The organism is Pseudomonas kulmbachensis, from assembly GCF_963681935.1.
Taxonomy (GTDB): domain Bacteria; phylum Pseudomonadota; class Gammaproteobacteria; order Pseudomonadales; family Pseudomonadaceae; genus Aquipseudomonas; species Aquipseudomonas kulmbachensis.
On record NZ_OY817088.1, the window covers coordinates 563322 to 1016116 of the forward strand.

A 452795-nucleotide genomic window follows, 5' to 3' on the forward strand; every position below is an offset into this window, starting at 1 on the left:
AACGACCTGGCTACCGAATTTCTTGACGACCATAGAGCATTGGAACCACCTGATCCCATCCCGAACTCAGTAGTGAAACGATGCATCGCCGATGGTAGTGTGGGGTTTCCCCATGTGAGAGTAGGTCATCGTCAAGATTAAATTCCAAACCCCCTGTCTGCTCACGCAGACAGGGGGTTTGTTTTTGGGCCGAGAAAAGTTGCGGCTAGCGCTGCGCTCTGATTATCAAGGTTTCGCTTTAGTCGTGTTCTGGTTTGCAAGGAGCCACAGGGTTTCTATGCAATCGCACTGCTCATGGCTATTATGCGTGCCTCATTGTGAGGCGATACTTGCATGCTGACGTTGTTGAAACTCTTAAGAGACGGTCGATTCCATTCAGGGCAAGCACTTGGGGCTGCGCTTGGCGTTAGTCGCAGTGCTATATGGAAGCAGCTCCAGCACCTGGAGTCCGACTTGAATTTATCAATTCATAAGGTTCGTGGTCGTGGCTATCAGCTGGCTGCACCGCTTGAGCTCCTTGAGCAGGATCAATTGGCCGCCAGTCCTTGGCCTGTCTCAATTCATCACTCGTTAGATTCCACTAATGCTGAGGCTCTGCGCGCGGTTGACCGTGGTGTAACTGCGCCCTTTGTGGTTCTGGCTGAGCGGCAAACTGCGGGGAGAGGTCGTCGGGGCCGTAAGTGGGTGAGCCCTTTCGCAGAGAATATTTACTACAGCCTGGTTCTTCGAATGGACGGGGGGATGCGTCAGCTCGAGGGGCTCAGTCTAGTGGTTGGCCTGGCGGTGCTGAATGCGCTCAGGGATGTTGGTGTTTCAGGCGTAGGTCTCAAGTGGCCAAATGATGTCCTAGTGGGCAATAAGAAAATTGCCGGCATCTTGCTTGAGCTCGTCGGAGATCCGGCCGACGTATGTCATGTGGTTCTTGGTATAGGCATCAACGTCAACATGAGAGTGGCCAGTGAGGTTGATCAGGCGTGGACTTCTGTTTTTCTGGAGTCCGGGGCTGCGGTAAACCGGAATGTATTGGTTTCGCGGCTAAACGATAGTCTGCTCATGTATCTCAGGCGCCATGAAGTCTCGGGTTTTTCGGCTATACAGGCGGAGTGGGAGCAAAATCATTTGTGGCAAGGTCGTGAAGTATCCTTGATTGCTGGAGTGCACCGAGTGGACGGTACAGTCTTGGGTATTGATCAGCAGGGTGCGCTACGTATGAGAGTTGAGGGTGAGGAGAAAGTGTTCAGTGGCGGCGAGCTTAGTCTGAGGTTGCGCCATGATTCTTGAGATGGACTGCGGTAATAGCTTTATTAAGTGGCGTGCTCTCGATGGCGCAGTTGTCGTGAGTGGCGGGGTTGTTGATTCTGATGCGGGGCTGGTAGCCGCAATATTGGCTGCTCCTGCACTGTGTTTGACGCATTGCCGGCTGGTTAGTGTGCGTAGTGATGATGAAACATCGAGTCTAGTCGCATCGATTGCCGCAACGTTTGGTGTTGCGGTGGAGTGCGCAAAGCCAGCCAAGGCTGTTGCCGGGGTTCGCAACGGATATGAGGAGTTTGCCCTGCTGGGCCTGGATCGCTGGCTGGCTGTGGTTGGTGCTTTTGAGTTGGCGAAAAGTGCGTGTCTGGTTCTGGATTTCGGTACGGCGGTAACGGCAGATTTTGTTACATCCGACGGACAGCATCTAGGTGGTTTTATATGCCCAGGAATGCCATTGATGCGCGACCAGTTGCGCACGCATACCCGGCGAATCAGATATGACAACTTGTCGGCGGAACAGGCATTGCTCCAGCGCACCCCGGGCCGTACGACGGTTGAGGCTGTAGAGCGTGGTTGCTTGCTCATGATGAGGGGATTTGTTTTGACTCAACTGGAGTTGGCGCGTGAGTATTGGGGGCAGGATTTTGAGGTTTTTCTCACGGGTGGTGATGCAAGCCTGGTGAGGGATATGGTGCCTGATGCGCGTTTGGTTCAAGACCTTGTATTTGTCGGTTTGGCGGTAGTTTGTCCCCTTCCTTGAGGTTCCTATGCGTTGGCTGTTTCTGCTGCTGGTTGTTCTGAATATTTTTTATTACGTATGGCATCAGCAAGAGGCGCCGCTTAGGGCCAAGGAGGTTGTTTCCTTGTCTTTGTATAAGGGGAGTCAGCAAGGTATACGGCTGCTCAGTGAGGTTCGGCCTCAGGTGGCTGGCAGTGATGTGCAGGGAGCGCATGTGGACGGTGTGGAGTGCTTCTATCTGAGTGGTATATCCGGTGAGGATCTCTTGCGAAGAGTGCAGCGCAGGCTTTCTGATATGGGTATGCAGTCCCTGCCGGCTGAAGCTGAGCGTAATGATTTGGTGGGATATGTACTCAAAATCACGTCGCAAAGCAGCGCGGCGGTGACTGAAACGGCTCTGCGTAACCTTGCCAATGAATTCAATGGGTTAAATTACAAAAAAATGCGCTGTGAGGGCTTGCAGGTACCCGATAGTTTGCATAGAATGGCGCCCGCTCCACAGTGAACGCCAAACAGGCTACTAGGTGTGAAGCGAGTCAAGTTGCTAACTTCCTGATTTAATTGAAGAAAGTGGTTGACATAAGGCTAGAATGATGTAGAATTCTGCCTAGCTCTGGAGGGGTTCCCGAGCGGCCAAAGGGATCAGACTGTAAATCTGACGTCTACGACTTCGAAGGTTCGAATCCTTCTCCCTCCACCATATTTAAGCAAGAACAGCAAGATTTGCGGGTGTAGTTTAGTGGTAGAACCTTAGCCTTCCAAGCTAATGATGCGGGTTCGATTCCCGCCACCCGCTCCAGTCTCGCTGTTTGTGCGATGTGTTTTGCTCTTGTAGCTCAGTTGGTAGAGCACACCCTTGGTAAGGGTGAGGTCAGCGGTTCAAATCCGCTCAAGAGCTCCATATAACAAGGCAGATATGAAAATATCTGCCTTTGTTTTAACAGGTGCATAACCTGTCTGGGTGTTTGCTGGTGATGCCTGTTTTGGGTGTTGCTGCCCTGGTTGGTTGTTACGGTGCAGGTAGCTCGCATTCTGCTACTCGCTGCAATTTTCTGCTTTGATAGGGTTGATTGCAAAAGTAATTGCATAGGTTGTTGAAAAGTCTCTCTCGTGTCGGCATAATCGGCGGCTCGATAATGTTTTAGGTCAGTAGCTCAATTGGCAGAGCGACGGTCTCCAAAACCGTAGGTTGGGGGTTCGATTCCCTCCTGACCTGCCAGATTCGCTCATTGCGTCTGGCTTTCTTTTCACAGGATCCTCTTAGATGACTCCCAAGGCTGAAGTTCAAGGCTCTCGCTTCGATCTCCTCAAGTGGCTTGTAGTGGTTGCTCTTGTGGTGGTTGGCGTTGTTGGGAATCAGTATTATTCTGGTTCGCCGATCCTGTATCGTGTCATTGCACTTCTTGTGATTGCTGCTGTTGCTGCCTATGTAGGCTTGCAGACGGCAAAAGGCAAGTCGTTCGCTGTCCTGGTAAAGGAAGCTCGTACTGAGATTCGTAAAGTCGTATGGCCAACTCGCCAAGAAACTACGCAGACCACGTTGATCGTGGTGGCTGTTGTTCTTGTTATGGCGTTGCTGTTGTGGGGTTTAGATTCCCTGCTCGGTTGGCTCGTTTCCTTGATTGTTGGCTAAGGGTGTCCCGTGGCTAAGCGTTGGTACGTAGTGCATGCTTATTCGGGTTACGAAAAGCATGTTATGCGCTCTTTGATTGAGCGTATTAAGCTGGCAGGCATGGAAGAAGGCTTCGGCGAAATTCTGGTTCCCACTGAAGAAGTGGTTGAAATGCGTAATGGCCAGAAACGCAAAAGCGAGCGCAAGTTCTTCCCTGGTTATGTGCTGGTTCAGATGGATATGAGCGAAGGTACTTGGCACTTGGTCAAGGACACTCCGCGCGTAATGGGCTTCATTGGTGGGACTGCCGACAAACCGGCTCCGATCACTGATAAAGAGGCAGAAGCAATTCTGCGTCGCGTTGCTGATGGTAGCGACAAGCCCAAGCCAAAAACACTATTCGAACCGGGCGAAGTTGTCCGTGTTACCGACGGTCCGTTTGCTGATTTTAACGGTACAGTCGAAGAAGTTAACTACGAAAAGAGCCGCATTCAAGTGGCGGTGCTCATTTTCGGTCGCTCTACTCCGGTAGAGCTAGAGTTTAGCCAGGTCGAGAAGGTCTAGTTAAACACGCATCCCAACCCCATGGCCTAGGCTGTGGGGTTTTGTCGTCACTGGGATAAACGCGCAAGTAACCGGGGAGCCTCTTTAGGCGCTTGAACCCGTAATTGGAGTGCCTCATGGCTAAGAAGATTACCGCTTACATCAAGCTGCAAGTGAAGGCCGCTCAGGCCAACCCAAGTCCACCCGTAGGCCCGGCTCTGGGTCAGCACGGCGTGAACATCATGGAATTCTGCAAAGCTTTCAACGCCCGTACTCAGGGTATTGAGCCAGGCCTGCCGACTCCAGTGATCATCACTGTATACAGCGACCGTAGCTTCACGTTCGAAACCAAGTCGACCCCTGCTTCGGTTCTGCTGAAGAAGGCTGCTGGTCTGACTAGCGGTTCCGCTCGTCCAAACACCGTTAAGGTTGGCACAGTAACTCGTGCTCAGCTGGAAGAAATCGCGAAAACCAAAAACGCGGATCTGACTGCAGCTGATATGGAAGCAGCCGTGCGTACTATCGCCGGTTCTGCTCGTAGCATGGGCCTTAACGTGGAGGGTGTGTAATGGCTAAGCTGACTAAGCGTCAAAAGGCAATCGCCGGTAAAATTGAAGCTGGCAAGTCTTACAACTTTGTAGACGCTGCTGCTTTGCTGGCTGAGCTGTCGACTGTAAAATTCAGCGAGTCTTTTGACATCGCCGTTAACCTGGGCGTAGACCCACGTAAATCTGACCAGGTTGTTCGTAGCGCTACTGTGCTGCCACACGGCACTGGCAAGACTGTACGTGTTGCTGTGTTCACTCAGGGTCCAGCTGCTGAAGCTGCTTTGGCTGCCGGTGCTGATCGCGTTGGTATGGACGACCTGGCTGCCGAAATGAAAGGCGGCGACCTGAACTATGACGTAGTTATTGCCTCCCCGGACGCAATGCGTGTTGTAGGTCAGTTGGGTCAGATCCTCGGCCCACGTGGTCTGATGCCTAACCCTAAGGTTGGTACTGTAACTCCAGACGTAGCCACCGCTGTTAAGAACGCGAAGGCTGGTCAGGTTCGTTATCGCACTGACAAAAACGGTATCATCCACACTTCCGTTGGCAAGGTCGGTTTCGACGCCGTCAAGCTGAAGGAAAACGTTGAAGCCCTGATCGCTGATTTGAAGCGTATCAAGCCAGCTTCTTCGAAAGGTATTTATGTTAAGCGCGTTACCCTGAGCACCACTATGGGCCCAGGCTTGGTCATCGACCAAGGTTCTTTGGACGCGTAAGACAAATTGGCGCGTTTTAACGCGTCAATGAAAGATTGGGGTCCCTGCCTGGCGGGGGCTATCCAAGACCGTAGGCGGCGCAAGCCTTAAACCTTAAGCCTACGCAGATGGTGCTCCCGGTTCCTTACCGAATCAGACACCAAAACGACATCCGGCTTCGGCCAGATGAAACGGTAACAAGCAGGAGTTAAACCCGTGGCAATTAAACTCGAAGACAAGAAGGCCATCGTCGCTGAAGTCAACGAGGCTGCCAAAGTTGCCCTGTCCGCTGTTGTGGCTGATGCCCGCGGTGTGACAGTAGGCGCTATGACCGGACTCCGTAAAGAGGCTCGTGAAGCTGGCGTTTACGTACGTGTTGTACGTAACACCCTGCTCAAGCGCGCTGTTGCTGACACTGAATACAGTGTTCTCAACGACGTGTTCACAGGCCCGACCTTGATCGCATTCTCCAACGAACATCCAGGCGCTGCTGCCCGTTTGTTCAAAGAGTTCGCTAAAGGTCAGGATAAGTTCGAGATCAAGGCAGCTGCGTTCGAGGGCAAGTTCCTCGCAGCTAATCAGATCGACGTACTGGCAAGTCTGCCGACCCGTGACGAAGCAATTTCTCAGCTGATGAGCGTGATTCAAGGCGCAACCAGCAAATTGGCTCGTACTCTGGCGGCCCTTCGCGACCAGAAAGAAGCTGCTGCAGCCTAAGGCTGAGCGACTCCTTTCAGCGTTTATTGTTTATTTCGATAGCCGCCTAGGCTGTCACCCCAATACAGGAATTTATAGTCATGTCTCTGACTACTCAAGAAATCATCGACGCAATCGGTTCGAAATCCGTTCTGGAAATCGTTGAGCTGATCAAGGCAATGGAAGAAGCATTCGGCGTTTCCGCTGCTGCTGCTTCTGCTGGTCCTGCTGCTGCCGCTGCTGTTGTTGAAGAGCAAACTGAATTCAACGTCATGCTGCTGGAAGCTGGCGAGAAGAAAGTTAACGTGATCAAGGCAGTTCGTGAGCTGACTGGTCTGGGCTTGAAAGAAGCCAAGGCAGTTGTAGACAGCGCTCCTAGCGTTGTTCTGGAAGCTGTTGCGAAAGACGCAGCTGACAAAGCCAAGGCTACCTTGGAAGAAGCAGGCGCTAAAGTCGAGCTGAAGTAAGCATCGACCTTGCGTCTCCAGCCCGGGCGTTAAGCCGAGGCTGATGGCTGGTGGCTCTTGCCACCGGCCTTTTTCCGTTATTGGCAGCCGACTAGGTCGGCGCCTCTAACGTGCTGTAACCACCCTGTGCGGTGGAGCAAACCAAGGGGTTTGCACGATTTTCTGGCTGCTCCCGTCGGGAGGGGCCAAACAAGCAGGTGACCAAGCTGGGGAACGCTGATGGCTTACTCATATACTGAGAAAAAACGTATCCGCAAGGACTTTAGCAAGTTGCCGGACGTCATGGATGTGCCGTATCTCTTGGCAATCCAGCTGGATTCGTATCGTGAATTCTTGCAGGCGGGAGCGACTAAAGATCAGTTCCGCGACGTGGGCCTGCATGCGGCCTTCAAATCCGTTTTCCCGATCATCAGCTACTCCGGCAATGCTGCGCTGGAGTACGTCGGTTATCGCTTGGGCGAGCCGGCGTTTGATGTCAAAGAATGCGTGTTGCGTGGCGTAACGTACGCCGTACCTTTGCGGGTAAAAGTTCGTCTGATCATTTTCGACAAAGAATCGTCGAACAAAGCGATCAAGGACATCAAAGAGCAAGAAGTCTACATGGGTGAAATCCCCCTGATGACTGAAAACGGTACCTTCGTAATCAACGGTACCGAGCGTGTAATTGTTTCCCAGCTGCACCGTTCCCCGGGCGTGTTCTTTGACCACGACCGCGGCAAGACGCACAGCTCCGGTAAGCTGCTTTATTCTGCGCGTATCATTCCTTACCGCGGTTCGTGGTTGGACTTCGAGTTCGATCCGAAAGACTGCGTGTTCGTGCGTATTGACCGTCGTCGCAAGCTGCCTGCATCGGTACTGCTGCGTGCGCTGGGTTATACCACTGAGCAAGTGCTGGACGCGTTCTACACCACCAACGTGTTCCACGTTCAGGGTGAGAGCATCAGCCTGGAGCTGGTTCCGCATCGTCTGCGCGGTGAAATCGCGGCCATCGATATCGTCGATGACAAAGGCAAGGTGATTGTTGAGCAGGGTCGTCGTATTACTGCTCGCCACATCAATCAGCTGGAAAAAGCCGGTATCAAAGAGCTCGTTATGCCTCTGGACTATGTCCTGGGTCGCACAACGGCCAAGGCTATCGTGCATCCGGCTACCGGCGAAATCATTGCTGAGTGCAACACCGAGCTGACCACTGAAATCCTGGCAAAAATTGCCAAGGGTCAGGTTGTTCGCATCGAAACGTTGTACACCAACGATATCGACTGCGGTCCGTTCGTTTCCGACACTCTGAAGATCGACTCCACCAGCAACCAATTGGAAGCGCTGGTCGAAATCTATCGCATGATGCGTCCAGGCGAGCCGCCAACCAAAGACGCTGCCGAGACTCTGTTCAACAACCTGTTCTTCAGCCCTGAGCGCTATGACCTGTCTGCGGTCGGCCGGATGAAGTTCAACCGTCGTATCGGTCGTACCGAGATCGAAGGTTCGGGCGTGTTGTGCAAAGAAGACATCGTTGCCGTACTGAAGACTCTGGTCGACATCCGTAACGGTAAAGGCATCGTCGATGACATCGACCACTTGGGTAACCGTCGTGTTCGCTGTGTAGGCGAAATGGCCGAGAACCAGTTCCGCGTTGGCCTGGTACGTGTTGAGCGTGCGGTCAAAGAGCGTCTGTCGATGGCTGAAAGCGAAGGCCTGATGCCGCAAGACTTGATCAACGCCAAGCCAGTGGCTGCAGCGGTGAAAGAGTTCTTCGGTTCGAGCCAGCTGTCCCAGTTCATGGACCAGAACAACCCGTTGTCCGAGATCACCCACAAGCGCCGTGTTTCTGCACTGGGCCCGGGCGGTCTGACGCGTGAGCGTGCAGGCTTCGAAGTTCGTGACGTACACCCGACTCACTACGGCCGTGTTTGCCCGATTGAGACGCCGGAAGGTCCGAACATTGGTCTGATCAACTCCTTGGCAGCCTATGCGCGCACCAACCAGTACGGCTTCCTCGAGAGCCCGTACCGTGTAGTGAAAGACGCACTGGTTACCGACGAGATCGTTTTCCTGTCTGCCATCGAAGAAGCTGATCACGTGATCGCTCAGGCTTCGGCCACGATGAACGACAAGAAAGTGCTGATCGACGAATTGGTAGCTGTTCGTCACTTGAACGAATTCACCGTCAAGGCGCCGGAAGACGTCACCTTGATGGACGTTTCGCCGAAGCAGGTTGTTTCGGTTGCAGCGTCGCTGATCCCGTTCCTGGAACACGATGACGCCAACCGTGCGTTGATGGGTTCCAACATGCAGCGTCAAGCTGTACCTACTCTGCGTGCTGACAAGCCGCTGGTTGGTACTGGCATGGAGCGTAACGTAGCTCGTGACTCCGGCGTTTGCGTCGTAGCTCGTCGTGGCGGCGTGATCGACTCTGTTGATGCCAGCCGTATTGTGGTTCGTGTTGCTGATGACGAAGTTGAAACTGGCGAAGCCGGTGTCGACATCTACAACCTGACCAAGTACACCCGCTCCAACCAGAACACCTGCATTAACCAGCGTCCGCTGGTTCGCAAGGGTGATCGTGTTCAGCGCAGCGACATCATGGCTGATGGCCCGTCCACCGATATGGGTGAACTGGCTTTGGGTCAGAACATGCGCATCGCGTTCATGGCCTGGAACGGTTACAACTTCGAAGACTCCATCTGCTTGTCGGAACGAGTTGTTCAAGAAGATCGCTTTACCACGATCCACATTCAGGAACTGACCTGTGTGGCACGTGACACCAAGCTTGGGCCTGAAGAGATCACTGCAGACATCCCTAACGTGGGTGAAGCTGCACTGAACAAACTGGACGAAGCCGGTATCGTTTATGTAGGTGCTGAAGTTGGCGCTGGCGACATTCTGGTTGGTAAGGTCACTCCGAAAGGCGAGACTCAGCTGACGCCAGAAGAGAAGCTGTTGCGTGCAATCTTCGGTGAAAAAGCCAGCGACGTTAAAGACACTTCCCTGCGTGTACCTACCGGTACCAAAGGTACTGTTATCGACGTGCAGGTCTTCACTCGTGACGGCGTTGAGCGTGATGCTCGTGCCCTGTCGATCGAGAAGACCCAGCTGGACGAGATCCGCAAGGATCTGAACGAAGAGTTCCGTATCGTTGAAGGCGCCACTTTCGAACGTCTGCGCTCTGCACTGGTTGGCCGTATCGCCGAAGGTGGAGCTGGTCTGAAGAAAGGTCAGGAAATCACTAATGAAATCCTGGACGGTCTTGAGCATGGTCAGTGGTTCAAACTGCGCATGGCTGAAGATGCTCTGAACGAGCAGCTTGAAAAGGCTCAGGCTTACATCATCGATCGCCGTCGTCTGCTGGACGACAAGTTCGAAGACAAGAAGCGCAAACTGCAGCAGGGCGATGACCTGGCTCCAGGCGTGCTGAAAATCGTCAAGGTTTACCTGGCAATCCGTCGTCGCATCCAGCCGGGTGACAAGATGGCTGGTCGTCACGGTAACAAAGGTGTGGTCTCCGTGATCATGCCGGTTGAAGACATGCCGTACGATGCCAATGGCACCCCGGTTGATGTGGTCCTCAACCCGTTGGGCGTACCTTCGCGTATGAACGTTGGTCAGATTCTCGAAACTCACCTGGGCCTCGCAGCCAAAGGTTTGGGCGAGAAGATCAACCTCATGATTGAAGAGCAACGTAAGGTCGCTGACCTGCGTAAGTTCCTGCATGAGATCTACAACGAAATTGGCGGTCGTCAAGAAAGCCTGGACGACTTCTCCGATCAGGAAATTCTTGATCTGGCGAAGAACCTTCGCGGCGGTGTGCCGATGGCTACTCCGGTGTTCGACGGCGCCAAAGAAAGCGAAATCAAGGCAATGCTGCGCTTGGCAGATCTGCCGGACAGCGGCCAGATGGAACTGACTGACGGCCGTACCGGCAACAAGTTCGAGCGTCCGGTTACCGTTGGCTACATGTACATGCTGAAGCTGAACCACTTGGTAGACGACAAGATGCACGCTCGTTCTACCGGTTCTTACAGCCTGGTTACCCAGCAGCCGCTGGGTGGTAAGGCACAGTTCGGTGGTCAGCGTTTCGGGGAGATGGAGGTCTGGGCGCTGGAAGCCTACGGCGCGGCATACACTCTGCAAGAAATGCTCACAGTGAAGTCGGACGATGTGAACGGTCGTACCAAGATGTACAAAAACATCGTGGACGGCGATCACCGTATGGAGCCGGGCATGCCCGAGTCCTTCAACGTGTTGATCAAAGAAATTCGTTCCCTCGGCATCGATATCGATCTGGAAACCGAATAACACGTGACGCGAATCGAGAGCGGGGCTGTTTAGCCCGCTCTCTGCTCCGCCAGGAGGAAAGGCCTTGAAAGACCTACTGAATTTGCTGAAAAACCAGGGTCAAGTCGAAGAGTTCGACGCCATCCGTATTGGATTGGCATCGCCTGAGATGATCCGTTCGTGGTCGTTCGGTGAAGTTAAAAAGCCGGAAACCATCAACTACCGTACGTTCAAACCTGAGCGTGACGGCCTGTTCTGCGCCAAGATCTTTGGCCCGGTAAAGGATTACGAGTGCCTGTGCGGTAAGTACAAGCGCTTGAAGCACCGTGGTGTGATCTGTGAGAAGTGTGGCGTTGAAGTCGCACTGGCCAAGGTCCGTCGCGAGCGCATGGCTCACATCGAGCTGGCTTCGCCAGTTGCACACATCTGGTTCCTGAAATCGCTGCCGTCCCGTATCGGTTTGCTGATGGACATGACCCTGCGTGATATCGAACGCGTTCTCTACTTCGAGAGCTATGTCGTTATCGATCCAGGCATGACCACTCTGGAAAAAGGTCAGCTGCTGAACGATGAGCAGTACTTCGAAGCGTTGGAAGAGTTCGGCGACGATTTCGATGCCCGTATGGGTGCCGAAGCTGTCCGTGAACTGCTGCACGCTATCGACCTGGAACACGAGATTGGCCGTCTGCGCGAAGAGATTCCGCAAACCAACTCCGAAACCAAAATCAAGAAACTGTCCAAGCGCTTGAAGTTGATGGAAGCCTTCCTGGGTTCCGGCAACCTTCCTGAGTGGATGGTTCTGACCGTTCTGCCGGTTCTGCCGCCGGATCTGCGTCCTTTGGTTCCGTTGGATGGTGGTCGTTTCGCGACTTCCGACCTCAACGATCTGTATCGTCGAGTGATCAACCGTAACAACCGCTTGAAGCGCCTGCTTGATCTGTCCGCTCCGGACATCATCGTGCGCAACGAAAAGCGTATGTTGCAAGAAGCGGTCGACGCACTGCTCGACAACGGCCGTCGTGGTCGCGCTATTACCGGTTCGAACAAGCGCCCTCTGAAATCCTTGGCTGACATGATCAAGGGTAAGCAAGGTCGTTTCCGTCAGAACTTGCTCGGTAAGCGTGTTGACTACTCGGGTCGTTCGGTAATTACCGTAGGTCCGACCCTGCGTCTGCACCAGTGCGGTCTGCCGAAGAAAATGGCTCTCGAGCTGTTCAAACCGTTCATTTTTGGCAAGCTGGAAATGCGTGGTCTCGCTACCACCATCAAAGCGGCCAAGAAGATGGTTGAGCGCGAGCTGCCGGAAGTTTGGGACGTTCTCGCTGAAGTTATCCGCGAACACCCGGTCCTCCTCAACCGTGCACCGACCCTTCACCGTCTGGGTATCCAAGCGTTTGAACCGGTACTGATCGAAGGTAAGGCTATCCAGCTGCACCCTCTGGTCTGTGCTGCGTACAACGCCGACTTCGACGGCGACCAAATGGCCGTGCACGTACCGTTGACACTGGAAGCCCAGTTGGAAGCGCGTGCGTTGATGATGTCGACCAACAACATTCTGTCGCCAGCCAACGGTGAGCCAATCATCGTTCCGTCGCAGGACGTTGTATTGGGTCTGTACTACATGACCCGTGAAGCGATCAACGCCAAGGGCGAAGGTCGTGTATTCGCTGACTTGCAAGAAGTTGACCGTGTATTCCGTGCTGGCGAAGCCGCACTGCATGCCAAGGTTAAAGTTCGCATCAGCGAAACCGTCAATGACCGTGATGGCGGCAGCGTGAGCAACACCCGTATCGTCGACACCACTGTCGGTCGTGCGCTGTTGTTCCAGGTTGTGCCAAAAGGTCTGTCGTACGACGTCGTCAACCTGCCGATGAAGAAAAAAGCGATCTCCAAGCTGATCAACCAGTGCTACCGCGTGGTTGGTTTGAAAGAGACCGTGATCTTCGCTGACCAGTTGATGTACACCGGTTTTGCTTATTCGACCATTTCCGGCGTTTCCATCGGTGTTAACGACTTCGTTATCCCTGATGAAAAAGCCAGCATCATCGCGGCTGCTACCGATGAAGTGAAAGAGATCGAGAGCCAGTACGCCTCCGGCCTGGTAACCCAGGGCGAGAAGTACAACAAAGTAATCGACCTTTGGTCGAAAGCTAACGACGAAGTATCCAAGGCAATGATGTCGAACCTCTCGAAAGAGAAGGTTATTGACCGTCACGGCGTTGAGGTTGAGCAAGAGTCGTTCAACTCGATGTACATGATGGCCGACTCCGGCGCGCGGGGTTCTGCTGCGCAGATCCGTCAGCTGGCCGGTATGCGTGGTCTGATGGCCAAGCCAGATGGCTCCATCATCGAAACGCCGATTACTGCGAACTTCCGTGAAGGTTTGAGCGTACTTCAGTACTTCATCTCTACTCACGGTGCTCGTAAGGGTCTGGCGGATACCGCCTTGAAAACTGCTAACTCCGGTTACTTGACGCGTCGTCTGGTAGACGTTGCGCAGGATCTGGTTGTGACCGAAGTCGACTGCGGGACCGAACACGGTCTGCTGATGACTCCGCACATTGAAGGCGGCGACGTTGTTGAGCCGTTGGGTGAGCGCGTACTGGGTCGAGTAATCGCCCGTGATGTGTTCAAGCCGGGTACCGATGACATCATCGTTCCTGCTGGCACCCTGGTAGACGAGAAGTGGGTTGAATTCATCGAGCTGAACAGCATCGACGAAGTTATCGTGCGCTCGCCTATCAGCTGCGAAACACGCTTCGGTATCTGCGCCAAGTGCTACGGTCGTGACTTGGCTCGTGGTCACCAGGTGAACATCGGTGAAGCTGTCGGCGTAATCGCTGCTCAGTCGATCGGTGAGCCGGGTACACAGCTGACAATGCGTACGTTCCACATCGGTGGTGCGGCAAGCCGGACCTCTGCTGCTGACAGCGTTCAGGTGAAGAATGGCGGTACTGTCCGTCTGCACAACCTGAAGCACGTTGAACGAGTGGATGGTTGCCTGGTAGCTGTATCGCGTTCCGGTGAGCTGGCCATCGCTGATGACTTCGGTCGTGAGCGTGAGCGTTACAAGCTGCCGTACGGCGCCGTGATTTCGGTTAAAGAAGGTGACAAGGTTGACGCTGGCTCGATCGTAGCCAAGTGGGATCCGCACACTCACCCAATCGTTACCGAAATGAAAGGTACCGTGACCTACGTGGGCATGGAAGAAGGCATCACGATCAAGCGTCAGACTGACGAATTGACCGGTATGACCAACATTGAAGTGCTTGATGCCAAAGACCGTCCAGCTGCCGGCAAGGACATCCGTCCAGCCGTGAAGATGGTGGGTGTAGATGGCAAGGATCTGCTGCTGCCAGGTACCGACGTACCAGCTCAGTACTTCCTGCCTGCTAACGCCTTGGTTGGTGTAGCGGATGGTGCGGAAATCGCGATCGGTGATGTTATCGCTCGTATTCCACAAGAAACTTCGAAAACTCGAGACATCACCGGTGGTTTGCCACGGGTTGCTGACTTGTTCGAAGCACGTCGTCCGAAAGAAGCCTCGATTTTGGCTGAAGTCAGCGGCACCATCGCGTTCGGTAAAGAAACCAAAGGCAAGCGCCGTCTGGTTATTACCCCGAACGACGGTACTGATCCGTACGAAGAGCTGATTCCAAAGTGGCGTCACCTGAACGTCTTCGAAGGCGAGCAAGTGAACCGCGGCGAAGTTATCTCCGACGGTCCAAGCGATCCGCACGATATCCTGCGTCTGCTGGGTGTCAGCGCGCTGGCCAAGTACATCGTTAACGAGATCCAGGATGTTTACCGTCTGCAAGGCGTAAAAATCAACGATAAGCACATCGAGACCATTCTGCGTCAGATGCTGCGTAAAGTTGAGATTGCCGAGTCTGGCGATTCCACCTTCATCAAGGGCGACCAGATGGAGTTGACCCATGTGTTGACCGAGAACGAACGTTTGGGTGGCGAAGATAAATTCGTATCCAAGTTCACTCGCGTTCTGCTGGGTATCACCAAGGCGTCGTTGTCGACTGAATCGTTCATCTCCGCGGCCTCTTTCCAAGAGACCACCCGCGTACTGACCGAAGCAGCGGTAACCGGCAAGCGCGATTACCTGCGCGGCCTGAAAGAAAACGTTGTCGTGGGTCGTTTGATCCCGGCAGGTACCGGTTTGGCATACCACAGCGAGCGTAAGCGCCGCCGTGAGGCTGACAAGCCGTTGCGCGTAAGCGCCAGTGAAGTGGAAGCTGCACTGACCGAAGCGCTGAACTCGAGCGGTAACTGAGTTCTGCGGTAAATGAAGGGTGGGCCCCGGCAGTTCCATTCATCGAATTGAGACATTTTGTCTGGGTTTGATGAGTGGAAGTGTCGGGGCCTTGCCTTGACTGGGGGCAAGATCCTCTTTAGACTCTTGTACCCCTAAATTTGGCGGGAATTCGTTCCTGCCATTTTGCTTTTCTTGCAAGACAATAGCGTCGCAAGACAACAGTGGAGCTAGTAGATGGCAACTATCAACCAGCTGGTACGTCAGCCGCGTAAGCGTATCGTCGAGAAATCCGACGTACCTGCGCTGCAAAACTGCCCGCAACGTCGTGGCGTATGCACCCGTGTGTATACAACTACGCCGAAAAAACCTAACTCGGCACTGCGTAAAGTATGCCGTGTGCGCCTGACCAACGGTTTCGAGGTTTCCTCGTACATCGGTGGTGAAGGTCACAACCTGCAAGAACACAGCGTGGTACTGATTCGTGGCGGTCGTGTAAAAGACTTGCCAGGTGTTCGTTATCACACCGTTCGCGGCTCTTTGGATACTTCCGGCGTTAAAGGTCGTAACCAAGGTCGTTCGAAGTACGGTACCAAAAAGCCGAAGTAGTATTCGGTTGCTGGTAAACAATGCAGATTTCTTTTTTTCTGAGTCGATAAGAGTAAGGTCGGACGTGCATCCACTGGGTGTAATGGTTCCGAGCTAACCTGAAGACCGTTTGAGGGCTTATCCATGCCAAGAAGACGCGTAGCAGCCAAGCGCGATGTGCTTGACGATCCAAAATACGGAAGCCAAATCCTGGCCAAGTTCATGAACCACGTGATGGAAAGCGGCAAAAAAGCCGTTGCCGAGCGTATCGTTTATGGCGCGCTGGAAAAGGTTAAAGAACGCAAGAACAGCGATCCCCTGGAAATCTTCGAGAAAGCTCTCGACGCCATCGCTCCGCTGGTCGAAGTGAAGTCGCGCCGTGTAGGCGGTGCTACTTACCAGGTTCCGGTCGAAGTTCGCCCGTCCCGTCGTAACGCCCTGGCAATGCGCTGGTTGGTAGACTTCGCCCGCAAGCGCGGCGAGAAGTCTATGGCTCTGCGTTTGGCTGGCGAACTGTTGGACGCTGCCGAAGGTAAAGGTGCTGCTGTTAAGAAGCGTGAAGACGTGCACCGTATGGCCGAAGCTAACAAAGCTTTCTCGCACTACCGCTTCTAATTTCAGCTTCACTAATTTTGCGAGGGCTTTATGGCTCGTACTACTCCGATTAGTCGCTACCGTAACATCGGTATCGTCGCTCACGTGGATGCTGGTAAAACCACCACCACCGAGCGCGTCCTTTTTTACACTGGCAAAAGTCACAAGATGGGCGAGGTGCATGACGGCGCCGCGACCACAGACTGGATGGTGCAGGAGCAGGAGCGTGGTATTACCATTACTTCTGCTGCTATTACCGCCTTCTGGAAAGGTTCTGCCAAGCAGTACAAAGATGAGCATCGCTTCAACGTAATCGATACCCCGGGCCACGTTGACTTCACTATTGAAGTTGAACGTTCCCTGCGTGTACTCGACGGCGCTGTCGTTGTGTTCTGTGGTACCTCGGGTGTTGAGCCTCAGTCGGAAACCGTATGGCGTCAAGCCAACAAGTACGGCGTTCCACGTCTTGTTTACGTCAACAAGATGGACCGTGCTGGTGCGAACTTCCTGCGCGTTATTGAGCAGATCAAGAAGCGTCTGGGTCACACTCCGGTTCCAATCCAGCTGGCTATCGGTTCTGAAGACAACTTCCAGGGTCAGATTGATCTGATCAACATGGAAGCTGTGTACTGGAACGATGCTGACAAGGGTATGGTTCCTGTTCGCAAAGAAATTCCAGCTGAGCTGAAAGATCTTGCTGACGAGTGGCGCGACAACATGGTGCAGGCTGCGGCCGAAGCCAATGAAGAGCTGATGAACAAGTACCTCGAGGGTGAAGAATTCACCATCGCGGAAATCAAGGCCGCTCTGCGTCAGCGTACTATCGCCGGTGAGATCGTCTTGGCTGTTTGCGGTTCTTCCTTCAAGAACAAGGGTGTTCCCCTGGTTCTCGACGCCGTTATCGACTTCCTGCCTGCTCCGACTGATATTCCTGCCATCAAGGGTACTGACCCGGATGACGAGAGCATCGAACTGGAGCGTCATGCTGACGACAGCGAGCCGTTCTCGGCTCTGGCGTTCAAGATCGCTACCGACCCATTCGTGGGTACCTTGACCTTCGTTCGAGTTTACTCGGGCGTGTTGAACTCCGGCGACGGCGTAATCAACTCGGTTAAAGGCAAGAAAGAGCGCGTGGGTCGTATGGTGCAAATGCACGCAAACGCCCGTGAAGAAATCAAGGAAGTACGCGCTGGTGACATCGCGGCCTTGATCGGCATGAAGGACGTCACCACTGGTGAGACTTTGTGCAACGCTGACAAGCCAATCATTCTGGTTCGTATGGACTTCCCGGAGCCGGTTATTTCGGTTGCCGTTGAGCCTAAGACCAAGGATGACCAGGAAAAAATGGGTGTTGCACTGGGCAAACTTGCTCAGGAAGATCCATCTTTCCGCGTTAAAACTGATGAAGAGACTGGTCAAACGATCATCTCTGGCATGGGCGAGTTGCACCTGGACATCCTGGTTGACCGGATGCGCCGTGAGTTCAACGTCGAAGCCAACATCGGTAAGCCTCAGGTTTCGTATCGTGAGCGCATCACGAAGAAGTGTGAAATCGAAGGCAAGTTCGTTCGTCAGTCCGGCGGTCGTGGCCAGTTTGGTCACTGCTGGATCCGTTTTGCACCTGCTGACGAAGGTCAGGAAGGTCTGCAGTTCGTGAACGAAGTGGTAGGTGGTGTGGTTCCTAAGGAATACATCCCGGCTATCCAGAAGGGTATCGAAGAGCAGATGAAGAACGGTGTTGTTGCCGGCTATCCGCTGATCGGCCTGAAGGCTACCGTGTTTGATGGTTCTTACCACGACGTCGACTCCAACGAGATGGCGTTTAAGGTGGCTGCTTCCATGGCTACCAAGCAACTGGCCTCCAAAGGTGGTGGTGAGCTGCTTGAGCCAATCATGGCGGTAGAGGTTGTTACACCTGAAGACTATATGGGTGACGTGATGGGCGACTTGAATCGTCGTCGCGGCATGATCCAAGGTATGGAAGATACGGTCTCCGGCAAAGTAATTCGTGCTGAAGTTCCGTTGGGTGAAATGTTCGGTTATGCGACCGACGTTCGTTCCATGTCCCAGGGTCGCGCAAGCTACTCTATGGAATTCAAAAAATACGATACAGCTCCGGCGCACATCGTCGAAACTGTTACTAAAAAACAAGGCTGATTTAGTTCAGTCCTTTAGGCAAGGAGTTAATTGTCGTGGCTAAAGAAAAATTTGATCGTTCCCTACCGCACGTCAACGTTGGCACTATCGGTCACGTTGACCATGGTAAAACCACGCTGACTGCAGCTCTGACTCGTGTTTGCTCCGAGATTTTCGGTTCGGCCATCGTTGACTTCGATAAAATCGACAGCGCGCCAGAAGAAAAAGCTCGTGGTATCACCATCAACACTGCACACGTTGAATACAACTCGCTGATCCGTCACTACGCTCACGTTGACTGCCCAGGTCACGCTGACTATGTGAAGAACATGATCACCGGTGCTGCCCAGATGGATGGCGCGATCCTGGTTTGTTCGGCCGCTGATGGTCCGATGCCACAAACTCGTGAGCACATCCTGCTGTCCCGTCAGGTTGGCGTTCCGTACATCGTGGTTTTCCTGAACAAGGCTGACCTGGTAGACGACGCTGAGCTGCTGGAACTGGTTGAGATGGAAGTGCGCGATCTGCTGAGCACTTACGACTTCCCAGGCGACGACACTCCGATCATCATCGGTTCTGCTCGTATGGCTCTGGAAGGCAAAGACGACAACGAAATGGGCACCACTGCCGTTCGTAAACTGGTTGAAACTCTGGATACTTACATTCCGGATCCAGTTCGTGTTATCGACAAGCCGTTCCTGATGCCAATCGAAGACGTATTCTCGATCTCCGGTCGCGGTACTGTTGTGACTGGTCGTATCGAGCGCGGTATCGTTCGCGTTCAAGATCCGCTGGAAATCGTTGGTCTGCGTGACACTACTGTTACCACCTGCACCGGCGTTGAAATGTTCCGCAAACTGCTCGACGAAGGTCGTGCTGGCGAGAACTGCGGCGTGCTGCTGCGCGGCACCAAGCGTGACGACGTAGAGCGTGGCCAGGTTCTGGTTAAGCCGGGTTCGGTTAAGCCGCACACTACCTTCGAAGCTGAAGTGTACGTGTTGAGCAAAGAAGAAGGCGGTCGTCACACTCCGTTCTTCAAAGGCTACCGTCCACAGTTCTACTTCCGGACCACTGACGTGACCGGTAACTGCGAACTGCCGGAAGGCGTTGAAATGGTAATGCCAGGCGACAACATCAAAATGGTTGTCACCCTGATCAAAACCATCGCAATGGAAGACGGTCTGCGTTTCGCAATCCGTGAAGGCGGTCGTACCGTCGGCGCTGGCGTAGTAGCCAAGATCATTGCTTAAGCTTTGATTGCCTGAAAAAGCCCCCGCTCAGCGGGGGCTTTTTTTATTGAGTTGACACCCAGTTGGGCCATCTATAGAATTGCGCCTCCTTTAAACGGGCGTATTGCGCTCGGTGGGAATAGCAATCGGAGTCTGAAATCCAATGCAAAATCAGCAAATCCGTATCAGGTTGAAGGCTTTTGACCATCGCCTGATCGACCAATCAACCCAGGAAATCGTGGAAACCGCGAAACGTACTGGTGCTCAAGTGCGTGGTCCAATTCCACTGCCTACCCGTAAAGAGCGGTTCACCGTTCTGGTCTCCCCGCACGTCAACAAAGACGCGCGTGACCAGTACGAGATCCGTACTCATAAGCGCGTACTGGACATCGTCCAGCCAACGGATAAAACCGTTGATGCTCTTATGAAGCTTGATCTTGCGGCCGGTGTGGAAGTGCAGATCAGCCTCGGCTAAGACTTGGGTCTTAGTCGTGTAACGCTCTGAAATGGGCGGCCATAGCGGGTGAAAGCCCCGTACACTCATGAGGTTTACAACATGACTATTGGTGTAGTCGGTCGTAAATGCGGTATGACCCGTATTTTCACCGAAGAAGGTGTCTCCATTCCGGTTACGGTCATTGAGATCGAGCCGAATCGCGTCACCCAGTTCAAAACTGAAGAAACCGATGGCTATCGTGCAGTGCAAGTCACTGTCGGCGAGCGTCGCGCTTCGCGTGTAACTGCTGCTCAAGCGGGTCACTTCGCTAAAGCAAACGTTGCAGCTGGTCGTACCGTAATGGAATTCCGCCTTGAAGAAGGCGAGTACCAGGCAGGCGATCTGATCAACGCTGAAATCTTCACCGCAGGTCAGATGGTCGATGTGACCGGTCAGTCCAAAGGTAAAGGCTTCCAGGGTACGATCAAGCGTTGGAATTTCCGTGGCCAAGATAACACTCACGGTAACTCCGTTTCCCACCGCGTCCCGGGCTCTATTGGCCAGTGCCAGACTCCTGGTCGTGTATTCAAGGGCAAAAAAATGTCCGGTCATATGGGCGCTGAGCGCGTGACCGTGCAGTCCCTCGAAGTAGTGCGCGTCGACGCTGAACGCAATCTGTTGTTGGTCAAGGGTGCTGTTCCTGGCGCTACTGGCGGCAACCTGGTTGTACGTCCGGCGGCCAAGGCTCGCGGTTAAGGGGAAGCTGACATGCAATTAAATGTAAATGATGCTCAAGCGATCGAAGTTTCCGAACTGACGTTCGGCGGCGAGTTCAACGAGACGCTGGTTCACCAAGCAGTCGTGGCCTACATGGCCGGCGGCCGTCAAGGTAGCAAGCAGCAAAAGACCCGTTCCGACGTTCGTGGTGGCGGTAAGCGCCCTTGGCGTCAGAAAGGTACTGGCCGTGCTCGTGCTGGTACTATCCGTAGCCCAATCTGGCGTGGCGGTGGTACTACTTTCGCAGCTCGTCCACAAGATCACTCTCAGAAGCTCAACAAGAAGATGTATCGCGCAGCAATGCGTTCCATCCTTGCTGAACTGGTTCGTACTGATCGTCTGATCGTGGTTCAGGACTTCGCAGTTGAAGCGCCGAAAACCAAAGATCTGCTGAACAAACTGAATGGCATGGGTCTGACAGACGTCCTGATCGTGTCTGAAGTTGTTGATCAGAACCTGTACCTGGCTGCTCGCAACCTGCCACACGTTGATGTACGTGACGTGCAAGGTTCCGACCCAGTTAGTCTGATCGCATACGACAAGGTGTTGATCACCGTGTCGGCCGTGAAGAAATTCGAGGAGCTGCTGGGATGAACCAGGAACGCGTATTTAAAGTTCTGCTTGGCCCGCACGTTTCCGAGAAGGCTACGGTTCTGGCAGACAAGAAAGGCCAGTTCGTTTTCAAGGTTGCTACTGATGCAACCAAGCTGGAAATCAAGAAGGCCGTCGAAAGCCTGTTCAGCGTGAAAGTTGAGCGTGTTACTACCCTGAACGTTCTGGGTAAGAGCAAGCGCACCGCTCGCGGCGTGGGCAAGCGTAATGACTGGAAGAAGGCGGTAATCTCCCTTCAGCCAGGCCAAGATCTCGATTTCAGCAGCAGTGCTGAGTAAGGAAGGGGTGCATCATGGCAATCGTTAAATGCAAACCGACTTCCCCTGGCCGCCGTCATGTGGTCAAGGTGGTCAACCAGGAGCTGCATAAAGGCGCTCCTCACGCACCGCTGCTCGAGAAGAAATCGAAGACTGGTGGTCGTAACAACAATGGCCGTATTACCACTCGTCACATCGGTGGTGGTCATAAGCAGCATTATCGTTTGGTCGATTTCCGTCGCAACGACAAAGATGGCATTCCAGCCACTGTTGAGCGTATCGAATACGATCCAAACCGTACTGCTCACATTGCTCTTATGCTGTACGCAGACGGCGAACGCCGTTACATCATCGCCCCTAAAGGCGTGAGCGCTGGCGACCAGCTGATCTCGGGTGCTTTGGCCCCGATCAAGCCAGGCAACCAGTTGCAACTGCGCAGCATTCCAGTTGGTAGCACCGTACACGGCATCGAATTGAAGCCGGGTAAAGGCGCGCAAATCGCACGTTCCGCTGGTGCTTCGGCTCAGCTGGTCGCTCGTGATGGTGTCTACGTGACCCTGCGTCTGCGCTCTGGTGAAATGCGTAAAGTACTGGCTGAATGCCGTGCGACCTTGGGCGAAGTCTCGAACTCCGAGCACAGCCTGCGTTCGCTGGGTAAAGCTGGTGCCAAACGCTGGCGTGGCGTTCGCCCAACCGTTCGTGGTGTTGCCATGAACCCGGTTGACCACCCACATGGTGGTGGTGAAGGTCGTACCTCTGGTGGTCGTCATCCGGTATCGCCATGGGGCTTCCCGACTAAGGGCGCGAAGACTCGTGGTAATAAGCGTACCGACAAAATGATCGTCCGTCGTCGCAAGTAAATAGAGGGATACGACAGTGCCACGTTCTCTGAAAAAAGGTCCTTTTATTGATCTTCACCTACTGAAGAAGATCGAAGTGGCGGCGGAAAAGAACGATCGCAAACCGGTGAAAACCTGGTCGCGTCGTTCGATGATCCTGCCACAAATGGTCGGTTTGACCATCGCTGTGCATAACGGTCGTCTTCATGTCCCAGTTCTTGTGAACGAAGACATGGTTGGCCATAAACTAGGCGAGTTTGCCGGTACCCGCACTTATCGTGGGCACGTGGCAGACAAGAAAGCCAAGCGTTAAGGGGTAAGGAATGATGGAAGTAGCCGCTAAGTTGTCGGGCGCTCGAATCTCCGCCCAGAAAGCCCGCTTGGTCGCCGACCAGATCCGCGGGAAGAAGGTGGGCGAAGCGCTCAACCTGTTGGCTTTCAGCAACAAGAAAGCCGCCGAGATCATCAAGAAAGTGCTGGAGTCGGCCGTAGCCAACGCCGAGCATAACGAAGGCGCAGACGTTGATGACCTTAAAGTCATCACTGTTTTCGTCAACGAAGGGCGTTCGCTGAAGCGAATCATGCCGCGTGCCAAAGGCCGCGCTGATCGCATCGTCAAGCGGTCTTGCCATATCACTGTCAAGGTTGCTGACAAGTAACGGAGTCGAAGAGATGGGTCAGAAAGTACATCCCATTGGCATTCGCCTGGGAATCGTCAAGGAGCACACCTCCGTCTGGTACGCAGACGGCCGGACTTATGCGGACTATTTGTTCGCTGATCTGAAGGTGCGTGAATACCTCCAAGACAAACTAAAAAGCGCGTCCGTAAGCCGTATCGATATCCATCGTCCGGCCCAAACTGCACGTATCACCATCCACACCGCTCGTCCAGGTATCGTTATCGGGAAGAAAGGTGAAGATGTTGAGAAACTGCGTCAGGACCTGACCAAGCAAATGGGTGTGCCTGTGCACATCAATATCGAAGAGATCCGCAAGCCGGAACTCGACGGTATGCTGGTTGCGCAGAGCGTAGCTCAGCAGCTGGAGCGTCGTGTAATGTTCCGTCGCGCGATGAAACGCGCTGTACAGAACGCTATGCGCATTGGTGCCAAAGGCATCAAAATCCAAGTGAGCGGTCGTCTCGGCGGTGCTGAAATCGCACGTACTGAATGGTATCGCGAAGGTCGTGTGCCACTGCACACCCTGCGTGCCGACATCGACTATGCCAACTACGAAGCTCACACCACTTACGGTGTGATCGGTGTAAAGGTTTGGATCTTCAAAGGCGAAGTAATTGGTGGTCGCCAAGAAGAGCTGAAGCCACAAGCACCAGCGCCTCGTAAAAAAGCTGCTAAGTAAGGGGTACGCCAAATGTTGCAACCAAAGCGTACGAAGTTCCGCAAGCAGATGACAGGCCACAACCGTGGCTTGGCATTGCGCGGTAGCAAAGTCAGCTTCGGCGAATATGCGCTGAAGTCTGTAGCTCGTGGTCGTCTCACCGCTCGTCAGATCGAGTCAGCGCGTCGTGCACTGACCCGTCACGTTAAACGTGGCGGCAAGATCTGGATCCGTGTATTCCCGGACAAGCCTATTTCCAAAAAGCCCCTCGAAGTTCGTATGGGTAAAGGTAAGGGTAACGTGGAATACTGGGTTGCCCAGATTCAGCCAGGCAAAGTCCTGTATGAAATCGAGGGTGTAACTGAAGAGCTGGCGCGTGAGGCTTTTGCCCTGGCTGCTGCAAAGCTGCCGCTCGCCACCGCCTTTGTTAAACGGACGGTGATGTGATGAAAGCGAATGAACTTCGTGAAAAATCCGCACAGCAGCTGAACGAGCAACTGCTCGGCTTGCTGCGCGACCAGTTCAATCTGCGTATGCAGAAAGCAACTGGCCAGTTGGGGCAGTCGCATCTGCTCTCGCAAGTTAAGCGTGACATCGCTCGCGTGAAGACTGTGCTCAAACAGCAGGCAGGTAAGTAATCATGGCTGAAGCCGAAAAGACTGTCCGTACGCTGACTGGCCGTGTTGTCAGCGACAAGATGGACAAAACCATCACCGTTTTGATCGAGCGTCGCGTTAAGCACCCGATCTACGGTAAATACGTTAAGCGTTCGACTAAGCTGCACGCGCACGACGAAACCAATCAGTGCCACATCGGCGACAAAGTCACTATTCGTGAAACTCGTCCGATGGCCAAGACCAAGTCTTGGGCACTGGTTGATGTTCTCGAACGCGCTGTGGAAGTCTAAGGACTAGGGGTCGGAGAAATTATATGATTCAGACTCAATCCATGCTCGATGTGGCCGATAACAGCGGCGCACGCCGCGTTATGTGCATCAAGGTGCTGGGTGGCTCCCATCGTCGTTACGCTGGTATCGGTGACATCATCAAAGTTACCGTCAAGGAAGCAATTCCTCGCGGTAAAGTGAAAAAAGGCCAAGTGATGACTGCTGTTGTAGTCCGCACTCGTCACGGCGTACGTCGTGCTGATGGCTCCATTATCCGCTTTGATGGCAACGCTGCTGTTCTTCTGAACAACAAGCAAGAGCCGATCGGCACCCGTATCTTTGGGCCAGTGACCCGTGAACTTCGTACTGAGAAGTTCATGAAGATCGTCTCGCTCGCCCCAGAAGTGCTGTAAGGAGATCCGACATGCAAAAGATTCGTCGTGACGACGAGATCATCGTGATCGCCGGCAAAGACAAAGGTAAGCGCGGTAAGGTGCTTAAGGTTCTCGCTAACAACCGTCTGGTTATTGGCGGTCTGAACCTGGTTAAGCGTCATACCAAGCCTAACCCGATGTCGGGCGTACAAGGCGGTATCGTCGAAAAAGAAGCTCCACTGGACGCTTCTAACGTCGCCATCTTCAACGGCGAAACCAACAAGGCTGACCGCGTTGGTTTCAAAGTAGAAGAAGGCAAGAAAATTCGTGTCTTCAAGTCGACCCAAAAAGCGGTTGATGCTTGAACACTGCTAGGTAGATAAGACCATGGCACGACTAAAAGAGATTTACCGGAAGGAAATCGCTCCGAAACTTAAGGAAGAACTTAAGCTTTCGAACGTGATGGAAGTTCCGCGCGTTACCAAAATCACCCTGAACATGGGTTTGGGCGAAGCGATCGGTGATAAGAAAATCATCGAGCACGCTGTAGCTGATTTGGAAAAAATCACGGGTCAAAAATGTGTAGTGACCTACGCTCGCAAGTCCATCGCAGGCTTTAAAGTTCGCGAAGGCTGGCCGATCGGCGTTAAGGTTACTCTGCGCCGTGAGCGTATGTACGAATTCCTGGATCGTCTGCTGTCGATCTCCCTGCCTCGGGTTCGCGACTTCCGCGGCCTGAATGCCAAGTCCTTCGATGGTCGTGGTAACTACAGCATGGGCGTTAAAGAGCAGATCATTTTCCCGGAAATCGACTACGACAAAATCGATGCCCTCCGCGGTCTGGACATTACCCTGACCACCACTGCTCGAACGGATGATGAGGGTCGCGCCTTGCTGCGTGCTTTCAAATTCCCGTTCCGCAACTGATTGGAGTAGGACCATGGCTAAGATGAGCATGAAAAACCGCGAGCTGAAACGTCAGCTCACGGTTGCCAAGTTCGCCAAGAAGCGTGCTGAGCTGAAAGCTATCATCGTTGATCTGAACGCAAGTCCAGAAGCACGTTGGGAAGCTCAAGTTGCTCTGCAGAAGCAGCCACGTGACGCAAGCGCTGCGCGCATGCGTAACCGCTGCCGCCTCACTGGTCGTCCGCATGGTGTTTACCGCAAGTTCGGCCTTGGCCGTAACAAATTGCGTGAAGCAGCAATGCGCGGTGACGTACCAGGTCTGGTTAAAGCCAGCTGGTAAGGCGTACAGGCAAAGTTATCCCTGTCAGGGTTGCAAGATCCTGACAGCCGGTGACCTTGAATATGAATCAAGCCCCTATTGGGGCTTGATTCATTTCTGGCGTATGTCTAGAATGACCGGCTCGCCTGAGCCCGTGCTTTTTAAGCATCGAGTCACTCGGCGACAGTTGTAGCCGCAAGGCTAATTCTTTTTGTATCAGGAGCGTCTAGCCCATGAGTATGCAGGACCCGTTAGCGGACATGCTAACTCGAATCCGTAATGCCCAGATGGCTGAAAAGTCCGTCGTAAGCATGCCATCTTCCACGTTGAAGGTAGCTGTAGCCAAAGTTCTTAAAGACGAAGGTTACATCGCGGATTATCAGATCAGCAGCGAAATCAAGCCACTGCTGTCTATCGAGCTGAAATACTTCGAAGGCCGTTCGGTTATCGAAGAAGTTAAGCGCGTTAGCCGTCCAGGCCTGCGTCAGTACAAGTCCTCCGAAGATCTGCCGAAAGTTCGTGGCGGTCTAGGTGTGTCTATCGTCTCCACCAGCAAAGGTGTGATGACGGATCGTGCTGCGCGCGCTGCCGGTGTCGGCGGCGAAGTTCTTTGCACTGTGTTCTAAGGGGGGATAAGCATGTCACGCGTCGCTAAGAACCCCGTTAAGCTGCCAGCTGGTGTCGAAGTAAAATTCGCCGGCCAACAGCTTTCGGTGAAGGGTACCAAGGGTACTCTAGAACTGAACATCCATTCGTCCGTTGAGATTGTTGAAGAAGCTGGTGAGCTGCGTTTCGCTGCTCGCAATGGCGATCAACAAACTCGCGCAATGGCTGGTACCACTCGTGCGTTGGTAAACAACATGGTCCAAGGCGTAAGCCAAGGCTTCGAGCGCAAGCTCCAGCTGGTCGGTGTTGGTTACAAAGCGCAAGCAAAAGGCACAGTGCTGAACCTGGCTCTTGGCTTCTCGCACCCAGTGGATTACGAGTTGCCGGAAGGCATCACCGCTGAGACTCCTAGCCAAACCGATATCCTGATCAAGGGTATTGATAAGCAGCTGGTAGGTCAGGTGGCCGCTGAGATCCGCGGTTTCCGTCCACCAGAGCCTTATAAAGGTAAGGGTGTACGTTACGCGGACGAAGTCGTCCGTCGTAAAGAAGCCAAGAAGAAGTAGGGCATAGCAAATGACCGACAAAAAAGTTACTCGACTGCGTCGCGCTCGCAAAGCACGTCTGAAAATGCACGAACTAGAAGTCGTGCGTCTCTGCGTGTTCCGCTCGGCTCAGCATATATACGCCCAGGTCATCTCGGCCGACGGCAGCAAAGTCTTGGCAAGCGCCTCGACTTTGGACAAAGAACTGCGTGATGGTGCCACTGGCAACATCGACGCGGCCACAAAGGTTGGCCAGCTGGTCGCTACGCGTGCAAAAGCCGCTGGCGTCTCGCAGGTGGCTTTCGACCGCTCTGGCTTCAAGTACCACGGCCGCGTGAAAGCGCTGGCTGAGGCTGCTCGTGAAGCTGGGCTGGAGTTCTAAGTTATGTCAAATAACGACCAAAAGCGCGACGAAGGCTACATTGAGAAGCTGGTTCAAGTTAACCGCGTAGCCAAAACCGTTAAAGGCGGCCGTATCTTCACTTTCACCGCGTTGACCGTGGTTGGTGATGGTAAAGGGCGCGTTGGCTTCGGCCGTGGCAAGTCACGTGAAGTGCCTGCTGCGATCCAGAAGGCAATGGAAGCTGCTCGCCGCAACATGATTCAAGTGGACCTTAACGGCACCACTCTGCAGTACGCCATGAAATCCGCCCACGGCGCTTCCAAGGTTTACATGCAGCCTGCTTCTGAAGGTACCGGTATCATCGCTGGCGGCGCTATGCGTGCTGTCCTCGAAGTTGCTGGCGTTCAGAACGTACTGGCTAAGTGCTACGGCTCGACTAACCCGGTAAACGTGGTTCACGCCACTTTTAAAGGTTTGAAAGCTATGCAATCTCCTGAATCTATTGCCGCTAAGCGTGGCAAAAGCGTCAAGGAGATCTTCTGATCATGGCTACCGTTAAAGTAACGCTGATCAAAAGCATGACCGGCCGCATCCCTAATCACAAACTGTGCATTAAGGGTCTGGGTCTGCGTCGCATCGGTCACACTGTAGAAGTACTTGATACTCCCGAGAATCGCGGGATGATCAACAAGGCTTACTACATGCTGCGTGTAGAGGGTTAATCGATGAAACTCAATGATCTGAGTCCAGCGCCGGGTTCCCGTCGCGAAAAGCATCGTCCGGGCCGTGGTATCGGTAGTGGTTTGGGTAAGACTGGTGGCCGTGGTCACAAAGGTCAGTCCTCCCGCTCCGGTGGCACTATTGCTCCAGGCTTTGAAGGCGGTCAACAGCCGCTGCATCGCCGTCTGCCTAAGTTCGGTTTCGTTTCCCTGAAAGCCATGGATCGCGCAGAAGTGCGTTTGTCCGAGCTGGCTAAAGTGGAAGGCGACATCGTTACTGTGCAGACCCTGAAAGATGCCAACGTGATCAACGTCAACGTACTGCGTGTGAAAATCATGCTGTCCGGTGAAGTTACTCGCGCTGTCACAATCGGCAAGGGAATCGGCGCCACCAAAGGTGCGCGTTCGGCTATCGAAGCAGCTGGCGGCAAGTTCGAGGAATAAATGGCTAAGCAAGGTGCTCTCTCAGCGCTCAGCAAAGGCGGGTTATCCGAGCTCTGGGCTCGACTGCGTTTTCTATTCCTGGCGATTATCGTCTACCGAATAGGCGCACACATCCCAGTTCCTGGTATTAACCCGGACCGGTTGGCGGACCTGTTTCGACAGAATGAGGGGACCATACTTAGCTTGTTCAACATGTTTTCCGGCGGCGCGCTGGAGCGGATGAGTATTTTTGCGCTGGGGATCATGCCGTACATTTCGGCATCGATCATCATGCAGCTTATGTCCGCTGTCAGCCCGCAGCTGGAGCAGTTGAAGAAGGAAGGTGAAGCTGGACGTCGCAAGATAAGCCAGTACACCCGCTACCTCACTGTCGCTCTTGCTCTTGTTCAGGCTATTGGCATGTCCATTGGTCTGGCAGGGCAAGGCGTAGCGTTCACTGGTGACCTAGGCTTCCATTTCGTTGCAGTAACCACTTTTGTGGCGGGTGCAATGTTCATGATGTGGCTGGGTGAGCAGATTACTGAGCGTGGTGTTGGCAACGGTATCTCGATGTTGATTTTTTCGGGTATCGTCGCCGGTCTTCCGAGAGCAATTGGGCAGTCTTTCGAGTCTGCGCGTCAGGGCGATATCAATATCTTCGCTCTGGTTGCTATCGGTTTGCTGGCAGTAGCGATTATCGGTTTTGTGGTGTTCATTGAGCGTGGCCAGCGTCGTATTGCTGTTCACTACGCCAAGCGTCAGCAGGGCCGCAAGGTCTTTGCTGCGCAGACTAGCCACCTACCGCTGAAAGTGAATATGGCCGGCGTTATCCCGGCTATTTTTGCGAGCAGCATTTTGCTGTTCCCGGCTTCGCTGGGTGCCTGGTTCGGTCAGTCTGAAGGTATGGGCTGGTTGCAGGACATCTCGCAGTCGATCGCTCCTGGTCAGCCGTTGAATATTCTGCTGTTTAGTGCAGGGATTATTTTCTTCTGCTTCTTCTATACGGCGTTGATGTTCAATCCGAAAGACGTAGCGGAAAACCTGAAGAAGTCCGGTGCCTTTATTCCGGGTATCCGTCCAGGTGAGCAGTCGGCACGCTATATTGATGGCGTTTTGACTCGTTTGACTCTGTTCGGTGCTCTTTATATGACGGCCGTGTGCCTGTTGCCCCAGTTCCTGGTGGTTGCGGCAAACGTTCCGTTCTACCTTGGCGGGACCTCGTTGCTGATCGTGGTCGTGGTTGTTATGGACTTCATGTCCCAAGTACAATCGCACCTCGTTTCGCACCAGTACGAATCCCTGATGAAGAAAGCCAACCTGAAGGGCTACGGCAGCGGCATGCTCCGCTGAAGTACTACCCCGTAAGGTGAGAGGAGTTGGTGATGAAAGTTCGTGCATCGGTGAAAAAGCTGTGCCGCAACTGCAAGATTATTCGCCGCGAAGGTGTTGTTCGAGTAATTTGCAGCGCGGAACCACGTCACAAACAGCGCCAAGGCTGAGTGTGATCTGTTTGAAGCCCAGCAGCTAGTGCGCTGCTGGGTTGATTATTTGTTATTACAGCGATATTATCTCGCGCCCTATTTCTTGGCTTCCGGGGCGTAGGTAGCTGTCAATTGGAGTCCCACTGAATGGCCCGTATTGCAGGCGTTAACATTCCAGATAACAAGCACACTGTTATCTCGCTGACCTACATCTATGGTGTTGGTCGCACTACCTCACAGAAAATCTGTGCGGATGCTGGTGTAAACCCAGCCGCTAAGATCAAGGATCTGAGCGACGAGCAGATTGAGTTGCTGCGTGGCGAAGTGGCAAAGTTCACCACTGAAGGTGACCTGCGTCGTGAAGTCAACATGAAAATCAAACGCTTGATGGACTTGGGCTGCTACCGCGGTCTGCGCCATCGTCGTGGTCTTCCAGTGCGCGGTCAGCGTACCAAGACCAACGCGCGTACTCGCAAAGGTCCGCGTAAGCCGATCCGCAAGTAATCGCACCAGCGAATCGACAGGAATTTAGTCATGGCAAAACCTGCTGCTCGTCCTCGTAAAAAAGTAAAAAAGACAGTGGTTGATGGCATCGCCCACATCCACGCGTCTTTCAACAACACAATCGTGACCATCACCGACCGTCAGGGTAACGCGCTTTCTTGGGCTACCTCCGGTGGTTCGGGTTTCCGCGGTTCTCGCAAGTCCACCCCGTTCGCTGCTCAAGTAGCTGCTGAACGTGCTGGTCAAGCTGCGCTGGAATATGGCCTGAAAAACCTTGACGTTAACGTTAAGGGCCCAGGTCCAGGTCGTGAGTCCGCTGTCCGTGCTTTGAACGGCTGTGGCTATAAGATCGCCAGCATCACCGACGTGACGCCAATCCCGCACAACGGGTGCCGTCCGCCGAAGAAGCGCCGCGTGTAATCCAGGAGACTGTAAAGAATGGCTCGTTACATTGGTCCAAAATGCAAACTGGCACGTCGTGAAGGCACCGATCTCTTCCTGAAGAGTGGTGTGCGCGCTATCGAATCGAAGTGCAATATTGAAGCTGCTCCAGGCATCCACGGCCAACGCCGCGGTCGCCAATCCGACTACGGTACCCAACTGCGTGAAAAGCAGAAGGTCCGTCGTATCTACGGCGTTCTCGAGCGTCAGTTCAGCGGCTACTACAAACAAGCTGCTGGCAAGAAAGGTGCAACTGGCGAAAACCTGTTGCAACTGCTCGAATGCCGCCTGGATAACGTCGTATACCGTATGGGTTTCGGTTCTACTCGTGCCGAATCTCGTCAGTTGGTATCGCACAAGTCGATCAGCGTTAACGGTCAGACCGTAAACGTTCCGTCCTACCAGGTTCGTGCTGGTGACGTGGTCGCTATCCGCGAGAAAGCAAAGAACCAGCTTCGCATTGTCCAAGCTCTCGATCTGTGTGCCCAACGTGGCCGCGTAGAATGGGTAGAAGTAGACACTGAGAAGAAGTCGGGCGTTTTCAAGAACGTTCCTGCTCGCAGTGATCTGTCCGCCGACATCAACGAAAGCCTGATTGTCGAGCTCTACTCCAAGTAAGGGCTAGAAAATAGGTGCATCCATGCAGATTTCGGTAAATGAGTTCCTGACACCTCGCCATATTGATGTGCAAGTTGTCAGTCCAACCCGCGCTAAAATCACACTCGAGCCTCTCGAGCGTGGTTTTGGCCACACCCTGGGCAACGCGCTGCGCCGCATCCTGTTGTCCTCAATGCCAGGCTGTGCAGTAGTCGAGGCCGAGATTGACGGTGTGCTCCACGAGTACAGCGCCATCGAAGGTGTACAGGAAGACGTAATTGAAATCCTGTTGAACCTTAAAGGTCTGGCTATCAAGCTGCACGGCCGTGACGAAGTTACGCTGACCTTGTCGAAGAAGGGTTCGGGGGTGGTTACCGCTGCCGATATTCAGCTGGATCATGATGTCGAGATCGTTAATCCCGATCACGTAATCGCCAACCTGGCGTCTAACGGCGCCTTGAACATGAAGCTCACCGTAGCTCGTGGTCGTGGTTATGAACCAGCAGACTCGCGTCAGAGCGATGAAGACGAAAGCCGCAGCATTGGTCGCTTGCAGCTTGATTCTTCGTTCAGCCCGGTTCGCCGTATCGCATACGTGGTGGAAAACGCCCGTGTCGAGCAGCGTACCAACCTGGACAAGCTGGTTATTGATCTGGAAACCAACGGTACACTGGATCCTGAAGAGGCCATTCGTCGTGCTGCAACCATTCTGCAACAGCAGTTGGCTGCATTCGTCGACCTCAAAGGTGACAGCGAGCCAGTGGTAATCGAGCAGGAAGACGAGATCGATCCGATCCTGCTTCGTCCTGTTGACGATCTGGAACTGACCGTGCGTTCGGCCAACTGCCTTAAGGCGGAGAACATTTACTACATCGGTGACCTGATTCAGCGCACCGAAGTAGAACTGTTGAAGACTCCGAACCTGGGCAAGAAATCCTTGACTGAAATCAAGGACGTTCTGGCCTCCCGTGGTCTGTCCCTCGGCATGCGCCTCGACAACTGGCCGCCTGCAAGTCTTAAGAAGGACGACAAGGCGACTGCCTGATCGTCGTAATCACCGAACGTTGTGTTTGGTAAGGAATGAACCATGCGTCATCGTAAAAGTGGTCGTCACCTGAGCCGCACTAGCTCCCACCGCAAGGCTATGTTTCAAAACATGGCAGTGTCGTTGTTTGAGCACGAGCTGATCAAAACGACTCTGCCGAAAGCCAAAGAATTGCGTCGCGTTGCTGAGCCGCTGATTACTCTGGCCAAGAATGATTGTCTGGCTAACCGCCGTCTGGCCTTCGACCGTACGCGTTCGAAAGCCATCGTTGGTAAGCTGTTCAACGATCTGGGCAAGCGTTATGCAACTCGTGAGGGTGGCTACCTGCGCATCCTCAAGTGCGGTTTCCGCGCTGGCGACAACGCGCCTATGGCGTACGTCGAGTTGGTTGATCGTCCAGTTGGCGGTGAAGCTGTATCCGCTGAGTAAGACGTCAGTCTCTACAAAGAACCGGGCCTAGTGCCCGGTTTTTTGTGTCTGTCTGATTATGATTTTCTATTGATTCTGATCATTTAATGCATTTGCCCGTGCGTAGATCATGGTCAATACTCCTCCTCAGCCGATTAGCCGGCAGTACAAAGACTGACTGAGGAAGCAAACACATGAGCCAGACCAAAACGCTTACAACCGCCAGCGGCGCTCCAGTTGCTGATAACCAGAATTCTCGTTCTGCTGGCCCTCGTGGCCCTTTGCTGCTTGATGATTTTCATCTGATCGAAAAGCTCGCGCATTTCAACCGTGAGAACATTCCGGAACGTCGTGTACACGCCAAGGGTTCAGGTGCACATGGCACCTTCACAGTTACCCGCGACATGGCTCAGTACAGCAGCGCCAAGCTGTTCGACACCATCGGCAAGCAAACCCCTACGTTTCTGCGCTTTTCAACGGTAGGCGGTGAGCGCGGTTCGGCAGACACCGAGCGTGATCCGCGTGGTTTTGCCCTCAAGTTTTATACCGAAGAAGGTAACTGGGACATCGTGGGCAACAATACGCCCGTGTTCTTCATACGGGACCCTCTGAAGTTTCCCGACTTTATCCACACCCAAAAACGCCTGCCACAGAGCAACCTGAAAAGTGCGCAGATGATGTGGGACTTCTGGTCGCACTCGCCTGAGTCGCTGCACCAGGTCACCATCCTGTTTTCTGATCGTGGTATTCCAGATGGCTACCGTCACATGCATGGCTTTGGCAGCCACACCTACAGCCTGATCAATGCTGCGGGTGAGCGTCATTGGGTCAAATGGCACTACAAAACCAAGCAAGGCATCAAGAACCTGGCGCCTGCAGAGGCTGCACGACTAGCAGGCACTGACCCGGACTATGCTCAGCGCGACTTGTTTGGTGCCATTGAGCGCGGTGACTTCCCGAAATGGCGCGTCTGCATGCAGGTCATGACCGAAGCACAAGCTGCCACGCACTACGAAAACCCGTTCGACGTCACCAAAACCTGGTCGCAGAAAGAGTTTCCGCTGATTGAAATCGGTGAGCTGGAGTTGAACCGCAATCCGCTCAACTACTTTGCTGAAGTCGAGCAAGCCGCGTTTGGCCCCAGCAACATGATCCCGGGTGTGGGGCTGTCGCCCGATCGCATGCTGCAAGGCCGTGTGTTCGCGTATGCGGATGCCCATCGCTACCGTGTAGGCACCAACCACCAGCACTTGCCGATCAACGCGCCACGAGTGCCTGTGCACAACTATCAGCGCGATGGCTCGATGGCCTTTGGCAACAATGGTGGAGCTGCACCAAACTACGAGCCAAACAGCTATGGTGATGCGCCAAAACAAGCACCTCAGTACGCTGAACCGCCTTTGGCCCTGAGTGGCGCAGCTGATCGTTACGATCATCGTGTAGACAGCGATTACTACAGCCATGCCGGTGCGCTGTTCCGTCTGATGAATGAAGATCAGAAAGCCCTGTTGATCAACAACATTGCAGGTGCCATGGCCGGGGTATCGGACGATGTTGTGCAGCGTCAGCTACAGCATTTCTACAATGCTGATCAGGCTTATGGTGAGGGTGTTGCAAAAGCGTTGGGTGTACAGAGTAACTAACTCTAAGTGAGAAGCAGAACCGCCCTCAAATGGGCGGTTTTTGCGTTTTTTAACGCCATTTTCTCTGCCAAACAGGGTTTTTATTGCGATTTGGCCGTGACCTCTCGGTCTGCTTGGTTCAAACTACATTCTTTGAAGCAGGGAGATGTGGGCCGATGCTAGGGCACCCGCAAGTAATCGATTACCTCAATACGTTGCTGACCGGCGAGCTGGCTGCACGTGACCAATACTTTGTCCATTCCCGTATGTACGAGGACTGGGGCTTTACCAAGCTGTACGAGCGTATCAATCACGAAATGGAAGAAGAGGCACAACACGCTGATGCGTTGATGCGCCGGATTCTGATGCTCGAAGGCACGCCGCGCATGCGCCCGGACGACCTGGATGTAGGCACCACAGTGCCTGAGATGTTCGCTGCGGACTTGCGCCTTGAGTACAAGGTGCGTGCCGCACTGTGCAAGGGCATTGCGCTGTGCGAGCTGCACCAGGACTACGTGAGCCGCGACATGCTGCGTATTCAGTTGGCAGATACCGAAGAAGATCATACCTACTGGCTGGAAAAGCAGCTGGGCCTGATCAAATCGATTGGCCTGCAGAACTACCTGCAATCGCAGTTCTGATTTCAGGCAGGTGCGCTCAAGTGTTTTGTGGGCGCGCTTGCCCGCGATAGAGGCAACGCGTTCTGTCTGATTTACCGCGCCGCTGCCATCGCAGGCAAGCCAGCTCCCACAAGAGCTTGATTTGTGCTGAGCAAAAAGCCCCTGCCATCTCACGATGACAGGGGCTTTTTCATACCTCGATTTAATCCCTGTCGCGAATCAATAGCGGTTTCAGATAGAAGCCGGTATGTGATTGCTTCATTTCGGCTACATCCTCAGGTGTGCCGGTAGCAATAATCTGCCCACCCTTGGAGCCGCCTTCCGGACCGAGATCCACTAACCAGTCGGCAGTCTTGATAACGTCCAGGTTGTGTTCGATCACTACGACGGTATTGCCGTGATCACGCAGTCGATGCAGCACATCCAGCAATTGCTGAATATCGGCAAAGTGCAAACCTGTTGTCGGCTCGTCGAGGATATACAGTGTCTTGCCGGTATCGCGCTTGGACAGCTCGCGGGACAATTTCACCCGTTGCGCCTCACCGCCTGACAGCGTCGTGGCGGACTGACCCAGCTTGATGTACGACAGACCTACATCCATCAACGTTTGCAGCTTACGCGCCAGTGCAGGGACGGCATCGAAGAACACTCGCGCTTCTTCGATGGTCATTTCCAGCACTTCGTGGATGTTCTTGCCCTTGTATTTGATCTCAAGGGTTTCGCGGTTATAGCGCTTGCTCTTGCACACATCGCAAGGCACGTAGATGTCTGGCAGAAAGTGCATTTCTACCTTGATCAAGCCATCGCCCTGACAGGCCTCGCAGCGTCCGCCCTTCACGTTGAAGGAGAAACGGCCAGGGCCGTAGCCCCGCGAGCGTGATTCCGGTACGCCCGAGAATAACTCGCGGATCGGTGTAAACAGCCCGGTGTAAGTTGCAGGGTTGGAGCGCGGCGTACGGCCAATCGGGCTTTGGTCGATATCGACGACCTTGTCCAGATGCTCAAGCCCCTTGATGCTGTCGTGAGCAGCCGCTTCCAGTGTGGTTGCGCCATTGAGTGCCGTGGCGCTGAGCGGGTAGAGGGTGTTGTTGATCAGGGTCGACTTGCCCGAACCCGAAACCCCGGTCACGCAGGTCAACAGGCCAATCGGAATTTCCAGGTCCACATTGCGCAAGTTGTTGCCGCGGGCGCCCTTGAGCGACAGCGTCAGCTTTTTGTTGCGGGGCGTGCGCTTGGCGGGCACGGCGATCTTCACCCGGCCCGACAGGTATTTACCGGTCAATGAGTCGGGGTGAGCCATGACTTCAGCCGGGGTGCCTTGTGCAACGATATGACCGCCATGCACACCCGCGCCCGGGCCAATATCAACCACATAGTCGGCCAGCCGAATCGCGTCCTCGTCATGCTCCACCACAATCACCGTGTTACCGATATCGCGCAGATGCTTGAGGGTGCCCAGCAAACGATCGTTATCACGTTGATGCAAGCCGATAGAGGGCTCGTCGAGGATATATAGCACCCCGACCAGGCCCGCGCCGATCTGGCTGGCCAAACGAATACGCTGAGCTTCGCCGCCCGACAGCGTATCGGCACTCCGATCCAGCGACAGATAGTCCAGCCCCACATTCACCAGGAACTGCAGGCGCTCGCGAATTTCCTTGAGGATCTTGTCGGCGATTTCACCACGACGCCCGGTTAGGCTCAGCGTGCTGAAGTACTCAGTCGCATCGCCAATAGGCATATTGGTGACGGCCGGCAGGGTTTTTTCGCCAACCCAAACATGACGTGCCTCACGGCGCAGGCGTGTGCCACGGCAATCGGGGCAAGACTGAGTACTCAGGAACTTGGCCAGTTCTTCGCGCACGGTAGCCGATTCGGTTTCGCGATAGCGGCGCTCAAGGTTCGGCACGATGCCTTCAAACGGATGCGCGCGTTTAACAATGTCGCCGCGATCATTCAGATAACGGAAATCAACATTTTGCGTGCCGCTGCCATACAGAATGACTTTTTGCTTCTCGGCCGCCAGCTCGTTGAACGGGACTTCAAGGCTGAAGTCGTAATGCTTGGCCAGCGCTCCGAGCATCTGGAAGTAATAGACGTTGCGCCGGTCCCAGCCACGTATGGCGCCTTCGGCCAGCGTCAGTTCGCCATTGACCAGACGTTTGATATCGAAGAACTGCTTGACCCCAAGGCCGTCACAGGTCGGACATGCGCCTGCCGGGTTGTTGAAGGAAAACAGCTTGGGTTCCAGCTCACTGATCGCGTGGCCGCAGATCGGGCAGGCGAAGCGCGCGGAGAAGATCAGCTCTTCGCCCGGCTCGTCGTCCATTGGCGCGACCAGGGCAATGCCGTCAGCCAGCTTCAGTGCAGTCTCGAACGACTCAGCCAAACGCTGCTGCAAGTCCGCGCGCACTTTAAAGCGGTCGACCACCACATCAATGGTGTGCTTCTTTTGTTTGTCGAGTTTAGGTAACTCATCAAGTTCACAGAGCTTGCCGTTTACGCGGGCTCGAACAAAGCCCTGAGCGCGCAGCTCTTCAAATACGGAAAGGTGTTCACCCTTGCGCTCGCGAATTACCGGCGCCAGCAACATCAGCTTGCTGCCCTCAGGCTGCGCCAGCACCAGATCGACCATTTGGCTGACCGTCTGGGCTTCCAGAGGGATGTCGTGATCCGGGCAACGAGGGATACCCACGCGGGCATATAACAGGCGCAGGTAATCGTAAATTTCGGTGATGGTGCCGACAGTGGAGCGCGGGTTGTGCGAAGTCGATTTCTGTTCGATAGAAATCGCTGGCGACAGACCTTCGATGGTATCGACGTCAGGCTTTTCCATCATCGACAAAAACTGCCGGGCATAGGCTGACAGCGATTCGACATAGCGCCGCTGGCCTTCGGCATACAAAGTGTCAAACGCCAGGGATGATTTGCCGGAGCCAGACAGTCCGGTGATGACGATCAGTTTGTCCCTTGGCAGGGTCAGGTCGATGTTCTTCAGGTTGTGGGTTCGTGCCCCACGTATCAGGATCTTGTCCACTGCGGCCTCGCTTGGCGGGCATAACGTAAACGAATGAGTATACGGATCTGTGCGAAAGGTGTGCAGGCCTTGATGGCACGATGTCATTCAAGCAGCCTTTATAACTTTTGCGTGACAAAGCGTCGCGGCACTCTCGTGTATGTGCTGTTACTCGATGGGACTGATAGAATCGCCGCCGGTTCACATGAGGTTTTTCCATGCACGATCCCCACAGCGAACGCATGAGCAGCGGCGAGACCCGAGCAGCAAGCGGTCTGGCCCTTGTGTTCGCCTTCCGTATGCTGGGCATGTTTATGGTGTTGCCGGTCCTGGCAACCTATGGGATGGACCTCGCCGGTGCGACGCCTGCCCTGATCGGTTTGGCAATTGGCGCTTATGGCCTGACCCAAGCCATTTTTCAGATCCCGTTTGGTATGATTTCTGATCGTATTGGACGGCGCCCGGTCATTTATCTGGGGTTGATCGTCTTCGCCCTGGGCAGTGTGCTGGCAGCCAATTCCGATTCGATCTGGGGCGTAATTGCCGGACGCGTCCTGCAAGGCGCAGGTGCTATTTCTGCAGCCGTTATGGCATTGCTATCAGACCTGACCCGTGAACAACATCGCACCAAGGCAATGGCCATGATCGGCATGACCATCGGTTTGTCATTTGCCGTAGCCATGGTCGTGGGGCCGTTGCTGACCCGTGCCTTTGGGTTGTCCGGGCTGTTTCTGGCGACGGGGGCAATGGCGCTGTGCGGGATTGTGATCGTGATGTTCATGGTGCCGCGTTCTACCGGTACCTTGCAGCATCGTGAGTCCGGTGTGGCGAAGCAGGCCTTGCTACCAACCTTGCGTCACCCCGACCTGTTGCGTCTGGATCTTGGCATTTTTGTGTTACACGCCATGTTGATGTCGAGCTTTATCGCCTTGCCGCTGGCGCTGGTCGAAAAAGCCGGTCTGCCCAAGGAACAGCATTGGTGGGTATACCTGACAGCGTTGCTGATTTCATTTTTCGCGATGATCCCGTTCATTATCTACGGTGAAAAGAAACGCAAAATGAAACGAGTTTTACTCGGCGCCGTCGTTACGTTGATGCTCACTGAGCTATTCTTCTGGAAGTTCGGCGATAGCTTGCGGGCATTGGTGATTGGCACCGTAGTGTTTTTTACCGCGTTCAACCTGTTGGAAGCATCATTACCTTCGTTGATCAGCAAAGTCTCACCCGCAGGCGGCAAAGGTACGGCGATGGGGGTTTACTCCACCAGCCAATTCCTCGGTTCGGCACTGGGCGGCATACTGGGCGGCTGGTTGTTCCAGCATGGCGGTCTGTCGGTTGTGTTCCTTGGATGCGCAGGTCTGGCTGCACTCTGGCTAGCCTTTGCTGTTACCATGCGTGAACCACCATATGTAACAAGCCTGCGTCTGCCGTTATCGCCCGAGGCGCTGCGCGAAGCAGGTCTGGCTGAGCGTTTAAAGGCAGTTAATGGCGTTACAGATGCAGTGATCGTGGCTGAAGAGTCTGCGATTTATATCAAATTGGACACCGAACTATTGGATCGCGCGACACTCGAGCAGTTGGTTAACCCAGCGCCGACGTGCGAAGCCTAGGAGAACGTTATGGCCCGTGGGGTTAACAAAGTTATATTGGTCGGCACATGCGGCCAGGATCCCGAAGTTCGCTACTTGCCTAACGGTAATGCCGTGACCAACCTGAGTCTGGCAACCAGCGAACAATGGACTGACAAGCAAACCGGCCAAAAAGTCGAAAAGACTGAATGGCACCGTGTATCGATGTTCGGCAAAGTTGCCGAGATCGCTGGCGAATACCTGCGCAAGGGTTCCCAGGTTTACATCGAAGGCAAGCTGCAAACCCGTGAGTGGGAAAAAGACGGTATCAAGCGTTACACCACCGAAATCGTGGTCGACATGCAAGGCACCATGCAGCTGCTGGGCGGCCGTCCTCAGGGCGATCAGCAAAACCAGGGTGGTGGTAACAACTACCAGCAACAGCAGTCCGCTCCGCGTCAGCAGGCTCAACGCCCAGCGCCGCAGCAGCAGCAGTCGCGTCCAGCGCCACAACAGCAGGCACCACAACCTGCTCCGGATTTCGACAGCTTCGATGACGATATTCCGTTCTAAGCCGTAAAAAGCGGTTAGCACCCCAAGAACCCCTGACTTGTGTAAAGCAAGTCAGGGGTTTTTTTTTATTGTTTTTTTTGCACGCACGACAGGGTTGATCCGTGGATTGACTACGCTCTACCGGGAATATGCGCATTGAGTGGCCAATCGAATGGCTCGGTTCGTTTCGATCAGCTCGCATGACATGTCCAGAAGGATTCTTGGGTTTGTTCAAATTTAAAACACCGCTGTTGTTTCTCATCCTGTTGTTATCAGGAAATGGCATCCTCCAGGCCGCCCCCACGCTGGCCTCCATCATGAAGGCCGAAGAGCCCAACGGTAAGCCGCCGGTTTTGGTCGATGGCGGTTTGCTCGGCGCCTTGGGCACCGGTATGGATGAGGTACAGAGTCAGCTTGATTCGAGCGTGCAGCAGTTGGGTACCTGGGGCCTGCGCGCCAAGCGGGCTGTCGATGAGGTCGGGGAACTTGTCGTGCAGGCCTCGACTCATCCCTCCTGGACCGGAGTGAGTGATTTCCTCCTGTTGTCGCTGGTTTGGCTGGGAGCGTTCGTCGGTTTAATGCTGGCAGGCCGCTTGCTGGTGCGTTACCTGAGCCAAAGCCGTCAGATAAACACCCGGCCTCGGGTGCAGGCGCTCATCGGTTATGGGGTGCCTTATCTATTGCCGGCGTTAGTGACGTTATTATTGACGCTGTATGTCAGTCGTTATCTTCACGACACCCTGGGTCGCTCATTGGCGCTGAGCCTGTCGTATGCCAGCAGCGGCGGGGTGTTCTGCGCGGCGCTGGTGCTGTCGCTGAGTTCGATGTTTGATGTGGGCCACAAACGGCATGCCGTGCAGATTATTCGCGGTTACGCCAGGCGCCCACTGTTCCTGATCGGCTTTTTGGCAGCCTTGAGTGATGCCATGAATAGCCCGCAGATCACTCTGCAAATCGGTGGCAACATCGCCAGTTGTCTCTCGGTTTTTTCAGGCTTGGTGGCGTGTGCGATCTTTGCATTTTTGGCAGTCCGGCTACGCCGTCCGGTAGCTCACCTGATCCGCAATCGTGCCTTGGCACAACGGCTTGGGCAGCCTGCCTTGCAAGAGTCGTTGCGCATTTTTTCGGTGCTTTGGTATTGGCCCCTGCTGCTGATGTTGCTGGCTACGGCGCTCAACTTGTTGGGCGTGGGCGAGGGTAGTGAGCGCGCATTGCGTAATGCGTTGCTGACGTCCGGATTGCTGATAGGAACGGTCTTTCTGAGCACGGTTCTGCATCATTCATTTCTTACGAAATTTCAAAGCACCGGAGCCTATAAAGAGCGTTTTATAACCGTGGTTTACGCACTGCTGCGTATTGCCCTCGCCGTGACCTTTATCGAACTGTTGGCGAATATCTGGGGTTTTTCGTTGTTGGCCTTTGCCTCAGACAGCAGCACTGGCAAGGTCATCAGTGATTCGCTGGGGCATATCCTGCTGATTTTTCTGGTGACCTGGCTGGCTTGGGTAGTACTCGACACGGCCATTCAACAAGCGTTGGAACCCACGGCCAACCGACGTGGCACTCACGAACCCAGTACGCGGATCAAGACCATCCTGCCGCTGGCGCGCAATGCGATCAAGGTGATGCTGGTAGTGATTTGTACCATTACCACCATGGCCAATCTGGGGGTCAACGTCGCGCCTTTCCTGGCCGGTGCCGGGGTTATCGGTCTGGCCATCGGCTTTGGTTCTCAGCAGTTGGTACAAGACGTGATTACCGGGCTGTTTATCATTATTGAAGACACGATCTCGGTCGGCGACTGGGTGGTAATCGACTCGGCCCATGCGGGTACGGTAGAGGGGCTGACTATCCGCACTTTGCGTTTGCGGGACTCGCGCGGCTTTGTTCACTCGGTGCCTTTTGGTCAGATCAAGGCGGTGATCAACCATTCACGGCAGTTTGCCTACGCGTTTTTTTCAGTGCAGTTCACCTACGACACTGACATGGATAAGGCTACTGATCTGATCCGCGAGGCGGGGGCTCAGATCAGTGATGACCCTATGTTGAGCCTTAGCCTGCAGGGCACGCTGACAATTTTTGGTGTCGACAGCATGAACCTCGACGGGGTAACGATCACTGCGCAGTTCCGAACCCTGTCCGGGGCACAAAATAGCATTAGTCGAGCGTTCAACGACCGGCTTAAAAAGCTTGTGGATAAGTCACCGGAAGTCCATTTTGCGCAACATTATCCACAGGGGTTTCTGATGCCCGTGCGCGAGCCCGAACAGCCGTCGCAAGCGGACTCTTCGGCGCAACGGTCTACTGTGTTATTGACAGACATCCCGCCGACTTCGCAGTGAAAGCCTTTGAATATGGGCAGTTTGTCAGTGACGAGAGGGGCATAAACCCGCAAAATACGGGTATCTTGATCATGGCCAGCAGCTTTCACGGTTGGTTTTCTGGTATACATCACCGTTCTGAATAGACTGAGCCTGCATACTTTATGCGAATGCGCCTTATGTTATTGGGCGGCGGAAATGCCCTCGGGCAGGCGCTGATTCGTCTGGGTGCCGAGGAAGACATTAATTTCCTTGCCCCACGTCCACCGCAAGACGGTTGGGACGCCGCGAGCCTCACGCAACTGCTCGATGACACTCGCCCGGATGCTGTCATCAACCTTGCGTACTACTTCGACTGGTTTCAGGCGCAGTCGGTAAGCGAGGTCCGTCTTGCTGGCCAAGAGCGCGCTGTCGAGCGTTTGGCCGAGTTGTGCCAACATCACAACATCACGTTGCTGCAACCTTCCAGCTACCGAGTTTTCGATGGCTCGCGAGCAACTGCCTACAGCGAAAAGGACGAGCCTGTCCCACTTGGGTTGCGTGGCCAGGCGCTGTGGCGTATTGAGCAAAGTGTGCGGGCCATCTGCCCTCAGCACGTGCTGCTGCGTTTTGGCTGGTTGCTCGATGACAGCCCCGAAGGCACCCTCGGGCGATTTTTGGCCGAGGCCGAAAAGCCCGGCGAGTTGTTGATGGCCGATGACCGACGGGGTAACCCGACACCGGTAGACGACGCCGCACGGGTCATTATTTCGGTGCTCAAGCAGCTTGATTGTGCCGCGCCGCTCTGGGGCACTTACCACTACGCCGGGCATGAAGCGACAACGCCGCTGGCGCTGGGGCAGGCGATTCTGGCCGAAGCGCGCAACCTGCACACGCTGGCAATCGAAGCCCCTACGCCACAAGCGCACGCAGCGCGGCCGGATGCGGCAGAAGAGCCCCAGCATGCGGTACTGGCGTGCAAAAAAATTCTTCACACTTTCGGGATCAAGCCCCGCGCTTGGCGTGCGGCACTCCCGGCTTTACTGGACAGGTTTTATCGTCATGGTTAATGCGCCCGTTTTTATCACCGGTGGCGCCGGTTTCATTGGTTCCAATCTGGTAGAGGCGCTGCTGGCCAAAGGATATGCCGTACGAATCCTCGATGATTTGTCGGCTGGCAAGCGCAGTAATCTGCCATTGGACAACCCCAAGGTCGAGTTGATCGAAGGTGATGTAGCGGATGCTGCGCTGGTTTCCAGGCTAATGGCCGGTTGCAGCGCGGTGGTTCATCTGGCTGCGGTCGCTTCGGTACAAGCGTCGGTGGACGACCCGGTGCGAACTCATCAGAGCAACTTTGTCGGCACCCTGAACGTGTGCGAAGCCATGCGTGAAACGGGTATCAAGCGGGTTGTCTTCGCGTCCAGTGCTGCGGTCTACGGCAACAATGGTGAAGGTGAGTCGATTGTCGAAGACACGCCCAAAGCGCCGTTGACGCCTTATGCGGTCGACAAGTTGTCCAGCGAGTACTACCTGGATTTCTATCGACGTCAGCACGGTCTGGAACCGGTGATCTTCCGCTTTTTCAATATCTTCGGCCCACGCCAGGACCCGTCCTCGCCTTACTCGGGCGTAATCAGTATTTTCAGTGAGCGCGTAGAGCAAGGTCTGCCCATCACCATATTCGGCGATGGCGAACAAACCCGTGATTTCGTCTATGTGGGCGATGTGGTCAGGATTCTGGTGCAGGCCATTGAGGCCCAGCAGGTTGAAGAGGGCGCGGTCAACGTGGGCTTGAACAAGGCCACCACCCTCAAGCAAATGCTTGAAGCCCTGAGTGAAGTTGTCGGTGATCTGCCGCCGATCAGCTATGCCCCGGCGCGTTCGGGTGATATCCGTCACTCGCGTGCCGACAACAGCCGTCTGTTGCAACGTTTCACATTGGGTGAAACCACATCAATGAGCGTCGGGCTGGCGCGTTTGCTCGGCCGTTAGGCAGCACTCGCCCACAAAAAAGGCGCCTTTCAAAGGCGCCTTTTTACTTACCGCTACTTAAAACTTATAGCCCAAGCCAACCATGTAAACCCATGGGTCCACGTCAACGTTGACCTTGGCGCGAGTGCCAGGAGCTACGGCGTTGTTTTCCACTGTGGCGCGGGTATCGATGTCGATATAGCGCGCTTGGGCGTTGATCATGATGTTGTCGGTCAACATGTAGTCAGCACCCAGCTGCCACGCCATGCCCCACGAGTTTTTCGCCTTGAAGTTGTCGAAGCCTTCAGCGCTGGCGCTGCTGCCAACGTGCTCGTCATAGATCCAGGTGTAGTTGATACCGGCACCGACGTAAGGCTGGAACACTGACTTGGAATCCAGCGGGTAGTAAACAACGCTCAGGGTTGGCGGCAAGTGCTTGAGGCTACCCAGTTTGCCGTTGGCCGCAGCCAGCCCAGTGCCCTTGAGTTTGACGTCATGCTCAAACGGTGTGGCGGCCAACAGTTCAATACCCACATGGTCGGTGATCATGTAAGCAAAGTTGAGACCCAGTTGCGTGTCGCTGCTCATGGTCGCCTTGCCACCCAAATCAGTGCCCGCCAATGGGCCCTGATCAACCTTGACACTGGAGCTGTCGGCTTTCGGGTTTACCGTGATGGCACCGGCACGCAGGATGATGTCGCCTTCAGTGTGTGCCTGGGCAAGGGGGGCGACGACGGCGAGCGCAAGGGCGGCTGCGCTGAGCAAAGACTTGTGCATGGGAGCTCCATTGGGATATTTAAAATTTATATAACCAATGGTAATGAGCGCGTATGCCTGTTCAGTTGACCCAGCTCAATGAAAGCGTGAAGTTGTGAAAAATTCGTTAATTGCATGAGGCTTAAATGAATCCTGGAGCTATGTGTTGCGGGTCTAGCGGGGGGCAACCCTTGTAGCCGCTGCCGAGGCACGAGGCTGCGTTCGAGTGCGAAGCGCTCGCAAACCCGGCAATTGCGATCTGACTGAGCCACCGGGTTGAATGACTATTCGACTGCTGCGCAGCCTCGTGCCTCGACAGCGGCTACAGAAAATTGGCGTTTTACTCCGGCAATTCGTACACCACGATCTTTTGTGCATCCATCTGATAACCCGCATCCGCCAGCTCGCTGGTGCTGGCTTTGACCTGCAGCGCACCAACGATCCAGTACGGCTGGTACAGCTCGTCGAGTTTGACCCCTTCCTTGCTGGTCACATGCACGATCTGGTTTGAAGGGGGGGGTGGCACGTGGATGCACGCGCCGAAGTACGGCACCAGCAAAAAGTCCGTGGTGCGGCCGTCTTCGCTGACTTCAAGGGGCACGATATACCCAGGCAGGCGAATCAGTTGGCCGTCGAGTGCCGGGACCACCGGTGCATTGGGCAAGTCCTGTTTCGCCGCCGGGGCGGCCTCCATGCTGCCCATCTGTGACAGGTCGTGCAGCGGCGTCATGTCCGGGGCTTCGGGCGGTGCATCCGGCGGGATCATTTCCGACCAGGTCAGCTCTTTCGGCTCGGCCGCCCACAACGGTGTAGCAACCAGCAGTAACAGCGCCAGCAGCACGCGGGACATTGCAGACCTTTTCATAAACATAAGCTCATAAACGAATGGACAGACCATCGGCCAGCGATTGTCGGTAGGCGCGCCATGCGGGCACGCAGCCCATCAACAGGGCGGCTGCCAGAATACCGCCGAGCAGCGTCCATTCATATTCACTTGGCCATGCCAGCGGTAAATACAGCCCGTAGTTGGATTGCACATAACCTTGGGCCACGGCGATACACACATAGAGCAAGCCAACCCCCGCGATTACCCCGGCCAATGCCAGCGCCAGTGCTTCGAAAATCAACAGGGTCGCGATATGCCAGGGCCGGGCACCCACTGAACGCAGGATCGCCATCTCACGTCGACGTTCGTTCAAACTGGTCAAAATCGCAGTAAGCATGCCGATCAAACCGGTCAGCACAACAAATAGAGAAACGACAAACAGCGCTTTTTCAGCGGTGCTCATCAAGCTCCAAAGTTCTTGCAGGGCCACACCCGGCAAAATCGCCATCATCGGCTCACCGCGAAATTCATTGATCTCTCGTTGCATGGCAAAGGTCGAAATCTTGCTGTTCAGGCCCAGCATGAACGCAGTGATGGCTTGTGGCGTGAGGTCCATATTGCGCGCCTGATCAGCGCTGATACGCCCGGCGCCATGGGCGGGCACGCCGTTATGCCAGTCGATGTGAATGGCTTCCATGCCGCCCAGGCTGATATGCAGCGTGCGGTCCACCGGGGTGCCGGTACGCTTGAGAATGCCGACTACGGTAAACGGCTTGTCGTCATGTTTGACCAGGCTGATTGCTGCCACGCCGTGGGCCAGCACCAGCTTGTCGCCCAGTTTGTAATGCAGTGCTTGAGCCACTTCGGCCCCGAGCACAACTTCAAATGGGTCGGTTGCAAACGGACGGCCGCTGGCCAGTTGCAGGTTTTGCTTGTGGCCGTACTGATAGTGCTCAAAGTACGCCTCGCTGGTGCCCATCACCCGATAACCACGGTGCGAGTCGCCCAGGGACATGGGGATTGCCCACTTCACCTTTGGATTGTTGGCGAAGTGCTCAAAGCTGTCCCAGCGAATATTGTTGGTGGCATTGCCGATGCGAAACACCGAATACAGCAGCAGGTTGACCGAGCCCGAACGTGCGCCGACGATCAAGTCGGTGCCGCTGATGGTGCTGGCAAAGCTGGCGCGGGCCTCGGTGCGCACCCGTTCGACCGCCAGCAGCAGGCACACGGACAGGGCGATGGCGAAGGCGGTCAGCAGTGCGGTAAAGCGCCGGTTGGCCAGACTGGCCAGAGCTAGACGAAACAGATACATCTCAGACCTCTGCCGATGCGGCGGCGCGATTGAGTTCAGACAACGACAGGTTGCGGTCGAACAGGGGGGCCAGGCTTTGATCGTGGCTGACAAACAGCAAGCTGGCGCCTGCCTCACGGCACTCGGCGAACAGTAATTGAATAAAGGCTTCGCGGGCGTCGGCATCCAGGGCGGAGGTCGGCTCGTCGGCAATCACCAATTCCGGCTGGCCAATCAGAGCGCGAGCTGCGGCCACACGCTGCTGTTGGCCGATGGATAACGAGTCAGCGCGACGCTCCAGTAGTGCAGGGTCTTTGAGGCCCAAATGCGCCAGCAGGGTCTGGGCTGCGTTATCCACACTGCCGTGCCGTTGCACGGCGCGGCTGGCGCGCAGTTTGGAGAAGTGACAAGGCAGCTCCACGTTCTCGCGCACCGATAAAAATGGCAGCAAATTGAATTGCTGGAAGATATACCCCGTGTGATCCACCCGAAAGCGGTCGCGGGCACCGGAGCCGAGCTCGCCCAGTTCCTGGCCCAGCAGGCGGATGGTGCCCCGGTTGGCTTTTTGCACCCCGCCCAAAAGGCCCAGCAAGGTAGTTTTGCCACTGCCACTGGGGCCTTTCAGGAACAGGGTTTCACCGGGCTCCAGGCGAAACGCCGGAATATCCAGCAGTACGGGATGGCCCGGCCAGCTGAAGCTCAGGTCGCTCAGTTCAATAAGTGCTTGGGTCATGGGTCGCCTGAAATGAGGTTATTGCTTATGTAGCCGCTGCCGCAGGCTGCGATGGTCTGCATCGCAGCCCCTAAGTGAAGGGCTACGGCAGCGGCAACAAATGGATATTTTCGGTTAAAACTTCAGCGTGGGTGCTTTCGCTGTCACTTCCACGGCTTGCTGACCACTTGGGCCAATCAGTTGTACCTTGAATTTATGAGTGCCCGGGAAAGTTTTGAAGAACTGAGTCAGGTCCAACGTTTTCAACGCGTGTGGTGTGCTGCAGGTAAAAGCGTAATGGGCTTCGATATCACTATGGTGATGTTCGCCTTTGGCCGCGCTTTCTTCCGGTGCAGGTTCGAACAGTGGGCTCTTGAGCTCTTGTTCATCGGCGGTGCAACCAGCTGCCTTGGGAATGCTGAACAGCACCAGCGGGTCTTCCAGTTGCTTGCGCGCCGAATCGACCTTGGCCTTGTCGGCGTCAGTAGTGGCCAGGTGTTCGAAACCCACCAGGTTCATCGACGGACCGTCGAGGTCCAGCTCCAGCGTCTGGCCGTCCAGCGCGACATTCAAGCTGCCCACGCCATGCTCATGGGGTGGCAGGCTGTCGTGTTCATGGTCGTGATCGTCGGCGGCATGGGCCATCGCCAGCGGCAACAAGGCAAACGGCAAAGCAAGAAGCAAACGGCGCATGGCATGACTCCAGCAAAAGATATGAATATTTTGTTATGTGATCTTATAACAAGTGGTGGAAGAGTTTGCGCGTGTGCTTGGCGTTACGCAAGACGCGTGGGAGCATGCGGCGAAGAAAAAGTGAGGAGCAGGGTGATGGTGCGTATTCGCGGAATGATCGGCGACTGGCCGGTGGATTTGACGGTAGAGCTGGATGAGAGTGATTGGGCGAAGCTGGGCGCGCAGTTGCCTGTCGGCGCCGCGCCAATCAGCCAGCCGCCTGTTAAATCGGTGAGTCAGGACGATGCCGTGTGGGAAACGACCAAAGACATGCTGCGCAAGGCCGGGCAGATGACCGGGCCTGAACTGTTGGGGCAGCTTGAAGCGTTGACCGGCAGCACGGGCGCAGGCAAGCGCCTGTTGGTGCGCCTGCGTCATTGTGCTGAGGTCAAGGTGGTCAGCGGGGCCGACTCACCGGTTTACAGCTGGGTTGAAGGGTCGTAGCAACTTTCCTGTAGCAGTTGACGAGCAACGCGAGGCTACGTCCGGCTGCGCAGCAGTCGTAAAGCCATTCAGCCCAGGTGTTTCAGGTACATCGCGTTTGCCGGGTTTGCGACGGCTTCGCCGCCGGACGCAGCCTCGTTCCTTCGGCAGCTGCTACGGATATGTATCCGGGTTTAGTACAACGCAGCAAACAGCTTGCGGCGGTAGGTCGTGACCAGCGGGTGGTCGTTGCCCAACAGGTCGAACACTTGCAGCAATGTTTTGTGGGTGATGCCTTCGTTATAGCTGCGGTTGCGGGTAAACAGCTTCAGCAACCCATCCAGAGCCCCTTCATATTGCTGGCGCGCCAACTGCTGAATGGCCAGTTGATAGGCCGCTTCGTCGTCCTGCGGGTTTTGCGCCACGCGGGTTTTCAAATCGGCTACATCCGGCAAGTCCGCCGCCTGACGTAAAAATGTCAGTTGCGCCTTGGCGCCAGCCAGCTCGGCTTTGTGCTCGTCGCTTTTGACCGCATCCAGCACCGCTTGTGCTTCGGTCAACTCACCGCGCTCGGCCAAGCAGCGCCCATACAGAATCAGTGCCTTGGCGTTGCTGTTGTCTTCGGTCAGGATGCTTTTGAGCAGCGCTTCGGCATCGGCAAACCGGCTTTCGGCAAATAGTGCCTGCGCTTGCACCAGCGGGTCTTCAACCACGGCCTCGGGCATGACGACATGGGGCGCGAGCATGGCGCGAATCGCCGATTCAGGCTGTGCTTCCTGGAAGCCGTCAACAACCTTGCCGTCCTTGAACAGCACTACGGTGGGCAAGGTTTGAATCCCGATGCGGCCAACAATGTCCTGCTCGACATCGCAATTGACTTTGGCCAGCAGCAACTCGCCCTGATAGTCCTCGGCGAGTTGTTCCAGGATCGGCAGCATCACCTTGCACGGTGCGCACCACTCGGCCCAGAAATCCACCAGCACGGGCTGATCGAAAGAGGCCTGGACCACCAGTCTGTCGAAGTCAGCGGAGGTCACGTCGAAGCTGTAAGAAGGCGTAGGCTGATTCATTATGTGTCTCGAAGCAGGTAAATGAGGGCAACTATAAAGGCTGGGCCTGGCGGCTGAAAGCGCTTGGCTCGCGCTGTGCGTGATACAGGCTGACGTTGCGAAACTCGTGGGGTTCGGCCAGGTCGGGCAAAGTCAGGGCCTTGAGCATTGCCAGTTGCTGATACAGCGGATGTTTGAAGTCGCGCACACGGGAGTCTGCGACTAGCGCCTGTTGGCCACGGCTGAGAAATTGATCCAGCAGCGGCAAGTTTTCGCGGTCGTAAAGTACGTCTGCCACCAGGATCAGATCGAAGCGGTCTGCCTCGGCAAAGAAGTCGCTGGAATAGCCGAGCTGCACATCATTGAGTTGCGCATTCGCCCGGCACGCCGCCAACGCCAGCGGATCAAGATCGCAGGCCAGTACTTCCAGTGCCCCGGCCTTGGCAGCGGCAATCGCCGCCACACCGGAGCCGGCACCGAAGTCCAGCACGCGCTTGCCTTTGACCCACTGTGGCTGCTCGGCCAGAAACCGCGCCAACGCCAGACCGCTGGCCCAGCAAAAAGCCCAGTAGGGTGGCTCGTAGAGAATGCGGCGGGTTTCGTCGGGGGTGAAGGCGCGATCCATATTGTGCGCATCGATCAACCAAAGCTTGAGCGTTGTATCAGGCAGGTCGGTGACGACCAGTTGCGCATCGCCCAACAACTCGCTTAACGACTGCTGCAGGTCTAGCGGTGTATTCATGGCGCTTTGACGAAAGCCAGAGTACCCATCGCCTGCGTAGTGGGCTGGCTGATAATTCGCGAAGGCAGGTGCAGGATCAATTGCCCGGACTGACTGGCTCGGCCGCGCAGTTCGACCCGCATACCCTGTGGGAATGCCTCGGGATTGAAGCGCAGCTTGAACGGCAGCGCCTGATCATTACCGGCAATCTTGCTGCTGGCCATCAGCCCCTGAGGGCGTCCGCGCTCGTCGATGATCAACATCGCCAGCTCGACTTCGGCGCCTGCCGGAACGCCCGTCAGTACGCCGCTCAGCTCACGCTGATAAGCCGGTAGTGGGCCCAGGTCAGCGGGGGCGTCGGTTTTTGGCTGCGTCAGCACTTGAGTCTGTGCCGATTTTGGCGGCTCACTGCTACAAGCGACCAGCAAACTGGCGAGGCACAGCAAAACAAGCGTTCGTAGCGGCATACACGGCTCCAGCGGCAGGTCAGTCGGTGTATCAGATTGTGTAAAACATAGTAGCCCGTCTGTATACCGTAAAGCCTATGGCTTGTCTTGCCAGTGGGATGCGCTAACATGGCGCTCCCCATTTTTGTTGGCTGCCACCATGCACTGTCCCTTCTGCGGTGCCAACGACACTAAAGTCATCGACTCGCGTCTGGTTGCCGAGGGCGACCAGGTGCGTCGCCGGCGTGAATGCCTGGCCTGTGGTGAGCGTTTCACCACCTTTGAAACAGCCGAGTTGGTCTTACCCCGTCTAATCAAACAAGACGGTAGTCGTCAGCCCTTTGACGAAGAAAAATTGCGCGCCGGAATGCAGCGTGCGCTGGAAAAACGCCCGGTAAGTGTCGAGCGTCTTGAAGCTGCGCTGGCCCGAATCAAGCACAAATTGCGCGCCACCGGCGAACGTGAAGTCAAATCGCTGGTGGTGGGTGAACTGGTCATGGGCGAGCTGCAAAAGCTCGACGAAGTGGCCTATATCCGCTTTGCATCGGTTTATCGACGCTTCCAGGACTTGAACGAGTTCCGGGAAGAGATCGACCGACTTGCCCGTGAGCCCTCAAAAGAATGACTCAGTCCACAGAACAAGCTGTTTTAGACACCCATTACATGGCCCGAGCCATCGAGCTTGCGCGCAACGGTCTGTACACCACCCATCCCAACCCGCGTGTCGGTTGCGTGATCGTGCGTGACGGGCAGGTTGTCGGCGAAGGCTGGCACGTGCGCACCGGCGAACCGCATGCCGAAGTCCACGCCTTGCGGGCGGCGGGCGAGCTGGCCCGTGGGGCCACGGCCTATGTCACCCTGGAGCCGTGCAGCCATCATGGGCATACCCCGCCGTGTGCCGAAGGGCTGATCAACGCCAGGGTAGCGCGGGTGGTTGCGGCCATGCAGGACCCCAACCCGGAAGTTGCCGGGCGTGGCCTCAAACGTCTGGCCGATGCCGGAATAGAGGTCGTCAGCGGCGTACTTGAAGCTCAGGCCCGGGCATTGAACCCTGGCTTCCTCAAGCGCATGGAACACGGCCTGCCGTTTGTGCGGGTCAAGCTGGCGATGAGCCTTGATGGCCGCACCGCGATGGCCAACGGCGAAAGCCAGTGGATCACCGGCCCTGACGCACGTTCTGCAGTGCAGCGCCTGCGGGCGCAGGCCAGCGTGGTATTGACCGGCGCCGACACGGTGTTGGCTGATGGCGCACGGTTGACCGTTCGCGGTCCTGAGTTGGGGCTGAGCCCTGAGTTGACCGCGCTGGCGCTGAGCCGTCCGCCGCTGCGGGTGCTGGTCGACGGGCGTTTGCGGGTGCCGCTGGATGCGCCATTTTTCAAGGCGGGGCCAGCGCTGGTCGCGACCTGCGTGCCGCCAGCCGAGCAGTACCGCACAGGGCCTGAGTGCCTGGTGATCCACGGTGCCAACGGCCATGTGGACCTGCGCAAACTGTTGGTTGCGCTGGCTGCACGCGGCGTCAACGAGGTGCTGGTCGAAGCGGGGCCGAATCTGGCCGGAGCCTTTGCCGAGCAAGGTCTGGTCGATGAATACCAGATTTTCATCGCCGCCAAGTTTTTGGGGTCTACCGCCCGGCCATTGCTGGAACTGCCGTTGACCCACATGCGCGAAGCGCCTTTGCTCAAAATCATTGAAATGCGCGCGGTGGGCGATGACTGGCGAGTCACCGCCATACCCGTGCCGCCAGCGAGCGTATAATTCTCGGCCTTCGCTTTACGCAGGCTTTGTTCTCAAGGGGAACGCCATGTTTACAGGCATCATTGAATCCATCGGCAGCATCCGTGCACTGACCCCTAAAGGCGGTGATATACGAGTTTCAATCGACACCGGCAAGCTCGACCTGAGCGACGTCAAACTTGGCGACAGCATCGCGATCAATGGCGTGTGCCTGACCGCGGTTGAGCTGCCGGGCAACGGCTTTGCGGCTGACGTAAGTCGCGAGACCCTCGATTGCACCGCATTCAACGACTTGAAAAGCGGCAGCCGGGTCAACCTGGAAAAAGCCCTGACCCCGACCACGCGTCTGGGTGGGCACCTGGTGAGCGGTCACGTCGATGGTGTGGGCGAAGTGATCTCGCGTGACGAGAACGCTCGCGCTATCGAATTCGTGATCCGCGCCCCCAAAGAACTGGCCAAGTACATCGCGCACAAAGGCTCGATCACCGTCGATGGCACCAGCCTGACCGTGAACTCGGTCAATGGCGCCGAGTTTTCGCTGACGATCATTCCGCACACCCTGAGCGAAACCATCATGGGCGACTACCGTCCGGGTCGCCGGGTCAACCTCGAAGTCGACTTGCTGGCGCGTTACCTTGAGCGTCTGCTGCTGGGCGATAAAGCCGCCGAGCCGACCTCGGGTGGCATCAGCGAAAGTTTTCTGGCCGCCAACGGCTACCTCAAATCCTGACTTAAGGGGGTGCCGCGTGGCGCTCAACAGCATCGAAGAACTGGTTGAAGACATCCGCCAAGGCAAGATGGTCATTCTTATGGATGACGAAGACCGTGAGAACGAAGGTGACCTGATCATGGCCGCCGAGTGCTGCAAGGCCGAGCACATCAACTTCATGGCGCGTTTTGCCCGTGGCCTGATCTGCATGCCGATGAGCCGCGAGCGCTGCGAACTGCTCAAACTGCCATTGATGGCACCGCGCAACGGTTCCGGCTTTGGCACCAAGTTCACCGTGTCGATTGAAGCTGCGACCGGCGTGACCACCGGAATTTCCGCCGCTGACCGTGCACGCACTGTGCAAGCAGCGGCCGCCAGGGACGCCAAGGCCGAAGACATTGTCAGCCCTGGTCACATCTTCCCGCTGATGGCACAAGCGGGCGGCACCCTGGCCCGCGCCGGTCACACCGAAGCGGCCTGCGACCTGGCCCGCATGGCCGGTTTCGAGCCAAGCGGCGTGATCTGTGAAGTGATGAACGACGACGGCACCATGGCTCGCCGCCCTGAGCTGGAAACGTTTGCGGCCGAACACGGGATCAAGATCGGCACCATCGCCGACCTGATTCACTACCGCATGATCCACGAACGTACCGTTCAGCGGATTGCCGAGCAGCCACTGGACAGCGAACTGGGCCAATTCAATTTGGTGACCTATCGTGATTCAGTCGAAGGCGATGTGCACATGGCACTGACCCTGGGCAAGATCTGCGCCGAAGAGCCGACGCTGGTGCGAGTGCACAATGCCGACCCGTTGCGCGACCTGCTGATGGTTAAGCAACCGGGCCGCTGGAGCCTACGCGCCGCCATGACTGCGGTGGCAGAGGCGGGCAGCGGTGTTGTGCTGCTGCTGGGGCATCCGCTGGATGGTGATGTATTGCTGGCGCATATCCGCGAAACCGCAGACCAGATTCCGGTAAAAAAACCGACCACCTACAGCATCGTCGGTGCCGGTTCGCAGATCCTTCGTGACCTTGGCGTGCGTAAAATGCGCTTGATGAGTTCACCAATGAAGTTCAATGCCATATCCGGTTTCGATCTGGAAGTTGTAGAATACGTGCCCTCCGAATAAAGACCGGTCGTGTCCTGTCCGAATTCGTGGCCCAATATCCTTAAAGAACGCACGCGAGTGCGTTCTGGCTCTTTAATACGAGACATACCGAATGACCCTGAAGACCATCGAAGGTACCTTCATCGCCCCCAAGGGGCGCTACGCTCTGGTAGTTGGCCGTTTCAACAGCTTTGTTGTCGAAAGCCTGGTGAGTGGTGCCGTTGATGCCCTGGTTCGCCACGGTGTGAACGAAAGCGACATCACCATCATTCGAGCGCCGGGTGCGTTCGAAATCCCGCTGGTTGCGCAGAAGGTTGCCCAGCGCAACGAATTCGCCGCCATCATCGCCTTGGGCGCCGTGATTCGTGGCGGTACTCCGCACTTCGAATACGTTGCTGGCGAATGCACCAAGGGCTTGTCCCAAGTGTCCATGCAGTTTGGCGTACCGGTTGCATTCGGCGTGCTGACTGTTGATTCGATCGAGCAAGCCATCGAGCGTTCCGGCACCAAAGCCGGTAACAAAGGCGCTGAAGCTGCCTTGTCCGCCCTTGAAATGGTCAGCCTGTTGGCACAGTTGGAGGCCAAGTGATTTCCGACGAAAGCGATCGTTTCAACCCGCGCGATCCAAAACCTGCGGACGCTGGCAAACCTTCCAAGAGCGCCAAGCGCCGTGAAGCGCGTCAACTCGCGACTCAGGCCCTGTACCAGTGGCACATGGCCAAGCAATCGTTGAACGAAATTGAAGCGCAGTTCCGCGTTGATAACGACTTCACCGACGTTGATGCTGCGTACTTCCGTGAAATCCTGCACGGCGTACCTGCACACAAAGGCGAGATCGATGCTGCCTTGATCCCGTGCCTGGATATCACCATCGAAGAACTCGACCCGGTTGAGCTGTCTGTTCTGCGCCTGTCTACCTGGGAGCTGATCAAACGTGTCGACGTGCCTTACCGCGTTGTGATCAACGAAGGCATCGAACTGGCCAAAGTGTTCGGCTCCACCGACGGCCACAAGTTCGTCAACGGTGTGCTCGACAAACTGGCGCCACGCCTGCGTGAAGCTGAAGTAAAGGCTTACAAGCGCTAAACGGCGCTGTCGGCCATGGGCGAGTTTGAGCTGATCCGCAACTTCTTCGCTGCCGCGCCCTGTGCGCAAGGCGGCGAAGGTGTTGCTCTGGGCATTGGCGACGACTGCGCCCTGCTGGATGTTCCCTTCGGGGAACAGCTGGCAATTTCCACTGACACCCTGGTAGCCGGGGTGCACTTCGCAGATCCTTGCGACCCTTTCTTGCTCGGTCAGCGTTCGCTGGCGGTGGCGGCCAGTGATTTGGCGGCCATGGGCGCAACACCTCTCGCCTTTACCCTTGCCTTGACCTTGCCGACGGTGGAAGCCGATTGGTTGCAAGCGTTTGCCCGTGGTTTGAACCTGATGGCTCAAACCTGCGACCTGCGCCTGATCGGCGGTGACACCACTCGCGGACCATTGTGCCTGACGCTCACGGTGTTTGGTCGTATCCCCAAGGGCAAGGCCCTGACTCGTAGCGGCGCCCGCCCTGGTGACCTGTTATGTGTGGGCGGCGAACTGGGCAACGCGGCGGGAGCGTTGCCGCTGGTACTGGGGCAGCGCAGCGCGCCACCGGTTATCAGCGAGCCGTTGCTGGCGCATTACTGGTCACCGCAACCGCAGTTGGCGCTGGGCCAGGCCCTGCGCGGCAAAGCCACCTCGGCGCTGGATATCTCTGATGGCCTGCTTGCCGACTGTGGCCATATTGCGCTGGCGTCCAAGGTGGGGCTGGAGATTGAGCTGGACCGGGTGCCCATCTCGCTGGCGCTGGAAGAGTTTTTGGGCGCTGGCGATGCACAGCAGGCAGCATTGAGCGGCGGTGATGATTACGTGTTGGCGTTTACCTTGCCTGCGCTTGAACTGCCGACGCTGTTGGCTGATGGTTGGCCGATCCATGTGGTGGGTCGTGTGGTTGAAGGGCAGGGTGTTGGCTTGTTCGATGAGCACGGCCAGGACATCACCCCGGCAATCCGTGGCTATCAACATTTTCGCCTATAAAACTGTTCGTAGCAGCTGCCGTAGGAACGAGGCTGCGTCCGGCGGCGCAGCCGTCGCAAAATTATCACGCGCGGTTTTTTAGTTAAACCGCGTACTCTTATTTTACGATCGCTTCGCAATCGAACGTAGCCTTCGGCAACTGCTACGGGATTGGGACGGGTCGAGTTATCAAACTTTTAGATCTTTATCCACGGTAATTCAGCCTAAGCGTCTGTAGGAACCTCCTGTTACAATGTCGCCTTTGCGAATCTCCAGTCCTCAAACTGATCAGGAGCACACGGTGCCCGTCGTTTTCGTTGCCGCTTGCAAATTACCTACTCCTTTTGCCGAATTCACCATGCATGGCTTCCTTGAGAAAACCTCGGGCCGTGAACACGTTGTGCTCAGTCTGGGCGACGTGACTGATGGTGCTCCGGTTCTGGGTCGGGTGCATTCCGAATGCCTGACTGGCGATGCCTTGTTCAGCCAGCGTTGCGATTGTGGTTCGCAGCTCGAAGCCGCCTTGCAGGCCATCGCCCGCGAAGGCCGTGGCGTTCTGCTGTATCTGCGCCAGGAAGGTCGTGGCATCGGTTTGCTGAACAAAATCCGCGCTTACGAACTGCAAGATGGCGGCGCCGATACCGTTGAAGCCAACGAGCGTCTGGGCTTTGCTGCCGATCAGCGTGATTACGCCATCTGCCTGCCGATGCTGGAGCACGTGGGTGTGCAGTCGCTGCGCCTGATGACCAACAATCCGCGCAAGGTCAAAGCCTTGACCGAAATGGGCATCACCGTGGCCGAGCGTGTGCCTTTGCACACCGGGCACAACCCGCACAACAAATTGTACCTGGCGACCAAAGCCAACAAGCTCGGTCACATGATGGGCAACCAGCATCAAAACGAGGCCGACCCGGCGTGACCCGTGGCCAGCGTCGTCGGCGCCTGAGCTTCAGCTGGTGGCAACAGTTGGTACTGACTCTGCTGCCGCTGGTGTTGGTTAACTGGTTTTTCGGCAACGCCGAACCGCTGCTGCCTGAACTGGCGATGCCGTTTTTCATCGCGGGCGTGGCTTCGATGTTTGTCACCCTGCGCACGTTCGGGCCATACAAACATGGCCTGATCAACCTGCAAAAAGCCCTCGACACCCCGCAGGAACCTGCGGCCTGGGATGCGCTGGCGCATGTGCGGCACCGTGCCTTGCTGGCGGCGGGATTGCCTACCTGGGTTGCTACCCTGGCGGTGTTCGTCGGGCTCGAAGGCGTACCTTTATTGCTGCTGACCCTGTCGACGCTGGTGCTGTTTTACCTCTACCGCATTCCTCGCCAGGTCGGCTGATGCGCGCTTGGCTGGCGGCTCTGCTGCTGACCGCGAGCATTCCTTCGCTGGCCGCCACGCGTGTGGTCAGCCTGTCTCCATCCTTATCCGAAATGGTTGTCGAACTGGGCGCCGCCGATTTGCTGGTGGGGCGTCTGGATGCGGGTGAGCCGTTGCCGGAGCTTGTCAGCGTGCCCTCAGTGGGCCGCTACGGGCAGTTGGACATGGAGCGCTTGCTCAGCCTGCAACCCGATCTACTTTTGCTCTGGCCGGGCAGTGTGGGTGTTGCACAGCGCGAACAGCTGAATCGCCTGAAGATCCCGACCTACATTGGTGAACCGCGCAGCCTTGATCAGTTGGCTGATCAGGTCGAAGGGCTGGCTGTTGCTCTGGATCGCCCGCAGCGTGGGCATGAGCTGGCGGGTGAACTGCGTCAGCGTTTGGCCGGGCTGCGAGCCCAGTATTGGCGCGACACACCGTTGCGGGTGTTTTACCAAGTGTGGGACCAGCCGCTGTACACCATCGGTGGCGGGCAAATCATCAGTGATGCGTTGGCCGTGTGCGGGGCGAGCAATGTGTTTGACGACCTCAAGTTGCCTGCTCCGCAGGTCAGTATTGAGTCCGTGTTGCAGCGCAATCCCGAGGTGATCATTGCCAGTACCCAGGCGCAACTTGATGCTTGGAAAATTTGGCCGCAGATTGATGCCGTCAAACACGGGCGCTTGTTGTTACTGACCGACAAAGGCCTGGAGCGCCCGAGCGGGCAGATGCTTGAAGCCACGGCCAAGTTGTGTGAACAGCTAGCGGCACACTAACCCTCTTGAGCCTTCGCGAGCAGGCTCGCTCCCACAAGGGGGGCTGCGCCTTCTAGAGAGTAGGCGTCCAGGTCACGGCCAACTGCAAGCTGCGGCGCTCTTCGCGGTAGCCATAGTAGTTGCCCTCATAGCTGTAGAGCGCGCGGGTGAAGCTCTTGTCCAGCAGGTTATCGACTTTCAAGTCGAACCGGACTTGCGAGCTGGCCTGCCAGTTGCCACGCAATCCCAACAGTCCGTAGCCGCCAATGGGCTGCTTGTTGTCTTCATCATTGAAGCTGCTGCTCACCGCTTGCCAACTGGCGCCGACGCCTAGCCGGTCAAATTGCCGATCCAGATCCAGGCTCAACGTTCTGCGTGCCCGGCGGCCCAGGGTATGGCCGGTATCGCGATCACGCGGGTCGATAATTGCGATGCCCAGGCTGCTCTGCCAGCCGAACCATTCTTGTTGCAGGGCGCTTTCGAAACCGGTGATTTGCGCCGCGCCGATGTTCTGCTGGATAAAGTCAGCATCGGCCACAATCGCGTCACGAATATCGGTGCGGTACAGCGATGTTTCCAGCCTGCTGGTCTCGCTCAACTGGCTGCGCCATTGGACTTCGTAGCTTTTCGAATACTCGGGTTTGAGGTTCGGGTTGCCGAACTGCGGGTAGTACAAGTCATTGAAGGTGGGCGCGCGGAAGCCTTCGCTGTAAGACAAGAGCACATCGTTGTTGGCATTCAACGGCACGCTCAGGCTGGCGCTCCAGGTGTTGTGGCTGCCGAACTGCTGGTTCTGGTCATGACGCACGCCCAATTCGGTTGAAAAATAATCGCCATGAAACCGGTGCTGAACAAACGCTGCGCGGTTCCAACGGCTGTCTTGGTCAAAAGCCGTGCTGCTGCGCACGCGGTCTTGATAGGTGTCTGCGCCGAGGATCAGGCTGTTTTTGTCGTCCAGCGTCAGGTTGTTTTGCCAGCTCAGCGAGTCGCGGTAGGTATTGAAACTGTAGATATCAGCGCTGAGCTGGTCCCGGGTTTTTTCGCGGTTTTCACTGTGGCCCAGTTCCAGGCGCGAATTCCAGCGCTCACTCAATTGCGCATCGATAAAGCTGCCGACGCTGCTGATATCAAAATCGCTGTAAAGCTGCTGGCCACTGACTGTCATGGTGCTCGGGTCCCAGCGCCCGAACGGGTTATCGAGTTCGGTTTTGCCAACGTTTTTCATCGCTGTCAGCCCGACTTCAAGGTCTTCGTTCAGGTAGTGGCTCAGGTTCAGGCTCAGCGACTTGTTGCGATAGGCATCGTGATCGTTGTCGCTGGGGAAGGACTCGTGGGTGCGGTTGATGCCCGCCGTCTCCTCCAGGCTGCCACTCAAGTTGTAGCGGGTCTGCGCATCGCCACCGGAGACGCCGACGCTGTTTTCTGAGCTGCCATAACTGCCCACGGCACTGTAAACCCGAAGTTGTGGGGCATGGTCGGCACCACGGCGGGTGAAAATCTGAATCACCCCGCCAATCGCATCGCTGCCGTAGATCACCGAGCGCGAGCCACGCAAGACTTCAACGCGCTCGATCTGATCAATATTGAGGTACTGCAGGTTGCTGTCGGCCGAGGTGGCATTGGCCATGCGCTGGCCGTCGACCAGTACCAGGCTTTGCGCCGACTTGGTGCCGCGAATGTAAATCCCCGGCAAGCCACCGCGCCCGCCGCTGCGGGCCACTTGCACGCCCGGGACCCGGCCCAGGAGGTCGGTCAGGCTGGTGGGTTGCAGGCGGTCGATGTCTTCACGGGTGAACACGCTGTTGGCGCTGCTGCTGTCCGAGCGCGCCTCAACCTGTCGGTTGCCGGTGATCAGGGTTTGCGGGAGTTTGAGCGCGTCTTCACGCTCAGCAGCATTGGCCAGCAGGGGGCTGGCGAGGATTAAAGCCAAGCGAAGGCGTTTCATGGTTTCTCGGTATTAAACCTGTAGCCGCTGCCGCAGGCTGCGATAAGGTCCGCAGGACCTTGCTCATGCAAAGCGCTTCGGGCGCGATCGCAGCCAGCGGCAGCGTACGGGGTGGGTCAGAGCCCCAGCAACTGCATGCGCTGGCGCACCGAAGCTTCGATGCCTGCCGCATCCAGGCCGCACTCGGCCAGCATCTGGCTCGGTTTGGCGTGTTCGACGTACACATCCGGCAAGCCCAGGTGCAGCACCGACTTGAGCACGTTTTCACGGGCCAGGAACTCGCTGACGCCAGCTCCGGCACCGCCCATGATGGCGTTCTCTTCAAGGGTCACCAGCAGCTCATGGCTATCAGCCATTTCGCGAACCAGTGCTTCATCCATCGGTTTGACGAAACGCATGTCGACCACCGTGGCGTCGATTTTTTCTGCTACGAGCAGGGCTTCGGTCAATTGCACACCAAACACCAGCATGGCGACTTTTGAACCCTGGCGACGAATCACGCCTTTGCCGATTTCCAGCGGCTCAAGGGTTTTTTCGATCGGCGCGTTCGGACCGGTGCCACGTGGGTAGCGCACTGCCGCTGGGCCGTTGTACAGGTGGCCAGTGGTAAGCATTTTGCGCAGTTCGTTCTCATCGCTCGGGGTCATGATGACCATGCCCGGAATGCAGCGCAGGAACGACAGGTCGAAACTACCGGCGTGGGTCGGGCCGTCTTCGCCTACCAGACCGGCACGGTCGATGGCGAACAGCACGTCCAGGTTTTGTACCGCAACGTCATGCACCAGCTGGTCGTAACCGCGCTGCAGGAACGTAGAGTAAATAGCCACCACCGGCTTGGCGCCTTCGCAGGCCATACCGGCCGCAAAGGTCACCGCGTGCTGCTCGGCAATCGCCACGTCGAAATAACGCTTGGGGAAGCGCTCGCTGAAGGCGATCAGGTCCGAGCCTTCTTTCATGGCCGGGGTGATGCCCATCAGGCGCTCATCGGCAGCCGCCATGTCGCACAGCCACTCGCCAAACACTGCCGAGTACTTTGGCCCGCTCGCCACTTTGGGAGCGGCTTTCGGTGCGTCCAGCGGTTCAAGCTTGGTGATGGCGTGATAGCCGATCGGGTCGGCTTCGGCCGGGGCAAAGCCCTTGCCCTTTTTAGTGACGATATGCAGGAACTGCGGGCCTTTGAGATCGCGCATGTTGCGCAGCGTCGCAATCAGGGTCGGCAGGTCGTGACCATCGATAGGACCGATGTAGTTCCAGCCAAGCTCTTCAAACAGTGTGCCGGGGACCAGCATGCCCTTGGCATACTCTTCGGTACGGCGGGCAATTTCCCAGGCGCCTGGCAAACGTGACAGCACTTTTTTGCTGCCTTCGCGCATGCTGGCGTAGGTACGGCTGGAGAGGATTTTGGCCAGGTAGTTGGACAAACCGCCGACATTGCGCGAGATCGACATGTCGTTGTCGTTGAGGATCACCAACATGTTGGCATTCACTTCAGGCGCGTGGTTCAGCGCTTCGAAGGCCATGCCCGCGGTCAGCGCGCCGTCACCGATCACGGCGATGGCCTTGCGGTCGCTGTTTTGCAGGCGGGCGGCAATGGCCATGCCCAGCGCTGCACTGATCGAGGTGCTGGAGTGGCCGACGCCAAAGGTGTCGTACTCGCTCTCGGAGCGACGCGGGAAAGCGGCAACGCCGTCCTTCTGGCGCAAGGTCGCCATTTGCTCGCGACGGCCCGTGAGGATTTTGTGCGGATACGCCTGATGGCCGACATCCCACACCAGCCGGTCGTCCGGGGTGTCGAATACGTAGTGCAGCGCAATGGTCAGCTCAATGACACCCAAGCCGGCGCCAAAATGCCCACCCGTCTGGCCGACGGTATAGAGCAATTCCAGGCGCAACTCATCAGCCAGGGTTTCCAGCTCGGCTTCGGCCAGGCGGCGAAGGCCCGCAGGCTTGCCTGCCCGGTCAAGCAGGGGCGTAGTCGGACGGTTGCGGGGAATCTCTTGAAACGTCGTTGGCATCAGGCGAATCGTTATAGGTATAAGAAGAGGCGGCAGTTTACCTTATGGAACGTAAGCTGCCCACGCAGTCTGGTACTCGTTAGTAAGACCTTGGCATTAGAGCTGTCAGAAATCGTTACTGAAAAGCGTTTTCAGTGGCGGCGTTCCACGATATATCGCGCCAGTTCACGCAGCGGCTCAGCGCCTGCATCAAAATGCCGCAGGGCATTGAGTGCCTGATCGCGCAGTTCCAGTGCATAGCCTTTGGCCTGTTCCAGGCCCATTAGCGCCGGATAGGTTGGTTTGTCCCGTGCGATATCGGCGCCCTGGCGTTTGCCCAGCGTGGCGGTATCGCTTTCAACATCCAGAATGTCGTCCTGAACTTGAAATGCCAGGCCAATGGCACGTGAGTAGGTGTTCAAGGCGTGCAGGCTTTCGGCAGTCGCGTTGCCGCTGGCCAGGGCACCTAGTTCTACGCTGGCCTCGATCAGGGCTCCGGTCTTGTGGCGGTGCATGTTTTCCAGCGCCGCCTGATTGAGCTTGATGCCGACCGAACCGAGGTCAATGGCTTGGCCGCCGACCATGCCCGCCGGGCCTGCGGCCTGGGCGAGGGCGGTGACCATGCGCAAGCGCGTGTCAGCGTCCAGGGTGTTCAGTTGCGGGTCGAGCAGGGCGCTGAACGCCAGGCTTTGCAGGCCGTCACCGGCCAGAATGGCGCAGGCTTCGTCAAAAGCTTTATGGGTGGTCGGCTGGCCGCGGCGCAGATCGTCATCATCCATTGCGGGCAAATCATCATGCACCAGCGAATAGGCGTGGATCAGCTCAACTGCACAGGCCGCGCCATTGGCTTGCTCGGGCGCGCCGCCCAGCGCTTGGCAAGCGGCATAGGCCAGCAGCGGACGAACCCGTTTGCCACCATTCATGACGCTGTAGCGCATGGCCTCAAACAGGCGTTCCAGCTCCGGGGCCGGAGCGACAAACAAGCGTTCAAGCGCCGCATTGACCCGGGCCTGGCTGCTGATCTGGTACGCATCAATCATTCGGACTGTTCCGCATCAAAGGGTTCTTGTGCCAGCTCACCATCGCGCTCCAGCAGGATTTGAACTTTCTGTTCTGCCTGGGCCAGTGCGCCCTGGCAGTCACGGGTCAGACGGATGCCTTGTTCGAAGGCAGTCAGGGAGTCTTCCAGCGACAGCTCGCCATTTTCCAGGCGTTCGACCAGTGTTTGCAGGTCTGCGAGTGACTGTTCGAAATCCAGGGAAGCTTTTTTGCGGGCCATGGCGGCATTCTCGGTAGGCGTTAAAACCGGCTGACACTAGCAGACAGCGGGTTTTGGGGCAAATCGGGGGTGGCATGCCCCGTGTTCACTCTGGCCGGTTTGATGGGCCAGGCACGCGTTGCTGCAAGCATGCCTCATCCCAGTAGATTGAATTTTTGCGCCCGGGTGATTGCCTGGGTGCGGCTGGTGACGTGCAGTTTGCAGAACAGATTCTTGAGGTGCCACTTCACGGTTTCGGCCGAAATATCCAGGCTGCGGGCGATTTCCTTGTTGGCTTGCCCTTGGGCAATCAGCAGCAGGATCTGCTGTTCGCGCTCACTCAGGTTCGGTTCGTCTGCACTCGGGTCCTCGTTGGCCGTGCGCGGGTCCAGGCTGTCGAGCAGGCTGCGCAGGTAGTCGGCGATCTGCGGCCGGGCATTTTTCAGTGTGGCCTGAAGCAGGGCCGGCATGGCTGCGCCCGCATCCAGCAAGGTACGCCGCAAGTTCTGTCGGCAAGCCAGATTAAGCAGCGGCTGCAGGGTTTTCAGCGCTCCGGCCTGGTCGTCCGGCCACAAGGCACAGGCCAGTGCGGCGCGGCTACCCGCAGCACGGAGCAACTGGCCTTGGCGTTCGTCCTCTTGCAGCAAACCGTGCAACAGCGTTGCAGCCTGGCGCCATTGTTTTTGCGCCGCCGCGATATGGCAGTGCGCCTGGATCTGAGCGCGCCTGATTTCCGGGTGCTCGTGGGCGGGGTCAAGCGCCTGCAACTGTCGTTGTAACCCGAGCGCCTGCGGCAGTTGTTCACTGGCCAGGTGAATACGTATTTCCTCGACCAGCAACCACGCTTGCAAGCGTGGCCAGCGTCGCACTGTCGCCAGTTGCTGGGCATGTTCCAGCAGATAGCGCGCCTGGCTCGGCTCGCCCATCAGCAGTGCCCTGCGCGACAGGCTGGCGTAGGCGCACAACAGGGCATCCGGCGGCGCGACGGTGTCGATCTGGCTCAGACGTGGCGTCAACAGCGCCTGCAGCTGTTGCCATTCGCCACGCTCATAAAGCAACTCGCCCAACAGTGCAGCCAGCGTCGCACTGCCGCTTGATTGGGGGCCTGTGAGGTGTTCGGCCGGGCCCAAGGCTTGTAGGTAATACTGCTCGGCGCTGTACAAATCAGCCTGGCGCAAATGACTCAACCCCAGCACAAAAGCTCGGTAAACACTCACAAACAAGTTGTGCGACGGGGTTGTGGGGCAGGGCATATGGCGTTGAACTGCCTGCGCCTGCTGGTAATGCCCTTGAGTCATGTAGCCATAGCTGAGAATGTTGCAGATCAGCCCGTCGACCCATGTGTCGCCGCACGGAACCCGCGCCAGCAAGGGCTCGACACGCTCGATGCTGTGGCTGATATTTTCTGCGAACGCCTCCGTGATAGCGCAGATCACCTGATATTTGATGCTCAGCCGGGCGCTGGGATGCTGCGTCTGGAACACCGGATACAGGCTCTCCAGCAACCCCCTCGAGGCGCTGAAATGGAAGTGATGGCCCAAAGCCCAGGCCAGGTTGAGCTGCAAATCGATGCGCTGCTCATCCAGTGATTCTGCGCTGGCTTCGGGCATTTTTTGCAGCCAGCGCACCAGCGTGTCGACATCGCCTTCTTCGGCCAGCGACTGTGCGCCCTGATTGGCGCAGTCGTGGCGCCCTCCGTGTTGGCCCGCCGCCAGGGCATGACGAATCGCTTCGGCCCAGTACTGATGGTTGGCCAGCCAGTTGCTGGCGCGCTCATGCAGATCCGCGACATCAATGTCGGTGCGCAACAGACGCTCATTGAGAGTTTCGACAAACAGCGTGTGATAGCGAAACCACTGACCTTGCGCATCCAGCGAGAAGATAAACAGATTGTGCCGTTCGATCTCGGCCAGCATCTGCTGCGCGTCGTCGCGCCCGGTGACGGCATTGCACAGTGAAGGCGTCAGGCGCCCCAGAATCGAGGTCTTCAGTAAAAACGTCTGTAACGGCAACGACAGGGGGGCCAATACCACGTCGTAGAGATAGCGGCCTGCCTGACGGTTGCCCAGTTGCAAGCGATCCAGGGTGCGCAGTGGATCACTGGGTGCCAGTGCCGCCATCTGGATGCCAGTGATCCAGCCTTCGGTCAGGTTCAGCACTTGTTGCAGCTCGGCGGGCACAAAACGCTGGGCGGTTGCGTGGCTCAGATAGTCTTGGGTTTCTTCGAGATTGAAACGCAGATCGTTGGTGTCGACTTCCAGCAGCTGCTTGCGCGCCTGCAACCGGCTCAAGGGCAAACCCGGAACGCTGCGGCTGCCCACCAGCAGGTGAAAACAGTCCGGTGCATGTTGCAGCAACTGCTCGATGTCACCCGCGATGCTCGGGTGCTGGATCAGGTGCAGGTCATCGAGCACCAGGTACAGGGAATGTTTGCGCCCTTGCATCAGGTTGATCAATTCGCGAGTAAAGCGACAACCGGTCAACGCGATGCACTCAAACAGAGGCTGGGTGTTTTCCAGAGGTTGCCCGCTGGCCTGGTTCAGCGCGCTCAGCAGATAACGGCGAAAGGTCAGGGGCGTATCGTCCTGCTCGTCGAGGCTGAGCCAGGCCACGCTATGGCCTTGCTCAAGCAAGCGCTGGCGCCACTGCCCCAGCAACGTGGTTTTGCCAAACCCGGCGGGGCCGCACACCAGCGCCAGGCGCCGTTCCTCAAGCAGGCGCAGTTTGTCCAACAGCCGCGCGCGTACCAACACCGTGCCAGTGGAGCGGGGAGGTACCAGTTTGGTGGCTATGAGCGGCAAACCGTGGTTGAGGTCAATGCGGTCCTGGTGATCGATCAGTTGGGGAAACTTGGCCTGGGTCATTGTTGTTATGTATCCCTCTAGCGTTTGTCTGGCGCCGTTCCTGAGGATTGAAGGGTAGCCCCCCCATCGCATTTAAGCGCCCACCCATCCGGGTAGTTATGGCTGTGACTTTAGGCTCTTACCGTAAGCGAACGCCATCGTCGTTCGCCTTCGGGTGTTCGATACAACCAATAAAAAAACCAGGACAAGAGGGCGAAACCATGTCGCTTGGCAAGTCAGAACTGCTCAGGGCCTATCGCAAAATGCGCGAAATCCGCGTGTTCGAAGAACGCCTGCACCAGGAAAACACCACCGGGGACATTCCCGGGTTCATTCACCTTTACTGCGGTGAAGAGGCCATCGCCGTGGGGGTCTGCGAAAACCTTGAAGACACCGACTATATCGGCTCGACTCATCGAGGGCATGGGCACTGCATCGCCAAGGGCTGCGATATCCACGGGATGATGGCGGAAATTTTTGGCAAGGATTCCGGGCTGTGCCGCGGCAAGGGCGGCTCGATGCATATCGCTGACTTGAGCAAGGGCATGCTCGGCGCCAACGCCATTGTCGGGGGGGCGCCACCGCTGGCGATTGGTGCGGCACTGACCGCCAAAACCCTGGGCAATCGTGGTGTGGCGGTGTCGTTTACCGGTGACGGCGGCTCGAACCAAGGGCTGGTATTCGAGGCTATGAACATGGCCGTGGTGCTGCAATTACCGGTCATTTTCATGTTTGAGAACAATGGTTTTGGCGAGGCTACCGGGCATGACTATGCCGTCGGCGGGCGCAATATCGCGCAGCGTGCCGCGGGCTTCGGGATGCCAGCGGTCAAGGTCGACGGTACGGATTTTTTCTCCGTATATGAGGCCGTCGCGGTTGCCGTAGAACGGGCCCGAGCCGGTGAAGGCCCGACCGCTATTGAGGCGGTTGCCCATCGTTGGTACGGCCACTTTGAAGGCGACCCGATGCTCTATCGCGCTGATGGCGAAGTCGAGCGCCTGCGCAAGGACAGCGATCCGCTGCAAATTTTCAGTCAACACGTTGCCGGTCAAATCTCCCCCGAGGAACTGCAAGCCATCGACGCCGAGGTCAATGCCTTGGTCGGTGACGCCGTGGCCAAGGCCCGAGCGGCAGACTTCCCCGCGCTAGAGAGCTTGCTGACCGACGTCTACGTGTCTTACTGAGGATTTGAACCATGGCAATTCGTACTTATCGTGAAGCGGTCAAAGAAGCCCTGGCTCAGGAAATGGCCCTCGACGACCGAGTGGTACTGATAGGTGAAGACGTATGCGGCGGCCAGGCAGGCACTGCCGAAGTTGGCAGCAAGGGCGAAGCGTTCGGTGGCGTACTGGGCGTGACCAAGGGCCTGTGGACCGAGTTCGGTTCGGCGCGGGTGATCGATACGCCCATCACCGAGTCGGCGATTATCGGCATGGCGGCAGGCGCGGCCATGACCGGCCTGCGCCCGGTTGCCGAACTGATGTTTATGGATTTTTTCGGTGTCTGCCACGACATGCTCTACAACCAGGCGGCCAAGTTTCGCTACATGTTCGGAGGCAAGGCCAAGGCCCCGATGGTGGTGCGAGGCATGATCGGCGCCGGCTTTTCGGCAGCGGCGCAACACTCGCAGTCGCCCTACCATATTTTTGCGACGACACCCGGCCTCAAAGTCGTGGTGCCATCGTGCCCATACGACGTCAAGGGCCTGTTGATTCAGGCAATTCGTGACGACGACCCGGTGGTGTTCTGTGAACACAAGGCGCTTTACGACATCAAGGGCGAAGTGCCCGAAGAGCCTTACACCATCCCGTTCGGCGTGGCCAATTACACCCGCGAAGGCACCGATGTGACCATCATCGCGCTGGCGGCGATGGTGCACAAAGCCAATCAGGTGGCAGACAAACTGGCTGGCGAGGGTATCTCTGTCGAAGTGGTCGACCCGCGCACCGTATCGCCATTGGATGAAGACGGCATTCTGGAATCGGTGACCTCCACCGGCCGCGTAGTGATTGTTGACGAGTCCGCCGCGCGCCTTGGCTTTGCGCATGATCTGGCGGCGCTGATTGCCACCAAAGCGTTCTACCAACTCAAAGCGCCGATCATCATGGTCACGCCGCCGCATACCCCGGTGCCGTTCTCGCCGGTGCTGGAGCAGGCCTGGATACCCAGCGTTGACCGCATTGAAGCGGCCGTGCGCAAAGTGATGGAGGCCTGAGCATGAGCGCGATCAAGATTATCGAAGTGCCCAAGTGGGGCCTGTCGATGGAAGAAGGCACGCTCAACAGCTGGTTGATTGAAGAGGGCGACAGCTTCAAGCAGCACCAGGAAGTGTGCGAAATCGAGACCAGCAAAATTGCCAACGTGCTCGAGGCCCCATTCGATGGTGTGCTGCGGCGCAAGGTTGCTACCGCCGGGCAAACCCTGCCGGTGGGCGGTGTGCTGGGCGTGGTTGCGGATGCGTCGGTCAGTGATGCCGATATTGATGCGTTTTTGGCGCAACGCGCCGCGCCCGCCGGTGCCGCAAGCCCTGAGCCAGCAGTTGCTGTGACCGTGAAGGCAACTGAGCCCGCACCGGTGCCGAGCATGAAATCAGCGGGTGGTTGGCAGGTGCCTCAAGCGTTGCTGGGCGCAAGTGTTGCCCCGGTATTTGCTACGCCGCATGCCACGCGTCTGGCCAAGGAACTTGGTATCGACCTGAGCCGTATCAGCGGATCGGGCCCCGAAGGTCGGATCAGTGTGGCGGACATTGAACAGGCGGTACGCGATAGCGGCGGTAAGGTCGCAGTGCTCGAGCCCGCGCTCAAAGCGTCCGGGCCTGCACGCTCCTGTGGCGATGACAGCCAAGTGCTGGCGACACCGCTGGCGCGTCGTTTGGCCGCCGAGCTGGGCATCAATCTGAATGATTGCCGCGTAACCGGCAGTCGTGGGCGAGTCAGCAAGGCGGACGTGTTGCAAGTCAGCGCGGTGCAGAACCCGGTGCTGGCTGCGCCGACTCAAGTGGCCCCCGAGCAGGCACAAGCCGAAGTGCTGCCGATGACAGGCATGCGCAAGGCAATTGCCGCGCGCTTGCAGGAGTCCAAGCGCACCGCGCCGCATTTCCGCCTGCACGCGGACCTGGATCTGGAAGCGCTGCTGACCCTGCGCAGCGAACTCAATGCTGCGGCCCCGGCGATCAAACTGTCGGTCAATGACTTGCTGATCAAGGCGTGCGCGCTGGCGCTGATCAAAGTACCCGACGTGAATGTGCAATTTGATGAAGCGCGCCAGGCGGTGCTGCGTTTTAGCGATGCCGACATCTCTGTGGCCGTGGCCCTGCCCGGTGGCTTGATCACCCCTATCGTGCGTCAGGCCAACCGTAAAAGCCTGGCGCAAATCTCTGGTGAAATGCTCAGCCTGGTGACCAGGGCCAAAGCGAGCACCCTCAAGCCGGAAGAGTTTCAGGGCGGCAGCTTCAGTATTTCCAATCTGGGCATGTTGGGTGTCAGCCAGTTCGACGCAATCATCAACCCGCCCCAGGGGGCGATTCTGGCCATTGGTGCGGGCGAGCAGCGAGTCGTGGCCCACAACGGGCAAGTCGCGGTGCGCACGCAAATGACCGTGACCCTGTCCTGCGATCACCGGGTGATTGATGGCGCGCTGGGTGCTGCGTTCCTCAAGGAACTCAAGCGTCTGGTGCAAACCCCAAGCCTGATGATGCTCTAGGAGCGACCATGACCGATAAATTTGATGTGGTCGTCATCGGCGGCGGCCCCGGAGGCTATGTCGCGGCTATTCGCGCCGCACAGCTGGGGCTCAGCACCGCGCTGGTCGAGCAGCAGCACCTGGGCGGCATCTGCCTGAACTGGGGCTGCATTCCCACCAAGGCAATGCTCAAAGGGGCCGAAGTCGGGCATACCTTGAAGCACCTGGGCACCTTTGGTTTCAGCGCAGAAAACGTCCAGTTCGATATCGCCCAACTGGTGGCCCACAGCCGTGGGGTGTCGCAACGCCTCACGACGGGGATTGCTTACCTGTTGAAAAAAAACGCCGTCACTGTGATCGATGGTCGTGGTCGCGTCACCGCCAAAGGCGTGGTGACGGTGAGCGCCGAGCAGGGCGATCAGGTGCTGCAGGCGCGACATATCATCCTGGCCACTGGTGCCCGCCCCAGACCGTTACCCGGTCTGGCCGCCGATGGGCAAAAAATCTGGAGCTACTTTGAGGCGCTGGTGCCCAAAAGCGTACCGCCGTCACTGCTGGTGATCGGCTCCGGGGCCATTGGCGTGGAGTTCGCCAGCCTGTACAGCGATCTGGGCAGCCAGGTCACGCTGGTCGAAGTGGCCAAACAAATCATGCCGGTCGAGGATCAGGACGTGGCCAGCCTGGTACAGCGTGAGTTCGAACAACGGGGGATTCGTGTGCTGACTCAAGCACGAGTCAACAGCGTGCATGGGGACGTCGGTGCACTGCAATGTCAGGTCGTGCTCAGTGATGGCCGTGAGCAGACCTTGCACGTAGCGCAGGTATTACTCGCGGCCGGGATCGAGCCCAATACCCAGGACATGGGCCTAGAAGCACTGGGCGTGGAGTTTGAAAAAGGCTTTATCAAAACCGACCCGTGGTGCCGCACCAGTGTTGCCGGGCTGTATGCCATCGGCGACGTGGCCGGGGCACCGTGCCTGGCGCACAAGGCCAGCCATGAAGGCGTGCTATGCGTAGAAAAACTGGCGGGAGTAGAAGGCGTACATCCACTGGATAAAAGCCGTATCCCCGGCTGCACCTATGCCCGGCCAGAGGTTGCCAGCCTCGGGCTGACCGAAGCGGCAGCCAGGGCCAACGGCCATAACATCGCAGTCGGGCGCTTCGACTATCAGGCCAACGGCAAGGCGCTGGCCATGGGCGAAGGCATAGGTTTTGTGAAAACCATCTTTGACGCGCACAGCGGCGAATTGCTCGGCGCCCATATGGTCGGCCCGCACGTGACCGAACAGATCCAGGGCTTCGGCATTGCGCAAACCCTCGAAGCCACCGACGTGGAATTGAGCCAGGTCATCTTTGCCCACCCCACGCTCAGCGAAGCCATGCACGAAGCGGTGCTGGCGGCACGGGACCGTGCCCTGCATCAATAAGCCGCGTATTGGTTGGCTTATGGTGAAGGCTGGCTGGATGTGGACCCACTGTTGAAAGGAAACCAACGAATGAGACTCACAGGCAAAATCGCATTGGTAACGGGGGCGGCGCAGGGTATTGGTCGCGGTATTGCACTGCGGCTGGCCAAGGATGGCGCTGATATCGCACTGATTGACCTGAACCTGGAAAAGCTGGAACACGTGGCCAGGGAAGTTCAGGCCCTGGGGCGCAAGGCCGTCACTTTTGTGGCTGACGTGGGCGACCGCGAGCAAGTGTTCTCGGCGGTTGACTACGCCCATAACCAGCTTGGCGGGCTGGACATCATGGTCAACAACGCGGGCATTTCTCAGGTTAAACCACTGGCTGATGTCACCCAGGAAGAAGTCGAGCGCATTTACCGCATCAACGTTCAAGGCACCCTGTGGGGCATTCAGGCCGCTGCCGAGAAATTCCAGGCGCTCAAGCGCAAGGGAAAAATCATCAACGCCAGCTCCATTGCCGGACATGAAGGCTATGCGTTACTGGGGGTTTACTCCTCCACCAAATTTGCCGTTCGCGCCCTGACCCAAGCGGCGGCCAAGGAACTGGCCGTACACGGCATCACCGTCAACGCTTACTGCCCAGGCGTAGTGGGCACTGATATGTGGGTCGACATCGACAAACGCATGGCAGAACTCACCGGCGCGCCGATAGGTGCAACCTATGAAAAGTTTGTCAGCGGTATTGCCTTGGGCCGGGCTGAAACACCGGATGACGTCGCGGCATTTGTGGCCTATTTGGCCAGCCCGGATGCGGACTACATGACCGGTCAGGCGCCGCTGATTGATGGGGGGTTGGTGTTCCGTTAAGCCAGACCGTTAACAGAAAAGACGCGCCTGCTGTCCCCAGGCGCGTGCTGCTTAGTGCATCGCCAGACCATCCAGCGACTTGTCGACATACGCTTTGGCCAGCTCCACCAAATGCGCTACCGACAACACCAGATCACGCTGCACCCCGCTCAAACCATTCCCCGCCTCACTCGCCGAGGCGCCCGCGCAGCGCAACAAGTCTGACGCCTGGGCCAAAGCTGCTTCTGAATTGACACTGCTGGGGATGGCAAACATGGCCATGCTCATGGGGCGAGCTGGCTTATGGTCTTGCAGGTAGAAATCGAGCGCACGATCAGCGGCGGCACGGTCCAGCGACTGTGAATCGCACTGAGCAGCATCTTGCAGGGTAAAAGAGGGGGGATCGGGAGTGATCTTTTTCATGGCAACTCCAAACTCGTTTATGGAGCTGCCTCCCATGTCGCGACTAAACGAACGGGTGGCAGCCGTACGCAGGTTAGTCGACCGGTGAGCTCGGAAACCGGCGCGCCACAAGGGCGCCCTGCGCACGGCCACCATTAAAGTGCGGCCGAAAAAAAGCGCCTCACTAAGGTGGCGCCTTGCGCCTTGCTCATAAACCGGGCGACTAAACCCGACCGCTGATTTGCAGCGATGGGCCGAGACTATTCCCCGATTTTGGCAGGCGCAAGCGAACGAGATTTTCTCGGAAGTTTCACTGGAATGAAAGCGAATCGTCGTACGAAACGGCTGAATTTAAAGGCTTATGTTGTGTGGCCTGCCCGCTGTCGAGCAGGTAAATCCCCCCTCCGGAATTGGCCACGCGAGAACAATACATGAGTGAAACTCCCGCCCGTTTGAGCACACCGCCCGAGGGCTACGGTGACTGGTTGACTGACCTTAAAGGCCGTATTCACGGTGCCCAGCAGCGAGCCACGCTGGCAGTCAATCGTGAGCTGGTGCTGCTGTATTGGCAGATCGGCCACGATATTTTGACCCGTCAATCTCAGCAGGGCTGGGGCACGAAAGTGATTGAGCGTCTGGCGCAGGATTTGCGTGCAGCCTTCCCCAGCATGAGAGGCTTTTCTCCACGCAACCTCAAATACATGCGTGCCTTTGCCGAGGCATGGCCGGACACGGCAATTGTGCAGCAGGCTGTTGCACAATTGCCTTGGGGGCACAACCTAGTGCTGCTGGACAAACTCCCCGGCCCCGAAACCCGCCGCTGGTATGCCGCCAAGGCAATCGAGCACAACTGGTCGCGGAATGTTCTGGCTCTGCAGATCAAGGGTCGTTTGCTGGAGCGCAGTGGCAAGGCGGTGAGCAATTTTGAAAGCTTCTTGCCCAAGCCGCAGTCTGATCTGGCGCGTGAATCGTTGAAAGATCCCTACCGTTTCGACTTCCTTGGCCTGAGCGCTGATGCGCATGAGCGCGAGATCGAAAGAGCCTTGGTCAAGCATGTCACCGAGTTTCTGCTGGAACTGGGCGCAGGCTTTGCCTTCGTCGGCAAACAAGTGCTGCTGAATGTGGGGGGGGATGAGTTTTTCATTGATCTGCTGTTCTATCACCTCAAGCTGCGCTGCTATGTAGTGGTCGAACTCAAGGGCGGTAAATTTAAACCGGAGCACCTAGGGCAACTGGGTTTTTACCTGGCCGCCGTGGATGGGCAGGTCAAGCATCCACAAGACAGCCCCACCATCGGCCTGCTGCTGTGCACCAGCAAGAACAAGGTAGTGGCCGAGTACGCCTTGCGTGATAACACCCGCCCCATCGGGGTGGCCGAATACCAGCTGGTAGAGTCCCTGCCGGAAGAGTTGCAAACCAGCCTGCCCAGTATTGAACAGATTGAACGTGAGTTGGCAGGCGAAGAAGTGTCTGCGCAAGACGATTTGTTAGAGGGCGCAGCAGACGCTTCTTAAGACTAACAAGATGATTCGTAGTTAAGCTTCGGAAAAGTCCTAGATGATTATTTTCATAAATAACTAATAATTACGCCCTTTGACACCCTGTCAGAGGGCGCGAAAAAATAATCAACAAACCCTGTAATAACCCGCTTCGTTCGTGCCTGTGAGCGTGTCTTGATTTAAAAATAAGTGCTGCTTATTCGATTTGTTTGTTACAAATAAGTTTTTTATTTTTATTTACTCTATTGACGGGCCTGTAGTTTAAGACTGTCCGTTATATCAAAAGGGCTATTACGTGAAAAAACTGTTTAAAGTTTTGCTGTCTGGCACCGCTGCTGCAGTGTTACTGGCACTTGTGGGTTGCGCCACAGAGAACTCGCGAGCCCTGCCAGTGGAAAAAGTCGCCAGTGTTGCAGTTATCTATAACGGCGTACGCGTACCCATTGCCGTGGGCAAGTTCGATAACCGCTCCAGCTATATGCGCGGAATATTCTCAAGTGGTGTAGATCGCCTGGGCGGACAAGCCAAGACCATTTTGATCACCCACTTGCAGCAGACCAACCGTTTCACTGTTCTGGATCGAGACAATATGGGTGAAATCGCCCAGGAAGCAGCGATCAAGGGGCAAGCGCAAAAATTGAAAGGTGCAGATTTTGTGGTAACCGGCGATGTGACCGAGTTTGGGCGCAAAGAAACCGGTGATCGTCAGTTATTCGGCATTTTGGGTCGCGGCAAAACTCAGGTGGCCTACGCCAAAGTCAATTTAAACATCGTCAATATCAACACCTCGGAAGTTGTGTATTCAACCCAGGGGGCGGGGGAGTACGCACTTTCCAATCGAGAAATCATTGGTTTTGGTGGCACCGCCAGCTACGACTCGACACTGAATGGAAAAGTGCTGGATTTGGCCATGCGTGAAGCAATCAATCGACTGGTTGATGGCATCAATGCTGGCGCATGGAAACCGGGTAACTGATCAACTGCAACTCAAGGAGTAGAGCACTAATGAATCATTCGGTGAAGTTGGCGCTAATGCTAACCGCGATAATGAGTGTTGTCGGGTGCCAAAGTGCACCTAAAACGCTCTATCAGTGGGAAAGTTACCAGCCGCAAGTGTATGAATATTTAAAAGGTGAGCCCAAGGAAGCTCAAATCGAGGCGTTGGAGCGGGATCTGCAAAAGATCAGCGCCAGTGGTCGTATGGTGCCACCGGGTTATCACGCGCATTTGGGCATGTTGTATCTCGCTTCAGGCAAGGATGATCAGATGGTGCAGCAGTTCAGTACCGAGAAGGCGCTGTTTCCCGAGTCGGCTCCCTACATGGACTTTTTACTCAAGAACGCCAAGACCGGAGGCGCTAAATGATGCCGCGTTTTCTAAAGTATTCGGCTGTGTTGGTGGTCGCGGTATTGCTCGCAGGCTGTGCCGGGCCCAAGACCATTGCTTATGATTACTCGGCGTTTAAACAAAGCCGTCCTAAAAGTATTCTGGTGCTAGCGCCGATCAACGAGTCACCCGAAGTTCAGGCCCCCTATAGCCTGTTATCGCAAGTTACTTTTCCGCTGGCTGAAGCGGGCTACTACGTTCTGCCCATTGCACTGGTAGACGAGACCTTCCGACAGAACGGTTTGACGACTGCGCACGACATCCAGGCCGTTGATACGGACAAACTGCATGAGATTTTTGGCGCGGACGCGGCGCTATATATCACCGTTACCGAGTACGGTACTCGTTACAGGGTGCTTTCCAGTGACACGTCAGTGACAGCGACGGCCAAACTGGTAGACCTGAAAACGGGCACTACCTTGTGGGCAGGCGCGGCGCGGGCCTCCAGCGAAGAAGGCAAAAGCAATAGCGGTGGGGGGCTTATCGGCATGTTGATCAGCGCAGCGGTCAAGCAAGTGTTCAACTCCTCGACCGATGCAGCACACCCAATGGCCGGTATCGCGAGTGCGCGCATGCTGTCACCAGCTCGGCCCGTGGGGATCCTCTACGGCCCACGTTCACCCAAGTATGGGTCGGACTAGTATGTGACGCAGAGTCTGCATTAAGCCCAGCTTAAGGACGGCAGGTCAGCTTTATTTCAGGCATTAAAAAGCCGGCTTGTGGCCGGCATTCTAGTCGTCCGGAGGTTTTCGAGTGTGTCGTCGAAGTCTAGATTTTACAGGGGTTAAAGCCTAGTATCAGTCCGAATATGTCCGACCCTGAACGCTGCAAGCCGAGATTAAGGTGTGGGTCGTGGTGTGGGTCATAACGACGGGGGCTTTATGGGCAAGCTGACAATCAAGGCAATCGAATCACTTGTTAAATCCGGAGATGCAGGAAAAACCAACGACGGCGATGGTTTGTATTTCCAGATAAGCAAAGCCGGTGTGTCCAGTTGGATTTTTCGTTACAAGCTGGGTGGCAAAGGCCGGGAAATGGGGCTGGGCCCTTATCCAACCGTTACCCTCGCGAAGGCTCGCGAACTGGCCGCAGATCAACGGAAAGTTTTGGTTGCTGGAGGTGATCCTCTTGCCACCCGTGATGCTGAGCGAGAAGCCAAGCGAGAAGCTGAGCGACAGGCGCAGGCGCGAGGTGTAACTTTTGATACTTTGGCGACCGAATACCGAAACGCCCACGGCGCTGACTGGTCGGAGAAATGGCGTAAAGGCTGGCTGCGGAAGTTGGAGCTTTACGCCTTCCCTGTTATCGGCAAGCTGTCGACCAGCGACATTCAAGTCGAGCACGTCTTGAAGGTATTGCAGCCGATCTGGGCGACCAAGACCCGTACCGCCGATGAAGTGCGTGGCCAGATTGAACAGATATTGGACGCGGCCAAGGCCCGCCGCCTGCGCGATGGTGACAATCCAGCACGCTGGCGCGGTCACTTGGATAATCTGCTAAGTAAGGCTGAGAAGAAGAAGGCTCGCAAGCGTCAGCACTTTCCAGCTATGCACTGGGGCGACGTTCCGGGGCTTATGGTCAAGCTGGCGCAGAGCGAGACGCGCGCCGGCATGGCAGCTCGCCTGCTTATCCTGACCGGCGCACGTGCGCAAATGGTCCGGCTTGCCACTTGGGCGGAGCTTGATTTGCAGGGTGGTGTCTGGTCTCTGCCCGCCGAGCGCATGAAGATGCGTCAAGCCTTCGATATTCCCCTAGCTCCTCAGGTTGTTGAGCTTCTCCAGGCGCTACAGTCGATGCCATGCATCACTGAGGACAGTCCATATCTATTCCCAGGCCAAGGAAAGACCGGCGTCATGCACGCTAACGCCATTCGCAACCTGCTACACAGTCTCGGCCATGCCGATATTACTCGACATGGCTTCCGTGCGAGCTTTCGCGACTGGGCAAACGAGTGCACCACCTTTCCTCGAGAAATCTGCGAGCTGGCTTTGGCTCACGATGAGCGCGATCAGACCGAGGCTGCTTACTCCCGATCCGACTTCATCAAGAAGCGGCGCGCCCTTATGGCCGATTGGGCAAACTACGCGACCAAACAACCAGCACATAACGTCGTTCCGATTCGGAAAATAATCCATGACTGAGCATGCCGAGCTCGATTTGAATCAAGTGCAACAAGGACCTAAGTGGGCAGACGCAACACTTGATGACCTTGAAGTGGGGCTCCTGTGCGCACTGGGTGGCGAGAGTTACGCAGAGCGATGCCTTATCGAGTACTTCCTTGAGCGAATGACCGCTGGTCAGCCATATGACATGAGCGTATTCACACGCTATATGACAGAGGTTTTCAAACAAACCTTGGAGCGAACAGCCGACAAGGAGGATGCAACTCTGCTACTGCGTCGAAGACGTGGACGCCCAGAGGACGCCAGCAAAATTGACCGGGACTTCGGACTATCAGCGGCTGCCGTACTCCGTCTACGAGACGGGCTTGGCTGGGAGGCAGCCTGCAACGATGTCGCTGACCGGTATCGGGTTTCGGAGCGCCAAGTACATCGCGCACTGGAAAAGCATCGAGACGACGCTGAGAAACTTATAGATACCGAACTTCATGGCCTGCTGGATGGCTTCGAAGGTTAAAAACCATTAAATGTTCCGATTTAGTGGTTTAGTGCCCTCTGTTTCGCTCACATAGTTTAGGCATCGTCCGCTTCATTACGAGGGGGCCCCAGAGATAACGACGATGACCGTAACAGAACAATCTCCCCGCTGTATTTGGCGCATGACAACGCTGAAGGCTAAAACCGGCCTGGGTCGCACTACGATTTACGATTTGATGAAGGATGGCCGTTTCCCGAAATCCCGCCGCATTGCTGGCGCCCATGCAGTTGGCTGGGATTCTCTCGAGGTCGAAGCGTGGATTGCTGAGCAGTTGGGGGAGCGCCAGTAATGAAAAGCGACCACTCCCTTTGCCAGAAAAGCAGCCGCACCCATGGACAGGTTGTTAGTTTGATCAACCGCCTGCTTCTTTGTGAATCCGTTTCCATCCTTCTGATTACAACGATGCAGTTCGCCCCGTATTGGCTGGTCTTGGGGGCGATGATGACCAATACCGACCGCCGTCTCGAGAATCATGAGAGCTTCATCCTGGACGAGATCCTCTCGCTGCTTGATGGTTATGTCTGCAGCAGCAAAATTCCGTCCGAACTCGTGGTTTTCGGTGACTTCCTGACCCCGCAGGAGGCGTAGCCCATGCCTACCCAACAACCCACGAATCAACGCGGGCCGGCAGTGTTCGGCCTGAAGAAAGTCTTCGCTGGCGGGCTTGCACTGATGCCGATCCATATTGAGATTCAGCGCATCGCTAATGCTGCCCTGGTCGACCCCGACAATCTGCTGGTTGACTGGCTGCCGGATGGCAAGCGCATCGGCAAAGAGTACTGGCCGACCAACCCGGTACGCGGTGACCGTAAGCCCGGCTCGTTCAGCATTAACTTGCACACCGGCACCTGGCACGACTTCGCCAGCGGCGATAAAGGCGGCGACCTTGTGTCGCTACTGGCCTACCTGCGCGGCTGCCGTCAAACGGAGGCCGCCCGCATCATTGCCGGGCAGCTGGGGTTGCCGTTCGGCGGCGACGATAAGCGCGACCTTCTCGCCGAGGAGGTCGAGCGTCAGCGTATCGCCCGCGGGCGCGAGCAGCGCCAACAACAGACCGATGCAGAGCAGCAAGCCGGGTGGGATCGCGCCGCCGCTCGTGCGCGTCGCGATTGGGCGTTCTCCGGGCCGGCTGATCCCGATCATCCGTATTTGGCCCGTAAACACATCAAGCCCCACCACCTGCGTCAGCTCGGCGACATGCTGCTGGCTCCGATCTGCTGCCGTGGCAAAGTGGTGAGCCTTCAACGCATCGCGGCCGACGGCAACAAGCGTTTCATTTCGGGTGGCCGGATCACCGGCTGCTACTGCCCGTTCGGGCGTATCGAGCCCGGCGTCGAGCTGTTCATCGTCGAGGGTATCGCCACTGCCGCGACGCTTCACGAGCAGACTGGCAGGCCGGTCGCCGCAGCAATGAGCGCCGGCAATGTGCTGCGGGCCGGCTTGGAGTTGAAGCGCCATTATCCCAATGCCGTGCTGATCGTCGGCGGCGACGATGACCGCGCCAAGGAAGCCGAGGGCAAGCCCAACGCGGGCAAGCTGGCGACCCTCCATGCGGCTGCGATGCTTGACTGCGGGTACGTCCTGCCGGCCTGGCCGGAGGATGCGCCTCTGCATCTGTCCGACTTCAACGATTTGGCCGTATGGCGGGAGGAGCGGGCATGAATGCGTTGATGACCGAGATTAAGAGTCCGGCAGGTTTGGCGCCTAAACCGCTGCTTCCGGACACCATGCCGCCCATGCTCTACCCTCTGGACGCCCTGACCTACGAAATGCGCGACGCAGTCGAGGCGATTATTGAGCATGCAATGGTACCTGCCGCCATCGCCGGGCAGTGCGTTGTCGGCGCAGTCACCCACCTGGCGCAGACGCGTGTCAACGCTTGGCACTTCAAGGGCAAGCCGGAAGGAGCGCCTTGCTCGCTGTTCATGCTGTCGCTTTTCGATTCGGGGGAGGGTAAGTCGAGCGCGCGTGAGCTGGCTTTCAAGACGATTGACGAAGCGGAGAAGGAGGCGCGCGCCGAACACCGCCAAGCCTGCGCCGAGATTGAGGCAATGGCTGCTGGCCTAAAAGGTAAGGCGCGTGATGAGTTTCTGGCTTTACACCCGCTGCCGCCCGATCCGAAGACCCAATACAGCGATGCGACATTCGAGCCGCTGGTTGGCGACTTCATCCGGGGCAAGTCGGCTGCAAGCTGGGACACGGACGAAGGAGGGCAAATGCTCGGTGGTCACTCGCTTAAGGCTGACACCGTGGCCGCGACCCTCGGCGGCCTGACGACAGTCTATTCCTCAGGGAAATTCGAGCGCACCCGCTCGCGCGGCAACCTTGAAGGCTCCGGCGTGGCCTATAACCGCCGTCTGAGCATTCACCTGATGGCACAAGCAGTGACTGTGGCGGGGGCGCTGAGCGATCCGCTGTTGGTCGGGCAGGGCTTTCTAGCACGCTTCCTGCTCGCTGCGCCGGTTAGCCTGGCCGGCACTTGCTTCATCACCATCGAGTCACTGCAGCACAGCGCCTACGTAGACCCGCGCCTGCAAGCGTACTGGTCGCGCTGTAAAGAGATCGCCGACAGCCCGGAATGTATCGATCCGGAAACCGGCGAGGTCACCCCGCCTGTTCTGGAGCCTAATGCAGAGGCTAAACAGGTATGGGTAGACTTCCGCAACGAGATTGAGAGCGAGCGTGGACCGCTCGGAAAGTTCGCTGGCCTGAAGCCGTTCGCCGCCCGCGGCGCCGAGCAGGCGTTGCGCTTGGCTGCTGTGTTTGGCCTCTTTAGGGGCGTTGAGCAGATTGATGGTGACTGCATGCGTAACGCGTGCAAGTTGGTGCGTTACTCCCTCTCTGAGTGGCAGCGCTACACCGATGCGGCCCCGGTTAATCCTGAACAGAAGGTTGCCATCGAGCTGATGAGTTGGTTGCGCGATCCCAAACGCACGGCCACGTGGCAAGAGTTCCACATCAATGATCTGGGCAAGTCGGGGCCGGCTGCGGTTCGTTCGGCCAAGGTGCGCGACAAAGTGCTGGCCGTTTTGATGAAGCATCAGCACCTGCTGAGCAGCGACGGTAAGCAATTCAGGATCAACCCCCTTGCGGAAGTTGCGGATTCTGCGGAAGCCCAGCAATTGCGCGGCTTTGCGATTGCGGAAGATCTGCGAGAAATTGCGGAAATTGCACGGATTACCTGCGCTATTCGTCCCGCATCCGCAGCGCTCCCGCAAGTTTCCGCAGTGCTTCCGAGCGCAGAACCCCAGCAATTGCACAGCCTTCCGCAGAAACCGCAGAATCCGCAACCCCCTGCATCAGCGCGCGCCCGCAGCGAGCAGAAGTGGGAGTTAATGCTTTGAGCGCCGCGGAGCTGATGCACCGTGCAGGTGAGGTCGGCGTCGAGATGGCGATCGGGCAGGATGGCTGCCTGCAATTGCGCGCTGATCGCCAGCCGTCAGACGACCTACTGGCCGAACTGGTTGCTCACAAGGTCGAGATCATCACCGCACTGAACGCCGCCAACGATCCGATGCCGTCACGCGCATGGTTGGCCCGTGTCGCGCGCCTGCTCGACACCCGTCCTGCCGTATTGCTGGAAGGCAGTCACCTGGAGCCGCACGACCTTACCGAGCTGGCTGGTACGGATGCGACTCTGGTAGCTGACACGATCCGCGCCAGTCCAGCATGGATCAACCGGTCGCAGCGAGTCGAGCAACCGGCCGAGATCCACGCCGCGGATGAACCTGCGCCACAGCACACCGTCCACACCGCCGCTACGGCGTCACAGGTATGGCGAGAGGCCGATGCGACATACACCAACCACCTGATGAGCTGTCTCGCCTGCCATGCGGCAACGAGTCGTTACTGTGTGGCTGGTTTTGATCTGCGCCAGCGGTATAACAACACCCCTATGGAGGTGAGCGAATGAGCAGTGCCTTGAAAGAGAAGTTAACCATGGAGGAAACGGAGGAACAGGCTTTCGCCCGCAATTGCCTGACCCCGGAGACCTTGAGCGCGGCATTGCTTGTTAGTAGCAACCTGGTCGGCGATTCGCCGGTTACCGATGTTGTCCTCGAACTGAAGCGGCAGACGGCTGCAATCAACAACGGCGACATGACTCGAGCAGAAAATATGCTGGTGGCGCAGGCGCACACTCTGGACGTTCTTTTCGCGCAGCTTGCAAGTCGGGCACTGAGGGCCAAGCACATGGATGGACTGCAATCCTACATGCGCCTGGCGCTAAAGGCCCAGAACCAGGCCAGGGCTACCTTGCAGACCCTGACTGAACTCAAAATTCCCAAGCAGGTCGCTTTTGTGAAACAGGCGAACATCGGCAATCAGGTCCAGGTTAACAACGGTATCCAAGACAAGCCCGCGCGCACGCGGAAAACCAAAAAAGTGCAGAACGAACTATTGGAGGTTGAGTATGGCGAACGGCTGGACACCCGAGCGACGGGCACGGCAGGCGGAGCTGATCCGGCAATGGCGACCTTGGGAACAAAGCACCGGACCGCGAAGCGCCGAGGGTAAGGCCGCTGCATCGCGCAATGCCTGGACAGGCGGGATGAGGCCGCTGCTGCGAGAACTGGCCGAAGAGTTGCGAGAGCAGGACAAGATTCGTCGCGAGCTCTTGGACTGAACGAAACGCCACGGATGGCGATTACCAGGTGTTTATTGATTCCAGGGGGACGATCTAGTCCCTCCTCTTAGCTAATTGAGCCGTTCTCATAAACATGGCCTCAGCCTTAAATTTAATAGTTGTCCGTCCCGTTTTGTCCGATGATGTATTGCACCTGAGGCATGCCTTAGCTGCTACGCGCACATTCAAATTTATTTGCCCTTTCCGCTTGATAAGTGACACTCATAGTGCAACAGTATTAGTAGAGCACCCTAACTGATACGGAAGGCACATCATGTTCATCCGCGCATATCTCCGAGCATCCACCGAAGAACAAGACGCCAGCCGCGCCCAAGCCTCGCTTGACCAGTTCGCCAGCGAACATAACAAGGTCATCGCGAGCGTGTATTTGGAGAATGCCAGCGGCGCTTCCGCAGACCGGCCCGAGTTGCTGCGTCTGCTCAAAGATGCGCGCAAGGGTGACGTGCTGCTGGTGGAGTCGATAGACCGCCTTTCCCGCTTGCCGGTGGAGGACTGGCAGAAGCTCAAGGTCACGATTGATTCCAAGGGCCTGCGCATCGTCGCGCTCGATCTGCCGACCAGTCACCAGGGAATGCAGGACACGAAGGGCGACGAGTTCACCGGGCGGATGCTTGGCGCTATCAACTCGATGCTGGTGGAAATGATGGCAGCCATTGCGCGCAAGGATTACGAGCAACGCCGCGAGCGTCAGGCCCAGGGCATCGAGAAGGCCAAAGCTGCCGGTAAGTATCAGGGCCGGCCGATTGATGAAGATCTGCACAAGCGCGTTACAGAACTGCTCGGTGCAGGCCTTGGCATCCGAGCAACAGCCAGGCACGCCAACTGTTCAACCACCACCGTCCTCAGGATCAGGGACTTGGCCAGCGCCTGAAAGCGAATCCACAGTCGATTTCTGCCTGTTGCCACTGTCAGCTTATCGCCCCTCGTAACAGGCAGAAATCGGCCAGAAGCGGACGTTTCTGGGGGGAGAAGTCTGCCCCAAAAAGAATTATGCCAATGCTGGCCTAAACGGATAGCGAACGGAGGGGAAAAGTGGACTTTAAAGAAGCATTCACCCTGGTAAATGATCTTGCCCAGGCCATGCCTGCGATATTCGACAGGGTCACTTTAGAACTCGCCTTTGGTGACGCCAGTCCCGCCATCGGTGACTGGTCGGACCCAACCAACTTGGGAATGCTGGTCACCGGCGATGGTGTCGGGTGCAAGAGTGGCGTGTATTTTTTTGGTACCCCTGAAGGGCAAATCCTCTATATCGGCAAGGCAACCCGGAACAACCTGCACCATCGGGTCTGGGACCATGTTAAGACGCCCAGCATCCGAGAAGACGGTTGGCGAACCTTTCCCAACCATTGGTTCACAGGGTTTGTGAACGACAAAAATCCAGTGCCTCACATTCAAGACGGTGAAGCACGGATTGCAGTCATTACGGTCTCTGACCCGGTGATGGTATCCCTCATAGAGGTCTATCTACAGACGGCCCACATGAAACGGCACGGTACATTGCCAGCTTTCAACCGACAAATTGGCTAGTTAACTGACTGGCATTGCTTGTGGTTGCGTCGTACTGACACTTGCACACTGCAACTCAGGCTGGCCAGTCAGCTCAGATTTGATCAGCTCGACAGTGCGCAGCACCTCCGTGACCAATGCCCCGGGATCAGACAAACAGTCCATTTTGCTGGCAACGTTGTCCTGGTAAAGGCATGAGTACCATTTGAACGCATTCCAATTCCGCCACATCAGGTACAAAGGCAATTGAGGCGTTTGCGCCAACAATCCTCCATCGCTCGCCAGTTTCCCGCTACTGACCGGCACTACGCCATAATGCAGCGCATCAGTAGCAACCTCGATTCGTAGCAGCATTCCTTCGACACCAATGTCGAAAAACTGCCCCACGTGCTTCAACCTCAATGCCTTGGGCAAAAACCACTTGCGGCAATTCGCCTCGCTACTTTCATGCCCGGTAAAGTCAATCGGCGATGACACGGGCGGACAACGTTCTGACAATGCGTGTCGCACAGCATCAAAGAAGCCGAACAATACTGTTCCCTTCGCATGGGGCAGTGCCTGGGCGATGGCCTCGGCAGCCTGCAAATTGTCGTCGGCAATGAGAAGTTCGATCAGTGCATTTCGTGTGGTATGGGTCATGGCTCGCCCGGTGATTTTCTGGACCAGATTCTTGTACTGGATCAATGCATGCTGAAGTGCCGGCGTCGCGCTTGAGGTGCTGACGCACTGCTCAAGCCAGTCGAGAATGTGCTCCTGGTACGACAGTCGACGGTAGCTCACGCCGCAATGACTGCTTGCGTGCGCCTCCGCGCCTTTCTTTGTCAGGTAACACAACTGCCACTGCTTGCCTGAGGCCTTGCCAATATCGTCATAACGCTTGAGTTGTTGGTTGCCGTCGATGGCGTCGATCTTGTTTTCGATCAGGATGAGGTGATCCCTCAGGTGAATCACCACATCCACACGACCGTATCCCGCGAAAATCTGCTCCTTTTGCACCCTGGCGTCGCTGAGGCTGCATTCGTGTTCGAAACCAATTGTCGACAGGAACAGTTCAAGGAAGTACACACCTTGACCGTGACGGCCCTTGGGGCTCAAGAGTTCTGCGATCATCGCCGAGTGAGTGTTGACCTCGGCCCGCTCGATTTGGGTGATGGAGAAGAGGTTGAACAGCTCACCGCTTGCTGCGAGTTTGGCGTTCGTCTCCCTCACCAGGCTGCCGGCCTGACTCAACAACAGTTGTACTTTTTCCATGCTCACTGTTTCCCCAGAATCGGATTCAGTATTTTTCGTAGTTCAGACTCGATTAACCCAACCCCGAAGTAAGATGTCGGCGGCACCTCGAAACTTTGATAACTATATGTAATTTCCACATCACGAATTAAGTGCGGTCTTGCCCGAAGCTTAAGTGCATACGTTCCGGATTCCAGGAGCGACTCGACGTGATTTTTGATTCGATCAGCTATCGACTCTCGCTTCCCTAAATAAAATGGGATCGGTTCGCCTGCTGCCAATGCCGCTAAGTGATGCTCCACCCTACTCGGGTAATAACGAGGGATTTTTCCGTCATGCGCTTCGGCCCGTATTTTTCCCCATCGCTCACCAAATTCGCCAAGTTCCGCTGCTGTGAAAAACTTAAATTTCGCTTCGAAGTAATAAATCCCAGGCTTTTGAGGCAGGACAGGAAGCTCACCGAGATCAAGCGTTTTTTGGGTTTCTCGCAAGTGTTGGGCAAGTGCAGTAATTGGCGCATGTTCAGTCAGTTTTGAATGAGCACTTACCAGTTGCTTCAACGCCGCTTCAAGTCTTTCCAAAGGTCACTCCAAAGTTCTGCACAAAGAGGCACCCAAGAGTGCGTATTCATCGTGTTGTCCTCCATGTTGCTGAAGGGTAAGGGTGGATCAGTATCAGTGCGCCGTTGCCGCTATTTTCCCCGTAGCTACCGGTCACAGATCCTGCCTATTCCATTGCGAATCAAAGCTTACGTCAGCGCATGACAAGTGCATGCAAGGTATGGAACAGGTGCTCGAGTATTTTTCCAGCGGATACATCTGTGTCAGGCTTCGAGGTGGCGGTCGTGAACGGCCTGTACCCCGGGTAAAACGTATCCTGCAAGCTCAGCGCTTGCACTTGCTGTAATCGCGTGGGCATGCAGGGTGCGGTGCTGGAAAGTACCAGGCAAAGGATCGCCGCCTCTCGCAATGCCCCCCTCGGCCTACCGTCATTCGATCTGGCCAATGCCTCAAACAACTTATGCAGGAAGCAAGACAGGTGAAACAGTTCGTCTTCGTCCAACTCAAGCATGTGGCGCCAGGAGACGTTGACGTGACAATTGAAGCGGTGCTGTTTGTCGATTTCGGGTAGAGCCCGTCCCAGAAAAAGACACTCGCTGGCTGCCACGAGCACATCCGGCTGTACGTCCTCGACGACAAAGGCAAAGCCCTCCAGTAGATGTGCTTCATCAGGATCTGCCGGGTTGTGATGCAACATCACCGATGGCAAAACAGGCTCTTTGGATGACGCGTCACACAACTCGGCCTCGATAAAAAAGCCTAGTGCGACCAAACCGTTCAGTGCCCGCAGAATGATCTCGACCAGTTGCTGACGATAATCCCGGTTGAGTTGGCCTTGATGGTCGAAGATGTGACCGTCAACTTCCTTGATCTCCCACAGGATGTTATGCAGATAACCGGTTGTTTCGTGATACCAGTATTTCAACCTCCGCGCGTCCTCGCCAACCGGCTCCATCAATGCCATAAGAGCTTTGGTTTGCCTCAGTTCCTGCAATTCGCCTTGCAACCGTATGACTTCCTGCTCGGACGCCTTGAGACTAGCTTGCAACTGCCGGTCGCGAGACTTGAGGCTGGCGGCGAGGTCCTGCCCCACAGCGAGTTTGCCCAGTCGGATTTGCCCAGGAACTGGATTATCAAAACGCGCAACTGGAAGCCGCTCGCCCGGCCCCAGTAACTGGTCACACCAGTTAGCGAAGGTCAGGTCCTTCGACGCGCTCGCAGACAAGCGGCCTTTCAGGGCGCGGTCAAGCACCACCTCTTCCACGTCGGTAAAGTCTGCCAATACACCGTATTTGCTCAGAACACTCAGTTGAGCTGCCTTTGCCTTGCTCTCTAAACCCACAGTCGCTCTCCCTAGCTCAACACTGTCTACCGACAAATCGTCGAGAGCATGCCAGTAGGCTTGGCACACTGCCAGCATCGCGTGAGCTGGGTGTATTGGTCGATTAACTCTGCCATCCGTACTGGGAGATCTGAATAGGGTTGAGTTTGCTGCTGAACGACAAACCTCTTATCACTCGCCACTGGATAAGTCGGACGCGACGTACTGACTTGCTCATCGCGACCAACCCCCGGATTCCAGATTTCAATTGCCTTGTGAGTCTTCTGGCGGTTAACGCTCGGACCCACGACTAAATACTCGCCTTCAGGAGCAGTCATTCGAGATATGTCCTCTAAGCAGACGCCCCTACTTGCCCCGAGTTTTTTTGGTGCGTATCACTTTGGGTTATCCCGACAAAGTGCAACAAAAAACACATTTCCTAAGCCCTGAAATCAAGACTCGTCCGTCCCATTTTGTCTTGTTATGTGTAGCACCTGAGGTGCACCTGAAAACGAACACTAAGCTGGTGTCGGTACCGACCTGCGTCGACACCCAATGGCGTCGCCCCGCCGTGCGGATCACCTTAAAAAAACTAGGGTATTACGTGGTTTATCGACGAAAAATGGGGAAGACCAGTCATGGTCCTCCCCCTTTTTACTATTGCCCCCCAGATTCTTCCTCATCGCTTGCGTAGGCAGCAGATGAACATAGAACCGACTGAGCTTCGCGGCCCGCTCGTGTTCGGTCTGCATCACGCGTAGAGGCTTGTTTGAGGAAAGGGACAAGGCGTGAACCTGTATCGGCCACGGTCTGGATTCTCTGCACTCTAGAGAGGCCCGAGCGCACGCGGAAAGCCAAAAAAGCGCAAAACGAACTGTTGGAGATGGAGCTGGCGAACGGTTGGACACCCGAGCGGCGGGCACGGCAGGCGGCCATAATTCGGAGATGGCGCCTGTGGGAAAAAGCATCGGACCGCGAAGTCTAGAGGGTACGACCGCAGTTGCGCGCAACGCATTGCAGGGCGTCGTTCGACCTAAATGCGCGACTTGGCGCAGCAATTTCGCGAACAGGACAAGGCTCAACTTCAGATAAGGGATAATCGCCACAACCCATGATATGATCATTTTGATTATGTCAGCAGCGCAAATAATGAGTAGGAAGTGCAATTTTTGCGATCTTGCGGCGTCGCTATTTGGATGATAAGCCTTTGACCATGCCCCCTCAGCGTGTCAATCATTTAAGTCATGCTCAACGAGAACGTTTGGCCTATATCGACTTTCGCCTCTACTTCGTAGGCGAGATTGGGCGGCCTGACCTGTCGAACCGCTTCGGAGTAGCTCCGGCGGGTGCCACAAGAGACTTGGCCCTGTATCGAGAAATTGCGCCACAGAACATCGAGTTCGATGGGAGTAACAAGGTCTACCGGACGAGTAAAACATTCGTACCATTGTTTGAGCATGCTCAACTGCGAGTTTTGTCAGCACTTTCACTCGGATTTGGTGATGGTGTGAACGGCGAACCAAAGCCGCTACTTCCCTGCGAAACTCCGGCAATTTTAAGTTGCCCTCGCATGGAGATCCTTGCACCAATCTGTCGAGCTATCCACCGAAAGTGCCCGGTATCCATCCGCTACCACTCTATGAGCAGTGGAGAATCCGAGCGTGTAATTGTGCCCTTTGCGCTCGTCGACTCAGGACTGCGCTGGCACATTCGTGCCTTTGACCGGAAGAGCAACGAGTTCCGTGACTTTGTCGTAACGCGGATTCGAGCCCCAAGGCTATTAGATGAAGAAGCGAAAGCGAGCGAACACCAAGACCACGACATTCAGTGGACTCGGATTGTGGAGCTAGAACTGGTACCGCACCCACGCTTGGAACGCCCCGAGATCATTCGAATGGACTACGCGATGGCAGACGAATCGATTCGAGTTCGTGTCCGCGCGGCGATTGCTGGCTACATGCTTTTGCGATGGAGCGTCGACGCTTCGCCAGACCATAGCTTGCAAGGACATCAATATCGGCTTTGGCTGAAGGACCATCTAGCGCTTTATGGCGTCAAGAATGCTGTATTAGCTCCTGGCTACACGCTTCCAAGGGAAGGAAAGAATAAATGAACAACGTATTTGGCTTTCGCGATCAGCTTATCGACGAATACAGCTCGTTTTCACGAAGCTTTTCCCGAATTGCAGCATCCGATATCAGGGATGAAGTTGAACGACAATATGCCGATGGTCGCTATTGGCCAGAGCCTCTCGTCCAAATCAACCCAAACTACCAACGTAAAGGCACGGTGCAGCAGTTGGTCGCAGCGGGTGTGTTGCACGACGCCTGTGCCGAGCTTTTTCAGGTTGGCAAAGCGGAGGGACATCCGCAGCCATTGCACCTCTATGCGCATCAGTTGCAAGCGCTGGCCAAGGGGCAAGGAAAGCAGAGCTATGTCGTTACAACAGGCACTGGCTCCGGTAAATCACTATCCTTCTTCATTCCGGTAATTGACCGGATTTTGAAAGCAAAAGACCAAGAAAAAACCGCACGAACTCGCGCCATCGTTATCTACCCAATGAATGCCCTGGCGAATAGTCAGCTCGAAGAGCTAGACAAATTCCTTCATGGCTATCCGAAGGGACAACAACCCTTCACAGTTTCGCGTTATACCGGGCAAGAGTCAAAAGCAGAACGAGATGTAATTGCAGGCAACCCACCTGACATCCTGTTAACTAACTTCATGATGCTGGAGCTGATCCTGACTCGCTTTGACGAGGTGGACCGCCGCGTGGTGGATCACTGTCAAGGGCTGGAGTTCCTGATTCTCGACGAGCTTCACACGTACCGTGGGCGTCAAGGCGCAGACGTGGCATTGCTTGTGCGTCGGTTGCGGGAGCGTTTACAGGCAGACGAACTCGTCTGCATCGGCACGTCCGCTACCATGTCCAGCACCGGAACCCTGGCAGATCGCAACAAGACAGTGGCAGCAGTGGCCAGCAAGTTATTTGGTACTCCTATCAGTGAGCAAGAGATCATTGGTGAAACGCTGGAGCGTGTGACTGATCCACTGAAAGATGTCGCGGCAGTGCAGCCTGATTTGGCTGGTGCAGTAGCTAGCCCTGATTTTTCGTGGGCCAACTTTGACGCATTTCAGGCTGATCCATTATCCATTTGGGTCGAGCTAAACCTTGGCATTGAGCTGCCTGACAACGAGCCACCGCGTCGGGCAAAACCGATGACCATACAAGCAGCCAGTGAAAAGTTGGCGGGCGATTCAGGTTGTGCGATAGATGTGTCGCGCGACGGCCTACAGCGCTTTCTCGTTGCCGCACATGAGGTCAAAACACCGCAAGGGCGGCCGCCATTCGCGTTCAAGCTTCACCAATTTATCAGCGGTCCTGGTAAGGTCCTGACTACCCTTGAGGCTCCTGGTATTCGTCATATCACCTTGGATGCTCAGCGTTTCGCGCCAGGCCGTCAAGGAGAGGGAGCCCAGCTCTATCCCGTGCACTTTTGCCGAGACTGCGGCCAAGAGTACCTGCCTGTCTGGCAATCAAAGCAACCTCCCGCGAGTTTTACGCCCCGTGAAATAGATGACATCACAACAGACGATAACGAAGACGTCCTCTATGGCTTCCTTTGCCCTGCGGGCTCCAATCTGTCCTTCCGTGGAGATCTTGAAGATCTTCCTGAGACATGGCTGGATTTAAGTCGCGACCAAATCAAGATCAAGCAAAACTACAAAAAAGCCGTGCCCTATAGCGTGACCGTTAATCCGCAGGGAAATGAGGGGCATGGCGAGTCGTTTTGGTACGTCCCAGGCAAATTCCGTTTCTGCTTGAATTGCGGCCAATTGCATGAAGCGCATGGTAAAGACATCAATCGGCTGGCTAGTCTTTCTGGTGAGGGGCGCTCGTCTGCTACGACGATTCTGACGCTGACGGCACTGCGCCAGCTCTTTAACGAAAAAGAGCCGGAAAGCGGGCAACCTGATCCACGAAAGCTGCTCGGCTTTACCGACAACCGTCAGGACGCAGCATTACAAGCCGGTCATTTCAACGATTTCGTTTTTTTGCTGACCTTGCGTTCAGGTCTTATTGGTGCGCTGCAAAACAGCGGCGGCGAGCTTAGCGAAGAACAGTTGGCAGACGCCGTGTTCAAGGCGCTCGGATTTGATCGGCTGGATGAATCCACTCTGACTGAGTATCTGCGCACACCCAAGTTGATGGGACTGGCTCGGCAAGAAGCGCAGCGCACTCTGCGCTACATCATCGGCTACCGCTTGCTGCGGGATCTGCGTCGCGGCTGGCGATTCAACAATCCGAACCTAGATCAACTGGGTTTGCTGGCTATTAGTTATCGCAGCCTGGATGATTTTTGTGCCGACTCTGCTGCCTTTAGCAAAAGTAGCCTGTTGGGGAAATTGACTGCCGCGCATCGGGTAGTCTTGTGTCAGCTTATTTTCGACACAATGCGTCGCGGGCTATGTCTTGAGACTCGCTATCTTGATCCGGTAGAGCAAGACAAGGCGCGAACCAGTGCCTTCGCCTACCTGAACGAGCGCTGGGCATTTGCTCCCGATGAGCAGTTGGAAACATCCAAATACCTGATTCTTAGCAAGCGACCGGAATTTAAGGGCAAGCCGAGAACGGATCTAGTGACCGGTGGGCCTCGCTCGCGCATGCTGCGTGACATCAAAACCGCTGCCTTATGGAAAGAGACCGCGTTTGCCGGATTGGTCGCTATCTGGAAAGACCCTGAGTGGGTCGAACTGGTAGAGGAACTGCTGCAAGCAGCGGCACTTTACGGCTATGTCCAGAAGCATTCGATTGATCAACATCTAATTGGTTGGCGGCTGAATGCCGCCGCGCTGGATTGGTGTTTGCCGGAGGGCTTCCTGCAGACGGGAGACTCCCGCTCCAATCAGTTCTTTCGCACACTTTATCTGAGCATCTCGGAATTACTGCGACAGAAAAGCCATCCGCTGTTTGATTTTGAGGCGCAGGAGCACACGGCCCAAGTGGATGCCGGGCGGCGCCAGTTGCTGGAGCAGCGTTTCCGCTACACCGACAAGGACCGTAAGGACTGGGCACAAAACCCGGCGCACGAGGCCCCTCTGGAACGACTCCCGATCATGTTCTGTTCGCCGACCATGGAGCTTGGCGTCGACATTTCCTCACTGAATACCGTGTACCTACGCAATGTTCCACCTACCCCGGCCAATTACGCGCAGCGCAGCGGGCGGGCCGGGCGATCTGGACAGCAAGCGCTGGTCATTACCTACTGCGCTTCGTTGAGCCCCCATGACCAATGGTTTTTCCATCATGCCAACGAAATGGTGCATGGCATCGTCCGTGCGCCCACGCTGGATCTGGCAAATCGCGATCTGGTCGAGAGCCATTTGCAGGCGGTATGGTTGGCAAACGCCCACATTGCCCTCGATGTCAGCATCGCCCCTATGCTCGACCTTGATCAAGCCGGCAAGCCGCTGATCAAGTCCTACCACGATGCCCTTAATGATCCTGCTGTGACACAGCGCGCCAAAGCCAGTGCAGCCCGCGTCATTGCCCAGTTGCAGAGCGAACTGGCCGATAGCGACTGGTTTTCAGCCGATTATGTAGAGAAGGTTATTGAGCGTGCGCCCAAGGCATTTTCCGATGCAATGGAGCGCTGGCGCGTCTTGTTTGATGCAACACGCACACAAATGAACATGGCTGATCAGATCGTTAAAAGCCATACGGCATCAAATAGTGAGCGTCAGAACGCCCAGCGCCGCTACGGCGATGCGGCCCGGCAGTACGCTGTGTTGCTGAAGAATGGGAACACGCAGAACTCGGATTTCTACACGTATCGTTATCTGGCCAGTCAGGGTTTTCTGCCCGGCTATAACTTTCCTCGGTTGCCCTTGATGGCCTGGATTCCTGCACGCGGGGGGGCCTCCGCGAATGGCAAGGACGACGAGGGCAGCATGGTGAGCCGTCCACGCTTCCTGGCCTTATCAGAGTTCGGCCCGCGCAGTCTGATTTATCACCAGGGTCGTATGTACCGCGTAGTGCGCGCCAAACTTAACGTGGGTTCGGCCGATCACATTTCCGGCAACAGCCAGCTCGCTACCATCACCTCGCTGATCTGCAGTCAATGCGGTTACGGTCATTTGGGCGATATCAACGGCACGCAGCCTTTGGTCAATCGCTGTGAAAACTGTGATGCCCTGCTGACCGAACACGACTGGGTGCGAGAGCTGTATCGCATTGAAACCGTGGAAACGGTCGCTGTCGAACGCATCTCTATCAATGATGAGGATCGTCAACGTCAGGGGTTTGAGCTACAAACCACCTACCGGTTCCTGCCGGGGCCGGATGGCGTCATCCAGCAGCGCAAGGCCGATGTCAGGCTCGGCGACGAAGCTTTAGCTGAATTGACCTATGCTCCTGCCGCACGCTTGTGGCGCATTAACCGTGGCTGGCGTAGGCGCAAAAACAAGGAGCAGTTGGGCTTTTACATCAACCCCATCACCGGCACTTGGAGCAAACAGGACGAGCCGGGGGCCAATGATGAGGAAGGCAAGGACGAGGCCCTGCTCGACAAGGTGCCCAATCAGCGCATCGTTCCCTTCGTCGAGGACCACCGCAACCTGCTGATTCTGGCACCTGTGCATGCCTTATCGACGGAGGCTATGGCGACCTTGCAGGCGGCGCTCAAGCGCGGTATCGAAATGACCTTCCAGATCGAAGAGTCCGAACTCGTGGCCGAACCGTTGCCCAAGGCGGACGAGCGCCGGGCATTGATGTTCTACGAGGCGGCTGAAGGGGGGGCTGGCGTGCTGACTCGCATTGCCAGCGACCCAGCCAGCCTGGCGCAGGTCGCTAGTAATGCCCTCAGGTTACTGCATCACGCTGTACCACTAGGCCCATGGAAACTGGAAGACTTGCCCTCGCTGGAGCAAACCAATGCGCTGGGTAACCACATCTGTGAAGCCGGCTGCTACCAATGCCTACTGTCCTACTTCAACCAGCCCGACCACGAGAACATTAATCGCCGCAATGGCGATGCGCTCAAAGTGTTGGTTGCGCTGGCAAATGCCGAAGTCCAGCCCAAGCAAAATATACCGCCAACTCAAGAAAGCGCACCGGCCAACGCTCTCCTCACGCAATGGCTGAGCGCCCTGAATGCCTCAGGCTTACGCCAACCGGATGCCATACAGTTGCCCGTCAATAAAGGCGCAGCCATAGCCGCCGGCCAATACAAGTCAGTCCGTGCGTTGGTGTTTCTTGAAGACATTGACACCGACACTGCTGCCTTAATGGCTGACAAAGGCTGGCAAGTGCTGAACTTCTCCGACCCATCGCTATGGCAAGTGCAGTTTGCGGCTCATCCCGATGTGTTCGGCAACCATGAGAAAACAAAATGACCCAGCTTGAACACGACTTCATGCCCGGTAACCTAGTTCGTGCCCGTGGCCGCGAATGGGTAGTGCAAAGCGAATCACGCCGTGACTGGCTGCGTCTGCGCCCTCTCGGTGGCGCAGACGACGACACTATTGCCCTGATTCCGGAACTTGAACTGCAGCCGGTTGAGCCTGCCACCTTTCCGTGGCCACAGCCTGAGCAGGCAGGTAACCATGCGGCGGCACTGCTGCTACGTGATGCCTTACGCCTCAAGCTAAGGGCTGGCGGCGGTCCGTTCCGTTCTTTTGGCAATATCGCGGTTGAGCCACGTGGCTACCAGCTAGTTCCCCTATTGATGGCGCTTCGCCTTACCACCGTGCGTCTGTTGATTGCGGACGACGTAGGTATCGGTAAAACCATCGAAGCCGGCCTGATTGCCCGTGAATTGATGGACCGAGGTGAGATTGCCCGTCTCGCTGTCCTCTGCCCACCACACTTGGTAGAGCAATGGCAAAGCGAGCTAGAAACCCGCTTCAATTTGCAAGCTATCGCGCTGACCTCGGCATCGGCCTCCCGTATCGAGCGCGATATTCCCCATGGCGTCAGCTTATTCGATCACTATCCCGTGGTGGTGGTTAGCCTCGATTACATCAAGAGCGAGCGCCATCGCGCGCACTTTCTGGCAATTGCACCGGAGTGCGTCATTGTTGACGAAGCGCATACCTGCGCGAGCAGTGGCGCGGGCAAACAGCTACGTTTTGAGTTATTGCAGCGCCTGGTGAAGGATGAAAATCGGCACCTGATCATGCTCACTGCAACCCCTCACTCGGGCGATGAAGCGGCATTTTACAACCTATTGTCGTTGCTCGATCCGCGCTTTGTTGCCCTACAAAACCGTACTTCAGCCAATGACCCCTTGCGGCAGGAGTTAGCGCGGCATTTTGTTCAGCGCCGTCGCAAGGACATCGCCGAATGGCAAGCCGAAACTGGCGATGGTCGCGGCTTTCCTCGCCGTATGAAAACCGAAGTGACCTACCAGCTCAGCGGCGATTGGGGAAGATTTTTTGATTCTGTTCAGGATTACTGCCGTGAGATAGCTGAAACAATTGAACAGCAGGGCGAAGGCCGCGGACGCCTGATCTGGTACGCGACGCTCGCGCTGTTGCGTTGCGTCGCCTCCTCACCAGCTGCGGCGGTCAAAGCACTCTCCACCCGGCTGGAAGGCACTCTTGCAACAGACGACCTACTTGCCGACGAACGTCTGCACGATGGCGAGGCCGACAACCTCGACGGCAGTGACTTGGAGCCGCCCGCGAAACTTGAAGAAACCAGCAGGCTGCAGGGGCTGATCCAGGAAGCTGAGCGCCTTTCCGGCAAGACGGGAGACCCAAAGTTAGCCTCTCTGATACGGCATATCGAGGCACTGGTTAAAGACGGTTACCACACCGTAGTGTTCTGCCGCTATATCGCCACCGCTCACTATGTAGCAGAACACCTGCGCAAAGCCTTTCCCAAGGCCACGGTCGAATCCGTCACTGGGGAGTACACGCCGGAAGACCGGCATGAGCGTGTTGACGCCATGGAAGAAGGCGAACTGCGCATTCTGGTCGCCACCGACTGTCTGTCCGAGGGCATCAATCTACAGCACCTGTTCACTGCCGTGGTTCACTACGATCTGGCTTGGAACCCAACCCGTCACGAGCAACGTGAAGGCCGCGTTGATCGCTTTGGCCAACAGTCGGAAGAGGTTCGCTGCACGATGCTCTGGGGGCAGGACAACCCTGTCGATGGTTTTGTGCTGAACGTGATTCTGCGCAAAGGAGAAACCATCCAAAAAGAGCTGGGCGTGCTAGTGCCCATGCCTGAAGACGAAGCTCGCATCAATCAAGCCTTGGTCAAGGCTGCGCTGATGAAGCGCAGTGATAGCCAAAAGTCATCGCCTCAAGTCAGTTTTGACTTTGGCGAGCCCGAACGCATTTTGGCACCGCTACAGGAGCAATGGCAGGACGCGCTGAAAAAAGCCAAGGCTAATCGCACCGTCTTCGCTCAGCGCAGAATCCGCCCTGATGAAGTGCTACCAGAGTGGCAAAAACAGCAAGAAGCACTAGGCACCCAGACTGATGTTCAGCGTTTTGTACAGAGCGCCTGTACCCGCCTCAATGCTCCGTTGGAACCGGTGCGCAAACAGCAATTTCGCTTTCTACCGCAGCATTTACCTGAGGCACTCAAGCTGCGTCTGGCCGATGAAGGCATAAGCAAACCGGTCCTAATTGACTTCAATGAGCTGCACCGCAGCCACCCGCTCGTCAGTGTGCTGGCGGAATATCTGCTGGAGACCAGCCTGAGCGGGGAGGCGGGCATTGCTGCACGCTGCGCTGCCACGCTGACCGATACCGTGGAGGTGGTCACCACTATTTATCTGCTGCGCCTGCGCCATCAATTGGGCTATGTGCGCCGTCGTCAGCCGTTCCAGATGATGGCAGAAGAAACCGTGGCCATTGCCGTGGCGGGGCGCAGCAATCCGCAATGGCTAGAGGGCGATACGGTGGCGCGACTGCTGGAATGCACGCCCAGCGGCAACCTGCCGCTGGAAGCCGTGCAGCGCGAAATCCGCACTGCTCTCGACTTTATCGCCGCACACCCGAAACAACTGCAAATGCTCGCCGAGCAACGCGCTGAATTGCTGCTGGCCGACCACCAGCGAGTGCGCGAGGCGGCCCGCGATGTCGGGCAGTACAGCGTTAGCGCCTGTCTACCAGTGGATGTGATGGGAGTGTACGTGCTGCTGCCCGATTCACTGTAACGGGCGGCCACTAGGGATAAGAACATGAGAAAACTACGTAAAACCCAAGCAGCGCTGAACCTGCCCACGCTCACGCTGGAAGGCGGCCTATTTCTGCCGGATCAACTGGAAAAGGCTGCATTCGGCAGCGCCCAGTGGCAAACCGAAGCCGATTACGGCACACCCAAGGGCCTCAAACTGAAGGACGATTACAGCCGCGCCTTTCAGATCGCCTGCGCCCAGTGGAAGCACTTCGCAGCTCAACTCGAACGTGCCGATGTGGACGCCGCTGCGCTCACCCATACCTTTGTGCAAGAGCTGCTACGCGATGTATTCGGCTTCACTCAACTGCAAGCCTGTTCCGGAATCACTCTGGAGGAGCGTCATTACCCGATAGGCCTCCTCGCAGGTGGCGTACCGGTGGTGGTCGCACCGCATACCCTGGCCTTGCATGAGCCCGATACACGCTTTGCCGTAGTTGGCTCTGGCAGCCGCAAAAAGTCAGCCTTCATGCTGGCGCAAGAGCTGCTCAACGCCAGCTCCGATCATCTTTGGGCCATAGCCTGCAACGGCAAAAGCCTGCGTCTCTTGCGCGATGCCGCCACACTGACACGCCCCAGCTTTCTCGAAATTGATCTGGCCGACCTTTTGGGTGGCCAGCGGTATGCCGAGTTCGCCAATGTCTGGCGCCTGCTACACGCCACCCGCGCAGCGGGCAAGCCCACCGAATGCATCTGGGAAAAGTGGCGCGCTGCTGGTCAGGAGGAAGGCACTCGAGTCCGCGATGGCCTGCGCTTAGGGGTAACCGACGCCTTGCTCACTCTAGGCACTGGGTTTGTCCAGCACCCGGCCAACGATGCCTTGCGCCAAGCTCTGGACAACGGCGAACTGACCAAGGATGCCTACTTTCAACAACTGCTCCGCTTGATCTACCGGCTGATCTTTTTGTTTAGCGTCGAAGAGCGCGGCTTGCTGCACTCCAAAAACGACACCAACGACGACGGTAGCGCTGCCCAGGCCGAGCGCCGCGCCTATGCCGAGGGTTACGCCGTGGGCCGCCTGCGCGAGCTGTGCCTCAAGCGCCGCGCCCGCAACCGCTTTGATGACCACTGGCAGGCACTGCGTATCGTCTTCAAGGGCCTGAGCGAAGGCGAACCGCGTCTGGCCCTGCCGGCACTGGGCGGGCTGTTCGCCACCAGCCAATGCCCGGCGTTGGACGCCGCCAGCCTCGACAACACCCACTTGCTGGTCGCCATGCAAAACCTGCGCTGGGCAAGCCATTCAGTTGGCAAAGGCGGTAGCACTCTGGCGCCCGTGGACTACCGCAACATGGGGCCGGAAGAACTCGGTAGCGTGTATGAAAGCCTGCTGGAGCTGGTGCCGGAAATCGATCTGTCAGCCAGAAAGTTTGGCTTTGTAGGCCTTACTAGTGAAGGTAGCACCGCCGGCAACGCCCGTAAGCTCAGCGGCAGCTACTACACACCGGACTCGCTGGTGCAGGAGCTGATCAAGTCCGCACTCGACCCCATAATCGAGCAGCGTATTGCCGCCCGGCCCGAAGCACCTATTGAGGCGCTGCTATCTATCCGTGTCATCGATCCGGCCTGCGGCAGCGGCCACTTTCTGCTTGCCGCCGCCCGCCGTTTGGCGGAAAAACTCGCGCAACTCCGCTCTGCCGAGGGCGAGCAAACCGAACAGGACTTCCGCCACGCGCTGCGAGAGGTGGTGAGCCGCTGTATTTTTGGTGTGGACCGTAACCCGATGGCCATTGAGCTGGCCCGCACCGCCTTGTGGCTGGAAGGCTTTGAGGAAGGCCGGCCATTGGGCTTTCTCGACCACCACCTGCAAGTGGGCGATGCGCTGCTGGGGCTCACCGACCTCAAGACGCTGGAAATGGGCATTGCCAAAGATGCCTTCAAGCCGCTCTCCGGCGATGACAAAAGCGTCTGCAAACTACTCGCCAAGACCAACGCCGCTGCTCTCAAAAGCCTAGAAAAGCAGCGCAACGCCCGCGCTTTTGGCCAACTCGATGTTGCCACCGCCACAGGCAGTGGCCTCAGCCAACTGCAAGCCCTAGAAGCCCTACCGGAAAACAGCACAAACGAAATCGCCACCAAGGAGGCTGCCTACCGGTTATTCCTGGAACAGGCTAAGACCAGTCGCCTAGCGCATGCTGCCGACTTGTTGGTAGGGGCCTATCTGATGCCCAAGCGCGAGGGGGGCGAAGCGCACATCCCCACCAGCGCTACCCTTTACCTCACCCTGTTAGGTGATGCCCTGCCAGCCCCACAACAAGGTGCACTGGCAGCGGCCCGAGCCGCTTGTGCAGAAGCCCGGGTATTTCACTGGCCACTAGCCTTTCCGCAGGTATTTGCCGGCGGCGGTTTTGACTGCGTACTGGGCAACCCGCCTTGGGAACGTATCAAGTTGCAGGAGGAGGAATTCTTCGCCACCCGCCACCGGGATGTGTTTAATGCCCAAAATAAGGCTGAACGCAGCCAGCGCATCCAGTGGCTGGCCGAGGGGATGTTGGCGAAACATTTGTTTTCGCATCTGGAGCATGCACCACACGAATGCGAGGCCGAGCAGCGTCTGTATGCCGAGTTCATCAGCGCTCGCCGCACGGCGGAAGCCGCAAGCGTGTTTGCCCATGTCAACGGGCCGGATGGAGGGCGTTACCCGCTGACCGGCGTGGGGGATGTGAACACCTACGCACTGTTTGCCGAGACTATTCGGCAGATAACGTCACCTAGTGGTCGTGCAGGGTTTATCGTCCCGTCAGGTTTGGCCACCGACAACTCCACGAAAGATTTTTTTGGCGATCTAATTTCCAATAAGTCTCTCGACAGCTTTTTTGAGTTTGAAAACGAAGGCTTTTTCCCCGGTGCTGGCCAAGGCCACATGTTGCGCTTTGCATTAACAACGATAGTTGGAGCGGCAGCGCAGATTCAGGCGACTCGATATCTGTTTCAGGGCAAAAAACTGGAACATCTGCACGACCCGGAACGGGTTTTTACGTTAAGCCCAGAAGACATCGAGCGGGTTAATCCTAATACGCTGACTTGCCCAATATTTCAGTCGCGTTTTGATGCTGAACTGACCAAGAAAATCTATCAACGCGTACCTGTGTTAGTTCGCGAAGGGCGGAATGGCGTGTCCGAGGACAATCCTTGGGATATTCGCTTTATGGCGATGCTTCACATGTCGAACGACAGCCACATTTTCAAGACCTATCAAGAACTGAAAAGCGATGGCTATGATTTGGATGGAAATATTTTTGTGCGCGGAGGCGAAAAATTACTGCCACTGTACGAAGCCAAGATGGTTTACCACTATAACCATAGGTACAGCGACTTTAGCGAAACTAATGGTCAGCGAGCACATATCCTTCCAAAGATCGACAGCATTAGACTCAACGATCCGGATTACGCTCCAATCCCATTTTATTGGGTGGCAAAGGAAGAGGTTGACGAGCGGCTAAAGGAAAAGAGATGGGCCAAAGGTTGGCTTCTTGGTTTCCGAGATGTCACTGATTCAAGGGCGAGCGCTAGGTCATTTGTGGGGGCGATTATTCCCAAAGCAGCAGTTAGTAATAAATTTCCACTACTACTAACAAATCATGATCCTAAATTGGTGGCGTTGTTGCTCGCTAATCTGACCGCTTTTTGCTTTGACTATGTGGCACGGCAAAAAATCGGCGGGCTGACCATGAATTTTTTCATCGTGAAGCAGCTTCCCATTCTGGCACCAGAAAGCTATTCAGAAAATGATCATGATTTTTTAATTCCGAGAATTTTGGAGCTCACTTATACCTCGTTAGATCTGGTGGCTTGGGCAAAAGATCTCGGGTATGAAGAACCTCCCTTCGCTTTTGATTCAGCACGCCGTGCAGTCCTCCGCGCTGAATTGGATGCCTATTACGCAAAACTGTATGGCCTAGATCGCGATGAACTTTCTTTCATCCTTGATCCACAATCGGTAAAGCCGGGATACCCCTCTGAAACATTTTCGGTTCTGAAGCGAAGCGAGGAGCGAGAGTTCGGCGAGTACCGCACCCAACGGCTGGTGCTGGAAGCCTGGGACAAACTGGAACGTGGGGAGTTGCACTGATGTTGACGCACCTTAAACTGGAGAACTTCAAGATCTGGCGCAGCACGGGCCCCATTCGATTGGCACCGATTACGCTGCTGCTGGGCTCCAACTCTTCCGGTAAATCCAGCCTGATTCAGAGTCTGCTGCTGATCCGCCAAACGGTAAAAGGCGACGACCCCAATCTGGATCTGAACCTGGGCAACCCTGATGCGGATGATTCGGTAACGCTGGGGCAATTCAAGGATGTGCTCTGCCGCCATGGCGCAGCTATTGAGGGCACATTGACTCCGCAGGTTGGGATTGAGTTTCGCTGGAGTGAGTCTGTCGCTGCGGCAGATTCCAATTTATTTTCCGCCCGCTATCGGCAAGGTATGGCGGGAAGCGCGGAGCTGGAATATCTGCGTATTGGAAAGGACAACCAAGGTTTTACAGTGCATCGCCGTAAGCGCGGAGTATATCGATTGCAGCTTGCTGGCGAGCGGAATTCCTTGGGGCAAAGCGCTGATTTCCGTCCTGAGCGCTCCTTCGCGTTTTCAGCTGCAATTTTGAACAGGCTGGGTGAGCGCGCTGAGCCAATCCGTCCCACCGGCCCTGCACTGCTGGATGAGCTGAGTCGCATCATTTACCTCGGCCCGGTTCGCCGCTTGGCGCAACGCGATTATGTGTGGGCTGGCCGTATGCCCGCACACATTGGCGATGATGGGGCCAAGGCAGTGGATGCCTTGATCGCCAGCGGCGTGGCGCGCCAGGCGGCCAAGAAGCGCAATCACGCTTTACCTGTAGAAGCGCAACTATTCGAGCAAACGATTCACTGGTTGAAGTCGATGAACTTAGCGGATGGGCTTTCCATCCGCGCATTAGGCAGTTCTGCACGCTACGAATTGCTGATTGAAAATGATGGCCAGGCCAGCAATCTCAAAGATGTTGGTGTGGGCGTTTCACAGGTTCTACCCGTCATCGTCGCGGCACTATTTGCACAACCGGGTCACATCGTCATCGTCGAAGAGCCGGAAAGCCACTTGCATCCATTGGCGCAAAGCAAGTTGGCCGAATTGCTGGCGCAAGTGAGCAAAGAGCGGAACGTCCAGTTTATCGTCGAGACCCACTCCGAACACCTGTTTCGGCGTATGCAAACGTTGATCGCCAGGCAGCAAATAGCTCTCAATGACGCCGCGATGTATTTCGTCGAGCGCGAGGGCAAAGTTGCACACATGCTGCCGCTGGAACTAGACGATTTCGGTCGCGTGAAAAACTGGCCAGAGGGCTTCTTTGGTGATGCTCTGGGCGAGACGCGAGAGCAAACTGCGCTGGCTATTCAGCGTGCAAAGGAGCTGAGGGCGAGGGATAGCAATGTATCTGGTTGATACCAACGTGATGCTGGCGGCAAGTGCAGTGCAGGATCTTTCAGATCTGGCTATACGGGCCATGCCGCAGGAGATTGAGCTGCGCGAAGTTGTGTATGAATGGCTTTCCGACTTTGACCAGTCGGATGCTCGTATCGTACTCGATGAAGAAGGCTTGGTACGTGCTGAGTACGAACGAAACATGCCGTTCAATCAACACCACCAGGAATACGGCCTGCAGGTTTTACAAAGCAAGCTCGACAGAAATCTTGTGGAGTATGTACCCATCGAGTCGCTTGAAGCCAACGGTGAGCATATTGCAGTGCTTGAGCCAGACCACGAAGCGCTAGTAACGGATCGAGAGGACCGAAAATGGGTTGCATGTGCACTGGCGGCTCAGATGCTCTTCGATCAAATGCCACCTATTGTTTACGGTGCTGAATCAGACTGGTTTATTGCGGAGGAGCAATTGATAGCGATTGGCCTCAGTTTCCGGCGCTTGCTACCCAATGATTGGTATAACACAAGGGTCGCGACGAGATGACTGTCGACTTTTTCCGATTCCCTCACACGCCACACCTTGCCTGGCTGGGCGAAAACGCTCCGCGCGATGACAAGGTATTGTCACCCTCTGAGGTGTCAGCACTTCTCGCCGGCAATGTGGTAGTCGAAGAAAAGCTCGATGGCGCGAATGTGGGGCTATCGCTCGCGCCAGACGGCAAATTGCGCGCTCAAAACAGGGGCCAATACCTGGAAGAGCCTCACGCCGGTCAGTTCGCACGTATGCCCGCTTGGTTGGCGCAACACGAAGATGGCTTACGTGCCGCACTCAAGCCAAACCTTATCCTCTTTGGCGAGTGGTGCGCCGCGCGCCATTCACTTGACTACGCCGCTCTTCCTGATTGGTTCCTGCTGTTTGATGTGTATGACCGCAGTTTAGGTCGCTTCTGGAGTACGCAGAGGCGCAATGCAGTGGCCAATGCTGCAGGTTTGATGACGGTTCCGCTGGTGCTGCGAGGAACCACGACAGTTGCTGCGCTGAGACTACTAGTCACCGCCACCACCAGCAACTACCGCACTGGTGCGCTGGAAGGCTTAGTCATTCGCCGTGAGTCGGTCGAGTGGTGCGAAGCTCGCGCCAAGCTGGTCCGCCCGGACTTTACCCAGGCCATCGACACCCACTGGCGAAAGCGAGCGATTGAATGGAACCGCGTTGATTATTCTACGGGGGTGCCTGAATGAATCCGCTGCAACGTACCCTTATCGAGAAGGCCGGAAACGACAATGGATTCGAGTATGTAGTGGCTTCTGAGGCCACGGGTGTGACCTTGGCTTCGGCACGCCATCGTTCTGTCGCGTTAATTGGCCAGGAAAGTGGAGCCTATCAAGTGCAATTTCGGGCGGCGACGCCAATATTGCTACCCGAACTGCTGTGCAGCTTTCCTGAGGCTTATGGGAAATCAGGAGTGTTTGCCTTGATGACTGAGGCCGCTCTAGCAACCTTTCTGCGCCGTGCAGCCAGCCTTTCCCGCGCGCTGCCCAGTCAGGCCGCGACCGACTACCAGCAGGCAGTGGCCGCTGAGCTAGCGGTGCTCCCCGAAGGCATTATCGGTACCGAGGTCGAGCGCTTAGTGCGTCAACGTGTGGGCCAAAACAAATTTCGAGATGCGATGCTAGATTACTGGGGTAGCGCATGTGCGGTGACGGGTATTGCGATCCCGGAGGTGCTGCGCGCCAGCCATGCAAAACCCTGGGCGGAGTGTGAGTCCGATGCCGAACGCCTTGACGTGTTCAATGGCTTTCTGCTCAGTGCCAATCTGGATGCCTTGTTTGACCGTTTTCTGATTAGCTTTGATGAACAGGGTGTGCTGGTGCTTGCACCAACATTGGCAGAGATGGATTTGCTGCCCCTTGGCATTACACCAGGAATGAAACTGCGTTGGATCAATGCACTGCACCATTCTTATCTGACACCTCACCGCGCCAGATTGCTGTAAAGGGGAATACGTTCGCTCTTACGTTACTGAGCATCGCAACTGCAGCCGCGATGGGGGGCAAGTTAACTAAATGCTGCTCGAGACACATGCAACTAGATGGTCAATACGAATGCATTGGTGGTCAGACTGATGCATTTACGTATTAGGGTGTGAGATGGCCGAGATTGCTTGTGTCATACAGATCGAGTCGATGGAGCGGCTAACCCAGCGTTTAGGTGTGGGTCAAAGTGTGGGTCAAAGATGGGGCTTTGGATCAAGCCCTTGTCCTACGCGGATTTCAGGCATTAAAAAGCCGGCTTGTGGCCGGCTTCTCGGGGGCGGGTTTGGCTTATTTTTGATAAGCCTTACTCGCCTTCAATCGGGACATCCAGCGCGTGGTGGCTGGGTGTGGGGCGTGGCGGCTTTTTGCTGCCTGGCCCTGCATTCCGGCTCGCTTGCCGCGAGGGGGATGCGCAAGTGCGGCGAATCATACTTGGGTTAGAGCGTTTTTCCCAGAAAAAGCCTGCCTTCAACACTATTCGTCCAGTTTGTACGGCACAGGTGGGCGCCGATGGTTAAGCGTGGACCACCAAAATATCCAACCCAGTACGCGTATCTGCTGCGCTTGTACTTGCGCGTCGTCGAGTAGTTCGTCGGGGTATTCCAACCGGTTTTCGCTGCGCAAACGCAGGCCATTGCCCGGTAGGCGATAGAGGTATTTGATGCGCAGCATGCCGTCTTGTTCGAGGGCGTAGATTTCGCCGTCGACGATTTGAGTCAGGCTGCGGTCGATGGCGACGGTGGAACCGTCCGGGATTTTGTGTGCCATGTTGTTGCCGATCATGGGCACGCACATCACTTGGTCGGGGCTGACGTCCATGGCCTGCAGAATTGAGCCAGCCAGCCGCACCGTGCAGTCAGGAATTTGCACGACCCGGGTTCTACCTGAGCCATCGGGGTGCAGGGCTTCGTTGTAGAAGGGCGCAACAATGTCCGCAGCACAGACCGCAGGTTTTAGGCGCTCTGCCATTTGTGCAGGTGCAAGGCCCGGGTGTTTGAGACCTTCGCCAGTGCGCAGCCAGCGGCTGTTGACGCACAGCAGCTCGGCGATTTCGTCCAGCCGAGCCATGGGGATGCCTCGTTTGAACCAGTTGTTGACGTGCTGCGGCGTAACGCGGCGATTGGCTGCGAAGTCAGAAGCAGTTAAATGACACTCCCTCAGGAGGGTTTTGAGGCGATCACCGGATGTATTCATGAATACAGAGTCTACGGGCAAGGCAAGCCCGTTTAAATAAACCAAGCGTTCAAAAAAACATGGCTAAGTGCGGGTATTCCTATGGCTTTCAGGGCTGTTTCCTACGCCTGTTAGCCGGATTGAACAGGCTGTTTTATTGCGTTTATGCAGGCATAAAAAAACCTCGGCGAGCCGAGGTTTTTTAACCGGTTACTTAGCCTTTGTAGGCAGCAACCGACTTCATGATCTCGGTGCGGGCAGCTTCAGCATCGCCCCAACCTTCGATCTTCACCCATTTGCCTTTTTCGAGATCTTTGTAGTTCTCGAAGAAGTGCTGGATTTGCTGAATCAGCAGAGGAGGCAGGTCGGTGTACTCTTTCACGTCAACGTACAGCTGGGACAGCTTGTCGTGAGGCACTGCAATTACTTTGGCATCGCCGCCGCCGTCGTCAGTCATGTGCAGGATGCCAACCGGGCGAGCGCGGATAACCGAACCTGGCGCTACCGGGTAAGGGGTAACAACCAGCACGTCCAGCGGATCACCGTCGTCAGCCAGGGTGTTAGGGATAAAGCCGTAGTTGGCCGGGTAGAACATCGGGGTAGCCATGAAGCGGTCAACGAACAGGCAATCGCTGTCTTTGTCGATTTCATATTTGATCGGCGCGTGGTTAGCCGGAATCTCGATAGCGACGTAGATGTCATTCGGCAGGTCTTTGCCAGCCGGAATCTTGCTGTAGCTCATTGGGCGGTGCCCCCGTGTGTAGGCCAGTTTACTTGGCCGATTTGGCCAAAAAGTGGCGGCGATTATAGGCGTATTCCTGTTACCACGTCACCCTTGGCCGCTCAGTGCTGTGCGCGGTATTCGGGGTGCTCGCTTTGCAGTCGTTTCAGGCGTGCGAGCGGGTCCTGACGGTAAAACAGGCTCAGTTGTTGATAGACCAGCGGGTAAGCATGGCTCAACAGGTCTGGCGCGCTGAAAAAGTACTCGCTGGTGACCGCAAAGAACTCCGCCGGGTTTTCGGCCGCATACGGATCGATAGGTGCGTGATCGGGGTTGTGATGGTCAAGGTAGTGATTGAGATGGTCGTAGGCCTGTTGCATGGCCTGGGTCCAGTCACTCACCTGCATGCTGCTGTGTAGTGGCGGCATGCCATTGGCGGCACCGTTGAGCATGTCCAGCTTGTGCGCCAGTTCGTGAATCACCAGGTTATAGCCTTCCCAGCCGCCGCTGCTTAGCACCCCCGGCCAGGCCAGCACCACGGGGCCATGCTGCCATGCTTCGCCGCTGTGATGGCCTTCCCATTCATGTTCGACACCACTTGAGTCGCGATGGCGCTGAGGGCTGATGAAGTCGTCGGGGTAGAGCACGATTTCGTGAAAACCCTGATACCAGTCCAGGTCGCCCAGATTGAGCAACGGCAGTTGTGCCTGAGCGGCCAGCAACAGCCGGCCCTCTTCGGTTAGCTCAACCCCGGGCATGGGCGTCAGGTGCTTGTCTTGCAGGAACAACACGCTGCTGTCGCGCAGCCACTTGTCCTGCTCGTCATCCAGCCCGTCGAGAATACTCAACCGCTGGCGCACGTCATGCCACAGGTCGGGCGCCACGGGGTGTTGCGCCAGAATCCGCTGGCGCCGCCATTCACTTAGAGACCACATAGTGGGCGAGGTCCCGATCAGGCTTTGGCTTTAGAAGGGCTGCGGCCCATACGGCTGCGAATCACGCCAATGATCATCGGTACCAGCGACAGCAAGATGATGCCCACTACCAGCAAGGACAAGTTGGACTTGATGAAAGGCACGTTGCCGAAGAAGTAACCCAGGGTCACCAGGCCGCCGACCCATAGAATCGTGCCAAACACGCTGAACATGAAAAAGCGCGGGTAAAACATGCGTGCCACACCGGCTACAAACGGCGCGAAGGTACGGAAAATCGGCAGGAAGCGCGCCATGGTCACGGTTTTACCACCATGACGTTCATAGAAGTCGTGGGTTTTTTCCAAGTAATCGCGGCGGAAAATCTTCGAGTTGGGGTTGCTGAACAATCGCTCGCCGACCGTTCGTCCAATGACGTAGTTGGTGCTGTCACCCATGATCGCCGCCAGCATCAGCAAGCCTGCGAGCAGTACCGGGTCCATGCCGCCGCCTGCGGCTACAGCGCCTGCGATAAAGAGCAACGAATCACCCGGCAAAAATGGCATGACCACCAGGCCGGTCTCGCAAAAGATCACCAGAAACAGGATGGCGTAGATCCATGGCCCGTAATTGTTCACCAGCATGTCGAGGTACACATCGAGGTGCAGGATAATGTCGATCGGGTTGAAATCCATGTAAAGCACCTGTGTTGATGACCCGGCTCTGCAGGTCTGTGCGGGGAGGGAGAAGTAGTTAACTACAAAGAATGTAGATTTTTCGTACTTTCGTTAAAGAAATCGGATTATACGTATTGATGCAAGTTCTGCTTATTGAGTTTGTAGCGAAGCGTGTATTCAGCGTCAAAAACTGTAGCCGCTGCCGAGGGACGATGGCTGCGAGCTTGAGTGCCTGTGCCCTCAACAGCTCGCAGCCATCGTTCCTCGGCAGCGGCTACACAGCCGGGCGGAGCGGGTTTCAATCGTTCTTGAGCAAGAAGTTCTCGCTCGGGGCGTCCACGTCCAGGGTTTGCACTTGCGCTTCGTCTTTCAGGTTAACCCCCGATAATTGCCGACGGCAGGCTTCGCGCATCAGGTACGCCAGCCGGTGAGCGGCCATGCCGTAGCTCAGCCCCTCGAGCCGCACATTGGAGATGCAGTTGCGGTACGCATCGGTCAAACCGACCTTGGGCGCGAAGGTGAAGTACAGCCCCAGGCTGTCGGGGGAGCTGAGACCGGGGCGTTCGCCAATCAGCATCACCACCATCCGTGCGCCAAGCAATTCACCGATCTCGTCGGCCACGGCGACTCGGCCTTGCTCCACCAGAATGACCGGCGACAGCGACCAGCCTTCTGTTGCCGTGTGCTCCTCCATACGCGCCAAAAAGGGCAGGGTGTGGCGATGAACGGCCAGCGCCGACAAGCCATCGGCGACCACCACCGCTACATCAATGCCGCCGGGGTTGGCCAGGGCATAGTCGCGCAATTGCTGAGCGGAGTCGTCGTTGAGCTTGCGCCCAAGGTCCGGGCGTTGCAGGTAGCTGTGACGGTCTGGCGCTGCACTGTGCAGTAACAGGCTCTCACGGCCACGCTCGGTCAGTTGTGCGCTCAAACCCGGGTGGTCAAACGGCAGATGCACCGCATCACGGGCTTGCGCGTGGGCAAACTGAAAATCAAGCTGGGCTTGGGTCGGCATGCTGGTGCCAGTGCGGCCCAACGCAATACGCGCTGGGGTCAGGCGGCGCAGTTCCAGCCACGGGTTGAGGCTGTCGGTGGGGGTATTGGCCATGCTTAGCGTCCTCCCAAGTGAGCCAGCGCCTGGCGAAACGCTGGCGGCAACTGATGACCGAACTCAATCCGGCCATCGGTCTGGGTGAAAATCCCGACCTTGCTCAGCCATTGCTCAAACTCGGGCGCCGGTTTGAGGCCCAGGGTTTTGCGTGCATACAGCGCGTCATGGAACGAGGTGGTCTGGTAGTTGAGCATGATGTCGTCCGAGCCCGGAATACCCATGATGAAGTTGATCCCGGCTACGCCCAGCAACGTCAGCAGGTTGTCCATGTCGTCCTGATCCGCTTCGGCATGGTTGGTGTAGCAGATGTCGCAACCCATCGGCACGCCCAGCAGCTTGCCGCAGAAGTGATCTTCAAGGCCGGCGCGGATGATCTGCTTGCCGTTGTACAGGTACTCGGGGCCGATAAAACCGACCACGGTGTTGACCAGAAACGGTTTGAAATGCCGCGCCACGGCGTAGGCCCGAGTCTCGCAGGTTTGTTGATCGACCCCGAAATGTGCATTGGCCGACAACGCGCTGCCCTGGCCAGTTTCGAAATACATCAGGTTATTGCCCAGCGTGCCGCGATTAAGGCTCAAGCCCGCGTCATAACCCTCCTGCAGCACATTCAGATTGATGCCGAAACTGGCGTTGGCCGCTTCGGTACCGGCAATGGACTGAAACACCAGATCCAGCGGAACTCCGCGATTGATCGCTTCGATTGAGGTGGTGACGTGGGTCAGCACGCAGGACTGGGTGGGGATTTCATAGCGCTGGATGATGGCGTCGAGCATATTCAGCAAGTCGCAGATTGAGGCGATGCTGTCGGTGGCCGGGTTGATGCCGATCATGGCGTCGCCGTTGCCATACAGCAGCCCGTCGAGAATGCTCGCCGCGATCCCGGCGGGGTCGTCGGTGGGGTGATTGGGTTGCAGGCGGGTTGAAAGCCTGCCACGCAGGCCCATGGTGCCGCGAAATTGGGTGACCACGCGGATTTTTTGCGCCACCAGGATCAGGTCTTGTACGCGCATGATCTTCGATACGGCAGCGGCCATCTCGGGGGTCAGTCCCGGTGCGAGTGCACGCAGGCTGTGTTCATCGGCTGCGTCGCTGAGCAGCCAGTCGCGAAAGCCACCGACAGTGAGGTGGCTGACCGCAGTGAAGGCCAGCGGGTCATGGCTGTCGATAATCAGCCGAGTGACTTCATCGGACTCGTAAGGGATCAGCACTTCTTGCAGGAAATACGCGAGCGGGATGTCAGCCAGTGCCATTTGCGCGGCGACCCGTTCACCGTCGTTCAGCGCGGCCACGCCTGCCAAAAAGTCCCCGGAACGCGCCGGGCTGGCCTTGGCCATTACGTCTTTGAGGCTGTCGAAACGGTAGGTCTGGGCACCAACCGCATGAGAGAAAGTTGCCATTCAGGGTTCTCCATAACGCCAGACGCAGCGCGTCTGGCGGGATTCTCAGCGGTTAGTGCAAGGCTTTTTCGGCCTGTTGGATAGCCGCGAATTCCTCTTCCGGCGTACCGGCTACCAAGTGGTGCCGACTGTAAAAAGCGAAGTAGGCAATTAATACTCCATAGATCACCGCGGCGCCAATCACCACGCGCGGGTCCACCAGGAAACCGGCGACTACGGCCACGCAAGCAAGCACCAAAGCGATGCCTGAAGTGAAAATACCGCCCGGCGTGCGATACGGACGCTCCATTTTGGGGCGACGAATGCGCAGGGTGATATGCGCGGCCATCATCAGCACGTAGGAAATTGTCGCGCCAAACACCGCCACCAGAATCAGCAAGTCGCCCTGACCGGTCAGCGACAGGCCAAAACCGATGATGCCGGGAATGATCAAGGCCAGTACGGGTGCCTTGCTCTTGTTGGTTTCGGACAGTTTGCGCGGCAAGTAACCTGCGCGGGACAGGGCAAAGATCTGACGCGAGTAGGCGTAAATGATCGAGAAGAAGCTGGCAATCAAACCGGCCAGGCCGACCAGGTTCACAAAGCCGCCCATCCAGGTCGAGCCGCCATAGGCCTTGCTCAGCGCTTCAACCAGCGGGTTACCCGATGCCATCAAGTGGTGTGCGCCTGCGCCGCCCGGGCCGATTACCAGAATCAGCAGGGCGAAGGTGACCAGCACCAGCATGGCGCCGATCAGGCCGCGAGGCAGGTCGCGCTTGGGGTTTTTGGTTTCTTCGGCGGCCAGCGGCACGCCTTCGACCGCGAGGAAAAACCAGATCGCGTAAGGAATCGCAGCCCAGACGCCGACATAGCCGAAGGGCAGGAAGGCGCTGGCCCCTTTGGCCTGGGTGACCGGGATGTCCAACAGGTTGGCGACGCTGAAGTGCGGCACCATCGCCACCAGAAACACGCCCAAGGCAATGGCGGCTACGGCGGTGATGATAAACATCAGTTTGAGCGCTTCACCGACGCCGAAAATATGGATGCCGATAAAGATGATGTAGAACGCCAGATAGATCATCCAGCCGCCAATTCCGAATAACGACTCGCAATAAGCGCCGATAAAAACCGCAATGGCGGCGGGAGCGATGGCGTACTCGATGAGGATCGCGGTGCCGGTCAGAAACCCGCCCCAAGGCCCGAATGCACTGCGCGCAAAGCCGTAGCCGCCGCCCGCGGTGGGGATCATCGAGGACAGTTCGGCTAACGAGAAACACATGCACAAGTACATGGTGGCCATCAGCAATGTGGCGATAAACATCCCGCCCCAGCCGCCCTGGGCCAGGCCAAAGTTCCAGCCTGCGTAGTCGCCGGATATCACGTAGGCAACGCCTAGGCCCACCAGCAGGACCCAGCCGGCAGCGCCTTTTTTCAGTTCTCTTTGCTGGAAATATTCGGAGCCGACTTTTTCAAAGTCGACCGAAGACGCCGCCGAAGCGGCAGTAGGTTCGCTAGGCATGTGAATTCACCTGTTCTTTTATAGTTTGAGAAGATATGACAGGGAGCAAAGCAAGAGCTGGGCCAAAGGCACGGGTTAGAGCGCCAGGTGCCCTTGTGGGAGCGGGCTTGCTCGTGATGCAGGCGCTGCGGTGGTTCAGTAACACCGCAGCGATCCAATCGCGAGCAAGCCCGCTCCCACACAGGGGTAGGGTTGGGGTGGTTAGAAGAAACCCAGTGGGTTGATGTCGTAGCTCACCAGCAGGTTTTTGGTCTGCTGATAGTGGTCGAGCATCATCTTGTGAGTTTCACGGCCAACGCCGGATTTTTTGTAGCCACCGAACGCGGCGTGGGCCGGGTACAGGTGATAGCAGTTGGTCCATACGCGTCCGGCCTTGATCGCCCGGCCCATGCGGTAGGCGCGGTTGATGTCGCGAGTCCACAGGCCTGCGCCCAGACCGAACTCGGTGTCGTTGGCGATGGCCAGCGCTTCGGCTTCGTCCTTGAAGGTGGTGATGCTGACCACCGGGCCAAAGATTTCTTCCTGGAACACGCGCATTTTGTTGGTGCCCTTGAGCAGGGTCGGCTGGATGTAATAGCCGGTTGCCAGGTCGCCTTCGAGCTTGGCCACCTGGCCGCCGGTCAGCAGTTCGGCGCCTTCAGCCTTGGCGATTTCGAGGTAGGACAGGATCTTGTCGAATTGCTGCTCGGAGGCCTGGGCGCCGACCATGGTGTCGGTATCCAGCGGGTCACCACGCTTGATCGATTCAACCTTCTTCATCACCACTTTCATGAAGTCGTCGTAGATCGATTCCTGAATCAGTGCCCGCGATGGGCAGGTGCAGACTTCGCCCTGGTTGAAGAATGCCAGCACCAGGCCCTCTGCCGCTTTTTCAATAAAGGTCGGCTCGGCCTGCATGATGTCTTCGAAGAAGATGTTCGGCGACTTGCCGCCCAGCTCAACCGTCGACGGGATGATGTTTTCGGCAGCACATTTCATGATGTGCGAGCCCACTGGCGTAGAACCAGTGAAGGCAATCTTGGCGATGCGTTTGCTGGTCGCCAGGGCTTCGCCCGCTTCCTTGCCGAAACCCTGCACCACGTTGAGCACGCCAGGTGGCAGCAGGTCGCCGATCAGCTCCATCAGCACGGTGATGCTCAATGGGGTTTGCTCAGCAGGTTTGAGCACCACGCAGTTACCGGCAGCCAGTGCTGGCGCGAGTTTCCAGGCAGCCATCAGCAGCGGGAAGTTCCACGGGATGATCTGCCCGACCACGCCCAGCGGCTCATGGATGTGATAGGCCACAGTATTGCCATCAATCTCGGCCGCGCTGCCTTCTTGTGCGCGGATGCAACCGGCGTAGTAACGGAAGTGATCGGCGGCCAGCGGTACGTCGGCGTTCAGGGTTTCGCGCACGGCCTTGCCGTTGTCCCAGGTTTCGGTCACAGCCAGCAGTTCGAGGTTTTGTTCGATGCGATCAGCGATTTTCAACAGTACCAGCGAGCGCGCTTGCACTGAAGTTGCACCCCAGGCATCGGTAGCGGCGTGGGCAGCGTCGAGGGCTTTATCGATATCTTCTGCGGTTGAACGCGGGAATTCGGCGATAGCTTTGCCGTTCACAGGCGAGGTATTGGTGAAGTACTGGCCTTTGACGGGCGCCACGAATTCGCCGCCGATGTAGTTACCGTAGCGGCTCTTGAACGAGACGATCGAGCCTTCAGTACCGGGTTGTGCGTAACGCATGGGGGTGTCTCCTGGCTTTATTGTGCTTATGGGAGGACGCGCTGTGGCGCTGACCTAAGCAGGAGCAAGGGCTGGGCCATATTTATGAAAGCCTTGTAAACCGTGGCTTTGCGGGTTTCAGCTGGGGGATGTGACAGGGCGGCTGTAACAGGTGTGACACAGTAGCTGTGACAAATTGTCCCATCGGTGACACAGTCGACGACCGGTGAGTCAGTTCGTGATTGCAATGGCTCGCACGCGAGAGGATGCTGGGCGTTCGGTTTGGACTGGATCTCTGTTGCCGCTGAGGGTGGGTTGCCTCTGTCGAGCCTGAGACCACCGAAGCAGAGCGGAGAACAATAAGAAATGCACAGCACCGATTTGAGCCGTCACGCACGGCAAGTCATTGATGTAACCCAGGGCCGTCCTCAAGGGTGTGACCCGTCTATCGTCCGCTCCTGGCAGCGCTGCCTGGAGGATTACCATCTCGATCCTGCGCAAACCATCGCCCCGACCGTGCTTGAGCAGGGCCGCATTCTCGAAGGCCGTGAGCGTTTGCAGCAGGTGCTGAAAATCGCCGGTCACGAAATGAACAGCCTGCATCAGCAACTCTCCGGTGCCGGGCATGCGGTGCTGCTGACCGATGCTCGCGGGGTCATTCTCAACTGTGTTACTGCCCCCTCCGAACGCAAGGTGTTTGAGCAGGCCGGGCTGTGGCTGGGCGCCGACTGGAGCGAGGCGTGTGAGGGCACCAACGGCATTGGCACTTGCCTGGTAGAGCGTCAGGCGCTGACTATCCATCAGGACGAGCACTTTCGTGGTCGCCACACCGGGCTGACCTGCTCGGCCAGTCCGGTATTTGATCCACAGGGTGAGTTGCTGGCGGTGCTCGACGTGTCGTCGGCACGCCATGACGTTTCGCGTCAGAGCCAGTTTCACACCATGGCGTTGGTCAATCTCTCGGCAAAAATCATCGAAAACAGCTACTTTTTGGGTCATTTCGATAACCAGTGGCTGCTGCGTTTTCATCTCCAGGCAGAATCGGTCGGGCTGTTCAGTGAGGGCATGCTGGCGTTTGATGGTGACGGGGTTATTTGCGCGGTTAACCAGAGTGCCCTGAACCTGCTGGGCCACGTGCGCGGCGGGTTGATTGGGCAGTTGGTCGAGAGTGTTTTCGATTGCTCGCGGGATGATCTGTTCGCTCGGGCTACCTCACAGGCCAGTACCAGCTGGCCGCTGCGTACCCGCGATGGCCGCCGACTGTTTGCAGCGCTGCGCGGTCAACCGCGGCATGCGCCAGCGCCGGTCGCCGTACACGTTGAACCACAGCGTCCGCGCCTGAGCGGGATTTGTCTGGGGGATGAAGCCCTGCAGGTCGATTTTCGCCGTGCGCTACGGGTGTTTGAACGTGATGTACCGCTGTTGATCAATGGTGAAACCGGCTCTGGCAAAGAAGCCTTTGCCAAAGCGGTACATCAGGCCAGCGTGCGCAGCAGCAAACCTTTTGTGGCGCTCAATTGCGCGTCGATCCCGGAAAGCCTGATCGAAAGCGAGCTGTTCGGTTATCGCGGGGGCAGTTTTACCGGGGCGCGTAAGGAAGGCATGCAGGGCAAGCTGCAGCAGGCCGATGGCGGCACCTTGTTTCTGGACGAGATCGGTGACATGCCGCTGGCGCTGCAAACCCGTTTGTTAAGAGTTCTGGAAGACCGTCTGGTAGTGCCGATTGGCGGTGAACCGTTGGCGGTTAACGTGCGCATCATCAGCGCCACCCACCGTAACCTGCAGGAACGCGTGGCCGCTGGCAGTTTTCGCGAAGACTTGTATTACCGTCTCAACGGGCTTGAGGTTGGATTGCCAGCATTGCGTGATCGCACTGACAAGTCGCAGTTACTGGACTTCTTGCTGGCCGAAGAAGCTTGTGAGCAACGGCTGGTAATTAGCCATGCGGCGCGCGAAGCGCTGCTGGGTTTTCCGTGGCCGGGCAACGTGCGCCAACTGCGCAACGTGCTGCGCACCTTGGCCGCCCTCTGTGAAGACGAGGTGATCCAGTTCGACGACCTGCCAGCCAATATTCGCCTGGCGCCGTCCAAAGTCCCTGAACCCTGTGAGCATCCACTCGAAGACGCAGAAAAACAGGCGCTGCTCCTGGCGCTGGAACTGCATCGCTGGCACATGACCCATACCGCGCTGCAACTTGGGGTCAGCCGCAATACCCTTTATAGAAAGCTGCGCAAGCATGGGATAGAGAAAAGCCACGGTGGGAGCGAGCCTGCTCGCGAAGGTGGTTAACGATAGCGCGTGCTTGCGGGTGAATCGCAGTGCTTTTGAATTCTTCGCGAGCAGGCTCGCTCCCACTGCAAAGCAGTGTGGCCAGAGCAGTGAATCATCAGGTGCGAAAAAAAGCCCTCTGGGCTACCCTTCGCCGATGATTTACGAGGTCGACTATGCACATTCATATTCTTGGTATTTGCGGCACTTTCATGGGTTCGCTGGCGGTTCTGGCCAAAGAACTGGGCCATCACGTTACTGGCTCTGACGCCAACGTTTATCCGCCAATGAGCACCCAGCTGCAGGCTCAAGGTATTGAATTGACTCAGGGCTACGACCCGTCTCAGCTCGATCCTGCGCCGGATGTGGTGGTGATCGGCAACGCACTGTCGCGGGGCAACCCGGCGGTGGAATACGTTTTGAACAAAGGCCTGCCTTACGTCTCCGGCCCGCAGTGGCTGGCGGACCATGTGCTGCAAGGCCGTTGGGTGCTGGCCGTGGCCGGTACGCATGGCAAAACCACTACCAGCAGCATGCTGGCCTGGGTGCTGGAGCACGCGGGCATGGCGCCGGGGTTCCTGATTGGTGGTGTACCGCAGAACTTTGCCGTGTCGGCCCGCCTGGGTGACACGCCGTTCTTTGTGGTTGAAGCCGATGAATATGACAGTGCCTTCTTCGACAAACGCTCGAAGTTCGTTCACTACCGCCCGCGCACGGCGATCCTCAACAATCTTGAGTTCGATCACGCCGATATCTTCCCGGATTTGCCAGCAATCGAGCGCCAGTTCCACCACTTGGTACGTACTATCCCGAGTGAAGGGCTGGTCATTCACCCGACCACCGAACCTGCGTTGCAGCGCGTGATCGAGATGGGCTGCTGGACTCCGGTACAAACCACCGGCGTTGATGGCCAATGGCAAGCCAGGCTGCTCAGCGAGGATGGCTCACGCTTTGAAGTGCTGTTTGAGGGTGTGATGCAAGGCACCGTCGATTGGGATATGACCGGCCAGCACAACGTGGCCAATGCCCTGGCGACCTTGGCCGCTGCACGTCATGTGGGCGTGGTGCCGAGCATGGCAATTGATGGCTTGAGCGCCTTTAAAAGCGTTAAACGCCGCATGGAAAAAGTCGCCGAAGTTCACGGTATTACTATTTACGATGACTTTGCCCACCACCCGACCGCTATTGCGACCACGCTCGATGGTCTGCGCAAGCGCATTGGTGACGCACCGCTGATTGCGGTGATTGAGCCGCGCTCCAACTCCATGAAGCTCGGTGCCCACCGTGATGGTTTGCCGCAAAGCGTGGTCCAGGCAGACTACGTGGTTTGGTATGCGCCGGCCAATCTGGGCTGGGATTTGGCCGCTACCGTGGCTTCGAGCCCGGTGCCGACCAAGGTGTGCGATTCGCTGGAAGCCATCATCGCCGAGGTCAAGGCTCAGGTTAAGCCGGGCGCTCATGTAGTCATCATGAGTAACGGTGGTTTCGGCGGGTTGCATGGCAAGTTGGCGGACTCGCTGCAATGAGTGGCCCTGAACGTATAACCCTGGCCGTCACCGGTGCATCAGGCATGCAGTACGCATTGCGCTTGCTCGACTGTCTGGTGCGCGAAGATCGCGAGGTGCACTTCCTGATCTCCAAGGCGGCGCAACTGGTGATGGCTACCGAAACCGACGTCAGCCTGCCGGCCAAGCCGCAGGCGATGCAGACGTTCCTGACTGAATACACCGGGGCTGCTGCCGGGCAGATTCGGGTGTACGGCAAGGAAGACTGGATGTCCCCCGTGGCTTCGGGGTCTGGTGCTCCGGCAGCGATGGTCGTTGTGCCTTGCTCGACCGGTACGTTGTCGGCGATTGCCACGGGCGCTTGCAACAACCTAGTGGAGCGGGCGGCCGATGTCACTCTGAAGGAGCGTCGCCAGTTGATTCTGGTACCCCGTGAGGCGCCGTACTCCAGTATTCATCTTGAAAACATGCTCAAGCTGTCCAATATGGGCGCGGTGATCATGCCGGCTTCGCCTGGCTTCTATCATCAGCCGCAGACCATTGATGACCTGGTGGACTTTGTGGTGGCACGCATTCTCAACCTGCTCAACATCCCCCAGGACATGCTCCCGCGTTGGGGTGAACACCACGTAGGCGGCGATGAGTAAGGCGCTGCTGGCTTTGTTGGTGGCTGCTCTGGTCTGTGGGTGCGCAAGTGTACGCACGCTGGACGCCGCCATGCCGGGTGCGCCGATTGTCTATTCAGGGACGAGACTGGATTTGTATGCGCTGGGGGGCGGGTGTTGCGCCAAAGATCGCTTTGGCGCGGACGCACCGCGCTATCCAGGTCTTGATCTGCCTGCCAGCGCGCTGCTCGACACGGTGCTGTTGCCGTTGTCAGTGCTAACGGTGCTGGGTGTCGGGTTTCAGGCCAGCGGCGGGTTGTAGCTGGCCTGTTGGGCTTACTTGCCTAGTTTGCGCAACTCATCGGACTCAACCACCCGCACTCCGTCCTGTTCTTCCAGCGCCAAGCGCCACAGGGCGCGGGCCAGTTGGCAGGCTTCGATGCCGTGGTATTTGCCTGGAAGCAGTTTTGACAGTGGCCCCGCTATTTGTTCGGCCAGTCGCGGTTCAACGCGATCGCCGAGCAGTAGCGAAGGGCGTGCGATAGTCAGTTGCGGCCAGTCCTGGGCGCGCACCGAGTGCTCCATTTCACCTTTGACCCGGTTGTAGAACACCGAGGATTTAGGGTCGGCACCAATCGCACTGAGAACAATCAGATGCCGGGCGCCCATGTCCCGGGCACGCTTGGCGAAAGCCACCACCATGTCATGGTCAACCGCACGGAAGGCCGCTTCAGAGCCTGCCTGCTTGATTGTGGTACCCAAGCAGCAGAAGGCAACATCAACCCTGCCACTGAGCAGGGGCAAGAACACAACCGGATCGCCTACCGGGTTTTCCAGGTGTGGATGCGCCGCCAAAGGCTTGCGAGAGGGTGCAAGGACACGGGCGATGGTGGGCTCATTGAGCAAACGGTCGAGCAGCAGCTCACCTGTAAGGCCAGTGGCTCCAGCGAGCAGGATGTGTGAAGGCGTCAAGTGCATAGTGTTTCCCCCCTTGATACATTCAGCGTAGTCATTCCAGGTTTATTTGCTTACTGCAAAGCCTGTTTTGCTTGGTGCTGACGTAAGCGTTGCCAGTGATTCAGAACGCCTTTTGGCGCCCAGATTTGCGGTTCGGAAGGTTCGTAGCCGTCAGCCTGTTCGCGCTCGGCGACGTACTGTTTGGCCAGCTTGAAGGCTTTTTGCAGGTCGTCGGTCTGGTTCAGGGCTTGAGCGAACAAGGCATTGCCGAAGTAGGTGAAGTCGGCTTCTTCCGAGCAGCCAAACGATACCTTGTCTGCGCGCGATGCGGTCATGATCAAGGTCTTTTCATCCTTGAGTGCCGGGATGAAGCCGCCCGAGTAACAGGACGAAATCACGATGATTTTGTCGCGGTTTTTCAGCGGAGCCAGCGCCGCTGCCAGTTCATCGGCAGGCAGGTCCGCCAGTTCAAGGCGGGGCTGGTCGAGTACCAGTTCGTGCTCCTGTGTACCGTGGCTGGTCAGGTAAATGAACACAAGGTCTTCGGGGCCGGTGCGTTCGGCCAGGGTTTTGGCTGCACGGTGCAGGTTCTCGCGAGTTGCCATGGGCCGATCCAGCAGATTGTCGCGATGGTTCACCAGCGTGATCTGGCCGCGGCTACCAAAACGGCTGGCGAGCATGTCGTTGACATAATCGGCTTCGCGCTTGAAGACGCTTTGTTTGCCGTCGCCTGCCAACACCAGGCTGTACAGTTCAATTGCCGGAGTCGATGGCGCAACGCCCGCCAGTGCCTCGTTGAGCAAGGTGCCCTGGTTGAGCAGCCCCAGCTCCAGCGGATCAGGCAATAAAGCGCCATTGGCATCGCGGACCCGTTGCCCGTTAAGCCAAAAACCGCGTTGCACGGTGCCGTCGCTCAGGGTCAGGCTGCCGTGGCCTTGATAGGTGTCTGCCGCGAACTCACCGACATAGCTGCTTGCGTCGGCCATGTTCAAGTGGCCGGTGCCGTTGAATCGCCATTCGTTGAACATGCCGCGATAGTGGCTACCGTCGATACCGATCAGCTCGCCTTTACCCGTCAATGCGCCGTCTTTGAAGTCGCCGATCCAGACATCACCGTCGGCATTTTCATAGCGCCCTTTGCCATTCAGCTGGTTGTTCTTGAACGCTCCCTCGTACTGGTCGCCGTCTGCGCTGTTAAAGACACCGTTGCCTTCCAACTCGCCATTGACGAACTGGCCGCTGAATTCGTTGCCGCTGCCATCGCTGCGCTTGCCTTCGCCGTGGGGTTTGCCGTGGGCAAACTGGCCTTGATACTGGCTGCCGTCTTCCAGCTCAAGATGACCGTCGCCTGAGAACTGGTCATCCTTGAATTGGCCGCGATAGCTCATGGCGCCTTCTTTTAGCGTGCCTTCACCCTCGCGCCGGCCTTGCTTGAAACCGCCGACATAAGTGCTGTCGTGGGTGGTCAGACTGCCTTGGCCGCTGTACTGCCCCTGCTCGAACCCGCCGCGATAAACATCGCCATTGCTGGCATGCCATTCACCCTGACCGTGCCACAGACCATTTTTGAAGTCGCCTGTGTACCAACTGCCGTTCGGGTAGTCGATACGGCCCTGGCCTTGCAGCAACCCATTGACCACTTCGCCCCGATAACGCCCGCCATCGGGCAGGCGTGCGTCTGGCGGTAACAGTGATTCACCGTCACCGCAGGCCGTCAGCAGCAGGGTCAAAGCAAGGGGGGCAAATGGGCGCATAGCGGGATCCGGATAATTAAGCCTGCGAGTATGCCGCAGCAGTAGAAGCTGTCTATAGGCCCAGATGAAACATCGAGAGATATTCAATGCCGGGGGCATGTACCCAAGCCTGCAAGGTGCAGCAATGCCGATGGCCGGTGGGACGTGCTTATAATGCGGCACAAGAATATTCGCTGGAGAGGTGAGATGTTGTTACGCGGCTTGACTTGGCTGGTGCTGTTTCAATTGCTCGGCACGGCCCTCAATCACTTGTTCGTCCCCGTACTGCCCGGACCCATTATCGGGTTGTTGTTGCTGTTGGGTTTTTTGATGGTGCGCGGTCAGGTCAGTGAGCCGTTGAGCCAGGCTGCCAGCGGGTTGTTGCGTTACTTGCCTTTGCTGCTGGTGCCCCCCGCGGTGGGCGTGATGGTGTATGCCGCCGACATTGCAGCTGACTTTTGGGCCATTGCCGGGGCGCTGGTGCTGTCGCTATTGATCTCCATGGCATTCATCGGGGTGCTGATGCAGCGCTTGCTCAAGGGGCACAGCCATCCCGAGGAGCGGCCATGAGTCTTGAGTGGCAAGGGGCCTGGGAGTCAGTCATCCACCATCCGCTGTTTGGTATCGGGATCACCCTCGGGGCTTATCAACTGGTGCTCGCAGCCTACGAAAAAACCCGCTGGATCTTCCTGCAACCGGTGTTGGCCTCGATGCTGCTGGTGATCGGCGTGTTGCTCAGTTGCGGCTTGAGCTACGCCGAGTACCGTAAAAGCACGGATATTTTAAGTATTTTGCTGGGGCCCGCGACCGTGGCGCTGGCGGTACCGCTGTATCTGAACCTGCGCCGAATTCGTCAATTGTTCTGGCCTATCTTTACTACGCTGGTGGTTGGCGGCGTATTTGCCACCGGGCTGGTGGTGGGGCTGGCCTGGTTGTTCGGGGCCGAGCACATGATGCTGATGACCCTGGCGCCCAAGTCCGTGACTTCGCCGATTGCCATGCTGGTGGCGGAGCAAATTGGCGGTGTGGCTGCTCTGGCAGCGGTGTTTGTGCTGATTACCGGGGTGATCGGTGCGATTTTCGGGCCGGGCCTGCTGCGCATCTTGGGGGTTCACAGCCCTGAAGCACGGGGTATGGCGCTGGGCATGACGGCGCATGCGGTCGGCACATCGGCAGCCCTGCAGGAGAGTGAAGAGTGCGGCGCCTTTGCGGCGTTGGCGATGAGTCTAATGGGCGTTGCCACGGCGGTGTTCTTGCCCCTGGCCGTGACCCTCGTGGTGTAAGGGTGAGTGTATGAGATTGCCGCTGTTTCCTTTGAGTACGGTGCTGTTTCCGGGTTGTGTGCTGGATTTGCAGATATTTGAAGCGCGCTATCTGGACATGATTGCCCGCTGCATGAAGCAAGGCACAGGCTTTGGCGTGGTGTGCATCCTGGATGGCCGTGAAGTCGGGGATGCCCCGCAGGACATTGCCAGAATCGGCTGCGAAGCGCTGATCCGTGACTTTCAGCAGCAGGACAATGGCCTGCTGGGGATCAGGGTCGAAGGCGGGCGGCGCTTTGAAGTGCTGAGCACCGAGTTGCAGCGCGACCAGTTACTGTTGGCCGAGGTCGAGTGGCTGGAAGAGGTTCCCGAGCAGCCGCTGCAGGAAGAAGACCAGGACCTGTTGGCCTTGCTCAAGGCTCTGGCCGAGCACCCGATGGTCGCGGCCTTGAATATGAGTACCGAGGTGGCGGGGCAGCAGTCATTGGCCAATCAACTGGCATACCTGCTGCCTTTTGCCGAGGCGGACAAGATCGAGCTGCTGCAGGTTGATGACCCGCAGCAGCGTCTGGATGGGATCCAGGTATTGCTCGATGAGATCCAGGGTGAGGCGCTTAACTGATTGCGCTATCCGTTAATAGGCGTAGCGCAGCAGCTCTTTGGGCAAGTGCCCCAGCATGAAGAAACCGTATAAGGCGGTTACTGAAGGCAAGAGCAGCCACCAGATTTTCTGCGGTATCGGTTCCAGTGGCATGAATCGCTGGCTCAGCGCCATGGCGAATGCGTTGACGGTGATGGCGAGCAGGGCACCAGCAGTGATATCGGTTGGCCAATGAGCACCCAGGTAAACCCGCGACATCGCCACGGTGATCGCCAGCAAACATCCCAGTAGCACCCAAGTGACGCGCATGCGCTGCGGCTGATTGCGCCCGGCCAGAATCGCCAGGGCGACAAAAAACGCAAACGCGCCGGAGCTGTGACCGCTGGGCATGCTGTAGCTGGTCAGCGGGTCGACCAGCACTTCGGGGCGTACCCGCGCAAAGAAGTGCTTGGTCAGCGTATTAGCCACGGCGGTAAATAGGGTGACCCCGCCAAAGAACCACATCGCCCGCCATTGGCGTGTACAGAACAGAATGACGCACACCAGCGCCGCGGCTAAAAGTTGGGTACCGAAGTTGCCGACTTGCGTGACCATTACGGCGGCGGTATCCATGACGCTACTGCGATGTTCCTGGACCAGCGCGGTGATGCCCTCGTCGAAGGCTGTCATGTGCGGGTAGCCGATAAACACCGCGAGCAGCAGGGTCAGGCTTAATGCGCCGATCAGCAAGGTGGTCCTGGGTTGGCGGCGAATACTGGCATTGATGCTCAGACCCAGCAGGGCGGCGAGGCCTACGGCAACGATGGCTGCCTGAGGCCAGAAGCCTTCGGGCAGCGGCAGGCGAATTGCCGCTCCGGTTGCCCACCCCGGCAGCAGATACGCCACCGACCAGCCTGCTCCGGCCAGCAGACTGACGGCGATAAAACGCGGGAGTGGCATATCGCACATCCCGGCAACCATCGGCAGCATAGGGCGCAGCGGGCCGATAAAGCGCCCGATCAGCAAGCTGACAATGCCGTAACGATGAAAATAGCTCTCGGCCCCGTTCATCCACTCAGGGTGAGTGCGCAAGAGTGGCAAGCGCCGGATGTTCTGGTGGAAACGTCTGCCCAAGAAGTAAGACACCACATCACCCAGCAGCCCGCCGAGAAAGCCCAGCACCAGGGTTTCGCCCAGTGATAGCGCTCCGCTGCCGGCCATGACGGTAATTGCAAAGAGCAGCACGGTGCCGGGGACGATAGTCCCGACAATGGCCAGGCACTCCATAAACGCCACAATAAGTACCGCAAGGCCCAGCCACTGCGGGTTGGCTGTCAGCCAGCCAGTCAAGCTATCGAGCCATGGGCCCATGTTTCAATTTCCTTGTTCGCTTTTAAGTTTTTTGTTGGGGTTAGTGTCTTGAAATGGGTCGCTTTTTTGTGGGAGCGGGCGTGCTCGCGATGGCATCACTGCGGTTTACCAGGCAGACCGCGTCGCCTGCATCGCAAGCAAGCCCGCTCTCACAATAGAGATCACGGGGTTTCCAGAATCAAATAGTCCTGCCCCTCAATCTGCCCACGACGCAGCGGATTGCGGGTGCAAAAAGCAGCGTAGTCAGCGTCGACAAAGCGGTACATCAAGTGTTCATCTCGCCCGTGGGGGATGCCCAAACGAGTGGTCTGGATGATCCGCGAAGGTTGTTCTCTGACGTCGTCGACCCATAAACGTTCGGGGTCGAAACATTTGGCATCCCAATCGCGCACTTTCAGGCCCAGCGCCTTGCACAGCAAGGTTTGCCCAGCACAGAGCTTTTGCTCGGTTCGCGGCTGGCCTTGGGCATCGGGGTTGTTGCGTTGCATCTGCGCCAGGCTGTCGGGGCCCGACAGATCATCGAGCCACGGGTAAGCCGACTTGATCAGTACAGCATTGCCGGGCCCGTGAGCGCTGAAATTCAGCGAGTCGCCGCCACGGGCGTAATACATATAGATGTGCCCGCCATCGAGAAACAGCGCTTTGCGCTTCTGCGTGAAGCCCAGCGAGGCATGGCTGCCCTTGTCGGCGATGTAATAGGCTTCGGTTTCGATTATTCGTGCGCTGAGCCACAGACCGTTGACCCGATGCCGAATGACCTTGCCCAGCAGATCGCGGGCAAGAAGTTGGGCATCGCGGTCGAAAAAGGCATCAGGCAGCATCATTGGCATTTTCAGGGCGGTCAGTGGATAGCTGAAAAGTGGCAGATCATAGCAAGTCATGCTTAATCGGGGCTGAACGCAGTGTATTTACTGCCCATTTCGACCATCCGCCTGCCACCGCTGTGCGTGAGGCGGCGGGACCGCTATAATCGGCCGCTTTCCTCCCTGCCAAGACCTTTGAGACCATGACTGAGTCCGTTCTTGACTACATGACCCGCTTGGGTCGCGCTGCTCGCGAAGCCTCCCGCGTGATTGGCCGTGCCAGTACGGCGCAGAAGAACCGTGCCCTGCACAGTGCTGCTGCGGCATTGGATGCCGCTCGTCTGGAGTTGGTTGCTGCCAACGAACTGGACTTGGCCGCTGGCCGAGCCAGCGGCCTTGAGCCTGCGATGCTGGAGCGTCTGGCGCTGACCCCTGCACGCATCGACAGTATGATTGTCGGTTTGCGTCAGGTGGCAAGCTTGCCAGACCCCGTCGGCGCAATCCGCGACATGAGCTACCGTCCTTCGGGTATTCAGGTAGGCAAGATGCGGGTGCCGCTGGGTGTAGTCGGAATCATTTATGAGTCGCGTCCGAACGTGACCATCGATGCGGCCAGTCTGTGCTTGAAGTCAGGTAATGCGACCATCCTGCGTGGTGGCTCCGAGGCGATTCACTCCAACCGAGCCATTGCGGTCTGCATTCAACGCGGCCTGGCCGAGGCCGGGCTGCCACCAGCCGTGGTGCAAGTGGTTGAAGTGACCGATCGCGCCGCTGTTGGCGCGCTGATCACCATGCCCGAGTACGTTGATGTGATCGTGCCTCGGGGCGGCAAAGGCCTGATCGAGCGCGTCAGCCGTGACGCCAAGGTGCCGGTGATCAAGCATCTGGACGGTATTTGCCATGTGTACGTCAGTGCCCAGGCCGATCTGGCCAAGGCTCAGCGTATTGCGTTCAATGCCAAGACCTACCGTTACGGGATCTGCGGGGCGATGGAAACCCTGCTGGTGGATCAGGCAGTGGCAGCCCGGTTTTTGCCGGCGATGGCTGAACAATTTCGCGCCAAGGGCGTCGAATTGCGCGGTTGTGGGCGCACTCAGGCGCTGATTGACGTAGTTGCAGCGACTGAAGAAGACTGGAACACCGAGTACCTGGACGCTATTTTGTCGATTCGCATTGTCGATGGGCTGGACCAGGCGATTGAACACATCAATCATTATGGCTCCCACCATACTGACTCGATCGTGACCGAACATCAGGGGGATGCCCGACGTTTTATGGCCGAAGTGGACTCCAGTTCCGTGATGCTCAACACACCAACCTGCTTTGCCGATGGATTTGAATACGGATTGGGTGCGGAGATTGGCATTTCTACTGATAAGCTGCACGCCCGCGGCCCGGTGGGTCTCGAAGGTCTGACCTGCGAGAAGTACATTGTGGTCGGTGATGGCCAGTTGCGCGGTCAGGAGCCGGTTTGACTTGGTCAACCTTAAAGCGTCAGTGCTGGCACCGATAATCGAAGCGTTACCCCGGCGCATTGGCGTACTGGGCGGAACCTTCGATCCGGTGCATATCGGGCATTTGCGTGGCGGGCTTGAAGTGGCTGAAATGATGGGGCTCGACGAGCTGCGTCTGACACCCAACGCCAGGCCGCCCCACCGCGACACGCCCCAGGTGTCAGCCCACGACCGTTTGGCGATGGTTGAGTGCGCTGTCGCAGGAGTGGCTACGCTGGTGGTGGACGCCCGGGAGCTGCAACGGGACAAGCCGTCTTACACGATCGATACGCTGGAACTGATGCGGGCCGAGATGGCCGCGGATGACCAGTTGTTTTTACTGTTGGGTTGGGACGCTTTTTGCGGCCTGCCCACGTGGCATCGCTGGGAAGAGTTGCTCCAGCATTGCCATATCCTGGTGCTACAGCGCCCGGATGCCGACAGCGAACCGCCGGATGCCTTGCGCAACCTGCTGGCAGCGCGCTCGGTAAGCGACCCGCTGGCCCTGAAGGGGGCAAGCGGACAGATTGCATTCGTTTGGCAGACGCCGCTCGCGGTATCAGCCACCCAGATCCGTCAACTGCTGGCCAGCGGTAAGTCGGTACGTTTCCTGGTGCCCGACGCGGTCCTGGCCTACATCGATGCGCACGGGCTTTACCGTGCGTCGAACTAAAAAGGGTGTGTTTCAAGGCGCGAATTGACGTGTATTGAAACACCCGAACATACGAGCAAAACGAGTTTTATATGACTGACAAAGATGTAAGCAAAGTAAAGCGCAAAGGCACATTCAAAAGCGCCCCGCTGCCAGAAAAAACCTTCAACGGCGAGCCTCTCAAGGGCGAAGAGCTGGTCAAGATCGCTGTAGCTGCTCTGGAAGACGTCAAGGCCCAGGACATTCAGGTTATCGACGTTCGTGACAAGCACAGCATCACTGACTTCATGATCATCGCTACCGGTACGTCCAACCGTCAGATCGGCGCGATGCTCGACAAGATCCGCGAAGCGGTCAAGGCTCTGGGCGTCAAGCCTTTGGGCGAAGAAGGCAAGGGCGACAGCGACTGGGTTCTGTTGGACATGGACGACGTGATCGTTCACATGATGACCGCCAGCGCTCGTCAGTTCTACGACCTGGAGCGTCTGTGGGCCGGTGCTGAGCAAAGCCGTGCAGGCAGCGCTGCTCACCACAGCCCGGAAAACACCCATGAGCATTTCCTGAAGCTCAACAAAGACCAAGAGTAAGGGTTCGCTGTGCGCCTGCGTTTGATCGCTGTCGGTTCGCGCATGCCTAAATGGGTGGAAGAAGGCTGGCATGAATATGCCAAGCGTCTGCCATCCGAACTGGCTCTCGAACTGGTGGAAATACCGCTCAATACCCGTGGCAAGAATGCCGACGTGGCTCGATTCATCCGTCAGGAAGGCGAGGCCATGCTGGCGAAGGTCGGCCCGGGTGAGCGGATCGTCACCCTCGAAGTGCACGGCAAGCCGTGGAGTACCGAGCAACTGGCGGTTGAACTCGACCGCTGGCGCCTGGATTCGCGAACGGTGAACTTTATGGTCGGCGGCCCGGAAGGGCTGGCGCCGGAAGTCTGCGCCCGCGCTGATCAGCGCTGGTCGCTGTCGCCGTTGACGTTGCCGCACCCGTTGGTAAGGATTCTGATCGGTGAGCAGTTGTACCGCGCCTGGACAGTGTTGTCCGGGCACCCTTACCACAAATAGTCAGCGTCCTGAATGTCTCAGCCGATTCGCCTTAAAGACCACGAGAAAGACGCACGCCTTGTGCGTAGCCGAGTCGTGGTCGGCGCAATTGTCGTTGTAGCGCTCATTTGCGCGTTGATTGTGCGGCTGTACTATCTGCAGGTGGTGCAGTACGAGTACCACTCCACCTTGTCAGAAAACAACCGGGTGCATGTGCGGCCGCTTCCTCCTCCCCGCGGCCTGATTTTTGACCGCAATGGTGTGGTTATCGCGGACAACCGGCCCAGCTTTAGCCTGACCATGACCCGTGAGCGTTCAAAGGGCTGGCAGCAGGAACTCGACGTTGTTGTCGAGATACTGGAGCTCACGCCTGAAGATCGCGCCCTGTTTGAAAAGCGCATGAAGCAGGGGCGGCGGCCATTTGAGGCCGTGCCCATCCTGTTTGAGCTCAACGAAGAACAGATCGCCCGGATTGCCGTGAACCAGTTCCGCCTGCCCGGGGTTGAGGTGGACGCGCAGTTAGTGCGTCATTACCCGCAGGGCGCGCATTTTGCGCACTCGGTGGGCTATATGGGGCGGATCAACGAGAAAGAGCTTAAAACCCTCGATCCGGTCAGTTACAGCGGCACCCACCATATTGGCAAAACCGGCATCGAGCGTTTCTACGAAGCCGAGCTGCACGGTCAGGTGGGTTACGAAGAGGTCGAAACCAATGCCCGCGGTCGCGTGTTGCGAGTACTTAAGCGCACAGACCCGATCCCCGGCAAAGACATCGTGCTCAGCCTCGATATCAAGCTGCAGGAGGCTGCCGAAGAAGCCCTTGCCGGGCGTCGTGGCGCGGTGGTCGCACTCAACCCGCTGACGGGCGAAGTGCTGGCCATGGTCAGCCAGCCGAGCTTCGACCCTAACCTGTTTGTGACCGGTATCAGCTTCAAGGCTTATGCAGAGCTGCGCGATTCGATTGATCGACCGTTGTTCAACCGCATCTTGCGCGGTCTGTATCCTCCGGGCTCGACCATCAAGCCCGCAGTGGCGATCGCAGGCCTGGACAGCGGCGTGATCAGCGGCGCAACGCGGGTTTATGACCCCGGCTATTACCAGTTGCCCAATTACGATCACAAATACCGTAACTGGAACCGCACGGGTGATGGCTACGTCGATCTGGATACCGCAATCATGCGCTCCAACGACACTTATTTTTACGACCTGGCCCACAAGCTGGGTATTGATCGCCTGTCTTCCTACATGAACCAGTTTGGCATTGGCCAGAAAGTCTCCCTCGACATGTTCGAAGAGTCTGCCGGGCTTATGCCGTCCCGTGAGTGGAAGCGTGCAACCCGGCGCCAGGCCTGGTTCCCGGGTGAGACGCTGATTCTGGGGATCGGTCAGGGCTATATGCAGTCCACGCCTTTGCAGCTGGCCCAAGCCACGGCGCTGATTGCCAGCAAGGGCAAGTGGATCCGTCCGCATCTGGCCAAGACCATCGAGGGCGTGCCGCCTGTTGATCCGAACCCGATGCCCGATATCGTCCTGCGTGACCCGTCCAATTGGGCCAAGGTCACTCACGGCATGCAGCAAGTGGTGCATGGCGCACGCGGTACGGCGCGGGTTGCGGGGGTTGGCGCGCAATACCTGATTGCTGGCAAGAGTGGTACGGCGCAGGTGGTGGCGATCAAACAGGGCGAAAAATACGACCGTTCCAAGGTTCAGGAACGTCATCGTGACCATGCCCTGTTCGTTGGCTTTGCTCCGGCCAATAACCCGCAAATTGCTGTCTCGGTCATGATTGAAAACGGCGAAGCCGGCAGTCGAGTGGCGTCGCCGGTGGTGCGTTCGGTCATGGACGCCTGGTTGCTGGGTGCAGACGGCAAACTCAAACCCGAGTACGGCGGTCCCGTAAAGGCAGAGGTTACGGCCAATGATCAGTAATTTTGACCGCATCCTCTCCAGTGAGGACGTGATGCGTCGCCGTGCCACGCTACTTCAGCGCTTGCATATCGATGGCCCGCTGCTGATTTTGCTCCTGACCCTGGCGGCTGGCAGTTTGTTTGTGCTGTATTCGGCCAGCGGCAAAAGCTGGGATTTGCTGAGTAAACAGGCGACTTCATTCGGCATCGGGCTGGTGTCGATGTTTATCATCGCCCAGCTGGAGCCGCGCTTTATGGCACGCTGGGTGCCGATTGGCTACTTGATCGGGGTCATGTTGCTGGTGGTGGTGGACGTCATGGGCCACAACGCCATGGGGGCAACGCGCTGGATCAACATTCCGGGGGTTATTCGCTTCCAACCCTCGGAATTCATGAAAATCCTCATGCCGGCGACGATTGCCTGGTATCTGTCCAAGCGCACCTTGCCGCCGCAACTCAAGCATGTGGCGGTTAGCCTGATGCTGATCGGGGTACCCTTTGCCCTGATCGTGCGCCAGCCCGACCTGGGTACCGCCTTGCTGGTGCTGGCGGGTGGCGCGTTTGTACTGTTTATGGGCGGGTTGCGCTGGCGCTGGATCCTCAGCGTGCTGGCAGCGACAGTGCCGGTGGCGATTGCCATGTGGATGTTCGTGATGCACGACTACCAGAAGCAGCGCGTACTGACCTTCCTCGACCCTGAAAGCGATCCGCTGGGCACCGGTTGGAACATCATCCAGTCCAAGGCCGCCATTGGCTCGGGCGGGGTATTTGGTAAAGGCTGGTTGCTGGGCACCCAGTCGCACCTGGACTTTCTGCCTGAAAGCCACACCGACTTCATTATTGCGGTAATGGGCGAAGAGTTCGGGTTGGTAGGTATTTGCGCACTGCTGCTGATTTACCTGCTGTTGATTGGTCGTGGCCTGGTGATTACCGCCCAGGCGCAGACCCTGTTCGGAAAATTGCTGGCTGGCAGCCTGACCATGACGTTTTTTGTTTATGTTTTCGTCAACATCGGTATGGTCAGTGGCTTGTTACCGGTGGTGGGCGTGCCATTGCCATTTATCAGTTACGGCGGCACTTCGCTCGTGACGCTGTTGTCAGCGTTTGGGGTTTTGATGTCGATTCACACACATCGCAAGTGGATCGCACAAGTTTGATTAAGGTGAACAATTCAATGCAAGCAATGCGTGGCTGGGCCGCTCGATACGCGTCATGGGTGGGCCTGCTGGGTCTGTTCGGGGCAGCGCAGGGTGCGGTGGCCGGCGACTACGAAGGCTCGCCCCAGGTGGCTGAGTTCGTAGGTGAAATGACCCGCGATTATGGGTTTGCCGGTGAGCAGTTGATGGGCGTTTTCCGTGAGGCGGAACGCAAGCAGAGCATCCTCGATGCGATCTCGCGCCCGGCTGAGCGTGTCAAACAGTGGAAAGAGTACGGTCCGATGTTCCTCACCGACGCCCGGGTTGCCCGCGGTGTCGACTTTTGGCGTGAACACGAAGCCGTGCTGGCTCGTGCCGAGCAGGAATACGGAGTCCCGGCCCAGGTGATTGTGTCGATCATCGGCGTCGAAACCTTTTATGGGCGCAATACCGGTAACTACCGGGTGATCGATGCACTGTCGACCCTGGGTTTTGATTACCCGCCGCGTGCCGAGTTTTTCCGCAAGGAGTTGCGAGAGTTTCTGCTGCTGACCCGCGAAGAGCAGGTTGACCCGCTGACGCTCAAAGGCTCCTATGCCGGTGCGATGGGTTTGCCGCAGTTCATGCCGAGCAGCTTCCGTGCCTATGCCGTGGATTTCGACGGTGACGGCCACATCAATATCTGGAGCAACCCGGACGATGCCATTGGCAGCGTTGCCAGCTACTTCAAGCGTCATGGCTGGGTAGCCGGTGAGCCGGTAGTAATACGGGCTGATGTGACGGGCGATCGGGCCGATGAAGGCTTGACCCAGGGCATCGAGCCGGTCAAAACAGTCGGGGAGTTGCGAGCGCTGGGCTGGTCGAGTCATGATGCGCTGCGCGACGACATGCCGGTTACGGCATTCCGTCTTGAAGGCGCCAATGGCCCTGAATACTGGATGGGCCTGAAGAACTTTTATGCGATCACGCGCTATAACAGAAGCGTGATGTACGCCATGGCAGTGCATCAACTGTCCGACCTGCTGGTTCAAGCACGGGGCAACAAGTAATGCCGTTTTTAGCGATTCGCACACCTTTGAAACTCGCTGCCTGCGCCGCTATCGCGCTGCTGGTGGTGAGCTGCTCCAGCAGTCGCTCGAGCAACCCGCAGACATCAAGTGGCGTCAGTTCCAAGCCGGGCCTGGACATCAACCGCGCGCACAAGGACGGCGCGCCGTGGTGGGATGTCGACGTATCGCGTATCCCCGATGCCACGCCGACCCTGCACAGCGGTCCCTACAAGGCTGCGCCGTACTCGGTGCTGGGCAAGACCTACTTCCCGATGCAAGAGTCCAAGACCTATGTCGCCTCTGGCACTGCGTCCTGGTACGGCACCAAGTTCCACGGGCAGAACACCGCCAATGGCGAGGTCTATGACCTGTATGGCATGAGCGCGGCACACAAGACCCTGCCGCTGCCCAGCTACGTCAAGGTGACCAATCTCGACAACGGCAAGACTGTGGTTTTGCGGGTTAACGATCGTGGCCCGTTTTATTCGGATCGTATTATCGATCTGTCCTACGCTGCCGCCAAAAAACTCGGTTATGCCGAAACTGGCACGGCGCGGGTCAAGGTTGAAGGCATTGATCCTCAAGCCTGGTGGGCCCAGCGTGGTCGCCCGGCACCCTTGATGCTCAATGAGCCGAAAATGGCCCAGAACACCGCTCCGACCGTGTCGACCGGCAAGGTGGAACAATGGACGCCGCCAGCCCAGCAGCATGCCGCCGATGTCGTGCCTGTTACCCCGATGGTCAAGGGCCAGGGTACGTATTTGCAGGTAGGCGCCTTTGCCAATCCTGACGCTGCCGAGTTGCTTCGTTCCAAGCTCAGTGGCATGGTCAGCGCTCCTGTATTTATCAGCTCGATTGTGCGCAATCAGCAGACCTTGCACCGCGTGCGTCTGGGGCCTATCGCCTCGGCAGGCGAGGTGACACAAATGCAAAACAGCGTGCGTCTGGCCAATTTGGGCCAGCCAAGCGTTGTGACGTCGGATCAGTAACACCGATCAAAGCGTTGGGCCAGGAGTGTTCCAGGCCCAAACGCAGTTGTAGAGGTCAAGAATAAAAGCCCTTCGAGGGGCCAGGCTTGCAACTGAATACGCGGCAGCCAGTCAAAGGACTGCCTGTACAGTTTTGCCCGTGAGGGTAAGTTTCCATTAACAACTTCGAGAGACGGATGAACATCACCACCTTTGCCAAACGCCTGTGCCTGCTTGTACCGCTGATCGTAACGCCTGCCGCCTGGGCAGTCGAAATGATGCCGTCGCCACCACAACTTGCAGCCAAGTCCTATGTTCTGATGGATGCCAGCAGCGGTAACGTGCTGGTTGAGAACAACGGTGACCAGCGTCTGCCGCCAGCCAGCCTGACCAAGCTGATGACTGCTTACATCGCGACCCTGGAAATCCGTCGTGGACAGATCGGCGAAAACGATCCGGTAACTGTCAGCGAAAACGCATGGCGTACCGGTGGTTCGCGGATGTTCATCAAGGTCGGCACTCAAGTGTCGGTCAGCGACCTGCTGCACGGGATCATCATTCAGTCGGGTAACGACGCCAGCGTTGCCTTGTCCGAGCACATTGCCGGCAGCGAAGACGCATTTGCCGACATCATGAACAAAACGGCGGGCGAGTTGGGCATGTCCAACAGCCACTTCATGAACCCGACTGGTCTGCCGAACCCGGATCACTACTCGTCGGCTCACGACATGTCGTTGCTGGCTCGCGCCATCATTCATGAAGACCCGACTCACTACGCGATCTACTCGCAGAAAGAGTTCTTCTGGAACGGCATCAAGCAGCCTAACCGCAACCTGTTGCTGTGGCGTGACAAGACCGTTGACGGTCTGAAAACCGGTCACACCGACGAAGCTGGTTACTGCATGGTGTCTTCGGCTGTACGTGATGGCATGCGCCTGATCGCCGTGGTGTTCGGCACTAACAGCGAAGTGGCCCGTGCTGCCGAGACCCAGAAGCTGCTGACCTACGGTTTCCGCTTCTTCGAAACCCAGACCTTCTACCAGAAGGGCGTAGAACTGGCTCAGGCGCCAGTCTGGAAAGGCACGACCAACCAGGTTAAAGCCGGTCTGGCCGAAGACTTGACCATGACCCTGCCTAAAGGCCAATTGAAAAAGCTGGCTGCAAGCATGACCATGAACCCGCAACTGATGGCCCCTATCGCCAAAGGCGATGTGATTGGCAAGGTTGAGGTCAAGCTCGATGACAAGGTTGTGCACAGCGCTGACCTGATCGCACTTGAACCCGTTGAGGAAGGTGGTATTTTCCGACGCGTTTGGGACAGCATCCGTCTATTCTTTTACGGGCTGTTCAACTGATTTCATCCACCAGTGTGACCCCGCGCCCACCCTGCGCGGGGCACGTTTGTAGCTCAGGGCTTACGAGGCCGTTACGCCATGACCGATACCGAAGTAAAGGCGCCAAAGATCGAATTTCCTAACGTTGACTACCCGGTTAAGGTGATCAGCGATACAGGCGTGGGTAACAAGGACAAGATCATCGACATCGTCAAGAAACACGCGACGATCAATCATGACCGTGTTGACGAGCGCCAAAGCAGTAACGGCAAATACACGACGATCCAGTTGCACATCGTGGCAACTGATCAGGACCAGCTTTACAACATCAACAGCGATCTGCGAGCCACCGGCTTCGTGCATATGGTGTTGTGATGTTGCAGGCCTTGGGTATTCGCGAGCTGGGTTTGCTTGACTACGAGCGCAGCTGGCTGGCGATGCAGCGGTTTACCGATGAGCGCAAACTTGACCCGGACACGCCAGACGAAGTCTGGCTGGTGCAGCACCCACCGGTGTTTACCCAAGGCCAGGCAGGCAAGGCCGAGCATCTGTTGCTACCGGGTGATATCCCGGTAATCAAGTCGGATCGCGGTGGTCAGGTGACCTATCACGGTCCTGGCCAGTTGGTCGCTTACCTGATGCTCGACGTACGCCGGCTGGGCTATGGTGTACGTGAGCTGGTAACGCGGATGGAACAGTGCCTGATCGACCTGCTCGCCAGCTATGGCGTGAGCGCTGCAGCCAAGGCCGATGCGCCTGGGGTGTATGTTGATGGCGCGAAAATAGCCTCTCTGGGGCTGCGGATACGTAATGGCTGCTCCTTCCACGGTCTGGCCCTGAATGTGGACATGGACCTGGAACCGTTTCGACGGATTAACCCCTGTGGTTACGCGGGGCTGGCGATGACCCAGCTGCGTGACCATGCAGGGCCGATTGAATTTGCCGAGGTAGGTGCCCGGCTGCGTGCGCAGCTCGTCAAACACCTCGACTATGCTGAGCAGACGACCCTGACGGGCGGAATCGACTGATATGACTACTGCGCAAGACGCTGTTCAAACCCTGATCCCGACGCTGGACATCTCAGAACGTGCAGCCCGCGCAAGCGAGGCCCGTTCCAAAGTTGAGACCGGCGTCAAATTGCGCGGTGCCGAAAAGGTTGCGCGTATCCCGGTCAAGATCATTCCGACCACCGAGCTGCCGAAGAAGCCTGACTGGATTCGTGTGCGCATCCCGGTTTCGCCTGAGGTCGACCGCATCAAGTCATTGCTGCGCAAGCACAAGCTGCACAGCGTGTGCGAAGAAGCTTCCTGCCCGAACCTGGGCGAGTGCTTCTCGGGCGGCACTGCGACGTTCATGATCATGGGCGATATCTGCACCCGTCGCTGCCCGTTCTGCGACGTGGGTCACGGCCGACCGAAGCCTCTGGACGTCAACGAGCCACAAAGCCTGGCAGTTGCCATTGCTGACCTGCGCTTGAAGTACGTAGTGATCACCTCGGTTGACCGCGACGACCTGCGTGATGGCGGCGCTCAGCACTTTGCCGACTGCATCCGCGAGATCCGCAAGCTGTCGCCGGGCGTGCTCCTCGAAACCCTGGTCCCGGACTACCGTGGTCGCATGGACGTTGCGCTGGAAATCACCGCAGCCGAGCCACCGGACGTGTTCAACCACAACCTCGAAACCGTGCCGCGCCTGTACAAGGCTGCGCGTCCTGGTTCCGACTATCAGTGGTCGCTGACCTTGCTGCAGCGCTTCAAGCAGATGATGCCGCACATCCCGACCAAATCCGGCCTGATGCTGGGTCTGGGCGAGACGGACGAAGAAGTGATCGAAGTAATGAAGCGCATGCGTGAGCACGACATCGATATGCTGACCCTGGGCCAGTACTTGCAGCCGTCGCGTAGCCACTTGCCGGTACAGCGTTTCGTACACCCGGACGTGTTTGCCTGGTTCGCCGAGGAAGGCTACAAAATGGGCTTCAAAAACGTGGCATCGGGCCCGCTGGTACGTTCTTCGTACCACGCCGATGAGCAAGCCAAGCTGGTCAAATCCATGCTGGTGAGTGCTTGATTCCATGAACAGCCGGCTCACCGCGCACGTGTCTTTCAAGGCTCACAGCGCGGTGCCCGCGTTGCCCGCTGGCGGGGTGATCGCACTGATCGCCCCGGCAGGTCCCGCCGAACTTGATCTGAACCTCGCTACCCAATGGATGCAGGCTCGTGGCTATCAGCTACGGGTTTTTCCAGGCGTGTGGGAAAAAGATGGCTATCTCGCAGGCTCCGATGCGGTGCGTTTACGCGACCTGCACGCTGCCTTTGCCGATGACAATATTGATGCGATTTTCTGTTTGCGCGGCGGCTATGGCTGCCCGCGTCTGCTGGATAGTATCGATTTTGAGCTTCTGCGCCGTCATCCCAAGCCATTTGTGGGTTACAGCGATATCACCGCGTTGCATCTGGCGATCACCCGTTACGCGGGCTTTGTGACCTTTCACGGGCCGATGCTTAACGCTGATCTGTTGGGCAATAAACAGCCGCCGACCGAGTCTTCACTGCTACGTATGCTCAGTGGGCAGCAATCGCCCGTCCTGGAGCATCCAGCTGTCTACCCGTTAACGACCATTGCCCCGGGCTGCGCCAGCGGGCGTTTGCTGGGCGGTAACCTGTCGATGATCTGCGCCGCTATGGGGACCGCGTTCGAGCTGGATGGCGAGGACATCGTTCTCTTTATCGAAGACGTCAACGAGCCGCTGTACCGGGTTGACCGCCTGCTCACGCATTTGCGGTTGGCAGGCAAGCTCAACAGGTTGCGCGGGGTTTTGGTGGGGGATGTGGCAGGCGTTGATGTTCAGGCGCTTGAGCGGTTGCTTGCACGGGAGCTGGGCACGCTTGGCATTCCTGTGTTGGCGGGATGGCGCAGCGGGCATTGCGACCCGAACCTGACATTGCCGATGGGCGCTCAGGTGCGCCTCGATGCGGACAAGCAGCAGTTGGTGCTTGAGCAGGCGGTAGTAACAGCTGTGGGCTAATCCTGTGGGAGCGAGCCTGCTCGCGAACAGCCGTCGTAATCCGTTCGCGAGCAGGCTCGCTCCCACATCTGCTAGCTAGTTGCTACGCAAACTTTCCAGCAACTTATGACTCGGGTAGCCATCAGCAGGCCAACCCATGGCTTGCTGCGCGCTGCGGATCGCTTTGCGGGTGTTGGCGCCGATGATGCCGTCAGCATTGCCCGCATCGTAATTGCGTTGGCTGAGCAGTGTTTGCAGTTCAACGCGTTCGGAGCGGCTCAATGGTCGGTCATCTTTTGGCCAGTCGGCCAGAATGGTTCCGCCACCGTTGAAGCGTTGCGACAGCAAACCTACGGCCAGAGCGTAAGACGATGAGTTGTTGTAGCGAAGGATGGCGCGGAAGTTATCCAGTACCAGGAACGCCGGGCCACGATAACCCGCAGGCAGGAGCAGGGTAGCGCTCAATTGATCCGAGCCGGCTGAGCTGGCAGGTAGGGTGACCCCCAGTTTCTGCCATTCACTTACGCTTTTTTTCACCGCACCATCGGCCAGCGCGTAGTCAAAACCGGCAGGCAGTGTGACTTCGAAGCCCCACGGCTGACCTTGTTTCCAGCCCGAGCTTTGCAAGTAATGCGCAGTCGAGGCCAAGGCGTCGGCCGAGCTGTTCCAGATATCCCGACGACCATCGCCATCGAAATCCACGGCGTGGGTTTCATAGGTGGTGGGGATGAACTGGGTCTGGCCCATTGCGCCCGCCCAGGAACCGAGCATTTTCTCGGGGCTTATATCGCCTTGCTGAATGATCTTCAGCGCTGCGATCAATTGGCTCTGGGCAAACTCAGGGCGCCGCCCTTCGTAGGCCAGGGTGGCCAGCGAACGAATGACGGACTTGTTGCCCTGGAACGTACCGAAGTTGCTCTCCATGCCCCATACCGAAACCAGGGCCTGGCGATCGACGCCGTAACGCTGCTCGATGCGGCTTAGCAGCTCGGCATTTTGCTCCAGCAAACGCTGACCGTTACGCACACGCAAAGGCGACAGCGCACCGTCGAGATACTCCCAGACAGGGCGGCTGAATTCAGGTTGGCTGCGATCTGCCTTGATCACACTCATATCGGGCGTGATGTCAGCAAAGGCGTTATCGAATACCAGCGGGCTGATTCCGGCTGCAAGTGCCTGCGCGCGGAAGTTGGCCTGCCACTCGCTGAAACTCTGTGCGGGCTGAACAAAGGGGATATCGGTACCTGGCGCGATAGTGGTCACCGCAGGGGCGGAAGGCGTCACAGGCAGGGGCTGAGCATCGGCTGCGGTAGGTTTCTCTGCGCAGGCGACTAGAAGGATGACGCTGGAAGCAGCGATCAGTTGGCGCATCGGCCAACCACGTTTATGACTTAAGGGCATGCGCAGGTCCAGGTAATGCAAATCAGATGCAGACCTTATCATCCCCGCTGTCAGGCAGCCAGAAAGTAAAAAGCCTCCCGGTCTCTCGACTGGAAGGCTTCGCGGCGGTAGCTGCCTTTGCCTTTGGCGGGGCGTTCCTGGCGGCTGCGGAACAGGGGTTGGGCAACAATGGATTTGGCCTTGTTGGGGCGCTTGCTCATGGCATTTGCTCTCACTGGGTTTAAACAAGCACAAATCATCGGCCAGATTTTTTGCATTGTCCAGCCCGACGGCATAACCCTCTGTTGCCGCTGCCGAAGGCTGCGATATGGGCCGCTGGCCCATCAATAAGCAGGCTCGCTCCCACTGGGGCTTGACCTGGAACAGAGTATCTACAAGGTTTTGCCTTTATTGCGCAGGCAAATTCAGCCGTTGCCCACACATCAACAGGGCGAGACGGCCCAGGCTGCTCCAGGCCGAACCCGCTGCCTGACCCTTGATTTGCGCATCGACATGTTGCGCATCCAGCAGCAATTGTGCCCAGCGTTGTGCCGAGTAACGCTGCAAGGCTTTGCTCATCAGTGGCTTGCGCTTGTCCCACACCGGTGGGCGTGCCTGGCTGAAAGCCTTGTCCAGCGGAATGCCTTGGCTGTATTGCAATGCAATATTGGCCAGCACCCGCAGCTCGCGTGCCAGTGCCCACAAAATTACCGGAGGCTCAACGCCTTCGCCGCGCAGGCCTTCAAGCATGCGCAAGGCGTGGGCAGCTTCGCCGTTGAGCACGGCATCCACCAGGCCAAACACGTCAAAACGCGCACTATCGGCTACCGCCGCTTGCACTGTTTCAACCGTGATTTGGCCCTCTTCGGCCATTAACTTGAGCTTTTCGATTTCTTGCGCAGCGGCCAGCAGGTTGCCTTCGACCCTTGCGGCAATCAGTTCAACGGCGTCTTGGCTGGCTGACAAGCCAGCTTGAGACAAGCGCTGGCGAATCCATTGTGGCAACTGGTTGGCGTCCACTGGCCAGATCTGCACGAACTGGGTCTGTGGCCCTTCGATAAGCGCCTTGCCCCATTTGGTCTTCTGCGCGCTGCCATCAAGCTTGGGCAGGCTGATCAGCAGCAAGGTGTCTTCGGCCGGGCGTGAGCAGTATTCAATCAGTGCTGCCGCGCCCTTGTCGCCGGGCTTGCCCGATGGCAAGCGCAGTTCCAGCAGGCGCTTTTCGGCAAACAGCGACATGCTGGCGCCCGCTTGCAGCAACGTGCCCCAGTCAAAACTGGCATCGGCGCTGAAGACCTGGCGTTCGTCGAAACCTTGCTGGCGTGCAGTACTGCGAATGGCGTCGGCAGCTTCCTGGCACAGCAACGGGTCATCGCCGCTGATGATGTAGACAGGCGAAAGATTGCCTTGCAGATGCTTGGCGAGTTGAGCGGGGGCGAGTTTCATAGGGCTATAACGATAGCGGGGCGCTTGAGCGCCCCGTATGCCTTACTGGTTTTGCAGTTCAAGTGGCGACTGTTGAGGAGTTTCCTCTTGAGCCTTGCGTGCAGCTTCAATGGCATCGGCTTCAGCCTTGGCCTTCGCATCTGCGAGCTCTTGCAGTTTTTCCAGCTTGGCCGGGGTCAGTTGCTCCAGGCGCATGACCAGTTGCTGAATGAGGTCGCGACGCATCTCTTTGCGGATCAGCAGGCTTTCCTGGTTGGCGCCAGCAATGTTGCTGCCGTCCTCCATGACAACTTTTTGCGCCTCAACTCGGTCGTTCAGTAGCGGCAAGTTGTTCTGGCCACGTACTTCATAGCTCACTACGTTGGTCAGTTGATACTCGACGGTGCCACCGTTGCCGGAGTAGGTGGCAGCGCGCTGAGTTTCTTTCTCGTTGGTCAAGATCAGTTTGTATGGCGCATTGGCGGTGAGTTTTACACCGCTGTTTTCCAGTACCTGACGCAGCTGGCGCACGGTATCGCCATAGGCGTTGCGAGCGCTGACGTTGAGTTCGGTGATCGTCAGCTGGTTGGTGCCGGTGCCGCGCAGCTGGAAGCCGCAGGCGCTCAACAAAATTGCGAGACCCATCACCAGCAAGTTGCGTTTGATCATGTGTTGCTCCCCTTGAAACCAGATAGGCCGACTAAGCGGCCCTGAAGGTCTTGTTGGGCGCCCGTGCATGGCATGGGCGCCTGTTCCAGTTAGCTGGCGACGATATTGACCAGTTTGCCGGGCACCACGATGACTTTGCGAATCGTCAGGCCTTCGGTAAACCGCAGTACGTTTTCGTTGGTACGGGCAGCGGCTTCAACATCTTCACGGCTGGCGCTGGCTGGCATTTCGATATGCCCGCGCAGCTTGCCGTTGACCTGGATAACCAGTTGCAGGGTGTCTTGTACCAGCGCGCTTTCGTCCAGGGTGGGCCATGCTGCGTCGATGATGGCGCCGGCGTGGCCTAGCTGGTTCCACAACTCATGGCTGATGTGCGGAGTGATGGGTGCCAGTACCAGTGCAACAGTCTCAAGACCTTCCTGCAACAGGGAGCGGTCTTGCTCGGTCACTTGCGGTGCTTTTTCGAGCACGTTCATCACGGTCATCACCTGGGCGACGGCAGTGTTGAATTTATGATGCTGGCCAACGTCCTGGCTTGCTTGCTTGATAGCATGGTGGATGGCGCGGCGAACGACTTTTTGCTCATCGTTCAGGCTGGCGATATCCAACGCGCCCGGCAGGCCTTGGCCTACGTGGGCATGGGCCAGGCGCCATACACGCTTGAGGAAGCGGTGCGAGCCTTCAACACCCGAGTCGGACCATTCCAGACTTGCGTCAGGCGGCGAAGCAAACATCATGAACAGGCGGCAGGTGTCTGCGCCGTATTGCTCGATCATGTATTGCGGATCGACGCCGTTGTTCAGCGACTTGGACATTTTCTGCGTGCCGCCGATTTCTACTGGCAGGCCATCAGTCTTCAGCTTGGCGCCGATGATCTTGGCCTTGGCATCACGTTCGATTTCCACGTCGTCCGGGTTGAAGTAGTCCTTGCCGCCGTTGTCCAGCGTACGGAAGTAAGTCTCGGCGATCACCATGCCCTGAGTCAGCAGGTTCTTGAACGGCTCGTTGGAGCTGACCAGGCCTTCGTCACGCATCAGCTTGTGGAAGAAGCGCGCATACAGCAGGTGCAAGATTGCGTGTTCGATGCCGCCGATATACTGATCAACCGGCAACCAGTGGTCTGCTGCCGACTTCTCGACCAGACCGCCTTCATAGTGCGGCGAGGCGTAGCGGGCGTAGTACCACGACGACTCGACGAAAGTGTCCATCGTGTCGGTTTCGCGCTTGGCCGGTGCGCCGCATTTAGGGCAGCTGCACTCGTAGAACTCGGGCATGCGCGCCAGTGGCGAACCTGCGCCATCGGGTACGACGTCTTCTGGCAGGATCACAGGCAACTGGTCTTCAGGTACCGGAACGTCGCCACAGGTGTCGCAATGCACGATCGGGATCGGGCAGCCCCAGTAGCGCTGACGGCTGATGCCCCAGTCACGCAGGCGGAACTGGGTGCGTGACTGGCCCAAGCCTTTGGCGGTCAAGGCGGCTTCGATGGCTGCGAATGCCTCATCAAAGTTCAGGCCGTCAAACTCGCCTGAGTTGATCAGAATGCCGTGCTCGTTATAGGCGTCCTGCCATGGAGCAGGGGATTCGTCGCCAGCACTGGTGCGCACTACCGCGGTGATCGGCAGGTGGTACTTGGTGGCGAATTCGAAATCACGCTCGTCGTGTGCAGGCACGGCCATGACTGCGCCGTCGCCGTAATGCATCAATACATAGTTGGCGACCCATACCGGGAGCTTTTCGCCGGTCAGCGGGTGTTCGACGAACAACGACGTTGGCAGGCCCTTTTTCTCTTGGGTCGCCATGTCGGCTTCGGCAACGCTGCCGCCTTTGCATTCAGCGATAAACGCTTGCAGCTCAGGGCTGTTTTGCGCAGCCAGGGTGGCGAGCGGGTGCTCGGCAGCTACGGCCACGTAGGTTGCGCCCATCAGGGTATCCGGACGGGTGGTGAAGACTTTGAGTGCGCCCGCTTCGCCGATGGACTCGACGTTGTAAGGGAACTGCACTTCCATGCCGCGGGATTTGCCAATCCAGTTGCGCTGCATGGTTTTGACCTGCTCAGGCCAGCCTGGCATATCGTCGAGGCCTTCGAGCAGTTCATCCGCGTAGGCGGTGATCTTGAAGTAATACATCGGGATTTCGCGTTTTTCGATCACCGCGCCCGAACGCCAGCCGCGGCCGTCGATCACTTGTTCGTTGGCCAGTACGGTCTGGTCCACCGGGTCCCAGTTCACGGTGCCGTTTTTACGGTAGATCACACCTTTTTCGAACAGGCGAGTGAACAGCCATTGTTCCCAGCGGTAGTAATCCGGCTGGCAGGTAGTGATTTCGCGGGACCAGTCAACAGCCAGACCCAGGCTACGCAGCTGGGTTTTCATGTAGGCGATGTTTTCGTAGGTCCACTTGGCCGGCGCGACCTTGTTTTTCATCGCGGCGTTTTCAGCCGGCATGCCGAAGGCGTCCCAGCCCATAGGTTGCAGGACATTCTTGCCAAGCATGCGCTGGTAGCGGGAGATCACGTCACCGATGGTGTAGTTGCGCACGTGCCCCATGTGTAGCTTGCCGCTTGGGTACGGGAACATCGATAGGCAGTAGAACGTCTCTTTGCCTAGATCTTCGCTGACTTCGAAGGACTTTTGGTTGTCCCAGAATGATTGGGCGGCGGCTTCTATTTCACGGGGCTGATATTGTTCGTGCATGGCTACTTGTACTAATAAAGGGTGGCCTAATCCTCTTCAACATAGACCGGCGACAGTGTTGCCGATCAGGTTGGAGCAGGGGTTACAGGAAGTCCCGTAGCATACATGACCCCGCTCTATCGAGGGAAACCCTGATTGCCACATCACTCCGTTGGTCGCGGCAGCACTCTGGTTTTACAAGCGCGGCTAAGCTCTGTCTGGGGGAGATTGATTTCCTTAAATGAGGTGAACGGATGGCAGAGTTGCAACGCAGCGTAGCAACATCGCAAGTGTATGAGCGGCTGATCGATCGTTTGAGTGTGGCTCTTGATTCAGCAAAGACGGCTGTCCAATTACGTGATGAACGTCCTGTCGAGTTGGAGTTGCGAGGCTTGAGTCGTGCCGAACTGGAGTTGATCAACATCTATTTGAACCGGATCGGGCGTGAGGCTGTAGAACGCTCGCAAGGCAGCATGAACCAACAGGATGCCCCTTATAAAGCCAAGGTCATCTGGCTCAAGGACAGGGTGCAGGGGGGAAGGGTCACCCGGTGATTCAAACCGGCCCTTCAGTGAAAATCGTATTAATCAGAGGTACACCCCGGGTTGATGCATAAGGCGATTGTGTTTGAGTTTCTAACCAGCGCTGTTGATGCGGTCACTCAACCCACTTAGGCTTCGGGCATCTTTGGAGATGCCCGATGCCTATTCGATATTTTTTGAAACAACTTCTTTTACCTCCCGGAATTCTTTTGCTGCTCCTGGTACTCGCCTGGTGGCTGCGGCGTTCACGCCCGCGTTTGGCGGGCGTACTGTTTGCCCTAGGGGTGGGCGGGCTTTGGTTGATGAGTTTGCCGATCATGGTGGAGTGGAGCGCCCGCTTGCTCGAGCGAGAGCCCGCGCTGGCTCAGAGCGAGTGGTCGACGCTGGCCGGGCGCGCTGACGCGATCGTGGTGCTGGGCTCAGGGCGTGAGCGGGGTGATCCGGCTTGGGGCAGTGATCAGCCGACAGGCATCGGCCTGGAGCGCCAGCGCTATGCAGCCCGCCTGGCCAAGGCATCAGGCCTGCCGGTATTGACCACAGGTGGATTGCATTACGGTACGCCACCTAGCGAAGCGCAGTTGATGGCGGATTCACTGCGTGATGACTTTGATGTGCAAGTGCGCTGGAAAGAAGAGAAAAGCCGGACCACGTGGGAAAACGCCAAAATGACAGCCGACATTCTGTTGCCGCTGGGTATCAAGCGCGTGGTCGTGGTGACTCACGGCTGGCATATGTCGCGTTCAGTTTGGTGCTTCGAAAAGGCCGGTTTTGAGGTGGTGCCCGCACCTGTCGGGTTCTTGAGTGCCGACAATGCGCGCCCGCTGGGGGGCTGGATGCCCGAATACAAGTCGTTCTGGCAGTCCGGGTTACTGATCAACGAGGCAGTGGGGCAGATTTCCTACCCGTTGTTTTATCGGTAATTGAGGGGAGTAACCTGCCTGCTGTGGGAGTGGGCCTGCTCGCGATGCAAACGCTGCGGTCAGTGATGCGTTCGCGAGCAGGCCCGCCCCCCCACAATGGCTTGTGAGCAGCGGGTTATGTGAGCACTAAACCGTCTTGGCAATCCGGCTGGTGATCAGTGCCCAGCCAATGAGCAGGCTGCACAGGATGATCAGCGGCCACGAGCGCCATTGCAGGTAAGGCGTGAGGTTGTGCATGGGCACTACTTCGCCATACATGATGCCTTGCTCGAACTGCGGGATTTGCGTGGTGATTTGCCCGAACGGGTTGATCAGTGCAGTCACGCCGTTGTTGGTCGCCCGGATCATCCAGCGCCCGGCTTCCAGGGCGCGCATTTGCGCCATCTGCAAGTGCTGCAACGGGCCAATCGAGGTGCCGAACCAGGTGTCGTTGCTAATGGTCAGCAAAATGTCGCTCTGGGCAGCAAGGCTGGCCACAAAGTCCGGGTACACCACTTCATAGCAAATAAGTGGTGCGATCTGATAACCCTTGGCTTGCAGCATGGCTTGCTCGGCCGGGCCGCGGGCAAAGTCGGACATCGGCAGATCAAAGAATGCGATCACGCCGCGCAGAACATCCTGAAGCGGTACGTATTCGCCAAATGGCACCAGTTTCTGCTTCAGGTAAATGCCATCGCCTTCACCGACGGCTGTAATACCGTTGAAGAATCGCGACTCGTGACGCACTTCCTGGCGGATCGGTACACCGGTAATCAACGCTGAATTTCGATCAGCGGCAAACCGGCCCATCATGGTCAAAAACCCTTCGGCATTTTCTTTGAGCACCGGGATAGCCGTTTCGGGCCAAACGATCAGATCGGCACGTTTGGAACTGAAGGTCATGTCGCGGTACAGGGCCAACTGCGCATTAAGCTGCGCCGGATCCCATTTCATGCTTTGTTCGATATTGCCCTGGATCGCAGCCACGCTTAGTGGGTCACCCGAAGGGCTGGTCCAGGCATGGTGCTTGAGCGCCAAGCCAATGCACCAAGGACCGAGCAGCAACACTACGCCAGCCACGACAAAGGCTTTACGCCGGGTCTTGATCAAGCGTGGCAGGTTGCACAGAAGCGCTACGGTCAGGGCCAGAGTGAACGAGATCAGCCACATGCCACCCAATGGTGCGAGCCCGGCCAGTGGGCCGTCGAGCTGGCTGTAGCCGGAGTACAGCCACGGGAAACCGGTGAGGAACCAGCCGCGGAAAGCTTCCTGGGCGACCCACAGGGCAGCAAACGCCAGTGCGTCGGCCAGCGGAGCTTCGTTACGGCGGATCCAGCGCGCCCACAACCAGGCGGGCAGGGCAAAGAACCAGGCAATCGCTGCCGTGAACGCCAGCATCAGCAGTCCGGCCAGCATCACGGACGCGCCGCCGAAATGGTGAATGCTGTAGTAGATCCAGCTGGTGCCAGCGCCAAACAGGCCGAAGCCGAAACACCAGCCACGACCCAATGCCTGTTTGGGAGTCAGGTCGCGCAAGCCGAGGTAGAACACGGCCAAGGCAACGAGTGCTATTGGCCAGATGTCGAAAGGTGCCAACGCCAGGGTTGTCAGTGCGCCGGCCACCACAGCCAGCAAGTTACCGGGCCAGCCGGGGGAGGTTATCCAGCGCATTTCAATCCTTGGTGTTGAGGTTTAGCGGGCAATAGGCGTCAGGCGGATCAAGTGAATCCGGCGACTGTCAGCATTCAGAATGCGGAAGCGGTATGGGCCGATTTCAGTGATTTCGTTGCGTTTTGGCAAGTGCCCGAACGCGCTCATGACCAAGCCGCCAACGGTGTCGAATTCATCGTCGGAGAATTCAGTATCGAAGAACTCGTTGAAATTTTCGATCGGGGTCAGAGCCTTGATCAGGAAATCACCGCTGGGCAGCGGCTTGATGTAGCTGTCTTCTTCGACATCGTGCTCGTCTTCGATATCGCCGACGATCTGTTCCAGAACGTCTTCAATCGTCACCAGACCCGCCACGCCGCCGTATTCGTCAATCACGATGGCCATGTGGTTGTGGTTGGCGCGGAACTCACGCAACAACACGTTAAGGCGCTTGGACTCAGGGACAAAAGTCGCCGGACGCAGCAAATCCTTGATGTTGTACTTGTCGCCGTTCTCTTGAAGGATCAGCGGCAGCAGGTCTTTGGCCAGCAGGACGCCCAGGACGTCGTCGTGGCTTTCGCCGATCACCGGGTAGCGCGAGTGCGCGGCATCAATGATCGCCGGGAGAAATTCACGGGGGGTCTGGGTCGCCTTGATGCTGATCATCTGCGAGCGCGGAACCATGATGTCCCGTACTTGCAGGTCAGCCACTTGAATGGCGCCTTCGACGATGGCCAGCGCTTCACTGTCCAATAGTTTGTTCTGGTGTGCTTCGCGCAGCAGCTCAAGCAGCTCCTGGCGGTTTTTCGGCTCATGGGCAAAGGCCTGGGTCAGCTTACCTAACCATGACTTTTGCCCGTTGCTCGATCGGTCTTCGCTCATAGCGATTTACTCGTATCCCTTGGTAGTTTCAGTGGGTTTATCAAGTTTCGTCGTCTGCATACGGATCAGGATGACCCAGTTCTGCAAGCAACGTTCGTTCCAGTGCTTCCATTTCTTCGGCTTCTTCATCTTCTATATGGTCGTAACCCAGAAGATGCAAGCAGCCGTGAATCACCAGATGGGCCCAGTGGGCCTCAAGGCTTTTGCCTTGTTCAGCGGCTTCGCGTTCAACCACTGCTACGCAAATAACCAGATCGCCCAGCAACGGGATATCCAGAAATTCGTCGGGCACATCAGCCGGGAAGGACAGCACGTTGGTGGCGTAGTCTTTCTGGCGCCAGGTGTGATTCAACTCACGACCTTCGGCCTCGTCTACCAGACGAATGGTCATTTCCGAATCGGCGGTGCGCTGGCGCAGAGCCAGTTCGCACCATTGGCGGAACTGGTCTTCGCTGGGGGCTTTGGCCTCGGTGGCCAGTTGCAGGTCAAGCTCAAGCATCGTGACGGTAATCCTTTGCAGCGGGCAGTGCGGCCAGCTTGTCTGCGGCTTCCTGTTCGTAGCGGCCATAGGCTTCTACGATGCGCTGCACCAGCGGGTGGCGCACGACGTCTTTGGACTGGAAGTGGGTAAAGCTGATGCCCGGTACATCCTTGAGCACTTCGATGACATGGTTCAGGCCGGACTTGGTGCCTTTTGGCAGGTCAATCTGGGTGATGTCACCGGTGATCACGGCGGTGGAGCCAAAGCCGATACGGGTCAGGAACATCTTCATTTGTTCGACGGTGGTGTTCTGGCTTTCGTCGAGAATAATAAAGCTGTTGTTCAGTGTGCGACCGCGCATATAAGCCAGCGGCGCAACTTCGATCACTTGGCGCTCGATCAGCTTGGCTACGTACTCGAAGCCCAGCATTTCATACAGCGCGTCGTAGAGCGGGCGCAGGTATGGGTCGATTTTTTGCGACAGATCGCCGGGCAGGAAACCGAGCTTTTCGCCAGCTTCTACCGCCGGGCGTACCAGCAGGATGCGGCGGATTTGCTCGCGTTCCAGTGCATCAACGGCGCAGGCCACGGCCAGATAGGTTTTACCCGTACCCGCTGGGCCAATCCCGAAATTGATGTCGTTGCCCAAAATCTCTTTGACGTAGCGTTGCTGGTTGATACCGCGAGGGCGAATCATGCCCTTTTTGGTACGCAGCGAAACGCTGGCTTCAGCCACCGGGTTACTGGCGAGATCTTCTACGGCAGATTCCTGCAGGAATAGATGCACCATGTCCGGCGAAAGCTCGGAAGCCTTGGCTTCGCGGTACAGGCGGCGCAGCAGGTGTTCTGCTGAAGAGGTGGTTTTTGGGTCGCCGATCAGTTCGAACTGGTTACCGCGATTGCGGATTTCGATCGTCAGGCGTTGTTCGATCAAGCGTAAATGCTCGTCGAATTGTCCGCACAGATTGGCGAAACGGCGAGCCTCAAATGGCTCGAGAAGAAAACGATGTGGTTCGATGGGTGCGTTCAAGGTCGTATTTAGCCGCCCTTAGGCAATTGAGATGAAATCAAGGATAACGCTAGCAGGTCATGGGTGAAAGGACTTACTGATGCGACATAAAACCTGTAGCCGCTGCCGTAGGTTGCGATAGCCCACGAAGTGGGCCAAGGCCTTGAAGGCTATCCCATCGCAGCCTTCGGCAGCGGTTACAGGTTGTCTGTCAGTTCAGCAACGATCCACGTAACGAGTGCGGTTGGGCTGCATCAATGTGTACGTCGGCGAATTGCCCGATCAGCTGCGGGTTGTCGCAGCGGAAGTTAACGATGCGGTTGTTCTCGGTGCGGCCCTGCAGTTCGCCAGGGTCTTTCTTCGAGTAGTCCGTCACCAGAATTCGCTGGATGGAGCCGACCATTTGGCGACTGATCTCAAAACCCTGTTGGTTGAGGCGATGTTGCAGCGCGTTCAAACGCTCTTTTTTGCGCTCTTCTGGCGTGTCGTCAGCCAAATCTGCTGCTGGGGTGCCCGGGCGCTGGCTGTAGACAAACGAGTAGGAAAAGTCGAAGCCCACGTCTTCGATCAGCTTCATGGTCTGTTCGAAGTCTTTTTCGGTCTCGCCAGGGAAACCGACAATGAAGTCGGAACTGATGCAGATGCCCGGTACGGCCGCGCGCAGTTTACGTAGCTTGGATTTGTATTCCAGAGCCGTGTGGTTGCGCTTCATCGCTGACAGGATGCGGTCCGAGCCCGATTGCACCGGCAAGTGCAGGTGCTTGACCAGCTCCGGAACCTCAGCGTGAGCCTGGATCAGGCTGTCGGAGAACTCCAGCGGGTGAGAGGTGGTGTAACGGATGCGCTCGATGCCGTCGATTGCGGCCACTACCCGAATCAGCTCGGCCAGATCCGCCAGACGGCCGCCTTCGGTCAGACCGCGATAGCCGTTTACGTTCTGGCCCAGCAGGGTGACTTCGCGCACGCCGTTTTCAGCCAGGTGAATCACCTCGGCCAATACGTCATCAAACGGGCGGCTGACTTCTTCGCCGCGGGTGTAAGGCACCACGCAGAACGTGCAGTACTTGCTGCAACCTTCCATCACCGAGACATAGGCACTTGGGCCATCGATACGCGGTTCTGGCAGATGGTCGAACTTTTCGATTTCAGGGAACGACACATCGACCTGCGGCAGCTTGGTGAGGCGAGCAGCGTTGATCATTTCCGGTAGGCGGTGCAGGGTCTGCGGGCCGAAAACCACGTCCACGTAAGGGGCGCGATCACGGATCGCCGCACCTTCCTGGCTGGCAACACAGCCGCCCACGGCAATCACCATGTCGGGGTTGGCCAATTTCAGCTCACGCCAGCGGCCCAGTTGCGAATACACGCGGTCCTGGGCTCGCTCACGGATCGAGCAGGTATTAAGCAGGATGACATCAGCGTCTTCGGCGCGCGCCGTGACTTCCAGGGCCTGATGTTCACCCAGCAGGTCGACCATGCGCGAGCTGTCGTACTCATTCATCTGGCAACCGTGGGTTTCGATGTAAAGCTTCTTGGCCATGGGTGTTCATCAAGTGATTCAAAGAACCGCGCATTATAGGGGTCATAGCCGTTGCTTCCTAGCATTGTGCGTCCGACGGCTATGCTATAGTTCGCGCCCTCTTTTATACCTCCAGATGCTTACCCGCCCACCATGACCAAACGTGAAGCTCCAATCTACAAGGTGATTTTCCTTAACCAGGGCCAGGTGTTCGAAATGTACGCCAAGCAGATCTACCAAAGTGATCTGTGGGGCTTCCTGGAAGTAGAGGAATTCGTCTTCGGTGAGCGTACGCAAATGGTCGTCGACCCGAGCGAAGAAAAACTCAAAGCTCAATTCGAAGGCGTGGTGCGCAGCTTTGTGCCGATGCACTCGATTGTGCGTATCGACGAGGTTGAACGCTTGGGTACGCCGAAAATCAGCGAAGCCCGTGGCGTCAGCAACGTAATGCCATTCCCGTTTCCGATGCCGGAAAAGTAAGGCTATCCATGCTGCCGGGGTTCAACTGTAGGCGTTAGCTCAGGCACGGCTACAGGTTTGTGCTCGCTTCAAATTGCGGGCACGTTGGGCGGCAACGGTTTCAAGGCAACGGCGAAAACGGCGAGCGGGCGTCGGTCGATTGCAGTTCTTGCAGGTACTTGCGGAAAATCTGCCCCAGGATCTGGGTGGCGGTTTCCAGCTGGTCACGAGGCATTTGCTCTGCCACCAGGTCGGCGGTGTCCAATGCGTCTTCGGCGCCGTTTACTGCGGCCATTTTCAGCACGATATACGCCTGAATGTTATTGGCCGGTACGCCTTCGCCCTTGAAGAACATGGTGCCGAGCTGGAACTGGGCCATGGCGTGGCCTTGCAGCGATGCCTGCTCGAAATAACTTAGGGCCTGATTCAGGTCGCGAGGTGTGTTTTTACCGTCGTAATAGAACTCGCCTAACTCGTATTCGGCTTCTGCATCCCCGGTTTTCGCCGCCTCTACGCATGCCGCAAGCGCCTCGGCGAGGTCTTCAGGCTGAGTATTGAGGGTGCAGCGACCCATCGCTGGGATCAACAACGAGTTACCGCCTGCCTGGACAAGCAGCGGTTGTAGGAGCAACAGGCAGCCCAGTGCAAGGGCGCGGCCGGTGCGGTTCATGGGAATCGACGTACCTCTGAAAGACGGGTTAACCCGACCGTGGGATATATAGGCGCGCATTATGAAATAAGCAGAGGCAACCTTACAAAGTCTTTACTCGTTTTTCTGCTGCGTGACCGCGATATCCATTGATTTAAGACGATTTTGGACGGGCGGGGTAAAAGATCAGGTCATTACGGGCATAAAAACCGGCAAGGGCATTAACCCTTGCCGTTTTTGTTGGTCACTTCAGTGCGGCAAATGCGCGCTCTGCAGCGTCCAAGGTCAGTTGCAGCTCGGTTTCGCCGTGGGCGATCGAGGTGAAACCGGCTTCAAAGGCACTTGGTGCCAGGTACACGCCACCGTCAAGCATCAGATGGAAGAAGCGCTTGAAGAGGTTGGCATCGCTGGCCATCACGTCATCGAAGGTGACGATGTCATCCGCGCCGCTGAAGTACAGGCCGAACATGCCGCCAGCCTGGGTGGTGACGAATGGAATGCCGGCAGCATCGGCGCGTTGTTGCAAGCCATCCAGCAAGCGTGTGGTGTAGTCGCTCAGCTCGGCGTGGAAGCCCGGGCGGCTGATCAGGCGCAAGGTGGTCAAGCCTGCCGCCATTGCCAACGGGTTGCCGGAGAGCGTGCCTGCCTGGTAGACCGGGCCCAGTGGCGCAATGTGCTGCATGATTTCGCGCTTGCCGCCAAAGCAGCCGACCGGCATGCCGCCGCCAATGATCTTGCCGAAAGTGCTCAGGTCCGGGGTTACGCCGTAGTGGGCTTGAGCACCGCCGAGGGCAACACGGAAACCGGTCATCACTTCGTCAAAAATCAGCACCACGCCGTGCTTGTCGCACAGGCTGCGCAGGCCCTCAAGGAAGCCCGGCGCCGGTGGTACACAGTTCATGTTGCCGGCCACCGGCTCGACGATGATGCAGGCCACGGTGTCGCCGACTTCGCCCAGCAGTTTTTCAACCGCGTCGATATCGTTGAACGCAGAGGTCAGGGTGTGTTTGGCGAAATCAGCTGGAACCCCGGCTGAGCTTGGCACGCCTTGAGTCAGCAGGCCGGAGCCGGCCTTGACCAGCAGGCTGTCGGAGTGGCCGTGGTAGCAACCTTCAAACTTGAGGATGTTGTCGCGACCGGTGAAACCACGGGCCAGACGGATAGCACTCATGGTGGCTTCAGTGCCGGAGCTGACCATGCGCACCATTTCCATCGACGGCACAATGGCGCATACCAGGTCGGCCATCTCGGTTTCCATGGCGGTCGGGGCGCCGTACGACAAGCCGTGCTCCAGTTGCGCTCGCACGGCGTCCAGCACCTCTGGATGGCTGTGACCCAAAATCATCGGGCCCCACGAGCCTACGTAATCCACATAACGCTTGTTGTCTTCGTCGGTTACGTAGGCGCCTTCGGCATGTTTGAAGAACAGCGGGGTGCCGCCCACGCTCTTGAAAGCACGCACAGGCGAGTTCACGCCGCCGGGGATGTGTTTCTGGGCATTGGCAAACAGGGTTTCGGAACGAGACATGCTGGGCTCTCTCTGAATCAGGATTCGGTATTTAAATAGACAGCAAGGTGTTGAATGCCTTGGCGCGTCGAGTAACTTCCTGGGCACTTTCGGCGCCAAACAGGCCATGTACCACGGCCAGCAGATCTGCACCGTGGGCAACCAGTGGCGCGGCGTTATCCAGGGTTATGCCGCCAATCACGCAAATTGGCAGGCTGAGACGGGCCCGTGCCTGGTCCAGCACATCCAGGGTCGCGGTAGGGGCGCCGGGTTTGGTGCTGGAGTTGAAGAACCGGCCAAAGGCGACATAACTGGCGCCTTCCTTGGCGGCCTGCTCGGCCAGCTCAATCTGGCTGTGGCAGGTCGAACCAATAATGGCATGGCGCCCAAGCAGTGCCCGGGCCGGGGTCAACGGGCCATCGGTTTGCCCAAGGTGGACGCCAACACCCAGGCGCGCGGCCAGTTCGGCATCGTCGTTGATGATCAAGTGCGCCTTGTAGCGCTCGCACAAACCGCGCAAGGCTTCGGCTTCGCGCAGGCGGCGGGCGTCATCGCTGCTTTTGTCGCGATATTGCAACAGCGTCAGGCCACCATCGAGGGCCGCCTCAACAAAGGGCAGCAGTTTGCCCGCGAGCAATTGGCTATCAGTGATTGCGTACAGGCCGCGCAGTGTCATGGGTCATGCCTCATTCGTTACGAGCAGAAGTCCAGCGGCAATCGGCGCGGCACAAATTGGCCTTGCCCTAGTTGCTCGGCATCGCGCAGGGTACGCCACGTGTAATTAAGCGCGGTTTGCACGGCGCTGACCAGTTCTTCACCAATGGCCAATCGTCCGGCCAAAGCGCTGGCCAGGGTACAGCCCGAGCCGTGGTAGCTGCCAGGCAAGCGATGGCAGGTAAAGGTATGGCGGCTACCGTCGCGGCTGTACAAGCGGTTATGCACTTCGTGTTCATCGCCGTGACCGCCGGTGATCAGCAGGTGCTGGCAAAAAGGCAGGAGTTTTTCTGCGCACTCATCGGCGCTGCCATCGGGCAGCTCGGCCAGGATGCGGGCTTCGGGAAGGTTGGGGGTGGCAATGGTTGCCAGCGGCAGCAGGCGTTCGCGCATGGCGTAGCCCACTTCGTCCTTGCCTAGCCGTCCGCCACCGCCCGCGCGCAACACGGGGTCGCAGACCATTGGCAGGTGCGGGTGGGCCTGAAGCAGTTCGACCACGGTGTCGACCATCTCCAGTGAGCCGAGCATGCCCAGCTTGACCGCCGCAACGGTGGAGTCGCTGAGCACGGCATCGGCTTGCGCCAGTACCCACTCACGATCCAGCACGCGGAAATCGCTGACATTGACAGTGTTCTGCACTGTCAGGGCGGTCACTACCGGGGCGGCGTGACAACCTTGAGCCAGCAGGGCTTCGATATCTGCCTGCAAGCCGGCACCACCACTGGGGTCATGGCCGGAGAGACAGAGGACAACGGGGCGAGAACTGTAGATATTCATGGTGCGCGAGCTTACCACCAAACGGTTTTTTGGGGCGCTTGGTCCGTATTGCTCTATATGTTGTTTATAAGTGCTTGATTGCCCCGAAATTGTTATCCAGCCAATCTCGTGTTCTTCGCTGTAATGCCCTATCTAGAGCCTTTTAGTTGATATTGTACGTACTGTGTATGTGCCATTAATGGCTATGTTAAAGTGACTGCAAATTAATAACAGGTCATTCGGTCGCCGTGGTCTCAGAGGGAATATGAGGCTGCACACGTGATCGACTGAACCACGTTGGGGCTGTATGCGCTATTTGCTGATGATGTTGTTGGGCTGGCTACCGATGCTGGCCAGCGCAGTCGCTTTTGACGAAACCACACAAAGCCTGCCCTTGGGCCGCGTGATGCAGGTGTTCGAAGACATAGGTGGCAAGGCTACTCTGGCCGATGTCACGGCCCGCGACGAGCTGTTCAAACCACACACTAAAGACACGCTGAACGAGGGCTATTCGCACTCGGCCTTCTGGGTCAAAGTGGATTTGCGCTACCAGCCGCAAGACCCGAAAGTGCAACGCACCTGGCTGCTGGAACTGGCCTACCCGCCGCTGGATTCCATCGAGTTGTACCTGGCGGATGCCGCAGGTAGCTATCGGCTGGCCGAGCACACGGGCGATGCGCTGCCTTTTGACCGTCGCTCGATCAAAGAAAATAACTACCTGTTTGAACTCGACTTCAGTCCCGGACAACGCCAGACGGTGTATCTGCGATTGGCCAGCCAGGGCTCGGTTCAGGCGCCATTAACGCTGTGGTCTGCTCAGTCATACCTCGAACAGCAGCCCGTGCGGATTTACATCCTGGGCCTGATCTATGGCGTGTTGCTGGGGATGCTGGTTTACAACCTGTTTATTTACCTCAGCGTGCGTGACACCAGTTACCTCTACTACATCTTCTATATCGCCTCATTCGGTTTGTATCAGCTGTCGGTCAATGGCGCGGCGGTGCAGTACTTCTGGCCGAACAACCCGTGGTGGGCCAATGCGTCCACGCCATTTTTAATTGGTGCATCGGCGTTCTTCGGCTGCCAGTTCGCCCGTACCTTTTTGCACACCGCTTCCCACAGTCGCTGGCTTGACCGTGCCCTGATACTGCTGATGGCAGTGGGCGCGCTGGTCATGGTGCTTGCACTGACCACCAGCTATGCCGTGTCGTTGCGTCTGGCCACAGGCCTGGCGCTGGCGTTTATCGTTACCATTTTCACTGCCGGGGTGGTGGCCTGGGTTCGGGGCCTGCGCGTTGCGCGCTATTTCGTGATTGCCTGGTCGGCGTTTTTGCTCGGTGGTCTGGTCAATACGCTGATGGTGCTGGGCTACCTGCCAAACGTGTTCCTGACCATGTATGCCAGCCAGATCGGCTCGGCGATTGAAGTGGGACTGCTGTCGCTGGCGCTTGCCGACCGTATCAATGCCATGCGCGACCTGCAGGCGCGCACGCTGCAAGAGTCCGGGCAAAAGCTGGCGGCCATGAACCAGCAACTGGCTCGGACCAACCAGCTTAAAGACGAATTTCTGGCGACCGTTACCCATGAGCTGCGCACCCCGATGAACGGTGTGATTGGCTCCCTGGAGTTGATCAAAACCCTGGACATGGGGCCAGAGCTTGAGCAGTACACCCAGACTGCTGAAGGCTCTGCGCGAGAAATGATGCACATGGTCAATGGCATTCTGGCCCTGACAGAACTGCAAGCGGGTCGCCTGACTGCGCGTCCTCGCCCGTTTAGTCTGAATGAGCTGCTGCAGGGCCTGGACGATCAGTTCGGGCCAGCTGCACGTGGCAAAGGGCTGGAATTCTCGTATGAAATAACGCGCAACTTGCCAGATAAATTGGTAGGCGATGCCGAGAAAATTCGTCAGTGCCTTGAGTGCTTGCTGGATAACGCCGTCAAGTTCACCTGTGAAGGGGGCGTGATTTTGCGTGTCACCGGCAAGCTCGCAGAATCGGGACGTTGGGCGCTGGCCTTCAATGTAATCGACAGCGGCATCGGTTTTGTTCACCAGGAGGAAGCCGAGCTGTATCAGCACTTCTTTCAGGTCGATGGCTCCATGACCCGCGAGTACGGTGGCTTGGGCATCGGTCTGGCGATTTGCCGACGCCTGGTGGAGCTGCTTGGCGGGCGCTTGACCCATCATTCGCAGCCGGGGCAGGGCTCCCAGTTCCAGCTGTTGCTGGAGCTTGATTCAGTGACTCAAACCCCGAAGCCCCTGCCGGAGTTGGTTACCGCTTCGGTGCTCAGCCGAGCGCCGGGTGAGTATGTCGTTCTGCTGGTCGAGGATCCCGATAATCCTGTAATGGTGCGCGGCATGTTGCTCAAGTTGGGTTACCGCGTGCTCAGTGTTGACTCTGGGCAGGCGGCGATCGAAACCCTGCGCCGCGAGCGGGTGGATGCGGTGTTGTTGGCGTGCCCGCTGGCTCAGGTATCGGGCACCTCGATGGGCAATCAGTTGCTGACTCTGGCTGCGTGCGCGCAGTTGCCGGTGCTGGCGCTGTTCGACTCTGAAGCCCAGGCTCGCCAAGCCCGTGAGCAAGTTGATGGCATCACCGATTACTTGCTCAAACCGCTGCGTTTTGAAGAGCTGCAACACACCTTGTCACAGCGACTGTTGCTGCAAGAAAGTGACAAAGGCGCCGAATTTTAGGCGGTTATGCCACTTGTTTAGACGTAGATGCGTGCTTCACTGGCTTATTGGCATGATCCACTGGAGCCCGCGCAATGAACCTGCATCAATACGCTGAAACCCACCAGGTGACCAATCAGCCGCCGTCGCTGGACGGCGCGAACCTGTTCCGCATCGACTTGCCGTTGCAGTACTGGAGCCAGCATTTTGGAGCCGGTTGGGCGCAGCCGCGGATTGATCACTACGGGGCACTGGCGGGCGGCCCGTTGATGGCTGCGGGTTTTTTGGCCAATGAAAACAAACCGCAGTTTGTCAGTCATGACCGTTACGGTCATCGGATCGATCTGGTGGAGTTTCACCCGGCTTATCACGAGCTGATGCGCACCGCGATTGAACACGGCTTGCCGTCCTTGCCCTGGACCGACCCGCAACCCGGCGCCCATGTTGCTCGTGCGGCAATGACCTATCTGCACAGCCAGGCCGAAGCGGGCAGCGGTTGCCCCTTGACCATGACCTTCGCCAGTGTTCCCGCCTTGCGCCTGCAACCGGAAATTGCCGAGGTGTGGCTGCCCAAGGTTCTTGCCACCCAATACGACCCGCGTAATGTCGACATCAGCCAAAAAGCCGGAGTCACCCTCGGCATGGCCATGACCGAAAAACAGGGCGGCACCGACGTGCGGGCCAATACCACGCGGGCCTACCCGGTGGGGGCAAAGGGACCGGGGCAAGCTTATGAACTGCTGGGGCACAAATGGTTTTGCTCGGCACCGATGAGCGATGGCTTTTTGACCTTGGCGCAAACCGACAAGGGCCTGAGCTGTTTTTTGCTGCCGCGCCATCGCCCGGACGGTAGCCGCAACGAGCTCTATATCCAGCGCCTGAAAAACAAACTGGGCAACAGTTCCAACGCTTCCAGTGAGGTCGAGTTTCGTGGGGCGCTGGCCTGGATGATCGGTGAAGAAGGGCGCGGCATACCGACGATTATTGAAATGGTTGCCATGACCCGCTTCGATTGCATGGTCGGCTCCAGCGCTCTGATGCGTCAGGCATTGACCCAAGCCAGCCATCACTGTGCTCATCGTCTTGTAGGTGGGCGGGTGTTGGCAGACCAGCCGTTGATGCAAAACGTATTGGCCGATCTCGCTCTGGAAAGTGAGGCCGCACTGGCCCTGAGCCTGCGTATGGGCCGCGCGCTGGACCATCTGGATGACCCGCAAGAAGTCCGGTTTTCAAGGCTGGTGACGGCAGTGGGCAAGTACTGGATCTGCAAGCGGGCCCCGGCAATGATCAACGAAGCGGCCGAATGCATGGGCGGTGCCGGGTATGTGGAAGACAGCATCCTGCCGCGCCTGTATCGCGAGGCCCCTGTGAACTCGACGTGGGAGGGTTCGGGCAATGTGCAGTGCCTGGACGTGCTGCGCGCCTTGTCCAAGGAACCGGGCGTACTCGATGCCTTGTTTGCCGAATTGGGCGACGGGCATGGCGACAGGCATTTGGCGCAGCACATTGCGCAGCTTCACGCTGCGTTTAAAGACACGGATGACATTCAATACCGTGCGCGGCAACTGACTGAACACATCGCCTTGGGCCTACAGGCAAAGCTGCTGCTGGAGGCAGGTAATAGCGATGTGAGCGACGCCTTTATCGCCAGTCGCCTGCAAGGCAGCGGCCGGGTCTATGGCACCTTGCCACGGGGGGTGAATGTGGCGGTGATCGTTGCTCGCTCAACCCCTCAGGTTATTTGAAATAACTGCAGAGTTTCGTAGCAGCTGCCGAGGAACGACGGCTGCGTTCGACGACGCAGTCGTCGCAAATCAAGCGCCTCGGTGTATCAGAATTATTGAGTGTTCAGGTTTTACGACGGCTTCGCCGCCGGACGCAGTCGTCGTTCCTCGGCAGCTGCTACGCAGTTTCTAGTTGTTGTAGCCGCTGTGCTTTGCTTTGCGATGCAGGCAAGATAAAGGCCTGCCCGTTCAGAAGACAGGATGCTTACCGTGACTGAAGCTTTTATTGTCGTTTCCACCGCTGAAGAGGCCGTCGACCGCCTTGCTGCCTTGCACGAGCGCGCAACTACGGCCTTGAGTCAGGCGCTCAAGCGTTATCTCAAGGATCGAGCTGAACCCTCTGCACAGGAACGCGCACTGTTTCGCTACCCGGAACTGCGTTTGACCTACCGTAGTCATGGCGACGTGCCGACTATCACTCGCGCTTATGCCAAGGTCCAACTGCCGGGAACCTACAGCGTCACCGTCACTCATCCCGCCTCCTTCCGTAACTATTTGTTGGAGCAGTTGGTGCCGTTGATGCGCGACTTCACCGTTGAGGTGGAGGTCGGTGTCAGCCAGCAAAATATCCCGTACCCCTATGTGGTTGAACAAGGCGATGAACTTGCCGGCTCCGGTGTGACCGCTGCGGCCTTGGCGCGTGTGTTCCCGAGTACCGACTTGTCCGCCGCCACCGACGGCATTGCCGATGGCCTGTACGACTGGGAAAACACCGATCCGTTGCCGCTGGCGCTGTTCGACGCGGCACGGGTCGACTTTTCGCTGCGCCGTCTGGTGCACTACACCGGCAGTGACTGGCGCCATGTGCAGCCGTGGATTCTGCTGACCAACTACCACCGCTATGTTGACCAGTTCATCCTCCATGGCCTTGAGCAACTGCGTGATGACCCGCGCTTTGTGCGCATGGTGATGCCGGGTAACGTGATCATCGAAAAGTCGATGGACTACGGCGAGGCCCAGGCCATTGCGGCCGGTGTGGTGTGGCACCGCTACCAGATGCCGGCGTATCACTTGCAGGCCAACGATGGTCATGGCGTGACTCTGGTGAACATCGGTGTCGGCCCGTCCAACGCGAAAAACATCACCGATCACCTGGCCGTGCTGCGTCCGCATTGCTGGCTGATGATTGGTCACTGCGGCGGCCTGCGCCAGTCGCAAACCATCGGTGATTACGTGTTGGCCCACGCATACATGCGTCGTGACGGGATTCTCGACCGGGTTGTACCGCCGAATATTCCGATCCCGGCCTTGGCTGAAGTGCAACTGGCGTTGCAGGAAGCTGCCGCACAGGTCACTGGCGAACGTGGCGATGAGCTGAAAAAGCGCCTGCGCACCGGCACCGTACTGACCTATGACGATCGTAACTGGGAGCTGCGCTGGGCTCAGGAACGTCCGCTGATCAATCTGTCCCGTGCCGTAGCCGTGGATATGGAAAGCGGCACCATTGCCGCTCAGGGTTATCGGTTGCGTGTGCCGTATGGCACGTTGCTGTGCGTATCGGACAAACCGCTGCACAGCGAAATCAAACTGCCGGGTTCGGCCAATGCCTTCTATGAGCGGGCCGTGAGCCAGCACTTGAAAATCGGTATTGCCGCCGTGGATTTGATGCGCAGTCAGCTCAACTCTCTGCACTCGCGCAAATTGCGCAGCTTCGACGAACCACCGTTCCGTTGATAGACATGGTCATTTAGCGATCAGGGCACTAGCATTACAGGCCCTGATCGTTAGATGTCCTTTTTGCCATGTCCCGTCCTGTTCGTCCCGCCCCACGCCGTCCGGCATCGAAAAGTCCGACACCTCAAGCTGCCAGTCGCCGTGTGGCCAAGGCGCCACCGTCTGATCCCAAGCTGTATCTATTCAATAAGCCCTTTGATGTACTGACCCAGTTCAGCGACGAAGGTGGGCGGGCGACGCTCAAGGACTTTATCCCGATTCCGGGAATTTACCCGGCCGGGCGTCTGGACAGGGACAGTGAAGGCTTGCTGCTGCTGACCAACGATGGCCAGTTGCAAGCGCGGATTGCCGATCCCAAGCACAAGCTGCCCAAGACCTACTGGGTACAAGTGGAAGGCGAGCCCACGCCAGAACAGCTGCAGCAGTTGCGCGACGGTGTAGAGCTCAATGATGGCAAGACCCTGCCCGCACAAGCCCGTGCTCTTGAAGAGCCGCAGCTCTGGCCGCGCAATCCGCCCGTGCGCTTTCGCAAAAGCATTCCGACGTCGTGGCTGGAACTGGTGATTCGCGAAGGGCGTAATCGTCAGGTGCGGCGCATGACCGCAGCTGTAGGGCTGCCGACCCTGCGTCTGGTGCGAGTACGCATTGGTGACTGGTCGATTGAAGGGCTTGAGCAGGGGCAATACAAGGAAGTGCCTGCGCGGCTATAGCGCGCCGGACTCGATCAGTGCGATGACCACGCTTTTGATGATGAACGCAGCTACGCCCAGGCCCAGTACGAAAAACAGAATAAATGAGCCGAAGCGCCCGGCTTTGGACTTTTTCGCCAGATCCCAGACGATAAAGGCCATGAAAATGATCAGCACGCTGACCAGAATCGTCATCATCCATTCTTCAAGTACGGCAGGATCCATCAGTGTTCTCCAGCGTCATCGGGGGTAAAGGCCGGGGGAGTATACGCCAGTGAGTGCGGGCAGATATTGATCTGGAGGGTGATAGGGGTTCGCATAACTTGTAGCAGCTGCCGAGGAACGAAGGCTGCGTTCGGCTGCGAAGCAGTCGTAAAATCAGCACACGCGATTTTTCAGTTATACCGCGCACTCTGATCTTACGATGGCTTCGCCATCGAACGCAGCCTCGTTCCTTCGGCAGCTGCTACAGGTTTGTCAGGTTCGCAGATGAGTCAACGGCAGCTCGGTGCTGTTGAGTACCTGATTGAGCACAAAGCTCGAGCGCACGCTGGTCACGCCTTCAATGCGGGTCAGTTCGCCCAGCAGCAGTTTTTGGTAGTGGTCCATGTCGGCTACCACCACTTTCAACTGATAGTCCGCGTCCATGCCGGTCACCAGGCTGCACTCCAGCACTTGCGGCAGGTTGCGGATACAGGCTTCAAAATTCTCGAAACGCTCTGGCGTGTGTCGGTCCATGCCGATCAATACGTAGGCCGTCAGGCTTAAGCCCAGCAGCTTGCGGTCGAGTAGCGCCACCTGACGGGTGATGTAGCCGTCATCCTCAAGCTGTTTGACACGGCGTGAGCAGGGGGAAGGCGACAGGCCAATACGCTCGGCCAGTTCCTGGTTAGAGATGCGTGCGTCACGCTGCAATTCCGCCAAAATGCTCAGGTCGTACCGGTCGAGTTTGCTCACGAAGTTACCCTTTGTCATAACTATTGCGTGAAAGTATCCACCTTAAGTCAAAAATTGCGCAAGTGATGTTTTATCCAGCAATCTTCGCAATCGCCTGCTGCGGCCTCAGGCCTATTCTTATTACCAGAATCACTGCCCGGACATAGAGTCCACAGCGGCCCGCCGAATCAGGCCAGCCGCGGCCGCCAACCCCATAGGGTTGCCCCGGCCCCCGGGCTACGCACTGTCCAGAAGACGGCGCGAGGTGAGCCAACATCACAAGTGTTGAGCCAGGACGAAATTTTTTGAAGAAGCAAAGGGCGACCGACGGGTCGCCCTTTTTTTCGTCTGCCAAAAATAAGTTGCGTTGCAGCGTGCTTGGCGTAGAACCGGTTCTCGAATTTCCAGTCTTATATTTAGGCCCTATCTCGCAGTGAGAATCAGCATGAAATCGCGTATCTGGCGTTTGGCTACAGTTGGCTTGCTCTTTGTGAGTGTCAGTGGCCAGGTGCTGGCCGAAGAGCCGCGAGGTGAGCAGAACCCGGTTCACGCTCACCCTAATAACGGGCAGCAACATGGGCCGCAAGGGCAGGGTGGTAATAACCAGCCGCGCCCGGAGCGTGAACAGGGCCGCCCGCAAGGCAACCCCGGCAACCAGCCTGGCAGAGAACATGTTCAGCCTGCTGTGGAGCATAATCAACCGCGTGTAGAGCACATTCAGCCCAACCCTGTGCGTAGCGAACCGCCAGCTGGGCAATGGCAGGGGCGTGCGCATCAGGAGGTAAATGGCCAGGGCCATCCGGCCCCACCGGTCAATAACCTGCCAATCCAGCCTCGTCCCAGTGCCGTGCAGCAAACCGAAGCCCCGAACCGCGGCGGCAATCAGAATTGGCATGGCGGTGGTTCAACTCCTAGCCCAACGCCAGGCCCAAGACCGGGTTACAACCAGGGAGCCAATAACAGCCATCCCAATGACCAGCGCTGGGCCGGTCGTCCGTCCGGACATGGCAATGGCTGGGGTTCAGGGCCGAAATATCGCCCGGGCTATATGGTCGACCGGTTCCCCGATCGGCACTGGCAAGTGCCTTATCGTGGTCAGAATTACTTCTTTTCAGGCGGCTACTGGTATCGTCCACAAGGGCCTCGTTACATCGTGGTTCAGCCACCGTACGGGATTCGCGTAGGGTATTTGCCCGACTATGCACAAGAACTGTGGATCGGCAGCACCCTGATGTTTCTGGCCGCTGGCGCCTATTACGAGTATCAGCCCGCGACTCAGGATTACATTGTGGTCCAGCCCCCGGCTGCAGCCCCGCAACCTGTGAGCAACGGCTATGACGTCGTGGCCTACCCGGCGAACGGCCAAAGCCCTGCGCAAGTCAGTCAGGATGGCTACGAATGTTATCGCTGGGCTGTGACTCAAAGCGGCTTTGACCCGGCCAAAGTGACCTATGCACCTTCACCGACGGTGGTGCAAACCTACCGGCAGGCGCAAGGCAACTGCCTGAACAGCCGCGGGTATCAGGTCAATTATTGAGGGGCGGGTTGGGGTTTGACCACTTCCTGCGGGTCGGCGTGCACCAGCACCTCGGCCCGAGGGTAGACCTTTGCAATGGCTTCGGCGGCACGGTCACAAATGGTGTGGGCCGCCGACAACGTCAGCTCACCTGGCAGTTCAAGGTGCAACTGCACAAACCAGATGTTGCCCGAGATACGTGTGCGCAGGTCGTGAGCGCCGAGCACGCCGGGCACCCCACAGGCCAGCTTCAGCATGTCATCGCTGACGTTGCTCGGTAACTCTTCGTCCATCAATACCGCAAAACTCTCACGGGCAATCTGGATGGCGCTCCAGAGGATATACACCGCGATTCCCAGACCAAACCATGCATCGAGTTGCGGGAAACCCACACTGGCCAATACCAGTGCCACCAAAATACTGCCATTGAGCATCAAGTCCGAGCGGTAATGCAGCGAGTCTGCGCGCACTGCGTTTGAGCCCGTGGCCTTGATCACCCGATGTTGCAGCACCAGCAATGCCACGGTCATCACCAGCGAAAATACGATGACGCCGATCCCGATCCAGGGCGCACCCACAGGCTCGGGGTTTTTCAGTCGTTCGAAAGCCTGAAAGGCAATCAACACCGCACTCACACCGATAAACAGCGCTTGCGCCATGCCCGCCAGCGATTCGGCCTTGCCGTGGCCGTAGCGGTGATCTTCATCGGCGGGGCGCAGCGCGTAATGCACGGCCAGCAAGTTGAGAAACGAAGTCACGCCATCAAGCAGCGAGTCGGTCAGGCCGGCGAGCATGCTGATCGAACCGCTGAGCCACCAGGCGACGGCCTTGGTCACGATTAACAGACCCGCCACCGCCACCGACGCGCGGGTGGCCAGACGTAACAGGCGAGCGTGTTCCGGGCTGCTGGTCATAGAGCTTCCTTTTTTTGCTGGCAACGGCTTCAGGCGGCCGGCTGCAAACCGTACATGGCCAACTGCTGTGCGCTGCCCTTGTGTTGGATCAGGCGCGGGTCATTCAACGGGAAGCTGCGGCCCAGCTCGCTTTCGAGAATGGCCTGAAGCTTGGCGTTATCCACTTTGCCGTCTGCACCGATGGCTTCGCGCAGTTTTTCCGGGGCGATTTGTGCGGTTTTGCCCGGTGGGAAGTAAATCGCGCCAGTAGCGAAGTCGACACCGAATGCGATCAAGCCCGGGATCACATAAAACAGCAGGCCTACGGCATCGAGCACCGCAATCATCGGATCGATCTTGCCGTCGATTTGACCGCGACGATCGGGGAAGACAATACTGCCGCAGGCAGTCAATTGGGTGAACAGGGCCGCAACCACGACCCCGCCGATCACACGGGAAGACATTCGCATACAAAAACCTCAAGGACACTTAAAGGAGTGGATCATTAAGACCGCGCTTAATGCCCAACTGTTCGCCGTTATACTCGTCGCTCTGTTCTGGAGCCACCATGATTTCTTTGCCGATTGATGAAGTTTTACCTGCGCTGCGTCTGGCCTTGGCCGAGCGCCACGAAGCCGTGCTTGAAGCCCCGCCAGGCGCAGGTAAGACCACCCGTGTTCCGCTGGCCCTGCTCAACGAGCCGTGGCTCGCGGGTCAGAAGATCCTGATGCTCGAGCCCCGGCGTCTCGCTGCCCGTGCAGCGGCCGAGCGTCTGGCCAGCGAACTGGGTGAAAAAGTCGGCGAAACCGTAGGATATCGGATTCGGCTCGAAAGCAAAGTCGGTCCCAATACCCGCATTGAAGTCGTCACCGAAGGCATCCTCACCCGTCGCTTGCAGCACGACCCGGCACTGGAGGGGGTGGGCCTGCTGATTTTCGACGAGTTCCATGAGCGTAGTCTGGATGCCGATCTGGCGTTAGCCCTGAGCCTCAATGGTCGTGAGCTGTTTCGTGACGAGCAGCCGCTGAAAATCCTTCTGATGTCTGCGACCCTTGAAGGCGAGCGGCTGGCCAACATTCTCGACGATGCGCCGATCCTGCGCAGCGAAGGCCGCATGTACCCGGTGACCATGCGCTGGGGGCGACCATTTGTGCCCGGTGAATTTATCGAGCCCCGGGTGGTACAAACCGTTCTCGATGCCATCAATGATGAGAGTGGCAGCCTGCTGGTGTTCTTGCCCGGGCAGGCAGAAATTCGCCGGGTTAATCAGCAATTGGCCGACGCGCTGGGGTCGCGCAGCGATGTTTTGCTTTGCCCGTTGCATGGCGAGCTGGACCTCGCGGCCCAGCGTGCGGCCATCGAGCCCGCGCCCAAGGGCCTGCGCAAAGTGGTGTTGGCCACCAATATCGCCGAGACCAGCCTGACCATTGACGGCGTGCGGGTGGTGATCGACGCCGGGCTGGCGCGGGTGCCACGTTTCGATCCGGGTAGCGGCATGACCCGTCTCGACACTCAGCGTATTTCCCGCGCCAGTGCCACTCAGCGTGCCGGTCGCGCCGGGCGGCTGGAACCTGGTGTCTGTTACCGGTTGTGGTCCGAAGATCAACACGCGCAACTGGCCGCCTATGGCAGCGCGGAGATCCTCCAGGCCGATCTGGCCGGGCTGGCGCTGCAACTGGCGCGCTGGGGCGTGACGCCGGAGCAACTGATCTGGCTCGACGTGCCTCCCGGTGCAAGTTATGCACAGGCTCAGCAATTGCTGGAACGCCTGGGCGCCTTGCGCGAGCAAAAGCTGACGTCTCACGGTCAAGCGATGGCCGAGCTCCCGGCGCATCCGCGTATCGCACATTTGCTGATTCGCGGGCAGGATTTGGGGCTGGCCGACATGGCCTGTGACGTGGCGGCGCTATTGGGTGAGCGAGATATTTTGCGCGGCGCCGGGGCGGACGTGCACAGCCGTCTGGCCCTGCTCTCGGGCGAAAGCCGCGCGGCGCGAGGCGGGCAGGGTGGGGTGCAGCGCGCCAAGCAACTGGCCCGGCAATATCGCGGCTACTTGCGCGGCAAAGCCACACAACCGGTCACTGACCCAGATCACCCGCGCTGGCTGGGCGCCTTGCTGGCGCTGGCCTACCCCGACCGCATCGCCCTGCAACGCAAACCCGGCGGTGCCGAGTACCGGCTGGCCAACGGGCGTGCTGCTGTATTTACCGAAAGTGATGTGCTGATGAAACATCCCTGGCTGGTGATCGCTGATTTGGGTAGCCGCCAAGGCCAACGTGAAGAGCGCATCTACCTGGCTGCCGAGTTCGACGCCGGGTTGCTGGATGGCGTATTGAGCGAGCAGGTCAGCGTTGTCGATCAGCTTGACTGGGACGAGCGCGAAGGCGTGTTGCGCGCTGAGCGTCAGCGCAAGGTCGGTGAGCTGGTACTCAGCCGCGAACCGCTAACCGGGCTGGACGAAGCAGCGCGCACGCAAGCACTGATCAATCTGGTAAGGCGCAAGGGGCTGGAACTGTTGCCGTGGACGCCGGAGTTGCGCCAATGGCAGGCGCGGGTGGCGTTGCTGCGTCAGCTTGATATGGAGGCTCAAGGCCAAAGTGAATGGCCGGACGTCAGCGATGCTGCATTACTGGCAGGGCTTGAGGATTGGCTGGCGCCGTACCTGGGGCGTGTCTCGCGGTTGAGCCACTTTGCCAACCTCGACCTGTCCAGCATTGTGCATAACTTGCTCAAATGGCCGCTGCCCCAGCGCCTGGAGGAGCTGGCGCCGCATCACATCAAAGTGCCGTCGGGCTCTTCGGTGCGGCTGGATTACAGCGAGCACCCACCGATTCTGGCGGTACGCCTGCAAGAGCTGTTTGGGCTGGCGGATACCCCGCGTATCGCCGGTGGTCGGCAAGTGGTCAAGTTGCACCTGTTATCGCCTGCCAGGCGTCCGGTGCAAGTGACCCAGGACTTGGCCAACTTCTGGAAGTCGACATACGACGAGGTCAAGAAAGACCTCAAAGGCCGATACCCCAAGCATTTTTGGCCTGACGACCCTTTGGTCGCGCAAGCTACTGCACGGGTAAAGCCGAAAGGGACATAGCCAGGTTTCTGCCCCTGTCGTTGAGCCGTCATGCGGGCGGTTCAATTCAAGCTTGAGCCTTTCTTGTTTGTTGCCAGGTGGTCTGCCCAGCAATATCAGGAAAGTGCAGGCTGAAAACGGTGATTTCGCCAGTCACACTTTGGACCTGCGCCGTACCCTGATGAAGGCTCATGATCGACCGGACAATTGCCAGGCCAAGACCGGTACCGCCTTCCCCTCGCGATCGGCTAGTGTCGACTCGATAAAAACGGTCGAACAAGTGCAACAGATGCTGAGACTCGATCCCTGGGCCTGGGTTGGCTACAAGTAGCGAGATGTGTTTGGCATGTTTTTCGATAACAACCGAGATGGAATGTTCTGCGGGGCAGTGCCGTATCGCGTTGGATACCAGGTTTGATATAGCTCGCTGAATCATCAATCTGTCGCCAATGGTTTTGCCGTTTCCGGTGACGTTCAGGCTTATCTGTTTTTCTTGCGCAGACAGCGAAAACAGATCGATGACCTTCAGCGCTTCATCCTCCAGGGTAATTGTCTCGAATGGGACAAGCGCCGCCGGGTGACTGACCTGAGCGAGGAAGAGCATGTCCGCAACGATTCGGGTGACGCGCCCCAGTTCTTCGGTACAGGATTCCAGCACCGTTTTGTACTCTTGTGCCGATCTCTCCCGAGTCAGGGTCACTTGGGCCTTGCCCATCAAATTGGAGATAGGAGATCGCAGTTCGTGGGCCAAGTCATCGGAGAACTGCGACAGTTGCTGAACGCCGCTGTCGAGTCTGTGCAGCATGAAGTTGATTGCATGTGCCAGTTCACTGAGTTCCTGAGGCATTTTGACGACGGAGAGTCGGTGGCTGAGGTCTTGAGCCGAGATCATGGCGGCGACTTTGCGGAACTCTCTCAGTGGCGAAAGTCCTCGTTGCACCACCGCCCAAGCACTAATCCCGATGAATATCAGTAAAAGCGGCAGAGCAATAATCGTCGAGCGAAGATAGGCGTTTAGTAGCGCTTCATCGTTTGCACAGTCCATCGACAGCAATACGGGAACGCTCACTCCGTTCTTTAACCGGATAAGTTTGGACGCAGTAAGAAAGTGTCGACCCTCGTCATCTGTATAAGTGGAATAGGTAATCTTGTCGCCGGTCGCGCTCGCTTCTTTCAATTCAACCCGAAAATCCGACAAGCCAGAGCCGAACTTCAGTAAGGGCTTTCTGAGGTTTGTCAGGTCATAAATGGTCAGGTTCAGATTGTCATGCCCCATGACCTGGTCCAGCAACGAGTGAGGTTTAGAGCTTACATCGGCCGTGTCGTCGTACATTGAGAGGTGCTGTTCAACCTGCTGCAATTTCTTGTCCAGGCTGCTTCTGGCTAGCGTATCCAGCTCATGTGTCAACGCGAAAAAAGCCAGGATAGCCAACGATACAACCAGCAACGCCCCCAAAATACTTACGGTCAAACCGAGTCGCATTGACAGACTGACCGGCTTCATTCGCGCGCTTCCAGTACGTAGCCAACACCGCGGAGTGTATGGATCAGTTTGTTATCGTACGGGTCGTCAATTTTGGCTCTCAATCTACGAATTGAGACTTCGACAACGTTAGTGTCGCAGTCAAAGTTCATGTCCCAAACCAATGAAATGATTTGGGTGCGCGAGAGCACTTCGCCGGTTTGACGCATCAGCAGGTGCAGAAGCGCAAACTCCTTGGTCGTAAGGTCTATACGGTGGTCACCACGAAAAGCCCGGTGGCGTCCTTGATCAAGTTCCAGATCGGCGACCTTGAGCACCTGTGGAACCGGAGTGTGCTCACTGCGCCGCATCAGGGTTCGTACGCGGGCCAGTAGCTCAGGAAACTCGAACGGTTTCACCAGGTAGTCATCGGCACCCAAATCCAGCCCGCGAATTTTGTCCGCCAGGCGCCCGCGTGCCGTCAACATCATGACCCGCGCATTACTGCTCTGACGCAGACGTTCAAGTACTCCCCAGCCATCAAGTTCTGGAAGATTAACGTCAAGTATCACCACGTCATAGCTATGTTGGCGCGCCAGATGAAGTCCATCTGTCCCCGTTGCTGCGTGGTCCACAACATACCCACTTTCAGTCAGGCCTTGGTGCAAGTACTCGGCAGTTTTAGGCTCGTCCTCAATGACAAGGATTCGCATGATAGGTCACCACTGTTAATAAAAATAATGAGTTGATTCAGAGAAAATATTATTTTTCTTATGGTTTTCTGATCGAAATAAAAACGGCGTTTAAATAACTCGGTTATGTGTGGGCGTACGGTCCAGATGTTAGCGAATATGGATCAGCCTAAAGCCTGTAGCGACTATAGGGTCAAGTCATGGCTGCGTGATTGAGCTATAAAAATCAGTGTGTTGCGACAATTTGTCGCGGCGGTAAATCCTGATTCCAGCCGCGAGTGACAAGGGCAAAAGTACTTGAGTGGCGGAGGTAAATGTTATTTGGGATATGCGGGCTGAGGGGGGGCTCGTAAAACTGGCGACCTGTTGATCTGTTTTCTAATGCCTTTGATTTTAGAGTAAAAACACAGCCGAATCTCAAGATAACGTATTTGTAATTCTTCAGTCACGTTGTTGATAAGTGCTGGCTTTAAAGTGTTGAACACTGAAACTTAGCGTTATAGGAACTATTGAATTGCATCGGCATAAAGAAATAGCTGCATCAATAAAGACCTTCCTGGTAGTCAGTATTGGTTGTGCACTTTTACTGGTCGGCCCCCCTGCGGTTGCAGTTTCACCTTTGCAAAGCCTGACCATGGATCAAGCACTTGAGGCCGCGTTTTCAAACAATCCTGAATTGGCGGCTGCGCAGTGGGACATTGGCATCGCTCAAGGAGATTTGCAGCAGGCGGGGTTGATGCCAAACCCGCAGGTCTCCTGGGAGGCTGAAGATACTCGGAGAAATTCGCGGACTACGACGGTGCTGATCAATCAGCAGATCGAGCTTGGGGGCAAGCGCGGAGCCAGGGTCGACGTGGCCAGTCGAAATCAGGATGCGGTCGGGATTGAATTGGAGCGAAAGCGCAATGTACTGCGTGCCGATGTTATCCAGGCATTTTCCAGCGCCTCAACGGCTCAGCAAAGAGTGCTCTTGGCACGTCAATCACTTGAACTGGCGGAGCGCGGTTTACGGGTTGCCCAAGGTCGCATCAAGAGTGGCAAAACCTCCCCTGTTGAAGGTACGCGCGCAGAGGTTCAGCTTTCAGAAGTGCGCCTGGAGCTGCGGCGAGCTGAGCGGGATGAGGCTAGTGCGCTCCAGCAGCTCGCTCTAGTCATGGGGGCGCCTTTGCCAGTATTTCTGGTCGTGGGTGATTCAAGCCGGTCCATGCCAGCGGTACCGGACCCGTTATTGCTGCTTGATCGCATCGACAGGACCGCAGAGCTGCGATTGGCAGCGCTGCAAATTGATCAACGGGAAGCCTCTCTTGAGTTGGAGAGGGCGCAACGTATTCCGGATCTGACGGTAAGTGTAGGCAGCCAATACGATGCGCTCGAGCGCGAGCGGGTGAATGTCGTGGGGCTGTCTATGCCCATCCCATTGTTTAACCGTAACCAGGGCAATGTTTTGGCCGCCGCCCGCCGTACCGACCAAGCCCGTGATCTTCGCAACGCCAGCGAGCTACGTCTGCGCACAGAAATCCAGACCACGCTGGATCAATGGCGGACTGCCAATACGGAAGTTGCTTCGTTTAATCAAACCATCCTGCCTGCCACGCAAAGTGCCGTCGATACCGCTACGCGCGGCTTCGAAATGGGCAAGTTTAACTTTCTGGACGTTCTTGATGCACAGCGCACCTTAATCAGTGCCCGCACCCAATACATCCAGGCCATTACCGAGGCGACCAACGCCTGGGTGCGCATCGAGCGAATTTTCGGTGATATCGCTCCGATCACTCGTACCCCTTGAATTTCATAAAACGTTTTTTTACCGCGGCTCTACATCGTTCGTCACGGTCAATCCGTGACTGTCGACTGGGCGGTGGAAGGAGTCACCATGGACAAAAAACTAAGCATCGTCACTGCACTGACTTTGACGGTGGGTATCGCTATCGGCTCATTGTGGATAGGCAGCCCTTTGGCTCCGTCGACGGAAGTTCAAGCCCTGGAAGACAAGGGCCATGACGATCACGGCGATGAAGCCGAGGGTAATAAATCGGCTGAGGGCAAACATGCCGAAGGTGAGGCGCCAGAGGGAAACCTGACTCTAAGTGAAGAGCAGATCACTGCAGCTGGCATCCAGTTAGTCGAAGCCAAGGCTCGGAACATTAGCCTCTCATTGTCCTTTCCCGGAGAAGTTCGATTCGATGAAGACCGAACGGTGCATGTGGTGCCCCGAGTGGCCGGGGTCGTCGAGTCGGTCCATGTCAATCTCGGGCAACAGGTGAAAAAAGGGCAGCTCCTTGCCGTTATCGCCAGCCAACAAATTTCGGATCAGCGCAGTGAGCAAGCCTCCGCACAACGTCGCCTGGAGTTGGCGCGCACCACTTACGAGCGCGAGCGACAGCTATGGCAGGACAAGATCTCTGCCGAACAGGATTTCCTGCAAGCCCGGCAGGCTTTGCAAGAAGCCGAAATAGCCCTCACTAATGCTCGTCAGAAAATCAGTGCACTCAGTGGCAGCTCGGTGGCCAGCGGCGGTAACCAATATGAGTTGCGCTCGCCGTTCGATGGCGTTGTGGTTGAGAAACACTTGGGCATTGGCGAGGTTGTCAGCGAAACAACCAACGCCTTCATCCTCTCGGATCTGTCACGGGTGTGGGTGACCTTTGGGGTCTCGCCCAAGGATTTGAACAGGGTACTGGTGGGAAACACGGTCACGGTCATGGCTGCGGAACTGAACGCCGAAGTCTCTGGAACCGTGGCCTATGTTGGCAGCCTGTTGGGCGAGCAAACCCGAACTGCAACGGTCCGGGTGACCTTGGCCAACCCACAAGGCGCCTGGCGTCCTGGGTTATTCGTGAACGTACGAGTTGCCACGGATACCCGGCAAGCAAAGGTCACGGTACCGCAAGCCGCTGTCCAGACGGTTGAGGACAAACAAACGGTTTTCGTCCGCACCAATGATGGGTTCAAGGCTCAGCCAGTGCAGACCGGCGGCCGTTCGCAGGGGTTGGTCGAGATCACACAAGGGCTGGAACCCGGTGTTCAAGTTGCCGCTGGGGCCAGCTTCATTTTGAAGTCAGAGCTGGGTAAAGCCTCCGCTGAACACGCTCACTGATCTGCCACTTCCACGAGAAGGTTCTCATGTTCGAACGCCTGATCCAATTTGCCATCGAGCAGCGCGTCATCGTGCTGCTCGCGGTTCTCCTTATGGCCGGCCTTGGTATTTCAAGCTACCAGAAGCTGCCAATCGACGCCGTTCCAGATATCACCAACGTCCAGGTGCAAATCAACACGGGGGCGGCAGGTTTCTCGCCACTGGAGACCGAGCAGCGCATCACGTTCCCCATTGAAACCGCTATGGCCGGCCTGCCAGCTCTAGAGCAGACCCGTTCGCTATCACGCTCGGGTTTGTCGCAAGTCACTGTAATTTTCAAGGAAGGCACCGATTTATTCTTCGCCCGGCAATTGGTCAATGAGCGATTACAGGTGGCCAAGGAACAACTGCCCGAAGGTGTGAAAGCTGTTATGGGGCCGATATCTACTGGCCTGGGGGAGATTTTCCTATGGACGGTCGAGGCCCAGGAAGGAGCCGTCAAGGAGGACGGGAATCCCTATACACCGACGGACTTGAGGGTGATCCAGGACTGGATCATCAAACCTCAGATGCGTAACGTTCCGGGCGTCGCTGAAATCAATACCATTGGCGGGTTTGCCAAGGAGTACCAGATTGCCCCCGATCCAAAACGCCTGGCGGCTTACAAGCTGACTCTGACTGACCTAGTGACAGCGCTGGAGCGCAATAATGCCAATGTTGGCGCCGGTTTCATTGAGCGCAGCGGTGAGCAACTGCTGATCCGTGCTCCCGGCCAGGTGGCGACCACTGAAGACATCGCCAATATCGTAATGGCCAACGTCGATGGCACGCCCATCCGTATAAAGAATGTGGCGACCGTGGATATTGGTCGTGAAATGCGCACCGGAGCGGCGACCGAAAACGGCCGTGAAGTTGTACTCGGTACGGTCTTCATGCTGATCGGCGAGAACAGCCGTACCGTGTCTCAGGCGGTTGCCGCCAAGTTGGAGCAAATCAATCGTTCACTGCCCAAAGGGGTGGCAGCAGTTCCCGTATACGACCGCACCAACCTGGTGGACAAGGCTATTGCCACGGTCAAGAAGAACCTGATTGAAGGTGCGATCCTGGTAATCGCGGTTCTATTCCTGTTCCTGGGCAACATTCGCGCTGCACTCATCACGGCGATGGTCATCCCGTTGGCGATGTTGTTTACCTTCACGGGTATGTTCGCCAACAAAGTCAGTGCCAACCTGATGAGTCTTGGCGCTCTGGACTTCGGCATCATCGTCGACGGAGCGGTGGTGATTGTCGAGAATGCCATCAGGCGTCTTGCTCATGCTCAGCAGCGTCACGGACGCATCCTCACGCGCTCCGAACGCTTTCACGAAGTGTTTGCTGCCGCCAGGGAGGCCCGTCGACCGCTGATTTTTGGTCAGTTGATCATCATGGTTGTTTACCTGCCAATTTTCGCCCTGACCGGCGTTGAAGGGAAAATGTTCCACCCTATGGCGTTTACCGTCGTGATCGCCTTGCTTGGCGCCATGCTGCTGTCCGTCACCTTTGTTCCTGCTGCAATTGCCATGTTCGTGACGGGTAAGGTCAAGGAAGAAGAGAACGTGATCATGCGTGGGGCGCGTCGGGTGTATGCACCCGCTCTGGATTGGGTCATGCGCCATCGATCACTGGCATTTGCCATGGCTTTGGTCGTCATCGCTGCGTGTGCTGGCGTCGCCAGTCGAATGGGCAGCGAGTTTGTGCCGAGCTTGAGCGAAGGTGATTTTGCCCTGCAAGCCTTGCGGGTTCCCGGCACCAGCTTGACGCAATCGGTGGAAATGCAGCAGCGCCTGGAAAAGCTGGTGCTGGAAAAGGTGCCGGAAGTCGAGCGGATGTTTGCTCGTACCGGTACCGCAGAAATTGCCTCAGATCCAATGCCACCTAACATCTCTGACAGTTATGTGATGCTCAAGCCGAAGGATCAATGGCCAGATCCGGGGAAATCCCGGGAGGTGTTGATAGACGAGATCCAGAAAGCTGCGGCCATTATGCCCGGTAGCAACTATGAGGTTTCCCAGCCGATTCAATTACGGTTTAACGAATTGATCTCAGGCGTGCGCAGTGATGTGGCGGTCAAGGTTTTTGGCGATGACATGGAGGTGCTTAACAGCACCGCTGCGAAAATTGCCGCGTCCATGCAGAGGGTTGATGGCGCCTCTGAGGTCAAAGTCGAGCAGACGACAGGGCTGCCGGTGCTGACCATCAACATCGATCGTGACAAAGCTGCGCGTTACGGCCTGAACGTTGGGGATGTGCAAGACACCATTGCGGTTGCAGTCGGTGGCCGCCAGGCCGGTACGATGTATGAAGGCGATCGCCGCTTTGACATGGTCGTGCGTTTGTCTGACGCGATGCGCAAGGATCTGGATGGGTTGTCCACACTCTTGATCCCGGTCCCGGCGCTGCTTGGCAGCAATGCAGGCCAGATTGGGTTTATTGCTCTTTCAGAGGTGGCGAGCCTTGATCTGGTGTTGGGGCCAAATCAGGTCAGTCGTGAAAACGGTAAACGTCTGGTTATTGTCAGCGCCAACGTGCGTGGACGAGACATTGGTTCATTCGTAAAGGAAGCCACAAAGGCCATTGATCAGGAGGTGCCGATCCCTGCGGGTTACTGGACCAGTTGGGGGGGGCAATTCGAGCAACTTCAATCCGCTGCCAAACGCCTGCAAGTCGTTGTGCCGGTGGCCTTGCTCCTGGTCTTCGCCCTGCTGTTCATGATGTTCAACAATTTGAAGGATGGATTGTTGGTGTTCACCGGGATTCCCTTTGCGCTGACGGGTGGAGTCATGGCTTTGTGGCTGCGCGATATTCCACTGTCAATTTCGGCCGGTGTTGGTTTTATTGCGTTGTCAGGTGTGGCGGTGCTGAACGGCCTGGTGATGATCGCTTTCATCCGCAATCTGCGTGAGGAAGGGTATTCGTTGAGCTCTGCTATCAATGAGGGAGCCCTGACACGTCTACGCCCGGTGTTGATGACTGCACTGGTGGCCTCTCTGGGTTTTATTCCTATGGCTTTGGCCACCGGAACCGGGGCTGAAGTCCAACGACCGCTGGCGACAGTGGTGATTGGCGGCATCCTGTCTTCAACTGCGTTAACCCTGTTGATATTGCCTGCGTTGTATCACTGGGCGCACCGTCGGGACGAGGATGCAGTGCAAGAGAACAAAAAAGCCAACGTTTAGATGCCTTCAACTGGCCCGCTGAAGTTATCCGGCAGCGGGCTTTAAAGTTGGCAAAGATGACCAGTATGTAATCTGGGTGCCACCGTGACGTTAGGTTCGGATTGATACGCTAGTGGCTGAATAAATATGAGGCGTCACTATGAACATTACTCGGATTTTCGCGCTTGCAGGCGTGTTGTTATTTTCTTCCGCTGCCTTGGCGGAAGGTGGCGGAGACCGGACGTTTGCTAAAGCCACGCAAGCGACTGATCAGGTCATGGAAAAGTATGTTGCCAATGAAGTAAGGAATCCCACGCTAGTATCAAGCGATAGTCGCGTTGAGGCGGATAAATAACGCGTATAGCGTTGAGTGTAAACAACCCGTCCCATTTTTGTGAGGCGGGTTACTTATAAAAAGGTTCATTACATATTCGTAAATCGAACGCCGTACTCTTGAAGTTGGTCGCGTTAAGGCAATGATTGTATCAGGTGCAAAAAATATGAAATTCATCATCACCCTCGCTTTCGCAAGCACACTGGCGATCTCTTTCAGCGCACTTGCAGGCGTTGGAGTGGACAAGGCTTTTGAGAAAAAAATGATTGCGAATGCCAAAGCCATGGAGGCGTATGCTGTCAGCCAGGGAAAGAGTGCCCCTGTAGCGAAGCATTACACATACGGAATGAAGTTGGATGTCGTAAAGATAATCAGTGTCGTGCAGCCTGCGAACGTCTGCGCAGTGGTGCCCGCGGCAATGACTTATGAAGATACCCAGGGGCAACTGAATACGCTTAAATATACCGTGGCAGGTCACTGTAAGAAATAAGGTTGCCCGCCACTGCGTTTTTATCAGGTTAATTAATAACGACGGTTAGTCATTCGAATGCAGGCGTGTCGAGCGATTACGATGAAGAAGGTATTTTCGAAAAAAGACGCCCCGAAGGACGTCATAATGCCCAACATCATCAAGAAGTAATAGCGCTTCCAAAGATGCCGGTTATTTAAACTTTACCGCCGTGAGCCCAGATGATTGCAGACGTGTTACTTATCCTTGGAGGGCTCGCCAGATGCGCTGGCTACATCCCTGTTGGCTCCCAACAATTATAGATACCTCAACCTTACGCGTAGATGATTGAAGCATTACTTTTTTGTAATTTTCGGGGGCAGCGGCTTGAGATACTTCAAACGTGGGAGCAAGCCTGCTCGCGAAGATCATTCGCGAGCAGGGGGCTTGGCCTGGAACAGGGTATCTACAGGGTTTCCGATGTGCCGTGGTATAGGTGCTGCTTGCCTATAGTTATACGTCGTCATACAACTATAGGCAAAAAACAATCAGTGCTGCAATATTTTGGACAGAAAGCTGCGTGCCCGATCAGAGCGCGGAGCGCTGAAGAACTCTTCCGACTTCACGTCTTCAATAATTTCGCCGCCGTCCATAAACACGATGCGATCCGCCACTTTGCGGGCGAAGCCCATTTCGTGGGTGACGCACATCATGGTCATGCCCTCGCCAGCCAGTTCGACCATCACATCCAGTACCTCGTTGACCATCTCCGGGTCCAGTGCCGAGGTCGGCTCATCGAACAGCATTGCGATGGGGTCCATGGCCAGGGCGCGGGCAATCGCTACCCGTTGCTGCTGGCCGCCGGACAACTGAATCGGGTACTTGTGGGCATGGCTCTTGAGCCCGACCCGTTCCAGCAGGGCCATGCCCTTTTTTGTTGCCGCGTGGCGATCGCGGCCCAGTACCTTGATCTGCGCCAGGTTGAGGTTGTCGATGATAGTCAGGTGCGGGAACAGCTCGAAATGCTGGAACACCATGCCCACCCGGGCACGCAGTTTCGGCAAGTCGACGCCCTTGCCGGTGACAGGCTGGTTCTCGATAAAAATCTCACCCTCTTGCACCGGCTCCAGACCGTTGACGCATTTGATCAGGGTGCTCTTGCCCGAGCCGGAGGGGCCGCACACCACCACGACTTCGCCGCGGGAAAGCGCTGTGGTGCAGTTCTTCAGGACCTGGAAGTTCCCGTACCATTTGCTCAGGTTGTTCATCTGGATCATGCGGTTTTCCCTACGTTTGTTTTCAAGCGTTTGCTCAGGCTGGACAGCAGGTAACAGATCACCAGATAGACCAAGGCTACGAACAGATAGAGTTCGACCAGGCGGCCGTCACGTTGCGCGAACTTGCTCGCGGCACCCGTGAAATCGGCGATGGACAGCACGTATACCAATGAGGTGTCTTGAAACAGGATGATGGTCTGGGTCAGCAGCAACGGTGCCATGCGTCGTAATGCCTGCGGCAGGATGACGTAAATCATCGATTGCGTCGGGCGCAGGCCAAGGGCTGCGGCCGCCTGTTTCTGGCCACCGCTGATGCTCTGGATACCACCGCGAATAATCTCGCTGTAATACGCGGCCTCGAACATACAGAACGTCACGAATGCAGTGACCACCGGCCCGATCTGCACTGGCCGTTCAGTGCCGAATGCCATTTGCAGCAACAGGGGCATCAGGAAGTAGAACCAGAAAATCACCAGCACCAGAGGGATGCTGCGCATGACCGTGACATAGCCCAAGGCAAAACCACGCATCACGCGGTTGTGCGACAGACGCATGATTGCCAGCAAGGTGCCCGCGACAATACCCACCGACATGGCGACGAAGGTCAGCAGCAGGGTGAATTTGAGGCCGTTCCACAGCGCGGGCATGGCCCGGACAATAACGCTTGGATCTAAATCGAACATGACTACCTCGTCGCGCCGCGAATGGTCAGGGAACGTTCTATATGGCCCATGACGAAAGTCACCAGCAGCGAAATGACCACGTAAATCACGGTCGCGGCGGTGAATGCTTCGAAGGTGTTGAACGAGTACTCGCTGATGTTGCGCGCTTGCGCGGTCAACTCCATCAGACCGATTGTCAGCGCCACCGATGAGTTCTTCAGGGTGTTAAGCGCTTCGGAGGTCAGGGGCGGAAATACCACGCGGATCGCTTGCGGCAACAGCACTTGCAGGTACATCTGGGTTGGCCGCAGCCCCAGCGCCAGTGCGGCGCCACGCTGCCCGACAGCAACCGACTCAATCCCAGCCTTGAACAACTCGGACAGCTTGGCCGAGGTGAACAGGGTCAGGGCCACGACCGCACTGAAGAACGAGGGGTAGGGCAAGTCCTGCTTGAGGTAGTCACCGACCGATACGGGCACCAGCTCAGGCAGCACGAAGAAGCAGATAAACATCTGCACCAGCAAAGGGATGTTGCGAAACACTTCCGTGTACAGGTTGCACAGCCACACCACCGGGCGCAGTGTCGTGGTGCGCAGAGTCCCGACCAGGCCACCGATCAGAAACGCCAGAACGAACGCGACAACAGTGGTCGCCAAGGTCCAGCTGGTTCCGTTAATCAGCCAGTGCAGATACGACGAAGACTCTCCAGGAGCGGACTCCCAGAAAATACTCCAATTCCAGTTGTAATCCATGAAAGCATCAACCTTTGAAAGGGAATACAAATCGCAGCACACCTTGGCCCTGGCCACTCAAGCTCGGGCTTGAATGACCGGAGTCAGGGCGCGCCTGACAGGTTGGAATCAGACGCCGGTATCGTTCGGGTGGGCGATGGCTTCTTTCAATGCATCACTCATTGGCAGGTTGATCACGGCGTTCTTCGGTGGGATCGGCTGCTGGAACCATTTCGGGTATTGGGTCTCGATAACGCCAGTGCTGTACAGGTTGCGCAAAACGTCGTCGGCAAAGGTTTTGAATTGCGGATCGTTCTTGCGGATACCGATGGCATAGGGTTCAGCGGACATCGGTTCGGACAGCAAGGTGTAGGCATCCGGGTTGCGGCTTTGGGCAATGGTCGCCATCAACTGCACATCGTCGTTGATGTAGGCCACGGCGCGGCCGGTCTCCAGCATCAGGAAGGCTTCACCACCGTCCTTGGCATTGAGGATCTTCAGGCCCAGCTGTTTTTCGCGGTTCAGGTTTTTGGTGATCCACTCACCGCTGCCGCCTGTAATTACCACCACCGCCTTGCCTTTTAGATCGTCAACGTTATTGATTCCTGCGGCCTTCTTCACTGCGTATTTGGCACTGGCCACATAGCTGGTGAGCAGGAAACCGATCTGCTTCTGGCGCTCGACGGTGTTGGTGGTGACGCCGCATTCCAGGTCGATGGTGCCGTTGATCAGCAACGGGGTACGGGTGGCCGCGACCACCGAGACGTACTCAGTCTTGAGGTTGGGTTCACCGACCTTGACCTTGATCTGATCCACGATCTTCTGGCACAGCTCGATGCTGTAGCCGATTGGCTGCTGGGCATCGTTGAGGTAGGAGAAGGGCAGCGACGCATCGCGATAGCCGAGGGTGACAGTGCCCGACTCCTTGATTTTTTTCAGCGTTCCGGTGAGGTCATCAGCCTGCACGGTGGCGCACAGACCTGCAGCGATGACGAGGGCAAGCAGCTTTTTTTTGTGATCGAACATGAACATCTCCGACTATTGTTATGGCAGCTTTGGCACAGCAGAAGGGCGAAGGCTTTAGCGCAGGGCGCTCAAGGCTTCATTGATACGTACGACAGCTTTTTTTATTTGGTCGCGAGATGTAGCGAACGACAACCGGAAATACCCCGGCAAGCCGAACGCGAGGCCCGGTACTACAGCCACACCAGCCTGATCGAGCAGGTAGGCGGACAGTTCAACATCATCATTAATGACCTGACCCTGAGGGGTTGTGCGGCCCAGTAACTGGCTGCACTCGGGGAAGGCATAAAAGGCCCCGGCCGGAGCACTCAGGCGTAACCCCTCGCATTGACTCAGACCCTCCACCAGCAAGCGACCGCGCTCGGCGTACTCGGTGGCACTGCGGCTGACGAAGTCTTGCGGGCCTTCAAGGGCGGCGCGGGACGCCTCCTGGGAAATGGCGCTGGCACCTGATGTGCTCTGCGACTGGATTTTGCTGATGGCGGTGATCAGTGCCTTGGGGCCTGCGCCGTAACCGATGCGCCAGCCTGTCATGGCGTAGGCCTTGGCGACCCCGTTGATCAGCAGCGTACGCTCGCGTAGCTGCGGGCAAGCATTGGCGAACGAAACAAATGGCTGGTCAGCCAGCAACACATGCTCATAGATCTCATCGGACATCACCAGCACGTAGGGGAAGTCCTCCAGCACCTGGCCCAACGCCTGCAGCTCTGCCTTGGAATAGATGGCACCGCTGGGGTTGGAGGGCGAGTTGAGAACCAGCCAACGGGTTTTTTCGCTCAGTGCGCCTTGCAGGACCTCGGCGGTCAGCTTGAAGCCGACATCAATCGCGCATGGGATGACCTTCGGGCTGCCGCCATTGAGCGTGACGATATCGGAATACGAAACCCAGTACGGCGCGGGGATGATGACCTCGTCACCTGCTTCCAGGGTGGCCATGAAGGTGTTGAAGATCACCTGTTTGGCACCGTTGCCTACGGTGATTTCATCAACGCTGTAGGTCAGACCGTTTTCGCGCTGGAATTTTCCGATGATCGCCTGGCGCAGGGCCAGGGTGCCTTGCGGTGCGGTGTAACGGGTATGGCCATCGCGCATGGCCTGGCAGGCCGCATCGATGATATGCGGCGGGGTGTCAAAGTCGGGTTCGCCCAGGCTCATGTCGACAATGTCGCGGCCCTGGCTGGCCAATTCCTTGGCGCGCATGGAGATGGCCATGCTGGGGGAGGAGGAGATTTGTTTGACGCGTTGACTTTCGAAACTCATGAAAATACCCGCCTTCTTTGGAGGTTCGCTGAGAATCACTGAGCGTTTCGTTGTAGTTGTATGACGTAGTATGACTTAAAAAAAAAGCCTGCGCAATTGAGCAGACACGCTGAAAAAAGTCCTGGAAGTGGCATGTTTTCGGAGCAAAAGCTGGTGTGCCCAGTTGCTGTGCAGGCAGCGCCAAGGCCCGAAACTCAACGTTGTGTAACCTTGGGCGCAGGCTGTTCAATCGCGTGTTAGCGCTCCAAATTTCGCATTTGTAATTGCATCGCCGTCTGTCACAAATCCTCGTTCTGCTTCGTCTTGCATGTTCCAGCCGGATTACGGATTGCTCCAGGTACAGAGCCCTCCAGTTCTGGCGTTGCGGTCAGTCAAGGAACGATTATGGCGAGGCATATGGATGTAATTCCATGCGATGTCAGGTTGAGTGCTGCGCAGGGAGCAATATGGATTTTTCTGATCGATAACGAAGCAATCATGCGCAGGCGATGTCGGCAACTGACCCGATGCTCGCAGGATGCGGAAGATGCTTTCAGTGAGCTGCGATTACGTCTGTTCAGCCTGTTCGACAAGGAGCCTGAACGGCTGATCACTATTGATAATGTGCAAGCTTGGCTAAGACGAGTGGCCACCAACCTCTGCATTGACCGCATACGCCAATCCCCCGTTACCTGCAGTCTCGATTGGCTGGATCAGGACTTGTATGACAGCGTGACCTGGCAACCCTTGTGTTACAGCCCCGAGCACACGGCATCCCTGCATCAAAGCCTTGAGGCGCTCAGCCTCGCTATGGATCAGCTACCGGTGCTGCTCTGCGAGGCGCTTGAGTTGCGCTGTATCGAGGGCGCCGAATACCAGAACATGGCCAGTAAGCTGGCGATCAGCGAGCAGAATGCGCGTAAGCGTGTGCAGTTGGCGCGCCAGCAACTGCGCGCGGTTTTGGGCAAGTTAGGCAAGGACAATGAGGGGTTTGAATAATCGCAGATGGATGGGCAAAGGCTTGATCGCAAACGGCGCCTGCCTCGTTGAATGAGGCAGGCGTTTTGCGCTTAGAAGCTGGCTATCGGAAAGGCCGTATTAACCCACCAATTTGCGCCGTCGTTTAACAGGTAACCACTGATGGTGAATGGGTTGCCGTTCTCACCGACACAGTAGCCTGCGGCATTGATGCTGGGCGCTGAAGGACCGGTAAAGGCCAGGGTGGCGTTAGTCATCGTGCTCAGGTGCATGTAGGCATAGCGGATAGACTCCACGACAGCCTGTTGCGTGCAGCTGTCCGGGAAAAACGTCGAGGCGCCGTTCTTGGGCACCATGGCGTTCGTTGCCGGGTTGTATATCTGCACGACGCTGTTCATGTAGCGATAGGGCAGCGGGTTATTTAAACCATAGGGCACGATGTACACCGGTGCACCGATGGTACTGGCCGCCGGCGCCGCTGGAGCACCCGGAGGGTTGACCTGGGTAGGAACGTGCCCGAGGGGTTGGGAGTGAAACCCGACGGCATTCCCCCCCGCATTGATCTCGCCACAGAAGATATGCCGCTGGTTGATCTGCGGGTTTACCCGGCTGTTCGCGAGAGCCACGTTACTGACTTGTACGGGCAATGGCATGACTGCGGCCGAGAGAGCGGAACAATCGATCTGCGCGGCAGCGGACAAGCTCAGCAGTGAAGTCGCCAGGCCAGCGGCGATTGTGGGAAGGGTGTGCATGATGAGACTCCTTCTGATATTGGGGCGAGATGCCCCAAGCTTAGGACGCGACCTGGCGAGATGTTGTGAAGTGTTGTGAAGTGTTGTGACAGCTCAGAAGGTTGGCCCGTTTGTCGTTCTTCGCACTGGCTGAAAAAAGCCGTTCACAAGGTGTTTCGAATCCCGTCTGGAGTAACAAGCCAAGGCGTTTTGCTGCGGCTTTCAGGGAACAAGGAGAAGGACGATGACAACTTTCAATGTCAACTTCGCTGTCGACGATATGGAAGGCAAAACCGTACTGGTGTTTCTCAAGCCGCAACAGGCCCAGCGTAACTATCTGATTCATGCCTGGCAGGTGCTGACGGGCTCAGCGCACTCTACCGAGTCGTTTGTCTATGAAGCCGTGATCGAAACCGATGTCACGTCGGTGGGGGTGCAGACCAGCAACACGATTATCTCGGGGCGCCAGACCATCCTCCCCGGCAACTTGCTTCAGGCTATTTGCCCAGGTGGGTTGTCGCCTTCCCTGACACCGGCATCGGCCTCCAAGGCCAAGGAAAAGCTCACGCTGCAACAGTGTGGGGTCGTCAACATGACCAGCCCGTACGTTCAGCTCGACAGCAATTGGTATGTCAACGGTTTACCGGTGGTCACCATGCCCAAGGTGGACTCGTGCATGACCGTGAGTTTCGAGTACGAGCCGAACTTCTACTTTATGGTGGCGACGCCACCGATGATCGGTCAGACCTACATCGTGCAGAACTTCTCTGACATGACCCAGTACATCGCGCCGATCACGGCCACCGATGTCAATGTGACCGTCAGCCGTACCGATGGCCTCTGGGCATTTGACTTCCAGGCCCAGTAAAACCCACGCACGCAACGAAGTATCGTTGCGTGCGTTTTTACCCAATGGTCAGCCAGCCTTGTGCGCTCAAATGAGCAAGTCTTCGTAGAACGCGCCGTAAGCAAGCTCTGGGTGAGTTAGCTGGATTTCCAGAATCCACAGGCCGGGGTTTGCAGACGCTTCGAAATCACCGAGGTCTCCGCCCCGATAAATCGCATGGGGGAAATCGCTGACACGGTGGCCCTTGATGTCCAGGTTGAGCTTCCAGCCCATGGCCTGCGCCTGAGCCGCGGCATAGTCGTAAAGCGCCACGCCGGTAACACCCTCGCTGCGCCATAGGCGCTCAACCCGATCAAAAAGCTCCTTAGCAGCCGCGGCACAGGCCGCCATTTGCGGGTCGCTGCCGGTGGTAAACGTCGCCCCGGCATCCCCTTCGTGCCCCTGCCATACCACGCCCATGTCGACGAAGAAGATATCGTCATCACCCAACACCGGGTCGCCATCGGAGCGCTCTTTGAACATCTTGAGTGTATTGGCGCCAAAGCGGATCAGCAGCGGGTGCCAGATTCGATCCATACCCAGTTCGGCCAGTACTTGTTTACCCATCAACAGGGCCTCGGACTCACGCATGCCGGGGCAAATACCACGGGCAATCTGCTCGACCGCTTTCCAGGTCATTTGCTGCGCATAGCGCATCGATTCCAGCGCGAAATGCTCGCCTACTGCTTCTTTGCCGCCCAAGGCCGGGGTCATCTGTCATTCCTTTTACGAGAAGGCGCGGTCTGCGCTGTATAGTTTTGTATATTGCGATATCCCATTAAAAATGCCCAGCGCAATGCTGCTCACTGAACGTGTGGGAGCGAGCCTGGAAACACCGCGTCGGTTCAGGGATGTGCAGGGCTGGAACTCAGTCCGCAGGCAACAAAAAACGCCCCACAACCGGTAGATGATCCGAGATGATCCGAGATGGTCTGCGTGTCTTCCTGACGCACATAACCTGTAATGCGCTGCAGTTTTGGACTGTGGAAGAGGTAGTCGAGGGTGCGGTCGGGCGCTTCGATACGTGGATCGTTGGGGAAGTGGGTCAGCCACAGCTCGCGGTCGATGCCGGTGGCTTCAGGGTTGCTGGGGATCATCGGGTACTTTTCCCAGAGCAGATGCAGCTCGCTGTCCGGTGAGTAACCCAGCCGTAGAGGGGCGGGCAAGCGCAAGAACTGGCCAATGGGCAGCAAGTTGAAATCCCCCCCGATCAGCCACGGCGTGCCCTGGCTTTCGAGCCGGTCGGCCAGTGCTGTGACGGCCTGCATTTGTCGGCGCAGGTTACTGTTGTTCTGCGTGGGGGCATCCAGTTGCGTATTGATAGCCGCCAGTTGCCCGCCGTCGCTGAGCGGCAGGTAGTTGACCAGTAGTGCAGGCTTGGGCTGGAACTGGCGACTGATGAGGTTGGCGTCGGCGACTGGTAATTGCAGGCGTTCGGCGTGTTCGATCTGGTAGCGGCTGAGGGTGACGAGCGTGCGCCCGACGCTGCCGAAAATGTGCCAGTCGGGTACAAAGTCGGCTTTCCAGGTAAATACCTGGGTGCTGCACGGGTAGATGTCGATCAGGCGTTCTTGCAGCAGCGCCAATTGATTTTGGTAGTCGCTGGCTTTGGCGTTGTCATCGACCTCCTGCAGCAGTACCAGGTCAGGGCGCTCATCACGAATGACCCGCGACACTTCATCGAGGCTGAAGGCCATGTCTTCTCGGGTGGGGCGTGTATCGGGGCCGCTGCCCTCGGCCAGGTTGTACCAGAACACATAGCGCTTGCCGGCCAGGTACTGAATGTTCCACGTCATGACCTTGAGCGCTTGGCCGGGTATCAGCACAGGCGCCGTGATCGGGCACGTGAGTGTCAGTACCTCTTTGGCATCGGGTCGCCATGTAACGCTATAAATCAGGCTTGCCAGTAGCGTTGTGATCAGCAGCAAACCAAATACGGTGCGGCGCAAGAAACGTGGCATGGGCTCGGCTTATGACGTTACAAGGAATGAATGAACATACCCGACGGCAGCCCAGCATCCCAAGGCTCTGCATGTAGGTATTGTTCTTTTTATTTGTCAGACGCGTCGCTTATTAACATGAACAAACGAAATAGGACCACAGAGACAAACAACTGCAAAAAGCTGTTGGCACTGTCGAGTACCAACGAAAGCAGCGTGTTGTCATCTTTTGAGAACAGCGAGTAACTGAACTCCTTGAGCAGCATCAGCGGCCCCAATACAGCCAGTATGCAAACAAAAATCCGCCAGAAATGGCCACGGGACAGGTTGAAGCTCGACTTCATGGCGGCTAGTGGTGCATCGCCACGTAGCACCAGTCGGTACTCGGAAAAGGCCAGTACGACAGTCAGGAAAATGCCGGGAATAAAAAACATCGACAACCCAAGCACGATCAGCAGCGTGCTGATTGCCGAGAGCAGAGCAAACTTGGGCCACAGATTGATGGCCAGTGCCAGCAGGTCGCGGTTGCGCGGGCTTTCGCCCCGGCTGCGGGCATCGAGAAACAGGATCAGGGCGCTGGTGTACAGCGGGTACAGCAGCAACCCGACAATCAGACCATAACCGGGCGACGCATCAGGGCCCACTGCGTTATCAACAATGTGCTGCAGCACGGCCTCGAGGATGACCAGCGGCAAGCACAGCATCACGATCTGGCTCAGATTGCGCTGGAAGAAATACAGGGAGTCACGAATAACAGTCAGCGGGTTCATTGGCAGTTGTCGGCAGTCAAAAGCGGTGCGCCACTTTAACCGATGAAACGCCAAGATGAACAAAAGTTAATGAAGACCCAATACCGTTGAAACTTCCTGTCATCCCCCCCATAACTTTTATTGAGCTTCTGCGTAATGCATGGGGCAGGTTTTTTCTGCAATCGAACGAGGTTGTCATGAACAGCGAAGAGCAAACCCTTATTGACGGGTTGTTTTCACGGTTGCAGCAAGCTGAGGCAGGCTCTGCCCCGCGAGATGCCCAGGCCCAGGCGCGTATCAATGAACATCTGGCGCGTCAGCCAGCGGCGACGTACTACATGACTCAGGCAATTCTGGTGCAAGAAGCAGCACTCAAGCAGCTCGACCAACAGAACAGGCAACTGCAGGCGGAACTGGCTCAGGCAAAGGCAACGCCGGCACCCGCGCCATCGGGCGGCAGCTTTTTGTCCGGACTTTTCGGTGGTGGTGATCGTGCCCCTGCTGCTGCGCCCAGTGTCCCGTCGAGCACTGGCGGTTGGCGTGACGGCCCGGCGGCAGCGCCTGCAGCGGCCCCTCAACCGGCCCCTGCGCCTGCGGCGTCAGGTAGCGGCTTTCTTGGTGGCGCCCTCAAAACGGCTGCGGGCGTGGCGGGAGGGGTGATGCTGGCGGAGGGCATCAGCAGCCTGTTCAGTCACCATCAGCAACCGCAAGTTATCGAAGAAATCATCGAACAACCGACGTCCGCCAGCGACAGTGGCTGGGGCAGCGGCAATCAGCAGTTTGCCAATAGCGGCTCTGGTATCGAGGACGTTGGTCTGGATGATGACGACTTGTTTTCTGACGACGACTCCTACGTTTGATCTTAGCCCCCGGCATGTGACTACACGCCGGGCGGTTTATCCGCGCAAACACTCGACAGGCTGGCATACTGCGGTCTTGTTTTTAAGTCGCGTGCCCGCTTGCATGGGTGCCTTGAGGTTTGCCGGTGAAAAAAATCGCTGTCTTCGCGGATGTGCAGAACCTCTACTACACGGTTCGCCAGGCCTATGGCTGCCATTTCAATTACGCCGCCTTGTGGGCTGATATCAGCAAACGCGGTGAAATCGTCGAGGCCTACGCCTATGCAATTGATCGGGGTGACAGCAAGCAGCAGCAGTTTCAGCAGATCCTGCGCAACCTCGGTTTTATCGTAAAACTCAAACCCTACATCCAGCGCAGCGACGGCTCGGCCAAGGGCGACTGGGACGTAGGTATCACCATCGACATAATGGACGTTGCCGCCAACGTGGACGAGGTGGTGCTGGCCTCGGGTGATGGCGATTTCGACCTTCTGCTCGAACGCATTGCCAGCAAGCACGGGGTTGAAACCGTTGCCTATGGCGTGCCTGGCCTGACTGCCAACTCATTGATTCGTGCTGCCAGCCGTTACGTGCCGATTGAAGGCAGTCTGCTGCTTAAGTAACTCTCATTTTTTACAGGATTGACCAGGTTTGGAACGCATTGCGGTAATTGACTTTGAAACCACCGGTATCTCCCCGAGCAGCAGTTGCCGGGCCACCGAAATTGCCGTGGTGATTCTTGAGCGTGGGCGCATTGTCGAGCGTTACCAAAGCCTGATGAACGCAGGCGTGCGCGTGCCGGGGTTTATTGAACAGTTGACCGGTATCAGCAACGCCATGCTGCGCACCGCGCCGTCGGCCGAGCAGGTGATGAACGAAGTCAACGAGTTCGTTGGCATCACACCGCTGCTGGCCCACAACGCGGCCTTTGACCAAAAATTCTGGGATTTCGAAATGGGCCGCATCAAGCGCACCCGTTTGCAGAACTTCGCCTGCTCCTTGTTGCTGGCGCGCCGCCTGATGCCTGCGGCGCCGAATCATAAGCTCGGCACCCTGACCACCTTTGCCGGTTTGCCCCACACCGGCCAGGCTCACCGGGCCATGGCCGATGCTGAAATGGCGGCCAATCTGACTGCACACCTGGCCCAGCAACTGCGCCAGAAGCACGGCTTGAAAGAACTCAATCACGACCTGCTGTGCGGCCTGCAAAAAGTCCCTGCGGCGAAGATCAACGAGCATCTGAAGCGTTATCGCGGGTTTTAACCCCCGAACTTTGGGCGACGTGCCTCGTGTCGCCGCTGTGGAGGAACGAGGCTGCGTCCGGCGGCGAAGCCGTCGTAAAATCAGGCTCATCCGTGTATCAGACAAACCCGGAGTTACGGGTTTACGAGCGCTTCGCACTCGGACGCAGCCTCGTTCCTTCGGCAGTTGCTACCAAAATCGCGTCCCCGGCTGCAATGCTAGTCCGTGTTTCTGGTTCCGATTAAAGTGTACGGTCACTTTTGGTGCGTTTTGTTACTTATTATTTCTCCATCTCTTGTCTAGACTCCCCAGTCCCCTGCCTCTGCCCTTGAGCTGCCTTCATGCCTGCCGCACGTCGTTTTCCGCTACAACTGATCGGTGCTTTCTTTGCCTTGTACGTGATTTGGGGCTCGACCTATCTGGCCATTCGTATTGGCATTGAATCCTGGCCGCCATTGATGATGGCCGGGGTGCGATTTTTGATTGCGGGCAGTTTGATGTACGGCTTTATGCGCTGGCGTGGTGCGCCTGCACCCACTGCCGTGCAGTGGCGTTCGGCGGCCATGATCGGTTTTCTGTTGCTGGCCTGCGGCAATGGTGGTGTGACACTGGCCGAACACTCGGGTGTGGCCTCCGGCGTCGCCGCGCTGGCCGTGGCTACTGTGCCGTTGTTTACTTTGCTGTTCGGCTACTTCTGGGGCGCACGCAACACCCGTCTGGAATGGGCCGGGATTGCCCTCGGGCTGGTCGGTATCGGCATGCTCAACCTGGGCTCTAACTTGCAAGCCAGCCCGATGGGCGCGGCGATGGTTATTTTTGCTGCCGCCGCCTGGGCTTTTGGCTCGGTGTGGAGCCGCCATTTGCCACTGCCCGTTGGGGCAATGGCCAGTGCTGCCGAAATGCTTGCCGCAGGCGCCATGCTGCTGGCGGCCAGCCTGCTCAGTGGCGAGCGCATGACCGAAATGCCCACTGCCGCAGGCTGGGGCGCGTTGCTGTACCTGGTGTTCTTCGGCTCGATCATCGCCTTCAGCGCCTATATGTACCTGCTGAAAAACGTGCGCCCGGCAGCCGCCACCAGCTACGCCTACGTCAACCCGGCCGTGGCCGTGATGCTGGGGATCGCCTTCGCGGGTGAGAGCATCGGTTTTGAAGAGTGCCTGGCGATGGCGGTCATTATCAGCGCCGTGGTGTTGATCGGTTTGCCGCAGTGGCGCAAGCAGAAACCCGCGTGAATTAGGGTAAACTGCGCGCCATTGCAACTTATGCACCCACGCGCTGACCTTTTTCGACGGTATCCCCATGACATTCGCCACCCTTGGCCTGATCGAACCCTTGCTGCGCGCCCTTGAGACGCTCGGCTACAAGACCCCAACCCCGGTTCAGGCCCAAGCGATCCCCGCCGTACTGGCTGGTCGCGATCTGATGGCCGCAGCTCAGACCGGCACCGGCAAAACCGCCGGTTTCGCCCTGCCATTGTTGCAGTCGCTGACCATGGAAGGCCCGAAAGTCACCAGCAACTCGGTGCGTGCACTGGTACTGGTGCCCACCCGCGAGCTGGCCGAACAGGTTCACGAGAGCATCCGCCAGTATGCCGAGCACCTGCCGTTGAGCACCTATGCGGTGTACGGCGGCGTCAGCATCAACCCGCAAATGATGAAAATGCGCAAAGGTGTTGATGTTCTGGTCGCAACGCCTGGGCGTCTGCTCGATCTGTATCGTCAGAAAGCGATCAAGTTCAACCAACTGCAAACCCTGATCCTCGACGAAGCGGATCGCATGCTCGACCTCGGTTTCTCCGAAGAGCTACGCGATATCTACCGTGCTTTGCCGAAAAAGCGTCAGACCCTGTTGTTCTCGGCGACCTTTTCTGACGCGATTCGCCTGTTGGCCGAGCAGATGCTCGACAACCCGCTGAGCATCGAAGTCAGCCCGCGCAACGTGGCCGCCAGCAGCGTCAAGCAGTGGGTGATCCCGGTCGACAAAAAGCGCAAGGCAGAGCTGTTTTTGCATCTGCTGCGCACCCAGCACTGGAAGCAAGTGTTGGTGTTTGCCAAAACCCGCAACGGCGTGGACGAATTGGTGGGCAAGTTGCAAGGTCTGGGGATCAACGCTGACGGTATCCACGGCGACAAGCCGCAAGCCACGCGCCAACGGGCGCTGGATCGTTTCAAGGCCAGTGAAGTGCAGATCCTGGTAGCAACCGACGTTGCAGCCCGTGGTCTGGATATCGAAGACCTGCCGCTGGTGGTCAATTTCGACCTGCCAATCGTGGCCGAAGACTACATTCACCGCATCGGCCGTACGGGTCGCGCCGGTCAGAAGGGCGAAGCCATTTCGCTGGTCTGTGCTGACGAAGTGAACATGCTGTCGGCAATCGAGATGCTGACCCGTCAGACTTTGACTCGTCACCAAGAGCAAGATTTCGAGCCGGAGCACCGCGTGCCCGACACGGATGCCAGCGGTCAAGTGATCAAAAAACCGAAGAAGCCGAAAAAACCGAAAACCTCGGGTGGTGGCGGCAAGCGCAACTTGGGCAAGTGGGTAGACAGCGGCGAAGCAACCCCGGCAGAACCGTCGGTCAAGCCTGTGCGTAAAGTCCCTGTGTTCAACACCGGCCCGCGCAAGCGCAAGCCGTAAGGTCGACGCCGACCCTGGGGGAACTTCAACTGTGGGAGCGGGCCTGCTCGCGAACAGCCTTCGCGAGCAGGCTCGCTCCCACAGGGGCCCTGACCAGGATTAGTGTTGCGCTTTAAGCCAGCTCAAAACCCCCAACCCGGCAGCACGGCCACTGGCAAAACAGCCTGTGAGCAAGTAGCCGCCGGTGGGGGCTTCCCAATCAAGCATCTCGCCTGCGCAGAACACGCCGGGCACTGCCTTGAGCATCAGGTTTTCATCCACAGCCTCAAACCGCACACCGCCGGCGCTGCTGATCGCTTCGTCCAATGGGCGCGCCTTGATCAGTTTCAGGGGCAGCGCCTTGATGGCCTTGGCCAGTTGCGCCGGGTCGTTGAAGGATTCGGCGGGTGCTAACTCGCGCAACAACGCCGCTTTTACGCCATCGAGGCCCAACTGGCTGTGCAGATGTTTGCTCATCGAGCGCGAGCCGCGAGGCTTGGCCAGTGCTGCCTGGACTTTATCCACAGGCTTGCCCGGCAACAGGTCGATCAGGATGGTCGCTTCGCCCTGTTGATTGATCGCTTCACGAATCGGTGCCGACCAGGCGTAAATCAAACTGCCTTCAATGCCGCTGGCGGTAATCACACACTCGCCCAAGCGAGGGGGGCTGTGCTCCAGGGCAATGGCGATGTTCTTTAGCGGCGCACCGGCGAACTTGCTGCGCAGTACCTCACTCCAGCTGGCCACATCAAACCCGCAATTACTCGGCTGCAACGGCGCGAGCTCGACGCCGCGCTCGGCCAGCAACGGCATCCATGCGCCATCCGACCCCAGTCGCGCCCAACTGCCGCCGCCCAACGCCAATAACACCGCATCAGGCTTGAGCTGTACTTCGCCTTCAGGACTGTCGATACGCAACTGGCCATCGGCTTGCCAGCCCTGCCAGCGATGACGGGTGTGGATAACTACCCCGGCTTCGCGCAGACGCTTGAGCCAGGCGCGCAATAACGGCGCGGCTTTCATATCGGTGGGGAACACCCGGCCGGAACTGCCGACAAAAGTTTCGATGCCCAGGTCATGGATCCACTGGCACAAGGCATCGGCATCGAAGGCCCGCAGCAATGGGGCGATCTGGGGTGCGCGCTCGGCATAGCGTGACAGGAAGGTCGGGTAGGCTTCGGAGTGGGTGATATTCATGCCGCCGACCCCGGCCAGCAAAAACTTGCGGCCCACCGACGGCATACCGTCGTATAGATCAACCCGCACGCCTGCCTGGCTCAACACTTCGGCGGCCATCAAACCGGCTGGGCCACCGCCGATAATAGCGACGTGATGGGAGTGGAGAGGGGTGGGATCAGTCATGACAGGGCTGCAAATCGGCGAAATAAGCTGCGCATTCTACCTGACTGCGCGGAGCAGATCCCCTGTAGCAGCTGTCGAGGGACGAAGGCTGCGTTCGGCGGCGAAGCCGTCGTAAAGTCAGTGGACGCGCAGTGTCAGATACACCGCGGGTTCAGGTATTACGACCGCTTCGCGCTCGAACGCAGCCTTCGTTCCTTGGCAGCTGCTACGAGGAGTGCAATAACTGTACGAAAAACATACAGCTATCTGCAGGCCTTACTCACCGTGGCCTGCAGGTGCTTTCACTCAGGTTATCCACAGGCAGTTCCACAGGCATTGTGGGTAAAAAATCACAGCTTAGTGACAACCCAATGACAACCAGACCTTTTGCGCACTGTGGTGCAAAATCCCGTGGCGGCGTGCCAGTGCCTTGCGGTCTTTGCTGTAACCGCCGCCAATCACCCCGACCACCGGAATATCGCGGCCCAGACAGTGGCGCATCACGCTCTCGTCACGGGCGCCAATGCCTTCGTCGGTGAGCTTCAAATAGCCCAAGGCATCATCTTTATGCACATCGACTCCGGCGTCGTAGAGCACCAGATCCGGTTGATACAGCGGCAACAGGTAATTGAGTGCCTCATCGACCACTTGCAGGTATTCGGCATCGCCCATACCCATAGGCAGGCCGATATCCCAGTCACTTTGCGCTTTGCGTGCCGGAAAGTTCTTTTCACAGTGCAGGGAAACGGTAATGGCGTCCGGCGTATGTTCAAGAATTCGTGCAGTCCCGTCGCCCTGATGCACATCGCAGTCAAAAATCAGTACCCGGTTCACCCGACCGCTTTCCAGCATGTAACGGCTGATAATCGCCAGATCATTGAAGATGCAAAAGCCTGCCGGGTGATCGTAATGCGCGTGATGGGTGCCCCCCGCCAGGTGACAGGCCAGCCCGTGCTCCAGCGCTTGTTCGGCGGCCAGTAATGAGCCGCCCACCGCACGAATGGTGCGTTGCGCCAGCGCTTCGCTCCAGGGCAGGCCCAGGCGGCGCTGATCTTCGCGGGCCAGTTCGCCCGCCATGTAGCGCTCGATATAGGTGCGGTCATGGGCCAGCGCAAGGATATCCACAGGGCAAAGTTCCGGGCGCAGCAGGTCTGCATCGCGGGTCAGTCCGGACTCGACCAGGTGATCGCGGAGCAGGCGGAATTTGTCCATCGGAAAACGATGATCTGCTGGGAACTGCGGGCTGTAGTCATCGTGGTAAATCAGCGGCACAGGCATAGGGAATTTCGCGTCGTAACGAGCGCTGGATATTAACAGCGCTGTACACTGCTCGGTAAAGCCCGGTAACAAATCGGAGAGAGTCGATGGAGCAGATCAAAGAACTCGAAAGTGCCCGTTTGCACTTACGCCCCTGGCGTGACACAGACTTGTACGAGTTCGCTGCGATGTGTGCCGATCCTCAGGTGATGCGTTATTTTCCGGCCCCGTTGAGTCGCCTCGAAAGTGCGGCGCTGATTGGCAGGATTCGCGGTCACTTTGCCGAGTACGGCTACGGTCTATGGGCACTAGAGCGTAAGGATACGGGCGCTTTTATCGGTTTCACCGGGCTAATGAATGTCTCGTTTGAGGCGCCCTTTACTCCGGCCGTTGAAATCGGCTGGCGGCTGGCACCCGAACACTGGGGTTTGGGCTACGCCAGTGAGGCGGCCTGGGCGGCATTGCGTTGTGCCTTTGATCGATTGGCCCTGGATCAGGTGGTGTCGTTTACCAGCCAGGTGAACTTGCCATCGCAAAAAGTCATGCAGGCCATTGGTATGCAACACGATCCGCACGGTGGCTTTGAACACCCTCGGTTGCCTGAAAGCGACCCGCTAAGGCCCCATGTGCTGTACCGCATTACGCGGGCACAGTGGTTGGAAACCCTGCACGGCTAAGCGGGTGCAGTAACGCGGCGAAAGCCGGAATTTTTGACCTGCGTAACGAAGATTACGAGGGTAATGCTCTGTGTGAGGAGAATCTGAATGAGCCAAGTGTTGGATGATCTGGTCAATTTGCTGACCCTGGAACCGATCGAAGAGAACCTCTTTCGCGGCAGCAGTCAGGACTTGGGCTTTCGCCAGTTGTTCGGCGGTCAGGTGCTCGGTCAATCGCTGTCGGCCATGAGCCAGACGGTTGAAGACGCCCGCCATGTGCACTCGATGCATGGCTATTTTTTACGCCCCGGCGATGCGAGCCTGCCTGTGGTGTACCAGGTTGACCGGGTGCGCGATGGCGGCAGTTTCAGCACACGCCGGGTGACTGCGATCCAGAAGGGCCAGCCGATTTTTACCAGCAGCGCTTCGTTTCAGTACGACGAGAGCGGTTTTGAGCATCAGATCCCGATGCCCGATGTAGTCGGACCGGAGAATCTGCCGTCGGAACTCGACATGATTCGTCAGCGCGCGCACCTGATTCCTGAGTCGATGCGTGAAAAGCTGCTGTGCGCCAAGCCCATCGAGTTTCGTCCGGTGGTGGGTGAAGACCCCTTCAACCCCCAGGTCAGCGACCCGATCAAGTACGTGTGGTTTCGTGCTGACGGCACACTGCCTGATTCGCCCGCCCTGCATAAATACCTGCTGGCCTACGCATCGGACTTTGGCTTGCTGACTACCTCTTTGCTGCCCCACGGCAAAGGCGTGTGGCAAAAGGATATGCAGGTTGCCAGCCTCGATCATGCGTTGTGGTTTCACGCCGATCTGCGTGCCGATGACTGGCTGCTCTATGCAATGGACAGCCCGTGGGCGGGCAACTCGCGCGGGTTCTCCCGTGGCAGCGTGTACAACCGCGCTGGCCAATTGGTAGCCTCGGTCACACAGGAAGGTTTGATCCGCCACCGCAAGGACTGGGCATGACACTCAAGGACGTAAAACACTGGGTTTTCGACATGGACGGCACCCTGACTATTGCCGTGCATGACTTTGCCGCGATTCGTCGTGAGCTGGAGATCCCTGCCGATGAAGATATCCTGACTCACCTCAACGGCTTGCCCGCGCAAGTCGCGGCAGTCAAGCACGCCTGGCTGCTGGAGCACGAGCGCGAGCTGGCGCTGGCTTCAACAGCTGCTCCGGGTGCGGTCGAACTGGTGCGCGACTTGGCCGCTCAGGGATGTCGCCTCGGCATCCTGACCCGTAATGCTCAGGAATTGGCGCATATCACGCTCAAGGCCATCGGCCTGGACCAGTGCTTCGCGCCCCAGGATGTACTGGGTCGCGACAACGCCGTACACAAGCCAGACCCGGATGGCCTTCTTCAGTTGGCGCGTGCGTGGGATGTGGCCCCGGCGAAGATGGTGATGGTGGGGGATTATCACTTTGACCTGGCCTGTGGCCGCGCTGCAGGCAGCAAAACCATATTGGTCAATGTGCCTGAAAACCCGTGGCCGGAACTGACCGACTGGCATGCCAAGGACTGTTTCGAGCTGCGCCAGTTACTTACCTGACTTAACACCTGCAGCTTCCGTAGGAGCGAGGCTGCGTTCGGTGGCGCAGCCGTCGTAAATCCAGGCAGCGCGGTACGTCAGTTAAAACGTGCACTCAGATTTTACGATCGCTTCGCAATCGAACGCAGCCTCGTTCCTTCGGCAGCTGCTACACAGGGTGTATTTACCCGCCAAACAACGCCTTCTGCCCCTCTGGCGAGGTGAACATTTGGTCGCCGTTGTGCCCAACACCAGGCACTTCGATCAGCCGCTGATTCAGCCCCTGCGGATGCTGCTGGCGCAAATACTCAAAGTAGTTCTTTGCGCGCTCCAGCCTGAAGGCGCCCTGGGCTTCGGCTTCGCAGCTTTTATCCAGTGCCGGGTGGTTGGGGTCAGTGTCCTTGGCACCTAATAAATAGGTAATGTCGCGTTCAACATAGGCCTGCTCCAGCTGTCGTTTTTTTTGCCCCATGGCGTAGGCGGGCAGATCCTTAAGCCCGTATTTCCAGGTATTGAAGCCCGGGCAGTTCGCCGAATCAAAGGTCGGAATCGGCCGCTGCGCATTGAAGTACGCATATGACGAAGGGTTGGCAATTACATAGCGCACCTTGATCCCGTCTGTCTGCAAAGCCTTGTCGGCTTGTGTCGTCAGGGCATAACGCTGCACCACTTGCGCGCCCCCTGAGTGTCCGGCAATCACTACCTCACGCAAGGCCGGGAAGCGTTTGCGGTCATTGAGGCGCTCAAGGATCTGATCCAGCGCCGCGTAAGAACTGAGCGGCGCCGGGCTCAGCGCGGGGGCACCGGCCATCCAGTCATTGGCATGCCAGCGCAAGACCGCGTCGGGCAGGGCATGGCGAGTGCCATCACGCTGATTGAGAAATTGCGGTGCAATGATCAGGGTTGTGGATAACTGCCCGGCTTGCGTCGCAGCCTGTTCGGCGCTGCGTAAATAGGTCTGGGCATTGCGCAGGCGCCCATGAATCACAATCAATGCGCGCTGCACCTGTGGCAGTGGCCGTTTCCAGTCCTGGCTCAGCCCCACGCTCAACTCGCCGGGGCCAATATTCAGACGCTCGGGGCTCAGTTCTTTAACCCCGTGCTCGGCCGCCTGAGCCATCGAGAAGGCCAGCAACAGGCCTATTATTGGCGCGATTGAGCGCACTAGCATCTAAAGCTTCGCTGCCGAGAAGGTATCGCACTGATTGATATTGCCTTGTGCAAAACCGGTCTTGAACCACTTCACCCGTTGCGCCGAAGTGCCGTGGGTAAAGGAGTCGGGCACCACGCGGCCCTGGCTTTGTTGCTGCAAACGATCATCGCCAATGGCATTGGCGGCATTCAAGGCCTCATCGATATCCCCGGGTTCCAGCCAGTTCAGGCGTTTTTGCGCATGGTTGGCCCACACACCTGCCAGGCAGTCGGCTTGTAGTTCCTGGCGCACCAGCAAGCCCCCGGCCCCCTCCATGCGCTGACCTTGTTGGCGGGCCATTTGCATTTTTGACGAGACACCCAGCAGGGTCTGCACGTGATGGCCCACTTCATGCGCGATCACATAGGCTTGGGCGAAATCGCCTCCGGCCTTGAAGCGCTGGGTCATCTCCTGGAAGAAACTCATATCCAGATAGACCTTCTGATCGGCCGGGCAGTAAAACGGCCCGGTTGCGGCCGAAGCAAAGCCGCAGGCCGAGTTCACTTGGCCGCGAAACAGCACCAGGGTCGGGTCTTTATAAGTGCGACCAGCTTGCTGAAAAATTTGCCGCCAGGTGTCTTCGGTATCGCCCAGAATCGCCCGCACAAAATCAGCTTGTTGATCATTAGCGGGAGGTGCATGCCCGGCTTGCTGGGTAACCTGGGGCGAAGATTGCTCGGTAAGCTGGCCGCTTAACTGCCCGAGAATCTGCATTGGGTCCTGTCCGGTTAACAGACCGATACCCACAATCACCACCACAGCCACTAGGCTCAAGCCTTTACCGCCGCCGATCCGCATCCCGCCGCCCCCGGTGCCTTGATCGCGTACGTCTTCAACGTTGTCGCTACGTCGGCCTTTTTTCCAAAGCATGGGGGTCGTCCTCTGATAAATCGTGTATTCAAGTGTTGTAGCTGAGTTGGGACAATGCCAGCCCGGCTGTCAGACGCTTGTTAATTGGCGAAGGAGTATGGCATTTGGGTTGATGGGTTTGCAGGTGAAGGCTACAGAGTGTATCGGCCTTTTGTGGGTAAGGGCTGACTGACGAGGGTGGGAGTGGGTCGTAGGGTGTGTTGCTCTATTCGTCCTGCATTCCCGAGGTTTCAGTGAGCTCCCACTTTTTAAATACGCCACATCAGACTTCGACCATTGGTTTCACCCATGTAGTGAAACTAATCAAAAATGCCCAACAAAATGCCGTTGTTGCCGTGAATACGCAGCTAATCGGTTTGTACTGGCAGGTGGGTGCTTTTATCAGTCAAAAGCTGGAACGAGCTGAGTGGGGGGACTCTGTAGTCGAGCAGTTGGCAGTTCACATCGCGGCTACCCAGCCTGGGCTTCGAGGGTTTACCCGTCGCAACCTGTTCCGCATGCGTCAATTTTATGAGGCATATAGAGAGGATGAAAACTTAGTGTCAGCACTGCTGACACAATTGCCCTGGACTCACCATCTGATGCTCCTGAGTCAGTGTAAATCCGCTCAGGAGCGCGAATTTTATATGCGCAGCGCCGTTGTCCAAAAATGGTCGAGTCGTGAACTGGATCGTCAGTTGGGGAGCGCGTTGTTTGAGCGAATGGTGATTCGCCCAGCCAAGCTTTCCCCTGCATTACAGGAACGTGTTGCAGGTGTAACGGATGTATTCAAAGACGCTTATTTTGTTGAGTTTCTTCAGCTACCCAGCGGGCACAACGAGTCGGGGTTACATCGAGGTTTGCTGGGGCGTTTAAAGGAGTTTCTGACTGAGTTGGGCCATGATTTTTGCTTTGTGGGCTCAGAGTATCCATTACAGGTAGGAACCAGGGATTTTGCAGTGGACCTGCTTCTGTTCCATCGTGGCTTGAATTGTCTGGTCGCGATTGAATTAAAGGTAGGACGCTTCGAACCTGAACACTTGGGCAAGCTCAACTTCTACCTCGAAGCGCTCGACCGCCACCACCGCAAAGCTCACGAAAATCCGGCAATCGGAGTATTACTGTGCGCCAGCAAGGAAGATGAAGTGGTTGAATACGCGCTGAACCGCTCGCTGTCGCCCGCTTTGATCGCCGAATATCAAACCAGGCTGCCGGACAAGAAGATTCTGCAAGCCAAGCTGCATGAGTTTTATCTGCAAAACGTCCCTGTAGATGACACGTGACCCCACCTGATCCCCGCTCCGGAGTTGTAAGCCCTGTGAACATTGATACCCGCATCAAGTACCGCCACCTCGTGTGCTTTCTGGAGATGGCGCGCCAGGGCAGTCTGGCGCGGGCGGCGGATGTGTTGGCGGTGAGCCAGCCGGCCATGTCAAAAACCCTCAAGGAGCTTGAGGAACTGCTGACGGTCAGCCTGTTTGTGCGCAGTAAAAGCGGCGTCACTCTGACCGAGGCCGGGGTGGCGTTTCTGCGTTATGCGACGCCTTCGGTGCAGGCGTTGCGCGAAGGGGTCAATGCCTTGCGTGGCGGTGAATATGTAGGAGGTACGGTGCGTCTGGGGGTGTTGTCGACGGTGGAGAGCCTGCTGATACCCGAACTGGTGCAGCGTCTGCATGCCCGGCATTCGTCGCTGGTGGTGAGTGTTGTAACTGGACCGAGTGCGTATCTGTTATCGCAATTGCGTGTAGGTGATGTTGACCTTGTGGTGGGGCGCATGACCGACAGCCCGGAAATTCAGGGCATGAATTTTGAACATCTTTACAGCGAATCCATGACCCTGGTGGCGCGTGCAGGTCATCCCCTGACACAAGGCCCGCTTGACCGCAGTTTGCTCGAAAACTACCCACTGGTATTGCCGCTGGCCAACACCACTATTCGTGCCTTTGCCGACAGCCTGTTTGTGCAATGCGGCATCAGCCAGTCCCGGCAACGGCTGGAAACTCTGTCGATTACCCTCAGTCGGCGCTACGTGCTGCGCAACGATGCGGTCTGGATCGCGCCTCTGGATGCCGTACGCCTGGACCTGGCCAGTGGCGAGCTGCAGGAAATCGACCTGGGCCAGCGCGAGCCGGGCGGCTCGATCGGTATTTGCAGCAACGCCCACGTACCGATGTCGGTGGCGGCGCAGGGCTGTGTCGAGGTTTTACGTGAATTGGGCCGGGCCTATGGGGAAGGGATTTATCCATAACCATATGGTTATGTATGGGGCTGACCTTTTCAGTAGTCCTTGGGCGTCTGTTGTTTGAAACTGGCTTCTAGCCTTTATAAAAACAACAGGAGATCGACATGTCTGATGCAGACAGCCGGCGTTTTATCATCCGTGATCGCAACTGGCACCCCAAAGCCCTGACGCCCGACTACAAAACCTCGATTGCCCGTTCCCCGCGCCAGGCGCTGGTGAGCATCCCGCAGTCGGTTAGCGAAACCAGCGGCCCTGATTTTTCCCATCTGAAATTTGGCAAGTTCGACAACGACCTGCTGCTCAATTTCAACAATGGCGGTTTGCCTATTGGCGAGCGAATCATCCTCGCGGGTCGCGTGTGCGATCAGTACGGCAAACCGATTCCTCACACCCTGGTTGAAGTTTGGCAAGCCAACGCTGGCGGTCGTTATCGCCATAAGAACGACCGTTACCTGGCACCGCTGGATCCCAACTTTGGTGGCGTAGGCCGCACCTTGACCAACAGTGAAGGGTATTACAGCTTCCGCACCGTCAAACCGGGGCCTTATCCGTGGCGTAACGGGCCAAACGACTGGCGCCCGGCGCATATTCACGTCTCCATCAGTGGCCCCTCGATAGCCACGCGGCTGATTACCCAGTTGTACTTCGAAGGCGACCCGATGATCCCGATGTGCCCGATCGTCAAATCGATTACCAACCCCGAGGCAGTGCAAAGCCTGATTGCTCGGCTGGACATGGGCGCGGCCAATCCGATGGATTGCCTGGCGTATCGCTTTGACATCGTGCTGCGCGGTCAGCGCCAGACTCACTTCGAAAACTGCTGAGGAGCCCCGTCATGCCTATCCAATTGCTACCGGAAACCCCATCGCAAACTGCTGGCCCCTATGTACATATCGGCCTGGCGCTGGCTGCGGCCGGCAACCCGTCGCGCCCTGAAGAAATCTGGAGCGAGATGGCCAAGCCGGACGCTGCGGGCGAGCACATCGTGCTGTTTGGCAACGTCTATGACGGTAATGGCCACCTGGTGCGCGACTCTTTTCTGGAGCTGTGGCAAGCCAACCATGAAGGGGTTTATGACGAAGACTTTGATTCGGAAAAAGCCTTCAACAGCTTTGGCCGTACGGCGACCACCTTCGATGCAGGTGAGTGGACGCTCAACACCATCAAGCCTGGTGTGGTGAGCAATGCGAGCGGTGTGCCGATGGCGCCGCATATCAACGTGTCGCTGTTTGCCCGTGGCATCAACATTCACCTGCAGACGCGCCTCTATTTCAGCGACGAGTCGGAGGCGAATGCCAAGTGCCCGGTGCTCAATCTGATCGAGCAGCCACAACGCCGCGAAACCTTGATCGCTCATCGCTGTGAAGTGAATGGCAAAACGGCCTATCGGTTTGATATCCGTATTCAGGGCGAAGGGGAGACGGTGTTTTTCGACTTTTAATACACCACAACACCTGTAGCAGCTGCCGAGGAACGCAGCCTTCGTTCCTCTGCAGCTGCTACGAAATTCAAGCGCGGCCGCGCCTTTGCTGCCACGCCGCCGCCAACCCGCTGACGCAGATAATCGCAATACCGACCCGGCTGGCAAGGTCAGGCGTGTGGTCGAAAAGTAACCAGCCCAAAACCCCGGAAAACACGATCTGGCAATAGCTGAATGGCGCCAGCAGTGCCGGTGCCGCCACGCGAAACGACTGGGTCAACAGCAAGTGAGCAGTCATGCCCAGGGAGCCCAGCGCCAGCATTTGCAGGCCGTGGGCCAGGGTCGGGGTTTGCCAGAAAAACGGCACCAGCGCACTCATCACCAGCACATTGAACAGCCCGGCAAAGAAGTTACTGGTGGTGGGGCTGTCATATGCGCTGAGTTTGCGCGTGAGGATCTGATAACAGCTAAAGCAGAGCGCTGCGGCCATCGGCAATAACACCGCCGGGGTAAACAACTCGCCCCCGGGGTGAATGATGATCACCACCCCGATAAATCCGCATACCACGGCCAGCCACTGCCCACGTGTAACCGTCTCGCCCAGTAAGGGCCCTGACAAAGCCGCTACCAGTAGCGGTGCCAGAAAGTTGACCGCCGTATTTTCAGCCAGTGGGATGAACAACAACCCATAGGTGAAAAACAGGCCTGAACCCAACAGGCAAATGGCCCGCAACACCTGAAGCAAAGGCCGTTTGCTGCGCAGTACCCGCAACCCTGACTGCGGCAGAAAGATCCCCGCCATCAACACGGTGTGCACCAGGTAACGTGCCCACACCACCATCACTACCGGGTAAAAACCACTGAGGTACTTGGACAGCGCATCGTGACTGGAGAACAGCGCAGTGGCTGTCACTATCAGCAAGATGCCCTTCAAAGGATGGTTCACCCCCGAAAGGGGCGTGGGCAATGTCATCGATGACCTCGTTGTGTCTATGCGTCAAACCTGTGGGATTTTGCGCGGTGCCATGAAGTACATCCACACTAACGCAATGAAGTACATCGCTGGAATCATAGTGAACAACAAGGTGTAATTATTGTTCGTGACGGTCAGTACATAGCCCACGAACTGAGTCATAAACATCCCGCCGATAGCGGCGCACATGCCGCCAAAGCCGAACACGGTACCCATCATGTGTTTGGGTGTGTAGTCCATCACCATGCTCCACACGTTGGCAGTCCAGGCCTGGTGCGCACCCAGTGCCAGAGCGATTGCGCCCACCGCAACCCACAGGTCGCTGGAGCCTGCAGCCATCACCACGCCGATGATGCTGATTGCGCACAACAGCATCGATACCAGCCGTGCCTTGACCGCCGCCATACCGCGCTTGATCAGTACCGAAGACAGAATTCCGCCGCCGACGCTGCCGAAATCCGCAGTGATGTAGATGATGATCAGCGGGATGCCCATCTGGGTAACGCTGATGCCCAGGTTGTATTGCTGGTTGAGGAACGGAGGCAACCAGTACAGGTAGAACCAGAACACCGGAGCTGTCATGGCGTAGGACAGGGCGAAGGCCCATGTGCCGCGCATCTTGAGGATGGTGCCGAAAGAAACGGTGGTTTGCTCAGGCTCTTTTTCTTGCTGGATGTAGTCCAGTTCTGCCTGGCTAACGGTTGGATGTTCTTCTGGGTTGTAGTACTTCAGGCCCCAGAAAATCAGCCAGATACCGCCCAATGCCGCCATGCACAAAAAGGCCGCTTGCCAGCCCCACACATGCAACACCAGTGGCAACAGCATTGGGGTGAACATGGCGCCGACGTTGGTCCCGGCGTTGAAGATCCCGCTGGCCACAGCCCGCTCGCTGGCCGGGAACCACAGGCGCGTGGTTTTCACGCAGGCAGGGTAGTTGGCGGCTTCGGTCAGGCCCAGGATAAAGCGGCAAATCATAAAGCCCACCGCTGAAGTAGCCAGGCCATGAGCACCGGTAGCCAGGCTCCACAGCAACACGGCGCAGAAGAACACGCGCTTGACCCCGACTCGGTCGATCAAACGTCCCTGCAGGACGAAGCCAATGGCGTAGCCCACCTGAAACCAGAAGTTGATATTGGCGTAGTCCATCGCCGTCCAGCTCATCTCTTTGGCCAGGATCGGTTGCATGACGCCCAGGGCGGCACGGTCGATAAAGTTCAGTGTGGTGGCGAAAAACACCAATGCAAGCATGCCCCAACGGGTTTTGCCAATTGCCAGGGTGCCGCGGATCTTGTCGCCGATCCCTGCGCTTGAAGCGTGGGCAGAGGTAGTGCGTGCAGTCGGAGAGGGGACCATGGTTGTTTACCCGTTTCTTGGAATTGTTATGTGGTGTTGCTCAGCTTTTGACGCAAGTAGTTCGGACTTGATGGTGGCGAGTGGACGAAAAATCGTCAATTCAAGATAGGCCATAATGTTCGATAATCGCACGCAAAACTAACCAGTTGGTACAGATTGGTTGCTCAATAATAGGGCGCCCTTAATAATCAAACCATTAAGAAATGCCGTTGCCTGCAGGCTGCGCCAATCCTGGGAGTTATTAATGAAGCGTTCGATCGCCACTGTTTCCTTGAGCGGCACCTTGCCAGAAAAGCTGGACGCCATTGCCGCGGCAGGTTTTGACGGGGTCGAGATTTTTGAAAACGACCTGCTGTATTACGACGGCAGCCCGCGTGAAGTGCGCCAGATGTGTGCCGATCTGGGGCTGGCTATTAGCCTGTTTCAACCGTTCCGTGATTTTGAAGGCTGCCGCCGCGAACGTCTTGCTCGCAACCTGGACCGCGCCGAACGCAAGTTTGACTTGATGCAAGAGCTTGGCACCGATCTGGTGTTGGTCTGCAGTAACGCTGCGGCGGACTCGGTGGGGGATCGGCAGATTTTGCTCGATGACCTGAGCCTGCTCGCCGAACGTGCAGGGGCCCGGGACCTGCGCATCGGTTACGAAGCGCTGGCCTGGGGCCGCCACGTCAATACCTGGCAACAGGTCTGGGATCTGGTGCGTGAGATCGACCATCCAAATCTTGGCGTATTGCTCGACAGCTTCCATACCTTGTCGCTCAAGGGCGATCCGAGTACGATTGCGCAAATCCCCGGCGACAAGATCTTCTTTGTGCAGATGGCCGACGCGCCGATTCTGGCGATGGATGTGCTGGAATGGAGTCGTCATTTCCGCTGTTTCCCCGGTCAGGGTGAGTTTGATCTGCCGGGCTTTCTGGCTCCAATCATACAAAGTGGCTACACCGGTCCCTTGTCGCTGGAAATCTTCAACGACGGTTTTCGTGCAGCCCCGCCCCGGGCCAATGCTGCCGACGGTTTACGCTCGTTGCTCTACCTCGAAGAGAAAACCCGCGAGCGTCTGGCGCAGCAAGCGGCACCGGGTGCGACCCTGGAACCCTTGTTCGCGCCGCCTGCAGCGAGCCAGTACGACGGCATTGAATTTCTCGAATTTGCCGTGGATGAAAATCAGGGCGCGCAATTGACTCACTGGCTCGAGCGCCTGGGGTTCAGCAAGGCGGGCCAACACCGCTCAAAGAATGTGAGCTTGCTGCGTCAGGGCGATATCAACCTGATTCTTAACGCTGAGCCGTACTCGTTCGCGCACAACTTTTTTGAGGCCCACGGCCCATCGTTATGCGCCACCGCCATTCGGGTGCAGGACAGCGCCAGCGCTCTGGCGCGTGCGGTGGCTTACAAAGGTCAGCCCTATCGCGGACTGGTCGGCCCCAATGAGCTGGAGTTGGCGGCGGTGCGTGCCCCCGATGGCAGCTTGATTTACCTGGTGGACAAGGACGCCTCCGGTAAGCCGCTGTACGAGTCGGACTTCAATATCGCGCCAACCCCCTCAACCCAGGGTGGCCTCAAGCGTATTGACCATATGGCCATGGCATTGCCCGCCGATAGCCTCGACAGCTGGGTGTTGTTCTATAAAAGCCTGCTGGATTTTGAAGCCGATGACGAAGTAGTCCTGCCAGATCCTTATGGCTTGGTAAAAAGCCGAGCGCTGCGTAGCCGTTGCAGTTCGATTCGTTTGCCGCTGAATATTTCCGAGAACAGAAACACCGCCATCTCACATGCCTTGTCGAGTTATCGCGGCTCCGGAGTGCATCACATCGCCTTTGAATGTGACGACCTGTTCGCCGAGGTCAGTCGCGCCAAAGCAGCCGGTGTACCGCTGCTGGATATTCCGCTCAACTACTACGACGACCTGGCGGCGCGTTTTGATTTCGATGACGAGTTCTTGAGCAAGCTCGCCTATTTCAACGTGTTGTATGACCGTGATGCACAGGGCGGCGAGTTGTTCCATGTGTACACCGAGCCATTTGAAGGGCGTTTTTTCTTCGAGCTTTTGCAACGCAAAAATGGCTACGCCGGGTATGGCGCGGCGAACGTTGCGGTGCGTCTGGCTGCGATGGCCAAGTCACGCAGCGGCGCGGCACGGCAGGCAAAGCTGTAAGGCGGCTTCCTTCACAGAGCAGGGCGGCCCATAATCGCGGCCATCCCAAGATGGCCGTGAGCCTTTATGACCAAGACCCAAGAAGTCGACACCGGCGCCACGGCACCGGTAGTCGAACCGCGTAAAAGCCGTAAGAACAACCCTGAGAAGACGCGCGAAAACATCCTGCAAGAAGCAATCGTCGAGTTTGTCGAACAAGGCCTGGCGGGTGCGCGCGTGGACGCTATTGCAGAGCGTACCAAGACCTCAAAGCGCATGATTTATTACTACTTCACCAGTAAGGAACAGCTCTACGTCGAGGTGCTGGAGAAACTGTACGGTGAAATTCGCAGCATCGAAGGTCGCTTGAATCTGGATCAGCTTGAACCGGTAGAAGCGATTCGGCGGCTGGTGGAGTTCACCTTCGATCACCACGATATGAACGCGGATTTTGTGCGCATCGTCAGCATCGAAAATATCCACAAAGGTGAATACATCAAGCGCTCGGAAGGGATCAAGGACATGAACGACACCATTGTGCAGGCGCTTGAAAGCATCCTGCAGCGTGGCGTTGAACAGAAGGTATTCCGTGTTGGGCTGAACCCGCTGGATGTTCACTTGCTCGTCAGTTCGTTCTGTTTTTATCGCGTGTCGAATCGGTACACGCTCGGCGAGATTTTCCAGATCGACTTGTCTGATGCGCAAATCAAGCAGCGCCAACGTGAGATGATTTGCGACTCAGTACTGCGTTATCTGCAGGCTTGATCCTAAGGTTATGCCTTGGGAATTAATATCAATTGAAAATCATTCTCGACAAAAAGTAAGATAGCGACCCCTTTCCTTCATGCTCAGGGAGTCGGTTTGTCGGATATGGACCTCAAAGGCTTGTTCCTCAAGCATGCCAGTACCCTGCGTGGGTATCTGGCGCGCAAGGTACGGGACCCTCAACTGGCAGCGGATCTGGTGCAGGAAAGTTTTCTGCGCATGGCAGAGCGTGGGCGCAAGGAGCGAATCGACAACTCCCCCGGTTATCTCTATCGCATTGCTGGCAACTTGCTGGTCGATCACATTCGCCAGGAAACCCGGCGCAAGACCGACACGGTAACCCACGAAGCGCTGGCCGAAATCGAAGACGAAATGGCAGGCCTGGAGGCCCAGGCAATGGCAGAACAACAGCGCATGGCGCTAAAACAGGCATTGTCCGAATTGCCGGAACGCACCCAGGAAATCTTCCGCCTCAACCGCATCGAGGGCATGACCCATGCTCAAGTCGCGCGTCACCTTGAAATTTCCGACAGTTCAGTGCAAAAACATCTGTCGAAAGCTTTGGCCTACGTCATGCAGCGCCTACAAGAGCCTGAGAAATAACCTCCACATTTGTCGATGAATGGCTTACTGAGTTTCAGCCAACAAGACGTCACTGCTTATATATAACGAGAAATAGAGATTCACACGTGAATAGCCAAGGCCCCCAACAGCAGATGATTACTGAAGCGGCCGCCGAGTGGGCGGTGCGTCTGCACGCGGGTGCATTGAGTGAAGAGGCGCAAGCGCAACTGGAGCAGTGGCTGGCTGCCGACGAGCGCCATGCGCCTGCGCTGCGCTTTGCCGAACAGACATGGGCGGCACTGGGGGAGCTGGCGCTGGAGAGCAGGCCCATCCCCCACCGCCAGCGCATGGCAGAGGCTGGGACAGTGCCGATGACTCGCCGTCGGCGCCCACTGCGTTGGGTTGGGCGTGCGGCGGTGCTGTCGCTGGTGCTGGCCGTGGGCTGGGTCAGTGGCCCGACGGCGCTGTTACAGATGCAGGCCGACTACCGCACTGGCGCAGGAGAACTTCGCACGGTTCAGCTGGATGATGGCAGTTCGGTAGAACTGGACGCGGCCAGTGCAATCAGTATCGACTACGACAGCAGCGAACGGCGGATCAGCCTGTTGGCGGGTTCAGCGGTGTTTGATGTAGCCCCGATGGATGACGCCGAAACCCGGCCATTTGTGGTGCAAAGCGCGGGTGGACGGACCAAGGCACTGGGCACTCAATTCGTGGTGGGCCGGGAAGACCGAGACCAGGCTTGGGTCGGTGTATTGCAGCATAGCGTTGCGGTCAACCTGCAAAGCCAGCCGGCGCAAGGCTCGGCGCAGCAAATCCTGGAAGAAGGCCAAAGCGTCCGCTACAGCGCAAAAGGTGGAGTACAGAAACTGCCTGGATTTGACCTGAGCGCGGCGACGAGCTGGCGCCGCGGCGTGCTGATCTTTGACCGCCAGCCGTTGGCGCAGGTGATTGAGCAGCTCAACCGTTATCGTCCCGGCCAGATCGTATTGGCCAACCGGGCCTTGGCCAGTCGACAGGTCAGCGGCGTATTCCGCCTGGAGATGCTCGACAGCGCACTGCAAACCCTGACCCAGGAGCTGCACGTAAAACGCGTCGAACTGGCGGGCGTCAGCCTGATTTACTGACTTTGCGCTGACCCTGTAGCCGCTGCCGAAGGCTGCGATGGCTGCGCAGCGGCCCTGCTGTTTTGGCCCTTATCGCAGCTTGCGGCAGCGGCTACAAACGCAAGATGGGGCCTCCTTTCGTATTGGATAAATACTTTTTGAAAACTAATCGCAAAAACCTTTACTGACTTTCTCCCGGTAACACGTCTTGCTATTGAGATTCATTCGCAAAGCAGCTCGTGCAACCTGGGGATAATAAAAATGATCGGTAGTCAGCGCAAAGGGGTGCGGTCCGCAAGTCGGTTAGCCTTTGCTGTTCATGTCGGGATTGTTGCCGTGTTGGCGGCGCAAACGCCGGTGCATGCTGCGCCAAAAGCCAGCAGTGCGGTGCAACAGGAATTTATCGCCTTCCATATTGCGGCGCAGCCGCTGGACAAGGCGGTACTGATCTTCGCCGAACAGGCAGGCCTGCAAGTGCTGTTCGACAGCCAGGTGCTACGCGGCCTGCAGGCACAGGCACTGAACGGAGACTTCGGCGTCCAGGAAGGCCTGGCCCGCTTGCTGGGCAACAACCCGGTGGAATACCGCTTCACCGGCGAACGCCAGGTCACCCTGACCCGCGTCAGCGGAGAACACGCAGGCGCGCTGGCGCTGGGCACTACCTCCGTGACTGCCAGCGAAGGCAACAGTGGGGATTGGGTGTACCAGACCCCCGAAGCGGTGTCCGTTATCACCCGCGAGCAAATCAACAAGCGCGCCCCTCGTCACACAGCCGACATGCTGGAAGAAACCCCAGGCGTTTACACGGCAGTAGACCAGCGTGACCCCGGCTTGTCCGTCAACATCCGCGGCCTTCAGGACTATGGTCGGGTCAACATGAACGTTGACGGCATGCGCCAGAACTTCAACGTCAATGGTCACCAGCATCGCAACGGTGTGATGCTGATCGATCCGGAAATGATCTCGAGCATCGAAATCGATAAAGGCACCCAATCCGGTATGGGCGGCGCGGCAGTGCTGGGTGGTATTGCCACTTTTAAAACCCTTGAAGCCAGTGAGTTTTTGAAGGATGGCAAAGAGTTCGGCGGGCGTGTCCGCGCCGGCACTGGCATCGGTGAACTGGGTAACGGCACATACTTCAACGGTGGCGGGGTGTTCGCCTTCGGTAATGAGATTGGCGATGCCTTGTTTGCGTACAGCGAACGACATTTCGGCAACTACCGCAGCGGTCGGCAAAACGCCGACAACCTTGGGGATGAGATCCGCGTCAAACAAACCCGCCGCGAAGCCTGGAACAACTGGCTGAACAATGAGGTGGGTGATGCGGGCAGTGTGACGCGCTCGCAGATGGTCAAGTTCGGCCTCAACTTGCCCAATGATCAGCGTGTGCAACTGAACTACCTGAACACCGACAGCGACAGCAACGACTCATGGACTTACGCGATCAACAACGAGACGGACTATGAGTACAGACGGCACAGTAAAAATAACCTTGGCACCGCCAACTATGGGCTCGATTACAGCTACAACCCGGACAGCGAACTGATCGACTTCAAGAGCAAAGTGTATTTCGTCAGTACGGAACTGGTGCGTTCCAATGCTGGGCATCTAACGAGCGAAGTACGGAATAACTACGATCCTTACAAAGATTTTTTCCGCACGGATACCTGGGGCATTCAAGGCGAGAACACCTCGCGCTTCAACTTCGATGCCTACGGTTTGTTGACCTGGAATTATGGCCTGGAGATGTACCAGGACACCTTCAAGCCCAAGAGTAATAAAGTTGCGGCCTTGAGTGAAGTGGTCAAGCCTTATGTTGAGGGGGCCGACCCTTCTGGCAAACGTACCATGGCCAGCCTGTTCAGCAATCTGGAATACGATTACAACGGCTGGCTGACCCTTAATGGCGGCTTGCGGTATGACCGTTATCGTCTTGAAGGCAAGACAGGCATGACGCTCTTCCGTAGACAAATCATTCGTTATGAGAATGGTGTGCCAGTGGTGAATTCGGACCCTGCAAAGCGCGTCGAAGATACGTATGACCTGGATGAAGAAAGCGGCAAGTTTTCACCCACGTTCGGTATTGCGATCAAACCCGGCGTTGACTGGCTTCAGTTGTATGCACGTTGGGGCAAAGGTTGGCGGCCACCGGCGGTGACCGAAGTATTGATGACGGGGCGGCCCCATGGCGGCAATGCCCCTGAACGGGTGTTCCCAAACCCCTTCCTCAAGGCAGAGGAATCCAGAGAGTGGGAAGTGGGCTTTAATATATTTAAAGAATCGTTGTTTTTTAACAATGATCGGCTGGGCATGAAGATCTCCTACTTTGATAACCGAATCAAAAACTTCACATTTATGCAGTACGGTATCGCGCTTCCTGAAGCACAAAATAATTTTGGTGATCTGGCATACGTTAATAATTTGAATGACACACGCTTCAGGGGGGTTGAGTACCAGCTCAACTATGATATGGGGCGTGTGTATACTAACTTGAGTTACACCCATATGATTGGTACTAACGATTTTTGCGCAAATGATCACTATCTTGGAGGCGCCAAAAAAAGTGGTAAGAGGTTTAAGGATTATTTGGAGCGCTATGTAAGACCTGATGGGACAATGGGTTTTAGAAAGGTGAGAGAGAGTGAGTATCTGGATAATAATGAAATGAACAACTACGTCGCATGCGGCGGCATCATGGGCAGCGCGGCGCATATGCCTGCAGACCGGGGATCTTTAACGGTTGGTGCGCGTTTCCTGGAACGACGGTTGGATACGGGTATTCGTTTACGCTATAGCCGCGGAAACGGCGCCGATATGAATGCGCATAATTACTACGATATTGAACAAGCTACCTGGCCTAAATACAGTGTGTATGATCTGTATGCAAGTTATTGGCCCACTAATGATGTGAACCTTACATTAGTGCTGGAGAACGCCACTGATGAGGCATATTTCGTTGCCATGGGCGATGCCAATAACTTGAGTTTGGCTCGGGGTCGCACCTTAAGCGGGATGCTCGAATACAAATTTTAAACAACAGCGAGTTTTCGTTGTTAACGGATTTTGCTCGTATTGAGCAAAAGCACGCAGTCGTGTGCAGGTTGTCACTAAATCTATCAATGGAAGAAAGTAAACATGACTATCTCAGTAACTTATAATTCTCTGTACGGCGATATTTCGGTTAAAGATGTGTTGAGCGAATGGTCGACCGGTTTCCGCACTGCTGATCATGGCACCGCGAATACCGGTGGTTTCAACACCGGCGGCCGTGCAATGACAGGCGAGCAGTATGCAACTCAGGGGGCCAATGGTTCGAACTACGCCTTTGTGGCTGAGAGCAATACGGATAATGGTTTGAACTACGTGTTTAATCCGAAACTGTCTGCGGGCGACAACATGAACCACTTCCTGTGGGGCAGCCTGGATAACGTGCAGTTGGGTGAAGTACTTGGCGGTGGTAAGGGCAGCGACTTTACACTGGACGACTACACCGTCAGCTTCAACGGCCTCGACCTGTCTGCCGCCAGCGATGCTGGCCGTGCTGGCAACGCTGTTCAGGACGTGATCTACGGCCTGATGAAAGGCGACGTGTCGGGTCTGGAAGGTGTGCTCAACAACCTGCTGAGCGGCTTCGGCCTGAGCACCGATTCGACCTTCGACCAGTTGGCGGCTGCCGGCCTGGCTCACTCCGATGCACCGCTGGCTGCTGATATCAGCCTAGTAGGCGTGCAGGAGCTGGTTCAAGACTGGGCACTGGCGGCGTAATACTCGCCTGCTTCAGTGAACACCACCAATCCTGTGGGAGCCGGGCTTGCCCGCGATTGCATCGACACGGTCTGACAGAAGCACCGCGTCGTTTGCATCGCAGGCAAGCCAGCTCCCACAGGGTACTCGGTTCACTTCTTCGGAATCTGTCCATGACCCGGCCCAAAGCCAACGAGATGCTGGCTGCCTTGACGGCCTACAAACGTGCTTTTTTCAATATTGGCTTGTTTTCGGCCGTGATCAATTTACTGATGCTGGCCCCGGCGTTGTACATGCTGCAGGTGTACGACCGGGTGTTGGCCTCGGGCAATCAAATGACCCTGTTGATGCTGACGCTGATGATCCTCGGCCTCTTTGGCCTGATGGGCGCGTTGGAATGGGTGCGTAGCCAGGTGGTGATCCGCCTCGGCACGCAGATGGATATGCGCTTGAATCAGCGTGTCTACGACGCTGCCTTCGAGGCGCAATTACGTACCGGAAGCCCCGCGGCGGGGCAGGCGTTGAATGACCTGACCAGCCTGCGCCAGTTCGCCACCGGCAATGCGCTGTTCGCGTTTTTCGATGCGCCATGGTTTCCGGTGTATCTGTTTGTGATTTTTATGTTCAGCCCCTGGCTGGGGCTGCTGGCTCTGGGTGGGGCGGTGCTGTTGATGATTCTGGCGTGGGTCAATCAGCGCGTTTCGCAAGCGCCGCTTAAAGCCGCCAGCGAGTTGTCGGTGGAGGCCACCCAGCAAGCCAGTGCGCATTTGCGCAATGCCGAGGCCATCGAAGCCATGGGCATGCTCGACACGTTGCGCGGGCGCTGGTTGGCGCAGCACACAGCATTTTTGGCGCAGCAAAATCTTGCCAGTGAAAAAACCGCCACCGTCAGCGCCTGGTCAAAAGGCGTGCGCCTGGCTTTGCAATCGTTGGTGCTTGGGCTCGGCGCCTTGCTGGCGGTACAAGGGCAAATTACGGCCGGGATGATGATTGCCGGCTCCATCCTGATGGGCCGGGTGCTGGGCCCAATCGACCAACTGATCGGTGTATGGAAGCAATGGACTTCGGCACGGCTGGCTTATCAACGCCTCGAAGCCATGTTGCACGCCTATCCGCCGCGCCCGCAGCGCATGGTTTTGCCCGCACCGAAGGGCGAGTTGTCGGTTGAGCAACTGAGCGCCAGCGCTCCCGGCACCCGTCGCGCTACCTTGGCCAATCTGAGTTTCACCTTGCCTGCGGGGCAAGTGCTGGGAGTGATTGGACCGTCCGGTTGCGGTAAATCAACCCTGGCCCGTTTGCTGATCGGCGTGTGGCAGCCGTTGGTGGGCAAGGTGCGTTTGGACGGTGCGCAGCTGTCGCAGTGGGACAAACACCAGCTCGGCCCGCATCTGGGCTATTTGCCCCAGGACATTCAGCTGTTCGCCGGGACCATCGCACAAAACATCGCACGCTTTGCCGAGGTGGATGCCGACAAGGTGCTGGCCGCCGCGCAACTGGCGGGCGTGCATCAGTTGATCCTGCAATTGCCCGAGGGCTACGACACTCGCCTCGGTGAAGGCGGAGCGGGGTTGTCCGGCGGGCAGAAGCAACGCATCGGCCTGGCCCGTGCGCTGTACGGCTTGCCGGCGGTGATCGTGCTCGACGAACCCAACTCCAACCTCGATGAAGCCGGTGAGCAGGCCTTGTTGCAGGCGATTGCCCAGCTCAAACAGCACAAGCGAACCCTGATTTTGATTACCCACAAACCCAATGTGCTGACCCTGACCGACCAGCTTTTGATCCTGCGCGATGGCCAGCTGCAAGCCTTTGGCCCGACCGCCAAGGTGCTCGGTGCTCCCACGGCGTCCAAGCCTGCAGCGCCGAAACCGGCAATGAACGTGAGCTATCGGCTCGGAACGGCAGAGGCGAGCAAGGTATGAAGCAGTCAAACGCCAAGGCCCTTGGCGACAGCAATGTGCTGCAACTGGATGACACTCGCTATTCGCGCTTGGGTTGGCTGCTGATGCTCGGCGGCTTTCTCGGGTTTCTTGGCTGGGCCGCATTGGCGCCGTTGGACAAGGGTGTCGCGGTGTCGGGCAAGGTGATGGTTTCGGGCCATCGCAAGGTAGTGCAGCACCCCAGCGGCGGGATTGTTGAACGTATTGATGTGCGTGACGGCGACAAAGTCGTCGCAGGCCAGGTGCTGATTCGATTGAAGGAAACCCCGTTGTTGGGGCAAGCCCAGTCGTTGCGCAGCCAGTTCTATGGATCACTCGCCAGTGAGGCGCGGCTTGATGCCGAGGGAGATGGCGTCAGCCGCGTTAACTTCCCTGCCGAACTGACGGCATTGGCGGCCGACCCGGAAGTGGCTTCCAACCTCGCCTTGCAACAGCAACTGTTCGATAGTCGGCGTAGGGCCTTACTGCTGGACCAGCAGGGTATCGACGAAAGCATTGCAGGCGCCGAGGCGCAGTTGCGCGGGGTGCGTGACTCTCAGGCCAGCAAGGTGCTGCAACGCACGGCCCTGACCGAACAGTTGCAAGGCCTGCGTGAGCTGGCCCGCGAAGGTTACATCCCGCGTAACCGTCTGCTGGACAGCGAGCGGGTGTACGCCCAGGTGCTGGGTTCGATCAGCGAGGACTACGGCCGCATCGGTCAGTTACAGCGACAAGTGTTGGAGATGCGTTTGAAGATTCGGCAACTGGCCGAGGAGTATCAAAAGGAAGTCCGCACCCAACTGGCCGACACCCGCGTACGTACCGAGGATTTGCGCAATCGACTGGCCTCGGCCGAGTTTGAATTGGCCAACAGCCAGTTGCGTGCCCCGGTGGCGGGGATTGTGGTGGGGCTGGATGTCTTTACCGAAGGCGGGGTGATCAAGCCCGGTCAGGCGCTGATGGAGATCGTGCCCCAGGGCGAGCCACTGCTGGTCGAGGCGCGGGTACCGGTTGAGCTGGCCGACAAGGTTCACCCCGGCTTGCCGGTCGAGCTGATGTTCTCGGCATTTAGCCAGAGCACCACGCCTCGGGTGGCGGGTGAGGTGACGCTGGTGTCGGCGGACCGTCAGGTCGATGAACGCACCGACGAGCCTTATTACACGTTGCGTGCGCAAGTCAGCGAAGCCGGTATGGCGCAACTGGCCGGGTTGCAGATCCGCCCCGGCATGCCGGTGGAGGCGTTCGTGCGCACAGGCGAACGCTCGATGCTCAATTACCTGTTCAAGCCACTGCTTGACCGTACCCATATGGCGTTGGTGGAAGAATGATCGTGCGCCAGATTTTATGCGGGCTGTTCATGCTGTGTACGGGGCCGGCGCAGGCATTGGGCTTGCTTGAAGCCTACGACTTGGCGATCCGCAACGACCCGACCTTTCAGGCGGCGATTGAAGAGCGGGCGGCCGGGGAGGAGAACCGTGCACTGGGCCGCTCGGCGTTATTGCCGACTTTGTCGTGGAACTACAACAACTCGCGCAACGAGTCCGAAGTCACCCAGGCCAGTACCCGTACCGACCGCGATTACCGCAGCTATGCAGCAACTTTGACCTTGCAGCAGCCACTGTTGGACTACGAAGCCTATGCTCGTTTCCGACAAGGTGCAGCGCAGGCGTTGTTCTCCGATGAGCGTTTTCGTAGCCAAAGCCAGTATCTGGCGGTGCGTCTGCTCAGTGCCTACAGCCAGGCATTGCTGGCACAGGAGCGGATCGAGCTGAGCCGTGCGCAAAAGCGTGCCTTTGCCGAGCGTTTGCAGCTTAACCAGCGGTTGTTGAAAGGCGGCGAGGGCACCCGCACCGATGTGCTGGAAACCCAGGCGCGCCTGAGCATGGCGGTGGCTGAGGAGATCGAGGCGCAAGACAATCAGGACGCCGCCTTGCGTGAGTTGGAGGCAATGCTTGGCGAACCCTTGCAAATAGAACAGCTTGATCCCTTGTCGCCGCGTTTTGTAATCCTGCCCCTGGAACCGCAGCGTTTTGAAAGCTGGCGCGAACTGGCGTTGGCCAATAACCCGGAGCTGGCCTCGCAGCACCATGCGTTGACCTCGGCCGAGTACGAAGTGGAACGCAAGCGCGCCGGGCATTTGCCCAAGCTCAGTTTGTATGCGAGCAGCCGTCAGACCAGTTCCGATTCGGAGAGTACCTACAACCAGAAGTACGACACCAACAGCGTCGGTATTCAGCTCACGGTGCCGTTGTTTGCGGGGGGCTCGGTGTCGGCATCGACCCGGCAGGCGGCACGGCAACTGTCCCAGGCCCAGTTTGAGCTGGACGCACAAACGGCAACCACGCTGGTAGACCTGCGCAAACAGTACAACCTCAACAGCAGCGCGGCGGCCAAGGTGCGGGCTTATGAAATGGCGGTGGAGTCAGCCAGTGCCCTGGTGCAGGCGACGCAGAAAAGCGTGAGCGCAGGTGAGCGGGTCAATTTGGATGTGCTGGACGCCGAACAGCAGCTGTTCAGTGCCAAGCGGGATTTGGCTGAGGCGCGCTATGCGTATTTGCTGGCGCGGGTGCAACTCAAGTATTACGCGGGCTTGTTGAACGAAGGGGATTTACGGCAGGTGGCGGGGTATTTTCAGGAACTTCTGTAGCCGCTGCCGCAGGCTGCGATGGACTGCGAAGCAGTCCCGGGCTCTGGAACCTTGAAGGTCCTTCGGCCCATATCGCAGCGCTGCGGCAGTGGCTACAAAAATGATGCGAGCGGCTTACCGACGAACCAGCAAAACACCCGATTCCATATGGTGAGTCCACGGGAACTGGTCAAATACCGCGCAACGCTCAATCCGGTGCGTATCGTGCAGTTGGGCGATGTTCTCGGCCAATGTCGTGGGGTTACACGAGATATACAGGATATTGTCGAAGCGACGGGTCAGCTCGCAGGTGTCCGGGTCCATCCCCGCACGCGGCGGGTCGACGAAGACGCTGCCGAACTCGTAGCTTTTCAGGTCAATGCCTTGCAAGCGACGAAACGGACGCACTTCGTTCAGGGCTTCGGTCAGTTCCTCGGCCGACAGGCGCACCAGCGTGACGTTATCCACAGCGTTGTCGCGCAGGTTGTTCAGTGCCGCATACACCGAGGTCTTGCTGATTTCGGTGGCCAGTACTTTACGCACGCGAGTAGCCAGCGGCAGGGTGAAGTTGCCGTTGCCGCAATACAGCTCCAGCAAGTCATCCGATCGCTCGCCCAACGCGTCATATGCCCAATTGAGCATCTTCTGGTTGACCGTGCCGTTTGGCTGAGTGAACGCGCCTTCAGGCTGTTGATACGTGAAGGTGCGCCCCGCGACTTCGAGCTTTTCGACCACATGATCGCGGCCAATCACTACGCGCTTGCCCTTGGAGCGGCCTATTACGCTGATATCCAGGTCTTTGGCCAACTGCTCGGCAGCGTTTTGCCAATGCTCGTCCAGTGGGCGGTGATAGCACAAAGTGACCATCGCATCGCCTGCCAGAGTGGTCTGGAACTCGACCTGGAACAGCTTGTGGCTCAAGGCTGAGCTGGCTTGCCAAGCGGCTTTGAGCTGAGGCATCAGTTGATTGATGCGCAGGCTGGCAATCGGGAAATCTTCGATCAGGATCGGCGTGCGCTTTTCATCCTGGGCGAACATGGCGTAGTGACGCTCGCCCCCTTCGCGCCACAGGCGGAACTCGGCCCGCAGGCGAAAGTGCTTCAGAGGCGAATCGAATACCTGCGGCTCAGGCGCATCGAACGGCGCCAGCAGCTCGCGCAGACGATTGGCCTTGGCCTCTAGCTCAACGGCGTAGGTAGCAGAATCAAACGGCAAAGCACTCATGCTGGATACCAACCTAGCTTGACCACAAACAGAACCGACAGAATGATCAGCGGTGCATTCAGCTCGCGGGCACGGCCCGACAGCAGTTTGATCACGGTCCAGGAAATAAAGCCGAAGGCGATGCCGTTGGCGATGGAGTAGGTGAACGGCATCGCCAGTGCGGTGATCACCACTGGTGCGGCAACGGTGACGTCGTCCCATTCGATTTCTGCCAGGCCGCTCATCATCAGTACGGCTACGAACATCAGCGCGGGCGCGGTGGCGAAGGCTGGAATGCTGGCGGCCAATGGCGAGAAGAACAACGCCAGCAGGAACATGATGCCGACTACGATGGCGGTCAGGCCGGTACGGCCACCGGCGCTCACGCCAGCTGCCGACTCGATGTAGCTGGTGGTGGTCGAGGTGCCCAGCAGCGAACCGGCCATGGCCGCGGTGCTGTCAGCGATCAGGGCGCGGCCCATTTTTGGCATGTGGCCGTCTTTGCCCATCAGGCCAGCGCGCTTGGCGACGCCGATCAGGGTGCCGGAGTTGTCGAACAGGTCAACGAACAGGAAGGCGAAGATCACGCTGATCAGGCCGATGTCCAGGGCACCTCTGATGTCCAGCTGCAGGAAGGTCGGGGCCAGGGATGGCGGCATCGACATCACGCCACCGAACTCGGTCACGCCCAATGCAATCGAAGCAATGGTCACGGCCAGGATGCCGATCAGCACTGCGCCACGGACTTTCATCGCCTCAAGGGCGACGATCAGGGCAAAGCCCAGGGATGCCAGGATCACTTTTGGCTGCGCCAGATCACCCATGCCTACCAGCGTTGCCTTGTTGGCAACCACGATGCCGGCGTTGCCCAGGGCGATCAACGCCAGGAACAGGCCGATACCGGCGGCAATGGCCGAACGTAGAGGCAGCGGGATGCTGTTGATGATCCATTCGCGGATGCGAAAGATCGACAGCAGGAAGAACAGCACCGCGGAGATAAACACCGCGCCCAGCGCGACCTGCCAGGTATGGCCCATATGCAGGACCACGGTGTAGGTGAAGAAGGCGTTCAGGCCCATACCCGGTGCCAGGGCAATCGGGTAGTTGGCGATGATGCCCATGGTCGCCGAGCCAATGGCCGCGGCCAGACAGGTGGCAACAAATACGGCACCTTTGTCCATGCCCGTCTCACCGAGGATGCTCGGGTTCACAAACAGGATGTAGGCCATCGCCAGGAAGGTGGTGATACCCGCAAGAATCTCGGTACGCACGTTGGTGTTGTGTGCTTTTAGTTGAAACAGCCTTTCCAGCATGCCAGTCCCCGTGGCGCCAAATGCGCCGTGATTAAATCGTTTTCAACAGCAAAGCACAGACGCGGACCGTCTGAGGTTTTTCTGTCTGTCGGAAAAAGCCGCGCATCATACCAGCAGCTCGTAGATATGGCTGCTTTGGTTACCCTGCGGGGCCATGTTTTATAACCTTGATGTGGCAGGCATACTGCGTGCCAGCTTTCGGAGGGATTTATGAAGCGCACCATCCAACCTGTTTTCGCGTGTTTCGGCTTCTTTATAAGTGCCGCCGTCAGCGCTGCGCCGGCAATGCCCTTGAGCACCGTCGAGATTCTCAAGGTGGCGTCTGTTTCCTGCGCTGTAGAGGATGTGTCGGATGGCCGCGAGCAGACCCGTTGTAACCATAACGGTCCTGCTATCAAGGTCTATGTGCTGGAGCGCGGTTACGGTGGTCAGCCCAATGTGACGTTGGATGGCGAGGAAGTGGACGGTGTACGTGCCCCGGTCTGCAACCAGAGCGAGGGATTGGTGGCCTGTAACGGGGCGGGCACCACGGTGGGGCACTTGTATACCTTCGACCTGGGTAACAAGGACGGCGGCTGGTTTGAATTCAGTAACACCTCGCTGGTGCCGCCGCACAACCGGTTGGGTGTGCGGCTTTATATAAAGTAAGGCTGCAGATACCTGTAGCAGCTGCCGAGGAACGAAGGCTGCGTTCGGCGGCGAAGCCGTCGTAAACCTGTGCACTCAATAACCCTGACACACCGAGACCCTTGATTTGCGACGACTACGTCGTCGAACGCAGCCTTCGTTCCTCGGCAGCTGCTACGAGTATTGGTAAGGGAATCATGGCTTTTCTTCCACCATCCGGTCCCGATTGGCCAAGCCAGGGAACAGTTTTATCCACAGCCCGGTGACGACCAGCGTACCGATCCCGCCCAGTACCACGGCGGGAACGGTGCCCAGCCAGTGGGCAGTGGCCCCGGATTCGAACTCCCCCAGTTGATTGGACGCGCCGATAAACAGGCCGTTGACCGCACTGACCCGGCCACGCATCTCATCCGGGGTTTCCAGCTGAACAAACGAGGCGCGGATCACCATGCTGATCATGTCTGCCGCGCCGAGTACCACCAGCACCGCCAGCGAAAACCAGAACGAGGTCGATAGGCCGAATGCAATGGTCGCGACCCCGAATACCCCCACGGCCGTAAACATCACCCGCCCGACCTTGCGTTCAACCGGGAACCTGGCCAGCCACAGCGACATCATCAAGGCCCCGACCGCCGGTGCCGAGCGCAACATGCCCAGCCCCCACGGGCCAGTCAGCAGAATGTCCTTGGCAAACACCGGCAGCAACGCCGTGGCTCCGCCCAGCAGGACTGCAAACAGATCCAGGGAGATGGCACCGAGCACATCCGGGCGGCTGCGAATAAAGCGAATACCCGCCAGCAACGAATCCAGCGTGGCCTTGGCTTTGTTCAGTGGCAGTTGGCGCGCAGGCAGGTTGCTCATCAGTACTGCGGCAATCAGATACAGCGCCACGCTCGGGCCATACACCCAGACACTGCCAAATGCATACAGCAAACCGCCAAACGCCGGCGCGACAATGGTGGCGGACTGCTGTGCTGCCTGTGCCGCAGCCACTGCGCGCGGGAACAGTTCAACCGGTACGATTGAGGGCAGCAGGGCCTGGGTGGCAGGCATTTCAAAGGAGCGAGCAGCACCCAGCAAAAACGCCAGGATAAAGATCATCTCCCGGGTGATGTGATCGTTCGCACTGCTGATGGCCAGTGTCAGGGCGATCATCGCCTGTAGCGACTGGCACAGCGCGGCCACCTTGCGCCGGTCATAGCGATCGGCCACATGCCCGGTGTGCAGCATAAACAGCAAGCGCGGGGCGAACTCGATCAAGCCCACCCAGCCCAGATCCATCACATTGCCGGTGAGCTGGTAGAGATTCCAGCCAATGGCCACGGTGAGCATTTGAAATGCGCTGGCGGTAAAGATGCGGGCAAACCAGAAGGCCACAAATGGCCGGTGATGGCGTAGCTGGAGGGGCTGGCTGGTCATTTGAAAGATCGTGGCCGAGAGCAGGGGAGGTCGAGATTATCATTGTTTTGTAACAATTAATGACTCGAAATATCACAAAGTCCCGACTCGGCCAGGGTTCGAGAAAATCTGCTTTTCGCGATTCCTTATGGTTCTTGCAACGGTCTATATCAAGCCCTGAGGCATCGTGTCACGCGACAACAAACCACATTAGCCGTGTGTCAGGAATGGACTACTCTTTCATCCATGCTTGATCCAGATCAAAGCCCTTCGGGTTTTATCTGAGTGGCCAGCCGGCCAAAAACCTTTGCGTTGTGGTTTAAAGAGCGAGCGGCGATTCGCGGTGGCCATGGCTGCGGGGTAGTTGGACTCAGGCGCGATGCCTGTGTCCTCAACGACCTGATACCTGATAGAGGAAGACTTATGTTCGGTTTGGAGGCTCTCGATCTCGCCCGAATTCAGTTCGCGTTTACCGTGTCGTTCCACATTCTTTTTCCCGCCATTACCATCGGTCTCGCCAGTTATCTCATGGTGCTCGAAGGCATGTGGCTGAAAACCCGTGACGACACCTACCGCGATCTGTACCACTTTTGGTCGAAGATTTTCGCCGTCAACTTTGGGATGGGCGTGGTGTCGGGTCTGGTCATGGCCTATCAGTTCGGTACCAACTGGTCGCGGTTCTCGGACTTCGCCGGTGCTGTTACCGGGCCACTGCTGACCTATGAAGTACTCACCGCATTCTTCCTTGAAGCAGGTTTTCTGGGGGTCATGCTGTTTGGCTGGAATCGCGTGGGTCGCGGGATGCACTTCTTCTCGACCGCGATGGTAGCGCTGGGAACTCTGGTTTCGACCTTCTGGATCCTGGCCTCCAACAGCTGGATGCAAACCCCGCAAGGCTTCGAGATCATTGATGGGCGGGTGATCCCGGTGGACTGGCTGGCAGTCATCTTCAACCCCTCGTTCCCTTACCGCTTGGCGCACATGGCCACTGCTGCGTTTGTAGCTACGGCGTTTTTTGTCGGGGCTTCTGCTGCCTGGCATCTGTTGCGCGGTCGCAACACGCCGGCCATTCGCCGTATGTTTTCGATGGCAATGTGGATGGCCCTGGTGGTTGCGCCGGTGCAGGCACTGATCGGTGACGCCCACGGCTTGAACACGCTTGAGTATCAGCCGGTCAAAATCGCCGCAATTGAAGGGCACTGGGAAAACAAACCCGGTGAGCCGACGCCGCTGATTTTGTTCGGCATCCCCAACATGAAAACCGAGACCACGGACTACAAGATCGAGGTGCCGTACCTAGGCAGCCTGATCCTGACCCACAGTCTGGACAAGCAAATCCCTGCGATGAAGGACTACCCGGCAGCGGACCGTCCTAACTCGACCATTGTGTTCTTTACCTTCCGCATCATGGTTGCGCTGGGCATGCTGATGATCTTTATCGGCCTGTGGAGCGTGTGGTTGCGCAAACGCGGCACCCTGTACGAGAACCGCTGGTTCCTGCGCCTGGTGCTGTGGATGGGGCCATCTGGTCTGATCGCGATTCTGGCAGGTTGGTTTACAACCGAGATTGGCCGTCAGCCGTGGGTGGTTTACGGGTTGATGCGCACTGCTGATGCCTCGTCCAATCACAGTGTCACGCAAATGAGCATCACGCTGGTGATGTTTGTAGTGGTGTACTTCTCGCTGTTCGGTGTGGGTCTGGGCTACATGATGCGTCTGGTGCGCAAGGGCCCGATCACTCACGAAGGCGATGACGACACCCACGGTGGCCCAGGCCAGCAACGCACGCCTGCCCGTCCTCTGTCTGCGGCCCATGAGGGTACAGATGAAGGCCACAGCGACAGCCTGACTAAGGGGAATTGAGTCATGGGTATTGATCTGCCACTTATCTGGGCAATCATCATCATCTTCGGGATCATGATGTATGTGGTCATGGATGGCTTCGATCTCGGGATCGGCATCCTCTTCCCCTTTATCAAGGGCGAGAGTGACCGCGATGTGATGATGAACACGGTCGCCCCTGTCTGGGACGGTAACGAAACCTGGCTGGTACTGGGCGGGGCGGCATTGTTTGGTGCCTTCCCGCTGGCCTATTCGGTGGTGTTGTCGGCGCTGTACCTGCCGTTGATGCTGATGCTGATGGGCTTGATCTTCCGCGGCGTGGCTTTTGAGTTCCGCTTCAAGGCCCGCCCGGAAAAACGCCATATCTGGGACAAGTCATTTATTGGCGGCTCGCTCGTGGCCACTTTCTTTCAGGGCGTGGCGCTGGGGGCCTTTATTGATGGCATCCCGGTGGTCAACCGCCAGTATGCCGGGGGCGGGCTGGACTGGCTGTCGCCGTTCACCGTGTTCTGCGGGATCGCGCTGATCGTGGCCTATGCATTGCTCGGCTGCACCTGGCTGATCATGAAAACCGAAGGCCAATTGCAGGAGCGCATGCACAAACTGGGGCGCCCATTGGCGCTGGCAGTATTGGTGCTGATGGGCATCGTGAGCCTGTGGACCCCGCTGGCACACTCGGAGATTGCAGCGCGCTGGTTTACCCTGCCGAACCTGTTCTGGTTCTTGCCGGTGCCGATCCTGGTGTTGGTAACGATGTATGGCCTGATCAAGGCGATAGCGCGCAAAGCACACTACACGCCGTTCCTGTTGACCCTGGTGTTGATCTTCCTGGGTTACAGCGGCTTGGGCATCAGCCTGTGGCCGAACATCATCCCGCCTTCGATCTCGATCTGGGACGCGGCCGCACCGCCGCAAAGTCAGGGCTTTATGCTGGTGGGCACCTTGTTCATCATCCCGTTCATTCTCGGTTACACCTTCTGGAGCTACTACGTGTTCCGCGGCAAGGTGACCCACGAAGACGGTTATCACTAGCACCGCCGCTGTGGCCTGAGGGCCACAGCCTTTTCCCCAAGAGGAGGCCTGAACATGGCTGGCAAGGATTATCTACACGACGTCCAAGAGTGCGAGAAAAAGCCTCTGTGGCAACGCGTTGGCTGGCTGCTGGTGATCTGGACCGGCAGTGTGGCGACCCTGGCAGTATTTGCCTGGTTGATCCGTCTGTTCATGACCGCGGCGGGCATGAAGAGCCACTGATTTTGAACGCTTGATGATTTCACCTGTGGGAGCTGGCTTGCCAGCGATGGTATCGCCTCGGTATTGCAGCTAAACCGAGTTGTATGCATCGCAGGCAAGCCAGCTCCCACAGTTATAGGTGTGGCCACAAAATCATGCTTACTTGCGCGCCTTGAGGATCACAAACTTGGGCGTGGCGGCGACTTGCTCGACACCGCGAAACAATTTGGCCAGTTTGCTGTGGTAGCCCAGGTGGCGGTTGCCGACGATATACAGCGCGCCTCCCACCACCAGCGCTTCGCGCGCCTGCTGAAACATGCGCCAGGCTAAAAAGTCGCCCACCACTTGTTGCTGGTGAAACGGCGGATTGCACAGCACCACGTCCAGTGAGTCCGGTGCCTGGCTCGCCAAACCGTCATCTGCGCGCACAATTACCTCGCGATCGCCCAGCGCCGCCTGCCAGTTCTCACGGGCGGACTGCACCGCCATAAAGGATTCATCAACCAGTGTGTACTGCGCCTGCGGGTTATTCAGGGCGCTGGCAATGGCCAGTACGCCATTACCACATCCCAGATCAGCAACCCGTGCCGTGCCCAGGTTTTTCGGCAGGTGCGGCAGGAATGCTCGGGTGCCGATGTCCAGGTCTTCACGGCAAAACACGTTGGCGTGATTGAGCAGCTCGATGGCTGGCTTATCCAACTGGTAACGCGAAGGGTACGGGGAAGTAAAGGGGCCCAGAGCCTGAGGTGTGGCAATCAGCAGTCGGGCTTTTTTTACTGCCAGTGAGGCTTGTACCGGGCCGATGTAACGCTCCAGCAGATCGCCTGCAGCTCGCGGCAAGTGCTTGATCATTGCGGCTGCGATCACCTGTGCTCCGGGCGCCAATTGGCCTTGCAGGCGGATCAGTTGCTCTTCGAGCAGCGCCAGGGTTTTGGGAACACGCACCAGCACGCAATCGAAAGGGCCGACCAAAGGCTCGCTGGCAGGAATGATCGCGACCGCATCGTAAGCATGACCGTTGCGCACCAGGTTCTTTTCCAATGCTTGCATGGCGAGAAACGAGTCGCTGCTGCTGGTCACATGCATCGAGCCGACCAGGCTTACCGCCAAGGCCCCAAAGCTGTCGTTAAGCACCAGAACCCGACTGTTCGCGGGCAGCGCCTGTTCGGCCAAGTGATTAAGCAAATACTCATCCGCCGCATCAAAGGCCTGTAAAGGCTCGCTTTGCTGTTCAGGTTGGCGGATCAGGCGAAGTTGGGCGAAGGGGCTTTCTAGCACAGGCATTTATACAAACTCTGAGGAATCGACAGCTGCGGCCTGCCCCTGAGAGGGGCTTGGCTGGCAGTGGAGTCCGTGGGTTTTACAGGTAGACGCGATTTTACTTTTTTTTGCCGCAGATTACCTGATGCGTTTATCGGTTACCGGGCTGGGTTCTCTTACAACAAGCCTGACTTGGCAGCGATGGCGACTGCTGAGGTTTTATTGTTGGCCCCCAGCTTTTTAATGGAACTGGCGATATGGAAGTTCACCGTGCGCGTGCTCAGGCTCAGAATGGTGCCAATGTCGGAGGCGATTTTGCCATCGGCTGTCCACCTCATGATTTCAATCTCCCGGTCGGTCAAGCGGATGACGTGGATCTCCAACTGATGGTGAAGGTGGCAGCGTTCGAGCATGGCACTGTGCAACTGGTTGCACAGCCACAACACATTGGCGGCCTTGTCCATAAACTCGCCCTCCGACAGCGGCGGATTTCTTCGGCCAAGGCTCAATATGCTCACCACGCCATTGGGGTCGTGCACCGATTGCGACCATCCGTACGCCAGCCCGCAGGTTTGTGTGGCCTTCCATAGGTCAGGGTTTTCACGAAAAACCTCGGAGCTCCAGATAATCGGCGCGATCGATAGCTGGCAATGCACCACGAGTGGGTTTCGTTGTGCAAGATGGCCAGTTTCATAACGCTCAACATAATCATTTGGATAGTTTGTTATTACTTTACTGTTCGCCGTGATATTGCCAAGCCGAGGAATCATGCGAAAGAAAAAATAATCGAAGCCGTACTCTTCTATCTGTTTGAGTGCATAGGTACGCAGCTCTGCTTCGCTTCTGTAAGCCAGGGACTGTGTTTTATTTATTATCTGATGGGCAGTCATAAGGCGCTCCGGCGGCCTGCAAGCTAGTAAAGATTGTAGGAAATGTCCTATCAAATGATTTTAGGTGCTACTTCAGATAATGCTATGTAATAAGTGCGTAAAGTTTTTTGGTTAGGAGGCTTGGTGTTTATACATGTGGAGGATAATTTAATCACGCTGTTTAATTATGCTATTTCGAATGTATATCTATCGCCCGAGTTTGGTTTAAATGAGTTGTTTTAAGAAAAACTTCTCATTTGCTGTCATGCATATAGCACTGAATATAATGTTTGTGGCGCGACTGCCTGTCGCAAAGCCATCACAAACCACCGGTGTTTCTCCGGGCTCCTTTGCGCGACACTAGGGCCATTCGCCAATGGAGTGCCCCATGACTGCCAGCGCAGAGAAATTCACCCAGCAGACGCTTCTCGATGTCACCCCGCTGACCCCCAGCCTGTTTACATTACGTACTACTCGCGATCCCGGCTTTCGCTTTCACGCAGGTCAATTCGCCAGGCTTGGTGTGACCAAGGCCGATGGCAGCACGGTATGGCGCGCCTATTCCATGGTTTCTTCGCCGCATGACGAGTTCCTGGAGTTTTTCTCTATTGTGGTTCCGGGCGGTGAGTTCACCAGCGAACTCAGTCGTTTGGGCGTCGGTGACACATTGCTGGTGGAGCGCCAGGCGTTTGGTTTTCTGACCCTGGATCGTTTTGTCGACGGCCGTGATCTGTGGCTACTGGCGACAGGGACTGGCATTGCGCCGTTTTTGTCGATCCTGCAGGATTTTGAAGTGTGGGAGAAATTCGAGCGCATTGTGTTGGTTTACAGCGCCCGGGAAGCTCGCGAACTGGCTTACCAGGATTTGATCGCGGGGCTATGCTCGCGTGAGTACCTTGCCGAATACGGGCACAAATTTGTCTATATTCCGATTGTCACCCGTGAGCACGTACCCGGTACGTTGAATGGGCGCATTACCACGTTGATTGAAAATGCTGAGCTTGAACGGGCGGCGGGCATTGAACTGAGCAGCGAACATTCACGGGTGATGCTATGTGGCAACCCGCAAATGATTGATGACACCCGAAAGTTGCTGAAAGAGAGAAATATGCAACTGAGCCTGAGTCGCAGACCTGGGCAAGTAGCGGTCGAGAACTACTGGTAGTGGGCTTTATATTGCGTGTGGCATAAATAAACAATGGCGCCTTATGGGCGCCATTGTTTGTTGTGAGCCCTTATGGCCGGTTGTTTTGCACTTTGAGCAAGTCGCGAATTTCGCCCAGCAGTTCTTCTTCTTTGGAAGGCAATGGCGGGGCGCTAGGAGCGACCGCTTCTTCGCGCTTCAGGCGGTTGATTGCCTTCACACCCATAAAGATGGCGAATGCGACGATGATAAAATCGATCACGCTCTGGATGAACTTGCCATATGCCACGACCACTGCTGGCGCATCGCCAACTGCGGCTTTCAGCGTAATGGCAAGGTCACTGAAGTCCACACCGCCAATCAACAACCCCAGCGGTGGCATGACTACGTCACCCACAAAGGATGAAACGATTTTGCCAAATGCCGCGCCGATGATGATACCGACGGCCATATCGACCACGTTCCCTTTGACCGCGAAGGCCTTGAACTCACTTATCACGCCCATAGGTTATTCCTTGTTACAGATGAGGTTGGTAGGTGCAGTGTAAATCAGCCTGCAGGATCATGCCCGCGCAGTTGAATACTCGCAGGCGCTGTAATCGACCAGCGCCAACGCCATAAGTTTTCAACAGGCTCGCAACTGGCGCGGATACGCCATTGATTGGGTTAAAGCCAGACCTTTTTCTCAATCGCCGGCTTGCGACCTTTCTATTTAGAATTTGCCCCGTAGGTCTCTAGCCTTTGGTCAGTGCTATGCACATCCAATAACCAGAGGACTTACGCATGACCATCCACTTTGGCTTCGGGACGCTTTCACAGCGCCGCCTGTTATGTGTTTTAAGCGCCAGTTTGCTTTCGGTTTCGGTTCACGCGGCAACCCTGACCCGTGATAACGGTGCAGCTGTCGGTGATAACCAGAACTCTCAAACCGCAGGGGCCAATGGCCCGGTACTACTGCAAGACGTGCAGTTGCTGCAGAAACTTCAGCGTTTTGACCGTGAACGTATCCCGGAGCGTGTAGTGCATGCGCGCGGTACAGGCGCACACGGTACGTTTACTGTCACCAATGACCTGAGTGACCTGACCAAGGCCCGGGTGTTTGCCGCTGGCGAAACCACGCCGGTATTTGTGCGCTTCTCGGCCGTGGTGCATGGCAACCACTCGCCAGAAACCCTGCGCGATCCGCGCGGCTTTGCCACCAAGTTCTATACCGCTGACGGCAACTGGGACCTGGTTGGCAACAACTTCCCCACCTTCTTTATCCGTGACGCGATCAAGTTCCCGGACATGGTTCACGCCTTCAAGCCAGACCCGCGTACCAACCTTGACGACGACTCGCGCCGTTTCGACTTTTTCTCCCACGTCCCGGAAGCCACCCGTACCTTGACCGAGCTGTACTCCAACGCGGGTACACCGGCCAGCTACCGCGAAATGGACGGTAACGGGGTTCACGCCTACAAACTGATCAACGCCAAAGGCGACGTGCGTTATGTGAAGTTCCACTGGAAGAGCCTGCAGGGGCTGCACAACCTTGACCCGAAGCAAGTCACACAGGTTCAGGGCCAGGACTACAGCCACATGACCAACGACCTGGTCACTCATATCAACAAGGGTGATTTCCCCAAGTGGGATTTGTACGTGCAGGTGCTCAAGCCTGAAGACTTGAAGTCGTTCGACTTTGACCCGTTGGATGCGACCAAGATCTGGCCGAACGTGCCTGAGCGCAAAGTCGGGCAAATGGTCCTGAACCGCAACCCGGCCAATGTGTTCCAGGAAACCGAGCAGGTCGCCATGGCCCCGGCCAACCTGGTGCCTGGTATCGAGCCATCTGAAGACCGTTTGCTGCAAGGTCGGGTGTTCTCGTATGCCGACACCCAGATGTACCGTTTGGGCGCCAACGCCATGCAGTTGCCGATCAACGCTCCACGTGTAGCGGTGAATAATGGCAATCAGGACGGTGCAATGAACCTGGGTCACAGCACTTCGGGTGTGAACTACCAGCCGAGCCGCTTGATGCCGCGTGAAGAGCCGCAAGCTGCGCGCTATAGCGAAATGCCGCTGTCGGGCACCACCCAGCAGGCGAAAATTCAGCGTGAGCAAAACTTCAAACAGGCGGGCGATCTTTACCGCTCCTTCAGCAAGAAAGAGCGTCAGGACCTGATTGAGAACTTTGGTGGTTCGTTGGCAACAACCGATGACGAAAGCAAACACATCATCCTGTCGTTCCTTTACAAGGCTGATCCCGAGTACGGCACCGGCGTGACCAAGGTCGCCAAGGGCGATCTGAGTCGGGTCAAGGCTCTGGCTGCCAAATTGGTGGATTAACCGAAAACCGTGCTTTTGTGGGAGCGGGCTTGCTCGCGATGGCATCACAGCAGTCTGCCCGCCAGACCGCAGCGCCTGCATCGCGAGCACGTCGAGTCGTCGCACCGCCGCTCCCACAGGGTGCAGTGGCATTCAGGGGAACTGTAATCATGCGTATTTTTATATCTGTTGCCTTGCTGCTGATGAGTGCAATGGCGCTGGCCGATGAGTCCGATGTTGGGGCCCAGCTTCAGGGCTACTATTTCGACGCCGCACGGCGCGGGGATGTGGCGATACTCGATACCTTTATCGAGTCCGGTTACGCCCTCGATACTCAAGACAGCAAAGGCTACACCGCGCTGATTCTCGCGGCCTATAACGGCCAGTCAGAGGCGGTTGAACATTTGCTCAAGGCAGGTGCCAATGCCTGTGTGCAAGACAAGCGTGGCAACACCGCCCTGATGGGCGCTATTTTCAAAGGCGAACTCAAGATCGCCCATCGCTTGATGGCGACCGCCTGCAATCCCGATCAGCGCAATGGCGCGGGGCAGACTGCCGCGATGTACGCGGGCCTGTTTAAACGGGTCGAGCTGCTCAACGACTTGTCACGTAAAGGCGCCGACCTGAATGCCGAAGATGCACTGGGCAACAGTGCCGCTCGGCTGGCCAATGGCGAAATCCGCATGCCGGTTGCGCGCTGATCAAGGCTCAGTGGGCTATCATCGCGGTTTTTCCGTGGAGTTCAGATGGCCAAGCCCAAGCGCATTTACGGCTGCACCGAGTGCGGCGCAACCTTTCCCAAGTGGGCCGGGCAGTGCGGCGAGTGCGGCGTCTGGAACACCCTGGTGGAAACCATTGTTGAAAGCGGGGCTGCCGCACCACCCAGCGGCCGCACCGGCTGGACCGGGCAACAAGCCCAGATCAAAACCCTGGCCGAAGTCAGCATTGCCGAAATTCCGCGCTTTTCCACCGCCTCCGGCGAACTGGATCGAGTGCTCGGTGGCGGTCTGGTAGATGGCTCGGTGGTATTGATCGGCGGTGATCCCGGTATCGGCAAATCCACCATTCTCCTGCAAACCTTGTGTCAGATGGCGACGCGCATGCCCGCGTTGTATGTCACCGGCGAAGAGTCCCAGCAGCAAGTGGCCATGCGCGCCCGGCGTTTAGGGTTGCCGCAGGACCAGCTCAAAGTGATGACTGAAACCTGTATCGAAAACATCATCGCCACCGCCAAGGTCGAGAAGCCCAAGGTCATGGTAATCGACTCGATCCAGACCATCTTCACCGAACAGCTGCAATCAGCACCGGGTGGCGTGTCGCAAGTGCGCGAGAGTGCGGCGTTGCTGGTGCGCTATGCCAAGTCCAGCGGTACGGCGATTTTCCTGGTGGGCCACGTGACCAAAGAAGGCGCGTTGGCCGGGCCGCGAGTGCTGGAGCACATGGTCGATACCGTGTTGTATTTCGAGGGTGAGTCTGACGGTCGCTTGCGTTTGCTGCGGGCAGTGAAAAACCGTTTTGGCGCGGTCAATGAGTTGGGTGTGTTCGGCATGACCGACAAGGGCCTGAAAGAAGTCTCCAACCCATCGGCGATTTTCCTTACCCGCGCCCAGGAAGAAGTCCCGGGCAGTGTGGTTATGGCTACCTGGGAAGGCACCCGCCCGATGCTGGTTGAAGTGCAGGCGCTGGTTGACGACAGCCATATGTCCAACCCGCGCCGGGTGACCCTGGGCCTGGATCAGAACCGTCTGGCTATGTTGCTTGCGGTCTTGCATCGCCACGGCGGTATTCCCACCCATGATCAGGATGTATTCCTTAACGTGGTGGGCGGGGTCAAGGTGCTGGAAACCGCCTCCGACCTGGCACTGATGGCCGCCGTGATGTCCAGCCTGCGCAATCGTCCACTGCCTCACGACCTGCTGGTGTTTGGTGAAGTTGGTCTGTCGGGCGAAGTGCGGCCGGTGCCCAGCGGTCAGGAGCGGCTTAAAGAAGCCGCCAAGCACGGCTTCAAACGCGCCATCGTGCCCAAGGGCAACGCCCCCAAAGAGTCCCCGCCGGGCTTGAAAGTGATTGGCGTGACCCGTCTGGAACAGGCGCTGGATGCGTTGTTCGAGTAGGGTTCAAATTGGTAAAAAAACCTGCAAGGGGTGATCGCAGTGTCTGCTCAACTGGCCGGGGCAGACAGCGGCGTTGCATGGACAAAATGTGCAGCGCCGCCCAGCACAAATCCGCAAAAGAAGGCTCTAGATCAATGTCAGGGGCTGGTCTTTAGGGCCAAGAGCGCTAAACTCCGGAAGCAGTCTTTCTTGTCCAACTGGCCGGAATTTAAAAATGAATAATAAAAATAGCCTGCTACGCCACATTCCGTGGCTGGTGCTGGCAATAGTAGGAGCCTGCGCCCTTGGCGTAGTGGCATTGCGTCGAGGGGAGGCGATCAACGCCTTGTGGATCGTAGTGGCAGCGGTTGCCATCTATCTGGTTGCTTATCGCTATTACAGTTTGTTTATCGCTACCAAGGTAATGCAGCTCGACTCTGGTCGCGCGACGCCTGCGGTGCTCAACAATGATGGTCTGGACTATGTGCCGACCAACAAACACATTCTTTTTGGTCACCACTTTGCTGCCATCGCTGGCGCTGGCCCCTTGGTCGGTCCCGTATTGGCCGCACAAATGGGCTACCTGCCGGGCACGCTTTGGCTGATCGCCGGTGTCGTACTGGCAGGCGCGGTGCAGGACTTTATGGTCCTGTTCATGTCCACTCGCCGCAACGGTCGCTCCTTGGGCGACATGGTGCGCGAGGAAATGGGCAAGGTGCCTGGCACCATCGCGCTGTTTGGCTGCTTCCTGATCATGATCATCATCCTCGCGGTGCTGGCGCTGATCGTGGTCAAGGCCTTGGCCGAGAGCCCGTGGGGCATGTTCACGGTGATGGCGACCATTCCGATCGCGATGTTCATGGGCATTTACATGCGCTACATCCGCCCGGGCCGCATCGGTGAAATCTCGGTTGTCGGTGTACTGCTGTTGCTCGGTTCGATCTGGCTGGGGGGCCAAATTGCGGCCAGCCCGGAGTGGGCTCCGGTGTTTACCTTCACCGGTACGCAAATCACCTGGATGCTGATCGGTTATGGTTTTGTCGCGGCGGTATTGCCGGTGTGGCTGGTTCTGGCTCCGCGTGACTACCTGTCGACGTTCCTTAAAATCGGCACCATCGTGGCCTTGGCAATCGGCATTCTGGTTACCATGCCCGAGCTGAAAATGCCCGCGCTGACCCAGTTCACCGATGGCACTGGCCCAGTCTGGAAAGGCGGCCTGTTCCCGTTCCTGTTCATCACCATTGCCTGCGGCGCGGTATCGGGTTTCCACGCGCTGATTGCGTCGGGTACGACACCCAAGCTGCTGGATAACGAAAGCAACGCTCGTTACATCGGTTATGGCGCGATGCTGATGGAATCTTTCGTGGCCATTATGGCGATGGTTGCTGCTTCGGTGATCGAGCCGGGTGTGTACTTCGCCATGAACAGCCCGGCGGCTATCGTCGGCGGTGACGTGGTGACTGTGGCCCAGACCGTTAGCAGCTGGGGTTTTGCAATTACTCCGGATGCGCTGACCGCGCTGGCCAAGGACATCGGTGAAACCACTGTGTTGGCCCGTGCCGGCGGTGCACCGACACTGGCTGTAGGTATCGCTCAGATCCTGCACAACGTGTTGCCGGGCGAAAACACCATGGCGTTCTGGTATCACTTCGCTATTTTGTTTGAAGCACTGTTCATTCTGACTGCGGTTGACGCCGGTACACGTGCCGGTCGCTTTATGCTGCAAGACCTGCTCGGCAGCTTTGTCCCGGCACTCAAGCGCACCGAGTCCTGGGGCGCCAACCTGCTGGCAACTGGCCTGTGTGTGGCGATGTGGGGCTACCTGCTGTATCAGGGCGTGATCGATCCATTGGGCGGCATCAACACCCTGTGGCCGCTGTTCGGTATCTCTAACCAGATGCTGGCGGGTATCGCGCTGATGCTGGCAACCGTTGTGCTGATCAAAATGAAGCGCCAGCGCTACATTTGGGTAACCATGCTGCCAGCGATCTGGCTGCTGATCTGCACCACCGTCGCGGGCTTTATCAAATTGTTCGACGCCAACCCGGCGGTTGGTTTCCTGGCCTTGGCCAAGAAATACAGCACTGCACTGGACGCAGGCCAAGTGATTGCCCCGGCGAAAAACATCGACCAGATGCAACACGTGATCATCAACGCCTACACCAACGCCGGTTTGACCGTGCTGTTTCTGTTCGTGGTGTTCAGTATTCTGTTCTTTGCGATCAAAGTGGGTATAGCTGCATGGGGCAGCAAAGAACGTACGGATAAAGAGTCGCCGTACCAAGCCATGCCGGATGCTTAACAGAGGGTTGCAACCATGTTCAATGACCTGAGTCGCCTCGGTAAATACCTCGGTCAGGCCGCACGCCTGATGGTCGGCATGCCCGACTACGACAACTACGTCGAGCATATGCAAACCAAACACCCGGACAAGCCGGTCATGACCTACGAAGCGTTCTTTCGCGAACGCCAGGAGGCTCGTTACGGCGGCAAGGGCGGGCCCAAGTGCTGTTAACCCGCCAAGGGTGAGCTGTATTTAATTAATGTGGGAGCGAGCCTGCTCGCGAGAAGGGCGCTGCGGTGTATTAGTTACACCGCGTTGCTTGAATCGCGTGCAGGCTCGCTCCCATATTTGTTTTTGGCTGTATTTTTCAGGAGACTCTGCATGTCCTCTCCCATCCCCGTCACCATCCTCAGCGGTTTTTTGGGGGCCGGTAAAACCACGTTGTTGCGCTACCTGCTCAAGGCCGAGCACGGCCTGAAAATCGCCGTGATCGAGAACGAATTCAGCGATGCCGGGATCGATACCCAGTTGCTGGGCGACGAGCCGGTGCAAGTGATGACCTTGGCCAATGGCTGCGTGTGCTGCACCATCCACACCGACCTGACCAAAGCGCTGTATCTGCTGCTTGAACGCCTGGACAGCGGTGAAATCGCCTTCGACCGACTGGTGATCGAATGCACCGGCCTGGCCGATCCGGCGCCGGTGGCGCAAACCTTCTTTATTGACGAAGAACTGCGCGAGCGCTACCTGCTGGACGGCATCATCACCCTGGTGGACGCCGCCCACGCCGATGTACACCTGAGCCAGACCATTGCCCAAGCGCAAATAGGCTTTGCTGACCGCCTGCTGGTAAGCAAGCGCGACCTGGTGGATGACGCCACCTTTGCTGCCCTGAGTGAGCGCCTGACCCGCATCAACCGTCGAGCGCCGATTCGCGTGGTCGAGCACGGCAAGATTGATCTGGCCGAGTTGCTGGATGTGCGCGGGTTTAACCTGAACGCAGACCTGGGCGGTGGCCTGAGCTTGCGCCCGGTGCAGCCTGCGACGTCCATCGACCGTATCTCCAGTGTGGTGTTGCGCACCGATAAACCGCTGGATATCGACAGCCTTAGCGCATTTATGAACGAACTGCTGGAAGATCACGGCACGCAGTTGCTGCGCTACAAGGGCGTGCTGAGCATTGCCGGCGAAGATCGCCGGTTGGTGTTTCAGGGTGTGCTCAAGTTGTATGGCTTTGATTGGGACACTGAGTGGGCCGAAGGTGAAGCGCGTGAAAGCGTGATGGTGTTTATTGCCGATGACTTGCCTGAGGCAAAGATTCGCGAGGGGTTTGCGCAGCTAGGGGCTTTTGATTTTCTTGCCTCACGGAAATAGCAGATTTTTCGCACAGCTTTGCCAATTGCTGCGCCACGAGCTCGATGCCTATAGTCAGCGATCGCCCTAAAGGCGACCGGGTTTGGCGACCTGGAAACACTTCAATGCAATGCCTTATTGCTATCTATGGGCGAGCGTGTATTTTGCTCGCTGTGCTTTATGGCAGCTATGCGTGGGAGATCTTCGGGTCTGCCGGGTTTTGCTTGAGGTTACCGGTTCGCCAACCCGCGTATAGCGGCCACCTGTTTTCGTTTGGCGACGAGAATCAATGGCCCAAACCTTAAGCATGGGAGCACCCTTTATGACTGATTCTCCGTACATACCGCTAACTGCCATCGACTGCACAATCCCCGCATTATTGATCGACCGCAACGCCCCACTGGATGTGTTGCATGCCAACGCCGTTGCTCGCGTTCAGGCCGTCACCCAGATGATGGAAACCTTTTCCAGCCGCGATCTGTTGCAGGCAGACTCCGTTGATATCAAGCATCTGGCCATCACTGCGGCACTATTGCTTCGTGACGGCTGTGACCTGTTGAATGTATTGGGCTGGCGTTTGCAGCCTAAGTAAACATGTCACGGACTACATTTTGTGGGAGCGAGCCTGCTCGCGATTCAGGCAATGCGGTCTTTCAGATAAACCAGGTCGAAACCATCGCTGGCAGGCCAGCTCCCACAGAAGAATAAGTTGATAATTAATAAGGCACGTTTCTTTCGAGAATAGTTAAAAGAAATACCATTTTGTTTCTTTCGTCTGTCTCGGCCAAATAGTGGTAAGGGGAACCTTTAACTTTCTTTATGCCGATAGACCTGTTGTTGTGGGTCTTTAACGTAATGAGTGTATGACGCTCAAGCAAAGTGTCCCCCGTAACGCTGGCGTTTTGTTGACTAAGTAGTGTGAAGGCAAGAGGGTCTTTTAATGTCGGACTTCTCGCATAGATAGTGTCTAAATGATTTTTAGCCAGCCGGTGGTGATCATACTTCCCAGTGTGTTTAATATGTATTTCATAGCCCTTGGCAGTATGGCGGAAGTAAAGCTTGAGTGGCGCCTTGACCCCGCCGTTGGCATGCGGCTGTATGCCGATGGCGCCCGAGTCATCGCGGGTCTGCGGTCGGCCGGAGAAGACGCCGCCACTGCCCAGCAAGTCTGTGACCATTACCGGCTGGCCGTAAAGTGTGCCCAGTAGATCAAGGTTGTAGTTCGGTACTTGTAAGGTGGCGATAAAGGATTTTTGAGTGTCGTTAGTCATGGTCTGAACTCTGCAATGGATGAAAAGCATAAAGTTCAGACTAGGTTGTTATTGTGCAGGTGCGCTGCGCTATATGTTTCAAAATAACCGACGCCATAAAAAGCCCGGCTAATAAGCCGGGCTTCTTGTTTAGCTATTTACACTCAGTTGCCGTAGACCGGCAGCTTGGCGCAAATGGCTTTGACTTTCTCGCGAACGGCGTCGATAACGGCTTCGTTGTTGATATCAGCCAGGATGTCGCAGATCCAGGTAGCCAGTTCACGGCATTCTTCTACTTTGAAGCCGCGAGTGGTAACTGCTGGAGTACCGAAACGCAGACCCGAGGTCACGAACGGGGAGCGCGGATCGTTCGGTACGGAGTTTTTGTTTACGGTGATGAAGGCTTTGCCCAGTGCGGCGTCAGCGTCTTTACCGGAGATGTCCTGCTTGATCAGCGACAGCAGGAACAGGTGGTTTTCAGTACCGCCCGATACCACGTCAAAACCACGTTCGATAAATACCGAAGCCATGGCCTGAGCGTTTTTCACGACTTGTTGCTGGTAAGCCTTGAACTCTGGTTGCAGAGCTTCTTTGAAGCACACGGCCTTGGCGGCGATAACGTGCTCCAGCGGGCCGCCTTGCGAACCTGGGAAAACAGCGGAGTTCAGCTTCTTCTCGATGTCGGCGTTGGCTTTGGCCAGGATCAGGCCGCCACGTGGACCGCGCAGGGTTTTGTGGGTAGTGGTGGTCACTACGTCCGCAAATGGAACCGGGTTCGGGTAAACACCCGCTGCAACCAGACCGGCTACGTGAGCCATGTCCACGAACAGGTAGGCGCCAACCTTGTCAGCGATTGCACGGAAACGTGGGAAGTCGAGGATCTGCGAGTAAGCAGAGAAACCAGCCACGATCATTTTTGGCTTGTGTTCAACGGCCAGGCGCTCAACTTCGTCGTAGTCGATCAGACCGTTGGCATCGATACCGTACTGGATGGCGTTGTACAGCTTGCCCGAGGACGAAACGCTGGCGCCGTGGGTCAAGTGACCGCCGTGGGCCAGGCTCATGCCCAGGATGGTGTCGCCAGCCGACAACAGGGCCAGGTAAACAGCGCTGTTGGCCTGGGAACCGGCGTGCGGCTGAACGTTGGCGTAATCGGCGCCGAACAGCTCTTTTGCACGGTCGATAGCCAGTTGCTCAACTACGTCGACGTATTCGCAGCCGCCGTAGTAGCGCTTACCCGGGTAGCCTTCGGCGTATTTGTTGGTCAATACCGAGCCTTGAGCTTCCATCACCGCTGGGCTGGTGTAGTTTTCCGAAGCGATCAGCTCAATATGTTCTTCCTGGCGCTGAGCTTCTTGCTCCATGGCGGCAAAAAGGTCGGCGTCGAACTTGGCAAGTGTCAAATCACGGCTGAACATGGCGGTCCTCAAGGATCGGGGCAGAAAAGGAAGGCATTCTAACTCAAAGGGTTTTATCTGGCATATGAATGCGATTCATGGTCGTCAGTTGCAAGCTGCAAGCTGCAAGCTTCAAGCTTGAAGTTCATCACTTGCCGCTCGCAGCTGCTTGACCAGCAAGTGTGCCGGCATCGGTCGGCCAAACAGGTAGCCCTGGACCTCATCGCAGCCGTGCTCGCGCAGGAAATCCAGCTGTTCGTGGGTCTCCACGCCTTCAGCGATTACCGCAAGGTTGAGGCTGTGGGCCATCGCAATGATTGCACGGGCTATCTGTGCGTCTTGCTCGCCTGCGGGCAGGCCATCGACAAAGGTACGGTCGATTTTCAACACGTCGATGGGGAACTGTTTGAGGTAGTTGAGCGACGAGTAACCGGTGCCAAAGTCGTCCACGGCAATGCTCAGGCCGAGGTTTTTCAGGCTGGCGAGAATATGCAGGGCCTCGCTGACTTCACGCATCAGGATGCTTTCGGTCAGCTCAAGCTCCAGGCAGGCAGGCGACAGGCCGGTTTCCTTGAGGATATTGGCAATGCGTGTGCCCAGTTGGCCATCGGAGAACTGGCGCGCCGAGATATTGACCGAGACTTTGGGCACACGCACTTTGGCCTGGTGCCAGAGCTTGAGCTGGCGACAGGCTTCGGCCAGTACCCAGTCACCCACCTCGACCACCAGCCCCAGTTCTTCGAGAACCGGGATAAAGTCGCCGGGTGGTACCAGGCCGCGCCTTGAGTGGTTCCAGCGCAGCAGCGCCTCGACCCCGGTCAGGCGTTTGCCGTCGCCGCTGAATTGCGGCTGGTAATAAAGGATGAACTCCTGCTGTTCCAGCGCGTGGCGCAAGTCGCTTTCAAGTTCAAGACGCTCCAGGGCGCTGGCGTTCATGTCCGCCTGATAGAACTGGAAGTTGTTTTTGCCGCGTTCCTTGGCGTGGTACATCGCGGTGTCGGCGTTTTTCATCAGTTGGCTGAGTTCGTTGCCGTCTTGCGGGCTCAGGGCGATGCCAATACTGGCCGTGACGAAGAACTCGCGGCTTTCGAGTACGAAGGGTTTTACCAGGCTGGCAAGGATGTGCTCGGCCACGCTGATTGCGCGGTTCAAGGCCAGTTCGCGAGTGACGCGTGATTGCAACAGCAAGGTGAACTCATCGCCACCCATGCGGGCCACGGTATCGTCGTCGCCGACGCAGGCCAGCAAGCGAATGGCCATGTCCTTGAGCATGCGGTCGCCTGCCGCGTGGCCCAAGGAGTCGTTGATCGGCTTGAAACGGTCAAGATCGAGGAACATCAGCACAACCCACGACTTGTTACGTTCGGCCTGTTGCAGTGCGGTGTGCAGACGATCCTGAAACAGGGTGCGGTTGGGCAGGTGGGTCAGGGCATCGTAATAGGCCAGGCGGTGGATACGCTGCTCGCTGGCCTTGCGTTCACTGATGTCACTGAAAAAGCATACATAGCTGGCCAGATCACCCTCGTCGTCGAACACGGCCGTAATGCCGACCCAGGCCGGGTAGTGTTCGCCGTTGAGGCGCTTGAGCCAGACTTCACCTTCCCAGGTGCCGTGCTGATTCAGTTGTTTGAGCACATAGGTGAGGTGCGCGCGCTGCTGGGCATCAACGGTCAGCATGCTCGGCAATTGGTCGAGCACCTGTGATACGGCATAACCGCTGACCCGGCTGAATGCTTCGTTGGCTTGCACGATATAGCCCGCGGGATCTGTAATCAGGATGGCCGAGGTGGAGTGTTCGAATACCGTGGCGGCCATGCGCAGGTCTTTTTCTGCACGCCGCTGCTGACTGATATCACGGCCAACACCCAGGATGCCTTCGAAGGTATCGTTTTCATCCCACACCAGTACCAGGCGCAGTTCGATCGGGACGGTATGCCCGTCGGCACGCAAGCAATCGAGCAGGAATACCTGGGTTTGCATCTGGGATCGCAGGGCCGACAGTTGCTGGGGCTTGTCGAGCGCGTTACTGACGCGCTTGATCAGGCTGAAAATACCCTCCAGCTGTTGTGGGGTGGCGATAATCGATTGCCAGCCATTGTCGAACACCCATTGTGCCTCGTACCCCAGTACGGTCTGTATCGAGGGGCTGAGGTAGTTCATGCGTAACGTGCTGTCGGTAGAGAAAATAACGTCGCTGATGCTTTCGGCCAGCATCCGATAACGTTGTTCGCTGTCGCGCAATGACTCGCTGGCTTCAATCTGGTCAGTGATGTCTTTGGCCACCCCCACAACACGTGTGACTTGATCTCCCGTGTCCCGGGCGAAGGCTTGCTCGCGGATGTCGAAGCGCCGCCAAGTGCCCTGGTGATGGCGAAATCTCAGTTGGCACTGCATCAGGTTTTTGTAGCCGTTGTCCCGTTGTTCTTGGCGTAACTGGTGATAACGCTCGGCGTCTTCGGGGTGCAGCAGTAGCTCCCAGAAATAAGCGCCCATTTGTTGCAGTTCGATGGCGCTATAACCCAGGGTTTGCCCAAGGTGATGGTTGCTGAAAATGATTCGCTGGCTGATCACATTCTGCACATAGAGATGGTCGGGCACGGTGCGTACGACATCGGACCAAAAGCTCTCGCGTTCTTGCAGGGACAATTCGATCAGCTTACGGCTGGTGATGTCGCTGATGCTCAGGATGACCGAGTGATAATCCTCGCGGTCCACCGGCAGGCGTAACACCAGCCATAAATGCTGATCCTGGGCATTGGCATGGGTCAGCTTGATTTCCAGCTCAAGTTGCTGCTGTTGATTGAGCACCGCCTCGACAATTGTGTAACCGATGGTCGAGCTGCTGATCAGCTTTAGCCAGGCGCCGTTGCCTGAGTCGACCTCCAGCAGCTGCATGGCCATCTGATTGACTTCAGTAATGCGCAACTGCTCAAAAAGTTGGCGTCTATGTTGCGGGTTGTTGTCCAGCCACCGCTTGAGGTTGTCGCTGTCATGCAGTTTTTCTCGTTCAAGAAATCCGCGCAGGCTCGACAGGTCGAGAACGCACAGGGCCACGCCGGTGCCTTCAAAAATATCCTGATACCGACGACGGCCCTCATGCAACCGGCGCTGGCGGCGGCGCAAACTCAGCAGTGCTGCTATTGGCAGTAACGACAGCAGCAGACCCAGAAGGCATTTGCCGATCAACCCGGGCAGCAACTGTTCAACTGCAGCGCGCTCATTGAACAGCCCTCGCAATTGCCAGTCGCTGTGACTTATGGGGGTCAGAAGTATGGTGTCGCTTTCATCGCGCTGGCTCAGGGCCGTGGCTGGCGTAACCGGCTTTTGCGCACGGCTGAGCACTTTGTGGGTCTGGCTGTTTTCGAGTAGCCATTGCGGGCGAATGCTGCTGGCGCTCTGATGCACCAGGTTTTGCAGCAGGTTCGGGCTTATGCGCAGCAGCCAGTAGCCATCCATGTCGGCGTTGGGCTGGTGCAGTAACAAATAGATCAGGCTGGCGTCAGCGTTGTTGCTGAAGTAATAGCCATCGGTACGGCTGCGTGAGGGGTTGTGTTTGACCCAATCAGCCAGGAACGCGGCGTCCGGGCTGGTGCCGGTACTATCTAGCAGCACTTCGCCGGCAGGGCTCAGCAAGGCCAGGCTTTGAAGGGCTGGCAGGGATTGGCTCAGTTGTTGGACCAGCGCTTGTTGCTGGCGCAGGTTTTTCGGTGGTTGCTCTGTCGCAAGCAGGTTGAGGGCGGTCTCGGCTCGCAGGGCCATGTTCAGGCTGATGCTATCGGCCAGGTCGGCGCTGTAATTGATGCTGGTTTGGCGCTCTTGCTGGATTGTTTCGCGGAACTGCTCGATCACTAACCAGAGCAGCATCGCCAGCAGCAATAGAACCAGAGCCGCCAACGCGCTTTTTAACGTCCCGCGCACAGGTGTACCAAACAATTGGCTGGACGCTTTGGCGAGAATTGGCTCGGTGACATTGGGCAAGTTGTGATCCTGCGATTTGGCGGCTATGGCGCGAGGCCCCCTTAAAGACGCCCAGAGGGCGCCTAGCATGCCTTGGGTTGTGGCAAAGTGCCAGTCCTCTGGTCTGTGCTGGTTTGCCCTGTTCAGCGCATTCAGGTAGATTCGGGGGTCTACATTTATGTTTTTTCTGCGAGCAGGCATTGATCTCGATCAGTCCCTGACTGACTGCTATGGCCTGATCCGGGCACTGTTCGCACCTTATTCACCCGTCACTGACCCTAGGTTCTCCATGGCTCAATACGTTTTCACCATGCATCGGCTGAGCAAAGTTGTTCCGCCGAAGCGGGAAATCCTGAAAAACATCTCCCTGTCGTTTTTCCCAGGCGCCAAAATCGGCGTACTCGGCCTGAACGGTTCGGGTAAATCCACCCTGTTGAAAATCATGGCGGGTGTCGACACCGAGTTCGACGGCGAAGCCCGTCCGATGCCAGACCTGAACATCGGCTACCTGCCGCAAGAGCCGCAGCTGGATCCGAGCAAAACCGTACGCGAAGTGGTTGAAGAAGCCGTTAGCGTGATCAAGGACGCTCAAGCGCGTCTGGATCAGGTTTACGCCGAATACGCAGACCCGGATGCTGACTTTGACAAGCTGGCCGCTGAACAGGCCAAGCTTGAGTCGATCCTGCAAGCGAGCGACGGTCACAACCTTGAGCGCCAACTGGAAGTCGCTGCCGATGCGCTGCGCCTGCCGGCATGGGATGCCAAGGTCGAGCACCTGTCGGGTGGCGAGAAGCGCCGTGTGGCCTTGTGCCGCCTGCTGCTGTCGGCCCCGGACATGCTGCTGCTCGACGAACCAACCAACCACTTGGACGCCGACTCGGTAGCCTGGCTGGAGCACTTCCTGCACGACTTCCCGGGTACCGTGGTTGCGATTACGCACGACCGTTACTTCCTGGATAACGTAGCGGGCTGGATTCTTGAGCTTGACCGTGGTGCCGGTATTCCTTACGAGGGCAACTATTCGGGTTGGCTTGAAGCCAAGTCCGATCGTTTGGCTGCCGAATCCAAGCAGCAGTCGGCCCATGAAAAGGCTATGAAAGACGAGCTGGAATGGGTCCGTAAAGGCGCCAAGGCGCGTCAGTCCAAGTCCAAGGCGCGTCTGCAACGCTTCGAAGAACTGCAATCGCAGGAATTCCAGAAGCGCAGCGAAACCAACGAAATCTACATCCCGGCCGGTCCGCGCCTGGGTGACAAGGTTATCGAGTTCAAGAACGTATCCAAGGGTTACGGCGATCGCGTGTTGATCGACAACCTGTCGTTCGCCATGCCTAAAGGCGCCATTGTTGGCGTGATCGGCGGTAACGGTGCCGGTAAGTCGACCCTGTTCCGCATGTTGATGGGCAAGGAACAACCGGATTCGGGCAGCATTGAAGTCGGTGAAACGGTACAACTGGCGTGTGTGGACCAGAGCCGTGACGACCTGGATGGCAGCAAGACTGTGTTCCAGGCGATTTCTGACGGTTCCGATGTGATCCGCATCGGCAACTACGAAATCCCGTCGCGTACCTATGTAGGTCGTTTCAACTTCAAAGGTGGCGATCAGCAGAAGTTCGTTAAGGACTTGTCCGGTGGTGAGCGTGGTCGCTTGCACCTGGCCTTGACCTTGAAAGAGGGCGCCAACGTGCTGCTGCTCGACGAACCGTCCAACGACCTTGACGTTGAGACCCTGCGTTCGCTCGAAGAAGCACTGCTGGACTTCCCAGGTGCTGCCATTGTGATCTCTCACGATCGGTGGTTCCTTGACCGCGTCGCGACTCACATCCTGGCGTACGAAGACGACTCGCAAGCGATCTTCTTTGAAGGTAACTACACCGAGTACGAAGCCGATCGTAAAAAGCGCCTCGGCGAAGCGGCCACCCAGCCGCACCGTGTGCGTCACAAGAAACTGGCCCAATAAGGCTGTTTTTTTGCAGTACAGAACGGCGCCTTCGGGCGCCGTTTTTTGTGGATTTTCGGATGCCCCCGATTTCGTAGCAGCCTTCGTTCCTCGGCAGCTGCTACGGTAAATTCTCGGGTAATAGTTGGTGCGAAACTGGGTACAAGAAGCTATTTTTTGGTGCGCAAAAGCCGTTGAAATCGGCGTAATTTATATAAATGCACCATTTAAATTCAGAACTGCGACATTTTGCGCTGTCGCGGTGCCACATGAATTGATAAAGTTCTGGTCAATCTCCGTTTAACGACAATAAATTTGCCGAGAATTAACCATGATCGAATCCGTCGACCAGTTCCTTGCCCGCCTGAAAAAACGTGACCCGGACCAACCTGAGTTCCACCAGGCAGTGGAAGAAGTCCTGCGCAGTCTGTGGCCGTTTCTTGAAGCCAATCCGCATTATCTGACTTCAGGCATTCTTGAGCGCATTTGCGAACCCGAGCGTGCGATCGTGTTCCGCGTGTCGTGGGTCGATGACGAAGGAAAAGTACGGGTTAACCGTGGCTTCCGTATCCAGATGAACAGCGCCATTGGCCCGTACAAGGGTGGTCTGCGTTTCCATCCGTCGGTGAATCTGGGTGTTCTGAAGTTCCTGGCCTTCGAGCAAACCTTCAAGAACTCCCTGACCTCGTTGCCTATGGGCGGCGGTAAAGGCGGTTCGGACTTCAACCCCAAGGGCAAGAGCGACGCCGAAGTCATGCGTTTCTGCCAGGCCTTCATGAGTGAGTTGTATCGCCACATTGGTTCGGACGTTGATGTGCCAGCAGGCGACATCGGTGTTGGTGCCCGTGAAATCGGCTTTATGTTTGGCCAGTACAAGCGCCTGAGCAACCAGTTCACTTCCGTGCTGACCGGCAAGGGCATGAGCTACGGCGGCAGCCTGATCCGCCCTGAAGCTACCGGTTTTGGTTGCGTGTATTTCGCCCAGGAAATGCTCAAGCGCAGCGGTCAGCGCATTGATGGCAAGCGCGTGGCCATTTCTGGCTCGGGCAACGTGGCGCAATATGCGGCGCGTAAGGTCATGGACCTGGGCGGCAAAGTGATCTCGCTGTCGGACTCTGAAGGCACGCTGTATTGCGAGGCCGGTTTGAGCGAGGAGCAGTGGGAAGCGCTGATGGAGCTGAAAAACGTCAAGCGCGGCCGTATCAGCGAAATGGCCGGGGAGTTTGGCCTGGAGTTTCTGGCTGACCAGCATCCGTGGAACCTGGCGTGTGATATCGCACTGCCGTGTGCTACCCAGAACGAGCTGGACGCTGCAGCGGCGCGTACGTTGCTGAGCAACGGCTGCGTGTGCGTGGCTGAAGGCGCGAACATGCCGACCACCCTTGAGGCCGTCGACCTGTTTATCGAGGCCGGTATCCTGTTTGCACCGGGCAAGGCATCCAACGCCGGAGGCGTGGCGGTGAGCGGTCTGGAAATGTCGCAAAACGCCATGCGTCTGCTGTGGACGGCGGGTGAGGTGGACAGCAAGTTGCACAACATCATGCAGTCGATCCACCACGCGTGCGTGCATTACGGCGAAGAAAACGGCCGGATCAACTATGTAAAAGGCGCGAACATTGCGGGCTTCGTTAAAGTCGCCGATGCGATGCTGGCGCAGGGCGTGGTTTAAGCCGTTAATCCTGTAGCCGCTGCCGCAGGCTGCGATGGGCTGCGTAGCGGCCCTTCTTTAAAGGCCCTTCGGGCCTTATCGCAGCCTGCGGCAGCGGCTACAGGTTTTGTTATGAAAGCGCCTTATGCTCCGCCAGTTCCTGCTCGATAAAGGCCGCGATCATGGCGCGGTAAACGTCTTCGGTGACGTTCGGGTTGGCGCCCAGTTCTGAGGCCAATGCCCGAACCTTGGCAATCACCTGTTCAACCCGCTGCGGGGCCCTGACCGCATCGCTGTCTTTCTTGAAACGAGCCGCCTGTAACACGTAGGCGCCGCGTTCGGCGATCAAACCGACAATCTGTCGATCTAGCCCGTCGATTTTCTCGCGCACTTGCTCAAGGGAATCACAGTTAACTGCCATGTCTTGAAAACTCCTTTAGTAGTGATACCACTTCAACTCCAGCATCACCTCGTTGATGGGGGAGGTCAGCTTGCTGAACTCTCGTTGGGCAGTGAGTCGCAGGCCGAGGTTGCGCGAAACTTCCCATTGTTGATTCAGGCTCAGGCTACGACGGATTTCACCATTAGTGAAGTAGTCGCCTTTCGCTTCCAGGCTCAGGTTGCCCACCGGGTTACGCCAAAGAAGCCCGGTGTTAAAACCCGCAGCCGGAGACACGAAAGCGGCAAAGTCGTTGTTGTGCTCCACGCGCAGAGTGCCGAGGGCAAAGCCCAGCATGTTTTCACCCAATTGCCAGGTGCCGCCCGCGCCACCGTTGATGTGGCTGACCAGATTTTCGTCGCCATGTTTGCCGAGTACCCGTTCCAGCCCCCCGCCCACTTGCCAGGACCAGGGTTGCAGCAATTCGTTGCGTGGGGTCAGGGAGCGGATGTTGGCTAAGTCCAATTGCTGAACTTGCCAGTTATTGCCTTCGTACTGGCGCAGTTTGAGTTGCAGGATTTCAATCTGTGCACCCAGCGGGAAGCCCGGGGCGTTGTCGTTCAGGTCGTGGTAGGCCATGCGCAGGCCGTATTCGGCAAAGGCCTTGTCGTCACGGCTACCGGCGCCCAGTTGCCAGGTTCGCGATTCGTGGCCGTTTTCAGGTAACTCGGGTTTTTCGACCTGCAGTTCAGGCGCAGGGTTCTGGTTGATCGCCCGTAGTAGTTCAAAGCTGCGTTGTGAGCGAGCGGTGTCGCGCTCAAGGCCATTGGCCCTGTAGCGCTCAATACGATAAGCCGCGTCGATGATCAGCGCCTGGCGCTCTTTGGGCAACGCCTTGAGGGCCGGGTTCTGCAATTGAGCCTGATCGGCACTGACCTGCAAGACCCATTGCTGTTCTTCTGGATCGAGGGCTTTGGCTCGGTCGAGCAGCTCACGTTCACGGGACGGGCGGTATTCGATGCTTTCGACCAACCCGGCTTCCTTGACTGCTTTCACCGTATCGGTGGGGATCGCGGTCAGCGGGAATTGGCTGGTCAGCTGCAAGCCGGGGCGCGCCACTTGCAGCAGTTCGAGCAAACGGTACGAGCAGTTTTCGTCGAAGAAGAAATAATCGAACTGGATCTGTTTGAGCTCCCACACATGTTCGACCATGCGCTGGGTTTCTTCAGGTGTGAGATTAAGTCGGTATTCCCACAGGTCGCGGTTTTCGAGGCTACGGTATTCCGAGAGTTTTTCCTGGTAGGGCACCAGCGCAAACAGGCCGGGATAACCACCGGCCAAGCCCTTCCAGGCATACAGAATGCTGTTGTCGGAACCTTCGATATAGGCACCGAAGTTGATCGCGTAGCTCAGCAGGGCGGTCTTGTTGTTCTGCACATCGGCTTGGTCGATACGCAACAGGGTATGGCCGAACATCGAGGACGGGCTGTTGAGGTAGGCCGCCGGAAAGATCATCACCGTGCTGTGCGGCGCCACGTCCTTGAACCATTGCGTGAACTCTGCGCACTCGGCCTTGGGCAGGTCGGTCAGGTTCAGTTGAGCCTTGAGCCAGCGAGTACGGGCCGGGTACACGCACTGCGGGTGCTTGTCGCCCAGGCTTACGGGTGCATACAACGCCTCGACGGTGGCACGCAGTTCGGCGTCCGGGTGATGAGCGCCGTCGGGGGCGAGAAAGAATTTATCGTCGCTGACATAGCTACGCCAGCCGCTGAGCTTGCCGGCTTCGTAGTGCCCCAGCGAAATCCAGAACGGGTCGTTGGCCAACTGTTGCACACGTTGATCGTCGATAGGGGGTGCGGCATACAGCGGGGCGCAGGCACAGAGCGCCAGATAGGCAAGGCGTTTGAGCATGGTCGGCAACTGTTGTCAGACGAATAGAAGTGAAGCAGGAGAATACCCGCTCCGAGAGGAGCGGGCAGGTCTCATTTACTACGCAGCAGTGGCGTATTTAGCCAAGCGAGCATCGCCTTTGAGAATAGCCAAGGTGTTGCTGTGCACGTCTTCAGCCGTTACGTCGGCCTTGCTGAAGATTTGCTGGAAGTGCTCATGGGTGACAGCGGCGAAATGCTCGCGGTCTTCAGGGGCGACGCCCAGTACCACCGCGTAGGTGGTCAGTGCTTCGCCATTGCCTTTAGCCATGTCTTCGGACAGTTCGTTCATCATGCCATTCATGGCAATCCACGATTTGCCGCCGTAAGTCAGGGCGTCCTTGGTGGTGCAGCCGTTGGTGCCGGAGGTCATGCCGAAGGTGGCGTTACCGGACGTGCCGTTGGTGGTTGATGCCAGGAAGTGAGCGGGAGTACCGCGCTGACCTTCAAACAGCATGTTGCCCCAACCGCAGTTCGGGCCGCCCGGAGCCTGGGCCATGGCATTGAGGGAAACAACAGTAAAGAGAGTACCGAGAAGAATCCGTTTCATAGCTTTGTTCTCTATGTGCGTGCAACCAATGGACAAGGGTTTCTGGCCCTGAAGCGCCAGTACGAGCCGGTTATGCCTTCCAGCCGCGTAACAGCTTGGAGTCTAGGCACGATCAGCAGGTTCCGTGTTTTTTTGTAAAACAATCTGTTCTGGAGCACATTTTCGGCCCGTAAACACTGGGAGGTGAGATTTCCCGTGTTGTGTTCCTTGCCAGTGGTGCACAGCCAGCGCCAGAATGCTGCCATCTGCCCCGCCCCGATGTAAGGAAGCCCGATGCCTGATTCTGTTGCCACCAGCTTGCGTCTAGCGCCTGACGCGCTAACCCGTCCTTTCTCTGCTGAACAGTTCAGCTTCTCTAACACCAATGATTTAGAACCCTTTCGCGGAATTCTCGGCCAGGAGCGAGCGGTCGAAGCCTTGCAGTTTGGCGTGGCCATGCCGCGCCCGGGTTACAACGTATTTGTGATGGGCGAACCGGGAACGGGTCGCTTTTCGTTCGTCAAACGCTACCTCAAGGCGGAAGGCAAGCGCCTGAAGTCGCCGAGCGACTGGGTGTACGTCAATAATTTTGATGAGCCGCGTGAGCCGCGTGCCCTGGAATTGCCGTCGAGTACCGCTGGCGCCTTTATTGCCGATATCAATCACTTGATCGACAACCTGCTGGCAACTTTTCCGGCAGTGTTTGAGCACCCGACGTATCAGCAGCGCAAAAGCGCGATCGACCGTGGCTTCAATCAGCGCTACGACCGTGCGCTGGATGTGATTGAGCGTCTGGCGCTGGAAAAAGGCGTAGCGCTGTATCGTGACAGCAGCAACGTGGCATTCACCCCGATGAGTGATGGCAAGGCGCTGGATGAGGCTGAGTTTTCGCAATTGCCTGAGGCCGAGCGCGAACGCTTTCACGAGGATATTTCCGGGCTGGAAGAGCGGCTGAACGAAGAGCTGGCCAGCCTGCCGCAGTGGAAGCGTGAGTCGAACAATCAACTGCGCCAGTTGAACGAAGAAACCATCACCCTGGCCCTGCAACCATTACTGTCGCCGCTGTCGCAGAAGTACGCCGAAAATGGCGCGGTCTGCGGCTATTTGCAGGCGATGCAGGTTTACCTGCTGAAAACCGTGGTCGAGCAATTGGTCGACGACAGCAAGACCGACGCCCAGGCCCGCAAGCTGCTCGAAGAGCAGTACCTGCCGAGCCTGGTGGTGGGCCAGCCGCTGAGCGGCGGTGCGCCGGTGGTATTTGAGCCGCACCCGACTTACGACAACCTGTTTGGCCGTATCGAATACAGCACCGACCAGGGTGCGCTGTACACCACCTACCGGCAGCTGCGCCCCGGTGCTTTGCACCGTGCCAACGGTGGTTTTTTGATTCTCGAAGCCGAGAAAATGCTCAGCGAGCCATTTGTCTGGGATGCCCTCAAACGCGCCCTGCAATCGCGCAAGTTGAAAATGGAATCGCCGCTGGGCGAGATGGGCCGCCTGGCGACCGTCACTCTCAACCCGCAAGTCATTCCCTTGCAGGTCAAGGTCATTATCATTGGTGCCCGCCAGCTGTATTACACGCTGCAGGACCTCGACCCGGACTTCCAGGAGATGTTCCGGGTGCTGGTGGACTTCGACGAAGATATCCCCATGGTCGATGAGAGCCTTGAGCAGTTCGCTCAGTTGCTGACCACCCGCACTTCGGAAGAAGGCATGGCACCGCTGACCGCCGATGCAGTGGCGCGTCTGGCGACGTACAGCGCGCGTTTGGCCGAGCATCAGGAGCGGTTGTCGGCGCGTATTGGCGATTTGTTCCAGCTGGTCAGCGAGGCGGATTTCATTCGTCACCTGGCGGGCGATGAAATGACCGACGCCGGGCACATCGAGCGTGCGCTCAAGGCCAAGGCCACCCGCACGGGGCGTGTCTCGGCACGGATCCTGGATGACATGCTGGCCGGGATTATTCTGATCGATACCGATGGCGCGGCCGTCGGCAAGTGCAACGGCCTGACCGTACTGGAAGTCGGTGACTCGGCCTTTGGTGTGCCGGCGCGGATTTCCGCCACGGTGTATCCGGGTGGCAGTGGCATTGTCGATATCGAGCGCGAGGTTAACCTCGGGCAGCCGATTCACTCCAAGGGTGTAATGATTCTGACCGGGTATTTGGGCAGCCGTTATGCCCAGGAATTCCCGCTGGCAATTTCGGCCAGTATCGCGCTGGAGCAGTCCTACGGTTACGTCGATGGCGACAGTGCGTCGCTGGGCGAGGCCTGTACGTTGATTTCAGCGTTGTCGAAAACGCCGCTTAAGCAGTGTTTTGCAATTACCGGCTCCATCAACCAGTTTGGTGAAGTGCAAGCGGTGGGCGGGGTCAACGAGAAGATCGAAGGCTTCTTCCGACTCTGCGAAGCGCGGGGGCTGACAGGCGAGCAGGGGGCGATTATTCCGCAGGCCAACGTAGCGACCTTGATGCTCGATGAAAAGGTGCTGCAGGCGGTACGTGATGGCAAGTTCCACGTGTACGCGGTGCGCCAGGCCGATGAGGCCTTGAGCCTGTTGGTGGGTGAGCCTGCCGGTGAGCCGGATGAAGAGGGCCAGTTCCCTGAAGGCAGCGTCAACGCTCGCGTGGTAGAGCGGTTGCGGGTAATTGCGGAAATGATCAACGACGACGACCTCAAGGAAGCCGAAAAGGAGTTGCTGGCTGAAGCATTGGCGGCGAAGAAACCGGCTTAACCCGTCACTCTGTAGATGCTTTGTTCCAGGTCAAGCCCCCAGTGGGAGCGAGTCAGCTCGCTCCCACGATTGAATTGTCTCTGTAGCCCGTCGCAGCCTGCGGCAGCGGCTACAAAACGGCGTGAGCATCAAGGCAGTTGCTCCCACAAAAAACAAAGTCGCCAACCGACGAGGCCGTTGGTCATTGGCGACTTTTCTTATGCGGTATTTCTTCTATTCTGAGGTCAAGGACTCCACTGTCGTCACTGGAACGATGCAGCCCGTAGTGTGCGGCTGAAGACAGGATCTACCGAGGGTCGCCGCCATGTCGCGCAACCTTTGCCTCACTCGCCAATGCTTGGGCTTGGTGACCCGTATTGAATGCAGCGTTCGACCGCTGGCAGGCAATAACGGGATGTGGACGCTGCTCTTTGCTGCCGGACTGGCAGGTGAGCAACCTTCCACCATCAAGGCGCAAGGCCCATTCCCCGGCCCGTTCGTGGCCGAAACCATTCTTGAGTCAATTGTTGAAAGCCTGACGTTGCATGGCTATCGGCTCGCGGACGATCCGCAGATCTGGTGCCTGCATGTACAGGCCCAGCTGCGTCAGATCAATGGCGGGCGTTGTCACGCCTCCCGCTAACCAGCGGTTCTATTGTGGGGTGCTGGCTTCCGGGGCTTTATCGAGCTTGACCTCGAATCCGTACTCGACAGGGTTCAGCGCGATGCGGGCATAGCTTTCCAGTTGGGTCGGCTGGCCGTAAAAGTAATGCACGTCGAAGATTGGCGAGCCGTTGGGCTCGGTCAAATGGCTTACAGCGACCACTTCCTTCAGATAGTTACCCGTGTCGTCCTTGGCGTAAAAGCGCCAGGCTTCGGCCGGGAATAATTTTTGATCAACGATCAGTGCGTTGTCTTTGAGCTCAAGGCCTTTGGGCAGGTGAGCGATATCCAGGGCTTGTTTGTCTATGTCGGCGACAAACAGGGGGATAGAGCCAATCGCGTATGCCGGTGTTTCGGGAAACAGGTTCAGGTCGTAGGTGATGACACCTGTGTGGGGGTCAACATCAAAGGCTTCGGCAGGCAGCTCAAGTGGCTCGCCGCGGTTGCCATTGTCGTCCTCGGCGAAGAACGTTACAGGTGCGTCAGACGTGTCGGGGAGCGCGCCGAGCATTTCATCATTGAAGGTGGCCGGGTGGCTGAACTCAATGGTCGCGGCGCTGGCGTCGTCCACTGACTGGCTGATCACGACGCTTTTTTCCAATTGCTCGGGGTCAAGGGTGGCGTCTTTCAGGTAGCTGGCGGCCTGATCGTCATAGACCACAACGTTGAGCGGGAGCGGCTGGATAGCTTTGCCCACGACGGTTTTGTCGAGCTTGCGCACTGGCAGGTCGAGAGCTTTGCGGGTGACATTGGCGGTGGAGAAGTCGAGCACGTTGATGTCGACATTTTCGACCACACCGTTGAAGTACACCTTGCTGTAATGGTGGGGGTGTTTTTGGTCAAAGGCCTTTTGTTCGGTATCCAGTTGCTGCTCGAATGCGTCACTCCAGGCTGTTTGCTTGAGCATTTCGGCCAATTGCTGTTGATAAAAGGCCAGTTGTTCGGCGTTCTCGTTGATCGAGCCTGCGCGCGACAGGAACTGCCCGGAGTGGTCGCGGGCCTGGATGATCAGCGGGTTGAGCGGGGTGTCGCGTACTTGCTCGGCCAGCGCGGCGCTGTTGACGATGTCCACCTCGGCAAAGTTTTTGCCCAGTGCCAGCAGGGTCACGCTGATCGTACCGTCGGTGCGGGTTTTACCCACGTCCTTGCTGCTCAGGTTGAAGTTGACCACTTTGCCTGGCGCAATGACTTCGACTTTGCCGTGCAGCATCAGGGGTTGAGGCTGCTGCGTGTTATCGACTTCAATCCCGTCTATGTAGGGGTAGGTGACAGTCAGGTCGTCCGGGTTGCTCAGGTTGGCGCTGGAGGGGCTTAGCTGGATGCCTGGATCGGTTTCGGACCATTCTGGTTGAAAGGGTATCTCCTGCTTGTTGCTCAGGGTCACGGACTGCCATTCAAGTGCGTGGGGGAACGGGAACTCGGAGGCGCTGTTGAGCGGGAACGGGAAGACTGGCTCCAGATCCGTCAGGTAATCGGAGCTGGAGTTTTTGCGCAGTACAAACAGGCCGTTGATATAGGTATCGCTAAGTGCCTGGCTGCTTGGGTAATGCTTGAGCAGCGCGAGGTCGTCTGTGGCGTACTCGGTCTCAACAGGTTTGTCTTGCAGCTTGAGGCGTGCACGTTCCAGCAACAGCAGGGAGCCGCCCAGGTCTGCTACAGCGTCTTTGAGCTGTTGGTCCTTGATGGCATCGAGGCTTTTTTCAAATGCCGCGCTGCGCTCTTCCAGGCTGGCCTGCTGATGTTTATCGTCAGGGGAGCAGCCGCCGGTGGCGAGCAATGCCATCGAAAGCCCAAAACAAGCCAAGGGAAATCGCAGATCCATGGTTCGGTTTTCCTGTCCGTAAACAAAGCTGAGAAGGTGGACACTAGCAGAAATTGTTTTTACAGGCTGTTTCGAAGCCTTTAACTATGCCGTTTTCCCACTGATATACTCGCGCCCATTTTTTTATTTCCTGTGAGATTCAATGGAACGCTTTATCGAAAACGCAATGTACGCCTCGCGCTGGATCCTGGCGCCGATCTATTTTGGGCTCTCGCTGGGCTTGCTGGCTTTGGCGTTGAAGTTCTTTCAGGAAGTGTTTCACGTAATCCCTAACGTGTTCGCGCTAAGTGAGTCGGATTTGATCCTGGTCATCCTGTCGCTGATCGACATGGCGCTGGTGGGCGGTTTGCTGGTGATGGTGATGATCTCCGGTTACGAAAACTTCGTCTCGCAACTGGATATCGACGAACACAAAGAGAAGCTTAGCTGGTTGGGGACGATGGACTCCACGTCGCTGAAGATGAAAGTAGCGGCTTCGATTGTGGCGATTTCCTCGATCCACCTGCTGCGGGTGTTTATGGATGCACGCAATATCGAGCCTCAGTACCTGATGTGGTACGTGATTATTCATATGACCTTTGTGATATCGGCGTTTGCGATGGGCTATCTGGATAAATTGACCAAACACTGAGGTCGGCCGTGCAGGCGTGCACAAACCCGGGCTGCGAAGGCTTTGGGGGCTGTGGTAGTCTGCTGGCCCTTTTTTGGTTCAGGGTGTCCGGGAGCAGCGGTTAATACGGCTTTTTCTGGGCACCCCCACAGCGGAGCAGTGTTATGTCCGAAGTAAATCTGTCGACCGACGAAACCCGCGTTAGCTACGGTATTGGCCGTCAGCTGGGTGACCAACTGCGCGACAACCCGCCACCGGGCATCAGCCTGGATGCAATCCTGGCTGGCCTGACTGACGCTTACGCGGGCAAGGAAAGCCGTGTAGGTCAGGAAGAAATGTCGGCCAGTTTCAAGGTGATCCGCGAGATCATGCAAGCTGAAGCCGCTGCCAAGGCAGAAGCTGCTGCAGGCGAAGGCAAGGCTTTCCTGGCTGAAAACGCCAAGAAAGACGGCATCACCACTCTGGCTTCCGGCTTGCAATTTGAAGTTGTGACTGCGGGCGAAGGCGCTAAGCCATCCCGTGAAGACACCGTGCGTGTTCACTACCACGGCACCCTGATCGACGGCACTGTGTTTGACAGCTCCTACGATCGTGGTCAGCCAGCTGAGTTTCCGGTTGGCGGCGTGATCGCAGGCTGGACTGAAGCCCTGCAACTGATGAACGCCGGCAGCAAATGGCGCATCTACGTGCCGAGCGAACTGGCTTACGGCGCGCAAGGCGTTGGCAGCATTGCTCCGCACAGCGTGCTGGTATTCGACGTGGAACTGCTGGACGTTCTGTAAGAACTCGGCGCTTTAACGTTGTAGAGCGGGCTTGCTGGCGATCGGGATGACTGTGTGTCGTCTGTATCGCGAGCAAGCCCGTTTGCTTTTGGCGCACGTCATATTTCTATTTTGGCGTGATGCTCGTGAGTGTCGGTCGTGCCGATTGGGCGCAATGCCCGGGCATAGCAGAACAGAAACAAGTTACGCACCAACTCCTTGAGCACCACCGGCTCGCTTGAGTTGAGACCGTTGAAATCCAGGTCGCCCTGATCCTGTAGTTCGTTTAGCGCTTCTTCTTCCAGTACGGCACAGACTTCCCCGGTTTCCCGATGCAGGATTCGCAGGTAGGGATGTGGACGGTCCAGCCAGGCATCAATCAAATAAGTCATGAGTGTCATCTCCTTGATGAATACCAATGAGAATAATTCTTATTCAATTAATAGCAAGTGCCTATTGGCGGATTTGTATTTTTTCTGGATAAAAACTGCTGCCGATCAAAGCGGCTGGCTTTTTGATATTGCGAAGGGGTGGAGCGGGGGGGGTCGCACCTTCCTGCGCGAAACGCAGGAAGGTAAGCAACAGAATCAGACTTTGCGTACGAACTCGGACTTGAGTTTCATTGGGCCAATACCGTCGATCTTGCAGTCGATATCGTGGTCGCCATCGCACAGACGAATATTTTTGACCTTGGTGCCGACTTTGACCACCAGGGACGTGCCCTTGATTTTCAGGTCCTTGATTACGGTAATAGTGTCACCGTCGACCAGAATAGTGCCCGCGGAGTCTTTGTAGACTTTTTCATCGCTGGCTTCTTCAGCCTCGCCGTTGGCGGACCACTCATGGGCGCATTCCGGGCAGATCAGCTGAGCGCCGTCTTCGTAGGTGTATTCGGAATTGCATTTTGGGCAGGGTGGCAACGTGCTCACTAAAGCTCCTTAAGAGTCAGGATGGCTAAAAGGCACGCATTATATAGGGTTTTGTTGGCGGGCGGGTAAACGTGGAGCTTTACCGAACACGTAGCCGCTGCAGCAGGCTGCGACGGGCTGCGCAGCGACCCTTCTTGAATGCTCAAGCGAAGGTCCTGCGGCCCTTGTCGCAGCCTGCGGCAGCGGCTACAGCGTCACGGGATCAGTGCGTACGCGCTACCGCAAATTCACTCAGTTCCACCAGCGCGTCGCGGTATTCGCTTGGCGGCAGGGCTTCAAGGCAAACAATGGCACGGGCAACGTAGTCGCGAGCCAATTGTGCGGTGTACTCCAGCGAACCAGAGGCCTCAACGGCAGCACGAATGCTTTCAAGGTCCTCAATGCCACCTTTCTGGATGGCTTTGCGTACCAGGGCAGCCTGCTCGGGTGTGCCTTCACGCATGGTGTAGATCAGCGGCAGGGTCGGCTTGCCTTCAGCCAGGTCGTCACCGACGTTCTTGCCCAGGGTTTCGGCGTCACCGCGGTAGTCGAGCAGGTCGTCCACCAACTGGAAAGCCACGCCCAGGTGATCACCAAAGGTACGCAGCGCTTCGCTTTGTTCTGGTGTGGCACCGGCCAGTGCCGCAGCGCTGTGGGTCGAAGCCTCGAAAAGCATCGCGGTTTTACCGCGAATGACTTCCATATAGGTTTCTTCGGTGGTGCTGGCGTCGCGCACTTTAGACAGCTGCAATACTTCGCCTTCGGCAATGATGCGGGTAGCTTGCGACAGGATTTTCATCACTGGCATCGAGCCCAGCTCAACCATCATTTCGAAGGAGCGCGAGTACAGGAAGTCGCCGACCAGCACGCTGGGTGCGTTGCCCCACGTAGCATTGGCCGTTTTGCGGCCACGGCGCATGCCCGACATGTCGACCACGTCGTCGTGCAGCAGGGTCGCGGTGTGCAGGAACTCGATGGTCGCTGCCAGCAGACGCATATCGTCGCCTTCGCGGCCAAGGGCCTTGCCACACAACAGCACTAATAAAGGACGAAGGCGTTTGCCTCCAGCCGAAGTAATGTAGTCGCCGATTTTTGAGACCAGCGGCACGCGTGAAGTCAGCTGCTTCTTGATGATGCCATCGACGGCGCTAAAATCGTCCGCCACCGCGCGGTAGAAAGCTTGGGGTTGCATCAGCGACAGGTGCTCCAGAAGGGTTGCGCGGCATGCTAGGTCGGGGGGCTGGGCCTGTCAAGGCGCGATGGACGGCCCCTTGCAACCCTGGCATGGCTTGCGTACAATCGCGCACCCTGAACTTCCTGGGCAGCACCTGCCTTACGCAATTGCACTTGGGCCGTTCCAGCCCCATGCAGCCATGCCAGCCAATACCTTTACCTATAAAGAGCTGGGTGAGCAGGATTATCGGAGAAATACCATGTCGTACGCAGTAATCGTTACTGGTGGCAAGCAATACAAAGTAGCTCCAGGTGAATACCTGAAGATCGAAAAACTGGAAATCGCTACCGGCGAATCCGTAACTTTTGATCGCGTTCTGTTGGTCGCCAATGGCGACGACGTAAACATCGGCGCTCCAGTTGTTCCTGGCGCCACTGTTGTTGCTGAAGTGATCTCCCAAGGTCGTCACGATAAAATCCGCATCATCAAGTTCCGTCGTCGTAAGCACCACATGAAGCGTATGGGCCACCGCCAGTGGTACACCGAGATCAAAATCACCGGTATTCAGGCTTAATTTCAGCCTAATTCCTCACTAGGAGAATTGACTCATGGCACACAAAAAAGCTGGTGGTAGTACCCGTAACGGTCGCGACTCAGAAGCCAAACGCCTTGGCGTGAAGATGTATGGCGGCCAGGCTATCATTCCGGGCAACATCATCGTGCGTCAGCGCGGCACCCAATTCCACGCTGGCTACGGCGTTGGTATGGGCAAAGATCACACCCTGTTCGCGAAAGTGGAAGGCGTGATCAAGTTCCAGGTTAAAGGCGCCTTCGGTCGTCGCTATGTAAGCATCGTTCCGAAGACTGCAGTCGTCGCGGCGTAATAGCTTGGTAGCTGGAAGAGCCCTGTCTTGCGACGGGGCTTTTTCGTTTGTGGGGTGAGTCTCTTGCAAAACTGTTTGTATGGGCTGCTGGCGCTGGATTTTACGGTCGTTGATTGAGGTCGCTGCGCTCATTTTTGCAAGAGTCTTATGTCTTGGTTTTTATCGGCTCGTCCTGATGACGAGAGGCGTGTTTTGTTATGAAGTTTGTTGATGAAGTATCGATCAAAGTAAAAGCAGGCGACGGTGGTAACGGTTGCATGAGTTTCCGTCGTGAGAAGTTCATCGAAAATGGTGGGCCAAACGGTGGTGATGGTGGTGACGGCGGCTCGATCTACATGATCGCCGACGAAAACCTCAACACTCTGGTTGACTACCGTTATACCCGCCACTTTGATGCCCAGCGCGGCTCGAACGGCGGCAGTGCGGATTGCACGGGTCGCAAAGGTGAAGATCTGGAGCTGCGTGTTCCGGTCGGCACTACGGTGATCGATGCGGGCACTCAGGAAATTATCGGCGACCTGACCAAGGCCGGCCAGCGTTTGCTGGTGGTGCATGGCGGTTGGCACGGTCTGGGTAACACCCGTTTCAAATCCAGTACCAACCGGGCTCCGCGCCAGACTACTCCGGGCAAGCCGGGTGAGCAGCGCGACCTGAAACTGGAATTGAAAGTGTTGGCTGACGTGGGTCTGTTGGGCTTGCCGAATGCCGGTAAAAGTACCTTTATCCGCTCGGTGTCTGCAGCCAAGCCAAAAGTGGCGGATTATCCGTTCACTACTCTGGTGCCAAACCTGGGTGTAGTCAGCGTGGATCGCTGGAAGAGCTTTGTGATTGCCGATATTCCTGGCTTGATCGAAGGTGCTTCCGATGGCGCGGGCCTGGGGATTCGTTTCCTCAAGCATTTGGCGCGTACCCGTCTGTTGCTGCACCTCGTCGACATGGCGCCGGTTGAAGGCAGTGAAAGTGCTGCTGACACCGCTGAAGTCATCGTTAATGAGCTGACCAAGTTCAGCCCGTCGCTGGCTGAGCGTGATCGCTGGTTGGTCTTGAACAAGTGCGATTCGTTGCCGCAAGACGAGCATGACGCGCGAGTTAAAGAAGTTGTTGAGCGTCTTGAGTGGACTGGCCCGGTTTACGTGATCTCGGCTATTGCCAAGATCGGTACCGAAAAACTGTGCCACGACATCATGCGTTATCTGGAAGATCGTGCAGACCGTCTGGCCAATGATCCTGCTTACAAGGAAGAATTGGCTGAGCTGGATCAGCGCATCGAAGATGAAGCGCGTGCGCAGCTGCAAGCACTGGATGACAAGCGTGCCCTGCGTCGCAGCGGCGTGAAGAGCGTCCACGACATCGGCGACGATGACTGGGATGAAGAAGATGTTGATGATGAAGATGGTCCGGAAATCATTTACGTCCGCGACTGATTCGTTGCAGTAAACTACAGCGCCGCTCCATGAGCGGCGTTTTAGCATCTACGATTTGGTAATCAAAAATAATTCCATGGGTGGCGCTCGGTCGCGCTGCTCTCAGGCATAGGTTGGATGATGATGCGGAGCAAGGTGACGGGTGCACAGCGCTGGGTTGTTAAGATCGGCAGCGCGTTGCTGACAGCGGATGGCAAGGGCCTGGATCGCGCCGCGATGGGCGTTTGGGTCGAGCAGATGGTGGCCTTGCACGAGGCGGGCGTTGAGCTGGTGCTGGTGTCTTCGGGTGCGGTTGCGGCCGGGATGAGTCGCCTGGGCTGGACGGTGCGACCGAGTGCCATGCACGAGCTGCAAGCGGCTGCGGCCATTGGCCAGATGGGCTTGGTACAGGCCTGGGAGTCGAGTTTTGCCGAGCACTCCCGGCACACGGCGCAAATCCTGCTGACCCATGACGATCTGTCTGATCGCAAGCGTTATCTCAATGCTCGCAGCACTCTGCGTGCGCTGGTGGAATTGGGTGTGATCCCGGTCATTAATGAAAATGACACGGTGGTTACGGACGAAATCCGCTTCGGTGATAACGATACGCTGGCGGCGCTGGTGGCCAATCTGGTTGAGGCGGACCTGTTGGTGATTTTGACCGATCGCGACGGTATGTTTGATGCCGATCCGCGCACTAACCCTGATGCAAAAATGATCTACGAAGCGCGTGCCGATGATCCTGCGCTGGATGCGGTGGCGGGTGGTACCGGTGGGGCTCTGGGGCGTGGTGGCATGCAGACAAAACTGCGTGCAGCGCGTCTGGCGGCTCGCTCCGGGGCGCACACGATTATCGTGGGCGGGCGTCTGGATCGTGTGCTGGATCGTCTTAAGGCTGGCGAGCGTCTGGGGACATTGCTGTCGCCTGAGCGTGGTCTGCTGGCAGCGCGCAAGCAGTGGCTGGCCGGGCATCTGCAAACCCGAGGCACGCTGGTGTTGGATGATGGTGCTGTCGCTGCATTGTCCCAGGGCAACAAAAGCCTGCTGCCAGTGGGGGTCAAGGCGGTTCAGGGTGGTTTCCGGCGCGGCGAGATGGTGGTGTGCGTGGCATCGGACGGTCGAGAAATTGCCCGTGGCCTGGCTAACTACAGCGCTGGCGAAGCGCAAAAAATTATTGGGCAGTCGTCGGATGCGATTGTCGGTTTGTTGGGATATATGGCGGAGCCTGAGCTGGTTCACCGCGATAACCTGATTCTGGTTTGATTTTGAGGTGTTCTATGCGCTTGATTGGCGGTTTGTTGGGGTTGATATTGGCGGTGCCGTTGCTGGCATCGGCTGAAGAGATTGGCTCGGTGTCGACGGTATTCAAGTTTGTCGGGCCGAATGATCGCATTGTGGTCGAAGCGTTTGATGATCCCAAGGTAGATGGCGTGACTTGCTACCTGTCTCGTGCCAAAACGGGCGGCATGAAAGGTGGTCTGGGCTTGGCTGAGGATCGTGCTGAGGCGTCGATTGCGTGCCGTCAGACCGGTCCGATCAGCTTCAAGGGTGACCTGAAGGATGGCGACGAGGTGTTCAAGGAGCGCACGTCCTTGGTATTCAAGACCATGCAGGTCGTGCGATTCCTCGACAAGAAGCGCAATACGTTGGTGTATCTGGTGTATAGCGACCGTCTGATCGAAGGTAGCCCGCAGAATGCGGTAACGGCGATCCCGATTTTGCCGTGGCCGCACGAGTAACGGGTCTTAATAAAAAAGCTGCGGTTATCGCAGCTTTTTTTTGCCGATATTTTGCTGCGTTGTCGCTTTTGTAGCCGCTGAGGAGTGGAGCGAGGCTGCGTTCGGCGGCGAAACCGTCGCAAAACCATGGGGCGCGGGTGTTGCGAGGGCTATCGGATTTGCGATCGCTTCACCCTCGAGCGCAGCCTCGCTCCTCAGCGGCTACAGGATGTGCATTGTGTTCGGGGAGGGTGTCAAATCGCAGGCAATAAAAAACCGACCCTGAGGTCGGTTTTTTAAAAAGCTTATCGCTTAAGCGGCAGTCGCAAGGTTCAACGCCTTGACGTGGCCATTCAGGCGGCTCTTATGGCGAGCAGCTTTGTTCTTGTGGATGATGCCTTTATCGGCCATACGGTCGATAACAGGTACAGCCAGAACATAAGCAGCTTGCGCTTTAGCAGCGTCTTTTGCGTCAATGGCTTTAACTACATTCTTGATGTAGGTACGAACCATGGAACGCAGGCTGGCGTTGTGGCTGCGACGCTTCTCAGCCTGTTTTGCACGTTTTTTGGCGGAAGGTGTGTTGGCCACCGTCGAGCTCCTCGAAAGACTTTTGGGAAATAACAAACAAAATAGGCCGCGAATCATGCCGATGACGAGAACTCTTGTCAAGGGCGTTTGATGCGATCCGCTGAGTGGTGGATCGAGGCAGACGGGATATTTATTTCCGGCGCTTGACCTGTAAACTCGCGAGCTTGGCTCTGTGCTGTTGCGGCGCGCAGTATCGCATAAGTGGGCGCTTTGTACGCCTGCTCTTTCTCTATAGGCAAAAACTCTTTCAATGAATTTGCTCAAATCGTTAGCAGCCGTCAGCTCTATCACAATGATTTCAAGGGTTCTGGGCTTTATCCGAGACACCATTATTGCGCGCACTTTTGGTGCCGGGATGGCCACGGATGCGTTCTTTATTGCCTTTAAACTGCCTAATCTGCTGCGCAGGATTTTCGCCGAGGGGGCTTTTTCACAGGCCTTTGTGCCGATTCTGGCGGAATACAAAAACCAGCAAGGTGAGGAAGCGACGCGAACATTTGTGGCTTACGTCGCCGGTCTGTTGACGTTGGTACTGGCAATCGTGACCATTTTGGGAATGATTGCCGCGCCTTGGGTGATCTGGGCGACGGCGCCGGGGTTTGCCACCACGCCAGAGAAGTTCGAGCTGACTTCTGACATGTTGCGGGTAACGTTCCCTTATATATTGCTGATCTCGCTGTCATCGTTGGCAGGGGCAATCCTCAATACCTGGAACCGCTTTGCAGTGCCGGCCTTTGTTCCGACGCTGCTTAACGTCAGCATGATTATTTTCGCATTGTTCCTGACCCCGTACTTTGATCCGCCGGTGATGGCGCTCGGGTGGGCGGTGTTGGCCGGCGGTTTGGCCCAATTGCTGTTTCAGCTGCCGCATCTAAAGAAAATCGGCATGTTGGTCCTGCCACGGCTGAATCTGCGTGACACCGGGGTATGGCGGGTCATGAAGCAAATGCTGCCAGCTATTCTGGGCGTTTCAGTCAGTCAAATTTCTCTGATTATCAACACTATTTTTGCCTCATTCCTGGTTGCCGGGTCGGTGTCCTGGATGTACTACGCAGACCGTCTGATGGAGTTGCCTTCAGGTGTGTTGGGTGTGGCGTTGGGCACGATTCTGTTGCCGACACTGTCAAAAACCTACGCCAATAAAGACCGCCAGGAGTATTCGCGGATCCTCGATTGGGGCTTGCGTCTGTGCTTTGTACTGGTGCTGCCATGCTCGTTGGCGCTGGCGATTCTGGCTGAGCCGCTGACTGTGTCGTTGTTTCAGTATGGTCAGTTTTCGGCGTTGGATGCGGCCATGACCCAGCGCGCGTTAATCGCATATTCGGTTGGCCTGCTCGGTATTATTTTGATTAAAGTACTGGCGCCCGGGTTTTACGCGCAGCAGAACATACGGACCCCGGTGAAAATTGCCGTGTTCACGCTGATCGTTACGCAGTTACTCAACCTGGTATTTATTGTGCCGTTGCAGCATGCCGGTCTGGCACTGGCAATCAGCGTGGGTGCCTGCATCAATGCCGGGCTGCTGTTTTGGCAGATGCGCAAGCAAAAGCTGTTTGTCGCGCAGCCAGGCTGGACCAAGTACCTGTTCAAGCTGGTGTTGGCGGTGGCCGTGATGTCCGCTGTGTTGCTGGGTTTGATGCATCTGATGCCTGCCTGGGATCATGGCAATATGCTGGAGCGCTTTACTCGTCTGGGCGGGTTGGTTGTTGCAGGCGTGCTGGCGTATTTCGGCATGTTGTTGCTGTTGGGCTTGCGTTTGAAGGATTTCGCCCGCAAGTCACTTATGTAAGGTAATTGAAGGTCAGACGTCGATTTTGTCGAATTGACCTGATTTGCCTTGCGCTGTTGCCTGTCGTACCGGGCTGGGTGTGGTTATAATCGACCACTTTATGAGCAAGAAGCGCGTTATGCAGCTGGTTCTAGGCCTTCACAATCTGCGGCCCCAGCATCGGGGCTGCGTCGCCACTATTGGCAACTTTGACGGTGTACACCGTGGTCACCAGGCTATCCTGGGCCGGCTGCGTGAGCGTGCACTGGAGTTGGGCGTGCCCAGCTGCGTGGTGATTTTCGAACCGCAGCCGCGCGAGTTCTTTGCCCCCGAAACAGCCCCGGCGCGTCTGGCCCGGCTGCGCGACAAGCTGCAGCTGCTGGCGGACGCCGGGGTTGATCGGGTGCTGTGCCTGGCGTTCAATCAACGCTTGTGCAAGCTCAGCGCTGCCGAGTTTGTCGACACCATTCTGGTGGACGGCCTGGGTGTGCAACATCTGGAAGTCGGTGACGACTTTCGTTTTGGCTGCGACCGCGTGGGCGACTTCGACTTTTTACAGCAAGCAGGCCTGATGCAGGGCTTTACCGTCGAGGCCGCGCAAACGGTCGAACTTGATGGCGTACGCATCAGCAGCACCAAGGTGCGCGATGCCTTGGCCGTCGCAGATTTCCCCCTCGCAGAACGTTTGCTGGGGCGTCCTTTTCAAATTGCTGGCAGGGTATTGCACGGGCAAAAACTGGCGCGCCAATTAGGTACGCCGACAGCCAATATCCAGCTCAAGCGTCGTCGTGTTCCGTTGACCGGGGTTTACCTGGCCAGCGTCGAGATCGATGGTAAAACCTGGCCCGGCGTCGCCAACATTGGCGTCAGGCCAACCGTAGCAGGGGATGGCAGCGCCCATCTTGAAGTACATCTATTGGATTTCGCCGGTGATCTGTATGGCCGGCGTTTGACTGTGGCATTCCACCACAAGCTGCGTGATGAGCAGCGTTTCGCCTCCCTGGAGGCGCTCAAGACGGCGATCAATGCGGACGTCGCCGCCGCCCGAGCCTATTGGCTGGGTCAACCGCTTAAAAAGAGCCTGAAATGACCGACTACAAAGCCACGCTAAACCTCCCGGACACCGCCTTCCCAATGAAGGCCGGCCTGCCACAGCGCGAACCGCAAATTTTGCAGCGCTGGGACAGCATTGGCCTGTACGGGAAGTTGCGCGAGATTGGCAAGGATCGTCCGAAGTTCGTACTTCACGACGGTCCTCCGTACGCCAACGGCACGATTCACATCGGTCATGCGCTGAACAAGATTCTCAAGGACATGATCATCCGCTCCAAGACCCTTTCGGGTTTTGACGCGCCGTACGTGCCGGGCTGGGACTGCCACGGTCTGCCAATTGAGCATAAGGTCGAAGTGACCCACGGTAAAAACCTGAGCGCGGATAAAACCCGCGAGCTGTGCCGTGCCTATGCCACTGAGCAGATCGAAGGCCAGAAGTCCGAGTTCATCCGCCTGGGTGTGCTGGGTGACTTCGCCAACCCGTACAAAACCATGGACTTCAAAAACGAAGCCGGTGAAATCCGTGCTTTGGCCGAAATCGTCAAAGGCGGTTTCGTATTTAAAGGCTTGAAGCCTGTGAACTGGTGTTTCGACTGCGGTTCGGCCCTGGCTGAAGCAGAAGTTGAATATCAGGACAAAAAATCGGCCGCCATCGACGTCGCGTTCCCGATTGCGGATGAAGCCAAGCTGGCTGAGGCCTTTGGCCTGGCAGCTCTGAGCAAGCCAACCTCGATCGTGATCTGGACCACCACCCCGTGGACCATTCCGGCCAACCAGGCGCTTAACGTGCACCCGGAGTTCACCTACGCGCTGGTCGACGTAGGCGACAAACTGCTGGTATTGGCTGAAGAACTGGTTGAATCCAGCCTTGCCCGCTACAACCTGCAAGGTTCGGTCATCGCCACCACAACCGGTGCTGCGCTGGAGCTGATCAACTTCCGTCACCCGTTCTACGACCGTCTGTCGCCAGTTTATCTGGCCGAGTACGTTGAGCTGGGCGCTGGCACTGGCGTGGTTCACTCCGCCCCGGCTTACGGCGTAGACGACTTCGTGACCTGTAAAGCCTATGGCATGGTCAACGACGACATTATCAACCCGGTGCAAAGCAATGGCGTGTATGTGCCGTCGCTGGAGTACTTCGGTGGCCAGTTCATCTGGAAGGCCAACCAGAACATCATCGACAAGCTGATCGAAGTCGGCTCGCTGATGTTTACCGAAACCATCAGCCACAGCTATATGCACTGCTGGCGCCACAAGACTCCGCTGATCTACCGCGCAACCGCGCAGTGGTTTATCGGCATGGACAAAGAGCCGACTGCCGGCGATACCCTGCGCACCCGTGCGATCAAGGCTATCGAAGACACTCAGTTTGTTCCTGCATGGGGTCAGGCCCGCCTGCACTCAATGATCGCCAATCGCCCTGACTGGTGCATCTCGCGTCAACGCAACTGGGGCGTACCGATTCCGTTCTTCCTGAACAAGGAAAGCGGCGAGCTGCACCCACGCACCGTCGAAATGATGGAAGAAGTGGCCAAGCGCGTTGAAGTCGAAGGCATTGAAGCCTGGTTCAAAATGGACGCCGCCGAGCTGCTGGGCGACGAAGCGCCGTTGTACGACAAGATCACTGACACCCTGGACGTCTGGTTTGATTCGGGCACTACGCATTGGCACGTTCTGCGCGGTTCGCACCCGATGGGTCACGAGACCGGCCCGCGTGCCGATCTGTACCTCGAAGGTTCCGACCAGCACCGTGGCTGGTTCCACTCGTCGTTGCTGACCGGTTGTGCCATCGACAACCACGCGCCGTACCGTGAACTGCTGACCCACGGTTTCACCGTGGACGAGGCGGGCCGCAAAATGTCCAAATCTTTGGGCAACGTGATTGCACCGCAGAAGGTCAACGACACCTTGGGCGCTGACATCATGCGTCTGTGGGTTGCTTCGACCGACTATTCGGGTGAAATCGCGGTTTCCGACCAGATCCTGCAACGCAGTGCGGACGCCTACCGGCGTATCCGTAACACCGCGCGCTTCCTGCTGTCGAACCTGACCGGCTTCAACCCGGCTACCGACATCCTGCCAGCCGAAGAAATGCTGGCCCTGGACCGTTGGGCTGTGGATCGCGCTCTGTTGCTGCAACGCGAGCTTGAGCTGCATTACGGCGAATACCGTTTCTGGAACGTGTACTCCAAGGTGCATAACTTCTGCGTGCAGGAGCTGGGTGGTTTCTACCTGGATATCATCAAGGACCGTCAGTACACCACCGGCGCTGACAGCAAGGCCCGTCGTTCGTGCCAGACCGCACTGTTCCACATCTCCGAAGCGCTGGTGCGCTGGATCGCTCCGATCCTGTCGTTCACCGCTGACGAGTTGTGGCAATACCTGCCAGGCGAGCGCAACGAATCGGTCATGCTCAACACCTGGTATGAAGGCCTGACTGAAATGCCGGAAGGCACCGAAATGGATCGCGCCTATTGGGAGCGGATCATGGCGGTCAAGGTTGCGGTCAACAAAGAGATGGAAAACCTGCGCGCAGCCAAAGCCATTGGCGGCAACTTGCAGGCTGAAGTCACCTTGTTCGCCGAAGATCAACTGGCCGCGGACCTGTCCAAGCTGAGCAACGAACTGCGTTTCGTGCTGATCACCTCCACTGCCAGCGTTGCACCGTTCTCGCTGGCGCCTGTGGATGCGGTTGTTACCGAAGTAGCGGGCCTCAAGCTCAAAGTGGTCAAGTCGGCTCACGCCAAGTGCGCGCGCTGCTGGCATTGCCGCGAAGATGTCGGCGTGAACCCGGAGCATCCGGAAATCTGCGGCCGTTGCGTCGACAACATCAGCGGCGCCGGCGAGGTACGTCACTATGCCTAATACCAGCACTACCGGGCGCTTCGGGCGCCTGGGCTGGCTCTGGTTGACCTTGCTGGTCCTGGTCATTGACCTGACCACCAAGGTCTATTTCGACAACTCGCTGCAGATGTACCAGCAAATTGTGGTGATCCCTGATCTCTTCAGCTGGACCCTGGCCTACAACACTGGCGCGGCCTTCAGCTTTCTGGCTGACAGTGCTGGCTGGCAGCGCTGGTTGTTTGCATTGATTGCTGTAGTGGTCAGTACTGTGCTGGTGGTTTGGCTCAAGCGCCTTGGGCGCAATGACACTTGGTTGGCCATCGCGCTGGCACTGATTCTGGGTGGCGCGTTGGGTAATCTGTATGACCGCATTGCCTACGGCCATGTAGTCGATTTCATTCTGGTGCATTGGCAAAATCGCTGGTACTTCCCTGCTTTCAACTTCGCCGACAGTGCGATTTGTGTAGGTGCCGTGATGCTGGCGTTGGATATGTTCAAAAGTAAAAAGTCCGGAGAGCCCGCTCATGACTGAGCAACGCATTGGCCAAAACACACAAGTCACTCTGCATTTCGCTTTGCGCCTGGAGAATGGCGACACCGTCGACAGCACCTTCGACAAATCCCCGGCCACCTTCAAGGTTGGTGATGGCAGCCTGCTTCCAGGTTTTGAAGCTGCATTGTTCGGTTTCAAGGCGGGTGACAAGCGCACGCTGGAAGTTCCTCCAGAGAACGCCTTTGGCCAGCCTAACCCGCAAAATGTGCAGATAATTGCGCGTTCGCAGTTCAAGGACATGGAGTTGTCGCAGGGGTTGCTGGTGATCTTCAACGACGCGGCCAATACCGAGCTTCCGGGTGTGGTCAAAGTCTTTGACGATGAACAAGTAACTATCGATTTCAATCATCCGTTGGCAGGCAAAACCCTGACCTTCGAGGTTGAAATCAAAGACGTTAAAGCGCTGTAACTCAGTGCCCGGCTGCGGCCGGGCCTGATAGGCATTATTTTTCTGCGCGCCCCACGAGGCCTAGTATGCATATCAAACTCGCCAACCCCCGTGGCTTCTGCGCTGGGGTGGACCGTGCGATTGAAATCGTCAATCGTGCTCTGGAAGTCTTCGGTCCGCCTATCTATGTTCGCCACGAAGTGGTGCACAACAAATTTGTCGTCGAAGACCTGCGCTCCCGTGGCGCGATCTTCGTTGAAGAGCTGGATCAGGTTCCGGACGATGTCATTGTGATTTTCAGTGCTCACGGCGTTTCCCAGGCCGTACGTACAGAAGCTGCAGGGCGTGGTCTTAAAGTATTTGACGCTACCTGCCCGCTGGTGACCAAAGTGCATATCGAAGTTGCGCGCTATAGCCGTGACGGTCGTGAGTGCATCCTGATCGGCCATGCCGGTCACCCTGAAGTTGAAGGCACCATGGGTCAGTACGACGCCGGTAATGGCGGTGCGATTTACCTGGTTGAAGACGAAAAAGACGTCGCCAACCTGCAGGTCGCCAACCCGGAAAAACTGGCGTTTGTTACCCAGACCACCTTGTCGATGGACGATACCAGTCGTGTCATCGACGCCCTGCGCGCGCGCTTTCCAGCCATTGGCGGGCCGCGCAAGGACGACATCTGCTACGCGACGCAAAACCGTCAGGATGCGGTCAAGCAGTTGGCCGATGAGTGCGATGTCGTGTTGGTGGTGGGCAGCCCGAACAGCTCCAACTCCAACCGCCTGCGTGAGCTGGCTGAACGTATGAAGACGCCGGCCTATCTGATCGATGGAGCCGAAGATCTGCAAAAAAGCTGGTTCGACGGTGTGCAGAACATTGGTATTACGGCAGGTGCTTCGGCCCCTGAAGTTCTGGTACGTGGCGTGATCCAACAGTTGCATGCCTGGGGCGCAACCGGTGCCGATGAGCTGGCCGGCCGCGAAGAGAACATTACGTTCTCCATGCCCAAGGAACTGCGTGTTCGCGCAATCACCTAAGCTTTTGCACATAACGCCTGTGCAGCCTGATCGCTGCGCAGGCTGATACGCCCGCTTTTTGCCAGTACCACCTGAAAGTGGCTCTGTGCAGTCCTGGCCTGACAAACGTGCAGCGTCCCTGCCTGGAAGGCGCCCCCACTTAGCAGAGGCTCGCCCAACGGGTTGAAACGCACATGGTTTTTAACTGGCGTATTTCCCGCAATGGGTATGCGTCCACTGACTTGGGTTTCGCTCAGTACCGGGTTGCTCTTGTCCAGATGGCTCTGGCCATTGAGGTCCAAAATAGTCCGCCAACCTCGGCTCCAGTCCCCCTCTAGCGCATAAATCACTACATATTGATGACGTAGCAGTGCTTCGGTACGTGCGCTGCGCAGGCTGCTGGCCAGTTGTTCGGCAGCGACCTGGTGCCGTTGATTTTCAGTGAGCGCGCTATAGACCGGGCTGGAAAATCGGGCAGCGATCGCCACGATCGTCAGTGCCAGCAGTAACTGGATCAGGCTCATGCCACGTTGGTGCACAGTGTCCTCCCTGGATATTTTCTGGCATGTGTTATCGGTATAGCTGAAGCGGAATCTGCGGATCCCCGGTAATAGTTTCATCATGTTTGTGGCGTTATTGACCGGCTACGGCTCACGAAGTCAGGTGAATAATCGTGTTGTCTTGCTTGGCATCGTCCTACCAGTGGGGGCTGTAACTGGCGCTAGGCTTTTGGCTGGGCGACACAGGATGTGTCGTTGTCGTCATAGACATGGAGGGTTCACATGCCTCGATTAAATAAAAGCCGACAAGTTGGAATGACCCTGATCGAAGTGCTGATTGCGCTGTTGATTCTGTTTATCAGCCTGTTGGGTTCTGCCGGTATGCAGCTCAATGCCCTGAAATACACCACCAGCGCGCTAACAAGTACCCAGGCCAGTTTTATTGCCTACAGCACACGGGATCAGGTGCGGGCCGCCGTGAATCCGACCCTGAACCGCCATGCAACGGCAAAAGCATTATGAACAGGCCGAATTCGGGGTTTGGCCTGATCGAGCTGATGGTGGCATTGACGTTGGGTTCGCTGGTGGTGTTGGGGCTGGCACAAGTTTTTTTAAGCAGTCGCGCCACCTACTTGAGCCAGCGCTCATCGGCAATGCTGCAAGAGGATGCGCGCTATGTGCTGAGCAAAATGGCGCGTGAAATTCGCATGGTGGGCATGTTCGGCTGCCTTCCGGTTGATCGCATCATTGATGCACCGGAGGTGTTTAAAACGCCTGTTTCCGGGCATGGCAAATCGTTTCGCATGATCACTGCGGACATGGGGCGTCAGGCGGGCAGGCCTGACTGGACGGTGGTGTCGGACTGCACAACATTCGCAAAAGCCTACCCTGGCGCGCGATTATCTTTGGCCCTTGGTGAAATGGCTTTCCCCTTGCGTGAGTTGTTTTACCGCTTCGAGAGTGGGCAGTTGAAAACCGGGCCCAATAAAACAGTGCTGCTCGATAATGTGGCTGCGTTTGATGTGAGTTTTGGCGTAGCAGGTGCGCAGTCGGTGATGCGCTATGAGGACCGTCCGGCCAATGTTTCCAGTATCCGTAGCGTACGTATCGGCCTGACCTTGCGAGACCCTGGGGGGCGGGTCAAGGATCAGGCATATCAGTTGGTTGTCGCTTTGCGTAATAGACGGGTTTAGGGCCGCCCATGTTTTTTTCGTTAAGTACTCAGCGTGGGATGGTGCTGCTGGTCAGCCTGGTATTTATGTTGCTGCTCAGCCTGACGGGCCTGGCTTCCATGGTCAGCGCAACACAGCAGGAAAAAATGGCTGCAGCCATTCAGCGTGCCCATCACTCATTCCAGGCTGCGGAAGCGGCGCTAAACAGTGGTGAATCCTGGCTTCTGGACGGATGGGTCGGATTAGTGCCGTGCACTTCGCCAGCCGGCTGTAACCCGCCTGCAGAGGCCCGCTCTCAGGTAGTGCCAGCGCTTGATCCGGTATCAGGGGTGCTTTGGGTAGGCGTTGCGGATGGGTTGTATGGCATGCAGAACCTTGGGCCGAGTGTTACTCCAGGGCATTTCCCGGTGACCACCACGACCCGTTTGTATCGAGTTACCGGCATTGGCTTGCGCGGGCAGTCGCGTACGGTGCTGGAGAGTATTTATGCACGTTATCAGGACGTGTATGACGGTCCTGAAGAGGATGCCCCCCAGCGTTTTCGCCGGGTTATGTGGCGGCAGCTGCAATAGGGAATACGCAATGTATAGACGTGGAGCAGGTTTTACCTTGATCGAACTGATGATCGCTGTGGTGATCATCGGTATCCTTGGTGCATTCGTTTATCCGCTGTATGGCGATTATGTGAAGCGGGCGTATCGCTCTCAAATCGTTGTCCTGTTAACGACGCAAGCCCAAAGTCTTGAGCGCTTTTATACAAAAAACGCGATATATAGCGGCGTGCAAGACCTCAGTTCAGGTAATCAGTACTACGACATTACGATCGATCTCGCAGATCACGCCTTCTTGCTGACGGCAACGCCTAAAGCGGGTTCGGCAATGGCGGGTGATCCATGCGGGAGCTTTATGCTGGCTCATACCGGTTTGGCAACGATTACCCAGGCCGCCCCGGGCCTGACACTGCATCAGTGCTGGGGGCGCTAACGATTAATTTTGAATCACGGGCTGGATTAATAGATGGCTAGGCAGCAACGGGTAGTGATTGTCGGGGGTGGGGTTATCGGCCTGCTGACTGCGTTTAATCTGGCCGCTGATGTTGAGCAGGTGGTTCTGCTGGACCGTAGTGGTGTAGGGCAGGAGTCTTCATGGGCGGGCGGAGGGATTGTTTCGCCGCTTTATCCGTGGCGCTATAACTGTGCGGTCACGGCACTGGCCCACTGGTCACAGGATTTTTACCCACTATTGGCCGAGCGTTTGTTCGCCTCTACGGGGGTCGATCCAGAAGTGCATACCACCGGCCTGTATTGGCTGGATCTGGATGATGAGGCGCAGGCACTGGAGTGGGCCCAGCGTGAGGGCAGGCCACTTGCAACGGCCGATATCTCGGCGGTTGGCGATGCTGTGCCGGTGTTGGGTGGCGGTTATTCGCGCGCCATTTATATGGCCGATGTAGCCAATGTGCGCAATCCGCGGCTGGTTAAGTCGCTCAAGGCTGCGCTGCAGGCCATGCCCAATGTCACGATTCATGAGCAGTGCGAGGTCCTGGGGTTTATTCATGAAGGCGAAAAAATTGCCGGTGTGAATACCACTCAAGGTGAGATTCGCGGCGACGAAGTGGTGCTGTCGGCGGGTGCATGGAGCGGGGAGCTGTTGAGTGGCTTGGGTATTGAGCTACCCGTGGAACCGGTCAAAGGCCAGATGATTTTGTACAAGTGCGCGTCCGACTTCTTGTCGTGCATGGTGCTGGCCAAAGGGCGTTACGCCATCCCACGTCGCGACGGTCATATCCTGATCGGCAGCACGCTGGAGCACGAAGGTTTTGACAAAACCCCGACTCAAACAGCCCTTGAGAGCCTGAAGGCCTCCGCGGTCGAGTTGATCCCAGCATTGGCTGATGCAGAAGTGGTGGGGCATTGGGCTGGCTTGCGCCCGGGGTCGCCGGAAGGCATTCCGTATATTGGTCGGGTGCCGGGCTTTGGCGGGTTGTGGCTCAACTGTGGGCATTATCGCAACGGGCTGGTGCTGGCGCCGGCATCCTGCCAGTTGTTTGCTGATTTGCTACTGGGCCGTGAGCCGATCATCGATCCGGCGCCTTATGCGCCAGAGGGGCGAATTTAAGGCTTGCGCTGTAGCCGCTGCCGCAGGCTGCGATGAATTGCGCAGCGACTCTGAAGTATTGAAGGTCCTGCGGCCTTTATCGCAGCCTGCGGCAGCGGCTACAGGGGAACTAGCCCCGTGGCATTGGCCCTTGCTCCAGATGCTGCTGGGTGCAATACCAGTCTTGTTGCTGGCTCAGTGCCCGGTCGCGGGGCAGGTGTACGCCGCAGTGGGCGCAGCGCACCATCGGTAGGACGCCCGGTTCGACCGGTTTTTTGGTATCGGCCGCAACGGCTTTGTATTTGCGCCAGAGCCACACGCCCGCAGCAATCAGAGCAGCCCAGATCAGTAAACGAAGCATGGTTATTCGCTATTCGAGAAAAGATGCGCCAGTTTAGCCAAGGACTTGGCAGGCGCACAGCGCCAAATCAAACATAAAAAAAGAGCCCCGAAGGGCTCTTTTTTTTGGCGCTGAACAATCAGTCGAACAGGCCAAGGGTCATGTAGCTGAACCATGAGCGGCTTTTACCTTCCGCTTCAGGTTCTGGTATCACATTGCCGTCAGCATCCTTTGGCTTCAGTTCAGCCGGGATTGCATCCTTGGCGTCCTGATACTGCTTCTGGATGTCCATGTTGGCACGGGTTTCACCCGGTGGCAGCGGCGTAGTGGACTCGATCAGGCCCAAGGTGGCCTTGCTCAGCCACGAGCGGTTGTCCGATTCGGAAGTCTGCGGAACAAACTGACCGTCAACCAGGCTTGGGTGGTCCGGGTAGTTGGTTTTGAGCACTTCAAGGCTGGTGTTGGCCAACTGGTCGAGGTGCATGCGCTGGTAAGACTCAACCATTACCGCCAGGCCGTCACCGACCGAAGGGGTTTCCTGGAAGTTTTCGACCACATAGCGACCACGGTTGGCAGCAGCTACATAGGCCTGACGAGTCAGGTAGTAATCGGCTACGTGGATTTCATACGCTGCCAGCAGGTTGCGCAGGTAAATCATGCGCTGCTTGGCGTCTGGTGCGTAACGGCTGTTGGGGTAGCGGCTGGTGAGCTGGGCGAACTCGTTGTAAGAGTCACGTGCAGCGCCAGGATCGCGCTTGGTCATGTCCAGCGGCAGGAAGCGCGCCAGCAGGCCCACGTCCTGGTCAAACGAGGTCAGGCCTTTAAGGTAATAGGCGTAATCAACGTTGGGATGCTGTGGATGCAGGCGGATAAACCGTTCTGCAGCCGACTTGGCCGCTTCGGGTTCGGAGTTTTTGTAGTAGGCGTAAATCAGTTCAAGCTGGGCTTGGTCGGCGTAGCGACCGAACGGGTAGCGTGACTCCAGAGCCTTGAGTTTGGCGGTAGCACTGGTATAGCTGTGGTTGTCCAGGTCGGCCTGTGCCTGCTGGTACAGCTCGACTTCGCTGAGGTTTTCGTCAACTACTTCTTTTGTTGACGAGCAAGCGGCAGTCAGTGCGAGGATGGCGATCAGCAGCAGGTGTCTCACTTGCATGGCGGCTTGCGTCCCTATGACGGCCGCTGTCTTGGGCGGGTCCGTCCTGTTATGATGAGCGCCCCGTGAAAAGCCTCGGGGCAAAAGACGCCGTATTTAACCACAAGCGCGCAGCCGAAACCAAAGGCTTGGCGCGGTCCTGATGAGCATGTCCGAGAAAATTCAACTTCGCGAAGAGGTGCCGTCCGAACTGGGTGGCCAACGCCTCGATCAAGTCGCCGCACAATTATTCGCTGAGCACTCGCGCTCGCGCCTTTCCGCCTGGATCAAAGATGGCCGCCTTACTGTGGACGGAGCCGTCATACGCCCCCGTGACATTGTGCACGGTGGTTGCATCCTGGAGCTGACTGCAGAGCAGGAAGCCCAGGGTGAGTGGATCGCTGAAGACATCCCCCTGGATATCGTCTATGAAGACGATGACATCCTGGTCATCAACAAGCCCGCGGGCCTGGTGGTGCACCCGGCTGCGGGGCATGCCAGTGGCACTTTGCTCAACGCCTTGCTGCACCACATACCGGACATTATCAATGTGCCGCGTGCTGGGATCGTGCATCGCCTGGACAAGGACACCACTGGTCTGATGGTGGTCGCCAAGACCATCCAGGCGCAGACGCAACTGGTTACACAGTTGCAGAGCCGCAGTGTCAGCCGGATCTATGAGTGCATTGTTATCGGTGTTGTCACCGCCGGGGGCAAGATCGACGCGCCCATCGGTCGTCACGGCCAGCAGCGCCAACGCATGGCGGTAATGGAAGGCGGCAAGCAGGCGGTAAGTCATTACCGTGTGCTTGAGCGTTTCCGTTCCCACACCCATGTACGGGTCAAGCTGGAAACCGGTCGTACGCACCAGATTCGTGTACATATGTCTCATATCAACTTCCCGTTGGTCGGAGACCCTGCCTACGGTGGTCGCTTCCGCATTCCGCCGTCTGCCAGTGTGACGATGGTCGAATCGCTGAAAACTTTCCCGCGTCAGGCGCTCCATGCTCGTTTCCTGGAGCTGGATCATCCGACGACCGGTAAGCGCATGAGCTGGGAATCGCCACTGCCGGACGATTTTGTCTGGTTGCTGACGTTGCTCAAGCAAGACCGCGAGGCATTCATCGGGTGAACACCTTCCTGATTCCTGACTGGCCTGCGCCGGCAGGCATCAGGGCCTGTGTGACCACTCGTGCGGGCGGCGTCAGTCTGGCGCCGTTCGACAGCTTCAATCTGGGCGACCATGTGGGCGACGACCCTGTCGCTGTTGCGCATAACCGCCAGCGCCTTACCCATATTTTTGACGTACAGCCCGCTTGGCTCAGCCAGGTTCACGGGGTTGTAGTCGCACCTGCCAACCCTGAACTGATTGTTGAAGCCGACGCCAGCTGGACGGCCACTCCCGGTATTGCCTGCACGGCAATGACGGCAGACTGCTTGCCTGCGCTGTTTTGCGATCGTGCAGGCACTCGCGTTGCAGCAGCCCATGCCGGTTGGCGCGGGCTTGCAGCGGGGGTGCTTGAAGCCGCAGCGCAAAGCCTAAATGTTGAACCGCAAGAGATTCTTGTGTGGCTGGGACCGGCCATCGGCCCCAAGGCGTTCGAGGTTGGCGCAGAGGTTCGGGAAGTCTTTGTTACAGACATGCCAGAAGCGGCTGGAGCCTTTGTGCCCAGCGCCAATGCCGGGCGCTACATGGCCGACATCTATGAGCTGGCGCGTTTGCGCTTGGCCCGTTTCGGCATCAACGCCGTATACGGTGGCGGTTTTTGCACCGTGACCGACCCTCGCTTTTACTCCTACCGGCGCAGTCCTCGTACTGGCCGTTTTGCATCACTGGTTTGGATCGAAAGACCGTCCAGCTGACTTGCGTCATTTTTCAAGCGCTTGAAACTCCCGTAATTGCCCGCATCTACTAAGGTATCTGGCAGGTTTCTTCATTCAGGAGTTTCCATCCCTCCGGCCTGCTCATAAGGAAGGTGACGAATGCGTATAGATAGATTAACCAGCAAGCTGCAATTGGCGTTGTCCGATGCTCAGTCTTTGGCCGTAGGCCTTGACCATCCGGCCATTGAGCCTGCTCACTTGATGCAAGCATTGCTGGAACAGCAGGGCGGTTCGATCAAGCCGCTGCTGATGCAAGTCGGTTTTGATGTAAACAGCCTGCGCAAAGAACTGGCTAAAGAGCTCGATCAGCTGCCAAAAATCCAGAATCCTACTGGCGACGTGAATATGTCGCAGGATCTGGCGCGTCTGTTGAACCAGGCAGACCGGCTGGCGCAGCAAAAAGGCGATCAGTACATCACCAGCGAAATGGTGTTGCTGGCGGCCATGGACGACAACAGCAAGCTGGGCAAACTGTTGCTGGGCCAAGGTGTCACCAAGAAAGCCCTGGAAAACGCCATCAACAACTTGCGCGGTGGCGAAGCGGTCAACGACCCGAACGTTGAAGAGTCGCGTCAGGCGCTGGATAAATACACCATCGACCTGACCAAGCGCGCCGAAGAAGGCAAGCTCGACCCGGTCATTGGTCGTGACGATGAAATTCGCCGCACCATTCAGGTCTTGCAGCGTCGTACCAAAAACAACCCGGTACTGATCGGTGAACCTGGCGTGGGTAAAACCGCGATTGCCGAAGGTCTGGCCCAACGGATCATCAACGGCGAAGTGCCTGACGGCCTCAAAGGCAAACGCCTGCTGTCGTTGGACATTGGTGCGTTGATTGCTGGTGCCAAGTTCCGTGGTGAGTTCGAAGAGCGTCTTAAAGCATTGCTCAACGAGCTGTCGAAACAGGAAGGGCAAATCATCCTGTTTATCGACGAACTGCACGTAATGGTCGGTGCCGGCAAGGGCGAGGGCGCAATGGACGCGGGCAACATGCTCAAGCCTGCGCTGGCGCGGGGTGAGTTGCACTGTGTAGGTGCCACAACGCTCAACGAGTACCGCCAATACATCGAGAAGGACGCAGCGCTTGAGCGTCGTTTCCAGAAAGTACTGGTAGAAGAGCCGAGCGAAGAAGACACCATCGCGATCCTGCGTGGCCTCAAAGAGCGTTATGAGGTTCACCACAAGGTGGCTATTACCGACGGTGCAATCATTGCCGCGGCCAAGCTCAGCCATCGCTATATCACGGATCGTCAGTTGCCCGACAAGGCGATTGACCTGATCGACGAGGCGGCCAGCCGTATCCGCATGGAGATCGACTCCAAGCCTGAGGTACTGGACCGTCTGGAGCGCCGCTTGATTCAACTCAAGGTTGAAGCGCAGGCACTCAAGAAAGAAGAAGACGAGGCAGCGAAAAAGCGCCTTGAGAAACTGCAGGAAGAAATCCAGCGTCTTGAGCGCGAGTATTCTGACCTGGAAGAAATCTGGACCTCGGAAAAAGCCGAAGTGCAGGGTTCTGCGCAGATCCAGCAGAAGATCGAGCAAGCGCGCCAGGAGCTTGAAGTGGCACGCCGCAGCGGTAACCTCAACCGCATGGCCGAGTTGCAGTACGGGATCATTCCCGACCTGGAGCGCAGCCTGCAAATGGTCGATGAGCACAGCAGCAAAACTGAAAACCAGTTGCTGCGCAGCAAGGTGACCGAAGAGGAAATCGCTGAAGTGGTATCGAAGTGGACGGGTATCCCGGTCTCCAAGATGCTCGAAGGCGAGCGCGACAAGCTGATGAAGATGGAAAGCTTGCTGCATCAGCGCGTGATTGGTCAGGACGAGGCGGTTGTGGCTGTGTCCAACGCGGTACGCCGTTCACGTGCAGGCCTGAGTGACCCGAACCGCCCAAGCGGCTCGTTCATGTTCCTTGGCCCGACCGGTGTGGGTAAAACCGAGCTGTGCAAGGCGCTGGCCGAGTTCCTCTTTGATACTGAAGAGGCGATGGTGCGGATCGATATGTCCGAGTTCATGGAGAAACATTCCGTGGCTCGATTGATTGGTGCGCCACCGGGCTATGTAGGTTACGAAGAAGGCGGTTACTTGACCGAAGCAGTACGGCGCAAGCCTTACTCGGTGATCCTGCTGGACGAAGTCGAGAAGGCTCACCCGGACGTGTTCAACGTGTTGCTGCAAGTGCTTGAAGACGGTCGCCTGACTGACAGTCATGGTCGCACGGTGGACTTCCGCAATACGGTGATCGTGATGACGTCCAACCTGGGCTCTGCACAGATCCAGGAGCTGGTTGGTGATCGTGAAGCACAGCGTGCAGCGGTGATGGATGCGGTAAGCACCCACTTCCGTCCGGAGTTTGTGAACCGGATCGACGAAGTGGTGATCTTCGAGCCTCTGGCCCGTGATCAGATTGCCGGCATCGCCGAGATCCAGTTGGGTCGTCTGCGCAGCCGTCTGACTGAGCGTGACCTGAGCCTTGAGCTGAGTCAGGAGGCTCTGGATAAACTGATAGCGGTAGGTTACGACCCGGTTTATGGCGCACGCCCTCTGAAACGTGCGATCCAGCGCTGGATCGAAAACCCGTTGGCACAGCTGATTCTGTCCGGTCAGTTCTTGCCAGGCACTACTGTGGTAGCCACCGTGAAGGACGACGAAATCGTCTTTGCATAAGGCTTGAAAGTGGTGCTTTAAGGAAGGCCTCGCATTGCGAGGCCTTTTTTTTATTTAGGGTGTTGATCTATAAGGAAAACGCGAGTAAAGTGCGCCCCGCAGTAAGTCACCCGCAACGGCAACTTGGCCCAAACCGAGAAGCCCGCTAGAAGAGCTAAGTAATTGTCTTCTAACGAAAAATAAGGGTTGACAAGGGTTTTAAAGCTTGTAGAATAGCCGACCTCAGAGACGCCAACGCAGCGATGCGAAGAACTCGAAGAGTGTTGCAAAGCAGTAAAGCAACAACGTTGTAGATTGAAATATGTAGTTCCGCGATAGCTCAGTTGGTAGAGCAAATGACTGTTAATCATTGGGTCCCTGGTTCGAGTCCAGGTCGTGGAGCCATTTTCAAGCCGGGGTATAGCGCAGTCCGGTAGCGCGCCTGCTTTGGGAGCAGGATGTCAGGAGTTCGAATCCCCTTACCCCGACCATTTTTGGGTCGTTAGCTCAGTTGGTAGAGCAGTTGGCTTTTAACCAATTGGTCGTAGGTTCGAATCCCACACGACCCACCATTTTTGGCTCCAGTTAACCCTGGAGTTAGATCTTAAGATCAGAGGCCAAAAGCACTGATCGCAGAAGGCGCCTCTTGAAGGTGCCTTTTTTTTACCGGGGTATAGCGCAGTCCGGTAGCGCGCCTGCTTTGGGAGCAGGATGTCAGGAGTTCGAATCCCCTTACCCCGACCATTTTCTGCCCAGCAGTAATGGGTGTAGAAAATAAGGTACTGATGCCAACCGCATCAGACACCATAAAAAAAGCGTCCTTCGGGACGCTTTTTTTATGCCTGCAGAAAACCAGGCCTGTAGTCGCTGGCAAGGTAAGCAGGCTGCGATGTGCATAACGCGGTTCATCTGACGAACCGCAGTGAGGCCTCGCAGCCGCGACTACAAAGGGCCTCAGCTTACGCTTGGGGCCGCTGGCGGAGCTGTAACCAGGCTTGGGCTGGTACTTGCGGCCTTGGTATCCGCATCTTGCAGATCCTGCAATGCTGCAGAATATTGATCTGACTCGGCCTTGGGCACCATCTGCCACGAAGGCTTGCGCAGCGCATAGAAGATAAACGGCGGCGTCCCTGCGACGACCAATCCCAGCAACAAAATCCCGGCATACTCAAAAAACGGCATGCTGCTGAAATTATTTGGCGGAATAAAGCCGAAAATCAGCGCCACGCACGTCGACATCAAGCCCAGATAGCACCAGCCATGCAGCCCCTTGAGCACATAGCCACGTTTTACATTGGGCTGTGTCTTGCGCAGCTTCATGGCAGCCATAAACATAAATACGTAAATGATCAGGTACATCAGCGCCGCCATCGCACTGATCATCCAGAAGGCATCCGATACGTTGTCGAGAAAGATATAGATCGTCGACAGCAGCGTGACGATCACGGCCTGCAAGTACAGAATATTTTTTTGCACCCCTTTGCTGTTCACTTCTTGCATCACGGGTGGAAGCATCCCGGCCTTGCCGACAAACAGCAGGCCTGTAGATGGCCCGGCAGTCCAGGCCAAAACCCCGCCCAAGGCGCCGATAATCAGCAGAATGGCCATGATCGGCGTTGCCCACGGCATATTGAAGCCTGCAAAGAAGGCGGCATAAGCCTGAATAACGCCAGCGGTGAGGCTGGTTGAGTCAGCGGGAACCACCAGCGAAATCGCCACGGTCGGCGGGATAAACACCAGCAGGATCATAAAGAAGGCCAAAAGAATCGCCCGCGGCATTTCTTTTTGCGGGTTGCGCAATTCACGGGCATGAATGGCGTTCATTTCGATACCTGCAAACGCCAGGAAGTTACTCACAATCAGTACCAGGCCGGTGATGGCGCCGGTAAATTCCCGCCATAAGTCCGGGTGCAGGTTGTGCGAACCGGTTCTGACCGTGGAGTGTGTATCGAAAATGGTCGGAATCAGCGCGCTCCAGGTTAACGGTGTTGCGGATTTATGCCCCAGCACTAGCCACGCCACGCCGAGCAGTACCAGCAGCGCGGCAGGCAATGCGGTGCCCAGCAGCATGAACCATGACGTCAGTTTCGACAGCGTTGTCAGGCCATTGAGGGCGACAAACGTCGATAACCAATACAGAACGATAATGACAGCAGCCGTGAATACACCACTTTTGGCCAGTTCCGGGTTGATCAGATACGCCATGGTACTGGCACCAAACCCGAGCACAATCGGGTACCAGACCACCACTTGCACCCACATGAACCACATGATGAAAAAACCCGGTCGATCACCATAGGCTTGTCTGACCCAGCCATAAATCCCGCCGTTCCAGCCGGTCCCCAGCTCAGAGGCCACCAGCGAGACCGGGATAAAAAACAGCAGTGCCGGAATGACATACAGAAATACCGAACCCAGGCCATACACGGCCATGCTCGGCAGTGAACGAATACTGGCAACGGCTGCAACCATCATGAAGCAGATGGTAAGCCACGACATGTAAGTTTTAGTTTTGTTGGCGGTAGTCATAAATGCCTCCCTGCATTTCGCGTGATTAGTGCAGCAGGCTCAGGTTGAGCGTGCGGCTGAGATATTCGGCGGCCAACTGACCGCGAACGCTATTGCCTGCCACATCCAGCGGCGGGGCGAAAGCGGCGATGGCGCAGACGCCAGGAACCACAGCCAGAATCCCGCCACCGACCCCGCTTTTACCCGGCAGGCCGACTTTGTAATACCAGTCGCCAGTGGTGTCATAGAGACCATTCAAGGTCATCTCGGAAAGGATTGGTGCCACGTTTTTGGCTGCCACAACTTGCTTGTCAGTGACCGGGTTGACGCCGCCGTTGGCCAGGGTCGCGCCCATGGTGACCAGGTCATGACAGGTAATCGACATCGAGCATTGGCGGGTGTAGACATCGCACACTTGCATGGGGTCGGCATGCATGTAGCCGTAACTTTGCAGTAGCCAGGCAATCCCGCGATTGTGTTGATTGCTGCTGGCTTCGGATTGGTAAACCTCGTCGTTGAGCATCAGTTCACGCCCGGCAAAAGCGTTGTAAGTCGCTTGTATCTGGTCCCAGCGAGCCTGCGCAGAGTCGGCCTCAAGCAGGCTGACCGTGGCCATCGCGCCTGCGTTTACGAAGGGGTTGAGCGGTCGGCCCTTGTGCAGCTCCAGGGCGATCACCGAGTTGAACGGTTCACCGGTTGGGTCGCAGCCGATCTTGCTGCGCAAGACCTGTGGCCCGACCTCATCGAGCACTCGGGCGAGGGTAAATACCTTGGAAATAGACTCTATGGCGAAGGCGTAATCGGTGTCCCCTACCTCGGCATGGGTGCCATCACAGAACATGATGCTGATGCCGAAAAGGTGGGATGGCACGGAGGCCAAGTAGGGGATATAGCTGGCATTTTTGCCGTGCTGATTGCTGGAAAACCGCAGCAGTGCTTCGTCCAACGCCTTTTTCACCGCGCTGTCGACGGTTGAAGGTTTGTGCTTCATCGTGCTCGCTCCATGAGTACTTTCAATAATCGAGACTATAGATCGGAAAACTCACAATGCCCGGAAATCGGACAGCAGACTCGAAATGCTTGTCTATGCTGGCAGGGTCAAAGCTGAGCCAGAGTTGCAAGGGCAGGCTCAAAGGTTGACCAATACTCAAGGAGAGTTCACATGGCACTGCACCGTATCAAGCGCAACAAGGACGTTGATCCCGTGTTTGGTTCTTCTGCGCTGGCTCATGCCGCTGCGATCAAACTGTTTCCGGAGGCTGAGCAAGCGCCGGGTGAGGTTTATCAACTGGTTCACGATGAGTTGTATCTGGATGGCAACTCCCGGCAGAACCTCGCGACCTTCTGCCAGACGTGGGAAGAGGACGAAGTTCACAAGCTGATGGACCTGTCGATCGACAAGAACATGATCGACAAGGACGAGTACCCGCAGTCAGCGGAGCTGGAAAACCGCTGTATCCATATGCTGGCGGACTTATGGCATTCCCCGGCGGCGGCCACCACCATCGGTACATCGACCGTTGGTTCCAGTGAAGCCTGCATGCTCGGTGGTTTGGCAGCTTTGTGGCGCTGGCGCGCCGTGCGCAAGGCGGCTGGCAAACCGACGACTACGCCGAATATGGTGTGCGGCCCGGTGCAGGTGTGCTGGCACAAATTTGCCCGTTACTGGGACGTGGAAATTCGTGAAGTGCCGATGTCTGAAGGTCATTGGTTCATGACCCCCGAGGATATGCTGGAGCGGGTCGATGAAAATACCATCGTGGTGGTGCCGACCTTTGGCCAGACTTTTACCGGGCTGTATGAAACCGTAAAACCGTTGTCTGATGCCCTGGATGATCTGCAAAAAAGCACCGGCCTGAACGTTGATCTGCATGTCGACGGCGCAAGTGGTGCGATGCTGGCACCGTTTTGTGCCCCCGATATTCTGTGGGATTTCCGAGTGCCGCGGGTCAAGTCCATCAGCACCTCCGGGCATAAGTTCGGCCTTGCCCCGCTGGGCGCGGGCTGGGTGGTTTGGCGCGACGAGAATGAGTTGCCTGAAGGGTTGGTTTTCCATGTGAATTATCTGGGGGGCGACATGCCGACTTTCGCCCTGAACTTTTCACGTCCGGCCGGACAAATCATCGCGCAGTACTACAACTTCTTGCGCCTGGGCCGTGAGGGGTATGAGCGGATCCATTCGGCGTGCTACGAAACAGCACAGTTTTTGGCGGCTGAACTGGTCAAGGTCGGGCCGTTCGAGATGCTCTATAACGGTGACCCGCAGTTGGGGATTCCAGCGCTGACCTGGCGTCTGAAGCCCGGCGTAAAAACCGGTTACTCGCTCTATGATCTGGCAGATCGGCTGCGCACACGTGGTTGGCTGGTGCCAGCGTACAGCTTGCCAGCGAATGTAGAAAAAGTGGTGGTACAGCGGATTCTGGTGAAGCAGGGCCTGTCGATCGACATGGCCAAGTTGTTGTTGGAAGACTTTGTACGGGCGATCAAATTCTTTGACGAACATCAGCCCCACGGCTTTAAAGGCCGTGAAGCCGAGTCGGGTAATCACGCCGGGCGTTGACGCCTGCCTCCTGTTGGGGCGAGCTTGCTCGCGATGCAGGCAACGCAAATCTGATGTCAAATTGCGTTGCTGCTATCGCGAGCAAGCCCGTTCCCACAGGTTTTGGTGCTCCTTAGTGCAGTTTCAGGCGCGGCTCGGTGCCGCGTCCGATTCTGCTGCCCAGCATTAGCATCAATGTGCGGAAGGTGCCGTACAGCGCCATTTGGTGCATGCGATACAGCGAAATGTAAAACATCCGCGCCAACCAGCCTTCCAACATCACGGTGCCCATCAGGCTGCCCATCAAGTTACCCACAGCCGAAAAACTCGACAGTGAAATCAGCGAGCCATAATCGCGGTACTTGTAGTCTGGAAGTTGCACTTGCCCCTCAATCCGCAGTTTCAGCGACTTGGCCAGCAGCGAAGCTTGCTGGTGGGCGGCCTGGGCGCGAGGCGGAACCAGCTTGTCGGTGCCCGGTTGTGGGCAGGCTGCGCAATCGCCAAAGGCAAAAATATTCTCATCGCGCGTGGTTTGCAGGGTAGGGCGGACCACCAGTTGGTTGATGCGGTTGGTTTCCAGCCCGGCGATTTCCTGAAGAAAGCCCGGCGCCCGAATCCCTGCCGCCCAAACTTTCAGGCTTGCAGCAATTACCTGACCATCTTTGGTAATCAAGCTATCAGCTGTTACTTCGCTGACGGCAGAATTGGTCAGCACCGTGACGCCGAGTTTTTCCAGGGTTTTATGCACAGGCCCGCCGATCCGATCCGGCAGCGCGGGTAACACCCGTGGGCCAGCCTCGATCAGGGTGATATGCATGTTTTCCGGCTTGATGCGGTCCAGTCCGTAAGCCGCCAGCTCGTGCGCGGCATTGTGCAGTTCGGCCGCCAGCTCAACCCCGGTCGCGCCCGCACCGACAATGGCGACGCTGATCTGCTCGACCTCATCGCTTTGCCCGGCATGAGCGCGCAGGTAGTGATTAAGCAATTGCTGATGGAAACGTTCGGCCTGCTTGCGGGTATCCAGGAACAGGCAATGCTCGGCTGCGCCCTTGGTGCCGAAGTCATTGGTGGTACTGCCCACAGCAATCACCAGTGTGTCGTAACTCAGCTCACGAGCAGGCACCAGCTCCTGGCCATTTTCATCGAGGGTTGCCGACAATGAGATCTTTTTCAGTTCACGATCCAGTCCGCTCATGCGCCCCAGCTGGAATTGAAAGTGATTCCACTTGGCCTGGGCGACGTAGTTGAGTTCGTCTTCCGATGAGTTCAGGGAACCTGCGGCCACTTCATGCAACAGCGGTTTCCAGATGTGGGTCAGGTTGGCATCGACCAGCGTGACGCTGGCTTTGCCGCGCTTGCCTAGAGTCTTGCCCAGGCGGGTCGCCAACTCCAGGCCGCCGGCACCGCCGCCGACGATAACAATACGATGGGTCATGGGTATCACTCACAAGGCTTAAAAAAATTCTGTGCCAGAGCGTACCCGGGCGAGCGCAACGCAGCTCATAGCGCCAGGTAACTCAGGAGGCGGCTCAAAAGGCCCATGCCGATTACCACGATCACTACCACCGCAAGGAGCAGCCAGGGCCGGAATGGTCGGCGCTCAACCTGATTTTGTGGCAGTTGCAGGTACTCTTCGACATGCTTCAGATCATCCGGGTTCAGGCGGCTGGGCATATTTTTGGCCTCGTCAAATAGACGTTGCGGGATGTGTAAAAGCTACAGCGAGATGGAAACAAGCATAGCCCGTTGGGGCTGAACACGAACTTACAGGCTGATGCCTACATCAAAAATAATGCTGCGCCCCAGGTTGTTGCGCAGAAAGTCCGGCGCATCGGGTTGTGCGAACAGCACGCGGGCAAAGGTGGGTCCTACCAGTGACAGCGAACGCCAGCCTTGGCGCAAGTACTCGGTCGGGGGCGGGAAGTGGCTGTTAAGGTCCAGCACTTCGCGCTTGAGACTGGAAAACGCAATGATGTCCAATTGCCCCAAGTCGATATCCCGCTCTTGGTAGTTCCTGGCTTTTTTGTGCAGGGTGGGACCCAGGCGCTGCAACAGTTTGCTCGCCGGGATCCGCTTGGGTCGGGCCTCGCGCCGCACCAGCTGGCTCAGGGAATAGGCGCTGCGGCGGCGCTGGAGTTCTTCACGCCATTCATCGTTCAGGCGCCGCCCCTCATCGAGCACAAAGAACACTTCAAAGCGCGCCTCGCCGAACAATACGTCGGGCGGCTCCTGGCTTGCCTGCAGAAAGTCTTCGTTGTGATAGGGAATGTTCAAGCCTTGCAGCAGGCGCTGGCAGACCCAACGCTCACGCTCCCATTTGCGGGCATTGGATAGAAAGGCGTTGGCTTGCTCGGCCTGGATGGTGAGCAGGCGTAAATAATCAGAGTCGTCCATGGATGCAGCTTAGCCTTGAAACAGGTGTTACTGAAAGTCCGGGTGTAGACTCAGGCGCATCAAACATGGAGGGTTGAGCGGTGTGGTTTAACAAGATTGGGCTGAACACATGATTGCTGCAGAGGTGTTATCCACACAGACATTGGCAATCGGCTGGTTGCTGTATGCCCCCGTAGTGTTGTGGGCGATCTGGCGAGCGCCGTGGGTTGAGCTGTTTGCCGATACGCGGCGCCAGCACCTGCTGTTTGGCACGGTGTTTTCGCTATTTTTGCTATGGCTGGTACGCCGCGACTTTGAGGGCGGCGTGTCGTATCACTTTATTGGTCTGACGGTGGTCACGCTGCTGCTCGACTGGCCGCTGGCGATTGTCGGTGCGCTGCTGGCGCAAATCGGGTTGGTGTTACTGGGGCGTCAAGACCTGGTCGCGATGGGCGTCAATGGCGTATTGCTGATTCTGTTGCCGGTTGCGGTGACCGAAGGGTGTGCGCGCATGGTCGAGCGAGCACAGCCGCGTAATCCCTTTGTGTATATCTTTTGCTCGGGCTTTTTTGCTGCGGCTCTGGCGGCATTGCTGTGCGTATTGGCAGTGCTTGGTGTGTTGTGGCTGGATGGGTTGTTTGCGATGCCGGAGTGGCTGGAGGACTTTATTGGCTACCTGTGGCTGATCATCTTTCCTGAGGCGTTTATCAACGGGATGCTGGTCACGGCACTGGTGGTGTTCTGCCCTGAATGGCTTGAAACCTTCAACCGCACCCGCTACCTGGCAGCGCCGTGGAACGATGATGGAGAAAACCGGTAGCCACTGCCGCAGGCTGCAAAGGGTTGCGAAGCAAGCCGTTTTTTGAAGGCCCTGCGGGCCTTGTCGCAGCCTGCGGCAGCGGCTACAGGATTTGGTTGTTAATGGAAGCGCTCGGTCAAATCCTCGGAAAACAAATCATCTTCAGCATCAGGGCTTACCGGAATCTTGTGCTCTTCGGATGCCCAGGCACCCAGGTCAATCAGCTTGCAGCGGTCCGAGCAAAACGGCCGGAAAGCGTTGGTGGTATCCCATTGCACGGCGGTGCCACAAGTCGGGCAGTCTACGGTCATCGGTTTGGTCATGGTCGGCCTCCACACAAAGTTAAATAAAAGTGATGCAAGCGCTCGACCTCAGTCTGCAGCGCCTTTAGATCGTTGTCATTGACCAGCACATCGTCAGCGTGGCGAAGACGATCTTCGCGGCTGGCCTGTGCCTTGAGAATGGCCTGTACCTGCTGCTCGCTGGTGTTGTCGCGCAGCAACGTGCGTTGAATTTGCAGGGCTTGCGGGGCATCGATCACCAATACACGCTGGGTTGTCGTGTATTGGCCAGATTCGATCAACAGCGGCGAGACCAAAATGGCGTAAGGCGATTGTGCCTGCGCCAGGTTGTTCGCAATTTCTTCACGAATCAGTGGGTGCAGCAGCGCTTCGAGCCATCGGCGTTGCTCGGGATCGGCAAAGATCAGGTTACGCAATACGCCGCGATTGAGCTGCCCGTCGGCTTGCAGTACCTCATCGCCAAAGTGCTCGGCAATTGTGGCCAGCGCCGGGCGTCCAGGTTCGACGACCCAGCGTGCAGCATGATCGGCGTCCACCACGTGTACGCCCAACGCGGCAAAGTGCTCGGCTGCGGCACTTTTGCCACTGCCGATACCGCCGGTCAGCCCGAGAATCCAGGGTTTGGAAGGTGGAGTCATCATGTCAAACCGAAATCGGCCAATAGAAGCTGGTTATTTGACCACCCCAGAGCAATGCAATCCAGCCGGCAATTGCCAGATACGGTGCAAAGGGAATGGCGGTGGACGTTTTGGCGCGGCGCAAAGCCAAAAGGCCCAACCCCACCAGCGCACCCAGCAGCGAAGAAAACAGGATGGTCAATGGCAGAACCGCGACCCCGCCCCAAGCCCCGAGCATGGCCAGTAACTTGAAGTCGCCATAGCCCATGCCTTCCTTGCCGGTGATCAGTTTGAATAGCCAGAACACCGACCACAGGCTTGCATAGCCTAATGCCGCGCCCCATACGGCTTGGGGCAGGCTGGTGAAAAGATCGAAACTGTTGAGCAACAACCCCAGCCAGAGCAGGGGAAACACCAGCATGTCGGGCACGATTTGATGTTTGGCATCAATCAGGCTAATGGCCAGAAGCCCCCAGGTCAGCAGGAGCATCCAGCCCGCTTGCGCACCAAAGGCGAAATGCCAGGCTACAACGCCCGACAATACGGCGCAGGCCAGTTCGGTGAAGGGGTAGCGCAGGCTGATAGCGGTTTTGCAGTGCGCGCACTTGCCCCGTAAAAAAAGATAGCTCAGCACTGGAATGTTGTCCCGCAGGCGCAATGGATGCGTGCACGCGGGGCAGTGGGAGCGAGGGTGTCTCAAGTTATACACCGGGCGCTTGGCGGGCTCGGGTAGATCCAGCAACTCGCGGGCCTGAGACTGCCAGTCCTGTTCGAGCATTTTCGGCAAACGCCACGCCAGGACATTGATAAAGCTGCCCGCCAACAAGCCCAATAGTAGGGCACAGGCAATGAATGCATCAGGATGAAAATTGGAGAAATCAATCATGCTCAGATCACTTGGCCCAGTTTGAAAATCGGTAAATACATGGCGATTACCAGCCCGCCCACCATGATCCCAAGTACCACCATGATTGCGGGCTCCATCAAGGTTGTGAGGCTATCCACCAGAGTGTCGACCTCGCTTTCATAATAGGTGGCTACGTGGTCAAGCATGTCGTCCAGTGTGCCGGATTCTTCGCCAATTGCTGTCATTTGAATCGCCATGCCAGGGAACACCCCGGTAGCACCCATGGCCACATGGATCTGGCTGCCCGTCGCCACCTGTTGTTTGAGCCGTAGCACCGCTTCTTTGTACAGGCTATTGCCAGTAGCGCTGGCCACAGAATTCAGCGCCTCAAGCAGTGGCACTCCGGCCGCGATGGTGGTCGACAGCGTGCGGGCGAAGCGGGCTATCGCAGACAAGTGCAACAGGTTGCCGATGACGGGCAACTTCAGTAGCCATCGATCAGCGCGCTGGCGCAGAAGGGCGGAGTGCATATAGCGATGGCGCAGACAGGCAAGCGTGACGCAAAAAAATCCCAGCAGCCACAGGCCGTGTGTTTGCAGTACCTCTGACAGGGCGATTACCCACAACGTGAACACGGGTAATTGTGCGTCGAATGAGGAAAACATGCCCTGAAATTGCGGTACCACTTCGATCAACAGAATGCTGCTCACCGCTAATGCCACCAGCAGTACGGCGATGGGGTAGGTCATGGCCTTTCTGATTTTCTTTTTCAGGGTTTCGGTTTTTTCCTTGTAGGTGGCCACCCGCAGCAGCAACACATCCAGAGCCCCAGCCAGCTCCCCTGCTTCAACGAGACTGCAAAACAGCAGGTCAAAATATGCCGGTTTTTTGCGCAGCGCAGCCGCCAGGCTGGTGCCTGCACCGATGTCCTGTTTGAGTTCGGTCACCAGTTGGCGCATTGCGCGCTGCTCGAAACCGTTGGCGATAACCTCCAGGGCTTGCAGTAGCGGGATACCGGCGTTGATCAGGGTGGCCAACTGACGGGTGAACAGGGTGATATCCACAGCACTGATGGATTTGGCGCCTGGACACTGATTGTTTGTATGGCAGCGGATTTTACTAACGGTAATACCTTGGCGGCGCAGCTGGACCCTGATCATTACGTGACTGTCTGCGGTGATTTGACCACTGATTCGAGCCCCCTTGAGATCAGTGCCCTGCCATCGATAAAGCCTGGTTTTAACGGCCTGTGTTGCCATGCTTCGATCCCTGGAACGCTGCGCGCCCGGCTGTGCTTTAAGTCTTAAAGACTAGAGGTTCCCAGCCCTGACCCGCCCGCCCGTGAGTGTCCAAAGGTGTCAGTGATGCAGTTGTGGAGCATCGGCCCACTAACCTTGATAGCCTGTGCGCACTTTTTTGGCTGCACAGCACTGCTCGGGCACCTCGTCGTGCCCCCTATTCGGAGACTCCATGTGAAACAACAAAAAGGCTTCACCCTGATCGAACTGATGATTGTGGTGGCGATCATCGGTCTGATCGCTTCGTTCGCATTTCCGGCTTACAACGACCACGTCATGAAGACCCGTTTTGCCGAGGTAAACTCAATCAGCAACACCTACAAGACGGCCGTTGCCCTGTGCTTCAGTGAGAGCAATGACTTGATGGTTTGCGATGCGGGCACCCAGGGTATCCCGGCCCCGGCTGAAGCCACTGACAATCTGGCAGCAGGCATGACCGTGATAGATGGCGTGATTACCATGGCCGGCACCCAGGCTGCAGGCGGTTGGGTCAGTGTGCTGGTGCCGACGTTGAGCAGTTCAGGCAGCACACTGACCTGGACTCAAAACGGTACATGTCTGGCCAGTGGTGCCTGTAAATAGCCATCGATTGTCGGGCTTCTCCAGCGGTGCTAGTTTTATCGGCACCGCCGGTGTAGCTCAGTCGGTAGAGCAGCGCACTCGTAACGCGTAGGTCGCAGGTTCGATTCCTGTCTCCGGCACCACTGTAAAAGCCATCCGGTATAGCTCGGGTGGCTTTTTTGTATTGACGCGAAAGCAGGCACATTGACGTCCGAAAATGGCGAGAATCGATAAAGGCGCGGTGCTATTCTGCGGCCCATGAGTACAGATAACAGCCTCACCACGCCCAGTACCGCCGCCTGCGAAATCGCTCGTCTGAGCCGCGATGCGCGTTTTGACGGGGTGTTCTTTACCGCTGTGCTCAGTACTCGCATTTACTGCCGGCCCGTGTGCCCGGCGCGAGCGCCCAAAGCCGAAAACGTGGTGTATTACCCCAGTGCGGCGGCAGCTCAGGCTCAAGGCTTTCGCCCGTGTTTGCGCTGTCGCCCGGAGCTGGCGCCGGGCAATCAACTCTGGTTGCAGGGCGAACATCTGGTATCGCGGGCGCTGAAGCTTATTAATGAAGGCTATTTGGCGGATCACTCGCTGGAAGGGCTGGCCGAGCGCATGAGTATCGGTACCCGGCAATTGCGGCGTTTGTTCGTTCAGCATCTGGGGGCGCCGCCGATGGCGGTGCACGCTACTCAGCGCCTGCTGTTTGCCAAGCAACTGCTGACCGAAACCGACCTGTCGATCACCGAAGTGGCCATGGCGTCTGGCTTTGGCAGTTTGCGCCGGTTCAATGCGGCATTTTCCGAAGCCAATCATGCCGAGCCTCGGGCATTCAGACGCAGCCCAAAGGCGCGTGTGAATAAAGCATTGGTGTTGCGCCTGGGCTATCGCCCGCCATTTGATTTCAATGCCTTGCTGGGTTTTTTACAGACCCGGGCATTGCCCGGTATCGAACAGGTCGACGCAGGCAGTTATCAGCGGGTTTTCGGACATCGTGATGCGCCCTGCTGGCTGCGGGTGAGTGCCTGGCCGGGCGGGCAGCATGCGTTGCAGCTGGAACTGTTGAACGTACCACCCAGCCAGATGTTGGGCGTGGTCACGCGGATTCGGCGGATGTTTGACCTTGATGCCGACCCGCTCGCAATTGCCCACACCTTAAGTGCCAGCCCGTTGCTGGCACCGGCCATCGAACGCTATCCGGGCCTGCGCTTGCCCGGTGGTTGGGACGGGTTTGAGGTGGCGGTACGAGCTGTGTTGGGGCAGCAAGTCAGCGTGGCTGCGGCACGCACCTTGGCCAGTCGTATTGTGCAGCGCTATGGGATTGCCATTGAAGCGGGTGCAGGTTCGGTGCTGGATCGCTTGTTCCCAGGCCCCGAGCAACTGGCAGAGGCCGATCTTGGGCAAATGGGCATTACCCAGGCACGGATCAATACGATCCAGGGGATTGCCCGCGCACTTATTGAAGGTCGCGTCGATTTCGCTGTTGAACAACCTTTAGAGCGCTTTATCAGCCGTTGGGTGCAGCTGCCCGGCATTGGCGAATGGACCGCGCATTACATTGCCATGCGCGTACTCAAGCACCCCGATGCATTCCCCGCAGCTGACTTGATCCTGCGCCGCGAAGCCAACCCCCACGGTGCACCGCTCAGCACCAAAGCGCTGCAAGCACTGGCCGAAAGCTGGCGCCCATGGCGGGCCTATTCAGTGATGTATTTATGGCGTGCAGCCACCGATGCGGCGGCTGCGCGTAAGGTATGAACATGACGCAGATTTATTACGAACAAATGCCATCGCCGATTGGGCCGCTGTTTTTGGTCGCCGATGATGAAGGGCTACGCGAAGTGCGATTCGAGTTGGATCGTAGGCCGCATACGCCGCTGGACGGCTGGGTGCATTCGGCGCAAAAACTCGCAGAAGTGCGTCGTCAACTGGAGGAGTACTTTGCCGGTAAGCGTCTGACCTTCGACTTGCCGCTCAAGCCGCTGGGCACAGAGTTTCAGCAGTCGGTATGGCAAGCGCTGACGACCATCCCCTACGCGGTGACCACCAGCTACGGGCAGATTTCACAGCAAATTCTGCGGCCCAAGGCATCGCGGGCGGTGGGGGCGGCGAATGGGCGTAACCCGATCCCGATCATCATCCCGTGCCATCGGGTGATTGGCAGCAACGGTACGCTGACCGGTTTCGGCGGCGGCCTGGCGGCCAAGCAATGGTTGCTTGAGCATGAAATGAAGTGCCAAGGCTTTACGCTGTCTTGATCACGTTGCACTAAACCTGTGGGAGCGGGCTTGCTCGCGACTGGATTGCTGCGGTGTAACTGTCAAACCGCATCGATACCGTCGCGAGCAAGCCCGCTGCACAAGGAGTAGGGCTGTTTAGAGGCTCAAGCGCATCGACAAGTCCACTGCTTTGACATCTTTGGTCATGGCCCCAATCGAGATGTAGTCCACGCCGGTTTCGGCGATCGGGCGCAAGGTGGTCTCGTTGATGCCGCCGCTAGCCTCCAGCTTGGCTTTACCTGCGTTCAGGCGCACCGCTTCGCGCATGTCATCCATGCTCAGTTCGTCGAGCATGATGATGTCGGCGCCTGCGTCCAGTGCTTGCTTGAGTTCAGCCAGGCTTTCGACTTCGATTTCTACCGGCTTGCCCGGAGCAATCTTGTGTGCGGCGCTGATGGCCTCGGCAATACCGCCACACGCTGCGATGTGGTTTTCCTTGATCAAAAATGCGTCGTACAGACCGATCCGGTGATTGTGGCAACCGCCGCAGGTCACGGCGTATTTCTGTGCCAGACGCAGGCCCGGCAAGGTTTTGCGGGTATCCAGCAACTTGACCTGGGTATCGGCCACTTGATCGGCCAGGTACTGGGCGTGTGTGGCAACGCCTGACAACAGCTGCAGAAAGTTCAGCGCGCTACGTTCGCCGCTGAGCAGAGAGCGAGCCGGACCTTCAAGGTGAAACAACACTTGGTTGGGGCTCACGCGCTCGCCGTCGGCGACCTGCCAGTGTACGGCCACTCGTGGATCAAGCTGGCGAAACACAGTGTCGACCCACGCTGTACCGCTGATGACAGCTGCTTCACGGGTAATAATCGTGGCTTTGGCCAGACGTTCGGCCGGGATCAGCCGTGCAGTGATATCGCCGCTGCCAATGTCTTCAGCTAACGCGCGGCGCACGTTGGCTTCGATTTCGGCAGTGAGGTCGGCCAGGCGTAAATTCGGCATAACGAGCTCCACAAACAAAGTGCGCCGATTATAGGGCCATGCCACGGTTGAACCCAAGGTGTGCCACCGCGCCGTGGGCAAATGCCTGCAACAGGCTGGTGCGGCACTTTGAGAACTATTTGGCACCCTCGCTCAATGAAGTGAAGAGTGTGCTGGCACAAGCGTCGTCTTTTACAAGATAATCCGCCTTGCGATTGGCGCCATAGCTTTGACGTGTAGCTGTTGCCCTTAATTTCGATACGCCGACGAGTGCGCAAGGCATCCGCCGGTTCTGCTTGTGTGCGTCAAAAATGGCTCTGGCCACGCACGCTCACCTGCAAGCGAATAAACCACTCAGGGAGGACAGGATGCAAAATGACGGGAAAGTGGGACCTGCGCACAGGACCACTACGGAGCGGGCGATGCACTCGCCGCTTGCCCGCCTGCCTGTGATCCTGTTGCAGGTGCATGACAAGGCTGCACAGCAGCTCAGGAACGAGCTGCAAGTGCTGTTCGAAAATGCCGATGAAACCCTGTTTGAAATGGCTGACAAGGCTCAAAACGACACTGAGCAGAGCCTGTTTTTTGAAGCCATGCGCGATGTCAGGCTCAAACGTAAAAACATTGAGCGCGGTTTTCTTGAGCGGCTGTTTGAAGCGTTTATCCGACTGGCCCAGCCTGAAGTCGCAGAGCCTGCCTTGCAGGCTGTAGCTCCGGCACAGAGCGCGTTCTCACTGATGGCCAATGATCTTGAACGGGCTCAGGTGACGAATGCGATGGTGGCGCGGGTTTTGGCCCGCAACCAATTGGCGTTGTGCCAGTTGAGTGCTCGCCTCAATACCCTGAGCTGCGAGCCGCTCGATGACCAAAACAACCCGTTGGGGCCCGCGATGCTGTGCGAGTACTTTCTGCAATCGGAACGTGATCAGGGTATGGACTTGAAGGTCAAGCTGATCATGCTCCGACTGTTCGAGAAGTACCTGCTCAGCCAGACCGGACAGCTGTATGCCGACGCTAACCAACTTTTGATTGCCACGGGGGTGCTGCCTGACCTTGCCGAGGAAGCAACGTGCTGCGCCACCAAAGTCAGCGCCCTTGAACAGCAATCAACCAATACCGGCGAGGATGCAGGCAAATTGGTCGGGTTGTTGTTCGACTACATCAGTGATGACCGCAATCTCTCGCAACCGCTGAAAAAGCTGCTGGCGTTGTTACGCGAACCGATGCTCCAGATTGCGCGGCGCGATCAGAATTTTTTCAGCTGCGACAGCCACCCGGCTCGCCGATTACTCAATGTGATTGCCAGCGCGGCCATTGGGTGGGGCGCCAACGCTGAGGACTGCAGCGACATGCTGTATCGCAAGGTTGAGCACGTGGTGCTGCAATTGGCCCGATATGCAGGTAATAACCCGGCGCTGCTTGAGTCCATGCTGCATGATTTTTCGATGTTTACCCGCGGCGAGCGTGGGCGCATTGAGCTGCTGGAGCAACGCACCCGTGACGCCGAACATGCGCGTCGTCGACCTCCGTTCCAGGCCAGCCCGGTGCAGTCATGGCCTTTACCTGCTCTCGATGAGCAGGGCCATCTGGGCTTGCTGCTGGTCAGCCAATTGCGCATCGGAACGTGGATCGAACTGCAGGCCGATGAAACTACGCGGCTGCGTTGCAAACTGATCACGATTCTGGAACCGGGCGGCATTCATGTTTTTGTCAATCGCATGGGGGCCAAGGTGCTGGAAAAAAACCGCACTGATTTAATCGTCCAGCTGCGTAGCGGGGCTATTCTGCTGCTCGACGACCGGTTGTTGTTCGATCGGGCCCTGGAGTCGGTGATAGACAGTTTGCGGCAGTCTGGCGCGGACTAATCGCAGACAACACAGATTGCTCCCCATCGGCGTGCTCATCGCGGCATACTGGGCCTTTGGTTTTGCCTGTTGAAGGAGCCTGTATGCAGCTGGACCCCGCAAGTGGCTGGTGCCAAGGCGTGTGCCATTGCCCGTCACCCAACTTCAATGCGCGCCCGAGCGACGAAATTTCCCTGCTGGTTATCCACAACATCAGCTTGCCGCCGGGGCAATTTGGCACCGGCAAGGTTCAGGAGTTCTTCCAAAACCAACTGGACGTCACAGAGCATCCTTACTTTGAAGGCATCATCGACCTCAGGGTAAGTGCACATTTTCTGATAGAGCGTGACGGTAGGGTTACCCAGTTTGTCTCATGTCTCGATCGTGCATGGCATGCGGGCATTTCGAGCTTCGAGGGGCGTGAGACCTGTAATGACTTTTCGCTGGGTATTGAGCTTGAGGGCACCGATGAACAGCCGTTCACGGACGCGCAGTATCAGGCGCTGACAGCGTTGACCCGGCAACTGCAGGTGGCTTACCCCGCCATCACATCGAACAGGATATGTGGTCATAGCGACGTGGCACCGGGGCGCAAGACAGACCCCGGGCCGGCTTTTGACTGGATGCGCTTTCGCGGCGCGTTGCAGCACACAGGAGAGAAACAATGAGTTTTGTGGTGTTACTGCTGGCGATTCTGGTCGAGAAGTTCTCGGCTTTGCGACAGCGTCTGCAGTGTGATGGTGGCTGGCTGCGCGAACTGCACAAGCTTGAAGCCAGCCCCAGGTTTGGCAAGCAACCGTGGTGGGTACTGTTCATTCTGATTGTGTTGCCCGCATTGGTATTGGGCTTGCTGTTAGTGGTGCTTCAACCGGTGGCTTATGGCCTGCTGGCGCTGCCGATACACCTGCTGGTGGTGATTTACAGCCTGGGTCGCGGCGATTTGTTGGGGGGGCTTGGGCCCTTCCGTGATGCCTGGCGGCGCGGTGATTTACAGGCGGCGGCCCATGTTGCCGAGCGTGACCTTCGCGTCAGTGCGGACAGCGGTGAGCAGTTGCTGGAAAAGGTGCAGGGGCATCTGTTGTGGCAGGCCTACCAGAGTTTTTTTGCAGTGATTTTCTGGTATTTCCTGCTGGGCCCGGTGGTGGTCTTGAGCTACCGATTGCTGGCCCTGGCAGCAGAGCACAGCCAGAACCCGGCGCTGGTAGAGCGTGCCGAGCAAGTGCGCCATGCTTTTGACTGGTTGCCGGTGCGGTTGTTGGCGGCGAGTTTTGCGCTGGTGGGCAACTTCGCGGCGGTCAGCCGGGTGATGCTGCATGAGTTGCTGAGCTGGGACATCAGTGCCGCGCAACTGATTAACAAGGCCGGTTGTGCAGCCGCTGAAATCCCGGCACCGCAAGCTGGCCCTGAAGGTATCAGCAGCCTCGACACCCTGTGGGCTTTGCTGCTGCGCGCGGCAGTGCTGTGGTATGCGTGTTTTGCGGTGTGGGCGTTGTTGTTGTAACGCCTGTGTGAGCGTTGGTGTGCGCAAATCCTCGTAGCCGCTGCCGAAGGAACGAGGCTGCGTTCGATTGCGAAGCGATCGTAAATTCAGATAACGCGTTCTCACCGGAGTGCCGTACCACACCAACACAGCCTCGCTACGCTCCTCAGCGGCTACAAAAGCAGGGCCGGTTACCAGCCAAACAACTCCCGCGCATTGGCCGTACTGGTTTCGGCCAAACGCTCGGGGCTGATGCCCATCACTTCGGCCAGCGCCTGGCAGATATCGGGCAGGTGCTCCGGGCTATTGCGCTGGTTGGGGTACATGGCAGGGGCCATGTCGGGCGAGTCGGTTTCCAGCACGATGGCGTCCAGCGGCAAATCGACGATCACTTTACGCAGGCGCAAGGCTTGCGGCCAGGTAGCCGCGCCACCCAGACCCAGCTTGAATCCCAGCTTCAGGTATTCGCGGGCTTCTTCGCGGCTTCCTGCAAATGCATGAATAATCCCGCCGCGCTGTAGCCTGAAGCGTTTTAACGTTGCAATCACTTGCGCATGGCTACGTCGGACGTGGAGTAGGGCGGGCAGCTGAAAGTCGGCGGCCAACTGCAATTGGGCTTCGAACAGCTGTTGCTGACCCTCGCGGTCGAGTTCGGGCAGGAAGTAGTCGAGGCCGATTTCGCCCACGGCACATAGCTGCGGGTGCCCCGCCAGGCGGCTCAGCCACTGCCCCAGTTCAAGTACATGCTCAGGGCGATGTTCGTTGAGGTACACCGGGTGCAAGCCAAAGGCGGCATATAGCTGACTGTCGGTTTGCACCAAATCCCACAAACGCTGCCAATTGTGCTGATAGACCCCCAACACCACCATCTGCTCAACCCCCGACGCCCGACTGCGCGCCAGTAACTGCGTGCGGTCAGCGTCAAAGTCCGGGAAGTCGAGGTGGGTATGGCTGTCGATCAGTCCCATGCTCAGGCCTGATGAATCCGTTGTTTGAAGGTTCGGGCAATCGCATGGATACCAGGCACGTAGCTTTGCTCTTCAATGGCCGCAAGGGCCAGGTTCAAGGCTTTTTCGGCAATCAGCTTATGTTGCTGGCCCATGGCATTGACCGGCAGCGGCAGGAAGTCCAGCAGTTGGGTGTCGCCAAAAGTGGCCAGGCGCAAGGGTGGACGTTGGCTTGGGTGCTCCAGCAGTGCGTCGAACATACCTTGCAAAAGCACGTATGAAGTCGTGATCAGCGCTTCGGGAAAGTGCCCTTGGCGTGCCAGCAGATCATCGATGATCCGGCGCCCGCATTCGCGGCTGAACGCCGTGCCGTGCTCGATCAGGACTTCACCCTTGAACCCTTCCACGGCTTGCCTGAAGCCTGCCTCACGGGCCTGGCTGACGCTCAGCTCAGGGCGCGCGCCGATCAATACAATTTGGCGTGGCAAAGGATGCAACAGGCTGCGGGTCAACTGCAGGCTGGCTTCGCAGTCATCGCTGATCACCGAGCAAAAGCGTTCTGGCTCCATGGTCCGGTCAATGGCAATGATCGGCATGCCAAGATCCTGCAACTGGCGGTAGCTGTCATCGTCATCGGGCAGACAACTGGCGACGAACAGGGCATCGCAACGACGGGCACGAAACAACTTGAGCAACTGGCGCTCACTGTCCGGCGCATCGTCGGAGCTGGCGATCAGTAGCTGATAGCCACGAGCGCGAGCGCCTTGTTCGAGTTGCTTGGCCAGGCGCGCATAACTCGGGTTTTCGAGGTCCGGGAGGATAAAACCCAGCGTGCGCGTGTGCCGGCTGCGCAGCCCGGCTGCTTGCGGGTTGGGGGTGAAACCGTGCTCCTCGACCACCGCACGCACGCGCTCCACCGTGCTGCTGCTGATGCGCTGCTGCTCGGCTTTTCCATTGATGACATAGCTGGCAGTCGTTACGGAAACACCTGCCAATTGAGCGATATCACTGAGCTTCACGCCGATAATTCCTTATTTTTTGTAGTACATGTCGACATTCTGGCCAATCCTAACCCATAAAGGCAGCCGACCATCGTCTGCCATCGGTGTACTGTATTTTTTTGCAATATTCGCTGGCTGACGCCAATCAATGCGACAAGTTGGACTTCAAGCGCGAGCAATTATGCAGTAACGTGCCGGACATTCTTGATTAAACGTTTCAGCAGGCGTATTTAAAGGTACTTATTTCGGTAGTGATGTACTTGCCACACATCCGCAGACGCTGCCCGGAATGAGCGACCCAAGCTGACTTAATTCAAAACAATACCGAGTGCCATTGAGTACCGGAAAAGGAGAACGCATGCTCGAGCTCACCATAGAGCAGATTTCCATGGGCCAAACGGCTGTGGACAAGTCTGCGGCGCTGCAATTGCTGGCCGATAAACTGGTTGCCGATGGCTTGGTGGCCGAAGGTTATCTGAGTGGCTTGCAAGCGCGTGAGGCTCAGGGGTCGACCTTTTTGGGCCAGGGTATCGCCATCCCCCATGGCACACCTGAAACCCGCGAGCTGGTATTCACCACGGGCGTGCGTCTGCTGCAGTTCCCTGAGGGTGTGGATTGGGGTGATGGCCAGATGGTGTATCTGGCGATTGGCATTGCGGCCAAGTCCGACGAGCACCTGCGTTTGCTGCAACTGCTGACCCGTGCCTTGGGCGAAACCGATCTGGGCGAAGCTCTGCGCCGTGCCAGTTCTGCCGAAGCCTTGCTCAAATTGCTCCAGGGCGCACCGCAAGAGCTGGCGCTGGATGCGCAGATGATTGGCCTGGGCGTGTCCGCCGATGATTTCGAAGAGCTGGTATGGCGTGGCGCTCGTCTATTGCGCCAGGCTGATTGCGTGAGCAATGGCTTTGCCGCCGTGCTGCAACAAGTTGATGCGCTGCCGCTGGGCGATGGCCTGTGGTGGCTGCACAGCGAACAAACGGTCAAGCGTCCGGGGCTGGCGTTTGTAACGCCGGACAAACCGATGCGCTACCTGGGCCAGCCGCTGAGCGGCCTGTTCTGCCTGGCCAGCCTGGGCGAAGCGCATCAGGCCTTGCTTGAGCGCTTGTGCGCGCTGCTGATTGCCGGTCGCGGTCATGAATTGGGCCGGGCCACCAGCCGCCGCGCGGTGCTCGAAGTGCTGGGTGGTGAGTTGCCGGCTGACTGGCCGAGTGCGCGCATTACCCTGGCCAACGCCCACGGTTTGCATGCGCGCCCGGCAAAAGTCCTCGCGCAACTGGCGAAGAGTTTTGAGGGTGATATCCGCGTCAGAATCGTCGATGGCCAGGACTCGGCCGTCTCGGCCAAGAGCCTGAGCAAGTTGCTGAGCCTTGGTGCCCGTCGTGGTCAGGTGCTGGAGTTTGTTGCTGAACCGAGTATCGCCAACGATGCATTGCCCGCGTTGCTGGCTGCGGTTGAGGCGGGTTTGGGGGAAGAAGTCGAGCCGCTGCCGACCCTGGTCGAAGCGGCGCCGAGCGTGGCCGAAATTGCCACGCTGATTACCGCCCCGGCTGCCGGGAGCGTGGTTCAGGCCATTGCCGCCTCGCCCGGTATTGCGATTGGTCCGGCCCATATTCAAGTGCTGCAAACCTTCGATTACCCACTGCGTGGTGAGTCGTCCCTGGTTGAGCGCGAGCGTCTGCAAAAAGCCTTGGGCGAAGTGCGTCAGGACATCGAAGGCCTGATTTCGCGCAGCCAGTCCAAGGCCATTCGCGAGATTTTTATCACTCACCAGGAAATGCTCGACGACCCGGAACTGACCGATGAAGTCGAGTCGCGTCTCAAACAGGGCGAAAGCGCCGAAGCTGCCTGGATGTCGGTAATCGAAGCCGCCGCACGCCAGCAAGAGTCCTTGCAGGATGCGCTGCTGGCCGAGCGTGCAGCCGACCTGCGTGATATTGGTCGCCGTGTATTGGCCCAACTGTGTGGCGTTGAAACCCCAGCCGAACCTGACCAGCCTTATGTGCTGGTGATGGATGAAGTCGGCCCGTCGGACGTGGCGCGCCTCGACCCGGCTCGGGTTGCGGGGATCTTGACCGCCCGTGGCGGTGCTACCGCCCACAGTGCCATCGTTGCTCGTGCGCTGGGTATTCCGGCCTTGGTTGGTGCGGGCGAAGCGGTGCTGCTGCTGGCGCCGGGCACTGAACTTTTGATTGATGGCCAGCGCGGCCGCTTGCACGTTTCACCGGATGCCGAAGCGCTACAGCGCGCCACGCAGGAGCGCGACAGCCGCGAACAGCGTTTGCTGGCCGCGTCCGCTCAGCGTCATGAACTGGCGGTGACCCAGGATGGCCACGCGGTTGAAGTCTTCGCCAATATCGGCGAAAGCAAAGGCGTCGCCAGTGCAGTCGAGCAGGGCGCCGAAGGCATTGGTCTGCTGCGCACCGAGCTGATCTTCATGGCCCACTCCCAGGTCCCGGACGAAGCCACGCAGGAAGCCGAATACCGTCGCGTACTCGACGGTCTGGACGGGCGGCCTCTGGTGGTTCGCACCCTGGACGTGGGCGGCGACAAGCCGCTGCCGTACTGGCCAATCGAGAAAGAAGAAAACCCGTTTCTGGGCGTTCGTGGCATCCGTCTTACGTTGCAACGTCCGCAAATCATGGAAAGCCAATTGCGCGCTTTGTTGCGCTCGGCAGACAACCGCCCGCTGCGCATCATGTTCCCGATGGTCGGCAGCGTGGCCGAATGGCGTGCCGCGCGTGACATGACCGAGCGTCTGCGCCTGGAAATCCCGGTGGCCGATTTACAACTGGGGATCATGATCGAAGTTCCGTCCGCCGCTTTGCTGGCGCCGGTTTTGGCCAAAGAAGTGGACTTTTTCAGCGTCGGCACCAACGACCTGACCCAATACACTCTGGCCATCGACCGTGGTCACCCGACCTTGTCGGCCCAGGCCGACGGTTTGCACCCGGCGGTGCTGCAACTGATCGACATCACCGTGCGCGCGGCGCATGCCCATGGCAAATGGGTTGGCGTGTGCGGCGAATTGGCGGCCGACCCACTGGCAGTGCCAATACTGGTCGGCTTGGGTGTGGATGAGCTGAGCGTGTCGGCGCGCAGCATTCCTGAAGTCAAGGCGCGGGTTCGCGAGTTGAATATGGATCGCCTCAAAACCCTGGCCGCGCAAGCCTTGAGTGTTGGCAGCCCGGATGAAGTCCGTGCATTGGTGGAGGCGCTCTAATGGCCCGCGTTCTGACCATCACCCTCAACCCTGCACTGGATTTGACTGTGCGCCTTGGGCACCTGCAGCCGGGCGAAGTCAATCGCAGCCCGATGATGCTGACCCATGCCGCAGGCAAGGGGCTGAATGTCGCGCAAGTGCTGGCTGACCTGGGCCACACGCTGACCGTGAGCGGTTTTCTGGGCGAAGACAATCAGCATGCATTTGACGCATTGTTCAAGCGCCGTGGCTTTGTCGATGCATTTATCCGCGTGCCCGGTGAAACCCGCAGCAATATAAAAGTCGCCGAAGACGATGGCCGCGTCACCGACCTTAACGGGCTTGGGCCGCTGGTCAGCCCGCAGGCACAACAAGAATTACTCGAGACCCTTGAGCGAATTGCCCCCGGCCATGACGCGGTGATCGTGGCTGGCAGCTTGCCGCAAGGGGTCAGCCCAGAGTGGCTGCACGACCTGCTGCTACGTTTGAAGGCGCTCGGTTTAAAAGTGATTCTGGACACCAGTGGCCAGGCCTTGAAACACGGTCTGGCGGCCGGCCCGTGGTTGATCAAACCCAATGCCGAAGAACTCAGCGATGCTTTGGGTTGCGATATCAGCAGCCTGGAAGCCCAGATCGCCGCGGCTGGCCGCCTGCAGGCGCAAGGCGTTGAGCATGTGGTGATTTCCCATGGGGCCGATGGCGTGAACTGGTTCAGCCGCGCACCGGCCTTGCAGGCGTTGCCGCCCAGGGTCAGCGTCGCCAGTACCGTGGGTGCCGGTGACTCGCTGCTGGCGGGGATGGTTCACGGCTTGCTCAGTGGCCACAGCCCCGAACAGACCTTGCGCACCGCCACCGCCATTGCGGCCATGGCGGTCACTCAAATCGGTTTTGGTATCAGCGATGCGGCGCACCTGGCGACGCTCGAAAGCGGCGTTAGCGTTCGCCCCCTGACAGAAGAATAAGAGGGATACACATGAAATTAGCCATTGTGACGGGCTGCCCCAACGGCATGGTAACCAGCGTGCTGTGCGCCCGTTTGCTCGATGCTGCTGCGCAGCGTCAGGGCTGGAGCACCAGCGTTGAGGTGTACGACCCCAAGCACCCGGAGCGCCAGTTGTCGGCGGCCATCATCGACGAAGCCGAGTGGGTGCTGCTGGTCAGCAGCACGCCGCTGGATATGCAGCGTTTTATTGGCAAGCGGGTGTTTCAGAGCACCCCGGCCCAAGCCCTGCAAGATGTAGAAGCGGTATTGCAGCGTGGGGTCAAAGAAGCTGAAGTCTATGTTGCCCCTGCACCTTCGGCTCAGGTCGAGAGCATAAAGCAGGCGCCTAAAATCGTTGCCGTGACTGCCTGCCCGACCGGCGTGGCGCACACCTTTATGGCGGCCGAAGCCTTGCAACAAGCGGCCAAGCGTTTGGGCTACGAGCTGCAAGTCGAAACCCAGGGTTCGGTCGGTGCACGCAACCCGTTGAGTGCCCAGGCCATCAGCGACGCCGATGTGGTGCTGCTGGCAGCGGATATTGAAGTGCCCACCGAGCGCTTTGCCGGCAAGAAAATTTACCGCTGCGGTACCGGCATCGCCCTCAAGCAAGCCGAAGCCACACTGAACAAGGCGCTGAGCGAAGGGCGGCAGGAAACTGCTGCGTCGGCCGGTGGGGCACCCGCCAAGCAGGAAAAGACCGGGGTCTACAAACACTTGCTGACCGGTGTGTCGTTCATGTTGCCGATGGTGGTGGCGGGCGGCCTGCTGATCGCGTTGTCCTTCGTGTTTGGCATCTCTGCATATAAAGAGCCCGGTACGTTGGCAGCAGCCCTGATGCAGATCGGTGGTGATGCGGCGTTCAAGCTGATGGTGCCGTTGCTTGCGGGTTACATCGCCTACTCGATTGCCGACCGTCCGGGCCTGGCGCCAGGGATGATCGGTGGTCTGTTGGCGAGTACTTTGGGGGCCGGGTTTATCGGCGGGATCATTGCCGGGTTTCTTGCGGGCTACTGCGCCAAGGCGATCAATCGCTATGCGCGTCTGCCGCAAAGCCTGGAAGCGTTGAAACCGATTTTGATCATCCCTTTGTTTGCCAGCCTGTTTACCGGTCTGGTGATGATTTACGTGGTGGGCAAGCCGGTCGCCGGGATGCTTGAAGGCCTGACTCATTTCCTCGACAGCATGGGCACCACCAACGCCATCCTGCTGGGTGTGTTGCTGGGCGGCATGATGTGTGTCGACCTTGGCGGGCCGATCAACAAAGCAGCTTATGCGTTCTCGGTTGGGCTGCTGGCATCGCAAAGTTATGCACCGATGGCCGCTACGATGGCTGCGGGCATGGTGCCGCCGATCGGCTTGGGTATTGCGACCTTCCTGGCCCGGCGCAAATTTGCTCAGACCGAACGCGAGGCCGGTAAAGCGGCGTTGGTGCTGGGGCTGTGCTTTATCTCTGAAGGTGCGATCCCGTTTGCCGCAAAAGACCCGCTGCGGGTGATCCCAGCGAGTATTTTGGGCGGTGCGTTGACGGGCGCACTGTCGATGTACTTTGGCTGCAAACTGATGGCCCCGCACGGTGGTTTGTTTGTATTGCTGATCCCGAATGCGATCAACCATGCGCTGCTGTACTTGCTGGCAATTGTGGCGGGTAGTTTGTTGACGGCGGTGGTCTATGCCGTGATCAAACGGCCGGAGCCGGTTGAGATGGCGCTGGAGGCGGTGAAGGCTTAAGACCGCGCCGTCTGCTTCGCTGGCAAGCCCGCTCCCTCATTAGTTTTATATCGACGCAAACTTGTGGGAGTCGGGCTTGCTCGGGATGGCATCACTGCGATGTAACACATACACCGCAGTGTTGTCCCACAATGGATCGGTATCGTTAATACACATCCCGCCGATAGCGCCCTTGCTCGATCAGTAACTCCACCGCTTCAGCCCCCAGCATATCGATCAGCGCCTGATCCACGCCCGCCGCCATCCCCTGCAAACTGCCGCAAATATAGATAGCGGCTCCATCAGCCAGCCACTGGCGCACTTCATCAGCGGCTTCCAGCAAGCGATCCTGCACATAAATCTTCTGCGCTTGGTCCCGCGAAAATGCCAGATCCAGCCGTGCCAGATCACCACTGGCCAACCAGCCTTGCAACTCATCGCGGCAATAGAAGTCGTGCTCGGCGTTACGCTCGCCAAAGAACAACCAGTTGCGCTGCTGACCCTGAGCAATTCGGCCCTTGAGCAAGCTGCGCAGCCCCGCCAGCCCTGTGCCATTACCCAGCAGAATCAGTGGGCAGGGTTCGGCCGGTAGATGGAAGCCGCTATTGCGCCGCACTCGCAGGCTGATAGCCGAACCGACGGAGGCATGTTCAGTGAGCCAGCCCGAACCGATCCCCAGACTGCCATCATCATGGCGTTCCTGCCGCACGATCAATTGCAGCAAGCCATCTTGCGGGATCGAGGCAATCGAATATTCGCGCATGTTCAGCGGGATAAGCGCATCTACCAGGGCCTGGGCGTGCATGCCCACCAGATGGCCGCGATTTTCCGGCAGTTGGCGGCCTGCCAGCGCCTGGGCCAGGGTTTCCTGCAGGCCATCGAGTTGCACTTGGGTGTCAGCCGATAGGCCCAGGCCTTCAAGGAAATGCTCAACCGCCCAGCTCGAGTGCCGGGGCATGACTTCCACTAGATCACCCGGCTGCCACGAGTAGCTTGCGTCGGGCGCGCTGAGCCCCAGCAGGTAAACCCCCGAGCCGCAGCTGTCGGGGTTGAGCAGGAGGCGCTGAGCAAGGGGCCAGTTGTTGTAGCTCGGCGCCTGCCAGTTGGCTGGTGGCGCTGCGCCAGTGAGTTGGCTGAGCTGTTGCTGCCAGTGATGCAGCGCCTGAGGATCGCCACTGTCCACTTGCACCGGGCTAAACAATGACTGCGCACCGCGTTCGCTCAGCCATTGCTGAACCCGTGTCGCAAAACCACAAAAGTTCGGGTATTGGCGATCGCCCAGTGCCAGCACCGAATAGTTGAGTGCGTTCAACGCCAAGGGCTGGCCGAGGACTTTGCGTTCAAAGCCGCGTGCGCTGTCGGGTGCTTCGCCATCGCCAAAAGTGCTGACCACAAACAGTGCGTTACTGGCCTGTTGCAAGTCGTCTTCACTGAGTGTGGCCAAAGGCTGAACCCGCACCGGCAACCCGGCTGCCTGCAATTGCCCGGCAGTCTGCCAGGCCAGTTGTTCGGCAAACCCGCTCTGGCTGGCAAAGCCGATCAGCCATGACGGCGCATCGTTGCTTGCGGCGGCAAAACCCTGGCGTGCCTGTTTGATCTGACGCTTTTTACGGCGCCGGTCCAGGTACAGTAACCAGCCGGTAATAAAGAACAACGGCATGGTCAGGCTGGCGATGGTCACCAGAATGCGACCGGTCAGCCCCCAATAGCTGCCCACGTGGAGCGCGTAAATGCTACCGAGTAGTTGCGCCTTGTAACTTTTGTCTTCGTAGCGATCATGCTTTTTCACCCGACCTGTGGCCGGGTCGAGGCTGATCATGTTGAACGCACGCTCGTGGGGTGAACTGTTGAGCAGGTAAAACACCGTGGCCGGTTGCCCGGCCACAGGCGGCATACGCACGTTGTACAGACTCAGCTCTGGCCCGGCAGCTTTCTGGATACTGGCCCAGATCGCGTCATAGTCAGCAACCGGAGCTGGCCCTGCAGGCCCAGGCTGGCCGCGGCCACCTTTGCGTTGCTCGTTGTTGGGGGTGTCCGAAAACAGCTTTTGCAGGCCCTTGTTGTACCACTCGTAGGACCACGACAGACCGGTCAGGGCAGCCAGCAGGTAAAAGATCATGCACCAGGTCCCGGCTACGGCGTGCAGGTCCCAATTGAAGCTGCGGCCTTTTTTCGCCCAGTCCAGGGTCAGCCAGGTGCGCCAGTTCAACGCTTTGCGCGGCCAGCGCAAGTACAGGCCCGAGAGGCAGAAGAAAATCAGCATCAAGGTACAGGCGCCAGTGATCTGGCGACCGGTTTGGCCCATGGCCAGAAATCGGTGCAGTTGCAGCATCAGGTCGAAGAAGCCCTGGCCGCTGGCATCGCCTTGGTAGGCGCCGGTATACGGGTCGACATAACGCAGTTGGCCACGGCGCTCACCCGGTGGTGGGGTGAAGAAGATGCGCGCGGCAGTGCCGCTGTCCACACCCACCCACAGCATGGAAACCTGTTTGCCCTCGGTGGCTTCGACCCTGCGTACCAGTTCGGCGGGAGGCAGCACGCCGCTGTCGAGTTTCTCGACCTTGAGCACCGAAGGGTTGAGCAAGTTCAGCAACTCGTCCTGAAACGACACCGTGGCGCCGGTTATCCCCATCAGGGCCAGAACCAGCCCTGCGGTAATCCCGAAAAACCAGTGCAGCTGAAAAAGTGTTTTCTTAAACACAACGACCGCCTTGCTTGCTCAATTGAATGCTTCACGGCGCAGTTTGCCGTGTACGTCATTTATACATTTGTGTAGCGCCCGGAACATGTAGCCGCTGACGAGGTACGAGGCTGCGATGGGTTGCGCAGCGGCCCCCGTCGGCGGTCCTGCGGCCCGCATCGCAACTTCGTACCTCGTCAGCGGCTACACACAAAAGCCCCGGCCATTGAATGGACGGGGCTCTGTTCAGCTCAACTTCAAATTAGAAGTGGAAGCTGGTGGTCAACAAGGCTGTACGGCCTGCTGCCTGGCTGGCGAAGTGCGCAGCATAGGCTTTGTCGTAGTAGGTCTTGTCGGTCAGGTTCTGTACGTTCAGTTGTAGATCGATGTTTTTGGTCAGCTTGTAGCTGGCCATTGCGTCGTAGCGGGTATAGGCCGGGACGTAAACGGTGTTGGCGGTGTCGCCGTACACTTCGTCAACATAGAACGCACCGCCGCCGATGGTCAGCTTTGGCATCACTTCATAAGTTGTCCACAGGCTGAAGCTGTTTTTCGGGGTGTTTGGCATTTCGTTGCCTTTGTCCGACACGGCAGTGGTATTGATACTGCCGTTACGGTTGCCTTTTTGGCCTGGATCAACCAGCTCGCTCTTCAGGTAGCTGTAGCCTGCAAACACTTGCCATTTTTCAGTGATCTTGCCGCTGGCCGACAATTCCAGACCGTCAACGCGGGACTCACCGGCGTTTTGGTAGGTGAACGAGTCAGTCAGGACGCGGGTGTTTTTCTTCTCGGTACGGAATATCGCAGCCGTCAGCGACAGGCGATCGTGGAGCACATCCCACTTGGTGCCCAGCTCGTAGTTAACGGTTTCTTCCGGCTTCAGGTCGCTGGTAATGTTGCTGCCCTGGGCAATCAGACCGTTGCCTTCAGCGCCTTCACCCACAATGCCACCTGGTGGGGAAGCTGATGTCGCGTAGGAAACGTAAACGCTACCGTTATCCAGCGGCTTCCAGACCAGACCGGTCTGCCAGTTGAAGAAGTTGCTGTCGTTGGAGGCTTTGGTGCGGCCGGTTGCAGCGTTGGTGTTGGCTGTGGTGCTGAACGCGTCATAACGCAGACCGGCGTTCAACAGCCATTTTGGATCAAGTTCGATCGTGTCGAACACGTAAGCCGCCTTGGTCACGCCAACGGTGTTGGTGCCGTAGTAGTTGCGCGCTTCAGTACCGGTCCAAACGTCATTCGGATTAGGGTTGGACAGCGAGGTGCACTGGCCACCGCTGTTGCCGACTTTGTCCGGTGTGCAGTTAGGGTTGCTGTTCGGGGAGACGGTATAGCCGCTGGCCCGGGTTTCTTCACGGGTGAACTCGACACCTGTGGAATAGGTGTTCTTGAAGCCCATGACCTGGAAGTTACCAAACAGATCGGTCTGGTTGGTGGTGGTTTCGGTAGTTGAAACACGGGTGTTGGCTCGACGCCACACGGTGCCGTACTGGTTAACGTTGTGCTGGCTATCGTCTGGCTGGGTCAGGATGTAGTCCTGGCCGGTGTTGCCGTGACGGAAAGTGTTCTTCAGGGTCATCGCGTCGCTGAAGTCATGCTCGAACGAGATGGTGCTGATGTCGACGCGGGTTTTGCGGAAGTCACGGTCTTTCAAACCGTAAAAGTTGCTGCTGTCACCGCCATCGGTTGGCTTGTCGTGACCATGAACAGCTGTTTTTGAGCTGTTGCTGTAGCCATACGGAATGCCCGAGTCCGGCAGATCGTTGCTTTCCAGGTGGTAGTAGCTGACGTTCAGGCGGTTTTCAGTGCCCAGGCCGAAGGTCAGCGATGGCGCAACGCCCCAGCGGTCGTAGTTGACCGCATCACGGCCCGAGACATTCTGCTCGTGGCTCATCAGGTTCAGGCGGAACGCAGCGGTGTCCAGGAACTGACGGTTTACATCCACGGTGTAGCGACGGGTCTGGTCGGAGCCGTAGGTGAAACCACCGTTGGTGAAGTCACCCAGCTTAGGGGCCTTGCTCACCATGTTCAGGCTGCCGCCTGCCGAGCCACGACCACCAAAGGAGGAGTTCGGGCCTTTGCTGACTTCGATCGACTCGATGTCAAAAATTTCACGGGTCTGGCCGCCAGCGTCACGCACGCCGTCCAGGTACATATCGGCCTGAGCGTCAAAACCACGAATAAACGGACGGTCGCCCTGTGGGTTACCGCCTTCGCCTGCGCCGAAGGTGATACCCGGAACAGTGCGCAATGCGTCTTGTAACGAGGTGGCTGCGGTGTCTTGCAGCACCTGCTGAGGGATCACGGTGACGGAGCGCGGGGTGTCGACCAGAGGTGCGGTGTACTTCTGGGAGCTGGCTTTCTCGACCTGATACGACTTTTGATCTTGAGCCTCACCGGTAACAGTGGTCGCGCCAAGGGAAATACTGTTGCCCTGTACCTTGCTGTCAGTGCTTTCAGCAGCCTGAGCCATATGGGCTGCAGACGTTGCGGTGATAGCGACACCGATGGCTGAAGCCAGCAAACGCGGTGAGCTGACGGGTATTTTTAATTGTTGGCGCGACATTTTAAGATCCCTTCCCCCAGAATTTGAGCCGCGAAATATAGTGCAAACAATTCTAGCTATCAATTGAGAGATATTACTATTTGCGCTAAATTTACAATCTTTACAAATTCCCTTTACGGTTTTTTCACACTCGTTCGTCTATGGACCCTCAACAGGGTTTTACACATTCAATAAGAATCAATACCATTGCCATCCCTTTGCTATCAGGTATGGCGTCATGTTGCTGCATATCCCCGGCTTGTTTTCCCGTGATGAGGTGCAGCGCATTCGTGAGGCGCTGGAGCAGACAGAGTGGGCTGACGGCAAGATCACCGCAGGCTTTCAATCGGCCAAGGCCAAGCACAATCTGCAATTGCCCGAAGACCACCCGTTAGCTAAGGAAATTGGCGTAGCGATGATCGACAGGCTGTGGAAAAACCCGCAGTTCATGTCAGCAGCGTTACCGCACAAAGTGTTCCCGCCGTTGGTGAACTGCTACACCGGTGGCGGCAGTTTCGACTTTCATATTGATAACGCCGTGCGCCAACCCAAAGGCAGCCCCGAACGGGTGCGTACCGATCTTTCGGCAACCCTGTTTTTCAGCGATCCCGAGGACTATGACGGCGGCGAGCTGGTGATTCAGGACACCTACGGTGTGCAGCAGGTCAAGTTGCCTGCTGGCGATATGGTGCTGTACCCCGGCACCAGTTTGCACAAGGTTAATGCCGTCACCCGTGGGGCACGCTTCGCATCGTTTTTCTGGACCCAAAGCCTGGTGCGCGAAGATAGCCAGCGCACCTTGCTGTTTGAGATGGATGGCGCGATTCAGCAACTGACCCGCGATGTACCCGATCATCCATCGCTGATCAAGCTCACCGGCACGTATCACAATCTATTGCGTCGCTGGGCTGAGGTGTAGCCATGAGCTTTCAATTGCGCCGCGAAGAAGTGCTGGATGGCGACCAACTGAGCGCCATGCTGGCTGAGAACCCGGCGAAAGCGGCCCAGGCCATTTTACTGGCGGCCAAGCAAGGCATCGTCGATGGCCAGGCCTTGCTCGGGCAAATTCTGCTCGACGGCCAGGGTATTGCACGTGATCCCGTACTGGCCAAACGCTGGTTTCAGATTGCGGCCAATGGTGGGCACTTGATGGCCCGCAACATGCTCGGCCGCTGCTGGGAGCATGGCTGGGGCGGGCCGGTGGACTGCACTCTGGCGAGCCTGGAGTATCGGCAGGCAGCAGAGGGCGGGCTGGATTGGGCGCTCTACAATTACGCCAACCTGCTGGCCACTGGTCGCGGTGTGGCACAAGACCAGGACGCGGCGTTCAAGTTGTACTGGGTGGCGGCGCAGGCGGGCCATGCCAAGTCGATGAACCTGGTGGGGCGTTACCTCGAAGCGGGCGTGCATTGCCCGGGCGATAAGCCTGCGGCGTGTTTTTGGTACGAGCGCTCAGCCCTTGGCGGTGATTTTCGTGGCCAGTTCAGCCATGCTTCGGTGTTGGCCGAGTCCGGTAATATCGATGAGGCGTTAGTCTGGTTTGAGCGTGCACTTGCAGGCGGCAATCTGAATTTTTTACGGGTGAGCCGGGCAGCCCTGCTCGAGGCTCGTGAGCCTCGTGTCCAAGCCCTCAGCGATGCTTGGCAAGCGCGGATTAATGCGTTGCAGAGCAACAACTTCTGATCCTGATTACGCCGTGCGAGTAGTACTCGTACGCGGCTTTCAAGTGAGTCCGAGCGAGTGAGTATTTACTTCGGTAACTATTCATTTTTGCTTTTGTCATTGTCTTACATGTTGCAGAGCAATGTTGCAGTTGATTGAAGTCCTTTAAAGATTAATTCTGTTTGGGCAGGATAATTATTTAAAGGGAATTAATATGCAAGGTAGTGATTTCGCATTCAGTGAGAATATTGGCGAAGCCAGATCGCTGGAAAAAATGACTTCGTTGGAGGCCGCTGTACTTTTACCGTCACAGTATATTCAGGTGCTGGCCGGCAAGAGTGATGCTGCTGTTTCAAAAGATGAATTGGGCTTTATCATTCGGCGCAGTGATATACACAGTGTTCGTGCTTATGTTCGCGAGTCACGGGCATTGCCGGTTGACTACAACAAGATCGTGGAGTGGGTTGGGGGTAACACGGAAAGTGTGCCGGGCCTGGAACCTGCAAGCATTCAGGCGTTTCATCAACAAGTTGTACAGCACGCCGCTACATGGTCGCCACTGGAGCGTGATACAAAAGAGCTGAGTCGGCAACTTAACCGGTTCTCTGACAGTTTTATTACAACGGGTAACGGCATTATTGAGATCATCAATAGAGTCGAGTTCGAGCGATTTCTCACCGGTACGTTGAATGAGTTGACCGAGGAGGAAGAGGCCGAGTTGAAAGAAATCATTCTAAGTACAACAGAGCTTAGGGCAGTCGGGATTGTCAGGGATTACGTACTGCAGATTAAAAAAGATACCGACTCGTATATTAAAAAGGCCTACGCCGTAGGCGCATTGGCGGCCGAGTTTGAGCGAGTGCTGTCGGACGAGTTGATTCACGAGGTTAACACCAAGCTTAAGGCCTATGCGCAGGCCGGGCTCTCCAAAGAGCGGGTAGCGTTGATCGCGCGTATCAAGGAACTGGACAGTGAAATTGAGCAGGTCATCAAAGACTACAAATCTCAGGTGTTGTATGGGCATTCAGGGATACTTATGGGGCCTATCGTTTTGGCGATCACGGGCGGGATATTTGGCGTAAAAGCCGAAGCTACTCGTACCCGAAAAAACAAACTGATTGCTGCGCGGGATATCGCAAGGAAAGGCAGTCAGGAACAAGAGCGACTGGCCATTATGCTGGATGCCACTCAGCAGCGTTTTGTTGATTTGCGCAGTCGTATGCTCGTGGCCGAGCAGGGAGCCAAGCAGTTGGCGCAAGTGTGGGGCTATATTGCCATTTATCTGGATGAAGCCGCCGAGCAGCTGGAGGGTGTGGATAACCTCGCCCGACTCCATAAATTCAAACTTGATTTCGCCCAACTGTTAAATCCCTGGACGCGTGTTAAAGACTACAGCGTGCAGATATCCAATGCGTTTAATGAAATTATCAATGAGCGCTTTTGAATAAAGGGACTGAAATCATGAATAGGGAAATTGGACTAATGGTTTACGAAAATCCTGATATGCCGGGTGTTTTTGCAGGGCTTAAAAAGTTCAATGCGGTGGCGGTTAATCGCGAATATGATTTTATCCCCTCATTGCAGGAACGCTTGAGTCTGGCGGCCAGATGCTTGAGTCACAGTGCACGTGTAATTGTCGAACACGTACGCAGTCTTGATGTGAAAGTGGAAAATGCGGGGCTCGATGAACTGCTCGAACAGTGGGTTGCGATTCAGGCACACACCGAATTGACTGTGGAAGTGCAAAGCGCTGCGCTTAAAGTTCTGAATGATGCTTTTGCGCAGCGGGTAGGCCGTATCGCAAGTGCAGTCACCGCGGCCAAGGAGCAAATAGTATTGCGTGTCGAGGAGGGGGGTGGGCTAAACCTGGAACACTACTCCGATCCTTTGTTGGCTTATGACGCGGTCAGGCTCGAAGAACTGGAACAACAGGCTTTAACGTTGCAAGTGGAAGAAGATCGGTTGCGGGCAGATAAACAGGTTTTAGATGCTGCTGTCGCCGTGTTGCAGTCCCGTACATGGTTGGAGCATGTACGGGACTTGCTGCCCACGGCCGAGCAAATACAGACGCTTGTCACCACAACCCAGGTGGGCAAAGTGGAGGCGGATGTTGTCACAGCGGCCATTGCACGCGTGGTGCAGTATCTGGGCTTTTTTGACGGTGGTTATCGGTTGTTTTCGCTGACTGTGGCACGCAATAAAATAACTGAAAAGTTATATGACCTGAGAGTGTTGCAAAACAAGAACAGGACGGATGCGCGGTCATTCAAGGAGCGGGCAGAAAAAATTCGCCGCCACACAGAACTGGTTGAGGCGCGGGCCTACTGGGTTGAAAACCTGAGGTTGGTTGCCCAAGGGCTGAGTGTGTTTTTGGCCAGGGTTCGTGCGACGACTGAAGTGAATGAACATTCGATGCTGCAAGCATCGGCAGAGCTGTCCGGGTTTCAGCGCTTCTTGCGGCGCATCAGTCGCTAGCAACGAATAACGCCCCCCGAACACTTGTCCGGAGGGCGTTGCAGTTTTACAGGTAGAACGACTTCAACGGCGGGAAGCCATTGAACTCAACAGCGCTGTAACTGGTGGTGTAGGCACCGGTCGACAACCAGTACAGGCGGTCACCGATGGCCAGGTTCAGTGGCAGGCCGTACTTGTAGTTTTCGTACATGATGTCGGCGCTGTCGCAGGTTGGACCGGCGATTACGACTTCTTCCATTTCACCTTTCTTTTCAGTCCAGATCGGGAACTTGATGGCTTCGTCCATGGTTTCGATCAGGCCAGAGAATTTGCCCACGTCGGTGTATACCCAACGCTCAACGGCGGTGCGCGACTTACGCGCAACCAGTACTACTTCGCTGACCAAAATACCGGCGTTGGCGATCAGCGAGCGGCCTGGTTCCAGGATGATTTCTGGCAGGTCGTCGCCGAAGTCTTCCTTGAGGAAACGGATGATTTCTTCGGCGTAAGTTTCCAGGCTGTTGGTACGGGTAATGTAGTTGGCCGGGAAGCCGCCGCCCATGTTGATCAGCTTGAGGACGATGCCGTCTTCTTCTTTCAAACGTTCAAAGATCACTTTGACCTTGGCGATCGCGGCATCCCAAACGCTGATGTCGCGTTGCTGGGAGCCCACGTGGAACGAAATGCCGTAAGGCACCAGGCCCAGGTCGCGAGCCAGGATCAGCAGGTCCATGGCCATGTCGGTCTGGCAGCCGAATTTGCGCGACAAAGGCCAGTCAGCAGTGGTCGAGCCTTCGGTCAGAATACGCACGTAGATTTTCGAACCCGGTGCAGCCTTGGCAATGTTGCGCAGGTCGGCTTCGGAGTCGGTGGAGAACAGGCGCACGCCTTTCTCGTAGAAATAACGGATGTCTTTGGATTTCTTGATGGTGTTGCCGTAGCTGATGCGATCCGGGCCAACGCCTTGGGCCATCACTTTGTCCAGTTCGTAGATCGACGCGATGTCGAAGTTCGAACCCTTGTCGCGCAGCAAGTCGATGATTTCGACGGCCGGGTTGGCTTTGACGGCGTAGTACACCTTGGCGAATTCGAAGCCTGCACGCAGGTCATCGTAAGCCTTGCTGATCATGGCGGTGTCGATCACCACGAACGGAGTTTCCTGGGTGTCAGCGAAAGCCTTCATTTTGTTGAAGGTATCGCGCGCGTAATAGTCTTCGATCTGAATCGACATGCGTGGGGACTCCTGTGGCAAACGTAAAAAATAAATGGGTGCAGCTGAACATCCTCCGTATCCCCACTTTGGTTCGCCTACTTCCCAAGGCATGTCCGCCGAAAGCAAATAAGGTAAATGGACCTTGCTGTCTCGTCGTCAGTACTTGAGCCGGATGGATCGTTTCCAGCATGAATGTTCGGCGCGAACTTTAGGGCGTGAGTGCGCTGAGATCAACAAAAAATGTCGCGTTTTTGTACGCGTTCGTCGTGGGGGCACTGACAGCTATATAAGTAACCGACAGTCATGACACTGAGGAGTTCGAACGGAGGGCTTTTGCGGGGGCGTGGAAGGTGAACACGACTGTGGGAACGAGCCTGCTCGCGAAGGTTTCAATAGCGTACGCGCTATCGTTAACGACCTTCGCGGGCTGGCTCGCTCCCACAGTCATACCACTTGCTTAAGTGAACAGCATTGGGGCTTGCCCCAGGCTTGTTGGCCGTTACGCCAGCGCGATATCTGCTGGCGACACGATACTGGTCTTGGCCCCGCGCGAGCGGCCCGAGCTCAGGTAGGCGGCAATCGATTCCTGGGTCACTTCACCCTGGAACACACGCTCGGCGTCCATCACCGGCAACCACGAACGGTTGAACTCATACATGCGCGACAGCAGGATGCGCAAATGCTCTTCGGAGGCGGCTGTGGCGGTGAATTCGCGCAGGTACTGGCCGCACGTACCGGTCTGGCGGTGCAGGTCGCGACGACGCACATAGCCCAGGGCCTTGTTGTCGGCGCAGGTGACCACAACGTAACGACGGTCGAGTTCGTCCATCAGTTCCAGCGCTTCACCCACCGGGGTTTCAGGGCTGACTGACGGCGCGTTGTCCGCTGCGTCTTCAGCCTTGACCAGCAGCAGGCGCTTGAGCGTGCTGTCCTGGCCCACGAAGTTGCTGACAAAATCGTCGGCTGGGTGGGCGAGCAGGGTGTCGGGGTGATCCATCTGCAGCAGCTTGCCGCCACGGAAGATCGCAATCTTGTCACCCAACTTGATTGCTTCGTCGATGTCGTGACTGACCATGATTACGGTCTTGTTCAGCGCCCGCTGCATCTCGAAAAATTCGTTCTGGATCATCTCGCGGTTGATCGGGTCGACCGCGCCAAACGGTTCGTCCATTAATAGCAACGGTGCATCGGCGGCGAGGGCGCGAATCACCCCGATCCGCTGTTGCTGGCCGCCCGACAGTTCACGCGGGTAGCGATTGAGGTACTGCTTGGGTTCGAGCTTGATCATGCTCATCAGTTCACGAGCACGGTCATGGCACTTTTGCTTGTCCCAGCCAAGCAGGCGCGGGACGACGGTGATGTTCTCCTCGATGGTCATGTTGGGGAACAGACCAATTTGCTGGATTACATAACCGATATTGCGCCGCAGGGTTACCGGGTCGAGGTCGGTAGTGTCTTCGCCATTGATCAGGATTTTGCCGGAGGTGGGCTTGATCAGGCGGTTAATCATTTTCAGCGTGGTGCTTTTGCCGCAGCCCGAAGGCCCGAGGAATACGCAGATTTCGCCTTCGTTGACGGTCAGGCTTACCGAGTCCACGGCCTTTACGTCTTTGCCGTTGCTTTGGAAAGTTTTGCTGAGGTTTTGAAGTTCGATCATTTGAGCAGTCCTTTTGGAGTCAGCGAGCGTTGCAGCCATTGCAAAAGCAGGTCAGCGATGATGGCCAGAACACTGACCAACACGGCGCCGACGATCAGCATCGACATGTCGCTACGGCTGATTGCAGCAAGAATAAGTACACCCAGACCGCCAGCACCGATGGTGGCGGCGATGGTCATTACACCGATGTTCATCACCACGGCGGTGCGCACACCGGCCAGAATCACGGGCACCGCGATCGGCAGTTCAACCATGCGCAGGCGCTGGCCGAAGGTCATACCGATGCCGCGTGCGGCTTCGCGAATACCCGGCTCAACGCCGGTAAGGGCGAGAAAGGTGTTACGCATGATGGGCAGCAGTGAATAAAGGAACACCGCCGTGATGGCTGGCATCGGGCCCAGGCCCTGACCGAATTTGGAGTAAAACGGCAGCAGCAGACCGAACAGGGCGATTGACGGAATGGTCAGCAGCACGGTGGCACTGGCTTGCAGGGGGCCGGCCAGTGTCGGGAAACGCGTCATCAGCACACCCAGCGGTACACCGATAAGGATCGCGAGCACCACGGCAATGCCTACCAGGCTGATGTGTTGCAAGGTCAGATGTAAGACTAGCGACCAGTCCATATGGGAAAAGGCGTTTAAAAATTCCATGTCTTCTCCTCGATTCAGTTCAGTGGATGCTGGCGCAGGAAGTCTGCGGCGACTTTGGACGGGCTTTCGTGGTCAACGTCGACCCGGGCGTTGAGCTGACGCATGGTTTCGTCGTCAAACAGATCCGCCAGCGGCTTGAGGAGGCCTTCGAGGTCCGGGTGGGCGTCCAGGTAGGTTTTGCTCACTACCGGTGCGGCGGTGTAGTCCGGGAAGTAATGCAAGTCGTCGTTGAGCAGCTTGAGGTTGAAGGCGCTCAAGCGACCGTCCGTGGTGTAGACCAGCCCGGCAAACACCTGACCGTTTTTCAGCGCGGTGTAGACCAGACCTGCGTCCATCTGTCGGATATTGCGGCGGGTCAGGTCCATGTCGTAGAGCTCGACCATGCCCAGCAAACCATCGGAACGGTTGGCAAACTCAGTGTCCAGGGCCACCAGCGCTCTTTTGTTTTGCGGGTCACGCAGTGCCTTGTTCAGATCGCTGATGCTGTTGATGTCGGGAAACGCCTCGGCCACTTTCTGTGGCAAGGCCAGCGCGTAGGTATTGCTGAACTTGGACGGGTGCAGCCAGATCAGTCCTTTTTTTGCATCGACCTCTTTGACCCGGTCGTAGGATTGCTGACTGTCGAGCTTGTCGGTGATGTGGTTGTAGGCCACCAACGATACGCCGGTGTATTCCCACACCATGTCCAGTTGCCCGGATTGATGGGCCGAACGTGCCAGGCTGCTGCCGAGCCCGCCGGTCACCTTGGCGTTGTAACCCTTGCTGTTAAGGTATTGCGAGGTGATTTCCGCGAGCAGTGTTTGCTCGGTGAACACCCGCGCCCCAATGCGAATCTGGGGTTTTTCTGCGGCTTGGACAATTCCTGCGCACAGCAGGATGCAGCCTAGTAAAAAGCTAATTTTTTTCATGGGTATTCCTTTGCTCAGCCAGACCTTAAACAGGTCGCAGACCGCGTTCCAACCATCGGCGGCTGATGAGAATCACCAGGCCGTCGAGCAGCAATGCCAGCAGCGCGGTACACGCAGCGCCGAGGATCAATTGCGGCTGATTGTTAAGGGCGATGCCGGGGAAAATCAGGCTGCCCAGGCTGTTGGCGCCGATCAGGAACGCCAGCGGTGCCGTCCCGACGTTGATCGCCAGTGCCACTCGCACACCGCCCATGATGATGGGCACGGCGTTGGGCAACTCGACTCGCCACAGCACCTGGCGCGGGGTCATGCCGATGCCGACGGCAGCTTCCTTGAGTGAACCCTGGACGTTTTTCAGGCCTTCATAAGTGTTGCGCACGATAGGCAGCAACGAGGCGAGAAACAGGGCGAAGATGGCAGGGCCGCTACCGATTCCCAGGAAACCCAGGGCAATGGCCAGTACCGCCAGCGGGGGTACGGTGTTACCGATGTTGAAGACTTGCATGAAGCGTTCCGCACGTCCGGCCATATTAGGTCGGCTGAGGAAAATGCCGGCTGGTATCCCTACAAGGAGGGCCGCGAGCATTGAAGCGAGTACCAGGTACAGGTGGGCTTGCAGATAGAACAACAAATCATCTTGATAGTGTTCGATAGTGCTGATGCCGATCCAGTGGACCAACAGGGCCAGAAGCGCGATAACTACCGCACATCCTATAAGCCCTTTTCCATAGCGATTAGCCACAGACGGACTCCTTTTTTTCAGTCGGCGTACACATCGTCGTGTGGCAAGGCCATTCCTGGCTGCCGACAATGAGTTCGCGAAGAGCAACGGGTGGTGGCGAAAATCGCTCTCATCACCTGTCATTAGCGCAGCCTCGTCAGGCTAACTTGCTGATATTTCAGCTCCTGACGGTTTGTCGTATCAGGAGAGTGGACGCCTCCACTGTCTAAAAGGTTCACATTTTTTACGGCACATTGCCACCCTTGTCCGACGAGCAAGGGTGGCAACGGTGGCCGTGGGCACCTGATTTGGGCTATAATCCGCGCCCTTTTTTGAATCAATCGTCAGGCGATTTCCCATGACCAACCAGGCCGCCGAAGTCGCGAAACGCCGCACTTTCGCCATTATTTCCCACCCCGATGCGGGTAAGACCACCATCACCGAAAAGCTCCTGCTGATGGGTAAGGCGATTGCTATCGCCGGTACGGTGAAATCGCGAAAGTCCGACCGCCATGCCACCTCCGACTGGATGGAAATGGAGAAACAACGGGGTATTTCGATTACCACGTCGGTCATGCAGTTCCCGTATCGCGACCACATGATCAACCTGCTCGACACCCCGGGCCACGAAGACTTCTCGGAAGACACCTACCGCACATTGACTGCGGTCGACTCGGCGCTGATGGTGCTCGACGGCGGTAAAGGTGTTGAGCCACGGACCATCGCCCTGATGGACGTTTGCCGTCTGCGTGACACGCCTATCGTCAGCTTTATCAACAAACTCGACCGCGATATTCGCGACCCGATCGAGTTGTTGGACGAGATCGAAGCAGTCCTGAAAATCAAGGCTGCACCGATCACTTGGCCGATTGGTTGCTACCGTGACTTCAAGGGTGTTTACCACCTGGCAGACGACTACATCATCGTCTACACCGCCGGTCATGGTCATGAACGTACCGAAACCAAAATCATCGAAAAGCTCGACTCCGATGAAGCCCGCGCCCATTTGGGTGACGAGTACCAGCGTTTCGTCGATCAGTTGGAACTGGTTCAGGGCGCTTGCCATGAATTCAACCAGCAGGAATTCCTCGATGGCCAACTGACGCCGGTGTTCTTCGGTACTGCATTGGGCAACTTTGGTGTCGATCACGTGCTCGACGCTGTCGTGAACTGGGCACCGGAGCCGTTGCCTCGTGTTGCCAACGAGCGCACGGTCGAGCCGACCGAAGAGAAATTCAGTGGTTTCGTGTTCAAAATCCAGGCGAACATGGACCCTAAACACCGCGACCGTATCGCCTTTATGCGTATTTGCTCGGGCAAATACGAGAAGGGCATGAAAATGCGCCATGCGCGTACCGGCAAAGACGTACGTATCGGCGATGCGCTGACGTTCTTCTCCTCCGAGCGTGAACAGCTCGAAGAGGCCTTCGCGGGTGACATCATCGGTTTGCACAACCACGGCACCATCCAGATCGGTGACACCTTCACCGAAGGCGAGAGCCTGAGCTTCACCGGTATCCCGCACTTCGCCCCGGAACTGTTCCGCCGCGTACGACTGCGTGACCCGCTGAAATCCAAGCAACTGCGTCAGGGCTTGCAGCAACTGGCGGAAGAGGGCGCCACCCAGGTGTTCTTCCCGGAGCGCAGTAACGACATCATCCTGGGCGCCGTCGGTGTGCTGCAGTTCGATGTGGTCGCGAGCCGTTTGAAAGGCGAATACAAAGTGGAATGCTCCTACGAGCCGATCACCGTGTACTCGGCGCGCTGGATTGATTGCGACGATAAGAAAAAGCTCGAGGAGTTCAAGGTCAAGGCTGTGGAAAACCTGGCCATTGATGGCGGTGGTCACTTGACCTACCTGGCTCCGACTCGCGTCAACCTGGCGTTGATGGAAGAGCGCTGGCCGGATGTGAAATTCCGCGCTACGCGTGAGCACCACTAAGCGCTCAGACGCTGGGTAGAAAAAAGCGAAGCCTTTGGGCTTCGCTTTTTTTATGGGCGCGATTTTGTAGGCGCTGCTGAAGGCTGTGATAAGGACCGCAGGGCCTTCCGCCCCCTGCGGGGAAGTTAACAGTGCGTAGGAGGTGTTTTACATTAATAAGAGATGTTTCTTTCCGTATTTGAAGATGGTTATTTTTGCTTGTGTAGTATGTTTCTGAAATTGCTATGTTGGCTCTATCGTCTGTCAAAGTGGGTACTAATATTATCTATGTTGGTTGTTGAGGGTGGTGTAAGCGTTAAAGACTAAAGGAGAAGTTATATGTCAAATGATGTCGATAAATACTTGGGCCCTCACAAAAAACTAGGCCCCGGTTCATACGAGTTGGGGGCAACCTCTGTTGTGGGGAAATGGCAGCCCAAAATCGAATTTGGCGGCGGATTTAATGCGTGGGGTTTGAATGAAGGTCCGCGCAGAGGAGAAGGCGGGCCGAGCAATATTCATGATCTTGCAAAACCAAACATTATGGCTGAGTTTATGAATGAGCAAATTCATAGCCAAGGATATCTTGATCAAGAATTCAATACGCGATTCAACTCGCTCGTCCCCGATACCGAGCGTGAGCTGGAGGAAAGAAAACAGGCCGCCAAAGGTTCACAGGCCATGACACCCGCAGAATCTGCTGCAATTGAACAACACGTGACGCTGGATCTTATTGAATCAAAAATAACTCAATACAACACTATAGTGCCTGATATTTATGGTCTTTATGGTCAGAGTCCTTACTTTTTGATGGACGTACTGCCGCGTCAGAAAATGCGCGAACTTTTGAATTCCAATACCCTCTCTCCTGATACGTTGATAAATTTGTATCGGCTGTATGACACTGTTTATAAATCCGCGTTAGAACTTAAGGCGCTTTCGCTCTCCATTGGTGTTCTTGCGGGTAAGCTTGCAGAACTGGCCATGCAAATTGAACAGGTACAGGTTGCTGATAATGACACTGCGCAGGATCAACGGTTAGCCATCATCATCCAGGAGCGAGATATTCACGCTCAACAACTACCGGAGTTCCTCTATACAGAACTCATCACTGCAGCGGGGGTGATGGAAGGCAATACTGCCTCTGAAGCATTGGCCCATTACAAGACGACGCTTGAGCGTCTGGCCGCGTCAAAAACCGCAGAAACTCAGCCCATTTACGCGCCTCCGCCACTTGAAAGGGGCGGAATTACCATCACCTACCCTGCGAACAACCCGAGCATCAAAGCACCCTTGAGCAAGCCTGAATTGGCAGCGCTTAACGAGCTGGTTTACTTGCAAACCCATACTCAGTTAGGGCGCAAATGGCTGAGTTATCACGATGCCTTGCTAAAGACTGAATCGGCCAGGTATCTGACAGCGACCGCCAATGCCTTTGGTGGTCTTGCCGAGCGGGCGGGTGCAGCGCAAGCAGCTATCCGGATAGCCAACACGTTCCGTGCGCCGGGGTCTGCATCAGCTGGCCCATTGTTTATAACTTCAGCGGGCACCGCCGCGGTTATTGATGCGGCGACAGTGACTCTGCAAGCGGCTATCCGCTCGGCAATTGCAGCGTTGAGCAGTCTGGCGGCAGGCACAGCTTCGGGGCTTTTGGTTGGAGTGTCTGCCTTGGTATATTCGCCCAAACTGGCAAATGGCGAGTTGCCTGAGCGCTATGCATTTAGTACGCCGCTCTCGGATCTGGCGCCTGAGCTCAAGGACGATCTATCAGCTATTGCTGCCGCCAATGGAACTGTTGATCTGCCGGTGCGTATCAGTTCGAAAGCAGCAGCCGATGGCCAGTCAGAAGTGTTTGTCGCCAAAGCCGATGGCGTCATTGTGCCGTCACAAGTCAGGGTAATAGCCGCAACTTTTAACGCTCAGCAGAATGTCTACAGCGTTACGACAGAGGATGTACCACCAAGGACTTTGATCTGGACACCCATCGTTGATCCAGGGAATAGCTCGACTACTTCGCCTGCTGAACAGCCTGAGACTCCGGTCTACACTGGGGCGACAGTTACGCCTGTTGTGGGAAGGATTGATACTTTCCCGGGGCTTGCTGAAGCTGGCTTTGATGACTTCATTACAGTGTTTCCGGCGGGTTCTGGCCTGCCTCCAATTTATGTAATGTTCCGGGATCCCCGCGAGGATGCAGGGGTAGCAACGGGGATGGGGCAGCCGGTGACGGGTATCTGGCTGGGGGCTGCGGCGCTAGGTGAGGGGGCTGCTGTTCCGTCGCAGATTGCAGACCAGTTGCGGGGCAAGGAGTTTAGAAATTTCAGGGCATTTCGGGAGGCGTTTTGGGTAGAAATAGCAAAAGACTCGGAGTTGTCAGAGCAATTCATAGTCTCGAACCGGGCCCGAATGAACATGGGTAAGGCGCCTAAGGCTAGGCGAGATGATGCAGTGGGTAAAAGATCTACATTTGAAATTCATCATGTCCAAGAAATCGCCAAAGGCGGGGACGTTTATAATATTGAAAATATGATGGTTCTGACTCCTAAACGTCATATGGATATTCATAAGGGGAAGAATAATGGGATTTAAAAGTGGTTTTTCAGAATATACGGAAGCAGAATTTTTGGAATTTATGAAGGAGGTATTTAGAGAAAATATCGCTGGCACAGATGAGCGTCTTGATGTTCTGTTAAAATATTTTGAAGATGTGACAGAGCATCCTGAGGGAACAGACCTCATCTATTATGCTTCGTCGGATGTGGAATGCACGCCCGAAGCAATCACTAAAAGAGTTAGTGAGTGGCGAGCCGCCAACGGCAAGCCTGGTTTTAAAGCAGGCTAATCAAATGCTATTTAACTCAGCCGCTGCGCTCACAGTAGCTGAGTTATTTGTTGCTACAGTGTGAGCAAAGCGCCTGTAGCCGTTGACGAGCTGCGCGAGGCTACGTCCGACGATGCAATCGTCGTAAACCCGATAAGCACGATGTCCCTGAAACACCAAGGCCGAATGGTTTTACGACTGCTACGCAGTCGAACGTAGCCTCGCGCGGCTCGTCAACGGTTACAAGGATTTGCGTATACCCGCTTGATCCGCAACAAAGTATCAACCAAAGCAACTGAGTTAGTCCGAATGGGTATATCGCAACCGGCGTGTTTCTGGAAAAACTGAAGGTGGCGAACTAGGTTTAAAGGGTATTTCCCATACACAGGATGGAAATCCCATGAAGCTTTTTCAACGCATTGTGTTGTTGCTCAAGGTGCTGGTGTTGTTGACGGTGAGTGCTTCAGCGGCTTGGGCGAGTAACCCGCTGAGCAGTTCCGGGGCAGGATTTTCAGCGACAGGTGTGCCGGGGCCGACGATTCATGCGATTTACAAGTCGGACTCGGAGCCGGGTGATCAGGGGCAGGGCGGCAGTTCGGGGGATGATGACCAGACCGATGGTGACGGTGGCGCCGATGGCGGTGGCAGCGGTGGCAGCGGTGACAACGGCGATGATGGCGACGAGGGCGATGGTCAGACGTAGTGAGTAGTTAGCGGGACAATAAGTCCCGTAGCAGCTGTCGAGCTCCGCGAGGCTGCGTCCGAGGCGCAGCCCTCGTAAACCCGGTAGACGCGGTGCTTCTGGAGCATCACGTTGAATGGTTTTACGACTGCTGCGCAGTCGGACGCAGCCTCGTTCCTTCGACAGCTGCTACGGGGGAGTGTGCCTCCTCCTGGTGTCAGTGTTTAAACCTGTAAAAACTGTTCCGTGTGATGGCAAGCCACCTGGCGGTTGTCGAGCACGCGCAAGGCCGGTTCATCAGTGCTGCACAGCTCGGTCGCATACGGGCAGCGCTTGTGGAAGGCGCAACCTGATGGCGGGTTAAGCGGGTTGGGCAACTCGCCAACGATCTTGATTTTCGGCTTGTTCGGGTCCGGGTGGATGGTCGGGGTGGCTGAAAGCAATGCTTGGGTATATGGGTGCAGCGGCCGGGTGTAGATCTCTTCCTTTGGCCCCATTTCTACCGGACGGCCCAGGTACATCACCAGTACCGTATCGGCCACATGCCGCACCACCGCCAGGTTGTGCGAGATAAAGACGTAGGCGGTATTGAACTCTTGCTGCAAATCCATAAACAGGTTGAGCACCTGCGCCTGAATCGACACGTCGAGCGCGGAAGTCGGCTCGTCAGCCACCAGCACTTTGGGTTGCAGCATCATGGCCCGGGCCAGGGCGATTCGCTGACGCTGACCGCCCGAAAACATGTGTGGGTAGCGCTGGTAATGCTCGGGGCGCAGGCCTACCTGTTTCATCATGGCCTGAACTTTTTCGCGACGTTCGCTGGCGTTCAGCTTGGTGTTGATCAATAAAGGTTCTGCAAGCTGATCACCGATTTTCTGCCGTGGGTTGAGCGAGGCATAGGGGCTCTGGAACACCATCTGCACGTCTTTGCGCAGTTGTTTGCGCTCAGCCTTGTTGGCGCCTGTGACTTCTTGCCCAGCGATTTTCAACGAGCCTGAGGACGGCTCTTCGATCAGGGTCAGGGCGCGGGCCAGGGTGGATTTACCACAGCCGGATTCGCCCACCACGGCCAGGGTTTTGCCGGCTTCAAGTTCAAACGACACACCATTGAGTGCGCGTACCAGTGCATGGCCTTTGAACATGCCGCGGGATACTTCGTAGTGACGGGTAAGGTCGCGGGCAGTAAGAACAACAGTCATTACGCCACCTCCTGATTCAAGGGGAAGAAGCAGCGCACCTGGCTGTGAGCTTTTTGCTCCAGCGCAGGACGTTGTTGGCGGCATTGTTCCTGGACATATGGGCAGCGCGGCGATAACAGACAGCCTTGCGGCCGGTCGTAACGCCCCGGCACGATGCCAGGCAATGTGGACAGGCGGGCGGCGCCCATGCTGTGTTCCGGGATCGCGGCCAGCAGGGCTTCGCTGTACGGGTGCCCTGGCACATCAAACAACCCCGGCACGTTGCCGACTTCGACCGCCTGGCCTGCATACATCACGCACACCCGCTGGGCGGTTTCAGCCACCACGGCAAGGTCGTGGGTGATCAGCACCAGGCCCATGTTTTGCTCGCGTTGCAAGCTGAGCAGCAGGTCCATGATCTGCGCCTGAATGGTCACGTCCAGCGCGGTGGTCGGTTCGTCGGCGATCAGCAACTTCGGTTCGCCGGCAATCGCCATGGCAATCGCCACACGCTGGCTCATGCCACCCGACAACTGGTGCGGGTAGGCTTGCATGCGGCTGGCAGCGCCCGGGATTTCGACTTTTTCGAGCAGCTCAATGGCCCGTTTGCGCGCCGCTTTGCCGGACATTTTCAAGTGCAGACGCAGCACTTCTTCGATCTGGAAGCCCACGGTGTAGCTGGGGTTCAGTGCGGTCATCGGGTCCTGGAAGACCATGGCCATGTCTTTGCCAACGATCTGGCGACGTTGACGCGCGCTGAGGGTCAGCATGTTCTTGCCGTCGAAGTTCAGCGCGTCGGCGGTGACGATGCCAGGGTGCTCGATCAGACCCATCAGGGCCATCATGGTTACCGATTTGCCGGAACCCGACTCGCCAACAATGGCCAGAACTTCGCCTTTATCCACAGACAGGCTCAGACCGTCGACCACTGGGACTGCCTTGGCGTCGCCAAAACGGACGTTGAGATTCTTGATTTCTAACAGTGACATGGGAATCTCCTCAGGCGGCGTTCTTGAGTTTCGGGTCCAGCGCATCGCGCAGACCGTCGCCCATCAGGTTGATTGCCAGCACGCTGAGCAAAATGGTCAAGCCGGGCAGGCTCACGACCCACCAGGCACGTTCGATGTAGTCGCGGGCCGAGGCCAGCATGGTGCCCCACTCCGGGGTTGGCGGTTGTACGCCAAGGCCCAGGAAGCCCAGGGCAGCAGCGTCGAGAATCGCCGAGGAGAAGCTCAACGTGGCCTGAACGATCAACGGTGCCATGCAGTTGGGCAGCACGGTGATGAACATCAGGCGCGGCAAGCTGGCGCCCGCCAGACGGGCAGCCGTCACGTAGTCGCGGTTCAGTTCGCCCATTACGGCGGCGCGGGTCAGGCGTACATAAGACGGCAACGAAACCACGGCAATGGCGATCACGGTGTTGATCAGGCCAGGGCCGAGGATGGCGACAATCGCCACGGCCAGCAGCAGGGACGGCAGGGCCAGCATGATATCCATCAAACGCATGATGCCAGGGCCGAGCAGGCGCGGAAAAAACCCGGCAAACAGGCCGAGGATGACGCCCGGGATCAGGGAAATCACCACGGATGACAAACCGATCAGCAGCGACAGCCGTGAGCCTTCAATCAGGCGTGACAGCAGGTCACGGCCCAGTTCGTCGGTGCCGAGCAAAAACTGCCACTGGCCGCCTTCCAGCCAGACCGGCGGGGTCAGCAGAAAGTCGCGGTATTGCTCGCTCGGGCTGTGGGGGGCAACCCACGGGGCAAAAATCGCGCAGAACACGATCAGGGTCATGAAAATCAGGCCCGCGACGGCGCCTTTGTTTTGGGAGAAAGCCTGCCAGAACTCTTTGTAAGGCGATGGATAAAGCAGGCTTTGATCCACTTCGGTGGTGCTTGGAGAGGTGCTCATGGTCAGGATCTCAGCGCTGGTGACGGATGCGTGGATTGGCAAAGCCGTAGAGGATGTCCACTACGAAGTTGACCAGAATCACCAGGCAGGCAATTAACAGGATGCCGTTTTGCACCACGGGATAGTCCCGGGCGCCGATGGCTTCGATCAGCCACTTGCCGATACCGGGCCACGAGAAGATGGTCTCGGTCAGTACGGCACCGGCCAGCAGGGTGCCGACTTGCAGGCCGACCACGGTCAGTACCGGGATCAGGGCGTTGCGCAGGCCGTGCACGAAAACTACGCGGGCAGGCGACAGGCCTTTGGCGCGGGCGGTACGGATGTAGTCCTCGCGCAGTACTTCGAGCATCGATGAGCGGGTCATCCGTGCAATCACGGCCAGTGGAATGGTGCCCAGCACGATGGCAGGCAGAATCAGGTGGTGCAGAGCATCCCAGAAGGCTTCGGGCTGGTCGCTGAGCAGGGTGTCGATGAGCATGAAACCGGTTCTTGGTTCGATGTCGTACAAAAGGTCGATACGCCCGGAAACCGGGGTCCAGCCCAGACCCACGGAGAAGAACATGATCAGGATCAGGCCCCACCAGAAGATCGGCATCGAGTAACCCGCCAGGGAGATACCCATCACCCCGTGGTCAAACAATGAGCCTCGCTTGAGTGCTGCAATGACCCCTGCCAGTAGCCCGAGCACACCGGCTAACAACAGCGCAGCAGTGGCCAGTTCGAGAGTGGCGGGGAACAGTGCGGAAAATTCGGTCCATACGCTTTCACGGGTGCGCAATGACTCGCCCAAATCGCCGTGAGCGAGCTTGGTGACGTAGTCAATGTACTGCTCATGCAGCGGTTTGTTCAGACCCAGGCGCTCCATTGCCTGGGCGTGCATTTCAGGGTCGACCCGTCGTTCGCCCATCATGACTTCGACCGGGTCACCCGGGATCATGCGAATCAAGGCAAAGGTCAGAAGGGTGATGCCGAAGAAGGTGGGTATCAACAACCCCACTCGGCGGGCAATAAAACTAAACATCTTATGGTGTTCCTTATCAGCCGGTTAGGCAGGTCCGCCAGGGTTCAGGTAAACCCTGGCGGGTTTTTTATTGTTCTACTTCACCTGGGTTGTGGCGAAGTTATTGTTGGTCAGGGGGCTAAGGGTATAGCCCTCAACATTTCTGCGCATCGCAGTAAACAGCATAGGATGGGTTACGTTGATCCATGGTTGGTCCTGATTAAAAATTACTTGTGCTTGTTGATAGAGTGCAGCCCGTTCAGAGGGTTCAGTGATGCCGCGAGCCTTGGTAATCAGGGCTTCGAAATCCTTATTGCACCAGCGTGAATAGTTTTCGCCGTTCTTGGCTGCCTCACAGCTGAGCAGTGGGGTCAGGAAGTTATCCGGGTCGCCGTTATCGCCGCCCCATCCGGTCGAGACCATATCGTGCTCGCCACTTTTGGCGCGTTTGAGCATTTCGCCCCATTCCATGACGCGAATATCCACTTTGAGTCCGATTTTCTGCAGATCGGACTGAAGCAGCTGGGCACCCAGCATCGGGTTGGGGTTGGTCGGGCCGCCGCCGTTACGGGTGAAGAAGGTCAGTACCGTGCCTTCTGGTACACCGGCTTCCTTGAGCAGCGCCCGGGCCTTGTCCAGGTCTCGGGGCGGGCTTTGGATATTGGTGTTATAGCCAAGCATGGTGGGCGGGTACGGGTTGATCGCAATCAGCGCGTTGCCTTCACCGTGCACGGTGTTGAGGTAGGTTTGTTTGTCGAAGGCCATGTCGATGGCTTTGCGCACCCGCACATCGCTCAGGTATTTGTGACTGGTGTTCATGGCGATGTAGCTGGTCATCAGGGCTGCCAGTTCATCGACCTTGAGGTTGGGGTCTTTGCGGATGTTTTTGACGTCATCGGGCTTGGGGTACAGCGCGATCTGGCATTCGTTGGCCTTGAGTTTTTGCAGGCGCACGTTGCTGTCGGTGGTCACGGCAAAAATCAGGTTGTCGCTGGGGGGCTTGCCACGGAAGTAATCCGGATTGGCCTTGAAGCGTACCTGGGCATCCTTGTTGTAGCGCACGAAGATAAACGGGCCGGTGCCGATAGGCTTGTTGTTCAAGTCAGCGGTTTTACCGGACTTGAGCAACTGGTCGGCATATTCGGCGGAGTAGATGGAGTTAAACGGCATCGCGATATCACGCAAGAATGGTGATTCGGCGTGGTTGAGGGTGATTTTTACGGTCAGGTCGTCAACTTTTTCGACGCTTTTGAGCAGGTTTTTGAAACCCATACTTTCAAAGTAGGGGTAACCGACCAACGACAGTTTGTGCCACGGGTGATTCGGGTCCAGCTGGCGCTGAAAACTCCAGACCACATCGTCGGCGTTCACGGTTCGGGTCGGTTTGAAATAATCGGTGGTGTGAAATTTCACGCCGGGGCGCAGGTGGAAAGTGTACTCAAGCCCATCCGGGCTGATGTCCCAGCGTTCGGCCAGAGCTGGTTCGACGTCGGTCGTACCGGGTGCGAAGTCGACCAGGCGGTTGAGTATGGTTTCAGCCGAGGCATCGGCTGTCACGGCGGTGGTGAATTGGACGATATCGAATCCTTCAGGGCTGGCTTCGGTGCAGACCACCAGGTTTTTCGCGTTAGCACAGAACGCTGTACCCAGCAGTGCCACGGCGAGGGCGGTGCGTAGTGGAAGTCTTCTCATGGCAATCCTCTCCAATCAGTTGAACCAGCATGTGCCTGCGGCCGATGGGGCTAATCGGCCGCAGGCGCTGGGCATGTAAAGGTGTGTTTACAGAATGCTGAATGGAATGGTGGTCACCAGGCGGAACTCATTGATGTTGCCGTCAGCCTGGTTTTTGCTGGCGCGGTGCGTGGTGTAGGTGGCGCGAATGGCGGTAGCTTTCAGCGGGCCACTTTGCACAGCATAAGATGTGCCAACGCTGTACTCGTTGTGGGTTTCACCGTCCATGTTCCTGACGTCGTAGGCGGTGCCCTTGTACTTGGTGCCGTCGATATCCCAGCCGCGCGCGTGGTAGGCGTTGAACTTCAGGCCCGGAATACCGTACTGCGCCATGTTGATGCTGTAGGCCAGTTGCAGCGACTTCTCGTTCGGGCCGTTGAAGTCCGAGAGCAGGGAGTTGGCCAGGTAGATCCCGTTGGTTTCGTGCAGGTAGTCGAAGTACTCGTCGCCGACGATTTGCTGGAATGCCAGGCTCACGGTGTGGGCCTGGTGGGTCAAGGCGAATGCCAGGCTGTAGGCGTCGTTGTTGATATTGCCCAGCTCTTTCTTGCCGGTATCGAGGGTCTTGTAGTAGTTGAAGTTGGTGTTCAGACCCAGCACGGCGTTGTCGCCGATATCGTGTACCGCGCCGAAGTAGTACTGGTTCCAGAAGTCTTCAACGTTTGTTGCGTACAGCGTGGTTTTCAGGTTTTTCAGCGGCTGGTAGTTAAGGCCAGCAACGCTGGCGCGATCTGTCTCGACCCCGGCTGCGCCGTATTCACTGCGAAACTTGCTCAGGCTTTGTTCGGTACGCGGGGACACGCGATCAAAGGAGCCCGCGTCGAAGGACAGGTTGTTGAACTCTTCGCTGTGCAAGCCCACCCCTTGAAAGCTTGAAGGCAATGCGCGGTTACCGATCACGTCGATGGTCGGGCTGCTGAAGTTCTGTCGGCCTACGGTCAGCGTGGTGTTGGAGATGCGGGCGCTGAGGTTGGCCAGGCCCAACTTGCTCCACTGGCCGACGGCATCGCCATCGCTGTGGGTCAGGGTACGGTTGTTCGGACCGGCAATATCCTTGGCGTCGCGGTCCAGGGCAATGGCGTTGTAGGCCGCTACCTGGGTACTGAAGCCGACGGTGCCCTCAGTGAAGCCCGATTTGTAATCGAGGATGGTGCCCTGTACCCAGTTGATCCGGCGCGGGGTTGACTCGCGGGTACCGTGGTTGTTGTAGCTGAAGCGATCATCACGGCGCTTGAGTTCGTTGGCGTACCAGTTACGGGTAGTGCCGCTCAGGGTCTGGTCTTCAAGGAAACCCTTGGTTTCGCTTTGGGCACTGGTTCCTTTCAATTCGGTAGGTACAAATTCATCGGCGTAGGCCATCGCGGTGAGGCTGCTGATGGATAAGGCTAACAACGCACTGCTGGTGATTTTCATGGTTGAGGCTCCTCTGGTTTCTTTTTTTATTGCCGGTCTTTTTGTGTTGACTCAGCTGTTGTGAAACGATTTAAAGCATTACAAACGTTTGCGTCACGTGCGATTGGCGAAGTTTTAGCGGGCCACCTGGAAAGGTGGCCTGCTGATGCAGGCTGGGTGTTGTGTGTCGTCAACTGTGGGAGCGAGCCTGCTCGCGAATATCCCAACACCGTCTCGATCGGGTTATCGCTAACGTCCTTCGCGAGCAGGCTCGCTCCCACACCGGCACTGGCTTGTGCTTTAGTCCTTGAGGCTGACGCCAGAGAAGGCGTTACGCCCAAAGGGGCTGACCTTGAAACCTTCGACCTTGGCACTTAGCGGCTGGTTGACCGTGGAGTGCGCAATGGGGGTGATAGGCACCTGTTGCTTGAGCAACTGCTGGGCCTGTTTGTAGAGCACCGTGCGTTGGTCGCGGTCGGTGACGATCTTGGCGTTCTTGACCAGCGTGTCGTACTCCTTGTCACACCACATGGAGTAGTTATTGCCGCCAATCGCGTCACAGCTGTAGAGGGTGCCGAGCCAGTTGTCCGGGTCACCGTTGTCGCCGGTCCAGCCGATCAGGCTGATGTCATGCTCGCCATTTTTGGTGCGCTTGATGTATTCGCCCCATTCATAGCTGACGATCTTGACCTTGAGCCCGACCTTGGCCCAGTCCGATTGCAGCATTTCGGCCATGAGCTTGGCGTTCGGGTTGTAAGGGCGCTGCACGGGCATGGCCCACAGGGTGATTTCAGTGCCTTCCTTGACGCCAGCCGCCTTGAGCAGCTCTTTGGCTTTTTCGGGATTGTAGGCCGCATCCGTGATGGTCTCGTCGTAGGACCATTGTGTTGGCGGCATGGCGTTGACCGCTTTCTGGCCCGCGCCCTGGTAGACCGCCTTGAGGATCTGGTCCTTGTTGACGGCCATGTCCAGCGCCTGACGTACTTGCAGTTGGTCGAGCGGCTTGTGCTGCACGTTGTAGGCGATGTAGCCGAGGTTGAAGCCGGGCTTTTCGATGACTTGCAGCTTGGGGTCGGCCTTGAGACCGGCGACGTCTGCCGGGCGCGGGTTCAGCGAGACCTGGCACTCGTTTTTACGCAGTTTTTGCATGCGTGCCGAAGCGTCGACGCTGATCGAGAAAATCAGGTTATCGAGTTTGACCTGGCTTGGATCCCAGTATTCCTTGTTGGCGGCGTAGCGGATGTTGGAGTCTTTCTGATACCGCTGAAACACGTACGGGCCGGTGCCGACCGGCTTCTGGTTGATGTCGCTGGGTTTGCCGCTCTTGAGCAGTTGATCGGCATATTCGGCTGACAAAATCGCAGCAAAGCTCATGGCCAGGTTTTGGATAAAAGCGGCGTCTACCGAGTTGAGTTTCATGACCACGGTCATGGGGTCGGTTTTTTCAACGCTGGCGATGTTCTTGTCCAGGCTCATCCCGGTGAAGTACGGGAACTCGGTCGGGTAAGCCTTACGAAATGGATGGTCGGCGTTGAGCATACGGTTGAACGTGAAGAGCACGTCATCGGCGTTGAAGTCACGGGTCGGGGTGAACCATTTGGTGGTGTGAAACTTGACCCCGTCGCGCAGGTGAAAGGTGTAAGTCAGGCCATCTTCGGAAATGTCCCAACGAGTAGCCAGAGCGGGGCCGGCTGCGGTGCCGCCTTTTTCAAATTCGGCGAGGCGGTTGTAAATCGGTTCGGCCGCGTCGTTATCGGTGGCGGTGGTGTACTGCGCGGTATCAAAACCGGCGGGGCTGCCTTCCGAGCAAAACACCAGGCTATTGGCGGCGTTTGCGAGCGGGCTGCCGGCAAGTACGCCGGCGCTGAGTAACACAGATAAAACCAGAGGGTTGCGCATGGCGTTCCCTATCCTTTTTCTTGTTTTTGAGTCCTGAGCGCGAGCCTTGATCAAAGGCCTGCGGTTCAGGGCGTCGATATCATCAGCTACGGTGCCGCACCCGGCGCAATAGACTGGCTGTGTGTCGACGTTAGGGCGTCAAAACTCAGCAGTAAATGCGTCAGGCCTGACAAACTTGTAGGAATTGTCTTGGCGTCCTATAGCCTCTGATGTAGTCAGAAGTGGCTAAAGGCTGTAGGTGAATTCCACCGTCCTGGTAGAAAAGTGAATGCGGCGTTGTAGCCGCATTCACCGGTCCTGTTATTTGCTGACGCTGACCCCGTAGAAGGAGTTCAAGCCGAATGGGCTGATCTTGAAGTCCTGTACGTTCGTGCGCATCGGTTGATACACCGTCGAGTGTGCGATAGGTGTCATCGGGACCTGGCTTTTGAGTCGTTGCTGCGCCTGTTGGTACAGTTTTGTGCGCTCGGCAACATCGGTGGTGGCCTTGGCGGCTTTCACCAGCTTGTCGAACTCGGGGTCACACCACTTGGAGAAGTTGTTGCCTTGCAGCGAGTCGCAGCCGAACAGGGTGCCGAGCCAGTTGTCCGGGTCACCGTTGTCGCCGCTCCAGCCAATCAGCATCGCGCCGTTTTCGCCGCCTTTGGAGCGTTTGATGTACTCGCCCCATTCATAGCTCATGATCTTGGCTTTGATGCCGATTTTGCTCCAGTCCGACTGCAGCATTTCGGCCATCAGCTTGGCATTCGGGTTGTACGGACGTTGAACCGGCATGGCCCACAGGACGATTTCGGTGCCGTCCTTGATGCCGGCTTCCTTGAGCAGAGCCTTGGCTTTTTCCGGGTCGAAAGGTGCGTCCTTGATGCTGGTGTCATACGACCACTGGGTAGGAGGCATGGAGCCAACGGCCAGTTGGCCTGCACCCTGATACACCGAGTCGATGATCTGCTGCTTGTTTACTGACATGTCCAAGGCCTGGCGAACCTTGAGCTGAGCCATCGGGTTTGGCTCGTTGCTGCCCTTGATCTTGTCCATCACGTTGTAGGCGATGTAACCGAGGTTGAAACCTGCCTGGTGAGGCATCTTCAGGTTCTTGTCTTCACCAAGGGCCTTGAGGTCTGCCGGGCGCGGGAACAGGGTGACCTGGCACTCATTCTTTTTAAGCTTCTGAATCCGTACCGAAGGGTCGGTAGTGATGGCGAAAATCAGATTGTCGATTTTGACGTCTTCAGGCTTCCAGTAGTCCTTGTTGCCGGTGTAACGGATGTTCGAGTCTTTCTGGTAGCTCTTGAACACAAACGGGCCAGTGCCGATCGGCTTCTGGTTGATATCGGCAGGCTTGCCTTCCTTGAGCAGCTTGTCGGCGTACTCGGCGGACTGGATGGAGGCAAAACTCATGGCCAGGTTCTGGATAAACGCGGCATCCACGGTGTTCAGCGTGAATTTGACGGTCTTGTCGTCGACTTTTTCCACCTTGGCGATGTTTTTATCCATGCCCATGTCGGTGAAATAAGGGAATTCGGTGGGGTAGGCCTTACGGAACGGCATGTCTTTGTCGAGCATGCGGTTGAAAGTGAAGAGCACGTCGTCGGCGTTAAAATCGCGGGTTGGCTTGAAGTACGGGGTGGTATGGAACTTGACGCCATCACGCAGGTGGAAGGTCCATGTCAGGTTGTCCGGGGAGACATCCCAGCTGGTTGCCAGGCCTGGTTCAACCGCGGTGCCGCCGCGCTGGAATTGGCTCAATCGGTTGTAGATGGTTTCGGCCGATGCATCAAAGTCAGTACCGGTGGTGTACTGACCCGGGTCAAAACCAGCCGGGCTGCCTTCAGAGCAAAACACCAGATTGGTCGCAGCGTGGGCGAAAGGTGCACTTGCCAACAGGCTGGCACCTACTAAAAACGGAATGACCGCGTATTTGAACATGGTGGCCTCATGATTTTTGTCATTTTTGGTTTGAGGGCGACCTTGTGAGTCGACCCGGCGATACTTATGCACAGCCCATACCCATTGCAATATGCGAAAGCCGGTGAAGCCTGAAAATGTGGAACGATCGTACAAGAATGTCGCGTTTGTATAATTTATGACGCATTTGATCGTTTGCGCACGGGTTTTAGACTCATTTTCTTACACGTTCTTGAACATCAGGACACCGAAGTGCACTGTTTTGGAACAACGCTGTTACTTATCTAGACTCTTGCGCTGGAAATATGTAGGTCAACGCCAGCAGCGCATGTAGTCCATCGCCTTTTAATACTAGGACGGTCTGTAGGAGTTTTCCGTGCGGCACAAAAAAACCCCTGAAACATGTCTGTTTCAGGGGTTTTCAGGATGGATCGGTGTTTATTGCATCTGGACTTCAATCGCACCATCGGCGCTCATGCTGACTTCGCTGGTACCGGCTTCGACTTCCGGGGTCGGCGCCGAGTCCATCGCTGGGGCTGCGGCTTTCATCATCATTGCGCTGCGCATGTAGGGCTGCGGGTAACCGTTGGTGTTGAGGTTCAGGTTGATGATTTTGTAACCCTTGCCGCCCAGCGCATCGGTTGCCAGTTGCGCGCGGGCCTTGAACGCGTTGACCGCATCCTTGAGCAATGCGTCTTCGCTGGTTTTGCGGGTGGCATTGGCTACGGTGAATTGCATGCTGCCCATTTTCAGGGTTTGCATCAGATCGCCGGTGAGCTTGGACAGCGCTGCAAAGTCGGTACTTTCCAGGCGCAGTTCGGCGCGTTCACGCCAGCCAGTGATCTTCTGGGTCTTGTTGTCGTAAATCGGATAGCTGTTGCGATTGCCCTGGCGCAAGGTCACTTCCTTGACGGACTTGGCCTGGCCAATGGCCTTGTTCATCGACGTGGTGATTTCAGCCGCCAGCTTGGCCGCATCGGTGTTTTGCGCCTCGGTGTACAGCGTCACGATCATCAGGTCGCGGGGGACTTCCTGGCTGGCCTCGGCACGCAATGAGATCTGGTTGTAATGAATGTCGTCGGCCAGGGCCGGCAAGCTGGCAAGCGCGCCGATACTCAGGGTCAGCAGGGCAGCGGTGCGTTGAAAGTTGGACATGGAGGCTCCTTGAAAGAGGACAGCAAGACCCATAAGACTGTAGTAAGTGGCCATCAGTTCGCCCAGTTACATTTTCACTACATTTGACCTGCCGACTGCTTCGCAGCCTCGCTACGCTCTTCATCGGCTACAGGTAGTGCAGGTTTTGATAAAAAACACTGTGGCTCTTTGCCGCACGTTTGCCTGTCGGGTCGCTCGCTTGGTTATACTCCCGGTGATCCGCCTGGAGCGCTCATCAGGAGAGCTCATGCTCGCCCCCGTTCAGTTATTGTCCGCGACTCGTCAGAACCTCTGGCGTCTTACGTTTATCCGCATGTTGGTACTGGCCGCGCAAGCGGGTTCAGTAGGCTTTGCCTACCTGTTCAATTTGCTGCCGCTGCCGTGGTTTCAGCTGAGTATTACCCTCGGGTTTTCCATGCTGCTGTGCGCGTTTACCGCGATCAGGTTGCGTACCACCTGGCCGGTAACAGAGCTGGAATACGCCCTGCAACTGGCCTGTGACCTGTTTATCCACAGCGCCTTGCTGTATTTCTCCGGTGGCTCGGCCAACCCATTCGTCTCGTATTACCTGGTGCCGCTGACCATCGCCGCCGTGACACTGCCATGGCGCTATTCCTTGGTGTTAACCGGTATTGCGCTGGCGCTCTACACCCTGTTGTTGTCGCAGTCTTTCCCGATAGACACGGTGCCGTTCTTCCGCGAAAAGCTGCAAATTTATGGAATGTGGCTGAGTTTTGCCCTGTCTGCTGCGGTCATCACGTTTTTCGCCGCCAAGATGGGCGAAGAGCTGCGCCGCCAGGAAGAGCTGCGCGCCCTGCGTCGTGAAGAGGGGCTGCGTGACCAGCAATTGCTGGCGGTGGCCACCCAGGCCGCCGGTGCGGCCCACGAGTTGGGCACGCCGCTGTCGACCATGAGCGTGCTGCTCAAGGAAATGCGCCGCGATCACCCGGACCCCGAGTTGCAGGAAGATCTGAGCGTGCTTCAGGATCAGGTCAAGTTGTGCAAGGAGACCTTGCAGCAACTGGTGCGCGCCGCTGAGGCCAACCGCCGTTTGGCGATTGAAGTCCAGGATGTTACGCAGTGGCTGGACGAGGCCCTGAACCGCTGGCACTTGATGCGCCCCGAAGCCACATACCGCCTTCAGTGCCTGGGCCACGACCCGGTCCCGCGTCTGGCGCCACCACCGGATTTGACCCAGGCGCTGCTCAACCTGCTCAACAATGCAGCCGATGCCTGCCCTGAAGGGCTGGAAGTCTGCCTCGATTGGGATGCAGTTGATCTGACCATCAGTATTCGTGACCACGGCCCAGGTGTACCGTTGGCCATCGCCGAGCAAATCGGCAAACCCTTTTTTACCACCAAGGGCAAAGGCTTCGGTCTGGGCCTATTCTTGAGCAAGGCCAGCGTGACCCGCGCTGGCGGCTCGGTAAAACTCTACAGTCATGAGGATGGCGGAACGCTCACTGAGCTGCGCCTGCCACGTGTCGCCCGAGGAAATGAAAATGAGTGAAGAAATTCAGGTCGAAGGCGAAGAGCTGCCGCATTTGTTGTTGGTAGATGACGACGCCACGTTTACCCGCGTAATGGCCCGCGCCATGAGCCGTCGCGGTTTTCGCGTCAGCACGGCGGGCTCCGCCGAAGAAGGGCTGATTCTGGCCCAGCAGGACCTGCCCGATTATGCGGCGCTGGATCTTAAAATGGACGGCGATTCAGGCCTGGTCCTTTTGCCCAAGCTGCTTGAGCTTGATCCCGAGATGCGGGTAGTGATCCTCACCGGTTACTCGAGCATCGCAACCGCCGTTGAGGCGATCAAGCGCGGGGCCTGCAACTACCTGTGCAAGCCTGCGGATGCGGATGACGTGCTCGCGGCCTTGCTGTCGCAGCATGCCGATCTCGAAACCCTGGTGCCGGATAACCCGATGTCGGTTGACCGCTTGCAATGGGAGCATATCCAGCGCGTGCTGGGTGAGCATGAAGGCAATATTTCGGCCACTGCCCGCGCGCTGGGCATGCACCGCCGCACTTTGCAGCGCAAGCTGCAGAAGCGCCCGGTTCGACGCTGAACGGGAGCTGTAGCCTTTTCATTGCGTCTTGCATGCAAACGGCTACAGCCCCTAATCTGTATCAAGACGTGTCTTAGCGTCGTGAGCCGGTTGTCCTGACCGGCTTGCAGGTTGCTCTTTACTCCGAACGAGCCTGAACGATGAATCAGAACGCTGAGCCTTCTGTTGTGAATGATGCTGTGCGTGGGGATTTCATACCTAGGGTCTGGGGCCTCATTACTCCCTACTGGCGCAGTGAGGAGCGGGTCAAGGCGTGGTTGCTGCTGATTGCAGTAATTGCCTTGTCGCTGGTCAGCGTCGGCATATCGGTGTGGATCAACCACTGGTACAAGGACTTCTACAACGCCCTGGAAAAGAAGGACGGAGCCGCATTCTGGAGCTTGATCGGCTACTTCGGGATCATTGCTGCGGCAGGCATTGTTGGCGCGGTGTACCGGCTTTATTTGACTCAGATGTTGACCATTCGCTGGCGTCGATGGCTGACCGAGCAGCACTTTGCGCGCTGGCTCGCGCACAAAAACTATTACCAGCTGGAGCAGGGCGGTTACACCGACAACCCTGACCAGCGCATCAGTGAAGACCTTAACTCGTTCACCGACAATACCCTGACTCTGGGCCTGGGCCTGATCCGTACGCTGGTCAGTCTGGTGTCGTTTTCGGTTATTTTGTGGGGCGTCTCGGGCAGTATCGAGGTCTTTGGCATCACCATTCCCGGCTATATGTTCTGGTGCGCGTTGCTGTATGCCGCAGTCGGCAGCTGGCTGGCGCATTTGATCGGCCGGCGCTTGATTGGCCTGAGCAACCAACAACAACGTTTCGAAGCCGACCTGCGTTTCTCGATGGTCCGGGTCCGTGAAAATGCCGAGAGCATTGCGTTGTATAACGGCGAGCCGAATGAACATGAGCGGCTGAGTTCACGCTTCGATAAAGTCTGGAGGAACTTCTGGACGCAAATGAAGGTGCAAAAGCGCCTGACTTTCTTCACCGCCGGTTACTCGCAAATCGCTATTATTTTTCCGTTTGTCGTTGCCGCGCCGCGCTACTTTGCGGGCAAGATCGAGCTGGGCGAACTGATGCAAATCAACTCGGCTTTCAGCAATGTACAAGAGAACTTCAGCTGGTTTATCGATGCCTACGTCACCCTGGCGGCGTGGCGCGCGACCAGTGATCGGTTGCTGAGCTTTCGTCAGGCGATGACCGATAACGAGCAACGCTTGCCAGCGATTGATGTACAGAGCCAGGGCCAGGAGTTGAAGATCGAAGACCTGAGCCTGGACCTGGCAGATGGTCGCCCTCTGCTGCATAACGCCAATTTGCAGGTCGAGGAAGGTGAGCGGCTGATGCTTAGCGGTCGCTCCGGCAGCGGCAAAAGTACATTGCTCAGAGCAATGGGCGGGCTTTGGCCACGAGGGGGCGGAGCGATTCGATTACCTCGGGAGCGCGCGCTGTTTTTGCCGCAAAAACCTTACTTGCCCATCGGCACCTTGCGTGACGCGTTGAGTTATCCACAGACCGGCGACACCTATCCGACCGAGCGGTATCAAGAAGTGCTACGCACTTGCCGTCTGGAGCATCTGGTTCCCCAGCTCGACGAGGTCAATCACTGGCAGCGTCTGTTGTCCGGAGGCGAGCAACAACGCTTGGCTTTTGCCCGTGCGCTGCTGTATCGCCCACAGTGGCTTTATATGGATGAATCGACATCGGCCATGGACGAGGAGGATGAGGCCATGTTGTACCAGGCTCTGGTAGAGCAGTTGCCGAACTTGAGCATTGTCAGCGTGGGGCATCGCAGCAGTCTTGCGCGCTTTCATCCAAGGCATGTGCGGATTGTTGAGGGGCAGTTGGTGGCGCAGTAGGGGAGGCGCGCAAGCAGCATGCTAGAGTGCTGCTTCCCGCTTTTTGGAACCTGTCATGAGCTTTCTATTTCGCAGCGCTGCGTTAAGTCTGTTGCTGGCCAGCCTGCCTCTGGCGGCGGCACCTGCTGTTACACCGCTGTTGCATGGGCAGTTTTTGCCCTCCGATGATTTGCAATTGCGCAGCGAGGTCCCCGAGCAACAGCAGTTGATGATGGTGACTTCGTATTCGGTGGTGGTGGGTAGCCAGCGTCAATCCAATCAGCAGCCGATTCCGGTGACTTCGCCTTTGTTGCTGCGCCTGAAGGGCAAACCGATGAGTCAGGGCGCTACGGTGCGCCAGGTGCTGATTTCGTTTGATGGTGAAAGCAAGAGCCTGAAAAAGCCTGTTTTTGACAGCAAGACGCGAACCCTGAGCCTTTCCTATCCGCTGTCCCAATACCGTGTGGTAATTGATTTACTGCGCAACGACACGGTCTATTGCCAGTTTTTGACCTATGCCAATGGGCATATTTGGGCCGACTTGCACACCGGTAGCGTGCGCGCACGTTGAGCCTTGGGTAAACTGCTGGCCCCGTGAAGTATCAGCAGGCTGGAGCCGGACATGCGTAAAGACAAGAAGCAGTTGATTGGTGATGAGATCGGCGACGAGCAGATCAAGTTGTTCCTGGACTTCGAGCCTGTGGACGCCATCTCGCCGTCGCTGCACAAATTGATCAAAGCCTATCGTGGCCTGCGTATCGATGACTTTGGGCGTTTCCTGACCTTCTTCAACGAAGCCGGTTACGACCTGGATGGCAAAGACGAGCACGGCCAGACGTTTGTGGACCTCATCAAGGATCAGCGCAACGCGGATGAGTACATCGAACTCATCGAAAAAGCCCGCGGCTAAGATCCCTACTCCTGTAGCCGCTGGCGAAGGAACGAGGCTGCGTTCGAGGACGCAGTCCTCGTAAACCCGTTAATCGCGATGTATCTGAATTACCCGATTGCATGGTTTTACGGCTGCTGTGCAGCCGAACGCAGCCTCGTGGAGCTCGGCAGCGGCTACAGGCTTCGTGCTTCTATTCCAGAAAACTCCGACCAACCCTGAGCTATTTGCTACGGGGTGTTCTTGTGTGGGCGATCAATACTCAAACAGGCATGTCAGGTGCTCATCAGGACGATGGGCAAAACTTCAATTGGAATGGAATCAAGCAATGAAGCGTCTGTGCAGTTTTATTTTTGGACTTGGATTGATGGCTGTGGGCTCTGCCGCTCTGGCCGCCGATGAGGTACTGGAGGTCGAGATATTTAACGCGACAGCCAAGGCCATTTCGCCGGGCAACGACTTTTCATGGCTGGAGAGCCCTGAAAATGCTGGGCACGATTTTGTTGTCGAGCCGTCCACCAGTCAGGAGCTGTTGTATTACTTGCCAGCGTCCAGAGGGTCTGAAACCTTCACTTATCGTCAGGGCGAACAGGTCTGTTACTTCGGCTTTGGTCATCTCACACCGGGCGCCAGCAATCTCAATCGCTGGGCTCAGGCCAAGTCGGTCGGGGCAGTCACCGTCGGCTGTGCCGCAGAACTGATTGCGGTATCGGACGATGATGAGTTTTCGCGCAATGGCGGCTCGCGAGTGCTGTTCACGATGGGCTGAAACGCTTGCGTATCGGTTACAAAAAAGCCCCTGCGCTTAACAGCGCAGGGGCTTTTTGTTGTGCGTCATTTTGAGGTGACGCTGTTACGCGATGCTGGTATTGGCGTTCTGCGGCTCAACCAGTTCCAGCAACTCGGAGTTGCGGGTGCTGATTGTGTGGTACAGCTCGGCGTCGGTCTCGAGGACTTTTTCCCGTGCCGGGAAGATTTCCTTGAGCTTGGTCGCCCATTCGCCACGTGCTTTGTCTGCGAAGCAACGCTCGATCAGATCCAGCATGATCGAAACGGTTACCGAAGCGCCCGGCGAGGCACCCAGTAGAGCGGCCAGCGAACCGTCCTTGGCAGCAACCAGTTCGGTACCGAACTGCAACACGCCGCCTTTCTTCGGATCTTTCTTGATGATCTGAACCCGTTGCCCGGCAATCTCAAGACGCCAGTCTTCGGCCTTGGCCTGCGGGTAGAAGCGACGCAGGGAGTCCAGGCGCTGTTCCATCGATTGGCGCACTTCGCTGACCAGGTACTTGGTCAGATCCATGTTGTCGCGAGCCACGGCGAGCATTGGCCCGATGTTGCCCAGACGGATCGACATCGGCAGGTCAAGGAACGAACCGTGCTTGAGGAACTTTGTGGTGAAACCGGCATAAGGTCCGAACAGCAACGACTTTTTGCCATCAACCACACGGGTGTCCAGGTGCGGTACCGACATCGGTGGCGAACCTACAGCAGCCTGGCTGTAAACCTTGGCCTGGTGCAGCTTGACCACTTCCGGGTTATCGCAACGCAGCCATTGGCCGCTGACCGGGAAGCCGCCATAGCCTTTGCTTTCTTCGATGCCCGACGCTTGCAGCAGCGGCAATGCCGCACCACCTGCACCCAGGAATACGAATTTGGCATCAACCTGGCGAGTGTTGCCGCTGTTGGTGTCCTTGATGCTCACCGTCCAGCCGCTGCCATTGCGCTTGAGGCCGGTGACCTTTTTGCTGTACTTGATCTGGGTGTCCGGTGCGCTGGCCAGATGCTTGAGCAACTGCTGGGTCAGGGCGCCGAAGTTGACGTCAGTACCGTTCAGCACACGGGTGGCCGAGATGTGCTGGTCCGCAGGGCGGCCCGGCATCATCAAAGGCATCCACTCGGTCATTTTGGCTTTGTCTTCGGTGTATTCCATATCTGTAAACGCATGGTGCTTGCTCAGCACTTCAAAACGTTTTTTCAGGAAGGACACACCTTTTTCGCCTTCAACGTAGCTCAGGTGAGGCACTGGGCTGATGAAGGACTTGCACGAACCGAAGGTGCCCTTTTGCGCCAGATAGGCCCAAAACTGCTTCGACACTTCGAACTGGGCATTGATATGCACAGCCTTTTTGATGTCGATCGAACCATCAGCCGCCTGCGGCGTGTAGTTCAATTCGCAAAGGCCAGCATGACCGGTGCCAGCGTTGTTCCACGGGTTGGAACTCTCCGCAGCACCTGAGTCCATCTGCTCAACAACTTCCAGCGTAATGCCGGGGTCGAGCTCTTTGAGCAGTACGGCGAGGGTGGCACTCATGATGCCCGCTCCAACCAGTACTACGTCGACTGCTTCGTTATGCGCCATTAACGCGTCTCCAAAATCTACGGCACCAAATTGACGGCATAGCTGCCAGGTGTTCCGAGGCGTGGTTCTGATTAGCCTCGGATCACGCATGGCCAGGATCGCCATGTCCGATTCTTCGCAATTTCTTGCAACTTTAGCGCACGCCCAGACCGGGCCTTCGAGGTACATATGAACGCATTTCAGTACCTTGGAGGCAATTCGACTTAAGGTCTAGAGCGTCCGTTTGTGCAACCAAATCCGTAAGCGGACAGGCTTTCAGTCTCGTGCTGTGGAGCCGACTTCGATCCTGCTTGGTGGGGCAATATCAGACGCTAATGGTGCATGTTCAGACGCAAAACTTTTCATTTGCTCGCCACACTCTTGTGAAGTTGTGAAACCCGTTTTTTTTCACGCTCTCTTGAAGACGTGAACCTCAAAAAAGGGCTGCCGCAAGCCTGGTACCGAACCAGTGACCGAGCGTTATGGCAGCTCTGGCAGACCATGTTGAAAGTGGGGTTACGCAGTGAAATTCAAGCGCGCCAGCTTCACATGATCTGTGTGGGCGGCTCTCTGTGGGCGGTGCGGGGGAGCTAATACAAGCGCATTAGCGATGCTGCGAGGCCCGATCAGGAGACGTCCTTATAATCGGGGGGAGATTGTAGCGAAGAAACGCGGGCAATTGATCCTGTTAAATGACTTTTCTTGGTGCGCCGATCAAAGTCCCAGCAAGGGCAGTGCCGCTGAGCGGGTTGCGGACGAGGCAATACGGGCGTTGGCGGGTAGTACCTGGTGCAACCAGTTGAGGCGGATTTCTTCGATCTCGACCCAGCTGTCGCCGACCGGCGGTTGTTTGCATTGTTTGAAAGCCTGGCAGCGCCCCGTGGAGTCAAGGCGCACGAAGCAGCGATGAGGACGATTCAAGCCGAACAACGATAAGAGCATGTTCATGGCAGCACCTCTTTGGTCAGTGCTCAGACTATGCCTTGTCGAAGTGACATCACGATGTATCGGCGATGACAGAGTGGTGACAGCAAGCGGCTAGTTCGCAGGCGCACAGCACCCTATACTGACGGTCTGTTTTACCCAGTCCTGGAGAGATGAGCATGTTGCAACGCCTGTTGTTCGGTTTGATTACTGTGACCAGTTTGACTCTGGTCGGCTGCGCCCACAGCCCGCAACAACTTAGCCCGCAACCCAAACTGACCACCCAGCTTGCGCCAGTGGGTCGTGGCCAGCCGGTCGTGGTGCGGGTCGTGGACGGTCGTCCTTCGCCAACCCTGGGCACCCGTGGTGGCATGTACCCCGAGACCAGCGCGATCAGCGTCAGCAGTGCTGATGTGATCCCTAAACTGCAAGCCCAGGCTGAAGCGGCTGTGCGGTTGCTGGGCTACACGCCGACATCCAATGCGATGAACGCGCCAACCCTGACCGTGACTCTGGCCGAGCTGAAATATCAATCGCCCAAAGACACCATGTACGTGACCGAAGCCACTATCGGTGCGACCTTTCGTTCTGATGTGAAGAACGGTGGCCGTACTTACAGCGGTCGTTATGGAGCGTCGCTGGATCAACGCTTCGGCATGGCGCCGAATCAGGAAACCAACACCAAGTTGGTGAGCGATGTACTGAGTGATGCGCTGACCCGTGTGTTCCAGGACCCATCGGTGGGTCGTTTGCTCGGCGAGTAATCGCGGACAAACAAAAAAGCCCGAACTTACTGAGTTCGGGCTTTTTTTTGTTTGGACGCTTCAGGCCGCTTCGGCATACAGCTCCAGGCGGCTGACGCCGGTGAGCAAGTCCAGCTCGGGCAAGTCGGCATGGGTGTGGCCGCTCAAAGCGCAGTAAACCAGCCAGTGGTGGTCCTGAACGTTAAAGGCCAGGCCTTCGATCAGTGCCTGCTGTTCGTCGCTGGGGGCGATCAGGTAAAGGCGATCCTGGTTCTCTGCGTGCAGCATGACAAGCTCCGTGTCGGTGTCGAGGGGCCACAGAGTGACCTCTCTACATGACGATACGGTTACAGCAGAAATTAACAGAGGTGATGCTCTTGTAGCAGTTGCCGAAGGCTACGTCCGATTGCGAAGCGATCGTAAACCTGAAACCGCGAGTTGTCTGAAAGATCGCGGTTTCTGATTCTGCGACGGCTGCGCCGCCGGACGCAGCCTGCGGCAGCTGCTACGCGTGAGGTTACAGCGCCAACCCGGCCTTGATCCGATACTGGTTACGCACCGGCATCGCATATTGCAGCACCAGGTACGGGCGGTGCTCGACCGGGCAGGCGTCCAGGCGGCGTTGCCATTCCTGGCGGGCCTTGGCCAGTTCTTCGGCACCGAATACCTCGGTGGCCTTGGGCACTTGCAGCTCGGGATCGGCATCGCTCCACTGTGCATACGCGAGGTAGTGCGCCGGGAACAGGCGGTAGCCGCTGAGGATATGGCGATCCATTTCGGCGGCCAGCAACTTGCTGTCCTCGAAAGGTGTGGTGATGGGCGCAGCAAAGTTCACGTGTACGCGGCCTTTGTAGCCGGTGATGCCGTTGGCGATGCTGGTGTCGTCTTCGCCCGGTATCTTGCTGTAGGTGCCCGTGGTGGCGCGGATGTACAGCTCGCGAGCCTTGGCCTGGTCGCAGGGGTCGTATTCGTAGCTGATCGATACCGGGGTCAGGTTCAATGACTGAATGACTTCGGCGAACGGCTCGTCTTTACGGCTCATGTGAAACATTTTCAGGATCGCCGAATCGGTGCGGTCATCACCGTCCTTGGCCCGACCTTCGGCCTGGGCGATCCAGATCGATTGGCAGTCGTTGCGGATCGAGTGATTGATATACGCCGACAGCAGTTGATAGGCCGCGAGCTTCTCACGCCGTCCGGTAATCGAGCGGTGCACGATAAAGCTCTTGTTCAGGCGCATCAGATCGCTGACAAAGGGTTTTTGCAGCAGGTTGTCGCCAATGGCGATGCGTGGCGTCGGCAGGCCCGCGTGATACACCGCATAGTTGACGAAAGCCGGGTCCATCACGATATCGCGGTGGTTGGCCAAAAACAGATAGGCGCTGCCGGATTTCAACTGTTCAACGCCGGTGTAGGTCACGCCGTCAGTGGCATGCTCAATGGTGCGGTCGACGTAAACCTCGACCTTGTCCTGCAGGGATGCGACCGAATTTACACTCGCGAACTCTTTACGCAGGCGATGAGCTATAAGAGGTTTTAACAGCCAGCCAAACGCGCCTGCCAGGCGCGGAAAGCGAAAGTGGGTCAGGATATCTAGAAACGCCTTGTCGCTGAGCAGCCGGGCCAGCACTGCTGGGACTTCGGCGTCGTCGTAAGGTCGGATGGTATCGAATTGGCCCATCATGCTCTCTTGTTGGAAACGGCTAGGGTTGGTACGCAGGGCAGGGCAAAAAATGGCCCTGCTAATAGACAGGCGATTATACGCACAAGTCACTATGGAGACCGCGATGCTTGAAACTGAACGCTATGAGTGCCCCTATTGCGGCGAGCCGGCAGAAGCTGTGCTCGACCTCTCGGGTGGTGATCAAAGCTACATAGAGGATTGTCCTGTGTGTTGCCGACCGATTGTTTTCCATCTTCAGACCGATGGTCAGGAGTGGATGCTCGATGTACACAGCGAGAACGAGTAGCAGGTGATTGCCATGCAGCGCATCTATGAACCGCAAAACCTGATGGAAGCCGAGCTGTTGCTGGGCATGCTCGCCAGTGAAGGTATTGGCGCATGTCTTCAGGGGCGAGATTTGATTGGCGGCACCGGTGAGTTGCCAGCGTTGGGTTTGTTGGGGCTGGCCGTGGCTGATGATCAGGCGCAATACGCGCGCGAGTTGATCGATGCGTACAATGCCGCGTCACCGGTGGCGGGCGATGAGCCTGAGAGCTTCCCTGATGTACTGGTCTGCTGAAGCCGTAGACGGTTTTTTCACTGCTATATAGATAAGAGTTGTGCAGCCCCATGTGTGGACGTTTTGCCCTGTTTCGTTGGAATCCTGCGTTTGCAGCCTTGCCCGGTTTTCCGGCAGATCAGCAGGCCCAGTGGAATATCTCGCCCAATGACTCGGTATTGATCCTGCGTGCCGGTGCAGAACCTGGCCAACGTGAGCTGGCACGGGCGCGCTGGGGCTTGACCCCGGCCTGGCTGACCGACCTGTCGCGAACCCCCGCCCATGCCCGGGCCGAAACCGTGGCCGAACAACCGATGTTTCGCGATGCCTTGCGCCAACGGCGTTGCCTGATCCCGGCCAACGGTTTTTACGAATGGCGCGGCACTACCCGCAAACGTCCCTATTGGCTGACGCCGGGCGAGGGTTCTTCGCTGTTTTTTGCCGGTATCTGGGAGGCTTATCCCGTCGAAGGGCATGTGTGGCTGAGTACTGCGGTGATCACCCAGGCCGCCGCCAGTCAGCGCCGGCCATTGATTCTGGACGAAGCGGGCCAGCAGGCCTGGCTTGACCCCGAAACCCCCTTGCATGTTTTGCAGGCGCTGCTTGCCAGCCCGCAGACGCCATTGCGCGAACGGCCGTTGGCCAATCTGGTCAACGATCCCAAGCTCAATGCGCCCGAGTGCCTGACGCCGGGTTGAGATACGATGCGCACCATCTTTATGGAGATCTTTGATGGGTAAGTTAGCGGTAGTGTGCGCAGTGGGCGCCGGGTTGTTGCTGGGTGGTTGCCAGGCGGTGAATACCACCAATGGCGGCGCGGTCGGTGTTGAGCGCAAGCAGTACATGTTCAGCATGCTGTCGAGCCAGCAGGTTGACCAAATGTATGCGCAGTCGTATCAGCAGACTGTCAGCGAAGCGAGCACCAAGGGCGCGCTGGACAAAACCAGTGCTAACGCCAAGCGCTTGCAGGCGATCGCCAACCGACTGATTGCCCAGGCCCCGGCCTTTCGCCCGGATGCCGCGCAATGGAATTGGGAAGTCAATCTGATCAAGAGTGACGAGCTCAACGCCAACTGCGGCCCAGGCGGCAAGATCATCTTTTACAGCGGGATCATTGATCAGCTGAAGCTCAGCGATGACGAAATCGCCGCGATCATGGGCCATGAAATCGCCCACGCCTTGCGTGAGCACGGGCGTGAGTCCATGTCCAAGGCCTATGGCATCGAGATCGCCAAGCAGGGAGCTGGTGCCTTGCTGGGTTTGGGGCAGGACAGCATGGGGCTGGCCGATACCGTGGTGAACTACAGCCTGACCTTGCCCAACAGCCGCAGCAATGAAAACGAAGCGGACCTGATCGGCCTGGAGCTTGCTGCCCGTGCGGGTTACAACCCGAATGCGGCGATCACCCTGTGGCAGAAAATGGCCCAGCAATCACAGAACGCTCCGCCTGAATTCATGAGCACTCACCCGGCTTCCAGCAGCCGGATTGCAGCCCTGCAAGCGGCAATCCCGAAGGTGATGCCGCTGTATCAGCAGGCGCCGAAAACCCAGTAACGGCCAGGGCCTCACCCCAACCCTCTCCCGGAGGGTTAGGGTGAGGGCGCTTTTAAACCCAGCCGCTGATCGCCATCGCCTTGTACACCGCCACGACGGCCAGTACCACGAATGCGGTGGCTGCAAGACGGCGGATCAAGGTCAGCGGCAATTTGTCGGCCGCAAAGTTACCCGCCAATACCACCGGCACGTTGGCAATCAGCATGCCCAGGGTGGTGCCGATAATGACGAGCCACAGGTCCGGGTATTGCGCGGCGAGCATCACGGTCGCAACCTGGGTCTTGTCGCCGATTTCGGCAATGAAAAACGTGATCAGAGTGGTGACGAACGGCCCGTACTTGCGGGCAGTGCTGGCTTCGTCGTCGTCCATCTTGTCGGGCACCAGGGTCCACAACGCGGTAGCGGTAAAGCTCGCGGCGAGGATCCAGTGCAGCATTGCATCGCTGAAGAAGGTACTGAACCAGGCGCCCACTGCACCGGCTGCGGCATGGTTGGCCAGGGTTGCGACCACGATACCGGCGATAATCGGCCAGGGTTTGCGAAAGCGTGCGGCGAGAATGAGAGCGAGCAGCTGCGTCTTGTCGCCGATTTCGGCCAAGGCAACGATTGCGGTAGGAACGAGTAAGGAGTCGAGCATCATCAGGTGGTTTCCAGGGGCGGGTCGACACGGCTATGACACGTACAGCCTTCCCGCCCCGGGTAAGGTGTTCGTGTCATAGGTCTTGTCAAACCCCGGTCCGTCTGTGCGGACACCTGGGTCGCATACGCCATGGTCTGTTGACCAAGTATGTTGACGTATGCCGAATGAGCGTGGAGCTCAAGGGAGACTACTCCCCTAGGACGGAGCGGATTCTGCCTAGGCAAATCCGATCCGGCAAGCTCTTATTTGCCAATCACCTCAGCGACGCTTGGCACTGTAAATCCGAAAACCCTGACCTTCAGCCTTGACCGCACAGGCACCAAAATGCTCTTCGATCAACGGTTGATAGCGCAAGAAGCTGTTGGCCACAATTCGTAGTTCGCCACCAGATTTCAGATGTTTCACTGCTTTTTGCAGCAAGTTCTCGGTTGCCTTGTAATCGGTATGCACCCCGACATGGAACGGCGGGTTACTCAGGATCGAGTTCAGGCCCATAGGTGCTGCGTCGATACCGTTGCCGGTAATCACTTCGCCTTCCAGACCGTTGGCCGCAAGGGTCAGACGGCTACTGGCAGTGGCGAAGGCATCCACATCGAGCAAGGTCACAGTGTTGTGCGGGTAACGCCGCTTGACCGCAGCACCGAGTACGCCCGCGCCGCAGCCGAAGTCCAGCACGTGGCCGCTGGGCAGTTTGTCCAGATGTTCAAGCAGCAAGGCGCTGCCGCGATCCAGGCGACCGTGGCTGAATACACCTGGCAGGCTCACGATTTTAAGCGGGCCTTCGGCCAGCGGCAGTTCGTAATGTTGCGCGAGGTCTTCCAGTACCGGCACTTGCGGGGCGTTATCCACCGTCACTTGCCACAGTTGGCAATGGCGCGCGCTGTCGAGCTTGCGTGGTTTGCCGAACGGAACCAGTTGCTTGGACGCGCCTTCAATGCCGCCCTTTTTTTCCCCGACCAAAAATACATCGGCGCCGGGCAGGCGTGAGGCCACCGCCTTGAGCACGTAGTCACTCAGCTCCTTGGACTTGGGCAGAAACACCACAGCGGTGTCAAACGCCCGTTGCGGAATTTCGACACCGAACTGCACGCGTCCTTCAAAACGGGCGTCGAGCACGGCCTGATCACCGGCGTGCCAGCACCAGCCGTGGGCATCGGGCAATTCACTCAGTAGTTCGTCAGCCGGCAAGCCGACCAACAGCACCGAACCTTGAAAGTATTCAGGCTGACGAAGCAGTACTTCACTGCGCGGATCCATAATCTGCTCCTCAAAAAGGGGCGCAGTCTATCAACTGACGACTCGCAGCGCTGTACCGTTGAAGAACGCTTCGGCGTTTTGCGCCAGTTGGCCGACGATCCGCTGGCGAGCCTCGCGGCTACCCCAGGCGCTGTGCGGGGTAATGATCAGGCGCGGGATGTCGGCTGCCAGCAGCGGATTGCCGTCACGGGGCGGTTCGACGCTCAGCACGTCGGTCGCCGCGCCGCCCAGGTGACCGCTGCGCAAGGCGTCGGCCAGAGCCTGCTCGTCGATCATGCCACCGCGCGCAGTGTTGACCACAAAGGCTCCGGGCTTGAGTAGCGCGAGCTCGCGAGCACCGATGAAATTGCGTGTGTGTTCGTTGAGCGGGCAGTGAAAGGTCAGGGCATCGACCTGGGGCAGCAGTTCGTCCAATGGCATGCGGTCAGCCCGAGCCGGACGCCCTGGAATATGGCCGATCAGCACGCGCATGCCGAAGGCTTCGGCTAGCTTCGCCACTGCACTGCCCAGTTCGCCATGCCCGAACAGGCCCAGGGTTTTGCCCTCCAGCTCGACAATCGGGAAGTCCAGCAGACAGAACTGTTTTGCTTGCTGCCACTGACCTTCAGTGACGGCTTTTTGATAGTCGATCAGGCGTGTGGCCAGCGCCAGCAACAGGCCCAGGGTGTGTTGCGCCACGGATGGCGTGCCGTAACCCTGGCAGTTGGCGACGGTGATCCCTTGGGCGCGAGCGGCTTCCAGATCTACGTTGTTGGTGCCGGTAGCCGCCACCAGAATCAGTTTCAGATCCGGGCAGGCGGCGAGGGTATGGGCGTTGAGCAGAATTTTATTGCTGATGGCTACACTGGCACCTTGCAGGCGTTCGATCACATTCGCGGGCGTGGTATCCGGCCACAACTGCAAGTCGCCGAAGTTTCGACGCAGCGGGTCCAGGTCGAGATCGCCCAGATCCAGTGATGTGTAATCAAGGAATACGGCGCGCTGAGTGTTAGTCATCAACTGTACCTTTTGTGCTGTGAAATGAAGGCGTAATGTGGCGAGCCTAACAGAAGAAACAATTTGTAATGGAGCCGTGCATGTACTGGACAGAATTTTTGACCGTTGCCCTGATTCACCTTCTGGCTGTGGCCAGCCCCGGGCCCGATTTTGCCGTGGTGGTGCGCGAGAGCGTAACCCACGGTCGTCGCGCCGGGATCTTTACCGCGTTTGGTGTAGGCACGGCGATTTTCGTGCATGTCGGTTATTCGCTGTTGGGTATCGGGATCATTGTGTCGCAGTCGATTGTGCTGTTTAACGCTTTGAAATGGCTGGCAGCGGCTTACCTGCTGTACATCGGCTTCAAGGCGCTGCGGGCCAAACCGGCTGATCCGGCAGCAGTGGCCGCCGCGTTGCCGGTGGGCGAGCGCACGGCTCGCGGGGCGTTCACTTCGGGTTTTGTGACCAATGGCTTGAACCCCAAGGCGACGCTGTTTTTCCTGTCGCTGTTTACCGTGGTCATCAACCCGCATACACCGCTGTCGATTCAGGCTGGTTACGGTGTGTACCTGGCGGTCGCCACCGGGCTGTGGTTTTGCATGGTTGCCATGCTGTTCAGCCATCAGCGCGTACGCACAGGCTTTGCCCGCATGGGCCATTGGTTTGATCGCACCATGGGCGCGGTTCTGGTGGCGCTGGGTGTGAAGTTGGCATTTACCGAGATGCACTAAGAAGCGGACTCCTGTAGCCGCTGCCGCAGGCTGCGATCGAGCGCGAAGCGCTCGCCATATGAAGCTCCTGCGGCCCTTGTCGCAGCCTTCGGCAGCGGCTACAGGTTTGTGCGATGCGGTGTTCTTGTCAAAATCTGGATTTGCTTCATCCTTGCGGGCTTATCGCAGTGTGCCCACGGAGAAGTATCGATGTCCTCAGTCAACCGGTTCTGGCGCCGAGCCAAACTGGCGCTGGCAGTCAGCCTCGCTTCGACGCCCACCTGGGGCGTGAGTTTCAATGTCGGCCCGGTCGAGGGCCAGATCGATTCCGAGTTGTCCATCGGTGCCAGTTGGTCCACGGCCAAGGCCGACAGCAAGCTGATTGGCGCGAACAACGGGGGCAAGGGGCAATCCGAAATCTCGGACGATGGTCGCCTCAACTTCAAACGCGGCGAAACCTTCTCGAAAATTTTTACCGGCATGCACGCGTTGGAGCTGAAGTACGGCGATAGCGGCCTGTATGTGCGCGGCAAATACTGGTACGACTTCGAGCTGCAAGACGACAGTCGCCCCTTCAAGGCCATCAGCGATAGTGGGCGCAAAGCCAGCGCCCAATCTTCCGGCTCACAACTGCTGGATGCGTTCGTCTATCACAACTACGCGATTGCCGATCAGCCCGGTGCGGTGCGCTTGGGCAAACAAGTAGTCAGTTGGGGCGAAAGTGCGTTTATCGGTGGCGGGATCAATGCGATCAACCCCACCGATGCATCTGCCTATCGGCGGCCGGGCACTGAGTACAAAGACGGCTTGGTGCCGGTCAACCTGTTCTATATCTCGCAAAACTTGACCGAAAACCTGTCGGCCGACGCTTTTTATCAACTGGATTGGGAGCAGTCGGAGGCGGACAACTGCGGGACGTTTTTCTCCCGGTCCGACGTGATGGCTGACGGTTGCAGCGGCAATTACCGGGTGATGAGCAAGCGCTCGGCACTCGATGTGGCGGACCTCGCTGCGCTCACCGGCGCGGGTGTCGAGGTGAATGAGGAGGGCGTGCTGGTGCGTCGTGGCGCTGATCGCAATGCGCGCAACAGCGGCCAGTTTGGCGTGGCCATGCACTATGTGTTTGAGCCGCTGGACACCGAGTTTGGTGCCTACTTCATGAATTACCACAGCCGTGACCCGATTCTCAGTGCGGGTGCTGCGCCGCAGTCGGCCTATAGCGCGGCGGCAGGCTCGGGCGGGTTGGCGCCGATGATCGTCGCCGGCAACTCCAGCTACTACGTCGAGTACCCCGAAGACATCCGCCTGTACGGCTTGAGTTTTGCCACGACCTTATCCACAGGTACGGCCTGGAAAGGCGAGCTGAGCTACCGTCCTAATGCTCCGGTGCAGCTCAACAGCAACGACTTGCTGTACGCCAATGTCACGCTGTTGCCCGGTCTTGCCCAGGCATCGCCCCTGACGGTGACTCCCGGCGCGGACATTCAGGGCTATCGACGCAAGGAAGTTACCCAGTTCCAGACCTCGCTCACCCATGTTTTTGACAACGCGATGGGGGCCGATCGTCTGACCGTGACCGGCGAAGTGGGCGTGACTTACGTGGGCGGACTGGATAGCCCTTCAGATCTGCGTTATGGCCGCGACCCGGTATTCGGCTCCGACGGCAACGACGGCTTCACTACGGCTACTTCCTGGGGTTACCGGGGTCGGGCCGTGTGGGAGTACAACAGCGTGTTGCCCGGCGTGAACCTCAAGCCCAACCTGGGTTGGTCCCATGACATCAGTGGTTATTCCCCGGGCCCCAATGCCAATTTCGAAGAAGGCCGCAAAGCCATCACCCTGGGCCTGGACGGCGAATACCAGAGCACCTACACCAGCAGCCTGTCGTACACCAACTTCTTTGGCGGGCGCTACAACACCCTCAGTGACCGCGATTTTGTGGCACTGACGGTGGGGGTGAAATTTTAGCCTGCAAACTGCGCGCAGAATTTTAGCCGCTGCCGAGGTACGAGGCTGCGAAGCGGCTCCGACAGCTTGAAGGTCCTGCGGACCTTGTCGAAGCCTCGTACCTCGTCAGCGGCTACAGGTTGGAAGAGTGCGGGCTGTCTTTGATATATTTATTTTCACTGTGTTGATTTCTGAAATAATACGTGTCAATCATAGGCGTACACAATCATCGGTCTTAACCACCGAGCCAGCCCGGATGGCGCCCCTTCAGGAGTCAATAATTTGAACAAGACAGAACTTCTAGGTGCACTGGCACTTTGCGCTGTGAGCTTTTTGGCCCACGCCGAAGAAGCTCCTCTGCGTATCGGGATCGAGGCGGCCTACCCGCCGTTCTCCTTTAGAACGCCAGCGGGCGAGATCAGCGGTTTTGACTACGACATAGGCAATGCCTTGTGCGAAGAGATGAAGGCCAAGTGCACCTGGGTCGTCCAGGAATTCGACGGCATGATCCCTTCGTTGAAAGTGCGCAAGGTCGATGCGGTGCTGTCTTCGATGTCGATTACCGAAGATCGCCTCAAGTCTGTGGACTTCAGCAAAAAGTACTATCACACCCCAGGCAAGTTCGCGATGAAGGCGGGCAATGTGCTCACCGATCCCAAGGTTGATCTCAAGGGTAAACGCCTTGGCGTGCAGCGCTCTTCGACTTACGACCGTTTTGCCACTGAGCAACTGGAACCGGCAGGCGTCGTGGTAGTGCGTTACTCCACGCAGAATGAAGCCTTCCTTGATCTGGCCTCGGGCCGTCTGGATGCCACTCTCGCGGACATCGTCTACACCGATGAGAGCTTTATCAAAACCCCGGCAGGCAAGGATTACGCGCTGGTGGGGCCGGACATCAACGACCCCAAATACTTCGGGCGCGGCGCCGGTATTGCAGTGCGCAAAGGCGATACCGCCAACGCCGCACGTTTGAGTGCGGCGATTGACGCGATCCGCGCCAATGGCAAGTACGACCAAGTCATGGCCAAGTACTTCACGTACGACATCTACGGCCAACGCTAAGTAAACCCGCAACCCTTACACCGCCTCCGCTCCGGGGGCGGTTCGGGTTTGTCTCGCGCTCGATTTGGCGCACGCTTGAGGAACTTCATCATGCTCCACGGCTACGGATCGAGCATTCTCGATGGTGCCTGGCTGACCGTGAACCTTGCCCTTACATCCATGGCCCTGGCGGTTGCCCTAGGTCTGGTTGGCGCGGCCTTTCGCCTGTCACCGGTCAAATGGCTGGCGCGGCTGGGAGAGGGCTATACCACGGTGATTCGCGGGATTCCCGATCTGGTACTGATCCTGCTGATCTTTTACGGCGGCCAGGACCTGATAAACCGCATCGCCCTGGCACTGGATTACACCGGCTATATCGATATCAATCCCTTCATTGCCGGTGTCTGCACCATGGGCTTCATTTTTGGTGCCTATCTGTCGGAAACCTTCCGTGGTGCCTTTATGGCCATCCCTGCGGGTCAGGCCGAGGCGGGCATGGCGTATGGCATGAGCCGCTCCCAGGTGTTCTGGCGAATTTTGGTGCCGCAGATGATCCGTCTCGCCCTGCCGGGGTTTACCAATAACTGGCTGGTGCTGACCAAATCCACTGCGCTGATTTCGGTCATCGGCCTGCAGGACATGATGTTCAAGGCCAAGAACGCAGCTGACGCGACCCATGAGCCGTTTACGTTTTTTCTCGCGGTGGCGGTGCTTTATCTGATGCTGACCAGCGTGTCTTTGCTGGTACTGCGCTATCTGGAAAAACACTTTTCGGTTGGCATAAAAGCCGCCGAATTGTGATTGGGAGCACCTCATGATTCTTGACTACAACCTGATCTGGGAAAACCTGCCGCTGTATTTCAGTGGTGCGCTGGTGACTCTGAAAGTGCTGCTTATTTCCTTGTTTTTCGGGCTGATGCTGGCGATTCCGTTGGCCTTGATGCGGGTTTCGCGCTCGCCCCTGATCAACTTCCCGGCCTGGCTTTACACCTACGTGATTCGCGGTACGCCGATGCTGGTGCAGTTGTTTTTGATCTATTTCGGCCTGGCGCAGTTTGAGGTGGTACGCCAAAGCGTGCTCTGGCCATACCTTTCCAGCGCCACCTTTTGCGCGTGCCTGGCCTTTGCGATCAATACCAGTGCCTACAGCGCGGAGCTGTTGGCGGGCAGCCTGAAATCCACTCCCCATGGCGAGATCGAAGCCGGTAAAGCCATGGGCATGTCGCGCGCGACTTTGTTCCGTCGGATTCTCTTGCCGTCGGCCCTGCGCCGGGTGTTGCCGCAGTACAGCAACGAAGTGCTGATGATGCTGCAAACCACCAGCCTGGCGTCGATTGTCACTCTGGTCGACATCACCGGGGCGGCACGTACGGTCAGTGCACGGTACTACCTGCCGTTTGAGGCATTTATCACGGCGGCGATTTTTTATCTGGTCCTGACTTTCATTCTGGTCCGTCTGTTCAAGCTGGCCGAGCGCCGCTGGTTGGCGTATCTGGCACCGCGCAAGCACTAAGGAATATTTATGGAACATATCAAGTACCTTTTGCCGTGGACAGCTTCGGGCACAGAACGTCATTTGTCGTTGTTTCGCTTTGGCCAAGGGCCGCGCAAGGCCTATATCCAGGCTGCTTTGCATGCAGACGAATTGCCCGGAATGCGGGTTGCCGTGGAGCTCAAGCGCCGCCTGCTTGAACTGGAAGAACAGGGCCGTCTGAACGGGGTGATCGAGCTGGTGCCGATGGCCAACCCCATCGGTATTGGCCAGATGTTCCAGGCCACCCATCAGGGGCGTTTCGAGTTTTCCAGTGGCAAGAATTTCAATCGTGACTTTCCGGTGTTGGCCGACGCCGTGGTTGCGCGTCTGGAGGGGCATTTAGGCTCCGATGCTGATGCAAACATCGCGCTGATCCGTAGCACCATGCTCGCTGTGCTGGATGAGTTGCCTGCACCGATATCGGAGCTGGACGCCTTGCGCTGCCTGTTAATGCGTCATGCGTGTGACGCCGATGTAGTGCTCGACCTGCATTGTGACTTCGAGTCGATCATGCTGCTGTACGCCATGCCGCATAACTGGCCGCGCTTGCAGTCGCTGGCTGCGCGCCTGCACGCCCGTGTCGCATTGCTGGCTGAAGATGCGGGTGGCAGCGCGTTTGATGAAGCCTGTGCGATCCCCTGGTTGCGTCTGGCGCAGCGCTTTCCCCAAGCCGATATTCCGTTGGCCTGCGTGGCGACCACTATTGAACTGCGGGGCATGGCAGATACCGAGGCCGAGCCCTGTACCGCGAGCGCCGAGGCCATTTTGGGTTATCTCGCGGATCAGGGGCTGATCAATGGCGATTGGGCGCCCGCACCGGCCAATTGTTGCGAGGCGACCCCGTTTGCGGGAGCGCAGTACGCCTATGCGCCGCATCCTGGGGTGGTGAGTTTTATCCAGCCGTTGGGGGCTCGGGTCAAGGTAGGCGACCCGTTGTTTGAAGTGATCGACCCGGTCACCGACCGCCACAGCCTGGTGCGCGCCAACACGGATGGCATTCTCTATGCCCGCGAGCGCCTGCGCTTTGCCCAGCCCGGTTTGTGGCTGGCCAAAGTTGCTGGCAGCACCCTTCTTCGCCAAGGTCGCTTGCTCAGCGACTGAGGCCGCTGAGTGAGCAGCATGGACAAAACTTCCAGCCCCGGATTGTGCTCTGCGGCCCGGGGCAGGCTTGGGATACACTCGCGTCAGTCCACGCAAGCCCGCTCTCACAATTGATTGGGCTCAGCCCCGTCTTTTATCCACAGGTAATGTTGAGCCGGATATGCCAAGCCCATCCAAAAACACCACCATTTATGCCGCGCCAGTTATGCGCAAGCTGGCCGAGATCGTGCTTGATTTGCAGCCGTCATTGCGCAAGGTCGCGGATTTTATTCTGCGCCATCCGCTGCGGGCCGCGACGCTGACGATTGAGGAACTGGCCCACGAAACGGCTACCTCCCCAGCGGCAGTTAACCGGTTGGCCAAGGCTATGGATCTTGGCGGCTACACCGGCATGAAGGCCGAGTTGGTGGCAACGTTGCAGCAAGTGGTGTCGCCGGTCGACAAACTGCGCAACGAACTGGCCCATCGCCCCGACGGCGCGTTTGGCCTGCATGAGCAAATCCAAAGCGCCAGCAGCAATCTCGCTACAGCGGCGGCGAACAACCATCCGGACACGTTTGAAGCTTTTGTCACGCGCCTGATCAAGGCGCGCAAGATCTACATCCTGGGCTTTGGCAATAGCGTCTATTTTGCAGGCCTTGCGGCCTCGACCCTGATGCCGTTCTGTGCCGATGCCACGGCCATCAGCATGGAAGGCGGTAATGAAAACGCCGCGTACCGTCTGGCGGCGATTACCGATCAGGACGTACTGCTGGCCATCTCCCTGCCGCGCTACTCCATCGATACCATGCAGCTTTCACGTTTTGCCAGGGAGCGGGGCGCCTGTGTGCTGGCGATCACCGACTCACCGGCTTCGCCGCTGGCCAATATCGCCGAGCACGTCCTGTTTGCGCCTGCCGACCATCCGGTGATGACCAGTTCCAGCATCGCGGTGCTCGCCTTGATTGAAGGGCTGGTTGCGGGAGTGATGGCGCGAAACAAAGAGGCGGTCAAACTGGCAACCGAACTGACGGAGAGCGTTATGTCCTATCTGCATGTTCCCGTCAGCAGCAAGGCTTCCAAAAAGTAGCCAGGTGCATGACCAATCTTGGTGGTGTCTGGGTGTACGCGTTTGTGGGGGAGCGATCGGGCGGCTATGGTTTATTTAGTGCGAATGTAAACGGCCAAAGGAATTTTTACCGTTGGTCGTGATCCAACGCGAACAAAGGTCTAATGCCTATGACTTTTGCCCCCAGATAGTTTGATCAGGAGCGTCACCATGTTCATCTCGCGTCGTTTGATTGTTGCTGCAAGTGCGGTGGCCTTGCTGGCCGGCTGCGCTACGCCTAACCCGTATGACAATAACCAGGGTCAGGCTTCTTCGGGCATGAGCAATACCGCCAAATACGGCGGTCTGGGGGCATTGGCCGGTGCTGTAGCCGGTGCCGCCATCGACCACAACAACCGTGGCAAGGGCGCGTTGATCGGCGCTGCTGTCGCGGGCCTGGGTGCTGCCGGTTATGGCTATTACGCTGACAAGCAAGAAGCGGCACTGCGTGCAAGCATGGCCAACACCGGGGTAGAGGTTCAGCGTCAAGGGGACAACATCACCCTGGTGATGCCGGGCAACATTACGTTCGCCACCAACTCGGCCAATATCGCCCCAAGTTTCTTCCAGCCGCTGAACAACCTGGCGAACTCGTTGAAGCAGTTCAACAACCAGAACCAGATTCAGATCGTCGGTTACACCGACAGCACCGGCAACTACAACTACAACATGCAGCTTTCGCAACAGCGTGCGCAAAGCGTGGCGACTTATCTGACGTCTCAGGGTGTTAGTGGTCAGTACCTGTCGGTACGTGGTGCCGGCCCTGCTGACCCGATTGCCAGCAACGCAACGCCTGACGGCCGTGCACAGAACCGTCGCGTTCAAGTCACCCTGGCGCCGATCCCTGGCATGCAGTACCAGCAACAGCCGGGTCAGGTTCAGCAGTACCCGTAAGGTTCATTCTACGATTGATCGCAGCCTTCGTTCCTCGTCAGCGGCAGATTCTGTAACCCTGTAGCCGCTGCCGAAGGCTGCGATCGAGCGCGTAGCAGTCGCTCAATAAAAAGCCCCGCGATCCTTGCAGATCGCGGGGCTTTTTATTGAGCGGCTGAGCGGAAGAATTACTTCTTCAGACCGTAATGCTCATCGAGCATGCCGGGGCCGTTCGGGCTTTTTGGTGCGTAGTCCAATGGCGGCTCGTTGCTGTGCGGCGGGGTGATGCGCTCGCGATGCGGTTGTGGCACATCGGAGTGCAGCGCCGCCAGCAGGCGTTGGCGAGTCTGCTCGTCCAGGGCCAAACGGTTGGCGCCCTCGGCGAGATGCTCTTGCACGTCCTGATAGCTCTGAGTGAGCTTTTTCACCAGATTTGCGGTGGTATTGAAGTGGGTAACCACTTCACTTTGATAACTGTCAAAACGTTCCTGGATGTCGTCCAGCTGACGCTGCGTGCGGTTAGGCACGGCATTTGGCAGCAGACGAGCGACCAGAAAACCAATGGCGACACCGGCAACCAGGGCTAGAGTCGGCAACAACCAAATCAAGAGCGAGTGTTCCACGAGTCCTTCCTCTATAAACGGCTTTGCTTTACGTTAACGGCTCGGACCTGCGCTGTATACCGCGATGCACTCGCAAATATGTCAGACAGGATCTATCAGCTAGACGAGTCGACCCAATTTGAGGTCACGGAGTTCCTTCTTGCTTACCCGCGAAACCCCCGTAGTAATTGATGGCCCGGTCGGCCAACTGGAAGCCTTGTACCTTGATTCTGCTGAGCCACAGGGCCTTGCGCTGCTGTGCCACCCTAATCCGGTGCAGGGCGGAACGATGATGAATAAAGTGGTTTCGACCCTGCAGCGCACTGCTCGCGATGCTGGCCTGATTACCTTGCGATTTAATTACCGTGGCGTCGGCACCAGCGCGGGCACTCACGATATGGGCACTGGCGAAGTCGACGACGCACTGGCTGCGGCGCAATGGCTGCGGGCCAAACACCCTGAATTACCGATCACCCTGCTCGGTTTTTCGTTTGGCGGTTTTGTCGCCGCCAGCCTCGGTGGCCGACTGGAAGCCGCGGGTGAGAACCTGTCGCGCTTGATTATGGTGGCGCCTGCGGTAATGCGTTTGCGAGACGAAGACGCATTGCCCCACGACTGCCCGTTGACCGTGATCCAGCCCGAAACTGACGAAGTGATCGACCCGCAACTGGTCTATAACTGGTCAAAAGACCTGACGCGCCCCCATGAGCTGCTGAAAGTGGCAGAATGCGGACACTTTTTTCACGGCAAGCTGCCCGAGCTCAAAGAGTTGGTAGCGCCGCGCCTTTCGAATTGATTGCAGCCTGATAAGCGATTACCCATGACCACTCGTACTCGTATCCTCACCGGTATCACCACCACCGGTACGCCGCACCTGGGCAACTACGCCGGGGCCATTCGCCCGGCAATCGTAGCCAGCCGCGACCCCAATGCTGACTCGTTCTACTTTCTGGCCGACTATCACGCCTTGATCAAATGCGATGACCCGCTGCGCATTCAGCGCTCGCGTCAGGAAATCGCAGCGACCTGGCTGGCAGCCGGTCTCGATGTTGAGCGTGTGACGTTCTATCGCCAGTCGGATATCCCGGAAATCCCGGAGCTGACCTGGTTGCTGACCTGCGTGGCGGCCAAGGGCTTGCTCAACCGTGCGCACGCCTACAAGGCGTCGGTCGACAAGAACCTGGAAAACGGCGAAGACCCGGATGCGGGCATCACCATGGGGCTGTACAGCTACCCGGTACTGATGGCAGCCGACATTTTGATGTTCAACGCAAACAAGGTGCCGGTCGGTCGTGACCAGATCCAGCACGTTGAAATGGCCCGTGACATTGGCCAGCGCTTTAACCACCTGTTCGGCAATGGCAAAGAGTTTTTCGCCATGCCTGAAGCGCTCATTGAAGAGAGCGTGGCCACATTGCCAGGCCTTGATGGCCGCAAAATGTCCAAAAGCTACGACAACACCATTCCGTTGTTCAGTAGCGCCAAGGACATGAAAAGCGCGATTTCGCGCATCGTCACCGACTCCCGTGCGCCCGGCGAGCCGAAAGATCCGGACAACTCGCACCTGTTCACCTTGTACCAGGCGTTCTCGACGCCTGAGCAGTCGGCAGAGTTGCGCAGCGAGCTGTTGCAGGGACTGGGCTGGGGCGAGGCCAAAGAGCGCCTGTTCAAGTTGCTGGATGCCGAACTGGGCGAATCCCGCGAGCGTTACCACGACTTGATGTCGCGACCTGCCGACATGGAAGACATTCTTTTGGCTGGCGCGCAAAAGGCACGTAAAACCGCCATTCCGTTCTTGGCGCAACTGCGTGAGGCGGTTGGCCTGCGTTCGTTTGTCAGCGTGGCTCAAACCACCACCGCCAGCAAAAAGAAAGCTGCCAAGGGCCCGCGTTTTGTCAGCTTCCGCGACGAAGACGGCAGTTTCCGCTTCCGCCTGCTGGCCGCTGATGGCGAACAACTGCTGCTGTCGCGCAGTTTTGCCGATGGCAAAGCAGCCGGTCAGGTGACCAAGCAGTTGCAAGCCGGTGAGCCTCTGGATGTGCGCAGTGATGAGCTGAGCTTCAGCGTCTGGCTGGGCGACACCGGTGTGGCCGACAGCCCGGCATTTGCCGATGTGGCGGCACGCGATGCGGCAATCGAAGCACTGCGACTGGCCCTGGTGCCCGCGCAAGACTGAGAAAGTGCGACGTTTCGTCTCAGGTTTGATTGCCATTCTTAAGGGCCGTCGCTACAGTGTCGGCCCGTTTTTGTTGCCTTGCTAACGAATTATGACGCCTCTAGAACGATATCAAGTTGATCTGAAACGCCCGGACTTCTTCCACGATGCCGCCCAGGAAAACGCTGTGCGCCATCTGCAGCGTCTGTACGACGATCTCGTCGCTGCCTCCCAGAGCAAGCCTGGCGTCTTCGGCAAGCTGTTCGGCAAAAAAGACCGAGCGCCGGTTAAAGGCATTTATTTCTGGGGCGGTGTGGGCCGGGGTAAAACCTATCTGGTTGATACGTTCTTTGATGCCTTGCCGTTCAAGGACAAAGTGCGCACTCACTTCCACCGCTTCATGAAGCGCGTGCACGAAGAAATGCGCACCCTCAATGGCGAAAAGAACCCGCTGACCATCATTGCCAAGCGTTTCTCCGATGAAGCGCGAGTGATTTGCTTTGACGAATTCTTTGTGTCGGATATTACCGATGCCATGATTCTCGGCACCTTGATGGAAGAGCTGTTCAAAAACGGCGTAACGCTGGTTGCGACGTCCAACATCGTGCCAGACGGTCTGTACAAAGACGGCTTGCAGCGTGCGCGCTTCTTGCCGGCCATTGCACTGATCAAGCAGAACACCGAAATCGTTAACGTCGACAGCGGTGTTGACTACCGTCTGCGTCACCTCGAGCAGGCAGAGTTGTTCCACTTCCCGCTGGATGAAGCCTCCGAGAAGAGCCTGCGCGAAAGCTTCAAGGCGCTGACGCACAATTCGACCCGGGCAATTGAAAACGACGATCTGATCATCGAAAACCGCACCATTCGCGCTCTTCGCACCTGCGATGACGTGGCCTGGTTCGACTTCCGTGAGCTGTGCGATGGCCCGCGCAGCCAGAATGACTACATCGAGCTTGGCAAAATCTTCAACGCAGTGATCCTCAGCGGTGTTGAACAGATGGACGTCAAAACCGACGACATCGCCCGACGCTTTATCAATATGGTCGACGAGTTCTATGACCGTAACGTCAAGCTGATCATCTCGGCACAAGTCGAGCTCAAGGATCTGTATACCGGCGGGCGCCTGAACTTCGAGTTCCAGCGCACCCTCAGCCGTTTGCTGGAAATGCAGTCCCACGAATACCTGACCCGGGCGCATAAACCTTAATAGCCCGTGGGAGTGAGCCTGCTTGCGAAGTTCTTGTGGTCTTCGCGAGCAGGCTCGCTCCCGCTTGCTTTCAGGTTTCGGCTGCCTTGAACCCCAGTCGCTGCAGGTGTTTGCCGACTTCTCGGCCAAGCCCTGAACCTATCAGTAGCCAGATCAGGATGCGCGCCTTGTATGGGCACAAAAGCCCGCACATCACCGCTCCGCGGTCGGTCAGGTCCAACTCGCTGCCGATAAACCCGCAAGACGCCTCGGCAGTCGAGCCTGAACCGGTTCGGGTGCCCACCAGAACCGGAATCTCCGTGGTGATCTGGTCGATCAGGTCTGCCCATTCGACACTTACGTTTCCGGCCCCGAAAGCGCTAACGACCAGCGCGTCATACCCCAGGGCAAGCACGTGTTCCAGTAGCACCGTATCGGCTGACAGCGATGCCTGCAGCAGTGCGACCTTGTGATGAATTGAGCGGGGTATGGGCAGCACTGTTCGTGCACACGCTTTGCGCAGATAGCAGGCACGGTGTTCGATCATCACCCCAGCGGGCCCGAAAAGCGGCGAACTAAAAGCCTCCAGTGCCATTGATGAACATTTGCGTACATGTTGCGCCTGATGAATCTGGGCGTTCATCACCACTAACACCCCACGCTTGCGACTGTGAGTGTCGAGCGCAACCCTGGAGGCGTCCAGCAGGTTGGCAGGGCCGTCCGGGCTCGGCTGATCGCTGGAGCGCATGGCTCCGGTCAACACCAGCGGCACATCGGCGTTCCAGAGCAGATCCAGGAAAAATGCGCTTTCTTCCAGTGTGTCAGTGCCTTGGGTTATCACGATACCTTGCGCGCCCAGCTTCACTTGGTCCTGGGCCCAGATCAGCACCTCAAGCAGCAAGTTGAAACACAGAGATGCACTCGGCACCAGGCACAGAGTTTCGATGCGTACATCCAGCCCCTCGTGCAGCTGCACCATACCGCTGAACAGGGCTTCGCCGGCCTTGGTTCCAGGTTGTGTGGCGCGCATGCTCACGGTGCCACCCAGGGCGCCGATGGCGAGAATAGGCAGGGTGGTGTGGTTGAGTTTCTGCGGCATGATGGATACCTCCGCCGGGAGCCGGTCAAACCTCTTTTTGTTATTGCCCTCTGTGGAGGGCGTTTTCATCAGAGGCTTTTCGGTAGGGCGGAGGAATCAGATTGTTCCGTTTGGCGTGTAGGTCAACGCTGTAAATTAAACAGACCTGATTTACGCCGCTTGCAGGAACTGTTGACGATATTGGTTCGGTGACAGCTCGGTGTGTTGGCGAAACAGCCGTGCAAAGAAGCTTGCGTCGTCATAGCCCACATCGTAACTGATGGTCTTGATGCTTTTGCGCGAGGCCGAGAGCAGGCCCTTGGCGGTTTCTATGCGCAGGCGTTGCAGGTAGTGCAAGGGTTTGTCACCCGTGGCCATCTGAAAGCGGCGCATGAAATTACGGATGCTCATGCCGTGTTCGCGAGCGACGTCTTCGAAGCGGAATTTGTCGGCGAAGTGGTCTTCGAGCCAATGCTGGATTTGCAGAATGATCACGTCCTGGTGCAGCTTTTGGCCGCCAAAGCCAATGCGTCCAGGGGTGTAGTTACGCTGCACTTCGTAAAGAATGTCGCGGGCCACGGCCTGGGCGATGTTGGCGCCGCAGAAACGCTCGATCAGATAAATGTAGAGGTCGCAGGCTGAGGTCGGACCGCCGGCGCAGTAGAGATTGTCTGCGTCGGTAATGTGTTTGTCCTGGTTGAGTTGCACCAGCGGATAGCGCTTGGCGAACGTGTCGAAAAAGCGCCAGTAGGTGGTGGCTTCTTTGCCGTCGAGCAACCCGGCTTCGGCGAGCCAGAATACGCCGGTGGCCTCTGCGCACAAGACGGCGCCACGAGCATGCTGTTCGCGCAACCACGGCAGAACTTGCGGATAACGCTGGCAGATAGTGCCGAAATCCTCTCCGAAGGCCGGGAGGATGATGATATCGGTGTCCTCCAGGCCGCCATCGACGGGGAGTACAACATCGCTGAAGCTGATCGCGGGTTTGCCGTCAGGGCTGACCAGGCGTGTTTCGAAGGTGGGGGTGAGCCCTCGGCCCAGTTGCTTGCCGTGACGCAGGCTGGCGAGATGAAAGAAGTCCTTGGCATGCATCAGGGTCGAGGCGAATACCCGATCGATGGCCAAAATGCTGACACGCCGCAGGGGCGTGGAGAGTTGAGTAGACATAGACATTTTTGATTATTCTTATAGGTTAAATTGGTCAACTTACGGCTGGATCGTCTTATTTTTTTTCCTGTGTGTCTAGGGGTAAGGGCGGTTGCTTGTGCTTTTGCTTCTGTGGGAACGGGCTGGCTCGCGACTCAGGCCCGCCCCAGCAGGGAGTAAGGCGGTTTGTTTAAGGCGCCGGGTTTGGCTGTTCCTTGTGGATCGCTTCGATGCCGGCGAGCACTTCATCGGACAATTTCAGGCTGAAACTGTCGATATTGCTTTTGAGCTGCGCCATCGTCGTCGCGCCAATAATGTTGCTGGTGACGAACGGTTGTTGCGTGACATAGGCCAAGGCCATTTGCGCCGGGTCCAGGCCATGTTCGCGAGCCAATGCCACATAACGCTCGCTGGCAGCCACGGCTTGCGGGTTTGAATAGCGCGAGAAGCGGCTGTAGAGGCTCAGGCGGCCCTTTGGCGGTTGTGCGCCGCCACTGTATTTGCCTGAGAGCATGCCGAACGCCAGGGGCGAATAGGCGAGCAGGCCGCATTGTTCGCGAATGGCAATTTCCGCCAGGCCGACTTCAAAGCTGCGGTTGAGCAGGTTATAGGGGTTCTGGATCGAAACGGCGCGTGGCCAGCCACGGCTTTCGGCCAGCTGCAAAAACTTCATGGTGGCCCACGGCGTTTCATTTGACAGGCCAATGTGGCGGATTTTGCCGGCCTTGACCTGTTCGTCCAGCGCTTCGAGGGTGTCTTCCAGAGGGGTGAAGTCTTCGTCGGCGTTGTGCTTGTAGCCAAGCTGGCCGAAAAAGTTGGTGCTGCGCTCGGGCCAATGCAGCTGGTAAAGGTCGATCCAGTCGGTTTGCAGGCGTTTGAGGCTAGCGTCCAGGGCTTGCACGATGTGGGTGCGGTTATGCTTGAGGCTGCCGTCACGGATGTAGTCGATACCATTGCCGGGACCAGCGATCTTGCTGGCCAGTACCCAATCGGCACGATCGCCGCGTTCCTTGAACCAGTTACCGATATAACGCTCGGTAGTGGCATAGGTTTCGGCCTTGGGCGGGACCGGGTACATCTCGGCGGTATCGATAAAATTGATGTTGGCGTTTTTTGCGTATTCGATCTGCTCGAAGGCTTCAGCCTGGGTGTTCTGCTCGCCCCAGGTCATGGTCCCGAGGGCGATTGCGCTTACGTCCAGATCGGTTCGGCCCAGCTTGCGATAGTCCATCGGGTGCTCCTTCGGGTAAACAAACATAAAAGCAGGTTGTAATTTTTTGCGCAATCTGGATAATTGCCGTCCTCTTTCTGCGGTGGAAGTGATGCGCCGCCCGCCGAAGAATCTTGCCGTTGAACGGACGCGCTGACCCGAGCCCCCGATAGCGTCTGTATCCGGCTGCCTTTGACTTGTCAAAGTACGCACTATTCAGTAAGATCCGCCGTCTAATTTACAGGGCGGCCCCTGAGGCTATAAAGAATGAAAACTTTTACTGCTAAACCGGAAACAGTTACGCGCGACTGGTTTGTCGTCGACGCTGCTGGCCAGACACTGGGTCGTCTGGCCACCGAAATCGCGAGCCGTCTGCGTGGCAAGCACAAGCCTGAATACACTCCGCACGTTGACACCGGTGACTACATCGTTGTTATCAATGCCGAGCAGATTCGTGTCACTGGTGCTAAAACCACTGACAAAATGTACTACTCTCACTCCGGTTTCCCGGGCGGGATTAAGTCGATCAACTTCGAAAAGCTGATCGCCAAAGCTCCTGAACGCGTGATCGAGACCGCGGTTAAAGGCATGCTGCCTAAAAACCCGCTGGGTCGCGACATGTACCGTAAGCTGAAAGTCTATGCGGGCGCTGTACACCCTCATACTGCTCAGCAGCCCCAAGAACTGAAGTTTTAACGGAATAGTTCATTATGTCGGCGACTCAAAACTACGGCACTGGCCGTCGTAAAACCGCAACTGCACGCGTTTTCCTGCGTCCAGGTACCGGTAACATCTCGATCAACAACCGCACTCTGGAGAATTTCTTCGGTCGCGAAACTGCCCGCATGGTAGTTCGTCAGCCGTTGGAACTGACTGAGACTGTCGAGAAATTCGACATCTACGTCACCGTGATCGGTGGTGGTGTAAGTGGTCAAGCTGGCGCAATCCGCCACGGTATCACTCGTGCACTGATGCAGTATGACGAAACCCTGCGTGGCGCTCTGCGCAAAGCTGGCTTCGTTACTCGCGATGCTCGTGAAGTTGAACGTAAGAAAGTCGGTCTGCGTAAAGCGCGTAAGCGTCCGCAGTACTCGAAGCGTTAATTCGCAGCTTCGTTCAAAAAAGCCCAGTCTCCTTCGGAGCTGGGCTTTTTTTATGGGTGATGATTTCTTGGTGTGACAACTTGCCACATCCAGCAAACGCCTATACTACAAGGCTTGTAGCCGCCCCAGAGCGGTAATTACCTTGTAAGACTAGGGGCTTTTCATTACCATTCTGCAAAATTTTTATAAGTTCAGATGCAAATTTAGTAGATGCCTGATTTAACAGGCCACAAAGCTGATGGGAGAGGACTGAATGAGCAATGACGGCGTAAATGTCGGCCGGCGTCGCTTCCTCGTAGCAGCCACATCCGTGGTGGGTGCTGCAGGAGCGGTGGGGGCGGCGGTCCCGTTCGTGGGGTCGTGGTTTCCCAGTGCCAAGGCAAAAGCCGCGGGCGCACCGGTAAAAGTGAATATTGCAAAGATCGAGCCAGGGCAGCAGATGATTGCTGAGTGGCGTGGTCAGCCTGTATTCATTGTCCGCCGCACCGAGGAAATCCTGGCGAATCTGAAAAAGATTGAAGGGCAGCTAGCTGATCCTGAGTCCTTGAGTTCTGATCAACCTGAAAACTCAAAAAACGAGTGGCGGTCTATCAAGCCAGAAGTTTTGGTGTTGATCGGTATTTGTACTCACCTGGGTTGCTCGCCTACTTTCCGTCCGGAGGTCGCACCTGTCGACCTGGGCAAGGATTGGGTCGGGGGTTATTTCTGCCCTTGTCATGGTTCGCACTATGACCTGGCCGGCCGCGTCTACAAGTCGCAACCTGCGCCGCTGAACCTGCCAGTGCCTCCTTACTACTATGTAGATGGCAGTGACAGCATCATTGTCGTTGGCCTTGAAGGGGAGAGCGCGTAATGAGCAAGTTCATGGATTGGGTAGATGCCCGCTTCCCCGCTACCAAGATGTGGGAAGACCATCTCAGCAAGTATTACGCGCCGAAGAACTTCAACTTCTTCTACTTTTTTGGCTCCCTCGCATTGCTCGTTCTGGTTAACCAGATCGTTACCGGTGTGTGGCTGACCATGAGCTACACGCCGTCGGCAGAAGAAGCTTTTGCTTCTGTCGAATACATCATGCGTGACGTTGAATACGGCTCCATTTTGCGCTATCTGCACTCAACGGGTGCGTCGGCGTTCTTTATTGTCGTGTATCTGCACATGTTCCGTGGCTTGCTCTACGGCTCGTACCAGAAGCCGCGTGAGCTGGTCTGGCTGTTCGGCATGATGATTTATCTGGCGCTCATGGCTGAAGCCTTCATGGGCTACCTGCTGCCTTGGGGTCAAATGTCCTACTGGGGCGCCCAGGTGATCATCTCGCTGTTCGGTGCGATTCCGGTTATCGGTAACGACCTGACCCAGTGGATTCGTGGTGACTACCTGATTTCCGGTATTACCCTGAACCGCTTCTTTGCCTTGCACGTGGTGGCCTTGCCTATCGTGATTCTGGGTCTGGTAGTGCTGCACGTTCTGGCCTTGCACGAAGTCGGGTCCAACAACCCGGACGGCGTGGACATTAAAAAGCATAAAGACGAAAACGGCGTACCGCTGGATGGCATTCCCTTCCACCCGTACTACACCGTGAAAGATATCGTCGGCGTGGTGGTGTTCCTGTTTATCTTCTGCTCGATTGTGTTCTTCTTCCCGGAAATGGGTGGTTACTTCCTGGAAAAACCGAACTTTGAACAGGCTAACGCCTTTAAAACGCCGGAACACATTGCGCCTGTCTGGTACTTCACACCGTTCTACGCGATCTTGCGAGCCATCCCGGACAAGCTGCTTGGCGTCATTGCCATGGGCGCCGCGATTGCCGTTCTGTTCGTGCTGCCTTGGCTTGACCGCAGCCCTGTTAAATCCATGCGCTACAAAGGCTGGATGAGCAAGGTGTGGCTGTGGGTGTTCTGCATCTCGTTCGTGATTCTGGGCGTGCTGGGTGTACTGGCGCCAACCCCGGGCCGTACGCTGCTGTCGCAAGTGTGTACGTTCCTGTACTTCGCTTACTTCATTCTGATGCCGTTCTACACCAGGCTTGAGAAGACCAAACCGGTTCCGGAAAGGGTGACTGGCTGATGAAAAAGCTATTTGCTGTATTGATGCTTGCGGTGATGCCTGTGTTCTCCTTCGCGGCTGAACAGGGTGTGCACCTCGACAAGGTCGACATCGATGTTTCTGACAAGGCTGCCATGCAGGACGGCGCGCGTACGTTCGCCAACTACTGCATGGGCTGTCACAGCGCCAAGTTCCAGCGCTACGAGCGTGTAGCAGACGACCTGGGTATTCCCCATGAAGTCATGCTCGATAACCTGGTGTTCACCGGTGCCAAGATTGGCGACCACATGAACATCGGTATGCAGCCTGCTGACGCCAAGGCCTGGTTCGGTGCTGCACCGCCAGACCTGACGCTGGTAGCTCGTGTGCGCGGTACTGACTGGCTGTACAGCTACCTGCGTTCCTTCTATGAAGACCCGTCCCGCCCTTGGGGTGTGAACAACAAGGTCTTCCCGAACGTAGGTATGCCGAACGTTCTGGCGCCGCTGCAAGGTCGTCAGGTTGTAGGCTGCAAGCAAGTACAGATCGTCGAAGACGGCAAGAAGCAGTATGATCCGCTCACCGGCACACCTTTGACACATGAAGCGTGCGACCAGCTGACAGTGCTGCCAAAAACCGGCGCGCTGACTGAAGAGCAGTTCGATGAGAAGATCAAGAACCTTGTGACCTTCCTGGCCTACTCGGCCAACCCGGTGAAGCTGGAGCATCAGCGCATCGGTACTTACGTGCTGCTCTACCTGGCCTTCTTCTTTGTATTCGCTTATCTGCTCAAGCGCGAATACTGGAAAGATGTGCACTGATATAGTTACACGCATTGCTGTTAATCGTGCGCGCCCGAGGGTGTCTCTGAAAAGGTAACAGTGCAGGACAAGTGGCAAGCGGGGTCCAACGACCTCGTTTGCCCAGGTTCTGCGGTTATCGGAGGCTTCCCTTGGGCGCGTTCGTTTTTCCGCTCCCGATAATTTCAACAAGCGAGGAGGACCGCCATGGGCGTGACCAATCGGTTGGCCTGTTACTCCGACCCCGCCGACCACTATTCCCACCGAGTACGCATTGTGCTCGCAGAGAAAGGTGTCAGCGCCGAGATCATCAGTGTGGAGGCGGGCCGTCAGCCGCCGAAGCTGATCGAAGTGAACCCTTACGGCAGCCTGCCAACCCTGGTCGATCGTGACCTGGCGTTGTGGGAGTCGACTGTGGTGATGGAATATCTGGATGAGCGTTACCCGCATCCGCCGTTATTACCGGTTTATCCGGTGGCGAGGGCCAATAGCCGTCTGCTGATCCATCGCATTCAGCGCGACTGGTGTGGGCTGGTGGATTTGATTCTGGATTCGCGCACCAAAGAGCCTGCCCGTGTTCAAGCGCGCAAAGAGCTGCGTGAGAGCCTGACAGGTGTGTCTGCGTTATTTTCAGATAAACCTTTTTTCCTCAGTACCGAGCTAAGTCTGGTCGACTGCTGCCTATTGCCGATACTCTGGCGTTTGCCCATTCTGGGCATTGAATTGCCGCGGCCAGCCAAGCCGTTGCTCGATTATATGGAGCGCCAGTTTGCGCGTGAGACTTTCCAGGCGAGTTTGTCTGAAGTCGAACGCGACATGCGCTAAGGCTTTAGGAGCCCTCGATGAATTCAAGTCGACCTTATCTGGTGCGTGCGCTGTATGAGTGGATCGTTGATAACGACTGCACTCCGCACATGCTGGTTAACTCTGACTACCCGAAGGTACAAGTGCCTGCGGGTTTTGCCAGTGACGGGCAGATTGTCCTGAATGTTTCGCCAACCGCCGTGCGTCAACTGCACATGGACAACGAAGCAGTGAGCTTTGAAGGGCGTTTTGGTGGTGTGCCACACACGTTGTACGTGCCTATCCCTGCGATCCTGGGCGTTTACGCCCGAGAGAACGGCCAAGGCATGGTGTTTGACCTGGAAGAGCCTCTAGGGGGTGATGACGAGGTTGAGCCGGATGACGATGGGCCGCAACCCGAGCCGCCGCGCCCTACGGGCCGGCCAAGCTTGAAAGTGGTCAAGTAATAAAAAAGGCGACCTGAGAAGGTCGCCTTTTTTGTGTCTGGCAGTTGGGTGCTGTCAGTCGATGTACTCGAACAGTTTGACGATTTTCTGCACCCCGGAAACACCCTGCACCAGACTGGTGGCGCGGGCAGCTTCTTGCTTGGTTACCAGGCCAAGCATGTAGACGATACCGTTTTCGGTGACGATCTTGATCCGTGAGCCGGGAATTGCGTTGTCGGTCAGCATCTGAGTCTTGATCTTGGTGGTCAGCCAGGCGTCGTTGTTACGCGCAAGGATCGACGACGGGGCCATGACTTGCAGCTCGTTATTGACCTTTTTGACCCGCTGAACGGCGGCAGCAGCCTGCTCGGCCTGGGCCTTGAGGTCGGCGCGCGGGGTTTGGCCAGCGAGCAGTACGATGCCGTTGTAGCTGGTGACAACGATATGCGAACCGGTGTCCAGATCCGGGCTGGCCTTGGCCACGTTCACGGCGACCTTGGTTTCGATCAGGGAGTCGTCGATCTTGCTGCCGAAAGTGCGCGTGCCGCGGTCATCTTCAATGGGCTTGTCGCGGGTGGCTGTCAGTACCGAGCTGCAGCCGGCAGTCAGGCCGAGGCATAACGTCAGCGCGACAAGGCTAAGGCGATTAAAAGTCATTCTTCACTCCCGAACAGTTGGCTGTCGATCAGATCGCACAAGCAGTGGATCGCCAGCAGGTGGACTTCTTGAATACGTGCAGTGACATTGGACGGGACGCGAATTTCGACGTCCTCGGGCAGCAGCAGTGAGGCCATGCCGCCGCCATCGCGGCCAGTCATGGCAACGACGATCATTTCACGATCATGCGCGGCTTGAATGGCCTGGATGATGTTTGCCGAGTTGCCGCTGGTGGAAATAGCCAGCAGCACGTCGCCGGGTTGGCCTAGTGCGCGAATCTGTTTGGAGAAGATCTCGTTGAAGCTGTAATCGTTGGCGATCGATGTGATCGTCGAAGTATCTGTGGTCAGCGCAATGGCGGGCAGGCTTGGGCGCTCGCGTTCAAAGCGGTTGAGCAGTTCGGATGAAAAGTGCTGGGCGTCACCTGCTGATCCGCCATTGCCGCACGAAAGCATTTTGCCCTCATTGAGCAGGGCGTTAACCATCACCTGGCTGGCTTGCTCGATATGGGGGGCGAGCACTTCCATGGCCTGCTGCTTGGTGTCGATGCTGGCCTGAAAAAGCTGGCGAATCCGGGATTGCATGTCCATCTATGTGACCTTAAGTAGGGCGGCTGGTCGGGCGTGATCCAGGTGTTCCTGAGTGACTTCCCGGCACAAAAATGTGCAGCCCGCAAAGCAAAGCAAAATCGTTTAAAAAAGGGTGCTGGAATCGGCCTGGCAGCGTTATTGGCTGTCAAAGGCATTCCGTAGCCAGTTCAATTGGGGTGTTGCGCTGTCCATGGTCACCACGTCAAATCGGCATGGGTGATTGGCCCAGCGCGTCTGGCGCTGTAAAAAATACTGAGCGGCAAGTATCAGCTTTTGTCGCTTGCGAGCGTCAATGCTGGCCAGTGCGCCACCCCATTGCGCGTGTTGTCGGTAACGAACTTCGACGAATACTACTGTATCGCCGTCAAGCATGACCAGATCCAGCTCGCCACGCTTGCATGACCAGTTCTGCGCCAACAGGCGCAAACCCTGTTGCTCAAGATGCCGCAACGCCAGGCGTTCGGCATCCTTGCCAGTTTGCTGGCTTGAGCGCTCGGGCATCAGTTAGGAGTATCAGGCAGGCGTTGAGGCTGGCCATTGGTGAACTCGGCCCACGGCAGTTGACGCTCTACACGTTGCGCCGGGCTCATGCTCAGGCTGCCTGACAAACCGTCAATCCGGCTATCGGGCAGGGCTTTCAACTGGCCCAGGCTCGATGTCAGGCGATAGGCGTCGATGCCCATTGCATACAGGCGCCCCAGGCTGCCGCCGGCTTGTGGCCATTGCGCTGTTACTTGCTGGCGTAACGGGTTTGCAGGGTCGAGCAGCCAAGGTGTTTCACAAAAACGGATACCGTTCATGTCGTTGTACTGATTTTGGTCGCCGCTGGCACTGAATACATGGGAGGTCGCGTAAACCGGGATGTCGCCTGCGTACTGGTAGTTCAGGGTCGGTTTGATCTGCTGGGCCTGCTGAGGGGTAGCGGCCAGGAAGATAAATTCCATGTCGTGGCGACGCGAAGGTTCGGCAGCACTGCCACCGGTTTTACGCAGTTGCACCAGGTCAGCGACCTGCTGGGCCAGTGCTACGGGCTTGTCGATATGCTCAACGCCGACGATAGTGCCGCCATGGGCTTCCCATTCCTGGCGGAACGCCTTGAGTACGCGATTGCCCCACTCGCCGACGGGCACCATGGCGCCAGCACGGGTCAGGCCGTCGGCCCGGGCGCGGCGAGCCACTTCGCGGGCTTCATCTTCAGCCGCCAGACCGAACTGGAACAGTTGTGCGGGGGCTTGTGCGCCCTCGCTGTAGTTCAGAGCCAGGGTGGTGATTGGCAGCTGTTGGCGGGTGCTGAGCTGTTTGACCAGTGGTTTTTCCAGCGGTCCCACCACCAGTTGCACGCCATCGGCTTGCGCCTTGCGATAGAACTCATCCAGCGATGTCAGGCGCGAGCTGTCATAGAACTGAATGCTCGGCGGGTTTTGTCCGGCCTGTTGAGCCTGGTAGTGGGCAGCCATAAAACCATCACGCAGTGCTTTGCTGACTGAGGCCAGTTGGCCCTCTTGTGGCAGCAGCAAGGCAATTTTGGTCAGCGGCTGGCTGGCCAGCTCCTTGAGTTTGATCAGCGGTGTTGGCAGTTGGATGGCAGCCGGATGAGCGGGGTTCTGTGCGCGCCATTGATCGATGGCGTTTTGCTGATCCTGCAGGGTACCAGCGCTCTTGACGGCCAATGCCAGGGACATCCATCCACCCAGTACATCGTTGCTCTGCGTGCGCAGTTGATCGACCGGCAAGGCGGCAACCAGTGCCCAAATGGCTTCATTGTTACTGTTGGCGGCATCGCCGGTCAGGCTTGAGCTCATCGCTGCGCGTTCGCGTGCGGCCGCCAGCGTCTGGCCGTCGGCCTCAAGGGCGCGGGCGTGAACGGTGTGCGTGCGTACTTGCAAGTCGGCTGGCAGCTCGCCGAGAACCGACATGCTCGGGTGGCTCAGTGCAGTCAGCGCGGCCTTGGGGTCGTTGCGGCTCATTGCCAGCTCAGCTGTCAGCGTGCTGGCAAATACTTGCTGGGCGGGTTTGAGCTGATCCAGCGGAACCAGGGCCAAAATCTGTGTGGCGCGGGCATTGTTCTGCTGGCGCAGAGCAAGGTCGGCAGCTGACAAGCGCAGCAGCGCGGCCTTTTCCGGATTTGTGCTCTCGGATGCCTGCTGGAGCAGTTGCTCAAGGCTGGCGTCCGGGGTCCGTGGAAGTTCGCCAAGGCTGGACGAGGGCGAGCTGGCGCAAGCCGCCAACAGGGCAGCAAGGCAGAGGGCAGTGAACAGCCGCAGGCAAGCGATCATGTAGTGTTCCTGATACTCGATCAAATGAGTGGAGAAGTGTACCCAAGCGTTGGCCGGGGCGCGATGTTACCGGCAATAAAGCCTGAATTTAGATGAGTTCTGTACGTTGTAACGGTGAAAGTTTACCCGGTTGGCGCTTTGTAGCCTGCAGGGTGGGTGCGTTCATGAGGGCTCTACGCGCTACAATGGCGCCTTTAACTCTTATGAGGTGTGCGTTTTGACTGCTCCAGGTGATTTGAATTCCGTTCTTGGCTCACTTTATGTGGTGGCCACGCCCATCGGTAACCTGGACGACATCAGTGCGCGTGCCCTCAAGGTGCTGCGTGACGTGTCGCTGATTGCGGCCGAAGACACGCGCCACTCCTTGCGCTTGCTGCAACATTTCGGCATTTCCACGCCGCTGGGTGCCTGTCACGAGCACAACGAGCGTGATGAGGGTAGCCGCTTCATTCAGCGTTTGCTGGCGGGTGAAGATGTTGCACTGATCTCCGATGCCGGTACGCCGTTGATCTCCGATCCGGGTTATCACCTCGTGCGTCAGGCGCGCGCTGCCGGGGTCAGGGTTGTGCCTGTGCCGGGTGCCTGCGCCTTGATTGCCGCCCTGTCTGCGGCGGGATTGCCTTCTGATCGCTTTATCTTTGAAGGGTTCTTGCCTGCCAAGGCTGTTGGGCGTCGCTCGCGCCTGGAATTACTGAAAGAAGAACCGCGCACGCTGATTTTTTATGAGGCACCGCACCGTATTCTTGAATGTCTGCAAGATCTTGAGCTGGTATTTGGCCCTGACCGTCCGGCGTTGCTGGCGCGTGAGCTGACCAAAACCTTCGAAACACTCAAGGGGTTGCCGCTGTCCGAGTTGCGCGCATTTGTTGAAGGCGACAGTAATCAGCAGCGCGGTGAGTGTGTTGTGCTGGTTGCAGGCTGGACTGCACCTGAAACGGACGAAGTGGTCAGCAGTGAAGCCATGCGTATTCTCGATCTGTTGCTTAAAGAGATGCCACTCAAGCGTGCGGCGGCACTTGCGGCTGAAATAACGGGTGAGCGCAAAAATGTGCTGTATCAAGTTGCGTTGGAAAAGCAAAAAGTTGAGTAATGACTAGTAGTAAGTGATGGCATTTTGATGTCTTTGTGTGTTTGAACCTGCTGTTAAAGGCTGCGAGTCGGGTAAATGAAGCAGTCTTGCGGCTTTTAACGCTTGTTCTATACGCTCTGTACAGTTAACCTTCGCGCCGGAGAGTCGATTGGACAGTCGCTGCCTTCTATGAAAATTAGAGGGGGGAGGAAAGTCCGGGCTCCATAGGGCGAAGTGCCAGGTAATGCCTGGGAGGCGTGAGCCTACGGAAAGTGCCACAGAAAATAACCGCCTAAGTGCTTCGGCACCGGTAAGGGTGAAAAGGTGCGGTAAGAGCGCACCGCACGACTGGCAACAGTTCGTGGCTAGGTAAACCCCACTTGGAGCAAGACCAAATAGGGTTCCAAGGCGTGGCCCGCGCTGGAACCGGGTAGGTTGCTAAAGATGTCCAGTGATGGCCATCGTAGACGAATGACTGTTCACGACAGAACCCGGCTTACAGATCGACTCTCCACCTTTTTCTCTTCTGCTTGCCATGCAGGCAGATTGCTACACCCGCAATCGCTTAATCCCCTCGCAATCTTTTACAAGAACATTCCCGACGTAATGCCAAAAAGTTCTTACTCTTAACAAACTACTTTAAGTTTGAAGACTAGAGCATTGAATTTGTTGCGCATAGCTCGTCAAAAAACCCTCCCGCTTACTGCTCCACGTCTATTTCCCCTCCTAAATCTCAGTAATGTAAGGGTTTTCCTGTGGGCCGCTCCTTGACGGTGTGGTGGGCGCATTCCTATAGTGTGCATAAGTGGTGGAAAGTGGCATAAAGTGGGTTTTTTAGACGTAAAACGCTAATATTTGGAGAAGCGATCAATGTTTCGCGGAGCCAACGCAATCAGTCTCGATGCCAAGGGCCGTCTCGCAATGCCGAGCCGGTACCGCGACGAGTTGATTTCGCGTAGTTCCGGACAACTGATCGTGACCATAGATGCGGTCGATCCCTGCTTATGTGTGTATCCACTTGATGAGTGGGAACTGATTGAAACCAAGCTGCGGGCGTTGCCTTCGTTGCGTGAAGAAAACCGCCGTTTGCAACGTCTGTTGATTGGTAATGCCGTCGATCTTGAGCTCGATGGCAGTGGTCGTTTTCTGGTGCCGCCGCGTTTGCGTGAATATGCCAAGTTGGATAAGCGCGCGATGTTGGTGGGGCAGTTAAACAAGTTTCAACTGTGGGACGAGGATGCCTGGGAAGCTGTTTCTGCCGCTGACCTTGCAGCCATTCAACAACCGGGCGCCATGCCTGACGAACTGCGTGATTTAATTCTGTGACTATAGATAGCGGCTTCAACCACATCACCGTACTGCTCGACGAAGCCGTAGAGGCTCTCGCCGTACGTCCTGATGGATGCTATCTGGATGGCACCTTCGGTCGCGGCGGACATAGCCGCCTGATTCTCCAGAAGCTTGGTCCCGAGGGGCAACTGCTCGGGTTTGATAAAGATCCACAGGCAATTGCCACCGGGCAAGCGCTAGCGGCCGAAGACGGCCGCTTTGTTATTGTGCAGCGCAGCTTTGCTGAAATGGGATCCGAAATTGCCGATCGCGGTCTGGCCGGCAAAGTAGACGGTATCCTGCTCGATCTGGGCGTGTCTTCGCCGCAGCTTGACGATCCTGAACGCGGCTTCAGCTTTATGAATGACGGCCCGCTGGATATGCGCATGGACCCGGATCGCGGGATCAGCGCTGCCGAGTTCGTCAACAGTGCATCCCAGGAAGAAATTGCCCGCGTATTCAAGGAATATGGCGAAGAACGCTTTTCCGGGCGCATGGCGCGTGCTGTTGTAGAGCGTCGCGATATCAAGCCCTTTGAGCGCACTGGTGACCTTGCTGAAGTCTTGAAAGTGGCCAATCCGGCCTGGGAAAAAGGCAAGCACCCGGCAACCCGCACCTTCCAGGGTTTGCGCATTCACGTAAACAACGAGCTGGGCGACCTTGAAGCAGGCCTTGAGGCTGCATTGGAGTCTCTGGCAATCGGCGGCCGTCTGGTCGTGATCAGCTTCCACTCCCTTGAAGATCGCATCGTCAAATTGTTCATGCGCAAGTTGGTCAAGGGCGAACCTGACAACCTGCCGCGTGGCTTGCCGGTTCAGCACGTCGCGTTTGTGCCGAAAATCAAAATTCATGGCAAGGCCCAGACTGCCTCTGACGCAGAACTCAAAGCCAACCCGCGCTCGCGCAGCGCTGTAATGCGCGTCGCGGAGAAGCTTCGTTGAACAAGCTCTTCGCCAAACCACTTCCCGGCGGAAGTTTTTTCATGCTGCTGCTATTTATTGGCGTGCTGGTTTCGGCTGTGGGCGTTTCTTACAGCGCCCACTGGAACCGCCAACTGCTCAACACCCTGTACGGGGAGTTGAGCGTGCGTGACAAGGCGCAAGCAGAATGGGGCCGTTTGATTCTCGAGCAGAGCACCTGGACGGCCCATAGCCGTATCGAAACACTGGCCAGCGAACAACTGAAAATGCGCATTCCGGGCGCAGCAGAAGTTCGAATGGTGGCGCCATGATCAAACTCGAGGGCGCACTCTATCCGTGGCGTTTTCGTGTGGTGCTGGGATTGCTGGCACTGCTGGTAAGCGCTATCGCGTGCCAAATCGTTTATCTGCAAGTGATCGACCACGACTTCCTCAAGGGCCAGGGCGATGCACGCAGCTTGCGTCATATCCCGATTCCTGCGCACCGTGGCCTGATCACCGACCGCAATGGCGAACCGCTAGCCGTGAGTACGCCGGTGACCACCCTGTGGGCCAATGCCAAGGAAATGCAGGTAGCCAAGGACCGTTGGCCAGCCTTGGCGCACGCGCTTGGGCAAGACCCTAAAGTGCTGACAGCGCGGCTGGAGCAGCAAGCCAACAAAGAATTTATCTACCTGGTCCGGGGCCTGACTCCTGAACAGGGCCAAGTCGTGCTCGACCTCAAAGTGCCGGGCGTTTATGGCATTGAAGAGTTCCGCCGCTTTTACCCTGCGGGTGAAGTGACGGCGCACATGGTCGGCTTTACCGACATCGATGACAAAGGTCGTGAAGGTGTCGAACTGGCCTATGACGAGTGGCTGGCCGGGGTTCCAGGCAAGCGGCAAGTGATCAAGGACCGACGCGGGCGTCTGATCAAAGACGTGCAAGTGACCAAAAACGCCAAGGCAGGGAAGACCTTGGCGTTATCGATTGACCTGCGCCTGCAATACCTGGCCAACCGCGAACTGCGCAACGCGCTGGTCGAGAACGGTGCCAAGGCTGGCAGCCTGGTGATCATGGATGTGAAGACCGGCGAAATTCTGGCCATGGTCAACCAGCCCACCTACAACCCCAACAACCGTCGCAACCTGCAACCGGCGATGATGCGTAACCGCGCCATGATCGACGTGTTTGAGCCGGGCTCCACGGTAAAACCGATTTCGATGAGTGCTGCACTGGAAACCGGGCGCTGGAAGCCGACCGACAAGGTTGAGGTTTATCCGGGCACGTTGCAGTTGGGCAAATACACCATTCGTGACGTATCCCGTACCGAAGGTCCGGTCCTCGACCTGACCGGTATTCTGATCAACTCCAGTAACGTGGGCATGAGCAAGGTAGCCTTCGATATTGGTGGCGAAGCGATCTTCCGCCAAATGGCCAAGATGGGCCTGGGACAAGACACCGGCCTGGGCTTCCCGGGTGAACGTGTCGGCAACCTGCCCAACTACCGCGAGTGGCGCAAGGCAGAAACCGCGACCCTGTCTTACGGCTACGGCGTGTCCGTCACCGCGATCCAGTTGGTTCACGCTTTCTCGGCATTGGCCAACAACGGCAAGCTTGCCCCGTTAACGCTGCTTAAAACCGACAAGCCGCCACAGTCCGTACAGGTCATGCCTGAAAAAGTAGCGAAGACAGTTCAGGGCATGCTCCAGGAAGTTATCGAAAACCCGCGTGGTGTATGGCGTGCCAAGGTTCCGGCGTATCACGTCGGCGGCAAGTCAGGTACGGCGCGTAAAACATCGTCCGGTGGCGTCAAAGGCTACGCGGTGAACTCTTACCGTTCGCTGTTCGCTGGCTTCGGCCCGATGAGCGACCCGCGTTACGCAATCGTTGTGGTTATCGATGAGCCGAGCAAGGCGGGCTACTTCGGTGGTCTGGTCTCCGCTCCGGTATTCAGTAAAGTCATGTCCGGCACTCTGCGTCTGATGAACGTGTCCCCGGATAACCTGCCAACGGCAGCGGAGCAACAAGCAGCGGCAACCGCTGCAGCAGCCAAAGGAGGGCGCGGCTAATGTCCCTGAGTCTGAACAAGATTTTCCCTCACGCCGGTCACGATCTGCTTATTCGTGAGTTGACCCTCGACAGTCGCAACGTGCGCGCAGGTGATTTGTTCCTTGCGGTGCCCGGCGGCAAGCTCGATGGCCGTGAACATATAGCTGATGCTTTGAAGCGCGGCGCTGCTGCGGTGGCCTATGAAGTGGACGGTGCTGATGTACTGCCTATCTCGGCAGTTCCGCTGATTCCGGTAAAAGGCCTGGCGGCCCAGTTGTCGGATATTGCCGGGCGTTTTTATGGCGAGCCAAGCCGTCACCTCAATCTGGTTGGCGTGACCGGCACCAACGGCAAGACCAGCGTCACTCAGCTGGTGGCGCAAGCGCTTGACCTGCTGGGTCAGCACTGCGGCATCGTCGGCACATTGGGCACTGGCTTTTATGGTGCGCTGCAAAGCGGTCGCCATACCACGCCGGACCCAATTGCTGTTCAGGCCATGTTGGCCGACCTGAAAAAGGCCGGGGCCAAGGCGGTTGCCATGGAGGTTTCCTCCCATGGTCTGGATCAGGGCCGGGTCAGTGCATTGGCGTTCGACGTCGCGGTGCTGACCAACCTGTCCCGCGACCACCTGGATTACCACGGCACGATGGAGGCTTACGCCGCCGCCAAAGCCAAGCTGTTTGCCTGGCCGGATTTGCATTGCCGGGTGCTGAATCTGGACGACCAGTTCGGTCGCCAACTGGCCTCTGAAAAGCACGACTCGCGCTTGATCAGCTACAGCCTTGAAGACAGCAGCGCTACGTTGTATTGCCGCGATGCGACTTTCGATGACGACGGCGTGCGCGCCACGGTGGTGACTGCCCAAGGTGAGCACCTTCTGCGTAGCGCCTTGCTCGGACGCTTCAACCTGAGCAACGTGCTGGCCGCTGTTGGCGCCTTGTTGGGGTTGGATTACGCACTGGACGAAATTCTCGCCGTGCTGCCAAGGCTGGAAGGTCCGGTCGGCCGCATGCAGCGTCTGGGCGGCGGCAGCAAACCGCTGGTGGTGGTCGACTATGCCCACACCCCGGACGCGCTGGAAAAAGTATTGCTGGCGCTGCGCCCTCATGCCAAAGGCAAGCTGCTGTGCCTGTTCGGCTGTGGCGGCGACCGTGATCGCGGCAAGCGTCCGTTGATGGCGCAAGTGGTTGAGCGTTTGGCTGACGGGGTTCTGGTCACTGACGACAACCCACGTTCAGAAGCCCCGGCGCAAATTTTTGATGACATCCGTGTTGGCTTTGTTGCGCCGCAGAACGTCACGTTTGTAGCAGGTCGCGGTGATGCCATCGCTCAAATCATTGCCGGTGCCAGCGTCGAAGACGTGATCGTGCTGGCAGGTAAAGGTCACGAGGACTATCAGGAAATCAACGGCGAACGCCACGACTTCTCTGATCTGGTCGAAGCCGAAAAAGCGCTCAATAGCTGGGAGGCGGCTCATGCTTAAGCCTCTGTTGTTGAGTGAAGTTGCCGTTGCCCTGCAGGGGCGTGTGGTTGAGGCGGACTGCCGCTTCAATGGCGTCAGTATCGACAGCCGGGCGATCACCAAGGGGCAGTTGTTTATTGCACTGACCGGTCCGCGCTTTGATGGCCACGATTACCTGAATGAAGTTGCAGCCAAGGGCGCTGTTGCGGCCTTGGTCGAGCGCGAAGTGCCCGAGTCGACGTTGCCACAACTGGTGGTCAAGGATACCCGCGAAGCCCTGGGCCGATTGGGTGCGCTCAATCGTGCCGGTTATGACAAGCCGGTTGCGGCCATTACCGGTTCCAGTGGCAAGACCACCGTCAAGGAAATGCTTGCCTGCATTCTGCGTACCCGTGGCCCGGTACTGGCGACCAAAGGCAATTTGAACAACGATCTGGGCGTGCCGCTGACGCTGCTCGAACTGACATCGGAGCACACGGCTGCGGTAATCGAGTTGGGTGCTTCGCGTGTTGGCGAGATCGCTTATACCGTCGCCATGACCAAGCCGCATGTTGCCGTGCTCAATAATGCTGGCACCGCTCATGTGGGCGAGTTCGGCGGGCCGGAAAAAATCGTCGAGGCCAAGGGCGAGATTATTGAAGGGCTGGATGCTGATGGCATCGCGGTTCTGAATCTGGATGACAAGGCATTCGCCATCTGGAACAACCGGGCTGCCGGGCGCAAGGTGCTCAGCTTCGCACTGGCCAACCCTCAGGCTGACTTTTATGCCAGCGATCTGACCCGCGATGCACGGGGTTGCCCGGGTTTCACATTGCACAGCCCGCTGGGTGCCGAACCGGTTCAACTGAACCTGCTGGGCAACCATAATGTGGCTAATGCATTGGCTGCGGCAGCCGCCGCACATGCCTTGGGTGTCTCGTTGTTTGGCATCAAAACCGGTCTTGAAGCTGTGTTGCCGGTCAAGGGCCGTGCGGTCGCGCAAATGACTGGCACAGGTCTGCGAATTATTGATGACACTTACAACGCAAACCCCACCTCAATGTGTGCTGCCGTTGATATACTCGCCGCCTTTTCCGGCCGCACCGTCCTGGTGCTCGGAGATATTGGCGAACTGGGTGAGTGGGCGGAGCAAGGACATCGTGAAGTAGGCGCTTATGCCGCCGACAAAGTTTCAGCGCTCTATGCGGTGGGACCCATGATGGCTCATGCCGTCACAGCATTTGGACACCAGGCTCGTCACTTCGCCAATCAGGCTGACCTGATCAAGGCGCTTCGCGCTGAGCACGAAACAAACACCACTATTTTGATCAAGGGCTCGCGCAGCGCAGCGATGGAAAACGTCGTTGCGGCTTTGTGCGGTTCCAGCGGGGAGAAACATTAATGCTGCTGCTGCTAGCGGAGTATCTGCAACAGTTCTACAAAGGCTTCGGGGTCTTCCAGTACCTGTCCCTGCGCGGGATTCTCGGGGTACTGACCGCGTTAACCTTGTCGCTGTGCCTGGGGCCGTGGATGATCCGCACCCTGCAAAACCGTCAGATCGGCCAATCGGTACGTAATGACGGCCCGCAATCGCATTTGTCCAAATCCGGCACCCCGACCATGGGTGGTGCACTGATTCTGTCGGCGATCACTATCAGCACGCTGTTGTGGGCTGACTTGAGCAACCGTTATGTGTGGGTCGTGATGATCGTGACCCTGCTGTTCGGCGCCATCGGCTGGGTTGACGACTACCGCAAGGTAATCGAGAAAAACTCCCGTGGTCTTCCGAGCCGCTGGAAGTACTTCTGGCAGTCGGTGTTCGGTCTGGGTGCAGCGATCTTCTTGTACATGACGGCGCCAAGCGCGGTCGAAACCACGCTGATCCTGCCAATCCTCAAAGATGCCAGCATCCCGTTGGGTATCGGCTTTGTGGTACTGACCTACTTCGTGATCGTCGGTTCGAGCAACGCGGTCAACCTGACTGACGGCCTCGATGGCCTGGCGATCATGCCTACCGTAATGGTCGGCGGCGCGCTGGGGATCTTTTGCTATCTGTCGGGTAACGTGAAATTCGCCGACTACCTGCTGATCCCGTATGTGCCGGGCGCAGGTGAGTTGATTGTGTTCTGTGGCGCATTGATAGGCGCCGGTCTCGGGTTCTTGTGGTTCAACACTTACCCGGCACAAGTCTTCATGGGTGATGTCGGCGCACTGGCGCTGGGCGCTGCCCTGGGCACTATCGCGGTGATCGTGCGTCAGGAAGTCGTGCTGTTCATCATGGGCGGTGTGTTCGTGATGGAAACCCTGTCCGTGGTGATCCAGGTAGCGTCTTTCAAGTTGACCGGCAAGCGGGTGTTCCGCATGGCGCCGATTCATCACCACTTTGAACTTAAAGGTTGGCCCGAGCCACGAGTGATCGTCCGTTTCTGGATTATCACCGTGATCCTCGTATTGGTCGGCCTTGCCACGCTGAAGCTGAGGTAGAACCTGTGTCTCTGATCGCTTCTGACCACTTCCGCATCGTTGTCGGCCTCGGCAAGAGCGGCATGTCCCTGGTGCGCTTTCTCGCGCAGCGGGGCGTGTCGTTCGCCGTGGCGGACACGCGGGAAAATCCACCGGAGCTGGCCACGCTGCGCCGTGACTACCCGCAAGTGGAAGTGCGTTGTGGCGAGCTGGATGTCGAATTCCTGTGCCGTGCCGACGAACTTTACGTGAGTCCCGGCCTGGCCCTGGCGACGCCGGCCCTGCAAGCAGCAGCGGCACGCGGCGTGAAGTTGTCGGGTGATATCGATCTGTTCGCGCGTAACGCGAAGGCACCGATCGTTGCAATCAGTGGTTCCAACGCCAAAAGCACCGTTACCACGCTGGTCGGTGAAATGGCTGTGGCTGCGGGCAAGCGTGTGGCGGTCGGTGGCAACCTCGGTACGCCAGCGCTGGACCTGCTCAGCGATGACGTTGAACTGTACGTGATGGAACTGTCGAGCTTCCAGCTGGAAACCACCAATCACCTGGGTGCCGAAGTCGCCACCGTACTCAACGTCAGCGAAGACCACATGGACCGCTATAGCGGCCTGCCGGCGTACCATCTGGCCAAACACCGGATTTTCCGTGGTGCCAGGCAAGTGGTGGTCAATCGTCAGGATGCCTTGACCCGTCCGCTGATGAGCGAGGGCCAGCCGTGCTGGACCTTCGGCTTGAGCGCTCCGGACTTCAAGGCCTTTGGCCTGCGCGAAGAAAACGGCGAAAAATACCTCGCCTTCGAATTTCAAAACCTGATGCCGGTACGCGAGCTCAAAGTTCGCGGTGCCCACAATCAGGCCAATGCCCTTGCGGCACTGGCGCTGGGGCATGCCGTTGGCTTGCCGTTCGACGCCATGCTGGCCAGCCTGTGTAACTTCACCGGCCTTGAGCACCGCTGCCAGTGGGTACGCGAGCTGGATGGCGTGAGTTACTACAACGACTCCAAGGCTACCAACGTCGGTGCAGCACTGGCTGCCATCAATGGCTTGGGCATGGACATGGACGGCAAACTGATCCTGATCGCTGGTGGTGACGGCAAAGGCGCCGACTTCAGCGGCCTGCGTGATTCTGTGGCCAAGTATTGCCGCGCCGTGGTGCTGATGGGTCGTGACGCAGGCTTGATCGCCGATGCCTTGGGCGATGCCGTGCCGCAAGTGCGTGTCGGTTCGTTGGACGAAGCCATTGCACAAAGCCGCTCGTTGGCCTTGCCGGGTGATGCGGTATTGCTGTCGCCCGCTTGCGCCAGTTTTGACATGTTCAAGAACTATGAAGAGCGCGGCCAGTTATTCGCCCGTGCTGTGGAGGTGCTGGCATGATCTTCGGCATCCTCAAGCCTTATCCTTCGCCGCTGGTCACCGGCCGTGGCATCGACCTCGACTTCCCGTTGCTGGCCGGTTGCCTTGCCTTGCTGGGTCTGGGATTGGTGATGATTACGTCGGCATCGTCCGAAGTCGCCGCCTTGCAGTCGGGCAATACCCTGTACCACATGATCCGCCACCTGTTTTACATCGTGCTCGGTCTGGGCGCGTGCATCATGACGATGATGGTGCCGATTGCGACCTGGCAGCGTATGGGCTTCATGTTGCTGATCGGTGCATTCGGTTTGCTGGTGGCAGTATTGATCCCAGGCATTGGTCGTGAGGTAAACGGCTCGATGCGCTGGATCGGTTTCAGTTTCTTCAACGTGCAGCCCTCGGAGATCGCCAAGGTTTTTGTGGTGATCTACCTGGCGGGCTATCTGGTGCGCCAGCAGAAGGAAGTACGCGAAAGCTGGATGGGCTTCTTCAAGCCATTTATCGTGCTGCTGCCAATGGCAGGTCTGCTGCTGATGGAACCGGACTTCGGTGCCACCGTGGTAATGATGGGCGCTGCGGCGGCCATGTTGTTCCTCGGTGGTGTGGGGCTGTTTCGCTTCGCCCTGATGGTGGCGCTGGCGGTGGGGGCGGTGTTTGTTCTGGTACAGGCACAGCCTTACCGGATGGCGCGTCTGATCACCTTTACCGACCCATGGTCCGACCAGTTCGGTTCCGGCTACCAGCTGACCCAGGCCCTGATCGCATTCGGGCGCGGCGAGTGGTTCGGCGTAGGCCTTGGCAACAGCGTACAGAAGCAGTTCTACCTGCCTGAAGCCCACACCGACTTCGTGTTCTCGGTACTGGCTGAAGAGCTGGGCGTTGTCGGCTCGCTACTGACCGTGGCCCTGTTCGTGTTCGTGTGTGTGCGCGGCATGTACATCGGCATGTGGGCCGAGCGCGCCAAACAGTATTTCTCGGCTTATATGGCGTACGGCCTGTCGTTCCTGTGGATCGGCCAGTTCCTGATCAATATCGGGGTAAACGTCGGCCTGCTGCCAACCAAAGGGCTGACCCTGCCGTTCCTTAGCTACGGTGGCAGCTCGCTGGTGATTTGCTGTGTGTGTATGGGCCTGTTGCTGCGCATCGAGTGGGAGAGTCGAACCCACCTGGGCAGCGAAGAGACCGATTTCAAAGAAAGCGACTTCGCAGAGGAGCCGACCCATGGGCGCTAATGTGCTGATCATGGCGGGCGGCACCGGTGGCCATGTGTTCCCGGCACTGGCCTGTGCGCGCGAGTTCCAGGCCCGTGGCTACACGGTTCACTGGCTCGGCACGCCGCGTGGCATCGAGAACGAACTGGTCGAACCTGCGGGCTTCAAGCTGCACCTGATCAACGTTGCCGGTCTGCGTGGCAAGAGCAAGCTGTCGCTGCTCAAGGCACCGTTTGTGTTGCTCAAGGCATTGTTCCAGGCGCGCAAAATCATTCGCCAACTCAAGCCGGTCTGCGTGCTTGGTTTCGGTGGTTACGTGACCGGGCCTGGCGGTCTGGCGGCGAAAACCTGTGGTGTGCCGGTGATCATTCACGAGCAAAACGCGGTAGCCGGTACGGCTAACCGTTTGCTGGTGCCAATGACCACTCGTGTCTGTGAAGCATTCCCTGGAACCTTCGCCGCCTCGGACAAATTGCTCAGTACCGGCAACCCGGTGCGGCCTGAACTGTTCACCCTGGCGCCGCGCGCCGCACTCGAAGGGCGCAAGGCGCGCTTGCTGGTGTTGGGGGGCAGCCTGGGGGCCGAGCCGTTGAACAAATTGCTGCCTGAAGCGTTGGCCAAAGTACCGGCCGACGTACGCCCTGACGTGTTTCATCAGGCAGGCAAACAGCACGACCAGATTACTGCCGAGCGCTATACGGCGGTCGGTGTCGAGGCTCAAGTACAGCCTTTTATCAAAGACATGGCCCAAGCCTATGGCTGGGCCGACCTGGTGGTTTGTCGCGCAGGCGCGCTGACCGTCAGTGAACTGGCTGCGGCCGGTCTGCCTTCGCTGCTGGTGCCATTGCCCCACGCGATTGACGACCATCAGAGCCGCAATGCCGACTTTTTGGCTCGCGAAGGCGCTGCTTTCCTGATGCCGCAAGCGACAACTGGCGCAGCCGAGCTGGCTGCACGCCTGACAGAGGTTTTGATGCAACCGGAACGACTCAACAGCATGGCGGCCAATGCTCGCCGCCTGGCCAAACCTGATGCGACCCGCAACGTTGTAGATATCTGCCTGGAGGTGGCCAATGGTTGAGAATCAAAAAGCTATGCCACAACCCGAGATGCGCCGTATCCGTCGCATCCACTTCGTCGGTATCGGCGGCGTGGGCATGTGCGGTATCGCCGAAGTGTTGCTGAACCTGGGCTATGAAGTGTCGGGTTCGGACTTGAACGCATCGTCTGTGACCGAACGTCTCGAATCATTCGGCGCGCACATCTTTATCGGCCACCGTGCCGAAAACGCTGCCAATGCTGATGTACTGGTGGTGTCGAGCGCTGTTAATACCTCCAACCCCGAAGTAGCACATGCGCTGGAGCGTCGTATTCCAGTGGTGCCACGGGCCGAGATGCTGGCTGAGCTGATGCGCTATCGCCACGGTATCGCCGTAGCAGGCACCCATGGCAAAACCACCACCACCAGCTTGTTGGCCTCGGTGTTTGCGGCCGGTGGCCTGGACCCGACGTTCGTGATCGGTGGTCGCCTGAATGCAGCAGGTACTAATGCACAGCTGGGCACTAGCCGTTACCTGATTGCCGAAGCTGACGAAAGCGATGCCAGCTTCCTGCACCTGCAGCCAATGGTTGCAGTGGTCACCAATATCGACGCCGACCATATGGCGACGTACGAAGGCGACTTCAACAAGCTGAAGAAAACCTTCGTCGAGTTTCTGCACAACCTGCCGTTCTACGGCTTGGCTGTGCTGTGCCTGGACGATCCGGTCGTGCGCGAAATCCTGCCGCTGGTCAAGCGTCCGACCGTAACTTACGGCTTTAGCGAAAACGCTGACGTGCGCGCAATCAATGTTCGCCAGCAAGGCATGCAAACCTTCTTCACCGTGTTGCGCCCTGATCGCGAGCCACTGGATGTGTCGGTAAACATGCCGGGCAATCACAACGTGCTCAATGCCTTGGCCACCATCTGCATTGCTTCGGATGAGGGCATCAGCGATGAAGCCATCGTTCAGGGCCTGTCGGGCTTCGAGGGTGTTGGACGACGCTTCCAGGTTTATGGCGAGCTGCCAGTTGAAGGCGGCAGCGTGATGCTGGTCGATGACTACGGTCACCACCCGACCGAAGTTGCGGCGGTGATCAAGGCCGTACGCGGTGGTTGGCCGGAGCGCCGTCTGGTGATGGTTTACCAGCCGCACCGCTTCAGTCGTACCCGTGACCTTTACGACGATTTCGTCCAGGTGCTGGCCGACGCCAATGTGCTGTTGCTGATGGAAGTCTACCCGGCTGGTGAAGAGCCGATTCCGGGCGCTGACAGCCGCCAGCTGTGCCACAGCATCCGCCAGCGCGGTCAGTTGGACCCGATCTACATCGAGCGCGGCGTTGAGCTGGCGCCGATCGTCAAGCCGTTGCTGCGTGCTGGCGACATTCTGTTGTGCCAAGGGGCGGGCGATATCGGCCGTCTGGCACCGCAACTTATAAAGAGCCCGCTGTTCAGCGGTGCTGTTGTTGCCGCTACCAGTAAAGGAAAGTTGAAATGACTGCTGCTTACGCCAATCTGTTCTCGACCATTGCCCCTGCCGACTTCGGTCGCGTGGCTGTGCTGTTCGGCGGCAAAAGCGCTGAGCGTGAAGTCTCGCTGAAGTCCGGCAACGCCGTACTCGGTGCACTGCAAAGCGCCGGTGTGGATGCTTTCGGGATCGATGTGGGGGATGACTTCATCACCCGTATCACCAGCGAAAAAATCGACCGCGCGTTCATCATTCTTCACGGCCGTGGCGGTGAAGACGGCAGCATGCAAGGCCTGCTGGAATGCCTGGGCATTCCTTACACCGGTAGCGGAATCCTCGCGTCGGCCTTGGCCATGGACAAGCTGCGCACCAAACAGGTGTGGCACAGCCTGGGCATTCCGACCCCGCGTCACGCAGTGTTGAGCAGTGAAGCCGACTGTATTTGTGCAGCGAAGGAACTGAGCTTCCCTTTGATCGTCAAACCGGCACATGAAGGTTCAAGTATCGGTATGGCCAAAGTGAGTAACGTTGACGAGTTGATCGTCGCGTGGGCCGATGCCAGCAAGTACGACTCGCAAGTGTTGGTTGAGCAATGGATCACCGGTCCCGAGTTCACCATCGCCACCCTGCGTGACCAGGTGTTGCCTCCAATTGCCCTGGGCACTCCGCATACCTTTTATGACTACGACGCCAAGTACGTGGCCAACGATACCCAGTATCGGATCCCGTGCGGCCTCGACAGTGCCAAGGAACAAGAGCTCATGGACCTCACGGCGAAAGCCTGTGAGGCGATCGGTATTGCCGGTTGGGGCCGTCTGGACGTGATGCAGGACACGGCGGGCCAATTCTGGCTGCTGGAAGTCAACACCGCTCCGGGCATGACCGATCACAGCCTGGTGCCGATGGCGGCCAAGGCTGCGGGTCTGGATTTCCAACAGTTGGTGTTGTCGATTCTGGCAGCAAGCTTAGAGGCGCGGGGTTAAGTCCATGCAAGGTGCATCGCTTCGTCATCAACCACCCGCTCCCGGCCGCAAGCCGGTGCCGCGTGGCGCCAGCCGGATGGTGGCGAAAGAGCCGATGTCGGTGCGTTTGCCAAAAGCCAATTTCGGCTTTTTGAAAGCCTTGTTCTGGCCGGTGCTGCTGGTGGCGTTGGGTTATGGCACTTACGAAGGTGCACAGCGCCTGATGCCGTATGCGGACCGCCCGATCACCAATATCAACGTGCAGGGTGATTTGACTTACATCAGCCAGCAAGCCGTGCAGCAGCGCATCGCCCCGTATGTGGCGGCGAGCTTCTTCACGGTCGACCTGGCAGGCATGCGCACCGAGCTTGAGCAAATGCCCTGGATCGCCCACGCCGAGGTACGCCGAGTATGGCCGGACCAGGTGGTGATTCGCCTTGAAGAGCAACTGCCGGTCGCCCGCTGGGGTGATGAAGCACTGCTCAACAACCAGGGGCAAGCGTTCACTCCGCGTGAGCTGGCCAATTACGAACATTTGCCGCAGCTGTTTGGCCCTCAGCGGGCCCAGCAGCAAGTAATGCAGCAGTATCAGGTGCTGAGCCAGATGCTGCGTCCGATGGGCTTTTCCATAGTCCGGCTGGAGTTGCGTGAGCGCGGTAGCTGGTTCCTGACCACCGGAGCTGGCAGTGCAGGGCCCGGAATCGAGTTGCTGTTGGGGCGCGATCATCTGGTAGAAAAAATGCGTCGCTTCATAGCCATCTATGAAAAAACGCTGAAAGAACAGATTACAAACATAGCGCGCATCGATTTGCGTTATGCCAACGGATTGGCCGTCGGCTGGCGGGAACCTGTGGCACCGACGATAGCCCAACCCGCTGTCGCGAAGAATTAAGAAGAGGCAGGACCCATGGCAAACGTGCAAAGCGGAAAAATGATCGTCGGTCTCGATATCGGCACCTCCAAGGTGGTGGCGCTGGTGGGCGAGGTCGCAGATGACGGCACGATCGAAATCGTCGGTATTGGCACGCATCCGTCCCGTGGCCTGAAGAAGGGCGTGGTGGTGAACATCGAGTCCACCGTGCAATCGATCCAGCGCGCTATCGAAGAAGCGCAGCTGATGGCCGGTTGCCGGATTCACTCGGCGTTTGTCGGCGTTGCCGGTAATCACATACGCAGCCTGAACTCCCACGGCATCGTTGCGATCCGCGACCGTGAAGTCAGCACCGCCGACCTTGAACGCGTCCTCGACGCCGCCCAGGCCGTTGCGATCCCGGCTGACCAGCGCGTGCTGCATACCCTGGCGCAGGACTACGTAATCGATAACCAGGAAGGCGTTCGTGAGCCACTGGGCATGTCCGGCGTACGTCTGGAAGCCAAGGTACACGTAGTGACGTGTGCGGTGAATGCGGCCCAGAACATCGAGAAATGCGTACGCCGCTGTGGTCTTGAGGTAGATGACATCATCCTTGAGCAACTGGCATCGGCTTACTCGGTACTGACCGACGACGAAAAAGAGCTGGGCGTTTGCCTGGTCGACATCGGCGGCGGTACTACCGATATCGCGATCTTCACCGAAGGCGCTATCCGCCACACGGCAGTGATCCCGATAGCCGGTGACCAGGTGACCAACGACATCGCAATGGCGTTGCGTACACCGACCCAGTACGCCGAAGAAATCAAGATTCGTTACGCCTGTGCACTGGCCAAACTGGCTGGCGCGGGCGAAACGATCAAGGTGCCAAGCGTGGGCGATCGCCCACCGCGTGAGTTGTCCCGTCAGGCCTTGGCCGAAGTGGTCGAGCCGCGTTATGACGAACTGTTCACCCTGATTCAGGCTGAGCTGCGTCGCAGCGGCTACGAAGACTTGATCCCGGCGGGCATTGTGTTGACCGGTGGTACTTCAAAGATGGAAGGCGCGGTGGAACTTGCCGAAGAGATCTTCCACATGCCGGTCCGTCTGGGCGTGCCGCACAGCTTCAGAGGCTTGACCGACGTTGTGCGCAATCCGATTTACTCCACCGCTGTGGGCTTGTTGCTGTACGGACTGCAAAAGCAGTCAGACGGTATCTCCATATCGGGTATCAGCAACCGCGACAACTACAGCAGTGACGAACAAAAAGCCCCTGTGTTTGAGCGCCTTAAGCGCTGGGTTCAGGGCAACTTTTAAAGCTTGGGCTCCAAAAGATTCAAAGCAGTAGAAGTAGGCGAAAAAAACTAGAGAACTGAAAGGAGAGGGACCATGTTTGAACTCGTAGATAACATCCCGCAGAGCCCGGTAATTAAGGTTATCGGTGTTGGTGGTGGCGGTGGCAATGCTGTTAACCATATGGTTAAGAGCAACATTGAAGGCGTGGAATTCATCTGCGCCAACACCGACGCGCAAGCGCTGAAAAGCATTGGCGCACGTACCATCCTGCAATTGGGCACCAGCGTGACCAAGGGCCTGGGTGCCGGCGCAAATCCTGAGGTTGGTCGTCAGGCCGCTCTGGAAGACCGTGAGCGCATTGCCGAGGTGTTGCAGGGCACCAACATGGTGTTCATCACCACGGGCATGGGCGGTGGTACCGGTACTGGTGCTGCGCCGATCATTGCCGAAGTGGCCAAGGAAATGGGGATTCTCACCGTTGCGGTGGTGACTCGTCCGTTCCCGTTCGAAGGTCGCAAGCGCATGCAGATCGCTGACGAAGGTATTCGTCTGCTGTCCGAAAGCGTCGATTCGTTGATCACGATTCCAAACGAAAAACTGCTGACCATCCTGGGTAAAGACGCAAGCCTGCTGTCGGCTTTCGCCAAGGCCGATGACGTTCTGGCCGGTGCCGTTCGCGGTATCTCCGACATCATCAAGCGTCCGGGCATGATCAACGTCGACTTTGCCGACGTGCGTACCGTGATGAGCGAAATGGGCATGGCGATGATGGGCACTGGCTGCGCCACTGGTCCGAACCGTGCGCGTGAAGCGACCGAAGCGGCTATCCGCAACCCGTTGCTTGAAGACGTGAACCTGGAAGGCGCTCGCGGCATCCTGGTGAACATCACTGCCGGTCCTGACCTGTCTCTGGGTGAGTACTCCGACGTGGGTAGCATCATCGAGGCCTTTGCTTCCGAGCACGCGATGGTCAAAGTCGGTACGGTTATCGATCCGGACATGCGCGACGAACTGCATGTAACCGTGGTTGCCACTGGTCTGGGCGCAAAAATCGAGAAGCCGGTCAAGGTTGTCGACAACGGTGTTCAAACTTCGTACGCAGCCTCTTCGGCACACAGCGCCCCGGTTCGCCAGGAAGCCCGTACCGAGCGTCAGGAGCAACCGATGGTCAACTACCGTGACCTGGACCGCCCGACTGTGATGCGTAACCAGGCCCAGCAAGGCGCGACAACCGCTGCCAAGCTCAATCCTCAAGACGATCTGGATTACCTGGATATCCCGGCTTTCCTGCGTCGACAGGCTGATTAATGAAATCAATCAGGGCGATTAAGGTGATTGGTGTTCAGCAAAGGCTCGGTCTGCTATTATCGCCAGCCTTTGTTGATACCAGTTCGCAATTTGCGCTGAAGCGGCCAATGCCATGATTAAACAACGCACCCTGAAAAATATTATCCGTGCCACAGGTGTCGGCCTGCACTCTGGTGAGAAGGTCTACCTGACCCTCAAGCCAGCGCCTGTGGATACCGGCATCGTGTTTTGTCGTGCAGACCTTGACCCTGTTGTGCAGATCCCTGCGCGCGCGGAAAACGTCGGCGAGACAACGATGTCGACCACGTTGGTCAACGGCGATGTAAAAGTAGACACGGTAGAGCACCTGCTCTCGGCCATGGCTGGCCTGGGGATCGATAACGCCTACGTCGAACTCTCCGCGTCTGAAGTCCCGATTATGGACGGTAGCGCTGGACCTTTCGTGTTTCTGATTCAATCTGCCGGCCTGGAAGAACAGGACGCGCCGAAGAAGTTCATCCGTATCCTGCGTGAAGTGACAGTGGAAGATGGCGACAAGCGCGCCACTTTCGTCCCTTTCGAAGGGTTCAAGGTGAGCTTCGAGATCGATTTCGATCACCCGGTTTTCCGTAATCGCACCCAAAGCGCAACCGTGGATTTCTCGAGCACTTCGTTTGTAAAAGAAGTCAGCCGCGCGCGTACCTTTGGTTTCATGAGTGATATCGAGTACCTGCGCAAGCACAACCTCGCACTCGGCGGTAGCGTTGAAAACGCCATCGTGGTCGACGCGGATGGTGTACTGAACGAAGACGGCCTTCGCTATGAAGACGAATTCGTGAAGCACAAGATCCTCGACGCTATTGGCGACCTCTACCTGTTGGGCAATAGCCTGATTGGTGAGTTCAAGGGCTTCAAGTCTGGCCATGCACTGAACAACCAGCTGATTCGTAAGCTGCTTGAGCAGACCGATGCGTGGGAAGTCGTGACCTTTGAAGATGCCAGCACAGCACCGATCTCGTACATGCGTCCGGTCGCGGCAGTTTAAGTAAAACTTCCTTCTCTAGTTTTTGAAGGCCACCCTCGGGTGGCCTTTTTTTATAGAGGATTTGTTGGTTTCGGTGCGTTGAGCCCGGTTTCGTTGATATCCATCACGCGATTTCGCCCACGCTTCTTGGCTTGGTAGAGGGCTTTGTCGGCAGTGTTGAGCAGCTCCTGCTGATCATCACCGGGCTTGGCGTAGCGGGTGCACGCGCCCAGGCTGACAGTGAGCGTGTTCGCCTGGTGGGCGGGTTCCATCTGCTCGACCGCCAAACGAATCTTTTCGGCCAGCAGGCGAGTGCCTGCCGCGTCGGTATCTACCAGCACCACCGCGAACTCTTCCCCTCCATAGCGCGCTGCCAGATCGGCGGGGCGGCGTACATTAACCTTTATGGCTTGCGCTACCTGGCGCAGGGCTTCATCCCCGGCCTGATGGCCGTAACTGTCATTGAAAGCCTTGAAATGGTCGATATCAATCATGATCAGTGACAGTGGCGTGCCCGCGCGCTGGGCGCGGCGCCATTCCAGATCCAGGGTTTTATCCAGCATGCGCCGATTGGCCAACCCGGTCAGCGGATCGGTAGAAGCCAGGGCGGCGAGTTCGTGTTCGGCGTGCTGGCGCAGGCGCAGTTCGCGAGTCAGCAGCCAGGTGAGCCATAACAAGCCCAGGCACAGCAGCAGGGTTGCGCTGCCGATCAGGGAGGCGGTGTGTCGCCAATTGCTGAAGATATGTTCGGTCGACAATGCAACCACAACCACCAACGGTAGATCGCCAACTTGAGCGAAGTTGTAAAGGCGTTCCAGCTGGAAGACCTTTGACATGGCGGTAAAGCTGCCATAGCGCTCATTGATGAAGCGCAAAAAAATTGGAGCCTGGCCCACGTCCTGACCGGTATAGAACTTGTCTGTCTCCGGATACCGGATGAGCAGGATGCCGTCGGTGCTGATCAAGCTGATGTTGCCGGTAGGTCCAAGGTCCAGGCCGCGAAACAGGCCCTGGAAGTAGCTGATTTTCATCTGAGCCACGGCAACTCCACCAAACTTGCCGTCCGGGGCGGTAATTCGACGGCTCAGGATCAGGTTCCACTCGTTGGGGCTTTCACTGACGAGCATGGGGGTGCTAATGAAAAGCCCGTCCTTCTGCTCTTTGATATGGGTCTTGAACCAGAGCTGTTGACTGGCATTGTTTAACAAGGGCCCGGCCGGCTTGGAGCTGGCTATCAGTTTTCCTTCAGCATCCAGGACAAAAAAGCCGGCATTGGACGGTGCCTCGGTGGCTTTGTCGAAAAGCAGCGACTGTTGAATCTGCGGTGCGAGCGAGGAGAGTGCCTGGCTTTGCAGCAAGTCGATCAGGTTGCTGAGGGAGGAGTCATAAATCGACAGCGTATTTTGAATATCCCGGCTGATCAGCTGCACGATATTCAGCGCTGAGCGTGCGGCGTCTTCTTCGGTGTTGCGGTACTCCCTGACCAGCAAATAGCCAACAATACTGAGGATTGCAAGCACCGAGAGGGCGCTGGCCCCGATCAGCATGCGCCGAGTGATGACGTGTGAACGCTGGGAAAATTGAATGGCCTTACCCTCACAGATACAAATCGTGCCCAGCCATAAGGTGTCGGCCTGTAGAGATAAGGCCAGCTTTGAAGCTGGCCTTATGGTCACAGATTAGAACACATCAATAGGATAGTCGACGATCACCCGGTACTCATCAACATCGTTGTCCACGCTCTGGTAAGCGCTGTTGCCGCGGTTGGTCGCCCAGCGCAGGCCCACCGACAGGTCCTTGGCCTTGCCTTCCTGGATCACGTATTTCAGCCCCAGGTCACGTTCCCAGTGATGGGCATTCTTGCCTTCGGGGTTGTACCAGTTGCTGTAGCCGATGCTGTTGGGGTCGGCCTTGGTCAGATCCAGTTCACCGCGCGAGTACGAAGCACTGGCCGTCAGGCCGGCGATGCCGAGCCCGGCAAAGTCATACTCGTATTGCAGTTTCCAGGAGCGCTCGTTCGGACCGTTGAAATCCGAATACTGCTGCGAGTTGTCGAGGTAAACACTGTCGCCCTGATAGATATAGTCAAAAGGCGTGTTGCCGTTGACCCGCTGGTAAACGGCCGTCACCTTGTGCCCGTCCACGGCTACCGCAAAATGCAGGCTGAAGGTGTTGTTATCGATATCGCCCAGCAGCGCCTTGCCGGTGTCCTGGGTGTGGTAGAAATGCAGGCCGGGATTGAGGCTGATGCTCTCGGTCAGCGCATAGGTGTAATCCAGGTCGTAGTAATACTGGTTCCAGATGTCCTGCAACTGGGCTGCGTACAGGTTGCTGGTGATCTCTGGCACGCCGCTCCAGGAGGCTCCGGCCCAGGTGATGTGCTTGCTGCTCTGATCGGCGAGGTCGCCGTAGGTAGTGGTCAGGCGGCGCATGCCGCTCTGGTTGTACGGTTTGTCAAAGCTGACCTGGCCACCTTCGAGCATCCAGCCCTCGAAGCTGTGATTGGTCAGGCTGACGCCGCGAAAGGTCTGCGGCAGCATGCGGCTTTCGCCACCGGCAATCACCGGGTTGGTCAGGAATAGATCGCCGGCCTTGAGCTCGGTGTCGAACGCCCGCATTTTTAGCGCCGCACCAGCGGACGAGAAGCTGGTTGGCGCTTTACCGTTACCATCACTGACCGGCAAGATACTGCTGCCATCGGTGCCGCCACCGCCGTCGAGCTTGAGCCCGAGCATGGCGTAGGCATCCAGACCGAAGCCGACCGTACCCTGTGTGAACCCGGACTGAAACTTGCCGATAAACCCCTGGCCCCATTCTTTGCTGTCATCGGCGCGGGGGCTGCGGATATCGTGGTTCATGTAGTAATTGCGGGTGTTGATTTTGAGGCTGGAACCTTCAACAAAACCGTCTTTGGATGTTGCGTCCTCAGCGTGAGCGAAAGTGGGAATCGTTGCGGCCAGGGCAATGAATAACGGACTGAGTTTAAGTGAGTACTTCACCAGAATGTTGCTCCTTGAAAGTGGCGGCAGTTTTTATTCTGTTTAAAAAATCTGTTCCTGTTTGAAAACAGTTAGCGCAGCGGTGCACATTTTTTAGAACAAAAAAAAGCCGCTATGATAGCGGCTTTTGAAACAGTCAGTCACATATGTGGCGTGCGACTGACTGGGTCGGGAAGTCTGCAGGCGTCTAATCAGCTGTCTTTTGCTTCATCTGAAATACTGGTTTCAGCCTGTGTTTGTTGAGGCTTGGCGGCGTTTTGCTGGTGTGCTGTCAGCTCTGCCTGGTGCTGTTCAAAAGTAGCTGCGCGTGCCGCATTTTGTGCGACGAATGCAGGCGATTCTTCCGCCATGGCCAGGGGCGACAACAACAAAGACGACAAAACGAAAACGCTAGCCATACCCATACTGCTGGACATTTCAAAGACCTTCTTGCGGTGCAAGTTCTGTTTGGTACGATCAAAATATAGCTATTGGGCGGGGCGAAAAAGAGCAGGTGAGTACAAGGACCTTTGCGTTTTAGGTAACAAATGCCTGGAGGTGCGAGCTAGAGCGATCACGATAATCTTGAGTTGTGATGTAGCCGCTGAGGAGCGCCAGCGAGGCTGCGATCGGCTGCGCAGCAGTCGCAAATCTATTGGGTTCTGGGGTTTTACGGCTGTCTGCAGTCGATCGCAGCCTTCGTTCCTCGGCAGCGGCTACAGAGCTTCGCATCAGATAGGTAGATACAACCCGAATGTATTGCGCCCTCCACCGCTGCGCACAAACACTTCGCCGCCATGCATCTGCGCTATCGCCTTGACGATGGCCAGCCCCAGCCCGTGGTTGCCGCCGCTGTTGTGACGGGCGGCGTCCACCCGGTAGAAACGCTCGAATAACCGCGCCAAGTGCTCTGCGGCAATCGGCTGGCCAGGGTTGCTGATGCTGATCGTGACCCGGCCCGCGGTTTGCTCGATCAACACCTCGATCACCTGTCCGGCCTCGGTGTGCTGCACGGCGTTGCTCAGCAAGTTGATCAGCGCGCGGCGCAGGTGGGCTTTTTCGATGTTGACCTGGGCATCGCCGCTGACCCGAACGTCAACCCGCGCATCTTCAAGGATGAATTCCAGATAATCCAGGGTCGTTGCCACTTCGTCCGCAAGGGAAGCGCGGGTCAGTTTGCTGGCCTTGCTGCCTTGATCGGCGCTGGCCAGGAACAGCATGTCATTGATGATGCTGCGCAGCCGTTCCAGTTCTTCGAGGTTGGATTGCAATACTTCAAAGTAATGCTCGGCCGACCGCCCCCGGGTCAGTGCAACCTGGGTCTGGCCAATCAGGTTGGTCAGGGGCGAACGCAGTTCATGGGCCACGTCGGCATTGAATGATTCCAGCCGGGTATAGGCTTGCTCGACCCGGTCCAGGGTGGCGTTGAAGGCACTGACCAGTTGATCCAGTTCCGGTGCCAGCGGCGCAAGGTGCAAGCGCCCGGACAGGCGCGGCGGTGCCAGTTTTTGCGCTTCTTCAGACAGCTTGTCCAACGGTTTTAGGCCGATCCGCGCCACCCAATAGCCAAGCAGCGAGGCCAGCAGTACGCCAATCGTTGCCAGGCTGATCAGTGCGATCAGCAAGTGGTGCTGGGTCTGGCGAAAGGTCTGAGTATCGATGCCAATCAAAAAGCGCAGCGCCGGGCGCTGTTCCTTGGCCGGGATCTGGCTGATCAGCACCTTGAAGGGGTAGGCCTGGCCGGGCAGCCGCAAGTCTCTTACCCCGGTCGGGCCTTGGGCAAATTCGCGCACCGCCGCGTCGGGGTTGCCGTATTCATAGGTTGGGTCAGAACTGATAGTCCAGAAGCGGATGCGTTTGTCCTCTTCGCTGAGCAGCTTGAGCTTGGCGCTCATCTTGGCCCAGTGATCGAGATTGCCGTAACGATTGATTGATGATTCGAGCACGCTGTAACGCGCATCCAGCTCTGCTTCGGGCAGGCGCCCGATACTTTTTTCGACCTGCTGGTAGAGCGCTCCGCCGATCAATACAAAGACCAGCAGGGCCACCAGGGCAAACATCGCACTCAAGCGCATGGCGATGGAGTTCAGAGCAGTGGGCCGCTTAAACACTGCGCCGCTCCAGCACGTAACCCATGCCGCGGATGGTATGCAGCAACTTGTGTTCGAACGGCCCGTCGAGCTTGGCCCGCAAGCGCTTGATCGCGACTTCGACCACGTTGGCGTCACTGTCAAAGTTAATGTCCCAGACCATCTCGGCAATCGATGTCTTGGACAGGATTTGGCCCTGACGTCGCGCCAGCACGCTGAGCAGCGAGAATTCCTTGGCGGTCAGGTCAAGACGGGTACCCGCGCGTGTAGCCTTGCGGCTGATCAAATCTATCCACAGGTCATCGACAGTCACCTGCACCGGCTCGTGACCACCACCACTGCGGCGGGTCAAGGCTTGCAGGCGGGCAACCAGCTCCAGAAACGAAAATGGCTTGCCCAGGTAATCGTCTGCGCCTTCGCGCAAACCGCGGACCCGATCTTCGACCCGCTCGCGGGCGGTAAGCATGATCACCGGGGTTTGCTTGCGCGCCCGTAATGCACGCAACACGCCAAAGCCGTCGAGACCCGGCAGCATCACATCGAGCACGATTACTGCGTAATCGCTCTCCATGGCCAGGTGCAGGCCTTCGATGCCATCTCGGGCCACATCCACTGTGTAACCTTGCTCGGTCAAACCGCGGTGCAAGTAATCGGCGGTTTTTTCTTCATCTTCAATAATCAGAACGCGCATAACCCGCCTCAGTGATTCGTCGTCAGCACACTGACGGGTTTGGAACGATGGAATAACCGTTCAAGCCACAAGTATATGACTGGCGTGGTAAACAGCGTCAGCGCTTGGCTCACCAGCAACCCGCCAACCACGGCAATCCCCAGCGGCTGGCGCAGTTCGGCGCCGGTGCCGTAGCCGAGCATCAGCGGCAGGGCGCCGAGCAAGGCGGCGAGGGTGGTCATGATGATCGGCCGGAACCGCGTGATGCAGGCTTGATAGATCGCATCTTCGGGGCTCAGGCCGCGATTGCGCTGGGCATCCAGGGCAAAGTCGATCATCAGGATGCCGTTTTTCTTGACGATACCGATCAGCAATACCAGCCCAATCAGCGCCATGATTGAAAAGTCCTGGCCGCAGATCCACAGCATCAGCAGCGCCCCGAGCCCGGCCGAAGGCAGGGTCGAAATGATCGTCAACGGATGCACGAAGCTTTCGTACAGCACCCCCAAAATGATGTACACCGCCACCAGCGCCGCAAGAATCAACCAAGGCTGGCTAGCCAGCGAACTCTGGAATGCCTGGGCGGCACCCTGGAAGTTGCCGCTGATGGTGCTCGGCATGCCGATTTGGTTTTTCGCCTGGTTGAGCATCAGCACCGCATCGCCCAAGGCCACGCCGGGGGCGAGGTTGAACGACAGATTGGCGGCCGGGAACATGCCGTCATGGCTGATCGAAAGCGGCCCGCTGGTGGGGGCATCGATTTTGGCCACGGCCGACAGCGGCACCATTTCCCCGGTCAGCGGGGAGCGCAGGTAGAAGTAATTCAGGCTCTCGGCCTTGCCGCGCTGCTGCGCGTCAACTTCCAGGATCACGTTGTACTGGTTGGTCTCGGTCTGGAACTCATTGACCTGACGCTGACCAAAAGCGTCGTACAGCGCCTCATCGACATCGGTGGCGGTGAGGCCGAAGCGAGCTGCGGCGTTCCGATCGATGCTGATATGGGTGATGCTGCCGCCCAGTTGCAGGTCGTTGGACAAGTCGCGAAAGGCCGGGTTGGCGCGCAGTTTTTCAGTCAGGCGTTGGGTCCAGGTGGTGAGCGTCGGCCCATCGTTGCTCTTGAGTACATATTGATATTGGCTGCGGCTTGGCCCCGAGCTGAGGTTGATGTCCTGACCTGCGCGCAGATACAGCACAATCCCCGGCACCTTGGCCAATTGCGGGCGAATGCGGTCGATAAACTCGCTGGCCGATACATTGCGCTCCCCGCGGTCCTTGAGGGCAATCCAGAAGCGGCCGTTGGCGATGGTCTGGTTGCTGCCGGTCACGCCCACTGAGTGTGAAAACGCCTGCACGGCTGGGTCGTTACCGATGATGTCGGCCAAGGCTAGATGTTTTTGCATCATGTCCGGAAATGAAATGTCGGACGCCGCTTCACTGGTTCCGAGTACAAAGCCGGTGTCTTGAACCGGGAAGAAACCTTTGGGGATCAGTACATAGCCGGCGATGGCCATGGCCAGCGTCACGCCGAAAATCCCCAGCATTAGCCGCTGGTGCGCCAGGGCCCGTTTCAAACCCTTTTCGTACCAAGCCAGCAAGCGCTCGCCAAAGCCCGGTTTGGCGTCGGGCTTGTGCACCGGGGAACGCATAAACAGCGCGGCCAGCGTCGGGGCGAGGGTCAGCGACACGACCACTGAAATCATGATGGTTGAGGTCGCGGTCAGGGCGAATTCCTTGAACAGTCGTCCGACCACGCCCCCCATAAACAGCAACGGAATAAATGCCGCCACCAGCGAGAAACTGATGGATACCACGGTAAAGCCGATCTCGCTGGAGCCTTTGATCGCGGCGTCGCGCATGCTCTCGCCCGCTTCGAGGTGACGGTGAATGTTCTCCACCACCACAATCGCATCGTCGACCACAAACCCCACGGCCACCACAATCGCCACCAGTGTCAGGTTGTTGAGGCTGAACCCCAGTACATACATCAAGGCAAAGCTGGCGATCAGTGACACGCCGAGCACCGCTGACACAATCAGGGTGGCTGACCACTGACGCAAAAACAGCGCCATCACTGCAACCACCAGCAGCACGGCAATCAGCAGGGTGATTTCCACTTCATGCAGGGAGGCGCGGATGGTTTTGGTCCGGTCACTGAGTACGGTCACTTCAACTGACGCCGGGAGCATGGCTTGCAAGCCGGGCAGGGCGGCCTGAATGCGGTCCACGGTCTCAACGATATTGGCCCCCGGCTGACGCGAAATCACCAGGTTCAGTCCTGGCTGATGCCCGGACCAGGCTTGTACATAATCATTCTCGGCCCCGTTGACCACTCGCGCCACATCGCGCAATTGCACGGGGGCGCCGTCCTTGTAAGAGACGATCAATTGGCCGTATTCATCCGCGTCAAACAGCTGGTCGTTGGTTGACAGTGTGGAAATGCTCGATGGGCCGTACAGCGCGCCCTTGGCAAGGTTGAGACTGGTTTGCTGGATTGCCAGGCGAATGTCGGCCAGGGTCAGTCCGATGGCGGCCAGCTTGTCGGCCGAGGCCTGGACCCGGATTGCCGGGCGCTGCTGGCCGGTGATGTTGATCAGGCCTACACCGTCGATCTGGCTGATCTGCCGGGCCAGCAGGGTTTCGACGTAATCGCTGAGTTCGGTGCCGGGCATCTGCAAGGAACTGATGCTCAGGATCAACACCGGGCTGTCGGCCGGGTTGACCTTCTTCCAGGTCGGCAGGGTCGGCATGTCCTTGGGTAATTTGCCGGACGCGGTATTGATCGCGGCCTGCACTTCCTGGGCGGCGGTGTCGATGCTTTTGTTCAGGGTGAATTGCAGGGTCAGACTGGTCGAGCCCAGTGCGCTGCTGGAGGTCATTTGGGTCATGCCGGGGATGGCGCTGAATTGCACCTCCAGCGGCGTGGCTACCGATGACGCCATGGTGTCCGGGCTGGCGCCGGGCAGTTGGGCTGATACCTGGATGGTCGGGAATTCAGCCTCGGGCAAGGGCGCGATGGGCAGTCGCGGAAAAGCAATCAGCCCCACCAGTACCAGGGCGAAGGTCAGCAATACGGTGGCGACCGGGTGATCGACACACCAGGCCGACAGCGAGCGGCTTTGGGTCATGGCTGCACCTGAACGGCGGTCGGCTCACTTAGCACTTCAATCCGCGAGCCCGGCTTGAGTCGCGATTGACCATCGCTGACCAGCGTGTCGCCGGGGCTGACGCCAGTGATGATGCTCAGCTCGGTGTCCTGGAAAACAAGCTGCACGGGGACTGTTTCTACTGTGTCACCGCTGACCCTGTACACGAAATAGTTGTCCAGCCCGCGTTGCACCACCTGCGGCGGCACCACTAGCGCGTTCTGTACCAGTCCGGTCTGGATCTCGACATTGACCAGTTGGCCGGGCCACAGCGTTTGTTTGGGGTTGTCGAACTGGGCCTTGACCTTGATCGTGCCGGTGGTTGCCGAGACCTGATTATCAATCAGGCTCAAACGACCTTCGCCCAGTTGCGTGCCGCTGCTGTCAGCGTTGCCGATAAAGGCTTTGACCCGGGCCGGATCCTTGGCTGCGAGCAAGTCGTGCAGCATGGGCAATTGTTGTTGGGGGAGGGAGAACTCCACCGCGATGGGGTCGATCTGGGTAACGGAAAACAGTCCCTGGGTATCGCTGACTCGCAGGAAATTACCCGCATCTACAGTGCGAATGCCCACGCGCCCGGTGACCGGCGAGTGGATCTGCGTATACGACAACTGCACCTGCGCCGCTGCAATCGTCGCCTGATTGCCCTGTGCCGAGGCCTTGAGTTGATTGACCAAGGCTTGTTGCTGATCGAGTGTTTGCCTGGACACGCCGTTGTCCACGCTTAATAACTGGTAGCGTTTGAGGTCGATCAATGCGACTTGCAGTTGCGCCTGATTCTGTCCCAGTTGGGCCTTGGCCAGATCGAGGCTGGCCTTGATCGAGCGGTCATCCAGGGTCGCCAGTAGATCGCCAGTCTTGACCGTCTGGCCTTCGTTGACCCGTATCTCGGTGAGGATGCCGTCGATTTGCGGGCGGATCATCACACTGTGCAACGACAACACCGCGCCAATTCCGTGGGTATAGCTCGGCACATCTTGCTGCAGCACTTGGACAACTCGCACCGGCACCGCTGCGCTACCTGTGGACTTATTGGCTGCGGGGCGATTGAGCCACCAGATGCCGCCACCGATCAGGGCAATCACTAACGTGCCCAGCAAGATTTTTCTGGTTGGGGTGGGCATGCTGGATAGACGCCGTATACGTGGATTGGGGGCTTATTAAAGAGTTATAGCGCGTGGACCCGGTCAGTACAGTGACGGCTAACTGACATTACTGACAGTTTGGAAATTCGTAGCAGCTGCCGAAGGAACGAGGCTGCGTTCGGCGACGAAGTCGTCGTAAAACCTGAACTCGCGGTATATCAGCCAAACCGTGGGCTCAGGTTCCACGATCGCTTCGCAATCGAACGCAGAGCTGCTACGCCATTGATTGACAGCGCAACATCGAGATCTTGATGATTTTTACGACCAGTGAGTGCAACGCACAGGGGGCGCGCAGGTATACTGCGCGGCATTGCGCCACTTGGCCTGAATTTTTACCGTATTTCGGAGCTTTCATGACTACCCCTACCCAATCGACGGCTCCTGATGCCGTGGGCACTGACCTGGTTGAAAATACAACCGAGCTGGAGGCCCCGAAAAAACCGGTAATTCCTGCGTTCACGTTCCCTTTCAAACCTTCCGAGTTTGCCAAGGCCAAGTCCCAAGGCAAGGCGTACTACCAGAAAAGCGGTCTCGGCGGCCACGACACAACCCCTGGCGCACCGCCACACGGCACACGTAAAACCATGGGCAAGCGCTGATTCAGAGCTCGATGCGCTTCACCTGAACCATCCCGGCCCGTTCGTATAAACGGCGGGCCTTGGTGTTGTCCTCCATGACCTTCAGGTCAACGCAGGGCTCACCGCGTTGTGCGTAGACCGCAAACATCCGCGCCAGCAGCGCCTGGCCAATGCCTTGCCCTTGATGTCCGGCATGCACTACCAAATCTTTTAGATAAGCGCTGGTCCAGCCTTGCGCAACCCCCACCACTACCCCTGAACGCATTGCGATCAAGCATAACTGCGGGTCATATTCGGCGTCGTGCAGCAGGCTGTGGCGCCACTTCTCGAGCGAATCAATATTGCCACTGCCATCGCTGTAGCCCTGGCTGAGCAAGGCATGCACCGGTTGCATCAGATTCTCGTCGAGGGCCACCAGGCTTACATCTGCAGGCCAGTGAGCTGTTGCCGGCGGGCCTGTCAGGTCTTTGCGCAGCAGCAGGCAGTACTCGCTCATGTCGCTCAATAACCTTGCTCGGCAACCGTGCGCGCAGCCAGGATCAGGCACTGTGTCAGCTCGGGTGAAGAGAACTTGGTCAGCACCGCATTGGCCCCTGCCAGGCGTGCCTTTTCGCTGTTCATCGAGCTGTTCAACGAGGTGTGCAGGAGCACGTACAGGTGGGCAAAGTCCGGAGTTTCGCGCACGGTACGGGTAAAGGCGTAGCCGTCCATCTCGGACATTTCGATGTCCGATACCAGCACGTTGATTTGATCCGGTGTGCCTTGCAGTTCCAGCAGGCGTTCGATGGCCTCCTTGGCACTGCGCGCTGTGTGGCAATGCAGGCCCAGGTTGCGCAGGGTAATTACCGACTGTTGCAGTGCCACCTGACTGTCATCAACCACCAGTATTCGCGCGTTGGCCAGCAGTTTTGACTCTTCCTTGCTGAGGCTCTCGCTGGCTTTTTCCACTCTTGTCGGGGCGATACCGTGGATCACTTTTTCGATGTCCAATACCTGCACCAGCACGCCGTCGACCTGAGTGACGCCGGTTATGTACGAGCGTTTACCGGAGCCGTAGGGTGGCGGGCGAATGTCGGTGCTCAGGCAGTGCACGATTTTGCTCACCGCCTGCACATGCAACCCCTGCTTTGAGCGGCTGACATCAGTCACGATCAGGCAGCCGCCGTCAGGGTCGAGCAGCGGTTGTTCACCGATGGCGCGGCTCAGGTCAATCACCGACAGCGCTGTGCCGCGTAACACCGCGATGCCTTTCACATTGGGGTGCGACTCGGGCATTTTGGTCAGGGGTGGGCAGGGAATGATCTCACTGACCTTGAGCAGGTTGATCGCCAACAACTTGCCGCTGCGCAGAGTGAACAGCAGAAGCGAAAGTGAATCTGCGCGGGCATTGTTCGATGACATAAAAACCTTCTGTTGTGGGAGCGATACAGGGTTATCGACATGAATACATTTTCCTGTAGCCGCTGACGAGGTACGAGGCTGCGATGGGCAGCGCATTGGCCCCAAGCGGTGGGCCTGCGACCCACATCGCAGCCTCGTACCTCGCCAGCGGCTACAGGAGTCTGGTTATTTCAAGCCCAGGCGCTTGGCCATCCTGCCCAGGTTTGCCCGGTCCAACCCCAGCTCTCGCGCCGCGCTGGCCCAGTTGTGCTGATGACGTTCAAGGCAGGCGCTAATCAGCTGGCGCTGGTAGTTCTCGGTAGCCAGGCGCAAGTCGCCGACGGCATCCGGCACGCTTTCGGGTTCAATCAGCGCGGCGCTTGCGCTGGTCGTCGGCAAATCCAGATCCGCTGCCGTAAGGGTCAAAATACGCGGCCGTGTGCTGCAATTACCCAGGGCTTTCAGGGCGCTGCGACCAATCAAGTGCTCCAGTTCGCGCACATTGCCAGGCCATGAATACTGCACCAGCGCGGCTTGCGCATCAGGGCTCAAGCGCAGGCTGCCCAGGCCCATACGCGAACGGTTTTGTTCCAGAAAAAAACCGCTCAACAGCAGCACATCGCGCCCGCGTTCACGTAAGGCGGGCACCTTGAGCGGGTAAACGCTCAAGCGATGATAAAAGTCGGCGCGATAGCGACCGCTGCGAACTTCCTCGGCCAGGTCGCGGTTGGTTGCCGCGATCAGCCGCACGTCGACCTGATGCTCCTGATCCGAGCCCAAACGCTGCAACTGCCCGCTTTGCAGTACCCGCAGCAATTTGGCCTGTACGGTTAGCGACAGCTCCCCCACTTCATCCAAAAACAGGGTGCCGCCATTGGCCAGTTCAAACTTTCCGCGCCGGTCATTCATGGCCCCGGTAAAGGCGCCGCGCACATGGCCGAACAGCTCGCTTTCAACCAGCGTGTCGGGCAAGGCGGCGCAGTTAAGGCTAATCAGTGGTTTATCCGCCCGTGGCGAGGCCGCGTGAATGGCCTGGGCTACCAACTCCTTGCCGACACCGGTTTCGCCGGTGATCAGGACCGTCAGATCACTGCCGCCCACCAGGGCGATTTCTTCAAGCAGGTGTTTGTGGACCTTGCTCTGGCCGATTAGCTCCTTGTTGGGTGAACCATTGGCCTGTCGATAGAGTTCGGCTTTGCGCTGCTCATCCTCTACCCGCAACGCCAGGCGCTCGATGCGCTGGGCAACATTGACCGTGGCAGCGGCCAAGCTGGCAAAGGCTTGCAGGTCGTCCAGTTCGATCGGCTCAAAACGTTTTGGGTCCAGTGCGTCGAGGGTCAGCAGCCCCCAGGGGCGCTCCTCGACAAACAGCGGGCAGCCCATGCAGTCGTGTACTTCGAGGTGCTCAGCCAGCCCGTCGACCAGCCCGTCATACGGGTCGGGCAGTTCGCAATTGCTGGGGAAGCGTGTCGGACCGGGGCTGGCGAACAGCGCTTCGAAGCGCGGGTGCTCACTGACCTTGAAGCGCCGCCCCAATGTATCGAGGCTTAAACCATCGACTGCCAGTGGCACCAGCCATTCGCCGTCCAGCCGCAACAGAGCCGCAGCGTCGCATGGGAGCAGGGCACGCAGGGCTTGCAGCAAGCGTCGATAGCGTTCGCTTTCGGGCAGGTCGCGGGACAGGTCAGCCACAAGCGGCAATAGAGTGGTAAGCAGCAGTTTTGCAGTCATTTTGACCTCGTGTAGTCTGTATGACTATAAATCAGTGTGAGTCAAAATGACTATCTATGTATTAAGATGTTGATTTTAAAGGATTTAATTGTTGGCATGAAAACTGATAAGTAAAGGGTAATTGCTAAAGCCTACGTGCTCAGGAGTCACCCTTATGCTTACTGCTCAAGATCGTGCCATCGTTAAATCCACCGTGCCACTGCTGGAGAGCGGCGGAGAGGGGCTGATCACTCATTTCTATCGCATGATGCTGTCGGAGTACCCGCAGGTGCGCTCGCTGTTCAATCAGGCCAACCAGGCCAGTGGCGACCAGCCGCGGGCGCTGGCCAACGGTGTACTGATGTATGCGCGGCACATCGACCAGCTCGATCAGTTGGGCGATCTGGTGGCCAAAATCATCAACAAACATGTTGCACTGCAAATCCTTCCGGAGCATTACCCGATTGTCGGCAGCTGCTTATTGCGGGCAATTGAGGAAGTTCTGGGCAGCGACATTGCCACCCCGCAAGTGCTGAGCGCCTGGGGCGCGGCCTATAACCAGCTGGCCGATATCCTGATCGGTGCCGAAGCTGCCATATACGATGAAAAAGCTGCTGCACCCGGCGGCTGGCGTGGCGGGCGCGAGTTCAAACTGGCGGCCAAAATCCAGGAAAGCGCAGAGATCACCTCGTTTTACTTCAGCCCGACTGACCAGCAGCCGATCCTCGATTTTACCCCCGGCCAATACATTGGCCTGAAGCTGATCATCGATGGCGAAGAGGTGCGTCGTAACTATTCATTGTCGGCGATGGCCCAGGTCGGTCGCTACCGCATCAGCGTCAAGCGCGAAAGCGGCGGGGTGGTCTCGAACTTCCTGCATGACCGCCTGAGCATGGGTGACACGCTGGAGCTGTTCCCGCCAGCGGGCGAGTTCACCCTGACTGACAGCCAAAAGCCGCTGGTGCTGATCAGTGGTGGTGTAGGCATTACACCAACCCTGACCATGCTCGAAGCCGCACTGGCCACCCAGCGTCCGATTCACTTTATCCACTGCGCGCGCAATGCCGATGTACACGCGTTCCGCACTTGGGTCGATGATTTGGCCGAACAGCATCCGCAATTGCAGCGTTTTTACTGTTACGACGAGCAGGACGAGTCTGTAGATCATGTAGGAATGCTGACTGAAGAAGTGCTGGCCCAGTGGTTGCCACAGGAGCGTGATCTGGATGCTTACTTCCTGGGGCCAAAAGGCTTTATGGGAGCGGTCAAGCGTCATCTGAAAGCGCTGGGCGTGCCTGAAAAGCAAAGCCGCTATGAGTTCTTCGGCCCGGCTGCCGAGCTGAAATAACCGCCAATACAGGTTAAAAGCTGTAGCCGCTGCCGCAGGCTGCGATAAGGGCCGCAGGATCTTGCAAAGCAGGATCGCTGCGCAATCCATCGCAGCCTGCGGCAGCGGCTACAAAAGCTGGGCCTTAATCCCCCATTAATCCCCCTGCGACACTTTCCCTGTAATGTTCAGATACATCCAAGCCGAGGGTCTGGGTGTAAACTGCGCGTTTACAGACAATCAGGCAAAGGGACGCGGGATGACGGAAGACATGATGCAATTGGGCCGGGAGAAGCGTTTCCTGGTCCTGCTTGGGCTGATCTGCCTGGCACTGATTGGCGGTGCGCTCTATATGCAGATCGTGCTCGGCGAGGCGCCTTGCCCGTTGTGTATTCTGCAACGCTATGCCCTGCTGCTGATCGCGATTTTCGCCTTTATTGGTGCGGCGATGCCCACCAGGCGCAGTCTTACGGTGCTTGAAGTGCTGGTGGTACTGAGCGCCATTGGTGGAATCGTCGCTGCCGGGCGCCATGTCTACATTCTGGCTAACCCTGCGGTGAGCTGCGGTCTTGATGCGTTGCAGCCGATTGTCGACGGCTTGCCGCTGGCTGCCATCTTCCCTTTGGGGTTTCAGGTCGACGGGTTTTGTTCAACCCCGTACCCGCCCGTACTGGGCCTTTCGCTGGCGCAGTGGGCGCTGGCGGCGTTTGTGATGACTGCCGTGCTGGTGCCGCTGGGTATTTACCGCAACCGCAGCAAATCAAGCTGAGCCAAGGGTTAAATCCTGCTTGAACAGCCTCGTTCCTCCTCTGGAGAAGCGGGGCGTTTTTTTGTCTGCGCGCAAATGTAAAGGGGATGTCATTCGACGCCGAAAAAGGGTGTGCGGCACTGCGACATATTGTCACGGAGAAAATGCCGCAGGGCCTGTTTTGGTCAGACAGGCGGTCTTTCAAACGTATGACTTTATGTAACTCCGGCAAGGCATTTTAAAACGGATGCAGGGCTTGAAAAGCGCGATTCGAGACTCAATGAAAATCGGCTGTAGCCCTTTTTATTTGGGCGTTCAAGCGGGGTAGGGGGTGGCCATTGATGCGCTAAAAAGGGGCATTGAAATGCAGGGCTAATGGTGTGCTACAGCACGGGATCAGAGGTGTGCCCAAGCGCAGCGGGTAATAATAGGTAGGGATTGTTACCGCAGCCGAGAAGAATTATTTCTGGATGAGACATGGTTTATAGAGAGCTACCTATCTACAATCGCCCGCACTGAACGTCCAGCCTGCTCATCCCTGAGCCCAAGCGGGAAGTTGAAGGGCGACTGGGCGGTTCATGACAGGCGTCCCATGCGACTCCCAGGTACTGGCAACCCTTCTAAGTTCCGCACCAAATGGAATTGGTCTGTAACAAGGCCATTGACCACGTATCGAATAAGAAATCACTGCTAACCCGGAATTTGCCCGTTCGCCTGATGGTGATAGAGCAGGCTTTTATTCAATTCCGGAAAAGAGCCAACCCTTGGCAGGGCGAAGTGTTGGCGAAAAAAACCAACTGCATTGTGCAAGCTGTTTTAGAGGTCGTGAGATGACTAAAAAAAGGTACCCCAGACTCCTTGGCTTATTGCCACTTTTCGGCACGTTGCTGCTGGGAGGTTGCAATATGACATTGCTCGATCCGGTGGGGCAGGTCGGGATCGAAGAGCGGAATCTGATCATCACTGCAACACTGCTGATGCTTCTGGTCGTGGTGCCGGTCATCATTATGACCCTCGTCTTCGCGTGGAAATATCGCGCGTCGAACACCAGCGCTACCTATACACCAAAGTGGTCTCACTCCACCAAGATCGAAGTTGTGATCTGGACTGTGCCAATTCTGATCATCATCGCCCTGGGCGTGATCACCTACAAGTCGACCCACGCGCTGGACCCGTATCGTCCGCTCGAATCTGACGTCAAGCCGATTACCATCGAAGTGGTGGCAATGGATTGGAAGTGGCTGTTCATCTACCCGGAACAGGGTATCGCCACCGTCAACAAGATCGTGTTCCCGGCTAACACCCCGGTCAATTTCCGTATCACCTCTGACACGGTCATGAACTCGTTCTTCATTCCGGGCCTGGGCGGTCAGATCTACGCCATGGCCGGTATGCAGACCAAGCTGCACCTGATTGCCAACCGCAACGCTGAAATGGAAGGCATCTCTGCCAACTACAGCGGTGCTGGTTTCACTGGCATGAAATTCAAAGCGATCTCGACATCTCAGGCTGACTTTGATGCCTGGGTAAGTGAAGTCAAAGCGTCACCTAAACAGCTTGATGAAGCTGAATACGCTGCTTTGTCCAAAGCAAGCCAGAACAACCCCGTTGAACTGTTCTCCGCGTACACACCGAACCTGTTTCAGAAAATCGTCGACAAGTACGAAGGTATGAAGCCAGGCAAGCCGGTGAAGCACGAGAAGAAAGAAGTTGCCGGGACCGATGTGGTGGACATGAGTTCGCATTCAGCTGCCGGGGCAGAGGAGTAAACGATGTTTGGTAAATTAAGTTGGGAAGCGGTCCCGTTCCACGAGCCGATTGTCATGGTCACCATTGCCATGATCGCGCTCGGTGGTCTGGCGCTGTTTGCGGCAATCACCTACTTCAAGAAGTGGACTTACCTGTGGACCGAATGGCTAACGTCAGTCGACCACAAGAAAATCGGCGTGATGTACATCATCGTCGCTATGGTCATGCTGCTGCGCGGCTTTGCCGACGCCGTCATGATGCGTACCCAGTTGGCCATGGCCACCGAGGGTTCGCCTGGCTACCTGCCACCTGAACACTATGACCAGATCTTCACCGCTCACGGTGTGATCATGATCATCTTCATGGCGATGCCATTCTTCACCGGCCTGATGAACCTTGCAGTGCCGCTGCAGATCGGCGCCCGTGACGTGGCTTACCCGTTCCTGAACTCCCTGAGCTTCTGGCTGCTGGTATCCGGCGTTGTGCTGGTTAACCTGTCGCTGGGCGTCGGCGAGTTCGCCAAGACCGGCTGGGTTGCCTATCCGCCGCTGTCGGGCCTGCAGTACAGCCCGGGCGTGGGGATGGATTACTACATCTGGGCGCTCCAGCTATCGGGGCTAGGTACGACGTTAACCGGGGTTAACTTCCTGGCGACGGTCCTGAAGATGCGTGCTCCTGGCATGAAACTGATGGACATGCCGATCTTCACCTGGACCTGCACCTGGGCAAACGTTCTGATCGTGGCTTCGTTCCCGATCCTGACCGCTACCCTGGCACTGCTGACACTTGACCGTTACATGGATTTCCACATTTTCACCAATGAACTTGGTGGCAATCCAATGATGTACGTCAACCTGTTCTGGGCGTGGGGTCACCCTGAGGTATACATCCTCATTCTGCCGGCGTTCGGTATCTTCTCCGAAGTTATCTCCACGTTCACCGGCAAGCGTCTGTTCGGTCACCACTCGATGGTCTACGCCTCCGGCGCGATCTCGGTGCTGGGCTTCATGGTTTGGCTGCACCACTTCTTCACCATGGGTTCGGGTGCAAGCGTCAACGCCTTCTTCGGTCTGGCGACGATGCTGATTTCGATCCCGACGGGGGTCAAGCTATTCAACTGGCTGTTCACCATCTACCAGGGCCGTCTGCGCTTCACCAGCCAGGTTCTGTGGACCCTGGGCTTTATGGTGACCTTCGCCATTGGCGGCATGACCGGCGTACTGCTGGCCATCCCGGGTGCTGACTTCGTACTGCACAACAGCCTGTTCGTAATTGCTCACTTCCATAACGTGATCATCGGCGGCGCGGTATTCGGTTACATCGCAGGCTTCAGCTTCTACTTCCCTAAAGCGTTCGGCTTCAAACTGAACGAGAAGTGGGGCAAGGCAGCGTTCTGGTTCTGGTGCGTCGGCTTCTTCGTTGCCTTCATGCCGCTCTACGCGCTGGGCTTCATGGGCATGACCCGTCGTCTGAACGCCAGCACCAACCCTGAGTGGGTGCCTTACCTGTACGTTGCCCTGTTCGGCGCGGCACTGATCGCTATCGGTATCGCCTGCCAACTGATCCAGCTGTACGTCAGTATTCGTGACCGCAAGCTGCCAGAGAACGCCTGCGAGCATGGCGATCCGTGGAATGGCCACACCCTGGAATGGTCGACTTCGTCGCCACCTCCGTTCTACAACTTCGCTGTAGTGCCAAAAGTCGACACCATCGACGCGTTCACCGAAGCCAAGGAAAACGGTACTGCGTACCAGGCCCCGGCCAAGTACTCGCCGATTCACATGCCTAACAACACCGCTACCGGTGTGTACATGGGTGCTTTGCTGACCGTGTTCGGTTTCGCAATGATCTGGCATATCTGGTGGTTGGCCATCGTTGGTCTGGTTGGCACTGTCGTGGTCTTCGTTGCCCACGCTGCCCGTGATGACCAAGGCTACATGGTGCCGGTTGAGACCATCGAGCGTATCGAGGCTGAGCAGCACAAGCGTCTGGTAGCCGCAAAAGCAATCCCGGCTTCCCGTGTTGAAACCAAGTTGGAACAGGCTTAAACCATGTCGAACTTAGCGACCACTGCTGGACACGCTCATGGTCACGACCATGAGCACGAGGAACACCACGACGCGGGCGAGACAACCATTTTTGGTTTCTGGCTCTACCTGATGACCGACTGCATTTTGTTCGCGTCGATCTTCGCGGTATATGCAGTTCTGGTTAACAACGTAGCGGGTGGCCCGTCGGGCCACGACATCTTCGAACTGCCATACGTACTGGGTGAAACTGCCCTGTTGCTGTTCAGTTCGATCACCTACGGCTTCGCCATGCTGGCGTTGTTCAAGGGTAAAAAGCAGCAGGTGCTGTTCTGGCTGGGCATGACGTTCCTGCTCGGTGCAGGCTTCATCGCCATGGAAATCAACGAGTTCCACCTGTTGATCTCCGAAGGCTACGGCCCTAGCCGTTCGGGCTTCCTGTCCGGGTTCTTCACCTTGGTCGGTACCCACGGTCTGCACGTGACCAGCGGTCTGATCTGGATGGCGATCATGATGTATCAGGTGCAGAAAAACGGCCTGACTTCGACCAACAAGACCCGTCTGAGCTGCCTGAGCCTGTTCTGGCACTTCCTGGACGTGGTGTGGATCTGCGTATTCACCGTTGTTTACCTGATGGGGACTTTGTAATGGCTAACGCACATTCCGACGGCGCCAACCACGGCAGCGTGAAGTCCTACGCGATCGGCTTCATCCTGTCGGTGATCCTGACCGTTATTCCGTTCGGGCTGGTGATGTACCCATCGCTGCCCAAATTCACCACCCTGGCGATCGTGTTGTTGTTCGCCGTGGTGCAAGTGGTTGTTCACCTGGTGTACTTCCTGCACCTGGACCGCTCGCCTGCACAACGCAACAACGTCACGGCGCTGATATTCGCAGCCCTGGTTATTGTGCTGTTGGTGGGCTTGTCCCTGTGGATCATGTTCAGCATCCACACTGAAATGATGGCGAAGTGAGGTAAGACCCGATGTCCTTTAAGCACTTTATCCAAATCACCAAACCGGGGATCATTTTCGGTAACGTGCTTTCTGTGGCAGGTGGGTTTTTCCTGGCCTCGAAGGGGCATTTCGATCTTGCCCTGTTCCTGGCCGCGGTAATCGGCACCTCCTTGGTAGTCGCGTCCGGTTGTGTGTTCAACAACTGCATTGACCGCGATATCGACATCAAGATGGACCGCACCAAGAACCGCGTACTGGTTCAAGGCCTGATCTCCCTCAAGGTGGCGCTGATTTACGCCACCTTGCTGGGGGGCGCCGGCCTTTACTTGCTGTATCGCGTGGCCAACCCGCTGGCGGCTCTGTTCGCTGCGATCGGCTTCGTGATCTACGTTGGTCTGTACAGCCTGTACTTCAAGCGCAAGTCGGTTCACGGCACGCTGATTGGCAGTCTGTCGGGTGCGATGCCTCCGGTTATCGGCTACGTCGCAGTCAGCAACAGCTTCGACATGGCCGCACTGACCCTGCTGGTGATGTTCAGCCTGTGGCAGATGCCGCATTCTTACGCCATCGCGATCTTCCGCTTCAACGATTACCTGGCTGCATCGATTCCGGTGTTGCCAGTGAAGCGCGGGATCAAGGTTGCCAAGAAGCACATCCTGCTCTACATCCTCGCGTTCCTGATCGCGACCCTGATGCTCACCCTCGGCGGTTACGCCGGCATGAGCTACATGGCCGTGGCAGCAGCGATGGGCATGTACTGGCTGTACATGGCGTGGACCGGCTACAAGGCCGTCGACGACAAGGTCTGGGCACGCAAGCTGTTCGTGTTCTCGATCTTCACCATCACCGCCCTGAGCGTCATGATGTCTCTGGATTTCAAAGCGCCTGCCGAGTTGCTGCTGACTTACGCACACTAAGAAAGCCAGACTGAAAAACCCCGCCTTCGAGAGAAGCGCGGGGTTTTTTTATGGCTGCGATTCAAGTCTGGATTTGGATAGCGCTGGCTTGGAAAGAAGATTTCACATGTGCGGATAATATTCTCTATTGGAGTTTTTTATGTGGCCCTTGCCCTTCAGTGCGTTAAGGAAAATCCTACATTACTAACTGCGTGCGAATGGTCAAATGCTCAGGCTGAATTCCACCAGGAAATTTTGTCTACATTTAACCAGGAGCGCGTCATGTCCAAGTTGTCGTTAAAGAAACTCGCTGTAGTAATGTCTCTCGTATGTTTGCCGGCAACCGCCAGCTTTGCAACAACCCTTTCTGTGGGCGTAGGCCAGGAAAAAACCTTCTCGCTGACTTGCAAGTCAGGCAACTTTGTCGGTGTTGCTGAAGGAAAGGTGGGGAATCATTTTCAGGCGGGTAGGTGGGTGCATCTTACAAGCTACAAAATCACCCGTCTTAACGGTCAGAAGGGCGGCAACAAGGCTAATGTGAATCTTTACGCTAGCCCAGCGCCGAACTTTGCTCGCAATGAGCACAGGGACCCCTCTAGGGACAGTATGATTCAGGACGGCAAGTGGCATAGTGTGGCTTTGACACGCAGTAACTTCGTGGTTGCCAGCAAAAAAGGCGAGCTAGTCGTCGAGTTTGTATTCGATAAGTCAGGGACTGATCCACGTTGCTACACTAGCTCGGTCTACTTCTAAGAAAGTAGTGCCTGCCTGCACTGATGTTTATAGTGTTGGGCTGTGTGCTCTTTCTTGTCAGTGCATCATCGGGAAGGAAGAGTGCACAGTATAGTGTGCTGGGTACGGTTTAAGTGCATGGCTTGTCACGATGTTTAAATGTTGTATTTCAGCAGTTAATGCCCTGTCTCTATTGCGCAAAGGTATGTGGTTGTTATGCATGATTTAAACTGCATTTCAATGAGAGGCGTAAGTAAAAGTTACCGTCATGCTGGAAAGTTGAACCCGGTTATCAGTCAGGTCGATTTTCAGGTTGGGGTGGGGGAAACCTGTGCCATTATCGGCCCTTCGGGGGCCGGTAAAAGTACGCTGTTGAATATTGTAGGTCTGCTGGATGTTGCAGATGCGGGTGAGTACCTGTTTATGGGACGCTCGGTTGCAAACGCTCGAAATGATGAGTTGGCAGCCATTAGAAAAATGCAAATCGGCTTTGTCTTTCAGAATTTCAATCTGATCCCCCGTTTGACAGTTATCGAGAATGTGGCATTGCCGCTTCGGTACCGCGGGATGGATCGAGCGCACTCCCTTGAACATGCAATGTGCATGTTGCAGAGGGTGGGTATGGCGCAGCGCGCCGGTTATAAACCCGCCGACCTGTCAGGTGGGCAAAAGCAGAGAGTGGCCATCGCGCGTGCTCTGGTAGGCGAGCCGTCCTTGATATTGGCCGATGAACCGACAGGAAGTCTGGATAACCAGACAGCCAGTGAGATTCTGGAGCTGCTGCTGTCGATACAAAAAGAAAAGAACGTGACGTTATTGATTGTGACCCACGACCAGGGTATTGCGCGGCTAATGCAGCGCCAGGTGGTAGTGCGCGGTGGTGTCGTTGTGGAACTCAAGGCATGAGTTTTTTAACCCGGTTGATAACCCCTGCGGTGACTCAGGTAGTTGAAGATGCCATCGACAGTTTTCGTACGATGGGCAAGCGCTCGGTATTGGCGTTGTTAGGCATTGTAATCGGCAGTGGTTCTATTGTGGCGGTTATTAATGTTGGCCATAACACAAGCCAGGAGGCTGCGAAAATATTCCAGGGTATGGGGGTTGATACGCTGTTTGCCAAGCTGAATGATGAACAGAGATTTAAAGATTCATTTCTCAGGATGGATGCCGCGAATATCCGCGGGTTGGATTTGCAGCATTTGATGGTTGCTCCCGTTTCGGAAGTGTCGGGCAAGGCCGGTTTTAATCGTCTTTATATTGATGTGAGAATTGTCGGGACGGAGCCGGCTTTGATTGAAGTACTAAAGCTGTCAATCAGTCGTGGGCGTTTTCTACATGAGTTTGATCGTGACGATAATGTCGTTGTGCTCGGTCACACCGTTGCGACTTCTTTGAGTAGCAACGGCCTCGGTATTCAAGTGGGTGAGTGGCTCAAGATCAATAACTATTTGTTCAAGGTTGTCGGCGTTTTGCAACCCGCTATGGAATCAATGCTCAGTCCAGTCTTGACGAATCATTCACTATTTATGCCGCTTCAAGGTTTGGCTCGGGTAGACAGTGGTGCGGCTATTACTGATGTCATTATGCGAGTTGGCCCTGCACAAAAAATCGAGCTTGTCGTTCCACAAGTAATGGAACGTTTGAGTGCTGCGTTTAAAACACGCACTGTCGAAATAGTAGTGGCGCAACAAATGATTGACGCCATGAGCCGTCAGAACAAAACCTTCCATTATCTTTTGATAGCGCTGGGGATTATTACGTTGGTGGGGGGTGGCGTTGCCGTAATGAATGTCATGTACATGAATGTTTCTGAACGTCGTATTGAAATTGGTCTGCGGATGGCTATCGGCGCCCGTCGCCAGGATATACGCAATTTGTTTCTGGTCGAAGCGCTTGCGCTCAGTACGCTGGGTGCCGTGTTGGGAGCGGGCGTTGGTATTGCGCTGGCCTGGCTGTATGCCGTGATATCGGGGTGGGCATTTGAGTTGGCGATGCTGTCTATCCCTTTGGGCGTTTCGAGCACCTTACTGGTCGGTGTTTTCTTTGGTTTGAAACCGGCAATCGCGGCTTCGCGGCTTACCCCTGTAGAGGCTCTGCGTGATTACTAAACTAGTCGTTGCCACAAGCGCAGCGTGCTGTGTTTTGATCCTGTCGAAACAGCTGGCCGCAGCCCCGGCCCGAGTCGAAGCCAGCGTGCTGCACCACAGCGAGTTGCGCAGTGACTTGTTGAGCCAGCACGTGATCGATCTATCGTTGGCCGAAGCCGTGTCGCTGGGCTTGCGCCGCAACTACAACATTCGCAGCCTCAAGCTTCAACGCTTGCGGGAGAAGTTCGATCTGCTCGTGGCCGATGACCTGTTCAATCCCAAATTGAAGCTCAGTGGTACTCACAGGCTATCCAAGGGTAACGCCGACAGCAGTCGCACGACCGGCATTGCGCCCTCGGTGAGCCTGCTGGGTGAGTATGGCACCAACATTGATCTGAGCTGGAACCAGCAGCTCAATGCCACAAAAAATTCAGGTGACCTGAGCAGTAACGGTCTGGGGCTGACGGTGACTCAACCGTTACTCAGGGGGGCAGGCCAAGACGTCACGACGGCTCCCTTGCGCCTTGCTAAATTGACCGAGCAAGTCAATCAGTTGAATTTGAAAACCAGTGTGTCCCAAACCCTGTATGAAATCATCGCGGCCTATCGCACGCTGATGAAATCCCAGAATCAAATGGCGCTTGCCACGGATGCGCTTGAACGGACTGTTTCGTTGCTCAAGGTCAATAAGTTGCTGATTACTGCAGGGCGAGTGGCGGAGTTTGACGTTGTGCAGATCGAGGCGGATATCGCGACACAGGAGTTAGCGGTAGAAGAGGCGAAAAATCAGTTGGAGGCGAGCCGCCTAATGATGCTCAAGTTGCTGGCACTCGACCTGGCGACGCCTGTACGTGCCAGTGACGCCCTGCAAGTGACCCGGCTTGATATTGATCAGGCGACGGCATTGAGGGTGGCGCAGGCCAAGCAGCCGCAATATTTGGCGACAATGCTGCAGAGCGAACAGACAGCAATCAACTTGTTGCTCGCGCAAGACAGGGCCCGTTGGGACTTGTCATTGGTGGCGGGTGTCACCCAACAGCGGGACCAACACAGCATCAACGGCGCCAATCGGGCGTGGGACAGTTACACCGGTCTGAAGCTGGAGATCCCCATTGGTGATCTCGGCATCCGCCAAGGCAAGGTCAATGCCCAGACTATGGTGGAACAGCAGAAGTTGCTTCAGGAAGAGGCTCGGATTGATTTGAAGCGGCAGATCACCGATGCGGTCAGAGGCTTGAACACCCTGTGGCGTCAGCTTGAAATCTCACAGCGGATTATCGATCTGTCCGGGCGCAAGCTGTCCATCGAGAACGACAAATTGAACGCTGGCCGATCCAGCAACTTTCAAATCATCAGTTATGAAGCCGACCTGCGTGCGGCCGAAGATGCGAACTTGAATGCGAAAATTTCATACCTGGATGCCAGGGCTCAACTGGATCTGCTGCTGGGTGTAATGCTGGAGAGCTGGGAGATTTCACTTGAAGGTTTTTGACCGGATCAAAGCCATGACAGGACGCTGGAAGTATCTTGCGGTGGGCGGGCTGGTGTTGGCCTTGGGGCTGATGTTGTACCTGCCTGCGGCCCCAGGCGACGATGTTTCCTGGGTCGCTGTCAGTAGCCATAAACTGGAGCATGAAATCGGCCTGGTCGGCAAAATAGAACCGATTGAAACCTCGATTATCACTGCACCTTTTGAAGGTTTAGTCCTGGCCAATGAGTTGAGCCCAGGCATGCAGGTCGAACAGGGGCAAGCCTTGTTGTCTCTTGATACGGCGTTGCTTGAAATCAAGCTGCGGGATGCCCTGGCCAACCAGTTGAAAATGCAGCAGACCGTTGAGATCTACCGTACCTGGGCAACCGACCCGCAAGTGCTGCAAGCGAAGCAGATGCTCAGAGTGGCCGAACTGTCCAAGCAGACGCTTGACCTGGAGTTTTCTCAAGTCGAGGCGCTGTATCAAAAAGGTATTGTTCCGCGCAATGAACTCGATGCCTTGAAGCAGCAGCGTTACCTGCAATCGCTTGAGCTGACGGCCGCCAAAGTGCAGCTCAAGAGTGTGTTGGCTGCCGGCAAGGGTGAGGCCAAAGCCATTGCCGATATGGAGTACCAGAATGCATCCATCGCTCATGAACAGTTAAACGCATTGTTGGAACTCAAGATGCTCCATGCGCCGTTTTCGGGTGTTGTGCTGTCCCTTGGGGTGCCACAGTCGACAGGGGGGGAAGTCGAGGCGATTCATGCCGGCGCTCTTTTGGCCAAAGGTCAACAATTGATCAAACTGGCCAACATGAAAGGGCTCAAGATTGTCACTCAGGTGTCGGAGTCGGATGTGAACAAATTCGCCCTGAACCAGAAAGTAGCAATATCCGGGGACGGATTTTCGGGGCGGCAGTTAAGCGGCTATGTGAGCGCTATCAGTCAGATGGCTGTTCAGGATGAGAACCCCGGCAGTGCTGCAAGATTCCCGATCACGATCACCGTGAATGCTCCCGAGAACGGTGACTTCAAGGACGTCAGACTGGGCATGAGTGTGCATATGACGATCGTGACGTACCGCAATGAAAATAGCTTCATCATTCCTCACGCTGCAGTTGAGCAGGCTGAGGACGGCATGTTTGTACATCACCGCGAGCGCCTTGACGCGCCAGTGGTACGGCGTGAAGTCACGATTGGCCAGTCGACAGCCAAAGGGGTTGAGGTGTTCGGGCTGGACTCTGGATTTGTCAGTGTAAAAGCCGACGCTCAGTAAACGGTTCTCATCAGTTTTTGTGAGCGCTATAGAGCCTGTGGGAGCCGGGCTTGCCCGCGATGGCACACCTGAGTCTGACTGATGCCTCGCGCCTTTGTTATCCCGGCTAAAATCACTCAGCGGCAGTTCTGGCAGTGGTTTTGAGACCGGCTTTCCAGGGCGTGTATTCGATTCGATGGAATAAACTGGTCATGCCCTTGGCATTGGGCGCGTAGCCCGGCATGGCGCTCAGGTCCAGTTGTTTGCAGCGTTGGACCAGGCTGGCGAGCAAGGCGTCATCCTGTTTGAACGCTTGGAGTCGCAGAGCATGCGGATCCAGGCTGGCAGCGCATTCCTGCACACGGCCGGTGCTGTCGCCCATGATCATCAGCGTGGCCACGCCAATGCTGTCGATGGCTAGCGGAGCGAGCAGTTGCTTGAACAGATAGTCGTTTTGCGCCTTGTCCTGCAACACCGCTGCGCGCTGTGTGCGTGCCTCGGCGGACAGCCCGGTCAGTGGGTAAACCGCTACTGGCGCTACGACCTTGGCAGTCTTTCTTTTAGGGTCGATCAGCGACGAGGGCAGTTCGGGGAACACAGCTGTCCAGCAAATCGATACCAGGTTCCTGGCCAGTTTGCGGTTGTAAGGGTAGAACCTCTCATCCAGTTTCTTGTTGGGTTGAGTGTCGCACCCGATGATGCGGTTCTTGTCATCGAGGGTGATCATCAGGTTGAAGCTGCCATCCCGTCCTTGGCTATTGGCCAGGTCGCCCTCTCGGGCAAGAACCCTACTGACCAGCTTTTCATACACCCCACGTTGCAATGCCTGCTCCTTCTGTTGGGCGGGAGTGGGTATGGGCGATTTGTCGGGGGCACTGGCGTTGGACTGGCAACCTGTGAGCAGCAAGGCGGCAAGAGCGAGGGGGAGTGTGTGTTTGAGCATGACGATCCTTGTACGAGAGGCTGGTCCGTTGCCGATGTTTTGGCAGCGGAAAGTCTATCGTATTCAAGGTGGTTACCGCATATGCGTTTTATTCGTATTTGCTTGGGCGGCCATCGTGAACACCACTACACGATCACGATGGCTGCGATTACTCCGGATGCCACCCCAGCTGGCTCGACACCTGCTGCGAAGCCTCCATCAGCTGTTTGACGTAGTCCTGTTTCAGTTCTTCGCGAAAGCGAAAGCATGGGAAGGACACGCTCATGCCGCCAATGACGTGACCGAAACGGTCGCGGATGGGAGCTGCCAGGCAACGCATGTTGTCTTCGAACTCTTCATGGTCTTCGCCATAGCCTTGCTCGCGAACCACCGCCAGTTCTTGCAGGTACGACTCGACCGTGGTGAGGGTATTGGCGGTGCGGCGTTCGAAGCTTTCTTCGCGCAAGTGCGCGAGCAACTCATCTTCTTCCAGCCAGGCCATCAGCACCTTGCCGATCCCGGTGCAGTACAGCGGGGCGCGGCGGCCGATGCGCGAGTACATGCGCAGATTGTATTTGGAGTCGATCTTGTGCACGTAGACGATGCTGCCTTCGTCGAGGATGCCCAGGTGCACGGTTTCGCCTGTCAGTTCATTGATGCGGCGCATGCCCGGTTCTGCTTCACGCACGATATCCAGATGAGGCAAGGCCTGGGCGCCCAGTTCGAACAGTCGCACGCTGAGCCGGTAGCGATCTTCGGCATCCTGAACCACATAGCCACGGGCTTTCAGTGACTGCAAAAAGCGGTAAACCGTGCTTTTTGACATGTCCAGTTTTTGCGCGATTTCTGACACGCCACTTTCTTCGGGATGCTCGGCCAGGGCTTCAAGTACAGCCATGGTCCGGCCGACCGCGGAGACCAGTTCGTTGTTCTGGGTGGTGCTGTTGTCCATGAAGGCTCCAACGCAATTTTAAAAAAAACAAGGATATACCGTAGGAGAACGAAACGCTGTTTCATTTTTCTTGACGGTGTAAGGAATTTGATTAAACTCGGCCTCAAGCAAAAAATGAAACGCCGTTCCGAAAACAATAAACAGCTCGACGCAAGGTCACCATCCAGTGCCTGCGTTGACGCAAAGCGACCCATAAAAACAAGGCGCGCAGTGATGACGGTAACCCTCGGGCATTGCCCACAGGCCAATTTGACCCAGCCCCTGCGGGTGGCACTGGTGGGCGAGTGCATGATTGAGATGCGCGGCCAGCCGGGTGCGGTTTTCAGCCAGACGTTCGGCGGCGACACGCTCAATGCCGCGGTCTATCTGTCCCGTCTGGGGGCAGGCAACGGGATTGTTGCCGACTATGTAACCGCCATCGGCGCAGACACGTTCAGTGACGCCATGCGCCAGTTGTGGCGCGACGAAGGGGTCGGTGATCAGCATGTGCGGGTGATCAAGGATGCGCTGCCCGGGCTGTATTTCATCCAGACCGATGACCAGGGTGAGCGTCGCTTTGCCTACTGGCGTGGCGAAGCCGCCGCCCGGCGGGTTTTCGACGGGCCTGAAGCGGACGCAGTACTGCGCGCCCTGGCTGATTATGACTATGTGTATCTGAGCGGCATCAGCCTGGCGATCCTCACCCCCGGCGGCCGCGAACGCCTGATGTTGGCCCTGCGCCTGGCCCGTGAGGGCGGCACGCGCATTGTCTTCGACAACAACTACCGTCCCCATTTGTGGCCCGATGCGGCTTCCGCGCGCCAGGCCTACAGCGACATGCTGCGCCTGACCGACCTGGCCCTGATCACCTGGGACGATGATGCCGCGTTGTTCGGTTATGCCGATCACGAGGCGTTATTCAGCGCCTATGAACAATTCGGAGTAGGTGAAGTGGCCCTCAAGCGTGGCCCGGATTCGTGCTTGATCCAGTGTGCCGCAGGTCGTTTCGAGGTGCCTGCAGAACGGGTGCGTCAGATCGTCGATACCACGGCGGCAGGCGACTCCTTTAGTGCGGCTTACCTTGCTTGTCGCTTGCAAGGCGGCGAGCCGCAGCACGCTGCACGCTGGGGCCATACGCTGGCCGCCGAGGTGGTGCAGCATCCCGGTGCGCTGATCCCCGCAGCCGCCATGCCGAGCCTGTACATGCCTGTATTTTCTTCTGTCGCCGAGGCCTGAACCCATGAAAATCGTTGAAGCGCGCGTGATCGTCACCTGCCCGGGTCGAAACCTGATTACCCTTAAAATTGTCACTGACTCCGGTGTCTACGGTATCGGCGATGCCACTTTGAATGGCCGGGAAATGGCGGTCGTTGCCTACCTCGAAGAGCACGTGCTGCCAGCGCTGATCGGGCGTGATGCCCAGCGTATCGAGGACATCTGGCAATACCTGTACCGCGGTGCCTACTGGCGTCGTGGCCCGGTGACCATGACTGCGATTGCTGCCGTTGACGTCGCGTTGTGGGACATCAAGGCCAAGGCCGCCAATATGCCCTTGTACCAGTTGCTCGGCGGCAAGAGCCGCGAGCGGGTGATGGTGTACGGGCATGCCACGGGCAAGGACATCGAAGGTTGCCTGGCCGAAGTCGCCCGCCATGTTGAACTGGGTTACAAGGCGGTTCGCGTGCAATGCGGGATTCCGGGCATCGCCACCACCTATGGCGTCGCCAAGCGCAGTGGCGAACGTTATGAACCGGCCGACAGCGATCTGCCCGCCGAGCATGTGTGGGACACCGCCAAATACCTCAACTATGTGCCCAAGCTGTTTGCCGCCGTACGCGAACGCTTTGGCGATGACTTGCACATCCTGCATGACGTCCACCATCGGCTGACGCCAATTGAAGCCGGGCGTTTGGGCAAGGCCGTTGAACCGTTCAATCTGTTCTGGCTCGAAGACTGCACCCCGGCCGAGAACCAGGAAGCCTTCCGCCTGATTCGCCAGCACACCACCACGCCATTGGCCGTGGGTGAAGTATTCAACTCGATTCATGACTGCCGCGAGCTGATTCAGGAACAGTTGATCGACTATATCCGCGCCACGCTGGTCCACGCCGGGGGCATTACCCATGTGCGCCGGATCGCCGACTTTGCTGCGCTTTATCAGGTTCGCACCGGGTTCCATGGCGCCACCGATCTGTCGCCGGTCACCATGGGTGCGGCGCTGCATTTCGATACCTGGGTGCCCAACTTTGGCATTCAGGAACATATGCCTCACGACCCGCTGACCGATGAGGTTTTTCCTCACGCCTATCGCTTTGAAGACGGTCATTTCACTCCCGGTGAAACTCCGGGGCATGGCGTGGATATCGATGAAGAACTCGCCGCCAAATACCCCTACAAGCGCGCCAGCCTGCCGGTCAATCGACTCGAAGACGGCACGCTGTGGCACTGGTAAGCACGGCTTAAAAGCGTTTAGCACGACTGTTAAATAACTATAAAAAACTGGGCGTCATGCCTTGGCAGGAGTTACCCGATGAAAGCGTTTCAAGTAAGAGCTCCCTTTGAGTTCGGCCTGGCCCAGGTTGATACCCCGCAACTGGCGCGCAATGAGGTCAAGGTTGACGTGGCCTATGCCGGTATCTGCGGCTCGGACCTGCATATCATTCACGGGCAGAACGCCTTTGTGCGCTTCCCCCGGGTAACCGGTCATGAGTTCTCTGGCGTGGTCAGCGACGTCGGCGCGGACGTGGAGCAGATCAAGGTCGGCGACCGCGTGTGCATCGATCCGGTGATCAGCTGCGGCACCTGCTACCCGTGCCGCATCAATCGGCCCAACGTCTGTACCCAGCTGCAAGTGATTGGCGTACACCGCGACGGTGGTTTCAGTGAGCAGGTCTGCGTGCCAGCAAGCAATGTCCATCGCCTGCCGCAGAGCATGTCCCTCAGCCATGCCGCATTGGTGGAACCGTACTCCATCGCCCTGAACGTGCTTGACCGCATGCAGCCGCACCCCGGCGACAGCCTGCTGATTTACGGCGCTGGCGTGATCGGCCTGACCCTGGTGCAAATGGCCCGTGCGTTGGGGCTGACCGACATTACTGTGACCGACGTGATTGACGAACGCCTGGCAACCGCCCGCGCCTTTGGCGCCAGCCGCACCCTTAACGGCAAGGACGTGGACGTTGAGGCGACGATGCGCGAACTGACCGGTGGCGAAGGCGTGCCGCTGATTGTCGATGCGGCCTGCATTCCGGCGCTGATGCCACAAATGGTGCGCATAGCCTCATCGGCCGGGCGTATCGGTTTACTGGGTTTCAGCACCACACCAACCGATCTGGTGCAGCTGGAAATGATCAAGAAAGAACTGACGTTGGTCGGTTCGCGCCTTAACAACCGCAAGTTCGCGCGGGTGATCGAGCTGATCGCCAGTGGCAAGTTGCAGGTCCAGGAAATGATCAGCCACCGCATCCAGTTCGATGAAATGCCGGAGGCGATCGCGTTGATCGAAAACCACCCCGAGCAGACTCGCAAGGTGCTGGTGCAACTGAGCGCCAAGGAGATTTCGTAGCAGTTGCCGCAGGCTACGTTCGGTTGCGCAGCAATCGTAAATCCAGAGTTCCAGGTTTGCCTGATACACCCAGGAGCCTGACCTTACGACAGCTTCGCTGCCGGACGCAGCCTTCGGCAGCTGCTATGAGTTTTGCGTACCGCACACAGATACACGTGCCCCAGCGGGCACCCTCACCGAATAAAACAACAAGCGGGAGGTTCCAATGTTTGGTCAAGGTCGTACGTTAGTCATCATCATGCTGTTCCTGGCAGGCGTTATTAACTACCTGGATCGCTCGGCATTGTCCGTGGCAGCCCCCTTCATCCAGAAAGACTACGGTCTGACCACGGGTGAAATGGGCATGATTTTCAGTAGTTTCTTCGTCGGTTATGCGGCATTCAACTTTATCGGCGGCTGGGCGGCCGACCGCTACGGCGCGAAAACCACGCTGCTGTTGGCCATGGTGCTGTGGTCGCTGTTCAGTGGTCTGACGGTATTGACCGTCGGCTTCATGTCGCTGGTGTTTATCCGCATCCTGTTCGGCATGGGCGAAGGCCCACTGAGCGTGACCACGAGCAAGATGGTCAACAACTGGTACACCCCCAAACAAAGGGCGCGGGCACTGGGCACCTCGATGTCCGGCACCCCATTGGGTGGCGCAATTTCCGGGCCGGTAGTGGGCTTTATCGCTATCAGCTACGGTTGGAAAATCTCGTTCGTCATCATCATGTTGGTGGGCCTGGTGTGGGCTGCGGTCTGGTACAAGTTCGTCAAGGACAAGCCTACCGGTAAGGTCGCCGAAGAAATTGCCCAGGGCGAAGGCCAGAGCGCGATGGCGGCTCAGCCGGTTCATCCGTTGCGTTACTACCTCAAGCAACCGACAGTGTTGTTCACCTCGCTGGCGTTCTTCTCGTACAACTACACGCTGTTCTTCTTCCTGACCTGGTTCCCCAGCTACCTGACCATGGCCCACGGCCTGAACGTCAAAGAAATGAGTATCGCCACGGTTATTCCCTGGGTGTTGGGCTTCCTTGGCCTGGCGCTGGGCGGCTTTATTTCCGACTTTGTGTTCAAGAAAACCGGGCGAATGATGTTTTCGCGCAAAGTGGTGCTGGTCACCTGTCTGTTGGCGTGTGCGGTGTGCATCGGCTTTGCCGGGATCGTCAAAACCCTGTATCCGGCGGTCGCGCTGGTGGCTCTGGCGGTGTTCTTTCTGTACCTCACCGGTGCGATCTACTGGGCAATCATCCAGGACACGGTGCCTGCCGCTCGCGTCGGTGGTGTCAGTGGCTTCATGCACTTGCTGGCCAATACCTCGGGCATTATCGGCCCGACCCTGACCGGCTTTCTGGTGCAGTTCAGCGGCTCGTTCACCAGTGCCTTCCTGTTGGCGGGGCTGCTGACCATCATCGGAGCCGTGTGTGTGGCGCGCTATGTCAAACCGCTGCCGGTGATCGATGAGTCCGTGCCGCCAGCAACCGTGCCACGTTCGGCCCTGAGCCACCCTTGAGGAGAAGGTTGATGTCTGTCGTTCAACGCGTTCCTTCAGCCCCAACCGCGGCTGAAATCGGCATCGTGCATCTGGGGTTGGGGGCGTTTCATCGCGCCCACCAGGCGGTCTATTTGCAGCGCAACCTCAATCGTCACGGTGAAAGCCAGTGGGGGGTGTGCAGTGCCAACCTGCGTTCCAATCGCGCTTTGGTCGAGCAGTTGCGCGCGCAACAATGCCGCTATGCCGTGGCCGAGTACCGTGACCGTGAACAGGTGACGTTGCGTGAGATCACAGTGGTGCGTGAAGCGCTGTATGCCGGTGATGGCGGTGATGAGCTGGAGCTGTTGTTGCAGCGCATGGCCGACCCGCGCACGCGGATCGTCACCCTGACCGTGACCGAAAAGGGCTATTGCCTGAGCCCGGCCACGGGCCAGTTACGCCTGCAGGATCCAGCGATCATCCACGACCTTGCCCACCCCCAGACGCCGCGCACCGCTCCGGGGATTGTGCTGGAGGCGTTGCGTCGGCGTCATGTGGCAGGTATCCCGGCATTTACCGTGTTGTGCTGCGACAACATGCCGGACAACGGCCAGCGCACCCGCCAGGCAGTCATGGGGCTGACGGTTAAAGGCAGCGAGCTGGCGCAGTGGATCGAGCAGCACGTGGCTTTTCCCGGTTGCATGGTCGACCGCATCGTTCCGGCCATGGACGCGCAGGCATTCAGCGGTCTGGAGCAACTTGGTTGCCAGGACCCCGCGGCAGTGGTGTGTGAAAGCTTCAGCCAGTGGGTGATCGAGGATCACTTCCCCCAGGGCCGTCCCGACTGGGAGGTGGAGGGCGTGCAGATGGTGACTGACGTGCGGCCCTTTGAAACCATGAAGCTGCGCATGCTTAACGGCAGCCATTCACTGCTGGCCTATATTGGCTTGCTTGCGGGGCACGAGACGGTATTCGAGGCAATCAGCGATCCTCATCTGCTGCGGTTTATCCAGCGCTATATGGCCCAGGAGGCCGCGCCGACTCTGGATATGCCGCCGCAGATCGACGTGTCCGGTTATGGCCGCGACCTGTGCGCGCGCTTTGCCAACGACAGCCTGCAACATCGACTGCGTCAGATCGCCATGGATGGCTCGCAAAAACTGCCGCAGCGCTGGTTGCAAGGCGCGCAGGAACTGCTCGATGCGGGGCACGGCATGGACTGCATTGCGTTGGGTATTGCGGCCTGGATTCGCTACTGCACACAGCCCTTGCCCGGCAGAGATGCCCATGTGGTCGACGATCCGCTGAGCGCAACTTTCGCTGATCTGGCCGGGCGTTTTGACGGTGCCCAGCGGGTAGATGCGTTCCTCGATCTGGAGCAGGTATTCCCGGTCGTGCTGTCGGCGCGCGCAGATTTTCGCGATGCGGTTCAGGGCGCTTATCGCGCACTGGAGCGCAACGGTATGGCCAGTCATTTAAAAACTCTAGCGGCACATAACTAACAAAAAGGGAGATAGACATGGAACAGACTTGGCGTTGGTTTGGCCCCCAGGACCCGATTTCGCTGGCGGATGTGCGCCAGACCGGAGCGACCGGAATTGTCACCGCGTTGCACGAAATCCCCAATGGCCAGGTGTGGCCGGTGGAGGCGATTGCGGAACGCAAGCAGATGATTGAAAACGCCGGTCTGACCTGGTCGGTTGTGGAAAGCATCCCGGTGCATGAAGACATCAAGCGTGGTTGCGGCCGCCGTGACGAGTACATCGCCAACTACCAGCAAAGCGTGCGTAACCTGGCGAGCTGCGGCATCGATATCGTCTGCTACAACTTTATGCCAGTGCTCGACTGGACCCGTACCGACCTGGCCTGGGAGATGGACGACGGTGGTTGGGCGCTGCGTTTTGACCAGACCGCTTTTGCCGCTTTCGATCTGTTTATCCTGCAGCGTCTGGGGGCAGAGGCCGAGTACAGCGCCGACGATATCCAGCAGGCGAGGGTTTACTTTGAGAACCTGACACCTGAGCAGAGTGAGCAACTGGTCAACACCCTGATTGCCGGTCTGCCTGGTGCCGAAGAACATTACAGTCTGGACGATTTCCGCGCCTTGTTGCGCACCTACGCCGATATCGACGAAGCCAGGTTACGCGAGCATCTGGGGCACTTTTTGCGTGAGGTCATCCCGGTCGCAGAAGAAGTAGGGGTGCGCATGGCGATCCATCCGGACGATCCACCGCGGGCGCTGCTGGGCCTGCCGCGTATCCTGTCGACCGCCGCCGACGCGCAATGGTTGCTGGACGCAGCCCCCAGCCCGGCCAACGGTCTAACCTTCTGCACCGGTTCCTACGGCGTGCGTGAAGACAACGATCTGGTGGCGATGGCCAAGCAATTTGCGCCATTCATTTACTTTACCCACCTGCGCTCAACCCGCCGCGAGGCAGACCCGCGCAGCTTCCATGAGGCGCACCACCTGGGCGGCGATGTGGATATGGTCGGGGTGATCGGTGCGCTGGTTGCCGAGGACCTGCGACGTGAACGCGAGGGCGGCCCACGTTTGCCGTTGCGTCCTGATCACGGCCATCAGTTGTTGGATGACCAGCACCGCAAGAGCAACCCTGGTTACTCACTGATCGGTCGCCTCAAGGGCCTGGCCGAGATCCGCGGGGTTGAATTGGCAATGCGCCAGCAGTTGGCGTGAGCGCAGCAACATGCTGGATTTTGTAGTCGCGGTCGAGCTCCGGCGAGGCTGCGATCGGCGACGTAGTCGTTGTTAAATTCAGACACGGCGGTGTGCCGTCGTAAATCCGGTACTCAGGATTTACGACGGCTACGCAGTCGAATGCAGCCTCGTTCTACTCGTCAGCGCCTACACGTTTAGCCGCGGTAATCAGCTATCCACTTCCATGTGCCCTTACAGCGGCAGCATTCTGTCTTGAATAACCCGCTTCATCACGAGGGTCGAGGTGAGGCGTTGAACGTTGGGCAGTGAGGTCAGGCGCTCATCGTAAAGCTGCTGGAAGGCCGGAAGGTCGGCTGCAACAACATGCAGCAGATAGTCCGGGTCACCGAACAGCCTTTGCGCGTCGACGATTTGCGAGGTTTCGATCACCGCTGCTTCAAAATCTGCAATCGCCTGGCGGGTGACTTCACGCAAGGTGACGAACACCATCGCGGAAAAATTCAGCCCCAGCTCACTCGGCGCCAGCAGGGCGCGGTAGCCCAGGATCACGCCAGAGTCTTCCAGCGCACGCACGCGACGATGACAGGGCGAGAGGCTCAGGCCAACGCGTTCGGCCAGTTCAGTGAGCGAAAGTCGGCCATCGGCTTGAAGCTGCGCAAGAATCTTTCTGTCAATTCGATCCACGTGGAAGAACCTTCCCTTGTGATTGCTTATGGTTGGGATAAACGAAAGATAATCCTACCAGCATTTCCTTATTCTTCTTTTGCCTGCTGGCGCTTTTATCGGTGACAGAGGTGAAGGGTCGTGCCCTTCAAAAGCCATCGAGGTTCCAGCGTAGAAGGTAAATTCTTGTGACTCTCAGCGTGTTGGCCGCTTTTTGGGCGGTGTCGTTTTTGTTCATCATCACACCCGGTGCAGATTGGGCTTACGCGATCTCTGCGGGCATGCGCGGGCGCTTGGTTACGCCTGCGGTGGCGGGCATGCTCTCTGGACATTTGCTGGCCACGTTGATTGTGGCCGCCGGTGTGGGCGGGCTGGTGGCACGCAATCCGATGATCCTTACCGGGCTGACGGTTGCCGGAGCGGTGTATTTGCTCTGGTTGGGTGTGTGCATGCTCAGGGACCCCGCGACGCCTCAGTCCGGGCAGGGGCAGGTATCTGATTCATGGTTGCGCTGGGCGTGGAAGGGGTTGTGTGTCAGTGGCTTGAACCCCAAGGTTTTGTTGCTGTTTCTAGCCCTTTTACCGCAATTTACCGACCCGCTGTCGACCTGGCCGATACCGACGCAAATCATTGCCCTGGGTGCGTTGCATGCGGTCAGTTGTGCTGCGGTATATCTGATGGTCGGCTTTAGTGCCCAGGCCGTATTACAGACCCGGCCAAGTGCGGCGAAAAACGTCAGTCGGGTGTCTGGCGCGGTGATGGTCCTGATCGCGGTGGTGTTGCTGGCGGAGCAGGCCTACAGTTGAGGTTCCCCCAGATTATCGAGGATGAAGCTGTGGCAACCACTGAAAGCGATCTGCACACAACGCCGCGGGCGGTGATTGATTTCTGGAAGCAGGCGGGGCCCAGGCACTGGTTCGCCAAGGATGAGACGTTCGACGATCTATTTCGCGAGACCTTCTACACAGCTCACTTCCAGGCCGCCAGACGCGAACTTGAGCACTGGATGGAGCAGCCCGAGGGCGCACTGGCGTTGCTGTTGCTGCTGGATCAGTACCCGCGAAATTCATTTCGCGGCACCGCGCATATGTTCGCTACGGACCCGCTGGCGCGCTTCTACGCCCGCCAGATGATTGCTGGTGGTATGGACAAGCAAGTCGATGCGGCCTTGCGCCTGTTTTGTTATTTGCCGTTTGAACATTCGGAAAACAGTGACGACCAGCAGCTGTCGCTGCAACTGCATCACGCCCTCGATCCGAAGGACTCAAAATGGGCAGAAGACCACGCTGAAATCATCCAGAGATTCGGACGCTTTCCACATCGCAACGATGTTCTAGGACGCGAGACCACCGAACAGGAGCGCATGTTTTTGAATGAGGGTGGATTTGCGGGTTGAGTGGGCATCAGGTGCTGCGGCTGGGGAAAGGCTCTGCAAGCAGGCATAATCGGCGCCTGAACCCCCTCATCTGATTCGGAGTCACCCATGAAGCCCCTCGCCCTGCTGACCTTGGCCCTGATCCTCACGGGTGGACTGTTCAGCACCGGTGCGGCTGCGGCAGGTGATGCGCAAGCGGGCGGCAAACTGTTCACTAAAACCTGTGGTGGCTGCCACAGCATCGGGGAGAACGCCCGCAATGGCTTTGGCCCGCAACTCAACGGCGTGATCGGGCGGCTGGCCGGTGCGAGTGCTGGCTACCAGTACTCCGACGCCATGAAAAACTCTGGCGTGGTGTGGACCCGGGAAAAACTGGCGGCCTATATCGAGGCCCCGAAAAAAGTGGTGAGTGGCACGCGGATGATCTTCTGGGGGATCAGTGATCCCGAGAAAATCGACAATCTGCTGGCTTACATTGAGACGTTTCAGGGGCAGTGATCACTGAACGGCCTTCAAGTAATCCTTGAGCGTCAGCAGTGCAGGGTGCATCTGTTCCAGGGTCTGCGCGTTTCTGACATCGCAGGACAGCTTTTGCAGCTCGCGGCCCATGGGTGTCTGTTCGCCGCCTAAAGCGTTCAGCGCCAGATCCAGACACTGGTCGACTTTATGCTGGATGGTATCGATATCGGCATTGCGCACTTCAAAGGCAAACACGTCGCGCTGATAGTCGTCCATCACCGGATCGTCGCGCAAAATCGGGCTGCTGCCGTCCGTCTCATGCACCAGCTTGAGAGAGAAAAGGGCGACTGCCTCCAGCGTCAATTCCATGGTCCGGGTCCTCTATTAAATTCTGTACTTCATGCAATGGGTGCTATGCCGCGCGATTGTACAGTCAGGGATTGCTATCCGCCTAAAGCTGTCGCCATCAGGTCACTCGTCACCGCCGGGCACGGCGTGCGTAGGGTCTTCTAAGCTGTAAGGTCGCAGTTTCCGATAATTTCTGGAGCAGTCATGACCTCTAATACCATTCGGCTTCACCGCATAATCAAAGCAACGCCGGAGCGCATATATTGTGCGTTTCTGGATGCCGATGCCCTGACCAAATGGCTGCCCCCGAACGGGTTTACGGGCAAGGTTCACCATCTGGACGCAAAGGTAGGTGGGACTTTCAAAATGTCGTTCAGCAATTTTGGTAGCGGCCAGGTTCACTCGTTCGGCGGGGAATACCTTGAGCTGGTACCCCATGAGCTGATTCGCTATACGGACAAATTCGACGATCCCGCCTTGCCGGGCGTCATGCAGACAACCGTGTCTTTGCGTGAGGTGTTCTGTGGCGTGGAGTTGACTGTGGTGCAAGAGGGGATCCCCGAGGTCATTCCGCCAGAGGCGTGCTACCTGGGGTGGCAGGAATCGCTGGTACTGCTGGCCCAACTGGTTGAGCCAGAGATCCCTTGATGCAGTCTGCTGCGAGTGCAGTTGTATCCCGCAGGCAGCACGGTTTTTTTGTATTCAAGGTGCATTGAGCAGCACCTTGAGATCAGGACACCCCGAACATTGTCGGCTACGTCCGCCGACCCGCGCATCTTTGCCACTTAGGACATTCCATGATTGGGGCCTCTAGGGCGAGCTGATTTTCGTTGATCTTGAATAGCAGGGAAGGAACTAAGTCAGAGTTTGTGCCCCCAAAAGTCAGGATTGGTGTCCAACTTTTGGGGGCGGTTCATTTGGAGTGCGTATCCCCTGCAGGAACTGTCGAGTGAAACGGGGGTGCGATCTTGTGGTTCTGAACTTAATGGGATTAGAACCGGTAATTGAGCCCAAGCGTCAACGACCGCTCAGGTGCCGGTTGACGGCCCCAGGGGCTGGTGTCGATGCCGCGGAAGTAATACTCGCGGTTGAACAGGTTGCTGACGCCTGCTGAAGCGGTCAGCAGGCTGTCATCCTGGAGTTTGAACTCACGCTCGATCGCGGTATTCCATACCCAATAGGCCGGGAGTTTGCCCACCGAAGCCGTCGCGCCTTCGTCACCGGAATTGGCGGCGTCGGTGTAGGCGCTGCTGACGAACAGGCCGTCAAGACTGTAGGTCCAGTGCTCGGCGAAGCGATAACGGCCGTCGACATTGAACTGGTTTTTTGAGGCGAACGGGACTTCGTTGTCCTTGAAGGCGCCGTTGCGCTGTTTGGCATCGAGGTAGGCGTAGCTGGCGTGCAGGTCGAGGTCGGGCAGCGCGGCCGGGGTCCAGAACACTTCGGTCTCAATGCCCTGGTGACGGGTGCTGCCAAGGTTGTCGAAGCGGTCGGTGGTCGCGTTATAGACGATCTGGTCGCTGAAATCGATACGGTACAAACCGGCGTCCACCCGCAGACCTTGCCATGGCGTATAACGCACTCCGGTCTCGTAGTTCCAGGCCAACTCGGCGCCGACGTCACCTTCCTTGACGATCTGCGTGACCTGCGGCGGCCGCAGGGATTTCTGCGCGTTGGCGTAGATGAACCAGTCATCGCTGGCCTGGAAGCCCACGGTCAGGCCGGGCAGCCATTCTTCTGATTTGTTTTCATGCTGGAACCCGGTGATGCCGTCGTCGTAGTTCATGCGCGCGTTTTCGTAACGCACGCCCGGCGTAATGGTCAGCCGGTTGTCGAGCAGGCCGATGGCGTTGCTGAGGTAAAAGGCCTTGGCATCGTCTTCGAACGTCCAGTCGCGGAACGGCGTGGTGGTGCCTGTGGCGAGGCTTTGGCGATTGACCTTGTAGTCGATGTCTTCCTTGACGTAACGCGCGCCCAGCAACCAGGTCTGGCTGAAGCTGTCACCATCGATGCTCATGCTCAGGCGCGGTTCAGTGCCCCAGACCTTAAAGTCGCGCGGGCCGTCCTGCTTGGTCACCGCCGTGCCGTCCGGGGTGAAGGGCAGGCCGACCACGAAGTTGCGGTAGCTGTTGTGAGCGAAGTTGGTCCAGCTGAATGCCACTGAATCGAACGGGCCCATCGCGCCCAATTGCTGGGTGTAGGTGCCCCAGACGCGGTCGGTATCGCCTTCGAAGCGGTCCAATGGGCGGGTCGATTGGCGTGGGTTGTCCTTGTAATCCTTGACGCTGAGGGCGCCGGCCAGGTCCATGTCGGCCTTGTAATGCTGCACGCCGAAACTCAGGTCGCGATCATCGTCGATGTTCCATTGGCCCCGCAGGCGATAGTTCTGGATATCGGTGTCGGAATGCTCGCGGGCGGTTTCACCATTGATGGTATTGAGGTCCAGTTGCAGGCCGAAGTTGTCGGTCAGGTAGCCGCCGGTGCCGATGTAGGTGTCCCACAATTGGCGGCCTCCGGCGTTGAACGTGGTGCGTTCCTGCAAGGTGGTTTCCCATTCCTTGGGAATCGGTTTGCTGATGAAGTTGATCACCCCGCCGACGTTGTTCGGGCCGTATTGCACGGCGGCGCCACCGCGCACGATGTCGATTCGGTCGACGGTCGCGAGAGTCACCGGGAACAGCGACAAACCGGTCTGGCCGTAAGGCGCGAGGGCCAGGGGAATGCCGTCGGACAAGGCCTGGACCCGGCCGCTACGGCTTTCATACAGGCCTCTGACGGAAATCTGCGGCAAGGCACCGGTGCCGGTTTCGTCGAAGATTTTCACTCCGGGCACCCGTTGCAACGCATCGTCGACGCCGCGCACGCTGGCTTTTTTCAGGTCTTCTTCTTTGACCATCGAACGGCTGCCGGGGTAGGTGAGGACTTCCGGGTCCGTTGCGCCACCGAGCACGTCGCCCTTGATCACCATTGGCGCGATGTACTGGACTTCGGGCGGTTTGGCGGCCACCGGTTCCTGTGCCGGGACGATGATGAACGTGTGCTCATCGCGCACTCGGGATTGCAGGCCGCTGTGGTCGAGCAGTCGCGACAAGGCTTGTTGTGGTGTATAGCTGCCCTTGACCGCATTGGTAGTTTTGCCCGCAGTAATGTCACTGGCAAAGATGATCTGCACCGACGATTGCCGCGCCAGGGCATTGAGTGCCTTGTCCAGGCTGGTGCTCGGCAGGTCGAGTTCGACCTTGTCCTGGGCCTGCGCCGACAGGGCGAACAACAGGCTGGTGGCGAGGACGGACAAAGGCAAATGCCGGCGGTACTTCATGGACGGTGTTCCTTGGAAAGTGGGGTCTGCCTTACTAGCCGCCACGGGTGCGGAAAAACCCTACCTCTGTCGGAAATTATTTTTTCGCCGCCTTGCGCCGCACATGCGTAGTGCCATCGGCCTCGGTGTTGAGGCTCAAGGGCAGGATGCTCGGCAGCAGGTTCAACAAGTCTTCGACGTTACGGTTATCGAACACGCCGCTGATCGGCAGGCTGGCCAAGCTCGGGTCATCGAGCACAATAGACGGTTTGCGGTAGCGCTGGATTTGCCCCAGCGCCTCGGCCAGTGGCGTGCGGTAGAAAATCAGCCGATTGTCCTTCCAGGCAATGGCGGCCTCGGTGTCGACGGCGAGCGGTGGTTGTAGCTGGTTTTGCCGCACATCGACTTGCTGCCCCGGCACCAGTTGCACGGTGTGCCCGGCATCGGCGGTGGTGCCCACGCTGACAGCACCACGCACCAGCGTCACGCGCACGGCATCCGTGAGGTGGCTGACGCTGAACAGTGTGCCGAGGACGTTGATTTGGGTGGTGCCCGCGTCCACGCGGAACGGTCGGATTCTGGTCTTCGACACATCGAACAGCGCCTGACCGGACTCCAGTTGCACATGTCGGGAACGCAGGTGCCAGGTGACCGAGGCCCGGGAGTCGCTGTCCAGGGTTATGCGACTGCCATCGGCGAGATTCAATACCCGGCGCTCGCCGACCGCCGTATGGAACTGCTCGCTGTGATAGGCCGGATCGACCCAGGCCAGCCCCGCGCCGAGCATCACCAGCAACATCGCGGCACCCAGAGTTTTGCGCGGTTTGCGCGGCGTAGGTGTCGGCAACGGGAAGCGATTGCGCAACTCTTCGCGATGGCGCGCGAGTGCTTCATCTTCACGGGACAGTGGCGGTTTTGGGGGGCGCGTGGGGCTCACTGGGCAAGCTCCATGGCATGCAGATCAGTGTCATCAAGGTAGGCGCGGCAGGCGGCCAGGCCTAGGCGCAGATGCTTTTCAACGGTCTTCAAGGAGACGCCCATCTGCGCCGCCACTTCGGCCTGCGACAGTTCATGAATCTTGTGCATGACGAAGACCATCTGACAGCGCGGCGGCAATTGTGCGATGGCCTGGGCCAGGCGCTCGAATTCCCGGGCGGCCTCATATTGACGCGGTGGCAGGGGGGCTTCGCACACTGGCTCGCTCAGGTCGGGCAGGGCGACGATCAAGGCCTGGCGCCGGCGTTCGCTGCGATAACGGCTGACCGCCTGGTCGTGGGAAATCTTGCGCAACAAGGCCAATGGCGTGCGCACATCCTCTCGTTCGCGTTTTTCCAGCAATTGCACGCAGACGTCATGCACCACTTCGCGGGCAAATCCCCGATCACCGAAACGTCGACGAACATGGTCGACCAAGTCGTCGTAGTGACGCACCAGGGTGCTGATCAGCGATGGCTTGGCTGGGTCGAACGACATGATGGACCTGAGGCGATGCAGAGCGGCTGTAAATATAAATGAGAAACCTTTCCATTCATAGCCTCGACAATGATCGCCTTCGGTCGAAGGACTGCAGGAGGAGGCGAGTAGCATCCGCCGCCCCAATGACGATTACTTGCCGCCAATGCTTACTGGTAGGGCGCGATCTGGTCATCAATCAGCGCCGCCTGGTCTTCCATGTTCATAAGGTCGTTCCACTCCAGCACCCATTGCTGAATCGCCACCAGATCACTGCCTCTGCAATGCCAAACCCGCTCGAGCCGCCGACGGCGTGTCAGCGTCCTCGGCCTTGAGTCATGCGTCAGCAGTTGCGCGAAAGGAGCGGGCTTTGGCAATGTCGATGGCAGCTTTGGCAGAACGTTTCTGTTCCAGAGGGTCGGCGCGCTTCATCCTTGTATCCCAGAGCTCGGTATTTTTCTCGGGATACAATTGGGGATATAGGGATGCAGGGACACAGCGGATAGGGAGAGACAGGGGTAGATCGACAGGCACAAAAAAACCGGCTCAGGGGCCGGTTTCTCTGTGCTGCAAGTCCTGGTAGAGACTTGCAGGTACTGCTATATGGTGCCCCGAGGGAGACTCGAACTCCCACTTCTTTCGAAAACGGATTTTGAATCCGCCGCGTCTACCAATTCCGCCATCAGGGCTCAATGGCGGCGAAGTATAGAGATGAGATTTAGGTCGGTCAACAACTTATTGGTCTATTTTTACTAAGTCCGTTAAACTCCCCGGCCCTGCTAGACGAAACCTATCATGCGCGTTGCTGACTTTACTTTCGAACTCCCTGATTCGCTCATCGCACGCCATCCTTTGGCGGAGCGCCGCAACAGTCGCCTGCTGACCCTGGACGGGGAGAGCGGCGTACTGGCACATCGTCAATTCACTGATTTGCTTGAGCATTTACGCCCGGGCGACTTGATGGTGTTTAACAATACCCGGGTGATTCCGGCTCGCTTGTTTGGCCAAAAAGCCTCGGGCGGCAAGCTGGAAATTCTGGTTGAGCGGGTGCTCGACAGTCACCGGGTGCTGGCGCATGTGCGCTCCAGCAAGTCGCCAAAACCAGGCTCGAAGATCCTGATTGACGGTGGTGGCGAAGCCGAGATGTTGGCGCGCCACGATGCGTTGTTCGAGCTGGGCTTTGCCGAAGAGGTTCTGCCGTTGCTGGACCGTGTCGGGCATATGCCGTTGCCGCCTTATATCGATCGCCCGGACGAAGGTTCAGACCGCGAGCGTTATCAGACGGTCTACGCACAACGCCTGGGTGCCGTAGCGGCACCGACGGCGGGGCTGCATTTTGATGAGCCGCTGATGCAGGCCATCGCTGCCAAAGGCGTCGATACGGCATTTGTGACTTTGCACGTGGGGGCGGGTACGTTCCAGCCGGTGCGGGTCGAGCGCCTTGAAGATCACCATATGCACACCGAATGGCTTGAAGTTGGCCAGGATGTGGTCGACGCCGTGGCTGCATGCCGGGCGCGTGGCGGGCGGGTGATTGCCGTGGGTACCACCAGCGTGCGTTCGCTGGAAAGTGCTGCCCGTGATGGCGTGCTCAAGCCGTTCAGTGGCGATACCGATATCTTTATTTTCCCGGGTCGACCGTTTCATGTGGTCGATGCTTTGGTGACCAATTTCCATTTGCCGGAATCCACGCTGCTGATGCTGGTTTCGGCGTTCGCCGGTTATCCCGAAACCATGGCGGCCTATAAGGCTGCGGTTGAGCATGGGTACCGCTTCTTTAGTTACGGTGATGCAATGTTCATCACCCGCAATCCTGCGCCGACGGCTCCTGCCCCGGCCCCAGAGGATCAAGCATGAGCAACTGTCGTATGTCTTTCGAGCTACTTGCCACTGATGGCAAGGCTCGTCGCGGTCGTCTGACCTTTCCCCGTGGCGTGGTTGAAACCCCGGCGTTCATGCCGGTCGGTACCTACGGCACGGTCAAGGGCATGCTGCCGCGCGATATCGTCGATACCGGCGCGCAGATGATTTTGGGTAACACCTTTCACCTGTGGCTGCGCCCTGGCACTGAAGTCATCAAGAAGCACGGCGACCTGCACGACTTCATGAAGTGGCAAGGTCCGATCCTGACGGATTCGGGCGGTTTCCAGGTGTTCAGCCTGGGCGCCATGCGCAAGATCAAGGAGGAAGGCGTGACTTTCGCCTCGCCGGTCGATGGCGCCAAGGTGTTCATGGGCCCGGAAGAGTCGATGCAGGTTCAGCGTGACCTGGGCTCGGACGTGGTGATGATTTTTGACGAATGCACCCCGTACCCGGCTGACGAAGACGTGGCGCGTATCTCCATGGAGCTGTCGTTGCGCTGGGCTCAGCGTTCGAAAAATGCCCATGGCGACAACACCGCGGCGTTGTTCGGTATCGTTCAGGGCGGCATGCACCAGGAATTGCGCAAGCGTTCACTGGACGGTCTGGACAAGATCGGCTTTGACGGCCTGGCCATCGGCGGTTTGTCGGTAGGCGAGCCCAAGCATGAAATGATCAAGGTGCTGGACTATCTGCCTGCGATGATGCCGGCTGACAAACCTCGTTACCTTATGGGGGTTGGCAAGCCAGAAGATCTCGTTGAGGGTGTGCGCCGCGGTGTGGACATGTTCGATTGCGTGATGCCAACCCGCAATGCCCGCAACGGGCATCTGTTTATCGACACCGGTGTAATCAAGATCCGCAATGCGTTCCATCGCCATGATGATTCGTCGCTGGATCCGACTTGCGACTGCTACACCTGCCAGAACTTCTCCCGCGCTTATCTGCATCATCTGGACAAGTGCGGCGAAATGCTTGGGAGCATGCTCAATACCATCCACAATTTGCGGCACTATCAGGTGCTCATGGCTGGTTTGCGCGAGGCTATTCAACAGGGTACATTGGCCACCTTTGTCGACGCCTTCTATGCCAAGCGCGGGCTGCCTGTGCCGCCTTTGGACTGAGTTTCGGACCTTTAAGAAACAACATTGCAACTGGAGTGCTTCATGAGCTTTTTCATCTCTTCCGCTTTCGCGGACGCTGCTGCACCTGCCGCTGCTGGCCCTATGGGTGGTGGTTTTGAATGGATTTTCCTGGTCGGCTTCCTGGTCATCTTCTATCTGATGATCTGGCGTCCACAGGCCAAGCGCGCTAAAGAGCAGAAAGCCCTGCTGGGTAACCTGCAAAAAGGCGACGAGATCGTGACCACTGGCGGTATCGCCGGCAAAATCGTCAAGGTTTCCGATGCTTTTGTTGTTATCGAAGTGTCTGACACTGTCGAGTTGAAAATTCAGAAAGGCTCTGTTGCAGCCACGTTGCCTAAAGGCACGCTGAAAGCGATCTAAGTTTCAACTTTTAACAATCGACGGGGCGCGCAAGGCGCCCCGCGTTTTAAGCGGGCGGCGTGATTGATGCTGAACAAATACCCTCTGTGGAAATACATACTGATCCTGGCAGTGCTGGCGATCGGTTTTATTTATTCCGCTCCCAATCTGTACCCTGATGATCCGGCTATCCAAGTGTCGGGTGCGAGCACGGCCCTGCAGGTCACTCAAGCTGATCTGGATCGCGCAAGCAAGGCGCTGACGGATGCAGGCATTGCTGTGAAGGGCGCTTCCCTGGCCCAGAATGGCAAAGGTGGTTTGCTGCGTCTGGTCAAGAAAGACGACCAGTTGCCGGCAAAGGATGTCGTACGCAAGGCCCTGGGCGACGACTATGTCGTAGCGCTCAACCTGGCACAGACCACGCCTCAATGGTTGCGTAGTCTGGGTGCTCACCCAATGAAACTGGGTCTGGACTTGTCGGGTGGTGTGCACTTCCTGCTGGAAGTGGACATGGACAAAGCTGTCGATGCACGTATGAAAGTGTACGAAGGCGATGTCAAAAGCCTGCTGCGTAAAGAGAAAGTGCGTTATCGCAGCCTGCCGCAACTCAACGGTGCCATTCAGTTGGGCTTTACTGATGAAGCAACTCGTGAGCAAGCGCGTGGCCTGATCCGCAAGAGCTTCAATGACTTCGACATTACCGCTGCAGACCTGAACGGTCAGCCGGTTCTACGTCTGGCGATGACCCCGGCCAAGCTGGCGGAAATCCGTGAATATTCCATCAAGCAAAACCTGACAACCGTCCGTAACCGGGTCAACGAGTTGGGTGTTGCCGAGCCTTTGGTTCAGCGTCAGGGTGCCAACCGCATCGTGGTTGAGCTGCCAGGCGTACAAGACACCGCCGAAGCCAAGCGTATCCTGGGCAAGACGGCCAACCTTGAGTTCCGTCTGGCTGCTGAGCCGGGCGCTTCCAAAGCCACTTCCGAAACCTTCGAGTTCCGTGAAGGCAACCGTCCTACGGCTCAGATCGAGCGTGGCCTGATCATCACGGGTGACCAGGTAACCGACGCCCAGGCAGGTTTTGACGAGCACGGCCGGCCACAGGTGAACATCAAGCTTGATGGTCATGGTGGCGAGCTGATGAGCCGTTCCACTCGCAGCAACGTTGGCCGCAGCATGGCGGTAATCTTCATCGAGCAGAAGCCGGTGACGACTTACGTCAAGAAAGTGGTTGATGGTGTTGAGAAGGACGTACCGGTTCAGTCGTTCAAGGAAGAGAAAAAAATCATCAGCCTGGCGACCATTCAGTCGCCGCTGGGCAGTCAGTTCCGGATTACCGGTCTGAATGGCCAGGGTGAAGCTTCGGAGCTGGCTCTGCTGTTGCGTGCCGGTGGTCTGGCGGCGCCAATGTACTTCGCTGAAGAGCGCACTATTGGTCCGAGCCTGGGTGCTGACAACATTACCAAGGGTATTGATGCATCGCTGTGGGGCATGTTGTTTGTGTCGATCTTCATCATCGCCATCTACCGCTTCTTCGGTGTGATCGCGACGGTGGCGCTGGCGGGCAACATGGTCTTGCTGCTGGCTCTGATGTCGGTGCTGGGTGCAACCCTGACGCTTCCGGGTATTGCCGGTATCGTGTTGACGATGGGTATGGCGGTCGATGCCAACGTACTGATCTTCTCGCGGATACGTGAAGAAATTGCCAATGGCATGACAGTGCAGCGGGCTATCAACGAAGGCTTTAGTCGTGCCTTTACAGCGATTGTCGACTCCAACCTGACAACTCTGCTGGTCGGCGGGATCCTCTTCGCCATGGGTACTGGGCCGGTTAAAGGCTTTGCAGTGACCATGTCTCTGGGGATCTTTACCTCGATGTTCACGGCCATTATGGTCACCCGCGCACTGGTTAACCTGGTGTATGGCGGTCGGGACTTCAAGAAGTTGTGGATTTAAGGGGCTGCCATGTTACGTACAATCAACTTCATGGGCGTTCGCAACATTGCGTTCGGCGCCACTGTACTGCTTACCGTGCTGGCCTTGTTCAGCATGTTCCACAAGGGCATGAACTACGGCCTGGACTTCACCGGCGGTACGCTCATCGAGCTGACCTACGAGAAGCCGGCTGATTTGACCAAGGTGCGTACCGAGCTGGCTTCGGCCGGTTTCCACGATGCTGTGGTGCAGAGCTTTGGTGCGACAACTGACTTGCTGGTGCGTATGCCTGGTGACGACCCGTTGCTGGGTAACAAGGTAGCGGCTGCGCTGGGTCAGGCAGACACGGCCAACCCGGCAGTCATCAAGCGCGTCGAGTTCGTTGGTCCGCAGGTAGGTGAAGAACTGCGCGACCAGGGCGGCCTTGGCATGCTGATGGCGCTGGGCGGCATCATGCTGTACCTGGCCTTCCGCTTTCAGTGGAAGTTCGCGGTCGGCGCGATCGTGTCTCTGGTTCACGACGTGATCGTGACCATGGGCATCCTGTCCTGGTTCCAGATTACCTTCGACCTGACGGTGTTGGCGGCGGTGCTGGCAATCATCGGTTACTCGCTCAACGACACCATTGTGGTGTTTGACCGGGTGCGGGAGAACTTCCGCGTGCTGCGCAAGGCCACTCTGGTCGAGAACATCAATATCTCGACTACGCAAACCCTACTGCGCACCATGGCGACTTCGATCTCCACCTTGCTGGCAATTGCTGCGCTGCTGATCTTCGGTGGCGATAACTTGTGGGGCTTCTCGATTGCACTGTTTGTGGGTGTATTGGCGGGTACTTACTCGTCGATCTACATCGCCAACGTGGTGCTGATCTGGTTGAACCTCAGTGCCGAGGATCTGATCCCGCCTGTGGCGAGTGAAAAAGAGATTGATGACCGCCCATAACGGATAGTTATCGACAAGGTTGTACCAAAAAGGCGCGAGTATTGAACTCGCGCCTTTTTTTGTGCTCCAAGGCTGGGAGTAGCGTGGGACTGTTCCCACTTGTGATGGTCTGGAGGTTCACGTGAACAAGTCTTTGCTGGTGGGTGCTGTATTGGGTGCTGTCGGTGTGACTGCCGGAGGTGCTTTCGCGACCTACAGCTTGGTAAAAGCTCCTGATGCTGCGCAGGTTCTGGCTGTGGTGCCGGTCAACCAGCAGATCAAGACACCGCGTGAGGTGTGCAAGGATGTGGCTGTGACACGTCAGGCGCCGGTCAAGGATCAGCATCAGATCGTTGGTAGCGTGATCGGTGCGGTGGCGGGCGGTTTGCTAGGTAATCAGATTGGTGGCGGTACCGGCAAGAAAATTGCCACGGTAGCCGGTGCGGTCGGCGGTGGTTATGCGGGGAACAAGGTGCAGGAAGGCATGCAGGAGCGTGATACCTACACTACGACCCAGACGCGCTGTAATACGGTCAACGACATCAGCAGCAAGGTCGTCGGCTACGACGTGCGTTATTCGCTTAATGGCAAGGAAGGCAAGGTGCGGATGGATCACGAGCCAGGCAAGGAAATTGCCGTGGACAAGCAGGGTCAGCTGATTCTGAATTAAGCCGCAGTCTGCCTTTTTTGTGGGGGTGGGCTTGCTGGTGATGTTGAGAGTAAATGCTGGCCAAAAAAAAGCACCCCGAAGGGTGCTTTTTTTATGTCCGAATTTCGCTTAGCGTTTCAGCGAGGCCGGCAGGTGTGGCTGGATTGCGGTCAGAACAGCTTTGAAGCACTTGGTGTTGCCGGCAACGATGTGACCTTTTTCAAGGAAGTCGTGGCTACCGGTGAAGTCACTGACCAGGCCGCCGGCTTCTTGGATCAGCAGTGCGCCTGCAGCCATGTCCCACTCGGACAGGCCCGACTCCCAGAATGCATCAAAACGCCCGGCAGCAACGTAAGCCAGGTCCAGGCTGGCAGCGCCTGCGCGGCGGATACCTGCAGTCTGGCCAACCAGGCTGCGGAACATGCCCAGGTAGTTATCCAGGTTGTCCATCTGGTTGTCGCGGAACGGGAAGCCAGTGCCCAGCAGGGCGCCTTCGAGGCTGGTGCGGCCGCTTACGCGCAGACGACGACCGTTCAGTTGGGCGCCACGGCCACGGCTGGCGGTGAACTCTTCCTGGCGAACCGGGTCGAGAACCACTGCGTGCTCAAGGCGGCCACGGTATTTACAAGCGATGCTGACGGCGAAGTGTGGAACGCCGCGCAGGAAGTTGGTGGTGCCATCCAGTGGATCGATGATCCACAGGTAGTCTTCACCTTCACCGCTGCCTGGGTGCATGCCGGTTTCTTCACCGAGGATGCCGTGCGTCGGGTAGGCCTTGCGCAGGGCGTCGATGATTTTCTGTTCAGCAGCACGATCGACTTCAGAGACGTAATCCTTGGCGTCTTTTTCGTCAACCTTGATGGTATCCAGGCGCTCGATGGAGCGGAAAATCAATTCACTGGCGCTGCGGGCGGCGCGCAGCGCGATATTCAGCATGGGCTGCATGGACGTTTCACCTAAGGTTGTTAAAGAAAGCCGAATATTCTATCAGAAAACTTTGGTAGATGAAGGTTTGCGTTAGCTTTCGTAGCTTATGGCGTTTTGCTTAGGTAAGATTTGCACCCTTTTGCTGGTCTGTGAGCGCTTCCTTTGCTGCCTAATATTCGTGTCGTTCTGGTCAATACCAGCCATCCCGGGAACATCGGCGGTGCTGCGCGTGCCATGAAAAACATGGGATTGACGCGGCTGGTGCTGGTGGAGCCAAGAGTGTTTCCGCACCATGAGGCTGATGCGCGGGCGTCGGGGGCGGGTGACATTCTTGAGAATGCACAAGTCGTTGCGACCCTCGAAGATGCCCTGGTTGGTTGTAATCTGGTGCTGGGCACCAGTGCTCGAGATCGTCGTATCCCCTGGCCACTGCTGGATCCTCGCGAGTGCGGGCAAAAAGTGGTTGAGGAGGCGGCGCAAGGTGCTGAAATTGCGTTGGTGTTTGGTCGTGAAGACTCCGGCCTGACCAATGACGAGTTGCAGCGCTGTCACTTTCATGTGCATATCCCGTCGGATCCAGAGTTCAGCTCGTTGAATCTGGGTGCGGCCGTGCAAGTCTTGAGCTACGAAATCCGCATGTCTTGGCTGGCGGCTCAGGGGCAGCCGAGCAAGGTCGAGAAGGATGAGGTGGCGTCCACTAAAAGTGGCGAGTTGGCAACCATGGATGAGCTGGAGCGCTTTTACGAGCATCTGGAGCAAACGCTGGTAGCTATTGAGTTCCTTGATCCGGAAAAGCCGCGTCACCTG

422 protein-coding genes, 10 tRNA genes, 1 rRNA gene, 1 other RNA gene, 2 pseudogenes and 1 riboswitch (1 of these 437 only partly in view) are annotated in these 452795 nt (G+C 57.3%); of the genes and pseudogenes, 288 read left to right on the forward strand and 148 right to left on the reverse strand.

Annotated elements, in window-relative coordinates; all coding sequences use genetic code 11:
* Nucleotides 1–21 precede the first annotated feature (21 nt).
* From rrf to bfr, 50 genes are all read left to right on the forward strand, one after another.
* Nucleotides 22–137 (forward strand): 5S ribosomal RNA (rrf, locus tag U5A05_RS02680).
* A gap of 196 nt (nucleotides 138–333) precedes the next feature.
* The gene (gene birA / locus U5A05_RS02685) at nucleotides 334–1281 is read left to right on the forward strand and encodes a bifunctional biotin--[acetyl-CoA-carboxylase] ligase/biotin operon repressor BirA (RefSeq protein ID WP_321835561.1); all 948 of its coding nucleotides are present in this window, start codon (nucleotides 334–336) and stop codon (nucleotides 1279–1281) included.
* Nucleotides 1271–2014 carry a pantothenate kinase gene (locus tag U5A05_RS02690; protein WP_261740733.1) on the forward strand — a complete coding sequence of 248 codons (744 nt, stop codon included), beginning with the start codon at nucleotides 1271–1273 and terminating at the stop codon, nucleotides 2012–2014. Before birA ends, U5A05_RS02690 begins: the two co-directional genes overlap by 11 nt.
* A gap of 7 nt (nucleotides 2015–2021) precedes the next feature.
* On the forward strand, nucleotides 2022–2498 hold the full coding sequence (locus U5A05_RS02695; RefSeq protein ID WP_321835562.1) for a hypothetical protein: 477 nt from the start codon (nucleotides 2022–2024) through the stop codon (nucleotides 2496–2498).
* A 110-nt stretch (nucleotides 2499–2608) separates the two neighbouring features.
* Nucleotides 2609–2693: transfer RNA gene (locus U5A05_RS02700), tRNA-Tyr, on the forward strand.
* Between the two features lie 25 nt (nucleotides 2694–2718).
* Nucleotides 2719–2792: transfer RNA gene (locus U5A05_RS02705), tRNA-Gly, on the forward strand.
* A gap of 26 nt (nucleotides 2793–2818) precedes the next feature.
* Nucleotides 2819–2894: transfer RNA gene (locus U5A05_RS02710), tRNA-Thr, on the forward strand.
* Nucleotides 2895–3136: 242 nt separating this feature from the next.
* Nucleotides 3137–3212: transfer RNA gene (locus tag U5A05_RS02715), tRNA-Trp, on the forward strand.
* Between the two features lie 45 nt (nucleotides 3213–3257).
* Nucleotides 3258–3626 carry a preprotein translocase subunit SecE gene (gene secE, locus U5A05_RS02720; protein ID WP_016779165.1) on the forward strand — a complete coding sequence of 123 codons (369 nt, stop codon included), beginning with the start codon at nucleotides 3258–3260 and terminating at the stop codon, nucleotides 3624–3626.
* 9 nt (nucleotides 3627–3635) lie between these two features.
* A complete protein-coding gene (gene nusG / locus U5A05_RS02725; protein ID WP_003444397.1) occupies nucleotides 3636–4169 on the forward strand; it encodes a transcription termination/antitermination protein NusG in 534 nt (177 codons plus the stop codon).
* Between the two features lie 116 nt (nucleotides 4170–4285).
* The gene (rplK, locus tag U5A05_RS02730) at nucleotides 4286–4717 is read left to right on the forward strand and encodes a 50S ribosomal protein L11 (RefSeq protein ID WP_008008888.1); all 432 of its coding nucleotides are present in this window, start codon (nucleotides 4286–4288) and stop codon (nucleotides 4715–4717) included.
* Complete coding sequence (gene rplA, locus U5A05_RS02735) at nucleotides 4717–5412, forward strand: 50S ribosomal protein L1 (RefSeq protein WP_261740735.1); 696 nt, start codon at nucleotides 4717–4719, stop codon at nucleotides 5410–5412. The genes rplK and rplA overlap by 1 nt, the downstream gene beginning before the upstream one ends.
* 195 nt (nucleotides 5413–5607) lie before the next feature.
* Entirely contained in the window at nucleotides 5608–6108 is a 501-nt protein-coding gene (gene rplJ, locus U5A05_RS02740) for a 50S ribosomal protein L10 (RefSeq protein WP_003444392.1), read from the forward strand.
* An 80-nt stretch (nucleotides 6109–6188) separates the two neighbouring features.
* Entirely contained in the window at nucleotides 6189–6554 is a 366-nt protein-coding gene (gene rplL / locus U5A05_RS02745) for a 50S ribosomal protein L7/L12 (RefSeq protein WP_060696753.1), read from the forward strand.
* Nucleotides 6555–6773: 219 nt separating this feature from the next.
* On the forward strand, nucleotides 6774–10847 hold the full coding sequence (gene rpoB / locus U5A05_RS02750) for a DNA-directed RNA polymerase subunit beta (RefSeq protein ID WP_261740736.1): 4074 nt from the start codon (nucleotides 6774–6776) through the stop codon (nucleotides 10845–10847).
* Nucleotides 10848–10911: 64 nt separating this feature from the next.
* Nucleotides 10912–15111, forward strand: coding sequence for a DNA-directed RNA polymerase subunit beta' (rpoC, locus tag U5A05_RS02755; RefSeq protein WP_261740737.1), 4200 nt, complete (start codon nucleotides 10912–10914; stop codon nucleotides 15109–15111).
* Nucleotides 15112–15327: 216 nt separating this feature from the next.
* Nucleotides 15328–15699, forward strand: a complete 372-nt coding sequence (gene rpsL, locus U5A05_RS02760) for a 30S ribosomal protein S12 (protein ID WP_002555494.1) — start codon at nucleotides 15328–15330, stop codon at nucleotides 15697–15699.
* A 123-nt stretch (nucleotides 15700–15822) separates the two neighbouring features.
* Nucleotides 15823–16293, forward strand: a complete 471-nt coding sequence (gene rpsG, locus U5A05_RS02765; RefSeq protein WP_019824369.1) for a 30S ribosomal protein S7 — start codon at nucleotides 15823–15825, stop codon at nucleotides 16291–16293.
* A gap of 30 nt (nucleotides 16294–16323) precedes the next feature.
* Nucleotides 16324–18429: an elongation factor G gene (gene fusA / locus U5A05_RS02770; RefSeq protein WP_261740738.1), complete on the forward strand. Its 2106-nt coding sequence runs from the start codon at nucleotides 16324–16326 to the stop codon at nucleotides 18427–18429.
* 35 nt (nucleotides 18430–18464) lie between these two features.
* Complete coding sequence (tuf, locus tag U5A05_RS02775; protein ID WP_003444379.1) at nucleotides 18465–19658, forward strand: elongation factor Tu; 1194 nt, start codon at nucleotides 18465–18467, stop codon at nucleotides 19656–19658.
* Nucleotides 19659–19800: 142 nt separating this feature from the next.
* A complete protein-coding gene (rpsJ, locus tag U5A05_RS02780) occupies nucleotides 19801–20112 on the forward strand; it encodes a 30S ribosomal protein S10 (protein WP_003186070.1) in 312 nt (103 codons plus the stop codon).
* 81 nt (nucleotides 20113–20193) lie between these two features.
* The gene (rplC, locus tag U5A05_RS02785; RefSeq protein ID WP_003444377.1) at nucleotides 20194–20829 is read left to right on the forward strand and encodes a 50S ribosomal protein L3; all 636 of its coding nucleotides are present in this window, start codon (nucleotides 20194–20196) and stop codon (nucleotides 20827–20829) included.
* 12 nt (nucleotides 20830–20841) lie between these two features.
* The gene (gene rplD / locus U5A05_RS02790; protein ID WP_003444376.1) at nucleotides 20842–21444 is read left to right on the forward strand and encodes a 50S ribosomal protein L4; all 603 of its coding nucleotides are present in this window, start codon (nucleotides 20842–20844) and stop codon (nucleotides 21442–21444) included.
* The gene (rplW, locus tag U5A05_RS02795) at nucleotides 21441–21740 is read left to right on the forward strand and encodes a 50S ribosomal protein L23 (RefSeq protein ID WP_003444375.1); all 300 of its coding nucleotides are present in this window, start codon (nucleotides 21441–21443) and stop codon (nucleotides 21738–21740) included. Before rplD ends, rplW begins: the two co-directional genes overlap by 4 nt.
* A 14-nt stretch (nucleotides 21741–21754) precedes the next feature.
* Nucleotides 21755–22579 (forward strand): 50S ribosomal protein L2, encoded by an 825-nt coding sequence (gene rplB / locus U5A05_RS02800; protein ID WP_019824364.1) that lies wholly within the window; start codon nucleotides 21755–21757, stop codon nucleotides 22577–22579.
* A 16-nt stretch (nucleotides 22580–22595) separates the two neighbouring features.
* Nucleotides 22596–22871 (forward strand): 30S ribosomal protein S19, encoded by a 276-nt coding sequence (rpsS, locus tag U5A05_RS02805; protein ID WP_003232420.1) that lies wholly within the window; start codon nucleotides 22596–22598, stop codon nucleotides 22869–22871.
* A gap of 13 nt (nucleotides 22872–22884) precedes the next feature.
* Nucleotides 22885–23217, forward strand: coding sequence for a 50S ribosomal protein L22 (gene rplV, locus U5A05_RS02810; protein ID WP_261742361.1), 333 nt, complete (start codon nucleotides 22885–22887; stop codon nucleotides 23215–23217).
* Nucleotides 23218–23230: 13 nt separating this feature from the next.
* Nucleotides 23231–23917, forward strand: a complete 687-nt coding sequence (rpsC, locus tag U5A05_RS02815) for a 30S ribosomal protein S3 (protein WP_003176422.1) — start codon at nucleotides 23231–23233, stop codon at nucleotides 23915–23917.
* A 12-nt stretch (nucleotides 23918–23929) separates the two neighbouring features.
* Nucleotides 23930–24343 carry a 50S ribosomal protein L16 gene (gene rplP, locus U5A05_RS02820; protein WP_261740739.1) on the forward strand — a complete coding sequence of 138 codons (414 nt, stop codon included), beginning with the start codon at nucleotides 23930–23932 and terminating at the stop codon, nucleotides 24341–24343.
* Entirely contained in the window at nucleotides 24343–24534 is a 192-nt protein-coding gene (rpmC, locus tag U5A05_RS02825) for a 50S ribosomal protein L29 (RefSeq protein ID WP_003444371.1), read from the forward strand. The genes rplP and rpmC overlap by 1 nt, the downstream gene beginning before the upstream one ends.
* Nucleotides 24535–24536: 2 nt before the next feature.
* Nucleotides 24537–24803 carry a 30S ribosomal protein S17 gene (gene rpsQ / locus U5A05_RS02830; RefSeq protein WP_003194644.1) on the forward strand — a complete coding sequence of 89 codons (267 nt, stop codon included), beginning with the start codon at nucleotides 24537–24539 and terminating at the stop codon, nucleotides 24801–24803.
* 23 nt (nucleotides 24804–24826) lie between these two features.
* The gene (gene rplN / locus U5A05_RS02835) at nucleotides 24827–25195 is read left to right on the forward strand and encodes a 50S ribosomal protein L14 (protein WP_002555479.1); all 369 of its coding nucleotides are present in this window, start codon (nucleotides 24827–24829) and stop codon (nucleotides 25193–25195) included.
* An 11-nt stretch (nucleotides 25196–25206) separates the two neighbouring features.
* The gene (rplX, locus tag U5A05_RS02840; RefSeq protein WP_003444369.1) at nucleotides 25207–25521 is read left to right on the forward strand and encodes a 50S ribosomal protein L24; all 315 of its coding nucleotides are present in this window, start codon (nucleotides 25207–25209) and stop codon (nucleotides 25519–25521) included.
* A 22-nt stretch (nucleotides 25522–25543) separates the two neighbouring features.
* On the forward strand, nucleotides 25544–26083 hold the full coding sequence (gene rplE / locus U5A05_RS02845; RefSeq protein WP_003444368.1) for a 50S ribosomal protein L5: 540 nt from the start codon (nucleotides 25544–25546) through the stop codon (nucleotides 26081–26083).
* A gap of 13 nt (nucleotides 26084–26096) precedes the next feature.
* Nucleotides 26097–26402: a 30S ribosomal protein S14 gene (rpsN, locus tag U5A05_RS02850; protein ID WP_019409906.1), complete on the forward strand. Its 306-nt coding sequence runs from the start codon at nucleotides 26097–26099 to the stop codon at nucleotides 26400–26402.
* Nucleotides 26403–26614: 212 nt separating this feature from the next.
* The gene (gene rpsH / locus U5A05_RS02855; RefSeq protein WP_003444366.1) at nucleotides 26615–27007 is read left to right on the forward strand and encodes a 30S ribosomal protein S8; all 393 of its coding nucleotides are present in this window, start codon (nucleotides 26615–26617) and stop codon (nucleotides 27005–27007) included.
* A 12-nt stretch (nucleotides 27008–27019) separates the two neighbouring features.
* A complete protein-coding gene (gene rplF / locus U5A05_RS02860) occupies nucleotides 27020–27553 on the forward strand; it encodes a 50S ribosomal protein L6 (RefSeq protein WP_261740740.1) in 534 nt (177 codons plus the stop codon).
* 10 nt (nucleotides 27554–27563) lie between these two features.
* A complete protein-coding gene (rplR, locus tag U5A05_RS02865; protein ID WP_016779181.1) occupies nucleotides 27564–27914 on the forward strand; it encodes a 50S ribosomal protein L18 in 351 nt (116 codons plus the stop codon).
* 3 nt (nucleotides 27915–27917) lie between these two features.
* Nucleotides 27918–28418 (forward strand): 30S ribosomal protein S5, encoded by a 501-nt coding sequence (rpsE, locus tag U5A05_RS02870; protein ID WP_003186035.1) that lies wholly within the window; start codon nucleotides 27918–27920, stop codon nucleotides 28416–28418.
* 2 nt (nucleotides 28419–28420) lie between these two features.
* Nucleotides 28421–28597 carry a 50S ribosomal protein L30 gene (gene rpmD, locus U5A05_RS02875; RefSeq protein ID WP_003444363.1) on the forward strand — a complete coding sequence of 59 codons (177 nt, stop codon included), beginning with the start codon at nucleotides 28421–28423 and terminating at the stop codon, nucleotides 28595–28597.
* A gap of 3 nt (nucleotides 28598–28600) precedes the next feature.
* Nucleotides 28601–29038, forward strand: coding sequence for a 50S ribosomal protein L15 (gene rplO / locus U5A05_RS02880; protein WP_003444362.1), 438 nt, complete (start codon nucleotides 28601–28603; stop codon nucleotides 29036–29038).
* On the forward strand, nucleotides 29039–30367 hold the full coding sequence (secY, locus tag U5A05_RS02885; RefSeq protein ID WP_003444361.1) for a preprotein translocase subunit SecY: 1329 nt from the start codon (nucleotides 29039–29041) through the stop codon (nucleotides 30365–30367).
* Nucleotides 30368–30399: 32 nt separating this feature from the next.
* A complete protein-coding gene (gene rpmJ / locus U5A05_RS02890; RefSeq protein ID WP_002555468.1) occupies nucleotides 30400–30516 on the forward strand; it encodes a 50S ribosomal protein L36 in 117 nt (38 codons plus the stop codon).
* Nucleotides 30517–30645: 129 nt separating this feature from the next.
* Complete coding sequence (rpsM, locus tag U5A05_RS02895) at nucleotides 30646–31002, forward strand: 30S ribosomal protein S13 (protein WP_016779184.1); 357 nt, start codon at nucleotides 30646–30648, stop codon at nucleotides 31000–31002.
* Nucleotides 31003–31032: 30 nt separating this feature from the next.
* Nucleotides 31033–31422 (forward strand): 30S ribosomal protein S11, encoded by a 390-nt coding sequence (gene rpsK, locus U5A05_RS02900; RefSeq protein WP_002555466.1) that lies wholly within the window; start codon nucleotides 31033–31035, stop codon nucleotides 31420–31422.
* 18 nt (nucleotides 31423–31440) lie between these two features.
* Nucleotides 31441–32061 (forward strand): 30S ribosomal protein S4, encoded by a 621-nt coding sequence (rpsD, locus tag U5A05_RS02905; protein ID WP_003444359.1) that lies wholly within the window; start codon nucleotides 31441–31443, stop codon nucleotides 32059–32061.
* A 22-nt stretch (nucleotides 32062–32083) separates the two neighbouring features.
* Nucleotides 32084–33085, forward strand: coding sequence for a DNA-directed RNA polymerase subunit alpha (locus U5A05_RS02910; protein WP_003176403.1), 1002 nt, complete (start codon nucleotides 32084–32086; stop codon nucleotides 33083–33085).
* Nucleotides 33086–33127: 42 nt separating this feature from the next.
* Entirely contained in the window at nucleotides 33128–33514 is a 387-nt protein-coding gene (rplQ, locus tag U5A05_RS02915) for a 50S ribosomal protein L17 (protein WP_003444357.1), read from the forward strand.
* A gap of 173 nt (nucleotides 33515–33687) precedes the next feature.
* Nucleotides 33688–35136, forward strand: a complete 1449-nt coding sequence (locus U5A05_RS02920; protein WP_321835584.1) for a catalase — start codon at nucleotides 33688–33690, stop codon at nucleotides 35134–35136.
* 155 nt (nucleotides 35137–35291) lie between these two features.
* Nucleotides 35292–35756, forward strand: coding sequence for a bacterioferritin (gene bfr / locus U5A05_RS02925; protein WP_261740742.1), 465 nt, complete (start codon nucleotides 35292–35294; stop codon nucleotides 35754–35756).
* A 181-nt stretch (nucleotides 35757–35937) separates the two neighbouring features.
* Here the strand turns inward: bfr and uvrA are convergent, their stop codons facing one another.
* Nucleotides 35938–38772: an excinuclease ABC subunit UvrA gene (uvrA, locus tag U5A05_RS02930; RefSeq protein WP_261740743.1), complete on the reverse strand. Its 2835-nt coding sequence runs from the start codon at nucleotides 38770–38772 to the stop codon at nucleotides 35938–35940.
* Between the two features lie 197 nt (nucleotides 38773–38969).
* Here uvrA and U5A05_RS02935 point away from each other — a divergent pair, with 197 nt between their 5' ends.
* From U5A05_RS02935 to U5A05_RS02955, 5 genes are all read left to right on the forward strand, one after another.
* Nucleotides 38970–40361 (forward strand): MFS transporter, encoded by a 1392-nt coding sequence (locus U5A05_RS02935; protein WP_261740744.1) that lies wholly within the window; start codon nucleotides 38970–38972, stop codon nucleotides 40359–40361.
* A gap of 9 nt (nucleotides 40362–40370) precedes the next feature.
* Complete coding sequence (locus tag U5A05_RS02940; RefSeq protein WP_321835588.1) at nucleotides 40371–40892, forward strand: single-stranded DNA-binding protein; 522 nt, start codon at nucleotides 40371–40373, stop codon at nucleotides 40890–40892.
* 206 nt (nucleotides 40893–41098) lie between these two features.
* Entirely contained in the window at nucleotides 41099–43213 is a 2115-nt protein-coding gene (locus tag U5A05_RS02945) for a mechanosensitive ion channel family protein (protein WP_321835590.1), read from the forward strand.
* Between the two features lie 143 nt (nucleotides 43214–43356).
* A complete protein-coding gene (locus U5A05_RS02950; protein WP_321835592.1) occupies nucleotides 43357–44241 on the forward strand; it encodes a sugar nucleotide-binding protein in 885 nt (294 codons plus the stop codon).
* Nucleotides 44234–45163 carry an NAD-dependent epimerase/dehydratase family protein gene (locus tag U5A05_RS02955; protein WP_321835594.1) on the forward strand — a complete coding sequence of 310 codons (930 nt, stop codon included), beginning with the start codon at nucleotides 44234–44236 and terminating at the stop codon, nucleotides 45161–45163. The genes U5A05_RS02950 and U5A05_RS02955 overlap by 8 nt, the downstream gene beginning before the upstream one ends.
* A gap of 57 nt (nucleotides 45164–45220) precedes the next feature.
* On the opposite strand, the gene U5A05_RS02960 is transcribed toward U5A05_RS02955, so the two are convergent.
* The 5 genes from U5A05_RS02960 to U5A05_RS02980 all read right to left on the reverse strand — a co-directional run bounded on the left by U5A05_RS02960 (nucleotide 45221) and on the right by U5A05_RS02980 (nucleotide 49423).
* Nucleotides 45221–45919 (reverse strand): OmpW/AlkL family protein, encoded by a 699-nt coding sequence (locus U5A05_RS02960; protein ID WP_261740749.1) that lies wholly within the window; start codon nucleotides 45917–45919, stop codon nucleotides 45221–45223.
* Between the two features lie 319 nt (nucleotides 45920–46238).
* Nucleotides 46239–46748 (reverse strand): DUF3299 domain-containing protein, encoded by a 510-nt coding sequence (locus tag U5A05_RS02965; protein ID WP_395247180.1) that lies wholly within the window; start codon nucleotides 46746–46748, stop codon nucleotides 46239–46241.
* Nucleotides 46749–46773: 25 nt separating this feature from the next.
* Nucleotides 46774–48039: an ABC transporter permease gene (locus U5A05_RS02970; RefSeq protein WP_261740751.1), complete on the reverse strand. Its 1266-nt coding sequence runs from the start codon at nucleotides 48037–48039 to the stop codon at nucleotides 46774–46776.
* A 1-nt stretch (nucleotide 48040) separates the two neighbouring features.
* Nucleotides 48041–48751 (reverse strand): ABC transporter ATP-binding protein, encoded by a 711-nt coding sequence (locus tag U5A05_RS02975; protein WP_261740752.1) that lies wholly within the window; start codon nucleotides 48749–48751, stop codon nucleotides 48041–48043.
* 114 nt (nucleotides 48752–48865) lie between these two features.
* Complete coding sequence (locus U5A05_RS02980; RefSeq protein WP_261740753.1) at nucleotides 48866–49423, reverse strand: DUF2796 domain-containing protein; 558 nt, start codon at nucleotides 49421–49423, stop codon at nucleotides 48866–48868.
* 135 nt (nucleotides 49424–49558) lie between these two features.
* On the opposite strand from U5A05_RS02980, the gene U5A05_RS02985 reads away from it, so the two are divergent.
* Nucleotides 49559–49906: a hypothetical protein gene (locus tag U5A05_RS02985; protein ID WP_321835601.1), complete on the forward strand. Its 348-nt coding sequence runs from the start codon at nucleotides 49559–49561 to the stop codon at nucleotides 49904–49906.
* Nucleotides 49907–50079: 173 nt separating this feature from the next.
* Here the strand turns inward: U5A05_RS02985 and trxA are convergent, their stop codons facing one another.
* Genes trxA through U5A05_RS03000 form a run of 3 tightly spaced genes read right to left on the reverse strand, consistent with a single transcriptional unit; the run spans nucleotide 50080 to nucleotide 52122 of the window.
* Nucleotides 50080–50955, reverse strand: coding sequence for a thioredoxin (gene trxA / locus U5A05_RS02990; RefSeq protein WP_321835603.1), 876 nt, complete (start codon nucleotides 50953–50955; stop codon nucleotides 50080–50082).
* A gap of 31 nt (nucleotides 50956–50986) precedes the next feature.
* Nucleotides 50987–51676, reverse strand: coding sequence for a class I SAM-dependent methyltransferase (locus U5A05_RS02995; RefSeq protein ID WP_321835605.1), 690 nt, complete (start codon nucleotides 51674–51676; stop codon nucleotides 50987–50989).
* Nucleotides 51673–52122 carry a hypothetical protein gene (locus U5A05_RS03000; protein ID WP_261740757.1) on the reverse strand — a complete coding sequence of 150 codons (450 nt, stop codon included), beginning with the start codon at nucleotides 52120–52122 and terminating at the stop codon, nucleotides 51673–51675. The genes U5A05_RS02995 and U5A05_RS03000 overlap by 4 nt, the downstream gene beginning before the upstream one ends.
* A 139-nt stretch (nucleotides 52123–52261) precedes the next feature.
* Here U5A05_RS03000 and nrdR point away from each other — a divergent pair, with 139 nt between their 5' ends.
* From nrdR to U5A05_RS03050, 10 genes are all read left to right on the forward strand, one after another.
* Entirely contained in the window at nucleotides 52262–52726 is a 465-nt protein-coding gene (nrdR, locus tag U5A05_RS03005) for a transcriptional regulator NrdR (RefSeq protein ID WP_029611200.1), read from the forward strand.
* A complete protein-coding gene (ribD, locus tag U5A05_RS03010) occupies nucleotides 52723–53856 on the forward strand; it encodes a bifunctional diaminohydroxyphosphoribosylaminopyrimidine deaminase/5-amino-6-(5-phosphoribosylamino)uracil reductase RibD (protein ID WP_261740758.1) in 1134 nt (377 codons plus the stop codon). Before nrdR ends, ribD begins: the two co-directional genes overlap by 4 nt.
* Before the next feature lie 46 nt (nucleotides 53857–53902).
* Nucleotides 53903–54565 (forward strand): riboflavin synthase, encoded by a 663-nt coding sequence (locus U5A05_RS03015; RefSeq protein WP_261740759.1) that lies wholly within the window; start codon nucleotides 53903–53905, stop codon nucleotides 54563–54565.
* A 16-nt stretch (nucleotides 54566–54581) separates the two neighbouring features.
* Nucleotides 54582–55673, forward strand: coding sequence for a bifunctional 3,4-dihydroxy-2-butanone-4-phosphate synthase/GTP cyclohydrolase II (ribBA, locus tag U5A05_RS03020; RefSeq protein ID WP_261740760.1), 1092 nt, complete (start codon nucleotides 54582–54584; stop codon nucleotides 55671–55673).
* Nucleotides 55674–55764: 91 nt separating this feature from the next.
* Entirely contained in the window at nucleotides 55765–56241 is a 477-nt protein-coding gene (gene ribH / locus U5A05_RS03025; RefSeq protein ID WP_003444275.1) for a 6,7-dimethyl-8-ribityllumazine synthase, read from the forward strand.
* Nucleotides 56238–56738 (forward strand): transcription antitermination factor NusB, encoded by a 501-nt coding sequence (nusB, locus tag U5A05_RS03030; protein ID WP_133077063.1) that lies wholly within the window; start codon nucleotides 56238–56240, stop codon nucleotides 56736–56738. The genes ribH and nusB overlap by 4 nt, the downstream gene beginning before the upstream one ends.
* A 15-nt stretch (nucleotides 56739–56753) precedes the next feature.
* A complete protein-coding gene (gene thiL, locus U5A05_RS03035) occupies nucleotides 56754–57713 on the forward strand; it encodes a thiamine-phosphate kinase (protein ID WP_321835615.1) in 960 nt (319 codons plus the stop codon).
* A gap of 280 nt (nucleotides 57714–57993) precedes the next feature.
* Nucleotides 57994–58611 carry a GTP cyclohydrolase II gene (gene ribA, locus U5A05_RS03040; protein WP_261740762.1) on the forward strand — a complete coding sequence of 206 codons (618 nt, stop codon included), beginning with the start codon at nucleotides 57994–57996 and terminating at the stop codon, nucleotides 58609–58611.
* Nucleotides 58608–59027, forward strand: coding sequence for an MFS transporter (locus tag U5A05_RS03045; protein ID WP_261740763.1), 420 nt, complete (start codon nucleotides 58608–58610; stop codon nucleotides 59025–59027). Before ribA ends, U5A05_RS03045 begins: the two co-directional genes overlap by 4 nt.
* Nucleotides 59027–59821 (forward strand): cobalamin-binding protein, encoded by a 795-nt coding sequence (locus tag U5A05_RS03050; protein ID WP_321835619.1) that lies wholly within the window; start codon nucleotides 59027–59029, stop codon nucleotides 59819–59821. The genes U5A05_RS03045 and U5A05_RS03050 overlap by 1 nt, the downstream gene beginning before the upstream one ends.
* 52 nt (nucleotides 59822–59873) lie before the next feature.
* Here U5A05_RS03050 and U5A05_RS03055 read toward each other — a convergent pair whose 3' ends face one another.
* From U5A05_RS03055 to U5A05_RS03075, 5 genes are all read right to left on the reverse strand, one after another.
* Complete coding sequence (locus U5A05_RS03055; RefSeq protein ID WP_321835621.1) at nucleotides 59874–61745, reverse strand: TonB-dependent receptor domain-containing protein; 1872 nt, start codon at nucleotides 61743–61745, stop codon at nucleotides 59874–59876.
* Nucleotides 61746–61861: 116 nt separating this feature from the next.
* A complete protein-coding gene (gene dxs, locus U5A05_RS03060) occupies nucleotides 61862–63760 on the reverse strand; it encodes a 1-deoxy-D-xylulose-5-phosphate synthase (RefSeq protein WP_321835623.1) in 1899 nt (632 codons plus the stop codon).
* Nucleotides 63761–63891: 131 nt separating this feature from the next.
* Nucleotides 63892–64779, reverse strand: coding sequence for a (2E,6E)-farnesyl diphosphate synthase (gene ispA, locus U5A05_RS03065; protein ID WP_261740767.1), 888 nt, complete (start codon nucleotides 64777–64779; stop codon nucleotides 63892–63894).
* Nucleotides 64776–65018 carry an exodeoxyribonuclease VII small subunit gene (locus U5A05_RS03070; RefSeq protein WP_016779237.1) on the reverse strand — a complete coding sequence of 81 codons (243 nt, stop codon included), beginning with the start codon at nucleotides 65016–65018 and terminating at the stop codon, nucleotides 64776–64778. The genes ispA and U5A05_RS03070 overlap by 4 nt, the downstream gene beginning before the upstream one ends.
* A 134-nt stretch (nucleotides 65019–65152) precedes the next feature.
* Complete coding sequence (locus U5A05_RS03075) at nucleotides 65153–67861, reverse strand: winged helix-turn-helix domain-containing protein (RefSeq protein ID WP_321835633.1); 2709 nt, start codon at nucleotides 67859–67861, stop codon at nucleotides 65153–65155.
* 200 nt (nucleotides 67862–68061) lie between these two features.
* On the opposite strand from U5A05_RS03075, the gene U5A05_RS03080 reads away from it, so the two are divergent.
* The 5 genes from U5A05_RS03080 (at nucleotide 68062) to U5A05_RS03100 (ending at nucleotide 73797) form a co-directional block, all read left to right on the forward strand.
* Nucleotides 68062–69024, forward strand: coding sequence for a thiamine pyrophosphate-dependent dehydrogenase E1 component subunit alpha (locus U5A05_RS03080; RefSeq protein ID WP_321835635.1), 963 nt, complete (start codon nucleotides 68062–68064; stop codon nucleotides 69022–69024).
* Nucleotides 69025–69035: 11 nt separating this feature from the next.
* A complete protein-coding gene (locus tag U5A05_RS03085) occupies nucleotides 69036–70055 on the forward strand; it encodes an alpha-ketoacid dehydrogenase subunit beta (protein ID WP_261740770.1) in 1020 nt (339 codons plus the stop codon).
* 2 nt (nucleotides 70056–70057) lie between these two features.
* Nucleotides 70058–71542: a 2-oxo acid dehydrogenase subunit E2 gene (locus tag U5A05_RS03090; protein WP_321835639.1), complete on the forward strand. Its 1485-nt coding sequence runs from the start codon at nucleotides 70058–70060 to the stop codon at nucleotides 71540–71542.
* A gap of 8 nt (nucleotides 71543–71550) precedes the next feature.
* Nucleotides 71551–72948 carry a dihydrolipoyl dehydrogenase gene (gene lpdA, locus U5A05_RS03095; protein ID WP_321835642.1) on the forward strand — a complete coding sequence of 466 codons (1398 nt, stop codon included), beginning with the start codon at nucleotides 71551–71553 and terminating at the stop codon, nucleotides 72946–72948.
* 69 nt (nucleotides 72949–73017) lie between these two features.
* Nucleotides 73018–73797 (forward strand): acetoin reductase, encoded by a 780-nt coding sequence (locus U5A05_RS03100; RefSeq protein ID WP_261740773.1) that lies wholly within the window; start codon nucleotides 73018–73020, stop codon nucleotides 73795–73797.
* Between the two features lie 51 nt (nucleotides 73798–73848).
* On the opposite strand, the gene U5A05_RS03105 is transcribed toward U5A05_RS03100, so the two are convergent.
* On the reverse strand, nucleotides 73849–74199 hold the full coding sequence (locus tag U5A05_RS03105) for a DUF6124 family protein (protein ID WP_261740774.1): 351 nt from the start codon (nucleotides 74197–74199) through the stop codon (nucleotides 73849–73851).
* A gap of 410 nt (nucleotides 74200–74609) precedes the next feature.
* On the opposite strand from U5A05_RS03105, the gene U5A05_RS03110 reads away from it, so the two are divergent.
* The 14 genes from U5A05_RS03110 to U5A05_RS03175 all read left to right on the forward strand — a co-directional run bounded on the left by U5A05_RS03110 (nucleotide 74610) and on the right by U5A05_RS03175 (nucleotide 85896).
* Nucleotides 74610–75692, forward strand: coding sequence for a PDDEXK nuclease domain-containing protein (locus U5A05_RS03110; RefSeq protein WP_261740775.1), 1083 nt, complete (start codon nucleotides 74610–74612; stop codon nucleotides 75690–75692).
* A 280-nt stretch (nucleotides 75693–75972) separates the two neighbouring features.
* Entirely contained in the window at nucleotides 75973–76653 is a 681-nt protein-coding gene (locus U5A05_RS03115) for a CsgG/HfaB family protein (protein WP_321835649.1), read from the forward strand.
* Between the two features lie 29 nt (nucleotides 76654–76682).
* The gene (locus U5A05_RS03120) at nucleotides 76683–77042 is read left to right on the forward strand and encodes a DUF4810 domain-containing protein (protein WP_261740777.1); all 360 of its coding nucleotides are present in this window, start codon (nucleotides 76683–76685) and stop codon (nucleotides 77040–77042) included.
* Entirely contained in the window at nucleotides 77039–77704 is a 666-nt protein-coding gene (locus U5A05_RS03125) for a DUF799 domain-containing protein (protein ID WP_321835653.1), read from the forward strand. Before U5A05_RS03120 ends, U5A05_RS03125 begins: the two co-directional genes overlap by 4 nt.
* Before the next feature lie 240 nt (nucleotides 77705–77944).
* Nucleotides 77945–79204 (forward strand): tyrosine-type recombinase/integrase, encoded by a 1260-nt coding sequence (locus tag U5A05_RS03130; protein ID WP_321835655.1) that lies wholly within the window; start codon nucleotides 77945–77947, stop codon nucleotides 79202–79204.
* On the forward strand, nucleotides 79197–79700 hold the full coding sequence (locus U5A05_RS03135; protein ID WP_321835657.1) for a hypothetical protein: 504 nt from the start codon (nucleotides 79197–79199) through the stop codon (nucleotides 79698–79700). The genes U5A05_RS03130 and U5A05_RS03135 overlap by 8 nt, the downstream gene beginning before the upstream one ends.
* A gap of 103 nt (nucleotides 79701–79803) precedes the next feature.
* Nucleotides 79804–80010 carry a helix-turn-helix transcriptional regulator gene (locus U5A05_RS03140; protein WP_321835659.1) on the forward strand — a complete coding sequence of 69 codons (207 nt, stop codon included), beginning with the start codon at nucleotides 79804–79806 and terminating at the stop codon, nucleotides 80008–80010.
* On the forward strand, nucleotides 80010–80309 hold the full coding sequence (locus U5A05_RS03145; protein ID WP_321835661.1) for a hypothetical protein: 300 nt from the start codon (nucleotides 80010–80012) through the stop codon (nucleotides 80307–80309). The genes U5A05_RS03140 and U5A05_RS03145 overlap by 1 nt, the downstream gene beginning before the upstream one ends.
* Before the next feature lie 3 nt (nucleotides 80310–80312).
* A complete protein-coding gene (locus U5A05_RS03150; RefSeq protein ID WP_321835664.1) occupies nucleotides 80313–81383 on the forward strand; it encodes a toprim domain-containing protein in 1071 nt (356 codons plus the stop codon).
* Complete coding sequence (locus U5A05_RS03155) at nucleotides 81380–83065, forward strand: DUF3987 domain-containing protein (protein WP_321835666.1); 1686 nt, start codon at nucleotides 81380–81382, stop codon at nucleotides 83063–83065. The genes U5A05_RS03150 and U5A05_RS03155 overlap by 4 nt, the downstream gene beginning before the upstream one ends.
* 14 nt (nucleotides 83066–83079) lie before the next feature.
* Nucleotides 83080–83634, forward strand: a complete 555-nt coding sequence (locus U5A05_RS03160) for a hypothetical protein (protein ID WP_321835669.1) — start codon at nucleotides 83080–83082, stop codon at nucleotides 83632–83634.
* The gene (locus U5A05_RS03165; protein WP_321835671.1) at nucleotides 83631–84236 is read left to right on the forward strand and encodes a hypothetical protein; all 606 of its coding nucleotides are present in this window, start codon (nucleotides 83631–83633) and stop codon (nucleotides 84234–84236) included. Before U5A05_RS03160 ends, U5A05_RS03165 begins: the two co-directional genes overlap by 4 nt.
* A 383-nt stretch (nucleotides 84237–84619) precedes the next feature.
* Nucleotides 84620–85237 carry a recombinase family protein gene (locus U5A05_RS03170; RefSeq protein WP_321835673.1) on the forward strand — a complete coding sequence of 206 codons (618 nt, stop codon included), beginning with the start codon at nucleotides 84620–84622 and terminating at the stop codon, nucleotides 85235–85237.
* A 161-nt stretch (nucleotides 85238–85398) separates the two neighbouring features.
* Entirely contained in the window at nucleotides 85399–85896 is a 498-nt protein-coding gene (locus U5A05_RS03175; protein WP_321835675.1) for a GIY-YIG nuclease family protein, read from the forward strand.
* Here U5A05_RS03175 and U5A05_RS03180 read toward each other — a convergent pair whose 3' ends face one another.
* The 3 genes from U5A05_RS03180 to U5A05_RS03190 all read right to left on the reverse strand — a co-directional run bounded on the left by U5A05_RS03180 (nucleotide 85897) and on the right by U5A05_RS03190 (nucleotide 89007).
* Entirely contained in the window at nucleotides 85897–87126 is a 1230-nt protein-coding gene (locus U5A05_RS03180; protein ID WP_321835677.1) for a PDDEXK-like family protein, read from the reverse strand.
* Between the two features lie 2 nt (nucleotides 87127–87128).
* Nucleotides 87129–87686 carry a hypothetical protein gene (locus tag U5A05_RS03185; RefSeq protein ID WP_321835679.1) on the reverse strand — a complete coding sequence of 186 codons (558 nt, stop codon included), beginning with the start codon at nucleotides 87684–87686 and terminating at the stop codon, nucleotides 87129–87131.
* Nucleotides 87687–87858: 172 nt separating this feature from the next.
* Nucleotides 87859–89007 carry a hypothetical protein gene (locus U5A05_RS03190; protein ID WP_321835682.1) on the reverse strand — a complete coding sequence of 383 codons (1149 nt, stop codon included), beginning with the start codon at nucleotides 89005–89007 and terminating at the stop codon, nucleotides 87859–87861.
* A 1240-nt stretch (nucleotides 89008–90247) separates the two neighbouring features.
* On the opposite strand from U5A05_RS03190, the gene U5A05_RS03195 reads away from it, so the two are divergent.
* The 8 genes from U5A05_RS03195 to U5A05_RS03230 are packed head-to-tail and all read left to right on the forward strand — an operon-like array spanning nucleotide 90248 to nucleotide 106572.
* Nucleotides 90248–91099: a WYL domain-containing protein gene (locus U5A05_RS03195; protein WP_482219330.1), complete on the forward strand. Its 852-nt coding sequence runs from the start codon at nucleotides 90248–90250 to the stop codon at nucleotides 91097–91099.
* Nucleotides 91096–96381, forward strand: a complete 5286-nt coding sequence (locus U5A05_RS03200; protein ID WP_321835684.1) for a DEAD/DEAH box helicase — start codon at nucleotides 91096–91098, stop codon at nucleotides 96379–96381. Before U5A05_RS03195 ends, U5A05_RS03200 begins: the two co-directional genes overlap by 4 nt.
* On the forward strand, nucleotides 96378–99161 hold the full coding sequence (locus U5A05_RS03205) for a helicase-related protein (RefSeq protein WP_321835686.1): 2784 nt from the start codon (nucleotides 96378–96380) through the stop codon (nucleotides 99159–99161). The genes U5A05_RS03200 and U5A05_RS03205 overlap by 4 nt, the downstream gene beginning before the upstream one ends.
* A gap of 24 nt (nucleotides 99162–99185) precedes the next feature.
* Entirely contained in the window at nucleotides 99186–103250 is a 4065-nt protein-coding gene (locus tag U5A05_RS03210; RefSeq protein WP_321835688.1) for an Eco57I restriction-modification methylase domain-containing protein, read from the forward strand.
* A complete protein-coding gene (locus U5A05_RS03215) occupies nucleotides 103250–104596 on the forward strand; it encodes a DUF3696 domain-containing protein (RefSeq protein WP_321835690.1) in 1347 nt (448 codons plus the stop codon). The genes U5A05_RS03210 and U5A05_RS03215 overlap by 1 nt, the downstream gene beginning before the upstream one ends.
* A complete protein-coding gene (locus tag U5A05_RS03220; RefSeq protein WP_321835692.1) occupies nucleotides 104583–105119 on the forward strand; it encodes a hypothetical protein in 537 nt (178 codons plus the stop codon). The genes U5A05_RS03215 and U5A05_RS03220 overlap by 14 nt, the downstream gene beginning before the upstream one ends.
* Nucleotides 105116–105817 carry an RNA ligase family protein gene (locus U5A05_RS03225; RefSeq protein ID WP_321835694.1) on the forward strand — a complete coding sequence of 234 codons (702 nt, stop codon included), beginning with the start codon at nucleotides 105116–105118 and terminating at the stop codon, nucleotides 105815–105817. Before U5A05_RS03220 ends, U5A05_RS03225 begins: the two co-directional genes overlap by 4 nt.
* Complete coding sequence (locus U5A05_RS03230) at nucleotides 105814–106572, forward strand: HNH endonuclease (RefSeq protein ID WP_321835696.1); 759 nt, start codon at nucleotides 105814–105816, stop codon at nucleotides 106570–106572. The genes U5A05_RS03225 and U5A05_RS03230 overlap by 4 nt, the downstream gene beginning before the upstream one ends.
* A gap of 514 nt (nucleotides 106573–107086) precedes the next feature.
* On the opposite strand, the gene U5A05_RS03235 is transcribed toward U5A05_RS03230, so the two are convergent.
* The 8 genes from U5A05_RS03235 to exaC form a co-directional block, all read right to left on the reverse strand.
* Complete coding sequence (locus U5A05_RS03235; protein ID WP_261740779.1) at nucleotides 107087–107806, reverse strand: LexA family transcriptional regulator; 720 nt, start codon at nucleotides 107804–107806, stop codon at nucleotides 107087–107089.
* 193 nt (nucleotides 107807–107999) lie between these two features.
* Nucleotides 108000–108527 (reverse strand): inorganic diphosphatase, encoded by a 528-nt coding sequence (ppa, locus tag U5A05_RS03240; protein WP_321835698.1) that lies wholly within the window; start codon nucleotides 108525–108527, stop codon nucleotides 108000–108002.
* Between the two features lie 101 nt (nucleotides 108528–108628).
* Entirely contained in the window at nucleotides 108629–109441 is an 813-nt protein-coding gene (locus U5A05_RS03245) for a M90 family metallopeptidase (protein ID WP_261740781.1), read from the reverse strand.
* Between the two features lie 17 nt (nucleotides 109442–109458).
* Nucleotides 109459–110112 carry a DedA family protein gene (locus tag U5A05_RS03250; protein WP_261740782.1) on the reverse strand — a complete coding sequence of 218 codons (654 nt, stop codon included), beginning with the start codon at nucleotides 110110–110112 and terminating at the stop codon, nucleotides 109459–109461.
* 280 nt (nucleotides 110113–110392) lie between these two features.
* Complete coding sequence (gene eutC / locus U5A05_RS03255) at nucleotides 110393–111202, reverse strand: ethanolamine ammonia-lyase subunit EutC (protein WP_261740783.1); 810 nt, start codon at nucleotides 111200–111202, stop codon at nucleotides 110393–110395.
* Nucleotides 111203–111204: 2 nt separating this feature from the next.
* Entirely contained in the window at nucleotides 111205–112605 is a 1401-nt protein-coding gene (locus U5A05_RS03260; RefSeq protein ID WP_261740784.1) for an ethanolamine ammonia-lyase subunit EutB, read from the reverse strand.
* A gap of 52 nt (nucleotides 112606–112657) precedes the next feature.
* A complete protein-coding gene (gene eat, locus U5A05_RS03265; protein WP_321835703.1) occupies nucleotides 112658–114103 on the reverse strand; it encodes an ethanolamine permease in 1446 nt (481 codons plus the stop codon).
* 201 nt (nucleotides 114104–114304) lie between these two features.
* Nucleotides 114305–115825 (reverse strand): acetaldehyde dehydrogenase ExaC, encoded by a 1521-nt coding sequence (gene exaC / locus U5A05_RS03270; RefSeq protein WP_321835705.1) that lies wholly within the window; start codon nucleotides 115823–115825, stop codon nucleotides 114305–114307.
* A 345-nt stretch (nucleotides 115826–116170) separates the two neighbouring features.
* On the opposite strand from exaC, the gene U5A05_RS03275 reads away from it, so the two are divergent.
* The 4 genes from U5A05_RS03275 (at nucleotide 116171) to U5A05_RS03290 (ending at nucleotide 120504) form a co-directional block, all read left to right on the forward strand.
* Nucleotides 116171–118093, forward strand: a complete 1923-nt coding sequence (locus U5A05_RS03275) for a sigma-54-dependent Fis family transcriptional regulator (protein ID WP_321835707.1) — start codon at nucleotides 116171–116173, stop codon at nucleotides 118091–118093.
* A gap of 155 nt (nucleotides 118094–118248) precedes the next feature.
* Nucleotides 118249–119598: a UDP-N-acetylmuramate:L-alanyl-gamma-D-glutamyl-meso-diaminopimelate ligase gene (mpl, locus tag U5A05_RS03280; protein WP_261740787.1), complete on the forward strand. Its 1350-nt coding sequence runs from the start codon at nucleotides 118249–118251 to the stop codon at nucleotides 119596–119598.
* Nucleotides 119595–120224 (forward strand): flavin prenyltransferase UbiX, encoded by a 630-nt coding sequence (gene ubiX / locus U5A05_RS03285; protein WP_019824244.1) that lies wholly within the window; start codon nucleotides 119595–119597, stop codon nucleotides 120222–120224. The genes mpl and ubiX overlap by 4 nt, the downstream gene beginning before the upstream one ends.
* Nucleotides 120217–120504: a YceK/YidQ family lipoprotein gene (locus U5A05_RS03290; RefSeq protein WP_261740788.1), complete on the forward strand. Its 288-nt coding sequence runs from the start codon at nucleotides 120217–120219 to the stop codon at nucleotides 120502–120504. The genes ubiX and U5A05_RS03290 overlap by 8 nt, the downstream gene beginning before the upstream one ends.
* 14 nt (nucleotides 120505–120518) lie before the next feature.
* Here U5A05_RS03290 and U5A05_RS03295 read toward each other — a convergent pair whose 3' ends face one another.
* Together U5A05_RS03295 and U5A05_RS03300 are read right to left on the reverse strand one after the other, a co-directional pair.
* A complete protein-coding gene (locus U5A05_RS03295) occupies nucleotides 120519–121160 on the reverse strand; it encodes an oxidoreductase (RefSeq protein WP_261740789.1) in 642 nt (213 codons plus the stop codon).
* 50 nt (nucleotides 121161–121210) lie between these two features.
* Nucleotides 121211–122893: a C13 family peptidase gene (locus U5A05_RS03300; RefSeq protein WP_321835715.1), complete on the reverse strand. Its 1683-nt coding sequence runs from the start codon at nucleotides 122891–122893 to the stop codon at nucleotides 121211–121213.
* 186 nt (nucleotides 122894–123079) lie between these two features.
* Between U5A05_RS03300 and U5A05_RS03305 the strand changes: the two genes are divergently transcribed.
* The 3 genes from U5A05_RS03305 to U5A05_RS03315 are packed head-to-tail and all read left to right on the forward strand — an operon-like array spanning nucleotide 123080 to nucleotide 124756.
* Complete coding sequence (locus U5A05_RS03305) at nucleotides 123080–123442, forward strand: CidA/LrgA family protein (RefSeq protein ID WP_261740791.1); 363 nt, start codon at nucleotides 123080–123082, stop codon at nucleotides 123440–123442.
* The gene (locus U5A05_RS03310; RefSeq protein ID WP_261740792.1) at nucleotides 123439–124155 is read left to right on the forward strand and encodes an LrgB family protein; all 717 of its coding nucleotides are present in this window, start codon (nucleotides 123439–123441) and stop codon (nucleotides 124153–124155) included. Before U5A05_RS03305 ends, U5A05_RS03310 begins: the two co-directional genes overlap by 4 nt.
* A 10-nt stretch (nucleotides 124156–124165) precedes the next feature.
* Nucleotides 124166–124756: an LON peptidase substrate-binding domain-containing protein gene (locus tag U5A05_RS03315; RefSeq protein ID WP_261740793.1), complete on the forward strand. Its 591-nt coding sequence runs from the start codon at nucleotides 124166–124168 to the stop codon at nucleotides 124754–124756.
* Nucleotides 124757–124768: 12 nt separating this feature from the next.
* On the opposite strand, the gene U5A05_RS03320 is transcribed toward U5A05_RS03315, so the two are convergent.
* Both U5A05_RS03320 and U5A05_RS03325 read right to left on the reverse strand, forming a co-directional pair.
* A complete protein-coding gene (locus U5A05_RS03320) occupies nucleotides 124769–126085 on the reverse strand; it encodes a bifunctional DedA family/phosphatase PAP2 family protein (RefSeq protein WP_321835719.1) in 1317 nt (438 codons plus the stop codon).
* A gap of 161 nt (nucleotides 126086–126246) precedes the next feature.
* Nucleotides 126247–126915: a DNA-3-methyladenine glycosylase gene (locus U5A05_RS03325; RefSeq protein ID WP_261742362.1), complete on the reverse strand. Its 669-nt coding sequence runs from the start codon at nucleotides 126913–126915 to the stop codon at nucleotides 126247–126249.
* Nucleotides 126916–127091: 176 nt separating this feature from the next.
* Here U5A05_RS03325 and U5A05_RS03330 point away from each other — a divergent pair, with 176 nt between their 5' ends.
* The 13 genes from U5A05_RS03330 (at nucleotide 127092) to U5A05_RS03390 (ending at nucleotide 139498) form a co-directional block, all read left to right on the forward strand.
* On the forward strand, nucleotides 127092–128363 hold the full coding sequence (locus tag U5A05_RS03330) for a glutamate-5-semialdehyde dehydrogenase (RefSeq protein ID WP_321835721.1): 1272 nt from the start codon (nucleotides 127092–127094) through the stop codon (nucleotides 128361–128363).
* Nucleotides 128332–129054: a nicotinate-nucleotide adenylyltransferase gene (nadD, locus tag U5A05_RS03335; protein ID WP_261740796.1), complete on the forward strand. Its 723-nt coding sequence runs from the start codon at nucleotides 128332–128334 to the stop codon at nucleotides 129052–129054. The genes U5A05_RS03330 and nadD overlap by 32 nt, the downstream gene beginning before the upstream one ends.
* A gap of 71 nt (nucleotides 129055–129125) precedes the next feature.
* Complete coding sequence (gene rsfS, locus U5A05_RS03340) at nucleotides 129126–129620, forward strand: ribosome silencing factor (RefSeq protein WP_261740797.1); 495 nt, start codon at nucleotides 129126–129128, stop codon at nucleotides 129618–129620.
* A 9-nt stretch (nucleotides 129621–129629) separates the two neighbouring features.
* A complete protein-coding gene (rlmH, locus tag U5A05_RS03345) occupies nucleotides 129630–130097 on the forward strand; it encodes a 23S rRNA (pseudouridine(1915)-N(3))-methyltransferase RlmH (RefSeq protein ID WP_003444191.1) in 468 nt (155 codons plus the stop codon).
* A gap of 12 nt (nucleotides 130098–130109) precedes the next feature.
* Nucleotides 130110–132005: a penicillin-binding protein 2 gene (gene mrdA / locus U5A05_RS03350; RefSeq protein ID WP_261740798.1), complete on the forward strand. Its 1896-nt coding sequence runs from the start codon at nucleotides 130110–130112 to the stop codon at nucleotides 132003–132005.
* Between the two features lie 31 nt (nucleotides 132006–132036).
* Nucleotides 132037–133140 carry a rod shape-determining protein RodA gene (gene rodA / locus U5A05_RS03355; protein WP_261742363.1) on the forward strand — a complete coding sequence of 368 codons (1104 nt, stop codon included), beginning with the start codon at nucleotides 132037–132039 and terminating at the stop codon, nucleotides 133138–133140.
* A gap of 17 nt (nucleotides 133141–133157) precedes the next feature.
* Entirely contained in the window at nucleotides 133158–134168 is a 1011-nt protein-coding gene (gene mltB, locus U5A05_RS03360) for a lytic murein transglycosylase B (protein WP_321835733.1), read from the forward strand.
* Nucleotides 134168–135157 carry a septal ring lytic transglycosylase RlpA family protein gene (locus tag U5A05_RS03365; protein WP_321835734.1) on the forward strand — a complete coding sequence of 330 codons (990 nt, stop codon included), beginning with the start codon at nucleotides 134168–134170 and terminating at the stop codon, nucleotides 135155–135157. Before mltB ends, U5A05_RS03365 begins: the two co-directional genes overlap by 1 nt.
* Before the next feature lie 176 nt (nucleotides 135158–135333).
* Complete coding sequence (locus U5A05_RS03370) at nucleotides 135334–136491, forward strand: D-alanyl-D-alanine carboxypeptidase family protein (RefSeq protein WP_261740801.1); 1158 nt, start codon at nucleotides 135334–135336, stop codon at nucleotides 136489–136491.
* A 78-nt stretch (nucleotides 136492–136569) separates the two neighbouring features.
* Complete coding sequence (locus tag U5A05_RS03375) at nucleotides 136570–136845, forward strand: DUF493 domain-containing protein (RefSeq protein ID WP_261740802.1); 276 nt, start codon at nucleotides 136570–136572, stop codon at nucleotides 136843–136845.
* Entirely contained in the window at nucleotides 136845–137498 is a 654-nt protein-coding gene (lipB, locus tag U5A05_RS03380; protein ID WP_261740803.1) for a lipoyl(octanoyl) transferase LipB, read from the forward strand. Before U5A05_RS03375 ends, lipB begins: the two co-directional genes overlap by 1 nt.
* A gap of 1 nt (nucleotide 137499) precedes the next feature.
* Complete coding sequence (gene lipA / locus U5A05_RS03385) at nucleotides 137500–138540, forward strand: lipoyl synthase (protein WP_261740804.1); 1041 nt, start codon at nucleotides 137500–137502, stop codon at nucleotides 138538–138540.
* Nucleotides 138541–138544: 4 nt separating this feature from the next.
* The gene (locus U5A05_RS03390; RefSeq protein ID WP_321835742.1) at nucleotides 138545–139498 is read left to right on the forward strand and encodes a S66 peptidase family protein; all 954 of its coding nucleotides are present in this window, start codon (nucleotides 138545–138547) and stop codon (nucleotides 139496–139498) included.
* A 75-nt stretch (nucleotides 139499–139573) separates the two neighbouring features.
* Here U5A05_RS03390 and U5A05_RS03395 read toward each other — a convergent pair whose 3' ends face one another.
* The 5 genes from U5A05_RS03395 to leuS all read right to left on the reverse strand — a co-directional run bounded on the left by U5A05_RS03395 (nucleotide 139574) and on the right by leuS (nucleotide 145647).
* The gene (locus U5A05_RS03395) at nucleotides 139574–140878 is read right to left on the reverse strand and encodes a lytic murein transglycosylase (protein WP_321835745.1); all 1305 of its coding nucleotides are present in this window, start codon (nucleotides 140876–140878) and stop codon (nucleotides 139574–139576) included.
* A gap of 50 nt (nucleotides 140879–140928) precedes the next feature.
* Complete coding sequence (gene arfA / locus U5A05_RS03400) at nucleotides 140929–141078, reverse strand: alternative ribosome rescue factor ArfA (protein ID WP_003444166.1); 150 nt, start codon at nucleotides 141076–141078, stop codon at nucleotides 140929–140931.
* Between the two features lie 187 nt (nucleotides 141079–141265).
* Nucleotides 141266–142303: a DNA polymerase III subunit delta gene (gene holA, locus U5A05_RS03405; RefSeq protein ID WP_321835748.1), complete on the reverse strand. Its 1038-nt coding sequence runs from the start codon at nucleotides 142301–142303 to the stop codon at nucleotides 141266–141268.
* A 42-nt stretch (nucleotides 142304–142345) separates the two neighbouring features.
* Entirely contained in the window at nucleotides 142346–142951 is a 606-nt protein-coding gene (locus U5A05_RS03410) for an LPS-assembly lipoprotein LptE (protein WP_261740808.1), read from the reverse strand.
* A gap of 89 nt (nucleotides 142952–143040) precedes the next feature.
* Nucleotides 143041–145647, reverse strand: coding sequence for a leucine--tRNA ligase (gene leuS / locus U5A05_RS03415; RefSeq protein ID WP_261740809.1), 2607 nt, complete (start codon nucleotides 145645–145647; stop codon nucleotides 143041–143043).
* Between the two features lie 233 nt (nucleotides 145648–145880).
* Between leuS and U5A05_RS03420 the strand changes: the two genes are divergently transcribed.
* Both U5A05_RS03420 and U5A05_RS03425 read left to right on the forward strand, forming a co-directional pair.
* Nucleotides 145881–146180, forward strand: coding sequence for a hypothetical protein (locus U5A05_RS03420; protein ID WP_261740810.1), 300 nt, complete (start codon nucleotides 145881–145883; stop codon nucleotides 146178–146180).
* Between the two features lie 146 nt (nucleotides 146181–146326).
* Nucleotides 146327–147088 (forward strand): YdcF family protein, encoded by a 762-nt coding sequence (locus U5A05_RS03425; RefSeq protein WP_261740811.1) that lies wholly within the window; start codon nucleotides 146327–146329, stop codon nucleotides 147086–147088.
* A gap of 126 nt (nucleotides 147089–147214) precedes the next feature.
* Here U5A05_RS03425 and lnt read toward each other — a convergent pair whose 3' ends face one another.
* The 5 genes from lnt to miaB all read right to left on the reverse strand — a co-directional run bounded on the left by lnt (nucleotide 147215) and on the right by miaB (nucleotide 152629).
* Entirely contained in the window at nucleotides 147215–148738 is a 1524-nt protein-coding gene (gene lnt / locus U5A05_RS03430) for an apolipoprotein N-acyltransferase (protein ID WP_321835753.1), read from the reverse strand.
* Between the two features lie 21 nt (nucleotides 148739–148759).
* Nucleotides 148760–149599: an HlyC/CorC family transporter gene (locus U5A05_RS03435; RefSeq protein WP_169873169.1), complete on the reverse strand. Its 840-nt coding sequence runs from the start codon at nucleotides 149597–149599 to the stop codon at nucleotides 148760–148762.
* 40 nt (nucleotides 149600–149639) lie between these two features.
* Nucleotides 149640–150098 carry an rRNA maturation RNase YbeY gene (gene ybeY, locus U5A05_RS03440; RefSeq protein ID WP_261740813.1) on the reverse strand — a complete coding sequence of 153 codons (459 nt, stop codon included), beginning with the start codon at nucleotides 150096–150098 and terminating at the stop codon, nucleotides 149640–149642.
* Nucleotides 150091–151110, reverse strand: coding sequence for a PhoH family protein (locus U5A05_RS03445; RefSeq protein WP_261740814.1), 1020 nt, complete (start codon nucleotides 151108–151110; stop codon nucleotides 150091–150093). Before U5A05_RS03445 ends, ybeY begins: the two co-directional genes overlap by 8 nt.
* Nucleotides 151111–151300: 190 nt before the next feature.
* Entirely contained in the window at nucleotides 151301–152629 is a 1329-nt protein-coding gene (miaB, locus tag U5A05_RS03450) for a tRNA (N6-isopentenyl adenosine(37)-C2)-methylthiotransferase MiaB (protein WP_261740815.1), read from the reverse strand.
* Nucleotides 152630–152761: 132 nt separating this feature from the next.
* On the opposite strand from miaB, the gene U5A05_RS03455 reads away from it, so the two are divergent.
* Nucleotides 152762–153088, forward strand: coding sequence for a DUF1820 family protein (locus U5A05_RS03455; protein ID WP_019411970.1), 327 nt, complete (start codon nucleotides 152762–152764; stop codon nucleotides 153086–153088).
* 100 nt (nucleotides 153089–153188) lie between these two features.
* Here the strand turns inward: U5A05_RS03455 and U5A05_RS03460 are convergent, their stop codons facing one another.
* The 4 genes from U5A05_RS03460 to U5A05_RS03475 form a co-directional block, all read right to left on the reverse strand.
* Nucleotides 153189–153737 carry a tetratricopeptide repeat protein gene (locus U5A05_RS03460; protein ID WP_261740818.1) on the reverse strand — a complete coding sequence of 183 codons (549 nt, stop codon included), beginning with the start codon at nucleotides 153735–153737 and terminating at the stop codon, nucleotides 153189–153191.
* 223 nt (nucleotides 153738–153960) lie between these two features.
* Complete coding sequence (gene hemL / locus U5A05_RS03465) at nucleotides 153961–155244, reverse strand: glutamate-1-semialdehyde 2,1-aminomutase (RefSeq protein WP_321835754.1); 1284 nt, start codon at nucleotides 155242–155244, stop codon at nucleotides 153961–153963.
* A 31-nt stretch (nucleotides 155245–155275) separates the two neighbouring features.
* Nucleotides 155276–155899 (reverse strand): thiamine phosphate synthase, encoded by a 624-nt coding sequence (gene thiE, locus U5A05_RS03470; protein ID WP_261740820.1) that lies wholly within the window; start codon nucleotides 155897–155899, stop codon nucleotides 155276–155278.
* A 17-nt stretch (nucleotides 155900–155916) separates the two neighbouring features.
* Nucleotides 155917–156714, reverse strand: coding sequence for a hydroxymethylpyrimidine/phosphomethylpyrimidine kinase (locus U5A05_RS03475; protein ID WP_261740821.1), 798 nt, complete (start codon nucleotides 156712–156714; stop codon nucleotides 155917–155919).
* 286 nt (nucleotides 156715–157000) lie between these two features.
* Between U5A05_RS03475 and U5A05_RS03480 the strand changes: the two genes are divergently transcribed.
* From U5A05_RS03480 to U5A05_RS03495, 4 genes are all read left to right on the forward strand, one after another.
* On the forward strand, nucleotides 157001–159388 hold the full coding sequence (locus tag U5A05_RS03480; protein WP_321835757.1) for a hybrid sensor histidine kinase/response regulator: 2388 nt from the start codon (nucleotides 157001–157003) through the stop codon (nucleotides 159386–159388).
* A gap of 74 nt (nucleotides 159389–159462) precedes the next feature.
* A complete protein-coding gene (locus U5A05_RS03485; protein WP_261740823.1) occupies nucleotides 159463–161112 on the forward strand; it encodes an acyl-CoA dehydrogenase family protein in 1650 nt (549 codons plus the stop codon).
* A 240-nt stretch (nucleotides 161113–161352) separates the two neighbouring features.
* Nucleotides 161353–162825, forward strand: coding sequence for an AMP nucleosidase (gene amn / locus U5A05_RS03490; RefSeq protein ID WP_261740824.1), 1473 nt, complete (start codon nucleotides 161353–161355; stop codon nucleotides 162823–162825).
* 143 nt (nucleotides 162826–162968) lie between these two features.
* Nucleotides 162969–163535 (forward strand): pseudouridine synthase, encoded by a 567-nt coding sequence (locus U5A05_RS03495; protein WP_261742364.1) that lies wholly within the window; start codon nucleotides 162969–162971, stop codon nucleotides 163533–163535.
* Here the strand turns inward: U5A05_RS03495 and U5A05_RS03500 are convergent.
* On the reverse strand, nucleotides 163530–163739 hold the full coding sequence (locus tag U5A05_RS03500; RefSeq protein WP_261740825.1) for a DUF2788 domain-containing protein: 210 nt from the start codon (nucleotides 163737–163739) through the stop codon (nucleotides 163530–163532). The genes U5A05_RS03495 and U5A05_RS03500 overlap by 6 nt on opposite strands.
* A 252-nt stretch (nucleotides 163740–163991) precedes the next feature.
* A complete protein-coding gene (locus U5A05_RS03505; RefSeq protein WP_455567034.1) occupies nucleotides 163992–164471 on the reverse strand; it encodes an Lrp/AsnC family transcriptional regulator in 480 nt (159 codons plus the stop codon).
* 424 nt (nucleotides 164472–164895) lie between these two features.
* Between U5A05_RS03505 and U5A05_RS03510 the strand changes: the two genes are divergently transcribed.
* Nucleotides 164896–165987 (forward strand): DUF6515 family protein, encoded by a 1092-nt coding sequence (locus tag U5A05_RS03510; RefSeq protein ID WP_321835760.1) that lies wholly within the window; start codon nucleotides 164896–164898, stop codon nucleotides 165985–165987.
* On the opposite strand, the gene U5A05_RS03515 is transcribed toward U5A05_RS03510, so the two are convergent.
* Nucleotides 165981–166880, reverse strand: a complete 900-nt coding sequence (locus U5A05_RS03515; RefSeq protein WP_261740828.1) for a cation diffusion facilitator family transporter — start codon at nucleotides 166878–166880, stop codon at nucleotides 165981–165983. The genes U5A05_RS03510 and U5A05_RS03515 overlap by 7 nt on opposite strands.
* Before the next feature lie 29 nt (nucleotides 166881–166909).
* Entirely contained in the window at nucleotides 166910–167329 is a 420-nt protein-coding gene (locus tag U5A05_RS03520; RefSeq protein ID WP_321835762.1) for a polyribonucleotide nucleotidyltransferase, read from the reverse strand.
* A 98-nt stretch (nucleotides 167330–167427) separates the two neighbouring features.
* Between U5A05_RS03520 and hrpB the strand changes: the two genes are divergently transcribed.
* Entirely contained in the window at nucleotides 167428–169947 is a 2520-nt protein-coding gene (hrpB, locus tag U5A05_RS03525) for an ATP-dependent helicase HrpB (RefSeq protein ID WP_321835764.1), read from the forward strand.
* Nucleotides 169948–169993: 46 nt separating this feature from the next.
* On the opposite strand, the gene U5A05_RS03530 is transcribed toward hrpB, so the two are convergent.
* A complete protein-coding gene (locus tag U5A05_RS03530; protein ID WP_321835766.1) occupies nucleotides 169994–171430 on the reverse strand; it encodes a heavy metal sensor histidine kinase in 1437 nt (478 codons plus the stop codon).
* Nucleotides 171427–172101: a heavy metal response regulator transcription factor gene (locus U5A05_RS03535; protein ID WP_261740832.1), complete on the reverse strand. Its 675-nt coding sequence runs from the start codon at nucleotides 172099–172101 to the stop codon at nucleotides 171427–171429. The genes U5A05_RS03530 and U5A05_RS03535 overlap by 4 nt, the downstream gene beginning before the upstream one ends.
* A 547-nt stretch (nucleotides 172102–172648) precedes the next feature.
* On the opposite strand from U5A05_RS03535, the gene U5A05_RS03540 reads away from it, so the two are divergent.
* The 5 genes from U5A05_RS03540 (at nucleotide 172649) to U5A05_RS03560 (ending at nucleotide 179174) form a co-directional block, all read left to right on the forward strand.
* A complete protein-coding gene (locus tag U5A05_RS03540; RefSeq protein ID WP_321836485.1) occupies nucleotides 172649–173866 on the forward strand; it encodes a TolC family protein in 1218 nt (405 codons plus the stop codon).
* Nucleotides 173867–173953: 87 nt separating this feature from the next.
* The gene (locus tag U5A05_RS03545; RefSeq protein ID WP_321835769.1) at nucleotides 173954–175177 is read left to right on the forward strand and encodes an efflux RND transporter periplasmic adaptor subunit; all 1224 of its coding nucleotides are present in this window, start codon (nucleotides 173954–173956) and stop codon (nucleotides 175175–175177) included.
* 26 nt (nucleotides 175178–175203) lie between these two features.
* A complete protein-coding gene (locus U5A05_RS03550; protein ID WP_321835770.1) occupies nucleotides 175204–178371 on the forward strand; it encodes a CusA/CzcA family heavy metal efflux RND transporter in 3168 nt (1055 codons plus the stop codon).
* A gap of 139 nt (nucleotides 178372–178510) precedes the next feature.
* Nucleotides 178511–178705 (forward strand): co-regulatory protein PtrA N-terminal domain-containing protein, encoded by a 195-nt coding sequence (locus U5A05_RS03555; protein ID WP_321835771.1) that lies wholly within the window; start codon nucleotides 178511–178513, stop codon nucleotides 178703–178705.
* 145 nt (nucleotides 178706–178850) lie between these two features.
* The gene (locus U5A05_RS03560; protein WP_261740836.1) at nucleotides 178851–179174 is read left to right on the forward strand and encodes a DUF2790 domain-containing protein; all 324 of its coding nucleotides are present in this window, start codon (nucleotides 178851–178853) and stop codon (nucleotides 179172–179174) included.
* 506 nt (nucleotides 179175–179680) lie between these two features.
* On the opposite strand, the gene U5A05_RS03565 is transcribed toward U5A05_RS03560, so the two are convergent.
* The 5 genes from U5A05_RS03565 to U5A05_RS03585 form a co-directional block, all read right to left on the reverse strand.
* Entirely contained in the window at nucleotides 179681–180409 is a 729-nt protein-coding gene (locus U5A05_RS03565; protein WP_261740837.1) for an amino acid ABC transporter ATP-binding protein, read from the reverse strand.
* On the reverse strand, nucleotides 180406–181092 hold the full coding sequence (locus U5A05_RS03570) for an amino acid ABC transporter permease (protein ID WP_261740838.1): 687 nt from the start codon (nucleotides 181090–181092) through the stop codon (nucleotides 180406–180408). Before U5A05_RS03570 ends, U5A05_RS03565 begins: the two co-directional genes overlap by 4 nt.
* 2 nt (nucleotides 181093–181094) lie before the next feature.
* The gene (locus U5A05_RS03575; RefSeq protein WP_321835774.1) at nucleotides 181095–181823 is read right to left on the reverse strand and encodes an amino acid ABC transporter permease; all 729 of its coding nucleotides are present in this window, start codon (nucleotides 181821–181823) and stop codon (nucleotides 181095–181097) included.
* A gap of 108 nt (nucleotides 181824–181931) precedes the next feature.
* Nucleotides 181932–182828 (reverse strand): transporter substrate-binding domain-containing protein, encoded by an 897-nt coding sequence (locus U5A05_RS03580; protein WP_261740840.1) that lies wholly within the window; start codon nucleotides 182826–182828, stop codon nucleotides 181932–181934.
* Nucleotides 182829–182882: 54 nt separating this feature from the next.
* Nucleotides 182883–184085, reverse strand: coding sequence for a pyridoxal phosphate-dependent aminotransferase (locus U5A05_RS03585; RefSeq protein ID WP_321835776.1), 1203 nt, complete (start codon nucleotides 184083–184085; stop codon nucleotides 182883–182885).
* Between the two features lie 477 nt (nucleotides 184086–184562).
* On the opposite strand from U5A05_RS03585, the gene U5A05_RS03590 reads away from it, so the two are divergent.
* On the forward strand, nucleotides 184563–185063 hold the full coding sequence (locus U5A05_RS03590) for an RNA polymerase sigma factor (protein WP_321835778.1): 501 nt from the start codon (nucleotides 184563–184565) through the stop codon (nucleotides 185061–185063).
* 71 nt (nucleotides 185064–185134) lie between these two features.
* Here the strand turns inward: U5A05_RS03590 and U5A05_RS03595 are convergent, their stop codons facing one another.
* Nucleotides 185135–185794: an EndoU domain-containing protein gene (locus tag U5A05_RS03595; RefSeq protein ID WP_321835780.1), complete on the reverse strand. Its 660-nt coding sequence runs from the start codon at nucleotides 185792–185794 to the stop codon at nucleotides 185135–185137.
* A 223-nt stretch (nucleotides 185795–186017) separates the two neighbouring features.
* Between U5A05_RS03595 and U5A05_RS03600 the strand changes: the two genes are divergently transcribed.
* Nucleotides 186018–186641, forward strand: a complete 624-nt coding sequence (locus U5A05_RS03600) for a hypothetical protein (protein WP_321835782.1) — start codon at nucleotides 186018–186020, stop codon at nucleotides 186639–186641.
* A gap of 66 nt (nucleotides 186642–186707) precedes the next feature.
* Here U5A05_RS03600 and U5A05_RS03605 read toward each other — a convergent pair whose 3' ends face one another.
* The 3 genes and pseudogenes from U5A05_RS03605 to U5A05_RS03615 form a co-directional block, all read right to left on the reverse strand.
* Nucleotides 186708–187373: a M24 family metallopeptidase gene (locus U5A05_RS03605; protein ID WP_321835783.1), complete on the reverse strand. Its 666-nt coding sequence runs from the start codon at nucleotides 187371–187373 to the stop codon at nucleotides 186708–186710.
* 154 nt (nucleotides 187374–187527) lie between these two features.
* Nucleotides 187528–188620: pseudogene (locus U5A05_RS03610) on the reverse strand (endonuclease/exonuclease/phosphatase family protein).
* 89 nt (nucleotides 188621–188709) lie between these two features.
* The gene (locus U5A05_RS03615) at nucleotides 188710–189369 is read right to left on the reverse strand and encodes a YciC family protein (RefSeq protein ID WP_261740847.1); all 660 of its coding nucleotides are present in this window, start codon (nucleotides 189367–189369) and stop codon (nucleotides 188710–188712) included.
* 176 nt (nucleotides 189370–189545) lie between these two features.
* Between U5A05_RS03615 and U5A05_RS03620 the strand changes: the two genes are divergently transcribed.
* From U5A05_RS03620 to rhlE1, 5 genes are all read left to right on the forward strand, one after another.
* On the forward strand, nucleotides 189546–190208 hold the full coding sequence (locus U5A05_RS03620; protein ID WP_321835784.1) for a DUF2076 domain-containing protein: 663 nt from the start codon (nucleotides 189546–189548) through the stop codon (nucleotides 190206–190208).
* A gap of 125 nt (nucleotides 190209–190333) precedes the next feature.
* The gene (locus tag U5A05_RS03625) at nucleotides 190334–190810 is read left to right on the forward strand and encodes an NYN domain-containing protein (protein ID WP_261740849.1); all 477 of its coding nucleotides are present in this window, start codon (nucleotides 190334–190336) and stop codon (nucleotides 190808–190810) included.
* 28 nt (nucleotides 190811–190838) lie between these two features.
* On the forward strand, nucleotides 190839–191450 hold the full coding sequence (locus U5A05_RS03630; RefSeq protein ID WP_321835785.1) for a 3'-5' exonuclease: 612 nt from the start codon (nucleotides 190839–190841) through the stop codon (nucleotides 191448–191450).
* A 320-nt stretch (nucleotides 191451–191770) separates the two neighbouring features.
* Nucleotides 191771–192661, forward strand: coding sequence for a drug/metabolite exporter YedA (yedA, locus tag U5A05_RS03635; protein ID WP_261740851.1), 891 nt, complete (start codon nucleotides 191771–191773; stop codon nucleotides 192659–192661).
* A gap of 67 nt (nucleotides 192662–192728) precedes the next feature.
* Nucleotides 192729–194066, forward strand: coding sequence for an RNA helicase RhlE1 (rhlE1, locus tag U5A05_RS03640; RefSeq protein WP_321835786.1), 1338 nt, complete (start codon nucleotides 192729–192731; stop codon nucleotides 194064–194066).
* 99 nt (nucleotides 194067–194165) lie between these two features.
* Here the strand turns inward: rhlE1 and U5A05_RS03645 are convergent, their stop codons facing one another.
* Nucleotides 194166–195407 carry a TIGR03862 family flavoprotein gene (locus U5A05_RS03645; RefSeq protein WP_321835787.1) on the reverse strand — a complete coding sequence of 414 codons (1242 nt, stop codon included), beginning with the start codon at nucleotides 195405–195407 and terminating at the stop codon, nucleotides 194166–194168.
* A 336-nt stretch (nucleotides 195408–195743) separates the two neighbouring features.
* Nucleotides 195744–196664: a histone deacetylase family protein gene (locus U5A05_RS03650; RefSeq protein WP_261740854.1), complete on the reverse strand. Its 921-nt coding sequence runs from the start codon at nucleotides 196662–196664 to the stop codon at nucleotides 195744–195746.
* An 86-nt stretch (nucleotides 196665–196750) separates the two neighbouring features.
* On the opposite strand from U5A05_RS03650, the gene U5A05_RS03655 reads away from it, so the two are divergent.
* The 3 genes from U5A05_RS03655 to U5A05_RS03665 all read left to right on the forward strand — a co-directional run bounded on the left by U5A05_RS03655 (nucleotide 196751) and on the right by U5A05_RS03665 (nucleotide 198864).
* A complete protein-coding gene (locus U5A05_RS03655; RefSeq protein WP_261740855.1) occupies nucleotides 196751–197320 on the forward strand; it encodes a GNAT family N-acetyltransferase in 570 nt (189 codons plus the stop codon).
* Between the two features lie 87 nt (nucleotides 197321–197407).
* Nucleotides 197408–198277 (forward strand): acyl-CoA thioesterase II, encoded by an 870-nt coding sequence (gene tesB, locus U5A05_RS03660; protein ID WP_261740856.1) that lies wholly within the window; start codon nucleotides 197408–197410, stop codon nucleotides 198275–198277.
* On the forward strand, nucleotides 198274–198864 hold the full coding sequence (locus U5A05_RS03665) for an HAD family hydrolase (protein ID WP_321835788.1): 591 nt from the start codon (nucleotides 198274–198276) through the stop codon (nucleotides 198862–198864). Before tesB ends, U5A05_RS03665 begins: the two co-directional genes overlap by 4 nt.
* A 163-nt stretch (nucleotides 198865–199027) precedes the next feature.
* Here the strand turns inward: U5A05_RS03665 and U5A05_RS03670 are convergent, their stop codons facing one another.
* Complete coding sequence (locus U5A05_RS03670; RefSeq protein WP_321835789.1) at nucleotides 199028–200014, reverse strand: alpha/beta hydrolase; 987 nt, start codon at nucleotides 200012–200014, stop codon at nucleotides 199028–199030.
* Nucleotides 200015–200905: a KPN_02809 family neutral zinc metallopeptidase gene (gene ypfJ / locus U5A05_RS03675; RefSeq protein WP_321835790.1), complete on the reverse strand. Its 891-nt coding sequence runs from the start codon at nucleotides 200903–200905 to the stop codon at nucleotides 200015–200017.
* 275 nt (nucleotides 200906–201180) lie between these two features.
* Between ypfJ and U5A05_RS03680 the strand changes: the two genes are divergently transcribed.
* The 4 genes from U5A05_RS03680 (at nucleotide 201181) to pcaG (ending at nucleotide 204567) form a co-directional block, all read left to right on the forward strand.
* On the forward strand, nucleotides 201181–202167 hold the full coding sequence (locus U5A05_RS03680) for a PDDEXK nuclease domain-containing protein (protein WP_405046641.1): 987 nt from the start codon (nucleotides 201181–201183) through the stop codon (nucleotides 202165–202167).
* A 35-nt stretch (nucleotides 202168–202202) separates the two neighbouring features.
* Complete coding sequence (gene pcaQ / locus U5A05_RS03685) at nucleotides 202203–203132, forward strand: pca operon transcription factor PcaQ (RefSeq protein ID WP_261740861.1); 930 nt, start codon at nucleotides 202203–202205, stop codon at nucleotides 203130–203132.
* A 98-nt stretch (nucleotides 203133–203230) separates the two neighbouring features.
* Complete coding sequence (pcaH, locus tag U5A05_RS03690; protein WP_261740862.1) at nucleotides 203231–203950, forward strand: protocatechuate 3,4-dioxygenase subunit beta; 720 nt, start codon at nucleotides 203231–203233, stop codon at nucleotides 203948–203950.
* Nucleotides 203951–203961: 11 nt separating this feature from the next.
* On the forward strand, nucleotides 203962–204567 hold the full coding sequence (gene pcaG, locus U5A05_RS03695) for a protocatechuate 3,4-dioxygenase subunit alpha (protein WP_321835791.1): 606 nt from the start codon (nucleotides 203962–203964) through the stop codon (nucleotides 204565–204567).
* Between the two features lie 67 nt (nucleotides 204568–204634).
* On the opposite strand, the gene U5A05_RS03700 is transcribed toward pcaG, so the two are convergent.
* On the reverse strand, nucleotides 204635–205519 hold the full coding sequence (locus U5A05_RS03700) for a DMT family transporter (RefSeq protein WP_261740864.1): 885 nt from the start codon (nucleotides 205517–205519) through the stop codon (nucleotides 204635–204637).
* Between the two features lie 24 nt (nucleotides 205520–205543).
* Nucleotides 205544–206872 (reverse strand): MFS transporter, encoded by a 1329-nt coding sequence (locus U5A05_RS03705; RefSeq protein WP_321835792.1) that lies wholly within the window; start codon nucleotides 206870–206872, stop codon nucleotides 205544–205546.
* Nucleotides 206873–207116: 244 nt separating this feature from the next.
* On the opposite strand from U5A05_RS03705, the gene quiC reads away from it, so the two are divergent.
* The 9 genes from quiC (at nucleotide 207117) to U5A05_RS03750 (ending at nucleotide 219748) form a co-directional block, all read left to right on the forward strand.
* Nucleotides 207117–209027 (forward strand): 3-dehydroshikimate dehydratase QuiC, encoded by a 1911-nt coding sequence (gene quiC / locus U5A05_RS03710; RefSeq protein ID WP_321835793.1) that lies wholly within the window; start codon nucleotides 207117–207119, stop codon nucleotides 209025–209027.
* 66 nt (nucleotides 209028–209093) lie between these two features.
* Entirely contained in the window at nucleotides 209094–209771 is a 678-nt protein-coding gene (locus tag U5A05_RS03715) for a TetR/AcrR family transcriptional regulator (RefSeq protein ID WP_261740867.1), read from the forward strand.
* A 96-nt stretch (nucleotides 209772–209867) separates the two neighbouring features.
* Nucleotides 209868–210374 (forward strand): RNA polymerase sigma factor, encoded by a 507-nt coding sequence (locus U5A05_RS03720; RefSeq protein ID WP_261740868.1) that lies wholly within the window; start codon nucleotides 209868–209870, stop codon nucleotides 210372–210374.
* Nucleotides 210375–210460: 86 nt separating this feature from the next.
* Entirely contained in the window at nucleotides 210461–211462 is a 1002-nt protein-coding gene (locus U5A05_RS03725) for a FecR family protein (protein WP_321835794.1), read from the forward strand.
* Between the two features lie 240 nt (nucleotides 211463–211702).
* Nucleotides 211703–214474, forward strand: a complete 2772-nt coding sequence (locus tag U5A05_RS03730; RefSeq protein ID WP_321835795.1) for a TonB-dependent receptor — start codon at nucleotides 211703–211705, stop codon at nucleotides 214472–214474.
* A 102-nt stretch (nucleotides 214475–214576) separates the two neighbouring features.
* Entirely contained in the window at nucleotides 214577–215206 is a 630-nt protein-coding gene (locus U5A05_RS03735) for a heme acquisition protein HasA (RefSeq protein ID WP_261740871.1), read from the forward strand.
* 152 nt (nucleotides 215207–215358) lie between these two features.
* Nucleotides 215359–217104, forward strand: a complete 1746-nt coding sequence (locus tag U5A05_RS03740) for a type I secretion system permease/ATPase (RefSeq protein WP_321835796.1) — start codon at nucleotides 215359–215361, stop codon at nucleotides 217102–217104.
* Nucleotides 217101–218429, forward strand: a complete 1329-nt coding sequence (locus U5A05_RS03745) for an HlyD family type I secretion periplasmic adaptor subunit (RefSeq protein WP_261740873.1) — start codon at nucleotides 217101–217103, stop codon at nucleotides 218427–218429. Before U5A05_RS03740 ends, U5A05_RS03745 begins: the two co-directional genes overlap by 4 nt.
* Nucleotides 218430–218458: 29 nt before the next feature.
* Nucleotides 218459–219748: a TolC family outer membrane protein gene (locus U5A05_RS03750; protein WP_425262903.1), complete on the forward strand. Its 1290-nt coding sequence runs from the start codon at nucleotides 218459–218461 to the stop codon at nucleotides 219746–219748.
* Between the two features lie 114 nt (nucleotides 219749–219862).
* Here the strand turns inward: U5A05_RS03750 and trmA are convergent, their stop codons facing one another.
* Both trmA and U5A05_RS03760 read right to left on the reverse strand, forming a co-directional pair.
* The gene (gene trmA / locus U5A05_RS03755) at nucleotides 219863–220951 is read right to left on the reverse strand and encodes a tRNA (uridine(54)-C5)-methyltransferase TrmA (protein WP_261740875.1); all 1089 of its coding nucleotides are present in this window, start codon (nucleotides 220949–220951) and stop codon (nucleotides 219863–219865) included.
* Nucleotides 220948–222243, reverse strand: coding sequence for an NCS2 family permease (locus U5A05_RS03760; RefSeq protein ID WP_261740876.1), 1296 nt, complete (start codon nucleotides 222241–222243; stop codon nucleotides 220948–220950). Before U5A05_RS03760 ends, trmA begins: the two co-directional genes overlap by 4 nt.
* A 210-nt stretch (nucleotides 222244–222453) precedes the next feature.
* Here U5A05_RS03760 and U5A05_RS03765 point away from each other — a divergent pair, with 210 nt between their 5' ends.
* Nucleotides 222454–222891 carry a DUF4879 domain-containing protein gene (locus tag U5A05_RS03765; RefSeq protein WP_321835798.1) on the forward strand — a complete coding sequence of 146 codons (438 nt, stop codon included), beginning with the start codon at nucleotides 222454–222456 and terminating at the stop codon, nucleotides 222889–222891.
* A gap of 174 nt (nucleotides 222892–223065) precedes the next feature.
* Here U5A05_RS03765 and U5A05_RS03770 read toward each other — a convergent pair whose 3' ends face one another.
* On the reverse strand, nucleotides 223066–224289 hold the full coding sequence (locus U5A05_RS03770) for an MFS transporter (protein WP_261740878.1): 1224 nt from the start codon (nucleotides 224287–224289) through the stop codon (nucleotides 223066–223068).
* A 402-nt stretch (nucleotides 224290–224691) separates the two neighbouring features.
* Between U5A05_RS03770 and U5A05_RS03775 the strand changes: the two genes are divergently transcribed.
* Genes U5A05_RS03775 through U5A05_RS03785 form a run of 3 tightly spaced genes read left to right on the forward strand, consistent with a single transcriptional unit; the run spans nucleotide 224692 to nucleotide 227364 of the window.
* On the forward strand, nucleotides 224692–226131 hold the full coding sequence (locus U5A05_RS03775) for a cytochrome ubiquinol oxidase subunit I (RefSeq protein ID WP_261740879.1): 1440 nt from the start codon (nucleotides 224692–224694) through the stop codon (nucleotides 226129–226131).
* Between the two features lie 3 nt (nucleotides 226132–226134).
* On the forward strand, nucleotides 226135–227142 hold the full coding sequence (cydB, locus tag U5A05_RS03780; RefSeq protein ID WP_261740880.1) for a cytochrome d ubiquinol oxidase subunit II: 1008 nt from the start codon (nucleotides 226135–226137) through the stop codon (nucleotides 227140–227142).
* Between the two features lie 54 nt (nucleotides 227143–227196).
* Nucleotides 227197–227364: a DUF2474 domain-containing protein gene (locus tag U5A05_RS03785; RefSeq protein ID WP_261740881.1), complete on the forward strand. Its 168-nt coding sequence runs from the start codon at nucleotides 227197–227199 to the stop codon at nucleotides 227362–227364.
* Between the two features lie 138 nt (nucleotides 227365–227502).
* On the opposite strand, the gene U5A05_RS03790 is transcribed toward U5A05_RS03785, so the two are convergent.
* Nucleotides 227503–228627: a methyltransferase gene (locus U5A05_RS03790; RefSeq protein ID WP_261740882.1), complete on the reverse strand. Its 1125-nt coding sequence runs from the start codon at nucleotides 228625–228627 to the stop codon at nucleotides 227503–227505.
* Nucleotides 228628–228779: 152 nt separating this feature from the next.
* The gene (locus tag U5A05_RS03795; RefSeq protein WP_321835799.1) at nucleotides 228780–229493 is read right to left on the reverse strand and encodes a LuxR family transcriptional regulator; all 714 of its coding nucleotides are present in this window, start codon (nucleotides 229491–229493) and stop codon (nucleotides 228780–228782) included.
* A 367-nt stretch (nucleotides 229494–229860) separates the two neighbouring features.
* Here U5A05_RS03795 and U5A05_RS03800 point away from each other — a divergent pair, with 367 nt between their 5' ends.
* Entirely contained in the window at nucleotides 229861–230637 is a 777-nt protein-coding gene (locus U5A05_RS03800) for a ferredoxin--NADP reductase (protein WP_261740884.1), read from the forward strand.
* 70 nt (nucleotides 230638–230707) lie between these two features.
* On the opposite strand, the gene mscL is transcribed toward U5A05_RS03800, so the two are convergent.
* Complete coding sequence (mscL, locus tag U5A05_RS03805; protein ID WP_048359302.1) at nucleotides 230708–231121, reverse strand: large-conductance mechanosensitive channel protein MscL; 414 nt, start codon at nucleotides 231119–231121, stop codon at nucleotides 230708–230710.
* A 278-nt stretch (nucleotides 231122–231399) separates the two neighbouring features.
* Here mscL and katB point away from each other — a divergent pair, with 278 nt between their 5' ends.
* The 7 genes from katB to U5A05_RS03840 all read left to right on the forward strand — a co-directional run bounded on the left by katB (nucleotide 231400) and on the right by U5A05_RS03840 (nucleotide 239242).
* A complete protein-coding gene (gene katB, locus U5A05_RS03810) occupies nucleotides 231400–232941 on the forward strand; it encodes a catalase KatB (protein ID WP_321835800.1) in 1542 nt (513 codons plus the stop codon).
* A gap of 149 nt (nucleotides 232942–233090) precedes the next feature.
* Nucleotides 233091–233621, forward strand: a complete 531-nt coding sequence (locus tag U5A05_RS03815; protein WP_321835801.1) for an ankyrin repeat domain-containing protein — start codon at nucleotides 233091–233093, stop codon at nucleotides 233619–233621.
* Nucleotides 233622–233666: 45 nt separating this feature from the next.
* On the forward strand, nucleotides 233667–235034 hold the full coding sequence (gene radA / locus U5A05_RS03820) for a DNA repair protein RadA (protein ID WP_261740887.1): 1368 nt from the start codon (nucleotides 233667–233669) through the stop codon (nucleotides 235032–235034).
* Between the two features lie 214 nt (nucleotides 235035–235248).
* Nucleotides 235249–237315, forward strand: a complete 2067-nt coding sequence (locus tag U5A05_RS03825) for a carbon starvation CstA family protein (protein ID WP_261740888.1) — start codon at nucleotides 235249–235251, stop codon at nucleotides 237313–237315.
* A 15-nt stretch (nucleotides 237316–237330) separates the two neighbouring features.
* Nucleotides 237331–237528, forward strand: coding sequence for a YbdD/YjiX family protein (locus U5A05_RS03830; RefSeq protein WP_003443968.1), 198 nt, complete (start codon nucleotides 237331–237333; stop codon nucleotides 237526–237528).
* A 150-nt stretch (nucleotides 237529–237678) separates the two neighbouring features.
* Nucleotides 237679–238671: a GTPase gene (gene yjiA, locus U5A05_RS03835; RefSeq protein ID WP_321835802.1), complete on the forward strand. Its 993-nt coding sequence runs from the start codon at nucleotides 237679–237681 to the stop codon at nucleotides 238669–238671.
* Nucleotides 238672–238972: 301 nt separating this feature from the next.
* Complete coding sequence (locus U5A05_RS03840; RefSeq protein WP_321835803.1) at nucleotides 238973–239242, forward strand: short-chain dehydrogenase; 270 nt, start codon at nucleotides 238973–238975, stop codon at nucleotides 239240–239242.
* Between the two features lie 124 nt (nucleotides 239243–239366).
* Here U5A05_RS03840 and U5A05_RS03845 read toward each other — a convergent pair whose 3' ends face one another.
* The 3 genes from U5A05_RS03845 to U5A05_RS03855 all read right to left on the reverse strand — a co-directional run bounded on the left by U5A05_RS03845 (nucleotide 239367) and on the right by U5A05_RS03855 (nucleotide 245275).
* Nucleotides 239367–239921: a hypothetical protein gene (locus U5A05_RS03845; protein WP_321835804.1), complete on the reverse strand. Its 555-nt coding sequence runs from the start codon at nucleotides 239919–239921 to the stop codon at nucleotides 239367–239369.
* A gap of 143 nt (nucleotides 239922–240064) precedes the next feature.
* The gene (gene glyA, locus U5A05_RS03850) at nucleotides 240065–241318 is read right to left on the reverse strand and encodes a serine hydroxymethyltransferase (RefSeq protein ID WP_019824044.1); all 1254 of its coding nucleotides are present in this window, start codon (nucleotides 241316–241318) and stop codon (nucleotides 240065–240067) included.
* A gap of 111 nt (nucleotides 241319–241429) precedes the next feature.
* Nucleotides 241430–245275, reverse strand: coding sequence for a bifunctional diguanylate cyclase/phosphodiesterase (locus U5A05_RS03855; RefSeq protein ID WP_321835805.1), 3846 nt, complete (start codon nucleotides 245273–245275; stop codon nucleotides 241430–241432).
* 268 nt (nucleotides 245276–245543) lie between these two features.
* Here U5A05_RS03855 and ettA point away from each other — a divergent pair, with 268 nt between their 5' ends.
* Nucleotides 245544–247211 carry an energy-dependent translational throttle protein EttA gene (gene ettA, locus U5A05_RS03860; protein WP_133078604.1) on the forward strand — a complete coding sequence of 556 codons (1668 nt, stop codon included), beginning with the start codon at nucleotides 245544–245546 and terminating at the stop codon, nucleotides 247209–247211.
* A gap of 310 nt (nucleotides 247212–247521) precedes the next feature.
* A complete protein-coding gene (gdhA, locus tag U5A05_RS03865; RefSeq protein WP_261740892.1) occupies nucleotides 247522–248859 on the forward strand; it encodes an NADP-specific glutamate dehydrogenase in 1338 nt (445 codons plus the stop codon).
* A gap of 109 nt (nucleotides 248860–248968) precedes the next feature.
* Here the strand turns inward: gdhA and U5A05_RS03870 are convergent, their stop codons facing one another.
* From U5A05_RS03870 to U5A05_RS03880, 3 genes are all read right to left on the reverse strand, one after another.
* Entirely contained in the window at nucleotides 248969–249259 is a 291-nt protein-coding gene (locus U5A05_RS03870) for a chorismate mutase (protein WP_261740893.1), read from the reverse strand.
* 15 nt (nucleotides 249260–249274) lie between these two features.
* A complete protein-coding gene (locus U5A05_RS03875) occupies nucleotides 249275–251128 on the reverse strand; it encodes an Lnb N-terminal periplasmic domain-containing protein (protein WP_321835806.1) in 1854 nt (617 codons plus the stop codon).
* A 78-nt stretch (nucleotides 251129–251206) separates the two neighbouring features.
* Complete coding sequence (locus U5A05_RS03880; protein ID WP_029611228.1) at nucleotides 251207–251695, reverse strand: DUF3015 domain-containing protein; 489 nt, start codon at nucleotides 251693–251695, stop codon at nucleotides 251207–251209.
* A 273-nt stretch (nucleotides 251696–251968) separates the two neighbouring features.
* On the opposite strand from U5A05_RS03880, the gene U5A05_RS03885 reads away from it, so the two are divergent.
* The gene (locus U5A05_RS03885) at nucleotides 251969–254407 is read left to right on the forward strand and encodes a Lon protease family protein (protein WP_261740895.1); all 2439 of its coding nucleotides are present in this window, start codon (nucleotides 251969–251971) and stop codon (nucleotides 254405–254407) included.
* A 304-nt stretch (nucleotides 254408–254711) separates the two neighbouring features.
* On the forward strand, nucleotides 254712–255029 hold the full coding sequence (locus U5A05_RS03890) for a PA4575 family protein (protein ID WP_261740896.1): 318 nt from the start codon (nucleotides 254712–254714) through the stop codon (nucleotides 255027–255029).
* A 9-nt stretch (nucleotides 255030–255038) separates the two neighbouring features.
* Here the strand turns inward: U5A05_RS03890 and U5A05_RS03895 are convergent, their stop codons facing one another.
* A complete protein-coding gene (locus U5A05_RS03895) occupies nucleotides 255039–256871 on the reverse strand; it encodes a hypothetical protein (RefSeq protein ID WP_321835807.1) in 1833 nt (610 codons plus the stop codon).
* 142 nt (nucleotides 256872–257013) lie between these two features.
* On the opposite strand from U5A05_RS03895, the gene U5A05_RS03900 reads away from it, so the two are divergent.
* Nucleotides 257014–257502: a TIGR00645 family protein gene (locus tag U5A05_RS03900; RefSeq protein ID WP_048362450.1), complete on the forward strand. Its 489-nt coding sequence runs from the start codon at nucleotides 257014–257016 to the stop codon at nucleotides 257500–257502.
* A gap of 143 nt (nucleotides 257503–257645) precedes the next feature.
* Nucleotides 257646–258263 carry a BamJ family beta-barrel-assembly machinery protein gene (gene bamJ, locus U5A05_RS03905; protein WP_016779413.1) on the forward strand — a complete coding sequence of 206 codons (618 nt, stop codon included), beginning with the start codon at nucleotides 257646–257648 and terminating at the stop codon, nucleotides 258261–258263.
* Nucleotides 258264–258361: 98 nt separating this feature from the next.
* Here bamJ and U5A05_RS03910 read toward each other — a convergent pair whose 3' ends face one another.
* The 3 genes from U5A05_RS03910 to U5A05_RS03920 form a co-directional block, all read right to left on the reverse strand.
* A complete protein-coding gene (locus tag U5A05_RS03910; RefSeq protein ID WP_261740898.1) occupies nucleotides 258362–258634 on the reverse strand; it encodes a PA4570 family protein in 273 nt (90 codons plus the stop codon).
* A 195-nt stretch (nucleotides 258635–258829) separates the two neighbouring features.
* Entirely contained in the window at nucleotides 258830–259171 is a 342-nt protein-coding gene (locus tag U5A05_RS03915; RefSeq protein ID WP_261740899.1) for a zinc ribbon domain-containing protein YjdM, read from the reverse strand.
* A 202-nt stretch (nucleotides 259172–259373) separates the two neighbouring features.
* Nucleotides 259374–260342, reverse strand: coding sequence for a polyprenyl synthetase family protein (locus U5A05_RS03920; RefSeq protein ID WP_261740900.1), 969 nt, complete (start codon nucleotides 260340–260342; stop codon nucleotides 259374–259376).
* Nucleotides 260343–260583: 241 nt separating this feature from the next.
* Here U5A05_RS03920 and rplU point away from each other — a divergent pair, with 241 nt between their 5' ends.
* The 5 genes from rplU (at nucleotide 260584) to U5A05_RS03945 (ending at nucleotide 264350) form a co-directional block, all read left to right on the forward strand.
* The gene (gene rplU, locus U5A05_RS03925; protein ID WP_003443915.1) at nucleotides 260584–260898 is read left to right on the forward strand and encodes a 50S ribosomal protein L21; all 315 of its coding nucleotides are present in this window, start codon (nucleotides 260584–260586) and stop codon (nucleotides 260896–260898) included.
* A 34-nt stretch (nucleotides 260899–260932) separates the two neighbouring features.
* Nucleotides 260933–261208, forward strand: coding sequence for a 50S ribosomal protein L27 (rpmA, locus tag U5A05_RS03930; RefSeq protein ID WP_003443913.1), 276 nt, complete (start codon nucleotides 260933–260935; stop codon nucleotides 261206–261208).
* Nucleotides 261209–261405: 197 nt separating this feature from the next.
* A complete protein-coding gene (cgtA, locus tag U5A05_RS03935; protein ID WP_261740901.1) occupies nucleotides 261406–262632 on the forward strand; it encodes an Obg family GTPase CgtA in 1227 nt (408 codons plus the stop codon).
* 123 nt (nucleotides 262633–262755) lie between these two features.
* Nucleotides 262756–263874: a glutamate 5-kinase gene (proB, locus tag U5A05_RS03940; protein ID WP_321836486.1), complete on the forward strand. Its 1119-nt coding sequence runs from the start codon at nucleotides 262756–262758 to the stop codon at nucleotides 263872–263874.
* A 14-nt stretch (nucleotides 263875–263888) separates the two neighbouring features.
* On the forward strand, nucleotides 263889–264350 hold the full coding sequence (locus U5A05_RS03945; RefSeq protein ID WP_261740902.1) for a CreA family protein: 462 nt from the start codon (nucleotides 263889–263891) through the stop codon (nucleotides 264348–264350).
* 291 nt (nucleotides 264351–264641) lie between these two features.
* Here U5A05_RS03945 and rpsT read toward each other — a convergent pair whose 3' ends face one another.
* Nucleotides 264642–264920 carry a 30S ribosomal protein S20 gene (gene rpsT / locus U5A05_RS03950; protein ID WP_003443902.1) on the reverse strand — a complete coding sequence of 93 codons (279 nt, stop codon included), beginning with the start codon at nucleotides 264918–264920 and terminating at the stop codon, nucleotides 264642–264644.
* Between the two features lie 250 nt (nucleotides 264921–265170).
* Between rpsT and murJ the strand changes: the two genes are divergently transcribed.
* The 6 genes from murJ (at nucleotide 265171) to ispH (ending at nucleotide 272560) form a co-directional block, all read left to right on the forward strand.
* A complete protein-coding gene (gene murJ / locus U5A05_RS03955) occupies nucleotides 265171–266709 on the forward strand; it encodes a murein biosynthesis integral membrane protein MurJ (protein WP_261740903.1) in 1539 nt (512 codons plus the stop codon).
* Nucleotides 266710–266827: 118 nt separating this feature from the next.
* Nucleotides 266828–267778 carry a bifunctional riboflavin kinase/FAD synthetase gene (gene ribF, locus U5A05_RS03960; RefSeq protein WP_261740904.1) on the forward strand — a complete coding sequence of 317 codons (951 nt, stop codon included), beginning with the start codon at nucleotides 266828–266830 and terminating at the stop codon, nucleotides 267776–267778.
* Nucleotides 267775–270606: an isoleucine--tRNA ligase gene (gene ileS / locus U5A05_RS03965; RefSeq protein ID WP_261740905.1), complete on the forward strand. Its 2832-nt coding sequence runs from the start codon at nucleotides 267775–267777 to the stop codon at nucleotides 270604–270606. The genes ribF and ileS overlap by 4 nt, the downstream gene beginning before the upstream one ends.
* Nucleotides 270599–271117 (forward strand): signal peptidase II, encoded by a 519-nt coding sequence (gene lspA, locus U5A05_RS03970; protein WP_261740906.1) that lies wholly within the window; start codon nucleotides 270599–270601, stop codon nucleotides 271115–271117. Before ileS ends, lspA begins: the two co-directional genes overlap by 8 nt.
* Nucleotides 271110–271547: an FKBP-type peptidyl-prolyl cis-trans isomerase gene (fkpB, locus tag U5A05_RS03975; RefSeq protein WP_261740907.1), complete on the forward strand. Its 438-nt coding sequence runs from the start codon at nucleotides 271110–271112 to the stop codon at nucleotides 271545–271547. Before lspA ends, fkpB begins: the two co-directional genes overlap by 8 nt.
* Nucleotides 271548–271612: 65 nt before the next feature.
* Nucleotides 271613–272560 carry a 4-hydroxy-3-methylbut-2-enyl diphosphate reductase gene (gene ispH, locus U5A05_RS03980; RefSeq protein WP_261740908.1) on the forward strand — a complete coding sequence of 316 codons (948 nt, stop codon included), beginning with the start codon at nucleotides 271613–271615 and terminating at the stop codon, nucleotides 272558–272560.
* On the opposite strand, the gene U5A05_RS03985 is transcribed toward ispH, so the two are convergent.
* Entirely contained in the window at nucleotides 272557–273078 is a 522-nt protein-coding gene (locus U5A05_RS03985) for a GspH/FimT family pseudopilin (RefSeq protein WP_321835808.1), read from the reverse strand. The two genes, ispH and U5A05_RS03985, sit on opposite strands and share 4 nt — an antisense overlap.
* 243 nt (nucleotides 273079–273321) lie before the next feature.
* Here U5A05_RS03985 and pilV point away from each other — a divergent pair, with 243 nt between their 5' ends.
* Genes pilV through thiO form a run of 5 tightly spaced genes read left to right on the forward strand, consistent with a single transcriptional unit; the run spans nucleotide 273322 to nucleotide 276329 of the window.
* Complete coding sequence (gene pilV, locus U5A05_RS03990; protein WP_321835809.1) at nucleotides 273322–273561, forward strand: type IV pilus modification protein PilV; 240 nt, start codon at nucleotides 273322–273324, stop codon at nucleotides 273559–273561.
* The gene (locus U5A05_RS03995; protein ID WP_321835810.1) at nucleotides 273558–274232 is read left to right on the forward strand and encodes a PilW family protein; all 675 of its coding nucleotides are present in this window, start codon (nucleotides 273558–273560) and stop codon (nucleotides 274230–274232) included. The genes pilV and U5A05_RS03995 overlap by 4 nt, the downstream gene beginning before the upstream one ends.
* Nucleotides 274233–274240: 8 nt before the next feature.
* The gene (locus U5A05_RS04000; RefSeq protein WP_321835811.1) at nucleotides 274241–274783 is read left to right on the forward strand and encodes a pilus assembly PilX family protein; all 543 of its coding nucleotides are present in this window, start codon (nucleotides 274241–274243) and stop codon (nucleotides 274781–274783) included.
* 10 nt (nucleotides 274784–274793) lie between these two features.
* Complete coding sequence (locus tag U5A05_RS04005) at nucleotides 274794–275195, forward strand: type IV pilin protein (protein ID WP_261740912.1); 402 nt, start codon at nucleotides 274794–274796, stop codon at nucleotides 275193–275195.
* Between the two features lie 33 nt (nucleotides 275196–275228).
* Nucleotides 275229–276329 carry a glycine oxidase ThiO gene (gene thiO, locus U5A05_RS04010; protein WP_261740913.1) on the forward strand — a complete coding sequence of 367 codons (1101 nt, stop codon included), beginning with the start codon at nucleotides 275229–275231 and terminating at the stop codon, nucleotides 276327–276329.
* Nucleotides 276330–276438: 109 nt separating this feature from the next.
* On the opposite strand, the gene U5A05_RS04015 is transcribed toward thiO, so the two are convergent.
* The gene (locus U5A05_RS04015; protein WP_321835812.1) at nucleotides 276439–276669 is read right to left on the reverse strand and encodes a PP0621 family protein; all 231 of its coding nucleotides are present in this window, start codon (nucleotides 276667–276669) and stop codon (nucleotides 276439–276441) included.
* Between the two features lie 118 nt (nucleotides 276670–276787).
* A complete protein-coding gene (locus U5A05_RS04020; protein WP_261740915.1) occupies nucleotides 276788–277801 on the reverse strand; it encodes an outer membrane protein assembly factor BamD in 1014 nt (337 codons plus the stop codon).
* 148 nt (nucleotides 277802–277949) lie between these two features.
* On the opposite strand from U5A05_RS04020, the gene rluD reads away from it, so the two are divergent.
* From rluD to U5A05_RS04055, 7 genes are all read left to right on the forward strand, one after another.
* The gene (gene rluD, locus U5A05_RS04025) at nucleotides 277950–278912 is read left to right on the forward strand and encodes a 23S rRNA pseudouridine(1911/1915/1917) synthase RluD (protein ID WP_261740916.1); all 963 of its coding nucleotides are present in this window, start codon (nucleotides 277950–277952) and stop codon (nucleotides 278910–278912) included.
* Complete coding sequence (gene pgeF, locus U5A05_RS04030; protein ID WP_321835813.1) at nucleotides 278909–279643, forward strand: peptidoglycan editing factor PgeF; 735 nt, start codon at nucleotides 278909–278911, stop codon at nucleotides 279641–279643. Before rluD ends, pgeF begins: the two co-directional genes overlap by 4 nt.
* Before the next feature lie 120 nt (nucleotides 279644–279763).
* Nucleotides 279764–282331, forward strand: coding sequence for an ATP-dependent chaperone ClpB (gene clpB, locus U5A05_RS04035; RefSeq protein ID WP_261740918.1), 2568 nt, complete (start codon nucleotides 279764–279766; stop codon nucleotides 282329–282331).
* 308 nt (nucleotides 282332–282639) lie between these two features.
* A tRNA-Asn gene (locus U5A05_RS04040) sits at nucleotides 282640–282715 on the forward strand.
* Nucleotides 282716–282724: 9 nt separating this feature from the next.
* A tRNA-Pro gene (locus tag U5A05_RS04045) sits at nucleotides 282725–282801 on the forward strand.
* Between the two features lie 5 nt (nucleotides 282802–282806).
* A tRNA-Lys gene (locus U5A05_RS04050) sits at nucleotides 282807–282882 on the forward strand.
* A 95-nt stretch (nucleotides 282883–282977) separates the two neighbouring features.
* Nucleotides 282978–283054: transfer RNA gene (locus U5A05_RS04055), tRNA-Pro, on the forward strand.
* A 210-nt stretch (nucleotides 283055–283264) separates the two neighbouring features.
* Here U5A05_RS04055 and U5A05_RS04060 read toward each other — a convergent pair.
* Nucleotides 283265–284839: an APC family permease gene (locus U5A05_RS04060; RefSeq protein WP_261740919.1), complete on the reverse strand. Its 1575-nt coding sequence runs from the start codon at nucleotides 284837–284839 to the stop codon at nucleotides 283265–283267.
* A gap of 25 nt (nucleotides 284840–284864) precedes the next feature.
* The gene (gene glsA, locus U5A05_RS04065; protein ID WP_261740920.1) at nucleotides 284865–285809 is read right to left on the reverse strand and encodes a glutaminase A; all 945 of its coding nucleotides are present in this window, start codon (nucleotides 285807–285809) and stop codon (nucleotides 284865–284867) included.
* A gap of 171 nt (nucleotides 285810–285980) precedes the next feature.
* On the opposite strand from glsA, the gene gad reads away from it, so the two are divergent.
* On the forward strand, nucleotides 285981–287378 hold the full coding sequence (gene gad, locus U5A05_RS04070; RefSeq protein ID WP_261740921.1) for a glutamate decarboxylase: 1398 nt from the start codon (nucleotides 285981–285983) through the stop codon (nucleotides 287376–287378).
* A 112-nt stretch (nucleotides 287379–287490) separates the two neighbouring features.
* Here the strand turns inward: gad and U5A05_RS04075 are convergent, their stop codons facing one another.
* The 3 genes from U5A05_RS04075 to U5A05_RS04085 form a co-directional block, all read right to left on the reverse strand.
* Nucleotides 287491–288792, reverse strand: a complete 1302-nt coding sequence (locus U5A05_RS04075; RefSeq protein ID WP_321835814.1) for an NAD(P)/FAD-dependent oxidoreductase — start codon at nucleotides 288790–288792, stop codon at nucleotides 287491–287493.
* 65 nt (nucleotides 288793–288857) lie between these two features.
* On the reverse strand, nucleotides 288858–289031 hold the full coding sequence (locus U5A05_RS04080; protein WP_261740923.1) for a DUF3094 domain-containing protein: 174 nt from the start codon (nucleotides 289029–289031) through the stop codon (nucleotides 288858–288860).
* A 90-nt stretch (nucleotides 289032–289121) separates the two neighbouring features.
* On the reverse strand, nucleotides 289122–289751 hold the full coding sequence (locus tag U5A05_RS04085; RefSeq protein WP_261740924.1) for a DUF1780 domain-containing protein: 630 nt from the start codon (nucleotides 289749–289751) through the stop codon (nucleotides 289122–289124).
* A gap of 109 nt (nucleotides 289752–289860) precedes the next feature.
* Between U5A05_RS04085 and U5A05_RS04090 the strand changes: the two genes are divergently transcribed.
* Nucleotides 289861–290550 (forward strand): energy-coupling factor ABC transporter permease, encoded by a 690-nt coding sequence (locus U5A05_RS04090; protein WP_261740925.1) that lies wholly within the window; start codon nucleotides 289861–289863, stop codon nucleotides 290548–290550.
* Nucleotides 290551–290648: 98 nt separating this feature from the next.
* Here U5A05_RS04090 and yacG read toward each other — a convergent pair whose 3' ends face one another.
* The 4 genes from yacG to U5A05_RS04110 are packed head-to-tail and all read right to left on the reverse strand — an operon-like array spanning nucleotide 290649 to nucleotide 293554.
* Nucleotides 290649–290852 (reverse strand): DNA gyrase inhibitor YacG, encoded by a 204-nt coding sequence (gene yacG, locus U5A05_RS04095; RefSeq protein ID WP_261740926.1) that lies wholly within the window; start codon nucleotides 290850–290852, stop codon nucleotides 290649–290651.
* Complete coding sequence (coaE, locus tag U5A05_RS04100; protein ID WP_261740927.1) at nucleotides 290849–291472, reverse strand: dephospho-CoA kinase; 624 nt, start codon at nucleotides 291470–291472, stop codon at nucleotides 290849–290851. The genes yacG and coaE overlap by 4 nt, the downstream gene beginning before the upstream one ends.
* Nucleotide 291473: 1 nt before the next feature.
* Nucleotides 291474–292334, reverse strand: coding sequence for a prepilin peptidase (locus tag U5A05_RS04105; protein WP_321835815.1), 861 nt, complete (start codon nucleotides 292332–292334; stop codon nucleotides 291474–291476).
* A gap of 2 nt (nucleotides 292335–292336) precedes the next feature.
* The gene (locus U5A05_RS04110) at nucleotides 292337–293554 is read right to left on the reverse strand and encodes a type II secretion system F family protein (protein ID WP_321835816.1); all 1218 of its coding nucleotides are present in this window, start codon (nucleotides 293552–293554) and stop codon (nucleotides 292337–292339) included.
* Nucleotides 293555–293767: 213 nt separating this feature from the next.
* Between U5A05_RS04110 and U5A05_RS04115 the strand changes: the two genes are divergently transcribed.
* From U5A05_RS04115 to U5A05_RS04130, 4 genes are all read left to right on the forward strand, one after another.
* Complete coding sequence (locus tag U5A05_RS04115; RefSeq protein WP_321835817.1) at nucleotides 293768–294175, forward strand: pilin; 408 nt, start codon at nucleotides 293768–293770, stop codon at nucleotides 294173–294175.
* Between the two features lie 46 nt (nucleotides 294176–294221).
* A tRNA-Thr gene (locus U5A05_RS04120) sits at nucleotides 294222–294297 on the forward strand.
* Nucleotides 294298–294412: 115 nt separating this feature from the next.
* Entirely contained in the window at nucleotides 294413–295903 is a 1491-nt protein-coding gene (locus tag U5A05_RS04125; RefSeq protein WP_321835818.1) for an AlkA N-terminal domain-containing protein, read from the forward strand.
* Nucleotides 295904–295905: 2 nt separating this feature from the next.
* The gene (locus U5A05_RS04130; RefSeq protein ID WP_261740931.1) at nucleotides 295906–296403 is read left to right on the forward strand and encodes a methylated-DNA--[protein]-cysteine S-methyltransferase; all 498 of its coding nucleotides are present in this window, start codon (nucleotides 295906–295908) and stop codon (nucleotides 296401–296403) included.
* 117 nt (nucleotides 296404–296520) lie between these two features.
* Here U5A05_RS04130 and nadC read toward each other — a convergent pair whose 3' ends face one another.
* Complete coding sequence (nadC, locus tag U5A05_RS04135) at nucleotides 296521–297369, reverse strand: carboxylating nicotinate-nucleotide diphosphorylase (RefSeq protein ID WP_321835819.1); 849 nt, start codon at nucleotides 297367–297369, stop codon at nucleotides 296521–296523.
* A 401-nt stretch (nucleotides 297370–297770) separates the two neighbouring features.
* Here nadC and U5A05_RS04140 point away from each other — a divergent pair, with 401 nt between their 5' ends.
* The 3 genes from U5A05_RS04140 to ampE all read left to right on the forward strand — a co-directional run bounded on the left by U5A05_RS04140 (nucleotide 297771) and on the right by ampE (nucleotide 300693).
* Entirely contained in the window at nucleotides 297771–299213 is a 1443-nt protein-coding gene (locus tag U5A05_RS04140; protein ID WP_405046612.1) for a DUF1631 family protein, read from the forward strand.
* An 83-nt stretch (nucleotides 299214–299296) separates the two neighbouring features.
* Nucleotides 299297–299860, forward strand: a complete 564-nt coding sequence (gene ampD, locus U5A05_RS04145) for a 1,6-anhydro-N-acetylmuramyl-L-alanine amidase AmpD (protein ID WP_321835821.1) — start codon at nucleotides 299297–299299, stop codon at nucleotides 299858–299860.
* Entirely contained in the window at nucleotides 299857–300693 is an 837-nt protein-coding gene (ampE, locus tag U5A05_RS04150; protein ID WP_261740935.1) for a regulatory signaling modulator protein AmpE, read from the forward strand. Before ampD ends, ampE begins: the two co-directional genes overlap by 4 nt.
* A 170-nt stretch (nucleotides 300694–300863) precedes the next feature.
* Here ampE and U5A05_RS04155 read toward each other — a convergent pair whose 3' ends face one another.
* On the reverse strand, nucleotides 300864–301640 hold the full coding sequence (locus U5A05_RS04155) for a TatD family hydrolase (RefSeq protein ID WP_261740936.1): 777 nt from the start codon (nucleotides 301638–301640) through the stop codon (nucleotides 300864–300866).
* Between the two features lie 2 nt (nucleotides 301641–301642).
* Nucleotides 301643–302638, reverse strand: a complete 996-nt coding sequence (gene cra / locus U5A05_RS04160; RefSeq protein ID WP_261740937.1) for a catabolite repressor/activator — start codon at nucleotides 302636–302638, stop codon at nucleotides 301643–301645.
* Nucleotides 302639–302978: 340 nt separating this feature from the next.
* On the opposite strand from cra, the gene ptsP reads away from it, so the two are divergent.
* Genes ptsP through U5A05_RS04175 form a run of 3 tightly spaced genes read left to right on the forward strand, consistent with a single transcriptional unit; the run spans nucleotide 302979 to nucleotide 308529 of the window.
* Nucleotides 302979–305840, forward strand: a complete 2862-nt coding sequence (ptsP, locus tag U5A05_RS04165; protein ID WP_321835822.1) for a phosphoenolpyruvate--protein phosphotransferase — start codon at nucleotides 302979–302981, stop codon at nucleotides 305838–305840.
* Nucleotides 305840–306781 carry a 1-phosphofructokinase gene (gene pfkB, locus U5A05_RS04170; protein WP_261740939.1) on the forward strand — a complete coding sequence of 314 codons (942 nt, stop codon included), beginning with the start codon at nucleotides 305840–305842 and terminating at the stop codon, nucleotides 306779–306781. The genes ptsP and pfkB overlap by 1 nt, the downstream gene beginning before the upstream one ends.
* An 11-nt stretch (nucleotides 306782–306792) precedes the next feature.
* Complete coding sequence (locus tag U5A05_RS04175; RefSeq protein WP_261740940.1) at nucleotides 306793–308529, forward strand: PTS fructose-like transporter subunit IIB; 1737 nt, start codon at nucleotides 306793–306795, stop codon at nucleotides 308527–308529.
* Between the two features lie 145 nt (nucleotides 308530–308674).
* Here U5A05_RS04175 and U5A05_RS04180 read toward each other — a convergent pair whose 3' ends face one another.
* Both U5A05_RS04180 and U5A05_RS04185 read right to left on the reverse strand, forming a co-directional pair.
* Nucleotides 308675–311209, reverse strand: coding sequence for a sulfite reductase flavoprotein subunit alpha (locus U5A05_RS04180; RefSeq protein ID WP_321835823.1), 2535 nt, complete (start codon nucleotides 311207–311209; stop codon nucleotides 308675–308677).
* A 241-nt stretch (nucleotides 311210–311450) separates the two neighbouring features.
* A complete protein-coding gene (locus tag U5A05_RS04185) occupies nucleotides 311451–313754 on the reverse strand; it encodes a TonB-dependent receptor (RefSeq protein WP_321835824.1) in 2304 nt (767 codons plus the stop codon).
* Nucleotides 313755–313971: 217 nt separating this feature from the next.
* Here U5A05_RS04185 and U5A05_RS04190 point away from each other — a divergent pair, with 217 nt between their 5' ends.
* The 4 genes from U5A05_RS04190 to U5A05_RS04205 all read left to right on the forward strand — a co-directional run bounded on the left by U5A05_RS04190 (nucleotide 313972) and on the right by U5A05_RS04205 (nucleotide 317870).
* Nucleotides 313972–314652: a Fe2+-dependent dioxygenase gene (locus U5A05_RS04190; RefSeq protein ID WP_321835825.1), complete on the forward strand. Its 681-nt coding sequence runs from the start codon at nucleotides 313972–313974 to the stop codon at nucleotides 314650–314652.
* Nucleotides 314653–314654: 2 nt separating this feature from the next.
* On the forward strand, nucleotides 314655–315416 hold the full coding sequence (locus U5A05_RS04195; RefSeq protein ID WP_321835826.1) for a tetratricopeptide repeat protein: 762 nt from the start codon (nucleotides 314655–314657) through the stop codon (nucleotides 315414–315416).
* A gap of 193 nt (nucleotides 315417–315609) precedes the next feature.
* Entirely contained in the window at nucleotides 315610–316839 is a 1230-nt protein-coding gene (locus U5A05_RS04200) for an alpha-xenorhabdolysin family binary toxin subunit A (RefSeq protein WP_321835827.1), read from the forward strand.
* Between the two features lie 17 nt (nucleotides 316840–316856).
* A complete protein-coding gene (locus U5A05_RS04205; RefSeq protein WP_321835828.1) occupies nucleotides 316857–317870 on the forward strand; it encodes an alpha-xenorhabdolysin family binary toxin subunit B in 1014 nt (337 codons plus the stop codon).
* A gap of 46 nt (nucleotides 317871–317916) precedes the next feature.
* Here U5A05_RS04205 and U5A05_RS04210 read toward each other — a convergent pair whose 3' ends face one another.
* The 5 genes from U5A05_RS04210 to U5A05_RS04230 all read right to left on the reverse strand — a co-directional run bounded on the left by U5A05_RS04210 (nucleotide 317917) and on the right by U5A05_RS04230 (nucleotide 323019).
* Entirely contained in the window at nucleotides 317917–319080 is a 1164-nt protein-coding gene (locus U5A05_RS04210; protein ID WP_261740947.1) for a type III PLP-dependent enzyme, read from the reverse strand.
* A 481-nt stretch (nucleotides 319081–319561) separates the two neighbouring features.
* On the reverse strand, nucleotides 319562–320719 hold the full coding sequence (locus U5A05_RS04215) for an osmoprotectant ABC transporter ATP-binding protein OsmV (RefSeq protein WP_261740948.1): 1158 nt from the start codon (nucleotides 320717–320719) through the stop codon (nucleotides 319562–319564).
* On the reverse strand, nucleotides 320716–321369 hold the full coding sequence (locus U5A05_RS04220) for an ABC transporter permease (protein ID WP_261740949.1): 654 nt from the start codon (nucleotides 321367–321369) through the stop codon (nucleotides 320716–320718). The genes U5A05_RS04215 and U5A05_RS04220 overlap by 4 nt, the downstream gene beginning before the upstream one ends.
* Before the next feature lie 14 nt (nucleotides 321370–321383).
* On the reverse strand, nucleotides 321384–322277 hold the full coding sequence (locus tag U5A05_RS04225; RefSeq protein ID WP_321835829.1) for a glycine betaine ABC transporter substrate-binding protein: 894 nt from the start codon (nucleotides 322275–322277) through the stop codon (nucleotides 321384–321386).
* A gap of 25 nt (nucleotides 322278–322302) precedes the next feature.
* A complete protein-coding gene (locus tag U5A05_RS04230) occupies nucleotides 322303–323019 on the reverse strand; it encodes an ABC transporter permease (RefSeq protein WP_048359225.1) in 717 nt (238 codons plus the stop codon).
* Nucleotides 323020–323356: 337 nt separating this feature from the next.
* Here U5A05_RS04230 and U5A05_RS04235 point away from each other — a divergent pair, with 337 nt between their 5' ends.
* The 4 genes from U5A05_RS04235 (at nucleotide 323357) to U5A05_RS04250 (ending at nucleotide 328443) form a co-directional block, all read left to right on the forward strand.
* Nucleotides 323357–324940, forward strand: a complete 1584-nt coding sequence (locus U5A05_RS04235) for a peptide chain release factor 3 (protein WP_261740951.1) — start codon at nucleotides 323357–323359, stop codon at nucleotides 324938–324940.
* Nucleotides 324941–325258: 318 nt separating this feature from the next.
* The gene (locus tag U5A05_RS04240) at nucleotides 325259–327508 is read left to right on the forward strand and encodes an S-type pyocin domain-containing protein (RefSeq protein WP_321835830.1); all 2250 of its coding nucleotides are present in this window, start codon (nucleotides 325259–325261) and stop codon (nucleotides 327506–327508) included.
* Complete coding sequence (locus tag U5A05_RS04245; RefSeq protein ID WP_321835831.1) at nucleotides 327498–327761, forward strand: bacteriocin immunity protein; 264 nt, start codon at nucleotides 327498–327500, stop codon at nucleotides 327759–327761. Before U5A05_RS04240 ends, U5A05_RS04245 begins: the two co-directional genes overlap by 11 nt.
* A gap of 379 nt (nucleotides 327762–328140) precedes the next feature.
* The gene (locus U5A05_RS04250; RefSeq protein WP_321835832.1) at nucleotides 328141–328443 is read left to right on the forward strand and encodes a hypothetical protein; all 303 of its coding nucleotides are present in this window, start codon (nucleotides 328141–328143) and stop codon (nucleotides 328441–328443) included.
* 203 nt (nucleotides 328444–328646) lie between these two features.
* Here the strand turns inward: U5A05_RS04250 and U5A05_RS04255 are convergent, their stop codons facing one another.
* From U5A05_RS04255 to U5A05_RS04295, 9 genes are all read right to left on the reverse strand, one after another.
* Nucleotides 328647–329621, reverse strand: a complete 975-nt coding sequence (locus U5A05_RS04255; RefSeq protein WP_321835833.1) for a peptide ABC transporter ATP-binding protein — start codon at nucleotides 329619–329621, stop codon at nucleotides 328647–328649.
* Nucleotides 329621–330589 carry an ABC transporter ATP-binding protein gene (locus tag U5A05_RS04260; RefSeq protein WP_261740956.1) on the reverse strand — a complete coding sequence of 323 codons (969 nt, stop codon included), beginning with the start codon at nucleotides 330587–330589 and terminating at the stop codon, nucleotides 329621–329623. The genes U5A05_RS04255 and U5A05_RS04260 overlap by 1 nt, the downstream gene beginning before the upstream one ends.
* 10 nt (nucleotides 330590–330599) lie before the next feature.
* Complete coding sequence (locus U5A05_RS04265) at nucleotides 330600–331511, reverse strand: ABC transporter permease subunit (RefSeq protein WP_261740957.1); 912 nt, start codon at nucleotides 331509–331511, stop codon at nucleotides 330600–330602.
* Between the two features lie 10 nt (nucleotides 331512–331521).
* Nucleotides 331522–332532, reverse strand: a complete 1011-nt coding sequence (locus U5A05_RS04270) for an ABC transporter permease subunit (RefSeq protein WP_261740958.1) — start codon at nucleotides 332530–332532, stop codon at nucleotides 331522–331524.
* 75 nt (nucleotides 332533–332607) lie between these two features.
* Nucleotides 332608–334203, reverse strand: coding sequence for an ABC transporter substrate-binding protein (locus tag U5A05_RS04275; protein WP_261740959.1), 1596 nt, complete (start codon nucleotides 334201–334203; stop codon nucleotides 332608–332610).
* 87 nt (nucleotides 334204–334290) lie between these two features.
* A complete protein-coding gene (locus U5A05_RS04280) occupies nucleotides 334291–335655 on the reverse strand; it encodes an OprD family porin (protein WP_261740960.1) in 1365 nt (454 codons plus the stop codon).
* A gap of 279 nt (nucleotides 335656–335934) precedes the next feature.
* Nucleotides 335935–337533: an ABC transporter substrate-binding protein gene (locus U5A05_RS04285; protein ID WP_321835834.1), complete on the reverse strand. Its 1599-nt coding sequence runs from the start codon at nucleotides 337531–337533 to the stop codon at nucleotides 335935–335937.
* 300 nt (nucleotides 337534–337833) lie between these two features.
* Nucleotides 337834–339459: an ABC transporter substrate-binding protein gene (locus U5A05_RS04290; protein WP_261740962.1), complete on the reverse strand. Its 1626-nt coding sequence runs from the start codon at nucleotides 339457–339459 to the stop codon at nucleotides 337834–337836.
* Between the two features lie 417 nt (nucleotides 339460–339876).
* Nucleotides 339877–340593, reverse strand: coding sequence for an SIMPL domain-containing protein (locus U5A05_RS04295; RefSeq protein ID WP_261740963.1), 717 nt, complete (start codon nucleotides 340591–340593; stop codon nucleotides 339877–339879).
* A gap of 247 nt (nucleotides 340594–340840) precedes the next feature.
* Between U5A05_RS04295 and U5A05_RS04300 the strand changes: the two genes are divergently transcribed.
* The 6 genes from U5A05_RS04300 to U5A05_RS04325 all read left to right on the forward strand — a co-directional run bounded on the left by U5A05_RS04300 (nucleotide 340841) and on the right by U5A05_RS04325 (nucleotide 346149).
* Nucleotides 340841–342103: an ATP-binding protein gene (locus tag U5A05_RS04300; RefSeq protein WP_261740964.1), complete on the forward strand. Its 1263-nt coding sequence runs from the start codon at nucleotides 340841–340843 to the stop codon at nucleotides 342101–342103.
* Nucleotides 342096–342656, forward strand: coding sequence for a response regulator transcription factor (locus U5A05_RS04305; RefSeq protein ID WP_019823883.1), 561 nt, complete (start codon nucleotides 342096–342098; stop codon nucleotides 342654–342656). The genes U5A05_RS04300 and U5A05_RS04305 overlap by 8 nt, the downstream gene beginning before the upstream one ends.
* Nucleotides 342657–342796: 140 nt before the next feature.
* Complete coding sequence (locus U5A05_RS04310; RefSeq protein WP_261740965.1) at nucleotides 342797–344512, forward strand: ABC transporter ATP-binding protein/permease; 1716 nt, start codon at nucleotides 342797–342799, stop codon at nucleotides 344510–344512.
* Between the two features lie 55 nt (nucleotides 344513–344567).
* Nucleotides 344568–345062: a hypothetical protein gene (locus U5A05_RS04315; RefSeq protein ID WP_261740966.1), complete on the forward strand. Its 495-nt coding sequence runs from the start codon at nucleotides 344568–344570 to the stop codon at nucleotides 345060–345062.
* A 51-nt stretch (nucleotides 345063–345113) separates the two neighbouring features.
* Nucleotides 345114–345401, forward strand: coding sequence for a PA4642 family protein (locus U5A05_RS04320; protein WP_321835835.1), 288 nt, complete (start codon nucleotides 345114–345116; stop codon nucleotides 345399–345401).
* A 307-nt stretch (nucleotides 345402–345708) separates the two neighbouring features.
* Nucleotides 345709–346149 carry a hypothetical protein gene (locus U5A05_RS04325; protein WP_321835836.1) on the forward strand — a complete coding sequence of 147 codons (441 nt, stop codon included), beginning with the start codon at nucleotides 345709–345711 and terminating at the stop codon, nucleotides 346147–346149.
* 84 nt (nucleotides 346150–346233) lie between these two features.
* Here U5A05_RS04325 and mqo read toward each other — a convergent pair whose 3' ends face one another.
* Together mqo and U5A05_RS04335 are read right to left on the reverse strand one after the other, a co-directional pair.
* Nucleotides 346234–347742, reverse strand: a complete 1509-nt coding sequence (gene mqo, locus U5A05_RS04330) for a malate dehydrogenase (quinone) (RefSeq protein ID WP_261740969.1) — start codon at nucleotides 347740–347742, stop codon at nucleotides 346234–346236.
* A 693-nt stretch (nucleotides 347743–348435) separates the two neighbouring features.
* Nucleotides 348436–348669, reverse strand: coding sequence for a hypothetical protein (locus U5A05_RS04335; RefSeq protein WP_321835837.1), 234 nt, complete (start codon nucleotides 348667–348669; stop codon nucleotides 348436–348438).
* Between the two features lie 155 nt (nucleotides 348670–348824).
* Here U5A05_RS04335 and U5A05_RS04340 point away from each other — a divergent pair, with 155 nt between their 5' ends.
* Complete coding sequence (locus U5A05_RS04340) at nucleotides 348825–349409, forward strand: YajG family lipoprotein (RefSeq protein WP_261740971.1); 585 nt, start codon at nucleotides 348825–348827, stop codon at nucleotides 349407–349409.
* A gap of 60 nt (nucleotides 349410–349469) precedes the next feature.
* On the opposite strand, the gene U5A05_RS04345 is transcribed toward U5A05_RS04340, so the two are convergent.
* Entirely contained in the window at nucleotides 349470–349676 is a 207-nt protein-coding gene (locus tag U5A05_RS04345; RefSeq protein ID WP_048359204.1) for a hypothetical protein, read from the reverse strand.
* A 229-nt stretch (nucleotides 349677–349905) separates the two neighbouring features.
* Nucleotides 349906–351072, reverse strand: a complete 1167-nt coding sequence (locus tag U5A05_RS04350) for a 1-acyl-sn-glycerol-3-phosphate acyltransferase (protein ID WP_321835838.1) — start codon at nucleotides 351070–351072, stop codon at nucleotides 349906–349908.
* A 103-nt stretch (nucleotides 351073–351175) separates the two neighbouring features.
* Between U5A05_RS04350 and U5A05_RS04355 the strand changes: the two genes are divergently transcribed.
* Genes U5A05_RS04355 through U5A05_RS04370 form a run of 4 tightly spaced genes read left to right on the forward strand, consistent with a single transcriptional unit; the run spans nucleotide 351176 to nucleotide 353164 of the window.
* Nucleotides 351176–351358 (forward strand): CPXCG motif-containing cysteine-rich protein, encoded by a 183-nt coding sequence (locus U5A05_RS04355; protein ID WP_261740973.1) that lies wholly within the window; start codon nucleotides 351176–351178, stop codon nucleotides 351356–351358.
* 12 nt (nucleotides 351359–351370) lie between these two features.
* Nucleotides 351371–351631: a putative signal transducing protein gene (locus U5A05_RS04360; RefSeq protein WP_261740974.1), complete on the forward strand. Its 261-nt coding sequence runs from the start codon at nucleotides 351371–351373 to the stop codon at nucleotides 351629–351631.
* Nucleotides 351632–351681: 50 nt separating this feature from the next.
* Nucleotides 351682–352308, forward strand: coding sequence for an SOS response-associated peptidase (locus U5A05_RS04365; RefSeq protein WP_261740975.1), 627 nt, complete (start codon nucleotides 351682–351684; stop codon nucleotides 352306–352308).
* 34 nt (nucleotides 352309–352342) lie between these two features.
* A complete protein-coding gene (locus U5A05_RS04370; RefSeq protein WP_261740976.1) occupies nucleotides 352343–353164 on the forward strand; it encodes a M48 family metallopeptidase in 822 nt (273 codons plus the stop codon).
* A gap of 52 nt (nucleotides 353165–353216) precedes the next feature.
* On the opposite strand, the gene U5A05_RS04375 is transcribed toward U5A05_RS04370, so the two are convergent.
* From U5A05_RS04375 to U5A05_RS04385, 3 genes are all read right to left on the reverse strand, one after another.
* Nucleotides 353217–353801 carry a TMEM165/GDT1 family protein gene (locus U5A05_RS04375; protein WP_261742369.1) on the reverse strand — a complete coding sequence of 195 codons (585 nt, stop codon included), beginning with the start codon at nucleotides 353799–353801 and terminating at the stop codon, nucleotides 353217–353219.
* Between the two features lie 90 nt (nucleotides 353802–353891).
* Nucleotides 353892–354013, reverse strand: a riboswitch (yybP-ykoY riboswitch).
* Between the two features lie 49 nt (nucleotides 354014–354062).
* Nucleotides 354063–355061 (reverse strand): class I SAM-dependent methyltransferase, encoded by a 999-nt coding sequence (locus U5A05_RS04380; RefSeq protein WP_261740977.1) that lies wholly within the window; start codon nucleotides 355059–355061, stop codon nucleotides 354063–354065.
* Between the two features lie 30 nt (nucleotides 355062–355091).
* Nucleotides 355092–356057: a 2-hydroxyacid dehydrogenase gene (locus tag U5A05_RS04385; RefSeq protein WP_321835839.1), complete on the reverse strand. Its 966-nt coding sequence runs from the start codon at nucleotides 356055–356057 to the stop codon at nucleotides 355092–355094.
* Nucleotides 356058–356137: 80 nt separating this feature from the next.
* Here U5A05_RS04385 and U5A05_RS04390 point away from each other — a divergent pair, with 80 nt between their 5' ends.
* The 8 genes from U5A05_RS04390 to U5A05_RS04425 all read left to right on the forward strand — a co-directional run bounded on the left by U5A05_RS04390 (nucleotide 356138) and on the right by U5A05_RS04425 (nucleotide 364350).
* Nucleotides 356138–356767 carry a LysE family translocator gene (locus U5A05_RS04390; protein ID WP_261740979.1) on the forward strand — a complete coding sequence of 210 codons (630 nt, stop codon included), beginning with the start codon at nucleotides 356138–356140 and terminating at the stop codon, nucleotides 356765–356767.
* A 189-nt stretch (nucleotides 356768–356956) separates the two neighbouring features.
* The gene (locus U5A05_RS04395; protein ID WP_261740980.1) at nucleotides 356957–358714 is read left to right on the forward strand and encodes a DUF1302 domain-containing protein; all 1758 of its coding nucleotides are present in this window, start codon (nucleotides 356957–356959) and stop codon (nucleotides 358712–358714) included.
* A 261-nt stretch (nucleotides 358715–358975) separates the two neighbouring features.
* The gene (locus tag U5A05_RS04400; RefSeq protein ID WP_261740981.1) at nucleotides 358976–359755 is read left to right on the forward strand and encodes an ABC transporter substrate-binding protein; all 780 of its coding nucleotides are present in this window, start codon (nucleotides 358976–358978) and stop codon (nucleotides 359753–359755) included.
* A gap of 90 nt (nucleotides 359756–359845) precedes the next feature.
* Complete coding sequence (locus tag U5A05_RS04405; RefSeq protein ID WP_261740982.1) at nucleotides 359846–360535, forward strand: ABC transporter permease; 690 nt, start codon at nucleotides 359846–359848, stop codon at nucleotides 360533–360535.
* 13 nt (nucleotides 360536–360548) lie between these two features.
* Nucleotides 360549–361247, forward strand: a complete 699-nt coding sequence (locus tag U5A05_RS04410) for an ABC transporter permease (RefSeq protein WP_261740983.1) — start codon at nucleotides 360549–360551, stop codon at nucleotides 361245–361247.
* Between the two features lie 9 nt (nucleotides 361248–361256).
* Entirely contained in the window at nucleotides 361257–362369 is a 1113-nt protein-coding gene (locus U5A05_RS04415) for a succinylglutamate desuccinylase/aspartoacylase family protein (RefSeq protein WP_321835840.1), read from the forward strand.
* A 160-nt stretch (nucleotides 362370–362529) separates the two neighbouring features.
* Nucleotides 362530–363438, forward strand: coding sequence for a MurR/RpiR family transcriptional regulator (locus tag U5A05_RS04420; RefSeq protein ID WP_261740985.1), 909 nt, complete (start codon nucleotides 362530–362532; stop codon nucleotides 363436–363438).
* 189 nt (nucleotides 363439–363627) lie between these two features.
* Complete coding sequence (locus tag U5A05_RS04425; protein ID WP_261740986.1) at nucleotides 363628–364350, forward strand: YiaD family glycine zipper/OmpA-like lipoprotein; 723 nt, start codon at nucleotides 363628–363630, stop codon at nucleotides 364348–364350.
* Between the two features lie 167 nt (nucleotides 364351–364517).
* Here the strand turns inward: U5A05_RS04425 and U5A05_RS04430 are convergent, their stop codons facing one another.
* Entirely contained in the window at nucleotides 364518–364952 is a 435-nt protein-coding gene (locus U5A05_RS04430) for a Z-ring associated ZapG family protein (protein ID WP_261740987.1), read from the reverse strand.
* Nucleotides 364953–365091: 139 nt separating this feature from the next.
* Between U5A05_RS04430 and U5A05_RS04435 the strand changes: the two genes are divergently transcribed.
* From U5A05_RS04435 to zapE, 3 genes are all read left to right on the forward strand, one after another.
* The gene (locus tag U5A05_RS04435; RefSeq protein WP_261740988.1) at nucleotides 365092–365727 is read left to right on the forward strand and encodes an alpha/beta hydrolase; all 636 of its coding nucleotides are present in this window, start codon (nucleotides 365092–365094) and stop codon (nucleotides 365725–365727) included.
* A gap of 24 nt (nucleotides 365728–365751) precedes the next feature.
* Entirely contained in the window at nucleotides 365752–367107 is a 1356-nt protein-coding gene (locus U5A05_RS04440) for a tryptophan--tRNA ligase (protein ID WP_321835841.1), read from the forward strand.
* 91 nt (nucleotides 367108–367198) lie between these two features.
* Complete coding sequence (zapE, locus tag U5A05_RS04445) at nucleotides 367199–368293, forward strand: cell division protein ZapE (RefSeq protein ID WP_261740990.1); 1095 nt, start codon at nucleotides 367199–367201, stop codon at nucleotides 368291–368293.
* Nucleotides 368294–368363: 70 nt separating this feature from the next.
* On the opposite strand, the gene U5A05_RS04450 is transcribed toward zapE, so the two are convergent.
* The 3 genes from U5A05_RS04450 to U5A05_RS04460 all read right to left on the reverse strand — a co-directional run bounded on the left by U5A05_RS04450 (nucleotide 368364) and on the right by U5A05_RS04460 (nucleotide 371727).
* Complete coding sequence (locus tag U5A05_RS04450; protein ID WP_321835842.1) at nucleotides 368364–369371, reverse strand: asparaginase; 1008 nt, start codon at nucleotides 369369–369371, stop codon at nucleotides 368364–368366.
* Between the two features lie 150 nt (nucleotides 369372–369521).
* Nucleotides 369522–370442 (reverse strand): GlxA family transcriptional regulator, encoded by a 921-nt coding sequence (locus U5A05_RS04455; protein ID WP_261742370.1) that lies wholly within the window; start codon nucleotides 370440–370442, stop codon nucleotides 369522–369524.
* 244 nt (nucleotides 370443–370686) lie between these two features.
* Complete coding sequence (locus U5A05_RS04460; RefSeq protein ID WP_261740992.1) at nucleotides 370687–371727, reverse strand: NADP(H)-dependent aldo-keto reductase; 1041 nt, start codon at nucleotides 371725–371727, stop codon at nucleotides 370687–370689.
* A 246-nt stretch (nucleotides 371728–371973) separates the two neighbouring features.
* On the opposite strand from U5A05_RS04460, the gene rplM reads away from it, so the two are divergent.
* From rplM to U5A05_RS04495, 7 genes are all read left to right on the forward strand, one after another.
* Nucleotides 371974–372402, forward strand: a complete 429-nt coding sequence (rplM, locus tag U5A05_RS04465) for a 50S ribosomal protein L13 (RefSeq protein WP_048359182.1) — start codon at nucleotides 371974–371976, stop codon at nucleotides 372400–372402.
* 14 nt (nucleotides 372403–372416) lie between these two features.
* The gene (gene rpsI / locus U5A05_RS04470) at nucleotides 372417–372809 is read left to right on the forward strand and encodes a 30S ribosomal protein S9 (RefSeq protein WP_003216038.1); all 393 of its coding nucleotides are present in this window, start codon (nucleotides 372417–372419) and stop codon (nucleotides 372807–372809) included.
* Nucleotides 372810–373062: 253 nt separating this feature from the next.
* A complete protein-coding gene (gene petA / locus U5A05_RS04475) occupies nucleotides 373063–373662 on the forward strand; it encodes a ubiquinol-cytochrome c reductase iron-sulfur subunit (RefSeq protein ID WP_261740993.1) in 600 nt (199 codons plus the stop codon).
* Nucleotides 373662–374873 (forward strand): cytochrome b, encoded by a 1212-nt coding sequence (locus U5A05_RS04480; protein WP_261740994.1) that lies wholly within the window; start codon nucleotides 373662–373664, stop codon nucleotides 374871–374873. The genes petA and U5A05_RS04480 overlap by 1 nt, the downstream gene beginning before the upstream one ends.
* A complete protein-coding gene (locus U5A05_RS04485) occupies nucleotides 374873–375652 on the forward strand; it encodes a cytochrome c1 (protein WP_261740995.1) in 780 nt (259 codons plus the stop codon). Before U5A05_RS04480 ends, U5A05_RS04485 begins: the two co-directional genes overlap by 1 nt.
* 186 nt (nucleotides 375653–375838) lie before the next feature.
* Nucleotides 375839–376456 carry a glutathione S-transferase N-terminal domain-containing protein gene (locus U5A05_RS04490; RefSeq protein ID WP_261740996.1) on the forward strand — a complete coding sequence of 206 codons (618 nt, stop codon included), beginning with the start codon at nucleotides 375839–375841 and terminating at the stop codon, nucleotides 376454–376456.
* A gap of 17 nt (nucleotides 376457–376473) precedes the next feature.
* Nucleotides 376474–376881: a ClpXP protease specificity-enhancing factor gene (locus U5A05_RS04495; RefSeq protein WP_261740997.1), complete on the forward strand. Its 408-nt coding sequence runs from the start codon at nucleotides 376474–376476 to the stop codon at nucleotides 376879–376881.
* 54 nt (nucleotides 376882–376935) lie between these two features.
* On the opposite strand, the gene U5A05_RS04500 is transcribed toward U5A05_RS04495, so the two are convergent.
* The 4 genes from U5A05_RS04500 to U5A05_RS04515 all read right to left on the reverse strand — a co-directional run bounded on the left by U5A05_RS04500 (nucleotide 376936) and on the right by U5A05_RS04515 (nucleotide 380383).
* Nucleotides 376936–377517: a BON domain-containing protein gene (locus tag U5A05_RS04500; protein WP_261740998.1), complete on the reverse strand. Its 582-nt coding sequence runs from the start codon at nucleotides 377515–377517 to the stop codon at nucleotides 376936–376938.
* Nucleotides 377514–378107: a phosphoheptose isomerase gene (locus U5A05_RS04505; protein ID WP_016779517.1), complete on the reverse strand. Its 594-nt coding sequence runs from the start codon at nucleotides 378105–378107 to the stop codon at nucleotides 377514–377516. Before U5A05_RS04505 ends, U5A05_RS04500 begins: the two co-directional genes overlap by 4 nt.
* Before the next feature lie 135 nt (nucleotides 378108–378242).
* Nucleotides 378243–378608: a YraN family protein gene (locus tag U5A05_RS04510; RefSeq protein ID WP_261740999.1), complete on the reverse strand. Its 366-nt coding sequence runs from the start codon at nucleotides 378606–378608 to the stop codon at nucleotides 378243–378245.
* Complete coding sequence (locus U5A05_RS04515) at nucleotides 378608–380383, reverse strand: penicillin-binding protein activator (RefSeq protein ID WP_321835843.1); 1776 nt, start codon at nucleotides 380381–380383, stop codon at nucleotides 378608–378610. Before U5A05_RS04515 ends, U5A05_RS04510 begins: the two co-directional genes overlap by 1 nt.
* Nucleotides 380384–380618: 235 nt before the next feature.
* Here U5A05_RS04515 and rsmI point away from each other — a divergent pair, with 235 nt between their 5' ends.
* The 18 genes from rsmI (at nucleotide 380619) to lpxC (ending at nucleotide 400145) form a co-directional block, all read left to right on the forward strand.
* Complete coding sequence (gene rsmI, locus U5A05_RS04520) at nucleotides 380619–381473, forward strand: 16S rRNA (cytidine(1402)-2'-O)-methyltransferase (protein ID WP_261742371.1); 855 nt, start codon at nucleotides 380619–380621, stop codon at nucleotides 381471–381473.
* Between the two features lie 140 nt (nucleotides 381474–381613).
* An RNA gene (gene rnpB, locus U5A05_RS04525) (RNase P RNA component class A) lies at nucleotides 381614–381967 on the forward strand.
* A 355-nt stretch (nucleotides 381968–382322) separates the two neighbouring features.
* Nucleotides 382323–382778 (forward strand): division/cell wall cluster transcriptional repressor MraZ, encoded by a 456-nt coding sequence (gene mraZ, locus U5A05_RS04530; RefSeq protein WP_019408593.1) that lies wholly within the window; start codon nucleotides 382323–382325, stop codon nucleotides 382776–382778.
* Nucleotides 382775–383722 (forward strand): 16S rRNA (cytosine(1402)-N(4))-methyltransferase RsmH, encoded by a 948-nt coding sequence (gene rsmH / locus U5A05_RS04535; RefSeq protein ID WP_395246655.1) that lies wholly within the window; start codon nucleotides 382775–382777, stop codon nucleotides 383720–383722. Before mraZ ends, rsmH begins: the two co-directional genes overlap by 4 nt.
* Nucleotides 383719–384012, forward strand: a complete 294-nt coding sequence (gene ftsL / locus U5A05_RS04540; RefSeq protein WP_019823808.1) for a cell division protein FtsL — start codon at nucleotides 383719–383721, stop codon at nucleotides 384010–384012. Before rsmH ends, ftsL begins: the two co-directional genes overlap by 4 nt.
* On the forward strand, nucleotides 384009–385751 hold the full coding sequence (locus tag U5A05_RS04545; protein WP_395246656.1) for a peptidoglycan D,D-transpeptidase FtsI family protein: 1743 nt from the start codon (nucleotides 384009–384011) through the stop codon (nucleotides 385749–385751). The genes ftsL and U5A05_RS04545 overlap by 4 nt, the downstream gene beginning before the upstream one ends.
* Nucleotides 385751–387214 carry a UDP-N-acetylmuramoyl-L-alanyl-D-glutamate--2,6-diaminopimelate ligase gene (locus tag U5A05_RS04550; protein WP_321835844.1) on the forward strand — a complete coding sequence of 488 codons (1464 nt, stop codon included), beginning with the start codon at nucleotides 385751–385753 and terminating at the stop codon, nucleotides 387212–387214. Before U5A05_RS04545 ends, U5A05_RS04550 begins: the two co-directional genes overlap by 1 nt.
* Complete coding sequence (locus U5A05_RS04555) at nucleotides 387207–388574, forward strand: UDP-N-acetylmuramoyl-tripeptide--D-alanyl-D-alanine ligase (protein WP_261741002.1); 1368 nt, start codon at nucleotides 387207–387209, stop codon at nucleotides 388572–388574. The genes U5A05_RS04550 and U5A05_RS04555 overlap by 8 nt, the downstream gene beginning before the upstream one ends.
* Entirely contained in the window at nucleotides 388574–389656 is a 1083-nt protein-coding gene (mraY, locus tag U5A05_RS04560; protein ID WP_321835845.1) for a phospho-N-acetylmuramoyl-pentapeptide-transferase, read from the forward strand. Before U5A05_RS04555 ends, mraY begins: the two co-directional genes overlap by 1 nt.
* Before the next feature lie 5 nt (nucleotides 389657–389661).
* Nucleotides 389662–391008, forward strand: coding sequence for a UDP-N-acetylmuramoyl-L-alanine--D-glutamate ligase (gene murD / locus U5A05_RS04565; RefSeq protein ID WP_321835846.1), 1347 nt, complete (start codon nucleotides 389662–389664; stop codon nucleotides 391006–391008).
* Nucleotides 391005–392219 carry a putative lipid II flippase FtsW gene (gene ftsW, locus U5A05_RS04570; RefSeq protein WP_016779528.1) on the forward strand — a complete coding sequence of 405 codons (1215 nt, stop codon included), beginning with the start codon at nucleotides 391005–391007 and terminating at the stop codon, nucleotides 392217–392219. The genes murD and ftsW overlap by 4 nt, the downstream gene beginning before the upstream one ends.
* On the forward strand, nucleotides 392209–393279 hold the full coding sequence (murG, locus tag U5A05_RS04575; RefSeq protein ID WP_261741005.1) for an undecaprenyldiphospho-muramoylpentapeptide beta-N-acetylglucosaminyltransferase: 1071 nt from the start codon (nucleotides 392209–392211) through the stop codon (nucleotides 393277–393279). The genes ftsW and murG overlap by 11 nt, the downstream gene beginning before the upstream one ends.
* Nucleotides 393272–394735 carry a UDP-N-acetylmuramate--L-alanine ligase gene (gene murC / locus U5A05_RS04580; RefSeq protein ID WP_261741006.1) on the forward strand — a complete coding sequence of 488 codons (1464 nt, stop codon included), beginning with the start codon at nucleotides 393272–393274 and terminating at the stop codon, nucleotides 394733–394735. Before murG ends, murC begins: the two co-directional genes overlap by 8 nt.
* Nucleotides 394732–395688 carry a D-alanine--D-alanine ligase gene (locus U5A05_RS04585; protein ID WP_261741007.1) on the forward strand — a complete coding sequence of 319 codons (957 nt, stop codon included), beginning with the start codon at nucleotides 394732–394734 and terminating at the stop codon, nucleotides 395686–395688. The genes murC and U5A05_RS04585 overlap by 4 nt, the downstream gene beginning before the upstream one ends.
* Before the next feature lie 4 nt (nucleotides 395689–395692).
* Entirely contained in the window at nucleotides 395693–396559 is an 867-nt protein-coding gene (locus tag U5A05_RS04590) for a cell division protein FtsQ/DivIB (RefSeq protein ID WP_261741008.1), read from the forward strand.
* Between the two features lie 15 nt (nucleotides 396560–396574).
* Nucleotides 396575–397834: a cell division protein FtsA gene (gene ftsA, locus U5A05_RS04595; RefSeq protein WP_261741009.1), complete on the forward strand. Its 1260-nt coding sequence runs from the start codon at nucleotides 396575–396577 to the stop codon at nucleotides 397832–397834.
* A 72-nt stretch (nucleotides 397835–397906) separates the two neighbouring features.
* Nucleotides 397907–399121, forward strand: a complete 1215-nt coding sequence (gene ftsZ / locus U5A05_RS04600) for a cell division protein FtsZ (RefSeq protein ID WP_261741010.1) — start codon at nucleotides 397907–397909, stop codon at nucleotides 399119–399121.
* Between the two features lie 112 nt (nucleotides 399122–399233).
* Nucleotides 399234–400145: a UDP-3-O-acyl-N-acetylglucosamine deacetylase gene (lpxC, locus tag U5A05_RS04605; RefSeq protein ID WP_019823785.1), complete on the forward strand. Its 912-nt coding sequence runs from the start codon at nucleotides 399234–399236 to the stop codon at nucleotides 400143–400145.
* Nucleotides 400146–400195: 50 nt separating this feature from the next.
* Here the strand turns inward: lpxC and U5A05_RS04610 are convergent, their stop codons facing one another.
* From U5A05_RS04610 to U5A05_RS04640, 7 genes are all read right to left on the reverse strand, one after another.
* Entirely contained in the window at nucleotides 400196–401671 is a 1476-nt protein-coding gene (locus U5A05_RS04610) for a sensor domain-containing diguanylate cyclase (protein WP_261741011.1), read from the reverse strand.
* Between the two features lie 132 nt (nucleotides 401672–401803).
* On the reverse strand, nucleotides 401804–403123 hold the full coding sequence (locus tag U5A05_RS04615; RefSeq protein WP_261741012.1) for an OprD family porin: 1320 nt from the start codon (nucleotides 403121–403123) through the stop codon (nucleotides 401804–401806).
* 191 nt (nucleotides 403124–403314) lie between these two features.
* Nucleotides 403315–403539, reverse strand: coding sequence for a hypothetical protein (locus U5A05_RS04620; protein ID WP_321835847.1), 225 nt, complete (start codon nucleotides 403537–403539; stop codon nucleotides 403315–403317).
* 294 nt (nucleotides 403540–403833) lie between these two features.
* On the reverse strand, nucleotides 403834–405177 hold the full coding sequence (locus U5A05_RS04625; protein ID WP_321836488.1) for a heavy metal sensor histidine kinase: 1344 nt from the start codon (nucleotides 405175–405177) through the stop codon (nucleotides 403834–403836).
* Between the two features lie 28 nt (nucleotides 405178–405205).
* Nucleotides 405206–405883, reverse strand: coding sequence for a heavy metal response regulator transcription factor (locus U5A05_RS04630; protein WP_261741014.1), 678 nt, complete (start codon nucleotides 405881–405883; stop codon nucleotides 405206–405208).
* An 8-nt stretch (nucleotides 405884–405891) separates the two neighbouring features.
* Nucleotides 405892–408987, reverse strand: coding sequence for a multidrug efflux RND transporter permease subunit (locus U5A05_RS04635; protein WP_321835848.1), 3096 nt, complete (start codon nucleotides 408985–408987; stop codon nucleotides 405892–405894).
* A complete protein-coding gene (locus U5A05_RS04640) occupies nucleotides 408984–410129 on the reverse strand; it encodes an efflux RND transporter periplasmic adaptor subunit (RefSeq protein ID WP_321835849.1) in 1146 nt (381 codons plus the stop codon). Before U5A05_RS04640 ends, U5A05_RS04635 begins: the two co-directional genes overlap by 4 nt.
* 374 nt (nucleotides 410130–410503) lie before the next feature.
* Here U5A05_RS04640 and U5A05_RS04645 point away from each other — a divergent pair, with 374 nt between their 5' ends.
* Nucleotides 410504–410749 carry a hypothetical protein gene (locus tag U5A05_RS04645; protein ID WP_261741017.1) on the forward strand — a complete coding sequence of 82 codons (246 nt, stop codon included), beginning with the start codon at nucleotides 410504–410506 and terminating at the stop codon, nucleotides 410747–410749.
* A 1-nt stretch (nucleotide 410750) separates the two neighbouring features.
* Here the strand turns inward: U5A05_RS04645 and U5A05_RS04650 are convergent, their stop codons facing one another.
* From U5A05_RS04650 to norR, 3 genes are all read right to left on the reverse strand, one after another.
* Nucleotides 410751–411224, reverse strand: coding sequence for a GNAT family N-acetyltransferase (locus tag U5A05_RS04650; protein ID WP_321835850.1), 474 nt, complete (start codon nucleotides 411222–411224; stop codon nucleotides 410751–410753).
* 5 nt (nucleotides 411225–411229) lie between these two features.
* The gene (locus U5A05_RS04655) at nucleotides 411230–412129 is read right to left on the reverse strand and encodes a chemotaxis protein (protein WP_261741019.1); all 900 of its coding nucleotides are present in this window, start codon (nucleotides 412127–412129) and stop codon (nucleotides 411230–411232) included.
* Nucleotides 412130–412294: 165 nt separating this feature from the next.
* Nucleotides 412295–413839, reverse strand: a complete 1545-nt coding sequence (gene norR, locus U5A05_RS04660) for a nitric oxide reductase transcriptional regulator NorR (RefSeq protein ID WP_321835851.1) — start codon at nucleotides 413837–413839, stop codon at nucleotides 412295–412297.
* 154 nt (nucleotides 413840–413993) lie between these two features.
* Here norR and hmpA point away from each other — a divergent pair, with 154 nt between their 5' ends.
* The 12 genes from hmpA (at nucleotide 413994) to U5A05_RS04720 (ending at nucleotide 427087) form a co-directional block, all read left to right on the forward strand.
* A complete protein-coding gene (gene hmpA, locus U5A05_RS04665; protein ID WP_321835852.1) occupies nucleotides 413994–415166 on the forward strand; it encodes an NO-inducible flavohemoprotein in 1173 nt (390 codons plus the stop codon).
* A gap of 238 nt (nucleotides 415167–415404) precedes the next feature.
* Nucleotides 415405–415914 carry a disulfide bond formation protein B gene (locus U5A05_RS04670; RefSeq protein ID WP_261741022.1) on the forward strand — a complete coding sequence of 170 codons (510 nt, stop codon included), beginning with the start codon at nucleotides 415405–415407 and terminating at the stop codon, nucleotides 415912–415914.
* A gap of 809 nt (nucleotides 415915–416723) precedes the next feature.
* Nucleotides 416724–417662, forward strand: a complete 939-nt coding sequence (cyoA, locus tag U5A05_RS04675) for a ubiquinol oxidase subunit II (RefSeq protein ID WP_261742375.1) — start codon at nucleotides 416724–416726, stop codon at nucleotides 417660–417662.
* Between the two features lie 3 nt (nucleotides 417663–417665).
* Nucleotides 417666–419690: a cytochrome o ubiquinol oxidase subunit I gene (cyoB, locus tag U5A05_RS04680; protein WP_261741023.1), complete on the forward strand. Its 2025-nt coding sequence runs from the start codon at nucleotides 417666–417668 to the stop codon at nucleotides 419688–419690.
* A 3-nt stretch (nucleotides 419691–419693) separates the two neighbouring features.
* Nucleotides 419694–420317 carry a cytochrome o ubiquinol oxidase subunit III gene (locus U5A05_RS04685; RefSeq protein ID WP_037031938.1) on the forward strand — a complete coding sequence of 208 codons (624 nt, stop codon included), beginning with the start codon at nucleotides 419694–419696 and terminating at the stop codon, nucleotides 420315–420317.
* Nucleotides 420317–420643, forward strand: a complete 327-nt coding sequence (gene cyoD / locus U5A05_RS04690; RefSeq protein ID WP_261741024.1) for a cytochrome o ubiquinol oxidase subunit IV — start codon at nucleotides 420317–420319, stop codon at nucleotides 420641–420643. Before U5A05_RS04685 ends, cyoD begins: the two co-directional genes overlap by 1 nt.
* Before the next feature lie 11 nt (nucleotides 420644–420654).
* Nucleotides 420655–421542, forward strand: a complete 888-nt coding sequence (gene cyoE, locus U5A05_RS04695) for a heme o synthase (protein ID WP_261741025.1) — start codon at nucleotides 420655–420657, stop codon at nucleotides 421540–421542.
* Between the two features lie 261 nt (nucleotides 421543–421803).
* The gene (locus tag U5A05_RS04700) at nucleotides 421804–422274 is read left to right on the forward strand and encodes a hypothetical protein (RefSeq protein WP_321835853.1); all 471 of its coding nucleotides are present in this window, start codon (nucleotides 421804–421806) and stop codon (nucleotides 422272–422274) included.
* Nucleotides 422275–422469: 195 nt separating this feature from the next.
* Entirely contained in the window at nucleotides 422470–423159 is a 690-nt protein-coding gene (locus U5A05_RS04705) for an ABC transporter ATP-binding protein (protein ID WP_321835854.1), read from the forward strand.
* Nucleotides 423156–424361, forward strand: a complete 1206-nt coding sequence (locus U5A05_RS04710; RefSeq protein ID WP_321835855.1) for an ABC transporter permease — start codon at nucleotides 423156–423158, stop codon at nucleotides 424359–424361. Before U5A05_RS04705 ends, U5A05_RS04710 begins: the two co-directional genes overlap by 4 nt.
* Nucleotides 424354–425832 (forward strand): TolC family protein, encoded by a 1479-nt coding sequence (locus U5A05_RS04715; RefSeq protein WP_425262904.1) that lies wholly within the window; start codon nucleotides 424354–424356, stop codon nucleotides 425830–425832. The genes U5A05_RS04710 and U5A05_RS04715 overlap by 8 nt, the downstream gene beginning before the upstream one ends.
* On the forward strand, nucleotides 425819–427087 hold the full coding sequence (locus U5A05_RS04720) for an efflux RND transporter periplasmic adaptor subunit (protein WP_321835857.1): 1269 nt from the start codon (nucleotides 425819–425821) through the stop codon (nucleotides 427085–427087). Before U5A05_RS04715 ends, U5A05_RS04720 begins: the two co-directional genes overlap by 14 nt.
* Nucleotides 427088–427199: 112 nt before the next feature.
* Here the strand turns inward: U5A05_RS04720 and U5A05_RS04725 are convergent, their stop codons facing one another.
* Complete coding sequence (locus U5A05_RS04725; RefSeq protein ID WP_321835858.1) at nucleotides 427200–428009, reverse strand: hypothetical protein; 810 nt, start codon at nucleotides 428007–428009, stop codon at nucleotides 427200–427202.
* A gap of 148 nt (nucleotides 428010–428157) precedes the next feature.
* A complete protein-coding gene (kdgR, locus tag U5A05_RS04730; protein ID WP_321835859.1) occupies nucleotides 428158–428940 on the reverse strand; it encodes a DNA-binding transcriptional regulator KdgR in 783 nt (260 codons plus the stop codon).
* A gap of 213 nt (nucleotides 428941–429153) precedes the next feature.
* On the opposite strand from kdgR, the gene U5A05_RS04735 reads away from it, so the two are divergent.
* The 6 genes from U5A05_RS04735 (at nucleotide 429154) to uxuA (ending at nucleotide 436632) form a co-directional block, all read left to right on the forward strand.
* Nucleotides 429154–430155 (forward strand): sugar kinase, encoded by a 1002-nt coding sequence (locus U5A05_RS04735; RefSeq protein ID WP_261741034.1) that lies wholly within the window; start codon nucleotides 429154–429156, stop codon nucleotides 430153–430155.
* A 4-nt stretch (nucleotides 430156–430159) separates the two neighbouring features.
* A complete protein-coding gene (gene manD / locus U5A05_RS04740; protein ID WP_321835860.1) occupies nucleotides 430160–431371 on the forward strand; it encodes a D-mannonate dehydratase ManD in 1212 nt (403 codons plus the stop codon).
* A gap of 78 nt (nucleotides 431372–431449) precedes the next feature.
* Entirely contained in the window at nucleotides 431450–432484 is a 1035-nt protein-coding gene (locus U5A05_RS04745) for a Zn-dependent oxidoreductase (protein WP_261741036.1), read from the forward strand.
* Between the two features lie 205 nt (nucleotides 432485–432689).
* On the forward strand, nucleotides 432690–433976 hold the full coding sequence (locus U5A05_RS04750) for an MFS transporter (RefSeq protein WP_261741037.1): 1287 nt from the start codon (nucleotides 432690–432692) through the stop codon (nucleotides 433974–433976).
* A gap of 11 nt (nucleotides 433977–433987) precedes the next feature.
* Nucleotides 433988–435439: a mannitol dehydrogenase family protein gene (locus U5A05_RS04755; RefSeq protein WP_321835861.1), complete on the forward strand. Its 1452-nt coding sequence runs from the start codon at nucleotides 433988–433990 to the stop codon at nucleotides 435437–435439.
* A 17-nt stretch (nucleotides 435440–435456) separates the two neighbouring features.
* A complete protein-coding gene (uxuA, locus tag U5A05_RS04760) occupies nucleotides 435457–436632 on the forward strand; it encodes a mannonate dehydratase (RefSeq protein WP_321835862.1) in 1176 nt (391 codons plus the stop codon).
* Nucleotides 436633–436845: 213 nt separating this feature from the next.
* Here uxuA and U5A05_RS04765 read toward each other — a convergent pair whose 3' ends face one another.
* Nucleotides 436846–437298: an Lrp/AsnC family transcriptional regulator gene (locus U5A05_RS04765; RefSeq protein WP_261741040.1), complete on the reverse strand. Its 453-nt coding sequence runs from the start codon at nucleotides 437296–437298 to the stop codon at nucleotides 436846–436848.
* Between the two features lie 167 nt (nucleotides 437299–437465).
* On the opposite strand from U5A05_RS04765, the gene U5A05_RS04770 reads away from it, so the two are divergent.
* The 3 genes from U5A05_RS04770 to U5A05_RS04780 all read left to right on the forward strand — a co-directional run bounded on the left by U5A05_RS04770 (nucleotide 437466) and on the right by U5A05_RS04780 (nucleotide 439150).
* Nucleotides 437466–438083, forward strand: a complete 618-nt coding sequence (locus tag U5A05_RS04770; RefSeq protein ID WP_321835863.1) for a LysE family translocator — start codon at nucleotides 437466–437468, stop codon at nucleotides 438081–438083.
* 29 nt (nucleotides 438084–438112) lie between these two features.
* Nucleotides 438113–438673: a DUF924 family protein gene (locus tag U5A05_RS04775; protein ID WP_261741042.1), complete on the forward strand. Its 561-nt coding sequence runs from the start codon at nucleotides 438113–438115 to the stop codon at nucleotides 438671–438673.
* An 87-nt stretch (nucleotides 438674–438760) separates the two neighbouring features.
* Nucleotides 438761–439150, forward strand: coding sequence for a c-type cytochrome (locus tag U5A05_RS04780; RefSeq protein WP_321835864.1), 390 nt, complete (start codon nucleotides 438761–438763; stop codon nucleotides 439148–439150).
* Here U5A05_RS04780 and U5A05_RS04785 read toward each other — a convergent pair whose 3' ends face one another.
* Complete coding sequence (locus tag U5A05_RS04785; RefSeq protein ID WP_261741044.1) at nucleotides 439151–439480, reverse strand: hypothetical protein; 330 nt, start codon at nucleotides 439478–439480, stop codon at nucleotides 439151–439153.
* Between the two features lie 183 nt (nucleotides 439481–439663).
* On the opposite strand from U5A05_RS04785, the gene U5A05_RS04790 reads away from it, so the two are divergent.
* Nucleotides 439664–440107 (forward strand): SRPBCC family protein, encoded by a 444-nt coding sequence (locus tag U5A05_RS04790; RefSeq protein WP_321835865.1) that lies wholly within the window; start codon nucleotides 439664–439666, stop codon nucleotides 440105–440107.
* A gap of 343 nt (nucleotides 440108–440450) precedes the next feature.
* Here the strand turns inward: U5A05_RS04790 and U5A05_RS04795 are convergent, their stop codons facing one another.
* The 5 genes and pseudogenes from U5A05_RS04795 to U5A05_RS04815 form a co-directional block, all read right to left on the reverse strand.
* Nucleotides 440451–442778, reverse strand: coding sequence for a TonB-dependent siderophore receptor (locus tag U5A05_RS04795; protein WP_321835866.1), 2328 nt, complete (start codon nucleotides 442776–442778; stop codon nucleotides 440451–440453).
* Between the two features lie 76 nt (nucleotides 442779–442854).
* Nucleotides 442855–443694, reverse strand: a complete 840-nt coding sequence (locus tag U5A05_RS04800) for a FecR family protein (protein WP_321835867.1) — start codon at nucleotides 443692–443694, stop codon at nucleotides 442855–442857.
* A complete protein-coding gene (locus tag U5A05_RS04805; protein ID WP_261741048.1) occupies nucleotides 443691–444230 on the reverse strand; it encodes an RNA polymerase sigma factor in 540 nt (179 codons plus the stop codon). The genes U5A05_RS04800 and U5A05_RS04805 overlap by 4 nt, the downstream gene beginning before the upstream one ends.
* Nucleotides 444231–444379: 149 nt before the next feature.
* Nucleotides 444380–444525 (reverse strand): annotated as a pseudogene (locus U5A05_RS04810) (DUF3303 domain-containing protein); the annotation flags it as partial.
* A gap of 288 nt (nucleotides 444526–444813) precedes the next feature.
* Nucleotides 444814–444898, reverse strand: a tRNA-Leu gene (locus tag U5A05_RS04815).
* Between the two features lie 106 nt (nucleotides 444899–445004).
* On the opposite strand from U5A05_RS04815, the gene queA reads away from it, so the two are divergent.
* From queA to U5A05_RS04845, 6 genes are all read left to right on the forward strand, one after another.
* Nucleotides 445005–446066 carry a tRNA preQ1(34) S-adenosylmethionine ribosyltransferase-isomerase QueA gene (queA, locus tag U5A05_RS04820; RefSeq protein WP_261741049.1) on the forward strand — a complete coding sequence of 354 codons (1062 nt, stop codon included), beginning with the start codon at nucleotides 445005–445007 and terminating at the stop codon, nucleotides 446064–446066.
* Between the two features lie 11 nt (nucleotides 446067–446077).
* A complete protein-coding gene (gene tgt, locus U5A05_RS04825) occupies nucleotides 446078–447193 on the forward strand; it encodes a tRNA guanosine(34) transglycosylase Tgt (RefSeq protein WP_261742376.1) in 1116 nt (371 codons plus the stop codon).
* A gap of 42 nt (nucleotides 447194–447235) precedes the next feature.
* Complete coding sequence (gene yajC / locus U5A05_RS04830) at nucleotides 447236–447574, forward strand: preprotein translocase subunit YajC (RefSeq protein WP_003443398.1); 339 nt, start codon at nucleotides 447236–447238, stop codon at nucleotides 447572–447574.
* 66 nt (nucleotides 447575–447640) lie between these two features.
* Complete coding sequence (gene secD, locus U5A05_RS04835) at nucleotides 447641–449509, forward strand: protein translocase subunit SecD (protein WP_261741050.1); 1869 nt, start codon at nucleotides 447641–447643, stop codon at nucleotides 449507–449509.
* A 9-nt stretch (nucleotides 449510–449518) separates the two neighbouring features.
* Nucleotides 449519–450433, forward strand: a complete 915-nt coding sequence (gene secF, locus U5A05_RS04840; protein ID WP_261741051.1) for a protein translocase subunit SecF — start codon at nucleotides 449519–449521, stop codon at nucleotides 450431–450433.
* A gap of 121 nt (nucleotides 450434–450554) precedes the next feature.
* Nucleotides 450555–451082 carry a glycine zipper 2TM domain-containing protein gene (locus tag U5A05_RS04845; RefSeq protein ID WP_261741052.1) on the forward strand — a complete coding sequence of 176 codons (528 nt, stop codon included), beginning with the start codon at nucleotides 450555–450557 and terminating at the stop codon, nucleotides 451080–451082.
* 108 nt (nucleotides 451083–451190) lie between these two features.
* Here the strand turns inward: U5A05_RS04845 and suhB are convergent, their stop codons facing one another.
* The gene (gene suhB, locus U5A05_RS04850) at nucleotides 451191–452006 is read right to left on the reverse strand and encodes a type III secretion system regulator SuhB (protein WP_026013996.1); all 816 of its coding nucleotides are present in this window, start codon (nucleotides 452004–452006) and stop codon (nucleotides 451191–451193) included.
* Nucleotides 452007–452150: 144 nt separating this feature from the next.
* Here suhB and trmJ point away from each other — a divergent pair, with 144 nt between their 5' ends.
* Nucleotides 452151–452795 carry the 5' portion of a tRNA (cytosine(32)/uridine(32)-2'-O)-methyltransferase TrmJ gene (trmJ, locus tag U5A05_RS04855; protein WP_261741053.1) on the forward strand. The gene runs 126 nt beyond the window's last position, so 645 of the gene's 771 nt are visible here — the first part of the coding sequence; the start codon lies at nucleotides 452151–452153; its stop codon lies beyond the right edge, outside the window.

Excerpts from the sequence above, each read along its gene's own strand:
- birA (WP_321835561.1), top strand. The coding sequence starts at position 334 with ATGCTGACGTTGTTGAAACTCTTAAGAGACGGTCGATTCCATTCAGGG.
- U5A05_RS02690 (WP_261740733.1), top strand. The coding sequence starts at position 1,271 with ATGATTCTTGAGATGGACTGCGGTAATAGCTTTATTAAGTGGCGTGCT.
- U5A05_RS02695 (WP_321835562.1), top strand. The coding sequence starts at position 2,022 with ATGCGTTGGCTGTTTCTGCTGCTGGTTGTTCTGAATATTTTTTATTAC.
- secE (WP_016779165.1), top strand. The coding sequence starts at position 3,258 with ATGACTCCCAAGGCTGAAGTTCAAGGCTCTCGCTTCGATCTCCTCAAG.
- rplK (WP_008008888.1), top strand. The coding sequence starts at position 4,286 with ATGGCTAAGAAGATTACCGCTTACATCAAGCTGCAAGTGAAGGCCGCT.
- rplA (WP_261740735.1), top strand. The coding sequence starts at position 4,717 with ATGGCTAAGCTGACTAAGCGTCAAAAGGCAATCGCCGGTAAAATTGAA.
- rplL (WP_060696753.1), top strand. The coding sequence starts at position 6,189 with ATGTCTCTGACTACTCAAGAAATCATCGACGCAATCGGTTCGAAATCC.
- rpoB (WP_261740736.1), top strand. The coding sequence starts at position 6,774 with ATGGCTTACTCATATACTGAGAAAAAACGTATCCGCAAGGACTTTAGC.
- rpsL (WP_002555494.1), top strand. The coding sequence starts at position 15,328 with ATGGCAACTATCAACCAGCTGGTACGTCAGCCGCGTAAGCGTATCGTC.
- rpsG (WP_019824369.1), top strand. The coding sequence starts at position 15,823 with ATGCCAAGAAGACGCGTAGCAGCCAAGCGCGATGTGCTTGACGATCCA.
- fusA (WP_261740738.1), top strand. The coding sequence starts at position 16,324 with ATGGCTCGTACTACTCCGATTAGTCGCTACCGTAACATCGGTATCGTC.
- rpsJ (WP_003186070.1), top strand. The coding sequence starts at position 19,801 with ATGCAAAATCAGCAAATCCGTATCAGGTTGAAGGCTTTTGACCATCGC.
- rplC (WP_003444377.1), top strand. The coding sequence starts at position 20,194 with ATGACTATTGGTGTAGTCGGTCGTAAATGCGGTATGACCCGTATTTTC.
- rplD (WP_003444376.1), top strand. The coding sequence starts at position 20,842 with ATGCAATTAAATGTAAATGATGCTCAAGCGATCGAAGTTTCCGAACTG.
- rplW (WP_003444375.1), top strand. The coding sequence starts at position 21,441 with ATGAACCAGGAACGCGTATTTAAAGTTCTGCTTGGCCCGCACGTTTCC.
- rplB (WP_019824364.1), top strand. The coding sequence starts at position 21,755 with ATGGCAATCGTTAAATGCAAACCGACTTCCCCTGGCCGCCGTCATGTG.
- rplV (WP_261742361.1), top strand. The coding sequence starts at position 22,885 with ATGGAAGTAGCCGCTAAGTTGTCGGGCGCTCGAATCTCCGCCCAGAAA.
- rpsC (WP_003176422.1), top strand. The coding sequence starts at position 23,231 with ATGGGTCAGAAAGTACATCCCATTGGCATTCGCCTGGGAATCGTCAAG.
- rplP (WP_261740739.1), top strand. The coding sequence starts at position 23,930 with ATGTTGCAACCAAAGCGTACGAAGTTCCGCAAGCAGATGACAGGCCAC.
- rpmC (WP_003444371.1), top strand. The coding sequence starts at position 24,343 with ATGAAAGCGAATGAACTTCGTGAAAAATCCGCACAGCAGCTGAACGAG.
- rpsQ (WP_003194644.1), top strand. The coding sequence starts at position 24,537 with ATGGCTGAAGCCGAAAAGACTGTCCGTACGCTGACTGGCCGTGTTGTC.
- rplN (WP_002555479.1), top strand. The coding sequence starts at position 24,827 with ATGATTCAGACTCAATCCATGCTCGATGTGGCCGATAACAGCGGCGCA.
- rplX (WP_003444369.1), top strand. The coding sequence starts at position 25,207 with ATGCAAAAGATTCGTCGTGACGACGAGATCATCGTGATCGCCGGCAAA.
- rplE (WP_003444368.1), top strand. The coding sequence starts at position 25,544 with ATGGCACGACTAAAAGAGATTTACCGGAAGGAAATCGCTCCGAAACTT.
- rpsN (WP_019409906.1), top strand. The coding sequence starts at position 26,097 with ATGGCTAAGATGAGCATGAAAAACCGCGAGCTGAAACGTCAGCTCACG.
- rpsH (WP_003444366.1), top strand. The coding sequence starts at position 26,615 with ATGAGTATGCAGGACCCGTTAGCGGACATGCTAACTCGAATCCGTAAT.
- rplF (WP_261740740.1), top strand. The coding sequence starts at position 27,020 with ATGTCACGCGTCGCTAAGAACCCCGTTAAGCTGCCAGCTGGTGTCGAA.
- rplR (WP_016779181.1), top strand. The coding sequence starts at position 27,564 with ATGACCGACAAAAAAGTTACTCGACTGCGTCGCGCTCGCAAAGCACGT.
- rpsE (WP_003186035.1), top strand. The coding sequence starts at position 27,918 with ATGTCAAATAACGACCAAAAGCGCGACGAAGGCTACATTGAGAAGCTG.
- rpmD (WP_003444363.1), top strand. The coding sequence starts at position 28,421 with ATGGCTACCGTTAAAGTAACGCTGATCAAAAGCATGACCGGCCGCATC.
- rplO (WP_003444362.1), top strand. The coding sequence starts at position 28,601 with ATGAAACTCAATGATCTGAGTCCAGCGCCGGGTTCCCGTCGCGAAAAG.
- secY (WP_003444361.1), top strand. The coding sequence starts at position 29,039 with ATGGCTAAGCAAGGTGCTCTCTCAGCGCTCAGCAAAGGCGGGTTATCC.
- rpmJ (WP_002555468.1), top strand. The coding sequence starts at position 30,400 with ATGAAAGTTCGTGCATCGGTGAAAAAGCTGTGCCGCAACTGCAAGATT.
- rpsM (WP_016779184.1), top strand. The coding sequence starts at position 30,646 with ATGGCCCGTATTGCAGGCGTTAACATTCCAGATAACAAGCACACTGTT.
- rpsK (WP_002555466.1), top strand. The coding sequence starts at position 31,033 with ATGGCAAAACCTGCTGCTCGTCCTCGTAAAAAAGTAAAAAAGACAGTG.
- rpsD (WP_003444359.1), top strand. The coding sequence starts at position 31,441 with ATGGCTCGTTACATTGGTCCAAAATGCAAACTGGCACGTCGTGAAGGC.
- U5A05_RS02910 (WP_003176403.1), top strand. The coding sequence starts at position 32,084 with ATGCAGATTTCGGTAAATGAGTTCCTGACACCTCGCCATATTGATGTG.
- rplQ (WP_003444357.1), top strand. The coding sequence starts at position 33,128 with ATGCGTCATCGTAAAAGTGGTCGTCACCTGAGCCGCACTAGCTCCCAC.
- U5A05_RS02920 (WP_321835584.1), top strand. The coding sequence starts at position 33,688 with ATGAGCCAGACCAAAACGCTTACAACCGCCAGCGGCGCTCCAGTTGCT.
- bfr (WP_261740742.1), top strand. The coding sequence starts at position 35,292 with ATGCTAGGGCACCCGCAAGTAATCGATTACCTCAATACGTTGCTGACC.
- U5A05_RS02935 (WP_261740744.1), top strand. The coding sequence starts at position 38,970 with ATGCACGATCCCCACAGCGAACGCATGAGCAGCGGCGAGACCCGAGCA.
- U5A05_RS02940 (WP_321835588.1), top strand. The coding sequence starts at position 40,371 with ATGGCCCGTGGGGTTAACAAAGTTATATTGGTCGGCACATGCGGCCAG.
- U5A05_RS02950 (WP_321835592.1), top strand. The coding sequence starts at position 43,357 with ATGCGAATGCGCCTTATGTTATTGGGCGGCGGAAATGCCCTCGGGCAG.
- U5A05_RS02955 (WP_321835594.1), top strand. The coding sequence starts at position 44,234 with ATGGTTAATGCGCCCGTTTTTATCACCGGTGGCGCCGGTTTCATTGGT.
- U5A05_RS02960 (WP_261740749.1), bottom strand. The coding sequence starts at position 45,919 with ATGCACAAGTCTTTGCTCAGCGCAGCCGCCCTTGCGCTCGCCGTCGTC.
- U5A05_RS02965 (WP_395247180.1), bottom strand. The coding sequence starts at position 46,748 with ATGTCCCGCGTGCTGCTGGCGCTGTTACTGCTGGTTGCTACACCGTTG.
- U5A05_RS02970 (WP_261740751.1), bottom strand. The coding sequence starts at position 48,039 with ATGTATCTGTTTCGTCTAGCTCTGGCCAGTCTGGCCAACCGGCGCTTT.
- U5A05_RS02975 (WP_261740752.1), bottom strand. The coding sequence starts at position 48,751 with ATGACCCAAGCACTTATTGAACTGAGCGACCTGAGCTTCAGCTGGCCG.
- U5A05_RS02980 (WP_261740753.1), bottom strand. The coding sequence starts at position 49,423 with ATGCGCCGTTTGCTTCTTGCTTTGCCGTTTGCCTTGTTGCCGCTGGCG.
- U5A05_RS02985 (WP_321835601.1), top strand. The coding sequence starts at position 49,559 with ATGGTGCGTATTCGCGGAATGATCGGCGACTGGCCGGTGGATTTGACG.
- trxA (WP_321835603.1), bottom strand. The coding sequence starts at position 50,955 with ATGAATCAGCCTACGCCTTCTTACAGCTTCGACGTGACCTCCGCTGAC.
- U5A05_RS02995 (WP_321835605.1), bottom strand. The coding sequence starts at position 51,676 with ATGAATACACCGCTAGACCTGCAGCAGTCGTTAAGCGAGTTGTTGGGC.
- U5A05_RS03000 (WP_261740757.1), bottom strand. The coding sequence starts at position 52,122 with ATGCCGCTACGAACGCTTGTTTTGCTGTGCCTCGCCAGTTTGCTGGTC.
- nrdR (WP_029611200.1), top strand. The coding sequence starts at position 52,262 with ATGCACTGTCCCTTCTGCGGTGCCAACGACACTAAAGTCATCGACTCG.
- ribD (WP_261740758.1), top strand. The coding sequence starts at position 52,723 with ATGACTCAGTCCACAGAACAAGCTGTTTTAGACACCCATTACATGGCC.
- U5A05_RS03015 (WP_261740759.1), top strand. The coding sequence starts at position 53,903 with ATGTTTACAGGCATCATTGAATCCATCGGCAGCATCCGTGCACTGACC.
- ribH (WP_003444275.1), top strand. The coding sequence starts at position 55,765 with ATGACCCTGAAGACCATCGAAGGTACCTTCATCGCCCCCAAGGGGCGC.
- thiL (WP_321835615.1), top strand. The coding sequence starts at position 56,754 with ATGGGCGAGTTTGAGCTGATCCGCAACTTCTTCGCTGCCGCGCCCTGT.
- U5A05_RS03050 (WP_321835619.1), top strand. The coding sequence starts at position 59,027 with ATGCGCGCTTGGCTGGCGGCTCTGCTGCTGACCGCGAGCATTCCTTCG.
- U5A05_RS03055 (WP_321835621.1), bottom strand. The coding sequence starts at position 61,745 with ATGAAACGCCTTCGCTTGGCTTTAATCCTCGCCAGCCCCCTGCTGGCC.
- dxs (WP_321835623.1), bottom strand. The coding sequence starts at position 63,760 with ATGCCAACGACGTTTCAAGAGATTCCCCGCAACCGTCCGACTACGCCC.
- ispA (WP_261740767.1), bottom strand. The coding sequence starts at position 64,779 with ATGATTGATGCGTACCAGATCAGCAGCCAGGCCCGGGTCAATGCGGCG.
- U5A05_RS03070 (WP_016779237.1), bottom strand. The coding sequence starts at position 65,018 with ATGGCCCGCAAAAAAGCTTCCCTGGATTTCGAACAGTCACTCGCAGAC.
- U5A05_RS03075 (WP_321835633.1), bottom strand. The coding sequence starts at position 67,861 with ATGACCCAGGCCAAGTTTCCCCAACTGATCGATCACCAGGACCGCATT.
- U5A05_RS03080 (WP_321835635.1), top strand. The coding sequence starts at position 68,062 with ATGTCGCTTGGCAAGTCAGAACTGCTCAGGGCCTATCGCAAAATGCGC.
- U5A05_RS03085 (WP_261740770.1), top strand. The coding sequence starts at position 69,036 with ATGGCAATTCGTACTTATCGTGAAGCGGTCAAAGAAGCCCTGGCTCAG.
- U5A05_RS03090 (WP_321835639.1), top strand. The coding sequence starts at position 70,058 with ATGAGCGCGATCAAGATTATCGAAGTGCCCAAGTGGGGCCTGTCGATG.
- lpdA (WP_321835642.1), top strand. The coding sequence starts at position 71,551 with ATGACCGATAAATTTGATGTGGTCGTCATCGGCGGCGGCCCCGGAGGC.
- U5A05_RS03100 (WP_261740773.1), top strand. The coding sequence starts at position 73,018 with ATGAGACTCACAGGCAAAATCGCATTGGTAACGGGGGCGGCGCAGGGT.
- U5A05_RS03105 (WP_261740774.1), bottom strand. The coding sequence starts at position 74,199 with ATGAAAAAGATCACTCCCGATCCCCCCTCTTTTACCCTGCAAGATGCT.
- U5A05_RS03110 (WP_261740775.1), top strand. The coding sequence starts at position 74,610 with ATGAGTGAAACTCCCGCCCGTTTGAGCACACCGCCCGAGGGCTACGGT.
- U5A05_RS03120 (WP_261740777.1), top strand. The coding sequence starts at position 76,683 with ATGAATCATTCGGTGAAGTTGGCGCTAATGCTAACCGCGATAATGAGT.
- U5A05_RS03125 (WP_321835653.1), top strand. The coding sequence starts at position 77,039 with ATGATGCCGCGTTTTCTAAAGTATTCGGCTGTGTTGGTGGTCGCGGTA.
- U5A05_RS03130 (WP_321835655.1), top strand. The coding sequence starts at position 77,945 with ATGGGCAAGCTGACAATCAAGGCAATCGAATCACTTGTTAAATCCGGA.
- U5A05_RS03135 (WP_321835657.1), top strand. The coding sequence starts at position 79,197 with ATGACTGAGCATGCCGAGCTCGATTTGAATCAAGTGCAACAAGGACCT.
- U5A05_RS03140 (WP_321835659.1), top strand. The coding sequence starts at position 79,804 with ATGACCGTAACAGAACAATCTCCCCGCTGTATTTGGCGCATGACAACG.
- U5A05_RS03145 (WP_321835661.1), top strand. The coding sequence starts at position 80,010 with ATGAAAAGCGACCACTCCCTTTGCCAGAAAAGCAGCCGCACCCATGGA.
- U5A05_RS03150 (WP_321835664.1), top strand. The coding sequence starts at position 80,313 with ATGCCTACCCAACAACCCACGAATCAACGCGGGCCGGCAGTGTTCGGC.
- U5A05_RS03155 (WP_321835666.1), top strand. The coding sequence starts at position 81,380 with ATGAATGCGTTGATGACCGAGATTAAGAGTCCGGCAGGTTTGGCGCCT.
- U5A05_RS03160 (WP_321835669.1), top strand. The coding sequence starts at position 83,080 with ATGCACCGTGCAGGTGAGGTCGGCGTCGAGATGGCGATCGGGCAGGAT.
- U5A05_RS03165 (WP_321835671.1), top strand. The coding sequence starts at position 83,631 with ATGAGCAGTGCCTTGAAAGAGAAGTTAACCATGGAGGAAACGGAGGAA.
- U5A05_RS03170 (WP_321835673.1), top strand. The coding sequence starts at position 84,620 with ATGTTCATCCGCGCATATCTCCGAGCATCCACCGAAGAACAAGACGCC.
- U5A05_RS03180 (WP_321835677.1), bottom strand. The coding sequence starts at position 87,126 with ATGGAAAAAGTACAACTGTTGTTGAGTCAGGCCGGCAGCCTGGTGAGG.
- U5A05_RS03200 (WP_321835684.1), top strand. The coding sequence starts at position 91,096 with ATGAACAACGTATTTGGCTTTCGCGATCAGCTTATCGACGAATACAGC.
- U5A05_RS03205 (WP_321835686.1), top strand. The coding sequence starts at position 96,378 with ATGACCCAGCTTGAACACGACTTCATGCCCGGTAACCTAGTTCGTGCC.
- U5A05_RS03210 (WP_321835688.1), top strand. The coding sequence starts at position 99,186 with ATGAGAAAACTACGTAAAACCCAAGCAGCGCTGAACCTGCCCACGCTC.
- U5A05_RS03215 (WP_321835690.1), top strand. The coding sequence starts at position 103,250 with ATGTTGACGCACCTTAAACTGGAGAACTTCAAGATCTGGCGCAGCACG.
- U5A05_RS03220 (WP_321835692.1), top strand. The coding sequence starts at position 104,583 with ATGTATCTGGTTGATACCAACGTGATGCTGGCGGCAAGTGCAGTGCAG.
- U5A05_RS03225 (WP_321835694.1), top strand. The coding sequence starts at position 105,116 with ATGACTGTCGACTTTTTCCGATTCCCTCACACGCCACACCTTGCCTGG.
- U5A05_RS03230 (WP_321835696.1), top strand. The coding sequence starts at position 105,814 with ATGAATCCGCTGCAACGTACCCTTATCGAGAAGGCCGGAAACGACAAT.
- U5A05_RS03235 (WP_261740779.1), bottom strand. The coding sequence starts at position 107,806 with ATGAATACATCCGGTGATCGCCTCAAAACCCTCCTGAGGGAGTGTCAT.
- ppa (WP_321835698.1), bottom strand. The coding sequence starts at position 108,527 with ATGAGCTACAGCAAGATTCCGGCTGGCAAAGACCTGCCGAATGACATC.
- U5A05_RS03245 (WP_261740781.1), bottom strand. The coding sequence starts at position 109,441 with ATGTGGTCTCTAAGTGAATGGCGGCGCCAGCGGATTCTGGCGCAACAC.
- U5A05_RS03250 (WP_261740782.1), bottom strand. The coding sequence starts at position 110,112 with ATGGATTTCAACCCGATCGACATTATCCTGCACCTCGATGTGTACCTC.
- eutC (WP_261740783.1), bottom strand. The coding sequence starts at position 111,202 with ATGGCCAATACCCCCACCGACAGCCTCAACCCGTGGCTGGAACTGCGC.
- U5A05_RS03260 (WP_261740784.1), bottom strand. The coding sequence starts at position 112,605 with ATGGCAACTTTCTCTCATGCGGTTGGTGCCCAGACCTACCGTTTCGAC.
- eat (WP_321835703.1), bottom strand. The coding sequence starts at position 114,103 with ATGCCTAGCGAACCTACTGCCGCTTCGGCGGCGTCTTCGGTCGACTTT.
- exaC (WP_321835705.1), bottom strand. The coding sequence starts at position 115,825 with ATGCGTTACGCACAACCCGGTACTGAAGGCTCGATCGTCTCGTTCAAG.
- U5A05_RS03275 (WP_321835707.1), top strand. The coding sequence starts at position 116,171 with ATGCACAGCACCGATTTGAGCCGTCACGCACGGCAAGTCATTGATGTA.
- mpl (WP_261740787.1), top strand. The coding sequence starts at position 118,249 with ATGCACATTCATATTCTTGGTATTTGCGGCACTTTCATGGGTTCGCTG.
- ubiX (WP_019824244.1), top strand. The coding sequence starts at position 119,595 with ATGAGTGGCCCTGAACGTATAACCCTGGCCGTCACCGGTGCATCAGGC.
- U5A05_RS03290 (WP_261740788.1), top strand. The coding sequence starts at position 120,217 with ATGAGTAAGGCGCTGCTGGCTTTGTTGGTGGCTGCTCTGGTCTGTGGG.
- U5A05_RS03295 (WP_261740789.1), bottom strand. The coding sequence starts at position 121,160 with ATGCACTTGACGCCTTCACACATCCTGCTCGCTGGAGCCACTGGCCTT.
- U5A05_RS03300 (WP_321835715.1), bottom strand. The coding sequence starts at position 122,893 with ATGCGCCCATTTGCCCCCCTTGCTTTGACCCTGCTGCTGACGGCCTGC.
- U5A05_RS03305 (WP_261740791.1), top strand. The coding sequence starts at position 123,080 with ATGTTGTTACGCGGCTTGACTTGGCTGGTGCTGTTTCAATTGCTCGGC.
- U5A05_RS03310 (WP_261740792.1), top strand. The coding sequence starts at position 123,439 with ATGAGTCTTGAGTGGCAAGGGGCCTGGGAGTCAGTCATCCACCATCCG.
- U5A05_RS03315 (WP_261740793.1), top strand. The coding sequence starts at position 124,166 with ATGAGATTGCCGCTGTTTCCTTTGAGTACGGTGCTGTTTCCGGGTTGT.
- U5A05_RS03320 (WP_321835719.1), bottom strand. The coding sequence starts at position 126,085 with ATGGGCCCATGGCTCGATAGCTTGACTGGCTGGCTGACAGCCAACCCG.
- U5A05_RS03325 (WP_261742362.1), bottom strand. The coding sequence starts at position 126,915 with ATGCCAATGATGCTGCCTGATGCCTTTTTCGACCGCGATGCCCAACTT.
- U5A05_RS03330 (WP_321835721.1), top strand. The coding sequence starts at position 127,092 with ATGACTGAGTCCGTTCTTGACTACATGACCCGCTTGGGTCGCGCTGCT.
- nadD (WP_261740796.1), top strand. The coding sequence starts at position 128,332 with ATGGCCAGTTGCGCGGTCAGGAGCCGGTTTGACTTGGTCAACCTTAAA.
- rsfS (WP_261740797.1), top strand. The coding sequence starts at position 129,126 with ATGACTGACAAAGATGTAAGCAAAGTAAAGCGCAAAGGCACATTCAAA.
- mrdA (WP_261740798.1), top strand. The coding sequence starts at position 130,110 with ATGTCTCAGCCGATTCGCCTTAAAGACCACGAGAAAGACGCACGCCTT.
- rodA (WP_261742363.1), top strand. The coding sequence starts at position 132,037 with ATGCGTCGCCGTGCCACGCTACTTCAGCGCTTGCATATCGATGGCCCG.
- mltB (WP_321835733.1), top strand. The coding sequence starts at position 133,158 with ATGCAAGCAATGCGTGGCTGGGCCGCTCGATACGCGTCATGGGTGGGC.
- U5A05_RS03365 (WP_321835734.1), top strand. The coding sequence starts at position 134,168 with ATGCCGTTTTTAGCGATTCGCACACCTTTGAAACTCGCTGCCTGCGCC.
- U5A05_RS03370 (WP_261740801.1), top strand. The coding sequence starts at position 135,334 with ATGAACATCACCACCTTTGCCAAACGCCTGTGCCTGCTTGTACCGCTG.
- U5A05_RS03375 (WP_261740802.1), top strand. The coding sequence starts at position 136,570 with ATGACCGATACCGAAGTAAAGGCGCCAAAGATCGAATTTCCTAACGTT.
- lipB (WP_261740803.1), top strand. The coding sequence starts at position 136,845 with ATGTTGCAGGCCTTGGGTATTCGCGAGCTGGGTTTGCTTGACTACGAG.
- lipA (WP_261740804.1), top strand. The coding sequence starts at position 137,500 with ATGACTACTGCGCAAGACGCTGTTCAAACCCTGATCCCGACGCTGGAC.
- U5A05_RS03390 (WP_321835742.1), top strand. The coding sequence starts at position 138,545 with ATGAACAGCCGGCTCACCGCGCACGTGTCTTTCAAGGCTCACAGCGCG.
- U5A05_RS03395 (WP_321835745.1), bottom strand. The coding sequence starts at position 140,878 with ATGCCCTTAAGTCATAAACGTGGTTGGCCGATGCGCCAACTGATCGCT.
- arfA (WP_003444166.1), bottom strand. The coding sequence starts at position 141,078 with ATGAGCAAGCGCCCCAACAAGGCCAAATCCATTGTTGCCCAACCCCTG.
- holA (WP_321835748.1), bottom strand. The coding sequence starts at position 142,303 with ATGAAACTCGCCCCCGCTCAACTCGCCAAGCATCTGCAAGGCAATCTT.
- U5A05_RS03410 (WP_261740808.1), bottom strand. The coding sequence starts at position 142,951 with ATGATCAAACGCAACTTGCTGGTGATGGGTCTCGCAATTTTGTTGAGC.
- leuS (WP_261740809.1), bottom strand. The coding sequence starts at position 145,647 with ATGCACGAACAATATCAGCCCCGTGAAATAGAAGCCGCCGCCCAATCA.
- U5A05_RS03420 (WP_261740810.1), top strand. The coding sequence starts at position 145,881 with ATGGCAGAGTTGCAACGCAGCGTAGCAACATCGCAAGTGTATGAGCGG.
- U5A05_RS03425 (WP_261740811.1), top strand. The coding sequence starts at position 146,327 with ATGCCTATTCGATATTTTTTGAAACAACTTCTTTTACCTCCCGGAATT.
- lnt (WP_321835753.1), bottom strand. The coding sequence starts at position 148,738 with ATGCGCTGGATAACCTCCCCCGGCTGGCCCGGTAACTTGCTGGCTGTG.
- U5A05_RS03435 (WP_169873169.1), bottom strand. The coding sequence starts at position 149,599 with ATGAGCGAAGACCGATCGAGCAACGGGCAAAAGTCATGGTTAGGTAAG.
- ybeY (WP_261740813.1), bottom strand. The coding sequence starts at position 150,098 with ATGCTTGAGCTTGACCTGCAACTGGCCACCGAGGCCAAAGCCCCCAGC.
- miaB (WP_261740815.1), bottom strand. The coding sequence starts at position 152,629 with ATGGCCAAGAAGCTTTACATCGAAACCCACGGTTGCCAGATGAATGAG.
- U5A05_RS03455 (WP_019411970.1), top strand. The coding sequence starts at position 152,762 with ATGACCAAACGTGAAGCTCCAATCTACAAGGTGATTTTCCTTAACCAG.
- U5A05_RS03460 (WP_261740818.1), bottom strand. The coding sequence starts at position 153,737 with ATGAACCGCACCGGCCGCGCCCTTGCACTGGGCTGCCTGTTGCTCCTA.
- hemL (WP_321835754.1), bottom strand. The coding sequence starts at position 155,244 with ATGTCTCGTTCCGAAACCCTGTTTGCCAATGCCCAGAAACACATCCCC.
- thiE (WP_261740820.1), bottom strand. The coding sequence starts at position 155,899 with ATGACACTGCGCGGCCTGTACGCAATCACTGATAGCCAATTGCTCGCG.
- U5A05_RS03475 (WP_261740821.1), bottom strand. The coding sequence starts at position 156,714 with ATGAATATCTACAGTTCTCGCCCCGTTGTCCTCTGTCTCTCCGGCCAT.
- U5A05_RS03480 (WP_321835757.1), top strand. The coding sequence starts at position 157,001 with ATGCGCTATTTGCTGATGATGTTGTTGGGCTGGCTACCGATGCTGGCC.
- U5A05_RS03485 (WP_261740823.1), top strand. The coding sequence starts at position 159,463 with ATGAACCTGCATCAATACGCTGAAACCCACCAGGTGACCAATCAGCCG.
- amn (WP_261740824.1), top strand. The coding sequence starts at position 161,353 with ATGCTTACCGTGACTGAAGCTTTTATTGTCGTTTCCACCGCTGAAGAG.
- U5A05_RS03500 (WP_261740825.1), bottom strand. The coding sequence starts at position 163,739 with ATGGATCCTGCCGTACTTGAAGAATGGATGATGACGATTCTGGTCAGC.
- U5A05_RS03510 (WP_321835760.1), top strand. The coding sequence starts at position 164,896 with ATGAAATCGCGTATCTGGCGTTTGGCTACAGTTGGCTTGCTCTTTGTG.
- U5A05_RS03515 (WP_261740828.1), bottom strand. The coding sequence starts at position 166,880 with ATGACCAGCAGCCCGGAACACGCTCGCCTGTTACGTCTGGCCACCCGC.
- U5A05_RS03520 (WP_321835762.1), bottom strand. The coding sequence starts at position 167,329 with ATGCGAATGTCTTCCCGTGTGATCGGCGGGGTCGTGGTTGCGGCCCTG.
- hrpB (WP_321835764.1), top strand. The coding sequence starts at position 167,428 with ATGATTTCTTTGCCGATTGATGAAGTTTTACCTGCGCTGCGTCTGGCC.
- U5A05_RS03530 (WP_321835766.1), bottom strand. The coding sequence starts at position 171,430 with ATGAAGCCGGTCAGTCTGTCAATGCGACTCGGTTTGACCGTAAGTATT.
- U5A05_RS03535 (WP_261740832.1), bottom strand. The coding sequence starts at position 172,101 with ATGCGAATCCTTGTCATTGAGGACGAGCCTAAAACTGCCGAGTACTTG.
- U5A05_RS03545 (WP_321835769.1), top strand. The coding sequence starts at position 173,954 with ATGGACAAAAAACTAAGCATCGTCACTGCACTGACTTTGACGGTGGGT.
- U5A05_RS03550 (WP_321835770.1), top strand. The coding sequence starts at position 175,204 with ATGTTCGAACGCCTGATCCAATTTGCCATCGAGCAGCGCGTCATCGTG.
- U5A05_RS03555 (WP_321835771.1), top strand. The coding sequence starts at position 178,511 with ATGAACATTACTCGGATTTTCGCGCTTGCAGGCGTGTTGTTATTTTCT.
- U5A05_RS03560 (WP_261740836.1), top strand. The coding sequence starts at position 178,851 with ATGAAATTCATCATCACCCTCGCTTTCGCAAGCACACTGGCGATCTCT.
- U5A05_RS03565 (WP_261740837.1), bottom strand. The coding sequence starts at position 180,409 with ATGATCCAGATGAACAACCTGAGCAAATGGTACGGGAACTTCCAGGTC.
- U5A05_RS03570 (WP_261740838.1), bottom strand. The coding sequence starts at position 181,092 with ATGTTCGATTTAGATCCAAGCGTTATTGTCCGGGCCATGCCCGCGCTG.
- U5A05_RS03575 (WP_321835774.1), bottom strand. The coding sequence starts at position 181,823 with ATGGATTACAACTGGAATTGGAGTATTTTCTGGGAGTCCGCTCCTGGA.
- U5A05_RS03580 (WP_261740840.1), bottom strand. The coding sequence starts at position 182,828 with ATGTTCGATCACAAAAAAAAGCTGCTTGCCCTCGTCATCGCTGCAGGT.
- U5A05_RS03585 (WP_321835776.1), bottom strand. The coding sequence starts at position 184,085 with ATGAGTTTCGAAAGTCAACGCGTCAAACAAATCTCCTCCTCCCCCAGC.
- U5A05_RS03590 (WP_321835778.1), top strand. The coding sequence starts at position 184,563 with ATGCGCAGGCGATGTCGGCAACTGACCCGATGCTCGCAGGATGCGGAA.
- U5A05_RS03595 (WP_321835780.1), bottom strand. The coding sequence starts at position 185,794 with ATGCACACCCTTCCCACAATCGCCGCTGGCCTGGCGACTTCACTGCTG.
- U5A05_RS03600 (WP_321835782.1), top strand. The coding sequence starts at position 186,018 with ATGACAACTTTCAATGTCAACTTCGCTGTCGACGATATGGAAGGCAAA.
- U5A05_RS03605 (WP_321835783.1), bottom strand. The coding sequence starts at position 187,373 with ATGACCCCGGCCTTGGGCGGCAAAGAAGCAGTAGGCGAGCATTTCGCG.
- U5A05_RS03615 (WP_261740847.1), bottom strand. The coding sequence starts at position 189,369 with ATGAACCCGCTGACTGTTATTCGTGACTCCCTGTATTTCTTCCAGCGC.
- U5A05_RS03620 (WP_321835784.1), top strand. The coding sequence starts at position 189,546 with ATGAACAGCGAAGAGCAAACCCTTATTGACGGGTTGTTTTCACGGTTG.
- yedA (WP_261740851.1), top strand. The coding sequence starts at position 191,771 with ATGCCTGCCGCACGTCGTTTTCCGCTACAACTGATCGGTGCTTTCTTT.
- rhlE1 (WP_321835786.1), top strand. The coding sequence starts at position 192,729 with ATGACATTCGCCACCCTTGGCCTGATCGAACCCTTGCTGCGCGCCCTT.
- U5A05_RS03645 (WP_321835787.1), bottom strand. The coding sequence starts at position 195,407 with ATGACTGATCCCACCCCTCTCCACTCCCATCACGTCGCTATTATCGGC.
- U5A05_RS03650 (WP_261740854.1), bottom strand. The coding sequence starts at position 196,664 with ATGCCTGTGCCGCTGATTTACCACGATGACTACAGCCCGCAGTTCCCA.
- U5A05_RS03655 (WP_261740855.1), top strand. The coding sequence starts at position 196,751 with ATGGAGCAGATCAAAGAACTCGAAAGTGCCCGTTTGCACTTACGCCCC.
- tesB (WP_261740856.1), top strand. The coding sequence starts at position 197,408 with ATGAGCCAAGTGTTGGATGATCTGGTCAATTTGCTGACCCTGGAACCG.
- U5A05_RS03665 (WP_321835788.1), top strand. The coding sequence starts at position 198,274 with ATGACACTCAAGGACGTAAAACACTGGGTTTTCGACATGGACGGCACC.
- U5A05_RS03670 (WP_321835789.1), bottom strand. The coding sequence starts at position 200,014 with ATGCTAGTGCGCTCAATCGCGCCAATAATAGGCCTGTTGCTGGCCTTC.
- ypfJ (WP_321835790.1), bottom strand. The coding sequence starts at position 200,905 with ATGCTTTGGAAAAAAGGCCGACGTAGCGACAACGTTGAAGACGTACGC.
- pcaH (WP_261740862.1), top strand. The coding sequence starts at position 203,231 with ATGTCTGATGCAGACAGCCGGCGTTTTATCATCCGTGATCGCAACTGG.
- pcaG (WP_321835791.1), top strand. The coding sequence starts at position 203,962 with ATGCCTATCCAATTGCTACCGGAAACCCCATCGCAAACTGCTGGCCCC.
- U5A05_RS03700 (WP_261740864.1), bottom strand. The coding sequence starts at position 205,519 with ATGACATTGCCCACGCCCCTTTCGGGGGTGAACCATCCTTTGAAGGGC.
- U5A05_RS03705 (WP_321835792.1), bottom strand. The coding sequence starts at position 206,872 with ATGGTCCCCTCTCCGACTGCACGCACTACCTCTGCCCACGCTTCAAGC.
- quiC (WP_321835793.1), top strand. The coding sequence starts at position 207,117 with ATGAAGCGTTCGATCGCCACTGTTTCCTTGAGCGGCACCTTGCCAGAA.
- U5A05_RS03715 (WP_261740867.1), top strand. The coding sequence starts at position 209,094 with ATGACCAAGACCCAAGAAGTCGACACCGGCGCCACGGCACCGGTAGTC.
- U5A05_RS03730 (WP_321835795.1), top strand. The coding sequence starts at position 211,703 with ATGATCGGTAGTCAGCGCAAAGGGGTGCGGTCCGCAAGTCGGTTAGCC.
- U5A05_RS03735 (WP_261740871.1), top strand. The coding sequence starts at position 214,577 with ATGACTATCTCAGTAACTTATAATTCTCTGTACGGCGATATTTCGGTT.
- U5A05_RS03740 (WP_321835796.1), top strand. The coding sequence starts at position 215,359 with ATGACCCGGCCCAAAGCCAACGAGATGCTGGCTGCCTTGACGGCCTAC.
- U5A05_RS03745 (WP_261740873.1), top strand. The coding sequence starts at position 217,101 with ATGAAGCAGTCAAACGCCAAGGCCCTTGGCGACAGCAATGTGCTGCAA.
- U5A05_RS03750 (WP_425262903.1), top strand. The coding sequence starts at position 218,459 with ATGCTGTGTACGGGGCCGGCGCAGGCATTGGGCTTGCTTGAAGCCTAC.
- trmA (WP_261740875.1), bottom strand. The coding sequence starts at position 220,951 with ATGAGTGCTTTGCCGTTTGATTCTGCTACCTACGCCGTTGAGCTAGAG.
- U5A05_RS03760 (WP_261740876.1), bottom strand. The coding sequence starts at position 222,243 with ATGCTGGAAAGGCTGTTTCAACTAAAAGCACACAACACCAACGTGCGT.
- U5A05_RS03765 (WP_321835798.1), top strand. The coding sequence starts at position 222,454 with ATGAAGCGCACCATCCAACCTGTTTTCGCGTGTTTCGGCTTCTTTATA.
- U5A05_RS03770 (WP_261740878.1), bottom strand. The coding sequence starts at position 224,289 with ATGACCAGCCAGCCCCTCCAGCTACGCCATCACCGGCCATTTGTGGCC.
- U5A05_RS03775 (WP_261740879.1), top strand. The coding sequence starts at position 224,692 with ATGTTCGGTTTGGAGGCTCTCGATCTCGCCCGAATTCAGTTCGCGTTT.
- cydB (WP_261740880.1), top strand. The coding sequence starts at position 226,135 with ATGGGTATTGATCTGCCACTTATCTGGGCAATCATCATCATCTTCGGG.
- U5A05_RS03785 (WP_261740881.1), top strand. The coding sequence starts at position 227,197 with ATGGCTGGCAAGGATTATCTACACGACGTCCAAGAGTGCGAGAAAAAG.
- U5A05_RS03790 (WP_261740882.1), bottom strand. The coding sequence starts at position 228,627 with ATGCCTGTGCTAGAAAGCCCCTTCGCCCAACTTCGCCTGATCCGCCAA.
- U5A05_RS03795 (WP_321835799.1), bottom strand. The coding sequence starts at position 229,493 with ATGACTGCCCATCAGATAATAAATAAAACACAGTCCCTGGCTTACAGA.
- U5A05_RS03800 (WP_261740884.1), top strand. The coding sequence starts at position 229,861 with ATGACTGCCAGCGCAGAGAAATTCACCCAGCAGACGCTTCTCGATGTC.
- mscL (WP_048359302.1), bottom strand. The coding sequence starts at position 231,121 with ATGGGCGTGATAAGTGAGTTCAAGGCCTTCGCGGTCAAAGGGAACGTG.
- katB (WP_321835800.1), top strand. The coding sequence starts at position 231,400 with ATGACCATCCACTTTGGCTTCGGGACGCTTTCACAGCGCCGCCTGTTA.
- U5A05_RS03815 (WP_321835801.1), top strand. The coding sequence starts at position 233,091 with ATGCGTATTTTTATATCTGTTGCCTTGCTGCTGATGAGTGCAATGGCG.
- radA (WP_261740887.1), top strand. The coding sequence starts at position 233,667 with ATGGCCAAGCCCAAGCGCATTTACGGCTGCACCGAGTGCGGCGCAACC.
- U5A05_RS03825 (WP_261740888.1), top strand. The coding sequence starts at position 235,249 with ATGAATAATAAAAATAGCCTGCTACGCCACATTCCGTGGCTGGTGCTG.
- U5A05_RS03830 (WP_003443968.1), top strand. The coding sequence starts at position 237,331 with ATGTTCAATGACCTGAGTCGCCTCGGTAAATACCTCGGTCAGGCCGCA.
- yjiA (WP_321835802.1), top strand. The coding sequence starts at position 237,679 with ATGTCCTCTCCCATCCCCGTCACCATCCTCAGCGGTTTTTTGGGGGCC.
- U5A05_RS03840 (WP_321835803.1), top strand. The coding sequence starts at position 238,973 with ATGACTGATTCTCCGTACATACCGCTAACTGCCATCGACTGCACAATC.
- U5A05_RS03845 (WP_321835804.1), bottom strand. The coding sequence starts at position 239,921 with ATGACTAACGACACTCAAAAATCCTTTATCGCCACCTTACAAGTACCG.
- glyA (WP_019824044.1), bottom strand. The coding sequence starts at position 241,318 with ATGTTCAGCCGTGATTTGACACTTGCCAAGTTCGACGCCGACCTTTTT.
- ettA (WP_133078604.1), top strand. The coding sequence starts at position 245,544 with ATGGCTCAATACGTTTTCACCATGCATCGGCTGAGCAAAGTTGTTCCG.
- gdhA (WP_261740892.1), top strand. The coding sequence starts at position 247,522 with ATGATCGAATCCGTCGACCAGTTCCTTGCCCGCCTGAAAAAACGTGAC.
- U5A05_RS03870 (WP_261740893.1), bottom strand. The coding sequence starts at position 249,259 with ATGGCAGTTAACTGTGATTCCCTTGAGCAAGTGCGCGAGAAAATCGAC.
- U5A05_RS03875 (WP_321835806.1), bottom strand. The coding sequence starts at position 251,128 with ATGCTCAAACGCCTTGCCTATCTGGCGCTCTGTGCCTGCGCCCCGCTG.
- U5A05_RS03880 (WP_029611228.1), bottom strand. The coding sequence starts at position 251,695 with ATGAAACGGATTCTTCTCGGTACTCTCTTTACTGTTGTTTCCCTCAAT.
- U5A05_RS03885 (WP_261740895.1), top strand. The coding sequence starts at position 251,969 with ATGCCTGATTCTGTTGCCACCAGCTTGCGTCTAGCGCCTGACGCGCTA.
- U5A05_RS03890 (WP_261740896.1), top strand. The coding sequence starts at position 254,712 with ATGTCGCGCAACCTTTGCCTCACTCGCCAATGCTTGGGCTTGGTGACC.
- U5A05_RS03895 (WP_321835807.1), bottom strand. The coding sequence starts at position 256,871 with ATGGATCTGCGATTTCCCTTGGCTTGTTTTGGGCTTTCGATGGCATTG.
- U5A05_RS03900 (WP_048362450.1), top strand. The coding sequence starts at position 257,014 with ATGGAACGCTTTATCGAAAACGCAATGTACGCCTCGCGCTGGATCCTG.
- bamJ (WP_016779413.1), top strand. The coding sequence starts at position 257,646 with ATGTCCGAAGTAAATCTGTCGACCGACGAAACCCGCGTTAGCTACGGT.
- U5A05_RS03910 (WP_261740898.1), bottom strand. The coding sequence starts at position 258,634 with ATGACTTATTTGATTGATGCCTGGCTGGACCGTCCACATCCCTACCTG.
- U5A05_RS03920 (WP_261740900.1), bottom strand. The coding sequence starts at position 260,342 with ATGCAACCCCAAGCTTTCTACCGCGCGGTGGCGGACGATTTTAGCGCC.
- rplU (WP_003443915.1), top strand. The coding sequence starts at position 260,584 with ATGTCGTACGCAGTAATCGTTACTGGTGGCAAGCAATACAAAGTAGCT.
- rpmA (WP_003443913.1), top strand. The coding sequence starts at position 260,933 with ATGGCACACAAAAAAGCTGGTGGTAGTACCCGTAACGGTCGCGACTCA.
- cgtA (WP_261740901.1), top strand. The coding sequence starts at position 261,406 with ATGAAGTTTGTTGATGAAGTATCGATCAAAGTAAAAGCAGGCGACGGT.
- proB (WP_321836486.1), top strand. The coding sequence starts at position 262,756 with ATGCGGAGCAAGGTGACGGGTGCACAGCGCTGGGTTGTTAAGATCGGC.
- U5A05_RS03945 (WP_261740902.1), top strand. The coding sequence starts at position 263,889 with ATGCGCTTGATTGGCGGTTTGTTGGGGTTGATATTGGCGGTGCCGTTG.
- murJ (WP_261740903.1), top strand. The coding sequence starts at position 265,171 with ATGAATTTGCTCAAATCGTTAGCAGCCGTCAGCTCTATCACAATGATT.
- ribF (WP_261740904.1), top strand. The coding sequence starts at position 266,828 with ATGCAGCTGGTTCTAGGCCTTCACAATCTGCGGCCCCAGCATCGGGGC.
- ileS (WP_261740905.1), top strand. The coding sequence starts at position 267,775 with ATGACCGACTACAAAGCCACGCTAAACCTCCCGGACACCGCCTTCCCA.
- lspA (WP_261740906.1), top strand. The coding sequence starts at position 270,599 with ATGCCTAATACCAGCACTACCGGGCGCTTCGGGCGCCTGGGCTGGCTC.
- fkpB (WP_261740907.1), top strand. The coding sequence starts at position 271,110 with ATGACTGAGCAACGCATTGGCCAAAACACACAAGTCACTCTGCATTTC.
- ispH (WP_261740908.1), top strand. The coding sequence starts at position 271,613 with ATGCATATCAAACTCGCCAACCCCCGTGGCTTCTGCGCTGGGGTGGAC.
- pilV (WP_321835809.1), top strand. The coding sequence starts at position 273,322 with ATGCCTCGATTAAATAAAAGCCGACAAGTTGGAATGACCCTGATCGAA.
- U5A05_RS03995 (WP_321835810.1), top strand. The coding sequence starts at position 273,558 with ATGAACAGGCCGAATTCGGGGTTTGGCCTGATCGAGCTGATGGTGGCA.
- U5A05_RS04000 (WP_321835811.1), top strand. The coding sequence starts at position 274,241 with ATGTTTTTTTCGTTAAGTACTCAGCGTGGGATGGTGCTGCTGGTCAGC.
- U5A05_RS04005 (WP_261740912.1), top strand. The coding sequence starts at position 274,794 with ATGTATAGACGTGGAGCAGGTTTTACCTTGATCGAACTGATGATCGCT.
- thiO (WP_261740913.1), top strand. The coding sequence starts at position 275,229 with ATGGCTAGGCAGCAACGGGTAGTGATTGTCGGGGGTGGGGTTATCGGC.
- U5A05_RS04015 (WP_321835812.1), bottom strand. The coding sequence starts at position 276,669 with ATGCTTCGTTTACTGATCTGGGCTGCTCTGATTGCTGCGGGCGTGTGG.
- U5A05_RS04020 (WP_261740915.1), bottom strand. The coding sequence starts at position 277,801 with ATGCAAGTGAGACACCTGCTGCTGATCGCCATCCTCGCACTGACTGCC.
- rluD (WP_261740916.1), top strand. The coding sequence starts at position 277,950 with ATGTCCGAGAAAATTCAACTTCGCGAAGAGGTGCCGTCCGAACTGGGT.
- clpB (WP_261740918.1), top strand. The coding sequence starts at position 279,764 with ATGCGTATAGATAGATTAACCAGCAAGCTGCAATTGGCGTTGTCCGAT.
- U5A05_RS04060 (WP_261740919.1), bottom strand. The coding sequence starts at position 284,839 with ATGACTACCGCCAACAAAACTAAAACTTACATGTCGTGGCTTACCATC.
- glsA (WP_261740920.1), bottom strand. The coding sequence starts at position 285,809 with ATGAAGCACAAACCTTCAACCGTCGACAGCGCGGTGAAAAAGGCGTTG.
- gad (WP_261740921.1), top strand. The coding sequence starts at position 285,981 with ATGGCACTGCACCGTATCAAGCGCAACAAGGACGTTGATCCCGTGTTT.
- U5A05_RS04075 (WP_321835814.1), bottom strand. The coding sequence starts at position 288,792 with ATGACCCATCGTATTGTTATCGTCGGCGGCGGTGCCGGCGGCCTGGAG.
- U5A05_RS04080 (WP_261740923.1), bottom strand. The coding sequence starts at position 289,031 with ATGCCCAGCCGCCTGAACCCGGATGATCTGAAGCATGTCGAAGAGTAC.
- U5A05_RS04085 (WP_261740924.1), bottom strand. The coding sequence starts at position 289,751 with ATGGACGACTCTGATTATTTACGCCTGCTCACCATCCAGGCCGAGCAA.
- U5A05_RS04090 (WP_261740925.1), top strand. The coding sequence starts at position 289,861 with ATGATTGCTGCAGAGGTGTTATCCACACAGACATTGGCAATCGGCTGG.
- yacG (WP_261740926.1), bottom strand. The coding sequence starts at position 290,852 with ATGACCAAACCGATGACCGTAGACTGCCCGACTTGTGGCACCGCCGTG.
- coaE (WP_261740927.1), bottom strand. The coding sequence starts at position 291,472 with ATGATGACTCCACCTTCCAAACCCTGGATTCTCGGGCTGACCGGCGGT.
- U5A05_RS04105 (WP_321835815.1), bottom strand. The coding sequence starts at position 292,334 with ATGATTGATTTCTCCAATTTTCATCCTGATGCATTCATTGCCTGTGCC.
- U5A05_RS04110 (WP_321835816.1), bottom strand. The coding sequence starts at position 293,554 with ATGGCAACACAGGCCGTTAAAACCAGGCTTTATCGATGGCAGGGCACT.
- U5A05_RS04125 (WP_321835818.1), top strand. The coding sequence starts at position 294,413 with ATGAGTACAGATAACAGCCTCACCACGCCCAGTACCGCCGCCTGCGAA.
- U5A05_RS04130 (WP_261740931.1), top strand. The coding sequence starts at position 295,906 with ATGACGCAGATTTATTACGAACAAATGCCATCGCCGATTGGGCCGCTG.
- nadC (WP_321835819.1), bottom strand. The coding sequence starts at position 297,369 with ATGCCGAATTTACGCCTGGCCGACCTCACTGCCGAAATCGAAGCCAAC.
- U5A05_RS04140 (WP_405046612.1), top strand. The coding sequence starts at position 297,771 with ATGCACTCGCCGCTTGCCCGCCTGCCTGTGATCCTGTTGCAGGTGCAT.
- ampD (WP_321835821.1), top strand. The coding sequence starts at position 299,297 with ATGCAGCTGGACCCCGCAAGTGGCTGGTGCCAAGGCGTGTGCCATTGC.
- ampE (WP_261740935.1), top strand. The coding sequence starts at position 299,857 with ATGAGTTTTGTGGTGTTACTGCTGGCGATTCTGGTCGAGAAGTTCTCG.
- U5A05_RS04155 (WP_261740936.1), bottom strand. The coding sequence starts at position 301,640 with ATGGGACTGATCGACAGCCATACCCACCTCGACTTCCCGGACTTTGAC.
- ptsP (WP_321835822.1), top strand. The coding sequence starts at position 302,979 with ATGCTCGAGCTCACCATAGAGCAGATTTCCATGGGCCAAACGGCTGTG.
- pfkB (WP_261740939.1), top strand. The coding sequence starts at position 305,840 with ATGGCCCGCGTTCTGACCATCACCCTCAACCCTGCACTGGATTTGACT.
- U5A05_RS04175 (WP_261740940.1), top strand. The coding sequence starts at position 306,793 with ATGAAATTAGCCATTGTGACGGGCTGCCCCAACGGCATGGTAACCAGC.
- U5A05_RS04185 (WP_321835824.1), bottom strand. The coding sequence starts at position 313,754 with ATGTCGCGCCAACAATTAAAAATACCCGTCAGCTCACCGCGTTTGCTG.
- U5A05_RS04190 (WP_321835825.1), top strand. The coding sequence starts at position 313,972 with ATGTTGCTGCATATCCCCGGCTTGTTTTCCCGTGATGAGGTGCAGCGC.
- U5A05_RS04195 (WP_321835826.1), top strand. The coding sequence starts at position 314,655 with ATGAGCTTTCAATTGCGCCGCGAAGAAGTGCTGGATGGCGACCAACTG.
- U5A05_RS04200 (WP_321835827.1), top strand. The coding sequence starts at position 315,610 with ATGCAAGGTAGTGATTTCGCATTCAGTGAGAATATTGGCGAAGCCAGA.
- U5A05_RS04205 (WP_321835828.1), top strand. The coding sequence starts at position 316,857 with ATGAATAGGGAAATTGGACTAATGGTTTACGAAAATCCTGATATGCCG.
- U5A05_RS04210 (WP_261740947.1), bottom strand. The coding sequence starts at position 319,080 with ATGTCGATTCAGATCGAAGACTATTACGCGCGCGATACCTTCAACAAA.
- U5A05_RS04215 (WP_261740948.1), bottom strand. The coding sequence starts at position 320,719 with ATGATCGAACTTCAAAACCTCAGCAAAACTTTCCAAAGCAACGGCAAA.
- U5A05_RS04220 (WP_261740949.1), bottom strand. The coding sequence starts at position 321,369 with ATGGAATTTTTAAACGCCTTTTCCCATATGGACTGGTCGCTAGTCTTA.
- U5A05_RS04225 (WP_321835829.1), bottom strand. The coding sequence starts at position 322,277 with ATGAAAAAAATTAGCTTTTTACTAGGCTGCATCCTGCTGTGCGCAGGA.
- U5A05_RS04235 (WP_261740951.1), top strand. The coding sequence starts at position 323,357 with ATGACCAACCAGGCCGCCGAAGTCGCGAAACGCCGCACTTTCGCCATT.
- U5A05_RS04240 (WP_321835830.1), top strand. The coding sequence starts at position 325,259 with ATGTCAAATGATGTCGATAAATACTTGGGCCCTCACAAAAAACTAGGC.
- U5A05_RS04245 (WP_321835831.1), top strand. The coding sequence starts at position 327,498 with ATGGGATTTAAAAGTGGTTTTTCAGAATATACGGAAGCAGAATTTTTG.
- U5A05_RS04250 (WP_321835832.1), top strand. The coding sequence starts at position 328,141 with ATGAAGCTTTTTCAACGCATTGTGTTGTTGCTCAAGGTGCTGGTGTTG.
- U5A05_RS04255 (WP_321835833.1), bottom strand. The coding sequence starts at position 329,621 with ATGACTGTTGTTCTTACTGCCCGCGACCTTACCCGTCACTACGAAGTA.
- U5A05_RS04260 (WP_261740956.1), bottom strand. The coding sequence starts at position 330,589 with ATGTCACTGTTAGAAATCAAGAATCTCAACGTCCGTTTTGGCGACGCC.
- U5A05_RS04265 (WP_261740957.1), bottom strand. The coding sequence starts at position 331,511 with ATGAGCACCTCTCCAAGCACCACCGAAGTGGATCAAAGCCTGCTTTAT.
- U5A05_RS04270 (WP_261740958.1), bottom strand. The coding sequence starts at position 332,532 with ATGTTTAGTTTTATTGCCCGCCGAGTGGGGTTGTTGATACCCACCTTC.
- U5A05_RS04275 (WP_261740959.1), bottom strand. The coding sequence starts at position 334,203 with ATGAGAAGACTTCCACTACGCACCGCCCTCGCCGTGGCACTGCTGGGT.
- U5A05_RS04280 (WP_261740960.1), bottom strand. The coding sequence starts at position 335,655 with ATGAAAATCACCAGCAGTGCGTTGTTAGCCTTATCCATCAGCAGCCTC.
- U5A05_RS04285 (WP_321835834.1), bottom strand. The coding sequence starts at position 337,533 with ATGCGCAACCCTCTGGTTTTATCTGTGTTACTCAGCGCCGGCGTACTT.
- U5A05_RS04290 (WP_261740962.1), bottom strand. The coding sequence starts at position 339,459 with ATGTTCAAATACGCGGTCATTCCGTTTTTAGTAGGTGCCAGCCTGTTG.
- U5A05_RS04295 (WP_261740963.1), bottom strand. The coding sequence starts at position 340,593 with ATGTCCAACTTTCAACGCACCGCTGCCCTGCTGACCCTGAGTATCGGC.
- U5A05_RS04300 (WP_261740964.1), top strand. The coding sequence starts at position 340,841 with ATGCTCGCCCCCGTTCAGTTATTGTCCGCGACTCGTCAGAACCTCTGG.
- U5A05_RS04305 (WP_019823883.1), top strand. The coding sequence starts at position 342,096 with ATGAGTGAAGAAATTCAGGTCGAAGGCGAAGAGCTGCCGCATTTGTTG.
- U5A05_RS04310 (WP_261740965.1), top strand. The coding sequence starts at position 342,797 with ATGAATCAGAACGCTGAGCCTTCTGTTGTGAATGATGCTGTGCGTGGG.
- U5A05_RS04315 (WP_261740966.1), top strand. The coding sequence starts at position 344,568 with ATGAGCTTTCTATTTCGCAGCGCTGCGTTAAGTCTGTTGCTGGCCAGC.
- U5A05_RS04320 (WP_321835835.1), top strand. The coding sequence starts at position 345,114 with ATGCGTAAAGACAAGAAGCAGTTGATTGGTGATGAGATCGGCGACGAG.
- U5A05_RS04325 (WP_321835836.1), top strand. The coding sequence starts at position 345,709 with ATGAAGCGTCTGTGCAGTTTTATTTTTGGACTTGGATTGATGGCTGTG.
- mqo (WP_261740969.1), bottom strand. The coding sequence starts at position 347,742 with ATGGCGCATAACGAAGCAGTCGACGTAGTACTGGTTGGAGCGGGCATC.
- U5A05_RS04335 (WP_321835837.1), bottom strand. The coding sequence starts at position 348,669 with ATGAACATGCTCTTATCGTTGTTCGGCTTGAATCGTCCTCATCGCTGC.
- U5A05_RS04340 (WP_261740971.1), top strand. The coding sequence starts at position 348,825 with ATGTTGCAACGCCTGTTGTTCGGTTTGATTACTGTGACCAGTTTGACT.
- U5A05_RS04345 (WP_048359204.1), bottom strand. The coding sequence starts at position 349,676 with ATGCTGCACGCAGAGAACCAGGATCGCCTTTACCTGATCGCCCCCAGC.
- U5A05_RS04350 (WP_321835838.1), bottom strand. The coding sequence starts at position 351,072 with ATGATGGGCCAATTCGATACCATCCGACCTTACGACGACGCCGAAGTC.
- U5A05_RS04355 (WP_261740973.1), top strand. The coding sequence starts at position 351,176 with ATGCTTGAAACTGAACGCTATGAGTGCCCCTATTGCGGCGAGCCGGCA.
- U5A05_RS04360 (WP_261740974.1), top strand. The coding sequence starts at position 351,371 with ATGCAGCGCATCTATGAACCGCAAAACCTGATGGAAGCCGAGCTGTTG.
- U5A05_RS04365 (WP_261740975.1), top strand. The coding sequence starts at position 351,682 with ATGTGTGGACGTTTTGCCCTGTTTCGTTGGAATCCTGCGTTTGCAGCC.
- U5A05_RS04370 (WP_261740976.1), top strand. The coding sequence starts at position 352,343 with ATGGGTAAGTTAGCGGTAGTGTGCGCAGTGGGCGCCGGGTTGTTGCTG.
- U5A05_RS04375 (WP_261742369.1), bottom strand. The coding sequence starts at position 353,801 with ATGCTCGACTCCTTACTCGTTCCTACCGCAATCGTTGCCTTGGCCGAA.
- U5A05_RS04380 (WP_261740977.1), bottom strand. The coding sequence starts at position 355,061 with ATGGATCCGCGCAGTGAAGTACTGCTTCGTCAGCCTGAATACTTTCAA.
- U5A05_RS04385 (WP_321835839.1), bottom strand. The coding sequence starts at position 356,057 with ATGACTAACACTCAGCGCGCCGTATTCCTTGATTACACATCACTGGAT.
- U5A05_RS04390 (WP_261740979.1), top strand. The coding sequence starts at position 356,138 with ATGTACTGGACAGAATTTTTGACCGTTGCCCTGATTCACCTTCTGGCT.
- U5A05_RS04395 (WP_261740980.1), top strand. The coding sequence starts at position 356,957 with ATGTCCTCAGTCAACCGGTTCTGGCGCCGAGCCAAACTGGCGCTGGCA.
- U5A05_RS04405 (WP_261740982.1), top strand. The coding sequence starts at position 359,846 with ATGCTCCACGGCTACGGATCGAGCATTCTCGATGGTGCCTGGCTGACC.
- U5A05_RS04410 (WP_261740983.1), top strand. The coding sequence starts at position 360,549 with ATGATTCTTGACTACAACCTGATCTGGGAAAACCTGCCGCTGTATTTC.
- U5A05_RS04415 (WP_321835840.1), top strand. The coding sequence starts at position 361,257 with ATGGAACATATCAAGTACCTTTTGCCGTGGACAGCTTCGGGCACAGAA.
- U5A05_RS04420 (WP_261740985.1), top strand. The coding sequence starts at position 362,530 with ATGCCAAGCCCATCCAAAAACACCACCATTTATGCCGCGCCAGTTATG.
- U5A05_RS04425 (WP_261740986.1), top strand. The coding sequence starts at position 363,628 with ATGTTCATCTCGCGTCGTTTGATTGTTGCTGCAAGTGCGGTGGCCTTG.
- U5A05_RS04440 (WP_321835841.1), top strand. The coding sequence starts at position 365,752 with ATGACCACTCGTACTCGTATCCTCACCGGTATCACCACCACCGGTACG.
- zapE (WP_261740990.1), top strand. The coding sequence starts at position 367,199 with ATGACGCCTCTAGAACGATATCAAGTTGATCTGAAACGCCCGGACTTC.
- U5A05_RS04450 (WP_321835842.1), bottom strand. The coding sequence starts at position 369,371 with ATGCCGCAGAAACTCAACCACACCACCCTGCCTATTCTCGCCATCGGC.
- U5A05_RS04455 (WP_261742370.1), bottom strand. The coding sequence starts at position 370,442 with ATGCATGCCAAGGACTTCTTTCATCTCGCCAGCCTGCGTCACGGCAAG.
- U5A05_RS04460 (WP_261740992.1), bottom strand. The coding sequence starts at position 371,727 with ATGGACTATCGCAAGCTGGGCCGAACCGATCTGGACGTAAGCGCAATC.
- rplM (WP_048359182.1), top strand. The coding sequence starts at position 371,974 with ATGAAAACTTTTACTGCTAAACCGGAAACAGTTACGCGCGACTGGTTT.
- rpsI (WP_003216038.1), top strand. The coding sequence starts at position 372,417 with ATGTCGGCGACTCAAAACTACGGCACTGGCCGTCGTAAAACCGCAACT.
- petA (WP_261740993.1), top strand. The coding sequence starts at position 373,063 with ATGAGCAATGACGGCGTAAATGTCGGCCGGCGTCGCTTCCTCGTAGCA.
- U5A05_RS04480 (WP_261740994.1), top strand. The coding sequence starts at position 373,662 with ATGAGCAAGTTCATGGATTGGGTAGATGCCCGCTTCCCCGCTACCAAG.
- U5A05_RS04485 (WP_261740995.1), top strand. The coding sequence starts at position 374,873 with ATGAAAAAGCTATTTGCTGTATTGATGCTTGCGGTGATGCCTGTGTTC.
- U5A05_RS04490 (WP_261740996.1), top strand. The coding sequence starts at position 375,839 with ATGGGCGTGACCAATCGGTTGGCCTGTTACTCCGACCCCGCCGACCAC.
- U5A05_RS04495 (WP_261740997.1), top strand. The coding sequence starts at position 376,474 with ATGAATTCAAGTCGACCTTATCTGGTGCGTGCGCTGTATGAGTGGATC.
- U5A05_RS04500 (WP_261740998.1), bottom strand. The coding sequence starts at position 377,517 with ATGACTTTTAATCGCCTTAGCCTTGTCGCGCTGACGTTATGCCTCGGC.
- U5A05_RS04505 (WP_016779517.1), bottom strand. The coding sequence starts at position 378,107 with ATGGACATGCAATCCCGGATTCGCCAGCTTTTTCAGGCCAGCATCGAC.
- U5A05_RS04510 (WP_261740999.1), bottom strand. The coding sequence starts at position 378,608 with ATGCCCGAGCGCTCAAGCCAGCAAACTGGCAAGGATGCCGAACGCCTG.
- U5A05_RS04515 (WP_321835843.1), bottom strand. The coding sequence starts at position 380,383 with ATGATCGCTTGCCTGCGGCTGTTCACTGCCCTCTGCCTTGCTGCCCTG.
- mraZ (WP_019408593.1), top strand. The coding sequence starts at position 382,323 with ATGTTTCGCGGAGCCAACGCAATCAGTCTCGATGCCAAGGGCCGTCTC.
- U5A05_RS04545 (WP_395246656.1), top strand. The coding sequence starts at position 384,009 with ATGATCAAACTCGAGGGCGCACTCTATCCGTGGCGTTTTCGTGTGGTG.
- U5A05_RS04550 (WP_321835844.1), top strand. The coding sequence starts at position 385,751 with ATGTCCCTGAGTCTGAACAAGATTTTCCCTCACGCCGGTCACGATCTG.
- U5A05_RS04555 (WP_261741002.1), top strand. The coding sequence starts at position 387,207 with ATGCTTAAGCCTCTGTTGTTGAGTGAAGTTGCCGTTGCCCTGCAGGGG.
- mraY (WP_321835845.1), top strand. The coding sequence starts at position 388,574 with ATGCTGCTGCTGCTAGCGGAGTATCTGCAACAGTTCTACAAAGGCTTC.
- ftsW (WP_016779528.1), top strand. The coding sequence starts at position 391,005 with ATGATCTTCGGCATCCTCAAGCCTTATCCTTCGCCGCTGGTCACCGGC.
- murG (WP_261741005.1), top strand. The coding sequence starts at position 392,209 with ATGGGCGCTAATGTGCTGATCATGGCGGGCGGCACCGGTGGCCATGTG.
- murC (WP_261741006.1), top strand. The coding sequence starts at position 393,272 with ATGGTTGAGAATCAAAAAGCTATGCCACAACCCGAGATGCGCCGTATC.
- U5A05_RS04585 (WP_261741007.1), top strand. The coding sequence starts at position 394,732 with ATGACTGCTGCTTACGCCAATCTGTTCTCGACCATTGCCCCTGCCGAC.
- U5A05_RS04590 (WP_261741008.1), top strand. The coding sequence starts at position 395,693 with ATGCAAGGTGCATCGCTTCGTCATCAACCACCCGCTCCCGGCCGCAAG.
- ftsA (WP_261741009.1), top strand. The coding sequence starts at position 396,575 with ATGGCAAACGTGCAAAGCGGAAAAATGATCGTCGGTCTCGATATCGGC.
- ftsZ (WP_261741010.1), top strand. The coding sequence starts at position 397,907 with ATGTTTGAACTCGTAGATAACATCCCGCAGAGCCCGGTAATTAAGGTT.
- lpxC (WP_019823785.1), top strand. The coding sequence starts at position 399,234 with ATGATTAAACAACGCACCCTGAAAAATATTATCCGTGCCACAGGTGTC.
- U5A05_RS04610 (WP_261741011.1), bottom strand. The coding sequence starts at position 401,671 with ATGCTGATCGGGGCCAGCGCCCTCTCGGTGCTTGCAATCCTCAGTATT.
- U5A05_RS04620 (WP_321835847.1), bottom strand. The coding sequence starts at position 403,539 with ATGTCCAGCAGTATGGGTATGGCTAGCGTTTTCGTTTTGTCGTCTTTG.
- U5A05_RS04625 (WP_321836488.1), bottom strand. The coding sequence starts at position 405,177 with ATGCGCTTGAGTGCGATGTTTGCCCTGGTGGCCCTGCTGGTCTTTGTA.
- U5A05_RS04630 (WP_261741014.1), bottom strand. The coding sequence starts at position 405,883 with ATGCGCGTTCTGATTATTGAAGATGAAGAAAAAACCGCCGATTACTTG.
- U5A05_RS04635 (WP_321835848.1), bottom strand. The coding sequence starts at position 408,987 with ATGACCCAAAGCCGCTCGCTGTCGGCCTGGTGTGTCGATCACCCGGTC.
- U5A05_RS04640 (WP_321835849.1), bottom strand. The coding sequence starts at position 410,129 with ATGCCCACCCCAACCAGAAAAATCTTGCTGGGCACGTTAGTGATTGCC.
- U5A05_RS04645 (WP_261741017.1), top strand. The coding sequence starts at position 410,504 with ATGACTACCCCTACCCAATCGACGGCTCCTGATGCCGTGGGCACTGAC.
- U5A05_RS04650 (WP_321835850.1), bottom strand. The coding sequence starts at position 411,224 with ATGAGCGAGTACTGCCTGCTGCTGCGCAAAGACCTGACAGGCCCGCCG.
- U5A05_RS04655 (WP_261741019.1), bottom strand. The coding sequence starts at position 412,129 with ATGTCATCGAACAATGCCCGCGCAGATTCACTTTCGCTTCTGCTGTTC.
- norR (WP_321835851.1), bottom strand. The coding sequence starts at position 413,839 with ATGACTGCAAAACTGCTGCTTACCACTCTATTGCCGCTTGTGGCTGAC.
- hmpA (WP_321835852.1), top strand. The coding sequence starts at position 413,994 with ATGCTTACTGCTCAAGATCGTGCCATCGTTAAATCCACCGTGCCACTG.
- U5A05_RS04670 (WP_261741022.1), top strand. The coding sequence starts at position 415,405 with ATGACGGAAGACATGATGCAATTGGGCCGGGAGAAGCGTTTCCTGGTC.
- cyoA (WP_261742375.1), top strand. The coding sequence starts at position 416,724 with ATGACTAAAAAAAGGTACCCCAGACTCCTTGGCTTATTGCCACTTTTC.
- cyoB (WP_261741023.1), top strand. The coding sequence starts at position 417,666 with ATGTTTGGTAAATTAAGTTGGGAAGCGGTCCCGTTCCACGAGCCGATT.
- U5A05_RS04685 (WP_037031938.1), top strand. The coding sequence starts at position 419,694 with ATGTCGAACTTAGCGACCACTGCTGGACACGCTCATGGTCACGACCAT.
- cyoD (WP_261741024.1), top strand. The coding sequence starts at position 420,317 with ATGGCTAACGCACATTCCGACGGCGCCAACCACGGCAGCGTGAAGTCC.
- cyoE (WP_261741025.1), top strand. The coding sequence starts at position 420,655 with ATGTCCTTTAAGCACTTTATCCAAATCACCAAACCGGGGATCATTTTC.
- U5A05_RS04700 (WP_321835853.1), top strand. The coding sequence starts at position 421,804 with ATGTCCAAGTTGTCGTTAAAGAAACTCGCTGTAGTAATGTCTCTCGTA.
- U5A05_RS04705 (WP_321835854.1), top strand. The coding sequence starts at position 422,470 with ATGCATGATTTAAACTGCATTTCAATGAGAGGCGTAAGTAAAAGTTAC.
- U5A05_RS04710 (WP_321835855.1), top strand. The coding sequence starts at position 423,156 with ATGAGTTTTTTAACCCGGTTGATAACCCCTGCGGTGACTCAGGTAGTT.
- U5A05_RS04725 (WP_321835858.1), bottom strand. The coding sequence starts at position 428,009 with ATGCTCAAACACACACTCCCCCTCGCTCTTGCCGCCTTGCTGCTCACA.
- kdgR (WP_321835859.1), bottom strand. The coding sequence starts at position 428,940 with ATGGACAACAGCACCACCCAGAACAACGAACTGGTCTCCGCGGTCGGC.
- U5A05_RS04735 (WP_261741034.1), top strand. The coding sequence starts at position 429,154 with ATGACGGTAACCCTCGGGCATTGCCCACAGGCCAATTTGACCCAGCCC.
- manD (WP_321835860.1), top strand. The coding sequence starts at position 430,160 with ATGAAAATCGTTGAAGCGCGCGTGATCGTCACCTGCCCGGGTCGAAAC.
- U5A05_RS04745 (WP_261741036.1), top strand. The coding sequence starts at position 431,450 with ATGAAAGCGTTTCAAGTAAGAGCTCCCTTTGAGTTCGGCCTGGCCCAG.
- U5A05_RS04750 (WP_261741037.1), top strand. The coding sequence starts at position 432,690 with ATGTTTGGTCAAGGTCGTACGTTAGTCATCATCATGCTGTTCCTGGCA.
- U5A05_RS04755 (WP_321835861.1), top strand. The coding sequence starts at position 433,988 with ATGTCTGTCGTTCAACGCGTTCCTTCAGCCCCAACCGCGGCTGAAATC.
- uxuA (WP_321835862.1), top strand. The coding sequence starts at position 435,457 with ATGGAACAGACTTGGCGTTGGTTTGGCCCCCAGGACCCGATTTCGCTG.
- U5A05_RS04780 (WP_321835864.1), top strand. The coding sequence starts at position 438,761 with ATGAAGCCCCTCGCCCTGCTGACCTTGGCCCTGATCCTCACGGGTGGA.
- U5A05_RS04785 (WP_261741044.1), bottom strand. The coding sequence starts at position 439,480 with ATGGAATTGACGCTGGAGGCAGTCGCCCTTTTCTCTCTCAAGCTGGTG.
- U5A05_RS04790 (WP_321835865.1), top strand. The coding sequence starts at position 439,664 with ATGACCTCTAATACCATTCGGCTTCACCGCATAATCAAAGCAACGCCG.
- U5A05_RS04795 (WP_321835866.1), bottom strand. The coding sequence starts at position 442,778 with ATGAAGTACCGCCGGCATTTGCCTTTGTCCGTCCTCGCCACCAGCCTG.
- U5A05_RS04805 (WP_261741048.1), bottom strand. The coding sequence starts at position 444,230 with ATGTCGTTCGACCCAGCCAAGCCATCGCTGATCAGCACCCTGGTGCGT.
- queA (WP_261741049.1), top strand. The coding sequence starts at position 445,005 with ATGCGCGTTGCTGACTTTACTTTCGAACTCCCTGATTCGCTCATCGCA.
- tgt (WP_261742376.1), top strand. The coding sequence starts at position 446,078 with ATGTCTTTCGAGCTACTTGCCACTGATGGCAAGGCTCGTCGCGGTCGT.
- yajC (WP_003443398.1), top strand. The coding sequence starts at position 447,236 with ATGAGCTTTTTCATCTCTTCCGCTTTCGCGGACGCTGCTGCACCTGCC.
- secD (WP_261741050.1), top strand. The coding sequence starts at position 447,641 with ATGCTGAACAAATACCCTCTGTGGAAATACATACTGATCCTGGCAGTG.
- secF (WP_261741051.1), top strand. The coding sequence starts at position 449,519 with ATGTTACGTACAATCAACTTCATGGGCGTTCGCAACATTGCGTTCGGC.
- suhB (WP_026013996.1), bottom strand. The coding sequence starts at position 452,006 with ATGCAGCCCATGCTGAATATCGCGCTGCGCGCCGCCCGCAGCGCCAGT.